This is a genomic window from Citrobacter sp. RHBSTW-00599, assembly GCF_013784065.1.
Lineage (GTDB): Bacteria > Pseudomonadota > Gammaproteobacteria > Enterobacterales > Enterobacteriaceae > Citrobacter > Citrobacter braakii.
This window is the reverse complement of record NZ_CP056717.1, coordinates 2644309-3096795: the sequence shown is the minus strand read 5'-3', so window position 1 is coordinate 3096795 and position 452487 is coordinate 2644309. Positions and strand designations below refer to the sequence as shown.

Annotated in this window: 487 protein-coding genes, 2 tRNA genes, 1 other RNA gene, 5 pseudogenes and 1 other annotated feature (2 of these 496 cut by a window edge); of the genes and pseudogenes, 270 read left to right on the top strand and 225 right to left on the bottom strand. The window is 51.3% G+C overall.

The annotated features are described in order from the left end of the window. The 5 genes from phoP to znuC form a co-directional block, all read right to left on the bottom strand. Positions 1-123, bottom strand: the start of a protein-coding gene (gene phoP, locus HV243_RS15350; RefSeq protein ID WP_047359312.1) for a two-component system response regulator PhoP. Its footprint begins 552 nt before the window's first position; only the first 123 of its 675 coding nucleotides appear in the window; the start codon lies at positions 121-123; the stop codon falls past the left edge of the window. A 394-nt stretch (positions 124-517) separates the two neighbouring features. Continuing rightward, positions 518-829 (bottom strand): DUF3596 domain-containing protein, encoded by a 312-nt coding sequence (locus HV243_RS25600; protein WP_053389567.1) that lies wholly within the window; start codon positions 827-829, stop codon positions 518-520. Positions 830-1042: 213 nt separating this feature from the next. Further along, positions 1043-1900 carry a protein YibB gene (gene yibB, locus HV243_RS15340; protein WP_046276027.1) on the bottom strand — a complete coding sequence of 286 codons (858 nt, stop codon included), beginning with the start codon at positions 1898-1900 and terminating at the stop codon, positions 1043-1045. 702 nt (positions 1901-2602) lie between these two features. Beyond that, positions 2603-3388, bottom strand: a complete 786-nt coding sequence (znuB, locus tag HV243_RS15335; RefSeq protein ID WP_016152760.1) for a zinc ABC transporter permease subunit ZnuB — start codon at positions 3386-3388, stop codon at positions 2603-2605. After that, positions 3385-4140: a zinc ABC transporter ATP-binding protein ZnuC gene (znuC, locus tag HV243_RS15330; protein WP_053389211.1), complete on the bottom strand. Its 756-nt coding sequence runs from the start codon at positions 4138-4140 to the stop codon at positions 3385-3387. Before znuC ends, znuB begins: the two co-directional genes overlap by 4 nt. Positions 4141-4218: 78 nt before the next feature. On the opposite strand from znuC, the gene znuA reads away from it, so the two are divergent. The 3 genes from znuA to lpxM all read left to right on the top strand — a co-directional run bounded on the left by znuA (position 4219) and on the right by lpxM (position 7589). Next, positions 4219-5163 (top strand): zinc ABC transporter substrate-binding protein ZnuA, encoded by a 945-nt coding sequence (gene znuA, locus HV243_RS15325; protein WP_019076521.1) that lies wholly within the window; start codon positions 4219-4221, stop codon positions 5161-5163. Positions 5164-5178: 15 nt separating this feature from the next. Continuing rightward, positions 5179-6498 (top strand): murein DD-endopeptidase MepM, encoded by a 1320-nt coding sequence (gene mepM, locus HV243_RS15320; RefSeq protein WP_016152763.1) that lies wholly within the window; start codon positions 5179-5181, stop codon positions 6496-6498. Positions 6499-6617: 119 nt separating this feature from the next. Next, positions 6618-7589 (top strand): lauroyl-Kdo(2)-lipid IV(A) myristoyltransferase, encoded by a 972-nt coding sequence (gene lpxM, locus HV243_RS15315; RefSeq protein WP_053389210.1) that lies wholly within the window; start codon positions 6618-6620, stop codon positions 7587-7589. A 45-nt stretch (positions 7590-7634) separates the two neighbouring features. Here lpxM and pyk read toward each other — a convergent pair whose 3' ends face one another. Together pyk and HV243_RS15305 are read right to left on the bottom strand one after the other, a co-directional pair. Next, positions 7635-9077, bottom strand: coding sequence for a pyruvate kinase (gene pyk / locus HV243_RS15310; protein WP_046276423.1), 1443 nt, complete (start codon positions 9075-9077; stop codon positions 7635-7637). 118 nt (positions 9078-9195) lie between these two features. Further along, the gene (locus HV243_RS15305; protein ID WP_019076523.1) at positions 9196-10065 is read right to left on the bottom strand and encodes a MurR/RpiR family transcriptional regulator; all 870 of its coding nucleotides are present in this window, start codon (positions 10063-10065) and stop codon (positions 9196-9198) included. A gap of 368 nt (positions 10066-10433) precedes the next feature. Between HV243_RS15305 and zwf the strand changes: the two genes are divergently transcribed. The 3 genes from zwf to kdgA all read left to right on the top strand — a co-directional run bounded on the left by zwf (position 10434) and on the right by kdgA (position 14629). Beyond that, positions 10434-11909: a glucose-6-phosphate dehydrogenase gene (gene zwf / locus HV243_RS15300; RefSeq protein ID WP_003034896.1), complete on the top strand. Its 1476-nt coding sequence runs from the start codon at positions 10434-10436 to the stop codon at positions 11907-11909. Positions 11910-12141: 232 nt separating this feature from the next. Further along, complete coding sequence (gene edd, locus HV243_RS15295) at positions 12142-13953, top strand: phosphogluconate dehydratase (RefSeq protein WP_049271196.1); 1812 nt, start codon at positions 12142-12144, stop codon at positions 13951-13953. Positions 13954-13987: 34 nt separating this feature from the next. Then, a complete protein-coding gene (gene kdgA, locus HV243_RS15290) occupies positions 13988-14629 on the top strand; it encodes a bifunctional 4-hydroxy-2-oxoglutarate aldolase/2-dehydro-3-deoxy-phosphogluconate aldolase (RefSeq protein ID WP_047358577.1) in 642 nt (213 codons plus the stop codon). A 66-nt stretch (positions 14630-14695) separates the two neighbouring features. Here the strand turns inward: kdgA and purT are convergent, their stop codons facing one another. Beyond that, entirely contained in the window at positions 14696-15874 is a 1179-nt protein-coding gene (gene purT, locus HV243_RS15285) for a formate-dependent phosphoribosylglycinamide formyltransferase (RefSeq protein WP_046276424.1), read from the bottom strand. Positions 15875-16006: 132 nt separating this feature from the next. Between purT and yebG the strand changes: the two genes are divergently transcribed. The 4 genes from yebG (at position 16007) to ptrB (ending at position 19695) form a co-directional block, all read left to right on the top strand. Further along, entirely contained in the window at positions 16007-16297 is a 291-nt protein-coding gene (yebG, locus tag HV243_RS15280) for a DNA damage-inducible protein YebG (protein WP_003833810.1), read from the top strand. A gap of 121 nt (positions 16298-16418) precedes the next feature. After that, positions 16419-16772 (top strand): protein YebF, encoded by a 354-nt coding sequence (yebF, locus tag HV243_RS15275; RefSeq protein WP_016152770.1) that lies wholly within the window; start codon positions 16419-16421, stop codon positions 16770-16772. Between the two features lie 101 nt (positions 16773-16873). Then, the gene (locus HV243_RS15270; RefSeq protein ID WP_016156220.1) at positions 16874-17533 is read left to right on the top strand and encodes a tellurite resistance TerB family protein; all 660 of its coding nucleotides are present in this window, start codon (positions 16874-16876) and stop codon (positions 17531-17533) included. An 86-nt stretch (positions 17534-17619) separates the two neighbouring features. Then, entirely contained in the window at positions 17620-19695 is a 2076-nt protein-coding gene (gene ptrB, locus HV243_RS15265) for an oligopeptidase B (RefSeq protein ID WP_181603851.1), read from the top strand. Here ptrB and exoX read toward each other — a convergent pair. The 3 genes from exoX to HV243_RS15250 all read right to left on the bottom strand — a co-directional run bounded on the left by exoX (position 19677) and on the right by HV243_RS15250 (position 21356). Continuing rightward, on the bottom strand, positions 19677-20339 hold the full coding sequence (gene exoX / locus HV243_RS15260) for an exodeoxyribonuclease X (RefSeq protein WP_016152773.1): 663 nt from the start codon (positions 20337-20339) through the stop codon (positions 19677-19679). The genes ptrB and exoX overlap by 19 nt on opposite strands. A gap of 23 nt (positions 20340-20362) precedes the next feature. Further along, positions 20363-21019 carry a carbon-nitrogen hydrolase family protein gene (locus HV243_RS15255; protein WP_053389207.1) on the bottom strand — a complete coding sequence of 219 codons (657 nt, stop codon included), beginning with the start codon at positions 21017-21019 and terminating at the stop codon, positions 20363-20365. A gap of 106 nt (positions 21020-21125) precedes the next feature. Further along, a complete protein-coding gene (locus HV243_RS15250; RefSeq protein ID WP_003034925.1) occupies positions 21126-21356 on the bottom strand; it encodes a DNA polymerase III subunit theta in 231 nt (76 codons plus the stop codon). 143 nt (positions 21357-21499) lie between these two features. Between HV243_RS15250 and yobA the strand changes: the two genes are divergently transcribed. From yobA to HV243_RS15235, 3 genes are read left to right on the top strand one after another with little or no spacing between them, the layout of a single operon-like run. Beyond that, positions 21500-21874: a CopC domain-containing protein YobA gene (gene yobA / locus HV243_RS15245; protein WP_046276426.1), complete on the top strand. Its 375-nt coding sequence runs from the start codon at positions 21500-21502 to the stop codon at positions 21872-21874. A gap of 3 nt (positions 21875-21877) precedes the next feature. Continuing rightward, entirely contained in the window at positions 21878-22750 is an 873-nt protein-coding gene (gene copD / locus HV243_RS15240; protein ID WP_053389206.1) for a copper homeostasis membrane protein CopD, read from the top strand. A gap of 20 nt (positions 22751-22770) precedes the next feature. Then, the gene (locus tag HV243_RS15235) at positions 22771-23109 is read left to right on the top strand and encodes a YebY family protein (RefSeq protein ID WP_003833793.1); all 339 of its coding nucleotides are present in this window, start codon (positions 22771-22773) and stop codon (positions 23107-23109) included. A gap of 336 nt (positions 23110-23445) precedes the next feature. Here the strand turns inward: HV243_RS15235 and HV243_RS15230 are convergent, their stop codons facing one another. The 8 genes from HV243_RS15230 to HV243_RS15195 all read right to left on the bottom strand — a co-directional run bounded on the left by HV243_RS15230 (position 23446) and on the right by HV243_RS15195 (position 30954). Continuing rightward, positions 23446-24531, bottom strand: coding sequence for a tyrosine-type recombinase/integrase (locus HV243_RS15230; protein WP_019076535.1), 1086 nt, complete (start codon positions 24529-24531; stop codon positions 23446-23448). Beyond that, the gene (locus HV243_RS15225; RefSeq protein WP_032170291.1) at positions 24500-24772 is read right to left on the bottom strand and encodes an excisionase; all 273 of its coding nucleotides are present in this window, start codon (positions 24770-24772) and stop codon (positions 24500-24502) included. Before HV243_RS15225 ends, HV243_RS15230 begins: the two co-directional genes overlap by 32 nt. Before the next feature lie 63 nt (positions 24773-24835). Beyond that, positions 24836-25078, bottom strand: coding sequence for a DUF4060 family protein (locus HV243_RS15220; RefSeq protein WP_053389205.1), 243 nt, complete (start codon positions 25076-25078; stop codon positions 24836-24838). Beyond that, positions 25075-25908: a DNA adenine methylase gene (locus HV243_RS15215; RefSeq protein WP_053389204.1), complete on the bottom strand. Its 834-nt coding sequence runs from the start codon at positions 25906-25908 to the stop codon at positions 25075-25077. Before HV243_RS15215 ends, HV243_RS15220 begins: the two co-directional genes overlap by 4 nt. 34 nt (positions 25909-25942) lie before the next feature. Continuing rightward, a complete protein-coding gene (locus HV243_RS15210; protein ID WP_053389203.1) occupies positions 25943-27052 on the bottom strand; it encodes a RecT family recombinase in 1110 nt (369 codons plus the stop codon). An 11-nt stretch (positions 27053-27063) separates the two neighbouring features. Then, positions 27064-30435, bottom strand: a complete 3372-nt coding sequence (locus tag HV243_RS15205; RefSeq protein ID WP_149330383.1) for a RecE family exodeoxyribonuclease — start codon at positions 30433-30435, stop codon at positions 27064-27066. A 139-nt stretch (positions 30436-30574) separates the two neighbouring features. Then, on the bottom strand, positions 30575-30736 hold the full coding sequence (locus tag HV243_RS15200) for a YdaE family protein (protein ID WP_053389201.1): 162 nt from the start codon (positions 30734-30736) through the stop codon (positions 30575-30577). Between the two features lie 11 nt (positions 30737-30747). Beyond that, positions 30748-30954: a hypothetical protein gene (locus tag HV243_RS15195; protein ID WP_016156718.1), complete on the bottom strand. Its 207-nt coding sequence runs from the start codon at positions 30952-30954 to the stop codon at positions 30748-30750. Positions 30955-31277: 323 nt separating this feature from the next. Between HV243_RS15195 and HV243_RS15190 the strand changes: the two genes are divergently transcribed. After that, positions 31278-31502 (top strand): hypothetical protein, encoded by a 225-nt coding sequence (locus HV243_RS15190; RefSeq protein ID WP_137400020.1) that lies wholly within the window; start codon positions 31278-31280, stop codon positions 31500-31502. Between the two features lie 21 nt (positions 31503-31523). On the opposite strand, the gene HV243_RS15185 is transcribed toward HV243_RS15190, so the two are convergent. The 3 genes from HV243_RS15185 to HV243_RS15175 are packed head-to-tail and all read right to left on the bottom strand — an operon-like array spanning position 31524 to position 33189. Further along, positions 31524-31997, bottom strand: coding sequence for a hypothetical protein (locus HV243_RS15185; RefSeq protein ID WP_181603850.1), 474 nt, complete (start codon positions 31995-31997; stop codon positions 31524-31526). Further along, a complete protein-coding gene (locus HV243_RS15180) occupies positions 31990-32373 on the bottom strand; it encodes a hypothetical protein (protein WP_137398756.1) in 384 nt (127 codons plus the stop codon). The genes HV243_RS15185 and HV243_RS15180 overlap by 8 nt, the downstream gene beginning before the upstream one ends. Positions 32374-32433: 60 nt before the next feature. Beyond that, a complete protein-coding gene (locus HV243_RS15175; RefSeq protein ID WP_249415222.1) occupies positions 32434-33189 on the bottom strand; it encodes an XRE family transcriptional regulator in 756 nt (251 codons plus the stop codon). Between the two features lie 35 nt (positions 33190-33224). Between HV243_RS15175 and HV243_RS15170 the strand changes: the two genes are divergently transcribed. From HV243_RS15170 to HV243_RS15005, 35 genes and pseudogenes are all read left to right on the top strand, one after another. Beyond that, on the top strand, positions 33225-33452 hold the full coding sequence (locus tag HV243_RS15170; protein ID WP_016156713.1) for a hypothetical protein: 228 nt from the start codon (positions 33225-33227) through the stop codon (positions 33450-33452). A gap of 30 nt (positions 33453-33482) precedes the next feature. Further along, the gene (locus HV243_RS15165) at positions 33483-34022 is read left to right on the top strand and encodes a toxin YdaT domain-containing protein (protein WP_149330385.1); all 540 of its coding nucleotides are present in this window, start codon (positions 33483-33485) and stop codon (positions 34020-34022) included. 167 nt (positions 34023-34189) lie between these two features. Beyond that, positions 34190-35137, top strand: a complete 948-nt coding sequence (locus tag HV243_RS15160) for a DnaT-like ssDNA-binding domain-containing protein (RefSeq protein WP_149330386.1) — start codon at positions 34190-34192, stop codon at positions 35135-35137. Between the two features lie 2 nt (positions 35138-35139). After that, a complete protein-coding gene (locus HV243_RS15155) occupies positions 35140-35889 on the top strand; it encodes an ATP-binding protein (protein WP_149330387.1) in 750 nt (249 codons plus the stop codon). 18 nt (positions 35890-35907) lie between these two features. Next, positions 35908-36219: a hypothetical protein gene (locus HV243_RS15150; protein ID WP_149330388.1), complete on the top strand. Its 312-nt coding sequence runs from the start codon at positions 35908-35910 to the stop codon at positions 36217-36219. Beyond that, entirely contained in the window at positions 36216-36710 is a 495-nt protein-coding gene (locus tag HV243_RS15145; protein WP_181603849.1) for a hypothetical protein, read from the top strand. The genes HV243_RS15150 and HV243_RS15145 overlap by 4 nt, the downstream gene beginning before the upstream one ends. Further along, positions 36707-36862 carry a hypothetical protein gene (locus tag HV243_RS15140; protein WP_181603848.1) on the top strand — a complete coding sequence of 52 codons (156 nt, stop codon included), beginning with the start codon at positions 36707-36709 and terminating at the stop codon, positions 36860-36862. Before HV243_RS15145 ends, HV243_RS15140 begins: the two co-directional genes overlap by 4 nt. 209 nt (positions 36863-37071) lie before the next feature. Next, positions 37072-37377, top strand: a pseudogene (locus tag HV243_RS25725) (hypothetical protein); the annotation flags it as partial. Continuing rightward, positions 37377-37634, top strand: a complete 258-nt coding sequence (locus tag HV243_RS15130; protein WP_149330390.1) for a hypothetical protein — start codon at positions 37377-37379, stop codon at positions 37632-37634. The pseudogene HV243_RS25725 and the gene HV243_RS15130, both read left to right, overlap by 1 nt. Continuing rightward, entirely contained in the window at positions 37631-39514 is a 1884-nt protein-coding gene (locus HV243_RS15125; RefSeq protein ID WP_149330391.1) for a DNA cytosine methyltransferase, read from the top strand. Before HV243_RS15130 ends, HV243_RS15125 begins: the two co-directional genes overlap by 4 nt. A gap of 149 nt (positions 39515-39663) precedes the next feature. After that, positions 39664-40263 (top strand): DUF1367 family protein, encoded by a 600-nt coding sequence (locus tag HV243_RS15120; RefSeq protein ID WP_103285392.1) that lies wholly within the window; start codon positions 39664-39666, stop codon positions 40261-40263. Next, the gene (locus HV243_RS15115; RefSeq protein ID WP_149330392.1) at positions 40263-40469 is read left to right on the top strand and encodes a hypothetical protein; all 207 of its coding nucleotides are present in this window, start codon (positions 40263-40265) and stop codon (positions 40467-40469) included. Before HV243_RS15120 ends, HV243_RS15115 begins: the two co-directional genes overlap by 1 nt. A 2-nt stretch (positions 40470-40471) precedes the next feature. Further along, positions 40472-41113: a recombination protein NinG gene (locus HV243_RS15110; RefSeq protein ID WP_149330393.1), complete on the top strand. Its 642-nt coding sequence runs from the start codon at positions 40472-40474 to the stop codon at positions 41111-41113. 172 nt (positions 41114-41285) lie between these two features. Next, positions 41286-41405 carry a hypothetical protein gene (locus HV243_RS15105; protein WP_181540730.1) on the top strand — a complete coding sequence of 40 codons (120 nt, stop codon included), beginning with the start codon at positions 41286-41288 and terminating at the stop codon, positions 41403-41405. Continuing rightward, positions 41402-42184: an antitermination protein gene (locus HV243_RS15100; protein WP_149330394.1), complete on the top strand. Its 783-nt coding sequence runs from the start codon at positions 41402-41404 to the stop codon at positions 42182-42184. Before HV243_RS15105 ends, HV243_RS15100 begins: the two co-directional genes overlap by 4 nt. A 513-nt stretch (positions 42185-42697) precedes the next feature. Further along, positions 42698-42904: a phage holin family protein gene (locus HV243_RS15095; RefSeq protein WP_110497822.1), complete on the top strand. Its 207-nt coding sequence runs from the start codon at positions 42698-42700 to the stop codon at positions 42902-42904. Then, complete coding sequence (locus tag HV243_RS15090) at positions 42882-43370, top strand: lysozyme (protein WP_110497824.1); 489 nt, start codon at positions 42882-42884, stop codon at positions 43368-43370. The genes HV243_RS15095 and HV243_RS15090 overlap by 23 nt, the downstream gene beginning before the upstream one ends. Then, positions 43367-43759, top strand: coding sequence for a DUF2570 domain-containing protein (locus HV243_RS25595; protein WP_249415221.1), 393 nt, complete (start codon positions 43367-43369; stop codon positions 43757-43759). Before HV243_RS15090 ends, HV243_RS25595 begins: the two co-directional genes overlap by 4 nt. Then, positions 43644-43895 carry a peptidase gene (locus tag HV243_RS15085; protein ID WP_249415220.1) on the top strand — a complete coding sequence of 84 codons (252 nt, stop codon included), beginning with the start codon at positions 43644-43646 and terminating at the stop codon, positions 43893-43895. The genes HV243_RS25595 and HV243_RS15085 overlap by 116 nt, the downstream gene beginning before the upstream one ends. 71 nt (positions 43896-43966) lie before the next feature. Then, positions 43967-44527, top strand: coding sequence for a hypothetical protein (locus HV243_RS15080; protein WP_149330396.1), 561 nt, complete (start codon positions 43967-43969; stop codon positions 44525-44527). A 138-nt stretch (positions 44528-44665) separates the two neighbouring features. Continuing rightward, positions 44666-45319, top strand: a complete 654-nt coding sequence (locus tag HV243_RS15075) for a terminase small subunit (RefSeq protein WP_072161085.1) — start codon at positions 44666-44668, stop codon at positions 45317-45319. Next, entirely contained in the window at positions 45273-46766 is a 1494-nt protein-coding gene (terL, locus tag HV243_RS15070) for a phage terminase large subunit (RefSeq protein ID WP_053389990.1), read from the top strand. The genes HV243_RS15075 and terL overlap by 47 nt, the downstream gene beginning before the upstream one ends. A 194-nt stretch (positions 46767-46960) precedes the next feature. Further along, a complete protein-coding gene (locus HV243_RS15065) occupies positions 46961-48328 on the top strand; it encodes a DUF1073 domain-containing protein (protein WP_181603847.1) in 1368 nt (455 codons plus the stop codon). Then, a complete protein-coding gene (locus HV243_RS15060; protein ID WP_161959044.1) occupies positions 48309-48947 on the top strand; it encodes a phage minor head protein in 639 nt (212 codons plus the stop codon). Before HV243_RS15065 ends, HV243_RS15060 begins: the two co-directional genes overlap by 20 nt. Continuing rightward, a complete protein-coding gene (locus HV243_RS15055; RefSeq protein WP_181603846.1) occupies positions 48947-50116 on the top strand; it encodes a DUF2213 domain-containing protein in 1170 nt (389 codons plus the stop codon). The genes HV243_RS15060 and HV243_RS15055 overlap by 1 nt, the downstream gene beginning before the upstream one ends. Positions 50117-50126: 10 nt before the next feature. Continuing rightward, the gene (locus HV243_RS15050; protein ID WP_053389994.1) at positions 50127-50648 is read left to right on the top strand and encodes a hypothetical protein; all 522 of its coding nucleotides are present in this window, start codon (positions 50127-50129) and stop codon (positions 50646-50648) included. A 16-nt stretch (positions 50649-50664) separates the two neighbouring features. Beyond that, the gene (locus HV243_RS15045; RefSeq protein WP_053389995.1) at positions 50665-51804 is read left to right on the top strand and encodes a major capsid family protein; all 1140 of its coding nucleotides are present in this window, start codon (positions 50665-50667) and stop codon (positions 51802-51804) included. Between the two features lie 40 nt (positions 51805-51844). Beyond that, positions 51845-52210: a hypothetical protein gene (locus tag HV243_RS15040; RefSeq protein ID WP_053389996.1), complete on the top strand. Its 366-nt coding sequence runs from the start codon at positions 51845-51847 to the stop codon at positions 52208-52210. A gap of 3 nt (positions 52211-52213) precedes the next feature. Then, positions 52214-52645, top strand: coding sequence for a DUF4054 domain-containing protein (locus HV243_RS15035; protein WP_053389997.1), 432 nt, complete (start codon positions 52214-52216; stop codon positions 52643-52645). Beyond that, positions 52645-53100, top strand: coding sequence for a hypothetical protein (locus HV243_RS15030; protein ID WP_053389998.1), 456 nt, complete (start codon positions 52645-52647; stop codon positions 53098-53100). The genes HV243_RS15035 and HV243_RS15030 overlap by 1 nt, the downstream gene beginning before the upstream one ends. After that, positions 53097-53468 carry a hypothetical protein gene (locus HV243_RS15025; RefSeq protein WP_149330399.1) on the top strand — a complete coding sequence of 124 codons (372 nt, stop codon included), beginning with the start codon at positions 53097-53099 and terminating at the stop codon, positions 53466-53468. The genes HV243_RS15030 and HV243_RS15025 overlap by 4 nt, the downstream gene beginning before the upstream one ends. Then, complete coding sequence (locus tag HV243_RS15020; protein ID WP_053390000.1) at positions 53465-53998, top strand: hypothetical protein; 534 nt, start codon at positions 53465-53467, stop codon at positions 53996-53998. The genes HV243_RS15025 and HV243_RS15020 overlap by 4 nt, the downstream gene beginning before the upstream one ends. 12 nt (positions 53999-54010) lie before the next feature. Next, complete coding sequence (locus tag HV243_RS15015; RefSeq protein WP_053390001.1) at positions 54011-55537, top strand: DUF3383 family protein; 1527 nt, start codon at positions 54011-54013, stop codon at positions 55535-55537. A gap of 48 nt (positions 55538-55585) precedes the next feature. Continuing rightward, positions 55586-56035 carry a hypothetical protein gene (locus tag HV243_RS15010; RefSeq protein WP_053390002.1) on the top strand — a complete coding sequence of 150 codons (450 nt, stop codon included), beginning with the start codon at positions 55586-55588 and terminating at the stop codon, positions 56033-56035. A gap of 1 nt (position 56036) precedes the next feature. Continuing rightward, positions 56037-56489, top strand: coding sequence for a hypothetical protein (locus HV243_RS15005; protein ID WP_053390003.1), 453 nt, complete (start codon positions 56037-56039; stop codon positions 56487-56489). 390 nt (positions 56490-56879) lie between these two features. On the opposite strand, the gene HV243_RS15000 is transcribed toward HV243_RS15005, so the two are convergent. Beyond that, the gene (locus tag HV243_RS15000) at positions 56880-57371 is read right to left on the bottom strand and encodes a DUF4236 domain-containing protein (protein WP_053390004.1); all 492 of its coding nucleotides are present in this window, start codon (positions 57369-57371) and stop codon (positions 56880-56882) included. An 83-nt stretch (positions 57372-57454) separates the two neighbouring features. Here HV243_RS15000 and HV243_RS14995 point away from each other — a divergent pair, with 83 nt between their 5' ends. The 12 genes from HV243_RS14995 to pphA all read left to right on the top strand — a co-directional run bounded on the left by HV243_RS14995 (position 57455) and on the right by pphA (position 67676). After that, complete coding sequence (locus HV243_RS14995) at positions 57455-59179, top strand: hypothetical protein (RefSeq protein ID WP_181603845.1); 1725 nt, start codon at positions 57455-57457, stop codon at positions 59177-59179. Further along, positions 59179-59808 carry a phage baseplate protein gene (locus HV243_RS14990; protein WP_053390006.1) on the top strand — a complete coding sequence of 210 codons (630 nt, stop codon included), beginning with the start codon at positions 59179-59181 and terminating at the stop codon, positions 59806-59808. Before HV243_RS14995 ends, HV243_RS14990 begins: the two co-directional genes overlap by 1 nt. After that, positions 59808-60110, top strand: coding sequence for a hypothetical protein (locus tag HV243_RS14985; protein ID WP_053390007.1), 303 nt, complete (start codon positions 59808-59810; stop codon positions 60108-60110). Before HV243_RS14990 ends, HV243_RS14985 begins: the two co-directional genes overlap by 1 nt. Beyond that, on the top strand, positions 60088-61002 hold the full coding sequence (locus HV243_RS14980; protein WP_149330400.1) for a hypothetical protein: 915 nt from the start codon (positions 60088-60090) through the stop codon (positions 61000-61002). The genes HV243_RS14985 and HV243_RS14980 overlap by 23 nt, the downstream gene beginning before the upstream one ends. Continuing rightward, positions 60962-61612, top strand: a complete 651-nt coding sequence (locus tag HV243_RS14975; RefSeq protein ID WP_149330401.1) for a Gp138 family membrane-puncturing spike protein — start codon at positions 60962-60964, stop codon at positions 61610-61612. The genes HV243_RS14980 and HV243_RS14975 overlap by 41 nt, the downstream gene beginning before the upstream one ends. Continuing rightward, positions 61609-61959 (top strand): hypothetical protein, encoded by a 351-nt coding sequence (locus HV243_RS14970; RefSeq protein ID WP_053390010.1) that lies wholly within the window; start codon positions 61609-61611, stop codon positions 61957-61959. The genes HV243_RS14975 and HV243_RS14970 overlap by 4 nt, the downstream gene beginning before the upstream one ends. Next, positions 61946-63154, top strand: coding sequence for a hypothetical protein (locus tag HV243_RS14965; protein WP_053390011.1), 1209 nt, complete (start codon positions 61946-61948; stop codon positions 63152-63154). The genes HV243_RS14970 and HV243_RS14965 overlap by 14 nt, the downstream gene beginning before the upstream one ends. Beyond that, complete coding sequence (locus tag HV243_RS14960; protein ID WP_053390012.1) at positions 63151-63804, top strand: DUF2612 domain-containing protein; 654 nt, start codon at positions 63151-63153, stop codon at positions 63802-63804. The genes HV243_RS14965 and HV243_RS14960 overlap by 4 nt, the downstream gene beginning before the upstream one ends. A gap of 1 nt (position 63805) precedes the next feature. Next, a complete protein-coding gene (locus HV243_RS14955; protein WP_181603844.1) occupies positions 63806-65074 on the top strand; it encodes a hypothetical protein in 1269 nt (422 codons plus the stop codon). Beyond that, positions 65074-65463, top strand: coding sequence for a tail fiber assembly protein (locus HV243_RS14950; RefSeq protein ID WP_053389822.1), 390 nt, complete (start codon positions 65074-65076; stop codon positions 65461-65463). The genes HV243_RS14955 and HV243_RS14950 overlap by 1 nt, the downstream gene beginning before the upstream one ends. Before the next feature lie 650 nt (positions 65464-66113). Beyond that, entirely contained in the window at positions 66114-66944 is an 831-nt protein-coding gene (locus tag HV243_RS14945; protein ID WP_016152777.1) for a GIY-YIG nuclease family protein, read from the top strand. A 90-nt stretch (positions 66945-67034) separates the two neighbouring features. Then, positions 67035-67676 (top strand): protein-serine/threonine phosphatase, encoded by a 642-nt coding sequence (gene pphA, locus HV243_RS14940; RefSeq protein WP_047358581.1) that lies wholly within the window; start codon positions 67035-67037, stop codon positions 67674-67676. Here pphA and HV243_RS14935 read toward each other — a convergent pair whose 3' ends face one another. From HV243_RS14935 to yebS, 5 genes are all read right to left on the bottom strand, one after another. After that, entirely contained in the window at positions 67677-67868 is a 192-nt protein-coding gene (locus HV243_RS14935) for a YebW family protein (RefSeq protein ID WP_016152779.1), read from the bottom strand. 102 nt (positions 67869-67970) lie between these two features. Next, a complete protein-coding gene (locus HV243_RS14930) occupies positions 67971-68207 on the bottom strand; it encodes a YebV family protein (protein ID WP_029139506.1) in 237 nt (78 codons plus the stop codon). A gap of 100 nt (positions 68208-68307) precedes the next feature. Continuing rightward, positions 68308-69729, bottom strand: a complete 1422-nt coding sequence (gene rsmF / locus HV243_RS14925) for a 16S rRNA (cytosine(1407)-C(5))-methyltransferase RsmF (protein ID WP_072161071.1) — start codon at positions 69727-69729, stop codon at positions 68308-68310. An 83-nt stretch (positions 69730-69812) separates the two neighbouring features. Next, a complete protein-coding gene (locus HV243_RS14920) occupies positions 69813-72446 on the bottom strand; it encodes a PqiB family protein (RefSeq protein ID WP_019076590.1) in 2634 nt (877 codons plus the stop codon). Further along, a complete protein-coding gene (gene yebS / locus HV243_RS14915) occupies positions 72415-73698 on the bottom strand; it encodes a membrane integrity lipid transport subunit YebS (protein WP_016152782.1) in 1284 nt (427 codons plus the stop codon). Before yebS ends, HV243_RS14920 begins: the two co-directional genes overlap by 32 nt. 128 nt (positions 73699-73826) lie before the next feature. Here yebS and HV243_RS14910 point away from each other — a divergent pair, with 128 nt between their 5' ends. The 4 genes from HV243_RS14910 to htpX all read left to right on the top strand — a co-directional run bounded on the left by HV243_RS14910 (position 73827) and on the right by htpX (position 78249). Next, positions 73827-74324, top strand: coding sequence for a GAF domain-containing protein (locus HV243_RS14910; protein ID WP_016152783.1), 498 nt, complete (start codon positions 73827-73829; stop codon positions 74322-74324). A 96-nt stretch (positions 74325-74420) separates the two neighbouring features. Continuing rightward, positions 74421-75107, top strand: a complete 687-nt coding sequence (gene proQ, locus HV243_RS14905; protein ID WP_003833781.1) for an RNA chaperone ProQ — start codon at positions 74421-74423, stop codon at positions 75105-75107. A 19-nt stretch (positions 75108-75126) separates the two neighbouring features. Further along, positions 75127-77175, top strand: a complete 2049-nt coding sequence (gene prc / locus HV243_RS14900) for a carboxy terminal-processing peptidase (protein WP_029139508.1) — start codon at positions 75127-75129, stop codon at positions 77173-77175. A gap of 192 nt (positions 77176-77367) precedes the next feature. Then, a complete protein-coding gene (gene htpX, locus HV243_RS14895) occupies positions 77368-78249 on the top strand; it encodes a protease HtpX (protein ID WP_003034964.1) in 882 nt (293 codons plus the stop codon). Positions 78250-78534: 285 nt separating this feature from the next. Here the strand turns inward: htpX and HV243_RS14890 are convergent, their stop codons facing one another. Next, entirely contained in the window at positions 78535-80622 is a 2088-nt protein-coding gene (locus HV243_RS14890) for a TonB-dependent receptor (RefSeq protein ID WP_046275917.1), read from the bottom strand. A 431-nt stretch (positions 80623-81053) separates the two neighbouring features. Between HV243_RS14890 and HV243_RS14885 the strand changes: the two genes are divergently transcribed. From HV243_RS14885 to HV243_RS14840, 10 genes are all read left to right on the top strand, one after another. Further along, complete coding sequence (locus HV243_RS14885) at positions 81054-82640, top strand: ABC transporter substrate-binding protein (protein ID WP_053389824.1); 1587 nt, start codon at positions 81054-81056, stop codon at positions 82638-82640. Continuing rightward, entirely contained in the window at positions 82640-83614 is a 975-nt protein-coding gene (locus tag HV243_RS14880) for an ABC transporter permease (protein ID WP_016156289.1), read from the top strand. The genes HV243_RS14885 and HV243_RS14880 overlap by 1 nt, the downstream gene beginning before the upstream one ends. Next, positions 83604-84416 (top strand): ABC transporter permease, encoded by an 813-nt coding sequence (locus tag HV243_RS14875; protein WP_046275919.1) that lies wholly within the window; start codon positions 83604-83606, stop codon positions 84414-84416. Before HV243_RS14880 ends, HV243_RS14875 begins: the two co-directional genes overlap by 11 nt. Next, positions 84410-85204 (top strand): ATP-binding cassette domain-containing protein, encoded by a 795-nt coding sequence (locus tag HV243_RS14870; RefSeq protein ID WP_016152790.1) that lies wholly within the window; start codon positions 84410-84412, stop codon positions 85202-85204. Before HV243_RS14875 ends, HV243_RS14870 begins: the two co-directional genes overlap by 7 nt. After that, positions 85188-85778, top strand: coding sequence for an ATP-binding cassette domain-containing protein (locus HV243_RS14865; RefSeq protein ID WP_046275920.1), 591 nt, complete (start codon positions 85188-85190; stop codon positions 85776-85778). The genes HV243_RS14870 and HV243_RS14865 overlap by 17 nt, the downstream gene beginning before the upstream one ends. 124 nt (positions 85779-85902) lie before the next feature. Then, positions 85903-86514, top strand: a complete 612-nt coding sequence (gene zinT, locus HV243_RS14860; protein ID WP_230851707.1) for a metal-binding protein ZinT — start codon at positions 85903-85905, stop codon at positions 86512-86514. A 140-nt stretch (positions 86515-86654) separates the two neighbouring features. After that, positions 86655-87293, top strand: coding sequence for a leucine efflux protein LeuE (gene leuE, locus HV243_RS14855; protein ID WP_016152793.1), 639 nt, complete (start codon positions 86655-86657; stop codon positions 87291-87293). 173 nt (positions 87294-87466) lie between these two features. Then, positions 87467-87829: a DUF1971 domain-containing protein YeaR gene (yeaR, locus tag HV243_RS14850; RefSeq protein WP_005120376.1), complete on the top strand. Its 363-nt coding sequence runs from the start codon at positions 87467-87469 to the stop codon at positions 87827-87829. A 3-nt stretch (positions 87830-87832) separates the two neighbouring features. Then, the gene (locus tag HV243_RS14845) at positions 87833-88015 is read left to right on the top strand and encodes a DUF1869 domain-containing protein (RefSeq protein ID WP_003832433.1); all 183 of its coding nucleotides are present in this window, start codon (positions 87833-87835) and stop codon (positions 88013-88015) included. 215 nt (positions 88016-88230) lie between these two features. Continuing rightward, entirely contained in the window at positions 88231-88878 is a 648-nt protein-coding gene (locus tag HV243_RS14840) for a hypothetical protein (RefSeq protein WP_053389826.1), read from the top strand. Between the two features lie 49 nt (positions 88879-88927). Here HV243_RS14840 and fdhF read toward each other — a convergent pair whose 3' ends face one another. Beyond that, positions 88928-91075, bottom strand: coding sequence for a formate dehydrogenase subunit alpha (gene fdhF, locus HV243_RS14835; protein WP_053389827.1), 2148 nt, complete (start codon positions 91073-91075; stop codon positions 88928-88930). A gap of 359 nt (positions 91076-91434) precedes the next feature. Here fdhF and HV243_RS14830 point away from each other — a divergent pair, with 359 nt between their 5' ends. Beyond that, a complete protein-coding gene (locus tag HV243_RS14830) occupies positions 91435-91683 on the top strand; it encodes a GlsB/YeaQ/YmgE family stress response membrane protein (protein WP_016152796.1) in 249 nt (82 codons plus the stop codon). 49 nt (positions 91684-91732) lie between these two features. Here the strand turns inward: HV243_RS14830 and yoaJ are convergent, their stop codons facing one another. From yoaJ to HV243_RS14815, 3 genes are read right to left on the bottom strand one after another with little or no spacing between them, the layout of a single operon-like run. After that, positions 91733-91807 carry a protein YoaJ gene (gene yoaJ, locus HV243_RS14825; protein WP_100250076.1) on the bottom strand — a complete coding sequence of 25 codons (75 nt, stop codon included), beginning with the start codon at positions 91805-91807 and terminating at the stop codon, positions 91733-91735. A 2-nt stretch (positions 91808-91809) separates the two neighbouring features. Then, complete coding sequence (locus HV243_RS14820) at positions 91810-91908, bottom strand: YoaK family small membrane protein (protein ID WP_032941789.1); 99 nt, start codon at positions 91906-91908, stop codon at positions 91810-91812. A gap of 47 nt (positions 91909-91955) precedes the next feature. Next, positions 91956-92981 carry a sensor domain-containing diguanylate cyclase gene (locus HV243_RS14815; protein ID WP_131352113.1) on the bottom strand — a complete coding sequence of 342 codons (1026 nt, stop codon included), beginning with the start codon at positions 92979-92981 and terminating at the stop codon, positions 91956-91958. A 186-nt stretch (positions 92982-93167) separates the two neighbouring features. Here HV243_RS14815 and HV243_RS14810 point away from each other — a divergent pair, with 186 nt between their 5' ends. Continuing rightward, complete coding sequence (locus HV243_RS14810) at positions 93168-93416, top strand: DUF333 domain-containing protein (RefSeq protein ID WP_047358589.1); 249 nt, start codon at positions 93168-93170, stop codon at positions 93414-93416. 7 nt (positions 93417-93423) lie between these two features. Here HV243_RS14810 and HV243_RS14805 read toward each other — a convergent pair whose 3' ends face one another. Beyond that, on the bottom strand, positions 93424-93771 hold the full coding sequence (locus HV243_RS14805) for a DUF488 domain-containing protein (protein ID WP_016152799.1): 348 nt from the start codon (positions 93769-93771) through the stop codon (positions 93424-93426). A gap of 198 nt (positions 93772-93969) precedes the next feature. On the opposite strand from HV243_RS14805, the gene HV243_RS14800 reads away from it, so the two are divergent. Continuing rightward, complete coding sequence (locus HV243_RS14800; RefSeq protein WP_047417929.1) at positions 93970-94677, top strand: CTP synthase; 708 nt, start codon at positions 93970-93972, stop codon at positions 94675-94677. 37 nt (positions 94678-94714) lie between these two features. Here HV243_RS14800 and HV243_RS14795 read toward each other — a convergent pair whose 3' ends face one another. Then, a complete protein-coding gene (locus HV243_RS14795; protein WP_053390093.1) occupies positions 94715-95902 on the bottom strand; it encodes a CynX/NimT family MFS transporter in 1188 nt (395 codons plus the stop codon). A gap of 99 nt (positions 95903-96001) precedes the next feature. On the opposite strand from HV243_RS14795, the gene HV243_RS14790 reads away from it, so the two are divergent. Then, a complete protein-coding gene (locus HV243_RS14790; protein WP_047358592.1) occupies positions 96002-96820 on the top strand; it encodes a helix-turn-helix transcriptional regulator in 819 nt (272 codons plus the stop codon). On the opposite strand, the gene HV243_RS14785 is transcribed toward HV243_RS14790, so the two are convergent. From HV243_RS14785 to dgcJ, 3 genes are all read right to left on the bottom strand, one after another. Continuing rightward, positions 96777-97223, bottom strand: a complete 447-nt coding sequence (locus HV243_RS14785) for a DUF441 domain-containing protein (RefSeq protein ID WP_016152803.1) — start codon at positions 97221-97223, stop codon at positions 96777-96779. The genes HV243_RS14790 and HV243_RS14785 overlap by 44 nt on opposite strands. A 137-nt stretch (positions 97224-97360) precedes the next feature. Next, positions 97361-97864, bottom strand: coding sequence for a YbaK/prolyl-tRNA synthetase associated domain-containing protein (locus tag HV243_RS14780; RefSeq protein WP_053390092.1), 504 nt, complete (start codon positions 97862-97864; stop codon positions 97361-97363). A gap of 44 nt (positions 97865-97908) precedes the next feature. Beyond that, a complete protein-coding gene (dgcJ, locus tag HV243_RS14775; protein ID WP_053390091.1) occupies positions 97909-99399 on the bottom strand; it encodes a diguanylate cyclase DgcJ in 1491 nt (496 codons plus the stop codon). 165 nt (positions 99400-99564) lie between these two features. Here dgcJ and HV243_RS14770 point away from each other — a divergent pair, with 165 nt between their 5' ends. Genes HV243_RS14770 through HV243_RS14760 form a run of 3 tightly spaced genes read left to right on the top strand, consistent with a single transcriptional unit; the run spans position 99565 to position 101474 of the window. Beyond that, a complete protein-coding gene (locus tag HV243_RS14770; protein WP_053390090.1) occupies positions 99565-100335 on the top strand; it encodes a class I SAM-dependent methyltransferase in 771 nt (256 codons plus the stop codon). Between the two features lie 54 nt (positions 100336-100389). Beyond that, a complete protein-coding gene (locus HV243_RS14765; RefSeq protein ID WP_053390089.1) occupies positions 100390-100800 on the top strand; it encodes a hemerythrin domain-containing protein in 411 nt (136 codons plus the stop codon). 35 nt (positions 100801-100835) lie between these two features. Next, on the top strand, positions 100836-101474 hold the full coding sequence (locus tag HV243_RS14760) for a CatB-related O-acetyltransferase (protein ID WP_016156305.1): 639 nt from the start codon (positions 100836-100838) through the stop codon (positions 101472-101474). A 75-nt stretch (positions 101475-101549) separates the two neighbouring features. On the opposite strand, the gene HV243_RS14755 is transcribed toward HV243_RS14760, so the two are convergent. Both HV243_RS14755 and yeaG read right to left on the bottom strand, forming a co-directional pair. Further along, a complete protein-coding gene (locus HV243_RS14755) occupies positions 101550-102833 on the bottom strand; it encodes a YeaH/YhbH family protein (RefSeq protein ID WP_181603843.1) in 1284 nt (427 codons plus the stop codon). 123 nt (positions 102834-102956) lie between these two features. Beyond that, positions 102957-104891, bottom strand: a complete 1935-nt coding sequence (gene yeaG, locus HV243_RS14750) for a protein kinase YeaG (RefSeq protein ID WP_016152810.1) — start codon at positions 104889-104891, stop codon at positions 102957-102959. Positions 104892-105325: 434 nt separating this feature from the next. Between yeaG and HV243_RS14745 the strand changes: the two genes are divergently transcribed. The 4 genes from HV243_RS14745 (at position 105326) to HV243_RS14730 (ending at position 108291) form a co-directional block, all read left to right on the top strand. After that, positions 105326-106072, top strand: coding sequence for a MipA/OmpV family protein (locus tag HV243_RS14745; protein ID WP_016152811.1), 747 nt, complete (start codon positions 105326-105328; stop codon positions 106070-106072). A 579-nt stretch (positions 106073-106651) separates the two neighbouring features. Then, positions 106652-106894 (top strand): hypothetical protein, encoded by a 243-nt coding sequence (locus HV243_RS14740; protein ID WP_053389182.1) that lies wholly within the window; start codon positions 106652-106654, stop codon positions 106892-106894. Between the two features lie 10 nt (positions 106895-106904). Beyond that, complete coding sequence (locus HV243_RS14735) at positions 106905-107258, top strand: hypothetical protein (RefSeq protein ID WP_053389181.1); 354 nt, start codon at positions 106905-106907, stop codon at positions 107256-107258. Positions 107259-107436: 178 nt separating this feature from the next. Then, on the top strand, positions 107437-108291 hold the full coding sequence (locus HV243_RS14730) for an aldo/keto reductase (RefSeq protein ID WP_019076612.1): 855 nt from the start codon (positions 107437-107439) through the stop codon (positions 108289-108291). A 95-nt stretch (positions 108292-108386) separates the two neighbouring features. Here the strand turns inward: HV243_RS14730 and HV243_RS14725 are convergent, their stop codons facing one another. Both HV243_RS14725 and gapA read right to left on the bottom strand, forming a co-directional pair. Next, positions 108387-109271 carry a D-hexose-6-phosphate mutarotase gene (locus HV243_RS14725; RefSeq protein WP_016156308.1) on the bottom strand — a complete coding sequence of 295 codons (885 nt, stop codon included), beginning with the start codon at positions 109269-109271 and terminating at the stop codon, positions 108387-108389. 199 nt (positions 109272-109470) lie between these two features. Next, complete coding sequence (gene gapA / locus HV243_RS14720) at positions 109471-110466, bottom strand: glyceraldehyde-3-phosphate dehydrogenase (RefSeq protein WP_003030697.1); 996 nt, start codon at positions 110464-110466, stop codon at positions 109471-109473. A 341-nt stretch (positions 110467-110807) separates the two neighbouring features. On the opposite strand from gapA, the gene msrB reads away from it, so the two are divergent. Then, complete coding sequence (gene msrB / locus HV243_RS14715) at positions 110808-111221, top strand: peptide-methionine (R)-S-oxide reductase MsrB (protein ID WP_016152816.1); 414 nt, start codon at positions 110808-110810, stop codon at positions 111219-111221. 42 nt (positions 111222-111263) lie between these two features. Further along, a complete protein-coding gene (locus HV243_RS14710; RefSeq protein WP_016152817.1) occupies positions 111264-111539 on the top strand; it encodes a YeaC family protein in 276 nt (91 codons plus the stop codon). A gap of 44 nt (positions 111540-111583) precedes the next feature. On the opposite strand, the gene yajD is transcribed toward HV243_RS14710, so the two are convergent. The 5 genes from yajD to sppA all read right to left on the bottom strand — a co-directional run bounded on the left by yajD (position 111584) and on the right by sppA (position 117117). Continuing rightward, positions 111584-111928: an HNH nuclease YajD gene (gene yajD / locus HV243_RS14705; protein ID WP_003832478.1), complete on the bottom strand. Its 345-nt coding sequence runs from the start codon at positions 111926-111928 to the stop codon at positions 111584-111586. A gap of 93 nt (positions 111929-112021) precedes the next feature. Beyond that, the gene (locus HV243_RS14700) at positions 112022-113275 is read right to left on the bottom strand and encodes a glycoside hydrolase family 18 protein (RefSeq protein WP_053389180.1); all 1254 of its coding nucleotides are present in this window, start codon (positions 113273-113275) and stop codon (positions 112022-112024) included. A 260-nt stretch (positions 113276-113535) separates the two neighbouring features. Next, complete coding sequence (gene pncA, locus HV243_RS14695) at positions 113536-114180, bottom strand: bifunctional nicotinamidase/pyrazinamidase (protein ID WP_100250055.1); 645 nt, start codon at positions 114178-114180, stop codon at positions 113536-113538. Between the two features lie 8 nt (positions 114181-114188). Then, complete coding sequence (gene ansA / locus HV243_RS14690; protein WP_016156311.1) at positions 114189-115205, bottom strand: asparaginase; 1017 nt, start codon at positions 115203-115205, stop codon at positions 114189-114191. Between the two features lie 55 nt (positions 115206-115260). Beyond that, complete coding sequence (gene sppA / locus HV243_RS14685) at positions 115261-117117, bottom strand: signal peptide peptidase SppA (protein WP_016156312.1); 1857 nt, start codon at positions 117115-117117, stop codon at positions 115261-115263. 175 nt (positions 117118-117292) lie between these two features. Between sppA and HV243_RS14680 the strand changes: the two genes are divergently transcribed. The 3 genes from HV243_RS14680 (at position 117293) to topB (ending at position 120955) form a co-directional block, all read left to right on the top strand. Further along, positions 117293-117844, top strand: a complete 552-nt coding sequence (locus HV243_RS14680; protein WP_053389178.1) for an NAD(P)H nitroreductase — start codon at positions 117293-117295, stop codon at positions 117842-117844. Positions 117845-117960: 116 nt separating this feature from the next. Further along, positions 117961-119004 (top strand): selenide, water dikinase SelD, encoded by a 1044-nt coding sequence (selD, locus tag HV243_RS14675; protein WP_053389177.1) that lies wholly within the window; start codon positions 117961-117963, stop codon positions 119002-119004. Positions 119005-119008: 4 nt separating this feature from the next. Then, positions 119009-120955: a DNA topoisomerase III gene (topB, locus tag HV243_RS14670; RefSeq protein WP_019076618.1), complete on the top strand. Its 1947-nt coding sequence runs from the start codon at positions 119009-119011 to the stop codon at positions 120953-120955. A gap of 63 nt (positions 120956-121018) precedes the next feature. On the opposite strand, the gene gdhA is transcribed toward topB, so the two are convergent. After that, positions 121019-122362, bottom strand: coding sequence for an NADP-specific glutamate dehydrogenase (gdhA, locus tag HV243_RS14665; protein WP_053389176.1), 1344 nt, complete (start codon positions 122360-122362; stop codon positions 121019-121021). A gap of 237 nt (positions 122363-122599) precedes the next feature. On the opposite strand from gdhA, the gene HV243_RS14660 reads away from it, so the two are divergent. Then, complete coding sequence (locus tag HV243_RS14660) at positions 122600-122875, top strand: YnjH family protein (RefSeq protein WP_047358604.1); 276 nt, start codon at positions 122600-122602, stop codon at positions 122873-122875. Here HV243_RS14660 and HV243_RS14655 read toward each other — a convergent pair. Then, entirely contained in the window at positions 122835-123248 is a 414-nt protein-coding gene (locus HV243_RS14655; protein WP_047358605.1) for a pyrimidine (deoxy)nucleoside triphosphate diphosphatase, read from the bottom strand. The genes HV243_RS14660 and HV243_RS14655 overlap by 41 nt on opposite strands. Before the next feature lie 79 nt (positions 123249-123327). Here HV243_RS14655 and HV243_RS14650 point away from each other — a divergent pair, with 79 nt between their 5' ends. Both HV243_RS14650 and HV243_RS14645 read left to right on the top strand, forming a co-directional pair. Continuing rightward, positions 123328-123897, top strand: coding sequence for a carboxymuconolactone decarboxylase family protein (locus HV243_RS14650; protein ID WP_016156315.1), 570 nt, complete (start codon positions 123328-123330; stop codon positions 123895-123897). Continuing rightward, positions 123890-124513 carry a CDP-alcohol phosphatidyltransferase family protein gene (locus tag HV243_RS14645; RefSeq protein WP_047358607.1) on the top strand — a complete coding sequence of 208 codons (624 nt, stop codon included), beginning with the start codon at positions 123890-123892 and terminating at the stop codon, positions 124511-124513. The genes HV243_RS14650 and HV243_RS14645 overlap by 8 nt, the downstream gene beginning before the upstream one ends. Before the next feature lie 100 nt (positions 124514-124613). On the opposite strand, the gene HV243_RS14640 is transcribed toward HV243_RS14645, so the two are convergent. The 7 genes from HV243_RS14640 to xthA all read right to left on the bottom strand — a co-directional run bounded on the left by HV243_RS14640 (position 124614) and on the right by xthA (position 131743). Continuing rightward, the gene (locus HV243_RS14640) at positions 124614-125921 is read right to left on the bottom strand and encodes a sulfurtransferase (protein ID WP_053389188.1); all 1308 of its coding nucleotides are present in this window, start codon (positions 125919-125921) and stop codon (positions 124614-124616) included. An 86-nt stretch (positions 125922-126007) separates the two neighbouring features. Further along, positions 126008-126640 carry an ATP-binding cassette domain-containing protein gene (locus HV243_RS14635; protein WP_047498882.1) on the bottom strand — a complete coding sequence of 211 codons (633 nt, stop codon included), beginning with the start codon at positions 126638-126640 and terminating at the stop codon, positions 126008-126010. Further along, entirely contained in the window at positions 126640-128175 is a 1536-nt protein-coding gene (locus tag HV243_RS14630) for a thiamine ABC transporter permease (RefSeq protein ID WP_053389175.1), read from the bottom strand. Before HV243_RS14630 ends, HV243_RS14635 begins: the two co-directional genes overlap by 1 nt. Beyond that, entirely contained in the window at positions 128148-129317 is a 1170-nt protein-coding gene (locus HV243_RS14625) for an ABC transporter substrate-binding protein (RefSeq protein ID WP_053389174.1), read from the bottom strand. The genes HV243_RS14630 and HV243_RS14625 overlap by 28 nt, the downstream gene beginning before the upstream one ends. Before the next feature lie 32 nt (positions 129318-129349). Next, positions 129350-130060 (bottom strand): TVP38/TMEM64 family protein, encoded by a 711-nt coding sequence (locus HV243_RS14620; protein WP_053389173.1) that lies wholly within the window; start codon positions 130058-130060, stop codon positions 129350-129352. Further along, positions 130057-130713 (bottom strand): TVP38/TMEM64 family protein, encoded by a 657-nt coding sequence (locus HV243_RS14615; protein ID WP_181603842.1) that lies wholly within the window; start codon positions 130711-130713, stop codon positions 130057-130059. The genes HV243_RS14620 and HV243_RS14615 overlap by 4 nt, the downstream gene beginning before the upstream one ends. 223 nt (positions 130714-130936) lie before the next feature. Beyond that, positions 130937-131743, bottom strand: coding sequence for an exodeoxyribonuclease III (gene xthA, locus HV243_RS14610; protein ID WP_016156323.1), 807 nt, complete (start codon positions 131741-131743; stop codon positions 130937-130939). Positions 131744-132187: 444 nt separating this feature from the next. On the opposite strand from xthA, the gene HV243_RS14605 reads away from it, so the two are divergent. From HV243_RS14605 to ves, 7 genes are all read left to right on the top strand, one after another. Further along, positions 132188-133408, top strand: a complete 1221-nt coding sequence (locus HV243_RS14605) for an aspartate aminotransferase family protein (protein WP_047358612.1) — start codon at positions 132188-132190, stop codon at positions 133406-133408. Then, positions 133405-134439 (top strand): arginine N-succinyltransferase, encoded by a 1035-nt coding sequence (astA, locus tag HV243_RS14600; RefSeq protein ID WP_016152846.1) that lies wholly within the window; start codon positions 133405-133407, stop codon positions 134437-134439. Before HV243_RS14605 ends, astA begins: the two co-directional genes overlap by 4 nt. After that, positions 134436-135914: a succinylglutamate-semialdehyde dehydrogenase gene (gene astD / locus HV243_RS14595; protein WP_131350570.1), complete on the top strand. Its 1479-nt coding sequence runs from the start codon at positions 134436-134438 to the stop codon at positions 135912-135914. Before astA ends, astD begins: the two co-directional genes overlap by 4 nt. Next, on the top strand, positions 135911-137254 hold the full coding sequence (astB, locus tag HV243_RS14590) for an N-succinylarginine dihydrolase (RefSeq protein WP_053389171.1): 1344 nt from the start codon (positions 135911-135913) through the stop codon (positions 137252-137254). Before astD ends, astB begins: the two co-directional genes overlap by 4 nt. Further along, the gene (gene astE / locus HV243_RS14585) at positions 137247-138212 is read left to right on the top strand and encodes a succinylglutamate desuccinylase (protein ID WP_047358615.1); all 966 of its coding nucleotides are present in this window, start codon (positions 137247-137249) and stop codon (positions 138210-138212) included. The genes astB and astE overlap by 8 nt, the downstream gene beginning before the upstream one ends. Positions 138213-138561: 349 nt before the next feature. Next, entirely contained in the window at positions 138562-139047 is a 486-nt protein-coding gene (spy, locus tag HV243_RS14580; protein WP_003030629.1) for an ATP-independent periplasmic protein-refolding chaperone Spy, read from the top strand. Between the two features lie 351 nt (positions 139048-139398). Then, positions 139399-139974 (top strand): environmental stress-induced protein Ves, encoded by a 576-nt coding sequence (gene ves / locus HV243_RS14575; RefSeq protein WP_046275875.1) that lies wholly within the window; start codon positions 139399-139401, stop codon positions 139972-139974. Here the strand turns inward: ves and cho are convergent. Beyond that, positions 139934-140821: an excinuclease Cho gene (cho, locus tag HV243_RS14570; RefSeq protein WP_046275874.1), complete on the bottom strand. Its 888-nt coding sequence runs from the start codon at positions 140819-140821 to the stop codon at positions 139934-139936. The genes ves and cho overlap by 41 nt on opposite strands. A 133-nt stretch (positions 140822-140954) precedes the next feature. Then, complete coding sequence (gene nadE, locus HV243_RS14565) at positions 140955-141785, bottom strand: ammonia-dependent NAD(+) synthetase (RefSeq protein ID WP_046275873.1); 831 nt, start codon at positions 141783-141785, stop codon at positions 140955-140957. 210 nt (positions 141786-141995) lie between these two features. Between nadE and osmE the strand changes: the two genes are divergently transcribed. The 7 genes from osmE to chbG all read left to right on the top strand — a co-directional run bounded on the left by osmE (position 141996) and on the right by chbG (position 147907). After that, positions 141996-142337 (top strand): osmotically-inducible lipoprotein OsmE, encoded by a 342-nt coding sequence (gene osmE, locus HV243_RS14560; RefSeq protein ID WP_003030621.1) that lies wholly within the window; start codon positions 141996-141998, stop codon positions 142335-142337. A 297-nt stretch (positions 142338-142634) separates the two neighbouring features. Beyond that, on the top strand, positions 142635-142955 hold the full coding sequence (gene chbB, locus HV243_RS14555; protein WP_003832547.1) for a PTS N,N'-diacetylchitobiose transporter subunit IIB: 321 nt from the start codon (positions 142635-142637) through the stop codon (positions 142953-142955). Between the two features lie 87 nt (positions 142956-143042). Continuing rightward, a complete protein-coding gene (gene chbC, locus HV243_RS14550; protein ID WP_003030619.1) occupies positions 143043-144401 on the top strand; it encodes a PTS N,N'-diacetylchitobiose transporter subunit IIC in 1359 nt (452 codons plus the stop codon). Between the two features lie 54 nt (positions 144402-144455). Further along, positions 144456-144803, top strand: coding sequence for a PTS N,N'-diacetylchitobiose transporter subunit IIA (gene chbA / locus HV243_RS14545; protein ID WP_003030618.1), 348 nt, complete (start codon positions 144456-144458; stop codon positions 144801-144803). A gap of 10 nt (positions 144804-144813) precedes the next feature. Next, positions 144814-145656, top strand: coding sequence for a transcriptional regulator ChbR (gene chbR / locus HV243_RS14540; RefSeq protein WP_085951046.1), 843 nt, complete (start codon positions 144814-144816; stop codon positions 145654-145656). Between the two features lie 124 nt (positions 145657-145780). Next, positions 145781-147136 carry a 6-phospho-beta-glucosidase gene (locus HV243_RS14535; RefSeq protein ID WP_016152854.1) on the top strand — a complete coding sequence of 452 codons (1356 nt, stop codon included), beginning with the start codon at positions 145781-145783 and terminating at the stop codon, positions 147134-147136. A 12-nt stretch (positions 147137-147148) separates the two neighbouring features. Beyond that, positions 147149-147907: a chitin disaccharide deacetylase gene (gene chbG / locus HV243_RS14530; protein WP_019076632.1), complete on the top strand. Its 759-nt coding sequence runs from the start codon at positions 147149-147151 to the stop codon at positions 147905-147907. Between the two features lie 36 nt (positions 147908-147943). Here the strand turns inward: chbG and katE are convergent, their stop codons facing one another. Then, a complete protein-coding gene (gene katE / locus HV243_RS14525; protein WP_053389169.1) occupies positions 147944-150202 on the bottom strand; it encodes a catalase HPII in 2259 nt (752 codons plus the stop codon). A gap of 212 nt (positions 150203-150414) precedes the next feature. Between katE and cedA the strand changes: the two genes are divergently transcribed. Further along, positions 150415-150657, top strand: coding sequence for a cell division activator CedA (gene cedA / locus HV243_RS14520; protein WP_029139771.1), 243 nt, complete (start codon positions 150415-150417; stop codon positions 150655-150657). 66 nt (positions 150658-150723) lie between these two features. Here the strand turns inward: cedA and tcyP are convergent, their stop codons facing one another. The 4 genes and pseudogenes from tcyP to hxpB all read right to left on the bottom strand — a co-directional run bounded on the left by tcyP (position 150724) and on the right by hxpB (position 153755). After that, the gene (gene tcyP, locus HV243_RS14515) at positions 150724-152115 is read right to left on the bottom strand and encodes a cystine/sulfocysteine:cation symporter (RefSeq protein ID WP_019078417.1); all 1392 of its coding nucleotides are present in this window, start codon (positions 152113-152115) and stop codon (positions 150724-150726) included. A 135-nt stretch (positions 152116-152250) separates the two neighbouring features. Then, positions 152251-152850 (bottom strand): metal-dependent hydrolase, encoded by a 600-nt coding sequence (locus tag HV243_RS14510; protein ID WP_087121839.1) that lies wholly within the window; start codon positions 152848-152850, stop codon positions 152251-152253. Between the two features lie 83 nt (positions 152851-152933). Beyond that, positions 152934-153056: pseudogene (locus HV243_RS14505) on the bottom strand (SDR family oxidoreductase); the annotation flags it as partial. Positions 153057-153086: 30 nt separating this feature from the next. After that, positions 153087-153755 carry a hexitol phosphatase HxpB gene (gene hxpB / locus HV243_RS14500; RefSeq protein ID WP_016156335.1) on the bottom strand — a complete coding sequence of 223 codons (669 nt, stop codon included), beginning with the start codon at positions 153753-153755 and terminating at the stop codon, positions 153087-153089. 168 nt (positions 153756-153923) lie between these two features. On the opposite strand from hxpB, the gene HV243_RS14495 reads away from it, so the two are divergent. Then, on the top strand, positions 153924-154460 hold the full coding sequence (locus HV243_RS14495; RefSeq protein WP_019076635.1) for a YniB family protein: 537 nt from the start codon (positions 153924-153926) through the stop codon (positions 154458-154460). 64 nt (positions 154461-154524) lie between these two features. On the opposite strand, the gene HV243_RS14490 is transcribed toward HV243_RS14495, so the two are convergent. Together HV243_RS14490 and pfkB are read right to left on the bottom strand one after the other, a co-directional pair. Next, entirely contained in the window at positions 154525-155385 is an 861-nt protein-coding gene (locus HV243_RS14490; RefSeq protein WP_016152861.1) for a fructosamine kinase family protein, read from the bottom strand. A gap of 269 nt (positions 155386-155654) precedes the next feature. Further along, positions 155655-156584 carry a 6-phosphofructokinase II gene (pfkB, locus tag HV243_RS14485; RefSeq protein WP_053389168.1) on the bottom strand — a complete coding sequence of 310 codons (930 nt, stop codon included), beginning with the start codon at positions 156582-156584 and terminating at the stop codon, positions 155655-155657. A gap of 287 nt (positions 156585-156871) precedes the next feature. On the opposite strand from pfkB, the gene HV243_RS14480 reads away from it, so the two are divergent. Then, entirely contained in the window at positions 156872-157630 is a 759-nt protein-coding gene (locus HV243_RS14480) for a YdiY family protein (RefSeq protein WP_016152863.1), read from the top strand. A 167-nt stretch (positions 157631-157797) separates the two neighbouring features. On the opposite strand, the gene yniD is transcribed toward HV243_RS14480, so the two are convergent. Continuing rightward, entirely contained in the window at positions 157798-157905 is a 108-nt protein-coding gene (gene yniD / locus HV243_RS14475) for a small membrane protein YniD (protein ID WP_003030590.1), read from the bottom strand. Between the two features lie 456 nt (positions 157906-158361). On the opposite strand from yniD, the gene HV243_RS14470 reads away from it, so the two are divergent. Then, positions 158362-159570: a site-specific integrase gene (locus HV243_RS14470; RefSeq protein WP_149911444.1), complete on the top strand. Its 1209-nt coding sequence runs from the start codon at positions 158362-158364 to the stop codon at positions 159568-159570. Here HV243_RS14470 and HV243_RS14465 read toward each other — a convergent pair. From HV243_RS14465 to HV243_RS14365, 22 genes are all read right to left on the bottom strand, one after another. Beyond that, entirely contained in the window at positions 159528-159764 is a 237-nt protein-coding gene (locus HV243_RS14465) for a helix-turn-helix domain-containing protein (protein ID WP_181603841.1), read from the bottom strand. The two genes, HV243_RS14470 and HV243_RS14465, sit on opposite strands and share 43 nt — an antisense overlap. Before the next feature lie 104 nt (positions 159765-159868). Beyond that, positions 159869-160486: a DUF5420 family protein gene (locus HV243_RS14460; protein WP_181603840.1), complete on the bottom strand. Its 618-nt coding sequence runs from the start codon at positions 160484-160486 to the stop codon at positions 159869-159871. A 38-nt stretch (positions 160487-160524) separates the two neighbouring features. Beyond that, positions 160525-160869 (bottom strand): hypothetical protein, encoded by a 345-nt coding sequence (locus HV243_RS14455; RefSeq protein ID WP_046275550.1) that lies wholly within the window; start codon positions 160867-160869, stop codon positions 160525-160527. Continuing rightward, positions 160814-161101 carry a DUF4222 domain-containing protein gene (locus tag HV243_RS14450; protein WP_046275551.1) on the bottom strand — a complete coding sequence of 96 codons (288 nt, stop codon included), beginning with the start codon at positions 161099-161101 and terminating at the stop codon, positions 160814-160816. The genes HV243_RS14455 and HV243_RS14450 overlap by 56 nt, the downstream gene beginning before the upstream one ends. Next, positions 161079-161471 (bottom strand): phage protein NinX family protein, encoded by a 393-nt coding sequence (locus HV243_RS14445; RefSeq protein WP_046275552.1) that lies wholly within the window; start codon positions 161469-161471, stop codon positions 161079-161081. Before HV243_RS14445 ends, HV243_RS14450 begins: the two co-directional genes overlap by 23 nt. Beyond that, positions 161471-161644 carry a TraR/DksA C4-type zinc finger protein gene (locus tag HV243_RS14440; protein WP_249415219.1) on the bottom strand — a complete coding sequence of 58 codons (174 nt, stop codon included), beginning with the start codon at positions 161642-161644 and terminating at the stop codon, positions 161471-161473. Before HV243_RS14440 ends, HV243_RS14445 begins: the two co-directional genes overlap by 1 nt. Positions 161645-161959: 315 nt before the next feature. After that, the gene (locus HV243_RS14435) at positions 161960-162178 is read right to left on the bottom strand and encodes a hypothetical protein (RefSeq protein WP_046275554.1); all 219 of its coding nucleotides are present in this window, start codon (positions 162176-162178) and stop codon (positions 161960-161962) included. Further along, positions 162175-163299 carry a site-specific DNA-methyltransferase gene (locus tag HV243_RS14430; RefSeq protein WP_053389162.1) on the bottom strand — a complete coding sequence of 375 codons (1125 nt, stop codon included), beginning with the start codon at positions 163297-163299 and terminating at the stop codon, positions 162175-162177. The genes HV243_RS14435 and HV243_RS14430 overlap by 4 nt, the downstream gene beginning before the upstream one ends. Next, positions 163296-163457 (bottom strand): hypothetical protein, encoded by a 162-nt coding sequence (locus HV243_RS14425; RefSeq protein ID WP_181603839.1) that lies wholly within the window; start codon positions 163455-163457, stop codon positions 163296-163298. The genes HV243_RS14430 and HV243_RS14425 overlap by 4 nt, the downstream gene beginning before the upstream one ends. Beyond that, the gene (locus HV243_RS14420; protein WP_181603838.1) at positions 163457-163741 is read right to left on the bottom strand and encodes a hypothetical protein; all 285 of its coding nucleotides are present in this window, start codon (positions 163739-163741) and stop codon (positions 163457-163459) included. The genes HV243_RS14425 and HV243_RS14420 overlap by 1 nt, the downstream gene beginning before the upstream one ends. A 20-nt stretch (positions 163742-163761) precedes the next feature. Further along, positions 163762-163938, bottom strand: a complete 177-nt coding sequence (locus HV243_RS14415; protein WP_179154266.1) for a hypothetical protein — start codon at positions 163936-163938, stop codon at positions 163762-163764. A 14-nt stretch (positions 163939-163952) separates the two neighbouring features. After that, a complete protein-coding gene (gene ssb / locus HV243_RS14410; RefSeq protein ID WP_181603837.1) occupies positions 163953-164381 on the bottom strand; it encodes a single-stranded DNA-binding protein in 429 nt (142 codons plus the stop codon). Further along, complete coding sequence (locus HV243_RS14405) at positions 164382-165008, bottom strand: ERF family protein (protein WP_179154264.1); 627 nt, start codon at positions 165006-165008, stop codon at positions 164382-164384. Positions 165009-165015: 7 nt separating this feature from the next. After that, positions 165016-165204, bottom strand: coding sequence for a hypothetical protein (locus HV243_RS14400; RefSeq protein ID WP_179154263.1), 189 nt, complete (start codon positions 165202-165204; stop codon positions 165016-165018). A 76-nt stretch (positions 165205-165280) separates the two neighbouring features. Next, positions 165281-165544 carry a hypothetical protein gene (locus HV243_RS14395; RefSeq protein WP_249415218.1) on the bottom strand — a complete coding sequence of 88 codons (264 nt, stop codon included), beginning with the start codon at positions 165542-165544 and terminating at the stop codon, positions 165281-165283. A 21-nt stretch (positions 165545-165565) separates the two neighbouring features. Further along, positions 165566-165772 carry a phage encoded cell division inhibitor protein gene (locus HV243_RS25590; RefSeq protein WP_047500189.1) on the bottom strand — a complete coding sequence of 69 codons (207 nt, stop codon included), beginning with the start codon at positions 165770-165772 and terminating at the stop codon, positions 165566-165568. Continuing rightward, positions 165769-165927: a hypothetical protein gene (locus HV243_RS14390; RefSeq protein WP_181603836.1), complete on the bottom strand. Its 159-nt coding sequence runs from the start codon at positions 165925-165927 to the stop codon at positions 165769-165771. The genes HV243_RS25590 and HV243_RS14390 overlap by 4 nt, the downstream gene beginning before the upstream one ends. Then, positions 165924-166154, bottom strand: a complete 231-nt coding sequence (locus HV243_RS14385) for a hypothetical protein (RefSeq protein WP_146037511.1) — start codon at positions 166152-166154, stop codon at positions 165924-165926. The genes HV243_RS14390 and HV243_RS14385 overlap by 4 nt, the downstream gene beginning before the upstream one ends. An 88-nt stretch (positions 166155-166242) precedes the next feature. Then, positions 166243-166539, bottom strand: coding sequence for a regulator (locus tag HV243_RS14380; protein ID WP_181603835.1), 297 nt, complete (start codon positions 166537-166539; stop codon positions 166243-166245). A gap of 33 nt (positions 166540-166572) precedes the next feature. Then, positions 166573-167202 carry a hypothetical protein gene (locus tag HV243_RS14375; protein WP_149330410.1) on the bottom strand — a complete coding sequence of 210 codons (630 nt, stop codon included), beginning with the start codon at positions 167200-167202 and terminating at the stop codon, positions 166573-166575. A gap of 10 nt (positions 167203-167212) precedes the next feature. Next, positions 167213-167536, bottom strand: a complete 324-nt coding sequence (locus HV243_RS14370; protein WP_181603834.1) for an antitermination protein N — start codon at positions 167534-167536, stop codon at positions 167213-167215. A gap of 350 nt (positions 167537-167886) precedes the next feature. Next, positions 167887-168594, bottom strand: a complete 708-nt coding sequence (locus HV243_RS14365) for a helix-turn-helix transcriptional regulator (protein ID WP_249415217.1) — start codon at positions 168592-168594, stop codon at positions 167887-167889. A 142-nt stretch (positions 168595-168736) separates the two neighbouring features. Here HV243_RS14365 and HV243_RS14360 point away from each other — a divergent pair, with 142 nt between their 5' ends. From HV243_RS14360 to HV243_RS14115, 50 genes and pseudogenes are all read left to right on the top strand, one after another. Continuing rightward, positions 168737-168886 (top strand): XRE family transcriptional regulator, encoded by a 150-nt coding sequence (locus HV243_RS14360; RefSeq protein ID WP_346342833.1) that lies wholly within the window; start codon positions 168737-168739, stop codon positions 168884-168886. A gap of 122 nt (positions 168887-169008) precedes the next feature. Further along, positions 169009-169308, top strand: coding sequence for a CII family transcriptional regulator (locus HV243_RS14355; protein WP_003833662.1), 300 nt, complete (start codon positions 169009-169011; stop codon positions 169306-169308). A 21-nt stretch (positions 169309-169329) separates the two neighbouring features. Beyond that, entirely contained in the window at positions 169330-170067 is a 738-nt protein-coding gene (locus HV243_RS14350; RefSeq protein ID WP_181603833.1) for a GIY-YIG nuclease family protein, read from the top strand. Further along, entirely contained in the window at positions 170067-170954 is an 888-nt protein-coding gene (locus HV243_RS14345) for a hypothetical protein (RefSeq protein ID WP_181603832.1), read from the top strand. The genes HV243_RS14350 and HV243_RS14345 overlap by 1 nt, the downstream gene beginning before the upstream one ends. Before the next feature lie 2 nt (positions 170955-170956). Beyond that, positions 170957-171808, top strand: a complete 852-nt coding sequence (locus HV243_RS14340) for an ATP-binding protein (protein ID WP_181603831.1) — start codon at positions 170957-170959, stop codon at positions 171806-171808. Beyond that, positions 171805-172209 (top strand): hypothetical protein, encoded by a 405-nt coding sequence (locus tag HV243_RS14335; protein WP_181603830.1) that lies wholly within the window; start codon positions 171805-171807, stop codon positions 172207-172209. The genes HV243_RS14340 and HV243_RS14335 overlap by 4 nt, the downstream gene beginning before the upstream one ends. Positions 172210-172507: 298 nt before the next feature. Next, positions 172508-172765 carry a hypothetical protein gene (locus HV243_RS14330; RefSeq protein ID WP_181603829.1) on the top strand — a complete coding sequence of 86 codons (258 nt, stop codon included), beginning with the start codon at positions 172508-172510 and terminating at the stop codon, positions 172763-172765. A 127-nt stretch (positions 172766-172892) separates the two neighbouring features. Next, positions 172893-173501, top strand: coding sequence for a hypothetical protein (locus HV243_RS14325; protein ID WP_181604084.1), 609 nt, complete (start codon positions 172893-172895; stop codon positions 173499-173501). Further along, positions 173498-174040 carry a hypothetical protein gene (locus tag HV243_RS14320; RefSeq protein ID WP_181603828.1) on the top strand — a complete coding sequence of 181 codons (543 nt, stop codon included), beginning with the start codon at positions 173498-173500 and terminating at the stop codon, positions 174038-174040. Before HV243_RS14325 ends, HV243_RS14320 begins: the two co-directional genes overlap by 4 nt. Then, entirely contained in the window at positions 174037-174555 is a 519-nt protein-coding gene (locus HV243_RS14315; protein ID WP_072161041.1) for an ead/Ea22-like family protein, read from the top strand. The genes HV243_RS14320 and HV243_RS14315 overlap by 4 nt, the downstream gene beginning before the upstream one ends. A gap of 2 nt (positions 174556-174557) precedes the next feature. Continuing rightward, the gene (locus HV243_RS14310; protein WP_053389143.1) at positions 174558-174923 is read left to right on the top strand and encodes a hypothetical protein; all 366 of its coding nucleotides are present in this window, start codon (positions 174558-174560) and stop codon (positions 174921-174923) included. A gap of 3 nt (positions 174924-174926) precedes the next feature. Continuing rightward, positions 174927-175610 carry a DUF551 domain-containing protein gene (locus HV243_RS14305; RefSeq protein WP_249415216.1) on the top strand — a complete coding sequence of 228 codons (684 nt, stop codon included), beginning with the start codon at positions 174927-174929 and terminating at the stop codon, positions 175608-175610. Next, positions 175610-175852: a hypothetical protein gene (locus HV243_RS25720; protein WP_346342832.1), complete on the top strand. Its 243-nt coding sequence runs from the start codon at positions 175610-175612 to the stop codon at positions 175850-175852. The genes HV243_RS14305 and HV243_RS25720 overlap by 1 nt, the downstream gene beginning before the upstream one ends. Next, positions 175852-176049, top strand: coding sequence for a hypothetical protein (locus HV243_RS14300; protein ID WP_181603827.1), 198 nt, complete (start codon positions 175852-175854; stop codon positions 176047-176049). Before HV243_RS25720 ends, HV243_RS14300 begins: the two co-directional genes overlap by 1 nt. A gap of 38 nt (positions 176050-176087) precedes the next feature. Next, a complete protein-coding gene (locus HV243_RS14295) occupies positions 176088-176510 on the top strand; it encodes a hypothetical protein (protein ID WP_149330423.1) in 423 nt (140 codons plus the stop codon). Beyond that, positions 176507-176686, top strand: coding sequence for a NinE family protein (locus tag HV243_RS14290; protein ID WP_149330424.1), 180 nt, complete (start codon positions 176507-176509; stop codon positions 176684-176686). The genes HV243_RS14295 and HV243_RS14290 overlap by 4 nt, the downstream gene beginning before the upstream one ends. Continuing rightward, positions 176683-177351, top strand: a complete 669-nt coding sequence (locus tag HV243_RS14285; protein WP_181603826.1) for a metallophosphoesterase — start codon at positions 176683-176685, stop codon at positions 177349-177351. The genes HV243_RS14290 and HV243_RS14285 overlap by 4 nt, the downstream gene beginning before the upstream one ends. Beyond that, positions 177344-177955, top strand: coding sequence for a recombination protein NinG (locus HV243_RS14280; RefSeq protein ID WP_181603825.1), 612 nt, complete (start codon positions 177344-177346; stop codon positions 177953-177955). The genes HV243_RS14285 and HV243_RS14280 overlap by 8 nt, the downstream gene beginning before the upstream one ends. 124 nt (positions 177956-178079) lie before the next feature. Further along, positions 178080-178598: an antiterminator Q family protein gene (locus tag HV243_RS14270; RefSeq protein ID WP_181603823.1), complete on the top strand. Its 519-nt coding sequence runs from the start codon at positions 178080-178082 to the stop codon at positions 178596-178598. 142 nt (positions 178599-178740) lie between these two features. Next, positions 178741-178974: a hypothetical protein gene (locus HV243_RS14265; protein WP_181603822.1), complete on the top strand. Its 234-nt coding sequence runs from the start codon at positions 178741-178743 to the stop codon at positions 178972-178974. 221 nt (positions 178975-179195) lie between these two features. Then, complete coding sequence (locus tag HV243_RS14260; protein ID WP_161623307.1) at positions 179196-179519, top strand: phage holin, lambda family; 324 nt, start codon at positions 179196-179198, stop codon at positions 179517-179519. Then, the gene (locus HV243_RS14255) at positions 179503-179952 is read left to right on the top strand and encodes a lysozyme (RefSeq protein WP_179154245.1); all 450 of its coding nucleotides are present in this window, start codon (positions 179503-179505) and stop codon (positions 179950-179952) included. Before HV243_RS14260 ends, HV243_RS14255 begins: the two co-directional genes overlap by 17 nt. Further along, positions 179949-180419, top strand: coding sequence for a lysis protein (locus HV243_RS14250; protein WP_181603821.1), 471 nt, complete (start codon positions 179949-179951; stop codon positions 180417-180419). Before HV243_RS14255 ends, HV243_RS14250 begins: the two co-directional genes overlap by 4 nt. A 181-nt stretch (positions 180420-180600) precedes the next feature. Next, positions 180601-181328: pseudogene (locus tag HV243_RS25715) on the top strand (KilA-N domain-containing protein). Between the two features lie 70 nt (positions 181329-181398). Then, entirely contained in the window at positions 181399-181695 is a 297-nt protein-coding gene (locus HV243_RS14240; RefSeq protein ID WP_181603820.1) for a hypothetical protein, read from the top strand. A 343-nt stretch (positions 181696-182038) separates the two neighbouring features. After that, a complete protein-coding gene (locus tag HV243_RS14235; RefSeq protein WP_149330429.1) occupies positions 182039-182620 on the top strand; it encodes a terminase small subunit in 582 nt (193 codons plus the stop codon). A 6-nt stretch (positions 182621-182626) separates the two neighbouring features. After that, positions 182627-183976 (top strand): PBSX family phage terminase large subunit, encoded by a 1350-nt coding sequence (locus tag HV243_RS14230; RefSeq protein ID WP_346342848.1) that lies wholly within the window; start codon positions 182627-182629, stop codon positions 183974-183976. Then, positions 183973-185400, top strand: coding sequence for a DUF1073 domain-containing protein (locus HV243_RS14225; protein WP_181603819.1), 1428 nt, complete (start codon positions 183973-183975; stop codon positions 185398-185400). Before HV243_RS14230 ends, HV243_RS14225 begins: the two co-directional genes overlap by 4 nt. Further along, positions 185357-186166: a phage minor head protein gene (locus tag HV243_RS14220; protein WP_249415213.1), complete on the top strand. Its 810-nt coding sequence runs from the start codon at positions 185357-185359 to the stop codon at positions 186164-186166. Before HV243_RS14225 ends, HV243_RS14220 begins: the two co-directional genes overlap by 44 nt. A gap of 62 nt (positions 186167-186228) precedes the next feature. After that, on the top strand, positions 186229-187512 hold the full coding sequence (locus HV243_RS14215; RefSeq protein ID WP_149330431.1) for a DUF2213 domain-containing protein: 1284 nt from the start codon (positions 186229-186231) through the stop codon (positions 187510-187512). Beyond that, entirely contained in the window at positions 187512-188009 is a 498-nt protein-coding gene (locus HV243_RS14210; RefSeq protein ID WP_053389129.1) for a hypothetical protein, read from the top strand. The genes HV243_RS14215 and HV243_RS14210 overlap by 1 nt, the downstream gene beginning before the upstream one ends. Next, positions 188009-189028, top strand: a complete 1020-nt coding sequence (locus HV243_RS14205) for a major capsid family protein (RefSeq protein ID WP_053389128.1) — start codon at positions 188009-188011, stop codon at positions 189026-189028. The genes HV243_RS14210 and HV243_RS14205 overlap by 1 nt, the downstream gene beginning before the upstream one ends. A gap of 3 nt (positions 189029-189031) precedes the next feature. After that, positions 189032-189358 carry a hypothetical protein gene (locus HV243_RS25570; RefSeq protein WP_249415212.1) on the top strand — a complete coding sequence of 109 codons (327 nt, stop codon included), beginning with the start codon at positions 189032-189034 and terminating at the stop codon, positions 189356-189358. A gap of 3 nt (positions 189359-189361) precedes the next feature. Next, the gene (locus HV243_RS14195; RefSeq protein ID WP_053389126.1) at positions 189362-189766 is read left to right on the top strand and encodes a DUF4054 domain-containing protein; all 405 of its coding nucleotides are present in this window, start codon (positions 189362-189364) and stop codon (positions 189764-189766) included. After that, entirely contained in the window at positions 189759-190226 is a 468-nt protein-coding gene (locus HV243_RS14190) for a hypothetical protein (protein ID WP_181603818.1), read from the top strand. The genes HV243_RS14195 and HV243_RS14190 overlap by 8 nt, the downstream gene beginning before the upstream one ends. Before the next feature lie 67 nt (positions 190227-190293). After that, positions 190294-190578 carry a hypothetical protein gene (locus tag HV243_RS14185; RefSeq protein ID WP_249415211.1) on the top strand — a complete coding sequence of 95 codons (285 nt, stop codon included), beginning with the start codon at positions 190294-190296 and terminating at the stop codon, positions 190576-190578. Further along, the gene (locus HV243_RS25565) at positions 190575-191090 is read left to right on the top strand and encodes a hypothetical protein (protein ID WP_249415210.1); all 516 of its coding nucleotides are present in this window, start codon (positions 190575-190577) and stop codon (positions 191088-191090) included. The genes HV243_RS14185 and HV243_RS25565 overlap by 4 nt, the downstream gene beginning before the upstream one ends. Then, positions 191087-192577 carry a DUF3383 domain-containing protein gene (locus tag HV243_RS14175; RefSeq protein ID WP_181603817.1) on the top strand — a complete coding sequence of 497 codons (1491 nt, stop codon included), beginning with the start codon at positions 191087-191089 and terminating at the stop codon, positions 192575-192577. The genes HV243_RS25565 and HV243_RS14175 overlap by 4 nt, the downstream gene beginning before the upstream one ends. A gap of 10 nt (positions 192578-192587) precedes the next feature. Then, a complete protein-coding gene (locus tag HV243_RS14170) occupies positions 192588-193022 on the top strand; it encodes a hypothetical protein (RefSeq protein ID WP_053389122.1) in 435 nt (144 codons plus the stop codon). Then, positions 193022-193432, top strand: a complete 411-nt coding sequence (locus HV243_RS14165) for a hypothetical protein (RefSeq protein ID WP_053389121.1) — start codon at positions 193022-193024, stop codon at positions 193430-193432. The genes HV243_RS14170 and HV243_RS14165 overlap by 1 nt, the downstream gene beginning before the upstream one ends. A 211-nt stretch (positions 193433-193643) precedes the next feature. Further along, positions 193644-195407, top strand: coding sequence for a lytic transglycosylase domain-containing protein (locus HV243_RS14160; RefSeq protein ID WP_053389120.1), 1764 nt, complete (start codon positions 193644-193646; stop codon positions 195405-195407). A gap of 293 nt (positions 195408-195700) precedes the next feature. Next, positions 195701-196516 carry a hypothetical protein gene (locus HV243_RS14155; RefSeq protein ID WP_149330435.1) on the top strand — a complete coding sequence of 272 codons (816 nt, stop codon included), beginning with the start codon at positions 195701-195703 and terminating at the stop codon, positions 196514-196516. Positions 196517-196611: 95 nt separating this feature from the next. Continuing rightward, complete coding sequence (locus HV243_RS14150) at positions 196612-196818, top strand: hypothetical protein (RefSeq protein WP_346342831.1); 207 nt, start codon at positions 196612-196614, stop codon at positions 196816-196818. Beyond that, complete coding sequence (locus tag HV243_RS14145; protein WP_181603816.1) at positions 196808-197671, top strand: hypothetical protein; 864 nt, start codon at positions 196808-196810, stop codon at positions 197669-197671. Before HV243_RS14150 ends, HV243_RS14145 begins: the two co-directional genes overlap by 11 nt. Further along, positions 197664-198374 (top strand): phage baseplate protein, encoded by a 711-nt coding sequence (locus HV243_RS14140; protein WP_149330438.1) that lies wholly within the window; start codon positions 197664-197666, stop codon positions 198372-198374. Before HV243_RS14145 ends, HV243_RS14140 begins: the two co-directional genes overlap by 8 nt. Further along, positions 198371-198730, top strand: coding sequence for a hypothetical protein (locus HV243_RS14135; protein ID WP_149330439.1), 360 nt, complete (start codon positions 198371-198373; stop codon positions 198728-198730). Before HV243_RS14140 ends, HV243_RS14135 begins: the two co-directional genes overlap by 4 nt. Beyond that, positions 198727-199956, top strand: coding sequence for a baseplate J/gp47 family protein (locus HV243_RS14130; protein WP_149330440.1), 1230 nt, complete (start codon positions 198727-198729; stop codon positions 199954-199956). The genes HV243_RS14135 and HV243_RS14130 overlap by 4 nt, the downstream gene beginning before the upstream one ends. Positions 199957-199965: 9 nt before the next feature. Next, a complete protein-coding gene (locus tag HV243_RS14125) occupies positions 199966-200604 on the top strand; it encodes a DUF2612 domain-containing protein (protein WP_181603815.1) in 639 nt (212 codons plus the stop codon). Positions 200605-200606: 2 nt separating this feature from the next. Continuing rightward, positions 200607-201734 carry a hypothetical protein gene (locus HV243_RS14120; RefSeq protein ID WP_181603814.1) on the top strand — a complete coding sequence of 376 codons (1128 nt, stop codon included), beginning with the start codon at positions 200607-200609 and terminating at the stop codon, positions 201732-201734. After that, positions 201734-202108 (top strand): tail fiber assembly protein, encoded by a 375-nt coding sequence (locus HV243_RS14115; RefSeq protein WP_181603813.1) that lies wholly within the window; start codon positions 201734-201736, stop codon positions 202106-202108. Before HV243_RS14120 ends, HV243_RS14115 begins: the two co-directional genes overlap by 1 nt. Positions 202109-202309: 201 nt before the next feature. Here the strand turns inward: HV243_RS14115 and HV243_RS14110 are convergent, their stop codons facing one another. Continuing rightward, positions 202310-203401, bottom strand: coding sequence for an acyltransferase (locus HV243_RS14110; RefSeq protein WP_181603812.1), 1092 nt, complete (start codon positions 203399-203401; stop codon positions 202310-202312). Positions 203402-203862: 461 nt separating this feature from the next. Between HV243_RS14110 and thrS the strand changes: the two genes are divergently transcribed. The 8 genes from thrS to ihfA all read left to right on the top strand — a co-directional run bounded on the left by thrS (position 203863) and on the right by ihfA (position 211138). Further along, a complete protein-coding gene (thrS, locus tag HV243_RS14105; RefSeq protein WP_016152864.1) occupies positions 203863-205791 on the top strand; it encodes a threonine--tRNA ligase in 1929 nt (642 codons plus the stop codon). A 3-nt stretch (positions 205792-205794) separates the two neighbouring features. Beyond that, positions 205795-206337, top strand: coding sequence for a translation initiation factor IF-3 (gene infC, locus HV243_RS14100; protein ID WP_048997935.1), 543 nt, complete (start codon positions 205795-205797; stop codon positions 206335-206337). A 96-nt stretch (positions 206338-206433) separates the two neighbouring features. Beyond that, on the top strand, positions 206434-206631 hold the full coding sequence (rpmI, locus tag HV243_RS14095; RefSeq protein ID WP_003030583.1) for a 50S ribosomal protein L35: 198 nt from the start codon (positions 206434-206436) through the stop codon (positions 206629-206631). A gap of 55 nt (positions 206632-206686) precedes the next feature. Next, a complete protein-coding gene (rplT, locus tag HV243_RS14090; protein WP_003030578.1) occupies positions 206687-207043 on the top strand; it encodes a 50S ribosomal protein L20 in 357 nt (118 codons plus the stop codon). A 120-nt stretch (positions 207044-207163) separates the two neighbouring features. Further along, positions 207164-207288, top strand: a sequence feature (Phe leader region). After that, the gene (pheM, locus tag HV243_RS25395) at positions 207169-207213 is read left to right on the top strand and encodes a pheST operon leader peptide PheM (RefSeq protein ID WP_001386830.1); all 45 of its coding nucleotides are present in this window, start codon (positions 207169-207171) and stop codon (positions 207211-207213) included. Its footprint overlaps the feature before it by 45 nt. 159 nt (positions 207289-207447) lie before the next feature. After that, a complete protein-coding gene (pheS, locus tag HV243_RS14080) occupies positions 207448-208431 on the top strand; it encodes a phenylalanine--tRNA ligase subunit alpha (protein ID WP_016152865.1) in 984 nt (327 codons plus the stop codon). Between the two features lie 15 nt (positions 208432-208446). Continuing rightward, entirely contained in the window at positions 208447-210834 is a 2388-nt protein-coding gene (gene pheT / locus HV243_RS14075) for a phenylalanine--tRNA ligase subunit beta (RefSeq protein WP_053389682.1), read from the top strand. Positions 210835-210838: 4 nt separating this feature from the next. After that, a complete protein-coding gene (gene ihfA / locus HV243_RS14070) occupies positions 210839-211138 on the top strand; it encodes an integration host factor subunit alpha (protein ID WP_003030571.1) in 300 nt (99 codons plus the stop codon). Positions 211139-211178: 40 nt separating this feature from the next. Here ihfA and HV243_RS14065 read toward each other — a convergent pair whose 3' ends face one another. The 5 genes from HV243_RS14065 to HV243_RS14045 all read right to left on the bottom strand — a co-directional run bounded on the left by HV243_RS14065 (position 211179) and on the right by HV243_RS14045 (position 215616). Next, positions 211179-212408, bottom strand: a complete 1230-nt coding sequence (locus HV243_RS14065; protein WP_053389681.1) for a NupC/NupG family nucleoside CNT transporter — start codon at positions 212406-212408, stop codon at positions 211179-211181. Positions 212409-212411: 3 nt separating this feature from the next. Continuing rightward, on the bottom strand, positions 212412-213374 hold the full coding sequence (locus HV243_RS14060) for a nucleoside hydrolase (RefSeq protein WP_053389680.1): 963 nt from the start codon (positions 213372-213374) through the stop codon (positions 212412-212414). Between the two features lie 17 nt (positions 213375-213391). Further along, positions 213392-214126 carry an outer membrane protein OmpK gene (locus tag HV243_RS14055; protein ID WP_016152869.1) on the bottom strand — a complete coding sequence of 245 codons (735 nt, stop codon included), beginning with the start codon at positions 214124-214126 and terminating at the stop codon, positions 213392-213394. A gap of 31 nt (positions 214127-214157) precedes the next feature. Continuing rightward, the gene (locus HV243_RS14050; protein WP_053389679.1) at positions 214158-215372 is read right to left on the bottom strand and encodes a PfkB family carbohydrate kinase; all 1215 of its coding nucleotides are present in this window, start codon (positions 215370-215372) and stop codon (positions 214158-214160) included. An 85-nt stretch (positions 215373-215457) separates the two neighbouring features. Continuing rightward, positions 215458-215616 carry a DUF1427 family protein gene (locus tag HV243_RS14045; RefSeq protein ID WP_016152871.1) on the bottom strand — a complete coding sequence of 53 codons (159 nt, stop codon included), beginning with the start codon at positions 215614-215616 and terminating at the stop codon, positions 215458-215460. Positions 215617-215920: 304 nt separating this feature from the next. Here HV243_RS14045 and btuC point away from each other — a divergent pair, with 304 nt between their 5' ends. From btuC to selO, 6 genes are all read left to right on the top strand, one after another. Beyond that, entirely contained in the window at positions 215921-216901 is a 981-nt protein-coding gene (gene btuC / locus HV243_RS14040) for a vitamin B12 ABC transporter permease BtuC (RefSeq protein ID WP_032931198.1), read from the top strand. Between the two features lie 60 nt (positions 216902-216961). Next, positions 216962-217513, top strand: coding sequence for a glutathione peroxidase (locus tag HV243_RS14035; RefSeq protein ID WP_016152873.1), 552 nt, complete (start codon positions 216962-216964; stop codon positions 217511-217513). Next, entirely contained in the window at positions 217513-218262 is a 750-nt protein-coding gene (gene btuD / locus HV243_RS14030; protein WP_053389678.1) for a vitamin B12 ABC transporter ATP-binding protein BtuD, read from the top strand. Before HV243_RS14035 ends, btuD begins: the two co-directional genes overlap by 1 nt. Before the next feature lie 77 nt (positions 218263-218339). Next, positions 218340-218804: an NlpC/P60 family protein gene (locus HV243_RS14025; RefSeq protein ID WP_003832591.1), complete on the top strand. Its 465-nt coding sequence runs from the start codon at positions 218340-218342 to the stop codon at positions 218802-218804. A gap of 319 nt (positions 218805-219123) precedes the next feature. After that, positions 219124-219837: an EAL domain-containing protein gene (locus tag HV243_RS14020; protein ID WP_016152875.1), complete on the top strand. Its 714-nt coding sequence runs from the start codon at positions 219124-219126 to the stop codon at positions 219835-219837. A 61-nt stretch (positions 219838-219898) separates the two neighbouring features. Continuing rightward, the gene (selO, locus tag HV243_RS14015) at positions 219899-221341 is read left to right on the top strand and encodes a protein adenylyltransferase SelO (protein WP_053389677.1); all 1443 of its coding nucleotides are present in this window, start codon (positions 219899-219901) and stop codon (positions 221339-221341) included. Here the strand turns inward: selO and HV243_RS14010 are convergent. The 8 genes from HV243_RS14010 to ppsR form a co-directional block, all read right to left on the bottom strand. After that, the gene (locus HV243_RS14010; RefSeq protein WP_053389676.1) at positions 221338-222117 is read right to left on the bottom strand and encodes a heme ABC transporter ATP-binding protein; all 780 of its coding nucleotides are present in this window, start codon (positions 222115-222117) and stop codon (positions 221338-221340) included. The genes selO and HV243_RS14010 overlap by 4 nt on opposite strands. Continuing rightward, on the bottom strand, positions 222110-223102 hold the full coding sequence (locus HV243_RS14005) for an iron ABC transporter permease (protein WP_053389675.1): 993 nt from the start codon (positions 223100-223102) through the stop codon (positions 222110-222112). The genes HV243_RS14010 and HV243_RS14005 overlap by 8 nt, the downstream gene beginning before the upstream one ends. Further along, on the bottom strand, positions 223102-223923 hold the full coding sequence (locus HV243_RS14000; RefSeq protein ID WP_053389674.1) for a hemin ABC transporter substrate-binding protein: 822 nt from the start codon (positions 223921-223923) through the stop codon (positions 223102-223104). The genes HV243_RS14005 and HV243_RS14000 overlap by 1 nt, the downstream gene beginning before the upstream one ends. Next, the gene (gene chuS, locus HV243_RS13995; protein WP_016152880.1) at positions 223920-224951 is read right to left on the bottom strand and encodes a hematinate-forming heme oxygenase ChuS; all 1032 of its coding nucleotides are present in this window, start codon (positions 224949-224951) and stop codon (positions 223920-223922) included. Before chuS ends, HV243_RS14000 begins: the two co-directional genes overlap by 4 nt. Before the next feature lie 47 nt (positions 224952-224998). After that, complete coding sequence (locus HV243_RS13990; protein WP_019076664.1) at positions 224999-226984, bottom strand: TonB-dependent hemoglobin/transferrin/lactoferrin family receptor; 1986 nt, start codon at positions 226982-226984, stop codon at positions 224999-225001. Positions 226985-227058: 74 nt separating this feature from the next. Then, the gene (hemP, locus tag HV243_RS13985) at positions 227059-227289 is read right to left on the bottom strand and encodes a hemin uptake protein HemP (RefSeq protein WP_016156349.1); all 231 of its coding nucleotides are present in this window, start codon (positions 227287-227289) and stop codon (positions 227059-227061) included. A gap of 124 nt (positions 227290-227413) precedes the next feature. Beyond that, positions 227414-228460, bottom strand: coding sequence for a 3-deoxy-7-phosphoheptulonate synthase AroH (aroH, locus tag HV243_RS13980; RefSeq protein WP_016152883.1), 1047 nt, complete (start codon positions 228458-228460; stop codon positions 227414-227416). A gap of 126 nt (positions 228461-228586) precedes the next feature. Beyond that, positions 228587-229420, bottom strand: a complete 834-nt coding sequence (ppsR, locus tag HV243_RS13975) for a posphoenolpyruvate synthetase regulatory kinase/phosphorylase PpsR (RefSeq protein WP_016152884.1) — start codon at positions 229418-229420, stop codon at positions 228587-228589. Positions 229421-229748: 328 nt separating this feature from the next. On the opposite strand from ppsR, the gene ppsA reads away from it, so the two are divergent. Next, the gene (gene ppsA, locus HV243_RS13970; protein WP_016152885.1) at positions 229749-232127 is read left to right on the top strand and encodes a phosphoenolpyruvate synthase; all 2379 of its coding nucleotides are present in this window, start codon (positions 229749-229751) and stop codon (positions 232125-232127) included. Between the two features lie 95 nt (positions 232128-232222). Here the strand turns inward: ppsA and fadK are convergent, their stop codons facing one another. From fadK to HV243_RS13945, 5 genes are all read right to left on the bottom strand, one after another. Continuing rightward, positions 232223-233869: a medium-chain fatty-acid--CoA ligase gene (gene fadK, locus HV243_RS13965; RefSeq protein WP_053389673.1), complete on the bottom strand. Its 1647-nt coding sequence runs from the start codon at positions 233867-233869 to the stop codon at positions 232223-232225. 83 nt (positions 233870-233952) lie between these two features. Further along, positions 233953-234246, bottom strand: coding sequence for a ferredoxin (locus tag HV243_RS13960; protein ID WP_016152887.1), 294 nt, complete (start codon positions 234244-234246; stop codon positions 233953-233955). Then, positions 234243-235532 (bottom strand): FAD-dependent oxidoreductase, encoded by a 1290-nt coding sequence (locus HV243_RS13955; protein WP_053389672.1) that lies wholly within the window; start codon positions 235530-235532, stop codon positions 234243-234245. Before HV243_RS13955 ends, HV243_RS13960 begins: the two co-directional genes overlap by 4 nt. 53 nt (positions 235533-235585) lie before the next feature. Next, entirely contained in the window at positions 235586-236521 is a 936-nt protein-coding gene (locus tag HV243_RS13950; RefSeq protein ID WP_016152889.1) for an electron transfer flavoprotein subunit alpha, read from the bottom strand. A 21-nt stretch (positions 236522-236542) separates the two neighbouring features. After that, positions 236543-237307: an electron transfer flavoprotein gene (locus HV243_RS13945; RefSeq protein WP_053389671.1), complete on the bottom strand. Its 765-nt coding sequence runs from the start codon at positions 237305-237307 to the stop codon at positions 236543-236545. A gap of 505 nt (positions 237308-237812) precedes the next feature. Between HV243_RS13945 and HV243_RS13940 the strand changes: the two genes are divergently transcribed. Further along, complete coding sequence (locus tag HV243_RS13940; protein ID WP_016152891.1) at positions 237813-238703, top strand: AraC family transcriptional regulator; 891 nt, start codon at positions 237813-237815, stop codon at positions 238701-238703. A 54-nt stretch (positions 238704-238757) separates the two neighbouring features. Here the strand turns inward: HV243_RS13940 and HV243_RS13935 are convergent, their stop codons facing one another. The 5 genes from HV243_RS13935 to HV243_RS13915 form a co-directional block, all read right to left on the bottom strand. Beyond that, positions 238758-239909: an acyl-CoA dehydrogenase gene (locus HV243_RS13935; RefSeq protein WP_003836610.1), complete on the bottom strand. Its 1152-nt coding sequence runs from the start codon at positions 239907-239909 to the stop codon at positions 238758-238760. A gap of 13 nt (positions 239910-239922) precedes the next feature. Then, positions 239923-241518 carry an acyl CoA:acetate/3-ketoacid CoA transferase gene (locus tag HV243_RS13930; RefSeq protein ID WP_046274671.1) on the bottom strand — a complete coding sequence of 532 codons (1596 nt, stop codon included), beginning with the start codon at positions 241516-241518 and terminating at the stop codon, positions 239923-239925. Between the two features lie 156 nt (positions 241519-241674). Beyond that, positions 241675-242433, bottom strand: coding sequence for a type I 3-dehydroquinate dehydratase (aroD, locus tag HV243_RS13925; protein WP_053390161.1), 759 nt, complete (start codon positions 242431-242433; stop codon positions 241675-241677). 36 nt (positions 242434-242469) lie between these two features. Next, the gene (gene ydiB / locus HV243_RS13920) at positions 242470-243336 is read right to left on the bottom strand and encodes a quinate/shikimate dehydrogenase (protein WP_053390160.1); all 867 of its coding nucleotides are present in this window, start codon (positions 243334-243336) and stop codon (positions 242470-242472) included. 21 nt (positions 243337-243357) lie between these two features. After that, positions 243358-244593, bottom strand: a complete 1236-nt coding sequence (locus HV243_RS13915) for an MFS transporter (RefSeq protein ID WP_053390159.1) — start codon at positions 244591-244593, stop codon at positions 243358-243360. A gap of 383 nt (positions 244594-244976) precedes the next feature. Here HV243_RS13915 and HV243_RS13910 point away from each other — a divergent pair, with 383 nt between their 5' ends. Continuing rightward, positions 244977-245957 (top strand): IS5-like element ISKpn26 family transposase, encoded by a 981-nt coding sequence (locus tag HV243_RS13910; RefSeq protein WP_125086350.1) that lies wholly within the window; start codon positions 244977-244979, stop codon positions 245955-245957. Next, entirely contained in the window at positions 245939-246154 is a 216-nt protein-coding gene (locus tag HV243_RS25710) for a hypothetical protein (RefSeq protein WP_346342830.1), read from the top strand. The genes HV243_RS13910 and HV243_RS25710 overlap by 19 nt, the downstream gene beginning before the upstream one ends. On the opposite strand, the pseudogene HV243_RS13905 reads toward HV243_RS25710, so the two are convergent. The 4 genes and pseudogenes from HV243_RS13905 to ydiK all read right to left on the bottom strand — a co-directional run. After that, positions 246106-247254, bottom strand: a pseudogene (locus HV243_RS13905) (MFS transporter); the annotation flags it as partial. The gene HV243_RS25710 and the pseudogene HV243_RS13905 sit on opposite strands and share 49 nt — an antisense overlap. 48 nt (positions 247255-247302) lie before the next feature. Then, a complete protein-coding gene (locus HV243_RS13900) occupies positions 247303-247659 on the bottom strand; it encodes a YdiL family protein (protein ID WP_016156361.1) in 357 nt (118 codons plus the stop codon). A 158-nt stretch (positions 247660-247817) separates the two neighbouring features. Next, an RNA gene (gene rprA / locus HV243_RS13895) (antisense sRNA RprA) lies at positions 247818-247925 on the bottom strand. Between the two features lie 184 nt (positions 247926-248109). Then, positions 248110-249219, bottom strand: a complete 1110-nt coding sequence (gene ydiK / locus HV243_RS13890; protein ID WP_016156362.1) for an AI-2E family transporter YdiK — start codon at positions 249217-249219, stop codon at positions 248110-248112. Positions 249220-249432: 213 nt separating this feature from the next. Here ydiK and HV243_RS13885 point away from each other — a divergent pair, with 213 nt between their 5' ends. From HV243_RS13885 to HV243_RS13875, 3 genes are all read left to right on the top strand, one after another. Next, the gene (locus HV243_RS13885) at positions 249433-252489 is read left to right on the top strand and encodes an FAD-binding and (Fe-S)-binding domain-containing protein (RefSeq protein WP_053390168.1); all 3057 of its coding nucleotides are present in this window, start codon (positions 249433-249435) and stop codon (positions 252487-252489) included. Beyond that, a complete protein-coding gene (gene menI, locus HV243_RS13880) occupies positions 252486-252896 on the top strand; it encodes a 1,4-dihydroxy-2-naphthoyl-CoA hydrolase (RefSeq protein ID WP_016152900.1) in 411 nt (136 codons plus the stop codon). The genes HV243_RS13885 and menI overlap by 4 nt, the downstream gene beginning before the upstream one ends. Before the next feature lie 77 nt (positions 252897-252973). Then, complete coding sequence (locus HV243_RS13875; protein WP_029139522.1) at positions 252974-253162, top strand: YdiH family protein; 189 nt, start codon at positions 252974-252976, stop codon at positions 253160-253162. Positions 253163-253229: 67 nt separating this feature from the next. On the opposite strand, the gene HV243_RS13870 is transcribed toward HV243_RS13875, so the two are convergent. Continuing rightward, complete coding sequence (locus HV243_RS13870) at positions 253230-254081, bottom strand: Vmh family MBL fold metallo-hydrolase (protein ID WP_053390169.1); 852 nt, start codon at positions 254079-254081, stop codon at positions 253230-253232. 122 nt (positions 254082-254203) lie between these two features. On the opposite strand from HV243_RS13870, the gene HV243_RS13865 reads away from it, so the two are divergent. From HV243_RS13865 to HV243_RS13825, 9 genes are all read left to right on the top strand, one after another. After that, a complete protein-coding gene (locus HV243_RS13865) occupies positions 254204-255091 on the top strand; it encodes a LysR family transcriptional regulator (RefSeq protein ID WP_029139523.1) in 888 nt (295 codons plus the stop codon). A 376-nt stretch (positions 255092-255467) separates the two neighbouring features. Further along, positions 255468-256244, top strand: coding sequence for a hypothetical protein (locus tag HV243_RS13860; RefSeq protein ID WP_047417797.1), 777 nt, complete (start codon positions 255468-255470; stop codon positions 256242-256244). A 343-nt stretch (positions 256245-256587) separates the two neighbouring features. Then, entirely contained in the window at positions 256588-256956 is a 369-nt protein-coding gene (gene sufA / locus HV243_RS13855) for a Fe-S cluster assembly scaffold SufA (RefSeq protein ID WP_016152905.1), read from the top strand. Between the two features lie 8 nt (positions 256957-256964). Further along, complete coding sequence (gene sufB / locus HV243_RS13850) at positions 256965-258452, top strand: Fe-S cluster assembly protein SufB (protein ID WP_016152906.1); 1488 nt, start codon at positions 256965-256967, stop codon at positions 258450-258452. A 16-nt stretch (positions 258453-258468) separates the two neighbouring features. After that, complete coding sequence (sufC, locus tag HV243_RS13845) at positions 258469-259215, top strand: Fe-S cluster assembly ATPase SufC (RefSeq protein ID WP_053390137.1); 747 nt, start codon at positions 258469-258471, stop codon at positions 259213-259215. After that, positions 259190-260461, top strand: coding sequence for a Fe-S cluster assembly protein SufD (gene sufD, locus HV243_RS13840; protein WP_053390138.1), 1272 nt, complete (start codon positions 259190-259192; stop codon positions 260459-260461). The genes sufC and sufD overlap by 26 nt, the downstream gene beginning before the upstream one ends. After that, the gene (sufS, locus tag HV243_RS13835) at positions 260458-261678 is read left to right on the top strand and encodes a cysteine desulfurase SufS (RefSeq protein ID WP_016156370.1); all 1221 of its coding nucleotides are present in this window, start codon (positions 260458-260460) and stop codon (positions 261676-261678) included. The genes sufD and sufS overlap by 4 nt, the downstream gene beginning before the upstream one ends. Before the next feature lie 12 nt (positions 261679-261690). Next, positions 261691-262107, top strand: a complete 417-nt coding sequence (sufE, locus tag HV243_RS13830) for a cysteine desulfuration protein SufE (protein WP_016152910.1) — start codon at positions 261691-261693, stop codon at positions 262105-262107. A gap of 117 nt (positions 262108-262224) precedes the next feature. Then, on the top strand, positions 262225-263229 hold the full coding sequence (locus HV243_RS13825; RefSeq protein ID WP_016152911.1) for a L,D-transpeptidase family protein: 1005 nt from the start codon (positions 262225-262227) through the stop codon (positions 263227-263229). Between the two features lie 68 nt (positions 263230-263297). On the opposite strand, the gene lpp is transcribed toward HV243_RS13825, so the two are convergent. Both lpp and pykF read right to left on the bottom strand, forming a co-directional pair. Next, positions 263298-263534 carry a murein lipoprotein Lpp gene (gene lpp / locus HV243_RS13820; protein ID WP_003029373.1) on the bottom strand — a complete coding sequence of 79 codons (237 nt, stop codon included), beginning with the start codon at positions 263532-263534 and terminating at the stop codon, positions 263298-263300. Positions 263535-263843: 309 nt separating this feature from the next. Continuing rightward, complete coding sequence (gene pykF, locus HV243_RS13815; RefSeq protein WP_016152912.1) at positions 263844-265256, bottom strand: pyruvate kinase PykF; 1413 nt, start codon at positions 265254-265256, stop codon at positions 263844-263846. 1187 nt (positions 265257-266443) lie between these two features. Here pykF and HV243_RS13810 point away from each other — a divergent pair. From HV243_RS13810 to HV243_RS13800, 3 genes are read left to right on the top strand one after another with little or no spacing between them, the layout of a single operon-like run. Beyond that, on the top strand, positions 266444-267466 hold the full coding sequence (locus HV243_RS13810; RefSeq protein WP_053389342.1) for an ATP-binding cassette domain-containing protein: 1023 nt from the start codon (positions 266444-266446) through the stop codon (positions 267464-267466). Then, positions 267459-268127: a methionine ABC transporter permease gene (locus HV243_RS13805; RefSeq protein ID WP_016152914.1), complete on the top strand. Its 669-nt coding sequence runs from the start codon at positions 267459-267461 to the stop codon at positions 268125-268127. The genes HV243_RS13810 and HV243_RS13805 overlap by 8 nt, the downstream gene beginning before the upstream one ends. 21 nt (positions 268128-268148) lie before the next feature. Beyond that, positions 268149-268961 (top strand): MetQ/NlpA family ABC transporter substrate-binding protein, encoded by an 813-nt coding sequence (locus tag HV243_RS13800; protein ID WP_003029358.1) that lies wholly within the window; start codon positions 268149-268151, stop codon positions 268959-268961. A 74-nt stretch (positions 268962-269035) separates the two neighbouring features. Here HV243_RS13800 and ttrA read toward each other — a convergent pair whose 3' ends face one another. Genes ttrA through ttrB form a run of 3 tightly spaced genes read right to left on the bottom strand, consistent with a single transcriptional unit; the run spans position 269036 to position 273857 of the window. Continuing rightward, positions 269036-272107 carry a tetrathionate reductase subunit TtrA gene (gene ttrA / locus HV243_RS13795; RefSeq protein ID WP_053389343.1) on the bottom strand — a complete coding sequence of 1024 codons (3072 nt, stop codon included), beginning with the start codon at positions 272105-272107 and terminating at the stop codon, positions 269036-269038. Continuing rightward, positions 272100-273122, bottom strand: coding sequence for a tetrathionate reductase subunit TtrC (ttrC, locus tag HV243_RS13790; RefSeq protein WP_053389344.1), 1023 nt, complete (start codon positions 273120-273122; stop codon positions 272100-272102). Before ttrC ends, ttrA begins: the two co-directional genes overlap by 8 nt. Beyond that, positions 273123-273857, bottom strand: a complete 735-nt coding sequence (gene ttrB, locus HV243_RS13785) for a tetrathionate reductase subunit TtrB (protein WP_053389345.1) — start codon at positions 273855-273857, stop codon at positions 273123-273125. Between the two features lie 227 nt (positions 273858-274084). Here ttrB and ttrS point away from each other — a divergent pair, with 227 nt between their 5' ends. The 9 genes from ttrS (at position 274085) to ydhT (ending at position 283016) form a co-directional block, all read left to right on the top strand. Beyond that, positions 274085-275818 carry a tetrathionate respiration histidine kinase TtrS gene (gene ttrS / locus HV243_RS13780; protein ID WP_223870137.1) on the top strand — a complete coding sequence of 578 codons (1734 nt, stop codon included), beginning with the start codon at positions 274085-274087 and terminating at the stop codon, positions 275816-275818. After that, on the top strand, positions 275793-276377 hold the full coding sequence (gene ttrR, locus HV243_RS13775) for a tetrathionate respiration response regulator TtrR (protein WP_016156376.1): 585 nt from the start codon (positions 275793-275795) through the stop codon (positions 276375-276377). Before ttrS ends, ttrR begins: the two co-directional genes overlap by 26 nt. 92 nt (positions 276378-276469) lie before the next feature. Then, positions 276470-276679, top strand: coding sequence for a fumarate hydratase FumD (gene fumD, locus HV243_RS13770; RefSeq protein ID WP_003029345.1), 210 nt, complete (start codon positions 276470-276472; stop codon positions 276677-276679). Positions 276680-277161: 482 nt separating this feature from the next. After that, entirely contained in the window at positions 277162-277788 is a 627-nt protein-coding gene (locus HV243_RS13765; RefSeq protein WP_053389347.1) for a ferredoxin-like protein, read from the top strand. Positions 277789-277906: 118 nt separating this feature from the next. Then, positions 277907-280009: an aldehyde ferredoxin oxidoreductase gene (locus tag HV243_RS13760; RefSeq protein ID WP_046274686.1), complete on the top strand. Its 2103-nt coding sequence runs from the start codon at positions 277907-277909 to the stop codon at positions 280007-280009. 10 nt (positions 280010-280019) lie between these two features. Continuing rightward, a complete protein-coding gene (locus tag HV243_RS13755; RefSeq protein ID WP_016156378.1) occupies positions 280020-280685 on the top strand; it encodes a YdhW family putative oxidoreductase system protein in 666 nt (221 codons plus the stop codon). A gap of 64 nt (positions 280686-280749) precedes the next feature. After that, positions 280750-281418 (top strand): 4Fe-4S dicluster domain-containing protein, encoded by a 669-nt coding sequence (locus HV243_RS13750; RefSeq protein WP_016152923.1) that lies wholly within the window; start codon positions 280750-280752, stop codon positions 281416-281418. After that, positions 281415-282200, top strand: a complete 786-nt coding sequence (phsC, locus tag HV243_RS13745; RefSeq protein WP_053389348.1) for a thiosulfate reductase cytochrome B subunit — start codon at positions 281415-281417, stop codon at positions 282198-282200. Before HV243_RS13750 ends, phsC begins: the two co-directional genes overlap by 4 nt. Before the next feature lie 3 nt (positions 282201-282203). Beyond that, positions 282204-283016: a protein YdhT gene (gene ydhT / locus HV243_RS13740; RefSeq protein WP_053389349.1), complete on the top strand. Its 813-nt coding sequence runs from the start codon at positions 282204-282206 to the stop codon at positions 283014-283016. Positions 283017-283025: 9 nt separating this feature from the next. On the opposite strand, the gene HV243_RS13735 is transcribed toward ydhT, so the two are convergent. The 5 genes from HV243_RS13735 to HV243_RS13715 form a co-directional block, all read right to left on the bottom strand. Then, on the bottom strand, positions 283026-283703 hold the full coding sequence (locus tag HV243_RS13735) for an ABC transporter permease subunit (protein ID WP_019076692.1): 678 nt from the start codon (positions 283701-283703) through the stop codon (positions 283026-283028). Further along, complete coding sequence (locus tag HV243_RS13730; protein ID WP_016152927.1) at positions 283693-284478, bottom strand: amino acid ABC transporter permease; 786 nt, start codon at positions 284476-284478, stop codon at positions 283693-283695. Before HV243_RS13730 ends, HV243_RS13735 begins: the two co-directional genes overlap by 11 nt. Then, positions 284478-285296, bottom strand: coding sequence for an amino acid ABC transporter ATP-binding protein (locus HV243_RS13725; RefSeq protein ID WP_016156382.1), 819 nt, complete (start codon positions 285294-285296; stop codon positions 284478-284480). Before HV243_RS13725 ends, HV243_RS13730 begins: the two co-directional genes overlap by 1 nt. 1 nt (position 285297) lies before the next feature. After that, complete coding sequence (locus HV243_RS13720; RefSeq protein WP_016156383.1) at positions 285298-286131, bottom strand: ABC transporter substrate-binding protein; 834 nt, start codon at positions 286129-286131, stop codon at positions 285298-285300. Positions 286132-286336: 205 nt separating this feature from the next. Continuing rightward, the gene (locus tag HV243_RS13715) at positions 286337-286477 is read right to left on the bottom strand and encodes a hypothetical protein (RefSeq protein ID WP_016152930.1); all 141 of its coding nucleotides are present in this window, start codon (positions 286475-286477) and stop codon (positions 286337-286339) included. 331 nt (positions 286478-286808) lie between these two features. Between HV243_RS13715 and HV243_RS13710 the strand changes: the two genes are divergently transcribed. Continuing rightward, positions 286809-288290 carry an APC family permease gene (locus HV243_RS13710; RefSeq protein WP_016152931.1) on the top strand — a complete coding sequence of 494 codons (1482 nt, stop codon included), beginning with the start codon at positions 286809-286811 and terminating at the stop codon, positions 288288-288290. 21 nt (positions 288291-288311) lie between these two features. Here HV243_RS13710 and HV243_RS13705 read toward each other — a convergent pair whose 3' ends face one another. Then, positions 288312-289010 carry a cache domain-containing protein gene (locus HV243_RS13705; RefSeq protein ID WP_016152932.1) on the bottom strand — a complete coding sequence of 233 codons (699 nt, stop codon included), beginning with the start codon at positions 289008-289010 and terminating at the stop codon, positions 288312-288314. A 24-nt stretch (positions 289011-289034) separates the two neighbouring features. Beyond that, the gene (locus HV243_RS13700; RefSeq protein WP_016156385.1) at positions 289035-289760 is read right to left on the bottom strand and encodes a GntR family transcriptional regulator; all 726 of its coding nucleotides are present in this window, start codon (positions 289758-289760) and stop codon (positions 289035-289037) included. Positions 289761-290074: 314 nt separating this feature from the next. Between HV243_RS13700 and HV243_RS13695 the strand changes: the two genes are divergently transcribed. The 4 genes from HV243_RS13695 to HV243_RS13680 all read left to right on the top strand — a co-directional run bounded on the left by HV243_RS13695 (position 290075) and on the right by HV243_RS13680 (position 295180). Continuing rightward, positions 290075-291502 carry a gamma-aminobutyraldehyde dehydrogenase gene (locus tag HV243_RS13695; protein WP_053389350.1) on the top strand — a complete coding sequence of 476 codons (1428 nt, stop codon included), beginning with the start codon at positions 290075-290077 and terminating at the stop codon, positions 291500-291502. Between the two features lie 11 nt (positions 291503-291513). Next, a complete protein-coding gene (locus HV243_RS13690) occupies positions 291514-291987 on the top strand; it encodes an ester cyclase (RefSeq protein WP_016152935.1) in 474 nt (157 codons plus the stop codon). 88 nt (positions 291988-292075) lie between these two features. Further along, complete coding sequence (locus tag HV243_RS13685) at positions 292076-293968, top strand: NAD(P)/FAD-dependent oxidoreductase (protein WP_053389351.1); 1893 nt, start codon at positions 292076-292078, stop codon at positions 293966-293968. Positions 293969-293971: 3 nt separating this feature from the next. Next, positions 293972-295180, top strand: coding sequence for a cytochrome c (locus HV243_RS13680; RefSeq protein ID WP_053389352.1), 1209 nt, complete (start codon positions 293972-293974; stop codon positions 295178-295180). Positions 295181-295227: 47 nt separating this feature from the next. Here the strand turns inward: HV243_RS13680 and HV243_RS13675 are convergent, their stop codons facing one another. Further along, a complete protein-coding gene (locus HV243_RS13675; RefSeq protein ID WP_053389353.1) occupies positions 295228-296703 on the bottom strand; it encodes a PLP-dependent aminotransferase family protein in 1476 nt (491 codons plus the stop codon). Between the two features lie 106 nt (positions 296704-296809). Between HV243_RS13675 and puuE the strand changes: the two genes are divergently transcribed. From puuE to HV243_RS13655, 4 genes are all read left to right on the top strand, one after another. Beyond that, positions 296810-298072 (top strand): 4-aminobutyrate transaminase, encoded by a 1263-nt coding sequence (puuE, locus tag HV243_RS13670; RefSeq protein ID WP_053389354.1) that lies wholly within the window; start codon positions 296810-296812, stop codon positions 298070-298072. A 175-nt stretch (positions 298073-298247) separates the two neighbouring features. Further along, positions 298248-299303: an ABC transporter substrate-binding protein gene (locus tag HV243_RS13665; RefSeq protein WP_053389355.1), complete on the top strand. Its 1056-nt coding sequence runs from the start codon at positions 298248-298250 to the stop codon at positions 299301-299303. Beyond that, entirely contained in the window at positions 299290-300294 is a 1005-nt protein-coding gene (locus HV243_RS13660) for an iron ABC transporter permease (protein WP_047417753.1), read from the top strand. Before HV243_RS13665 ends, HV243_RS13660 begins: the two co-directional genes overlap by 14 nt. Continuing rightward, a complete protein-coding gene (locus tag HV243_RS13655) occupies positions 300291-301043 on the top strand; it encodes an ABC transporter ATP-binding protein (protein WP_047417750.1) in 753 nt (250 codons plus the stop codon). Before HV243_RS13660 ends, HV243_RS13655 begins: the two co-directional genes overlap by 4 nt. Here the strand turns inward: HV243_RS13655 and HV243_RS13650 are convergent. The 6 genes from HV243_RS13650 to HV243_RS13625 form a co-directional block, all read right to left on the bottom strand. Further along, positions 301030-301752 carry a substrate-binding domain-containing protein gene (locus HV243_RS13650; RefSeq protein WP_047417743.1) on the bottom strand — a complete coding sequence of 241 codons (723 nt, stop codon included), beginning with the start codon at positions 301750-301752 and terminating at the stop codon, positions 301030-301032. The genes HV243_RS13655 and HV243_RS13650 overlap by 14 nt on opposite strands. 201 nt (positions 301753-301953) lie before the next feature. After that, a tRNA-Val gene (locus tag HV243_RS13645) sits at positions 301954-302030 on the bottom strand. Positions 302031-302034: 4 nt separating this feature from the next. Next, a tRNA-Val gene (locus tag HV243_RS13640) sits at positions 302035-302111 on the bottom strand. Positions 302112-302310: 199 nt separating this feature from the next. Further along, positions 302311-302793: a glutathione peroxidase gene (locus HV243_RS13635; RefSeq protein ID WP_016152944.1), complete on the bottom strand. Its 483-nt coding sequence runs from the start codon at positions 302791-302793 to the stop codon at positions 302311-302313. Between the two features lie 267 nt (positions 302794-303060). Then, the gene (gene gap / locus HV243_RS13630; RefSeq protein WP_053389356.1) at positions 303061-304071 is read right to left on the bottom strand and encodes a type I glyceraldehyde-3-phosphate dehydrogenase; all 1011 of its coding nucleotides are present in this window, start codon (positions 304069-304071) and stop codon (positions 303061-303063) included. 78 nt (positions 304072-304149) lie between these two features. Further along, positions 304150-305130 (bottom strand): helix-turn-helix domain-containing protein, encoded by a 981-nt coding sequence (locus HV243_RS13625; protein WP_047358851.1) that lies wholly within the window; start codon positions 305128-305130, stop codon positions 304150-304152. A gap of 248 nt (positions 305131-305378) precedes the next feature. On the opposite strand from HV243_RS13625, the gene HV243_RS13620 reads away from it, so the two are divergent. Beyond that, positions 305379-305849 (top strand): GNAT family N-acetyltransferase, encoded by a 471-nt coding sequence (locus HV243_RS13620; RefSeq protein ID WP_053389357.1) that lies wholly within the window; start codon positions 305379-305381, stop codon positions 305847-305849. A gap of 98 nt (positions 305850-305947) precedes the next feature. Here the strand turns inward: HV243_RS13620 and HV243_RS13615 are convergent, their stop codons facing one another. After that, positions 305948-307141 (bottom strand): MFS transporter, encoded by a 1194-nt coding sequence (locus HV243_RS13615; protein ID WP_047358850.1) that lies wholly within the window; start codon positions 307139-307141, stop codon positions 305948-305950. Positions 307142-307282: 141 nt separating this feature from the next. Then, positions 307283-308419: an alpha/beta hydrolase gene (locus HV243_RS13610; protein ID WP_053389358.1), complete on the bottom strand. Its 1137-nt coding sequence runs from the start codon at positions 308417-308419 to the stop codon at positions 307283-307285. A 172-nt stretch (positions 308420-308591) separates the two neighbouring features. Between HV243_RS13610 and HV243_RS13605 the strand changes: the two genes are divergently transcribed. Continuing rightward, on the top strand, positions 308592-309482 hold the full coding sequence (locus tag HV243_RS13605) for a LysR family transcriptional regulator (protein WP_053389359.1): 891 nt from the start codon (positions 308592-308594) through the stop codon (positions 309480-309482). A gap of 51 nt (positions 309483-309533) precedes the next feature. Here the strand turns inward: HV243_RS13605 and HV243_RS13600 are convergent, their stop codons facing one another. The 12 genes from HV243_RS13600 to HV243_RS13545 form a co-directional block, all read right to left on the bottom strand. After that, on the bottom strand, positions 309534-310046 hold the full coding sequence (locus tag HV243_RS13600; protein ID WP_053389360.1) for a GNAT family N-acetyltransferase: 513 nt from the start codon (positions 310044-310046) through the stop codon (positions 309534-309536). A gap of 258 nt (positions 310047-310304) precedes the next feature. Further along, a complete protein-coding gene (gene brnQ / locus HV243_RS13595) occupies positions 310305-311474 on the bottom strand; it encodes a branched-chain amino acid transport system II carrier protein (protein WP_053389361.1) in 1170 nt (389 codons plus the stop codon). An 85-nt stretch (positions 311475-311559) separates the two neighbouring features. After that, positions 311560-312366: a PhzF family phenazine biosynthesis protein gene (locus HV243_RS13590; protein ID WP_149330448.1), complete on the bottom strand. Its 807-nt coding sequence runs from the start codon at positions 312364-312366 to the stop codon at positions 311560-311562. Further along, complete coding sequence (locus tag HV243_RS13585) at positions 312353-313009, bottom strand: PAS domain-containing protein (RefSeq protein WP_053389363.1); 657 nt, start codon at positions 313007-313009, stop codon at positions 312353-312355. The genes HV243_RS13590 and HV243_RS13585 overlap by 14 nt, the downstream gene beginning before the upstream one ends. Before the next feature lie 13 nt (positions 313010-313022). After that, a complete protein-coding gene (locus HV243_RS13580) occupies positions 313023-313385 on the bottom strand; it encodes a RidA family protein (RefSeq protein ID WP_032947028.1) in 363 nt (120 codons plus the stop codon). An 822-nt stretch (positions 313386-314207) separates the two neighbouring features. Continuing rightward, the gene (locus HV243_RS13575) at positions 314208-315263 is read right to left on the bottom strand and encodes an AbrB family transcriptional regulator (protein ID WP_053389364.1); all 1056 of its coding nucleotides are present in this window, start codon (positions 315261-315263) and stop codon (positions 314208-314210) included. Between the two features lie 35 nt (positions 315264-315298). Further along, the gene (locus tag HV243_RS13570) at positions 315299-316531 is read right to left on the bottom strand and encodes an ATP-grasp domain-containing protein (protein WP_016156403.1); all 1233 of its coding nucleotides are present in this window, start codon (positions 316529-316531) and stop codon (positions 315299-315301) included. An 8-nt stretch (positions 316532-316539) separates the two neighbouring features. Beyond that, the gene (locus HV243_RS13565; protein WP_053389365.1) at positions 316540-317169 is read right to left on the bottom strand and encodes a 2OG-Fe dioxygenase family protein; all 630 of its coding nucleotides are present in this window, start codon (positions 317167-317169) and stop codon (positions 316540-316542) included. 146 nt (positions 317170-317315) lie between these two features. Continuing rightward, on the bottom strand, positions 317316-317519 hold the full coding sequence (locus HV243_RS13560; protein WP_016152960.1) for a 4-oxalocrotonate tautomerase family protein: 204 nt from the start codon (positions 317517-317519) through the stop codon (positions 317316-317318). A 14-nt stretch (positions 317520-317533) separates the two neighbouring features. Further along, a complete protein-coding gene (locus tag HV243_RS13555) occupies positions 317534-318874 on the bottom strand; it encodes a hypothetical protein (protein WP_047417697.1) in 1341 nt (446 codons plus the stop codon). Beyond that, positions 318864-320726, bottom strand: coding sequence for an FAD/NAD(P)-binding domain-containing protein (locus HV243_RS13550; protein WP_131350653.1), 1863 nt, complete (start codon positions 320724-320726; stop codon positions 318864-318866). The genes HV243_RS13555 and HV243_RS13550 overlap by 11 nt, the downstream gene beginning before the upstream one ends. Further along, a complete protein-coding gene (locus tag HV243_RS13545) occupies positions 320723-321913 on the bottom strand; it encodes an MFS transporter (protein WP_053389367.1) in 1191 nt (396 codons plus the stop codon). Before HV243_RS13545 ends, HV243_RS13550 begins: the two co-directional genes overlap by 4 nt. Positions 321914-322021: 108 nt before the next feature. On the opposite strand from HV243_RS13545, the gene HV243_RS13540 reads away from it, so the two are divergent. Continuing rightward, on the top strand, positions 322022-322894 hold the full coding sequence (locus tag HV243_RS13540) for a LysR family transcriptional regulator (protein WP_053389368.1): 873 nt from the start codon (positions 322022-322024) through the stop codon (positions 322892-322894). A 917-nt stretch (positions 322895-323811) separates the two neighbouring features. On the opposite strand, the gene HV243_RS13530 is transcribed toward HV243_RS13540, so the two are convergent. From HV243_RS13530 to HV243_RS13510, 5 genes are all read right to left on the bottom strand, one after another. Beyond that, positions 323812-324564: an SDR family oxidoreductase gene (locus tag HV243_RS13530; protein WP_053389372.1), complete on the bottom strand. Its 753-nt coding sequence runs from the start codon at positions 324562-324564 to the stop codon at positions 323812-323814. 290 nt (positions 324565-324854) lie between these two features. Next, complete coding sequence (locus HV243_RS13525; RefSeq protein ID WP_016152967.1) at positions 324855-325016, bottom strand: hypothetical protein; 162 nt, start codon at positions 325014-325016, stop codon at positions 324855-324857. Positions 325017-325364: 348 nt separating this feature from the next. Next, positions 325365-326369, bottom strand: a complete 1005-nt coding sequence (gene trpS, locus HV243_RS13520) for a tryptophan--tRNA ligase (protein ID WP_053389369.1) — start codon at positions 326367-326369, stop codon at positions 325365-325367. A 218-nt stretch (positions 326370-326587) separates the two neighbouring features. Beyond that, positions 326588-328372, bottom strand: a complete 1785-nt coding sequence (locus HV243_RS13515) for a diguanylate cyclase (protein ID WP_053389370.1) — start codon at positions 328370-328372, stop codon at positions 326588-326590. A 119-nt stretch (positions 328373-328491) separates the two neighbouring features. Next, positions 328492-329601, bottom strand: a complete 1110-nt coding sequence (locus HV243_RS13510) for an AI-2E family transporter (RefSeq protein ID WP_053389371.1) — start codon at positions 329599-329601, stop codon at positions 328492-328494. A gap of 203 nt (positions 329602-329804) precedes the next feature. Here HV243_RS13510 and HV243_RS13505 point away from each other — a divergent pair, with 203 nt between their 5' ends. Continuing rightward, entirely contained in the window at positions 329805-330764 is a 960-nt protein-coding gene (locus tag HV243_RS13505) for a DUF523 and DUF1722 domain-containing protein (RefSeq protein ID WP_149330450.1), read from the top strand. Between the two features lie 154 nt (positions 330765-330918). Here HV243_RS13505 and HV243_RS13500 read toward each other — a convergent pair whose 3' ends face one another. From HV243_RS13500 to HV243_RS13470, 7 genes are all read right to left on the bottom strand, one after another. Further along, the gene (locus HV243_RS13500; RefSeq protein WP_046276351.1) at positions 330919-332847 is read right to left on the bottom strand and encodes a bifunctional diguanylate cyclase/phosphodiesterase; all 1929 of its coding nucleotides are present in this window, start codon (positions 332845-332847) and stop codon (positions 330919-330921) included. A gap of 17 nt (positions 332848-332864) precedes the next feature. After that, positions 332865-333359 (bottom strand): molybdopterin-dependent oxidoreductase, encoded by a 495-nt coding sequence (locus tag HV243_RS13495; RefSeq protein ID WP_053389112.1) that lies wholly within the window; start codon positions 333357-333359, stop codon positions 332865-332867. Positions 333360-333899: 540 nt separating this feature from the next. Further along, complete coding sequence (locus HV243_RS13490; RefSeq protein ID WP_016152975.1) at positions 333900-334541, bottom strand: PAS domain-containing protein; 642 nt, start codon at positions 334539-334541, stop codon at positions 333900-333902. Between the two features lie 124 nt (positions 334542-334665). Continuing rightward, on the bottom strand, positions 334666-335634 hold the full coding sequence (locus HV243_RS13485; protein ID WP_053389111.1) for a threo-3-hydroxy-L-aspartate ammonia-lyase: 969 nt from the start codon (positions 335632-335634) through the stop codon (positions 334666-334668). Positions 335635-335661: 27 nt separating this feature from the next. Continuing rightward, positions 335662-336057, bottom strand: a complete 396-nt coding sequence (locus tag HV243_RS13480; protein WP_016152977.1) for a RidA family protein — start codon at positions 336055-336057, stop codon at positions 335662-335664. A gap of 245 nt (positions 336058-336302) precedes the next feature. Continuing rightward, on the bottom strand, positions 336303-336611 hold the full coding sequence (locus tag HV243_RS13475) for a monooxygenase (protein ID WP_016152978.1): 309 nt from the start codon (positions 336609-336611) through the stop codon (positions 336303-336305). 36 nt (positions 336612-336647) lie between these two features. Beyond that, complete coding sequence (locus HV243_RS13470) at positions 336648-337439, bottom strand: PhzF family phenazine biosynthesis protein (protein WP_053389110.1); 792 nt, start codon at positions 337437-337439, stop codon at positions 336648-336650. Positions 337440-337572: 133 nt separating this feature from the next. Between HV243_RS13470 and HV243_RS13465 the strand changes: the two genes are divergently transcribed. After that, the gene (locus HV243_RS13465; RefSeq protein WP_047358440.1) at positions 337573-338271 is read left to right on the top strand and encodes an RluA family pseudouridine synthase; all 699 of its coding nucleotides are present in this window, start codon (positions 337573-337575) and stop codon (positions 338269-338271) included. 38 nt (positions 338272-338309) lie between these two features. Here HV243_RS13465 and mdtK read toward each other — a convergent pair whose 3' ends face one another. Next, positions 338310-339683, bottom strand: a complete 1374-nt coding sequence (mdtK, locus tag HV243_RS13460; RefSeq protein ID WP_016152981.1) for a multidrug efflux MATE transporter MdtK — start codon at positions 339681-339683, stop codon at positions 338310-338312. Positions 339684-339900: 217 nt separating this feature from the next. Between mdtK and HV243_RS13455 the strand changes: the two genes are divergently transcribed. Next, positions 339901-340548 (top strand): riboflavin synthase, encoded by a 648-nt coding sequence (locus tag HV243_RS13455; protein WP_016152982.1) that lies wholly within the window; start codon positions 339901-339903, stop codon positions 340546-340548. A 41-nt stretch (positions 340549-340589) separates the two neighbouring features. On the opposite strand, the gene cfa is transcribed toward HV243_RS13455, so the two are convergent. Further along, positions 340590-341738, bottom strand: coding sequence for a cyclopropane fatty acyl phospholipid synthase (gene cfa / locus HV243_RS13450; protein WP_016152983.1), 1149 nt, complete (start codon positions 341736-341738; stop codon positions 340590-340592). A gap of 290 nt (positions 341739-342028) precedes the next feature. After that, the gene (gene punC / locus HV243_RS13445) at positions 342029-343234 is read right to left on the bottom strand and encodes a purine nucleoside transporter PunC (RefSeq protein ID WP_053389109.1); all 1206 of its coding nucleotides are present in this window, start codon (positions 343232-343234) and stop codon (positions 342029-342031) included. 113 nt (positions 343235-343347) lie between these two features. On the opposite strand from punC, the gene punR reads away from it, so the two are divergent. Then, positions 343348-344280, top strand: a complete 933-nt coding sequence (punR, locus tag HV243_RS13440) for a DNA-binding transcriptional activator PunR (protein WP_019076726.1) — start codon at positions 343348-343350, stop codon at positions 344278-344280. On the opposite strand, the gene purR is transcribed toward punR, so the two are convergent. Then, the gene (gene purR, locus HV243_RS13435; RefSeq protein ID WP_003832757.1) at positions 344277-345302 is read right to left on the bottom strand and encodes an HTH-type transcriptional repressor PurR; all 1026 of its coding nucleotides are present in this window, start codon (positions 345300-345302) and stop codon (positions 344277-344279) included. The two genes, punR and purR, sit on opposite strands and share 4 nt — an antisense overlap. Before the next feature lie 297 nt (positions 345303-345599). On the opposite strand from purR, the gene cydH reads away from it, so the two are divergent. Continuing rightward, on the top strand, positions 345600-345689 hold the full coding sequence (cydH, locus tag HV243_RS13430; protein ID WP_003029209.1) for a cytochrome bd-I accessory subunit CydH: 90 nt from the start codon (positions 345600-345602) through the stop codon (positions 345687-345689). Between the two features lie 176 nt (positions 345690-345865). Next, positions 345866-347035 carry an MFS transporter gene (locus tag HV243_RS13425; RefSeq protein WP_046276347.1) on the top strand — a complete coding sequence of 390 codons (1170 nt, stop codon included), beginning with the start codon at positions 345866-345868 and terminating at the stop codon, positions 347033-347035. Between the two features lie 40 nt (positions 347036-347075). On the opposite strand, the gene sodB is transcribed toward HV243_RS13425, so the two are convergent. Together sodB and HV243_RS13415 are read right to left on the bottom strand one after the other, a co-directional pair. Beyond that, positions 347076-347657 (bottom strand): superoxide dismutase [Fe], encoded by a 582-nt coding sequence (gene sodB, locus HV243_RS13420; RefSeq protein ID WP_047358438.1) that lies wholly within the window; start codon positions 347655-347657, stop codon positions 347076-347078. Positions 347658-347784: 127 nt separating this feature from the next. Continuing rightward, positions 347785-348615 (bottom strand): C40 family peptidase, encoded by an 831-nt coding sequence (locus HV243_RS13415; RefSeq protein WP_019076728.1) that lies wholly within the window; start codon positions 348613-348615, stop codon positions 347785-347787. 333 nt (positions 348616-348948) lie between these two features. Here HV243_RS13415 and grxD point away from each other — a divergent pair, with 333 nt between their 5' ends. After that, complete coding sequence (gene grxD, locus HV243_RS13410; protein WP_003832760.1) at positions 348949-349296, top strand: monothiol glutaredoxin 4; 348 nt, start codon at positions 348949-348951, stop codon at positions 349294-349296. Between the two features lie 54 nt (positions 349297-349350). On the opposite strand, the gene rnt is transcribed toward grxD, so the two are convergent. The 4 genes from rnt to HV243_RS13390 all read right to left on the bottom strand — a co-directional run bounded on the left by rnt (position 349351) and on the right by HV243_RS13390 (position 352349). Next, positions 349351-349998, bottom strand: coding sequence for a ribonuclease T (gene rnt, locus HV243_RS13405; protein WP_016152990.1), 648 nt, complete (start codon positions 349996-349998; stop codon positions 349351-349353). Between the two features lie 94 nt (positions 349999-350092). Beyond that, the gene (gene gloA, locus HV243_RS13400; RefSeq protein WP_003029198.1) at positions 350093-350500 is read right to left on the bottom strand and encodes a lactoylglutathione lyase; all 408 of its coding nucleotides are present in this window, start codon (positions 350498-350500) and stop codon (positions 350093-350095) included. A gap of 97 nt (positions 350501-350597) precedes the next feature. Continuing rightward, a complete protein-coding gene (locus tag HV243_RS13395) occupies positions 350598-351695 on the bottom strand; it encodes an alkene reductase (protein WP_003029197.1) in 1098 nt (365 codons plus the stop codon). A gap of 54 nt (positions 351696-351749) precedes the next feature. Continuing rightward, positions 351750-352349, bottom strand: a complete 600-nt coding sequence (locus HV243_RS13390) for a TetR/AcrR family transcriptional regulator (RefSeq protein ID WP_016152991.1) — start codon at positions 352347-352349, stop codon at positions 351750-351752. 101 nt (positions 352350-352450) lie between these two features. Here HV243_RS13390 and HV243_RS13385 point away from each other — a divergent pair, with 101 nt between their 5' ends. From HV243_RS13385 to sodC, 3 genes are all read left to right on the top strand, one after another. Further along, positions 352451-352690, top strand: coding sequence for a DUF1289 domain-containing protein (locus HV243_RS13385; protein ID WP_016156428.1), 240 nt, complete (start codon positions 352451-352453; stop codon positions 352688-352690). A 49-nt stretch (positions 352691-352739) separates the two neighbouring features. Continuing rightward, on the top strand, positions 352740-353636 hold the full coding sequence (locus tag HV243_RS13380) for an aldo/keto reductase family oxidoreductase (protein ID WP_047358435.1): 897 nt from the start codon (positions 352740-352742) through the stop codon (positions 353634-353636). Positions 353637-353717: 81 nt separating this feature from the next. Continuing rightward, positions 353718-354242 carry a superoxide dismutase [Cu-Zn] SodC gene (sodC, locus tag HV243_RS13375; protein WP_016152994.1) on the top strand — a complete coding sequence of 175 codons (525 nt, stop codon included), beginning with the start codon at positions 353718-353720 and terminating at the stop codon, positions 354240-354242. On the opposite strand, the pseudogene HV243_RS13370 reads toward sodC, so the two are convergent. The 3 genes and pseudogenes from HV243_RS13370 to HV243_RS13360 form a co-directional block, all read right to left on the bottom strand. Then, a pseudogene (locus HV243_RS13370) lies at positions 354218-356258 on the bottom strand (FUSC family protein). The gene sodC and the pseudogene HV243_RS13370 overlap by 25 nt on opposite strands. After that, positions 356255-357118 (bottom strand): HlyD family secretion protein, encoded by an 864-nt coding sequence (locus HV243_RS13365; protein ID WP_016156431.1) that lies wholly within the window; start codon positions 357116-357118, stop codon positions 356255-356257. The pseudogene HV243_RS13370 and the gene HV243_RS13365 overlap by 4 nt, the downstream one beginning before the upstream one ends. Positions 357119-357120: 2 nt before the next feature. Beyond that, positions 357121-357357, bottom strand: coding sequence for a DUF1656 domain-containing protein (locus HV243_RS13360; RefSeq protein ID WP_016156432.1), 237 nt, complete (start codon positions 357355-357357; stop codon positions 357121-357123). A 192-nt stretch (positions 357358-357549) separates the two neighbouring features. Between HV243_RS13360 and slyA the strand changes: the two genes are divergently transcribed. Further along, complete coding sequence (gene slyA / locus HV243_RS13355) at positions 357550-357990, top strand: transcriptional regulator SlyA (protein ID WP_019076732.1); 441 nt, start codon at positions 357550-357552, stop codon at positions 357988-357990. A gap of 47 nt (positions 357991-358037) precedes the next feature. Here the strand turns inward: slyA and slyB are convergent, their stop codons facing one another. After that, the gene (slyB, locus tag HV243_RS13350; protein ID WP_046276343.1) at positions 358038-358505 is read right to left on the bottom strand and encodes an outer membrane lipoprotein SlyB; all 468 of its coding nucleotides are present in this window, start codon (positions 358503-358505) and stop codon (positions 358038-358040) included. A gap of 274 nt (positions 358506-358779) precedes the next feature. On the opposite strand from slyB, the gene anmK reads away from it, so the two are divergent. From anmK to pdxY, 5 genes are all read left to right on the top strand, one after another. Further along, positions 358780-359901 carry an anhydro-N-acetylmuramic acid kinase gene (gene anmK / locus HV243_RS13345; protein WP_016152999.1) on the top strand — a complete coding sequence of 374 codons (1122 nt, stop codon included), beginning with the start codon at positions 358780-358782 and terminating at the stop codon, positions 359899-359901. A gap of 87 nt (positions 359902-359988) precedes the next feature. Beyond that, a complete protein-coding gene (gene mliC, locus HV243_RS13340; RefSeq protein WP_085951051.1) occupies positions 359989-360318 on the top strand; it encodes a C-type lysozyme inhibitor in 330 nt (109 codons plus the stop codon). Between the two features lie 58 nt (positions 360319-360376). Continuing rightward, on the top strand, positions 360377-361033 hold the full coding sequence (gene pdxH, locus HV243_RS13335) for a pyridoxamine 5'-phosphate oxidase (RefSeq protein WP_003029169.1): 657 nt from the start codon (positions 360377-360379) through the stop codon (positions 361031-361033). 126 nt (positions 361034-361159) lie between these two features. Then, positions 361160-362434 carry a tyrosine--tRNA ligase gene (gene tyrS, locus HV243_RS13330; RefSeq protein WP_003836431.1) on the top strand — a complete coding sequence of 425 codons (1275 nt, stop codon included), beginning with the start codon at positions 361160-361162 and terminating at the stop codon, positions 362432-362434. A gap of 64 nt (positions 362435-362498) precedes the next feature. Further along, positions 362499-363359: a pyridoxal kinase PdxY gene (gene pdxY, locus HV243_RS13325; protein WP_053389106.1), complete on the top strand. Its 861-nt coding sequence runs from the start codon at positions 362499-362501 to the stop codon at positions 363357-363359. Positions 363360-363442: 83 nt separating this feature from the next. Here pdxY and gstA read toward each other — a convergent pair whose 3' ends face one another. The 12 genes from gstA to blr form a co-directional block, all read right to left on the bottom strand. Next, entirely contained in the window at positions 363443-364048 is a 606-nt protein-coding gene (gstA, locus tag HV243_RS13320; RefSeq protein WP_016153002.1) for a glutathione transferase GstA, read from the bottom strand. Positions 364049-364152: 104 nt separating this feature from the next. Then, positions 364153-365658 (bottom strand): dipeptide/tripeptide permease DtpA, encoded by a 1506-nt coding sequence (dtpA, locus tag HV243_RS13315; RefSeq protein ID WP_016153003.1) that lies wholly within the window; start codon positions 365656-365658, stop codon positions 364153-364155. Positions 365659-366271: 613 nt separating this feature from the next. Further along, positions 366272-366907 carry an endonuclease III gene (gene nth, locus HV243_RS13310; RefSeq protein ID WP_016153004.1) on the bottom strand — a complete coding sequence of 212 codons (636 nt, stop codon included), beginning with the start codon at positions 366905-366907 and terminating at the stop codon, positions 366272-366274. Then, complete coding sequence (locus HV243_RS13305) at positions 366907-367599, bottom strand: electron transport complex subunit E (RefSeq protein ID WP_016153005.1); 693 nt, start codon at positions 367597-367599, stop codon at positions 366907-366909. Before HV243_RS13305 ends, nth begins: the two co-directional genes overlap by 1 nt. Before the next feature lie 3 nt (positions 367600-367602). Then, positions 367603-368223 carry an electron transport complex subunit RsxG gene (rsxG, locus tag HV243_RS13300; RefSeq protein WP_053389105.1) on the bottom strand — a complete coding sequence of 207 codons (621 nt, stop codon included), beginning with the start codon at positions 368221-368223 and terminating at the stop codon, positions 367603-367605. Between the two features lie 9 nt (positions 368224-368232). Continuing rightward, positions 368233-369285 (bottom strand): electron transport complex subunit RsxD, encoded by a 1053-nt coding sequence (rsxD, locus tag HV243_RS13295; protein ID WP_047417613.1) that lies wholly within the window; start codon positions 369283-369285, stop codon positions 368233-368235. Beyond that, complete coding sequence (rsxC, locus tag HV243_RS13290) at positions 369286-371403, bottom strand: electron transport complex subunit RsxC (protein ID WP_149330451.1); 2118 nt, start codon at positions 371401-371403, stop codon at positions 369286-369288. Continuing rightward, positions 371396-371974, bottom strand: coding sequence for an electron transport complex subunit RsxB (rsxB, locus tag HV243_RS13285; protein ID WP_006684670.1), 579 nt, complete (start codon positions 371972-371974; stop codon positions 371396-371398). The genes rsxC and rsxB overlap by 8 nt, the downstream gene beginning before the upstream one ends. Further along, a complete protein-coding gene (gene rsxA / locus HV243_RS13280) occupies positions 371974-372555 on the bottom strand; it encodes an electron transport complex subunit RsxA (protein ID WP_003029144.1) in 582 nt (193 codons plus the stop codon). The genes rsxB and rsxA overlap by 1 nt, the downstream gene beginning before the upstream one ends. Before the next feature lie 76 nt (positions 372556-372631). Beyond that, positions 372632-373072, bottom strand: a complete 441-nt coding sequence (locus HV243_RS13275; protein WP_016153009.1) for a DUF2569 domain-containing protein — start codon at positions 373070-373072, stop codon at positions 372632-372634. A gap of 91 nt (positions 373073-373163) precedes the next feature. After that, positions 373164-373379, bottom strand: a complete 216-nt coding sequence (gene ydgT, locus HV243_RS13270; RefSeq protein ID WP_003832804.1) for a transcription modulator YdgT — start codon at positions 373377-373379, stop codon at positions 373164-373166. Between the two features lie 293 nt (positions 373380-373672). After that, the gene (blr, locus tag HV243_RS13265; RefSeq protein WP_019076739.1) at positions 373673-373798 is read right to left on the bottom strand and encodes a division septum protein Blr; all 126 of its coding nucleotides are present in this window, start codon (positions 373796-373798) and stop codon (positions 373673-373675) included. A 241-nt stretch (positions 373799-374039) separates the two neighbouring features. Between blr and HV243_RS13260 the strand changes: the two genes are divergently transcribed. Further along, the gene (locus HV243_RS13260) at positions 374040-375080 is read left to right on the top strand and encodes an oxidoreductase (RefSeq protein WP_016153010.1); all 1041 of its coding nucleotides are present in this window, start codon (positions 374040-374042) and stop codon (positions 375078-375080) included. Between the two features lie 52 nt (positions 375081-375132). On the opposite strand, the gene add is transcribed toward HV243_RS13260, so the two are convergent. The 3 genes from add to malX all read right to left on the bottom strand — a co-directional run bounded on the left by add (position 375133) and on the right by malX (position 379010). Then, on the bottom strand, positions 375133-376134 hold the full coding sequence (gene add / locus HV243_RS13255) for an adenosine deaminase (RefSeq protein ID WP_053389103.1): 1002 nt from the start codon (positions 376132-376134) through the stop codon (positions 375133-375135). A 100-nt stretch (positions 376135-376234) separates the two neighbouring features. After that, positions 376235-377407: a MalY/PatB family protein gene (locus HV243_RS13250; protein ID WP_053389102.1), complete on the bottom strand. Its 1173-nt coding sequence runs from the start codon at positions 377405-377407 to the stop codon at positions 376235-376237. Positions 377408-377417: 10 nt separating this feature from the next. Then, positions 377418-379010, bottom strand: coding sequence for a maltose/glucose-specific PTS transporter subunit IIBC (gene malX, locus HV243_RS13245; RefSeq protein ID WP_016153013.1), 1593 nt, complete (start codon positions 379008-379010; stop codon positions 377418-377420). Between the two features lie 169 nt (positions 379011-379179). Between malX and HV243_RS13240 the strand changes: the two genes are divergently transcribed. Next, positions 379180-380208 carry a Mal regulon transcriptional regulator MalI gene (locus HV243_RS13240; RefSeq protein ID WP_016153014.1) on the top strand — a complete coding sequence of 343 codons (1029 nt, stop codon included), beginning with the start codon at positions 379180-379182 and terminating at the stop codon, positions 380206-380208. Between the two features lie 45 nt (positions 380209-380253). Here HV243_RS13240 and HV243_RS13235 read toward each other — a convergent pair whose 3' ends face one another. Then, entirely contained in the window at positions 380254-381762 is a 1509-nt protein-coding gene (locus HV243_RS13235; protein ID WP_053389114.1) for a YdgA family protein, read from the bottom strand. Between the two features lie 106 nt (positions 381763-381868). Then, entirely contained in the window at positions 381869-383044 is a 1176-nt protein-coding gene (manA, locus tag HV243_RS13230) for a mannose-6-phosphate isomerase (RefSeq protein ID WP_049268629.1), read from the bottom strand. 262 nt (positions 383045-383306) lie between these two features. Here manA and fumB point away from each other — a divergent pair, with 262 nt between their 5' ends. Further along, the gene (gene fumB / locus HV243_RS13225; protein WP_053389101.1) at positions 383307-384953 is read left to right on the top strand and encodes a class I fumarate hydratase; all 1647 of its coding nucleotides are present in this window, start codon (positions 383307-383309) and stop codon (positions 384951-384953) included. Positions 384954-385094: 141 nt separating this feature from the next. Next, positions 385095-386498 (top strand): class II fumarate hydratase, encoded by a 1404-nt coding sequence (fumC, locus tag HV243_RS13220; RefSeq protein ID WP_053389100.1) that lies wholly within the window; start codon positions 385095-385097, stop codon positions 386496-386498. Here the strand turns inward: fumC and tus are convergent. After that, complete coding sequence (gene tus, locus HV243_RS13215) at positions 386495-387424, bottom strand: DNA replication terminus site-binding protein (RefSeq protein ID WP_053389099.1); 930 nt, start codon at positions 387422-387424, stop codon at positions 386495-386497. The two genes, fumC and tus, sit on opposite strands and share 4 nt — an antisense overlap. 73 nt (positions 387425-387497) lie before the next feature. Beyond that, complete coding sequence (gene rstB / locus HV243_RS13210; protein ID WP_047417574.1) at positions 387498-388799, bottom strand: two-component system sensor histidine kinase RstB; 1302 nt, start codon at positions 388797-388799, stop codon at positions 387498-387500. Between the two features lie 65 nt (positions 388800-388864). On the opposite strand from rstB, the gene HV243_RS13205 reads away from it, so the two are divergent. Continuing rightward, positions 388865-389209 (top strand): DUF1294 domain-containing protein, encoded by a 345-nt coding sequence (locus HV243_RS13205; protein WP_049041453.1) that lies wholly within the window; start codon positions 388865-388867, stop codon positions 389207-389209. Between the two features lie 22 nt (positions 389210-389231). On the opposite strand, the gene HV243_RS13200 is transcribed toward HV243_RS13205, so the two are convergent. Continuing rightward, a complete protein-coding gene (locus HV243_RS13200) occupies positions 389232-390023 on the bottom strand; it encodes a hypothetical protein (protein ID WP_053389097.1) in 792 nt (263 codons plus the stop codon). Positions 390024-390213: 190 nt separating this feature from the next. On the opposite strand from HV243_RS13200, the gene HV243_RS13195 reads away from it, so the two are divergent. Together HV243_RS13195 and HV243_RS13190 are read left to right on the top strand one after the other, a co-directional pair. Then, complete coding sequence (locus HV243_RS13195; RefSeq protein WP_131350716.1) at positions 390214-391053, top strand: aminoglycoside phosphotransferase family protein; 840 nt, start codon at positions 390214-390216, stop codon at positions 391051-391053. A gap of 120 nt (positions 391054-391173) precedes the next feature. Further along, positions 391174-392202, top strand: a complete 1029-nt coding sequence (locus tag HV243_RS13190; protein ID WP_053389095.1) for a HoxN/HupN/NixA family nickel/cobalt transporter — start codon at positions 391174-391176, stop codon at positions 392200-392202. 148 nt (positions 392203-392350) lie between these two features. On the opposite strand, the gene rstA is transcribed toward HV243_RS13190, so the two are convergent. After that, positions 392351-393094 carry a two-component system response regulator RstA gene (gene rstA, locus HV243_RS13185; RefSeq protein ID WP_016153025.1) on the bottom strand — a complete coding sequence of 248 codons (744 nt, stop codon included), beginning with the start codon at positions 393092-393094 and terminating at the stop codon, positions 392351-392353. A gap of 117 nt (positions 393095-393211) precedes the next feature. Here rstA and HV243_RS13180 point away from each other — a divergent pair, with 117 nt between their 5' ends. Beyond that, positions 393212-393547 (top strand): GlpM family protein, encoded by a 336-nt coding sequence (locus HV243_RS13180; protein WP_016153026.1) that lies wholly within the window; start codon positions 393212-393214, stop codon positions 393545-393547. On the opposite strand, the gene folM is transcribed toward HV243_RS13180, so the two are convergent. The 3 genes from folM to ydgH all read right to left on the bottom strand — a co-directional run bounded on the left by folM (position 393544) and on the right by ydgH (position 396874). Further along, positions 393544-394266: a dihydromonapterin reductase gene (folM, locus tag HV243_RS13175; protein WP_053389094.1), complete on the bottom strand. Its 723-nt coding sequence runs from the start codon at positions 394264-394266 to the stop codon at positions 393544-393546. The two genes, HV243_RS13180 and folM, sit on opposite strands and share 4 nt — an antisense overlap. Before the next feature lie 36 nt (positions 394267-394302). Continuing rightward, entirely contained in the window at positions 394303-395685 is a 1383-nt protein-coding gene (locus HV243_RS13170) for an amino acid permease (protein WP_016153028.1), read from the bottom strand. A 244-nt stretch (positions 395686-395929) separates the two neighbouring features. Beyond that, positions 395930-396874, bottom strand: a complete 945-nt coding sequence (ydgH, locus tag HV243_RS13165) for a DUF1471 family protein YdgH (RefSeq protein WP_016156455.1) — start codon at positions 396872-396874, stop codon at positions 395930-395932. A 525-nt stretch (positions 396875-397399) separates the two neighbouring features. Between ydgH and pntA the strand changes: the two genes are divergently transcribed. The 3 genes from pntA to HV243_RS13150 all read left to right on the top strand — a co-directional run bounded on the left by pntA (position 397400) and on the right by HV243_RS13150 (position 401684). Further along, on the top strand, positions 397400-398929 hold the full coding sequence (gene pntA / locus HV243_RS13160) for a Re/Si-specific NAD(P)(+) transhydrogenase subunit alpha (protein ID WP_029139532.1): 1530 nt from the start codon (positions 397400-397402) through the stop codon (positions 398927-398929). 10 nt (positions 398930-398939) lie between these two features. Next, positions 398940-400328 (top strand): Re/Si-specific NAD(P)(+) transhydrogenase subunit beta, encoded by a 1389-nt coding sequence (gene pntB, locus HV243_RS13155; protein WP_016153031.1) that lies wholly within the window; start codon positions 398940-398942, stop codon positions 400326-400328. Positions 400329-400487: 159 nt separating this feature from the next. Beyond that, on the top strand, positions 400488-401684 hold the full coding sequence (locus HV243_RS13150; RefSeq protein WP_053389093.1) for a multidrug effflux MFS transporter: 1197 nt from the start codon (positions 400488-400490) through the stop codon (positions 401682-401684). Between the two features lie 25 nt (positions 401685-401709). Here the strand turns inward: HV243_RS13150 and HV243_RS13145 are convergent, their stop codons facing one another. Further along, on the bottom strand, positions 401710-402744 hold the full coding sequence (locus tag HV243_RS13145) for an AI-2E family transporter (protein ID WP_053389092.1): 1035 nt from the start codon (positions 402742-402744) through the stop codon (positions 401710-401712). Between the two features lie 416 nt (positions 402745-403160). Between HV243_RS13145 and mdtJ the strand changes: the two genes are divergently transcribed. Continuing rightward, on the top strand, positions 403161-403526 hold the full coding sequence (gene mdtJ / locus HV243_RS13140) for a multidrug/spermidine efflux SMR transporter subunit MdtJ (RefSeq protein ID WP_161623250.1): 366 nt from the start codon (positions 403161-403163) through the stop codon (positions 403524-403526). Continuing rightward, positions 403513-403842, top strand: coding sequence for a multidrug/spermidine efflux SMR transporter subunit MdtI (mdtI, locus tag HV243_RS13135; protein ID WP_053389091.1), 330 nt, complete (start codon positions 403513-403515; stop codon positions 403840-403842). Before mdtJ ends, mdtI begins: the two co-directional genes overlap by 14 nt. A gap of 34 nt (positions 403843-403876) precedes the next feature. Here mdtI and HV243_RS13130 read toward each other — a convergent pair whose 3' ends face one another. The 5 genes from HV243_RS13130 to msrP form a co-directional block, all read right to left on the bottom strand. Continuing rightward, complete coding sequence (locus HV243_RS13130; RefSeq protein WP_053389090.1) at positions 403877-404698, bottom strand: serine protease; 822 nt, start codon at positions 404696-404698, stop codon at positions 403877-403879. 270 nt (positions 404699-404968) lie between these two features. After that, positions 404969-405289 carry an acid resistance repetitive basic protein Asr gene (asr, locus tag HV243_RS13125; RefSeq protein ID WP_047358415.1) on the bottom strand — a complete coding sequence of 107 codons (321 nt, stop codon included), beginning with the start codon at positions 405287-405289 and terminating at the stop codon, positions 404969-404971. A gap of 138 nt (positions 405290-405427) precedes the next feature. Then, positions 405428-406915 (bottom strand): carboxypeptidase M32, encoded by a 1488-nt coding sequence (locus HV243_RS13120; protein WP_131350722.1) that lies wholly within the window; start codon positions 406913-406915, stop codon positions 405428-405430. A gap of 46 nt (positions 406916-406961) precedes the next feature. Next, complete coding sequence (gene msrQ, locus HV243_RS13115; RefSeq protein ID WP_053389088.1) at positions 406962-407588, bottom strand: protein-methionine-sulfoxide reductase heme-binding subunit MsrQ; 627 nt, start codon at positions 407586-407588, stop codon at positions 406962-406964. Continuing rightward, positions 407589-408593 (bottom strand): protein-methionine-sulfoxide reductase catalytic subunit MsrP, encoded by a 1005-nt coding sequence (gene msrP, locus HV243_RS13110; RefSeq protein WP_019076759.1) that lies wholly within the window; start codon positions 408591-408593, stop codon positions 407589-407591. Positions 408594-408782: 189 nt separating this feature from the next. On the opposite strand from msrP, the gene HV243_RS13105 reads away from it, so the two are divergent. The 3 genes from HV243_RS13105 to HV243_RS13095 all read left to right on the top strand — a co-directional run bounded on the left by HV243_RS13105 (position 408783) and on the right by HV243_RS13095 (position 411831). Continuing rightward, the gene (locus HV243_RS13105; protein WP_016153040.1) at positions 408783-409505 is read left to right on the top strand and encodes a response regulator transcription factor; all 723 of its coding nucleotides are present in this window, start codon (positions 408783-408785) and stop codon (positions 409503-409505) included. Next, entirely contained in the window at positions 409502-410992 is a 1491-nt protein-coding gene (locus HV243_RS13100) for an ATP-binding protein (RefSeq protein ID WP_053389087.1), read from the top strand. The genes HV243_RS13105 and HV243_RS13100 overlap by 4 nt, the downstream gene beginning before the upstream one ends. 152 nt (positions 410993-411144) lie before the next feature. Continuing rightward, positions 411145-411831 carry a CPBP family intramembrane glutamic endopeptidase gene (locus HV243_RS13095; protein WP_047417544.1) on the top strand — a complete coding sequence of 229 codons (687 nt, stop codon included), beginning with the start codon at positions 411145-411147 and terminating at the stop codon, positions 411829-411831. Between the two features lie 33 nt (positions 411832-411864). Here HV243_RS13095 and HV243_RS13090 read toward each other — a convergent pair whose 3' ends face one another. After that, on the bottom strand, positions 411865-413118 hold the full coding sequence (locus HV243_RS13090; RefSeq protein WP_047500485.1) for an MFS transporter: 1254 nt from the start codon (positions 413116-413118) through the stop codon (positions 411865-411867). Between the two features lie 107 nt (positions 413119-413225). Between HV243_RS13090 and HV243_RS13085 the strand changes: the two genes are divergently transcribed. The 3 genes from HV243_RS13085 to bioD all read left to right on the top strand — a co-directional run bounded on the left by HV243_RS13085 (position 413226) and on the right by bioD (position 416294). Beyond that, complete coding sequence (locus tag HV243_RS13085; protein WP_016153044.1) at positions 413226-414134, top strand: LysR family transcriptional regulator; 909 nt, start codon at positions 413226-413228, stop codon at positions 414132-414134. Positions 414135-414252: 118 nt separating this feature from the next. Next, positions 414253-415473: a sugar metabolism global transcriptional regulator Mlc gene (gene mlc / locus HV243_RS13080; protein WP_016153045.1), complete on the top strand. Its 1221-nt coding sequence runs from the start codon at positions 414253-414255 to the stop codon at positions 415471-415473. 125 nt (positions 415474-415598) lie between these two features. After that, complete coding sequence (gene bioD, locus HV243_RS13075; protein WP_016153046.1) at positions 415599-416294, top strand: dethiobiotin synthase; 696 nt, start codon at positions 415599-415601, stop codon at positions 416292-416294. Here the strand turns inward: bioD and clcB are convergent. The 6 genes from clcB to HV243_RS13045 form a co-directional block, all read right to left on the bottom strand. Continuing rightward, positions 416250-417539, bottom strand: a complete 1290-nt coding sequence (gene clcB / locus HV243_RS13070) for a voltage-gated ClC-type chloride channel ClcB (RefSeq protein WP_131350725.1) — start codon at positions 417537-417539, stop codon at positions 416250-416252. The two genes, bioD and clcB, sit on opposite strands and share 45 nt — an antisense overlap. Before the next feature lie 119 nt (positions 417540-417658). After that, on the bottom strand, positions 417659-418273 hold the full coding sequence (gene dmsD, locus HV243_RS13065; RefSeq protein ID WP_053389085.1) for a Tat proofreading chaperone DmsD: 615 nt from the start codon (positions 418271-418273) through the stop codon (positions 417659-417661). A gap of 42 nt (positions 418274-418315) precedes the next feature. After that, positions 418316-419170 (bottom strand): dimethyl sulfoxide reductase anchor subunit family protein, encoded by an 855-nt coding sequence (locus tag HV243_RS13060; protein ID WP_131350728.1) that lies wholly within the window; start codon positions 419168-419170, stop codon positions 418316-418318. A gap of 1 nt (position 419171) precedes the next feature. Continuing rightward, the gene (locus tag HV243_RS13055) at positions 419172-419789 is read right to left on the bottom strand and encodes a DMSO/selenate family reductase complex B subunit (RefSeq protein ID WP_047358406.1); all 618 of its coding nucleotides are present in this window, start codon (positions 419787-419789) and stop codon (positions 419172-419174) included. Positions 419790-419799: 10 nt separating this feature from the next. Further along, positions 419800-422238 carry a selenate/tellurate reductase subunit YnfE gene (gene ynfE / locus HV243_RS13050; protein ID WP_181603810.1) on the bottom strand — a complete coding sequence of 813 codons (2439 nt, stop codon included), beginning with the start codon at positions 422236-422238 and terminating at the stop codon, positions 419800-419802. Between the two features lie 148 nt (positions 422239-422386). After that, positions 422387-422695: a DUF1161 domain-containing protein gene (locus HV243_RS13045; protein ID WP_085951053.1), complete on the bottom strand. Its 309-nt coding sequence runs from the start codon at positions 422693-422695 to the stop codon at positions 422387-422389. Between the two features lie 102 nt (positions 422696-422797). Here HV243_RS13045 and HV243_RS13040 point away from each other — a divergent pair, with 102 nt between their 5' ends. Then, the gene (locus tag HV243_RS13040) at positions 422798-423508 is read left to right on the top strand and encodes a YnfC family lipoprotein (protein WP_081000482.1); all 711 of its coding nucleotides are present in this window, start codon (positions 422798-422800) and stop codon (positions 423506-423508) included. 7 nt (positions 423509-423515) lie between these two features. Here the strand turns inward: HV243_RS13040 and speG are convergent, their stop codons facing one another. Then, on the bottom strand, positions 423516-424076 hold the full coding sequence (speG, locus tag HV243_RS13035) for a spermidine N1-acetyltransferase (RefSeq protein ID WP_006684613.1): 561 nt from the start codon (positions 424074-424076) through the stop codon (positions 423516-423518). 35 nt (positions 424077-424111) lie between these two features. Next, complete coding sequence (locus HV243_RS13030; protein WP_016153054.1) at positions 424112-424453, bottom strand: DUF1283 family protein; 342 nt, start codon at positions 424451-424453, stop codon at positions 424112-424114. 153 nt (positions 424454-424606) lie between these two features. Here HV243_RS13030 and HV243_RS13025 point away from each other — a divergent pair, with 153 nt between their 5' ends. The 5 genes from HV243_RS13025 (at position 424607) to HV243_RS13005 (ending at position 430353) form a co-directional block, all read left to right on the top strand. Then, positions 424607-424933 (top strand): YnfA family protein, encoded by a 327-nt coding sequence (locus tag HV243_RS13025; RefSeq protein WP_016153055.1) that lies wholly within the window; start codon positions 424607-424609, stop codon positions 424931-424933. 107 nt (positions 424934-425040) lie between these two features. Beyond that, entirely contained in the window at positions 425041-426255 is a 1215-nt protein-coding gene (rspA, locus tag HV243_RS13020) for a starvation-sensing protein RspA (protein ID WP_053389082.1), read from the top strand. A 13-nt stretch (positions 426256-426268) separates the two neighbouring features. Beyond that, positions 426269-427288, top strand: coding sequence for a Zn-dependent oxidoreductase (locus tag HV243_RS13015; RefSeq protein WP_053389081.1), 1020 nt, complete (start codon positions 426269-426271; stop codon positions 427286-427288). A 53-nt stretch (positions 427289-427341) separates the two neighbouring features. After that, a complete protein-coding gene (locus HV243_RS13010; RefSeq protein ID WP_094761167.1) occupies positions 427342-428721 on the top strand; it encodes an MFS transporter in 1380 nt (459 codons plus the stop codon). Positions 428722-428886: 165 nt separating this feature from the next. Beyond that, positions 428887-430353 (top strand): mannitol dehydrogenase family protein, encoded by a 1467-nt coding sequence (locus HV243_RS13005; protein ID WP_075848232.1) that lies wholly within the window; start codon positions 428887-428889, stop codon positions 430351-430353. Positions 430354-430427: 74 nt separating this feature from the next. Here the strand turns inward: HV243_RS13005 and ydfZ are convergent, their stop codons facing one another. From ydfZ to ydfG, 3 genes are all read right to left on the bottom strand, one after another. Then, the gene (gene ydfZ / locus HV243_RS13000) at positions 430428-430631 is read right to left on the bottom strand and encodes a putative selenium delivery protein YdfZ (protein WP_003032393.1); all 204 of its coding nucleotides are present in this window, start codon (positions 430629-430631) and stop codon (positions 430428-430430) included. 188 nt (positions 430632-430819) lie between these two features. Further along, the gene (locus tag HV243_RS12995) at positions 430820-431506 is read right to left on the bottom strand and encodes a GntR family transcriptional regulator (protein ID WP_016153060.1); all 687 of its coding nucleotides are present in this window, start codon (positions 431504-431506) and stop codon (positions 430820-430822) included. An 86-nt stretch (positions 431507-431592) separates the two neighbouring features. Beyond that, positions 431593-432339, bottom strand: coding sequence for a bifunctional NADP-dependent 3-hydroxy acid dehydrogenase/3-hydroxypropionate dehydrogenase YdfG (gene ydfG, locus HV243_RS12990; protein ID WP_016153061.1), 747 nt, complete (start codon positions 432337-432339; stop codon positions 431593-431595). 137 nt (positions 432340-432476) lie between these two features. Between ydfG and dcp the strand changes: the two genes are divergently transcribed. Next, positions 432477-434522, top strand: a complete 2046-nt coding sequence (gene dcp, locus HV243_RS12985) for a peptidyl-dipeptidase Dcp (protein WP_053389813.1) — start codon at positions 432477-432479, stop codon at positions 434520-434522. Between the two features lie 739 nt (positions 434523-435261). On the opposite strand, the gene mgtS is transcribed toward dcp, so the two are convergent. After that, positions 435262-435357, bottom strand: a complete 96-nt coding sequence (gene mgtS, locus HV243_RS12980; protein ID WP_003032406.1) for a protein MgtS — start codon at positions 435355-435357, stop codon at positions 435262-435264. Positions 435358-435843: 486 nt separating this feature from the next. On the opposite strand from mgtS, the gene urtA reads away from it, so the two are divergent. The 5 genes from urtA to urtE are packed head-to-tail and all read left to right on the top strand — an operon-like array spanning position 435844 to position 441311. Continuing rightward, the gene (gene urtA, locus HV243_RS12975; protein WP_016156478.1) at positions 435844-437115 is read left to right on the top strand and encodes an urea ABC transporter substrate-binding protein; all 1272 of its coding nucleotides are present in this window, start codon (positions 435844-435846) and stop codon (positions 437113-437115) included. Between the two features lie 43 nt (positions 437116-437158). Further along, the gene (urtB, locus tag HV243_RS12970) at positions 437159-438733 is read left to right on the top strand and encodes an urea ABC transporter permease subunit UrtB (RefSeq protein WP_053389812.1); all 1575 of its coding nucleotides are present in this window, start codon (positions 437159-437161) and stop codon (positions 438731-438733) included. Continuing rightward, entirely contained in the window at positions 438733-439806 is a 1074-nt protein-coding gene (gene urtC, locus HV243_RS12965; RefSeq protein WP_046276388.1) for an urea ABC transporter permease subunit UrtC, read from the top strand. Before urtB ends, urtC begins: the two co-directional genes overlap by 1 nt. Further along, positions 439806-440603, top strand: coding sequence for an urea ABC transporter ATP-binding protein UrtD (urtD, locus tag HV243_RS12960; protein ID WP_053389811.1), 798 nt, complete (start codon positions 439806-439808; stop codon positions 440601-440603). Before urtC ends, urtD begins: the two co-directional genes overlap by 1 nt. A gap of 9 nt (positions 440604-440612) precedes the next feature. After that, positions 440613-441311 carry an urea ABC transporter ATP-binding subunit UrtE gene (urtE, locus tag HV243_RS12955; protein ID WP_047359041.1) on the top strand — a complete coding sequence of 233 codons (699 nt, stop codon included), beginning with the start codon at positions 440613-440615 and terminating at the stop codon, positions 441309-441311. Positions 441312-441351: 40 nt separating this feature from the next. Here urtE and ydeE read toward each other — a convergent pair whose 3' ends face one another. After that, positions 441352-442539: an efflux MFS transporter YdeE gene (gene ydeE / locus HV243_RS12950; RefSeq protein WP_053389810.1), complete on the bottom strand. Its 1188-nt coding sequence runs from the start codon at positions 442537-442539 to the stop codon at positions 441352-441354. Positions 442540-442737: 198 nt separating this feature from the next. Between ydeE and eamA the strand changes: the two genes are divergently transcribed. Continuing rightward, positions 442738-443637 (top strand): O-acetylserine/cysteine exporter, encoded by a 900-nt coding sequence (gene eamA / locus HV243_RS12945; protein WP_019076776.1) that lies wholly within the window; start codon positions 442738-442740, stop codon positions 443635-443637. Between the two features lie 31 nt (positions 443638-443668). Here eamA and marB read toward each other — a convergent pair whose 3' ends face one another. From marB to marR, 3 genes are read right to left on the bottom strand one after another with little or no spacing between them, the layout of a single operon-like run. Further along, on the bottom strand, positions 443669-443887 hold the full coding sequence (marB, locus tag HV243_RS12940) for a multiple antibiotic resistance protein MarB (RefSeq protein ID WP_016153071.1): 219 nt from the start codon (positions 443885-443887) through the stop codon (positions 443669-443671). Positions 443888-443917: 30 nt separating this feature from the next. Further along, positions 443918-444301, bottom strand: a complete 384-nt coding sequence (marA, locus tag HV243_RS12935; protein ID WP_003032424.1) for an MDR efflux pump AcrAB transcriptional activator MarA — start codon at positions 444299-444301, stop codon at positions 443918-443920. Positions 444302-444319: 18 nt separating this feature from the next. Further along, positions 444320-444754, bottom strand: coding sequence for a multiple antibiotic resistance transcriptional regulator MarR (marR, locus tag HV243_RS12930; RefSeq protein ID WP_016156485.1), 435 nt, complete (start codon positions 444752-444754; stop codon positions 444320-444322). Positions 444755-445011: 257 nt separating this feature from the next. Between marR and HV243_RS12925 the strand changes: the two genes are divergently transcribed. Further along, positions 445012-445677: a MarC family NAAT transporter gene (locus tag HV243_RS12925; protein ID WP_016153073.1), complete on the top strand. Its 666-nt coding sequence runs from the start codon at positions 445012-445014 to the stop codon at positions 445675-445677. 35 nt (positions 445678-445712) lie between these two features. On the opposite strand, the gene HV243_RS12920 is transcribed toward HV243_RS12925, so the two are convergent. Further along, complete coding sequence (locus tag HV243_RS12920) at positions 445713-446909, bottom strand: sugar transporter (protein WP_016156486.1); 1197 nt, start codon at positions 446907-446909, stop codon at positions 445713-445715. A gap of 221 nt (positions 446910-447130) precedes the next feature. Further along, complete coding sequence (locus HV243_RS12915) at positions 447131-448006, bottom strand: LysR family transcriptional regulator (protein WP_016153075.1); 876 nt, start codon at positions 448004-448006, stop codon at positions 447131-447133. A 102-nt stretch (positions 448007-448108) separates the two neighbouring features. Between HV243_RS12915 and sad the strand changes: the two genes are divergently transcribed. From sad to HV243_RS12890, 5 genes are all read left to right on the top strand, one after another. Next, positions 448109-449497 carry a succinate-semialdehyde dehydrogenase gene (gene sad, locus HV243_RS12910; protein ID WP_053389809.1) on the top strand — a complete coding sequence of 463 codons (1389 nt, stop codon included), beginning with the start codon at positions 448109-448111 and terminating at the stop codon, positions 449495-449497. Positions 449498-449672: 175 nt separating this feature from the next. Next, positions 449673-450599, top strand: coding sequence for a glutaminase B (gene glsB, locus HV243_RS12905; protein WP_016153077.1), 927 nt, complete (start codon positions 449673-449675; stop codon positions 450597-450599). Continuing rightward, entirely contained in the window at positions 450599-450958 is a 360-nt protein-coding gene (locus HV243_RS12900; RefSeq protein WP_016153078.1) for a DUF4186 domain-containing protein, read from the top strand. The genes glsB and HV243_RS12900 overlap by 1 nt, the downstream gene beginning before the upstream one ends. 81 nt (positions 450959-451039) lie before the next feature. After that, complete coding sequence (locus tag HV243_RS12895; RefSeq protein ID WP_053389808.1) at positions 451040-451567, top strand: GNAT family N-acetyltransferase; 528 nt, start codon at positions 451040-451042, stop codon at positions 451565-451567. A 106-nt stretch (positions 451568-451673) separates the two neighbouring features. Next, positions 451674-452487 carry the 5' portion of a tagaturonate reductase gene (locus tag HV243_RS12890; protein WP_046276380.1) on the top strand. It continues 638 nt past the right edge of the window, so 814 of the gene's 1452 nt are visible here — the first part of the coding sequence; the start codon lies at positions 451674-451676; its stop codon lies beyond the right edge, outside the window.

The following is a 452487-nucleotide window of genomic DNA, read 5'->3' as shown; positions in this document are numbered from 1 at the left end:
ATTCAGATAATAGTCCGCTTCCTTCGCATCTTCTGCATCATCCACCTGATGCCCTAAATCCTGTAACTGAACCTTGAGGTGGTGGCGTAATAAAGCATTATCCTCGACAACCAGTACGCGCATCATCGTTTCTCCCTAAAATAACGGTATAAATAGTTTAACGCTGATTATGAAGATTGAAAGCAGCGCTATGAAATTAAACAATATCTTCCCATGCGAGGGCGCATATCTCGCCTGGCCTCATCCTTGTATGTACGGCAACAATGATGATTAATGCCTGGCTACGGGGAAGGGCGGCTATCAGTACCTGGTACTCATGAATTAAAAGTGGGTCGGGTCCATTTTTAGATAACTTGAGTCGCGACACGCCTTCATAAGGAGCATGCAATATAAACTGGCTTCGGTTTGCGAGCTTAAGCATTTCTGATAAAACTGCCTTCTGTTTATTGACTGTTGAGGGCGCGCGGCCCTGTCTGGCCAGATTCGGCATTGCCGGGTTAATAATTGTCCCGGTCAGTCACTCCTTTCGGTAATGCAAAATGTCGGCATGCTCAATATCTACCAGACGGGCATTTTCTGCGATTACACGCTGTAACGTATTTACGACCGAAGTAAGCGGTAGCAGCGTTGCACCAGATACCTCTAAGGCTTTGGTGTCTGTAAAAAAATCACTCAGCTCTTTAAACGTGGTGATTTTTTTGGCTGTGATGAACTTCTTAAGCGTTTTGGGTTCCGGGAAACGTTCCGCATAGTCGAACTTACCGAACTGTATTTCGCTTGTTCTGAGCGCGCGAAGATTTCCAGCTTTTTTGATGTTGTTGCTGTTCACTGTCCAGCCCCGAAGGACTTCGCGGCAACGTATGCCGCGATAGGTAAATATGATCCGTTTAAAATGAACGATACCAATCGTATTTTTACCGAATCAACCCCGAGGATGCTCAAAACATCATCTGGCCTGAATCTCCATTGACTATATTACAGACTTATGTAAAACGATGCCGAGACTGATTAGAATCAGCATTGTTCATACATCAGCTAAAGATTATTTTCCTATTAGAGAGACTTTTAATCTTCTTGATAAAGTAATTAAATCTTTCCTTCCGAATAGTTTAAACAGATTAAACCAGCGGTTCTTACCCAAGTAATTTAGTTTTATTAATTGGGGGTTGTAATGGTAGCACATTATAAAAATACCCTGATCGTCATCAACTATGTTATTTTTGAGGGTTTTTATTTGACACTGACAAACTAGTTTGTAAAATTCCTTCCATTTTTTTTGTGTTGCTACGATTGCCCCACCAATAATATAGGAGCGATTGTTAATCATGTGGTCAAAAACCTGATGGATAGTTTTGACTGTCAGGCCTTTTTTAACTGTAAAGAAATTAACTTTGTTTCGGTCGAAAGGATAATCCCATCGAGATAACCCTCTGGTTACTTCTGCACTACGGCAGTAACCAAAGTCAACCCATGCAACCATATCATTATTTACAAGATTTAACTCTATAGCTCTGTTGACAAAATATGTTTTCAGATTGCAAACCAGTGCATAGTCTGGGGACCAGTATTCGGGATTAATCAACTGGCGAGTTTCAAGCTTGCTTATGAATTCGACATCTTTTTGAATCTGCGAAATTATTTTTTTAATATGTCGAAATTTTTTATTAATATCCAAAGCCACTACAACAGTGTTTTTCCCGTGTCTAATTTTTTCAACTTTGGGTTTAAGTTCACTGGATGTAAAAATGACCATATCATTATCTAATTCAGACAGGTTTTTAAAATACTGAATATAGGTATCAGATGTTCTCTCTAAATGAGGAGAGAAACCTTTATTACTCGTCCAGTCTCCTCGGCCTATATCGAAAAACGCTGTAACTATGGTAATAGATGAATTCATTTTCATACAACCCGTGTTTTATACCTATCCAATAACTACCAAAATGTTGAATACATATTTATTATGTCTGTCATATGGAGGCATTCTATCAGTATCAACATGAGGCGGGAAGCATCATGTGATATTTAAAATGAAAAACAATGGGTTGCACTTATCGAATTTTTGAGGATTTCAACGGATATACCAAACAACAGGTTAGCATAATGTATTATTTAATGACAAATAATACATGGCGGTATTATTTGCTTTGCAACTGTCTGTTTTTATAATATATGATAACCATAGGTTGCTGAATTAAATAAAACAGTATTCCTTCCATGATATTTGGAGTAATAACGGACATCATTAAAGATGACTAGGCTGGCCAATTGATAGTGAGCAGAAATGAGAGTTGCTGCAACCACGGTGTAAACAAGAGTATGATTGCGTCTCACAGGTTAATGTTCGTTAGTGCGAGTAATGATGCCACGATGTAGCGATATTGAAATGTCCTTGCATGCTTAGATACATGGAGAACCGAATGCCCGGAAGACTGTCACCACACAGTGGTTCGTCCAGGAACTGATCAAGGTTAAATGGAACTGGACGATGAAACACGCTAACGACTGGATCGAGTGGTATGTGGCAATGTTATTCAGGATGGGTCGTTCATGAAATAAAAAGCCGGATAAGGCGATAGCCTCCATCCGGCTAAAATACGCATTAGCTCGCCTGTTTTTTCATCATGCTGAAGATAAACAGCAGCGCAGCACACAGCACCACGGAAGGACCTGCCGGGGTGTCATAGAAGGCCGAGAAGGTCAGCCCGCCTGTAACCGCTATCATTCCCACACCAACGGCAACCCCTGCCATCTGTTCTGGCGTACGGGCAAAGCGACGGGCGGTTGCCGCAGGGATAATAAGCAGCGAGGTGATAATTAACGCCCCGACAAATTTCATCGCCACGCCAATAGTTAATGCTGTGACCAGCATCAGCAGAAGCTTAACGCGTTGCAGTTTCACGCCATCCACAAATGCCAGATCCGGACTGATGGTCATCGACAGCAGGTTGCGCCACTGCCAGAACAAAATCGCCAGAACGATAACCACCCCAATGGCGATGGAGATAAGATCTTCTGGCGTCACGGCGAGCAAATCACCAAACAGATAGGCCATCAGATCTACACGGATGTTGGACATCAGGCTGACGACAACCAGCCCTAATGACAGTGCACTGTGGGCCATAATGCCCAATAAAGTATCGATCGCGAGGTGTGGGCGTTTTTCCAGCCATACCAGACCGCCTGCCAGCAACAAGGTGACGACGATGACCGCATAGAAAGGGTTTACATCCAGCAGCAGGCCAAAGGCGACCCCCAGTAGCGAAGCGTGGGCCAGCGTATCACCGAAATAAGACATTCGACGCCAGACCACAAACGAGCCGAGCGGGCCAGCGGCACAGGCCAGCATGATCCCGGCTAACCAACCGGGTAATAACAATTCAATCATGAGTGACCATTTCCCCGGCGTAAGACGATACGACCCTGTAAATCGTGGCGGTGATTATGATTATGACGGTAAATTCCGAGTTGTTCGGCACCGCGTTGTCCGAACATTGAGATGAATTCCGGGTGCATGGAAACCACTTCCGGCGCACCAGAACAACAAATATGATGGTTCAGGCACAGTACCTCATCGGTTTTTGCCATCACCAGATGCAGGTCATGAGAAACCATTAGTACGGCGCAATCCAGTTCACGTCGCAACTGATCGATAAGATCGTACAGTGCGACCTGCCCATTGACATCCACGCCCTGGGTTGGCTCATCAAGCACCAGTAGCTGAGGTTTATTCAATAAAGCACGGGCCAACAGGACGCGTTGTGTCTCCCCGCCAGAGAGTTTTTGCATCGGCGCATTCATCAGATGTCCGGCCTGAACACGCTTCAGTGCCGGAAGGATATCTTCTTTTTTGGTGCCGGGACGTAGGCGCATAAACCGACTTACCGTCAGCGGAAGCGTCGTATCGAGGTACAGTTTTTGCGGCACATAGCCAATCCGCAATCGACCATTACGCTTGATAACTCCCTCATCAGTCTCTACCAGCCCTAATACAACGCGCACCAGCGTAGATTTCCCGGCACCATTTGGGCCGAGAAGCGTCAATATTTTACCGGGTCGAAGTTCAAGCGATACGTCAGAGAGGACGCGGCGTTGACCATAAGAGACCGAGACATTTTCCAGTGAAACCAAAGTCGTCATATCAATTTTAGTCTTGCAGAAGTTATAGAATGTTATAATATCACAATTCTCACATTCATTACGATGATTGGTCGCATTATGTTACATAAAAATACGCTTCTTTTCGCAGCATTATCCGCTGCTCTTTGGGGTAGTGCAACACAGTCGGCAAATGCCGCTGTTGTGGCCTCTCTTAAGCCACTGGGGTTTATCGCTTCAGCCATTGCTGACGGGGTTACTGACACCCAGGTTCTGCTGCCTGACGGGGCTTCCGAACACGATTACTCATTACGTCCTTCAGACGTAAAACGCTTACAGGGCGCGGACTTAGTCGTTTGGATTGGACCTGAGATGGAAGCGTTTATGGAAAAATCAGTCAAGAATATTCCTAACGCAAAACAGGTAACGATTGCGCAGCTCAATGACGTGAAACCGTTACTCATGAAAGGTGCTGACGACGATGATGACGATCATGGACATAATGATGCCGGCAGTGAAAAAAGTGACGAGCATCACCATCACGGCGATTACAACATGCATCTTTGGCTTTCCCCAGAGATAGCACGGGCCTCAGCGGTTGCAATCCATGAAAAATTAGTGGAACTTATGCCGCAAAGTCGAGCCAAACTTGACGCCAACCTGAAGGATTTTGAGGCACAATTAGCCGCAACCGATAAGCAGGTAGGTAACGAGCTCGCGCCGCTCAAGGGAAAAGGTTACTTCGTTTTTCATGACGCCTATGGCTACTACGAAAAACACTACGGACTAACACCGCTTGGTCACTTTACCGTGAACCCTGAGATTCAACCTGGTGCGCAGCGTTTACATGAAATAAGAACACAGTTGGTTGAGCAAAAAGCAACCTGCGTTTTTGCTGAGCCACAGTTCAGGCCAGCGGTCGTTGAAGCCGTCGCGAGAGGGACATCCGTTCGAATGGGAACGTTGGATCCGCTCGGAACGAATATCAAACTGGGTAAAACAAGCTATTCAGCGTTTTTGAACCAATTAGCCAACCAGTATGCGAGCTGCCTGAAAGGAGATTAATGAGGAAGTGATTACGTGCAACAGATAGCCCGCTCTGTCGCTCTGGCATTTAATAATCTGCCGCGGCCCCATCGCGTTATGCTGGGGTCGCTTACCGTACTGACATTGGCCGTCGCTGTCTGGCGGCCCTATGTTTACCATCCTGATTCTGCACCCATCGTCAAAACTATCGAGCTGGAAAAAAGCGAGATTCGTTCACTATTGCCTGAGGCCAGTGAACCTATCGATCAGGCCGCTCAGGAAGACGAAGCCATCCCACAGGATGAACTGGATGACAAAACGTCTGGTGAAGCCGGCGTGCATGAGTATGTCGTCTCCACGGGCGATACGCTGAGCAGTATTCTGAATCAGTACGGCATCGATATGGGTGATATCAGCCAACTCGCGGCTTCCGACAAACAACTGCGTAATCTGAAAATTGGTCAGCAACTTTCCTGGACGTTAGGCGCGGAAGGTGATTTGCAGCGCCTGACCTGGGAAGTCTCCCGTCGTGAAACCCGTACTTACGATCGCACCGCGACGGGTTTCAAAATGAGCAGCGAAATGCAGCAGGGCGATTGGGTTAACAGCCGAATCAAAGGCACCGTGGGCGGAAGCTTCGTCGCCAGTGCCAAAGATGCCGGACTGACCAGCTCTGAAATCAGCGCAGTGATTAAGGCCATGCAGTGGCAGATGGATTTCCGCAAACTGAAAAAAGGCGATGAGTTCTCGGTACTGATGTCTCGCGAAATGCTGGACGGTAAACGCGAGCAAAGCCAACTGCTGGGCGTACGCTTGCGTTCTGAAGGCAAAGATTATTACGCAATCCGTGCTGAAGACGGTAAGTTCTATGACCGCAACGGTACCGGACTGGCGAAAGGCTTTATGCGTTTCCCGACGGCTAAGCAGTTCCGCATATCTTCCAACTTTAACCCGCGTCGTCTGAACCCGGTGACCGGACGCGTTGCGCCGCACAAAGGTGTCGACTTTGCGATGCCGCAGGGGACGCCGGTGCTGTCGGTGGGTGATGGCGAAGTGGTTGTAGCGAAGCGCAGCGGCGCAGCCGGATACTATGTTGCGGTTCGTCATGGTCGCACCTATACCACGCGTTATATGCACCTGCGTAAGTTGTTGGTCAAACCAGGACAAAAAGTGAAACGTGGCGATCGTATCGCGCTGTCTGGCAATACCGGGCGTTCAACGGGTCCGCATCTGCACTACGAAGTCTGGATCAACCAGCAGGCAGTGAATCCTCTGACGGCGAAACTGCCGCGCACAGAAGGCCTGACCGGCTCGGATCGTACCGATTACCTGGCACAGGTGAAAGAGGTTGTTCCTCAGTTGCGTTTCGATTAATTAACACGCTGACAGAGCCGGTACGCTATGCGTGCCGGCTTTTTTATTTTGTACGGCGCATCGCGCGCCGCTACACTATCAGCAGATCTACTTTTCGCCGTACCAGACACTGGAAGAGCATGGAAACGAAAAAAAAGAATATTGAATATATCCCCGAGTTTCACAAATCATTTCGCCATCCGCGCTACTGGGGCGCATGGCTTGGTGTGGCGGCGATAGCAGGTATTTCGTTAACGCCGGCATCATTTCGCGATCCAATTCTGGCAAAGCTCGGAAGAATGGCTGGGCGGCTGGGAAAAAGCTCGCGTCGCAGAGCACTGATCAATTTATCCCTCTGCTTTCCTGAGCGCAGCGAAGCTGAGCGTGAAGCTATTGTCGATGAGATGTTTGCGACTGCGCCTCAGGCGATGGTTATGATGTCGGAACTCGCCCTACGCGGCCCGGAAAAAATTCAGCATCGGGTTGACTGGCAGGGGCTGGAAATCATCGAAGAGATGCGTCGCAACGATGAAAAAGTGATTTTTCTGGTTCCTCATGGTTGGGGCGTAGATATCCCAGCGATGCTGATGGCTTCCCAGGGACAGAAAATGGCTGCGATGTTCCACAATCAGGGAAATCCGGTATTCGATTATGTCTGGAACACGGTACGCCGTCGTTTCGGTGGTCGTTTGCATGCGCGTAATGATGGCATCAAACCGTTTATTCAGTCTGTACGTCAGGGATATTGGGGATACTACCTGCCGGATCAGGACCATGGCCCTGAGCACAGCGAGTTTGTGGATTTTTTTGCTACCTATAAAGCCACGTTACCGGCGATTGGCCGCCTGATGAAGGTGTGTCACGCCCGTGTGGTGCCGCTGTTCCCGGTATACAATGGGAAAACGCATCGCTTAACGATTCAGGTTCGTCCTCCGATGGATGACATCCTGACGGCGGATGACCACACCATTGCCAGACGAATGAACGAAGAAGTGGAAATCTTTGTGGCGCCGCATCTCGAGCAATACACCTGGATTCTAAAACTGCTTAAGACGCGTAAACCGGGTGAAATTGAGCCTTATAAGCGTAAAGATCTTTATCCGAAGAAATAAAAAAAAGCCTCTCAAACGAGAGGATTTTTTACATCAAACGGGGCGTTACTCGACGGTCAGAATACGCGTGGTATTCGTTGAGCCAATGGTGCTCATGACATCGCCTTGCGTCACAATGACCAGGTCGCCGGAAACCAGATAGCCTTTATCGCGCAGCAGATTCACTGCTTCATTGGCGGCAACGACGCCGTCAGTTTCGCTGTCAAAGTGAACTGGGGTGACGCCGCGATACAAGGAAGTAAGATTCAGCGTACGTTCATGACGAGACATCGCGAAAATCGGCAGACCAGAACTGATACGTGAAGTCATCAGCGCAGTACGACCGGATTCCGTCATTGTGATGATAGCGGTGACCCCTTTCAGGTGGTTAGCGGCATACATCGCTGACATGGCAATCGCTTCTTCAACGTTATCAAACTGCACGTCAAGGCGGTGTTTAGAAACATTGATGCTCGGGATCTTCTCAGCACCCAAACAGACGCGTGCCATAGCCGCGACGGTTTCAGCTGGGTACTGACCTGCTGCAGTTTCTGCTGAGAGCATAACGGCATCGGTACCGTCGAGGACGGCGTTAGCCACGTCCATCACTTCTGCACGGGTCGGCATTGGGTTGGTGATCATCGATTCCATCATCTGCGTGGCGGTAATGACCGCACGGTTCAGCTGACGTGCGCGGCGAATCAACGCTTTCTGAATACCTACCAGCTCAGGATCGCCAATTTCAACGCCCAGGTCGCCACGCGCCACCATCACCACGTCGGAGGCAAGGATGATGTCATCCATCGCATTCTGGTCGCAGACGGCTTCTGCACGTTCTACCTTGGCGACAATTTTCGCATCGCAGCCAGCGTCGCGCGCCAGACGGCGGGCATAGTTCAGATCTTCGCCGCAGCGCGGGAAGGAGACGGCCAGATAGTCAACGCTGATTTGCGCAGCGGTGACGATGTCGGCTTTGTCTTTTTCGGTCAGGGCTTCAGCAGAGAGACCGCCGCCCAGTTTGTTAATGCCCTTATTGTTGGACAGCGGGCCACCGACGGTAACTTCGGTGAAGACTTTCATGCCCTGAACTTCCAGCACTTTAAGCTGTACGCGGCCGTCGTCGAGCAGCAGGATATCGCCTGGGACGACGTCAGCAGGCAGTCCTTTATAATCAATACCGACTTTTTCTTTGTCGCCTTCGCCTTTGCCGAGGTTGGCGTCTAACAGGAACTTGTCGCCAACGTTAAGAAATACTTTACCTTCTTTAAAGGTTGATACGCGGATTTTAGGTCCCTGCAGGTCACCCAAAATAGCTACATGACGTCCCAGTTTTGCGGCAATTTCACGGACCTTATCCGCCCGCAGTTTGTGATCTTCTGGAGAGCCGTGAGAAAAGTTCATACGTACGACGTTCGCACCCGCGGCGATAATCTTTTCAAGGTTATTATCGCGGTCAGTTGCCGGGCCTAACGTGGTAACGATTTTGGTTCTGCGAAGCCTTCTGGACATGTAATACTCCGTTGACTGAAACAACTTGGTGTTGCGTGAACATTAATCCGGTCGTTCTCAAATATTAACGGTAAATGAACGACCCGGATGATAAAAGGGTAGAACATTGTTATTGCTTTTAGCGGTCATCACTCTTGATGAGTAATTCTTTATCAAAACGCGATTCCTTGAGCGCTTCCTTGACACGCTTCAAGTTATCTCTAAATTTTGCCCCACGGCGCAAAGTAAATCCTGTAGCCAGCACATCTATCACGGTCAGTTGAGCAAGTCGAGAGACCATGGGCATATAAATGTCAGTATCTTCCGGTACATCGAGAGTAATTGCCAGCGTTGCTTCACGCGCCAGTGGCGTGCCGGGAGAGGTGAGGGCGATAACCATGGCGTCATTTTCCCGTGCCAACTGCGCCAGTTCCACCAGACTTTTGGTTCTTCCGGTATGAGAAATAAGCACAATGACGTCATCGTCGCTACAATTCATGCAACTCATGCGTTGCAAAACAATATCGTCGGAATAGATTACCGGTACGTTAAACCGGAAAAATTTATTCATTGCGTCATGCGCCACTGCGGCAGAAGAACCGAGGCCAAAGAAGGCAATTTTTTTCGCCTGAGTTAATAAATCTACGGCCCGGTTTACCGCTGCGTTATCCAGCGACTGGCGGACGTGGTCGAGGCTTGCCATCGCTGACTCGAAGATTTTCCCCGTGTAAGATTCTACGCTGTCATCCTCATCCACATTGCGATTAACATAAGGGGTGCCATTTGCCAGACTTTGCGCCAGATGCAGTTTAAAATCAGGGAAGCCGCGGGTATCCATGCTGCGACAGAAACGGTTCACCGTCGGTTCGCTGACATTGGCTTCCACAGCAAGTGTGGCGATGCTTGAATGGATTGCCCGCTCGGGAGAGGCAAGAATAATGTCGGCGACTTTACGCTCTGACTTGCTCAACTGTTCCAGTTTTAACTGGATTTTTTCCAGCATATTCATGATGTTGGTAGACTCATGGGTCATGGGCAAAAACGATTTCAATGATACGGAGAAATCGGGGCATAATTTCGTGTATAGATATTACCCCTGCTAATGCAGCAACGGGGCAAAATGGACAGAATAGTTGTTGTTTTTTTTCATTACATGATCGGAGTCGGGTTTTCTTACGTCTTCAGGGGTACGAAAAAAGATGACTTTTTTGTCCAATTTGCGACGGCAAACGCCCATAAAGCGACTGTTCGCGGTAACAGCACGGCTGGATAAGCGTTTACGGTTTCCGGATTCACGTAAAAGCAGTACAGTGCACTGTAATAAAATTACAACCAGTGTCTGGCAAAAGCACCAGGCACTTAATTGAGGAGAATGACATGGCGGTAACGCAAACAGCCCAGGCATGTGACCTGGTCATTTTCGGCGCGAAGGGCGACCTGGCGCGGCGGAAATTGCTGCCTTCCCTGTATCAACTGGAAAAGGCCGGCCAGATTAACCCGGAAACCCGTATCATTGGGGTAGGGCGTGCCGACTGGGACAAAGCAGCCTATACCAAGGTTGTGCGTGAAGCGCTCGAAACCTTCATGAAAGAAAAAATCGACGAAGGTTTGTGGGAGACTCTCAGCGGTCGTCTGGAGTTTTGTAATCTGGACGTCAATGACACCGCCGCGTTTAGCCGTCTGGGCGAAATGCTGGATCAAAAATCACGTACCACCATTAACTATTTCGCGATGCCGCCGAGTACCTTTGGCGCGATCTGCAAAGGCCTGGGTGAAGCAAAGCTGAATGCTAAACCAGCCCGTGTTGTGATGGAAAAACCGCTGGGTACGTCGCTGGCAACATCCCGTGAAATCAACGATCAGGTCGGCGAGTATTTCGAAGAGTGTCAGGTTTATCGTATCGACCACTATCTTGGCAAAGAGACGGTCCTGAATCTGCTGGCACTGCGTTTTGCCAACTCCCTGTTTGTGAACAACTGGGATAACCGCACTATCGATCACGTAGAAATTACCGTGGCGGAAGAAGTGGGTATTGAAGGCCGTTGGGGCTATTTTGACCAGGCAGGTCAAATGCGCGACATGATTCAGAACCACCTGCTGCAGATCCTGTGCATGATTGCGATGTCTCCGCCGTCCGATCTGAGCGCCGACAGCATTCGTGATGAAAAAGTGAAGGTACTGAAATCGCTGCGTCGTATCGATCGTTCGAACGTACGTGAAAAAACGGTTCGCGGTCAGTACACCGCGGGTTTTGCCCAGGGCAAAAAAGTGCCGGGGTATCTGGAAGAAGAAGGCGCGAACAAGAGCAGCAACACGGAAACGTTTGTGGCGATCCGTGTGGATATCGATAACTGGCGCTGGGCGGGAGTTCCGTTCTACCTGCGTACCGGTAAACGTTTACCGACGAAGTGCTCTGAAGTGGTGGTTTACTTCAAAACGCCTGAGCTGAATCTGTTCAGAGAATCCTGGCAGGATCTGCCGCAGAACAAGTTGACCATCCGTTTGCAGCCTGATGAAGGTGTCGATATCCAGGTACTGAACAAAGTGCCGGGTCTGGATCACAAGCATAATCTGCAAATTACCAAGCTTGATCTGAGCTATTCCGAAACCTTCAACCAGACGCACCTTGCCGACGCCTATGAGCGCCTGCTGCTCGAAACAATGCGCGGAATACAGGCGCTGTTTGTGCGTCGTGATGAAGTTGAAGAAGCATGGAAGTGGGTCGACTCAATTACCGAAGCCTGGGCGATGGACAACGACGCGCCGAAGCCGTATCAGGCAGGGACCTGGGGCCCGGTTGCTTCTGTGGCGATGATTACCCGAGATGGTCGTTCCTGGAACGAATTCGAGTAAAATATCATCTAGCCCATAGGTGTTATTTTACCGGTAACATGATCTAACACAGATTGTAGAATAATTTTTGCACTTTTAAGCTCCGCGTGGATTCACCCGCGGGGCTTTTTTTATTACACTGCCTGAAACGATTTTGCCCCTGAGCTACGGCCAACAAGCGATTCAGCTATTTTTACCCAACTGAAACACATTGTTGATCCAACGCTCTGACAGATAAATTTTAGGAGCCTCTATGAATCCGAATTTGTTACGCGTAACACAACGTATCGTCGAACGTTCTCGTGACACACGTTCCGCCTACCTCGCCCGTATTGAACAAGCGAAATCAACTACCGTTCATCGCTCGCAACTGGCATGCGGTAACCTGGCGCATGGTTTTGCTGCGTGTCAGCCGGACGATAAGGCCTCGCTGAAAAGCATGCTGCGTAACAATATCGCGATCATTACCTCCTATAACGACATGCTTTCCGCGCATCAGCCGTATGAACACTATCCGGCCATCATTCGTAAAGCACTGCATGAAGCCAATGCAGTAGGCCAGGTTGCTGGCGGTGTACCTGCAATGTGCGACGGTGTGACCCAGGGACAAGATGGGATGGAGCTTTCGCTGCTCAGTCGTGAAGTGATTGCGATGTCTGCTGCAGTGGGCCTTTCCCACAACATGTTCGACGGCGCGTTGTTCCTCGGCGTGTGCGACAAAATTGTCCCGGGCCTGGTAATGGCTGCGCTGTCATTTGGTCATCTGCCGTCAATCTTTATTCCTTCCGGTCCGATGGCGAGCGGTCTGGCGAACAAAGAAAAAGTGCGTATCCGTCAGCTGTATGCTGAAGGTAAAGTCGATCGCATGGCGCTTCTTGAATCCGAGGCGGCGTCTTATCACGCTCCGGGTACCTGTACGTTCTACGGCACAGCGAACACTAACCAGATGGTAGTGGAGTTTATGGGTATGCAACTGCCTGGCTCCTCATTTGTACATCCTGATGCGCCGCTGCGTGAAGCGCTGACAGCGGCAGCAGCACGTCAGGTAACACGTCTGACCGGCAACGGCAATGAATGGATGCCGATCGGTAAAATGATCGATGAAAAAGTGGTAGTGAACGGTATTGTGGCGCTGCTGGCGACCGGGGGCTCTACCAACCATACGATGCACCTGGTGGCTATGGCGCGTGCGGCCGGGATTCTGATTAACTGGGATGATTTCTCCGATCTGTCCGATATCGTGCCGCTGATGGCGCGTCTGTACCCGAATGGTCCGGCAGATATTAACCACTTCCAGGCGGCGGGTGGCGTGCCGGTGTTAATGCGTGAACTGCTCAATGCGGGTCTGCTACATGAAGATGTGAACACCGTTGCCGGATTCGGTTTATCCCGCTACACCATGGAACCGTGGCTTAACGAGGGTGAACTGGACTGGCGCGAAGGGGCAGCGAAGTCTCTGGACAGCAACGTGATCGCCACCTTTGACCAACCATTCTCCCACCACGGCGGCACCAAAGTGCTGAGCGGTAACCTCGGGCGTGCGGTGATGAAAACGTCGGCGGTACCGGTAGAAAACCAGATTATTGAAGCACCGGCAGTTGTCTTTGAAAGTCAGCATGATGTCTTACCCGCGTTCGATGCGGGTCTGCTTGACCGGGATTGCGTGGTGGTTGTGCGCCATCAGGGACCAAAAGCGAACGGAATGCCAGAATTACATAAACTCATGCCGCCACTTGGTGTATTATTGGACCGTTGTTTCAAAATTGCGTTAGTTACCGATGGACGACTTTCAGGTGCTTCAGGTAAAGTGCCTTCAGCAATCCATGTAACCCCGGAAGCCTATGATGGCGGGCTGCTGGCAAAAGTACGCGATGGCGACATCATTCGTGTGAATGGACAGACAGGTGAATTGACGCTGCTGGTGGATGAAGAGGAACTTGCCTCCCGTCAGCCACACATTCCTGATCTCAGCGCATCGCGCGTGGGTACGGGACGTGAAATGTTCAGCGCGTTGCGTGAAAAGCTGTCCGGTGCGGAGCAGGGCGCAACCTGTATCACTTTTTAAGACTTATTTTGTAATCAGGCGAGAGAAAACTCTGATGAAAAACTGGAAGACAAGTGCAGAAGCAATCCTGACCACTGGCCCGGTTGTACCGGTTATCGTGGTTAATAAACTGGAACACGCGGTGCCAATGGCAAAAGCGCTGGTTGCAGGGGGCGTGCGCGTTCTGGAAGTGACCTTACGTACCGCATGTGCGATGGATGCCATTCGCGCGATCGCAAAAGAAGTTCCCGACGCTATCGTGGGTGCGGGTACCGTACTGAATCCACAACAGCTGGCTGAAGTCACTGAAGCGGGTGCGCAGTTTGCTATCAGCCCGGGCCTGACCGAGCCGCTGCTGAAAGCTGCAACTGAAGGCACTATTCCGCTGATCCCAGGCATCAGCACCGTGTCTGAACTGATGCTGGGTATGGACTACGGTTTGAAAGAGTTCAAATTCTTCCCGGCGGAAGCCAACGGCGGTACTAAAGCGCTGCAGGCAATTGCGGGTCCGTTCTCTCAGGTCCGTTTCTGCCCAACCGGCGGTATCTCTCCAGCGAACTACCGTGATTACCTGGCACTGAAAAGCGTGCTGTGCATCGGTGGTTCCTGGCTGGTTCCGGCAGATGCCCTGGAAGCTGGCGATTACACACGCATTACCAAGCTGGCTCGTGAAGCAGTAGAAGGCGCGAAGCTGTAATAACGCAAAATGCCCGGTAATCATTACCGAGCCTGCGAGTCTGAAACGGGCCATCTGGCCCGTTTTTTATCCTGCGACTTTCACCTGTGCCGCCGCGTCTTTCGCGCGTGTCACCGCGTCTTCAATACTCTGCGCTGTGGCCAGCACAACGCCCATACGACGGCTCCCGTCGATGTCCGGCTTGCCGAAGAATCTGACTTGCATACCTGTGCCCACAGCGGCCTGTACGTTATCAAACGTGACATTCTGGCTGGTAAGCTGCGGCAGAATAACGGCGGAAGCAGAAGGCCCATACTGACGGATTGCGCCAACCGGCAGACCGAGAAATGCGCGTACATGCAGGGCAAACTCAGACAGATCCTGCGAAATCAAGGTCACCATACCCGTGTCGTGAGGGCGAGGGGAAACTTCGCTGAAAATGACCTCATCACCGCAGACAAATAGCTCTACCCCAAACAGACCGTGGCCGCCCAGCGCCAGCACCACCTTACGGGCAATCTCCTGCGCTCGAGCCAGCGCCAGGTCACTCATCTGCTGCGGCTGCCAGGATTCGCGATAATCGCCATCTTCCTGACGATGTCCTACCGGTGCGCAGAAATGTACGCCATCAACGGCGCTGACGGTAAGCAGGGTGATTTCAAAATCAAAATTCACTACGCCTTCGACGATAACGCGTCCGGCACCTGCTCGGCCGCCTTGTTGAGCATAATTCCAGGCTTCAGTGAGTCGGTCGGCGGAACGGATAAAGCTCTGTCCCTTACCGGAGGAACTCATTACCGGCTTCACGATGCAGGGATAGCCGATTTCTGCGACGGCCTCGCGAAAGCGGGCTTCGCTGTCAGCAAAGCGGTAAGAAGAGGTCGGTAGAGATAATTCTTCGGCGGCGAGACGACGGATTCCTTCGCGGTTCATGGTCAACTGCGTCGCCCGGGCGCACGGCACGATGTTTTGACCGTCCTGTTCCAGTTTTACCAGCATATCCGTGGCAATCGCCTCTATTTCCGGCACGATATAATGTGGTTTTTCACGCTCGACGAGCTGGCGTAAAGCATCGCCATCCAGCATGTTGATTACGTATGAGCGATGGGCAACGTGCATGGCTGGCGCGTCGGGGTAACGATCCACGGCAATGACTTCCACACCCAGGCGTTGGCATTCAATCGCCACCTCTTTACCCAGTTCACCTGAACCTAATAACATCACTCGCGTTGCTGCGGGACGCAGCGCTGTGCCTAATAACGTCATAAATTAATCCCCTGTTTTATCTGGGCGCAGTATATACGAAAACGTTTGCGTCTGTCTTTATTACCAGGTTGATTTCAAGGTGCAAAAAGAATATACTGTACATAAATACAGGTAATTTAAGAGGCTGCAAAAATGGCGGTTGAAGTTAAATACGTAGTCATTCGGGAAGGTGAGGAAAAAATGTCGTTTACCAGCAAAAAGGAAGCCGATGCGTATGACAAAATGCTTGATACAGCAGATTTGCTCGACACATGGCTGGAGCAATCGCCGGTAGCGCTGGAAGACGAGCAGCGCGAAGCGCTTTCCCTGTGGCTGGCTGAGCAGAAAGATGTGCTGAGCGCCATTCTGAAAAACGGCAAGCTGCCCTCTCCGCAGGCCGTCGAAAACGATGCGCACGCTGAGGATGATACTCAGGCTGCCTGAAACGACTTGCGCTCCTGACGTTTTGTACCATGCTTTTCCCTGAATCATTGTGCAATCCCTGACGTCTTTTCACGTTGCAACAGGCAACCTGAAGGACGAAGGGGAGATTAAGGAGAAAAGAATGTATAAAAAAAGAGCGTTGTTGAGCCTGCTGTTGTTATCTGCCAGCGTATCTGTATTTGCGGCAAATATGGAAAGCAAGAAAGTTCAGTTCCCCAAGTGCGAAGGACTGAATGCTGACGGTATCGCGGCGAGCGTGAAACGTGATTATCAGCAAAATCGCATCGCGCGCTGGGCTGACGATCAAAAACGCGTCGGGCAAGCCGATCCTGTCGCCTGGGTCAACACGCCCGATATTACGGGTAAAGATGGGAAATGGTCAGTTCCCCTCACGGTTCGCGGTAAAAGCGCGGATATTCACTACCAGGTAAAAGTCGACTGCAAAGCCGGAACGGCGGAGTATCAGTCGCAGTAACGAAGGTAGAAGGTATTTGCACTTCTTTTGATGACCTGAACACTTCCTGACATCCCCTCGGGTACGCTTTGATGATTATTCGTCTGTACTTGAGGGGCAACATGGCTAACTGGCTGAATCAACTTCAATCTCTTCTTGGGCAAAAAGGATCTTCCGCGTCATCTTCTGGTGAGCAAGGGCTGAGTAAACTTCTAGTTCCCGGCGCGTTAGGCGGTCTGGCAGGATTACTGGTTGCCAACAAATCTTCACGTAAGTTACTGAGTAAATACGGCACCAGCGCGCTTCTGGTGGGCGGCGGTGCGGTTGCCGGTACCGTGTTATGGAACAAATACAAGGATAAGGTTCGCGCGGCGCATCAGGGTGAGCCGCAGTTCGGTGCACAAAGCTCGCCGCTGGATGAGCGAACCGAACGACTGATCCTGGCGCTGGTTTTTGCGGCGAAAAGCGATGGTCATATTGATGCCAAAGAACGTACCGCCATTGAGCAGCAGCTCCGTGAAGCAGGCGTGGAAGAGCAGGGCCGTGTTCTGATCGAACGTGCGATTGAACAACCGTTAGATCCTCAGCGCCTGGCTCAAGGGATCCGCAACGAAGAAGAGGCGCTGGAAATTTACTTCCTGAGCTGTGCGGCGATTGATATCGACCACTTTATGGAGCGTAGCTATCTGAACGCGCTGGGCGATGCGTTGAAGATCCCGCAGGATGTTCGTGAAGGCATTGAACAGGATCTCAAGGAACAAAAACAGGCTTTACCGGGTTAATTACTTACCGTTAAGGTGCATGTTTCGCTTGCATCATTGCTGTCTTTTGCCACCCTTATAGGATGTTTAAGCAAAAGAACAATGACATGCTACCAAAAGCTTCTCGTATTCCCCACGCCATGACGAATCATGGCGATACCCGCGTTGATAATTATTACTGGCTGCGAGATGACACCCGCTCGCAGCCAGAAGTGCTGGATTATCTGCAACAAGAAAATGCGTATGGCCGCCAGATTATGGCCTCGCAGCAGGCATTGCAGGATCGCGTCCTGAAAGAGATTATCGACCGTATCCCGCCTCAGGATGCTTCCGCCCCCTATGTGAAGAATGGTTATCGCTACCGGCATATTTATGAACCGGGATGCGAATATGCCATTTATCAGCGTCAGTCTGCCTTCAGTGAAGAGTGGGATGAATGGGACACCTTGCTGGATGGTAACCAGCGCGCGGCCCACAGTGAGTTTTATACGCTGGGGGGACTGGCGATATCTCCGGATAACACCATCATGGCGTTGGCCGAAGATTATCTCTCTCGTCGGCAATATGGCGTGCGTTTTCGCAATCTGCAAAGCGGTAACTGGTATCCGGAAGTGCTGGAAAACGTTGAAGCGGATCTGGTCTGGGCGAATGACTCGCAAACCTTCTATTACGTGCGCAAACACGCAACGACGCTGCTCCCGTATCAAGTGTGGCGACATACCGTCGGCTCGCCGTCATCACTGGATGAGCTGGTGTATGAAGAAGCCGATGACATGTTTTATGTCAGTCTGCATAAAACGACCTCGTTACATTATGTGGCTATTCATATCGCCAGCGCGACCACCAGTGAGGTTTTGCTGCTTGACGCAGAACTGGCGGATGCCGAGCCGTTAGTCTTTTTAGCGCGACGTAAAGATCACGAGTACAGCCTCGATCACTATCAGCATACGTTTTATCTGCGTTCCAACCGGCAGGGTAAAAATTTCGGCCTGTACCGTACCCGTGTGCGTGATGAACAAGCCTGGGAGACGCTGATCCCGCCGCGCGACAGCGTCATGTTGGAGGGCTTTACGCTGTTCACAGACTGGCTGGTGGTGGAAGAGCGTCAGCGGGGCTTAACCAGCCTGCGACAGATTAATCGTAAAACGCGCGAAGTGGTCGGTATCGCTTTTGATGATCCGGCGTATGTGACATGGCTTGCCTATAATCCAGAACCTGAGACATCGCACCTGCGTTATGGCTATTCCTCCATGACCACACCGGACACGCTGTTTGAACTGGATATGGACACCGGAGAGCGTCGCGTACTCAAACAGACGGAGGTCCCAGGGTTTGATGCGGCGAACTACCGTAGCGAACACGTCTGGATCACCGCGCGTGATGGCACCGAGGTTCCGGTTTCGCTGGTTTACCATCAAAAGTATTTCCTGAAAGGGAAAAATCCGTTACTGGTCTACGGCTATGGCTCGTATGGCGCCAGCATGGACGCCGATTTCAGCAGCAGCCGCTTGAGCTTACTGGATCGCGGCTTTGTTTATGCCATTGCTCATGTGCGTGGCGGCGGCGAGTTAGGACAGCAGTGGTACGAAGACGGTAAGTTTCTGCTCAAGAAAAATACCTTCAATGACTACCTCGACGTCTGCGACACGCTGCTAAAAATGGGTTATGGCGCGCCTTCGCTGTGTTATGGCATGGGGGGGAGCGCCGGAGGAATGTTAATGGGTGTTGCCATTAATGAGCGCCCAGAACTCTTCCATGGCGTCATTGCGCAGGTGCCTTTTGTCGATGTGGTGACCACGATGCTGGATGAGTCCATTCCCCTGACGACCGGTGAGTTTGAAGAGTGGGGGAATCCGCAGGATGAAGAGTATTACACCTACATGAAAAGCTACAGCCCGTATGACAATGTTACAGCGCAGGATTATCCTCATCTGCTGGTTACGACGGGATTACACGACTCCCAGGTGCAATACTGGGAACCAGCAAAATGGGTGGCAAAACTGCGCGAGCTGAAAACGGACGATCGTCTGCTGTTACTCTGCACGGATATGGATTCCGGGCATGGCGGAAAATCCGGGCGTTTTAAATCATACGAAGGCGTGGCCATGGAATACGCGTTTTTGATCGGACTGGCGCAGGGGACACTGCCTGGGCAGGCATCTGCTCAGGCGTTATCCAGATAGTGCTTTAGCGTTAAGCGCAGCTCCGGGCTCATACTGTCGAGGTTATTAAATAACCAGCGCAGATAGCCCGGATCGCGTTCAGCCACTTCTGATACAGGTTTTCCGCGGTACTTGCCGAAAGTGAAAGTAGTGAGTAACGCAGGACGGCCGGTAATATCGACCATCTGTTCTGCTGACCAGCCTGACGTTTGTATGATGTCGATCAGCAGTGCCGCGGTGATGTAGCAGTCGTACAGGGCACGGTGATGATGCAGGCCAGCTGGCGTCTGCACGCTCAGCTTGCGCGATTTATACAGCGCCATGTTGCTGTATTTGATTCCTGGCCACAAACGACGGGAGAGTTTCATGGTGCAAATCCACTCCCCGGGCATGTCGGGTAATACGCGGCGATCAAAACTTGCATTGTGCGCCACGTACCATTCACTGCCGTAATATTGTGGGATGACATCTTCAATCCATGGCTTATCGGCCACCATCGCTTCCGTAATGCGATGAATTGCCATCGCCTGAGGGCTGATGGGGCGGTCAGGACGCACCAGGTGGCTCATGGGATTGACTATTTTTCCGTCAACCACATCGACAGAAGCAATCTCAACAATGCCTCCCTGCAGACCACAGGTTTCTGTATCTATTATGCGCAACATGCCATGCTCCTGACCCAAAACGATTAGCGTAAAGGAATGATATCACCTTGCCAACCCCGTGGCGTGCGTTGACCGGTTAAGAGTAAGGAACCGCTGTCTGCGCGAACAATCAATCGACCTTGCTCATCCCATAACGCGCTGCTGCCACGCGCATTTGCCATTAATACCGCAATGGCAAATTTATGCGAGAAACTCTGTAGACGAGATGTGGAGGAGAGCAATTCGGGCTCACTGACAGACTGACTGCTGGTGAATAGCGAGTACGCCGGGTCGATATCGATACCTTCCGGCTGGCTATCCACAACGCTGATGGCATTTTGCTGTCTGGCGATACAGGCCCCGTGGCTCTGATGAAACATTAAGGGGGAGGTCATCCAGGGAGAGAAAAGCGCGATACCTTTTACGAACCGATTGTTATGTTCTACCGATAGCCCCGTAATAATCGTCATGCGATAAGTCACGGCTGCATGCGCGATAGGTTCTAACAACGCTTCATCGGGTGGGGCAGGGAGCGCGTCATTCTCATCAACACAACCCAACAGGGAAAGGGAGGGGAAAACCAGCAATTCACATTGGCATTGAGCGGCTGCCTGAATGAATTGCAGGTGATGCGCGACATGTTCGGTAACTGAGGTTTGAAGAGGTTCGTACTGTGCTGCTGCGATTTTCCAGTGTGACATAATGATTTCCTTTTCATAGTGTCTACAACCATCTTTAAAGTATAGATTAAGAATATACTTATACTGTAGCAGGCATCATGTAAGGAATCGTAACGTAATATAAGTTTTATTTAACTTTAGGCTCGTAGGGTAAACGTGAAAGGGAAACGGATGCCAGACGGTGCGCGATCAGTCTTTCCCGAAACCAGTCGCGTAAATGTTCGGGCTGTTCACGCTCAACGACTTCGGCAACAACCGGCATGTTGTATCGCTCCTTAAATGCGACACCCGCCGCGGCCAGGTCAACATTGACCTTATCCATTTCAGCTTGCTCAAGTTTGGCCAGATTGATGTTCATGGGCTTCTCCTTTTCTCTGTCTTTCGGCGCGCAAAGTTACTAAGAGTGTGCATTAATGGCAAGACCGAAATGATGATTCTCGACTCGATCATTGTAGAAGGTTATTCTCTATAGATTAGACATAACAAAAAGGAATAGTTGAAATGGCTTCATCTGCATCTATGCTTCGCAACGCTCTCATCGTACTCGCCAGCGTACTGGCAACTCCCGCCGCCCTGGCTCATGCTCACCTGACAAAACAAAGCCCGGCGGCTAATGCCGATGTTGCGGTATCTCCTCAGGCGTTGACGCTGAATTTCTCTGAAGGTGTCGAGCCGGGATTCAGCGGCGCAACGCTGACAGGCCCAAACAAAGAACAGATCAAAACGGGTAAGGCATCGCGCAGTGAACAGGACAAAACACAACTGATTATTCCGCTTGCTCAAACGCTTGAGGCCGGAAAATATACTGTCGACTGGCACGTCGTCTCCGTGGATGGCCATAAGACAAAGGGGCAATATACCTTTAGCGTGAAATAACCGATGCTGGAATTTACCTGGGTTGCACTACGGTTTATCCATTTTACCACGTTGATGCTGGTGTTTGGCTGTGCGCTCTACGGCGCATGGCTGGCTCCCGTTTCGGTTCGTCGTTTAATGATGCGTCGTTTTTTGCGTCTACAACGACATGCCGCAGCGTGGAGCTTTATTAGCGCGACGCTGATGCTGGCGATCCAGGGTGGTTTAATGGGCTCAGGCTGGCGGGATGTTATTTCTAGTGACATATGGGGCGCCGTGTTGCAAACGCAGTTTGGCGGCGTGTGGTTATGGCAGATTATCCTCGCACTGGTCACGCTGGTGGTGGTAATTATAGTACCGCGCAGCATGCCGCGACTGCTGTTAATGCTAACGATTGCGCAGTTTATTTTGCTGGCTGGCGTCGGACACGCGACGCTGCATAGCGGTATCGCTGGTGCAATCCAGCAGGTTAACCACGCCTTGCATTTGGTATGCGCTGCCGCCTGGTTCGGCGGTTTGCTGCCCGTACTTTACTGTATGCAAATGGCGCAAGGCCGCTGGCGGGAACAGGCCATCAATACTATGATGCGTTTCTCCCGCTACGGGCATCTTTTCGTTATCGGAGTTTTACTTACCGGCATCCTGAATGCGCTGTTTATTGTTGGTTTTTCTGTTCCCTGGCACATGGCTTACGGGCAACTGCTTTTGTTAAAAGGTGCTCTGGTGATGCTAATGGTGGCGATTGCGCTGGTGAATCGGTATGTTCTGGTACCACGCATGCGGCAGGATAACCGCAGTATGACACTCTATTTTGTTTGGATGACTAAGCTGGAATGGGGAATTGGGGCCGTTGTGCTGGCGATTGTCAGCCTGTTTGCAACCCTCGAACCTTTCTGATTGATGGATTGGCGAAACGCATGAAAAAAATCATTATCTCGTTATTACTACTGGCAAGTTCAGGGGCCGCGCTGGCTGCGCCACAGGTCATCACCGTCAGCCGTTTTGAGGTTGGCAAAGATAAGTGGGCGTTTAATCGGGAAGAGGTGATGCTGACCTGCCGTCCGGGTAACGCGCTGTATGTCATCAATCCCAGTACGCTGGTGCAATACCCATTGAATGATGTTGCCAGACAGCAGGTAGAGAGCGGGAAAACTACGGCGAAGCCAATCGAGATTATCCAGATTGACGACCCGGCGAAACCGGGCGAAAAAATGAGCCTCGCACCGTTTGTGGAGCGTGCAGAAAAGCTCTGCTAATTGTCAGATGTAGCGTTCTGATTTCCAATAAAAAACCGCAAGGCTCTCTCAGGAGAACTTGCGGTTTTTACGTTTGGATGTGTGACAATCGTCCTTTTTTTCAGGCCTCTTTAGTCGCGGACTGGAAAACCTGGCGCTGTCATCTATTCTTAAATGGCAGGGTAACTTAGCCTGCATTAATGCCAACTTTTAGCGCACGGCTCTCTCCCAAGAGCCATTTCCCTGGACCGAATACAGGAATCGTATTCGGTCTCTTTTTATCTGTCTGTTTTCATTGGGTTTTTTCGGTGCCTTCACGAAATCCCACGAAAATTACTCGAAATTTCCATATCCTGTCTAAACCATAACATATTCTGCACCGCGTGCGTCCAGGTATTTTTTGGTCATTGTTAAATTTTTATGCCCCAGCAGTCTCTGTGCGAAATCCTCTCCGCGCTCCCTTTCATAGAGCCTGCTCGCCAAGCTCCTGATCTCATGGAACGGGGGAGGGTTGGGGCCAAACTTTAACTCTGTTGAATCCCTGATATCGGAAAATGCTTGGGTAATTCCGTCCGGAGTTAACGGACCAGGCTTCCTGCCGCCACGCCTTACCGCAGAATAAAGCATGAAGTCTGACGGGTTGTTTTTACGACAACGGTCGATAACATCCTGCAATACCAAATCAGCAGAGTCCAGTCGCAAATCAAGTGGCAACGCCAATTTGTGACCTGTCTTTTCCTGCGTGACAAACAATCTTCCATCCCTGATATCGCTGAATCTGAACAGCGATACGTCCTCTCTTCTCTGCCCGGTGACCAGCGCCAGGTCACATGCATTTGCAGCCCATCCAGAATGAGCGGTTGCGGCATCCCTTATTATCTCAAACTGCTCGAGTAAAAGACGCTCACGCTTAACTTTTGGCGTCGGCGTTCTTGTCGGCTCTGCCGGGTTCCTTTCAATATGTCCCTCGACGATCGCCTCCCTGAAAATATCCAACAATACCGAACGCAGGCCTGAGGCCATGCTCTTCTTATCGCAGAGTATGTAACTCTCCAGGAAAGTAGATACATCCTTCGTGCTGACCGACGATAGCGGCATACGTCCGAATTCATCACTGATAGTGGCGATCTGATTGCGCCTGACCTTCATCGTGTTGGGCTTCAATTCTCTTCGCTCAAGAATTACTTCGTAGCGCTCGAGCCACGCTTTAACCGTAAACGTTGGTGTTTCCTTTATGCGGTCAAGCAGCGCTGACGGAAGGTAATTTTGGTCGATGTAGTTGTTGGCCTCGATGGCCTGAGAAATGGCGTCCTTTCTGTCGATCCGGCCAAGAGATAATTCTTGACCGGTAATCGGGTTTCGCCAGCTATAAAGCCTGTCTCTTTTACGATAGGTCAGGTTACGGGGCAGGTTAGCGTCGTAACGTACTGGCCTTTTCGCCATGAGTCAGTCTCTCCAGTAGAGTGCCGCCAGTTGGCAGCGCTAAGCGTTTTGATTTGGGACGAAGGTTCTTTTTGCTCGGATCCACATAGATGGCGTCAGGCTGAACCTTATATTCTTTTCCGTGAAGTTCCGGAGCAGGGTAAATGCGCCCCTCCCGCGCCCAGCGGCGAAGTGTTGAAAGAGACGGCGGGGTTGAATAAGTCGAATTCGCCCATTCCTGCAGATTAAGAAGCTTGGCCATACTACCTCCGGATCCGGCAACTCATTATAGAGCTGCCGGAAAACTGTTAATGAAATATCGTTATCAAGAAACCTGACCCGGCAGTGCGCGCAGCCGGCGCATACCTGTCATCGCCGTGGCCACGTAGCTGGCCTTGCGGTTCACTACTTCTACCCAGACCTTCACGCCTTCAACTCTCACCGTGTACGTCTCTTTCATCTTGCTACGCCCGTAGTCGCCGTAGCGTTGCTGGTGGGTAGCCAGTGCGATGTCGCATGCCTGGCGCGCTAATGGGGATTGCTGATTGGCACGGTTAATCAGTTTCATGCTGCACGCTCCGTCTGTTGTGCTTCGGGATTGCTCCACAGGCATTCAGTTCTGACTTTCGTACCTCTTCCTGCGCTAATGCGTGATGATTTTTCCATCTTCTGCCAACCGACCAGCATGTCGTTGTAAACATCAGAGTCGTACCCGCTGATCATCACCATGCCAGTCATCGTTCTGGCCACAGCCAGCAGTTGTTCGTGACCTTCGACTGTCATTTCATGGTTGTAATAGCGGTTACCCTGTACGCGGGTTTCCGGTACATATGGCGGATCGATGTAATGCAATGTCGTTTTGGCATCGTGGGCGCGCATCACTGCTAGCGCGTCTTTGTTTTCGATGATGACTCCCTGCAGGCGCTGGCAGACCGCCGACAGATTTTCGGGATAACGCTCCCACAGGTGCGCCGCCGTGGCGTATTTGCGCTTACTGTCGCTGCGAAATCCCGAGTTGCCACCGATGCCGGATGCAGAACCAAAACCCATGCAGGCACGAACAACCATGCGGCGAGCGCGCTCTACGGACTCCGTGACAACCTCCCTTGCTGCGCAGAACTCATCACGTGAGTAAGGCGTTAATGCGCAAGCATCGCGCAGGCGTTGATTCATTTCCGGGTCACGTAGCACGCGGAACAGGTTCACCACCTCGCCATCCAGGTCGTTATAAACTTCCGCGTAGCTGCGGGGCTTTTGCAGAAGCACGCCAGCTGCACCACCGAACGGTTCTACGTAGCAAATGTGCTCTGGCATCTGAGGGATAATCCAAGATGCCAGGCGGAATTTACCGCCGTGATAACGGATCGCCGGGTGCTTGACAGATTCTTCTCTTAACATGTCGTTACCGGGAGGGTTCTCCCTCCCGCCTCCCTTAGGCCACGTATTCCGGTTTCATATCCGCCAGGGTGATGCTGAACTGATCGTGCAGCTCGTCGCCCAGATGACGTTTCGCAGTTGCAAGAACTCGCTCAACTTCCCCAAACCGTGCTGCTGCATCCGGTTCGTCCGGAGACGGTAGGGAGTTGATCGCGGCTTCAACCTTGTTGCGTGAATCGACCAGGTAATAGCGCTTAACTGCTTTGTTCTTCAGTTCGGTGAACAGGGCAGAACCGAGCGTGACCTTCGCACTTTCGATATCAGCGCGCAGTGCTTTGGCGCTATCAACATCCTGTGCAGCATCGATGCGTTCGCGGAAATCATCGGCCAGTGAGCCGATATTTAGCGATGATTCCTGTGCGCTCTGCATGGTTGTGACGGTGTCACCTGAGATATCCGCCAGGCTAACGCGTTGCGGCGCCGGGTTAATCTCCTTCTCTTCGCGATAGGAGAGATCGTCTGCATCCTGAAACCCCATGACCGCGGCGGGGCAATAGGCCTTTGACCAGTCCTTCGTGGCGAGGTATAAAATCTGCTGCTTTGGTTTTGTAACCCATAGCGGGGAATTTCTGATTGCCACGCTGGCCAGATACAATGGCTCACCCCAGGTTATTTCCGATTCACCCCGGATAATCGCGCCAGCGCGAATATATAAACCATCCTCATCTTCATCTGACCAGTCGCGAACTCTTTCAGTTTTTTCATATGCACCCTTGCTGCCCATCTTTTTAACGGTGACATCTTTGCTGCGAATGCAATTTTCCCAATTCCCGCCGTACTCATAATGAAAGCGACCACGGATAGCGCCTGAACTGGAGAGAATTGCACTGATGAGTTGCGCTTCATAACCAAGCTTCCCGTTGACGAAGAAGGTTTTTTGCGCGACAGCGTACGGGTTCATACCCCACTGCATGGCCTGCATAACAATCGCCATGCAGTCGGCAGGTTTGCCCACCAAATGATCAGGGACGGCGATAGTTGCGTCAGCCATGAGATTTGCAAATGCTGTCAACTGACTGAGTGCCTGCACATTAAAAATGGAGTTAGTGGCAGAGATAGTGTTTGGAGCCTGCTGCTCCGCAGTTACGATATTTGTGTTTTCCATCGTCATTCCCCTTATGCCTGAGTGCGCAGCGCTTCAAGGCGGCGCAGGTCGAAGTCGTTCAGTTCGTCGGTGTAATCAGCGGTGATCGGCGCTGGCCATTCGCCAGTGTCAAAGCCGGTAGCGATAGCGCGCATCGCCTTGCGGTACTCGAGCATGCCCAGCTCCAGCAGTTCGGCGGATGCCTCGATGATGGCGATCCAGTGGTAGTTCTCGTCTTTGTTGACGAAAATCCAGAAGAACTGGTCCAGGGCTGCGGTCTCGCAATACATGGCGGCGCTCAGGTGATAGTCACGGTCGATGATTTCGCGGTGCAGTTTGGCGCGCAGGCCTTCCTGCTTAATGTTCCACATGCTGATGGTTTTCAGGTCGGCACCGATGCGCACTCCGTCCAGGTCGATCTCAAGGTCTGGACGAACGCGGACTTCAAGCCCGGTTTCGTCGTCAAAGCCAAAGTAGCTGACCTCCACGGCGCGGCTCGGGTGCTGGAGTAGCATCCCGGCGGTTGGGTGCTGTAGCAGGGCTTTCTGAATGGCCAGTGCGGTGCTCAGTTGCTGACGGGTGACTAGCACTTTCCCTTGCGGATTCTCGCGCCACGCATCCAGCAGCTCGTCGGCAAAGACGGCGTCTGGATTAACAGACTTAACGACCTGAATCAGATCAGCTTTGGTACCGGACACTTTCAGCGGCGCGGGTTTCTGCGCTTCCTGCGCTACTAGGTCAGGATTGATGATTGCCAACTGCTCGAGTAACGCATCACGACTACCGCTAGTTTTCACCTGAGCAGGCAGAGTGGCGTTGTATTCCTTGATGCAGGCTTTCATCGCCGCTGCGGTCTGCTTCTGGTCCGCTTCGATACGCTGGTACTCTTCGGGCAGAGACATGTAGCTCTGGCCAGTTTCCTCGACGGACCCACCCAGTGGCACCTGAGCAGGCAGAGTGGTGTTGTATTCTTCCAGCAACGCTTTGATATCGTCGGCGCTCAATTGCGCTGGCAGGCTGGCGTTGTACTCATCGATAAACGCGCGGATTGTTGCCGTTGTGGTGAACGCGCCTTCTGGTATCGCCGGTTCAACGCTGAACTCTTCATCGAGCTGCTCTGGCTGCAACGCAAGGCCGTGCACCAGGTTACCCATGTCCAGTACCGGAGAACGCTCTTTGGTGATCGTTTTCTCAACGTGGCGCGCATTGAAGTACATCAGGCTGACGCGGGCGTCTTTTACCTGCGTGCTACTGATCCCGTTCGCTGCGTGATAAACCTCATTCGGCAGACCTTCATAGCGGCCAGGCTCGAAGTAGGCTGGATACACAACAGCCGGTTCTTCAGATTGCGCTTCTGGCTCGGTTTGATTAACTTTTTGGATGTTTTGATGCACGGATTCATCATTCTGATGCGCATTTTCTGGTTTTTGTTTCACATCGGCTTGCTGGCCGGTATGTGACTCTTCACCAGTTTCCAGACTGCTTTCGCCTGACTGCACTTCATCACCAGTCTGTTCTTCATCACTGACAGTTTCTTCCATCTGCACATCGCTGGTGGTTTCCTCATTAAGTGGTGAACGGTCATCTGTTTTTGGTTGTTGATCACCCATCAGGCCTTCAATAGAGAACACACCGCCGCCGAGGTTCTCGACCTGAGGTTGTGCAACTGCTTCCTCGGCGCGGCGGCGCGCGCCTTCTTCACGCACGCGCTGCAGGTTCTCTTCGTGAGTGCAAAAGGATTTGCGAGACGGCTCGACGCTTTCAGGGGCGGAGGACATTTCCGTTGCCGCAGGTGCTGCTTCAGACAATGGCAACAACTCAACCGCTGAATTGAACTCAGCTGTCATGGTCTGGTTAACGAACTCCAGATGAGCAGCCGGCGTCATGTGAATATTTTCCGGCGCGATGCGCACCAGATTGAAAATGGCAGCGCGATTGACCGACAGCACGCCAGGCTGATTGCGCAGGATGCTGCTCCATGATTTCCACGGTTGTTCTTTGTTGGCCACTATCTCTTTGGCGCGGCGGTGGATGCTCCCCGGGATTTCAAGATGGTTAAAGTCCATTGGGAGCAGGGCGCAGGCAATCTCTAAATCCAGAGTATCCAGCGTGTGGTGTGCGCCTTCGCCACGATCAGTGACATATCCGCCGTCGGCGTTGGTACCGGAATCGGTGCGCTGAACATCGCTGATGCGGTTACCGGCGGCCCATTCGCGCGCCAGGATGCCACGGTCGATGTAATCAGTTTTGAACCACACCGTCAGGAACTGGATAACTGTTGCCAGTTCCGGTTTTTTACCGTCGACAGGGAAGACTTTCTTAACGGCATTCACGACTTTATGAATATCGTGCTCAATGGCTTTTTTGAATGCTTCCACATTCTCAGCAGCCAGCAGTAGGTTCTGGATGTACGTGTCATCAGTGTCCATCTCAAGGCGGACAATCTCGTTTTTCTGCCCAGCGTCGATGTGATAGAGATATTCACCATCACCAATGAACTGAGCCAGTACGCGCTGGCGGAATGGCAGGGTGGCAACGACGATCAGGTTCGGCTGCTCTGACTGCTGAGATTGCTCTTCGGTACCGACTTCACCACCAACGACGCCATCTTCGGCCTGGCTGTTCTCGTCAAACTGGGTACCGTCAATAACGGTGAGATCTTGACCCGTTGTAACGTCAGCACCGCTGGTGGTTTCAGTTTTGAGCAGAGGAAACTTGCCACTGCACCAGTTTTCTACCAACTGATTGCGGTCAGCAGCTTCTGCGGTCACCCAGTCAGACATGAAAGCAGCGATCACTTCAGGTTCGTGTTCTTCACCCTGTTCGAAGATGTCTTTAATCGCCTGAATCAGTTTCCATTCAGCGTTAAGACTGAGTTCGCCAACTTCAGGGGTGTCGTTTTTGGCTTGCAGCAGGTTATGCAGGTATATGTTTCCTTCATCTAAAGACATTTCGCTGGCGGCCATGTGCTGGTCTTTACTGACATGTGTCTGATATTTGTCGCTGATCAGGTGAACGGCGAAGCGGACGGCTGGTGTGCGGTTTTCTAACGAGACATTTTCGTCAGCAGTCGCTACTTCAACAGTAGTTTTCACATCGGAAGGGATAGTTGCGTCAACGGTGCCAGCTGCTTTTGGCTGCCAGGTGCGCTGGTCTTCGGCTAGTTCGTAACGATCGCACCAGGTGAAATCAACTTCGCCTTCTTCTGGCAGGTCGTTGTACACAGGGAAATCTGTGCGAATCGGTTTGGCATAGTCTTTACCGCGACCTGTTTCGATGCCAGCATCTTCCAGTGCAACGTCCAGCTGCAGGTTAGCGCGAGCCTCGGTTTTCGCAGTGAACCAGACCACTGCATCTTGTTTTCCGGATTTCTGAGTGGCTTTAACCACATTAAAGAATTCCATGTGAGATCCTCATTTTTGGGTGTTAGAATCCCCGGGCCATTGATAGCGCCCATTGGGTTAACTTTGGTTTTGATGTTGTTTCCGGTGTAACTTTGGTCGGTGCCACCGGACGTAGATCCCGCCTTGCGCGGGGTGTACGTTAGCCTTCGTGAGCCATCTGGTCGTGCGAAGCGCAACGTCTGGAACAGTACTCTTTCTCTTTGCGCGCCAGCTGTGAGCCGTTGCGATAGAGAAGGGTGCTTTTGATTACCTCTTCCGGTTTAACCGGTTTGCTGCAATAACCGCATTTCTTGTCTTGCATGACACTCTCCGTTAATGGCTGAGGCCATTCCCCAGACCGTTCAGATAAACTTCAACCAGCAAATCCCTGGTGTAAGTCATCTCAACGCCGCGATGCAGATACAAACGACCACGAGCATTAGCTGATGCCGTCCAGGTTGAATCCTTGTGTTTGACGAGCATTCCAGGCTGAACTGCGCCGCGGTTTACCGTCTGTGTACCGTAGTGCTGATGAACCATGATGTTCTCCACTATTGCTGAGTGAACTTCGCTGGTGGTGCCGTGGTGCTGATCTTCACAGTTGAGCGTTTTAACTCTGCAGTTCACCACCGCGAAGCTCACTTCTGTTTTGCCTTATAGCCGGCCAGCTGAGCGTTAAACCTTATGCGCTTAGTGTTTCGCGATGAGATGATAATGTACCATGAGTTCACTAAAGTAAAGTACCTAAAGTACATTTCAATAAATCAGTTAGTTCAGTTGGTCATAATTCTATGAACTTTAAGGTAATTTATTTTTTATTTGATTCCTGTTATGCTCAAAAAAACATCAGAGAGATTGTTGCTATGGGCTTAGGTATGGATATGTCACGTGATGAATTGCTGGAAGATCGCGCAGCTTTCATCTCTGGCGAGATTGGTGGGGCGGTGGTTGAGTTAATTATTGATGGGGTAGTGATTAGTCGGGATGCGATTGTGGATAGCCTGGAAGCCAAGAGGAAGACGGTGGGCAATGTGATTCACAAGGGGGTTTTGAGGGATGCGGCGGAGTTCTTGAGGAAAGGACAGTAAAAACCCGGCGCGGTGGCCGGGTTATTTATTATTTTGTGGTGCTGGTGCTGGTGCTGGTGCTGGCTGGATTATTTCGACTGGTTTTAGGTAGGTTTGCACTTGAGGAAGTGCAAGGATAACCGCCAGTAGCGCCAGGATGGCGCCAACCATCCACTGAAGAGTTGCAGATGTGGTTTTCAGCCCATCAATCTGCCCCTTTAACCCAGTTACTTCGCCATTAACGCCTGAAATCTGCGCTTTAATTTCAGACATAGATGTATTCATTGCAGAAAACTGCTGCGCTTGAAAGGCTCGAAACTCAGCCATCTCGCGTCGCATCTCGGCGGCAACTACATCCACCTCTGCTTTGTTTTGAGCCATTCTAGCGTCAAGTTCATCTTTGCTCATAGCGACCAAATCACCATCTCCAGCATCTTTCCTGGAACGGATGTTATCCTTTTCAACCTCTTGTGGGAACAGGTATTGTACATTCTCATAATCAAACACGTCATTCATCAGTATGAGACTCTTTTTCCTTTTGTATCCAGTGAGTAACTTTGGGGGCTACATAGCTCATTGTGAATCCGCAGTTCTTGCAAGTCGTCCTAAAAAAAATATCGGATCCAACGATTATATCTAATTCGGAATACCCGTAGTGAATTTTCATGAACGTATACTTTTCAAAAATGCCTTCTGGGTCAATTAGTTGATCTTCTGGCGAGAGTGAGTCAGGCAATCTGTTCGTTGTTAAAGCGACAAGCTCGTGACTACCACAAGAAAGACATTTTTTACTGGCACCCACAGCATTCAGATAAGCAGAAAATTGCTCAACAGTTACACATTCTAATTGAGGTCGTATTTTTTCAAGGTATTTAGAGCTTTTGTTTTTCATCAGCCACCTCCTTTTTCATTTGAATGGATGAATCATAAAGATGAAGCAGACATTTCCTTTCTACCCATGCTTACGGTAGGTCTGCGGCATGCTGCCGATCACCTTTCCGAAGACGAAAATCTTGTTCATCTCTTCCTTCTCAATTGGCTCCCACGGGCGATAGGTCTGGTTGTCTGAGATTACCAGTAGTTTGTCTTTCATCTTCTGAAGTCGCTTAACATGAGCTGTTTCGTCGTACAGGAAAGCGTAAATTCCATCACCATCAAAGTGTTGAACGCTTATATCGACAAACAGCAAATCACCAGGCTCAATCGTTCCAGACATGCTGTCACCGCGAACGTTGATGATGCGGATCTGTTCCTGTTTACGACCATTAAACATCTGACGTGCATCTTCTACTGAGTACTCCACGGAGCGTAATACCTCTACGAACTCACTATTGATCACGCCCGGTCCAGCGCTAACAGCTACATCGAGTACGTCTATACGAAATGTTTCGGTCGATTTCTGTAAGTGCCCCTCCACAATACCATCAGCCACGCTGTCACCTAGCAGGTAAGCTGAAGTTGTACCTATGCTCGCAGCAAGCTCTTGCAGCTTCCCACGCCTTGGAATTGATTCCCCGTTAAACCATTTGCTTACAGCTTTTGGTGTCAGCTTCATATTTTTGGCTATTTCAGCCTGACGACCATGTACCGGCAAACCAGCTTTATCGCAGGCCAGCGCTAGCCTATGGGAAAAGTCTTTTCGCGCTTTTTCTTCCTGAACCATAGGTTCAATCATAATATCACTTGCGTGAACTATCAGTTCCAACATAATATGTACTTACAGTTCAATTTGAGGGTCAAAGAATGCAACCTATTAGTCTTGGCGAAATCATCAAAATGATTCGCGTACCTGTAGTAGCAAAAGCTTGTGAGCGCAGTCCGCGTGCAATTTACAAATGGATCAATAGCGGCTGTTTACCACGCACTGATTACACCGGTGAGACGGATTATGCGTCGAAGATTGCTGAAGCTTCAGAGGGGCGATTTACCACCACCCAAATTCTTGAGATCAGCAAACCAAAAGCAGCCTGACAGCAAATTAACCACGAAAGGGAAAGCACTATGCAATCACTTACGTACCAACAAAATACCGGATTCCATTCGTCCGCGATGATAAATCGCACTCAACAAGAGCATGGCGATAAACATGATGCCATTCGTGACGCGGTCCGCTCCTGGGCTGGTGCCGATGGTCAGGACGTAGTGACGGCTCTGATTATCGAAGAGTACCAGGCGCAGGGGGGAGACGACATCACTTTCCCTGACGATCTCTGCCGAAAGCGCCAGAAGCTGTTCCGCTTCCTGGACAACCATTTCAACAGCGAACGTTACCGCGAGAACGTCCGCCAGCTGACCCCGGCAATCCTCGCTGTCCTGCCGATTGTGTACCGCAGTCGCCTGCTGCCAGAAGACAACATCATGGCTCGCCTGGCACGTATGGAGAAAGAAACCAGCGAAGCGAAGATTGCTGTCGCGATGGATGCGCCACGTCATCAGAAGCTGAAAGAACTGAGCGAGGGGATCGTGGAGATGTATCGCGTTGACCCTGGGTTAACTGGTCCGCTGATGGAGATGGTGCAGATGATGCTGGGGGCTATATGACCGGTTCAAAAATGGCGAAAGCCGCGGTGCGCGAACACCAACGGCTTTCTGGTGCAATTCATTGCGAAATCATTGCGGGGTAAGTATGCCTAACAACAAATTGTTTTGCCAGCGTGTCGGACCGCGACTGGATAAATCTTCCCTTAATTATTCTTCAGGAGGACTTAATGGCCGGAGACTGGATAAAGATGCGTACATCACTGGTCACCAGCCCGAAGGTGAACGGAATTGCGCGAATACTGGAGCGTTCACCGGAGGTGGGAAAAATGTTCACACTTTCGCATAACACCACGTTATCAGACGTTGTAACGCGTAACGTAACCCGTAACGTTACGGTGTCGTTACTAGTAACGTTTTGGTCTGCGGCAAATGAACACTCGCGTAACGGTGTATTTGAAAATGCAGACCTGTCTGATATCGATGATATTGTCGGAGTACCCGGTTTTGGGGCTGCATTATCAACCGTAGGCTGGGCCATTTATGATGCGGAGAATAACTGCGTCATTCTTCCAAACTTCAATGAATACAATACGTCAGGTGATATGCGCTCAGCTACGGCCAAGACAAATGCGCAGCGCCAGAAGGAGTTTCGCGAACGTAAAAAACACCAAGAAAGTAACGTAACGCCTAACGTTACTAATAACGTTACGGATAACCGCAGAGAAGAGAAGAGAAGAGAAGATATAAACCCAGAGAGAGAACGCGCGGGCGATAGTCAATCTGGGGAGAATACTTCTGGTAATTACACACCTCCGCCAGCTACCCCACCCAAACCCCAGGAAGATGATTTCGGAACCGGCATGGATTTTGGTCCATTGGGGAAATTCCCGATCACCGATGATTGGGTGCCTTCGACCGACTTCGTTGGCAAAGCTCGCCTCTGGGGAAGAGTCCTCGGTACAGAGCCGGGCTATACCCCTGAAGAACTCCAGCAGTTCCGGGATTACTGGGCCCCAGATGGGAAGATTAAGCATCAGCAAGCCTGGGAGCAGACATTTGCTGACAGCCTGCTGCAATCGCGTAGTCGAATCCAAAGGGCGAACCCATCACCCGCCAGGGATGTTAATCGCATTCCGATTCCGGATAACACCATTCCACCAGGGTTCAGGGGGTAGCGATGAAAAACATGATTGGTACTGGCAGCGCTCTTGAGCGCCTGAAAAAACTCATTCCGCCTGGCGTACAGCCGAAGTTCACCAGCGCAGCAGAACTGCTGGCGTGGCAGCGTGAAGAAGGCCTGAAACATTGCGAAGAGCTGGGAAAGCGGAATCAGAAAGCGCGCACAGAGAAAATCTTCGGTCGATCTGGTATCCAGAGCCTGCACCGCAGCTGCACGTTCGCCAACTACGAAGTATCCGGAGAGCAACAGCGAAAGGCCTACACCATGGCGAAAAGCTACGCACAGAACTTTGGTGCTGGCTTTGCGAGCTTCGTGTTCAGTGGCGGGCCTGGTACCGGTAAAAACCATCTGGCAGCAGCGATCGGAAATCATCTCTTGTCCGGTGGTCAATCTGTGCTGGTGGTGACAATTCCTGACCTGATGCTGCGCGTTCGCGAGTGCTACGACGGTGGTCAGTCAGAGGCCGCATTGCTGGACGACCTCTGCAAAGTCGATCTGCTGGTGCTGGATGAGGTCGGTATTCAGCGCGGTAGCAACGGGGAGAAAGTTATCCTGAATCAGGTTATCGACCGTCGGCTGTCGTCGATGCGTCCAGTTGGCGTTCTGACGAATCTGAACCATGACGAACTTCTCGGCGCGTTGGGTGCGCGGGTTATCGATCGCCTCCAGATGGATGGCGGGATGTGGGTGAACTTTGACTGGGGAAGCTATCGCAAGAATGTTAGCCATCTCCGGATCGTTAAATAACCTCGAGGGCAAATCACTATGGCAAGCAAATCATTGTGGGCAATCGTCGATTTCCTTCGGGTTAACCAGACCATAACGCCTCGTCAGGTCCAGAGCCTGCTGGGATGCGACTGCAAGAAATCACACAACCTGCTGCTTCACCTGGTACGCAGAGCGGTAGTAATCCGCACTGGCGAGCCGCATCGCCCGGTCTATTCACTTCAGCCTGGCGGTGAGCTGAACATCAAGCAGCTCAAATCGAACATGAGCAAAAACATGGTCACATCAATTTGCCGCACAAGTCCAGCTATGCAGCGTGTACTGGCGTTTTACGGGAGAGCATCAGCATGAGCAGCAGAGAAAATATTGAACGCTGGGTTTCTGAGATTGATGAAGATGGAATGTGTGACATTAGTGACAATCAGGTAACTGCGTTGATTCGTGATTACAACTGCATGGCAGTACAGCTCGCTAACGCCGAGAGCAAGTGCAGGGAGCTGGCGGGGGTAGCTGCTGAAAACGCGGCGCTGAAAAAAGCGGCCGATTTCGCCACTGCACCGGATATGTGGATTGAGCAGGCTGATGGAATGCTGGATTACCGGTATTGCGAGTGGTACGTCGACGTGCTGAAGGCTGCAATGGAAACCCCGGCGACCGACGCTTTCCTGGCTGAAGCGCGGGCCAGTGAGCTTGATAGTCTGGCTGGCGTGGCTGAAACAATGCTGGTCAAATTCTCCAACCAACTTTGCTCCTCTGATATGCATGAGGTTGTTGGCTGGAAGATGGTTCTACAGCAGGCCAGCAATCGCGCCGCCCAACTTCGCAAAGGACCCGCGCTATGAGCAAATCCATGAAGTGCCGCCGCTGTAAAAAAATCTCCACACGACCTGAACTGGTTGTAGTGAAAAAAAATAAGTACGGGATGGAAACGCTGGGCTGCCCGCATTGCTTTGCCACCGTCTTTACCCAAGTCGAACAGGAGTCTGCCCAATGACAGCACTCAACAAACAGGCTCAGGCGATTATTTCAGATATCAGACTGAAGCGCGGCTCTGGTGATGTTTACGCGCCAATCATTCGTTGGGATGAATTTGAGGGGATTGCTGGCGCTCTGGAGTCCGCAGAGAAACGTATTGAAGATGAAATTTGCCGAGCTAATCGTGAGCATCATCGCGGCTTCATGATGGCCTGCAACCACCTGAAAGAGCATGCAAACGTCCATTATGCTGACGCAGCCGAAATGGAAATTGCAGCGTTGCGCCAGCGCATTGCAGAACTTGAAGCGCGGGCCTTCAAAGTTGAAATGCCAGAGTCATTCTATCCAGACGGAGATATTGATGCGCCGCTGGCAGTTGATGAGTTGGAGGTTATCGCCGCTATTGTGGAGGCGGGTGGAAAGCCAGTCGCATTTTGTAAGCGCTGTGACCGTGAGATAGACCTGACACACAGGCCGGATGGTTCTCATTATTGCCACGCTCCAGATGCTGGCATTGGCGTGAAGGAGGATTGATGGAACCTCAACTGGAATACGCCACGAAACGCATCGTCGAACTGGAAAACCTGCTGCTTGTGGATGTGACCGAAACCGTCTGGCCTGCTGAGGTGGGAATGGTCTACAGCCAAGTTGAAATAGCCGGTTATCTCCCGGCGCATCACCAGCGCCGCCTGAAGCATCACATCAACCGTATGTGGCTGGAGAAAATGCCGGTACCAGCCATCATAAACGCTGCCAGGTCATTGGCCACCGCTATGGAGAAATACGCGTGAGAGAAATCATCGTTGATAACTTTGCCGGCGGCGGCGGGGCGAGCACGGGCATTGAGCTGGCGATCGGCCGTAGTGTGGATATTGCGATTAACCACGACCCGAACGCTGTTGCGATGCACACTACGAACCACCCGGATACACTGCACTACTGCGAATCGGTGTTTGATGTCGATCCCATCGTAGCGACCGCTGGCCGCCCGGTGGGGCTGGCATGGTTTTCCCCTGATTGCCGTCACTTCTCAAAGGCTAAAGGTTCGAAACCGGTGGAGAAAGAGATTCGCGGGTTGGCGTGGATTGTCATTCGCTGGGCGTTGGCGGTACGTCCCCGCGTGATGATGCTGGAGAACGTTGAAGAGTTCCGCACCTGGGGGCCGCTTATCGAATCTGCTGATGGTGGGTTACGTCCAGATCCCCTGCGTACTGGTGAGACCTTCGAGGCTTTCTGCGGCATGCTGTCCGGTGGTATTCCTGCCGGTCATCCGGCGCTGGCGGAGTGCTGCGAGTTCCTGGGTATTACTGCCGACGGCGAACTGGCGCAGCAACTGGTGGCCGGGCTCGGTTACGCCGTTGATCATCGTGAGCTGCGCGCCTGCGACTTTGGCGCACCGACCATCAGGAAGCGTTTCTTCATGGTAATGCGTTGCGATGGTATGTCGGTGACCTGGCCGGACCCGACCCACGGCGACCCGAAATCTCCAGCTGTGCAGAGTGGAAAGTTGGCGCCATGGCGAACAGCTGCAGAGTGTATCGACTGGACCATTCCGACACCGTCGATATTCGACCGCAAAAAGCCACTGGCTGAAAATACGCTCAAACGCATCGCTCGTGGCATCCAGCGGTTTGTGATCGAGAGCGTGTCGCCGTTCATCGTTAAGTGCAACCACACGACGACCAAAGGGAAATACGACTGTTTCCGTGGGCAGGCGCTGGGCGAGCCTTTGCAGACCATTACGAAAACCCATGGCTACGCGATTGCCGTCCCACACCTGACAAAGTTCCGTACTGGCGCAACCGGGCAGCCCGTTACCGACCCCGTCCCGACGGTAACCGCTGGCACATCAAAACGTCCGGGCGGGAATGGGCATGCTCTGGGTATCGTTGAGGCAGCGATAGCACCGTTTGTTGGTCGGCAGTTTGGTGCCAGTGTCGGCCACCGGGCAGACGAGCCGAGCGCAACGATCACAGCTGGTGGTGGTGGCAAATCTCAACTGGTAACACCCACGTTGATCCAGATGGGTTATGGCGAACGTCCTGGACAAGAACCGCGAGTGCTGCGACTGGATAACCCGCTGGGGACCGTTACTGCTGGTGGAAATAAATTCGCGACGGTGAGCGCGTTCCTGGCGAAACACTACGGCGGTAACTATACGGGGCCGGGTGTCAGTATGGATGAGCCTATGCACTCGGTTACGACTGTCGATCACCATGCTGCAGTCACGTCGCATCTGGTGAAACTGCGCGGCACCTGCCGGGACGGGCAGCCAACCAGTGACCCGATGCCAACAGTGACGGCTGGCGGGCTGCACGTAGGGGAGGTGAAAACCACTCTTGCGGTCGATGAATACGACGAACATCGCGCGCAGCTGGCGCTGGAGTTCTTGCGTAAGTACTGCGGTGAGGATTGCGACGGGCTGGTGGATATTGACGGCATCACTTTTCGCATCGTTGATATCGGTATGCGGATGCTGCAACCGCACGAGCTATACCGCGCGCAGGGCTTCCCGGAGTGGTACATCATCGATCAGGACTATCGGGGGCAGAAGTACGCGAAGGACAAGCAGGTTGCGCGTTGTGGCAACGCAGTTCCGCCGCCATTCGCCGAGGCACTGGTGAGGGTTAATTTGCCAGAGTTGTGTTACAGAACAGAGCAGGCCGCATAACCTGCCATACAAGCGATATGGGAATTCCCATATCGATAATATAACCCGCTTCGGCGGGTTTATTCTTACATTGATTTTCCATTATCAACTGTACATAATGTCAGTGTCAGTCTGAGCAACTGACAACCTTATGCGCCACGGAGAGCACCATGGCGCACGAACTACAACTAATCAAGCAGTCTTCAGGAATCCTGATCCCCGCGACGCCGGAGACCAGCGATATTCTGCAATCAAAAATCAAACTCGGTGCCGTGCTGGTAGCCGAATTTCGTCAGGTGAGGAATCCCGCATTCCATCGCCGCTTCTTCGCATTACTCAATCTCGGTTTCGAATACTGGGAACCCACTGGCGGGGCGATCTCCTCCAACGAGCGCAAACTGGTAACCGGCTACGCCAAATTCCTTGCCTCATTCGCGGGAAGTGAAGCCGCACTCCTGGATGCTGCCGAGCAATATCTCGACCGTATCGCTGATAAGCGAGCCGGTAGCATTAGCATCTGCAAATCCTATGACGCATACCGTGCATGGGTGATCATCGAGTCTGGTCACTACGACGCCATACAGCTTCCCGACGGCACCCTTCGCAAACACCCCCGCAGCATTGCCTTCGCCAACATGGACGAAACCGAGTTCCAGCAGCTGTACAAAGCCGCGCTCGATGTTCTGTGGCGCTGGGTATTGTCCCGGGCATTCAAAGACCAGCGTGAAGCGGAAAACGCCGCCTCGCAGCTCATGAGCTTTGCGGGGTGATGGCGATGAAATATTCCTGGTTTCACCATCATGAATGCACCACCGAGCAAGCCGACGAGCTGGTGGCCAATTACCGCCGCCGTGGAGCCACGGTCGAACGCAGCCTGAATCGCAACAACATCACCTGGACTGTCAGCGTTCAGTTGCCGGAAAGCGAGAAAGCGCCGCGCCCGAGTAAGGTCTGGCAAAGCAGGACGTGGGGGTGAGCATGGCTAAGTTACCGCGCCGTAAGTGCGCCAACAAAGAATGCCGCCAGTGGTTCCATCCGGTGCGAGACACGCAGACTGTCTGCGGTTATGAGTGCGCCATCGCCGTCGGCAAAGAGCAGACCAGAAAAGCGCGGGAAGATGCACAGCGTAAGGAATTGAAGCGTCAGCGCGAAGAGGAGAAAGAAGGGCGGGCGCGTCGGCGAACCCGTCGTGATGAGCTGCGTCCTACCGGCTATTTCAAGGCCCGGGCCCAGGATGCCTTTAACGCATTCATACGGGCCAGAGATTTCGAGCTTCCCTGCATCAGTTGCGGAGAGACAAACCCACCCGATCTGCATGGCGGTCAGTGGGATTGCGGCCACTTTAAATCGGTAGGTGCTAACCCTGAGCTGCGCTTTGAAGAGCGTAACGCCCACAAGCAATGCAAATCCTGTAATGCCGGTTCCGGCAAGTACACAGCCAAAGAAGCGACCGTGGCGAAGAATTATGAAGACGGACTGATCGCTCGATATGGGCAGGAGTATGTCGATTGGCTTAATGGACCTCATGAAATGACCAATTACCGCCGTGATGACTTCATTCGGATCCGCGACGAGTACCGCGCAAAACTCAAAGAACTGAAACAGCAGGAGGCCGCGTGAAAATCCCACTCATCGTCGCAATTTCCGTTTTCAGCATTCCTCACTCACTTAAATGCAGCCATTGGCATTACTGGGAAAGACGTTACCTCTTCCTAGATGACAAAGAATCGCATGGGATAGCGCCAGCATATCGCTGGGCTAAAGGGTGGATTCGTCAGATGAAGGGGCGGCGATGACCAGAGAGCAGATAGCTAGATACCAGGCTGAAAGCGTCGCGAGAGCCAACCTAAAACCAATAGCAAAACATAGTCAGAACCAGCAGACCAAACAGCCAGAGAGGGCCACAGCGTGAATCTTGAAAACACAGTGAAATACCACTTCGCAAAATCCACGCTGATTAGCGATTCTCCGCGTGCTACCGCCTCCGATTCACTGACCGGTACCGACATTATGGCGGCAATGGGCATGACTCAGGAACGCGCTGCCATGGGGTACAGTGCTTTCCTCGGCAAGATGGGCATAAGTAATAACGACCGGGATCGGGCGATCGAACTGCTGGCTGAGTACGCGATGACCAAATGTGACAAGATTGCCGCACTGCGTAAGTTGGATTCCGGGGTTAAGCCTCAGGTGATGCACCAGTTGGCCACCTTCGCTTTTGAGGATTATTCCCGCAGCGCAGCCAGTGTAAAGCGGTGCGATTGCTGCGACGGTGAGGGCTTCATTGAGGCTGATGTGTTTACCAATAAATTCCGTAAGCCAGAAGGGAAAATGACTGTGTCCGGGATGGTGAAGGTCAAAGAATCCGTCAAAGTGCTATGCAAAAAGTGTAATGCCTCTGGTGTGGTTAGTGCTTCATGCAGCGACTGCCATGGACGCGGCAAGGCAGTGAACCAGGATCTTACTGAGAAGCAGGGTGTTCCTGTTCTGGCTAACTGTAAGCGCTGCGGCGGGCGCGGGTATGAACGACTTCCGTCTACTGAGGCATATGCGGCCGTATGCCAGATTACTGATGCCATTAGCCTGGACACCTGGAAAAAGTCTGTTAAGCCATTCTATGACCAGCTGATCACGAAATTCGATATCGAAGAGGCTTGGGCAGAAAAACAGCTTAAGCAGATAACGCGGTAACGCCTGTAGCGATAGCCTGCGATTTTGTTGCGGGCTATTTACTTTTCCCGAATCTGTGTTAATTTTGTCCCAACGATGGGTTAATGCCTTCGTTTCAAGCCCTGCGGATAACACCGTGGGGCTTTTGCGTTTCTGGAGGGTGAGAAAATGCACCAGTAAACGGATGGACCGCAGCCGATAGGCAATGTAGCAGTCATGATGCTGCCCTGAGTCGCCAGTGAGCGAGCCTGTGTAGTGATGGGTCAAGGTTCTTATATCAAAACAAACTCCGGTAAAGCAGCGCGAGCGCCAGACGCGCACCGGTCATGAGCGGCGATGACGCGACAGATACTCGAGGGCACGAGCGCAGCCACTGCGAGAGTGTGGATAATAATTTATAGCCTCGCTTATGCGGGGCTTTTCTATTTCAGGCTCACGGGAATCATCCGCTACGTGCTTTGTTGATAAATTCATCCCGTGAAGCCTGACCCTCATTTAAAACACACAGCACCCGCAAACAGCGAGGTGAGAGATATGCATCGCATGGAAAAATTCACTAATGGTGCCGCAGTTGGCGCGGGAACCACGACGACCCTATTTGGTGCCCTCTCACTGAACGACTGGGCGCTGGTCGTAGGTATCGCCTGCACAATTGGAACGTTCGTCATCAACTGGTACTACCGGGACAGGGAGTACAGAAGAAAAGCAGGAGGCGACGATGTCCCCAGCACTGAGAAGTAAACTTATTGCGGCAATGGGCGGCGGTGCTATCGCTATTGCCACCGTCATGCTGTCCGGTAAGGATGGACTGGAGGGGCGCGAATACGTTGCTTATCGCGATGTGGTCGACGTTCTCACGGTCTGCGATGGCCACACTGGTTCCGATATTATCCCCGGCAAACGCTACACCGATAAAGAGTGTGATGCGCTGACCCGAGCAGATTTGACCAGGATTGCCCGACAAGTCGATCCGCATATCCGGGTGCCGGTTAGCGAAACTCAGCGCGCCGCTATCTACTCGTTCGCCTATAACGTCGGCGCTACCGCCACCATCAATTCCACGCTACTGAAAAAGCTCAACGCCAAAGACTACGGTGGCGCATGTGCTGAGCTTAAACGCTGGGTGTATGCAGGCGGCCAGAAGTGGAAAGGGTTGATGAACCGGCGCGACGTTGAATATGAAGTCTGCACATGGAGCCAGAAATGACACCACTGTTTAAAGTGCTGCTCATCGTGTTCGTGGCATCCCTGGCTGGTGGCTTGGTCTGGTCCGCAAATCATTACAGCAGCAAATACCATACCGAGAAGAGGCGTGCTGATGATGCTGAGCAGTCGGCAACCAGTGCCGTGACCATCACCGATAACGTCCTGCGCACCATCAAAATCACCAACATCGTTCTGGAGACCAACCAGTATGCCAAACAGCAGATCGCACTGGAGTCACAGAGAGCCCAGGCAGATATCAAAGTGGCTGTTGCGAATGATGACTGTGCTCATCGGCCTGTGCCTGCTGGCGCTGCTAACAGGTTGCGGCAATACGCGGACAGTTTACGTACCGGTTCCGGCGGTACCGTTGCCAGCAAACCTGACTACTGAAACGTCACAGCCAGCCATTCCCGACCCGCTGACCTACGGGGCCAGTCTGGGTCTGAATGTGAGCCTGCTGTCGGCGCTGGGAATGTGTAACAGAGATAAAGCAGATATTCGAACGATTGAGCAATCACGAAAATGAAAGACTTACATTGCTTTCAGGATGTACTCATAGCTTAATATCACAACCTCAATCATTAAGCGGTTAGTGAAATGAAAGCAATAGTAAATTCTATTAAAAAAGCACTCGAGTCTGAAAATTTTTACGGTGCCTTGTTCATGGCTTTAACCATCCCAGATATTTGCGCATCGATTGACAATCCCAAAGAGAAAGCAAAGGGAACTCGGTATAAAAAATGGTTTGAGGATAATCTAAAACACAAATACTACCCTGATACGATGCTTGAATATACTGAGAATAATGATCCTATGCTTGCTAAAGAGCTCGGAGCGTTTGAAAGAGATATACTCAGTGCAAAACCAATCGGCAAGCTAGCCTTCACTGATGTCATGTGTTGGAAGTTAAGGTGTTCAGTTTTACATGAAGGCTCATCCGATGCTGGTAGTTATTCTTTTCATCTAACTCACGGTGGTTCTCACCAAAACATCATAGATGGTGTTTTACAGATAAGCGTCGTCCGATTATGTCAGGATATATGTTCAGCATTTGAATTGTGGTGCGAGAAAAACAAAGAGAATGTTGATGTGCAACGTCGCTTAGATGAAGGAATGAGAATTCAGAATGAAATTGGCAATGGAATGTATTTTGGATAGGTCATCCGTTACGGTTTGACCGTGAAAATTCAGAACTATTAAGAAATTAATAATAGCCGCCTCCGGGCGGTTTTTATTGCCATCACAAAGTCCACTTTCGAGTGGCTTTTTTAATGGCCTTAACCAACAGGAGTTCCCATGGCATCGAAAAAGCTCACGGCAGAGCAGCAGCAGCTTTTCGATGCTCTGACTCCGCTTCAGAAAAAGTTCTCACTGGCCATCATCAAGGGTAAGAACCAGACCGACGCATACAAGGCAGCGAAGGGGAAAGCGAAGGGCGACAACCTGCGTAAGGCTGCTCATGCGATTGCGACAAATTGCGACGTTTTAGCGTTCCTTGCATCTGTCCAAGTGTCAGCAGTGAGCGATGCCATCATGACCCGCGAAGAAGCGCTCAAGCGATTAACCTCAATGGGCCGCGCGCGCATCACTGACCTCGTTGATTTTGGTGAGCATGTTGTAGGTGAGGACGATGACGGTCGCCCTGTAATTCAAGCCACCTGGAAGTTTAAGGACTCAGTCAAACAGTCACCTGAACTACTCGACGCCATCGCCGAACTAACCGCAGGCAAAGACGGCATCAAGCTGAAGCTGCACGATGCACGCGGCGCTATTAAGCAGATAGGGGAGATGGAAGGCTGGGAAGCCCCGAAGAAGACCGAATTGTCCGGGCCTAATGGTGGCCCTATCCAGCATGAAGACCTTACCGATGAGCAATTAAAAGAGGCGTTACAGGAGCTGGGATATGGCCGTCGCAAAAACCAGCTCGAGGAAAAACTCGACGGTTCTTGAGGCTTTCAAAAAGAGAGCCATTGCTCAGGCGCTGGAAGGCCTGATGGATTTCACTCTGTATACCAACCCGAACTATGAGACGGGCTGGTTCAACGAACTACTCTGCGCTGAGCTCGATCACTTCCTGGCTGAAGTTGAAGCCGGGAACATGCCGCGCCTGATGATATTCGCACCACCGCGCTCTGGTAAGAGTGAACTGGCCTCCAGGCGCTTTCCGGCAAGGGTTCTCGGTAGGCATCCTGACTGGCATGTAATTTCCTGCTCCTATTCGTCCGATCTGGCAAACAGGATGTCTCGCGATACACAGCGAATTATCCAAGGCGAGCGTTACAGCGAGATTTATCCCGACACCAGGATGGGAGGGATGCGAAGTAGCGCCATCAAAACCGCCGAGCTATGGGAAATAGTTGATAGGAATGGCAGCTTGCATGGTGGCTCCTATCGCGCGGCGGGCGTTAACGGTGGTATCACCGGGCAGGGCATGCACATCGGTATTATTGATGACCCTGCCAAGGACTATAAAACAGCATCATCTAAAGCCTACCAGACAGCTGTTATGGATTGGTACGACACAACCTTCTTTACTCGCGCGGATCCGAAACTTAACGGCATTATCATCATCCTGACTCGCTGGCATAAAGATGACCTTGCCGGGCAACTACTAAAACTGGCTGAAGATGGTGGCGAACAGTGGCGCGTAGTTAGTTTCCCCATGGAGGCTGAGACTAACGAGGTCCACGAACTGAACGGCAAGCGGTTCAATCTGCGTAAGCCGGGTGACATCCTGTTTCCCGAGCGCATGCCGCAGGCGTTCGTCGACAAGTGCAAACAGCGTGGCTCACTCGTTTGGAGTGCTCTGTATCAGCAGCGCCCCACTGCAAAGGGTGGCGGACTTATCCGGTCTGAATGGTTCGGTGAGTACGACGTGCTGCCGAAAATGCAGTGGCGCGCCATCTATGGTGATACGGCTCAGAAAACTAATGAGGCCAACGACTTCTCTGTATTCGAACACTGGGGGCTTGGTGAGGACGGCAATGTCTATCTCATCGACATGATTCGCGGGAAGTGGGAGGCCGACGAACTTCAGCGTCGCGCGATCGCATTCTGGCAAAAATCGAAAGAGTTAAAAAATGGCCCGCTCCGCTACATGGCCATCGAAGACAAGTCATCCGGCACAGGGTTAATTCAGAACATCAAACGCAAAGCAGCGTGCCCAGTGCGCGCTATTCAGCGTAACCGCGACAAATACACGCGCCTTCTTGATGTGCAGGGACATATCGAATCCGGATATGTGCGCCTGCCATCTGCTGCGCCATTCGTTAACGACTTCCTCGTCGAGATGGAAGCCATCAACCCCGAGTTCAACACTCACGATGACCAGTTGGATCCGATGATGGACGCAATCGACGAGATGAAGAACAAGAAGAGCAGAGGCGTTTTCTCATGAGCTGGAACTGGCTTAAATGGTTTCGACCCAAGGTATCTGTCATTGTTGAAGAGGCTAAACCGGAGCCCGAGAAGAAGAAACCCGCAGGCACCTTCTCAACGCATAAACAGCACGCCTCAATCAGCCTGGACGATATCGAGAGGGCCGCATTCCCGGTTCGTGCAGCGCGCCCGGTAAACGGCGAAGGCCGGGCCATGGATGAGTCGTGTGCTCAGTCTCCATCTGCCGGTTATCGCTTCTCAACGCTCGGCGGTGTACCGGATAACGTGGTGGGCTGGTTCCTGTCTCAGGGATTTATTGGCCATCAGCTGTGCGCTGTCATGGCTCAGCAGTGGCTGGTTAACCGTGCCTGCAAAATCCCGCCGGAGGACGCCACGCGTAACGGCTGGAAGATTACTGGTGTTGACCCTGAAAAGGTTCAACGTCTGGAGAGGATTGACCGTAAGCGCGGCATCAAACGCCAGGTGCAGGAGTTCGCCCGATTCAACCGCGTGTTCGGCATCCGCATCGCCATCTTCTGTGTGGACAGCGACGACCCGCAGTATTACGAAAATCCATTCAATATCGACGGCGTGGCGAAGGGTAGCTATCGCGGCATCAGCCAGGTTGATCCGTACTGGTGCGCACCAGAGCTTGAAGGTGTGGATGTCACCGACCCATCGTCGATGAACTTCTACGAACCTACGTACTGGCGTATTGCCAACAAGCGTTACCACCGTTCGCACCTGGTCATCATTCGCTACTCAGACGTTCCGGACGTGCTCAAACCGACGTATCAGTTTGGTGGCCTGCCGCTACCCCAGCTCATCTGGGAGCGCGTGTACGGCGCCGAGCGGTCGGCGAATGAGGGGCCTCAGTTACTGATGTCGAAGCGACTGAACGTCATCAAGACTGACCTTGAGACGGCGATGTCGGACCCCGATAACTTCATCCAGAAGATTCAGGAGTTCGTCGAGCGCCGGGATAACTTCGGCGTTATTCCTATTGGTGATACCGATGGGTACGAGCAGCATGAAACCTCTCTTGGTGATGTCGACTCGGTGATCATGACTGAGTATCAATTGGTCGCGTCTGTCGCAGAGATGCCATCAACGAAACTCCTCGGCACATCGCCAAAGGGATTTAACCCAACGGGTGAGGCCGAAACCTCGACATACCGTGAAACGCTGGCAGGCATCCAGGAGCACAGCTGCACGCCATTTCTGAACCAACATTACCAGTTGCTCACAAAGTCGGTGTTCGGCGAGAGCATCGATGTTGAGGTGGTGTGGAATCCTCTGGACGAACCAACCGAAACCGAGCAGGCGCAGACCGGACTGGCGAAGGCGCAGGCTGCCGAGATTTATCAAAACCTTGGTGTGGTGAGCGCACAGCAGAACCAGCAGAAGCTGAAGGATGACGAGTCCAGCGGCTACGAGTTTGAGGAGGTAGACGATGGCGGAGAAGAAGACGACGGACTTGCAAGAGCAATCGCGGCCGTTCTTCAGCCCCCTGTATCTGGAGCAGCAGTACCAGCGCCGGCTTCGACGCCTGGTCAACTGGATGAAGGGCAACCTGTCTGATGAGTTGCTGGCAACCAGTGGCCCATCGCTCGACTCAAAACTGACAACGCTGTCTGGCAAATACGCCAACCTGTTCCGCGATTACGCCCCCACGATGTTTAGCCCGGTGCTCGACGGCGCTGACAAGTCTACTCAGCGGCAATTCACTGCACTGAAGCTTGATGATGCCGTCAACGCTGACACCGTGCGCGGGTACTTTCGGGATGCAGCGCAGAAGAACGCACAGCTGATATCGACGTTGCCGACGGACCACATTGAGAGGATTCGAAAGGCTGTGGCTGAGTCGCCTGGCGACCTGTCCGCACTTAAAGACATCCTGTCTGATGCCAACGGCAAACTCGACCGCCGATCTCGAAATATCGCAATGGACCAGACGCGCAAGGCGTACAACGACACAGCGATGATGAAGGCCCAGGCTACTGGGGCAACCAAAGGCATCTGGATTCACTCGCATCGAGGTCCTGCACATTCCCGTCCTAAACACGTTAAGGCGCATGGTAAAGAGTTCGACCTTGCCGTTGGCCTTCCGGTGGGCGATAGCGGTCAGAACGTCATCCCCGGGGAGGAAATCAACTGTCGCTGTACATTCAAACTGGTGGTCGACTTTGGAGTGAAATAATGACAACCGGCGCTAAAGCCCTCGACCGTTCCGCGCGTGTCGTCGATGACAACGGGTGGATCAACGTCGAGGGCAACCCAATCAGTAAAGTCGGCGTATTCGACTACCTCGGCAGCGAGATACCCGGCGCGCCAGACCCCGACAAAATTTACCAGGTGTATCGACCCGCTGAAGAACTCAGCAGGCCAGAGACGCTGGAGTCCTTCAAGCTCATCCCCTTCATCAACAATCACACCTGGCTCGGCGCTGAAGGCGCTAACCCGGGCGATGTTGGCGTGGATGGAATTGTCGGAGAAAAGGTCTATTTCGATTACCCCTACCTGAAAGCCAACCTTCGCGTCTTCTCCGATGAGATGAAGCAGGAGCTGGAGTCAGGCAAATCACAGCTTTCACCGGCCTACAAATACGACGTGGAGTACGCTCCCGGCTCATTTGAAGGCACCAACTATCAGTACGTGCAGCGCAATCTGCGTTGCGGAAACCATCTCGCCCGAGTTGATGAGGGCAGAACAGGACCTGACGTCGCAGTGATGGACCAGGCCATAAACCAAAACTCCGACGGAGATAAAACGATGACTTTAGAGGAACTGATCGCGGCGCTCAGCAAGCTGGACGCCCCATCAATCGCCGCTGTCATGGCTGCGCTTCAGCAGATGAATCAGCCTGAAGCACCCGCTGAGCAGGTTCTTGATGAGGATCCTATCGACCCGGCGGCAGCGCCTGCGGAAGACGAAGACCCGAACGCACCTAAGGCTGAGGATGAAGACCCTGATGCTCCGAAAGCTGAAGACGAAGATCCGACCGACACGCCAAAAGCTCAGGATGCCAAAATCGCCGCGCTGACCAAGCAAATTAAGACCCTGACCAAACAGGTGAAAGCGCAGGATACCGGCGCGCTGCTTAAAGAACTCGGTAAACGTAATGAGCTGGCCCAGCGCCTTACCCCATTCATTGGCGCGTTCGCGTGCGACTCCATGGATACCGTGGCGGTGGCGAAGTACGGTCTGGAGAAACTCGGCATCAAAGGTACCGCAGCCGGGCATGAAGTATCTGCGCTGAATGCAGCGCTGGCTATGAAGTCCGCTGCGCTACAAACCATCGTTGCATTCGGTCAGGATGCCGCGCCGACCAAAGCCAACGCTGTCTCTTCCGTAATTGATGATCTCTAAGGGGAACAGAATGACCTTTCAAAAAACAGTAGGCAGCGATCTGGCCTGGGGCATCCCCGGTGAGCAGGCGCTAGCAGGCGACGTTCGCGCCGAGCCAGTACAACTGAAAACTGTATTCAATGGGACGGCGGGCAAGCGAGTTCCGTTTGGTGCAGTGGCGCTGACACAGGCTGCCGGCGATAACGGCCTGGTGTCCATCGGTGGCACTGGAACCTACATCGGCATCATGTCCTCACCAAAGCAGTGGGCTGCTTATACCGCCCTGGGTGGTGATGAAGGTGGTATTGAGGCTGGCGCTCAACTGGAAGCGACTTCGCAGACCCCGGGTATGTTTATGGAGTTGACCACTGCCGCAGGTGTTGGTGATGCGATCGCATACAAAGCTGACGGCACACTGGTTGCTGCTCCGTTATCCGCTGCTCCCGCCAGCTCTACTCTGATCCCTGGCTCCCGCGTCGTGCGTTACAACGTGACTACCGGCATTGCAATCGTCGCCCTGCAGCAACTTCCGGTTCCGGCCGTAGCACCTTAATTCAAGGAAATAACAAATGCCTAAAACCTCAAAGGTGCATAAGCGCCTGTCTCCTGCTGCCGCTAAATTGCTGCAAAGCAAGCTGCGTGGCATTGCGATGGATTCAGCGGATAACGTCCGCTCCCTCGCAAAGGTGGGGATCCACGTATCTGATTTCGCTGCTCAGTCATACGCTCAGGCGTATGGTATGGACGCCGCCGTCAGCATTCCCGGCCTGACCGTCAACGCCTCACAGGGCAATAGCCCTTACATGCAATTCCTGCAGGCGTGGCTGACTGGTCAGGTGCAGGTGATCACCGCCGCCCGTAAAGCCGATGAGCTGATGGGCGTAGTTACTGCTGGCGCGTGGGAAGACGAAGAAGTCATCCAGGAAATTCTGGAACTGGTCGGCGTGGCCCAGCCGTACACCGACTACGGCAACATCCCGCTGTCCAGCTGGAACCTGACCTATGAGAAGCGTGGCGTGGTTCGCTTTGAAGAAGGTCTGCAGGTTGGTGAGCTAGAAGGCCTGCGTTCTGGTCGCATCGGCATTAACGCCTCAGAAACCAAACGTAACGCCGCCTCCCTGGCGCTGGAGATCTCCCGTAACCGTGTGGCCTTCTTCGGCTATGCGACGCATCCTGACACCCGCCCGATTTACGGCTACCTGAACGATCCGAATCTCCCGGCATATATCACCGTGTCAGCTGGCACTGGCGGTACAACCTGGGACAAAAAGACCTATGCGGAAATCGTGCGTGACCTGCTGACCGGTTTGGCGGCGTTGCGCGTTCAGTCGAAAGAAGTCATCGACCCAACCGCTACGCCAATCATCCTGGCTGTGGCATCGGAAAAAGTTGACTACCTGTCGACACCGAACGACCTGGGTGAAACGCCGTACGACTGGCTGCGTGAGAACTATTCGAATGTAACTGTTAAGTCTGCCATCGAACTGGATGATGCAAACGGCGGCGCTGACGTGTTCTACCTGTACGCAGAAACGGTTGGTGACTCTGGTACCGACGGTGGTGGTGTAATCGACCAGATCGTTCCGTCCCGCTTCCGCGCGCTGGGTGTGGATACATCCTGCAAACTGGTTACCGAAGACTTCACTAACGCCACCTCCGGTGCTCTGGTGAAACGTCCATTCGCTGTCTATCGCGCAAGCGGAATTTGATTTTAAGGGGCTTCGGCCCCGATTCTTTCTGGAGATAACCATGCCAGCAGTTTATTCATCCTGTACCTCTGACAACTTCTTCCCGGTCTGGAAAGGCCATGCGCGCAAGGACACCTACGACAAAGGCGTCCTGATTAAAGGTGGCGCTAACTCGCAAGACAAGCGCACCATGATCACCCCGCGCGGCGTGGCGACAGTAGTCACTGCCGAAGAACTCGAGCAACTCAAAGCAGACCCGGCATTCATGGGCTTCGTTGAGCGCGGATTTATGTCCTTCGACGAGAAGGCAAAACACGGACATGACGCCGAAGAGCGCGGCGCTGAGATGGACAAAGACAAGTCTGCCCAGGATACTGCTGAAGACTACGCGAAGATGGGCAAGAAGGCTCCCAAAGAGGAGAAATAACCCATGATCGACGTCGAAGAGTTCCGCCTGAAATTCCCGGCGTTCGCCAACCCAGTGTTGTATCCAACCGATAGTATCCTGCTGATGGCCGACATGACGGACTGCTACATCGACGTCGGCAATCGCTGGTTCCGCTGCGTGAAATGCCAGGAGCTCATGACAGAGCTTCTTACCGCACATCTTCTGCTGCTGAATGGCACTCCTATGGCGCCAGCCAACGGAGCCACCGGGATTATCAGCAATGCCACTGTAGGGTCGGTTAGCGTTGGTTTTGCCAGCGCGGCAGCCAATAAGGGCGCGTTCATGTCGTGGCTGGGAAAGACGGCATACGGTGAGCAACTTGCCGCATTGCTGGCGCGGCTGTCAGTTGGCCTTGGCTATATCGGTGGCGCTCCGGAGCGTCGTGCATTCAGAAAGGTTGGCGGGAGGTTCTAATGGGCAGAGGTCTGGATGAGCTGGTTAAGCGCGTGCAGGAGATGGGGCGACTGAAGGCTGAGGTCGGCTGGCAAGATACTGCCAAGTATTTGGATACCGGAGTTCCTGTGGCGCTGGTTGCTCAGACGCATGAGTTTGGTAGCCCAGCCCAGCGCATTCCTCCGCGCCCATTTGTCAGGCCGACTATAGCGGAAGAAGGGGCGAGTTGGTCAAGGGAAATGGGGCGTGGCGTTAAGGCTGTTGCCAATGGTTTGCGTACCCCTATTGATGTTCTCCAGGCTGTGGGTGAGCTTGCAGCCGGTGATGTTCGCATGACAATTACCCAAGTGAATTCCCCAGCACTGAAAGAGTCTACGCAGAAAGCGCGTTCCGCTAAGGGCTTTGAGCCAAGCAAGCCGCTACAGGAAACTGGTGAAATGCGCGCATCCTGCACTTCAATCGTTAAGGAGAAATGATGTTTGTTCCTGGCTCAAACCTTCTCGGTATGGCGATGTCCGCAATTAACCCAACCGCTGGCGTTCAGATTAAGCGCTTCCTTGGGCAGCAAGAGAACGACTTCGGTAAAACCATCAACTCCTACAGCGCGCCGGAAACTCTTTACGGTGCATCCGTTCAGCCACTGTCATTCCGCGACATCCAGCAGATGGGGCTTACCACCGGCCGCCAGTACATCACCGCATGGATTCAAACCGGTGCGCACTCAGCTTATCGTGGTGGTGCTGCCGATCTGATTCTTTGGGATGGGGCTGAATGGGAGATCCTTGACCCTACATCCTGGTTAAAACAGGACGGCTGGAGTCAGCCGGTCGCGGTACGACAATGAACGCGATATACAAACTCATCCGCGAAGTGCTGATCGCCGGGTTTTCCGGGCAGGGCATGACGGTGAGGGTGATGCAAAGCTATTCCGGTGTGTCGACCGGGCCGCCGGCTGTACCCGCAATCATCATGCACCACATTACCAGTGAGCGTGTCGGCTGGCAGTCCAGGAAGTCCAGAGTGACGAGCGGCAACCCGGAAATAATCGAGCACCAGAATGTTGCTGAGACTATTCAGTTTAACGCGGTGCTGCCGTTCGTGAAGCCAGAAGACGAAACCGTTGATACACCAACAGTTCAGGGTGTGCTGACAACCGCCTCGCTGATCCTTCAAAGTCATTTGATGCTCACTGCGCTAAAAGCCGCGGGCATGGGCATGCAGGTAGTGAAGCCCATTACCTCCAATTACATTCAGAATGAGGCCGAGCAGTGGGAGAACGTCCCGAGCTTCGATCTGATCATCTGTCACAAACTCACACTAACCCATGACGTGGGCAAGGTTGAGCAAATCACCAGCGGGATATACCGCGTTTAACGAGGATTGCTGATGAGCATCTCTATCAAGAAATACGTGGACATTACGTCCGGCGTAGGAGGCAGCGCGGCCGTTAAAGAGCGCGAGCTTATCCTTCGCCTGTTCACGAAGGACACGAAGGTTCCTGCTGGCGTAGTGATGGAATTTACCGACATTAACGATGTGTCCACGACTTTTGGCACCACATCGGAGGAGTACAAACGAGCCGCGCTGTATTTTGGCTTTGTGTCGAAGATCATCACCAAGGCAAAGAAAATCTCCTTCGCGCATTACAGTGATGCTTCTTCTGCAGCGGCCCCGGGGATTGTCGGCGGTACTCCGATGACCACCATCGCGACCTGGCAGGCCATCACTGACGGCTCTGTTCGAATCACTGTTGGACAGTCTGATTACCTGCTTGACGATCTCGACTTCTCTTCAGCTGCTGCTTTGGCTGATGTGGCAACTGCTATCCAGACCAAACTCCGGGGCATTCTCGGCGGCGCGACGGTTACTTACGACTCTTTGGCGCAAAAATTCAACGCGTCGTTTGTCGGTCATGATGTTCCTGCTGCGGTAAACGTGATTGCTGCGGGGACCGGTGTTGATATCGCCGACAACCTTGGCTGGACCGTCGCGAAAGGTATGGTTACCTCTCCGGGGTCAAATGCCACGACCGTCCTAGATTACGTGATTGAGGCGGATGAAATCAGCGACAATTACGGCTCATTCGCATTCTGCGGCGCTGCGCTTACTCACGACATCGTGCAGGGGATCGCAGCGTGGAACGCAACGCAGAACGTTAAATACATGTACCTGGTGCCGGTGACCATGGCTGATTACGGCACGTGGTATGGAACGCTGCAAACCTATAGCGGCTGTGCGATGACTATCGTCAACGACGCCAACACGGAGTTTGATGAGCAAATCCCCGGCATTATCCTTGGCGCCACCGACTACAAACAGCGCAACGCCAGCCAGAACTACATGTTCCAGCAGGTGTCCGGCATCACTCCGAAGGTGGACAGTAATACTGACGCCAATACGATCGATACCGACACGCGTGTGAACTATTACGGTCGCACGAAGAACGCTGGCCAGGCCATCGACTTTTACCAGAACGGATATCTGTGCGGCACCAGTACGGATCCTCTGCAGATGAACGTTTACGCCAACGAGCAGTGGTTTAAGTCGGCTGCGACCGCAGTGCTGATGTCTGGTCTTCTGTCCCTGCCAATCATCCCGGCAACGGAAGAAGGGCGAGCCATCGTGATCAGCCTGCTTAACGGCGGTGATGATGCGCCAATCCCTCGTGCGCAGTTCAACGGCACTATCAAGGCCGAGAAGGATTTAACAGTTACGCAGAAGGCTTACGTTACCCAAATCACTGGTGACCCGCTGGCCTGGCATCAGGTGCAGTCGATTGGCTACTGGCTTGATGCCTCCGTGCAGCAGGAGTCGCAGACGAACGGCACTATCAAATACGTTATCGATTATCTGCTGGTCTACTCGAAGGCCGACGCGGTAAACAAGATCACCGGTCGGGATATCCTGATTTAACGAACCTGATAAGGCTGCCGTGCGCAGCCTTTTTTCTGGAGATAACAGATGCAAGACATCGCAGGCTTTGGCCTACAGGTTCGCGTAATCGCGAGCAAGACGTATCCTTCCGGGTTCACTGTCACTGAGTTCGCTGATGACGCTGACCCGTTCGACCTGCCAACTTTGCAGATCAACGATGCAGCTATGGGGCTCAACGGCGATATGGTTCACTGGTCTAAGGCTAACCCAATTCCACTGGCAATTGCGGTGATCCCCGGTGGTGAAGATGACAAGAATCTGGCCGTCGTATTTGAAGCCAACCGTGCTGCGCGCGGTAAGCGCCCCGCAAAAGATACCATCACCATCGTTGGTACTTATCCGAACGGCTCCACCATTACGCTGACGCCGGGTATCATTTTTGATGGCCTCCCGGGTAACGCTGTGGCGTCAGCTGGTCGTATGAAATCGAAGGTCTATAACTTCCGCTTTGAAGGCATGAGCCGGGTAGAGGTGTAACGTGGCTGAGTTACTGGAAGCGAAAAACGTAACGGTGAAAGACCGGGTCGGTAACGATGTGCCGTTTATCATCGGTAAGTTCCCGGCCATTGCAGCGCGCGAGATTGCCGCGAAATACCCAACCTCGATTGCCGCACTGGCGAAGCAGTGGGAAGAGAACCAGTACGCTGAGAGCGAGAAAATTATGCTCAAGGCGATGACATTCGTTGAGCGCGTCCTGGACGATGGTTCTACTATCCGTTTGAGCACCGCGGCCCTGGTCGATAACCACGTTCCCGATGGTGAAGCGCTGATGCGTCTTGAAAAAGAGCTGCTCGAATACAACTTCTCTTTCTTCGAAAAGTTCACCCGCTCCATTTCCTCCGGCGGTATCGTGCAGAATATGATCAAGTTGATTACGTCAACGCTGACCAGTTCATTGCAACAATCCTCTCGGCAGGACAAGCAACCCTGACAGAACTGAAGACCTCCGTCACGCTGGAGGAGGCCTTTAGCCTTTGGGAAATTGTCGTGACCACCCGGTTTAACGAGTGGTGGGCAATGGAGCAAGTGAAAAATAAACGTTAGAAAGCAATCATCCTTCTGGCATTATCATCTGAGATAGTCACAATAATAATGAGGATGTTATGAAGACGTTGATGGTTGTTTTGGCATTAAGTGTAATCGTAGTTGCAACCTCTGCAGAGGCTGGACGCGGTCGTAAACCCTGCTCCGGTTCTAAAGGCGGCATTTCACACTGCACCAAGAGTGGAAAGTTTGTCTGTAACGATGGTAGCGTTAGTCAGTCCAAGAAGATTTGTCAATAAGATAAAGCCCACTTGGCGTGGGCTACTTTTAACCGTGCTTAACAGTAGGCATCCAAATATTCTTGAATGGAGAAATTAACCTTCGGTTGTTTCCATACAAAACGGATAACACCGATTACTATCAGAATAAGCGATAGCCCAGGCAGGGATTTTGCGAATAGGAATGCTGCGATAAACCATAAGAGCAAGAAAGAAAATTTGTACTTCCATCCATAATGTACTTTTCCGCCACCTTTAGACCAGCCACGCCGAACTTTATATGGGGCTTTCATGTATTCACCTGAGTGAATGACGAGGCCAGAAAACTGATTTTTATCAATAGCCGCAGAACCATTTTTCTTCGCTGAAGCAAGCGATGCTGTCCAGGACATTCCGCTTCCAGGTATCCCGATAGTTGCTCTCGGGTTTTTACCGCCAATATTTAAAGACGCACCAGGCTTACCAAGGGTCATGCTGGAGATGCCTTTTTTGCTGATATTTAGGCTAATGCCTGGAGCAATTCTTATTTTCTTTCTAAATCTGAATGCCATTTCCCCTCCCATATGGTGTGGTTTTATGGCCTAAAAATACCTTAAATTCTAACCCTATAAAATTTATTTATTTTGGAGTAAGCATGGGCGTACTTGACACATTCGTCTTTCTTCTTGAGACAGATAACAAAAACGCCCTAAAAGGCCTGAATGATACGGATCATGCTTTGGATGATGTCCAGGATGGTTCTAAAAATGCTCATAAAGAACTTATGAACATCTTCGCAGGGGTCGGCGAAAAGGCTGGAATTACTACAGAGAGTTTAAAGGGGTTGGCTATAGCTGCTATTGGCATAGCTGGCGCTGGACTTTCACTGAATGCCGTTCTTGATCGCACTACAGAGATGCTGGGGAAGGTTCATGCGGCAGAAACTGTTGGCGTAAATGTTGGCCAGTATGATGCGCTGTCACGAACTTTTCAGACGCTTGGCGTAGATGCTGACGGTTTCCGCGACTCGATGATCGACCTCAACGAGGCCATGGGTGAAGCAGCGTCGGATGCTAAATCAGGCAAAGCTGAGTCATTCAAAACATTCGGCATTAGCCTGAAGGACTCTCAAGGGAATATTAAGTCGGCAGATGAGGCGTTGCTTGAATTATCCGACACTATGTCAAAGATGGATAAGCAGCAGGCCACCTTTCAGATTAAGCAGCTTGGCATTACTGATAACGCCGTCATCGCCGCAATGATGAATGGCAGAAAAGAACTCGAGCGTCGCATTGAATTGCAGAAAACTCTCGGTGTTCTTAATGAGAAGGATGCTGCCCAGTTAAAAAACTTCAAGTCAGCGCAGGATGATCTCTCCGCAATATTCTCCAGATTTGCTGACGTTTTGGCAATGACTGTTGTTCCTGCCCTTGAGTTGCTTATCGATGTAACTATCTCAGTAATAAAATGGGCTCGAGAGCATAAAGGCGTGTTGATGGGTGTGTTCGGCGCTTTGGCATTCGTTGCCATTCCGGCGCTCACTACCGCGTTATGGGGGATGGCGCGGGCAGCATTGGCTGCTGTAGTTCCTTTTTTACCACTTATTGCAGTTGCTGTGGCTCTGGCTCTGGTCATTGACGACCTCTGGAATTATTTCACTGGGGGAGAGTCAGTTATTGGTGACCTGGCAGCTAAATTCCCTCTCCTTAAATCAGCTCTCGATGGTGCAAAAGAAAGTGTTATTGGGGCATGGGAGGCGTTGAAACTCCTGTTCTCTGATCCATCAGCTTTCATGGATGTGCTGGTTTCAGAGCTGCAGGCCAGTTGGGATGAAATCGTTCATGGTGTAGTCGATGCTGGCGATGCTATAGGAAAGGCTCTCAACAGTGCATGGGAGAAACTCACCGCTGACACCAAGAAAGTATTCAATGACCTGCTGTCATGGGTGAAGAGCATCTTCTCCCAGATAGGAGCCTACATTTCAGACGCCGAATCAAACGCAGGCAAGGCCGCCTATGACAAGTTGCCTGACTTCATGAAAAAGGCGATCAACGCCGTGAAGGGAGATGACGAACCGAAACTGGCACAGCCTACAACTGGCGGTGCGGCTGATGAAGTTAACCCAATCAAACAACCAATTCCGTCAGTGCAGGCCGCAAGCAGCTCTATGCAGGATATTGCCAACGCTCCGGCAATACCGGCAAACCCCGGTGCAGGTCGCACATCGAGCGTCAGTAACACACAGACCGTCAACGTCGCCAAGGTAGAAGTGACCACGCAGGCCACTGATGCGCAGGGGATCGCCAGCAGTATGACTGATGGGCTGAAGAATGCTTACGGAGATATGGCAAATCAGTATGACGACGGAAGGAGCCATTAATGTCCTCATTCTCAGACCTGATGAATACCGCATCCGGATCCCTGTCATCGTACAACATGGTGATGTCTTCATTCGCTGTGGATGTCGTACGAATTACGGATGAGTTCGGCGCGCAGATGTTCACTGAGTGCCGGGCTATGCGTGCCGCAGTGAATCGTTCTTCCGATCTGTGTGAGCATCCGCTGGAAACCGGCAACACCATTTCTGACTTTAAAATCATCAAAGCTAACGTCGCGCAGCTCACGATGTTCATCCCGGCTGATGCGTATGGTTCGGTGTATAGCGACATTGAGCAGGCCTACGTCAACAGTACATCGCTTATCGTACAGACCCGCGCATCTTCTTATGCGGATATGGTTATCACCGACATGCCGCACGATGAGGCGCCAGACCTTGGTGACACGGTAGCTGTGACGCTAACCCTAAAAGAGGTTCAGTGGTTCACATCGACCATTGAAACGATGCCTGCCAAAGAGGTTGCAGTATCCAGCAAATCCGCGAAAACGGGTGGCACGGCCAAACCTGACGCCGACACCGTGAAGCAGGGGCAGAAACGCCCATCTGATGCCTCTCCGGCTACGCAGGAAAAATCCAGCTCCCTGGCCAAGGATATTAAGGACTGGTTCTGATGAAGCAAATCCCATTGAAGTCTTTCCCCAGACAGTCACTTTCCGTTGTCCTCGAGGGCGCTTTGTATGAGCTATCCCTCAAAGAGTGCAACGGCATCATGGCTGTCACAGTCACCCGTGATGGCGCGGTAATCGTCAACAATCGCCGGGCGGTTGCGGGTGCGCCAATCATCCCGTCACGTTACCTAAATGACGGTAATTTTTTCATCATCACCGACAATGACGAGCTGCCGTACTACACCGCTTTTGAGGGTAGCGATGTTTTTGTCTGGATGACGAATGAGGAGATCGACAGTGCTTGATGGCCGTGTGCTAAAAATTGGCATCGAGATTAACGGGCAGATGAAGTTTTACGAAGGCGCAGCCGCCACGGCTAAGATTGTTAAAACGTCAGACGGAAAACAGAACAGCTGCCAGATAACACTCGACAACCTCCTTCTTGAAACCATTGATTATCTCGTTACCGAAACATCTCCATGGAACCCAAATCAGAAGGCCAAGCTGATTACCGTGATGGCCGGTCGCCAGTCAACTGGTGTAGAGAACATCTACAGCGGTGATGTTGTCCTGGCTGAACCCAGCATGCCGCCTGATCGACGACTCACCATGAAGGCTCTAACCCAGAATGGTGCAAAGTACAAATGGGCGTCGCGTTCGTCTCCGAAAACAACCCAGCTCTCCGAACTGTGTAAGGGGGTAGCGAAAGACTACGACCTGACTCTGCGGTTTGAGGCCAAAGACAAGACCGTTGCCAACTACGTCTATAACGGGCCCGTCGGCAAGCAGATACAAAAGCTTGAGCAGGTGGGTGATGTTGACTGCTTTATTGACGATGACTTCCTGGTGGTTAAAGACCTTGGGAAAGGGATGAAGGGCGAAGTGAGGGTAATCTCGTCGGCTACCGGAATGATTGGCAACCCGGTTCTGGATGATAAAGGCGTTAAGGTGCGCATGCTGTTTGATCCGTCCATAAAGCTGGGGCAGCAGATAGAAATTCAGTCTTCGGTCAACAAAGCCGCAAATGGCCAGTACGTGATTTACAACTGGGCCGCCAGCCTGGCGACGCACGAAAACGACTGGTATCTCGACCTGTCCTGCAACAACGACAACATCACATCAATAGCCGAAAAACGCGAGGCGCAGAAGAAAGCTGATGCCAAATCCAACTCCAAGCCAAAAACCGGGACAAAGTGACAGCCTTTCCGGCTCAATGGACCTGGTGCTGAGAAAGTTTTTGCTAGATGTCGATGACATGCTTCCAGCCCGTATCGTGTCGTATGATCGAAATGCTAACCGCGCTCAGATAGACATCCTCTACAAAGTAACCATGACGGATGGTTCCATGAATCCACTTATGGCGCCCGCAGAGGTTCCGGTGCTGACAATTGGTGGCGGTGGAATGTGCCTTACGTTTCCGATAAAGCCCGGCGACCTGGGATGGATAAAGGCCAGCGACAGGGATATGTCGTTATTCCTGCAGAGTTATGAAGCGGAGCCGGGCAATACAACCCGGCTTCACTGTTTTGAGGACGGCGTCTTTATACCGGATGTAATGAAGGACTTTGTTGTCAGCGATGGTGCAGCGGCCACGCTACAGACTATCGACGGCACGACATCAGTAGCGGTTAAGCCAGGTAGCATAGTGCTGACAGCGGGCTCCACTGTCGTGTCGATAACTGAAAGCGGTATTGAGTCCAATAAGCCGATCAAAGCACCACAATTCACTGACGGCGCCATCAATACGTTTGGTCACGTCCATACCAATCCGGAGGGCGGCAACGTAGGGCCGATGAAGAACCCATGAAGACATTAGCCACCAACAATGACTTTGATATCTACTTGGATAACTCCCGAAACATCGCAATGGCTGCTGATCTTCAGGCCGTCATTCAGACGTGCGAACACGTAGCCAGGACAAAGCTAACTGAGTTGCCGTACGCGCAGTCGCGCGGTATCCCGTTCTTCGATATCGCATTGGGGTCCCAACCAGACATTAGCTTGTACGACATGTTCCTGCGAAAGGTCTACAAGACCGTTCCTGGCGTCGAAGGGGTGGGGAACATTAATTTCTCAAAAAACGGCGACACGCTGAGTTACACCGCCCAGATAAGAACGATTTACGGAACGGAGAGCGCAAGTGGAATCATATAAATACCTCTCACCAGAAGGTGTGATCGTCCCGGATACATCGCAAATCCTGACTGATACAGAGAATGAGTGGAAAGCCACTTTTGGTAGCGATCTGGACGTTACACCGGACACGCCGCAGGGCATGATCATCGCCAGCGACGTTGCAGTTCGTTCCGAGGTTGTAGCGAACAATGCTGCCGTAGCAAACCAGATTAACCCCAACTATGCAGGCGGCCTGTTCCTGGATGATATTTGGGCTCTAACTGGCGGGAAACGCCGGGCCTCAACATATACGCTCGTTGATGGTGTCGCGCTGACTGGCGTGCCTGGCGTGGTGATACCGTCCGGTTCTAGGCGCTCATCAAATGGAAATCTGTTTGAGTTGCTTTCTACTGTCGAGCTGGATAACGCAGGGAAAGGAACCGGTATTTTTCAGTCTCTGGAGGCAGGAGCCATTCCTTGCCCGGCTCATACGCTGAAAGACCCTGTCGTGGGATACACGTCTGTAGGATGGGAAACATCGGATAATCCGGTTGCCGGGACAATGGGTACCGAAGAACAGTCAGACCTGTCAGCCAGGAAGGAGCGGCGCCAGACATTGGCCATTCAAGGGCGATCGATTGGAGAGGCTGTCTATTCAAATATCAGGGCGGTCGTCGGGGTTAATTCGCTGTCGTTTCGTGAGAACGTAGACGGTACGACCAAAACGATTGATGGGATTAGCCTTATTGCCCATTCAGTATGGGCATGCGTTGATGGCGGCGAAGATACCGCTGTTGCAGCAGCACTCTATCGCTCTAAAACAGGTGGTGCTGCATGGAATGGGACTGTCAGTGTTGATGTAACAGACGCGTGGTCTGGGCAGAAATCAACGGTAAAGTTTGACCGTCCTACAGCCAAGCCTGTTATGGCGAAATTTACGGTTGTCTCTAAAGGTGTTGGCACCGGCGATCCAACTTCGCTTATCAAAGACACCATCGTAAAATATGCAAACGGGCAACTCGATAATGGAGAAGAAGGGTTTACTCTCGGCACAGACGTATCTCCGTTCGAATTGTCAGCCGCTGCTAACACCGCCTCACCACAAATATTTATTAAGAGCGTTGAAATAGCGAATAAAGCAACTACTCCGACCTGGTCAAAAGATGATATTGCGATAGGGCTAAACGAAAAGGCTACTATTCAGATTGACGATATTCTTGTGGTGGCAACATGAATATTCAACGGTTCGACTTCTCTCTGGATTTGATGAAGGTTTTAAAATGGGAGTATGACCAGGCACCGAACCTATCGAACATTTTTAATCTGAAGCAGAAATGGTATGACGATAATCATCAGGTTTTTTGGGCTTTGTGGGAAAAGGATGTATTCAATCTGTTTACCGCCAATGATTTCGGTCTGAATGTCTGGGCAATCATCCTTAACCTGCCTCTATATACCGAATCAAAAGCAAGCCCCACAAATTATCCAGCGTTTGGGTTTGCAGATTTTGGCCTGAATTTCGGCAGGAGTAACTTCGCGGTTGATGTTGACTCAGTAAATAAACTTACGGTAGAGCAAAAACGACAATTACTTCGCATGCGTTGGTGGCAGATAACTTCCGATGGCTCGATGCCTTCCATAAACCATGCCTTATATGACGTTTTCGGGAAAGACGTCTACGCACTCGATGGTCAGGATATGACTATAACCGTTGTTTATCAGATTATCCTTCCAGACATCATGATGCGACTCCTTCAGGATTTTGACCTTATTCCACGACCGTCCAGCGTTAAATTTAATCATCTTGTTAAACCACGAGATGCTTTTGGATTTGCTGAATATAACCTCAACTTCGATCAGACCAATTCACAATTTGGGAGTTAATATGACTTCATTTATTAAGGTCCCCTTTGCATCATCAGGGGACAAAGTTGCTGTGCCAGATACCGATGCTGGCGGCGGCGTTAATATGACACAGGGGTATGGTCAGGCTTATTCTCTGGATCCGGCTACTGACCCATCAGCAAAGCGGATTGAACGCGATAAGATGAACTGGTTATTCAACAGAATAACTCAGGCAATTAATGAAATTCAGTCTGGTGGCGTAGCGCCTTTTATCACCAGTGCAGATAATGGTGGATCTGCTTTCTCTTATGGTAAAGGTGCTTTAGTTTCGTTGAGTGGTGTGGTTTATCAGTCTTTGGTGGCGAATAATACAGCAACCCCACCTGGCGCGAACTGGTCAGCATTGCCAGAAAAAATACAACCTCTCGATGCCACCCTAACAGCTCTTGCTGGTCTTGTTGGGGCGGCAAATAAACTTCCGTATTTTAATGGTGCTGATACAGCAGCGCTAACTGACCTGACACCTGTCGGGCGAGATATCATTGGCAAAAGTAACGTTGCTGCTGTTCTCCAGTACCTTGGATTGGCTAATTACGCAGACAAAGCTAGTCTGGCGAATCAGGAGTTCTCTGGCCCCGTATCATCTAAAGACAGCGTTACCGCAACATCGCCAGATGGGGTAACCCGCAAAGTGTCGCTTAATGCCAGTACGGGGTTGCAGATAGTTATTTATGATGGCGGAACTTACAAGGGGGCAATAACCATCCCGGCAAAAGACGGGATAATGGCACTTGTATCTGATTTGGCTAATTTTGCTGATAAAAAAACGTCAGATTCTCAGGTTTTTACGGCACCCGTTGTGTCAAATGACGGTATCGTTGCGCAGTCAGGCACCTCGAAAGTTATCCTGTCAGCACAAAACGGGCTGAAATTAATTACTTATCAGAATAATCAGTATGCGGGTGGTGTTGAGATACCGAAACGAGATGGTGTTATAGCGCTGACTGCTGACCTGTTTGGGGTGTCACAAACCTGGCAAAACGTGAAAGGCAGCCGTAACGCCGGGGTGACGTACACCAACTCAACTGGCCGGCCAATTGCTGTCTCCATTGCCGGAATTATGGCGTCAAATCAGACAGGCGTTCAGTTATCACTTGCTGTGAATGGTGTTGAAGCATCAAGTTTTGCAGTCACACAGGCGAGTTTTGATATTCGTGGAAACGTATTTGCAATAGTCCCGCCTGGCGCAACATACAACCTCACCGCAAGTTCAATTACTTCAATTCTGACATGGTCGGAGCTGCGCTGATGAAAACAGAAATTAAAGAACAGAAGTTTTTTGCAGATGGTTCGGGACATGTTTTTTGTATCGACATTATGGAAATTAACGAAGAGTCATGGGCAGAAGAAATACAAGCTGGATGGGAGGAAATTAGTGCTGATGAAGCCATGTTGCTTGCTAATCCACCGCCAACCACAGAGCAGTTAATCGCACAGGCTGACGTACAAAAACAGTCCCTGATTAACGCGGCAATGCAATCAATCGACGTATTGCAGCTAAAGTTGCGCGCGGGTCGTACGCTGACTAATGCAGAGAACGTGAAACTAAACGCGATACTGGACTACATCGACGCGGTGAATGCTATCGATACCTCAACCGCGCCAGATATCACATGGCCAGCTAAACCAGCAGCATAGGAACCTTTGATGGAATGGGCGCGTGCAGTCATATTGGTTGTGTTAGCTCGGCCCACTGATTTTTCATATTGCCGATGGCATGCGTAACGGTGTGCCATAGAAATTTCTGTTCTGGAGTTTTGATCCCGAAGATTTCCCGACGGTGCCACGAAACCAATGGCAACTGATTGATCTTGAATGGGTGCAATAGTAAGTATCAGGAGGTGTTTTTTAGTGGGTTTTTGGTGTTAACTTACTGAAGTATATGGATTATTACGGTTTGAGTTGTAAACAGGAATCGTATTCGGTCTCTTTTTGTGTACTTTATAAACCAAAAGGTTAGAATGCACGGTGCCAAAACACACGAAATTCTTTGTGCGGCATTTTATGCCTGCTACAACAATCTAAACATTTTTGCCCCCATATCCAAGTACTTTTCTGTCATTTTTCACTTTGGTCTTGGACTCGGTGCTATCTGCATCCCTTTATGCAAATGTTCTCGTAACGTGGCAGATGGATATGATTTAAATGTTGTACTATTGAAAATGACAGTATATTAATTTTTTCATAGCCATGGGGATATCGGATAAAGTTAATTGGTAATAATCTAAGGATTATGATTTGTTATGAACGGGTTATAGCGATAAAATTATTAAAGATGGAATGAATATATGAATGACTCAGATGGTTATGTTTATATTTTAAAGAATGATGCCTATCAGGATAATCTTTTTAAGATAGGGTTTACAAAGAACATGCCTGAGCATCGGGCTAAGCAATTGTTTAATGGAGTGACCGGTGTTCCACTACCATTCGATGTTGTTATGGCATGTAAAGTAGGAAATTATCGGGAAGCAGAAAAGAATATTCATCTTCGCTTAAAACCTTATAGAGTAAACCATAGAAGAGAGTTTTTTGAACTACCAATAGAAATTTGCAGTAAGGTAGTTCTAGATGAATGTAATAAGATAAATGCACGACTTAATTTCAATTGTATTAATCCTATAATATTGGTGGAAAAGAAAGAGATCGCTATTGAAATTGAAAAGTATCATGAGTCTAACTTTTTGATATCTATGAAAGATATACTTATGCAAGAAAAATATAATTCTAAATTAAATAGCGAGCAAAAAGATAGAATCGAAATATTGATGCTTGTATTAGCTGAGGTGTTCCCTAACGATCTTGTGGGTTGGTATGATGGATTTATGAAAGACCATGATCCGGAAAAAGAAATACAAATTTGGGAATCGTTAGTTAAGGCTTTTTGTAAAGCCAAGCGTTATTATGAATTCAATGCATATAAACAAGAAGTTTTTAATAGCCTGCTTCTACGGACCATTAATGATAAATCGTTTGTCATGAAAGCTATGGCTTCATCGGAGGTTCCTCATGACTTACTTTCACGAATACTTGACTGTTACGATTTAAAGCCAACACCACTTGTCGTTATTACAGCGAATGGGATTAAAATGGATGCCCGATTACATATCCATAAATAATTATGTCTCGGATATAAATAGAAACGTCCCCGCCTTTCTGATGTATTTGCTAAAATTAAAGTTGCATGAGAACTGTGTACAGGAGGTCAAATGGGACTACCTGACAATGCTTATCAAAGAGTGGAAGCGACGCGCTGGCGACATGTTTGGGTGGTCGGGGATATCCACGGTTGCTTCTCATTATTGATGGCGAAATTGCGCCTGTGTCATTTTGATCCGTGGCAGGACCTGCTGGTTTCAGTGGGGGATGTTATCGACCGTGGACCAGACAGTCTGCGTTGCCTGAAACTACTGCGTAAACGCTGGATTATCGCGGTCAGAGGGAATCATGAACAGATGGGGCTGGACGCGCTGGCAACCGGGGAGCAATTCCTGTGGTTTATGAATGGCGGTTCGTGGTTTGCGCAGGCGGAGCAGCCAGCGGCGACAACCGCTCTTGAAACGTGTCGGCAATTACCCTGGATTCTGGAGCTGCGTTGCCAGAATGGCATACACGTTATTGCTCACGCAGATTACCCTGATGATAATTATCAGTGGCAAAAAGAGGTCGATTTACAGCGGGTACTGTGGGATCGCACAAGGCTGATGAATAAAGGCAACGGCATTCGCGGCGCGGATCACTTTTGGTTTGGCCATACGCCTCTGCGTCAGCGACTGGACCACGAGAATCTGCACTATATTGATACAGGTGCGGTGTTTGGTGGCGAGTTGACGCTGGTGCAACTGCAATAATCAAAAATCGCTGTATTCCTGGGCCGGACGCCAGAAGCTGTCGATGTAGTCATCCGCGGGTAAACATCCGCCGTTACGAATACGCTGATCGTCCATCGATATCAGGCACTGCTGCTCAGTTTTGTAGACATCAACAACGATATCTTCACAACCGCCACCCAGGTAGCACACAAAAAGAACCAGCGTGAACATTCCATCCTCAAATGGTAAAGCCATACCTGTAGTGTAGAAGATGTTGATAGATGAGGGAAATTAACCAAGAAATAACCCGTCTGGCGACGGGTTCTTTTTGAATCAGGCAAGGCGCATGATCCAGGCATCTGACTTACGATCGTAGTGCTCGCGAAATAGAACTGAATGTTCTCCGTTAAGAAGGGCCGGGACGCTGGTGTCGGCATCCCAGGCATCAAGTTGCATGCATAAATCCGGATCGGATTTACACGGAATGGTTAACGTTCGGTCCCCTGGCGATTCGCCATGTAACTCGGCGTCGTCGATTTCAAAAGCGCCAATGCGCACACTGGTTTTCATCATCGTGCTCTCCGTTTATTTGCTGGTTGTGGTACGACCAGTTAGGCCGTCCATTTTTCAGCGTAGTCAACGTTAGCAAAAGCGCCAGTAAAAACGTGCGTTATCCTGTAAAGAGTTTGCCATCCCGGACCAGATCGCGCGGGTAGCTATTCTTTAATCGCGATCCAATACGTTTCGCCAGGCCAATCGGCTGATGCTGGAACGTAACCAGCACATCGTCGGTGGTCGGTGCGGTCTGCGGGTAGACATCCCGTCCGCGGTACCACTCTTCGGCTTCGGCAAGGGTCAGTTCAAACGCATGGCTGTGATTTGTGCTGGCGAGAGCAATGACGGCTTCATGCTGCCAGCGGTACCCTTTATTGTGCGTTTCAGCGAGTTTGATGCCGAGTCGGGAAAAGCGGACTTTGCCGATCAGGGGTTCAATCTCGGTTGGGAATAGCCAAATCTCTTTATCACGCTGCCACAGGCGCAGAGTGTCTTCCCACTGCAATCCACAGGCGTTAGCGGCCTGAGTGACAAGCGCGGATTCACGTCCTTTAAGCGGGCTGAACGGGAAGTTACCGACTTTGTATTTTGGCGTCGGTAGTGCAGGGATCGCGGTGGTTTTGCGCAGACGCGCGACGAAAAAACCTTCACAATCGTAGATCTGCGGGAACACATGCAGGAATCCTTCCGGGGTCAGGGCGCGTTCAGCCTGCGGGAATAAATCGCCCAGTGGTAAAAACTCGACGGCGTCCGGGTAGGTCTCAATCAACCACTGCATAATGTCTTCATTTTCGTCACGGTTCAGCGTGCAGGTCGAGTAAACCAACGTGCCGCCGGGACGCAAGGCATGAAAGGCGCTGTCGAGAAGTTCGCGCTGGGTTGCGGCAATTTCCAGATTACTTTCTGGCGACCAGTTTTTTAGCGCATCGGGATCTTTACGCACCACGCCTTCACCGGAACACGGCGCGTCCAGCAAAATGGCATCGAAGGCTTCTGGCAACGCTGCGCCAAATACCCGCCCGTCAAAATGGGTTAGCGCGACATTGGCTATCCCGCATCGGCTGATGTTGGCATGCAGGACTTTGACGCGACTGGCGGAAAACTCATTTGCCAGAATCGCGCCCTGATTTTTCATTTTTGCGGCAATTTGCGTGGTTTTGGAGCCGGGGGCTGCTGCGACATCCATCACGCGATCCGGGGTGTTACCATCGGCAAACAGCGCGGCGACCGGCAGCATTGAGCTGGCTTCCTGAATATAAAACAGGCCGCTTAAATGTTCCGCGGTACTGCCGAGCGGTACTGACTTTTCATCATCGCGTTCGATCCAGAAACCTTCAGCGCACCAGGGTATCGGAGTGAGCGACCAGTTGTAAGGTGCTGTCAGAGTGAGGAAGTCGGCAACGGAGATTTTCAGCGTATTGACGCGGATGCTGCGACGAAGCGGACGCTGGCAGGCAGCGAGAAAATCATCAAATGAGAGCGTGGAAGGCATTGCTTCACGCATTTGGTTTAGAAAGGCGTCGGGAAAATAAGCCACTTGGTACCACCGGCAAAAAAACAGGTGCGCAGTGTAGCATAAGTGCTCCGGCGCGAGTATGTACGCCGGAGCAAGGGGAGAGATTAACGTGGCAGGGCGGTTCCCCATTCACGCCACTCTTTTGGTTCGCTTTCGAGCAGCAGGAAGTGTTTACCTGCCTGCGCTTTCGGGGCCAGCGGCGTACCCGGTGGCGTAGCGAAGGCGATTCCGCCGCGAATGAACTGATTGAAGGTACCGGTCTTCACGACGCCGCCGGTCAAACCAAAGTCGAGATTGTATCCTGATGCCAGCCAGAACACGGAGTTGTTCCGCACCAGATGCTGATAGCGCTGGCTAATGCGCATCGCCACCATCACGCGGTCAGAAAGCGAGCCCAGCGTCAGCCCGGTGACGGTCCCCACTTCAATGCCTCTGAACAGGACTGGCGTACCGATATTCAGCGAACCCGCTTCCGGCGCTTCTACCACAATACTCAGACCATCGAGGTAACGAGAGTCGGTAATGGTGGCTTCCTGCAGTTCAAAATCACGGCGCGGGTTACCGCGTCCTGGTTCAACGTTAATATACGGCTGTAAGATCGTATCCAGATGCTCGACGCCTGCCGCTGAGATTTGCGGTGTGATCACGGAGAAGCGGGTACCGCTACGGGCAAAAGTCTGCACGTATTCCGGATACAAAACCGCTTTTGCCTGAACTTCGTTACGGGCGGTGATTAGCTCAAGCGTCTGGATCTGGCCGATATCGATCCCCAGGTAGCGAATTGGCATGCCGGCCGCGAGTTTACCGGCATCGAACGCGTGCAGGGTTATCTGGCCGCCCACCGCACGCGCGGCAGTTTCGGAAGCATACAGAATACGCTTGTCGCCTTTGCGTTGGCTGGCGCTGGCGCCGCTGAGGTTATCGAAGCTAATCGCCCCTTTGAGCGCTCGCGACAGGGGAGATGCCTGTACGGTCAATCCGCTACCGTTAAGCTGAACCTTTGCCCCGCCTTCGGCCCAGAATACGCTGTTGCTGGTCAGCAGGTTGCGATATTCCGGTTTGATATGCAGATCGATATCAAACGCATCGGCGCGTGGGCGAACGCTAATCACTTCACCGACCTCGAATTTGCGGTATAACACCACCGAACCGGCCTGCACATCAGGCAGCGTTTCGGCGCTCAGGCTGAGCGTGGTAGTTGGCAGATCGCTCAGGCTGTTTTCAATCGCTTTTTCCAGGTTGGCATACAGCGGGTAGCTTTTTTTCATTTCACCCTTGGTACCGGGCAAAATACGAATGCCGCCGCTGAGCCATTCGCTGGCGCTGGCGCCAAGGAATTCCACGCCATCAAGCCCGACCTTGACGTCAACGCGGCTGTTGACCACAAACTTACTGTCACCTTGCACCAGGGCGCGATGCTGTGGTTCGATGGCAACGGTAAATGAGACACCTTTGCCAGAGAGCGTGCGATCAATCACCTGACCGACCTGTACGCCGTGAAGAATCAGCGGCTGACCGGCATCAATACCGTAACTCTCCGGCGCGGTCAGCGTAAGCGTCATGACGCCCGGATCGTGTAACAACGACTTCTCAGCAGGAATAACCGCAAACTGGTTACGCGGCTCGCCCTCGCCAGGTACCAGCTCGAAAGTTTTGCCAGTCAGTAGCGAACTGATATTGGCATCGTTTAACGATAATTTAGGGCTATGTAATTCAATCCGCGTATTGTCGCGCAGCAGCGTTACGACGCTGGGATCGACCGTCATTTCGCCGGTCACTTTACCGCCCGGATTTAAATCCAGTTTGGTCAGTTGCCCGACTTCTAATCCTTGATACATCAGCGACGTTGAGCCGGCCTTGAGTCCATCGCCGCTGGGTAAATCAAGCTTGACGATCACTCCCCTCTGGCTGTGCGCGAGATCCTGATACAAACCAAACGTGTCATCGGCCACCGCGGGTTTAGAGTCTTCGGGCGAATCAAAAGCAATGGCGCCATTGACCAGCGCCGCCAGACTCTCCAGCTTGATCTTCGCTCCGCTGAGGCTGACATCCGCATTCACACCGGACACGTTCCAGAAACGGCTGCCTTTTTTCACCAGGTTGGTAAAGCGACGTTCGATCAGCACGTCGATGGTTACGCCCTGATGATTTGGGTTGATGGTGTAGTCATACACCCGGCCCACCGGAATCTTGCGGAAATAAACCAGCGAACCGCTATTGAGCGACCCGAGGTCAGGGGCGCGCAGGTGCAGCATCAAATCGCCATTATCCAGACGATATTTGGGCTGCGTATCGAGGGCGACGAAATGATCTTCCGGCTCGCCGGTTCCGGGCATCATGCCGATATAGTTGCCGCCAACCAACGCATCCAGACCAGAAACCCCCGCCAGCGACGCTTTCGGCGTGACCAACCAGAACTGGGTATCTTTGCGCAGAGCATCTTTCATGGTCGATTTGATGCTGACGCGCACTTCAATTTTGCGTAGATCTTCGCTGAGGTTGATATCTTGCACGGTGCCCACTTCAACGCCCTGATAACGAACGGGAGTACGGCCCGGTACAATGCCGTCAGCAGACATAAAGTCAATGGTTACGGTATTGCCGCGATCTTCATAGCTTCCCCAGATAAGCCATCCTGCAATCATCAGCGCGATGAAAGGCAGCAGCCAGAACGGAGAGATACGGCGTTTAGTTTTAATCTGCGCTTCAGTCTGCGAAGCGGGCGTTTCCTGACTCATGTGCATCCCAAAGTAAGCGGCTGTCCAGCCATTCCACAGCAAGAATAGTCAATATTACCGCTGCGCCGAAATAAAACGCAGCTGGCCCCATAGTAAAAGCAAGTATCTGATCGCGATTAATCAGCGACATGGTTAAAGCGATAACAAAGAGATCCAGCATCGACCAGCGACCAATCCAGGTCACCATACGCAGCAGTTTGATGCGGGTACGCAATCCTTGCTCACATCTAAAATGGATGCTGATGAGCAACGTAAACATCACAATCACTTTGGTGAATGGCACCAGAATACTGGCGATAAAAACAATCGCCGCCACGCCGACGTTGCTGTTCGCCAGGGACATTATGCCTGACAGGATCGTGTCTTCCTGGCGGCCGCCATTGACATAAATTACCGAGATGGGCAGCAGATTAGCAGGCAAAAGCAGGACGATCGAGGCCAGCAGAGCAGCCCAACACTTTTGGATACTTTGATTCCTGCGCCAGCGCAACGGGATATGACAGCGAGGGCAGCGACCTCGGGCGTCCGGATAACCTGTAAAGTGGCAGCCGAGGCAGACGCGGAGTTTTTCATCGGGCCGACGGGCTGGTCTTTGCGGGTAGAAACGGTCCCAAAGCTGCTCAACGTTAAGGTGCGACAGCGTCAAAACACTGAGGATTACCAGCGCAATAAAAGCAAACAGACCTACACCGGGTTGCAAAAAAGCATAGTCCTGAACTTTGATTGATGCGACGCCAATGCCTACCAGATAGATATCAAGCATCACCCATTCTTTGAGCCTTTCCAGCATCAGCAGCACTGGGCGCAGGTTCATCCCAAGAATATTGCCAAACCACAGATAAGCGATTGAGGTCACGAGAATGATGGGCGCACCGGCAACGCAAAAGAGTACGAAGGATGCGGTGAGTGGGTCGCCTTGTCGGGTCATTTGCCAGATGCCTTGCAGCACATTGGCGTCAATGCGCACACCTAATAAATAGATGTGCAGGAGCGGTTCTCCCCAGGCAAAGGGCATCAGCAGCAGCATGGTGAAAGCCATAGCCGCCAGTCGTGTTAATGACCAGTCGCGTCCGTCACGAATTTTTGCCTGACAGCGTGGGCAAAATGCACTTTGATGCGAACGCATTTTAGGCAAGCTAAAGATCAGGTCACATTCAGGGCAACGATGGTAATGCGCACGAGGGAGTGCATCACCAATGGACCTGATGGCTATTTTTTTAGTCGGCGTGATGCGTGGTGTCGTTAAGGCCATGTATCGCGAATCAAATTGTTGAAGTAATGTTATCTTAACTCATGACGGGAATGATCTTGAGCATTAACGCATTTAATGTTTATTTTAGTAGGCTGCAGCTTTAAGTAAGACAACTAAGTGATTACATAATGAACAAAACAGAGCTATACACGGATCTGAACCGTGACTTTCAGGCATTAATGGCAGGTGAAACCAGTTTTCTGGCAACGCTGGCAAATACCAGCGCGTTGTTGTACGAACGTCTTGCAGAAGTGAACTGGGCCGGTTTTTATCTGCTCGAAAACGATACGCTGGTGTTGGGGCCTTTCCAGGGAAAAATCGCCTGCGTGCGGATCCCGGTAGGACGCGGGGTGTGTGGGACCGCAGTAGCGCAGAACCAGGTTCAGCGCATTGAGGACGTTCATGCTTTTGACGGACACATCGCATGTGATGCCGCCAGCAACGCTGAAATCGTCCTGCCAATCACCGTCGAAAATCAGATAATCGGCGTGCTGGATATCGATAGCACGGCGTTTGGCCGCTTTACTGACGAGGATGAACAGGGGCTGCGAACGCTGGTGGCACAGCTTGAAACCGTGCTTGCAACGACGGATTACAAAAAATTCTTTGCGCGCGTCGCAGGATAATCAACGGATAACGTAGCAATTACTGATGACGTCATTATAATGTCGCCTGTTCATGCCTGCGCTTGTTGGCTACGTCCGTTGTAATCAGGAAATTTCATGGAAAATCAACCTAAGTTGAATAGCAGTAAAGAAGTCATCGCGTTTCTGGCCGAACGCTTCCCGCAGTGTTTTAGTGCGGAAGGCGAAGCGCGCCCACTGAAAATTGGCATTTTTCAGGATCTGGTAGAGCGTGTTGAGGGCGAAATGAACCTCAGCAAGACGCAGCTCCGCTCTGCCTTACGTCTCTATACTTCAAGCTGGCGCTATCTGTATGGCGTTAAATTGGGCGCAACGCGTGTTGATCTCGACGGCAACCCTTGTGGTGAGCTGGATGAGCAGCACGTTGAACATGCTCGCAAACAGCTGGAAGAAGCTAAAGCCCGCGTTCAGGCGCAACGTGCAGAGCAACAGGCGAAAAAACGCGAAGCAGCCGCTGCTGCCGGTGAAAAAGAAGACGCACCGCGTCGCGAGCGTAAGCCGCGTCCTGCACCGCGTCGTAAAGAAGGCGCTGAGCGTAAACCTCGCGCTGAGAAACCAGCAGCAAAAGCACCGCGTGCTCCTCGTGAAGAACAGCATACCCCGGTATCTGATATTTCAGTACTGACGGTAGGGCAGTCTCTGAAGGTGAAAGCAGGTAATAATGCGATGGATGCCACCGTATTAGAAATCACCAAAGATGGCGTCCGTGTACAGCTGAATTCGGGTATGTCTTTGATTGTACGCGCAGAACACCTGGTGTTCTGAAACGGAGGCCAGGCCTGGCATGAACACTTTTTTTAGGCTTACTGCGTTAGCTGGTCTGCTTGCATTAGCAGGCCAGGCACTTGCTGTGGAAGATATCACGCGTGCCGATCAAATCCCCGTTTTAAAGGAAGAAACCCAGCATGCGACGGTAAGTGAACGTGTGACATCGCGTTTTACGCGTTCGCACTATCGCCAGTTCGATCTGGATCAGGCGTTTTCGGCAAAAATTTTTGACCGCTATTTGAATCTGCTCGACTACAGCCACAACGTGCTGTTGGCGAGCGATATCGAACAGTATGCAAAAAAGAAAACGGTCCTTGGCGATGAACTGCGTACCGGCAAGCTGGATGTCTTTTACGATCTCTATAATCTGGCGCAAAAACGCCGATTTGAACGTTATCAGTACGCTTTAAGCGTACTGGCTCGTCCAATGGATTTCACCGGTACCGACACCTTTAACCTCGACCGGAGCAAAGCGCCATGGCCGAAGAGCGAAGCAGAGCTTAACGCGCTGTGGGACGGCAAGGTTAAATTTGACGAACTCAGCCTGAAGCTGACCGGCAAAACCGATGCGGAAATTCGTGAAACGCTGACGCGTCGCTACAAGTTTGCGATTCGCCGTCTGGCGCAGACCAACAGCGAAGATGTGTTCTCTCTGGCGATGACGGCTTTCGCCCGTGAGATCGACCCGCATACTAACTATCTCTCTCCACGCAATACCGAACAGTTCAATACTGAAATGAGCCTGTCTCTGGAAGGTATTGGCGCGGTTTTGCAAATGGATGATGACTACACCGTCATTAACTCCATGGTGGCGGGCGGCCCGGCAGCCAAGAGCAAAGCAATAAGCGTTGGCGACCGTATTGTCGGCGTGGGTCAGACCGGTAAGGGAATGGTCGACGTGATTGGCTGGCGTCTGGATGACGTTGTTGCGCTGATCAAAGGACCCAAAGGCAGCAAAGTTCGCCTTGAAATCCTGCCTGCCGGTAAAGGTACTAAGACGCGTACCGTCACGTTAACGCGTGAACGTATTCGTCTCGAAGACCGCGCCGTGAAAATGTCCGTGAAAACCGTTGGCAAAGAAAAAGTCGGCGTACTGGATATCCCTGGCTTCTATGTTGGCCTGACGGATGATGTCAAAGTTCAGTTGCAGAAGCTGGAAAAACAGAACGTCAGCAGCATCATTATCGATCTGCGCACTAACGGTGGCGGCGCGCTGACCGAAGCCGTTTCGCTCTCCGGTCTGTTCATTCCTTCCGGCCCGGTGGTTCAGGTTCGTGACAATAACGGTAAAGTGCGTGAAGACAGCGATACCGACGGCGTTGTGTACTACAAAGGCCCGCTGGTAGTGTTAGTCGATCGCTTCAGTGCTTCGGCATCAGAGATTTTTGCTGCGGCAATGCAGGATTATGGTCGTGCGCTGATCGTTGGTGAACCGACTTTCGGGAAAGGCACTGTACAGCAGTATCGCTCTCTGAACCGTATTTATGATCAGATGCTGCGTCCGGAATGGCCGGCGCTGGGTTCTGTTCAGTATACGATCCAGAAATTCTACCGTGTAAACGGTGGCAGTACACAGCGTAAGGGCGTTACGCCGGACATCATCATGCCGACAGGTAATGAAGAAACGGAAACCGGTGAGAAGTTTGAAGATAACGCGCTGCCGTGGGATAGCATTGATGCTGCGACCTACACCAAATCAGAGAATCTGACGCCGTTCGGACCTGAATTGTTAAAAGAGCACAATGCACGTATTGCCAACGATCCTGAGTTCCAGTACATCATGAAGGATATTGCGCGTTTCAATGCGATGAAGGATAAACGCAACATCGCTTCTCTCAATTACGCTCAGCGTGAGAAAGAGAATAACGAAGATGACGCAATGCGTCTGGCGCGTATCAACGATCGGTTTAAGCGAGAAGGTAAGCCGCCGCTGAAAAAACTGGACGATTTACCGAAGGATTACCAGGAACCAGATCCCTACCTGGATGAAACGGTAAAAATAGCGCTTGACCTGGCGCATCTTGAAAAAGAAAAGCCAGCGGAACAGCCCGCAACCAGTAAATAACCTCCAACAGGCACAAGAAATTGTGCCTGTTTTTTTAACAAACGCATGAAGACGTCAGTGTGATACGATAAAATGTAAAGTTGTGTCTTTCTGGTGACTTAGCACCTATGGATGCTTGAAAATAGCCATAAGACCCATACGATATGGGTAATCGCATAGTGCGTTTTGTTAAATTGAGGTTAAAAGAAAATTATGATGCGAATCGCGCTCTTCCTGCTGACGAACCTGGCTGTGATGGTCGTTTTCGGGCTGGTATTGAGCCTGACAGGGATTCAGTCAAGCAGCGTTCAAGGCTTGTTGATCATGGCACTGCTGTTTGGTTTTGGTGGTTCCTTCATTTCGCTGCTGATGTCCAAATGGATGGCGTTAAAATCCGTTGGTGGGGAAGTGATCGAACAGCCTCGCAATGAAAGAGAACGCTGGCTGATGAATACGGTAGCGAATCAGGCTCGCCAGGCTGGGATCGCTATGCCGCAGGTTGCAATCTACCATGCGCCAGATATTAACGCGTTTGCTACCGGTGCGCGCCGGGATGCTTCGCTGGTGGCTGTGAGTACAGGCCTGTTGCAAAACATGAGCCCGGACGAAGCCGAAGCCGTTATCGCGCATGAAATCAGCCACATTGCTAATGGCGATATGGTTACCATGACGCTCATTCAGGGTGTGGTGAACACCTTCGTTATCTTTATCTCACGTATTCTGGCGCAAATTGCCGCTGGCTTTATGGGCGGAAACCGCGATGAGGGTGAGGGCAGTAACGGCAACCCATTGATCTACTTCGCAGTGGCGACGGTGCTGGAACTGGTGTTTGGTATTCTGGCGAGCATTATTACCATGTGGTTCTCACGTCATCGTGAATTCCATGCGGATGCCGGTTCAGCAAAACTGGTGGGGCGTGAGAAAATGATCGCCGCGCTGCAGCGTCTGAAAACCAGCTATGAGCCGCAGGAAGCGACCAGCATGATGGCGTTCTGCATCAACGGTAAATCCAAGTCGTTGAGTGAGCTGTTTATGACTCACCCGCCGTTGGATAAACGTATTGAAGCGCTGCGCAGCGGAGAGTATTTGAAGTAAGTTAATGGCTGTCACGGGGCACCCGTTGCTCCGTGACTCATAAAACATAATGGCTATTTAAAGCTATCGATTAAAGCCTCGCCCAGACTATTCTGTCCCAGTTCTGCTTTACCTCTCATTCCGCCATTTTTTCTCTGCCGGAGACGAAAATATTCCTTGCCGCTTTATCTCTGGTAAAAACATTGGAGCCCCGCTGGCTGGCAAAAAGAACAGTGCCGGGCATTTGATGAAACCCAGTGGTAGACGGGCTATCATTGACAGCCCGTCTGGTAGGAAAAAACTAAATCAGAACTGGTAGTTTAACGATACCCAATAGTTACGGCCCGGGTTTACATATCCCGTAGTGGATTGCGCAGTCTGATAGTAATCTCCTGCGTAGGTGCTATTACGGCCCACCTGGTAAAGTTTAACCTCGCTAAAGTCTTTATCCAGCACGTTATTGACCGCCGTATTTAGCGTCAGATCTTTGGTCAGCTTATAAGACATTCCCATGTCGAGAACGGTCCAGGCTTTTAAATCAGCGCCTTTATCGTCATAGACGGCCTTTTGTACTGCGCTGAGGTTGTTGTAATTTTCGGTAAAGCGTGGAGCTTTACCGCGATAACGTGCGCTCAGCCAGGCATTCATATCTTCCGTTGCCTGCCAGTTCAGGCGAGCGTTAGCCATATGTTTTGGCGTGTAGCTTAACGGCGCGCCTTTATTGTCACCATCTTTTTGCTTGCTCTGGGTGTAGGTGTAGTTGAGGGATAAAGTCAGCACATCCGACCACAGAGGGAAGGTGCTGGCAAATTCAACGCCATCGGTCCTTGCCTTGCCGCTGTTGGTATAGCTGTTGGTATTATCATCGATAGAATACGAGACAATTTTATTTTTGTATTCGGTATAGAAGCCGGTAATGTTGGCGTTCAGCCCGGTGTCGTTCTCGTAATACAGCCCGGTTTCATAGCTGATACTTTCCTCAGGTTTTAGGTTCGGATTACCGACCGTATTCACGGTTCCTTGCGCGGTGACGCCGCTGATCCCGTTATGTAACTGGCTCAGTGATGGCGCTTTATAACCTGTCGTCACGCCGCCTTTGAGCGTCCATTCGTCGGATACGTCCCATACCATATACGCGCGTGGGCTGAGATGACCGCCAAAGACATCGTTATGCTCGTAGCGTGTCCCTGCGGTTAAGGCCAACGAGTCGAGAATATGCCATTCATCTTCTACATAGGCTGCCCACGTTTTTTGATGGAACGTTTCGCCGGTATTGGCCAGCACCACACCGTCTTTCATCCGCGCATCCCAATATTCCCCGCCGAGGGTTAAGAGGTGCGAATCACCTAATGGCGTCAGCAGTACTGAGTCCAGAATGACGTTAGTGTTCTTCAGTTCACGTGCGTCACCGGCCCGGCCTGCGTTCTCTGGCGTGAGTGCGGAGGAGACCAGTTGTCGTCCTTTGTTCTCAGTTTCATTCCAGCCGAGGGAGGATTTCCATGTGCCGAACGTTAAGGCGGTATCGTGGCCGAGGGTGACTTTGTTACGCTCATAGCGCAGCGTTTTATCGTAACCCCCCGTCAGGTTACCCAACTGACCGTCATCGTTATCATAGCGCTGTCTGGCGGAGTCGAGATCTAACCATAGCGTATTGCTTTCATTCGTTTTCCAGTCGAGTCGCGTGCCGATGTTATAGTTTTCTGACTCGGTAGGATAAGGTACGCGGGTGGAGGAGGTATCGCTCAGGGAGGTAACGCTGGAACCCTGACGTTGGGTGGTGCTACCCCGAACCTGCATATCCAGTACGCCAGCGATTAACGGGCCGCTTGACCAGAAGTTGGCGACCGTGCTGTTACCCCATTTATTACTCTCTTGCAGGTTAACGCCGGTATTGATGGAGGTGCTCCATTTATCGGTGCTTTTTTTGGTAATGATATTCACCACGCCACCGATTGCGTCGGAGCCGTAAAGCGTCGACATCGGGCCCCGGATAACCTCAATATGATCGATTGCTGCCAGTGGAGGCATAAAGCTGGTATTCATAGCTGAGAAGCCGTTTGGCGTCACATCGCTGCTGCCGTTTTGACGAATACCGTCAATCAGGATCAGGGTATAACTGGCGGGCATGCCACGGATGCTGATCTCCAGGCCACCGGTTTTACCAGTGCTGCTTTCAACATCCACCCCTTCAACAGAACGCAAGGCTTCGCCTAGATCATTATATTTATTGGTTTGTAACTCTTGCTGTGAAATAACGGAGACGCTGGCGGCAGCGTTGGTGATTTTCTTTTCGTAACCGGAAGCGGTTACCACCATAACATCTTCAGCGAAGGCCAGGGGACTGGAAAATCCTAAACAGGACAGAACAACAGAAGCAACAGGTTTTAAACGCATAGTCAAACTTCCTTTGTTAAAAATTCAAAGGAAGTAAGATAATTGATGGGAATGATAATAAAAATAATTATCATTATATGTTTACATAACTTATCACTTCTGGTGTTTTTCTTGAATAAATATACATAAATTGTCATTAATTTTAGCTAAGTAAATAGCGGAAATGACCAATAATTAGTATTTGTAATCATTAGCTTGTAATTAATTTGCCATTAATTGAATGGCTAACATTTAATCTATTTTCGGTGATTCAGAGGGTACTCAATTAGGAGTATCAGAAAAAGTATGATAATTTTAGAAAATCGTCATACTTTTCTGCGCCGCATCATTTTTTTCGTCATTTCAGTCCGCCATAATCCCTTCCCCAGGAGACCGTTTAACGGCAATGAATCGTTGAGCGGCATAAAAATAACGCAAATCTGGATAACATAATGATTAAAGGCAAGCTGGCACTGCTTACGTGCGCATTGACTCTCGCATTAACCTCACCACTTCTCGCCGCGCAAAATGTGAGCGAGGGTCAGACGTTGAAGCTGGCAATTGGACCTGAGCCAACGGAAGGGTTTGACCCGATGCTGGGCTGGAGTCATGGCAGCTATTTGCTTTTGCATGCACCATTATTAAAACAAAACGTAGATATGAGCTGGGGTAATCTGCTGACGGAAAAAGTTGAAACCAGTGCTGACGGCAAAACCTGGACGTTGACGTTAAAACCCGACCTTAAATTCTCCGATGGTTCCCCGCTAACCGCTGAAGATGTGGTGTTCACCTATAATAAAGCCGCAAAGAGCGGCGGCAAAATCGACATGGGTAACTTTACTCATGCCAGCCTAAAAGATAACCGCACGGTAGAAATTACGCTGCGCAGCCCGCAGAGCACCTTTGTGAACGTGCTGGGCTCTTTGGGTATTGTTCCGGAAAAACGGTATGACGAAAAAACATTCGCCAAAAATCCGATTGGCGCGGGCCCTTATCGGTTGGTGAGTTTTCAGCCGGGGCAACAGCTGATCGTGGAGGCGAACCCCTGGTATGCCGGTAAGAAAAATGATTTCAGTAAGCTGGTGTTTGTCTTCCTTGATGAAGATAACGCTTATGCCGCAGCGCGCAGTGGTCAACTGGGACTCGTGCGTATCGCGCCTTCGATGGCGGTTGCGCCTCAACAGCAGAATTTGAAGCTTTGGGTACGCGACAGCGTGGAAAATCGTGGCATTGTGTTCCCGATGGTTCCAGCGGGTAAAAAAGACGCCAATGGTTATCCGATCGGTAACGATATTACGGCTGATATCGCCATCAGACGCGCCATCAACTACGCCATCGATCGTAAACAACTTGCCGATCAGGTCATGGAAGGTCATGCGATTCCGGCGTATAGCGCGGTTCAGGGCCTGCCATGGCAGGGACAGTCAGTTGCGTTCAAAGATGGCGACAGCGAAAAAGCACGGATGATTCTGGAAGAAGCCGGCTGGAAGGTGGGGAAAGATGGCGTACGTGTGAAAGACGGTAAAGAGGCTCGCCTGACTCTGTGGTACGCCAGCGGTGACAGTACGCGCCGGGATCTAGCCGAGGCCGTACGTGCGATGCTGGAGCCCGTGGGTATTCAGGTCTCGCTGCAATCCGGAAGCTGGGAAACCGTTGAGCGGCATATGCATGCGAATCCGACGCTGTTTGGCTGGGGAAGCCTGGATCCGATGGAGCTTTTCCATCACTACAGCAATCAGGCCGCGGGCGTGGAATACTACAATCCAGGCTATTACAGCAATCCCGTCGTTGAACAACATCTTAAACAGGCCATTGATGCTCCGGACTGGCAAAAAGCGTTGCCTTTCTGGCAACAGGTGGAGTGGGATGGCAAGCAAGGGGCTGGGGTGCAGGGCGATGCCGCCTGGGCATGGCTGCTGAACATTCAGCACACTTATCTGGCAAATCCGTGTATTGACTTAGGCAAAGGCGCGCCGGAGATCCACGGTAGCTGGTCCCTGCTCAATAATCTGGATGAATGGACCTGGACCTGCCGTTGATGAAGTCTGTTGTAGGCCATTTTCTACGGCTGATAGTGTTATTAGTGCTGGTTGCGGCTGGCACTTTTATGCTGCTCAGCTTTTCTCCTGTCGATCCGATTCGCGCCTATATTGGCAACGATCTCCTGCACGTGCCGCCGGAACAATATGCGCGTATCGCTGCTCGCTGGGGATTAGACCAGCCGTTATGGGAGCGTTTTGGTCACTGGTTTATACGTGTATTGCAGGGCGATCTCGGCTACTCAATGTTGTTTAATGCACCGGTTGCCAGCGTAATCAAGGAGCGCTTTGCGACTTCGTTTGCCTTGCTTGGCGGCGCGTGGCTGCTCTCCGGCATACTGGGAACGGCAATGGGGTTTGTCGCGGGTCGTTATCTGAATCGCTGGCCGGATAAAGCAATCTGTCGACTCAGCTATCTGCTTTCGTCGTTGCCGACCTTCTGGATTGGCATGCTGCTGCTGGCGTTATTTGCCGTGCGCTGGCCGGTATTTCCGGTCTGCTGCGCGTGGGAGCCGGGCAACAGTGGTGATATGGCCACGCTGGCTGAGCGTCTGCGCCATTTAGTGCTGCCCGTTTGCGCGCTAAGTTTATTGGGACTTGGCCAAATTACACTTCATACGCGGGAAAGTATCGCCAGCGTGATGAAAAGCGATTTTGTCCGTTTTGCGCGTTCTCAGGGAGATAAAGGCTGGTCGCTGTTGCGTCATCAGGTTCTGCGCCACGCTATCACGCCCGCGCTGTGCCTGCAGTTCGCCTCGCTGGGAGAACTGCTGGGCGGCGCACTGCTAGCGGAAAAAGTTTTTGCTTATCCGGGACTGGGACAGGCCACTATTGATGCCGGATTACGCGGCGATCTGCCGTTACTGATGGGAATTGTGTTGTTCAGTACCGTGTTAGTGTTCATTGGCAACTCGCTGTCTACCTGGCTTGTCCATGTGTTGAACCGTGCTCTGGAGCGACCTGATGCTCTATAATCCGACGCCGACGCTGATTCGTCTTCTGCTCTCTTTTAGCTGCCTGCTAGGCATTGCGGTGTATGGCGCAGCGACGCTGGATAACCCATTGAGCGTTAATCTGCTTGCCCGTCATTTACCGCCTGATGCGCTGTATTGGTTTGGCACCGATAACCTCGGTCGCGATCTGTGGATTCGTTGCTTTCAGGGCGCGTTAACCAGTCTGCAAATTGGTATTGGCGCGGCGTTGTGCAGCGGCTTCATCGCATTACTGATGGCGGCGGTTTCACGTATACATCCGCGTCTGGATGTACTAATGCGTCTGATTACCGATGCCATGCTGTCAATGCCGCATCTGCTGTTGCTCATATTGATCTGTTTCACTCTGGGTGGCGGAAAGAATGGGGTGATTATGGCGGTTGCGTTGACCCACTGGCCGCGTCTGGCGCTAATCCTGCGTGCCGAAGCGCAGCGCGTGGCCCACAGTGACTATCTAACATTGACCTGGCGTCTGGGACACGGACATTTTTACTGCTGGCGGCATCACTATCTCCCGGCATTGTTACCCCAGTGGTTAACGGGAACCTTGCTGATGTTTCCCCACGCGGTGTTGCACAGCGCGGCGTTGAGCTTCCTCGGTTTTGGGCTGGCGCCGCATGAACCATCGCTGGGCCTGTTGCTGGCTGATGCGCTGAGGTTTATCAGTCATGGCGACTGGTGGTTAGTGCTGTTTCCCGGGCTGATGCTATTCAGTCTGGTTATGTTATTCGATCAGCTCGCAAGGGCAGTGCATCGTTTATGGTTACGAGGTGACGCATGTTGAGTTTAAGACAGGTCTCGCTGGACGTGGCGCGTTATCGCTGGTACGGCGCGAGAAACTGGTCTTCGCTGTTGCAGGATATCTCTTTCGACGTAGCGCCTGGTCAGATGGTGGCGTTAGTTGGGGGTAGTGGGGAAGGTAAAAGCCTGTTGCTGCAATGTCTGCTTGATCTCTTACCGGACAATTTGCGTTTCAACGGCTCCATCACCCTGGAGGGGAAAACGCTGGACAGTGATGATATTCGCAAATGTCGTGGTAATACTTTCAGCTATGTCCCGCAAGGCGTTCAGGCGCTTAACCCGCTGCTCTCGATTGAAAAGCATCTGCGCAGGGCAAGTCAGCTCTCCGGCCAGGCCTGGAATGCCGGAAAAATTGAACGATTGCTCCAGCGTAGCCAACTGGAAAGTCGCGTATTAGATGCCTTCCCACGCCAGCTTTCAGGGGGGATGGCGAAACGTGTTCTGGCCTGTCACGCGTCGCTGAGTCAGGCTCGCTATATTCTGGCGGATGAAATTACCGCCTGGCTTGATGCACCGCTGGCTAATCAACTGCTTGAACAGCTACGTGAGCAATGTGAGCAAGGGGCTGGCGTTTTATGGGTAACGCACGACCTCACGCTGGCCGCTCGCCACGCGGACCGCATTGTCGCGCTGCATCAGGGAAGGGTGTCGGATAACGTCAGCCGGGAACAGCTGTTACGCGGAGAGATCAGCGAGCATCTGCAACGCCAATGGCGGGCGCTGCCTGAAAGAAATCAACTTTTTGGAGAGCGCGATGCTGTGCTGTCGTGAGGTGACGATTTGTCAGGGAGGAAAGGTGCTTTGGCAAAATCTGACCTTCTCTCTGCGCCCCGGAGAACGCATTGGGGTTTGCGCACCCAGCGGAACCGGCAAAACAACGTTGGGGCGCATACTGGCGGGCTGGCAAAAACCGACCTCGGGTGACATTCTGGTTGATGACCAACCGCTGCCAATGCACCAGTATTGCCCGGTGCAACTGGTGCCACAGCATCCGGAATTAACCTTTAATCCGCGGCGCAGCACCGGCGATGCGGTTTATGATGCCTGGCGACCTGATGCTGAACTGCTTACCCGTCTTCACATCAACCCTGAGTGGTTAACCCGCCGTCCCGGACAGCTTTCTGGCGGTGAACTGGCGCGAATTGCTTTACTTCGCGCGCTGGATCCGCGGACACGTTTTCTTATTGCCGATGAAATTACCGCCCAGCTCGATCCTTCCATTCAAAAAGATATCTGGGTATTGCTGCTTGAAGAGTGCCAGCGTCGGCCATTAGGTATGCTCATTATCAGCCATCAGCAGGCTCTGCTTGAGCAGATTTGCTCCAGAAAACTCATTGAAGCGTGAGGCAATAACGTGCAGTAATGTCTATTGATTAAATTGTTACGTTATATTATAACAATTCACTCGCAAACGATTTGAGGGTGAAATTTTGGCTATTCGTTTTAACAAACTGACAATCGCTCTGGGGATGCTTTTAGTCAGTGGGCAGGTTTTGGCGCATGGTCATCATTCCCATGGTGCGCCGATGAGTGAAGTAGAACAAAAGGCGTCGGAAGGGGTATTTGATGATAACCAGGTGCAGAACCGGGCGCTGTCCGACTGGGATGGCATGTGGCAATCTGTCTATCCGTATCTGGTCAGTGGCGAACTTGATCCGGTTTTCAAAAAGAAAGCGGAGAAAGATAAAAGCAAAACGGCAGAACAAATTAAAGCTTATTACCGTACAGGCTATGCAACCAATGTAGACACCATCGGCATCGAAGATGGCGTGATGGAATTTCACACCGGTAATCAGGTCGCATCGTGCAAATACGATTATGCCGGGTATAAAATCTTGCACTATAAATCAGGCAAGAAAGGTGTACGGTATCTGTTTGAGTGTAAAGCCGCTGACAGCAAAGCGCCTAAATACGTGCAATTCAGCGATCATATTATCGCGCCGCGTAAATCGAGCCACTTCCATATCTTTATGGGAAATACCTCGCAGGCTGCCTTGCTTGAGGAGATGGAAAACTGGCCTACCTACTACCCTTATCAGCTGAAGGGCGAAGAAGTAGTGGATGAGATGCTGCACCATTAATCTGGGCTAACCTTATCTGTACACACCCGCCACCAGTGGCGGGTTTTTTTAATTAATAACCTGCTCTTTCCATCACCTGTCGCATTCGTTAGCATATTGTATCGCAGCAAGTGCATGTGTTTTTTCAGGAAGAGGTTAACGTGTTCGCAGAGTATGGAGTTCTGAATTACTGGACGTATCTGGTGGGGGCTATTTTTATCGTGCTGGTACCGGGGCCAAATACGATATTTGTGCTGAAAAACAGCGTCGGTAGGGGAGTAAAGGGGGGGTATCTCGCCGCCAGCGGTGTGTTTATTGGTGATGCCGTGTTGATGTTTTTGGCCTATGCCGGTGTTGCTGCATTGATTAAAACAACGCCCGTTTTGTTCAATATCGTTCGTTATCTTGGCGCTTTCTATTTACTGTATCTTGGCGCGAAGATCCTGTATGCAACACTGAAATCGAAAGCAAGCGACGCCGCGCCTGAGGAAGTCCCGTTTGGCGCTATTTTTAAGCGCGCATTAATCCTGAGCCTGACCAATCCCAAAGCTATTCTGTTTTATGTGTCGTTTTTCGTGCAGTTTATTGATGTCAATGCGCCGCATTCAGGGCTGTCATTCTTTATTCTGGCTATTACGCTTGAGATAGTGAGCTTTTTCTATTTGAGCTTCCTTATTTTCTCCGGCGCGTTTGTGACGCAATATATCCGTACGAAGAAGAAACTGGCCAAAGTGGGTAATTCCCTTATCGGCCTGATTTTCGTTGGTTTTGCCGCCCGTCTGGCCACGCTTCAATCGTGATGCCATCGGCCCGCTGAGTGCGGCGGGCCTTTAATATTGCGCTCTGCTTTTCATTTATAATCGTAGGGTTATAACCAATAAATGGTATTTTAAATGTATATTTTGAGGCGTACCCTGTGTACAGCAGCGGTTCATTATGACTCGCTGGTTGTCGACTGGAAAAGGGAAGAAAAATGCTTCAAATTCCACAGAATCATATCCATACACGCTCTACGCCATTCTGGAACAAAGAAACGGCGCCTGCCGGAATTTTCGAACGCCACCTTGATAAAGGGACCCGAGCCGGGGTTTATCCTCGACTTTCGGTTATGCAGGGGGCGGTCAAATATCTCGGATACGCAGACGAACACAGTCCGGAGCCAGTAGAGGTAATGATTATTGAAGCCGGTCAGTTTGGCGTTTTTCCACCGGAAAAATGGCATAACATCGAAGTGATGACCGACGATACTTACTTTAATATCGATTTTTTCGTTGCCCCGGAAGTTCTGATGGAGAGTGCAAATCAACGAAAAGTCGTGCGCACCGGCAAGGAGTAAATCATGGGTAAAGCAACCTATACCGTAACCGTGACCAATAACAGCAACGGTGTTTCTGTTGATTATGAAACAGAGGCGCCAATGACATTACTGGTGCCGGATGTGGCAGCTGAAGTGGTCAAAGATCTGGTCAATACCGTGCGTTCGTACGATACCGAAAATGAGCACGAAGTCTGCGGGTGGTAGGCATTAGTCACTGCTACTGATTGAGTATATTAGTTTTTAATCTAAAAACTGCACTGCGCTTTGACGGCGCAGTGCGTTTTTTTTCTGGGCGGAACAGGGAAATATCCAGAAAGGATTCCTTAAGAATACCTTAAGAGATTCGCATTGATTGCTAATAGTTGATCATTCACAGGGGTTATGATCGCGAAACAGATATAAAACAGAACATCGCGCTTATGAAACTCAATACCCGACTTACATTACCCACAATCATTCTCGGATTAGCCATCGTGGCGATCCCGTTCGCCGCGAACTGGCATCTCCCGCTACTCAACGGTACTGTCGTCAGCTGGATTGAAAATGGCCAGGCGCTATGGCTGCTGTTTGGTGCCATATTTACACTCAGCTACATCAGGCCCTTATCACGTCCCGAAGGCGAGAAGCAATTTTGGCTTTGGGCGGCAGCGTGGTGGCTGGTATTACTGGGCCGAAGCACAAGTTGGGGCCGCGATTATTTTCCTGAGCATCCCAAACTCCTGTTCCGGGCTATCTCAGTGGTATTGATTGCCATGATTATTCTGCCAGTGCTGATTTCGAAGCGCTTACGCCAGGATATTGCCCGTCGCTTGCGCAATGAACCGCTACCTCTGTGGCTGTTAGCGATCACCACCTGTGCATTTTTGATCTCCGATACGGTAGAGCATCATCGTCTGCTGGCTCCCATCTTTCTGCACAATGCTCAGTATGGCGATCTGATTGAAGAACTGTACGAACTACCGTTTATGGCGGGATTGTTTCTGATGAACCTCGGCTTTATGCGGCGGGATAAGCAGGAGGAAGCTGCATCCATCCGCTTTAGTGAACCACTGCTGGCGAAGTCATGAGATAAGGCCTGAGTCTGGAAAGCCAGACTCAGGCGATGATGGCGGTGATTTACGCAATAGCCTCACACAGACGTGACTTCATATCGCTATACGTTTGTGCGGCATATTTTTCTGCCCACCCCTGATCGGTAATGTGCTCAATATTTACGGCGCAATATTTGGTTTCCGGCGTTTTCGAAATAGGATCGAGATTGTCCTGGGTTAACTCGTTACACGCGCCAATCCACCATTGATAGGTCATATAGACCGTTCCGGCATTGATGCGCTCGGAGACATCCGCGCGGCTGATAACCTTACCGCGGCGCGAGCTGACCCATACCAGATCGCGATGACGAATACCCAATTTTTCAGCATCATGGGTATTGATTTGCACATACCCAGGCTCGTCTGCCAGTGCTTGCAACGCTGCGCAGTTGCCGGTCATCGAACGGCAGGAGTAGTGCCCAACCTCACGCACGGTACACAGCACCAGCGGATATTGTTCATCAGGAACTTCTGCAGGCGCTCGCCACGGTGCGGCAAACAGTTTGCCTTTGCCATTGGCGGTATCAAACTGGCTGTGCGCGTAAAGGTAGGGCGTACCAGGACTATCGAGATCGGGACATGGCCACTGAACATGACCCATCTCACCCATTTTCTCATAGGTCACGCCGTAGAACAGTGGACACAGCTCGCGCATCTCATCCCAGATTTGCTGGTTATTTTGATACTGCATTGGATAGCCCATTTCGCTGGCCAGCAGGCTGATAATCTCCCAGTCACGCTTTACATCACCGGTGGGTTCAATCGCTTTCTCAAAACGTTGGAAACCGCGATCGGCGCAGGTAAAGACGCCACCGTGTTCACCCCATGAGGTGGCAGGCAGGAGGACATCGGCCATTTCCGCCGTCTTGGTCATGAAGATATCCTGCACGACGATAAAATCGAGCGCGTTAAATCCTTCGCGGACCAGACCCAAATCGGCCTCGGTTTGCAGCGGATCTTCTCCCATGATGTAGTAGGCTTTGATTTTGCCTTCGATAGCCAGATGCGGAACTTCGGTGATGCGGGTTCCAACCTTGTCATCCATCTGATTAACGTCAATGCCCCATGCGGTGGCAAATTTGTCCCTGACGGCGAAATCGGTTACGTCCTGATACCCTGGAAACTGGTTAGGCAGCACCCCCATATCGCACGCGCCCTGCACGTTATTTTGCCCGCGCACCGGGCCAACACCGACGTTAGGGCGTCCCAGATTTCCGGTCAGCAAGGCCAGGCTCGACAAACCACGAACCACGTCAACGGCCTGACCAAACTGGGTGACGCCCATCCCCCACATCACGGTGGCCGATGGCGCCGCAGCAAATGTACGCATCGCCTGACGAACCTGCTGTGCGGGAACACCGGTTAAATGTTCAACGTCTTCAGGCGCATACTCCTTAACGGTTTCCCAGTATGTTTCCAGTCCTTCCGCATGCTTTTGTACATACTCGCGATCGTAGAGTTGCTCCTCGATGAGAACATGGCCAAACGCGTTGACCAGCGCCATATTGCAACCGTTTTTCAACTGCAAATGTTGGTCAGCGATACGGGCAGTTTCAATCCGGCGTGGGTCGCAGACAATGATTTTTGCGCCGTTCTGGCGAGCTTTAATTACCCGGCGGGCCACAATTGGGTGTGAATCGGCACAGTTATAACCAAAGATCAGCAGGCATTTTGAGTTTTCAATGTCGCTGATGGAATTGCTCATGGCGCCATTGCCTAACGTTTCCTGTAACCCGGCCACGGAAGGGCCGTGACAGACGCGGGCACAGCAATCGACATTGTTGGTATGGAGCACGCCACGTGCGAATTTTTGCATCACGTAGTTGGTCTCATTCCCAGTTCCACGGGAAGATCCGGTGGTCATGATGGCACGAGGGCCATAGGTATTTTTGATTTCAGTTAAGCGTTTTGCGGTGTAGCGAATGGCTTCATCCCAGCTAACGGGAGTGAATTTTCCACCTTTTTCATAACGGATCATCGGGCGGGTCAGACGGGGAGTCAGAAGGCGAGTGTCGTTAAGAAAGTCCCAACCATAATAGCCTTTCAGGCATAACTGATTTTGGTTCGTTACACCCTCTGCGGCCTCAGCGCGGATGATTTTGTTATTCTCAACAACAAGCTTGAGCTTGCACCCGGCCCCACAGTATGGGCATACACTGGTGATTTTTTTCATCAATAACAGACCTGTTAAATGCTGAAATAGCGCGAATTGTAGACGCAGTCACGCGATACGCATCGCGGACTACGATGTGTCGTAGTGACGGGCTGTTTAAGCATAAAGTGTGCCAGAAGTGAAAACCCAGCAATAGCAGGGGCTGACGGCCAAAGCGTTAAGCAGAATGACTGACGATTCGACATTAATGACGAGGCGCGACAAAATTAGTCTGCCGGTCAGCGGTGTAACCTTATGAAACATCAGAAAAAGATGAAAAACAGAAGTGATAGCGATCACAAATTTTAATTTTTCAGCGCTATGCTATGCTTTTATACGACGAGTGAATCGTTAATTTAAAAACATAAGCGAGGGAAATTATGGGCATTATTTCATGGGTGGTTTTCGGTCTTATTGCTGGGATTTTGGCAAAATGGATTATGCCGGGTAAAGATGGCGGCGGATTCTTTATGACCATTATCTTAGGGGTTGTCGGTGCGGTAGTGGGTGGCTGGATCAGCACCTTCTTTGGTTTTGGTAAAGTCGATGGTTTCAACTTCGGTAGTTTCGCCGTGGCGGTGATCGGTGCGATTGTGGTGTTGTTTATCTACAGAAAAATCAAAAGCTAAGTAAACATACAGACAATAGAGGCCACTAATATGTGGCCTTTTTCTTAGGTCACCACCAGCCGAATTCTGTTCCCTGAACGACGATGATAGCCACGCCAATCATAATAAGCGTTGTTTTTTTCATCGTTATGCTCCCGGCGCAGCGTAGCCGCCAATAAAAAACCAGGATAAGAAAACGACAGCGGAAATGAAAATGATGACGGGGAAAATAATACCGAGTCGCATACGATTATCTGCCAGAGTTATTTAAAGACGGGTTAGCATAGCAGGGCTTAATGTACGACAAAAGTGGTTTTATCCTGACGCTTTTTATCCTTGTACATTGCGCTGTCTGCGAGGTGAAGCGCGCAGTTTACATCAGTCTCCAACGGATTAATTTCCACCACGCCCAGACTGGCGCCAGGATAAAATAGATGAATGTCGCCCAGGTGGTAGTCACCACAAATTTGCTGTTGTAGCTGATTTTTCACCTGCTGCAGGCGGTCCCGCGGATCCCTGTCATCTTCCGGTGACAGGCTCACGACTAAAAATTCGTCACCACCCAGTCGCCCAAGGATATCATTGTCACCGCATTCGCGAAGCAGACGCTGACCAATCTGGATCAGAAACTGGTCGCCAACCTCGTGGCCAAAGCGGTCATTGATCAATTTGAAATCATCCAAATCAATATAGGCAAAAATAATCTTCTGCCTGAGATGTCGGGCAAGGGAAAAAAGAGTCTCAACATTCTCAAAAATGGCGCGCCGATTCGGTAATCCGGTCAGAGCATCGGTGTAAGAGTGCGCAATCAGCGCGGCATTCGCTTCGCGTAACTGAGCAACCAGCGACTCTTTTTGAATTGACTGGGCGATCAGGCCTGCAAACAGATGTAACACCTGTTCGCCACGTTGGCTTAATGTGTGCTGGTGGCGACTGGTGGCGCAGAGCGTACCGTAAAACGTTCCGTCGGGAAGATGAACCGGCGTGCTCAGGAAAGTGGTTATCTCCAGCGCGCGGGCGGCGGTACACTCCGGCCAGCGAGCGGGGACGTTGTCGCTGTACAGACAGTTTTCGTCTATGGCGCGTTTGCATAGCGTCTCATCCCAGGGTACGGACAGCCCTTCAGGGATCTGCATCTGCTTGCTATTGCGCGCATACAAAATATGCTGCAGGCGGGCATCTAAATCGACCTTAGTTAAATAGGTGGATTCCATCTCAGTCACCACTTCCAGCATCTCCAGAAGTTGCCGAACCAGGCTCTCAACTGACTGCTCCGTGGCTAAGGATTGTGAGACTCTGGCAAGGATCATGTCCGACATGAGGTGTAAATGCTCCTGAGTAATGACTGGGCTGACGTGGCCCGCATGATAGAACATCAAGATGAAAGATGAAACACGCCATCCCGCTCAAAACTTAAACATTAAATTGAAAGCTGACAGTAAAACATGGAGATAGATGGAAAGTCGGGGTAACCTGCCGGGATAAGGTTTTTAACAGGAGTCGATATGAAACTGGCGTCTATTATTTTGCCCGGCTTGTTGGTGTTAGCGGGATGTACCACTCAGCCCGAAGCCCCCAAACCGCCGAAGATTGGTCTGGCGAATCCGGCTTCGGTATATTGCGAACAAAAGGGCGGCTCGCTGATTGCGGTGCAGACCCCGCAAGGCGTAAGGTCGGACTGCAAATTACCGGGCGGGGAAGTGATTGATGAATGGGCGCTCTGGCGCAGAGAGCATCCGACAACGGGCAAATGAAATCCGGTTAGCATTGACGTATCCATTCAGCCAGCACCAGCGCGTGGTTTTGCTGGGTGTTTTTCGCCGCATACAGTAGCGTTAAGGTTTGCTGTCGGGCAATCTCTGCGAGACGCTTTCCTTCCTGCTGCTGTAGGGCGAGTTCAGCGCGATATTGCTCGGAAAAGTGTGTGAAATCAATCAATTCTGCGTGGAACGCCTTGCGTAAATCAGATGATGGCGTAAGCGCTTTATTCCATTCGTTAAAAATAAGGTCGGTCTTTTTTACCCCGCGAGGCCACAACCTGTCGACCAGTACGCGATAACCATCATTTTTTTCTGCTGGGTCATATACGCGTTTACATTGAATTTTCATCTTTTCATCCGCTCCATTAATCCACTGCTTTGATATATTTCGACACCTTTATTACGGTTAAATAAGATCGTAAAACGTGACAATTGTAACATTCTGCCCGTCCTGACTCCCAATTTAAGGGATTGTGATACCAACAAAAAATCGGTAGGCTGAGGCTCCTTATATTGTCCCTCATTGTCTGGACATAAGGAAAGCTTAATGGAAATTTCCCCGTTTAAAGATACGCTTCGCATTGCGCTGGTGGGTGATTACAGCCCTGATATTGTGGCGCATCAGGCCATCCCTCTTGCTATCGATGATGCCGCTGCCGTCCTGGAATTAGTGGCTGATTATGACTGGCTAACCACCTCTGATATTAGCAGCAGTGAAGATCTGATTGGCTATGATGCTATTTGGGTCGTTCCTGGCAGTCCATATCGGCACCTGGAAGGCGCACTGATCGCGATACGCTACGCGCGTGAAAACAGCATCCCATTCCTCGGGACCTGTGGCGGTTTTCAACATGCGATTCTGGAGTATGCCCGCAACGTGCTGGGCTGGAGTGATGCTGCCCATGCGGAAACGGATACCACGGGGCGGATGGTCATCGCACCGTTGACCTGCTCGCTGGTAGAAAAAACGGATGATATTGAACTGAGGGCCAATACGCTGATTGCCAAAGCCTACGGACGGGGTGTTATCTCCGAGGGGTATCACTGTAACTATGGCGTATCGGAAGATTTTGCCGCCGAGCTTGAGAGCGGTGATCTTCGTGTGACTGGCTGGGATGAGGCGGGTGATATCCGTGCCATTGAGCTGGTGACGCATCCTTTTTTTGTCGGCACACTCTTTCAGCATGAACGTGGAGCGCTGGCGGGAAAACCCGTGCAGTTAGTTCAGGCAATGCTGCGCGCTGCGCGAGGATAAAAAAACGGGCAGGTTGTTCTCAAACCTGCCCGCTGCTTTATGCGCTTGCTATCTCCCGATTACGCCCTGCGCACAAACCAAACACCGCCATCAGTATCGCTAACACGGCGACCCCAGCTAATGGAATCAGCCAGCTACCATTGAGGTCGTGAATCTTACCCATCAGCGGTGGCCCACAGGCAGCCAGTAAATACCCGACGGATTGTGCCATGCCGGACAGTGCCGCGGCCTGATGCGCTGAGCTTGCGCGCAGGCCAATAAAGGTCAAACCAAGGATCATTGTGGCGCCTGAGCCAAAGCCAAACAGTATGGTCCATAGCAAAGCCTGCCCGGGCATTACCGCGAATCCCGCTGCGCCGACGGCGCACATTAACGAAACCAGTGCGGCGATAGCGCGCTGATCCTTAAATCTGTTCAGGACGAGAGGGATCAATAACCCCGGCGCGGCGGTTGCCAGTTGCAGTAAACCATGCAACGAACCGGCCTGCGCTTCGCTGTAGCCGTGGCTGATTAAAATGGCGGGTAGCCAGCCAATGATCACGTAGTAGATAAGTGAATTGATCCCGAGAAACAGCGTCACCTGCCAGGCAAGGCTCGAACGCCAGATCGCGCGGGAATGCAAAGCGCGCGAGTTGCTCAAACTGGCATTGGCTGTCTGGCGACATTGGGGTAACCAGATAATCAGCGCCAGCAGCGGAAAGACCATCAGTACCATCAGCGCACCGCGCCAGCCAAACCCGTTCAGCGCCAGCGGAACCACAATAGCTGAACCCAGTGCCGCCGCTGCGCCCATAGTCAGCGAGTATGCGCCAGTGAGTTTTGCCACATGCTGAGCAAAATCACGCTTAATCAGCCCAGGTAACAGCACATTTCCCAGCGCGATTCCGCAACCAATGATAGCGGTGCCGCTAAACAGGAAACCTGGCGTGGGCAGAGAACGTATCGCAATACCAGCGCAAATCAGTAGCATTGCGGCAAACAGGCTGCATTCGATACCCCAACGGCGTGCAACGGCGGCGGCCAGAGGCGATACCAGTGCGAAGGCCAGCAGCGGCAGGGTGGTCAGAAGTCCCGTCTGGGCGGTACTCAGGCCGTAGTCGGTGCGAATTGCATCCAGCAGCGGGGCGGCTCCGGTAAAGGTGACGCGCAGCGTGGTGGCAATCATCAGGATCCCCGCGATCAGCCAGGCTGCGTTTTTGCCGCGGGAGGAAGGCATATTTGTCATTTTTTTCTCATATCGTCAGGCGAGGCGATACTTTAGCGTTTTTACTCAATGGATGAATCAAGCTAAAATGACAGTTTATCGCTAAAAACGGACATTTTTATGTTAGGACTGAGACTGGATGGGTATGAGCCCGACCTTTACCACGATGCGGCGGTGGCGTTTTGTATTCAGGCCCGGGAAGATGAACTCTTCAGTCCGCTGCATCAGCACCGTAAGGGGCAGTTGATTCTGGCCTTGCATGGCGCGATCACCTGTGAGGTTGAAAATGCTATGTGGATGGTGCCTCCACAATATGCGGTATGGATCCCCGGTGAAATTCCACACAGCAATCACGTTACCGTTGGGGCGCAACTGTGCTTTTTGTTTATTGAGCCGCAGGCAGTAGTGATGCCTGAACGCTGCTGCACCCTGAAAATCGCCCCATTATGTCGGGAGCTCATTCTGGCGCTGGCGTCCAAAACGGATGATCAACGGCTGGAGCCGTCTACCCAGCGGCTGACACAAGTGCTATTTGATGAACTCCCGCAGCAGCCGCAGGAGCAAATGCAGTTGCCGGTTTCCGATCACCCGAAAATCCGCAGAATGGTCGCGACGATGGCGCGGGAGCCCGCGCAGTGGCAGACGCTGGGACAGTGGGCCAGCGTATTTGCGATGAGTGAGCGGAACCTCGCCCGTCTGGTCGTTAAAGAAACGGGGTTGAGTTTTCGCCGCTGGCGTCACCAGCTTCAATTGATTCTGGCGTTGCAGGCGCTGATAGATGGTCATAACGTGCAACAGGTTGCGCAAATGCTCGGTTACGATTCGACCACGGCATTTATCACCATGTTCAAAAAAGGCCTGGGACAGACGCCAGGCCGTTATCTGGCTGGACTGGCTACTGCTTCCCAACAATCAATGACACCAGACCTGCCGCAATGAGCGGTCCCACCGGCACACCGCGAAATAGCGCCACGCCCAGTACCGTACCCACCAGTAAACCGGCCACAAGCTGAGGCTGGCTGCCCATGAGCGTGACACCGCGCCCGCCAAGCCAGGAGACGAATACCCCGATGGCAATAGCGACCAGTGATTTCCAGTTCACAAAGGAGTGGATGAGCGTGGAGGGGGGGAGCGTTCCGCTGGCGATCGGCGCCATGACGCCAATGGTTAGAATTATAATCCCGACGGTCAGGCCCTGTTTTTCTATCCATGGAAAGAAAGTATTCAGAGGGGTAACACGAACAATGATCAGCACCAGAATTGAAACAGCGACAGTGGTGTTGTGGCTGACAAAGCCCAGAGCTGCCAGTCCGAGCAGGATCAGCAGAGTGACATCAAACATCGTAGTTTCCTTGCCAAAAGAAAAAATAAGCCTGCTTACTGTACGCGTAAACGCGTGACGGAACAGGCTTTTTTTAATGATTATGATTTTTTTTGGGCTAATGCACGATGCTACGTTTTTACACCTGACTCGAGCGGCTATTGTACGCGGCGGAACGGGAGTAATTCCGGTTTCGCGATACGTAGGTAATCTGCGGTATCCATGATCACGGATTTTTCCAGCACTCCGGCATTGAACGCAATTTCGTTAAAACGCTCAAACAATAGCGGATCGGCGACCAGCTTAAGATTTGGATGGAAGCTAAACGGTGGAATAGCGCCGAATACACAGCCTGTCAGCGCATCGACTTCCGCCGGGCTGGCAAGTGATGCTCTTAACCCGCCGATATGACTGGCTAACTGGCTCAGGTCGGCCTGCTGGTCGGCAGAAAGAATCGCCAGGACATGCTGATTAACGCCGTTGCCTTTGACCTTACAAACCAGCGCTTTTGCTCCCTGGCCCAGTGCGGTACCGCGAATTTCAGAAACCGCTTCACATTTGCCGACCGCTTCATGGCTTACCACGCGATACGTCGCGCCTTGTTCTGACAACAGCGAAATTAAACGCTGATGCGTTGCGTTACCTTTGTTCACTTCCGTCATGACTTACTCCTGGTACAACAATGAAAATCCTGTCAGAAAAATGATTACGCATCCGCGCGTTTTTTCTGTTTGTTCAGGTAGAGCTGTGCATCGGATGCTTTGTAGGCATCATCAATGGTGTCGCTTGGCTGCATATTATAAATCCCTGCGGAGAAGCTGATTGCTCTATCTTGCGCAATAATTTGTAAGTTATAGCGAATCCTCTCCAGCAGACGTGGCGTTAATTCAGCGGGGTAATCGATGAGGATAATGCAAAACTCATCCCCACCGAGGCGGATGGCATAGTCGTTTTTGCGAATCGAGGTTTGAATGGCTCTAGCCAGAATGGTGATAATGCGATCGCCTTCCTTATGCCCCAGCGTATCATTAATGACTTTTAGTTTATCGCAATCAATGGCGATAAAGGTCACAAGGGTGCCCGCGTTTACCAACTGCTGTAAACGCTGTTCGAGCGTCGGCGTTAAAATTTTGCGGTTGTAGAGCCCGGTCATCGCGTCACTGATATTTTCACGCGTGACGTTGTGATACAGCCGAAAATGCGTTCTGACCATATTCAGCAACAGTATTGTCGCCAGCAGATAGAAGGCGAATACTTTCCAGGAGGAGACAATAAAGTACATAAAATCAAGCGATAAGGTGATGCGTATACCGCCAGGCATGTCCTCCTGGTAGTGAACATAGCTAAACAGGTTGTTCTCACTTTGGTGAACGAGTATCTCTTTACCTGAGTTGATGTCCGAAAGCGTCACGTTAAGATAGCGCCAGACGAGAGGACGGTCGCTGGTATAGAAAATATTCTTTAAATTCTCTTTGTTAATATCCACCATCACCACGCCTTTTAACTTACCGGCATAGTAGACCGGTGTTAAAAAGCTCATCACTTTTTTCTCGGTCAGGTTATCTTCATAAATACGGGAGATTACCGTGCGGCCAGTGAAAATACCGTCAATATCATTCTGGTTGATACCCAGGTTTCCTTTTTGCAAAAACGACCAGTTGTGTATCGCAAATTTCCGCGAGTCGACCAGATCAAAGAAATAGACGTAGTTATTTTTGAGATCGACGTAATATCGAAATTTATACTCCTGCATACCTAAACCATGACCGTAATCTTTCTGTTCACGATTAACGTTTACCGCCCGGTCAAAAGAGGGCAGTAGAAATATGTCTTCAAGTTTCTCGCTACATTTTGTGGTGGGGGTTTGCAACGTACCGTGTAATGGTAGGTAGTTATGCTGGGTGAGGTTGAGCCCATGAGTGCCGTTAACGCTGTCGAAAGAGTTGCAAAGTGCTTTTTGTTGCTCGATAGAAGCGGGTACCTGGGGGGATGAAAATGTGCGCATCAGATGGGCTGCAATACTTTGATTAGTATACTTATCATAGAGAAACGACGAGTCGGCTTTCTCATTGATATAGCGCATGTACGCATTCATTGCTTTATCGCTGGCAATGAGCTCATAAACCAAAAAAGAAAACGTCAAAACAACTACGCTGACGGAGATAAAGAGCCTGAGCGCTTTATGATGCAATTGCATAATGATGTACAGCCCTGTAAGTCTGATACTTCAGTCTATCACACGGCATTCATCCGCTCTAACGCTACTGGGAAGGGCATTTTGTAATAAAAATTATTCGCGTGCTTCACCTTTAACTCTTATTGTTGTATTTATAATGCAACTTATAAGAAAGGAGACAAGCAGATGAGCGCGACTGATAAAGCGGGCCATACGTTCTTAGCCAGCCTGGGCAAAACCCGTCTGCGTCCGGGGGGCGTTGAAGCAACAGAGTGGTTGTTCAGCCAGTCACTGCTGACGCCCGACAGCCAGGTGCTGGAAGTGGCGTGTAACATGGCCACGACGGCGATAGAGTTAGTTCAACGTTTTGGTTGTACGGTATACGCCATTGATATGGATAAAACCGCACTGGCAAACGCCAGAAATAACGTGGCGGCAAATGGTCTGGAAAATCACATTCACGTTATGGCAGCTAACGCTAACACCCTTCCATTTGCGGATAACAGTTTCGACGTTGTGATCAACGAAGCCATGCTGACAATGTATGCCGATAAAGCGAAGGCGAAGTTAATTGCCGAATATTATCGCGTATTGAAGCCCGGCGGGCGTCTGTTAACTCACGACATTATGTTCACCGCACAAAAACTGGGCGCGGGCGAGCAGGGCCAGCTTGTAGAGGTAGTGAAATCAAACGTTAGCCCGATGACCAGACAAGGCTGGCGCGATTTATTTCTGAACAGTGGGTTTGCACAGGTCTTGCAGCAGAATGGCGATATGTCGCTGATGTCGCCGCGAGGATTAATTCGTGATGAAGGGCTGACTGGGGCGGTTAAAATTGTGTTTAACGGCTTACGCACACGCGAAAATCGTCGCCGGTTCCTGAAAATGTTTCGCTTCTTCCGTTCGCAACGTCACCAGCTAAACTACATTGCCTGCTGCTCCGTAAAGGGAAAATAAAAAAGGATAAAAGGATAAAAGGATAAAAGGATAAAAGGATAAAAGGATAAAAGGATGAATATTGATAAAATGAAAAATCAGCATGTTGAAATTCTGGAAAAAATATCATTTCTACGTACGTTGAGCCATGCAGGCGTATCATCCAATGCCCAGGAAATTGCAACTGCGATCGTTAGCATGAGTGCCATTATAAAAACACATTTGTCTGCTGAATATCAGTTCCTTTATCCACATATTGAGCAGGATGGAAATAGTATGCTCAGAAAGGTTAGCTCAAAATTTCAACGTGAAATGACGGATATCGTCAGCGAATATGAAGTTTTTTCCCGGCGCTGGAATATTGCCAGTAAATTAAAAGGTAATGATGAGGCATTCAGACGTGATGCCAACAATGTTCTACGCAAAGTGTATGAGCGTATGCAAAAAGAAAATAAAGACTTCTATCCGCTGGTGGAAAGGATGTAGGGTGTTTTAAAACACAATGATAAAAGGATGGCGAAGTGTCAGAAAAACACTGGTCGAGAATGGAGTACCTTCATCAGACAGTGACCAACCCTAATATAGTTATTAAGGGTACGCATAGCTATTACAGTGACTGCTGGGATCATGGATTCGAACGTTCGGTGGTGCGGTATTTACTCGGTGATGAGATCAGCCGGGACTGGGAACCGCTTGGGCATTTGGATAAGTTGATTATTGGGAATTTCGTCTGCATTGGCGCTGAGAGCGTTATTCTGATGGGGGGAAATAGTACGCACCGGCTTGACTGGATCAGTCTTTATCCCTTTATGGCGTCGATCAAAGATGCCTACGAGTTTCGGGGTGACACGGTGTTGCATGATGGTTGCTGGTTAGGCATGCGCGCCATGATCATGCCAGGCGTTACGCTCGGGGAGGGCGCTGTTGTCGCAGCAGGTGCGGTGGTGACTAAAGATGTGCCACCGTATGCGGTAGTCGGCGGTAATCCGGCAAAAATAATAAAATATCGCCTGCCGGTGGGGGATATTGAACGAATACTGGCCCTTAATTTGTATCAACTTCCGGAAGAGTCGCTCGTGAAAATGCAACCGCTGTTGTCTTCTGGCGATATTTCCGCGCTCGAAGTGGAAGTGGCTAGCCTGAGACAAAATGCTAAATGACATAACATGTGGTCGAAACGCGAGGTCATAAAAATCAACCAGAGGAGATAACCTCTGGCTGATTTATGTATGTGATTAGCTATTGCTGGTTGTACTTTGCTTATGAAACAGTTCGCGAAAGACCGGATAAATATCATCCTGGTCGCGGATATGCTGCATCGCAAAGTTTTCAAACGTTGATTGCAGATGTTCGTATTCACGCCACAAGGTCTGGTGCGCGCGGCGGGTGATTTCGATATAGCTATAATATCGCACCATCGGCAGCAGTTTTTTCGCCAGAATCTCATGACACAACGGGGAATCATCCGCCCAGTTATCACCGTCCGAGGCCTGTGCGGCATAGATGTTCCACTGGGCCGGGTCGTAACGGTCTTTTACCCCTTCATCCATTAACTTCAGCGCGCTGGAAACAATGGTTCCCCCGGTTTCCTGAGAGTAGAAGAACTCGTGCTCATCCACCTCTTTCGCTTGGGTATGGTGGCGAATATAAACCACTTCCACGTTTTTGTAGGTCCGACTCAAGAACAGATACAGCAAGATATAAAAACGCTTGGCCATATCTTTGGTCGACTGATCCATTGAACCGGAGACGTCCATCAGACAGAACATCACTGCCTGGCTGGAAGGATCGGGCCGTTTTTCATAATTCTTGTAGCGTAAATCAAAGGTGTCGATAAACGGCACGCGTTCGATTTTTGCCCGTAGTTCGGCAATCTCTTTGCGTAACCGTTCCTCTTCCAGCAACTGCGCTGGTTCACTTTTTGCGATGGTTTCCAGATCCGCTTCGAGCGCATGCAGTTCGCGACGCTTACCTGCCGTCATCGCTGTGCGGCGCGCCAGTGAGTTTTGCAGGGAGCGAACCACGCTAATGTTGGCAGGCACGCCGTTAGAGGTGAAACCTGCCCGGTGCGTTTTGTACTCCGTTAACTGACGCTGCTGATTCTGCTTCAGGTTAGGAAGTGCTAAATCTTCGAACAACAGATCGAGATATTCATCTTTAGAGATCTGGAAGACGAACTCATCCTGACCCTCGCCATCCTGGCTGGCCTGGCCTTGTCCGCTTCCTGAACCACCGCCGCCGCCCTGCGGGCGTTCAATGCGGTCGTTCTGCACAAAATGGTCGTTACCCGGATGCACGCGATGGCGCAAGCCGCCACGCCCCTGATGGAACATCGGTTCGCTAATATCATCAGTCGGAATAGAGACAGATTCGCCGCTATCCACATCAGTCACCGAACGCTTGTTAATGGCCTCGGAGATCGACTGTTTAATTTGCGATTTATAACGGCGTAAGAAGCGCTGGCGGTTTACCGTGCTCTTGTTTTTGCCGTTAAGACGCCGGTCAATAAACCAGGTCATAAGCCCCCCGTACTGCATTTGCCAACTTTATGCTACATCAGTAACGCCGGATGCGCTGAGCATATCCGGCCTACGGATGTGTATTGTAGGCCCGGCAAGCGTACGCGCCTCCGGGCACTTATTTTAAGACGATTTACGTACGCGCAAATACCATTCGCACAGTAAACGCACCTGCTTACGCGTGTAGCCTTTTTCCATCATCCGGTCGACAAAATCGTCGTGTTTTTTCTGCTCGTCAGTTGAGGTTTTGGCGTTGAACGAAATGACCGGCAGCAGCTCCTCGGTATTGGAGAACATTTTCTTCTCAATGACCGTGCGCAGTTTTTCGTAACTGGTCCAGTTTGGATTGCGACCGCTGTTATTCGCTCTGGCACGCAGAACAAAGTTGACGATCTCGTTACGGAAATCTTTGGGGTTACTGATACCCGCCGGTTTCTCAATTTTCTCCAGTTCTGAGTTCAACGACTCGCGGTCAAACAACTGACCGGTATCCGGGTCGCGATACTCCTGATCCTGAATCCAGAAATCCGCATAAGTGACATAACGGTCGAAAATGTTTTGTCCATATTCGGAATAGGATTCGAGATAAGCCGTCTGGATCTCTTTGCCAATGAACTCAGCATATTTCGGGATCAGATAGCCTTTCAGGAACTCAAGGTAACGTTCTGCCAGCTCCTGCGGGAACTGTTCGCGCTCGATTTGCTGCTCCAGTACGTAGAACAGATGCACCGGGTTAGCTGCCACTTCGGCGTGGTCAAAGTTAAAGACGCGTGAGAGGATCTTAAACGCGAAACGCGTGGAAAGACCGTTCATTCCCTCATCGACCCCGGCGTAATCCCGATACTCTTGATAGGACTTCGCTTTTGGATCGGTATCTTTCAGGCTTTCCCCATCGTAAACGCGCATCTTCGAGTAAATGCTCGAGTTCTCAGGCTCTTTCAGGCGAGAAAGAATGGTAAAGCGAGAGAGCGTTTCCAGCGTGCCCGGTGCGCAAGGCGCATGGGTCAGCTCACTGTGGTTAAGCAGTTTTTCGTAAATTTTGATCTCTTCGGAGATCCGCAGGCAATAAGGCACTTTGACGATGTAAACACGGTCAAGGAACGCCTCATTGTTTTTATTATTACGGAACGTCACCCATTCGGACTCGTTCGAGTGGGCAAGAATAATTCCGTTAAACGGCAGGGCAGAGATACCTTCTGTCCCGTTGTAGTTTCCTTCCTGGGTTGCGGTCAGCAGAGGATGCAGCACTTTAATCGGTGCTTTAAACATCTCAACGAACTCCATAATCCCCTGGTTTGAGCGGCACAGTGCGCCCGAATAACCGTAGGCATCAGGATCGTTCTGGGCGTGGTGTTCGAGTTTACGAATATCCACTTTCCCGACCAGCGCAGAGATATCCTGGTTGTTTTCATCACCAGGCTCCGTTTTGGCAATAGCGATCTGCTCCAGAATAGACGGCCAGACTTTGACAACGCGGAATTTTGTAATGTCCCCGCCAAAATCATGCAGACGTTTTGCAGCCCAGGGCGACATGATCGTACCGAGATAACGACGTGGGATCCCATACTCTTTTTCCAGGATCTGCGCATCTTCCTGCGGGTTAAACAGGCATAACGGATGATCGTTTACCGGGCTACGCTCGCCGTTGGCGCTCAGGACATAAATCGGTACTCGCTGCATCAGCGACTTCAGCCGCTCAGCAAGAGATGATTTCCCCCCTCCCACAGGCCCCAGCAGATACAGAATCTGCTTCTTCTCTTCCAGACCCTGAGCCGCATGCTTCAAATAAGAAACAATCTGCTCAATGGCCTCTTCCATGCCATAAAACTCTTCAAAAGCAGGGTATCGTGCAATCACCCGATTCGAAAAGAGTCGAGAAAGACGAGGTTCGTGGGCAGTGTCGACCATGACAGGCTCACCAATAGCCATTAATAGCCGCTCTGCCGCATTGGCATAAGCGCTGCGATCTTGCCGACAAGTGGTAAGAAACTCCTGCAGCGTGAACTCTTCGTCCTTGGCAGCTTCATAACGCTGGCGATAGTGATCGAATATATTCATGGTATGCCGTCCTTTCGTTTTTTTAGCACATGTTAAGAGCCGTTCATATGAATAGTAGAGGCCCCTGAAGAGGTAAACTGAACGACGTCGCTGCTGAAGAAATAAGCAACTCTCATGCCATTGTGGTGGTCAGGAGATCAACGTATTCGGTGATACACCTTCTAAAATTAAGCGTAGATGGCATTTGCAAAACTTGCCTGTGTGCGCAAATGAATTTCAATGGCATATCAATAACTCATCAGCAAAAAAAGCATATCTTTTGTAAATCTATGGGGCAGGATTCATGCGGTGTTCACTGTCCTGCAAGCAAAATGTCATCACTCGCTGAGAAATTAGGGGGTTACATTCTGGGGCGAATCCGTAAAATAGTTGGGCTGAAGCGTATTGACGGTTAAACTTTGACCGCTACACATTTAAATAAGGAATTATTGACTGTGACCAAACTCAAACTTCTGGCACTTAGCGTGCTTATCGCCACTTCCGCTAACGTCGCACAGGCAGAGAGCAACCTGACGCTGGGCGCAGGCGTTGGTGTGGTTGAGCACCCTTACAAAGATTACGATAGTGACGTTTACCCGGTCCCGGTTGTGACTTATGAAAGCGATAACTTCTGGTTCCGTGGTCTGGGCGGTGGTTACTACCTGTGGAATGACGATACCGATAAGCTGTCGGTGATGGCCTATTGGTCGCCAATGTACTTCAAACCGGGTGACAGCGACGACAACCGTCTGCGTAGTCTGGATAAACGTAAGAGCACCATGATGGCTGGCCTTTCTTACATTCACAACACGCAATACGGTTTCCTGCGTACCAGCCTTGCAGGCGATACGCTGGATAACAGCAATGGTATTGTATGGGATCTGGCGTGGTTATACCGCTATACCAATGGCGGTTTGACGTTGACTCCGGGGATTGGTGTCGAGTGGAACAGTGAAAACCAGAATGAATACTATTATGGTGTTTCACGCCATGAATCTGCCCGTAGCGGCTTGCGTAGCTACGATCCTGAAAGCTCCTGGAACCCGTATCTGGAGCTCAGCGCAAACTATAACTTCCTGGGCAACTGGAGCGTATACGGTACTGCGCGTTATACCCGCCTGTCTGATGAAGTGACAGACAGCCCGATGGTGGACAAATCCTGGACGGGTCTGATTTCAACGGGTGTTACCTACAAGTTCTGATGCCACTGCGTGTCAAACACTAGCCCGCAGAGATGCGGGCTTTTTTGTGCATATCAGAGATGAATATTGATCCAAAACATGTGATTTGATTTTTTGTGCTGTTTTGGCATTACATCGGCCGCAACAAATAGTTAACGTATTTTTCCTGCCGCAATTACCAAAATTAAACCTGTTGTTTGATGAGACTGAAATCTATTCGTTTGTGAATGGAAGAGTATCTGTACAGTTTCACGAATCATTGTTCTGGGAGAGTGATTTCTGGTTGCGCAATATATTGATAATATTCTATTTTATAATCACGGTATAATTTTATCGTGAAACTCTCGCCACTAAAAATAGCAAGGTAACTATTTTATTATTGTTGTGTAACGATGAAAGTTAACTTTCATTTGAAAAAAATAAAATCATTAAGTTAATTTTTATTTTACATCTTTTAGGTATTTATCTGAAAAAATTAAAATTGACATTAAATAAGCGATTGCAGATATTACTCCAACTTAATAAGTAAAGACAGTAACGCTGCATGGCTCAGATATTAAATGTCATGTGGTTTTCTTGCGAATAAACCTGGTAGAGATAATGAAAAAGTTAATCATGATAGCAGTGATGGGTGGGATTCTGACGGGATGTTCCACCGAGGCTTCACGCATGAGTGCTTGCGAAAGCAAGGGCGTGAGCCGCGATGCCTGCTATATCGCTGAGCAAAACCGTCAGGCGACAATCAATGCCGTAGCTGAAAAACAAGCTATGGAGAACGCGCAAAACTTATATAACTCAAATGATACTAATTCCAGTCATCACCACAAACACAATAATTATTAAGGTGTAACTTATGAAGAAATTAATAATTATCGCTGTACTGGTCGCAACATCTGCTGCTGCACCAGCCTATGCCATCAGCGAGGCTTACCGTCAGCAGTTACAGCATGAACATAAAACGATGGTCAGCGATGCTGATGCTCCGCTGCAAGCCAGTAAAATCACACCCGTGAATGTGAATAAACTGGGCGTAGACTTTAAACGTGGCGCTGATGGTATTGCTTATATTAATGGCAAAGCTGCGGCAAATGATGAGAACAATGCAGACGCTCAGTCTTATAGCGCGGGCTTGATTTCCGTCATTGTCTATAAAAACGGGAAAATTAACGCGATGAAAGAGGGGAAATATTTAGGTCGCTTAAAATAACCGCAGTGCAGTTAAGATTTTCTGTCATTCGGCCCGGGAGCATTGTTTGTTCCCGGGTTTTTTATTGCTGTTGCCATAGCGGTCAACTTCCAATCTTAGAAGGTGCAATTTGTGCACCCTAACAGGACACATGCCAGTTGTTTTGCTTTACTGTGGTGCATTAACACAGGAGGGCGCGATGACAGCGAAACAGGTGATGTTTACAAAGCAGGTATCGCTGCCTGCTATTGGGCAGGGAACATGGTACATGGGCGAGGATCCTGGCCGACGCCGGGAAGAGGTTTCAGCGCTGCGGGCTGGTCTGGATCTCGGTCTGCGGTTGATCGATACCGCCGAAATGTATGCAGATGGTGCAGCGGAAGAGGTAGTGGGTGAAGCATTAATCGGGTGTCGTGATAGCGCTTTTTTAGTCTCGAAAGTATACCCCTGGAATGCCGGTGGTCAGAAAGCCATTGCCGCCTGTGAGGCGAGCCTGCGTCGACTAAAAACCGATTATCTGGATCTCTATTTGCTCCACTGGACGGGCAGTTTTTCATTTGCTGAGACCGTGGATGCCATGGAAGCACTCATTGCGCAGGGGAAAATCCGCCGCTGGGGCGTCTCTAATCTCGATTACGATGACATGCAGGCGTTATGGCAAGTCACAGGTGGGCGGGAATGTGCCACTAACCAGGTGCTTTATCATTTAGCATCGCGCGGTATTGAATATGATTTACTGCCGTGGTGCCAGCAGCAGCAGATGCCGGTCATGGCTTACAGTCCGCTGGCTCAGGCGGGGCGATTGCGCGGTGACTTGCTTTCTCACTCTGTGGTGAACGACATCGCGCACGCGCACAATGTTAGTGCTGCGCAGATTTTGCTGGCATGGGTGATCCGTCTGCCGGGCGTGATGGCGATTCCAAAAGCGGCAAGCATAGCGCATGTCGAACAAAATGCCGCCGCGCTGGAGATAACGCTCTCAGTTGATGAGCTGAAGCAGTTAGATAAGGCATATCCAGCGCCAAAGGGTAAAACGGCGCTGGATATGGCCTGATTTGCCGAATGGCGATGCTCACGCTTCTTATCCGGCCAACGCAATGTTTGGTAGGCCGGATAAGGCGCAAGTTCCGTCAGGCTACAGACACAATTTTAGCGTTTAGCAACGCGGATAGTTTGTGCCAGGCGTGATGGTTTTTCTTCGCGGGTTTTCTGCGGCGCGGTCGCGTAAGCCGTCTCTACGCAAACAAACGTTTTATAGCCGTCATCCGGCATGTCGCCCATGCTAACGGACAGCGCCGGACCCGGGTTCCAGCCCACGACATTCAGATGGTGGTGATGGACGACGTCGATATTGCGGTTGAGCGCATCATCATGGATAACGCTGCACGCTTGCGGATTCAGATAGACACGATCGGTGCGGTCCGGGAAGGTCTGGATACCATCAGCCAGCACATCTTCTTTAGCATCATTCACTTTGTCGATCAGGCGATCGCCAAGTCCACTGACTTTTACTGCCGCAATGTCACCGACGTTGAAATAGGTATGCAGCGCAGAGGTGGTTTCAAATTCACCGTGGGCTTCCAGTTCCATTTCACAGGTGGCACCTACTTTGAAACGGGCCAGCAGGCAGAACTCGTGCGGCCATAGCTGACGCGTTTCAGCGTTGCTTTGCAATTCAAACGTCAGCACCACGCCATTGTCGTCTTCATTGTGCGCTTTCAGCGTCCATGGCAGGTTGCGGGCAAAACCATGAGAAGGCAGGCCCTGCTGAGCAGCCGGACCAAACCACGGCCAGCAAATTGGTACGCCGCCACGCAGCGCTACGCCGGTTTTAAACGGGGTATTGTTACTTAGCCACAGGACTTCCTCTTCGCCGTTGGGTTTCCAGGAAAGAAGATGTGCGCCCTGCAGTGCGAAAGATGCTTTAACCTGTGGATGATCGACCACAAGAATCTCAAGTTCATCAAGCTGGCGGCGGGAGAGGACCGGGGTAATTTGTTCGATTACCGGAAGTGCAAAAATTTTATTAATCATTATGCAATCCTTTTTTTTACCCTAAATAATTCGAGTTGCAGGACGGCGGCAAGTGAACGATCCCGATGAGCTTACAGAAGTAAGTGATTCGGGTGAGAGAGCATTGCCAACACACCGGTAACTTGAAGTATGACGGGTATCTTCAGGCAAAAAAAAGAGCGACCTGAGTCGCTCTTACAGATTACTGTTTCATCTCAACTTATTTGGAGATGTGAGCAATCAGGTCCAGAACTTTGTTGGAGTAGCCGGTTTCGTTGTCGTACCAGGATACCAGTTTCACGAAGTTGTCGTTCAGTGCGATACCAGCTTTAGCATCGAACACGGAAGTGCAAACTTCACCGTTGAAATCGGTAGATACTACGTCGTCTTCGGTGTAACCCAGAACGCCTTTCATCGGGCCTTCGGAAGCAGCTTTGATTGCTTTCTTAATTTCTTCGTAAGAAGCAGCTTTTTCCAGACGAACGGTCAGGTCAACAACAGATACGTTCGGGGTAGGAACGCGGAACGCCATACCAGTCAGTTTGCCGTTCAGTTCTGGCAGTACTTTACCTACAGCTTTAGCAGCACCGGTAGAGGACGGGATGATGTTCTGGGATGCGCCGCGGCCGCCGCGCCAGTCTTTGTGAGACGGGCCATCAACGGTTTTCTGAGTAGCGGTGGTCGCGTGAACAGTAGTCATCAGACCTTCGATGATGCCGAAGTTGTCGTTGATAACTTTAGCCAGCGGAGCCAGGCAGTTAGTGGTGCAGGAAGCGTTAGAAACGATGTCCTGACCTTCGTATTTGTCAAAGTTAGCGCCTTTAACAAACATCGGAGTGTTATCTTTGGACGGACCAGTCAGAACCACTTTTTTCGCGCCAGCAGTGATGTGCTTACGAGCGGTTTCATCTGTCAGGAACAGGCCAGTAGCTTCAGCTACTACGTCAACACCAACTTCGTCCCATTTCAGGTTAGCCGGATCACGTTCAGCGGTAACACGGATTTTTTTACCGTTCACGATCAGATGACCGTCTTTCACTTCAACGGTACCGTTGAAACGGCCGTGAGTGGAGTCATATTTCAGCATGTAAGCCATGTAGTCAGCGTCTAACAGGTCGTTGATTGCAACGATCTCGATGTCAGAGCGTTCTTGAGCAGCACGGAAAACAATGCGACCGATACGGCCAAAACCGTTGATACCTACTTTGATAGTCATATATTCCACCAGCTATTTGTTAGTGAATAAAAGGTTGCCTGTAAAATTACAAAAACCTTACGCAGCGTCAAGCGGAATCGTGTCAATCATTGCGACAAATCAATCTGCTGCTTAAGCTTTGCGCAACTGACTCGCCTCACTCTTCCTTTGGGCTTGAAACCACATGGGGTCGGCGGCCCGAATTTTAAAGGGCAATCAAGATAAAAACGTGATTGTGATCACGAATTGCAGGCTGCCATTTCGCACGGATCAAGTTTAGAACAAAAGTTCGCACTCTGGTGTTAATGTTTTGTTAGAATCTGTCTCGCGATGTGAGTTTAGATAAAGCGAGATGTGAGCAAATGGCTAATCAACCTTCTCCAGAAGAACTAAAAAAAAATTTAACCGAAATGCAGTTCTACGTGACGCAGAATCACGGGACAGAACCGCCATTTACCGGGCGTTTGCTGCACAACAAGCGTGACGGCATCTACCACTGTTTGGTCTGCGACAAACCGCTATTTCGTTCCGAGACAAAATATGACTCTGGCTGCGGCTGGCCCAGTTTTTACGAGCCTGTCAGCGCAGAGGCTATCCGTTACATTAAAGATACTTCACACGGCATGCAGCGCATTGAAATCCGCTGTGGTAACTGTGATGCGCACCTGGGGCACGTCTTCCCGGATGGTCCGCAACCTACCGGTGAACGTTACTGCGTTAACTCAGCGTCTTTGAACTTCACCGATGGTGAAAACGGTGAGCAGACCAAAGGCTGAAGAAACGATTCAGCAAATTATTCTACGGAGAGTGGATTTAACATGAATCTTGATGAGATGATCAACAGCATGACGCCGGAAGTTTATCAGCGCTTATCAACTGCCGTTGAACTCGGAAAATGGCCGGATGGCGTGGCGCTAACGGCAGAACAAAAAGAGAACTGCTTACAGCTGGTGATGTTATGGCAGGCGCGAAACAATATTGACGCGCAGCATATGACGATTGATACCAACGGTGAGATGGTGATGAAGAGTAAGCAGCAGTTGAAAGTGGAGTTTGGTATTACGCCCGAACCCATTGCGACGTTTAAATCCTGATTACTCAGGCCCGGCAAACATCTATGTCGGGCCCGCAGTTGAAGTTATTTCTTGTTCATCATCGCCTTCAGATCGGCGAACGGATTATATTTCGCTTCGCCCACCGCTTTCTGTGCATCTTCGCCTGCAACCACCGTTGAACCATACTGGTCCGCTTCCGTATATTTGGAATGTTCGTGATCGTGGCAGTACAGGCACAACATTTCCCAGTTGCTACCATCTTCCGGGTTATTGGAGTGATCGTGATCGATATGGTGTACCGTCAATTCGCGCAAATTTGAATACACGAACTCACGGGAACAACGTCCGCAGACCCAGGGGAAGAGTTTAAGCGCCTTTTCCCGGTAACCGACTTCCAGACGGGCGTAATTTTTAGGGATAAAAGCCATAAAGCTCATGCCTCCAGTAGAAAATGAAAAGCTGCGCCAAAAGCTGGCGCAGCAGAATGCGATAATCATAACCTATTGTGTCAGGCGTTGGGATCAGTGTTTGATGCCTAACGAATCGGCTAACTGCTTAGCCAACTGGTTTTGGTCATCCGCACCGTATTCCCAGAACATGGCGCCTCCCAGCCCCTTGCTCTTGATGTAGTCAGCCTTGATCGCTACCGAGCGCGGGTTTTCATAAGAGATGGCAAAGAGCGCTTTTCCCTCCACAGACTGCACTGACAGCCACGGCACTTTTGCTTCATCATCCCAATGCTGGCTAAAGCGCTTTTGCGGATCGTTGATCAATTTCGCCACAATGTCGTTGTACTTCACATAGGTATCTTTGCTCAGATCGACGCCCAGTGATTTGAACAATTCAATTTGCGCGGGCCCGAAATAGGGCTGGGTAACAGGATTTTTCTGTGCGTCAGGTTTGCTCCAGTCAATGCCAGGCTCAACAGCGCGTTTCGGTACGCGACCATAAAAACCAATGCCCAGGTTCATCTGACTCGCTTTTAGACCGGCAGCAAGATAGTTGTTGACCACAAAATCAGCGCTGTACTTATCCGCCGCGGCGACTGTCGGCCATTGTGTCGAATCGTACAGGTTCGAGTTGAAATACTGCGTACCGTAAGCCATGTCATAGGTCATCAGGTTTATGTAGTCGAGCGACGGCGTAATGGCTTTCACATCCACCCAGCTTTTCGGGCTTTCCGCATTTGCGCCCACGGCGATGGTCAGTAGTTTTTTATGCCCCAATGCGGCGCGGAGCTCTTTTAACAGCGCGGTAAAGTTAGCTCGGTCGGCCGGTTGACTTTCGACCAGTCCCCAGGCGCCGTTGACCGGATATTCCCAGTCGAGGTCGATGCCATCAAGGCCATATTTCGCAATTATCTCCTGAGCAGACTGAATAAACACCGCGCGCGATTCTTTCGTTGCTGCCGCGCCGGAGAATCCACGAGCCCCCCAACCACCGACGGAAAGCAATACTTTCAGGTTCGGATTCTGTTTACGCAGCTGTGGAATTTTCAGTAAATCATCCTGCACTTTCGGTGAAAGCCAAATCTGATGCAGCTTACTGGCGTCTTTTAAGGCGTCATTGGTCTCGTCTTTTTCGTTGTTGTAGACAAGGCCAAACGAATAGTTGAGATGGGTTATCTGACGAACATCCAGTTTATTGATGTCACCACCAGGACCGGCAGTGACGTCGCCGCCACCATTGAAGTAGCCAACTGACATCAGTGAACTGGCGGAAACAACGCTGGCGCAAAGCAGGGGTAATGCTGCCAACAAAGGCAATAGTTTCATCGGTGTTCCTCTTTGACATTTAAACAAGCAAACACGCCACGGAAATGGCGTGGCGAAAAAAACAGCACCTGCAGGTTAACAGTTTCATAACAGGAAAAATGCGAAGGTGTTCACGTCATGTTGGCGAAGCGGCAAACCATTTCTGGTAGGTTGTATCGGTTGGGGCAAACATTACTGAGTGTTGACGCAAGTCCCTTTTCTGGCCTACAGATTTGCATACATGCACAAATTCAATAGGCCGGATAAGGCGTTTTAAAGTATTAGCGATGGGTTTCCAGCCAGTCATCAAGCGTATACAGCGTTGCGCCCGCTGCGGCCATTTCCATAAACGCCTCTGCACTGTCCTGGGGTTGAATATTGACGCCACGGCAGCCGTCGGTAATAACGCTGACGGTATAACCAAGATCGAGCGCATCCAGAGCGGTGAATTTAACGCAATAGTCGCTAGCCAGACCCATGATAATAAGCTCAGCAATACGGTGTTCGAGCAGCCAGGCGTTCAGCGCGGTTGCCTGACGACGACCGTTATCAAAAAATGCACTGTAACTGTCGACCAGCGGGTTCTCGCCTTTGGTGAAGGTTTTCGCTATTGCACGCTGGTTCAGCAGCGGATGCAGGGCCGCCCCTTCGCTGTTTTGCACGCAATGATCGGGCCAGAACGTTTGCGCCAGACCATCCAGTTGTCCCTGACTGTAGGGGGCGACCTGATGCTGGCTAGCAAAACTACCGTGATTAGCCGGATGCCAGTCCAGACTGGCAACAACCGTGTCGCCGCGTAGGGCGCACCAGTCAATCAGACGGTTGGCAATCTCGATTGTGCTGTCGCCTTGCGGAACAGCGAGAGCGCCGCCGGCACAAAAGTCATTTTGTAAATCGACCAACAGTAAGGCTCGGGCCATGGGCATAGACTCCTTTATTCGTCCGGGGTGAGCTCGCCGCGCAGATTTTGCGTCATTGCTTCACGAATGCTCTGCACATCCAGTCCCTGACTGAGTAAATAATGCAATTTGGTGAGCGTGGCTTCGACGGTCATATCCGCGCCGCCAATCACGCCAGCGTGGGCGAGGGCATTACCCGTCGCATAGCCACCCATGTTTACCTTGCCGGACATACACTGGGTCAGGTTCACCACCACAATGCCCCGCGAGCTCGCATCTTCAAGTTCTTGCAGAAACTCTTTATTTTGCGGTGCATTGCCCACGCCGTAGGAGCGCAAAATTAACGCTTTTACCGGCTGGCGCAGGAAGTTACGCACCACATCAGCGGAGATACCTGGGTAAATGGTGACTACGCCAATCGGTTGTGGAGTAATAGGATGAACAATCAGTTCACCTGCGCCGTGCGGTGCTGGCGGAGTTCCCAGTCGACGGATGTGGATCCCGGCTTCCAGTAGCGGCGCAAGGTTGGGTGAGGCAAAGGCGTCAAAGCCATCGGCGTGCGCTTTAGTGGTACGGTTGCCGCGAAACAGTCGATTGTTGAAAAACAAGGTAACTTCATTGATCGGGTAATTTGCCGCAACGTACAGCGCATTGAGCAGGTTGATTTGCCCGTCTGAACGCAGCTCTGCCAGCGGAATTTGTGACCCTGTCACGATTACCGGTTTACCCAGGTTCTCCAACATAAAAGAGAGCGCTGAAGCCGTAAACGCCATGGTGTCGGTGCCGTGCAGAATGACAAAACCATCGTAATCGTCGTAGTGTGCTTTAATGTCTTCCGCAATATGCTGCCAGTCTTCCGGCGTCATGTCGGAGGAATCCATCAACGGGACGTATTCGTGGATGGTGAAGTCTGGCATCTCCGGGCGGTGGAATTCAGGCATCAATGCCAGTTGACGCTGGAGATGACCAGAAACAGGAATATAACCCTGTTCTGAGCGCTGCATACCAATGGTACCGCCGGTATAGGCAACGTAAATCGATTTCTTTTGCATGACTTTTCTTCTGTCTCAATGAAAACCCCTCTTCATCCCGAAGAGGGGGCAATTGTTAGCGAACGTTGGCGCAGGTCAGGCAAAACGCATATCGGTTTTGCGGATCGTTAAACGCGGCCAGCTTATCGCTTTCCGCTTTAACTGCACTGGCCGCAGAAGCAAGCGGCGCCGGGAGCATGGCCTGAATAGCTTCGGGCAGCATGGCGCGAACGGAGCCTGACATGCTGTCCATTACCATATCGACGAATGTCGGTTCATCCTGATAATACGCAATGTGCCACTGTTTCAGCTTGGCAAGCTCAGCCGCTTTCGCGATGGCGTCGTCAAAATCACCGAGGCTGTCTACCAGTCCGTTGGCTTTCGCATCCTGACCGGTCCAGACGTGACCCTGCGCGATTTTGTCAATCTGCTCAGGGGTTGTCTTACGTGCATCCGCGACCAGCGTGATAAAGCGCTTATAGCCATTTTCAATGCTCAATTGCATCATTTGCTGCACTTCAGGCGGTAACGCTTTGGTGATGGAGATATCCGCCAGCGGGGAAGTGGCCACGCCATCGGTATGTACACCAATGGAATCCAGGCTGTTTTCTACGGTGTTGATCACACCAAAGATCCCGATTGAACCGGTCAACGTGCTGGGGTTCGCCACAATGTAACTGGCTGGGGTGGAGATCCAGTAGCCACCGGAGGCCGCCATGCCACCCATAGACACGACAACCGGTTTACCCGCCGCTTTTGCCGCAGCCAGCTCAGCACGAATGACTTCCGAGGCGCTGACGCTGCCACCAGGACTGTTCACGCGCAGAACAATAGCTTTCACTTTCGGATCGAGACGCGCTTCGCGGATTTGTGCGGCAGTGGTGTCGCCCCCCACATTTCCTGGGGTTTCTTCACCGTCCATAATCGCGCCGTTCGCAAAGATAACGCCAATGCTGTCTCCGGTATCCGCTGGCGTTTTCAGCGAATAATCGTAATAGCTGACGGCGCGATAGTTTTTATCCGCTTTGCTCCAGCCAAACTGTTTGGTCAGCATTTTTTCGACTTCGGCGCTGGAGGCGAGTGCATCCACCAGTTTGTTGTCGAGCGCATATTTCGCCGTATCTCCATCGACCTTCGTCAAACCGTCCAGCATCGCCTGTGCGCCTGGGAACACCTGTTGAGCTGGGATCTGGCGGTTGGCGGCGACCGTGTCGAGATAGTTCTGCCACAGCTCGCCGATCCAACGACTGTCGGCTTCACGCGCGGCAGGAGACATATCATCGCGGATAAACGGTTCTACGGCAGACTTATAGGTCCCGACGCGGAATACGTGCGTGGAAACTTTCAGCTTATCGAGCAGGGACTTGTAGTACAGACCGTTGGTGGCAAAGCCGTGCAGATCAACGGAACCCTGCGGAGAGAGGTAAATTTTGTTAGCAAAACTGGCGAGGTAATACTGCCCCTGGCTGAAGTTATCGCCCACGGCAAAGACCGGTTTACCGCTGTCGCGGAATTCCCGCAGTGCTTTGCCGATATACTGCATGGAAGGCTGGTCTGCCCCGGCAAAATTTTTCAGATCCATCACGATGCCGGTGATGTTGCGATCATCTTTTGCCTGGCGAATCGTATTCACGATATCGAACAGGGAGTTTTCCTGCAGACGATCGGAACTGGCGCCAAACAGCTGACGGCCAATAACGCTTAAACGACTGGTGCTCGAAGGCTTATCGACAATCACCCCGGAAATATCCAGCAGCAGCGCGCCTCGCTCAGCGTGTTCGCTGGTGTTGCTGCTGCTGACCTGCATCCAGATGCCCACGCCAACCAGCACCAAAAAGATGAAGAACAGGTTAAGCACAAATTCACGGACGAAATTGAGTAATCGCCATGTCCATTTAAAAAATCCGGCAATAAATCGCCACAGGGTTCGCATGTATTCTCCCTACCAATTAACAACACGCCACCCCGAAATCCCGGAGAAAGGCGATAAGATGAGGCTATCGTAATGACCCGACAGGCACTTGTCAGCAGGAATCACCGCCTGTGCTGTAACAAAATCCGCTCACGTGTTAATTTTGTGAACAAATTTCATTGTTGGAGTTAAGCAAATGGATGCACTCGAATTACTTATGACCCGTCGTAGCGCCTCTCGTCTCGTCGAACCGGCCCCGGCAGGAGAACAACTGCAAAATATTCTGCGTGCGGGATTGCGCGCGCCAGACCACAAAACGCTGCAACCGTGGCAATTCTTTGTCATTGAGGGCGAAGGGCGTGAACGCTTTGCCGCCGTGCTTGAAAAAGGCGCTATTGCATCTGGCAGCGATGAGAAGGCCCAGGAAAAAGCGCGCAGCGCGCCGTTTCGCGCACCGCTGATTATTACCGTGGTGGCGAAATGTGAAGCAAACGACAAGGTTCCGCTATGGGAACAGGAAATGTCTGCCGGTTGTGCGGTGATGGCCATGCAGATGGCTGCCATTGCCCAGGGCTTTGGCGGTATCTGGCGCAGTGGCGCATTAACCGAAAGTGAGGTCGTCCGCGAAGCGTTTGACTGTCGCCCACAAGATAAAATCGTCGGTTTTCTCTATCTGGGCACACCACAGTTGAAAGCATCCACGACGATTACCCTTGCCGATCCGAGCGCATTCGTCCGTTATTTCTGATATCAACGGCAAAACTGTCTGGATTATGAGCAAAGGCACCCGAATTCAGACAGTCACTCTTACCACATCATGGAATGAGCGCTACCATATCCGGATTGCAATGACAGGAGATGTCCATGAGCGAGCAAGCTATTCGTTTAACGCAATACAGCCACGGAGCCGGTTGTGGTTGTAAAATTTCCCCGAAAGTGCTGGAAACCATCCTGCACAGCGAGCAGGCGAAGTTTATTGATCCAAACTTACTGGTGGGTAATGAGACCCGCGACGACGCGGCTGTATACGATCTGGGGAACGGCACCAGCGTAATCAGCACCACCGATTTCTTTATGCCGATTGTCGATAATCCGTTTGATTTTGGCCGCATCGCCGCCACCAACGCCATCAGCGATATTTTCGCCATGGGCGGCAAACCGATTATGGCAATTGCTATCCTGGGTTGGCCGCTTGATAAGCTGGCGCCGGAAATCGCCCGCGAAGTAACCGAAGGCGGACGCTTTGCCTGCCGTCAGGCGGGTATCGCGCTGGCGGGGGGGCACTCTATCGATGCCCCTGAGCCTATCTTTGGTCTTGCGGTAACCGGCGTTGTTCCAACTGAACGCGTGAAGAAAAACAGCACCGCCGAGGCGGGATGCAAGCTGTTTTTGACCAAGCCTCTGGGTATTGGTGTCCTGACCACCGCAGAGAAAAAATCGCTGCTGAAGGACGAGCACAAAGGGCTGGCGACGGAAGTGATGTGCCGGATGAACATTGCCGGGGCGGCATTTGCCGATATCGACGGCGTGAAAGCCATGACCGACGTTACCGGTTTTGGGCTGCTGGGGCATCTGAGCGAGATGTGTCAGGGGGCCGGCGTTCAGGCGCAGATCGTCTACCAGGCAATTCCTAAGCTGCCAGGTGTTGAAGAATACATCGCGCAGGGCGCGGTGCCGGGCGGTACCCAGCGTAACTTTGCCAGCTACGGACACCTGATGGGGGAAATGCCGCAGTCGGTTCGCGATCTGCTCTGCGATCCGCAAACTTCCGGTGGTCTGCTGTTAGCGGTAACGCCGGAAGCTGAAGCCGAAGTTAAAGCGGCAGCGGCGCAGTTTGGCATCGACCTCACCGCCATTGGTGAGTTAGTGGAAGCTCGTGGCGGTCGCGCCATGGTTGAGATCCGTTAACTCGATGCGGTTGTTTATTGCCGAAAAACCGAGTCTGGCGCGCGCTATCGCCGATGTGCTGCCGAAGCCGCATCGCAAAGGTGACGGTTTTATCGAATGCGGAAACGGGCAAGTGGTGACCTGGTGTATTGGTCACCTGCTTGAGCAGGCGCAGCCAGATGCCTACGACAGTCGTTATGCTCGCTGGAGTCTGGTTGATCTGCCGATTGTCCCGGAAAAGTGGCAACTGCAGCCGCGTCCCTCGGTGACCAAACAGCTCAACGTTATTAAGCGATTTTTGCATGAGGCCAGTGAAGTCATTCACGCAGGTGACCCCGATCGTGAAGGACAGCTGCTGGTGGATGAAGTGCTGGATTACCTGCAACTGGCCCCTGAAAAGCGCCAGCAGGTGCAACGCTGCCTGATTAACGACCTCAACCCGCAGGCCGTCGAGCGGGCGATTGAGCGTCTGCGCGCCAACAGTGAGTTCATCCCCCTTTGCGTGTCGGCACTGGCGCGAGCGCGGGCGGACTGGCTGTACGGTATCAACATGACGCGCGCTTATACCATTCTGGGGCGTAACGCGGGCTATCAGGGCGTACTTTCGGTCGGGCGCGTGCAAACGCCGGTGCTCGGACTGGTTGTGCGCCGCGATGAAGAGATTGAAAACTTCGTTGCCAAAGACTTCTTCGAGGTGAAAGCGCATATCGTGACGCCCGCCGATGAGCGGTTTACCGCTATCTGGCAGCCGAGCGAAGCGTGTGAGCCGTATCAGGATGAAGAAGGGCGCTTGCTAAACCGCACGTTGGCTGAACACGTGGTAAATCGCATTAACGGTCAGCCGGCGATCGTCACCAGCTATAACGATAAACGGGAATCAGAATCCGCGCCGCTGCCGTTTTCGCTGTCGGCGTTGCAGATTGAAGCGGCGAAACGCTTTGGCTTAAGTGCGCAAAACGTTCTGGATATCTGCCAGAAGCTGTATGAAACCCATAAACTGATCACCTATCCGCGTTCGGATAGCCGTTATCTGCCGGAAGAACACTTTGCCGGACGTCACGCGGTGCTGAACGCGATTAGCGTCCATGCGCCGGATCTGCTTCCGCAACCGGCGGTCAATCCCGATACGCGAAACCGCTGTTGGGATGATAAAAAAGTGGATGCCCACCACGCCATCATTCCAACCGCGCGCAGTTCGTCCATCAACCTGAACGATAATGAAGCGAAGATATACAACCTGATTGCCCGTCAATATCTGATGCAGTTTTGCGCGGATGCGGTATTCAGGAAGTGCGTTATTGAGCTGGATATCGCGAAAGGTAAGTTTGTCGCCAAAGCCCGTTTTCTGGCTGAAGCTGGATGGCGTACGCTGCTAGGCAACAAAGAGCGCGACGAAGATAACGACGGGACGCCGCTGCCGGTGGTGGCAAAAGACGACGAACTGCTGTGCGAAAAAGGCGAAGTGGTTGAACGACAGACCCAACCTCCGCGGCACTTTACCGATGCCACGCTGCTGTCAGCGATGACCGGAATCGCGCGCTTTGTGCAGGATAAAGATCTGAAAAAGATCCTGCGCGCAACGGACGGACTGGGAACGGAAGCGACGCGCGCCGGGATTATCGAGCTGCTGTTTAAGCGTGGTTTCCTGGTGAAGAAGGGGCGCTATATCCATTCTACCGATGCCGGAAAAGCGCTGTTTCATTCGCTGCCTGAAATGGCGACGCGCCCGGATATGACCGCGCACTGGGAATCGATCCTGACCCAAATCAGCGAAAAGCAGTGTCGATATCAGGATTTCATGCAGCCGTTGGTGGGGACGCTGTATCAACTTATCGATCAGGCGCGCAGCACGCCGGTACGACGCTTCCGTGGTATTGCCGCACCGGGTAGTAGTGGTGGTGACAAGAAAAAGAGCGCGCCGCGTAAACGCACGGCGAAAAAAAGCCCGCCATCTGAAGAGGCGGGCCTGTAATGCGCTCTTAGGCTGGATAAGGCATGTGTGCCGCATCAAGCCGACGGGAACAATAGATCTGAATTAAATCACACCCTGGCCCAACATCGCGTCGGCAACTTTCACGAATCCCGCGATGTTGGCGCCACGTACGTAGTTGGTTTGCTTGCTTTCGCCGCCGTACTCGACGCAGGCATGGTGAATATCCAGCATGATGTGGTGCAGGCGTGCATCCACTTTCTCCGCTTTCCAGCCCAGACGTGCGGCGTTCTGCGCCATTTCCAGACCGGATGTCGCTACGCCTCCCGCGTTGGCCGCTTTACCCGGCGCGAACAATACACCCGCTTCCAGGAACAGATCGGTGGCCTCGATGGTGGTAGGCATGTTTGCCCCTTCGGCGACAGCCTTCACGCCGTTGGCGATCAGTACACGTGCCGCATCGACATCAAGTTCGTTCTGGGTGGCGCACGGCAGGGCGATATCCACCGGAACCGACCACGGCTGTTGGCCTTCCAGATAGGTCAGGCCAAATTCGCGGGCGTAATCCGCCACGCGGCCGTCGCGGCTGTCTTTGATCGCGCACAGACGCGCCAGTTTTTCTTTGGTAAATCCGCTTTCGTCGACCACAGTTCCGCTGGAGTCGGAGGCGGTGACTACTCGCGCGCCAAACTCCATGGCTTTCTCAATGGCGAATTGCGCCACGTTACCGGAACCAGAGATGGCCACGCGCATGCCTTCAAAGCCCAGGCCATGGCGTTTGAGCATCGCTTCGGTGAAGTACACCAGACCGTAGCCGGTAGCTTCCGGGCGAATCAGGCTGCCGCCGAAAGAGAGACCTTTACCGGTAAAGACACAGGCGCTGTTGTTGGACAGTTTTTTCATCATCCCGGCCATAAAGCCGACTTCACGACCGCCTACGCCGATATCGCCCGCTGGAACATCGGTATCGGGTCCTAAATGGCGGAACAGTTCGGTCATCAGCGCCTGGCAGAAACGCATGATTTCGCCTTCGCTTTTACCTTTCGGATCGAAATCGCTCCCGCCTTTACCCCCGCCCATTGGCAGCGTGGTGAGGGCGTTTTTAAATGTTTGCTCGAAGCCAAGGAATTTCAGGATCGACAGGTTCACGGAAGGGTGGAAACGCATCCCGCCTTTGTATGGGCCAATGGCGGAGCTAAACTGCACGCGCCACGCGCGGTTGACCTGCACCTGATTGCGATCGTCCAGCCAGACGACGCGGAACTGGATCACGCGCTCCGGTTCAACCAGACGTTCCAGCAACGACATCTGACGATAACGCGGGTTTTGCTCGAGGAAGGGCCACAGTGTCGTCATTACCTCACGAACGGCTTGCGCGAACTCGGTCTGATTCGGGTCGCGCTTTTGTACATGGTTAAGGAATGACTCCAGAGAACGTGTCTGATCCATAGATATAAGTACCTCTTATGTATTGATATGGTTATATTTTTGATTTTTGTGTTAAGTGTTTTGCAGTTTTTGACTATAACATCAGCAGTGTGACGGGACGCAAGAAAAAATTAACCGCGCTAAGTAAATTAATATTGCGGCGTGGGTCATAACCAAAAGCGATGATGGCAAGGGCTAAAGTTTCTGCCGGTTTATACCGTTATACTGAGCATAACTGTCAGTCAAAAAGGAAAGAATATGCGCCGTATAATCATGGCAGGAGCGTTGGTACTGGTGTCCAGCGCGACGCTGGCAAATCAGCTTTATCGCCCGGACGTGCAGGTGAATGTCCCGCCGGAAGTGTTCAGTTCCAGCGGTCAGCGGGCGCAACCCTGTAGTCAGTGCTGTATTTATCAGGATCAAAACTACTCAGAAGGGGCGGTGATTAAAGCGGACGGCGTTTTGCTTCAGTGCCAGCGCGATGATAAAACGATCAGCACGAATCCGCTGGTCTGGCGTCGCGTAAAAGGATAAACGCTTCTAATAGCGGGATATCGGCAGGCGCCAGCGGATAACGCAGCGCCTCTTCGGGTGAACACCAGACGATATCCTGATGTTCATACACTTTCAGCTCCCCCTGATATGACGGTACATGCCAGGCATGTAAGTGAATGAGTCGGCCTGAAACCTCGCGTTGATGGCTGGCAATGTAGCGCCCAACGACCGCCTCGATGCCCAACTCTTCACGCAGTTCACGGATCAGCGCCTCTGGCTGACTTTCCCCCGGCTCAACCTTACCGCCAGCAAACTCCCACATACCTGACTGATCCGCATGCTGCGGGCGTTGAGCCAGTAAAATTTTGCCATCACGTTCAATGATAGCGGCGACCACGTCGAGGGTTTTCATTATATTCATCAATATCTAACGGCAGAAAATGACATACTATCGTTATCTTTGTTTTATCTAAAGTATTCAGGAGCCACCGTTGAACGATCCTCAGTCGTGGGTAAAACCGTTAACGCGTATCCCTTCCAGTTTGCAACCGCTCGTTGCTACGCAGAAAAAACATTATGGCGATGTGCTGCATCCCACGCGCTGGTGGGGGCGGATGCCGTTCCTGTTCTGGCTGGTGGCGCTGTTTGTCGGGTTTCTGGAGCGTAAAAAGGCGCGCCTGTCGCCGGTGATGCGCGCGCTGTTGATGACTCGCGTTTCTCAGGTGTGCCACTGCGCTTTCTGCGTTGACGCCAACAGTTTACGGCTGGCTGAACGCTGCGGCGCGCTGGATAAAGTCTTACAGGTTGCCAACTGGCAAGAATCAACGCTATTTAGCGCAGAAGAACGTGTAGGGCTGGCCTATGCTGATGCGGTCACCGCAACGCCACCACAGGTTGACGATGCGCTGAAAGCGCAGATGAAGCAGTATTTTACCGATGACGCCATTACTGAAATGACCGCGCTGATTGCGTTTCAAAATCTCTCGGCGCGTTTTAATGCCGCTCTCGATATTCCCTCCCAGGGACTGTGCGACAGTTTTAAAGGACGCCCGCATGCTTGACCGCCATCTTCATCCGCGATTAAAACCGCTTTTGCATCGCTGCGTGGGCATCATTGATCAACCGGCGATTACCCCGGACGGACTTACGCTGGTCGGTTTTGCTATTGGCGTGCTGGCGTTGCCATTTCTGGCGTTAGGCTGGTATATGGCGGCGCTGGTGGCCATTGTACTCAATCGGCTGTTTGACGGGCTGGATGGGGCGCTGGCACGGCGCAGAGGACTAACGGACGCGGGAGGATTTCTCGATATCTCGCTCGATTTTCTGTTTTACGCCTTAGTGCCGTTTGGTTTTATTCTTGCTGCGCCGGCGCAAAATGCGCTGGCAGGCGGTTGGCTGTTGTTCGCGTTTATTGGCACCGGCAGCAGCTTTCTGGCCTTCGCCGCGCTGGCAGCAAAGCATCAGATTGATAACCCCGGTTATGCGCATAAATCGTTTTATTATCTGGGCGGACTGACTGAAGGAACCGAGACGATTTTGCTGTTTGTGTTGGGATGTCTGTTCCCGGAATATTTTGCCGTAATGGCGTGGGTCTTTGGCGCGCTGTGCTGGATGACGACGTTCACCCGGATCTGGAGCGGATATCTGACGCTGAAAGCGGTCCAGCGTCAGGCGTAACGTAGTGCGTTGCCGGATGCGCTTCGCTTATTCGGCCTACAACGATGGTTTATGTAGGCTGGGTAAAGCGTTCTCGCTGCATCCGGCAAAAATGACAATCTTACTTGCTGGCGTCCGGACCCCGTTCACCGCTGGCGATCGGGTTTTTCGGAGAGCTGCTCCACTCATACCAGCCGCCGTCGTAGACGGAGACGTTTTTCCAGCCCATTGCGCGGGCATACATAAACGTTTCCGAAGCACGCCAGCCGGTACCACAATAGAATGAGACCTGTTGCTGTGGCAGGATATTCCATTGCTTCCACATGGTGGCGATGTCATCGGCGCTGCGCATGGTGCCATCCGGATTATGGAAATCTTCCATGTGGGTGGAGTCGCTGCCTGCATGGCCCCAACGCGCCCCTGCGATCTCACCTTTTGGCTTAATGTAGCTATAGCCGCTGGTCGTACCGATAAATTCCGGCCATGAACGAATGCTCACCAAAGACGCATCCTGGCGATGCAGCAGACCGCGAGCCTGTTCCATATCCAGCATCAGCTGCGGTTGGGCAGGGATCGTCACGCCGAAATCAGGTTCAGGCTTCACCGTTGGTGCCGTACCGCGTTCGACCGGTAAACCTGAGTCAGACCAGGTCTGCCAGCCGCCGTCGAGCAGACGAACATCTTTCACACCTGCATACAGCATAATTTGTGCCACGCGCGCGGCGGCGTAGACATCGCGGCCGTATAAAATCACCGTGGTGTCGTGGCGGATGCCGTGTTTCGCCAGCATCGCTTTGAGCTGCGCGTCGGACACTTTATTCCACAGCGGTTCGCTTTCGACTTCGTTGGTATCAATGTAGCCCGCGCCAGGGATATGGCTGAGCAGATACAACTTCGGCGCGCCCCAGGCGGCTTCAATCACTTTCCAGTCACCGGCCGGTTTGGCGGTTACCTCTTTACCCTGCTGAAGGTCGTGCAGCCACTGCGGGTAAACCAACTGTTCGAAGTGCGGCAGACGTTGCAGGCGGGCAGGGTCCGTAAGCGCATCGCTGAGGGTTGAGATAGCGTTAAAGCCGACTTTCTGCAGGCGGGATTTGACGGCCTGCATGTCAGTATCGCTGCCATACAATGCCACCGGCGCGTCGGTTTTCAGGTGATGTGCTTTAACCCAGGCGCTGAGTTGTTCATCATTCATCTTGTCGAGCCAGGCGGCAGACAGGTTCAGTGCGGAAGGCTCGTGTCCTGAAGGACCATTAAGCGATTGCGGCCAGCCGTTGTAAAAAGCGCTCTGACGGGTATCGATCGCCGCGCCTTGCTTTTGCTGTAACTGGTTGAGGGTGAGCGTCTGTGCTGTTTCAGCAGCCCAGGAAGAAGCGCAAGCGAGCCCTAAAGCCAGTGCCAGCGCGGTCATTTGAGAAACACGTTTCATCGAATAGCCCGACGTTGAAAAAGAGGACGACATTCTGTGCCGCCAGTCAAGTAAAAACCTTGCGTTAACGCAGCATATCGCCACATTCACGCCCAGTTTTCCATCTGTAATACGCGACCTGCTGGCGGAACGTCCTGCGCATCGTGGGTAACCTGGACCACCGGAATACCCAGTTTACGCACCTCGGTGAAGACCCACTGGCGAAAGGTATCGCGCAGCGACGCATCCAGCCGGCTAAAGGGTTCATCGAGTAACAGCGCCTGGGGTTGCGCCAGCAGCGCGCGAAGCAGGGCGACACGCGAGCGTTGCCCGCCGGAGAGCGAAGCCGGATCGCGTGAATAAAATCCTGCCAGGCCCGCGCGTGCGAGGGCGCTTTCCACCTCATGGCGTCTGGCGGGACCTTGCACGCTGGCGGGTAAGGCCAGCAGTAAATTCTGCCCAACGCTGAAATGGTCAAACAGCAGCGCATCCTGAAACAGAATGCCAATCTGGCGCTGCGCAGTAGGCAGTGTGTCTACGCGCTGTTCGTTGAGCCACAGTTCGCCTGACGCCTGAAACTGAGGAGACAACGCCCCGATCATCCACGAAAATAGCGAAGACTTACCGCTGCCGGAAGGGCCCATAATAGTGACAATGTCACTTTTATTAACCTGGAAATTAACGTCCTTTAGTAGCGCTGTCGTACCCTGGTACAACGAAACGCCTTGTACAGTGAGCATTAGCGGAGTCCTTGTCGAAAGCGGCCAATCCACGCAGCAAGAAACGCCGCCAGTGCGAAAATTATAAGCGGTAACAGAAGCTGCCATAGCGCCTGGGTTGCCAGAATGGCGGCGCTACCGCCGCTGCTTAATGCCACCGCTTCGGTGGTCAGCGTGGGATAGCGCCCGGCGCCTAACCACAGTGTCGGCATATACTGGGCGATACTGACTGAGAACCCTACCGCGAAGGCAACCAGCGCCGGGCGCGCCAGCTGCGGACATTTTACTTGCCAGAATATGCGGCCCCGGGTCCAACCCAGCGTTTGCGCAATCAAAATCAATCGTGGGTCAATGCGTTGCCACGCCGGTTTGAGCACAAACAGCATCCATGGCATCACCCACAGCAGGTGTCCCCAGACAATGGTTATCATCAGCCCATCCTGTCCGGCATATAACGCCAACAGATACTGTCCAGTTACCAGCGGCAGCGCAGGCAAAATGAGCGGTAGCCAGACCCAACGGTGTCCGGTTTGCGGACCCCATTCCAGCCAGGCAAAAAGTATCAGCAGCGCCAGCACGCTGGAGATAAGCCCCAGTTGCAGGCTAGTGCAGAGCGCCTCACTATTTAGCGACGAATAGCTGGCGATCAGCGCCAGAACCAGCGCGCACACCACACCGCCAAAGGGCAAAAGTTGTACCAGCGAACGGCCGATTGTACAGGATGAAAAACGCAGGCGTTCCCCGTTTACTGCGGGAATAGTGCGTTGCCAGGCGCGCCAGAGCAGATACCCCGCCAGCGCGATGATGAGTAGCAGCAGTACCAGCAGCAGGCTGGCGAGTGCTCCTTTAGCCTGTTGCTCGGCATCGCCCTGACTGAGCCATTGCCAGCTCAACACGGCAAGCGTTGGTGGGTTTCCGGGACCAAGGACGATTGCTACATCCACTACCGAGAGCGACCAGGCGACAATCGCCAGCATGGCTTTGCCTAACGCGGGGGCGAGAGAGGGCAGAACCAGCCAGTTCAGGCATTGCAGTCGGCTGTAACCCAGCGAATCCAGGACGATAACCTGCTGCGAAAGCTGTTTTTCACTCAGCAGAGCTGAGAGGATCCATAACAAAAAGGCACTCTCTTTTACCGCCAGCGTCACGCCAAGCCCAATGCCGTAGCGGTCAGGCTGGGAGCTGAGAAACGGGAGCCATTGCCAGAGCATGCCGCCTTCGGCAAAAACCAGCAGCACGCTGGTGGCGAAGGCAACATGTGGAATCGCCAGCAGCCACGGAAGACGCGTGCACAGACGCGCCCAGCCTGCGCCGGGCCATAAGGCGAGGATCGCCAGCAGGGCGATGATCAGCGCGCCACCAGCCGCTAGGCTTACGGAAACCAGCGTTGCCAGTAACGCCTGCGGGAGTTGAGGATCGCTAAATAGCGCCAGCCAGTGTCTGGTGCTCAGCGCCGGCGTTATCAGAGAAAAAGCCGCTGGCGCCAGCGGCAGATAAACGCCCGCCATGATGGCCCAGAGTAGCAGAATTAATGTGTACCGTAGCGGCGTAGCCATTCTTGTTCCAGAGCGTTTACCCATGCAGCATGCGGTTCTGGTAGCATGGCAGGGAGCCCTTGTGGGATCCGCGCCAGCAGCGCATTACGCTGGTCGACAGGCAATTTTTGTGGATCAAGCACCGAAGGATCTCCCCAGACTGACGGGTCGGCTTTACGCAGCTGCGCTTCGGGTGAAAGCAGGAAATTTGCCACGACTTTCGCTCCGGCGCTGGCACGCGCATTCGCTGGAATGGTGACAAAATGCACGTTGCCGAGCATGCCCTGTGAGAAACCAAAACTATAGCTGCTTTTGGGTAATTCACCGCTGGCCACTTTTTGCTGCGCGTGGGCAGGATTAAAGGTCATTGATAAACGCAGGGTGCCACCGTTGAGCAGCGCATCCATTCGCGCGGGCGTGGGCGGAAAATCTTTACCTTCGCGCCACAGGGCAGGATGCAAAGCATCAAGGTAATGCCACAATGGAGCGGTAACGTCGGCGAATGTGGACGCATTGGGCGCTATTTTCAGCGCCTGCGGCTTGTTGGTGAGCGAAATTAACAACTGCTCAAGAAAAGCCGTTCCGGTAAAGTCTGGCGGACGCGGATAGGTCACTGTGCCAGGGTGCGCTTGGGCAAACTCAAGCAGTGCCTGCGGGGATTGCGGCGGCTGCGCGGTGAGATCGTGCCTGGCAATAAAGGTAAGCTGTGCGCCGCCCCACGGTGATTCAGCCCCCTCCGTTGGAATGGAAAAGTCTTCGTTCACCGGTTTCTGGGTATCAACATAGCGCCAGTTAGGCAGCGTTTGCGCCCACTGGGTCTGTAGCAGCCCGGCTTCTTTCAGCGTGCGGAAATTTTCGCCGTTCACCCACAGTAAATCGACCGAGCCACCGGTTTTTCGCCCGGATGCCGCTTCCGTCTGGATACGTTTTACGGCGTCGGCGGCATCCGCCAGGCGTACGATTTTCAGGTTAATGGCATAGTGCGTTTTCATCTCGCCGCTAACCCAGTCGAGATACTGGTTAACTGCGTTGTCGCCACCCCAGGCGTTGAACCACACCGTCTGACCGCGGGCGTCATTTTTGATTTGCTGCCAACTGGCGTCCTCGGCGAAAGCCGCCAGCGGAGAGAGCAGCAAACTCAGGCACAATAAGCAGTAACGCATAATATCTCCCTTGCTAAAAATGGGGGAAAGACTCAGGTCTTTTTCCGTTGATGCTCAAGATAAAGGCTTCTGGCCACGGCAATCACCACGCTCAGAGCGAACAGGATGAACAGGCCGGTAACAAACCAAAATGTGCCGCCGGTTAACAGGCTACCAGCCCATGAATAGACGATAGTGGCCGGTAACTGACCGATGCCGGTGGCGATGAAGAAATGGCGAAAACGAATCGAGGTCAGGCCTGCTGCGTAGCTTACCGGGTCGAACGGCACAAAAGGTAACAGGCGACAGACAAGAATTGTGTGCTTGCCATAGCGCTCGAAAAAAGTGTCCATGTTGTTCAGCACCGTTTTTCCGGTCAGTTTTTCCACCGCGCTGCGACCTAAAACGCGGGCAATAAAAAAGCACAGCGCCGCGCCTGCCATCGCGCTGCTCCAGGACAGAACGCTGCCCCAAAATGCGCCAAACAGCGAGGCATTGGCAAAGGTGATCACAAAGGCGGGAAGCGGCGCGACGATGGCCTGTAAGATCATCAGGAAGAACGACACGACCGCCGCCAGGGTTCCGTAAGAACGAATGAAGTTCTCAAGAGCATGCTGATCGAGCGTGGTAAATGCCGCCAGACTGACGTGAAGAAAATCACTCACGCCAGGTATCCACGCCCACGCCATCAGGGCGAGCAGCAGCAGGGCAAGCAAGCTAATACGGTAATAGCGTGTCCGCCGCGCTTTATTCATCTTGATCATTTACCCGCGTACTCGTGACCGGGCGCCGGATCGACATGTTTATGCCGGGCCCAGGCTTTGGCGGCCTGAACGAGGACGAATAGCGCCAGCCCCGCAACGCTGAGCTTACCGATAAATGCCCAGCTAATCCCTTCGCTGGCCAGTTCGTGCGACATCAGCGTATAGATAAAGATGCCGGGCAAGGTGGTTAGCGCAGATATCACGGTAAATGACCAGAACGGAATGGCCGTCAGCCCATAGGCATAGTTTTGAATGTTATAGGGGAACAGTGGCACGAGCCGGGTCAGGATCAGAAAGTCTACTCCGCTATGGGCAATGCCTTTTTCGATAGCCTGAAACGCTGCCGTGTGGCCAACGTATTTCAGCAGTAATTCCCGGCCAAGCCAGCGAGCCAGCATAAACGACAGCGCCGAAGCCATGGTTGCCGCCACTAACGAGATAAGCGTCCCTGTCACCGGGCCAAACAGCACACCGCCGACGATCACCAGGATGCTGCCAGGGATCAGACACAGCGCGGCAACTATAAACAACAGGATATAAAGGGTATAGCCGAACAGGCCGCTTTGGCGGATGACATCTTGTAAATGATGGAAATTGGTGATCAGATCGGTCAGACCGTAATGATGGAAAACTCCCGCCAGAACGCAGAACAATACCGCAACAATTAGCAGCCGGTATTCTGCGTTATGCGAACTTCTTTTTCATGGGGGTTCTCCTGTAAAACCGAGTGCAATGTAGCGTTTTCGTCAGCGAAAAGTGCGCGCGAAGATATAATAAATTTCCGGCCGCAACAATGTATTACCGTGGCTTTATTGATTTTGCACAGAATAAACAGACTCTCCAGGCCAGGCCCGGAGAGTGAAAATACACAGACGATCAGACGCGGAATTTAGCCCATACAGGCGCATGGTCGGACGGCTTTTCCATGCTGCGGATTTCATAGTCGATGCCGGTTTCTTCGCAGCGCTCCGCCAGCGGTTTGCTCGCCAGCAGCAGATCGATACGCAGGCCACGGTTATCGTCAAAGCCTTTTGAGCGGTAATCAAACCACGAGAACTGGTCGTTCTTTTCAGGCCAGGCGTGACGGTAGGTATCTACCAGGCCCCAGCCCAGCAGACGCTCCATCCACTCGCGCTCTTCTGGCAGGAAGGAACATTTGCCGGTACGCAGCCAGCGTTTACGGTTCTCTTCGCCAATACCGATATCGAGGTCGGTTGGGCTGATATTCATATCGCCCATGATCAATACCGGATTGTCGCGCTTCAGTTCAGTCTCCAGATAGTTTTGTAGGTTCTGATAAAACGCGGCTTTGGCCGGGAACTTGGTTTCATGGTCTCGGCTTTCGCCCTGCGGGAAATAGCCGTTGATCACCGTGATGCTGCCCAGAGGCGACGGAATTTCTGCCATGATGATACGACGCTGCGCTTCTTCACCATCACCCGGGAAGCCACGACGCACCGCAATCGGCGTTTCTTTCGTTAATAGTGCTACGCCGTAGTGGCCTTTCTGACCGTGATAAAAGACGTTATAACCCAGCTTTGCTACCTCTTCGAGAGGGAACATATCGTCGTGGACTTTTGTCTCCTGTAAGCCAATAACATCCGGTTGGTGTTTTTCGACAATGGCTGCCAGTTGATGGGGACGGGCACGCAGGCCGTTGATATTAAAAGAGACAAATTTCATAGTCGCTGCCACTTTGCAAGATGAATAGTGCAAGGATGGTAGCAGAATTTCTGCAGGCTGACTGCTTCTTGTCACCTGATTCCAACAATGATTGCTAATGGTGTTAACGATGGAGCAAAAACTGCACCGTTTTGGCGCGTAGCGCGTCGGAATAGAGCAATAATTTCCGATAAATTTCGTATACGATCACAATTCCAGAATTATATTTGGCGACTGAATAAAATTGCGTTTTTTCCTCTGTTTAGTCATCCGGTACGCAAACATATTCACTTTATATGCACATACAGTGAATATCGTTAGGTTGTAACTCGTTGATATTCCGTCACCGCCCTCCGTTTATGCACTTTTTTCGCTGGCTGGCACGAAGCCTGCAATCTACATTTACACCGCAAACACTATATTTATTAACATATAAATAACCTTTTATTTACCGTTGAGGTCGCTATGTCTCTGTCAATTACGCGTGAAAATTTTGATGAATGGATGATGCCCGTATACGCTCCGGCCCCTTTTATTCCGGTGCGTGGCGAAGGTTCACGTCTGTGGGATCAGCAGGGTAAAGAGTATATCGATTTCGCGGGAGGCATTGCGGTTAACGCGCTGGGTCATGCACATCCGGCATTGCGCGAGGCATTAAACGACCAGGCGAGCAAATTCTGGCATACGGGAAATGGCTACACCAACGAGCCGGTGCTGCGCCTGGCGAAAAAGCTGATTGATGCCACTTTTGCCGAGCGCATTTTCTTCTGTAACTCTGGCGCAGAAGCTAACGAAGCGGCATTAAAACTGGCACGTAAATATGCCCACGATCGTTTTGGTAGCCAGAAGAGCGGCATTGTGGCGTTTAAAAATGCTTTCCATGGTCGCACGCTGTTTACCGTCAGTGCCGGAGGACAACCCGCCTATTCACAGGACTTCGCGCCGCTGCCGCCGGATATCCGCCATGCCGTGTATAACGATCTCGACTCTGCCAGCCAACTGATTGATGACAACACCTGTGCGGTTATTGTGGAGCCGGTGCAGGGGGAAGGCGGCGTAGTGCCGGCAACAAACGCCTTTTTGCAGGGGCTGCGTGAATTATGCGATCGCCATAATGCGCTGTTGATTTTTGATGAAGTTCAGACCGGAGTTGGTCGTACCGGCGAACTGTATGCCTACATGCACTACGGCGTTACGCCAGACCTGCTGACGACAGCAAAAGCGCTGGGCGGTGGTTTTCCCATCGGCGCACTGCTGGCGACAGAGCGTTGCGCCAGTGTGATGACGGTCGGTACGCACGGTACAACCTACGGCGGAAACCCGCTGGCCACTGCGGTGGCGGGAAAACTGCTGGAAATTGTTAACACGCCGGAAGTGCTTAACGGAGTGAAACAGCGTCACGACTGGTTTGTGGAGCGTATTAACGCTATTAACGAACGTTTTGGACTGTTTAGTGAAATTCGTGGACTCGGACTGCTGATTGGCTGTGTGCTGAACGCGGAATTTGCCGGGAAAGCAAAACTCATCTCGCAAGAAGCGGCGGTTGCCGGAGTGATGGTGCTGATTGCTGGCGCTAATGTGGTGCGGTTTGCGCCAGCGTTAAACGTCAGCGAAGAAGAAATCGCCACCGGACTGGATCGCTTTGCGCTGGCCTGCGAACGCATTAAAGCAGGAGGTTCATCATGATGGTGATTCGTCCCATTGAACGTGCTGATATCACGGCGCTGATGCAGCTTGCCAGTAAGACCGGCGGCGGGTTGACCTCGCTACCGGCGAATGAAGCTACGCTGATGGCGCGTATCGAACGTTCGCTACAAACCTGGCGCGGTGAGTTGCCCAAAAGTGAGCAGGGATATGTGTTTGTGCTTGAAGACAGCGCCAGCGGAACCGTGGCAGGGATTTGCGCCATTGAGGTGGCGGTGGGGCTTAACGATCCCTGGTACAACTACCGGGTCGGTACTCTGGTGCACGCCTCGAAAGAGCTGAACGTGTATAACGCGCTGCCGACGCTGTTTCTGAGTAACGATCACACGGGCAGTAGCGAACTTTGTTCTCTGTTTCTCGATCCGGACTGGCGTAAAGAAGGCAACGGCTATTTGTTGTCGAAGTCGCGCTTTATGTTTATGGCGGCCTTTCGTGACCGGTTCAATGAGAAGGTCGTGGCCGAGATGCGCGGCGTGATCGATGAACACGGCTACTCTCCGTTTTGGCAAAGCCTCGGCAAACGTTTTTTCTCAATGGAGTTCAGCCGGGCGGATTTTCTCTGCGGAACCGGGCAAAAAGCCTTTATTGCTGAACTGATGCCTAAGCATCCGATTTATACCCATTTCCTGTCTGACGAAGCGCAAAGCGTGATTGGTCAGGTGCATCCGCAAACGGCTCCTGCGCGGGCGGTGCTGGAGAAAGAAGGATTTCGCTACCGCAACTATGTCGATATTTTCGACGGCGGACCGACCCTGGAATGCGATATTGACCGGGTACGGGCTATCCGTAAGAGCAGGCTGGTGGAGGTGGCTGAAGGGCAGCCTGCGCCGGGCGACTATCCTGCTTGTCTGGTTGCCAATGAAAATTATCAAAACTTCCGCGTCATGTTGGTTCGTGCCGACCCGGATACTCAGCGTCTGGTACTGACGGCGGCGCAACTTGACGCCCTGAAATGTCACGCGGGCGACCATGTACGTTTTGTGCGTCTTTGTGCAGAGGAGAAAACAGCATGACATTATGGATAAACGGCGACTGGGTGACGGGGCTGGGCGAGCGTCGGGTGAAAACCAATCCCGTAAGGGGTGATGTACTGTGGCAGGGCAATGATGCCGATGCAGCCCAGGTGGCGCAGGCGTGCCGGGCCGCGCGCGCAGCCTTTGCCAGTTGGGCTAAACAGCCCTTTGGCGCACGCCAGGCCATTGTTGAAAAATTTGCCTCATTGCTGGAAAGCAATAAAGCCGAACTCACACAGATTATCGCCCGGGAAACCGGCAAACCCCGTTGGGAAGCCGCTACGGAACTGACGGCGATGATCAATAAAATTGCCATCTCCGTGAAAGCCTGGCATGCGCGTACTGGAGAGCAGCACAGCGAATTACCGGATGGTGCAGCGACGTTGCGCCATCGCCCGCACGGCGTGCTGGCGGTTTTTGGCCCGTATAACTTCCCCGGCCATTTACCCAATGGTCATATTGTTCCGGCACTGCTGGCAGGCAACACATTGATTTTCAAACCCAGCGAGCTGACGCCGTGGACCGGTGAAGCCGTGACAAAGCTGTGGGAGCAGGCGGGATTGCCGCCGGGCGTGCTGAACCTGGTGCAGGGCGGTCGCGATACGGGACAGGCGCTGAGCGCGCAGGACGATCTCGATGGTCTGCTGTTTACCGGTAGTGCCAATACTGGTTATCAACTGCATCGACAGCTATCCGGCCAGCCGGAAAAAATCCTCGCTCTGGAGATGGGGGGCAACAACCCGCTGATTATTGAGAACCCGGAAGATATTGATGCCGCAGTGCATCTGACTATTCAATCCGCGTTTGTCACCGCCGGACAGCGTTGTACCTGCGCCCGTCGCCTGTTAGTTAAAAAAGGCGCGCAGGGGGATGCGTTCCTGACGCGTCTGGTGGACGTCAGCCAGCGTTTAATGCCCGGCAACTGGGATGCAGAACCGCAGCCATTTATTGGCGGGCTGATTTCCGAACAGGCCGCGCGGCATGTCTATGATGCCTGGCAGCGTCTGGAGTCGTTAGGAGGCCGGACGCTGTTAGCGCCACGTCTGGTGCAAGCCGGAACGTCACTGCTCACCCCAGGGATCATCGAACTGACCGGGGCGGCGAACGTACCCGATGAAGAGGTCTTTGGACCGCTGCTTGGCGTCTGGCGTTATGACAGCTTTGATGACGCAATTCGTATGGCGAACAACACCCGCTTTGGATTGTCGTGTGGGTTGGTTTCCCCCGATCGCAACCAGTTTGATCAACTGCTGCTCGAGGCGCGGGCCGGGATCGTCAACTGGAATAAGCCGTTAACCGGCGCGGCGAGTACAGCGCCGTTTGGCGGCGTTGGCGCATCCGGGAACCATCGCGCCAGCGCGTGGTATGCCGCAGATTATTGCGCCTGGCCGATGGCAAGTCTGGAATCACCGGCCCTAACGCTGCCAACGACGCTTAGCCCCGGCCTGGATTTTTCTCGCGAGGATAAGCTATGAAAGCCCGTGAGGTAAATTTTGATGGTCTGGTGGGGCTGACCCACCACTATGCGGGGCTGTCATTTGGTAATGAGGCCTCAACCAAACATCGTTTTCAGGTATCGAACCCGCGTCTGGCGGCGAAGCAGGGTCTGCTAAAGATGAAAGCGCTGGCGGATGCGGGATTTCCCCAGGCGGTGATCCCGCCTCATGAGCGGCCGTATATTCCGGTGCTGCGTCAGTTGGGCTTTACCGGCCGCGACGAACAGATACTGGAGAACGTGGCGCGTCAGGCGCCTCACTGGCTCTCCAGCGCCAGCTCCGCATCGTCTATGTGGGTGGCGAATGCGGCAACGGTCTGCCCTTCAGCCGATGCGCTGGACGGGAAAGTGCATCTGACGGTGGCGAATCTGAATAATAAGTTTCACCGTTCGCTGGAAGCGCCGACCACCGAAGCGTTGTTACGGGCGATTTTCCGTGATGAGAATAGGTTTACGGTCCACGGTGCGTTACCCCAGGTTGCACTATTCGGTGATGAAGGTGCGGCAAACCATAACCGCCTCGGCGGGGATTACGGCGACCCTGGCGTACAGCTGTTTGTTTACGGTCGTGAAGAAGGGAATGCGTCCCATCCGAAGCGCTATCCGGCGAGGCAATCCCGTGAGGCCAGCGAGGCGGTTGCCCGACTGAATCAGGTTAACCCGCATCAGCGCATTTTTGCCCAGCAAAACCCGGACGTTATCGATCTTGGCGTGTTTCATAACGATGTGATTGCGGTGTCGAATCGCCAGGTACTGTTTTGTCATCAGCTGGCGTTTGTCAGACAGCAGGCGTTGTTCGAGCAGTTACGCAGTCAGGTGGCAGGTTTTACCCCGCTGGAAGTCCCGGCTGCGGAAGTGTCGGTGCAGGATGCGGTGACTACCTATCTGTTTAACAGCCAGTTACTGAGCCGTGATGACGGTTCGATGATGCTGGTCCTGCCGCAGGAGTGTCGGGAGCATGCGGGCGTGTGGCGGTATTTGAACCGTCTGCTCGAGGAAGACAATCCGATCGATGACCTGCAGGTATTCGATCTGCGTGAAAGTATGTCCAACGGCGGCGGTCCGGCATGTCTGCGCCTGAGAGTGGTGCTTACGCCACAGGAGCTGCAGGCCGTAAATCCGGCGGTTATCATGAACGATACGCTGTTTAACACGCTGAATAATTGGGTCGACCGTTACTATCGCGATCGTCTTACCGCCGCCGACCTTGCCGACCCGCAGCTGTTACGTGAGGGGCGTGAAGCGCTGGATACGTTGACGCAATTGCTCAACCTCGGCTCTGTGTATCCCTTCCAGCAGGAGAGGACCCGCCATGGATAATTTTCTGGCCCAGACGCTGGCAGGGATAACCCCCGAGACAACCGAGGGCACAGCTCGCGGCTTTTCCTGGCAGTGGATTGGTCACGGAATTCTGGAGCTGACGCCGGACACTCCGGCGGAATATTCGCTGGTGCTGTCTGCGGGGATCCACGGTAATGAAACGGCCCCGGTAGAGATACTTGATTCAATTCTCTCCAGGCTGTTTAGCGGTGAACTAACGCTGACATGGCGGCTGCTGGTGATTCTGGGGAACCCGCAGGCGCTGGCGGCGGGACAACGTTATTGTCATAGCGACCTGAACCGTATGTTTGGCGGCCGTTGGCAGATTTTTGCCGCGAGTGAAGAAACGCACCGAGCCCATCAGCTTGAGCTGTGTCTGGAGGATTTTTATTCGCGGGCGAAAGAGCCAGTACGCTGGCATCTGGATCTGCACACCGCGATTCGCGGCTCGCAGCATCTGCGCTTTGGCGTGTTGCCACAACGCAACGTTGCCTGGGACGAAGATTTTTTGGGATGGCTGGGAGAGGCAGGGCTGGAGGCGCTGGTTTTCCATCAGACACCTGGCGGCACGTTCACCCATTTTAGCGCTGAACATTTTGGCGCGCTGGCCTGCACGCTGGAACTGGGTAAAGCGCTGCCGTTTGGACAAAACGATCTGACTCAGTTTGCGCAGACGGCAGATGCGCTGGCGAAGCTGCTAAAGGGCGAGCGAATGTCACTGGGAGAAACATCTCCGCTGCGTTACCGCGTGGTGTCGCAAATCACGCGGCGTAGCGACGATTTCATTCTTCACATGGATAACCAGACGCTCAACTTTACCCCTTTTACAGAGGGCACCTTGCTGGCGCAGGACGGTGATGAACGTTTTACCGTCACCCATGATGTTGAATACGTTCTCTTTCCAAATCCAAACGTGGCCTGTGGTTTACGTGCCGGATTGATGCTCGAAAAATTGTGACAAATATATATGCCCTTTTGGTTTATCCCTAAGGGCTTATTTTTACGTGCTGTTTTTATTTATTACGGATTATTCCTGGTGAATTGCTTTCTTAATAATCAGGGATGAGGTATAGTTCTTCATAATCCCTTCAAAATCATCCCGTTGTAATTTTTTATTGCAACTCTGCGCAATTTATTCTTTTTTTCTCCATAATTGATGAAAGTTTGTTTTTTACACTTTCATTGTTTTACCGTTGCTCTGATTAATTGACGCTTAAGCCGGTAAAGTTAATCTCGTCAACACGACATCACATTGCATAAGAGTCGCATGAGTGTCGTAAAAATAACTGAAAGAAAGGATAGAAATTATGCGTAAACTGACTGCTCTGTTTGTTGCCTCTACCCTGGCGCTGGGCGCTGCTAACCTGGCCCACGCCGCTGACACGACAACAGCTGCGCCAGCTGATGCCAAACCAATGATGCACCACAACGGTAAGTTTGCCCCGCATCATGACATGATGTTTAAAGACCTGAACCTGACCGATGCGCAGAAACAGCAGATTCGCGAGATCATGAAAGGTCAGCGCGATCAGATGAAACGTCCGCCGCTGGAAGAGCGCCGCGCAATGCACGACATCATCGCCAGCGATAGCTTCGATAAAGCGAAAGCGGAAGCGCAGATTGCGAAGATGGAAGAACAGCGCAAAGCCAACATGCTGGCGCACATGGAAACTCAGAACAAGATTTACAACATTCTGACCCCGGAACAGAAAAAGCAGTTTAATGCCAATTTTGAGAAGCGTCTGACAGAACGTGCCGCGCAGAAGGGTAAAATGCCGCAAGCTGCTGAGTAATCTTTCAGCGTCTACACTATATCATTCACGCTGTGTGGGCTGATTGCCGCACAGTGTGAAACCAAACTCAAGACCGCCGCTCTTGTCCACAACACGTTTAACGAGGTGGGCAGGATCGGCGGTTTTTTCTTTGCTGCCTCTTGCACCGCGCTTGTGACACGTTATTCTCCTGAAGCCCGCGAAAATTCCACCTGGAGGGCGCGTTGTTCTTTTTTGCAAAACACCGGGTTCATCGCTAAGGCAAATCAACTCTGCTGCCGATAACAATAATCTGCAGGGTGAACATAACAATGATGAATTATGGCTGCCTGTTTACGGTGGGCTGCCGTGCTGCGCCTTTCTGGAGGGATGATGGAATACTTTGATATCCGCAAAATGCCGGTCAATCTGTGGCGAAATGGTGCGGGAGAAACGCGTGAGATTTGCTGTTTTCCGCCAGCAACACGAGATTTTCACTGGCGGGCGAGTATCGCCTCCATCGCAGCGAATGGAGAGTTTTCTCTTTTTCCCGGCGTAGAACGCGTGATTACTCTGCTGGAAGGCGGAGAAGTGACGCTGGAAGAGTCGAACACCTTCACGCATACCCTGAAACAGCATCAGCCTTTTACCTTTGCCGGTGACAAGGTGGTAAAAGCGAAGCTGACGGAAGGGCAGATGTCGATGGATTTTAATATCATGACCCGACGGGATGTCTGCCAGGCAAAAGTCAGAGTTGCCGATCGCACCTTTACGACCTTTGGTTCGCGCGGCGGCGTGGTGTTTGTTATCAGCGGAGCCTGGCAACTGGGTGATAAGTTGTTGACCGTCGATCAGGGTGCAAGCTGGCACGACGGTAAACACACGTTACGACTGCTGGAGCGCGAGGGGAAACTGCTGTTCAGCGAGATTAACTGGATGCCGGGGCATTCTCCGGACTCAGTTCAATAATGTCATATTGACCAGACAGAATAGGCCGGCAGAGAATTTTGTAGCCATCTTGATCAAAGCCGGCCGGCATTCGCGCCAGTGTAGCTGCCTCATCCAGCGTTGAAACGGCTCCCAGCCACAGCCAGTTATTGATGATATGGTACTGCGTCATTTCAGCGCGGGTTTCCTGCAGCGCAATGGCATTGCTCCACGGCCAGCAGATTACGCGCACTCTTTCCAGGGCTTCTACCAGACGCAAATGATGCGCTTCAGGGCTTTCTTTCCCACAGCAGGCTCCGGCGCAGCGTTTAAGCGCGGAGCGAAAACAGGCGCGCCCGTGGCTGAGGGGTTCCAGTCCCAACAGGCCGTAGCACAGCTGTTGTTCATCGGCGAGGCTTTGCAGCGTCTGTAGCGCTGCGCGGCGGTTGGCAAACAGGCCAAACAGATTGGGGGCGTGGGAGAAATCAATATCTCGTGCGTAAACCACCTGAACCGTTCGGTCGGTAAGCTGCAAGGCACACAGCTGGCGATTGCGTCGCAGCCGTTTGTTAAACAGGGGCTGCTGTTCTTTGATAAGCCGCGCTTCCAGCAGCAGGGCGCCAATTTCTCCGGCCGTACAAATCCAGCTAATGCGCCTGGCCTGACGCAGCATACTCGCTTCGTCTGCGGTACGCAGATGCGCCAGCACACGGCTGCGAATATTGACACTTTTACCAATATAAAGCGGCATGGTGTCGCTATCACTGTGAAACAGATAGACGCCTGGCGCGGTGGGAAGCGCACTCAAAAACGGGCGCAGGTGCTCGGGATATTCATAGATTGCCGCTGCCTCAAATGTCATACGAGGGGCTGATTGACGCTGTACCACTGTTGACTCCAGATGCTGGTTATTCATCCAGTGTAGCAGTTTGAGGGCGATTAAAAAAGCGGCATGAGATTCAGCAGGCTAATGCCAGATAGGGCCAATCCTGGCGCTACCCGGCATTTTGAAGGGAAAAGGATTACGCTTTTTTCCAGAAATCATCAAACACGGTGATCGGTGTGCGACGTTTATGCTCAGTTTTCACGTACCAGCCTTCAATTTTTTTTGCGACGTCGGCATCCAGCGTTTTTCCTTCCAGATAGTCGTCGATGTTGTCGTAAGTGACGCCCAGTGCGGCTTCATCCGGCAGAGAAGGGCGATCGTCCTCGAGGTCAGCAGTTGGTGCTTTCTTATATAAGTGCTCCGGGCACCCCAGCGCGGCGAGCAGTTGTTTGCCCTGGCGCTTGTTCAGACGAAATAGTGGGTTAATGTCGGTACCGCCATCGCCGTACTTAGTGAAAAATCCGGTGATGGCTTCTGCAGCATGATCGGTACCCACGACAACCCCGCTGGTCATGCCGGCGATACTGTATTGTGCCTTCATACGTTCACGGGCTTTTTCATTGCCACGCACAAAATCGCTCAGTTCAATACCCGCTTCACGCAGGGCCTGCTCGCTGGCCAGCACCGCGCCCTTAATATTGACGGTCAGTACGCGGTCCGGTTGAATAAAGGCGATGGCATCCTGGCAGTCCTGCTCATCGGCCTGAACGCCATACGGTAGGCGTACGGCAATAAACTGCAGTGCGTCATTACCCGTTTCTTTTCGCAGCTCGGTGATCGCCATCTGGCACAGTTTTCCCGCGAGCGTTGAGTCCTGTCCGCCGCTAATTCCCAACACCAGCGATTTCAGAAAGGGGTAGGTCTGCAGATACGATTTCAGGAAATCCACGCTGCGGCGAATTTCTTCTTCTGCATTGATGTGCGGTTTTGCGCCAAGCGCCTGGATTATCTCTTGCTGCAGAGTCATTTAACCCCCTCCGAAAAATAAAATGATCAAAAAAATGATGTGTTAAAGCTAACGCGTTGAGGCCCAAACGACAAGGGATGCGAGCCTGATATAGCATCATTTTGTTTTAATAGAATTTTCCGAAACCACCTAAGTATCCTCTGATTGCTTGAAAAATGCGTTGTTGTGCTCCAGGCTTATATAACACGCTGAAATACAAGAGGACGGAATATGAACAAGAATCTAACAGGAATTCTGAGCGCAGCGGCTGTTTTGACTATGCTGGCAGGGTGTACGGCCTACGATCGTACGAAAGACCAATTTGTTCAGCCCGTGGTGAAAGATGTGAAGAAAGGGATGAGCCGGGCGCAGGTAGCGCAGATTGCCGGTAAACCGTCTTCCGAAGTCAGTATGATCCATGCGCGTGGGACGTGTCAGACCTACATCCTGGGTCAACGAGATGGTAAAGCTGAGACCTATTTTGTTGCTTTAGATGACACCGGACACGTGATTAACTCTGGCTACCAGACCTGCGCAGAGTACGACACCGACCCGCAGGCAGCGAAGAAGTAACAACTGTTTATTGCCTGAGCACTCGGGAAAACCGGCCACTGCGCCGGTTTTTTTATGTCACACGATCTTAATTATTGACGCGAATTATTTGCCTGAAGTGTGAGGGTGGTCATAACGCCAGGTCAAGGAGAGACAATTTAGTTGGTCAAGGAAATACCATCCGCCGGTGCAATCCCGTATACTCATTTCAGCCACCTAAAAAAGTAATTTAGCTGACGCAAGTTACCCAGAGCATGGATGCAGGTTAGGGCTTGCGGAGTGTCTGGTGACAGATAATCGCACATGAGGATCGTTTTAATGGAAAAGAAACACATTTATCTGTTTTGTTCTGCGGGCATGTCGACTTCATTGTTGGTTTCGAAGATGCGTGCTCAGGCCGAAAAATACGAAGTACCGGTTATTATTGAAGCGTTTCCTGAAACGCTGGCCGGAGAAAAAGGTCCAGTGGCCGATGTTGTATTATTAGGTCCACAAATTGCTTATATGTTGCCCGAAATTCAGCGTTTGTTACCCAACAAGCCTGTGGAAGTGATTGACTCGCTGCTGTATGGCAAAGTCGATGGTTTAGGCGTGCTTAAGGCTGCGGTTGCAGCAATTAAAAAAGCCGCAGCAAATTAATTATTTTATTTTAATTTTTCCCGTCAAAGAGTTATTTCATTAACATTCACCGCAATTATTAATTGCGGTATTTAAGGGTATTTTTCTATGAGTAACGCTATTGCTTCACTTGAAAAGGTACTCCTTCCTTTTGCTGTAAAAATTGGAAAGCAGCCACACGTTAATGCAATCAAAAACGGTTTTATTCGTTTAATGCCGTTAACCCTCGCAGGGGCCATGTTTGTATTAATCAATAACGTTTTCCTGAGCTTTGGGGAGGGGTCGTTTTTTTATTCAATGGGCATTCGACTTGATGCTTCAACTATTGAAACGCTGAATAGTCTGAAAGGCATTGGTGGAAACGTCTATAACGGTACGCTGGGTATCATGTCATTGATGGCGCCGTTCTTTATCGGTATGGCGCTGGCAGAAGAACGCAAAGTCGACTCACTGGCTGCCGGGCTGTTATCCGTCGCCGCGTTTATGACCGTAACGCCATATAGCGTGGGTGAAGCCTATGCCGTTGGCGCGAACTGGCTCGGCGGTGCCAATATTATTTCCGGTATTATTATCGGCCTCGCGGTCGCGGAAATGTTCACCTTTGTGGTCCGTCGCAATTGGGTAATTAAATTACCTGATAGCGTACCGACATCCGTGTCGCGCTCTTTCTCTGCGCTGATTCCTGGCTTCCTTATCCTCTCCATTATGGGGATCATCGCCTGGGCATTGAACACCTGGGGTACGAACTTCCACCAGATCATCATGGATTCCATTTCAACTCCGCTGGCATCGCTGGGCAGCGTAGTGGGTTGGGCCTACGTGATTTTTGTTCCGCTGCTGTGGTTCTTCGGTATTCATGGTTCACTGGCGCTGACCGCGCTGGACAGCGGTATCATGACGCCATGGGCGCTGGAAAACATCTCCATTTACCAACAGTTTGGTTCCGTAGACGCCGCGCTGGAAGCTGGAAAGACCTTCCACGTCTGGGCGAAACCGATGCTCGACTCCTATATTTTCCTCGGGGGTAGCGGGGCTACGCTGGGTCTGATTATCGCTATCTTCCTGGCATCGCGTCGTCCGGATTATCGTCAGGTTGCTAAACTGGCACTGCCGTCAGGCCTGTTCCAGATTAACGAACCTATCCTGTTCGGTCTGCCGATCATCATGAACCCGGTGATGTTTATCCCGTTCATTCTGGTGCAGCCGATTCTGGCGGCGATTACGCTGGCAGCTTATTACTCCGGCATTATTCCACCGATTACCAACATCGCACCGTGGACCATGCCAACCGGTTTGGGCGCGTTCTTTAACACCAACGGTAGCGTCGCAGCTCTGCTGGTTGCGCTGTTCAACCTTGGTATCGCCACGCTGGTTTATCTGCCGTTCGTGGTGGTAGCCAACAAAGCGCAGAACGTTATTGATCAAGAAGAAAGCGAAGAAGATATCGCTAACGCATTGAAATTCTAAATTTAATCCGGCATGGCTTCACGGTCATGCCGGACTGAACCAGAGGAAAAAAGTATGTTGGATATCGAGAACATCGTCGACACGCAGTCAGAAGCAGAAGAACTCGAAGAAGTGGTGATGGGTCTCATCATCAACTCCGGTCAGGCGCGTAGCCTGGCGTACGGCGCGCTCAAAATGGCCAAGCAAGGCGATTTCGAGTCAGCTAAGGCTATGATGGACCAGTCTCGTCTGGCGCTGAACGAAGCGCACCTCGTGCAAACGAAACTGATTGAAGGCGATCAGGGCGAAGGTAAAATGAAAGTTAGCCTGGTGCTGGTTCATGCTCAGGACCACCTGATGACATCAATGCTGGCGCGTGAGCTGGTGACTGAACTGATTGAGCTTCACGAAAAGCTGAAATAGCGAGGAGTGCATAATGCAGCTACAGATTAACGCACCGGAAATCAAAACCGTCTATGAACAGCAGCTGTTTAATGGCAAAAATTTCCATGTGTTCATCTATAACAAAACTGAGAGCATCAGCGGGCTGCATCAGCATGACTACTACGAATTTACCCTGGTTTTAACCGGGCGCTATTATCAGGAAATCAACGGTAAACGCGTATTGCTCGAACGCGGGGACTTTGTTTTTATTCCATTGGGATCGCACCACCAGAGTTTTTATGATTTTGGGGCGACAAGGATCCTGAACGTCGGTATCAGTAAACGCTTTTTTGAACAGCACTACCACCCGCTGCTGCCATTTTGTTTCGTTGCATCGCAGGTCTATCGGGCGAATAATTCGTTTCTCACTTACATTGAAACGGTTATTGCATCACTAAACTTTCGCGAGAGCGGACTGGATGAATTTGTAGAAGTGGTCACCTTCTATATTATTAACCGGTTGCGCCATCATCGCGAAGAGCAGGTGCTGGATGATATTCCGCAGTGGCTTAAAACCACCGTGGAGACCATGCATGACAAACGGCAGTTTAGCGAGAATGCGCTGGAAAACATGGTACACCTGTCCGCGAAATCCCAGGAGTATCTGACCCGCGCAACCCAGCGTTATTACAGCAAAACGCCGATGCAGATCATTAATGAAATCCGCATTAACTTTGCTAAAAAACAGCTGGAAATGACTAACTATTCTGTAACGGATATTGCTTACGAATCTGGCTACAGTAGTCCAAGTCTGTTTATTAAAACGTTTAAAAAGCTGACGTCATTTACACCTAATAGCTATCGTAAGAAATTAACTGAATTTAATCAGTAGATATTATTAGCCAATAACCCATTTTTTATAGCTTGCCCAAAATAGCGTCGGGACAGCCACGCTATATCTGACAAACGGGTTGAGCATAATACACGTCAGTGTTTTGACACTGAAGGGAGAAAGTATGAGCCAGAAATTAAAAGTCGTCACTATCGGTGGCGGGAGCAGCTACACCCCTGAGTTACTTGAAGGCTTTATTAAGCGCTATCATGAATTACCGGTTTCTGAATTGTGGCTGGTTGATGTCGACGATGGAAAAGAGAAGCTGGACATTATTTTTGACCTTTGCCAGCGCATGATCGATAAAGCTGGCGTGCCGATGAAGTTGTTTAAAACGCTGGACCGTCGTGAAGCGCTGAAAGATGCTGATTTCGTTACTACCCAGCTGCGCGTAGGGCAACTGAAAGCCCGCGAAAAGGATGAACGCATTCCGCTGAGCCACGGGTATTTGGGGCAGGAAACCAACGGCGCTGGTGGGCTGTTCAAAGGTCTGCGTACTATTCCGGTTATCTTTGATATTGTCAAAGATGTGGAAGAACTGTGCCCGAATGCGTGGGTGATTAACTTTACTAACCCGGCCGGGATGGTGACGGAAGCGGTCTATCGCCATACGAATTTTAAGAAATTCATCGGTGTATGTAATATTCCTGTCGGCATGAAAATGTTCATTAGCGATGTGCTGGCGCTGAAAGAGAGCGATGACTTATCCATCGATCTGTTCGGTCTGAACCATATGGTCTTCATTAAAGACGTGCTGGTGAATGGTAAATCACGCTTTGATGAACTGTTGGATGGCGTGGCTTCAGGTCAACTGAAAGCCTCCACCGTGAAGAACATCTTCGATCTGCCGTTCAGTGAAGGGTTGATTCGCTCGCTGAAGCTGCTGCCGTGCTCATATTTGCTCTATTACTTCAAGCCAAAAGAGATGCTGGCGATTGAAATGGGTGAATACTATAAGGGCGGCGCTCGCGCTCAGGTGGTACAGAAAGTGGAGAAACAACTGTTTGATCTGTACAAAAACCCGGATTTGAACGTGAAACCGAAAGAGCTGGAACAGCGTGGTGGAGCCTATTACTCCGATGCGGCCTGTGAAGTGATCAACGCCATCTACAACGACAAACAGACCGAGCACTATGTCAACGTTCCGCACCATGGGCATGTTGACAATATCCCGGCGGACTGGGCGGTTGAGATGACCTGTACACTGGGACGCAACGGCGCCACGCCGCACCCACGTATTACCCATTTTGATGAGAAAGTGCTGGGCCTTATCTATACCATAAAAGGCTTTGAAGTCGCGGCGAGCAATGCGGCACTGAGCGGTGAGCTGAATGATGTGCTGCTGGCGTTGAACCTGAGTCCGCTGGTGCATTCTGACAGCGATGCCGAGATTCTGGCGCGTGAGCTGATTCTGGCGCATGAAAAATGGCTGCCAAACTTCGCCGGGTGTATCGAGAAACTCAAAAGCGAACAACACTAACTGAGGTCGGCTATGGAACGCGTACTGATTGTAAATGCGGATGATTTTGGCCTGAGTAAAGGACAAAACTACGGCATTGTTGAAGCCTGTCGCAATGGCGTGGTCACCTCGACAACCGCACTGGTTAATGGCGCAGCCATTGACCATGCGGTACAGCTGAGTCGCGACATTCCTGAACTTGCCGTTGGGATGCATTTTGTTCTGACGCTGGGCAGGCCGTTGACGGCAATGCCAGGCCTTACTCGTGACGGGTTACTGGGAAAATGGATCTGGCAGATGGCTGAAGAAGACACCTTGCCGTTGGATGAAATTTCTCAGGAACTGGCCGCGCAGTATCAGCGTTTTATTGACCTGTTCGGGCGGGAGCCAACGCATCTGGATAGCCATCACCATGTGCATATGTTCCCGCAGATTTTCCCTATCGTGGCCGGGTTTGCTGCCCAACGGGGGATTGCGTTACGGATCGATCGTCAGACGGTATTCCAGGCGTCTGACTTTCCGCAGACGTTACGGACTTCCCAGGGATTCAGCAGCGAGTTTTATGGTGAAGCGATTTCTGAAGCCCTGTTTTTGCAAACGCTTGACGCGTCAGCAGACCGGGGAGAGTCCTCGCTGGAAGTGATGTGTCATCCGGCCTTTATCGATGACATTATTCGTCAAAGTGCCTACTGTTACCCCCGCTTAACTGAGCTCGACGTGCTGACGTCTCCGTCACTGAAATATGCTATTGCGGAGCGCGGTTATCGTCTTGGCAGTTTTCTGAACGTCTAACTCCTGAGTTTGCGGCGCATAATGCGCCGCATTTTTTTAGGCAGGGATCGTGTCGATTTTTCCGGCGCGTGACCAGACGCGGTGCGCAGTCATTAGCGTCAGCAGGGTATCCATAAACTGTGCGTCTACACTGTCTGCCTCCACCACGCCTTCTTCTCCTTCATTTTTGATATTCAACGTTGCTTTAAACTGACGCGCATCGCCAGCCAGTGCGATAGGTTTTAAGTGCTTATACGCTTCGAGTAAGTAATATCGGGCATCACCGTTCATAGCGATATCAGCGATATTGCCACACGGAACGATAACCGCATCGACGGTCAGCGATGGTGAACCCGCAAAGGTACCGGCGATTGTCAGGACGGAACCATCATCGGCAACCACATTACCCATTCGGGAATAGAGCAGTTTGGCGTGAACGCCTTTGGCCTGTAAGGCTTGCATGATGGCAAGCAGGTCGCCTGATTTCACCTGGTCATTAAGTAGAATGGCGACCACGCGGCCCTTAATCTCACCTTGCGCACCCGCATATAAACTGAGTGACGGCGCACTTTTCAAACCATTGACGTTGGCCGGTGGGGCGATTTTGGCCTGTTCCTCGGTTAGCTCAAAACCGAGATTATCGGCAACCGCCTCGGCGAGGGCTGTATCAATATGGGCTAACTGTTCGACCACTCTTTCCCGAATATAGGGGCGCGTAACTTTGCTGAGTTCGAAGCTGAATCCGCCGATAATATGCTGCTGTTCAATTGGCGTCTGACTTAGCCAGAACAGGCGAGGGTGCGCATAGTATTCGCCAAAAGAGGGGCTACGTTCGCGGATTTTGTTTCCTTCAATCCGTTCCTGATACGATTCAAATCCACCGCGTTTTGGCCCCGGCGGCGTTTCACGCGGCCAGTTATCATTGATGGAATTAGGTTCATAGTTGGCCGGGTTGGTATCGATGTCCATACGATGCATACCGTCACGCTGGAAGTTATGGTACGGGCAGGTCGGGCGATTAATCGGGATTTCATGGAAGTTGGGCCCGCCCAGGCGGCTGATTTGGGTATCGGTATACGAAAACAAGCGGCCTTGCAGCAAGGGATCGTTGGTAAAATCGATACCAGGGACGATGTGTCCGGGATGAAAAGCGACTTGTTCATTTTCGGCGAAGAAATTATCCGGATTACGATTCAGCACCATTTTACCGACGCGTTGCACCGGAACCAGCTCTTCTGGGATCAGCTTGGTCGGGTCGAGCAGGTCAAAATCGAACTTGAATTCGTCTTCTTCAGGAATGAGCTGCAGCCCCAGTTCGTATTCTGGATAATCGCCTGCTTCAATAGCTTCCCACAGATCGCGGCGATGAAAGTCGGGATCACGACCGGTAAGTTTTTGCGCTTCATCCCATACCAGCGAAGCTTTGCCCGCCAGCGGTTTCCAGTGAAAACGGACAAAGGTGGCTTTCCCTTGCGCATTTATCAACCGGAACGTGTGAATGCCAAAGCCTTCCATCGTGCGATAGCTGCGTGGAATACCCCGGTCGGACATCGCCCATATAACGTTGTGCAACGTTTCTGGCTGTAACGAGACATAATCCCAAAAGGTATCGTGGGCGCTTTGACCCTGTGGGATAGCCCAATGCGGCTCCGGTTTTACCGCATGAACGAAATCCGGGAATTTATGGGCATCCTGAATGAAGAAGACTGGCGTGTTGTTTCCCACCAGATCGAAAATGCCCTCCTCAGTATAAAATTTGGTCGCAAATCCTCGAATATCTCTGACCGTATCCGCTGAGCCTGCGCCGCCCTGAACCGTAGAGAAACGGACAAAAACCGGGGTGATTTTATTTTCATCACTCAGAAAGTCCGCTTTCGTTGTCGCGCTGAGGCTGGCATAGGGCTGAAAGTAACCATGAGCAGCAGAACCTCGGGCATGTACGATCCGCTCCGGGATGCGTTCGTGATCAAAATGGGTGATTTTTTCCCGCAGGATAAAGTCTTCCAGCAGAGTTGGCCCACGGTTTCCTGCGCGCAGAGAGTTTTGATCGTCCGCGATGCGCACTCCCTGATTGGTTGTCAGAGCAAAATCTTCGCTGCCTTTGCGAAAACTTTCCAGCGCGTTGAGTTTGTCACTTCTGGTGTCAGGCGCTTTTAAGCTACCGGACGTGGTGGGCTGCATGCCTGGTGGCGTGGGTTCAGGTGTTGGCCGATGTGAACCGTCTGCTGGCGCCAGTGAGTCAAGTCCTGGCTGGGATTCGCTGGCATCATGAACCGGCGCTGAGTGATGGAGTGGGTGCTTATCATTCTGTGACATTAAACTCGTCTCCTGTTTTCATCGCTTAAAGGTCGTTGTTGCCGTCAAAAGCTTTAACTATAGACCACTTGCTCAGTGGTGCAGGAACTGACCGAGGGCGTAAAGCGCGATGAACCAGGCAAACAGCGCACGCAAGGCAGGACGTCAGGAGGCAAAATCGGCTAAGATAGCCGTTTTCTGATTTTTAGAATTAGTCTTTAGTGAAGCAACTGATTATGAAACCTCTTCGCCAACAAAATCGTCCGGTAATTAGCTATGTTCCTCGCGTGGAGCCAGCCCCACCAGAGCATGCAGTTAAAATGGATGCGTTTCGTGACGTATGGATACTGCGCGGAAAATATGTCGCTTTTGTCTTAATAGGGGAGGCGTTTCAGCGTTCACCTGCATTTACGGTCCCGGAATCAGCGCAACGCTGGGCTAATCAGGTTCGCCAGGAAAATGAACTGAGCGATTAATGGATATAAAAAAACCGCCGGAGCATGACACTCCGGCGGTTTTTTTTGTTTTTCAGTCTAACAGACTTAGCGATGCGCCAGTTCGGCGTTATCGTCGCTGTCCAGAATTGTTTTATCGGTCTGTTTCAGCCATTGGCTGGTCAGCGTACCGGCTGTCATAGAACCGCTCACGTTCAGCGCGGTACGACCCATATCGATCAGCGGCTCAACGGAAATCAGCAGCGCAACCAGCGTGACCGGCAGACCCATAGCTGGCAGGACGATCAGCGCGGCAAACGTTGCACCGCCACCCACACCCGCAACCCCTGCGGAACTGACGGTTACGATACCAACCAGCGTGGCAATCCACATCGGGTCCAGCGGGTTGATCCCGACGGTCGGGGCGACCATTACTGCCAGCATTGCCGGGTACAGCCCTGCACAACCGTTCTGGCCAATGGTGGCGCCAAAGGAGGCGGCAAAAGAGGCGATGGATTCAGGCACGCCCAGACGACGGGTTTGCGCTTCAACGTTCAGAGGAATTGAGGCTGCGCTGGAACGGCTGGTGAAGGCGAAAGTCAGCACCGGCCACACCTTGCGGAAGTATTTCAGCGGGCTAACGCCGTTAACACCCAACAGGATCCCGTGTACCACAAACATAATGCCCAGACCGAGATAAGAGGCCACGACGAAGCTACCCAGCTTGATGATGTCCTGCAGGTTGGAGCCCGCAACCACTTTGGTCATCAGCGCCAGAACACCGTACGGCGTCAACTGCATCACCAAACGAACCAGCTTCATCACCCAGCTTTGCAGGGTATCGATAGCGACCAGCACACGCTCGCCTTTCGGCGCATCATCTTTCAGCAGCTTCAGTGCGGCAACACCGAGGAATGCAGCGAAGATAACCACGCTGATAATTGACGTCGGGTTAGCTCCGGTCAGATCGGCAAACGGGTTTTTCGGGATAAACGACAACACCAGCTGTGGAACGCTGAGGTCAGCTACTTTGCCAACATAGTTGGTTTCAATCGCGTTCAGACGAGCGGTTTCGGCCCCACCTTGCACCAGACCTTCTGCGGTCAGGCCGAACAGGTTGGTCACCAGAACCCCTACCAGCGCGGCAATCAGCGTAGTAAACAGCAGCGTACCGATGGTCAGGAAGCTGATTTTACCTAACTGAGAGGCGTTGTGCAGACGCGCAACGGCGCTGAGAATAGACGCAAACACCAGCGGCATGACAATCATCTGCAGCAGTTGGACGTAACCGTTGCCGACAATGTTGAACCACTGTACGGAATCTTTAAGAACCTGGCTGTCGGAACCATAAATGGTGTGCAGGGCGAGGCCAAACACCACACCCATGACCAGACCGACCAGTACTTTTTTTGCCAGACTCCACTGCTTGTGACGGGCTTGCGCCAGCACGAACAGCAGCACTACGAACACGATAATGTTCGCGATTAATGGATAGTTCATCCCCGTTCTCCTGATCTTATTATGCGTATCACCGTGTGACGGTGATTCTGTTGGCGCAAGATTAGCAGAACTGTGACTTGCCTCTTATATTCAAATGGAATTGTTTATGCCAAAAATAACTTTTTGGCTGATTTATTAGTCAACCTGGTGCGTTATAAAACGATTAAACTGCATTTGCAGCGTATTTATCATTTGTGATGACCAGCGCACCGCACTGTTCTCTTGTACGGTCTGCGGCATCCAGATTGCCCACGCGAACAGCGCCATGCACAGAAACCGCTCCAGTTGGTTGCCTTTTTGCGGCACGAGGATAGGCAGACGAAAACGCCAGCGGCAGGGCCAAAGCAAGGGGACGCCCGCCGGGGTCAACATGTCGGCCAGAATGTGGCTGAGATAACCGAGAACCATACCTTGTAAGGCATCAGCCGGAATTATCCAGGTATCAGGGACTTTCAGGTAAAACGTGGCCAGCAGGGCAAAAACCGCCAGCAGGCTATGCGTAAACCCGCGATGACCAAATGCCCGGGCAATGGGCTTTGATACCCACTTCAGACGCTGCCCCAGCAGGGATTTGGGATGATCGATATCCGGCAGTAAGCACGTCAAAATGGCTGAAGGAACAATATGCCACCAGTCACCCTGCGCAAGAACGGGCGTTAGCTCGGCATTCTTGGCAAATACCGCACAGGCAATAGAAAAAAGAAGGTGACCTTCCGCCGTCATGATAAAACCCAATAAACTGTCGATTCATACAGTATAGGGGTTTTATACAGTAGGCGGAAGAGGTGACGTTGTAACCCTTTGTCACAAGTGCGCCTTTACCGCGCCAGCCAACCGCCATCCACGACCAGCGTATAGCCATGTATATAGTCCGAGGCAGCACTTGCGAGGAACACGACCGGGCCTTTCAGATCATCAGGCGTGCCCCAGCGTCCGGCAGGCGGGCAATGCGATCATTGCCCGTCGCAGGATTAGCCGCGCAGGTGAGCGGCAGTGAGTTCGGTGAGCGAGGCCAGTTTGACGTCGGCCAGAACGAAGCGAGGATCGTCCTGATTTTCATGCGCAGGTACTACGATGGAACGCATACGGGCGGCTTTCGAAGCAATCATGCCGTTCACCGAGTCTTCCAGTGCTACGCAGTTTATAGGGTCAATGCCCAGTTTCGCCGCGCAATCGAGATAAACCTGCGGGTGCGGTTTGCTGTAGGGCAGTTTTTCCGCAGAAGCCAGTGCATCGAAGCTGCTGCGCAGATCAAACATGGTTAGCACTTTTTCCAGCATATGCAGCGGCGAGGCGGATGCCAGTCCTACTTTCAACCCCTGAGATTTACACAATGCCACGGCCTCACGCACGCCCGGCAGCAGTGGTTTTGTTTCTTCAACTAACGCAATTGCGCGGGTAATGATGCGCTCGGTTACTTCCTGACGTGAGGGACCGTTCCACGGTTGCTGCGCAAACCACAAATCAACCACCATGTCGATGCGTAAGCCAAGTGTATCGGGAAGTTCATGGCGGCGGGAGATATCAACGCCTAAACTTGCTATCACATCCAGTTCGGCCTGATCCCAAAGCGGTTCAGAATCGACCAGTAATCCATCCATATCGAAAATTGCAGCAAGAATTTGACGCGGGGTTGACATCACAACCTCTCCTTTACGGGTGATAAAAGGGATTAAGAGCCAGCCTGGACGGGCTCTGAGCGTTCATTATGGCTAATTCAGCAGTATACCGCCTTTAAAGATCAGGCGAAAACGATAATCAACGGGTAAACTTAGGCCAAAATGACACGTCTTAATCAAGGGGAACTCATGACGTATCAACAAGCTGGACGCATTGCCATCTTGAAAAGGCTGGTGGGATGGGTGATTTTCATTCCCGCGCTGATTTCAACCCTGGTTTCAGTACTTAAGTTTATGTATGCGCACAGCGAAAAGCAGGAAGGGATTAACGCGGTCATGCTCGATTTTGCTCATGTGATGATCGACATGATGCGTGTGAACACACCTTTTCTTAACGTGTTTTGGTATAACTCGCCGACGCCCGATTTTCAAAGTGGACTGAATCTCGTTTTTTGGCTGATTTTCATTCTGATTTTTATCGGTCTGGCGTTGCAGGATTCAGGCGCCAGAATGAGCCGTCAGGCGCGTTATTTACGCGAGGGCGTTGAGGACCAGTTGATTCTGGAACAGGCAAAGGGCAGTGAAGGGTTATCACGCGAGCAACTTGAGTCGCGTATTGTGGTACCGCACCATACGATCTTTTTACAAATTTTCCCGCTCTATATTTTGCCGGTGATCGTTATCGTGATTGGCTACTTCTTCTTTTCATTACTGGGTTTTTTGTAACTGCTGCACTATCAGGCCTGACGCGTTGCGAAACGCCAGGCCAGATAAGCAACGTGCGACTTTGCTAAGCCGCCAGTAACCTGTCCAGCGCTTTCTGCGCCACGACCAGATGCTGTCCCCCAAACAGAATAGCCCTGTTCAGCAGCGTATAGAGCTGGTAGACAGGCTGTCTGTCGAGAAAATCCAATGGTAGCGGAGAAACAGACTGATAACCGTCATAGAGTTGCGGCGGCTGATCGGTATGTAACGGCAGCATTGCCAGGTCACACTCTCTGTCCCCCCAGTAGCAGGCAGGGTCAAAGATGTACGGGCCGTTCGGGCCGAGGGCGCAGTTCCCGGACCACAAATCACCATGCAGAAGAGATGGCTGCGGCTGATGAGAAGAGAGACGCTGCTGAACATGCTCGACAATGGCGTCGATATTGCCAAACGCGATGCCTTTTTCAGCGGCGAGTTCCAGCTGCCAGCCAATACGCTGCTCGGCAAAAAAGGTTGACCAGCGACGTTGCCAGGTGTTGGGCTGCGGCGTGGTAGAGAGCGCATTATCGAAGTCGAGCCCAAACTGCGGCTGATCGCTCCATTCATGCAAATGCGCCAACTGCTGGCCGAGGATAAACGCGTTGTGCGCATCAAGCGGACGGGGAGGGAGGAAATCCATCACCAGAAAGCTGTAATCTCTGTCTGCGCCTACCGCCCAGACTTTCGGTACAGATACGGTTTGACTGCGAGAAAGTAGCTCCAGCTGATCGGCTTCAGCCGTAAAGCCGGTTAACAGCTCTCTTTCATCGCATTTAACGAAAAAATCGCGCCCCGCATAGCGTAAATGCCATGCGGCGTGGATCTCTCCGCCGGGCAGTTCGTTACGCAGTTCGATTTCGCCTTCACCTAATTGCTCGCTTAAAAGACGACTGATAGCCTGCCACATGATGTCTCTCCCCATGTTGTCTGCCAGATCATAAGGTTAGCGCAAGAATGCGGTTAAAAAACACGAACTGACGCACACCACGGACGCGTCATCGCTGGAAAGGCACTTAATGTGTGTCGTTCTTCTTCACCTCGCATAGTTGTGAAGACGCCTGGTCGCACATGATTCACTGCTTTGTAATCACGTGATTTTTTATCATAGACGTATAACACCCATGCCGACAGTTTTACGGGGAAATCCCCTTGTAGCTAAACAAGGGGAAACCGTTATTACTGAGCCAGATACGCGTATATTTTTTGCGTATCGTCTAAAGCGCACAGACGCGTACCCTGATTCAGGGTGGCGGCGCTACCTGCGGCGACACCGTAACGAACAATATCTGCAAAAGGTGCGCTCTCAGCCAGTTTAAGCGTCATGGCCCCGACCATACTGTCGCCCGCGCCTACGGTACTTTGACTCTTCACTGGTGGCGGAACCACCTGGACACAGGTTTCACGATCAACGCCCAGCGCTCCTTGTGGTCCAAGCGAGACCACTACGCGATGCGCTTTTCCGCTTTGCGCGATTTCCTGCGCGGCGTTGCGCACATCATCGGGCTGCGTGAGTTCGCGATTCACCAGCGCGCTCAGTTCTTTGAGGTTGGGTTTGACCAGTTCGATATTGCCGATGGTTAATGCTGCTGCCAGCGCTTCGCCAGAACTATCGACGATACAGCGAATCCCTTGTTTTTGTGCTGTGGTAATGAGCCGGGTCAGCTTCTCAAGCTGTACGCCAGGCGGCAAACTGCCGCTGATAACCAGCAGTGCGCCAGACTCAATTTCCAGCACCTGATCCTGAAGTTGGTAGAACTCATCATCGGTGAGCGCAGCGCCTGGCATGACGAAGCGATACTGTTCGCCGCTGGACTCAACGTGCACATGGAGATTTTGTCGGGTCCAGTCTTTAGCTTCGACGGTGGATACGGGAACACTTTCGTCGGCGAGCAAAGCAACAAGATGCTCTCCGGTGGCGCCACCCGCAGGGAAGATGGCCGTAGCGGTGCCGCCAAGATGGGCAATTGCGCGAGCGACGTTGATGCCGCCGCCGCCGGGTTCAAAAACCGGCGAGGTACAGCGAAGCTTACCTTCCGGGTAGATTTGCGGCGTGATTGTTGCGCTATCGAGAGAGGGCGCAAGTGTTAACGTATAGATACGTACCATCTTTACCTCCTGTTAGGCTGTCCTCAGTCTGGCACTTAACCCCCCGAAAGTGAAGTAATTAACAACATGATTTTTCATATCTTTATTTAAAATAATCGCGTTAAAGATATATAAATAAAAAAACGGTTTAGGAACGCTCTTATTCAAAAAATGAAATAAGAATTTATTGCTATGTTATTCGAGTCTTTTTATAATTTGTTACCTTTCAAGGGTCTTTTGTCATTGATCCATATGAAAGTTTCCGAGACCGTTATGGTCTCTTTTTTTGTTGTACGGACTCTTAATAAATGAAGCTTTTGAAGACAGTGCCCGCAGCGTTACTGCTGACGGGTGGCCTGCTTGCGTCAATGCAGGCTGCCGCCGATGATTCCGTTTTTACTGTCATGGATGACCCTTCCAGCGCGAAAAAACCCTTTGAAGGTAACCTGAACGCGGGATATCTCGCCCAGTCAGGCAACACAAAAAGTTCTTCTTTAACTGCAGACACCACCATGACCTGGTACGGTCAAACTACGGCGTGGTCTTTGTGGGGAAATGCCAGCAATACCTCCTCAAATGATGAGCGTTCATCGGAGAAATATGCCGTAGGTGGCCGTAGTCGTTACAACATGACCGACTATGACTATCTCTTTGGTCAGGCAAGCTGGCTGACCGACCGTTACAACGGCTATCGCGAGCGTGACGTGCTAACCGCAGGTTATGGTCGTCAGTTCCTCAACGGACCAGTGCACAGCTTCCGTTTTGAATTCGGTCCAGGTGTGCGCTATGACGAGCACACGGATGGCACCACCGAAACACAGCCGCTGGGCTATGCGTCCGGGGCCTATGCGTGGCAGATGACGGATAATACTAAGTTTACGCAAGGTGTGTCGGTATTTGGTGCTGACGATACAACGCTCAATTCTGAAACGGCCTTGAACGTTGCTATCAACGAACACTTTGGGTTAAAGGTGGCTTACAACGTTACCTGGAACTCTGAACCACCGGCAACAGCGCCGGAGCATACCGATCGTCGTACTACTGTGTCACTCGGCTATCGTATGTAATGACAAGCCGGGTCAAATAATTGGCCCGGCTTTTCTCAATTAACGTTAAATTTATTTAATATTAAATCTGTGTTTTATTTTTAATACTTATCAATAACGCGCTATTTTCAGACGAATTCGATTTAATTGATAAATACAACGGAACCGGGACAGCGTGTGCCAGTATTTTAACCCCAGATCATCGCAGCCCAACGTAGCATCAGCATTGCCGCACAAATAACGAGCAGTATCACAACCATCTTCCAGTGTTTCTTCGCAAAGCGATTTGTTGGCATTGTCCTTTTCCTGCTCAGGTTAGATGACTTTATACAAGTGTAACAAAAACGTCAGGGTGTCAGTGAATTGATTTACATCATAGAGTACGCGTTGATTGTTGCTTTGATCGGCTCGTAATGCCGTGTACACTGTCAAACGGTGTTATCAAAAAGCGGGTGTAGGTCCAGTGTAGCCATTAAGGCGACCAGTGACATATTTCGCAGAGTGAAGCGGGAATCAGCCCACACCTTTTTGATGATTTTAAATATTGAATCTTTGTATGTGATCTTACGTGTAAGTACCATCCAGAATTTCACCTCATTCCTGTCTGTTCCTGCCTGTTTCACCAATTCCGCGCCACTCCTAACTTTCTTCAATTCACCCGTTTCAATTTAGTTCATCTTGTCCGCGTTCGTGTCGTAGAATCTGTGTACCAAATCGTGTACCAATTTCGACAAAGCTGAACAGGGACAAGCATGCCTCTCAACGATACCAAGCTCAGGCGTATAGCTGGCAAGCCATATGATGGACCAGAGGAGATAGCTGATGGTGGTGGACTTTCTGCCAGGATCAGCCCAAAGGGGCTTATCACCTTTCAGTACCGCTATCGCTTCAACGGGAAACCTGCCCGGCTAAAACTTGGCACCTATGGCAAGATGTCGATCAAAGAAGCCCGTGATGCTATGGAGGAATGCAAGGGTTGGCTGGAAGAGGGACGCGACCCGGCTATGCAGCGGAAGAAAGCCAGGGACATTGTATCCAGCTCGCCTAGCATCAGCACTCTCGTTGATGAGTGGCTTGAAACACCATCAGTGAAAGAGATGGTGAAGTACGAATACTGGAAGCGGATGCTGAAGCTTCACGTTACCGACAATTACGGTCGACTGATAGCAGATGAGATGAGCCCCGTTGAGTGGGAGCAGATATTCCTGCGCATAACGAAAGGTGGTTCGCCGGTTCAGGCCGGTAACGTTCTGGTGAAGATGAAACAGGTGATCCGCTATGCGCTGCGCCGAAAACGTATTACTTCAAATTCTCTAATGTTGCTTGAGATTAACGATATCGGTAGCCGTCCGGATGACGGGGAAAGATTCCTGAATGACGAAGAGATAGGCGCGTTCTGGAATGCCATCGATAAAACCAAGATGTCATGGCAAAACAAAATGCTGATCCGTCTTGTGGCGCTTACCGGATGCCGCGGTGTTGAGTTGAGATTAGCAAGGAAGGGGGACTTTGATCTGAAGGCGAGGGAGTGGGTTATACCGAAAGAGAACTCGAAAACGCGTAAGCGCTTTGTGCGTGGGATTTCTCAGCTGGCGGCCGATTATCTGCAGAAGGTTTTCGATGTGTACCCCGATCAGTCAATCGTGTTTCCACCGGCTAAGCTGCAGGTGGACAGGCCTATGTCAGCCAGTACATTGATTTCCATCGCGGGGCAGGTGGAAGAGGTAATGGGTGGGGAGCACTGGTCTCTGCATGACCTGCGAAGAACGTGCAAAACAAAGATGGCTGAGCTTGGCGTTGCGCCTCACGTATCAGAGAAGATACTCGGGCATAAGCTAACGGGGATGCTGGCTGTCTATGACCAGTATGATTACATCCCCGAGCAGCAGGCAGCGGCAGAATTGTGGGCTGAGAAGATTCAGGCTTGTGCAGCCAGTAACCCCTTATCTTTGCAGAACTGAATAACTTCTACATAGCGGAAGAGAGCGCCGCCTTTAGGTGGGTGGATTTCTTCCACTTTCTGCGGGAATGGTGTGCCGGATTCTTCCCACTGTTTGCGCTTACGATAAAACGTGGTTCTGGAGATACCACCAAGCATCTCCTGAACGCGCTCACGGTTAACCAGAACCGGTTGAATGCTGATTGTTGTTTGCATGCTTTTCTCCAGGCAAAAAGAAGCCCGGCGAACCGGGCAAATGGGGGATAACGTGGCAGTGCTTTCGCACCCAATAGCCAGCTCATAACTGGCTATCAGTTGCGTCAGTCATGCGGATGATTAACGATGTCGTAGAATTGACCGTAGGTAATCTTCTTGAAGCTATCTGGAATTACTATTTCCCCGTGGCGTTCTTCTTTGTTGTTAGGGATGGCGAATACCAAGCAGTCATCACGACCAGGGTGTTTGCCTCCACACGTAGAAAGCATTGCGAATCCGAATCCGCGTCCAGACTGACCACCAATGCCGGTTCGCATGATGCCGTAGTGGTTGACGATGTAGTCATTCCACTCAGGCAGGGATTTCAGCTTTTTGTTTGCTTCTTCTTTCACAGCATCGAGAACTTTATTGTAAGCTCGGCCTTCCTTTGTATTTCCTTTCCCCCTGCCAAGTACCACTCGCTTCCCATCAAACATTTCTTCTCGCTTAATAGTCATTAAGCATGGGAATTCATATCCTTTTTCCCAAGCAAACCCACTAAGCAATCCACCACCACCTCCCCAGCCGCTTGATGTTGTCCATGCGATAGCGCCAACCTTTCCTACTGCATCAGGAAGAATGGCGTTTCTTTGTTTACTGATTTCCTCATATCCATCAATCAGCGATTTCACATCATCGCCTTCCACCATGTAGTAATCGTAAAATTTGCTTTGATCTGACATTGTTATCCCTCATGCCGCCCGCATAGCGCGGAGGCGTTTTAATCTTTGCGCCATGCAAAAGTAAGTGGTTCATTGACCAGCCACAGATGACGCATGTTAGCTACATTGACCACGTCCTTTTGTGCCGGGTAAATTTCGACAGCATCGCGATCCTCATATCCGACTGCGTTCTTTATCTCCTGCAAAGCATCCCAGCTAATCCCATCTTTCCAGCGTCCTGAATTAGCCATGCTGGTAGTATTTACCGACAGGCGAATAACGCCGTTTTCCTCCTGAAACTCCTGTACGAGAAAGTAAGAGTTAACCCATACATTGCTGCGTTTCGGGTCATGGCATCGTACAGGCCAGCTTTCCTTCGGTACTTGTTTGAGTATTCCGATCACGTCTCATGCTCCTTAACTTTTCGATGTGTTCTGCTGTTTCGATTTCTTCGGTGATCCGCTCGGCTTGTGCTTTGGTCAGCGGTTCAAATTCATGTTGAAAGCGGCCCATGCTGGCTATGCAGGTGCGTCCGTTGTGGATGTAGTGGATTACTTCGTGGGTAGCGCGGAGGATTTTGCAGGGTGCTCCATGGGGATCGGCGTACCAGGTATTAGGCTGGATTATCCTGAACATTGGCTGAGTCCTGCATCATGAGGAAGCACTCCATTGCACAGCGCAGTGGATTTTTACCATTACTGTGATGTGCTGGGTCGCTGGCAAACATCCAGTCACCCTCGTACAAAGTAAACTCATTGAAAGCAACCCACTCACCCGCAGCCGAATCTGGGATAATTGCTATCCTGTTTTCTGTGATAATCGGCCACGCGTCTGCCGGGTTGTTGCAGTAGTCGAAAGTCTTAGTCGCGTAGCCAGTATCTTCATTCCACTCCACGCCAACCGATGGCGTTCCGCGCTTGGCTATATCGCATTCATCTGGGTGAAAACCAATGGCGATAGCCACGGCTCGGTTAATTTCAAAGTCACTCAGCTTGCTGTAATCCATCACATCCTCCGATTACGCTTTTCTTCATCTTCCTGACAACTAACGCACTTCTTACAGCCAGGAAACGCATCTCTACGTTCAGGAATTAGCGGATCGCCGCATTCCTCACAGTGCGTTGCTGATACTGCTGAGTGGTTGAGTCTGTGTGCCTGAATAGCGTTTTCGCGCATCATCTATTCGAGAGCGCTGGCCTGATCGATGATTTCTGATGTCATTTGCGACTTCTCCTACGCTTTTTGGCTGCTCGGCGTGCTGCGGCAATGCCCGTTTTCCCGCCACCAACTGGATAACTGGCATCCATGCGTAAAGCAGGTGATATTTCAGCGAAACTCCATGATTTAATTGATGGCATGGAAGCGCCAATCAATGCTATTACGGTTGATAAATGCTTCATCAATGCTCCAGGAACTGTCGGTTAATTCGGTTGAAGGTGAACGCGAGAAAATAAAAAGGCCGCATTAGCGACCTTGTGATTCGTTTGGTTAGCGTCATGATTCGACTCCGTATCGGCCTTGCATGCGACCGATGCTGCTAACGAATGCCACCAGGCTGATACCCAGTGGCGCAATTTTCTGATGGTGCTTTTTGATGATTGGCGGCACTACTGCATTCCATTTCGGCTTAGGCCTGCATTTCATCGTCTGCATAATCTCTGCCACACATTTACGACCTTGTGCGCGGACGGCGTTGTCTTGCTCTGGTGTCATGCGGCCTCCGTCGTCTTTTTGAAGGAGTGAGCAATTCGCGCAGAAGCAATGGTTACGTAATCCGGGTTCAGGTCGATGCCGATGAAGTTAAATCCTTCCTCGATAGCTGCCCGACCAGTGCTCCCGCTCCCCATCCACGGATCAAGCACGGTACCGCCAGGCGGAGTAATCAACCTGCAGAGATAGCTCATTAGAGCGATCGGCTTAACGGTAGGATGATTGTTCTTCGCGCCATTGGTGCGACCAGCACCGGCGCGCGGGTCATTAATGCCGACGCTGCCCTCTTTACGTCCGCCGGTCATGTCGCAGGCTGATGTCGCTATGAATCGCTCTAGGCCTTCGTCTCGCTCCTTCGGTTTGACCTTAGCGCAGTAGAAGAATCGGGCGGCGCTTTTTTCACTTTCCACTCTGGCAGCATGTGCCTTTGGCGCTGCCATATCACCATATCGACCCTGTGATGGTCGTGCGCGTCCGGTTTCCTTTAAATCCCCTTGCTGTCCTTTCGCATCCGGAAATGCCGACACGACTACTTCGCTACCGTCATGAATGATGTTTGCTGGCCAACGTCCCTCTGGTGCCTGTTCGTAATCACTAACCGGCTCGGTTCCGTCACGTTGATGTGAAAGCAGGAATCCAGCGCCACCGCTAAGCGACTCATCAGTTGTTATCCTGCAGGCGTCGATATTGATTGCGCCGGTACCATGCTCGGTCATGTTGGCTGACACCGTCTTTTTGAATGGCTTTCGAGCCATGACGATTGGCTCATGGGCTGGTTTCAATGCGGTACCCCATCCATCAAAATCGCCATCGAGGTTATGCGACTTCGGAAAACCGCTTCCGTAAATCCAGAGAATTTGGTCACGGATTTCGAAACCGGCATCCTCTGCATTAACAACAAGGCGGTGATAAGTGCGTGAACCGCCAAATGCCAGAAGATGACCGCCTGGCTTAAGGACGCGTAGGCATTCCTGCCACTGCTCAACGGTGGGAACGTCGTAATCCCACTTATGGTTCATGAAGCTCAGCCCGTACGGCGGATCCGTCACGATGGCGTCAACGGAGTTATCAGGCAGAGTTTTCAGAACGTCCTCACAACGCCCGACGTGAAGTTGATAGGTCATGCGTCCTCCGGTTTATGCTTATCCCATCCATTCCGCTCAATATTCACAGCCAGCCGCTTATCTCCGACCTCTTCGATACTCCGACCGGTAATCTCTGCGACTTCTACGTTGGTGTAGCGCATGAGCGCTGATAGTTCTTCTATGCTCCAGACTTTCATCAGTCGCTCCTTATTTGTCCGTAACGACCGCGATACGTACGCATACGGTCATCAACGTAATCAGGCTCTACAGGACCAACTACCATCCATCCCGGCCTGAATGACGCTTCTAAGTTGGTGTACCAAACTTCCTTTTCGTGCAATTCCTGAAGCCTGTCTTCCATGGTCGGCTTCTGGAAATTGTCATTAGCGATAGCTGCAAAGCAACGTGCCAGCACCTCTTCTTTAGTGCCGGATCGCTTTGGTGGGCGCAGATATCCCGCCCCATTGAGAGGTGATGGCATGATGCATCCCTTTTATTTTGTTATTGATGGATAACCCATGACTGAAGGTCTTTGTCGAACTTCGCGCCGATATCGGCTGGGTGCTCAGGCGGGAGGATGATTTGCTTTCCTGTAATACGATCAACCCCATGAGATGCAACAAGAGATTCTTTTCCTGTCACCTCATCCTTTTCGATGGTTGTTATAACAATAACCATGGAGGCCACCTTTCCTAAAAAGGGATGTCGTCGTCAAAATCCATAGGCGGTTCGCTGGCTTGCGGCGCAGCTGCGCGTTGTTGTTGCTGTCGCTGCGGCTGTGACGACGATTGCTGGCTCTGCTGCTGTCCATTGCGCGGAGGAAGGTCTATATCTCGCACCAGAATTGTTGGCGTCTGAGCCGCTGATCCATCCTGACGAGTCCACTCTTCAATGACGAACTCTCCTGAAACAGTGACCTTTGCGCCTTTAACTAATGCCGCAGAAAGCTTCTCAGCCATCGCACCAAACATTTTGCAGTTCAGCCATGATGTCTTTTCGTTCTCACCAAATCCTGTCTTTGCCGGGATAGAAAATGATGCAATGTGCTTCCCGTTTGGTGTGACACGGAGTACCGCGTCTTTACCAACGTTTCCGGAAACGATGATGGTGTTAATTGCCATTTATGCCGCCTGTTTGAGTTCTCTGATTCTAATGCCGGTAACGTCTTTGCATTTAGCCTGATGTTCAGGCCATCCGTTAAGGCGTTGCCATGTTGATGCGTACTGTTCCTGCAGTTTTTTGCTATCGTTTTCTGCTCCGGCGTACTGAGTAAATTCAGCCAGAATCTGGTCTGCATCAGCCGGTTTTAAGTGGTGAACTTCTGCATCGGCATCAATCGCAGTTTCTTCGGTAGGGATGCAGAACGCCTGAAAAGCTGCGTATTTGTAGGCGATAGACATAGCCTTGTTGGTAGCCTTGTCTCCGCTGTCCATCGCTTCTCCGTAGGTAGTGACCGTGTGGGTGCTGCCGTCCTCGGTGCTGACGAAATCGAAGTCTCCGCGAACAGTGATATAAAACAGAGCGCCACCGCTTTTACTGGTTCGCTCTACACATGTTCGTTCGGTATATCGAGGTAGAATCAGGAGCTTATTCTTGACCAGCTCAGGAGCCAGTGCGTTGTAGATGTCGTCGATTCCACGAAACGCATAGTTAACCTGGCTGCCTTGTTTTTTCTCCTTCCGGATCCCCTGTTCAGCAAGCGCAGAAGCTACTCCGCTAATTGCTGCGTAAACTTTTTTCTGTTCCATAATTTCCTCAGAATGGAAGTTCGGAAGGGTTAGCCAGGAGCTCGCATTTATTCATGCGCTCACGTTTAGCCATAGACAGGCAAAAGCTTTTCATCGACTTGTTACCTGATTTGCGCCAGTAAAGCGCCTCAGTAACGTGGTACTGGCGTTTAATCCGGCTGAGTTCCGGAGTTCTTGCTAAATCGACAGGAATCATGGTCTCTCCTGAAATTTGGTTGTGCGCTGTCCGTCTGCGATAGCCGGACGAGTATGGGTAGTGAGTGTTAGAGTGGTTATTTGGAGTCTTGCTTTTCGCCGCAGAAAGGGCAGAAATTCATGGAAATTGCGGCTTCACTGCGGGTTAGGTTTTTAGCCATTTCTCCGTTTTTCTTTTTAATGCGATAAGCCAATTTATATTTCATCATCACAACCACTTTCCCAGATAAAAAGTTAAGCCATGAATTCTCCCATCCGGTGTCAAATCCCTTGCTCACCTCAGATCCGTCAGGAACCTTTTCCATTAACCTTTCATGAAGTTTTTCACCAATATCTTTCATGCAATTACACATACCTATCCCTCAGTGACTCAATCCACCACCGAGCCCGCTAAGGTAAACCTCAACGAGCAATTCTTTCGTATAAGTGCGCTCACAGCCGCGGTGAAGGTACAGCTTCCCGCGCTTATGTGCTGATGCTGTCCACGTCGCATCTTTGTGCTTAACCAGCATTCCGGGCTGAACAGCGCCACGGTTAACTTCCTGTGTTCCGTAATGATGTAGGCTCATGATTTACCCTCCACCTGCTGCAATAACCCGGCAATGTGCATCTGCCAGCGGGTCATTGTGATTTTCTCGCGAGGTTTATCGACGGATGAGAGTTGCCACTCGTTGTCGTTGAGTTTTGATGCGTGGTACTGCTTGCCGTTATGGGTGACTGTCATGATTCCTCCCGGGCGCGGAGCATTTCGTCTGCAAACTTATATGCAGCGCTTGCTGCATAATTAACAGCACCATCAGAATCATTATCGATAATCGACGAATTACTAATCATTGCCTGCATCGCTTTCGCAGCGAAGTAGTCACGCAACGTCATGCCGGGTGACGACCATAATTTTTCGTGATTCTCTTCACTTGTCGGGAAGGCTGATTCACATTCTTTGTTGCTCATAATCATCTCCAGAACGTTAAATACTGCTTTCATATCTACCCACACTCATTGAATGCGGAGAGATATGAAAAAGCCGCTGGTCAGGCGGCTATTGAGGTTCGCGCGGCTTGTGGTTGAATCGGTGCCACCCGTCAGTTAATTCAAATGGAGCATAACTTTCCCGGCGTTCAGCGAACCCAAGCTCAACAGACAGAGCGTGCAACTCATGCCGGCGCTTAATCTGTTCCATCGCAATCCAGCCAGCATCGGCATTGCGCTTTTGAGCTTGCTTCGGCGTCAGGTCTAAACTGTTTATTTCACTTAGTTTCTGCTGGCGCTTGATGTCCTGTTTCATATTGCGAAGCACATTTATCATTGAGTCGATGCGCTTGATGTCGTCGATCATCCTCTTACCCTCTTGAGCTAATAAAAAGGCCGCCTAAACGACCTGTTTGATTGAACGAATAGTTGTCCATGACACTGAGTGCTCTGCCGTCAACTTAAAGTAACGCTCGCACTCATGGCATTTGTGCTCTTCCTGATAGGCGTCATATGATTCATCGGTGGATATTTCAGCCTTACACCATGGGCAGCGAGCCTCATCTTCTCGCCAAAAATCCATTTCATCATATTCATGATCAGGAACTATTCTGGCCTCTGCATCTGCGAGTCGCTTACTGTTAATCTGCTCTTGGCAATCATTACAACGCCACCCACCACTGCATCCCCAAACGGCACCGCTGGTATTTTTCGCCGCACTCTCTCTATCGGATCCACAATCAACGCACACATCATGTTTATCGCATCGAACATAGTCCCATTCTTTTGGGGAGCCATTACAATGGCTGCAGCCTTCAACCCAATGCCACACACCATTTATTTCCTTTGAATACCAACTCCTTTCTGGTGGAGTGATTTCAAAATCACAATCTTGGATGCACTTACCACCCTGAACAATCCGCTTTCCGAATTGCTGAACAATTCCACTTCTTATCCGCTCAATACCAGGGAATAGGCGATCATCGTTAATAACCCCGCGAATAATCTCCCCTTCAAACTTGTCGTTCATTGCCTCACCTCTAAATAAGTGGAGTAGATTTACCACGTGACTTCTGCACGGCGTGAATTTTGTTTCCGAACGGGTTAACGTCTTTGTACCAGGTGCGATGATTCTTGCGCACAACAGCTTCAGCGCGCTTTTCCAGCTCTTCCCGATACTCAGCCAGTACCGTTAAATCAATCGGGTTCACAGCGCTTTCTACGCGTGATTTAGGCTTGCGAGTCAGCGAGAGAACAGGGCGGTTATCTGGCTTTGCGCTCACCCCAACTAACAGGGGATTTGCATCTTTCCATTCGGCCTGTTTAGCTGCGCGGCGTTCGCGGCGGCGTGCTTGTGCATCCATTGTGGATCTCCTGTCAGTTAGCTTTGGTGGTGTCGCGCCGGATGCTGATCTTCCGGTTGCTGTCGGTGCAGCTGCAATTCACGACACCCCAAAGCTTTCTGCTTTGAATGCTGCGCTTTTTCAGCGCCAGATTTTTAAGAGCATCACCGTCCTGGTGAGTAGTGCGTCCTGCTGATGGGGTTAATATATGCGTTCTGCGCAAATGCGTCAAGCGCATAATTATAGTAAAAAGGGTGTTGCTGCTTTAAATTAATTTATGCGTATGATTCAAAAGGAATTAAAAAATTTACTGATATTGCTTAAGGCACAAAAAAACCCGCCGGAGCGGGTTATTTGTATGAGATTTTGTGTTAACCGTGTCTGCGGAACTGCTGTGACTGGCTTAGCATTACTCTACCAGATACGTGAAGCATCGCAGCCTCTTCAGGGCTTATGCTCCACTCTCTATACTTTGGGTTGTCCGAGATTACGAACAGATCATTTTTAACTTTTTGAAGACGTTTGACGAAAGTGTCACCATTGAAATCGAAAACGTAAATACCATCGCCATCGAAGTAATTGACTCTGATATCCACAAAAATCAAATCGCCAGGCTCAATGGTTCCCTGCATACTATCGCCGCGCACGTTGATAAGCTTCACTGATTTTTGAGGGATGCTACCAAATATAGATTTTGCCTGGTCAACGTCATACTCAATTGATCGGACAACCTCCACAATGTCTTTTGATGGCGAGCCATTGCCTGCGCTGGCGGAAACGTTAAGAACATCAACCCTATACACATCCTTTTCCTCTCGACTGTTTAGGGAATCTACACTGTATGAATCTACAGTATTTTCCTCGTCATCGGAAGAGAATAGTACAGCTACAGGAACATCGAGAGCTTTCGCTATTTTTCTTAGAAGCTGATCACTATACCCTTGAATGCCACGCTCAAGGCGTGAAAGGTTACCGACGTCGCTATCTACAAGAAGCGCCATCTCATTCAATGTGTATTTATTTTTCTTCCTAAGAAGTCGTATCTTTTCACCTACTTTCATATCTTCATTAGAAAACATTTATGCGTCCTTCGCAAAGCGCCTTGCGCAAAATTTGCAGATGGATTAATATGCGTCTAACGCATTATGGAGGTGCAATATGTGTACACCACTTAGAAAAATGCGCGTAGAGAAAGGTCTGACAATTTCTGAGGTTTCCAAAATGACAGAAATTGACGTTGGCAACCTGAGCCGAATTGAACGCGGTATGCAGGTTACATCTCTGGAGACAGCTGAAAAGTTATCCAAGTTCTTCGAAGGGAAGATCTCAGAGATGCAGATTCTCTACCCGCATCGGTATATGGCAGCCTAATTAACACCGCTCTTATCACATCTCAGCCCTGAAAAAGGGCGATTCAAAACAACAAGTCTTTATGGCTATGCGTGTCCGCGCATGGCCTTTAACCATTTTTTACACCAAAGGAATTATCACAGATGGAAAACTCAATTAACCGCAACAAGGTCAATGCCCGTCGCATTGAGTCCTGGTTGCTCAACCGTATCGCCATGAAAGGTGGAAGCAACGTAGCTAAAGAGATCGGCGTCGATAAAGCGCAGATAACCCGCTGGAAAGAAAGCTGGCTGCCGAAGATGGCAATGCTGCTTGCAGTTCTGGAGTGGGGTGTCGTTGATGACGATATGGCGCGGCTGGCAAGAGAAGTTGCTGCAGTGCTTACAAAGAAAAATCGCCCGGCGGCAACCGAGCGATCTGACCAAATCACGATGGATTTTTAACAACTATTTGCGGGGTTAATTATGCCTCTAAATGAAGGTTTTGTAAAAGAATGCCAGCATGAATTTATTAGAGATGAGGTGCATAGGCTTCAGCATAAATACAGCATGCCCATAGAAATCAGCGGAGACATCCCTGAAACGATAAACTCTAAGGGTTGGGTTTACATCCTTTCCAACCCTTGCATGCCTGGTTTGTTGAAAGTTGGAATGACAACAAACTCTCCTTATATGAGAGCTAAAGAACTTTCCTCTTCTACTGGAGTTCCAGAAAAATTTGTCGTCGAGGGTGCTTACTTTTCTGATGATCCGCGTGGTAACGAATCCGCAATACATTCCGCATTGAATGCGCACCGGATAAATGAGTCCAGGGAATTCTTTAAATGTTCTCTGGCTGAGGCACATGAAGCATGCCGCTCTTACTGTCTATGCGACGCCAAATCAACCCTGGAAGAACTTGCTGATGAGTACGCAGTTATTTGTGCCGATCAGCCAATCAAATTAAATCTCCATGAGTGGTTCGAAGAGTTTGGTGTATCCGCTATCGGATGCAAGACAAACGCACTCAGAGCCATCTTCGAGCTTGGATGCGATCGACTGGAAGACATGTCCAGGGATGGAATTTCGATAATCATCGAAAATGGAGGAATCCGCGGCGTCATGTCTGAATCGCATCAGAGCCTACTGGCATATCTCGAAGAAATTAATGAGAGAGAAAAATTAACGGGCATTTATGGCCCACGATTACCTGGAGGCTTTTAATGGCTCGTTCACGAAATATCAAACCAGGCTTTTTCACAAATGATGAACTTGCCGAATGTTCTCCATATGCCCGCCTCCTTTTTGCCGGTCTGTGGACGATTGCTGACAAAGAAGGGCGACTGGATGATCGCCCTAAAAAGGTTAAAGCAATGGTACTGCCTTTCGATGATGTGGACTGCAATGATCTGCTTCAGCAGCTTCACAGCCACAAATTCATTAACCGCTATCAGGTAAATGGCGACTCATACATCCAAATAAATAACTGGAAGAAGCACCAGAACCCACACTGCAAAGAAGCTGCTAGTGAGATACCAGAACCAGTAGAGAACAATGACAGCACCGGACAAGAACAGTGCAAAGACGATAAAGAGGAAGATAAGAAGGATGCAGAATCACCTCAAGTCATTGAAAATAATAAAGCACCAGAGAAGCACCATGCAAGCACAGTACAAGAACCAGTAGAGAACAATTTAAATCCTGCTGATTCCCTTAACCTGATTCCTGATTCCCTCATCCCTCATACTGATTCCCTAATTAACACCCAAGCCGCTGAAGCGACTTGCGAAGGGTCTGAGGCTGATGTCCATAAAATTTCAAGTCGCTATGCATTCGAAGGAAATATCGTTCGGTTAAACCACAAGGACTACGAAGCCTGGAAACGCCTGTATCCGAACATTGACCTGAAGTACGAACTGGAAAAGCTGGATATCGAATTTAGCCATGAGAAGCCAAAGAACTGGTTTATCACTGCAAGCCAGAAACTTAGCTACCAGAACAAGCAGGCGCTATCAAGACCGGTACGCAAAGTTGCTAATGGCCTTCAGTCAGAGGGTTTTGCTTCGAAGGACTATGGAAAAACTGAAATCCCATACTGGGCTCAGGAGTGATCATGACACTGGACGAAAAGATTTTATCTCTGGAAAAGATGCTTTCAGAGTTATCACAGCCGCCGTTAGAAATCCCAAACAGCATTGTTGAATTTGATGATGCCAACTGCGAAAGACACGGACCATTCCAGCAGCGCCGACGCGTATCGACTACGCATATCAAAATACCAACCGTGCCGTCTCGTTGCCCGGGCTGCATTAGGGATGAGTTAATCGAGCTACAGGCTGAGAAAATCCGTATCGATGAGGATTCTCGTAAGCGAAACGTTGAGCGGCTTCTGGATAGCCTGGATATTCCAAATCGCTTTCTGTCCTGCACTTTGCAGAACTACGAACCGGTAAACGATGACGCTAAACGAGCCTTGAAGGTCTGCCAGGCATACGCCAACCGATGGCCTGAGCGTTTGCAGAAGGGGGGCGGGCTGGTTATGTGCGGGAAGCCCGGAACCGGTAAGAACCACCTTGCACTGGCTATAGCGCGGCATGCAATCACCGAGCATCAAAGCTCAGCCGTATTCACCACTGCTCTGAAAATTGCTCGTGAGTACAAATCAACCTGGTCGAAGGGCTCAACGCGAACTGAGGACGATGTGATCCGCTACTTCACCAAACCAGACCTGCTGATCATCGATGAGGTCGGCGTCCAGTTCGGTAGCGATGCTGAGAAGTTGATCATGTTCGAAATCATCAACACCCGCTACGAGCGCATGAAGCCAACCATCCTGATTAGCAACCAGACCAAAGAGGAACTGGCGGCTTTCATCGGTGAGCGCGTCATAGATCGCATGAGCGACGGTGGCGGTTGCACTCTGTCATTCACCTGGGATTCATACCGCTCTAAGGGGGCCGCATGATGGACAGCTTAAAGCAACGCATTCTCGACTACGTATCAGCTAACCAGCCAGCCAAGGTTGATCTGATTTACAAAGAGCTTGGTATCTGCCGCAACCGGTATTACGAAGAGGCCAAACAACTCCGCTTCATGGGCAAACTGCGCAGCGTGCCGGGTATCGGTGTATTCACCAGCGAAGATGCTTATCAGCACTGGCTGAAAAGTGGTGGCTACGAAGAAATCAGGCGTCGTGCTGTCGAGGCCAATCTGAGTAGCCAGGAAGCGAAGGGTACTAAGAAGCCATCAGGCAAAGACGATGTGAAAATGTTCGCGCCGTACAACCCGGCAAAGAACGGAGTTGTCGCTGAGTTCATGCAAAGCGATGCACACAAGAGGCTGATGATGGTTTACGGGAGAGCTTGAGAATGTAGGAATTACGCAACACACGAGAAATCATTGAGCAAGAGTACGGAGAATTTCCTGAAACCATCCTCCACGCCGAACTATGCCGGGCATGTGCTCGCGTAGACGGTCGCAGCATCAAGCAATCGCTCAAGGCCTTTGCTCTGGCACGTATCGAAAAGGTTGAGAGCAAACCACTTAAAGGCGCACTGGAGCAGATGGCATCCAGCATGTTTCCAGAGACAGAAATAGCCCGTATACGCTCCTGCGTAGGTCGCATGGAGTCGGCACTGGTTAAGACATTCGGAGTGAAGCGAGCATGAACATCATCAAATTAAGCCAGCAGTGCACGATAGAGAAGCAAGGCAAGTATGGATGGGAGCCAGAAACTGTTTATGAGCCCATTTACATTTTTGTAGAGCACATCGAAAGCCTTACTCCAGCAGGAATAACTTACGTGAAAATGCGATCTGGTGAGCGAATTCAGGTGAAGGAGAATCCGGAGGAAATCATAGCGTTGATTAATGGAGAATCCGGTGACGCCTTGAAGACATGGGAAAAGTTAGGGAAAGCATGACATGACTGAACCTTACATAGCAGAGCTATCTGCAAGCGTGGCCGTGATAGTCGGCCTTTTTTATGCAATACGCAAAAACATCGATTAACAGGCTAGCAATGCGGGCCTTTTTTATGAGGGTAGGATTATGACTTTATACGAAATGGAAGGTTTTCTCCGTGGCAAATGTCTGCCAGGCGACCTGAAAGTTAACGAGAGCAATGCGCAGTATTTGGTGCGTAAATTCTCTGAGCTGCAATCACAAAACGCGGAACTGTCAGTGCAGCTCGCTAACGCCGAGAGCAAGTGCAGGGCGCTGGCTGCGGAGAATGCTTACCTGCTACCGAAAGCGGCGAGCGAACTGTCGAATGCCTGGGTGCTGCATAAATACCTCATTGGCATTCAGTCGGCGATTATGTATCTGGACGGTGGCAACAAGAAGGCTGCTCAGGAATGGCTATACGGAACTATCTCTGGTCCGGGATTTGAGTTCCCTGACGAGGTAGAGGTTGGCGACGACATCGACGCATGGGCTACTCATCAGATGCGCGACAGCATTAGCTATCCCCGTGCAGTGGAAATCATCAAAGCTGAAACCCCAGCTACCGACGCCTTCCTGGCTGAAGTGCGGGCGCAGGGTGTGGAGATGTTTGCCAAGAATGCGGAGGGTGCTGAACAAGGAAACGGACTGATGAAAGCAATCGCACGACGCGCCACTAAGTTCGCCGCCCAGATTCGCAAAGGAGCCGCGCTATGAGTATCACAGTCGAAAAAATGAATGTACTGGCATTCACTGTCACCGGCGCTGAACGTATCGACCCGATTCGCGTGATGATTGAAAACTATGAACCAGGAAAAGGTCGCATCACTATTACCTGCTATGGAACAGCGTGGACGGGGGCATGGTTTTCAATGGGAGGCGATTCAGTACAGGAATTCATTAAGCGAGTAAGCAATGAGTACCTGATCGGATGCTTCGACCCGCAACTGCAAAGCACCGTTGATGACGACAATGATGCGAACCTTATTTTTGTGAAGTCTGAAATCATCAAACTTCGCCGGCAATTGGAGATTAGCCACGAAGAAGCAAGGGTTATGTGGGATGAGGCAGAAGGTGCCGATGACGTGAAGGCGAGCTGCTGCGATTACCTTGTCGGTGACAAGTTGCTTAACCTGCTGGGTGATGACCCATGGTATGCGAAATGGCCGACTGTGCCAAACCACAAATATCAATACCTCGATCGCATCGTTAGCGCTGTACGTGATGGACTTAACCAGCTGGAGGCAGCCCAATGACAGCACTCAACAAGCAGGCGTTGCGGAGTAAGGCGCGGTCAGCAAGCGCAGGCGAATGGATTAAAGAGTCTGGTGATGGTTGGGAGGCTATTTGCAGTTCTGACGACCAGGCTAACGCCGGATTTATCATCGCGCACTTTGAAGGTCCAGACGCGAAGGAAAACAGAGAGTTTGTGCAGGTGGCAAATCCTGCCACCGTGCTGGAGCTGCTGGATGATCTGGAGAAAGAAAAAGGTTACGCCAGCACATACGAGGCTGAAAAGTGGCATTACCACGGATTAGCTGAATCGGAAGGCGAGCGTGCAGACAGAGCAGAGAAAGCACTGGAGGCCGCAGAGAAGCGCATAGATGAACTTTCTGCGAGCCACAGCAAACTGCGTGACACGATAGCCGCCATCCACAACACAATTCGAATGGACGGCGGATATACGCCACTGGCAGCAATACTTAACGCTGCTAAACGCGCATATGAAGAATCAGCAAGCACCGCTGGCATTGGCGTGAAGGGGGAGTGAGCATGGAGCGTGAATATTTCATTCTAAGCACAGTACACACCCAGCGCGGTGACCCGTATATCACGCTGTGGGCAGCAGACGATAGCGGATACCGGTGCCGTTGCCACACGGCAGGTCGTTACGCTGAAAGTCATGTGCTATCTAACCTCGGATACTACAACAATGGCGTACAGACGATGGCGGTTCCGTGTGATGTCGCAGAGCCATTATCTCACTCTGTCGCTAAAGGATTCTTTGACGATAACGATGGTAGATGGCTTCGCAATAACGCAGAGACCTGGAAAGAACTTATGAAGCATGCCATTGCTGTTCCGAAGCATACTCCAGCACCACAATATCGCGGAGCACCGCGTAATCTTGAGGACTAACCCATGACAACTAACAACCACCCGGCGCACGGTCATGTATCACTCGATCGCCTGCACCAGATACGCGAAATACTCAGCAAAGCAGCAGCACAAAGCGACGGCGGTAATCTCGGCTACGCAATGGCTGATGCTGTGAAGGTGATTGATGGGGTGATTTCGGCTGAACCCGTTGGCGAAGTATCAGAGCAATGCGACGGTCTTGTAATGGATGGAACTGTAGAGCTTGGGGGAGCATCAACTCACCGAATTATCAAGGGGGCAAGCAAGATGAAACGGCTTCCTATTGGTACAAAGTTTTACACCGCCCCGCCAGCGCCGGTAGTACCGCTGCCGGATGTGGTCAGCGTGTTGCTTAATCACCTTGAAGATGTGTTGCCGGATGATGCTTTTAACTTAATCGACGTGAAGGCGTGGAATGCCGTATCAATGCTGACATGCCCTGACTCCTGCCGCGCAGCCATGCTTCAGGCTGGCAACTCTCCTGTAACTCCGGGTGGTTGGATTCCGGTAAGCGAGCGGATGCCGGAAGACAGTAGTGATGTGCTTTGCACTGCTGAATTTGATGGTCCCGGCGACTGGAGAAAAAAGGTTGGCTACTGGCACGAAGGGAAGTGGGTTGTTTATGGTGCATCATGGACTCCAACCCACTGGATGCCGCTACCAAATCCGCCTAAGGAGGAGAATTGATGCCGAGGGCTAGTACGATAGGCGAAATCTTCAGGTCTGACATGGAGCAGTCTGGGGCACTCAGAAAGCGATACTGGCAATCATCATCTCTTCCGTTTAGGGAAAGGCGTAAGCACAGACCGCAACCTTGCCATTTCAGACGAGATAGGGTGCTTCAAAAAATTATGCGCAGAGAAATGGAAGCCATGGCAAATCGCCTAAGTCAAATCGATGCGTCAAAGATTATGGAGGAGGTGAAGTGATGGATAAGTGCCAAGGTATTTTCGGAAAGATATTTGGTCATTCATTCCGCGTGGCGATCACAAAAGGCGCTCCGTCTATGAATCTCAAGTCGGCAGAAGCAGATGTTTCGTCAATTTTGCAAATGATGGAAGCATCTAGACCAGAAACCTATCACGGAATTTACTGCAAGCGCTGCGGGAAGGTTATCAATGCCTAAATCCCCCGCAGAACGCAAAGCCGCGCAGGAGGTAATGAGTGCAAGAGTTTATCCTGCACGAAACAAATAAAGCTCAACTCTGGTCACTTCTCAAAGAAATCCTCTCTACCGGCAAACGCTGGCGCATAAAAATATCTGAGTATCGCGAACGTCGTTCACTATCACAAAATAGCCTCCTCTGGAAATGGAACTCTGAAATAGCAGAGCAACTAACTGCTGTCGGCTCAGAGCGCTTTTCCGATGAGGAGGTTCACGAGTGGCTCAAGGATATGTATTGCCCAGCTAAGCCGGTAACCATTTCAGGAATGACCAGGTACGTTAAATCAACCCGGAGACTGGATATCGGAGAGATGCACAAATACCTAACCGACATTGACCAGTGGGCTAACCAGAAGGGATTGCGACTGACCATCCCTGAAAGTTGCGAGTACCGGGAATTACAACGGAGGCAGAACGAGTGAAGCTAAAAAGCACAACTCAAATTGCACTGGATAATCTGATATTCACTCCCACCAAACGAAGTCGAAACAAACCCAAGCCGATCCCCACGGCATCCGAAGTAAAAAGCTACGACCCGACCTATCCACTTATAGCCAAGCGCTGGTTACGCGTTAAGGCGAGGAGGAGAACTGCGTGAATGTTTATGAAAAAATAGACGGTTCAAACTGGCGAAACATATGGGTAGCTGGCGATCTGCATGGTTGCTACACCAATCTGATGAACCGGCTTGATGAGCTGAAATTCGACACGGCGAAAGACCTGCTGATCTCCGTTGGTGACCTGGTCGACCGCGGAGCTGAAAACGTCGAATGCCTTGAGTTGATCATGATGCCATGGTTCCGCGCTGTACGTGGCAATCACGAGCAGATGATGATCGACGGCCTGTCTGAGTTTGGCAACGTCAATCACTGGCTGATGAATGGTGGTGGTTGGTTCTTCAACCTTGACTATGACAAGGAGGTGCTGGCGAAAGCTCTGGTACATAAAGCCGCAGAGTTGCCACTCGTAATCGAACTGATTACCGGTGATAAGAAGGTGGTTGTCTGCCATGCAGACTATCCTTCCGGAGTTTATGAGTTCGGCAAGGATATTGATGCTCATCAGGTAATCTGGAACAGGGAGCGGATCTCCAGTTCTCAGGATGGGAATCACCACGAAATAACCGGCGCCGATCTGTTTATCTTCGGTCACACTCCAGCCCGCCAGCCACTGAAATACGCCAACCAGATGTACATCGACACTGGCGCAGTGTTCTGCGGAAACCTAACGCTGGTACAGGTTCAGGGAGAAGAAAATGGCTAAGCAACCGAGGCGACGGTGCAAAAACGAAGAGTGCCGTGAGTGGTTCCATCCAGCATTTGCCAATCAGTGGTGGTGCTGCGCAGATTGTGGAACGAAGATAGCGCTCGAACGACGAAGCAAAGAGCGTGAAAAAGCAGAGAAAACCGCAGACAAGAAACGACGACGAGAGGAACAACAGCAGAAAGACAAACTCAAGATTCGAAAGCTCGCCTTAAAGCCCCGCAGTTACTGGATTAAACAAGCCCAACAAGCAGTAAACGCCTTCATCAGAGAAAGAGACCGCGACTTACCCTGTATCTCGTGCGGAACGTTCACGTCTGCTCAGTGGGATGCCGGTCACTACCGGACGACTGCTGCGGCACCTCAACTCCGATTTGATGAACGCAATATCCATAAACAATGTGTCGTGTGCAATCAGCACAAGAGCGGGAACCTCGTTCCTTATCGCGTGACGCTCATCGACCGTATAGGGCAGGCGGATGTAGATGAAATCGAGTCTGACCATCATCGCCATCGCTGGACTGTAGAAGAGTGCAAGGCGATCAAGTCTGAATATCAGCATAAGCTGAAAGACCTGCAGAGAGTAAGAGGTGAAGCGGCATGAAGCAGGAAATCATCGAAGCGCTCCGCATCAGGTGGGTTCGACTTCAGCTATTACCGCGCGGCAGAACCTTTCCAGACAACTACATCATTCTTCGTCAATTTTACCGGTTATACAGGAGGCCAGAATGGCAGTAAGAGAGCTGAATTTAACCAAGGATCAGCATGACTGGCTTAATGGGCATCTTGAGTTGTGGGGGGCATGGGTATATTCGGGCCGACTGGAAAAGCGAATGAGTAGCGTAATAGCTCAATTCATGGAAAGAGTCGAACCTTCCCGGGTAATGACCAGGCCAATGTGCAATGACGATGACGGAATGTTGATTTCTCAGGTCGTAGATTCCGTTATGCGCATCGACACAAAGGCCTTTGGCATTCTGCTTAGCTACTACTCTCACGGGTCGTCCAAGAGAGCCATTGCATCTTACTATCACGCTACCGCAAAGCCTCGCAAAATGGCTGGAAGAAGTGGTGAAGGGTGGCGTCGTCCATCTCTGTCAACTTGCAGAAATGAGATTGATGAAATTCTCCGTGCATCGCTCTTTGTTCTGTATCAGCCAATGCAAGATGCTTTTAAAAACCGCAAACGTGTAGATAAAGTTAAACATATTGCATTTAAAAGCCTTGACATTGCATTATCCATTTAGCCATAATTAGTAGGTAAGCTGCCGTTAGTGACTCTTAAGTTGCTACGGTGGCTTTTTTGCTATGGCTAGACCGGCCAGTCGAAAAGCAGTATCGTCACTGCCTGCCATAGCGAACAGTGACGAACAACTAGACGAGGTTGTTATGATGCAAGAAATTAGGCCGAAAGAAGTGCTTGAATGGCTTGATAACTGCTCTCAAGCAGAAAGAGATGATTTTTTTTCAAGAGAGATGAGCGGGAGTTTCTCTCCTAGCCTAGAAAGGATAGCGGCGATGAACAGAGCTCGCATGGGGTCCGCTCAAGCCCAGAGTAATGGTGATCGCCCATTCAATCAACCGGGATGGACTGAGCAATCTCAGCAGAGAAAAATATTTTAATGGAAGGTCGCTAATGCGGCCTTTTTTATTGCACCAAATCCCTACCAGGACCATAAGAGCGAAAGCTCAACGCACCACCCTCATATTGCCAGCCATCGTGCTGGCTTTTTCTATTTCAGGCCCCGGGAATCATCATCGACATGCTTCGTTGTTAAATCCAGCCCGAGGGCCTTACCCTTTCATCACATACAGCGCCATCCGTACTATCGGAGGTGAGGCCTATGAAAATGCCATACAAACAAGATTTCATCGCTGCGCTACTTGCCGCCAAGGAGCAGGGTATTGGTGCAATGCTGGCTTTCATCATGGCTTACCTGCGCGGTCGCTATAACGGCGGCGCGGTAACAAAAACGCTAATTGATGCGCTGATGTGCGCGATGATTGCTTGGTTCGTTCGTGACCTTCTGGACTTTATCGGCCTGAACAGCAACCTCGCCTACATAGCCAGCGTCTTTATTGGGTACATCGGCACCGATTCGATCGGCAATATGATTAAAAAATTCGCAGCCAAAAAGGCGGGAGTTGACGATGCAAACCAGCCATGAAGGCATTGCACTGATTAAAGGTTTTGAAGGTTGTCGCCTGACCGCATACCCCGATCCCGGCACTGGTGGTGCGCCGTGGACAATTGGCTATGGCTGGACTCACCCGATAGATGGCAAGCCAGTAAAGCCCGGAATGACCATCGACCAGGAAACGGCTGACAGGTTGCTCAAAACGGGGCTGGTGAGCTATGAAAACGATGTGCTGAAGTTGGTCAGAGTGAAGCTGACAAAGGGCCAGTTTGATGCGCTGGTCTCGTTCGCTTACAACGTCGGATCGCGGGCGCTTTCGACATCAACGCTACTGAAAAAGCTTAATGCAGGCGATATCAAAGGTGCTGCCGATGAGTTTCTTCGCTGGAATAAAGCTGGCGGTAAAGTTTTGAATGGGTTGACCCGTCGGCGTGAGGCGGAGCGTGCTCTGTTCCTGTCGTGATTGGCGCATTGGTAAGGCGTTACTGGTTGCAGTTGCTGGTGATAGCGTTAATCGGCGTGCTGGCATTCTCCGTGAACCGCTATCGCGACAACGCCATCACCTACAAAGACCAGCGCGACAAAGCCGCCAAGAATCTCAGCCTGGCTAACGCCACCATCAAAGATATGCAGGTACGCCAGCGAGATGTTGCTGCTCTGGATGCCAAATACACGAAGGAACTTGCAGATGCGAAAAAGCAGCTTGATGATTTGCAGCGTTGCGTTCGTGATGGCAAGTGTGGGTTGCGCATCAACGCAAAATGTCCCGCGAACGGAGCGACCAGCACCGGCAGCATGGGCGATGCTTCCGGCCCCCGACTTACAGACTCCGCTCAACGGGATTATTTCACCCTCAGAGAGCGAATTGTCACAGTGACGAAGCAGGTCGAATATCTGCAGGAATACATCAACACGCAGTGCCTGAAATAACATCCTCGCAATAGCGGGGCTTTTTTATGCCAGAAGTAAAGCACCCCGCGCATTCTCCGCGCACAAAAACCAAGAGCTTTTCGGGATATGAGACAGAGACAGGACGGTGGCTTACATCGTGCCGCTCTTGGGCTGTCCATGTCTGCGAGAACTGGCTCATATCACCAAAAAGGTAAATACGATGTCTAATATCATCCCGATTTATTTCGAAGGCCATCCAATGCGTTTTTCTGACGATGGTTGGTTTGATGCAACAACTGCCGCCGATAAATTCGATAAGCGCCAAATGATTTCCTGCGACTACCGGAGACTGACTCGTACATTCAGGCTCTTGAGCGTAGATACGGGAAAATCCCGTATGTAAAAACCAGTCGCGCTCGCAAAGACCGTGGCGGCGGAACATGGCTTCACCCTAAACTAGCTGTCAGGTTCGCACGGTGGCTTTCTGTAGATTTCGAGATCTGGTGTGATGAGCAAATTGACGCAATCATTCAGGGATCCGTTCATCACATCGACGATGAAAGAATCAAGGCCATTTTCTTGCTGGACAAATCTCAGCCATGGGAGAAGAGGTTTAGCGATCCTTTTTATTCAGCGATGTTTAAAATGTCAGGGCTTCCTCGTCATCGACCAGGCCGGCGTCCCGCACTTTTTGGGATGATCAGTGCTAAATGGGTATATGGCCCAGTCTTGCCACCAGAAGTATATGCAGAGGTTAAAAAGCGCCTAGCTGCGGGAGATAAAATCCATCAGCACCTTAAACCTGATGCTCTGACATTGGTTGAGCGACAGATCATTGCTGTTACCAGCATTGCCAATGGATGCTCAGACTATCGTGATTTCGAAGCTCGCTGTATGTCTGCATTCCCTGTAAAGGGTCAGATGAAATTGCTGTACGCAGCGGCGTGAGGTGAGAATGAACCCATATTCACCAGAAAAATTTCCTATTACCAGGCAGGTCTGTGAGGAATTTGTCATCATGCAAACTGCTAAACACCGACAACCAATCTATCGGTCTGCATTTGGCGACATTCTGATAGATGCTGACTGTTTGGCCTCGATGTTCACTTCATATTTTATGGCTGATGACATGGATGCTGCCGCAGTGGAGATGAAGTTCTTTCAAATGCTCGACATTTACAACCTGGATCGCCTGGAGTATTTCGCATCCATCGGTAAGTATGAAGGACTCAAACCATCAGGCGTAGCAGTCATCGAGGACATCCTTGATTACTACGCCCAGAAAGTTGCTGATGGGGAATTACCCGCACACTGAGAGCCACTTTCACAACGGCTCTTCATTACAAAGCTCTTCACTGAGGGGCTTCGATAATGCTTACCAGACAAGAAGTAGAGACTTGGTCAACCTGAAAGGAAGGTGGTCATTATCTTAATGGCTGTGATTACAGCAAGTGGCGGAGCAACTCTGAGAAGCGTGGCAATGCTGCGAATATAAAGTTCTGCAAATGACGCCAGTAAAGTGCCATTGACAGAGTTTTATATAAGTTTTAATTGGCTGTTGTCTCGCCAATCCCCGCGATGTATTCAATAAAACCAGTGGATAATTCCAAATGGCAAAGCTCACAGACAAACAAGAGCTGTTTTCCTGAGGATTCGAAATGGAGCTAACAGATACACAAAAAGCTCTTTTCGATGCCATGACAAAATTACAGCAGAATTTTGCGTTAGGCATTGTGAAGGGGCTTAACCAAATTGATGCTTACCGCGCAGCAGGTGGGAAGGCCAAAACAGAAGAAAGCGCCCACGCGTCTGCAAGTGAAATCTTAAGTAATCCTAAGGTCAACGCATTTCTGGATGCAATCAGCGAGGCGGCGATAAGTGATGCTGTAATGACGCGCAAAGAAGCGCTGGAGCGACTTACGTCTCTTGGGCGAGCTAATCTATCAGACCTAGTGGAGTTTTCTGAGCAGGCTGTTGGCGAGGATGAAGAAGGAAATCCAGTTATCCAGGCAACGTGGAAATTTAAGGATTCTGCACTGCAAAGCCCAGTGTCGCTATCTGCAATCCAGGAGTTAACGGTGGGGAAGCGCGGAATATCGATAAAACTTCACGATCCAAAAGCAGCCATCAGGCAGCTATCTGATCTGGAAGGTTGGGATGCTCCGAAGAAAACAGAGTTGGCCGCTACTCTCTCCATGAATAAACCCCTCAGTGAGCTATTCGAAGATGACGACGCTTAATCCCGTATTCAAACCATTCATCAGGCCGCATCGATACAAAGTGGCAAAGGTGGGCGCGGGTCAGGGAAAAGTTGGACAATTGCACGATTACTCGTAGAGATATCTCGCCGGGGGTGCTATCGCTTTCTCTGCGCCCGCGAACTTCAGAACAGTATCAGCGACTCAGTAATCCGCCTTCTTGACGACACGATAAATCGCGAGGGCTATCAGGCAGAGTTTGAGGTGCAGAGAACAAGTATTCGCCACCTGATTACCGGCAGCGAGTTCATGTTTTACGGCATCAAGAACAACCCGACCAAAATTAAGTCGCTTGAGGGTATCGACATTTGCTGGATGGAAGAGGCCGAAGCAGTATCGAAGGACTCATGGGACATCCTGATCCCCACTATTCGTAAGCCAGGATCTGAAATCTGGGTCAGCTACAACCCGAAGAATATTCTCGACGATACGCACCAGCGTTTCGTTATTTCTCCCCCTGATGACATTTGCTTGCTGACGGTCAACTACACCGACAACCCACATTTCCCTGACGTTCTGCGTCTGGAGATGGAAGAGTGCAAGCGTAAAGACTACGACCTTTACCTGCATATCTGGGAAGGTGAGCCGGTTGCCGACAGCGATATGGCAATCATCAAGCCATCCTGGATTGCAGCTGCGGTAGATGCTCACCTGAAAATCGGCTTTGCTGCATCCGGGCGTAAGCGTGTCGGATTCGACGTGGCAGACGAGGGTGAGGACAGCAACGCCACCACTCTGGCTCACGGCTCAGTTGTGACAGACTGCAACCAATGGAACAAAGGTGACGTAATTACCTCCGCTGACCGAGTGAAGAACTACGCGGAAGAGGTCAGGGCAAGCGAGATAGTTTACGACTCCATTGGTGTCGGTGCTGGCGTTAAAGCGCACCTAAAGCGAGTGTGTCGCATTCCAACCACCGGTTTCAATGCTGGCGAATCCGTGTTTAAGCCTGAGGCGAAATATGCAGACGGCAAGACCAACAAAGACATGTTCTCCAACATCAAGGCGCAAGCATGGTGGGGAGTGCGTGACCGCTTCTACAATACCTGGCGCGTGATTAAGCACCTGGAAGCCAACCCCAACGATACCGAGTTTGTGAAGCAATTCACTGACGACCAGCTAATCAGCCTGTCATCCGGTATCAAGCAACTCGAATACCTCAAAGCTGAATTGTCCCGCCCGTGGGTGGATTACGACAACAACGGGCGGGTGAAGGTTGAGAGCAAGAAAGACATGAAGAAGCGCGGCATACCATCACCAAACATGGCTGACTCGCTAATCATGGCGTTCGCTCCGATTCACAAGCCATTCCATATCCCTGACGAGATACTTCAATGACAAGACGTAAAGCCGCGCAGGCAGCTCGCCGGGAGCCAGCAAAGATTACTCAGATGCACCTGGACTCTGCGGCGGTTGCTAATGACGCTGCGCCAATGGCTGAGTTTAAAACCTACGAGCCACTGCCGGGAGTTATCCCGAAAGACAAAGAGAAAGCCACATTCGCAATGGATGCGACGCCTTACGAGGCGATTAACGCCATGTATGCTGGCACTGAGTATTCAGGTTTCCGTGGTTATCCTGCGCTGGCTGCTATGTCTCAGCAAGTCGAATACTCGAACATGCACAACGTGTTCGCTGATGAGATGACCCGCAACTGGATTGAGGTTAAGAGCCGCAAGGAAGGCGACCACGACCCAGCCATTGATGAAATGGAAAGGGCGCTGGAGAAGTACGACGTTAAGCGCCTGATGCACGAAGCTGTGCGGCAGGACTCGATGTTTGGCGTGGCTCACATCTTTATCGACGTTGGCGCTATCGGCGAAGAGCTGAGTAAGCCACTTTTCTTCGACTCCCGCAAGATTCCAAAGGGTTCCCTAAAAGCATTTCGTGTTGTCGATCCAACATGGGTCTATCCGGCTCTGTATAACACTAGATGGCCTTTGCAGAAAGGTTTCTACAAGCCGCAAGCATGGTTCGTTATGGGCGATACGGTAGATGAGTCTCGCTTCATGGATATCGTGAGTCGACCGGTTCCTGACATTCTCAAGCCGTCGTATAACTTCGGCGGCCTGTCACTCACGCAGCTGATGGAGGACTACGTTACAGACTGGCGCGATGCCAAGAAGAACGTGATTAAGATTCTCCGCACTCTTCGTATGCGAGCACTGAAGACTGACATGGATGCCAGATTGCAGGAGCCTGGGCAGTTCGATAAGCGCATCAAGCTATTCACGCAGTACCAGGATAACTTCGGCATATGGGCGCTGGACACGCAAGAGGATTTGCTGCACATGCAGACATCCCTTAGCGACCTGTCCAACCTGTTATCGAACTATCAGGACCAGTTGTGCATGCCCGCTCGCATCACCAACCTGAAGCTGCTGGGTAACGCGCCCGCCGGTCTGAATGCTTCCGGCGATTCCGAGCTTGCAACCTGGCACGAAACGGTGTCCGGTTATCAGGATGGCGAAATGCGCCGACCGCTGGAGAACATCTTCAAACTGATTCAGCTCTCTGAGTTCGGCGCTATCAACGACGACATCTATTTCGAGTTCAAGCCTCTGGATGAAATCAGCGAGAAAGAGCGTGCTGAAATTGCCAAGCTGCGCGTTGAAACGGTAGCGGTGGCGGCAGACAGCCAACTCGTCAGTTCTGAAGAAGCGCGCGAAGCACTGAAAGGCATTGAAAACGCCAGTTTCGAAACTCTGGATGGTGACTATGAGCCGGAAGAAAACGAAGGCCTTGAGAGCGGTGAACTATAACGCCGGAAACATCGTGTGGTATCGGCGGGAATTGCTCGCAGAGATACGCGAGATGAATGCCGACGTGAAACGTCAGGTGCTCGATATAATCCGCGATAATCCGCTGGCTCAGGACTCGAAACTGGCAATGGACGCCAACCCGGTGCAACTGGTTAAACGTGCTCTCGACGCGCTGGCCCGCAAATGGGTAGACCGCTTCATCAACAAGGCATTACCGATATCTGATGACCTGGTGAAGAAAACAGAGTCAGCGGTTAATCGGGGGTTGCTTGCGTCAGCCCGTAAAGAATCGCTCACCATCAATATGCAATGGACTCCGGCGATGACCGAGAAGGTCGACGCCATCATTGCAGAGAACGTGTCGCTGATTCGCTCCATCCCTGAGAAATACTTCACCGAGGTTGAGGGTATGGTGTACCGGGCCGTTGCTCGTGGCGGTGACCGCAAGGGGCTTGCCGACGAGATTGAGGCAGCTTTCGGTAAACGTCACGGCATAACCAGACGCAGGGCTGAGTTCATTGCTCGAGACCAGACACGCAAGGCAACCAGTGCCATGTCAGCAGCACGCCAGCAAGCAGCCGGAATCACCGAGGGTGAGTGGGTGCATAGCGGCGGCGGACACAAGCCGAGGCAGAGCCACGTTAAAGCTGGTAAGGAGCGCAAGCGATTCAAGCTGTCAGAGGGTTGCCTGATTGATGGCGAGTACATCATGCCAGGTCAATTACCAAACTGCGGATGCACGTGGAAGCCGGTGATGCCATTCTGATTTAACCAACAACACAAGGTCACTTCGGTGGCCTTTTTTATTGCCTGAAGAAAGGTAAATCCATGCCAGTACATCAAAAAGACGGCAAGTGGTATTGGGGTGGGCGTGGACCATTCGACACCAAAGAGAAAGCCGAAGAGGTTGAGCGATCCGCATATGCCAATGGCTACGCGCAGGACTCAGTATTCGCATTCGACCGGGCCAGCGTGCGTAGTTACGACGCAGACGGGATGCTTCACGTAAAAAGTACGCCGATCAGCAAGTCGAACGTGTGCGTGTATTATGGCAAGGAGATTCCAGGCGCTGAGGCGCTTGGGCTAATCCCGGAAAAGGCATATCGGTTGCTGCGCGACCCGGAAGAGCTACGCAAGGCCGCGCCGACATTCAACAACAAGCCGGTGCTGAACAAGCACCTGCCATTCACCGTCGTCAACCCGCCGAAAGAGTCCATTGTTGGCTCAACCGGTACAGACGCCAGATTCGAAGCGCCATACCTCTATAACTCAATGGGAATTCACGACATGGATTCCATCATGGGTGTGGAGACAGAGCGACAGAAAGAGATTTCATCCTCCTATCGCTACAGGCTCGACCTGACTCCCGGCGTGTACGAGGGCGAGGCATACGATGGAGTTATGCGCGACATCGTTTGTAATCACGTGGCAATCGTGCCAAGTGGTCGGGCTGGCCCCGACGTGTTTGTTTATGACTCCAAACCAACAGGAAGCATCCTAATGACACTGAAAGATAAGCTGATGGCAGCCATCAAGCCGTACCTGGCGAACGATGAGAAGCCTGAAGACGTTGAAAAGAAAGTGGACGAAGTTATCAAAGACGAAGCCACTCAGGCCGAGAAGGATAACGAGTCCGAGGCCGAGCGACTGAAACGCGAAGAGCGTGAACTGAAAGAGCGTGAAGAACGCGAAAACAAAGACCGTAAACGTGATCGCGCGGAAGACGAAGACGACAAAGACAAAAAGTCGAAAACAGCTGACGACGAAGACGACGACAAAAAAGAGAAAGAGAAAATGGCTAACGACAGCAAGTTAGCGATGGATGCCGCTATCAAGGGCGTAGAAGACCGTTACAAGGCTCTACGCCAGGCTGAGCGTGACGTGCGACCAGTGGTTGGTGAGCTGGCCTGTGACAGCGCTGAAGAGGTATACCGTACCGCTCTGAAACAGATGGGCTGCGAAGACCACGCAACACTGCCAGAAGGTGCGCTGCGCTCCGTGTTCAACGCACTGGCTAAAGCTCCAGCAATGGCGCAAGACTCGACGCCTCATCACCTAAGCGGCGACACCAAATCCGATGTACTGAAAATGATTCGCGGGGGTAAAGCATAATGGCATTTCAAGAAAGCGTAGACATCTATCGCGGTGTCGGTCAGGTAGGCCACCCGGCTTCATCTTCTCCAATCATCGCCGCTGCAGGTGGCCCTGGTGCATTCCAAGCGGCTACAGCAGGCGTAACTATCGCCACTTTCGTATTCCGCGATGCAACCAATCCGAAAATCGTGACCAACGTCGCACCGGCTGCCGACTCGAAACCGGTTGGCTTCATCCAGAACCTGGCACAAGCCATCATCGGCTACGGCCAGAGCGCGAGCATGCTGATCCGCGGTGGTGTTGAAGTTTCCCCTAAGGTCGGCGGCGACTTCTGGGTTAAGTCCTCTACCGTTGCTACTGTTGGTCAGAAGGTATTCGCAAGCACCACCGATGGAACTATCGCTACCGGTGCAGCAGGCGCGACCGTAGCTGGTCATGTTGAAACTGACTGGTTCGTCTCTCAGGGCGCAGCAGTTGGCGATCTGGTTATCATTTCTTCCTGGAGCAAAGCATAATGCCACAACCATCATTTAAAGATTTTATCCAGGTTGCTAACGCCCAGGGTATTACCTTTCCGGCGTCAGTTAACCGTCTGGCAATGGATGCAGATCCGCAGCCTTCACTGCCTGCAAACGGCGGTATTCCTGCTATCGTTTCAACCTTCATCGATCCGACTATCGTTGAAACCCTATTCACCCCGAACCGCGCAGTAGCCATTCTCGGACGCGAAGAGAAACGCGGTGCATGGGCGCAGGATAGCTTCATGATCCAGCGCATCGAAGAAACCGGCGACACTGTGGCGTATGACGACTACAGCGAGCAGGGCGCAGTGCAGGTTACCCCGTCATGGGAACATCGTGACGTATACCGCTACCAGACCGTCGTGCAGTATGGCGAACTGGAGCAGGAGCGTTACGGCCTTGCTATGCTGCCATATGCCGCCAAAAAACAGCGTGCCGCGGTTAACGTTCTCGACCAGGACCAGAACAAGTTCTACTTCTACGGCGTTGCCGGTCTGCGCAACTACGGCATGCTGAACGACCCTTCACTTCCTGCGCCGATCACTCCGCTGACTGTCGGCAGCAGCGTATTGTGGAAAGACAAGCAAGTTGTTGATAAGTACAACGACATTCTGGCGCTGTACGAAGACCTGGTTGCCAGCACCAACGGTATCGTCGGTGACGGCGTGGACATGTCCTCTAAGCTCGTTCTGGCGATGTCCAACAAACTCAGTGTTAACCTGAAGTCTGCAAACGAAATCTTCGCAACCTCCCTGGAAGATATGCTGAAGAAAGCCTTCCCGAACATGCGCATCGAAACCGCGCCGCAGTACAGCACTGCAGCCGGTGAGCTGATTCAGATGTTTGTTGAAGAGGTGCAGGGTCAGGAAGTCGGCTTCATGGCGTATAGCGAAAAACTCCGTGCTCACCCACTGGTAACTGAGCTTTCCCACTACAAGCAGAAATACTCCGGTACCACTTACGGCGCGGTAATCACGCAGCCATTCTTATTCGCGCAAATGCTGGGAGCGTAAGCAATGGCAAAGGCATCAACTTACATCATCGGCTGCAAGCTTCCTTCCGGTCTGGTCATCAGTCACGAAGGTCAGCGGGTTAAACTCAATGGCACCAATGACTCGCTATTGATTAACGGCTTCGGCATCACCCGCGATGTTCCTGCTGAGTTATGGGATGGGTTCGCGAAAACCTTCGCAGACCAGCCAATGATCCGCAATGGCGTCGTGTTTGCTGTTACTGACGAAGCATCAGCAAAAGATGCATCTCAGGAACGTTCAGGCCAGAAGACCGGCATGGAGCAACTCGACCCGAAAAAGCAGACGACGAAGCCTGACAAAGAGGAATAAACCATGGCAATTGTGGTGCTTGATATCCCCAAGTTCCGCGCCATGTTCCCTGAGTTTTCCAATGTTCCTGATGCACAGCTTCCCTACCTGTTTGACCAAGCCACTGACTACCTGAACAACTCAGAATGCTCGCTCGTTGAGGATGCCGTTAAGCGGGAGCGCCTGCTCTATCTGCTTATGGCTCACTTAGCGTACCTGCGGTATGGGGATGCGAACGGTAACGGCGGAACGGGAATGGTTGGGAGGCTGGCGTCAGCATCAGAGGGGAGCGTGTCTGTTTCCTCTGATGCCGGACCAATTGAGTTCCGTTACATGTGGTACACCCAAAGTCAACACGGAATGGACTTCTGGCAGGCAACAAAAGTTTACCGCATAGCGAACTACTACCCTGGGAGCGTGTATGGCTGATGCTATCGAGGACTTTCTGAATAACGTTGCCTCTCAACTGGATTCTAAGCAGGTGAAGGTGGGGTTCATTGATGGGGCAACATATCCAGATGGAACACCGGTTTCTATGGTGGCTGCAACCAACGAGTACGGAAGGCCGGAAAACAATCAGCCTCCTCGTCCATTCTTCAGAAATGCCATTTCTGAGCATGAAAATGAATGGTCAGACACGGTTGCAAGGGGTATGGCATCAGGACTTCCAGTTGACCAGGTGCTTGAGGTGGTTGGTGCGCAGATTCAGGGTGATGTACAGGAATCAATCTCCAACCTTATCGACCCTCCACTTTCACCAACAACTCTGCACATTCGTCGCACCCGTAAAGAGCGACGCACAGACTCAACCAAGCCCCTCGTAGACAGCAAGGTCATGATCGGCGATGTCAATTACGAGGTGGGTGAAATTGAATCTTCACAGAGTTAGCAACAGCCTTATACGTAGCGTCAATCCAAACATCACCGCAACTGTCCGGCGCTATATCGGCGAGGTGATGGGCCCAGGTAGAAAGCCAATCCCTCAGTATGCACCCGATGAGCCAATCACAATCCAGTTTCAGCCGCTGACCAAAGGCGACCTGCAGCACGTAGACGGGCTTAATATTCAAGGCCTGTTCAAGTCTATCCACGTTAATGGAAGCTTCTACAGCGTTAACCGGGAGATGCAGAAGGGCGGTGACCTGTTCATTGTCGATGGGAAAACGTGGCTGGTCATTGAGCCTTTGGAACTCTGGCCAGATTGGTCTCAGTTGCTGGTATGCCTGCAGGTGGATGAATGAACGACTTCACGATAGACAACATCATCGATGTGCTTGCTGATTTCGTAGAGCCCATTTGTGGGAAGGCGCAGCAGGCGCAGGCTAACAGGGTGCCGATGCAAAAAGGCCAGTTCTGCATCCTGACCCCCTTGCGATTCCCGCGGCTATCCACGACGAGAGATATCAAGCAGGACACGGGCTCGCCGTCGACAAGCGCTATGGGATACACCGAGGTTCGCCAGGCAGATATCCAGGTTGATATCTATGGTCAGGGTGCAGGGGATCGGGCAATCGCCTTAGAAACCACATTTGCCAGCGGCTATGGCTACGACACCATCAAGGCTATTGATGACAGGCTGGCACCACTTTACTCATCTCCGGCAATTCAGGCTCCCATGATTGATGCGGAAAGCCAGTGGCAGGAGCGATACACGCTAACTCTTTCCCTGCAAGCGCACATCACAGTGTCGTTCCCGCAGGACTACTTCGACAAAGCAGAAATTACAACCCAACAGGTGGATGGACGCCAATGAGCACAATCCCTTTATCCGTAGATTTCAATATCACGCCCAATGTCGTTACGCCTGCCGGTTCTGCGGTTGATGCTAACGGCCTGATGCTGACCGATAACGAGCTTATCCCGGTCGGCGCGGTGCAATCTTATTTTTCATCATCTGATGTTTCTGCTCTGATGGGCAGTGAATCAAAAGAATTCCTCGCCGCTCAGCAGTATTTCAACGGCTACGAAAACTCATCCGTTATTCCTGGTGAGTTGCTGATGTACCGCATCGTTACTGCTGACGTTGCTGGATATTTGCTGTCCGGTAATCTGAAAGGTGTGGCACTGGCTACCCTGAAAGCAATCCCGGCTGGCACCATTACCCTGTCAGTTGACGGCGTATCTGTCACCAGTACGTCAATCGACCTGTCAACTGCTACCAGTTTCAGCGACATTGCGTCAAAATTGCAGGTTGGTATCGGTGCAAGCAAGGTCGCAGTTGAATGGCTGCCAATTGCTAATCGCTTCATCATTCGCTCTGCTACTACCGGCGCAGATAGCGAAGTGTCTTATGCGACCGCTGGAGCACTGGCAACCGGTCTATTGCTTACACAGGCTACTGCAGCAATCGTCTCTCCTGGTTCCGATGCTGTAACGCTGACAGACACGATGAATAACATCATCAACGTCAACCAGAACTGGATCCTGTTTAACTCGCTGGTCGAGCTTACCGATGACCAGAAAACAGAGCTGTGCGCATGGGCAAGCAGCAGCAAAAACCGCTTTGGCTATGTCGTGCATGACACTACGGCTGAAGGAACTGTCGCCAACAATGCTAACTGCTTCGTGCAGAAAGTGGTTGTGGCTAATGGCTACGAGAACATTTTCCCGGTGTACGGCACATATCTGTACAGCGTAACCGCACTGGCCTATGCTGCATCGGTAGACTTTGCTCGCACCAATGGGCGTATCTCGTTCAAGTTCCGCGGCTTCCCCGGACTTACCCCCAACGTGAGCGATCTTGCTACGGCTCAGGCTCTGAAATCGAACGGTTACAACTTCTACGGCTCATACAGTCTGAATAAGACGATGGCTCAGTATGCTTCTGATGGTGCCATCTCAGGTAAATTCGTCTGGCTGGATACCTTCATCGATCAGGTATGGATTAACGCTAATCTGGTCAGCGCATACGCAAACCTGTTCACCAATAATCAGTCCTACCCGTTCAACCAAAACGGATACGGTGCGATTCAGGCTGCGACAATTGACGTTGCTAACCAGGCTCTGACGTTCGGCGCGATTCAGAAAGGTGTTGTACTGGACAATGCGCAGATCCGCATCGTGAACAACACAGTTGGCAAGGATATCTCCGCGACGCTGTATTCCGAGGGATGGTATCTGTATATCCCGACGCAAACCGGAGCGGCGCGTCTTGAGCGTCAGTTGCAGGGGGCGATCTTCTACTGGGTTGACGGCCAGTTAATCCAATCCATCAGCATGTCTTCAACCGCAATTCTGTAAGGACGACAAAATGCCAATTGACATTACAAGTGCTAATTCCAAGCTGCGCATCGTCGTACCTGCTTACTACCCTGGCGGTTTTGACGTTGATGATTACTCAGCCGACAACATGTTCGAAACGGGGGCGCTTCAAAACGCAGAAGAGCAGATGTCTGCAGATGGTAAATACCACGCTGGTTTCGTATTTAACCCAGCTGAATTCACCATTAATCTGATGCCGACATCTAATGCGGGGAGCCTCGTTGATGACTGGATGGCGGCCGAGAGAACGGCGATCTCTAAGTTTCAATGTAATGCAGTTCTTACTGTTCCGGCATTAGGTGCGAAATGGAATTTCGTCAACGGAATACTATTTACATGGACCCCGACCCCTCCGGGTCGCCGAGTTCTTCAGCCTCGCCCAGCAGCATTCCACTTTGAGACCGTCACACGGAGCGCTATCTGATGGCACGTAAAGAGATCCCCTTTATCGTTGAAACAGAAGGACGCGATAAGGGTAAGGAATTCCTCATCACTGAGATGTCGGCGTGGGATGCCGACACTCTGGCGCAGGATATCTTCCGCGCCATGGGTGATTCTAATTACAGCAGCATCCCGGCTGATGTGATCGCAATGGGTTGCGCAGGGCTGGCAACTGTCGGACTGAGCGTAATCTCTGCGTCATCTCCTGAAGTTGCCCGTCAGTTGCGTGATCGCCTGATGTCGACGGTGGACATCATCATCACCAGTGAAGGCCAGCGCCAGCAGCGCAAAGTGAATGGTTCTCTGGACTTCGAAGAGGTGTCGACGATTCGCTCCCTGCTGGACAAGGTGTTTCAGGTTAACTTTGATTTTTTAACGATCGCCGGAGAGTAAAGTATCCCTTCCTTGAGGAAGATGCTCTACCGGCTAAGTTAGTCGCCCCCGTCAATATCTCATCAACCATCAACGCCATTATCTGCTCCGGTAAAGCCTCTTACCTCGATTTGCAGGAGAGGCTTTCCGTAGTGGATATGTACAACCTGCTCGAGATTATCTCAGTGGAAAACTTCAATCAGCGCGTGTGGCATAAGCATCAGGAGCAACGATGATCATCAACGAGTTGGCCTATAAGGTCACAATCAAGGCTGACGAGTTCCTGAATGGCAAACGTAAGCTGAAAGATGAGGTGAAGCAGTTGGAGGGGGATTTTGACCGCTCCGGCAAAAACATCAGCCGAACGCTGAAATCGAGCACTCTGGATGTAACTCAGTTTGGCAGCGCGGCGGCGTCATCGTTTCGCGGAGCTTACACAGCGGCTGCCGGGTTCCTAGGTATCGGTGCCGGGCTTTACGGCATCAAACAGCTATTCACCTCAACCTCAAACGAAATCGTTCGTGCGAGCAATCAGGCGAAGTTCTTCGGCACTGACGTGAACAAGATGTTTGGCATGCGGCGAGGATTCCAGCAGGCCGGATTGAATGGCGATGCGTTCATCGGTGCTTCTGGTAATGCTCGCATGTCGCTGGCTAATATCAAAGACCCAACAATCTTTGGTGGGCTCACCGGCGCGGCGCAAAACCTGATGGTGTTGGGTGCGCGTACCGGGCTGAACATAAATAACCTTGGCGACCCTAACAAGGCGCTGGGGGAATTCACCCGCTACGGCAAATCACACTCTCAGGAAAACCTGATGCAGGTGATGGCTGCAGCCGGATTCGACCCGACAGACGCAGCCAAGATTAAATCTGGCGAGCTAAAATCTCTGGTCGATTCTGAAACTAAGAAGTCGAACATCACTGCAGCCCAGGTAAAAGAGCAGGAAAACTTGTTGGTTACCCTGGGGCAACTCGACGCGCAGTTTGATCGCATCCGACAGGATATAGCCATCGCCTTTGCGCCTGAAGTCATGAGCGCACTGAAACAGTTTGGTGACTGGATCAAAGACCACCATGGCGACATCATTGGGTTCTTTAGTGCCGCTGGCGATTCAATTAAAAAACTGACGGAATCAGTCGGCGGGGCAAATGCGCTTTTGTTATTGCTGGCTGCCGGTCTGCGCTCAAACCCATTGGTTATGGCCACTATCGCTGCTACAACAGCAGCTCATGCCATAGATAAAGCTAATGCAGACGCTAAAAGCGAAGGTAAAAATGTTGGCGACTATATGTACGACAAGGTGCATGGTGATAAAACACCTTTCATCACATGGGATTCTTTAAAGTCATTTTTCGGCATTGACGAGCCAGCACAACACGCACAATCAGCAAGAAGGATGCAGCAGGCACCGGGAGAAATGGACGATCTGCTCCACGGCGTGATGATGACAGAATCAAGCGGGAACCCACTGGCATACAACACCAGTTCAGGCGCTGCCGGTGCTTATCAGTTTATGCCAGCAACTGCCAGAGATATGGGTTTGCGAGTTGATTCAACGGTTGACGAAAGACTTGATCCAGAGAAGTCTCGCGCCGCAGCTTCCGTGTACATGCGACAGTTGCTGAAACGCTATGATGGCAACGTCGACAACGCTCTCAGAGCCTATAACTGGGGAATGGGTAACGTTGATAAGTGGATCTCCAATGGTAGCGATATTTCACAACTACCAAAAGAAACGCGAGAGTACACCGGCAAGGTCTATGGAAACATGGGCAATGCCAGAAACTATTATGCGACACAGGGAAGAATGGCAGACAACAGGCCATATCAACTTGCATCGAGTGGCGGACAGCCTCAGATACAAAACAGCACCCACATCAACACCGTGAATGTGAACAGTAACCCGACCACAGTTGACGCGCTGACAAAGAGCATCAATCAACAAGCTAGCCGGGCATCGACAAACGCAGCATTCTCAAGTTCGGTAAAATAACAGATAACTTCATGTATTATAGTGAAAATGCCGTATAATTTACTCATGAAAAACACGGGGAATCGTGATATGAGACGTTCGGTGCTGTATTTATTTATCTATGTTTTCACATTGATGTTCTTCGCTAAACCAATCGACATAATGATGGGGGTTGATGCCTGGTACGCGCTGATGTTAGTGGCGCTATGGGTGGTGATTTCTGCAGCCATTGTTCACATCATTCATTTTTGGCCTACGAAAATTTCCAATTAGATAAACCCGCTCCGGCGGGTTTTTTATTGCCCGGAGAACCGATGAGCATTCTCAGCCTCAACACAGCAGACATATTCAACGCGATCGGTAGCGGATCTCCGCTCTCCATAATCGACAGCGTTCTCCACCCTCAGTACGTGATCCGCAACAGCAAAACCAACGCAGTGGCGCTTGAGTTCAGCGGCATGGCATCTATTCAACCTGGCGGACGGGCGCAGATAACCAACGCTCCGGTGGAGAATGGTAAATACCAGTCAATCAACAAGGTGAAAGAGCCATCTCTTGTCAGGTGCGAGATCATCATTACTGGCCTGACGGGGCTGACTGGCAGCATTCCAAACATCTTCGATCTGACGTTTACCAGCCAAAGCAGTGCTCTTGAAACCATCAAAACAATGCTGGAAACGGCAAACACATATGACATCGAGACGCCGAAAGAAACGCTGCAGAGTTATGACCTTGTTGATCACGATTACAACGTAAATTCTCAGCGCGGCGTATCCATGCTGACGGTGTATCTGGTGTTTCAGGAGGTTATGCAGCAGATGGAGGTTGTTCTCTCTGGCTCACAGTCGAACAGTAAGCCAACTAACGATGAAATCAGCCAGGGTATAACAGGAACCGGATCCGCAACAAAGGATGCTGGCTCTACCCCGTCGACGGTCGATGAGCTTGGGAAATCATGGTCATCTTTAAAAACGTCTGTGGGCGATATTGCCGGTAAGGCAACAAATGCCATTACAACCGGCTTTCAGAGTGCATTGGACACCGTTTCAAAGCCAGTTCTTGACGTAACCAACAGCGCAACGCAGAAAGCTGCGGAGCTGGCCAAGGAAATAAACGAGAACATCACATGAGAACTGTTTCCCTTGTTCCTCAGAAGTCGCAATCCATATCCGTATACTTAGCTGGCCAGCAATGCACTATCCGCTTAATTCAGCGCGAAAGCTTTATGTATATGGACTTAACGGTTAACGGCAACCCAATCATGCAGGGCGTACCGTGTTTATACGGTAACCGGATGGTCAGATATTCTTATCTTGGCTTCGTTGGCGATCTGGTCTTCATGGATAACGTGGGGCAAACAGACCCTTACTGGGAAGGTCTTGGTAGCAGATACATTCTTTACTACATAGAGGAGAGTGAGCTTGTACAGTAAACGATCTCTCCGCTTTGAGTTTGTGAATGAAACATCCTCATTAGATGATTCTGGCAATAACACCATTTCCATCAGCGAGGCCCGGGCCACGGTTTCATTTCAGTCTGCGGGAAATCTGTTCGGTACTCAGATTAACGTAAGCATTTTCGGATTGGGTATTGAGATGCTGGCGGCGCTGTCGTCGAAGGCTATGGGGCTATTCGGCAGCGATACAGAACGGATCAGCATGAAAGTATTTGTCGGTGAAACGGCGATATTTGCAGGATATATGACGTCATCCATCGCGAACATGAACGCAATACCAAATGCTGCATTGATGATTACAGCCACGGCAAATGCAGATCTGCAAAACAAACCCGCATCACCATTCTCGTTTAATGGAGCGACGCCGGTTCCTGACATCATTAACGCAATCTGTAACGCGGCAGGGTACAAGGCATACATCACCGGGCTCGATGGTCTGGTGGTTACCAACCCTCATTATGAAGGAAGCATTTTCACTCAGTTAGAGTCGCTCTGTAACGATGTTAATGTGGCGATGTCCGTCGCTCCGCCATCAATTTCTTTCTGGCCGCAAGATAGCACCAGAGATGATGTAATGCCGTTCATCTCCCCGGAATACGGGCTCATTGGATATCCGATATTTTCGAACGGCGGCCTGATGTTTCAGACTCAATTCTCAACGCTGCTAACTACCGGAAGAAACGTGCAGATAGAAACATCACTCCCACATGCAAGCGGAGTTTACAAGTTGACTAGCGTTAACCATGAGCTTTCATCATGGATGAATGATGGTCCATGGCATTCAATATGTATTGCTTACAGAGTTCAGAGTGAGGGAGGCAATGGCTGAAAACTTATTCACACCAACCAGCGCGCAAGTAAATGAACCCGAATCGCTGAAATTCACATTTGAAAGGCTCCTGTCAGGGGCCTTTTTTATTGAGCTTGTAAAAGTACAGGCTGTGAGAGGGGCCGCCCCTAATCTTGTTGTGGATGCAATTCCACTGGTTACGCGAACGGATCAGAGCGGGGCGATGATTCAGAACTCGACAATATTCAATATTCCGGTCTTTCGTCTGCAGCGGGGAAGCAGTGCAATCATCATGAATCCCGTTGCGGGAGACATTGGGATGATCGCCATATGTGACAGAGACACAACACTGGTACGGGCTAACCGAAAAGAATCGGTGCCCGGCAGCGGCAGAAAGCACAGTAAATCTGATGCGTTATATCTTGGCGGATTCCTCAACGCTCAGCCTACTCAGTTCATTGAATTTGCTGACGGCGCGATAAATATCACGACTCCGAATCCGGTAAATATCACATGTTCATCTGCAACAGTTACTGCCCCTGATGGCGTGACGATGACTACACCAACGCTGCACGTAACCGGGAACATCACGGCGGGCGGAAACATCACGGACAATAACGGAACACAGAGCGCATCGCTCAAGACTCTGCGTGACAACTATGACCAACACAAACATCCGGTTACAGGAGTTCAGACTGGCCTGTCAACTGTCACATCCAACGTAACGGATAAGCCAACATGACATACAGAACCATGCAATTAGACACATCAACGTGGGATTTGACGCTGGACGGAAACGGTAATCTGGCAATCGCCGATGAATCGTATTCTGTGGCGCAGGACGTTGCCAGCGCATGCCTGGTGTTCTCTGGTGAATGCTACTACGACAACACGCTGGGTATTCCGTGGAAAACTGAGGTTCTTGGCAGGCGCCCGTCGCCGGGTTTCATTGCACAGAAGATGCAGACGGAGGCGCTCAAATTGCCAATCGTTGATCAGGCTCTGGCGTCCGTATTCTTCGATAAAAACACCCGCACAACTCGCGGCACGATCCGCGTCACCGACATCAACGGGAATATTTCACAGGCCACTTTATGACGACATTAAATACAGCCGTTCCGGATGTCACCATTACCGAGAATGGCCTGCTGGTACCGGACGTATCTGACGTGCTCGCGGGTCGACTAACTGACATGTCGACAGCTCTCGGTGGAGGGGCAAGCCAATCTCTAAGCTCTCCACAAGGTCAGATCGCACAGTCCGATACAGAGATCATCGCTCAGGAGTATGACAAGCTGCTGTGCCTGTTTAATCAGGTAAACCCTGACTACGCAACGGGCAGGTTTCAGGACGGGATCGGTCAGATTTATTTCATGGATCGCATTTCTGCACAGGGTACAGTTGTTACTGCGACATGCATTGGGCAGGTTGGAACTACAATCCCCGCGGGCAGTACCGCCATTGATACCAATGGATATATTTACCGGTCTATCGATATCGCAACAATACCGGCTTCAGGAAGCGTTGATGTTCAGTTTGTGAATAACACAACCGGACCAATACCCTGTGCAGCAGGCGCATTAAATCAGATTTACCGGGCAGTATCTGGATGGGATGCGATCACAAATGCGAGTCCTGGAGTTGTGGGCGTCGACGTTGAGTCGCGAATTGCTTTTGAAACTCGCCGCAAGCAGTCTGTCGCGAGGAACAGTCGCAACCAGGACGCATCCACCTTGGCGGCATTGCTCGCCACTAATGGCGTTCTTGATGCATACGTCTGGTCAAACAGAACCGCGGCCACAGTAAACAAGGGAACGACTAACTTTCCGGTACTGGCACACTCAATTTACATCTGCGTGTATGGCGGAACTGATGAGGATGTGGCTGAGTCAATCTTCCAGACATACAACCCCGGGGCAAACCTGAACGGCAGCACTCATCACACCGTTTACGATAATGTTAACTATCTACCTCCATATCCTGAATATGATATGCAATGGCAGAAAGCCACACCGACGCGGGTTTATTTTAATGTTGAGTTAGACAGCTCACTTAACCCTCCAAGCGATATCACATCGCAAGTGAAAGCTATGATCGCCAATGTATTTAATGGTGGTTACGAAGGGATAGGGAAGGCGCGTATTGGTTCTACAATTAACGCCGGAAAATATTATGCACCTGTGATTTCAATTTCTCCCGATACGGTAGGAATACTGAGTCTTGAAGTTTCCCTTGATGGATCAACCTATGGCCCGGCAATAACAATGGGTATAGATCAGGTTCCAACCATTCAGGAATCAGACATCACTGTAACGTTGTCATAAGAGGTATCCATGTGGGAAGACACAATTCTTACCCAATATTCCGCAAGTAAAAAACTACTTTCCATTATTGATACATTCAATCAGTCCGTAAGTCTTGATGACTTTACAGATGAGTTCCTAACCAAAGTATGGGATTTAACAACTTGCGAGACTTTTGGTCTTGATATGTGGGGTAAGATAGTCGGCATAAGCAGGTATATAAACGCACCAATTGAGAGTATCTCTTTTGGTTTCAGTGAGGCTGACGATTCAGATCCAGATTATCCAACGCCATTCAATGAGTCTCCTTTCTTTGGTGGAGTGCAGGAAACAACCAATGTCATGCTTGGGGATGATGCGTACAGAACATTAATTTTTTGCAAAGCATTTACAAACATCAGCATCGCAACCATTCCGGAAATAAACAAATTCCTTAAAATACTTTTTTATCAACGAGGCAGAGCATACTGCGTAAATTACAGAGATATGACAATTGGCATGACTTTTGAGTTTGCACTTGCTCCATACGAAGAATCAATTTTAACAAATTACGATGTGACTCCTGTTCCAAGTGGGGTTCAGGTAAATATCAGGCAAATTGTAAGTCCATACTTTGGTTTTGCTACTGATGCATATCCATTTAATGACGGCACATTTTATAGAGAATAAATATGAATAGAACTGATGCTCCGACAAAACAGCCAAAACCTTTCGGTATCAATGGGCCTCGAGAGCCAATTCTCGCCACAACGCCAGCCGGTGATAACACTGCATCCTATGATGTTGGATTTCCTTCAATCACCATGACACTGAAGTCTGCTGGCGGACTCCCTCCGAAAGGTCAGGATATGAATCAAATACTGTATGAGCTCTCATCTCTTTCAAGATGGTTCAGTGCTGGAGCCTTCAACACGTTCGATGCAACTTTCTCCACTGCAATTGGTGGATACCCTTCCGGATCTGTTGTGATAAGTGATAACGGCAGCAAGCTATATGTTAACCGTATTGATTCAAACACATCTAACCCAAATGCATCGGGGGCGGGGTGGGTTGATTTTGTCGGTTATCTTGGATTGACATATTATGCCGATAAAAAAAGCCTGTCGACACAGGAGTTTGATGGACCTGTCTCGTCTAAAGACAGCCTTACCGCAACATCGTCAGATGGGGTAACCCGCAAAGTATCGCTTAATGCCAGTACGGGTTTGCAGATAGTTACTTATGATGGCGGAACTTACAAGGGGGCAATAAACATCCCGACAAAAGACGGGACAATGGCACTTGTATCGGATTTGGCTAATTTTGCTGATAAAAAAACGTCAGATTCTCAGGTGTTTACGGCACCTGTTGTGTCAAACGACAGTATCGTTGCGCAGTCAGGAGGCTCAAGAGTTATCCTGTCAGCACAAAACGGGCTGAAGTTAATCACATATCAGAATAATCAGTATGCGGGTGGGGTTGAGGTACCGAAACGAGATGGTGTTATAGCGCTGACTGCTGACCTGTTTGGGGTGTCACAAACCTGGCAAAACGTGAAAGGCAGCCGTAGCGCCGGGGTGACGTATACCAACTCAACAGGCAGGACAATTGCTGTATCTATCGCAGGTATTCTTGCATCAAATATGACGGGTGTTCAGTTGTCGCTCGCTGTGGGAGGGGTAGAAGCGTCAAGTTTTGCATTGACGCAGTCTAGCTTTGATATCCGCGGAAACGTATTTGCTATAGTTCCGCCGGGGGCAACGTACAATCTTACGGCAGCTAATGTCACATCAATTCTTACCTGGTCGGAGTTGCGCTGATGAATACAAGCATCAAAAAACAAAAATATTATACTGACGCCCATGGGAAAGTGTTTTGCATTGACATCATGCAAATTAACGAAGAAACGTGGGAAGAAGAAGTCGAGAGTGATTGGCGGCAAATTAGTGCTGATGAAGCCATGTTGCTCGCTAATCCACCTCCAACGACTGAGCAATTAACAGACCAGGTTAGAGCTAAGATCAAAGCATTAATTTCCGAAGCCGCGTCAGTCATTGACCCACTTAAAGAAGCATTAGAAGGGGAATATATTGATGAAGAAGATAAGCCAAAGCTAATGGTCTGGCAAAAATATCGTTACGCACTGACGAAAGTTGACCCTGCTAACCCCTCTTGGCCTGATAAGCCAGAATAGGAATCGTTGGTGTTATTGTAATGTATCCAGCAAAACCAACTATTTGAAACAGGCATCCTTCCTCTTGGACTGAGGACAATACGAAACTATACCGCTTTCGTTCCATCTGATCCAGTTATAGGATGACAATGGAACTTGGCTGCATGGCTTAAAATGAATGCTTCAGCATAATTAAACAGCCCGGAAATATCCGGGCTGTTTTTATTTTGGTATTTTGCATTCAATATATTTGTATGAAATATTTGATGCTAATATTGACGCAATGAAAACGACGCCTATAAACCAAAATGAAGACATCATACTCCAATCTATAAAGTAAGATGCTATTTTGTAACACAACATAAAAACAAGAGGGTGTATAAGATATAGCGAATAAGAAGCATCACCAATTGAAATAATTAATGATGGTATCTTGATGTTTTTTTGAATATAATCAGCGCAAGAAGTTAAGCACAGGAACATAAAACAAAAGAATTTACCTGAATGAGCTATGCCATGACCAGCATCAATCTTGGTTACATAAGCATAGACTGGAACTGATATGCCTAATATAATAACAGGGATGGCAATACTACTTTTAGATATGCTCAATGCTCCCCTTTTGTAAAGAATAGCAACTACAGCACCAAAAATGAATTCCCATATAATGCTTTGCATTGTTAAATTAAGATATCCAGCGCCTATTATTTTTGGCCTGTCAAAGTTTACCCCGCCAATGATTGCCGGAATGGCAAGTAGTGTTACTGAGAACCAAATGATGTAGAAAGTGTACCTGAATCTACCACATGCGATTCCAATGGCACATATCACATAAAAATAAACTTCATAATTGAGAGTCCATCCTACAAATAAAGTTGGTGGCCCAAGATAAATTGGCGAGTCCAGATTTAACGGTATAAATAAAAGGCTTTTTATTATGTTTAAAATATCAAATGGAGATCCGTTTTGGTTGTAATAAAAACCCTTCATTCCTGAAAAATCAAAACCATTAACAAGTGCGATATAGGCAATTGTGCATATGAAATATAAAGGCCAAACTCTTAAAAATCTTTTCCTAATAAATTTAAATGTATCTTTTTTATCGTAATCAATAGATGTGTATATTATAATAAATCCGCTTATTATAAAAAATAAGTCAACACCGAACGCTCCCGGCCAAAATAGATCGTAAGCCAAATTTTCCAGAGGTGAATGCCTTAAAAAATCTCGCGCATGACACAAGACTACTAGCATTGCCGCAATTCCTCGTAACGCCTGTATGTAATCTAAGCTCTTTCTTTCTGCTACTGTCACAAGATTTACCATGTCATCAAAGTGCCTACAGATACTGTCATTCAACAAGAATCCAATCAGATAAGAATGATGACATAAAAGCACACTTCTTCAATACCCTAGCTCAATTATTGGCATAAAGAAGATCCAGCGAAATGATGACGAATTTGGTCAAAACGAGGTACACAAAGCTTTGCGTCGGTTGCAAGGTTCTGTGTTTATCGTCACTTAATCGATTACGACTATCCTTGCAAGACAATTTGAATCAATGTGAAACAGAGTGGTGCAATCACCACTTTTTTAGTGTTACCATCAGTTTACCCAATGAGGGACTGAGGATGTCAGTTTTTCATTTGTGTACCAGATTGTGTACCAATTTAGCGATTGTTGGTTAGATGGTTGCACAACTTACTGTAAACAAATAAATTTTCTCTTTGTATGTGATCTTACGTGTGGGTCACCACTGCAAATAAGGATATAACATGCCTGTTATTACTCTTCCTGATGGCAGCCAACGCCATTACGACCACGCTGTAAGCCCCATGGATGTTGCGCTGGACATCGGTCCAGGTCTGGCGAAAGCCACTATTGCTGGCCGTGTTGACGGTGAGCTGGTAGATGCTTCCGATCTGATTGAGCATGATGCGAAGCTCTCCATCATCACCGCGAAGGATGAAGAAGGTCTGGAGATCATTCGTCACTCCTGTGCGCACCTGTTAGGGCACGCGATCAAACAACTCTGGCCGCACACCAAAATGGCGATCGGACCGGTTGTTGATAACGGTTTTTACTACGATATCGATCTTGACCGTACGCTAACCCAGGAAGATGTCGACGCGCTCGAGAAGCGGATGCACGAGCTCGCTGAGAAAAACTACGATGTCATTAAGAAGAAAGTCAGCTGGTACGAAGCGCGTGAAACCTTCGTGAAGCGTGGCGAGACCTATAAAGTCTCCATTCTTGATGAAAACATTGCCCATGATGACAAGCCTGGCTTGTACCATCATGAAGAATATGTCGATATGTGCCGTGGCCCGCACGTGCCGAACATGCGTTTCTGTCATCACTTCAAACTGATGAAGACCGCTGGGGCATACTGGCGTGGCGACAGCAATAACAAGATGCTGCAGCGTATTTATGGTACTGCGTGGGCCGATAAAAAAGCCCTGAGTGCCTACCTGCAACGTCTGGAAGAAGCGGCCAAACGCGACCACCGTAAAATCGGTAAGCAGCTTGACCTGTATCATATGCAGGAAGAAGCGCCGGGTATGGTGTTCTGGCACAATGATGGCTGGACAATCTTCCGTGAACTGGAAGTCTTTGTTCGCTCAAAACTGAAAGAATACCAGTATCAGGAAGTTAAAGGTCCGTTCATGATGGACCGCGTGCTGTGGGAAAAAACAGGTCACTGGGATAACTACAAAGATGCGATGTTCACGACCTCCTCTGAGAACCGTGAATACTGCATTAAGCCCATGAACTGCCCGGGCCACGTGCAGATCTTCAATCAGGGTCTGAAATCCTATCGTGATCTGCCGTTGCGTATGGCCGAGTTTGGTAGCTGCCACCGCAATGAGCCGTCAGGCGCGCTGCATGGCCTGATGCGTGTTCGTGGCTTCACCCAGGATGATGCACATATCTTCTGTACAGAAGAGCAGATCCGTGATGAAGTTAACGCTTGCATTCGTATGGTCTACGATATGTATAGCACCTTTGGCTTCGAGAAAATCGTCGTCAAACTGTCCACTCGCCCCGAAAAACGTATCGGTAGCGATGAAATGTGGGACCGTGCTGAAGCTGACCTGGCCGTTGCGCTGGAAGAAAACAACATCCCGTTTGAGTACCAACTGGGTGAGGGCGCATTCTACGGTCCGAAAATTGAATTTACCCTGTATGACTGCCTCGATCGTGCATGGCAGTGCGGTACTGTACAGCTGGACTTCTCTCTGCCGTCCCGTTTAAGCGCCTCTTATGTTGGCGAAAACAACGAGCGTCAGGTGCCGGTTATGATTCACCGCGCAATTCTTGGGTCGATGGAACGTTTCATCGGTATCCTGACCGAAGAGTTCGCTGGCTTCTTCCCGACCTGGCTTGCGCCAGTTCAGGTTGTCGTCATGAACATCACCGATTCACAGTCTGAATACGTCAACGAATTAACGCAGAAACTACAAAATGCGGGTATTCGTGTAAAAGCAGACTTGAGAAATGAGAAGATTGGCTTTAAAATCCGCGAGCACACTTTACGTCGTGTCCCTTACATGTTGGTCTGTGGCGACAAAGAGGTAGAAGCAGGCAAAGTTGCCGTGCGCACCCGTCGTGGCAAAGACTTGGGCAGCCTGGACGTAAATGAAGTGATTGAGAAGCTGCAACAAGAGATTCGCAGCCGCAGTCTTCAACAACTGGAGGAATAAGGTATTAAAGGCGGAAAACGAGTTCAAACGGCACGTCCGAATCGTATCAATGGCGAGATTCGCGCCCTGGAAGTTCGCTTAACAGGTCTGGAAGGCGAAGCTTTGGGTATTGTGAGTCTGAGAGAAGCGATCGAAAAAGCTGAAGAAGCTGGAGTAGATTTAGTTGAAATCAGCCCTAACGCCGAACCGCCAGTTTGTCGTATTATGGACTACGGCAAGTTCCTTTATGAAAAGAGTAAGTCTTCTAAGGAACAGAAGAAAAAGCAAAAAGTTATCCAGGTTAAGGAAATTAAATTCCGTCCTGGCACCGACGATGGCGATTACCAGGTAAAACTCCGCAGCCTGGTACGCTTTCTGGAAGATGGCGATAAGGCTAAGATCACGCTGCGTTTTCGCGGTCGTGAGATGGCCCACCAACAGATCGGTATGGAAGTGCTCAACCGCGTCCGTGACGATCTGAGTGAACTGGCAGTAGTCGAATCCTTCCCTACGAAGATCGAAGGCCGCCAGATGATCATGGTGCTCGCTCCTAAGAAGAAACAGTAAGGCCTTCAAGTAGCAATGTCTGTGGAGCCTGCGGGTTCCACAGCCGTTGTTCGCCTACGTTTCGTTTATTAACAATGCGAAGTGGAAGTTATTAAAATGCCAAAAATTAAGACCGTACGCGGTGCTGCTAAGCGCTTCAAAAAAACCGGTGGTGGTGGATTTAAGCGTAAGCACGCAAACCTGCGTCATATTCTGACCAAAAAATCTACTAAGCGTAAACGTCACCTGCGTCCAAAAGGCCTCGTTTCTAAAGGCGATCTGGGTCTGGTTATCGCGTGCCTGCCGTACGCATAAGTCGTTAACGTTTAATTAATTTTTTTACTAAGAATATAGATACAGGAGAGCACATATGGCTCGCGTAAAACGTGGTGTAGTTGCCCGTGCACGTCACAAGAAAATTTTGAAACAAGCTAAAGGCTACTACGGTGCGCGTTCTCGCGTATACCGCGTTGCCTTCCAGGCTGTTATCAAAGCTGGTCAGTACGCTTATCGTGACCGTCGTCAGAAAAAGCGTCAGTTCCGTCAACTGTGGATTGCGCGTATCAACGCAGCAGCACGTCAGAACGGTATTTCTTACAGCAAATTCATCAACGGCCTGAAAAAAGCCTCTGTTGAAATCGACCGTAAGATCCTGGCTGACATCGCAGTATTCGACAAAGTAGCGTTCACCGCTCTGGTCGAAAAAGCGAAAGCAGCTCTGGCATAAGCCGGTGAAAAGAGGGAGCCTGGCTCCCTCTCTTTTATTTGTAGTGCAATCAATTGGTTGACAATTTATCCGTAAGCCTTTTCAATAAAGGTTGTCCGGTTTTTACCACACAAGGTAACGCAAGCATGAATGCTGCTATTTTCCGCTTCTTCTTTTACTTTAGCACCTGAACTTAGGAGGCTTGCGCGTGAAAGAAGAAACGGAAAACAGCGCCTAAAAGCCTCCCTGGTGGAGGCTTTTTTTATACACGTTATCCTTCAGGCTGCCTCTGCGTTGGCTGCAGTCGCTTACCCCAGTCACATATTTGTCTGAGGATTAGCGCTCTACTGCTGCCTTGACTCAGCCAGAATGATTTTGTGTATATACGAGCGACTAGTGAATATCGCAACATAACGAGGAAAACCATGTCACATCTCGCAGAGCTGGTTGCCAGTGCAACGGCCGCCATTAACCAGGCTTCAGATGTTGCCGCGTTAGACAATGTCCGCGTCGAATATTTGGGCAAGAAAGGGCACCTGACCCTTCAGATGACTACCCTGCGTGAACTGCCGGCAGAAGAGCGCCCGGCAGCAGGTGCGGTGATAAACGAAGCCAAAGAGCAGGTTCAGCAAGCGCTGAACGCGCGTAAAGCCGAATTAGAAAATGCCGCGCTGAATGCTCGTCTGGCTGAAGAAACGATCGATATCTCCTTGCCTGGGCGTCGTATCGAAAACGGCGGTTTGCATCCGGTAACGCGGACTATCGATCGCATTGAAAGTTTCTTTGGTGAGCTGGGCTTTACCGTGGCGACCGGTCCGGAAATCGAAGATGACTATCATAACTTCGATGCGCTGAATATTCCTGGCCATCACCCGGCGCGCGCTGACCACGACACTTTCTGGTTTGATGCGACTCGTCTGCTGCGAACGCAGACTTCCGGCGTGCAGATCCGCACCATGAAAGAAAAACAGCCGCCGATCCGTATTATCGCTCCGGGCCGCGTATATCGTAACGACTACGATCAGACGCACACCCCAATGTTCCATCAGATGGAAGGGCTGATTGTTGATACCAACATCAACTTCACCAACCTGAAAGGCACGCTGCACGATTTCCTGCGCAACTTCTTTGAAGAAGACCTGCAGGTTCGTTTCCGTCCTTCCTACTTCCCGTTCACCGAACCTTCTGCGGAAGTCGATGTGATGGGTAAAAATGGCAAATGGCTGGAAGTATTGGGTTGCGGAATGGTTCATCCGAATGTGCTGCGTAACGTCGGTATCGATCCGGAAATCTACTCTGGCTTTGCATTCGGTATGGGTATGGAGCGTCTGACCATGCTGCGTTACGGCGTAACCGATCTGCGTTCTTTCTTCGAAAACGATCTGCGTTTCCTCAAACAGTTTAAATAAAGGCAGGATAAAACAATGAAATTCAGTGAACTGTGGTTACGCGAATGGGTAAACCCGGCGATTGATAGCGATGCGTTGTCAAACCAAATCACGATGGCGGGTCTGGAAGTTGACGGTGTGGATCCTGTTTCTGGCGCGTTCAACGGCGTTGTGGTGGGCGAAGTGGTTGAGTGCGCTCAGCATCCGAACGCTGACAAACTGCGCGTCACCAAGGTGAATGTCGGCGGCGACCGCCTGCTGGATATCGTCTGCGGTGCGCCAAACTGCCGTCAAGGGCTGAAGGTGGCTGTAGCAACCGTTGGTGCCGTTCTGCCGGGCGATTTCAAAATCAAAGCCGCAAAACTGCGCGGTGAGCCATCTGAAGGCATGCTGTGCTCGTTCTCCGAGCTGGGCATTTCCGACGATCACAACGGTATTATCGAACTGCCTGTCGATGCACCAATTGGTACCGATATCCGTGAATACCTGAAGCTTGACGATAATACTATCGAAATCAGCGTCACTCCGAACCGCGCCGACTGCTTAGGCATTATCGGTGTGGCACGTGACGTTGCTGTACTGAACAAAGCCCCTCTGGTTGAGCCGGAAATAACGCCAGTAGCTGCAACCATTAACGACGTCCTGCCGATTCAGGTCGACGCGGTGGAAGCCTGCCCACGCTATCTGGGCCGCGTGGTGAAAGGCATTAACGTTAAAGCGCCAACCCCGCTGTGGATGAAAGAAAAACTGCGTCGTTGCGGCATCCGCTCGATCGATGCCGTGGTTGACGTGACTAACTATGTGCTGCTCGAATTGGGCCAGCCGATGCACGCATTCGACAAAGACCGCATTGAAGGCGGGATTGTTGTCCGCATGGCAAAAGAAGGTGAAACCCTGGTATTGCTGGACGGCAGTGAAGCGAAGCTGAATGCGGATACGCTGGTGATTGCGGACCATAACAAAGCGCTGGCAATGGGTGGCATCTTTGGTGGCGAGCACTCCGGTGTGAATGATGAAACGCAAAACGTCCTGCTGGAATGCGCGTTCTTCAGCCCGCTGTCTATTACCGGTCGCGCACGTCGTCACGGTCTGCACACCGATGCGTCTCACCGCTATGAGCGTGGTGTCGATCCGGCGCTGCAACATAAAGCCATGGAACGTGCTACGCGCCTGCTGATTGATATCTGCGGCGGCGAAGCGGGTCCAATCATTGACGTGACGAACGAAGCCTCGCTGCCAAAACGCGCAACCATTACGCTGCGCCGTAGCAAACTGGATCGTCTGATCGGACACCATATTGCAGATGAGCAGGTGAGCGATATTCTGCGCCGTCTGGGTTGTGATGTCACGGAAGGGCAAGATGAGTGGAAAGCGGTAGCGCCGAGCTGGCGTTTCGATATGGAGATCGAAGAAGACCTGGTCGAAGAAGTCGCCCGCGTATACGGTTATGACAATATCCCGAATATGCCAATTCAGGCGGGTCTTATCATGGGTACGCATCGTGAAGCGGATTTGTCGCTGAAACGCGTAAAAACCATGCTGAATGACAAAGGCTACCAGGAAGTTATTACCTACAGCTTTGTCGACCCGAAAGTCCAGGCGCTGCTGCACCCGGGTGAAGAAGCGCTGTTGCTGCCAAGCCCAATCTCGATTGATATGTCGGCAATGCGTTTATCCTTGTGGACCGGCTTGCTGTCTACGGTAGTGTACAACCAGAATCGTCAGCAAAACCGCGTGCGTATTTTCGAAACGGGTTTACGTTTCGTACCGGACACGCAGGCCAATCTCGGGATCCGTCAGGATCTGATGCTGGCGGGCGCGATCTGCGGTAACCGTCATGATGAACACTGGAATCTGGCAAAAGAGACCGTTGATTTCTATGATCTGAAAGGCGATCTGGAAGCGGTTCTCGACCTGACCGGCAAGCTGGCGGATATTCAGTTCAAAGCTGAAGCGAATCCAGCACTGCATCCGGGGCAGTCTGCGGCGATTTATCTGAAAGGTGAACGCATTGGTTTCATTGGGGTTGTTCATCCTGAACTGGAACGTAAACTGGATCTGAACGGTCGCACTCTGGTGTTTGAACTGGAGTGGAACAAGCTCGCAGACCGCGTGGTGCCTCAGGCGCGTGAAGTTTCTCGCTTCCCGGCGAACCGTCGCGACATCGCAGTCGTTGTGGCAGAAAACGTTCCCGCTGCGGATATTTTATCCGAATGTAAGAAAGTTGGCGTAAATCAGGTAGTTGGCGTAAACTTGTTTGACGTGTACCGCGGTAAGGGTGTTGCGGAGGGTTATAAGAGCCTCGCTATCAGCCTGATCCTTCAGGATACCAGCCGTACACTTGAAGAAGAGGAGATTGCCGCTACCGTCGCCAAATGTGTAGAGGCATTAAAAGAGCGATTCCAGGCATCATTGAGGGATTGAACCTATGGCGCTTACAAAAGCTGAAATGTCAGAATATCTGTTTGATAAGCTTGGGCTTAGCAAGCGGGATGCCAAAGAACTGGTCGAGCTGTTTTTCGAAGAGATCCGTCGTGCTCTGGAAAATGGTGAGCAGGTAAAACTCTCTGGTTTTGGTAACTTCGATCTGCGTGATAAGAATCAACGTCCGGGCCGTAATCCGAAAACGGGCGAAGATATTCCCATTACAGCACGGCGCGTGGTGACCTTCAGACCCGGACAGAAGTTAAAAAGCCGGGTTGAAAACGCAACGCCGAAAGAAGAGTAATCTGAACTAACTAAAAAGGCCGCGAATGCGGCCTTTTTTCTTAGTGGGCCAGAAGGAAAAACAGCCCGGTCAGTGCTGCACTCAGCAGGTTAGACAACGTGCCCGCCAGGATCACTTTAAGCCCCATTTTAGCAATGAAACTTTTTTTCCCCGGCACAATCCCCCCCAGTACGCCAATCAATGCAGCAGGAGAGGACAAATTGGCAAACCCAGCCAGCGCCATGATCGTTATTATCTGCGAATATTCCGACAGTTGGTCTTTCATTGGAATAAAGCTGGTATACGCGACGAACTCATTCAACACCAATTTTTGACCTAACAGGCTGCCAATTTGCAAGACTTCATTAGTGGGAATGCCCAACAGCCAGGCAACCGGAGCAAAGAGGTAACTGAAGATAAATTGTAGCGTGACGTTACCATAGCCGAAAAAGCTACAAAACCAGCCCAACAAGCCGTTCACCATAGCAATTAATGCAATCAGTGCCAGAAGCATTGCCCCCACGTTAGCGGCGAGCTTCAGCCCGATAGTCGCGCCATTTGTCGCCGCTTCAACGATGTTGATAGGCTTTTCATCTTGACCAAGCATATCGCCTGACACGTCGGCAGTGTTTTCGGGTTCCGTTTCTGGAAACAGCATTTTCGCCATTAACAGACCGCCTGGCGCTGACATAAAAGAGGCGGCTACCAGATAGCGAATTTCGATCCCCATACTGGCATAGCCAACCAGCACTGAGCCTGCGATAGAGGCCACACCACCTGTCATGAGGGCAAACAGTTCTGAGCGCGTCATGCGTGGTGCATAAGGCTTCATCAGGACGAAGACGTCAGTATTGCCCGCAAAAATATTGGCCGTTGCAGCCATGGATTCTGCCGGGCTGGTGCGCAGCAGTTTATGGATACCCGTACCGATGAGACGGATAATCCACTGCATGATGCCCAGGTAGTACAGCACGGAGAACAATGCCGACATAAAAATGATAATCGGCAGAACATGCACGGCAAATACAAACCCCATTTTGAACTGTCCGAGATTACCGAAGAGAAAGTTAATCCCTTCCGACGAATAGTTCAGCATGCCTGACAGACTGTTTGATATGGCGAGTAAGATTTTTTCCCCTAAGGGGACATACAGGATAAATGCAGCAAAAAGAGCCTGGATTGCAAAGGCACCGCCAACGGTGCGAAACCGGATAGCTTTGCGATTTTCTGAACATAGCCAGGCAACGAGTAACAGGACAACAATGCCAAGTATGACGATGAGTATCTGCATGGTTTATCCCTCATCGGCATCAATGATGCTACGGAAAAGATCTTTAAAGAGAGCATCCCGCTCAATAAATTTTGCGACCTGAATGACGTGACGGCGGTTATCAAAACTCCAGCTCAGATTGTCATTGATCAAAGGGGATGTACGGTATTCACAGGTGAACCAGTCAGGATTCAGGACATAGCCAACCGTAGTGATATCCCAAATGACTTTGCGGGATGCAAAACCAATCCAGGGGCATCGCGGGGCAATTTCAGCAAAGTAGCTACCAATGCGGCTGGTCTCTGCAAAATAGTACTGCATCTCTGGGACCGATGAGGCCATAGTGTTAGCCACGCCAAAGCAGGGGATTTGGGTGAGCGCTACGCCACTATCAAAAAGTACCCGACTCGCCGCAATGTCCTGCATCAGGTTGAATTCATGATTATCTTTCCAGGCATAACTGTTACCCCCAAGCCAGATGACATGAATCTTTGTGACGATGTCCGGCGCGAGGAGCAGTGCGTTAGCGATATTGGTCGGCGCGGCGATTGCGAGTACATGTAATGTTTGCTCAGCCGTTCTTGCCCGGTTAATCAAATCCTGTACTGCTGCTGACATCTCCGGCTGGTTGCTATCTTTCAGATAGCGTGTTGAACCCTGGAATATTTGCGGTATGTTTTCGCGGCGGGGGAGTTTGTTAAATACGCGATAGATCTCATCGACGCTCAGTTGCATGCCTACTGCGGGATCGTCAACATATGTGTGTGAGCCCTCTTTACCAAAATAGTGGTTGGTAAACGGAGCGGCGTATACAGCTTGCAGATCGAGGCGCTCCGGGTGTAAGAATGCCCAGGCAATGGCCATCTGATCGTCAATTTCATTGTAGGTATCGCTGTCAATAACGATAGGCACTTTGCCATACTTAGGTGGCGTAATTAAGGCAATACGCTGCGCTGAAGTTAATTCAGGCCAGTGGATACTTAACATCGTTAATGTTCCTTAAGTTAGAAGTCGTAGGCCAGTCGATAAATGAGAATATCGCCATATCCATCCGCACCAAGTTTGTTATAGAAGTATCGATACATTAATGTGGTGGATATATGAGGCATGATTTTCCAGGTAATATTCAGGCCGCCGTTTAAACCATTGCTACCATGATTGTTAGCGGTATAGTCATCATTACGGTCAAGTTCTATTTCATTCCAATTGGACAGTAAGAAGTCCTGGTTGAGAAGATTGAAAGCATAGCCAGCGTTCCATCCGATTGAGAAACCATTGAGTCCATTAATATCATAAGCTGGGCCAAAATTACTGTGCGCGGTAATGTACTGACGAGCAATCCAGGGTTTAAACCACCATCCATCGCCTTTCAGGTCGGTATAGCCAAGCCCAATAAATTGATTCGTCTCTTTAAAATTGGGGCTTTGCGAATTATAGACTTTTGTAAATAAGCTGGCACCTGTTTTCCAGAGGTAGGTATGGATTTCACCATTCGCAGTCTGCCCCTGATTTCCCTCGTCATCTAGAATATTTTCAAAATCATAAAAACCGTACATTTCACCCCAATCAAAACCAATACCTCCCTCAATACCAATTAAGGCTTGTTCATATTCGAGGTCTTTAACACCGGCATCCCAGGATTGATAGTCAAAATGTATATTTCCCCAACCGTATTGTTGTTCAGCTAATGAGGAAAAAGCTACGCACGATAATAAAGCCCCGAAGGCGATTTTTTTCATTTTATATCCCTATTTTGGTGGTGGATTAATATCAGTATTTAGTACAAGCTAATCGTTTTAATACGAGTTCATGGGATGGCATATTGGCTGCGCCTTCACGCTCTACGGCCAGTGCTGCAAATACACAGGCGTAATGAATTGCGTTGGCAATATTTTCTCCACAGGCAAGTCGTGCAGCGAGTGCACCATTAAATGCATCACCGGCGCCGGATGTATCAATATTAACGGCGGGATATGCCGGGAACTGTTGGTGAGTAGAACCATCAAATAACCAGCACCCATCTTTGCCTAACGTAATTAGAATATATTGTGGTCCCATTTGGTGCATGATTTCGGCGGCCTGACGAATATCGTCTGGCGTACGAATAGCCTTGCCAATAATCGCCTCTGCTTCTGTGAGGTTTGGGGTCAGGATGTGTGTCCAGCGGAGAAGGTCTGTCACCTCCTTGCGCCATGGCGCTGGATTCAGGATTGTCATCACTCCTGCGGCATGTGCGAACTTAATAGCTTGAGCTGTAGCGTCAGGATTGTTTTCCATCTGCGTCAAAAAAACATTGGCGGTGCCCATCTCGTCATAACAGGATATAATTTCTTCACTCGTTATTTCCTGATTAGCCCCTGGATTAATAACGATTACATTATCGCCAGCCTCTTCGGATATCATCACTACGGCACTGCCGGTTGGTGCATCACTTTTGGTAAAGATGGTTAGCTTTTCTAATCCTACGCCATTTAAAAAATGCTGGGCTTTGGTTGAAAACTCATCTTCACCTAATTTGACTGTAAAATAAGTGCGAGCATTGGCTTGTGCGGATGCTATCGCCTGGTTGCTGCCTTTCCCTCCGGGTAAACAACAGGAAAAAAGCGCGCGCGTGGTTTCCCCTGAAATAGGAAAACGGTGAAGCCGATATACTAAGTCAGTATTAAATGAACCCAGAATGTAAACTTTCCCATTGTTTTCGTTCATTGATATTTCTCGTTCGATCTTTGATTGGTTAATGATGATGTTTTGGTGCAAATAAAGAGAGTTGTTCTCATATAATGGGAATGCATTGTCGTGATTATATACAGCACCTCCATAGCATGAGCGGACATGTCCTGTTTTTACGAGGTCATTGATGTCGCGGCGGAGTGTTCTTTCCGTAACATCAAGTACCTTAACAAGAGATGATATTTTTACACTTCCTTGTTTTTTGAGTAGTGTTAAAATATAGCGAAGACGCTGTTTTTTGTAACGACAGGGCATCTAATCCTCACTTTTCATGAATGTGATGAGAGGTCCATGTAATAAGTTTATTTTGTCTATACGTTAATTTCTTTGGTGAATGAATTTATTTGTTGAATAAATAATTAAAGATCTGATTACCACTAAGTACACCGATGATACCAAATACACCAGGCCAGGCAGCAGGGGCTGGAATGGGGAGTTTTATTAATGTAAATATGAAACCAATAATTGCACCGGCAATAAGCGAAAGAATTATATCCATAAGATAATTCCTGAGGGTGTTATGATGATATGAAGACTACACAATATATTTACGTATTGATGAGAAGACAATCACACAAAACTTCTGCAACCGGACATCTTGTCCGGTTGTGGTTATTTATTTAATCTCAGGAACGATATTAATAATGACAGCTACTACCTGGTATTGCTGCCAGCATTGCATTATGCAAAAGACTAAGGTTCATGCTGTTTTGGGCCATTGCCTCATTTGCGGTAGAGCTTCCTTCCATGTTTTTTGCTTTCATCGTAAAATTAATGAGATAACCCATAAAAAAAGTATAAACATGCAACCTTTTGCACAATTACAACGTCGGCGAGACCGATACTGGTTAGGCACTTTATCGCTGTTGCTATTGGTCATGCTCGTGATTAGCTTATGCGCAGGAGAACAGTGGATCGCCCCCGGCGACTGGTTCAGCGCCCGCGGCGACCTGTTCGTCTGGCAAATCCGATTTCCCCGTACCCTCGCCGTTTTGCTGGTAGGCGCTGCGTTGGCCTTATCTGGCGCAGTGATGCAAGCTCTCTTTGAAAACCCGCTCGCAGAGCCTGGATTACTGGGCGTGTCGAATGGCGCGGGAGTCGGGCTCATCGCGGCGGTGCTGCTGGGGCAGGGGCAGCTCCCCGGCTGGGCGCTGGGTTTATGCGCCATCGCTGGGGCGCTGATTATCACGCTTATTCTGCTCCGTTTTGCCCGCCGTCATTTGTCTACCAGCCGTCTGCTGTTGGCGGGGGTGGCGCTGGGGATTATCTGTAGCGCGCTGATGACATGGGCCATCTACTTCTCCACTTCTTTTGATTTGCGACAGCTAATGTACTGGATGATGGGGGGCTTTGGCGGCGTTGACTGGCATCAGGCCTGGCTCATGGTGGCGTTGATTCCGGTGCTGGTGTGGATCTGCTGTCAGTCGCAGCCGATGAATATGCTGGCGCTGGGGGAGACTTCTGCACGTCAGTTGGGATTGCCGTTATGGTTCTGGCGCAACCTGCTGGTGGTCGCCACGGGCTGGATGGTTGGCGTAAGCGTGGCTCTGGCGGGAGCGATTGGCTTTATTGGGCTTGTGATCCCACATATTCTGCGGCTGTGCGGCTTAACCGATCATCGCGTGTTACTGCCGGGCTGCGCGTTGGCTGGCGCTATCGTGTTACTGTTGGCTGATGTTGTCGCGCGTCTGGTGCTGGCCTCGGCTGAGCTGCCAATTGGCGTGGTGACGGCCACCATGGGCGCACCGGTATTTATCTGGCTATTGTTAAAAGCCGCGCGCTAGAACGCGTTGATTCGGTCTATGATTAAAAACTGAAAATCCACCTGTTGTTCTGGAGATGCTATGCAAAACACTATCCTCGATACAGACGTGACGACCATTGACGGCAAGGTGACCTCACTGCAGCCGTATGCCGGAAATGTGCTGTTAATCGTCAACGTTGCTTCAAAATGTGGGCTAACGCCGCAATATGAGCAACTGGAGAATCTGCAGAAAGCCTGGCATCAGCAGGGCTTTACCGTTCTTGGGTTCCCCTGCAACCAGTTTCTGGGCCAGGAGCCGGGCAGTGAAGAGGAAATAAAAACGTACTGCAGTACCACCTGGGGCGTTACCTTCCCGATGTTCAGCAAAATTGAGGTCAACGGCGAGGGACGCCATCCGCTGTATCAGAAACTGATTGATGCCGCGCCAACCGCCGTTGCGCCTGCGGATAGTGGATTCTATGAGCGTATGGCGAGTAAAGGTCGGGCGCCGCTCTACCCGGACGATATTCTGTGGAATTTCGAGAAGTTTTTAGTGGGTCGGGATGGTCAGGTACTGCAACGATTTTCACCCGATATGACGCCTGAGGATCCTGTTCTGGTGCAATCCATCAAGACGGCGCTGGCAAACTAATGTCTCGATTGATGCAGCTACAGGACGTAGCAGAATCGACCCGACTTGGCCCGCTTTCTGGTGAGATAAAAGCAGGGGAGATCCTGCATTTAGTGGGACCTAACGGCGCAGGAAAGAGCACGCTGTTGGCGCGAATGGCGGGGCTGACGACCGGCAAGGGCAGCATCACCTTTGGTGATGTGTCATTGGATGAATGGCCGGCAGCAAAGCTGGCGCAATATCGCGCTTATCTTGCGCAACAGCAAAACCCACCGTTTGCGATGCCGGTCTGGCATTTTCTGACGCTGCATCAACCCGATAAAGCACGCACCGATCTGTTACAGGAAGTCGCCGATGCGCTTGGGCTTGGGGATAAGCTGGGACGCAGCGTGAATCAGCTCTCCGGCGGTGAGTGGCAGCGCGTGCGCCTGGCTGCGGTTATCCTGCAGATTTGCCCACAAGCGAATCCATTCGGCCAGCTTTTGTTGCTGGATGAGCCGATGAACAGCCTGGACGTGGCGCAACAAAATGCGCTGGACCGGATGCTGGGTCAGCTGTGTTTACAGGGTATCGCGATTGTAATGAGCAGCCATGACCTTAATCATACCTTACGTCATGCGCACAAGGCCTGGCTCCTCAAACGCGGGGAGCTGCTTGCCAGTGGTGCTCGTGATACGGTACTAACGCCGGCCAATCTGTCTGCGGCTTATGGCGTGAACTTTCGTCGTTTGGATATTGAAGGCCACAGAATGCTCATATCAACCACTTAAGTTAAATGGGTTCTTGAAAATCATATAATTTCCACGCTAAATTGGCATAAAAATATAATTCAGAGGATTCGTCCTGAATGCGCTTTTGGCTTCTTTTCATCACAGCATTGTTTTTGGCGGGCTGCAGCAGCCATCGTGCTCCTGCGCCAAATGCCCGCTTGTCGGATTCTATCGCCGTTATCGCCGGGCTTAATGACCAGCTACAAACCTGGCATGGCACACCCTATCGTTATGGCGGCATGAGCCGTAGCGGAGTGGATTGTTCTGGATTTGTATTGATGACAATGCGCGATAAATTCGATCTGCAACTCCCGCGTGATACGCGCACGCAATCAAAGATTGGTACCGAAATTGATAAAGATGATTTGCTGCCCGGCGATCTGGTGTTCTTTAAAACCGGGTCTGGGGAAAGCGGTCTGCATGTCGGAATTTACGATACCAATAATCAATTTATTCATGCCTCAACCAGCCGTGGTGTGATGCGCTCGTCACTGGACAACGTTTACTGGCGCAAAAACTTTTGGCAGGCGCGACGTATTTAATCCTCATCAGTCACGAGGCTGCCTACGGCTGAGCAGCCTCGACATTTCCATTTGTTAGTAACTTCTTATTTCTGCCGCCAGCCGGACAATACCCCTGAACATTAAGAGCGTATCTTGCTAAAAATATGATTTATTCCGAGATATTAAAAAGTGCAAAGCTGGATATTCGCTTATAATCAGGATAAGCTAAAAAAAAGGGATTCGATTTACTGGCTATAAAGGGAAAAATGAAAGGGCCTCTACTTGCATCAGCAATAACGTATTTCTCCATCCTTTGCTACAGGATGCCGGATAACACCTATGCAGAGGGGCTGGCACGATGATTGTTTCAATGGATACTCTTTACCATTCAGAGTTCTCTTTTCTCCCTGCGAGAAACGAAAAAGGCGATCTTGAATACGTAGATATCATTACCAGTTTTGCCAGTGCGCAGGGGGATGTGCGTATACCCACCGAGCTGGTCCTACCTCGGATGTCGGACGAAGAGCAATGTCGGTTATTTACCGAAAAGCTTGAATTAATCGAAACGTGCCAACATTTTTTTATTCAACGAAAGGTTTCTGCCTGGATTAATTTAACGCCGGCAATTGCTAATACTTTATTATCAGATACTAAATTTGCTTCACAAGTTGAACGATTGTCATTTCTGGAACTGGCTATTAATGAAAACTATCCAGAGTTAAATAATGGAAAAGCGAATCCAACGCTGGCAGCACTGGCGGCGCGATTTCCATTAGTACTGACAAACTATGGTGCTGGCGGCATATCAAACCGGGCAATTTTTGATGGGCTGTTCAAACGCGTCGTGCTCGATAAAAACTTTGTTCAACAAAGGATTACACATATTTCGTTTGAGCCATTTATGCGGGCTATCCTGGCACAGCTATTTCCCAGCAGTGAGTCAATTATCATTAGCGGTATTGATACACCCGAGATGTTAGCGCGCGTACTGCCTCTGGGATTCAGCGCCATGCAGGGCGCGCTGTGGCCTGCTGTGCCCCCCGCGCAGATAATTTCGCTCGCGAAGATATAACCCTCATATTTGCTGGTGTTTAACAGGCTTTTAACAGTCTACACTAGAGACAGGAGGCCCTATGACCCTGTCTTTTACCACCCGCTGGCGTGATGAATTACCAGCAACCTATACAGCACTTTCACCCACTCCCCTGAAAAACGCGCGCCTGATTTGGCATAACGATGCGCTGGCGGAGCAATTAGCTATTCCAGAGACGCTATTTGATATTCCGACCGGAGCCGGTGTTTGGGGCGGTGAATCGTTGCTTCCCGGGATGTCGCCTTTAGCGCAAGTTTATAGCGGACATCAGTTTGGCGTCTGGGCGGGCCAGCTTGGCGATGGACGCGGGATCCTGTTGGGCGAACAACAGCTCGCTGACGGCTCAACGTGTGACTGGCACCTGAAAGGCGCCGGACTTACGCCTTATTCCCGTATGGGGGATGGTCGCGCCGTACTGCGCTCGACAATTCGCGAAAGCCTGGCCAGCGAAGCGATGCATTACCTGGGAATACCGACCACGCGGGCATTGTCGATTGTTACCAGCGACACGCCGGTGTATCGCGAAACGGTAGAATCAGGGGCGATGCTCATGCGCGTGGCGCAAAGCCATCTGCGCTTTGGCCATTTTGAGCATTTTTACTATCGCCGCGAGCCGGAAAAAGTGCGCCAGTTGGCTGACTTTGCGATTCGCTATTATTGGCCGCAATGGCAGGAAGAAGCCGATAAGTATCAGCTGTGGTTTAACGATGTTGTCACGCGTACTGCGACGTTAATCGCGGACTGGCAGGCGGTAGGATTTGCGCATGGTGTCATGAACACCGACAACATGTCGATTCTGGGACTGACGATGGATTACGGTCCATTCGGTTTCCTTGATGACTACGTGCCCGATTTTATCTGCAACCACTCAGACAACCAGGGGCGATACAGTTTCGATAATCAACCGGCCGCAGCGCTTTGGAACCTGCAACGTCTGGCGCAAACTCTGTCGCCATTTATCCCGGTCGAGGCGCTTAATGATGCGCTGGATAGTTATCAACTGGCGCTGTTAACACGCTACGGTCAGCGGATGCGACAAAAGCTTGGCTTCTTTAGCGAGCAAAAAAACGATAACGAACTGCTTAGTGAACTGTTTAACCTGATGGCGCGGGAAAGAAGTGACTATACCCGAACGTTTCGCATGCTCAGTCAGACGGAACAACACAGCGTGCAATCCCCGCTGCGCGATGAGTTTATCGACCGTGCAGCGTTTGACGACTGGTTCACGCGGTATCGCTCACGCCTGCAGCAAGACAACATTGCCGACGTAGTCAGACAAACGCAGATGAAGGCGGCTAATCCGGCGATGGTATTACGTAACTGGTTGGCGCAACGGGCGATTAATCTGGCAGAGCAGGGGGATTACGCCGAGCTGCATCGGTTACACGAGGCGTTGCGTACCCCATTTGTCGATCGTGATGATGACTATGTCAGCCGTCCACCTGACTGGGGCAAACGGCTGGAAGTGAGCTGTTCAAGCTAAGGGGCCAGAAACACCTGTGGGGATCCGTTGGCCGGATGCTGGCCAACGTGTACCTGGGCGCCATACCAGCGCTTCAGGTCATCGGCCTGTAACACGGCCTCTGGCGTTCCCTGCGACACCAGCCTGCCGTTGTGCAGCAACACTATTCTGTCTGCCCACAGTGCGGCGAGATTCAGATCGTGAAGCACAATGCACACATGCAGCTCTTGTGAAGCGGTAAGCGTCTTCAGCAAGCGCAACAGATGCTGCTGGTGGTAAAGATCCAGCGCAGAGGTCGGTTCATCAAGGAATAACCAGCCGCGAGGCGCGCCGTCGCACCAAAGTTGCGCCAGTGCACGGGCTAACTGTACTCGCTGTTGCTCGCCGCCGGAAAGCGCGGCGTATTGCCGGCCCGCCAGCGGTGTACATCCGGTCATTTCCATCACCTGAGCGATAAGTCGAGGTTCCGACCGCGAGGTCCAGGGCGCACGCCCCATCGCGATGACGGCCTCTACCGGCCAGTCAAATCCCAACTGCGTTTGCTGGCGCATCACCGCCCGATGCCGCGACAGTGTTTGGCTATGCCATTCATCCAGCGGTTTACCCGCCAGCACGCAACGCCCTATAGCCGGTTTCAGAAAACCGGTCAGCAGGCGCAGCAGGGTGGATTTCCCCGCACCGTTTGGGCCGATGAGCGCCACCAGTTCACCTTTTTCGAGAGCAAGAGTGACGTCGTCAATCACCGCTCTGCCCGCGACGCGATAGTGAAGCCCTTCAGCGATGAAATGTTCAGCCATGCGGTCCTCGCTGACGAAAAATAAGCCATAAAAACCACGGTGCGCCCAGAAGACTGGTTAGCAAACCGACCGGCATTTCCGCAGGCGCAACCGCCGTACGGGCCAGCGTGTCGGCTATCAGCAATAAAAATGCGCCCGCCAGCACGGAACCTGGGATAACGGCCCGATGGTCTGAGCCGAGCCACATGCGCATCAGATGCGGGATAACCAGCCCGATGAAGCCAATTACGCCGCTTACCGCCACGGCTGCGGCAACCAGCAGTGCGCTACAAAGTAGCAAAACACGCTGAACAATACGCACATCTACACCGAGGTAATGCGCCTCTTCCTCACCTAACTGCAGCAGGTTCAGCGCCGGCGCCAGACGCCAGATGATCAGCACCGTCGGGACAGTCAATGAAGTGACAGCCAACAGCGTGGACCATTGCGCGGCCCCCAGACTGCCCATCCCCCATAGCGACAACTGGCGCAGTTGCGCGTCATTACTGACCCACGACAGAACGCCAACCGCCGCCCCGCACAGCGCGTTGATGGCAATACCGACCAACAGCAGACGTGAGAGTGAAGCGTCGCGCTGTTGGCTAAGGATAAAAATAACCACCGTTGCCGCCAGCGCACCGAGAAAAGCGGCCAGCATGGGGGCGTACAGCATCAACAGCGCGGGCAAAGAGACCGGCAGCACTACCCACAGGGCGACGGCGCAGGCGGCACCGCTGCTTATCCCCAGTAATCCCGGATCGGCAAGCGGGTTGCGAAACAGGCCCTGCATCACGCAGCCCGCGAGCGCAAGAGAACCGCCAATCACCAGCGCCAGCAGGACGCGGGGCAGGCGAATGGTGAGCCAGATTTGACGCAGTGCCTCATCGCCATCACGCCACAGCAGACTTACCGGCAGGCGCAACGCGCCAAAACCGGTAGCCATAATAGTCATCACGACCAACATGAGTGCGAGTGTCCATAAAGAACAACGGATACGTCGCGACATCAGGGCAATTGCTCAGCTTTAGCGCGAAGCTGCAAAATGGCCTGCGGGGTGCGTACGCTAAAGCCGAGCAGCGCCATATCGTCAACCTGCAATACCTGTTTATTTCGTCCGGCAGGCGTCTGCGCCAGGCCCGGCAGCGCCCACAGGTTATCTTCGCCACCCATCGCCTTAACGCCGTCCTGTGAAATCACCACCAGATCGGGCTGGCTGGCAATGACACCTTCCTGCGACAGCGGCTGATAGCGGTTAACACCCTGCATTGCGTTGCGCAAACCGGCGGCACGAATAGCCGCATCGGCTGCGGTTTGCTGGCCCGCTGCCATCGCGGTCATCCCGCCATGATTGAGAATAAACAGCACGCGTTCGTTAAGTTCAGATGACGGCAGCGCCGCCAGTTCCTGACGGAAGCGGGTGCGCAGCGTTTCGCCATCGGCCTGCCTATGGGTGGCTTCGGCGATGACGCGAATTTTTTCATCAATCACGTTAAGCGCGTTGCTTGCCGGGATCGTTACAACCCTGACGTTGCTCTGTTCGAGCTGTTTTAGCGCCAGAGAGGGCTGCGCCTGCGCGCTGGCAAGGACCAGCGTAGGGCGGGTGGCAAGGATCCCTTCGGCGTTGAGTTGGCGCAAATAACCGACATCAGGTAGGGCGTTTGCTGCTTCAGGCCACTGGCTGGTGCTGTCTCGCGCCACAAGGGAAGACTGTGCTCCCAGTGCGTATACAATCTCGGTGACATCGCCACCGAGAGCAACAACCCGTTCCCTGGACGCAGCCAGCGCTACGATGGGCAGTAGCGCAATCAGGACCAGCAGTTTTTTCATGCGGCCAGCCCCTTCGGCGTCAGTGCGTCAATTTGCGCGCGCCATTGCGTCTGCTCCGGTTCGCCTTCCGTTCGTTGACCATACAGCTGGGCGATTTGCGTGCCGTCGGCAGCAAACAGTTCCAGGCTGGTGACGTGGCCATCGGCGGTCGGTTTGCGCGTTACCCATGTTTCTGCCACGCTCTCTTCCAGCAGGTGTAAGGTAAATGTCGGGTTGAATATATTCAGCCAGCCTTTCATCGGCACCAGTTTTTCTATCACACCGGTAAAAATCTGTACGCAGCCACGATTACCCACAAAGACCATAATTTCATTGCCATCCTGGCGCGCGGTGTCGAGTAACTGCGCCAGAGCGCTATTTGCGACTTTACAGGCCAGATCGTCGCCCACCAGGTTAAACGCCTGTTGGCGGGTGAGATCGTGGCGTTTCAGCAGACCGAAGAACTGGTGTACATCGGTCATGGCTCGCCACTCTTGATCAACAGTCTGCGCATCGACCGTGACGGTGGCTGGAGCAGAAGGGGGGGCGGGTTGCAGCGCCAGAGGCGGGTTTTCAGCGAAGATGAAACGGGTCAGCAACGCAGCCCATTCCTCAATGAGGGTATTCTGTGTGGCATAGACCTTCAGTAGCGCATCCCCCTGATGGTCAAAGAACTGAATGCTCTGACGTTCGCCGTGGGCGGTTGTTTCGCTGATATGGAACACGCTTGCCCACTGATTGAGGAACAGGCGCAGGTCGAGGGCGCGCGGATTGAGTACCAGTCCGGCATGACCGTTCAGGTGCTGATTGGTAAACGCACCAACCTGCTCATGCACCGCATATTCGTTGCGGCATATACATTTGGTTTCGCCGACGGCTTCCAGTGCGCCGAGGATTTCACGCACTTCGCCACGTAAGCGCCAGGCGTCATGACCGACGCGCGCGAAGGTCAGTTCGGCTTCGCTAATATTCATCAATCCCGCAATATCACGTGCGTATTTGCCAGGATTTTCTTTCTTCAGTTCCAGCCAGCGTGTGTAATGATTCATTGTCTCTTCCTTCCAGATTGCTGCCCCGGCGAACCGGGGAAAAGTGATTACCACTGATAACTCACGAAAATTTTGCCATTACGACCATCCTGCGGAATGCCCTGCGGCGACCAGTACTCTTTGTCGAAGGCGTTGCCCAGTACCAGCGTGGTGGTCATACCTTTCAGCGCTTGTTGGCCCTGATAGCTCACGTAGAAATCGTTTACCGCATAACCGGGCTGTTTCGTGTAGCTGCTGCTGATATGCGTTGAACGGTCAGCAAAGGTACCTATCCAGCCAACGGAGAAACCGCTGTGCGCAACCGGTACGTTCAGTTTGCTGGTGACGGTATCCGGGTTAATGCTGGAAATGTATTCGCCGGTGTCTGTATCTTTGCCGCGCGTACGGTTATAGGCCATGTCGAGGCTGAACAGATCGGCGGAATATTTCGCCATCACGTCCCAGCCCCAGATTTTGGCGTTGGGTACGTTATAGGACATGGTTGTCGCGGCGGCGAAGTCGACGCTGGTGGAGATGTAATCTTTCGCTTTGGTGTCGAAATAGCTGGCTTTAAATTCGAGCGCATCGCTCGCCATCAACAGATCGTCAAAGCGCAGGCCAAATCCGTATTCCTGGGTTTCGTTGGTTTCCGGGCGTAGGTTAGGGTTCGGCACCCAGTAGTTGGTGTAAAAACGGCCAATCGAGAAGTGTTTCGCATCGTTATACATCTCGCCCATGGTCGGCGCACGGAAGGCCTGAGCGTATGAACCGAACAGCATCAGCCAGTCGGTTGGCGCAACGGTGAGCCCGGCGCGGGACGACCATTTATCGGCATCGACATCTTCATAGCCGTCGCTGCTGCCGCGATAAGAGTCATAACGGGTACCGCCCAGCAGCGTAACTGGCAGGTCGCGCAGGGTGATTTCATCTTGCAGCCAACCGGAGCTGAAATCGATTTTTGCCTCCGGGAAACCGGTGGTTGCGCCGCCTGGCTGTTGTTCCTGACGATAGTATTCCCCGCCGTAGGTCAGCAGGTGAGATGCAAAAGAGTCGGTAAACAGACGGCTGCGGTTGTCGATTTTGCCGCCTTTGGTGGTTTGTTTGCGAAACTCGCCGGTGTTATCCGTGTTTTGCGCATTAATGCGTGCTTCGGACCAGTAGACGCGGGCATCCGCGTTCAACCAGTCATTGTCGGCTGGAGCAATCGAGTAGGTCAGTTGCGCGTCGCGCTGGATGGTTGAGCGATCGGTCATCGGGTTGCTGGTGGCATCCGCCGCGCTGGTTTGCGGGTTTTTAGGTTCACGGGCGTCATTGTTGTAGTAACGCAGCGAGCCGGCCAGCGTCTGGGCGCTGTCAATTTTCCAGCTGCCCTTCGCCAGCATATTGTTAATCGCTTCGTCGTTTGGTGCCGTAGTACCGTCGCTCTGGCGCAAATCACCGCGATCGCGACTGGACCAGGCAAGCAGTCCGTCCAGCGTATCGGTGCGACCAAACGCGCTGGCGCCCATACCGAGGCTATGATCGCCGGTTGCCGCGGTACCGAACACGCGATAACCACTGTTTTGTCCGGCTTCCAGCAGATCTTTGGCATCCGCAGTGTCATAGGCGATCACACCACCTAACGCGCCGCTACCGTACAGCAGTGCAGAAGGGCCACGGACGACCTCGATGCGTTTGATCAGCGCCGGATCGAGGAAGGTACTGTTCAGGTGTCCGGTGTCGGTTCCCTGACGAACGCCATCAACCAGCACCAGAACGCCACGTCGATCGTAGCCGCGCAGATTCACGTCCTGGCCGTTAGTGCGACCGGTGCCGTCAAGGGTCAGGCCCGGAACCGTACGCAACAGGTCGGCTGCCGAGCTGGCGGTCTGGTTTTCCGGCGCGGTGGCATCAATCACGCTGACCATCATCGGTGCTTCAAAAGCACTTCGGGCATTGCCGGTAGCGGTGACGGTCATATCTTCTACCGCCGCATACGCGACGGCGGGCAGGTTACTGATAATCGCCAGCGCCAAGAGCGAAGGGCGCAGGGATGCAGTGTGCAGGTGTGGCATAGCAACTCTCCATTAGGAAATCGAAAAGCGCTGGCTGCCTGGGTACTACCTGGGTGGCTGGCGAAAAGTGGTGTTTATTTGGTCAGAATGAGTTTTCCGGCTTGTGTCTGGCGCAGCAGATAGAGCTGACCATCGTGTTCTATGATCACGCGCCCCTCTTTGCCCAGCAGACTTTTACTGTCAATTCGGCGCTCGTTTGGCGCGACGGCAGGCGGTGTTTTTTCTTTTGCGGGCGTTGTTGTGTTATCCATACGTGAATAGTTTTTAAAAATAACAATCAATTTAACAATGATAATCATTATCATCAAACTGCAAAATTGCGGCAAGCCTTTTTGTGAAATAATTGTGACGAGAATAGATTTTGTACAATAAGGAGGGGGAAAACAAAGGATTAGCACCGGGCAACGTGATGTTACCCGGCGAACAGCATTAAAAACGGCTATCAACCGCAGAGGCGAGTTTTTCAACCAGTAGTTCAGTATCTTCCCAGTTCAGGCACGGGTCGGTAATGGACTGGCCGTAAACCAGCGGCTGGCCGCTAACGATTTTTTGCGTACCTTCACGCAGGAAACTCTCCGCCATAATCCCGGCAATCGCCGTCGAACCATTGCGAATTTGCTGGCACACATCATCACAAACGTCCAACTGACGACGATGCTGCTTCTGGCAATTGCCATGGCTAAAATCGACCACCAGATGTTCAGGCAGGGAAAATTCGTGCAGGGTATCGCAGGCGGCGGCAATATCTTCAGCATAATAATTCGGCTTTTTACCGCCGCGCATGATGATATGCCCGTAAGGATTACCGCTGGTCTGATAAATGGTCATCTGGCCGGTTTTATCCGGAGAGAGGAACATGTGGCTGGCACGGGAGGCGCGAATCGCATCGACGGCAATACGCGTATTGCCATCCGTACCGTTTTTAAAGCCGACCGGGCAGGAAAGCGCAGAGGCCATTTCACGGTGGATCTGGCTTTCGGTGGTGCGTGCGCCAATGGCTCCCCAGCTGATTAAATCGGCAATAAACTGACCGGTCACCATGTCGAGGAATTCTGTTGCCGTGGGTACGCCCAGTTCATTGACCTGCAACAGCAGTTTGCGTGCCAGTTCAATGCCGTGGTTCACGCGGTAGCTGCCGTTTAAATCTGGGTCGGAAATTAAGCCTTTCCAGCCCACTACGGTGCGCGGTTTTTCAAAATAAGTGCGCATCACGATTTCCAGACGCGCCTGATGTTTTTCGCGCAGCGCCTGTAAACGCGTCGCGTATTCCATGGCGGCATCAAGATCGTGAATCGAGCAGGGACCTACGATCACCAGTAAACGAGCGTCTTCACCATTTAATATTTTTTCTATCCGGCGTCGGGAGTCCGTAACATGACGGGCGACGGAGGACGAAACAGGATGCCGTTGCGCAAGCTCTGCTGGAGTGACCAGGTTGTCAATACGCGCAGTACGGAGTTCATCGGTTCTGTTCATTACTTGTCTCAGAAATTTGTTGCTTCAACGGCAGGACTACCGGGAAGTGATGTATATCACAATATCATACTCATCCTGCCTGGTGGCGAGCATAATAACAAAAAATCGAACCAATGCACTAGCATTCTAGTACATGCGGCGATTCAGCCCCATGATGTCGAGGATCTTGGTAGCAATCTCTTCTACCGAATAATTGGTACTGTTCAGCCATGGGATCTGGTTTTTCCGGTATAGCGCTTCCACCTCAGCAACCTCCATCCGGCACTGGCGCATCGAGGCGTAACGGCTGTTTTCCCGGCGCTCTTCGCGGATGGCCGCCAGGCGCTCAGGGTCAATGGTCAGGCCGAACAATTTATGCTGTAACGGCTTCAGGGATGCTGGCAGCACCAGATTATCCATATCATCGGCAATAAAGGGGTAGTTGGCCGCGCGAATGCCAAACTGCATGGCCAGATACAAACTGGTCGGGGTTTTACCGCAACGGGAAACGCCAAGCAGGATCACCTGCGCCTGATCGAGGTTGCGCAACGAAATACCGTCGTCATGAGCGAGGGTATAATCAATGGCGGCAATGCGCGCGTCGTACTTGTTAAGGTTGCCGGGGTTCAGGCCGTGGGTACGATGGGCGATCGGCGTAGGGTCGAGCTTCATCTCTTGTTGCAGTGGGGCAACCAACGCCTGCACGATATCCTGACAAAATCCTTCGCTTTGCAAAATGATCGAGCGAATTTCCGGCAAAACGATAGAGTAAAACACCAGAGGGCGCACGCCAGTTTGTTGATAGATCGCGTCAATCTGGTCTTTAACCGCTCGCGCACGACTCTCATTTTCCACAAACGGCAGCGTAATGCTGCTGATCGTAACCGGAAATTGTGACATTACCGCGTGGCCCAATACCTCGGCGGTGATGGCCGTACCATCAGAAATATAAAATACGTGACGATCAACAGCATTATCCATTTTGCTCATCCTGGGGCTGACATAATTCTCTGAAAGCATAAATTAAAATTCGCCAGAAGCGAATATTGCTGCATCTATTTTGTAAAATGAAATGGTATTTTTATATTTACTGAAAAGTACATTTCATTTTTCGGAACAAATGTTTATACCGGTAGTTTTTGTGGTGATCCCCTGTGGCTCGCGGGTTTGCGCAAATGCGGAAACAATCTGAAAAAATAAAAAATAAAGTTGCTTGAACGATTCACCGTTTTTTTCGTTGAGGTAAATATGCAAAGATAATTACGCAAAATTGAGTTTCCTAACCTCGTTCATATATAAGGATTGTTCGATGTCCAACAATGGCTCGTCACCGCTGGTGCTTTGGTATAACCAACTCGGCATGAATGATGTAGACAGAGTTGGGGGCAAAAATGCCTCCCTGGGTGAAATGATTACTAACCTTTCCGGTATGGGTGTTTCCGTACCGAATGGTTTTGCAACGACCGCCGATGCGTTTAACCAGTTTCTGGACCAGAGCGGTGTAAACCAGCGCATTTATGAGCTGCTGGATAAAACGGATATTGACGATGTCACCGAGCTTGCGAAAGCCGGCGCACAGATCCGCCAGTGGATTATCGACACTCCTTTCCAGCCGGAGCTGGAAAATGCCGTCCGCGATGCCTACGCGCAGCTGTCAGCAGACGATGCCCATGCCTCTTTTGCCGTGCGCTCTTCCGCCACCGCAGAAGATATGCCAGATGCGTCATTTGCCGGTCAGCAGGAAACCTTCCTCAACGTCCAGGGATTTGATGCCGTACTGGTTGCTATCAAACACGTCTTTGCCTCGCTGTTTAACGACCGTGCAATCTCTTATCGTGTTCACCAGGGTTATGACCATCGTGGCGTGGCGCTCTCTGCTGGCGTTCAGCGGATGGTGCGCTCAGACCTCGCGTCTTCCGGCGTAATGTTCTCCATCGATACCGAATCCGGTTTCGATCAGGTGGTGTTCATCACTTCCGCATGGGGCCTGGGCGAGATGGTTGTGCAGGGTGCCGTTAACCCGGATGAATTCTACGTGCACAAACCGACTCTGGCGGCAAACCGTCCGGCGATCGTCCGTCGCACAATGGGTTCGAAAAAAATCCGCATGGTCTACGCGCCAACCCAGGAACACGGCAAGCAGGTGACGATTGAAGATGTACCGCAGGAGCAGCGCGACATTTTCTCCCTGACCAACGCAGAAGTGCAGGAGCTGGCGAAGCAGGCGGTACAGATCGAGAAGCACTACGGTCGTCCGATGGACATCGAATGGGCGAAAGACGGTCATACCGGCAAACTGTTCATTGTGCAGGCGCGTCCGGAAACTGTGCGCTCGCGCGGCCAGGTGATGGAGCGTTATACGCTGCATGCTCAGGGTAAAATTATTGCTGAAGGTCGTGCTATCGGTCACCGCATTGGCGCGGGTCCGGTCAAAGTCATTCAGGACATCAGCGAAATGAACCGTATCGAACCTGGCGACGTCCTGGTTACCGACATGACCGACCCGGACTGGGAACCGATCATGAAGAAAGCGGCGGCGATTGTCACCAACCGTGGCGGTCGTACCTGTCACGCGGCGATCATTGCCCGTGAACTGGGGATCCCGGCCGTGGTTGGCTGTGGTGATGCCACCGAGCGTATGAAGGACGGTGAGAAAGTCACTGTCTCCTGTGCCGAAGGTGATACCGGTTATGTTTACGCTGAGATGCTCGACTTCAGCGTGAAGAGTTCCAGCGTGGAGACCATGCCGGATCTGCCGTTGAAGGTGATGATGAACGTGGGTAACCCGGACCGGGCTTTCGACTTCGCCTGTCTGCCAAACGAAGGTGTCGGCCTGGCGCGTCTGGAATTTATCATCAACCGCATGATTGGCGTACACCCGCGTGCGTTGCTGGAGTTCGATGACCAGACGCCTGAGCTGCAAAACGAAATCCGCGGCATGATGAAAGGTTTTGATTCCCCGCGTGAATTCTACGTTGGTCGTCTGACGGAAGGGATCGCTACGCTGGGTGCGGCGTTCTATCCAAAACGCGTTATCGTGCGTATGTCAGACTTTAAGTCCAACGAATATGCCAACCTCGTCGGCGGTGAGCGTTATGAGCCGCATGAAGAGAACCCGATGCTGGGCTTCCGCGGGGCGGGCCGTTACATTGCTGATAGCTTCCGCGACTGTTTCGCGCTGGAATGTGACGCAGTGAAACGTGTCCGTAACGATATGGGCCTGACTAACGTAGAAGTGATGGTACCGTTTGTCCGTACCGTTGCCCAGGCGAAAGCGGTAGTGGAAGAGCTGGCGCGTCAGGGGCTGAAACGCGGTGAGAACGGACTGAAGATCATCATGATGTGTGAGATCCCGTCCAACGCCTTGCTGGCCGAGCAGTTCCTTGAGTACTTTGACGGCTTCTCCATCGGTTCAAACGACATGACGCAGCTGGCGTTGGGACTGGACCGTGACTCTGGTGTGGTTTCTGAACTGTTTGACGAGCGTAACGACGCGGTGAAAGCGCTGCTGTCGATGGCGATTCGTGCAGCCAAGAAACAGGGCAAATACGTGGGTATTTGCGGTCAGGGTCCATCCGATCACGAAGACTTCGCTGCCTGGCTGATGGAAGAGGGCATCGACAGTCTGTCGCTGAACCCGGACACCGTCGTGCAGACCTGGCTGAGCCTGGCTGAACTGAAGAAGTAACATCATGCCGGATGGTGGCGTAAATGCCTTACCCGGCCTACGGTTAGTATGCAACGTAGGCCGGATTAGAGGTGTTAGCATCGCCATCCGGTACTTTACCCTTCAACGCTTTCCACACTCTCCACGCTTAAACGCTGAATGATATCCTGACGCAGCTGGTATTTTTGTACCTTGCCTGACGCCGTGCGCGGTAACGTTTCGACAATGACGATGTGTTCCGGATATTTATACTTTGCCACCCGTTTGCGGCTAAAAAAGGCCACCACTGATTCCAGCGACAGCGAATGATGCGGCGGTTTCAGCACCACATAAGCGCACGACCGTTCACCTAACCGATCGTCTGGCATCGCGACAACGCAGGCATCATGAATGCGCGGATGCTGTAATAAAATATCCTCCACTTCGCGGCTGCTGATGTTTTCCCCTCCGCGCACAATAATATCTTTTTTACGCCCGGTAATTTTGATGTATCCCGCTTCGTCCATGCGGCATAAGTCGCCACTGTAATACCAGCCATCTTTGTCCAGCGCGCGGGCGGTCAGTTCAGGCTCATCGAGGTAGCCCATAAAAACATTGGGGCCACGCGAGGCTTCTTCACCTTCGACCCCTGCAGGCAACGTATTGCGCGCTTCATCGACGACTTTAATTTCAACGCCTGCGGCGGCATATCCATCGGTATTCATTATGCGTGAAAGTGAATCGTCGAGATTGACCAGCGCATGCGGCGAGCTCTCCGTCGAACCATAGATGCTTAACAATTTAATGCCGCGCTGTTGGCAGTCACGGGCAATCTTTTGCGGAATAGTGGTGCCACCGCATAAGAAAAAACGTAGTGATGTGAGATCACAGGGCCGTTTTTCCAGGCTACACAACATGTCGTAGACGAAGGGGGTTGCACCGAGCACGCAGGTACAGCGTTGTTGCTCGAGCAGTTCAAGACAGGCGGTTGGGGTGAATATATCCAACAATACGCTGCGTGCGCCGATTAAAAACGGCGCGGTAACGCCATGCAAAAAACCGGTAGCGTGTCCCAGTGGGGCGGGCATCAAAAACACATCCTGCCAGGTGAGATTGAGTCGGGCACAGTAGGCGCGTTCGCTGGCAAGGATATTGTTGTGGGTTAACATTACGCCTTTCGGCATTCCCTCTGTCCCGGAGGTAAACAGCACGGCAGCCAGTTCATCGGCGTGAACGTTAATAACCTGGGTTAATGGCGGAGCCTGAAGCAGTTGGCTGAACGCCAGCGAAGCGGTGGCCGGTGCCAGTTTATCTACGGCGACAATCTGTTGCAGATGCGGCAACTGGTTTTGCAAGGGGAGGATCAGATCAACCGGTCGGGTCTGTTTAAACAACGTCGGTGCGAAAAAAATCTTCGCTTTGCATTTGTTCAGTACCCACACCAGTTCCGCTTCGCGCCAGGCAGGCAGCAGTGGTACGGAAACGGCTCCGGTTTTCAGGCAGGCCAGGTAGATAATGGTGAACTCGCACCAGCCAGGCAACTGAAAGGCAATGCGATCGCCGGGTTGGATCCCGCAGGCTACAAACCAGGTTGCCAGACTGCTGGCAGCATCGTCGAGTGCAGAGTAGGTATATGAAGCGCCATGATTATCAACCACGGCGATTTTATCCGGCATGGCTCTGGCGGTTTGGTGCCAGTAATCGCCAAGCGAAGCATCTCCCCATAAACCCAGTTGTCGCCAGGCCTGGCGACGTTCGGCGTTAAACGTAAGTGTGATACTCATGAAGTTATTCCCAGGATTATTTCGGCATACATCTGACCGGATGGCCAGGCGGGGCCAATCCGGCGTACAACATGCAAAATCCGTTAGCCGTAGCGGAAATCAACGCCAAATGTTCCGAGCGGGTATTCCCATTGTGTGAGGATCGTGTCACCGCACAGCACCCGGCAGGTGCCGCACTCCAGGCAGCCTGCGGAATCAAAATGAATATTTCCACTCTCATCCTGTTTATACAGTCCGGCGGGGCAGGCTTTCAGCAACTTGCGAAATTCATTAAGGTCGGGATGTTCAGCCAGAATGATGTGCGGGTGGCCTTCATCAACATTAAATTTATTGACGCCCAGTTTGACGTCGACGTTAACGTTAGTGTCCTGATTCATAGTGCGGTGGCCCCCTTGATGCCGTCTTTCAGTAAGTTCATCAGCCCAATTTGCCTGGCATGGGACATGATCATCTTGCGAACGGGCTGATTTGGGCTTCCGTCGACGGTAAACATATCGTTCATGATATCGGCCACCATGCGGGGATACTGGGTGAACAGGCGCGGGTTTTCCATCAGCGCCGGGATCTTGCGAAAATGCTGTAAATCACGCATCACACAGCCCTGTTCGAGGGCGCGTTTGTAATCCATCAGGCTACTGGCCGAGTAATCCTGGCGCTCTTTTGCTGCAATGGCTGTTTGGGCGGCGGCCTCTGCGGAAGCTATCGCCAAATCCATGCCGCGCACGGTATAACCCAGATTCAGACAGAAACCAGCGGCATCGCCGACGATCATTACCCCGTCATCAACCAGTTTCGGAACCATTGCCAGACCGCCTTCCGGTACCATATGTGCGGAATACTCCAGCAGTTCACCGCCGGCAATCAGCGGACGAATAGTCGGGTGTCGCTTAAAGTCTTCCAGCATTTGCGGAATGCTTTTCGTGGCATGGGCAATATCCCCCAGACCACACACCAGGCCCAGAGAGATGGAATCCTGGTTGGTATACAGAAATCCGCCTCCCATCAGTCCATCAGACGGTGAGCCTGCGAACAGCCAGGCTGCACCTTCGTTGCCTGACAGATTGAACCGATCCGCAATCACCGCCGACGGTAAGCCGATCAGCTCTTTTACGCCAACGGCATAGTGATGCGCAGAAGAGGGGGGAACCATCCCCAGCGACCGTCCCAGCATAGAATTAACGCCATCGGCAAGGATGACAATATTGGCTTCAAGGATATCGTCCCCGGCTTGCACTCCGGTGACCTTATTGCCTTCGCGAATTAGCGCGTCGACGCGCACGCCGGGGATGAACTGCACGCCAGCCTGTTCCGCTTTTTCCATTAGCCATGGGTCAAGCCGGTTGCGCAAAACGGTATAAGAGTCCTGCGCTGGCGCGTTGTCTTTTTCACGATGGAAGTCGAGGGTAACGGCGCTCTCTTCGGTCAGGAAGGAGATTTTTTCGCGGGTGACTTTACGTTCGAGAGGCGCTTCCTGCGCGAATCCGGGCATGATGCGCTCAAGGCTGTGCGCGTAGAGTCTCCCGCCGGTCATATTTTTACTGCCCGCACTGTTGCCGCGCTCAATGACCAGTACGTCCAGTCCGGCCCGGGCCATAACGTAGCCTGCCATTGTACCCGCTACACCAGCACCGACCACAATGGCATCAAATTTTTCATCTGACATGCTTTATGCTCCTTTCCCGCCGCAAGGGCAGCGGGAGATGTGCGTTAAGGGGATTAGCGGCTGAGATGGTCGATAAGGGCCGGAACCACTTTGTAGATGTCGCCCACCAGACCGTAATCGGCGTAATTGAAAATAGGGGCTTTTTTATCTTTGTTGATGGCGACAATGACTTTCGCGCCGTTACCGCCGACCATATGCTGAATTTGTCCTGAGATGCCCAGTGTGAGATACAGGTCTGATTTCAATAACACGCCAGAAACGCCAATGTAGCGTTCGCGTTCCATCCAGTTTTCGCCTTCGGCAATCGGTCGTGAACAACCCACTTCAGCACCCAGCACCGATGCCAGTTGGCGCACCATTTCCAGATCGTTTTGCGCCACGAGGCCGCGACCCACACCCACCACGCGCTTGGCTTTACTGAGATCCACGCTGCTCACGGATTTGGCGCGACGCTCCAGGCACATCACTTCATGGTGCGGCGCGATGTACGTTGCTGAGACAACCGGGCAGTTGTGTGAGGCGTTTTCCGCGACCGGTTCAAGCTGGCCTGGGGCAAGCGTGATAATCGCCAGCGTACTTTTGATTTTTTCTTTGCCAAATGCCAGACCACCATACATGCGGTGTTCGGCGAACAAAATGCCTGCATCCAGCGTTACCGATGTGGCGTCGTTCACCATCGCTGCGTTGAGCTGAATGCTTAAGCGTGCGCCAAGGGATTTGGCTCGTTTAGTCGCGGACATCAGCAGCAGCCCGGCGTGTTCCTGCATCAGGGCGGCGATGGTCTCAGCGTAATTTTCAACACGCTGTAAACCGGAGGTTGCGTCGAGCACGACTATCTTATCGGCGCCCAGGGCTTGCAACTGATTGGCCTGGTCGCTGCCTTGTACGATAAGGTGAACCTGCTCACCCCACAGGCGAGCGCCGGCCATTAATTCTGCATAGCGTTCTACGTTATCGCTGAACACCCAGACGTTGGCTAATTTACTCATGATGATTTCTCTCCGTTGGGCTTAGTTCAGGGCTTTTTTCAGGTGTTCAGCCAGTTCGGCAATGGCTTCTGCTGAGTCATTTTCCAGAATGATGTGCTGACGTTCGGTTTGCGGCGGCACGGTAAGGCTCACCAGTTCCGCTAACGGTGACGCAGGTATCCAACCAATATCGCTGGCTTGCCACGGGGTGACCGGTTTTTTACCCGCGCCCAGAATCGCCTTCATCGAGGGAATTCGCGGTGTGTTGATATCTGACGTCACGCACAGTACGGCGGGGAGCGGCAGATCAATTACTTCGACTTCATCTTCAAGCGTGCGCTCAACCACAAGGCGATCGCCGTTACGTTGGATGTTGCTGACGGCATTAATCACCGGGAGCTGTAATAGTTCGCCAACCAGTAAGCCGACCTGCTGCGCGTAGATATCCCCCGATCCTTCACCGAACAGCATCAGGTCGAAATCCATATTGTTGGCCGCACAGGCCAGCGCCTGAGCGGTATCCCGGGGTAATGAATGCTCCAGTTGTGGATCCTGCACCATATACAAACTGTCCGGACCGCGGGACAGCACGTCTTTACGCACTTTGGAGTTTTGTAGTAGCGACCCGCCCACCGTTAAGGCGACGATTTCATCACCCTCTGCGCTAAGTTGCGCTGAGGCCTCTATCGCATTTAAGTCAAACTGGCTGATTTTGGCATCGGCCCGGTCAAAGTTAAGCGAGCGCTGTGGGGTAACAACAATGTCCTGTTCTTCAGGCACCAACTTAAAGCAGGTTATTATTTTCATGGCATCTCCAGTGATTCTCGTGTGGATGATGACGTGGTGCGTCATTATCGACAGTAGGGAAAATTGACTGAAAATAGTGTGCGACAGAGGGAGGGCTGTTTTCGACGGGGAAATCTGTTTTCATTGCCAACAATCTTGCAAAAAAAACGTCCCGGGAATGCCTGGTTTATCAGCAATAATCAGACGGTGCGTCCCAGAGGAAAAAACGGGAACACAAAGACAGTGAAAATAATTGCGAAATGCATCATGTTTTTAATCGCCTCTGCGCTGAATTTGTTTCTTATATGTAAATTATTAATGCAGACTTAATAACATTTATTCTTTTTGATTATTATAAAACGCAAATAATCAATGGCAGCAATGTACCAAAGCAAAAGGTGTCATCTTGCAGACGGGGCAAATAATTTTGTTTCGCCGGGAAGGAATAACGTTGTATAACGTCATTATCATTTTTATTTTCTGATATTAATAATCCCAAAATTGCTGCCTTTAGGTGGAGGTTGTCATGTATCAACGCTGCTTTGATAATGCCGTGGAGACCCTTTTTGAACAGGGGAAAACCCCGAGATTCTCGCGATTCGTCATCAGTGATGACCCTAACTGGGAGTCGGGTCATCACGTTCACGATAATGAAACAGAGCTTATTTATGTCAAAAAAGGGGTCGCAAGATTAATTATCGATTCGTCGCTGTATGTCGCGCATGCCGGGGATATCGTGGTGATAGAGCAAGGGCGACTCCATGCGGTTGCTTCGGATAGTAGCGCGCCTGCAACGACTTACACCTGCGCGCTCTACGGTTTTCGTTTCAACGGCTGGCAGGATAATCAGCTATTGCAGATGCACTCGTGTCCGGTGATTAGCGTTACTCAGGGGAAGGAGGTTATTAAGAGTATCTTTAATGAGTTGGGGGTTATGCTCCCCCAGAGCAAAAATAACCTGACATCTTCAGCCTACGACGCTTTTGCTTATGCTCTAACCGTTTTATTTTACGAAAACTTTAAAAATGCCTATCGTTCTGAGCAAGGTTATATTAAAAAAGATGTCTTAATTAAAGATGTGCTGGTTTATTTAAATAATAACTTCCGCGAAAAAATTACTCTTGATCAGTTATCCAAAAAATTCCGGGCCAGCGTGAGTTATATCTGCCATGAATTTACTAAGGAGTATCGAATTTCGCCGATCAATTATGTGATTCAGCGACGAATGACCGAGGCGAAATTTGCCCTGACGAATACGGAAGCTTCGTTAGCGGAAATCTCCTGGCGGGTAGGGTATGAAAATGTCGATCACTTTGCCAAACTCTTTCAGCGGCATGTAGGCTGTACCCCCAGTGATTATCGCAAGCAGTTTAAAAATAATCTGGTTGAGCAGGAATGCTTAATGCCAGAGGTCTGATTATCCTGGCTCGTGCCGGAAAACGCTTGTGCGCTATCCGGCACGGATTATCGCTTACTTATTCTGATAATCTTTCAGGATTTGGCGTCCGGCGACGTAAATCATAATTTCGTCGGTGCCGCCGCCAATGCGCTCGCAGCGAACATCGCGCCAGAATCGGGAAACGCGCGCTTCATCGGTGTAACCCAGCCCGCCCATGATCTGAATGGCGTCATCAATCACTTCCATTGCCGTGCGGGCGCAGTACAGTTTTGCCAACGCCGCGCTGGTCCGCAGCGACTGTTCCTGATCGGCCTGCCAGGCGACTTTCAACACCATATTGCGCATGTTTTCAATTTTAATCGCCATCAGCGCCAGTTTTTCCTGGATCATCTGGTTATGGCCAATCGGTTTACCAAATGCGATGCGCTGGTTAGCGTAACGGGCGGCATCTTCGAAGGCGCACTCGGCGAAACCGGTACTACGCGCGGCGTTGATCAACCGTTCCATCTCAAAGTTGTACATGACGTTGAGGAAGCCCATGCCTTCTTCGCCGACCATATCGCTTTCGTCTACTTCAACATCATCAAGATAAACTTCGCAGGTGCTGAGCATGTGCCAGCCGATTTTATGCAACGGGTTCACCTTAATGCCGGGTTTCTTCGAATCCACCCACCACAGCGTAAAGGCTTTCTTCGGATCTTTCGGCTCCGGGTCGCGAGCCAGTACCAGCATATAAGGATACTCTTTAGCGCCGGTGATAAAGGTTTTTTGTCCGTTGAGATATACCTTGCCGTTTTTGCGGGTGTAGCTGGTGGTGGCGCTGTTATTGTCTGAACCTGCTCCCGGTTCGGTTAATGCCAGCGCATAAGCCGGATCGCCCGTTTCCATGGTGCTTTCTGCCGTTTTACGTAACTGCTCGGCGGATCCAAAACGACGCATACTGTGAATGCACTGACCGTTCGTGATTAAAAAAGCGGGTGCGCCGCATTTGGAAACTTCCATCAGTGCCAGCATCTGCGTGACGTAATCTGCCGGGATACCGCCGAACTCTTCCGGAACGCCCAGCATTGAAATACCGTTGTCCGCAAGGGCGCGCATAAACTCTTTCGGATAGGTAGCCGTCTGATCGCAGGTACGGAAATATTCCTCCGGGAAATTGCTGGTAATCAGTTCGCGAATGCTGGCAAGCAGCAGCTCTTGTTCTTCAGTTAATGAAAAATCCATCAGGGTACTCCTTTTAATTGGCGGCATCGGGCAATATAAAACCCATCGAAGCATCGATAAATAATCTTTCGTCCATCAGTTTCAGTTCCGGAGAAATAACCGGAGGGAAATCCATTTTGTCCAGAATGTCTTCCTGTAAAGAGACTCCTGGCGCAATTTCGACTAAATGAAGGCCATCTTCTTTTAACGTAAATACAGCACGCTCGGTGATGTAACGCACATCCAGTCCGCGCTCGAGTGCAATTTTTCCGCTGAAAGTGACTTCAGGTAATTCGTTGACGAATTTTTTCACCCGGCCTTCCTGCACGATATTTAATTTGCCATTGGCAACTTCCGTTTTCAGGCTTCCGGCAGTTAACGTGCCGCAAAATATTATTTTCTTCGAGGTGGCGCTAATATCGATAAAACCGCCGGTTCCCATAATTTTGCCATTGAATTTATGTACGCCGACATTGCCGTGGCGATCCACTTCGGCGAAGCTTAAATAGCATACATCCAGCCCACCGCCGTGGTAGAAGTCAAACTGGGAGGTCATATCCAGAATCGCGCGGGTGTTGACGTTGGCGCCAAAAGCGATGCCCTGGGAGGTAATTCCGCCAATCGGACCGGTCTCGACCGTCAGAATAAAGTCGTCAGCGCAGCCTTCTTCACGTGCAACGAGACCAATACCATCGGCGATACCCACGCCAACGTTGCCGACCGCGCCTTTGCGCATTTCGAACAGGGCGCGTCGGGCCACCAGTTTACGCTGATTGAGCGGCAGGGCAGTCTGCTGGCTGTCATCAAGGACAAAATCGCCCGAGATAAAGCGGTTAACCGGCGCGCCGCCGTACAATTGAGTTTGATCGGGATCGATGACCACAATATCGACCAGATAGCCCGGAATACGCACGGCTTTTGGGTGCAGTGTGGCTTTCTTCACCATTTTTTGCACCTGCATCATGACGATACCGCCGTTGTTGTGAACGGCCTGAGCAATCACCAGCGCGTCGAGATACATAACTTCATCTTCAAACGTGGCGTAACCTTCGCTGTCGCAGGTGGTGGCGCGAATAAAGGCGATGTTTGGCGCAATGGCTTTGTAGTAGAGGTACTCTTTGTTATCAATTTCCACCAGCTTGATCAGATCTTCGGTGGTCACTTCATTCAGCTTTCCGCCCTGTTGGCGGGGATCGACAAATGTTCCGATACCGATCTCACTCAGAATACCCGGCTGGTGGGCTGCCGAGGCACGCAGGGTCTGGGTTAATACGCCCTGAGGATAGTTATAGGCGGCAATTTTATTCTGCTCAGCGAGGTCGGAAATTCGTGGTGATTGTCCCCAGTGGCCGCATAATGCCCATTTGACTAAACCTTCTTGTGCTAACGGGCTAATTCCACGGTCAGCACGGTCACCTAATCCCGTTGGGCTAATCAATGATAAGTTTCGGGGTGAGTGTGCGTTTTTATATTTTTCAGCCAGCGCATTAATTAATGTTGTTGCTTCGAGAATACCGCCACCTGCGCCTAATACGCAGAGCGTTGCCTCATCAGGAATATAATTAATGGCATCCGCTGCGGATAATACGGGGACCCGACCATCAATGCGTTTTGGTCTTGATAATTTCATGTGAACTCCAGATTATATGCGTGCGACTACCTGTCGCTATATTCGACAATAATAATGTGAGTTATTTAATAATGTCCGGCCACCTGCCCGATATTCGTGATTAAGCGAATATCTGGGGCAGGGCATTACTGATATTAATATGGATAAACGGTACTATTATGCCTGATGCAATATGGTCAAAACGGTACGTAAGTCGGTGACCGAAATTTGCCCAGGGGCAGAGGCTTTTTTCACCGCACCAAAGGTTGCCGCTGAACCGAAAACCTCACCGGACAGACGTGAAATCACCCCTGTTTTAGCCATCGACATAGTAATGATCGGGCGATCGGCATAGCGTTCCTGCATTTCCAGAGTTGCGCCAAGCAGGGTCAATACATCCGTCTTGTTTTGCGGCATCAGGGCGATTTTAGGGATATCAGCGCCAAGCTCCTGCATTTTACGCAGACGCAGGACAATCTCTTGTGCCGCTGGCGTCTTATGGAAATCATGATTCGACATAATGACGGCGACATTTTTTGCATGTGCATATTCGACGGTGGCTTTAATCAGTTCGTCACCGGTGAAAAGCTCCAGGTCGATCATATCGACCAGACCGCTATCTATCGCCGCACGGTTTAGCGCAATATAGTTTTCGACAGCCAGCGCCTGTTCACCACCTTCTTTGGCACTACGGAAGGTGAACAGCAGCGGTTTGTCAGCCATCACATCGCGGATGGCGCGTGCAGCTTCCAGTACGGCATCAACGGAGGACACCTCGGTGAAATGGTCAACGCGCCATTCCAGAATGTCGAAATCCGCCTCGCGATAGGCCAGCGCTTCGCTTTTTACCGTTGCGATGTCTTTACCCATCAGTGAGACAATGATCTTCGGCGCACCCTCGCCAATGACGAGGTTTTTTACGGTTACGGTTTTCATCGATTACCCTTTAAATATTTTACAAATGCTTGCTCATCAGGCTGCAAAACCCATAACCTGTTTCACATACTCAAGAGGGAAATCTTTCCCGGTCCAGAGTTTGAACTGTTCAGCCCCTTGCCATAACAACATGCCGTAACCATCAATCGTTTTGCAACCGGCAAGTTGTGCCTGTTGCAATAATTTGGTCATATGCGGGTTGTAGACGCATTCAGTCACCAGCAGATCCGGGCGTAGCAGGGAAACGTCGGTTACCAGAGATTCGTTCTCCAGCGGCTTCATTCCCACTTTCGTACCGTTAGTCAGAATATCCGCGCTGGCCAGTGCGTCCGCAAAAGCCTGTTGATCGTCGAGATCGATAACGGTGACCACGCAGTCGGTATTTTCATTAACACGTTTGGCGAATTCCTGCGCTTTGGCAAAGAACTCATCTTGACGGTTAAAGAGTTTGATTTCTTTGATGCCTTCAATCGCCGCCTGGGCGCCAATGGCCGTTGACGCGCCGCCTGCGCCCAACAGTACCATGGTTTTACCCCTGATATCGAAACCGCTTTCCTTGATGGCGCGAATATGCCCCGTGCCATCAGTATTGTAGCCGCGCAGGTAACCATCATCATTGACGATAGTATTAATCGCGCCGACCAGTTTGGCTGCAGGCGTTAATTCATCAACATATTCACATGCCAGTTGCTTATTGGGCATTGAGACTCCGGTACCGCGCATTTTTAAGGCCTTCAGCCCGGCAATCGCATTAGCAAACGTGGAGTTATCGACTTCAAATGCCATGTAGGTAAAAGGTAATCCCGCTTTTTCTAATGCCTTATTTTGCATTTCAGGCGACAAGCTGTGTCTGATAGGATAGGCCATCAGACCAATCAGTTCATATTTTGCAGTTACGTCCATTTGATACTCCTTCTAAGCAATTTATTGAAAATAACGTTCGCCCAACCGCACATCATTTTTGGGAATATCAAATACGCGGTAGTAACGAATAAAGACGATGATGGCGGTGATGAAGGCCAGCAAAGCAAATGCGAGGTCCAGCAAAATGATGTACTGCAGGCCAATGTTAGAAAGGTATCCGGTGATTAATGGGATAATAAAGTTGGCTACGCCCCCCATCATCATATAAATACTGGTGACCTTGGCTTTGCTCCTGGGGAAAAACTCTGACATCACCGAAACGCCGAGCTGTAAAATACCGCCTGCGGCAGAAAACCCGATAAGAAATGAACCGGCGTTACACACCAATGGGGATGGATATAAATAGATAACCGCTGCGGTGAGGGTTGCCAGCCCGGCGTTAAACACATTCGCCCAAATGGGTCGAACCATTTTCTTGAGCAGTACAGCAAAAATAAACACGCAGACCAGCGATCCCATACTGTAGTAAGAGATGGTTTTCAGCGCGTCGGCTTCTGCCATGCCGGCAAATGCCATCGCATATTTCGGCATCCAGACTACGATGACGTAAAAGGTAGAAAATGCGGCCACCCCAAACATAACGGAGGCTACGCCTTCCAGCCAGACCAGCGGTTTACTGTTCATCTGCGGTAGCTCTTTTGCAATGCCCGCATCCACCATCTGGCTGGGGAAACGGCTTTTGAGCAGCATCAACGTTATGACGACGAACAGTACCCCCGGGATAATGACCGCATAGCCGTACCAGATATGGTTGAGCAGCATGGTGCTGACGACGATGGGGTAGATCATCTGCCCGAATGAGACCATCGCTTTAACCAGGATAACAGCTGACCCAGATGCCTTAGGGAAGCATTCCATCAATGCCGGATAGCCCCCTGTATCCAGGGCCGAGTTAGCGACGCCGACACAAACAGCGAGAATAAAGGCAATCATCAGATTCGGGCTGGCGGGAATGCCGAAGAAAAACAGCATGTACAGAATAGCACCTAACAGAATGATAGCCCGTCTACCAAATTTATCTGAGAGCACGCCAAAGAATAAAATACTCACCAGGCGACCAAGACCAATGCCGGAAATTAAATAGGCTATCCCAGCATTGTCGGTGGAGAATTTTTCTGCAAGAGAACTCATGTTTTGCGCCAGTGTAATGACGCTAATGCCGTGTAAAAAATAACTTAAATAAATACAGATTATCGCCAAAAGAAATGGCGTATTAAAGGTCTTATTTTGAGACATGTTCACAACTCCTTGCGGATTTTAAAATTGTTCTGTGCTCGTCGATATTGTTTAAATTGCGGCGACCTTGTGATTAATATACTGGGGTGCTGATATTGTGCCTACATAGCATGGCGTTTAAGTTACCAGGTATGTTGCATGCTCAACTGTGAAACTTAATTCTTTCAACCAACATTTTGCTGAAGTTTTAAAACCGCGACCAATTATTTTGCAGCGGGGGAGAACAATATTGCATCCGCGTTATTTTACGACCATCGCCATGTTTAGTTGCTGCTTTGTCGCGATACGGCTGCGATAGCCAATAAACAATGCTAAGGAAGGTGCGAATAAGTTCCTGATATGAGATCATCATATTCATCCGGAGCGCATCCCAGAGGGACATCATGAGCCATCAACTCACCTTCGCCGATAGTGAATTCAGCACTAAGCGCCGTCAGACCCGAAAAGAGATTTTCCTCTCCCGCATGGAGCAGATTCTGCCATGGCAGAATATGACCGCTGTCATCGAGCCGTTTTATCCCAAGGCGGGCAATGGCCGACGGCCCTATCCGCTGGAGACCATGCTGCGTATTCACTGCATGCAGCATTGGTACAACCTGAGCGACGGTGCCATGGAAGATGCCCTGTACGAAATCGCCTCCATGCGCCTGTTTGCCCGATTATCCCTGGATAGCGCCCTGCCGGATCGCACCACCATCATGAATTTCCGCCACCTGCTCGAGCAGCATCAACTGGCCCGTCAATTGTTCAAGACCATCAATCGCTGGCTGGCCGAAGCAGGCGTCATGATGACCCAAGGCACTTTGGTGGATGCCACCATCATTGAGGCACCCAGCTCGACCAAGAACAAAGAGCAGCAACGCGATCCGGAGATGCATCAGACCAAGAAAGGCAATCAGTGGCACTTTGGCATGAAGGCCCACATTGGTGTCGATGCCAAGAGTGGCCTGACCCACAGCCTGGTCACCACCGCGGCCAACGAGCATGACCTCAATCAGCTGGGTAATCTGCTTCATGGAGAGGAGCAATTTGTCTCAGCCGATGCCGGCTACCAAGGAGCGCCACAGCGCGAGGAGCTGGCCGAGGTGGATGTGGACTGGCTGATCGCCGAGCGTCCCGGCAAGGTAAAAACCTTGAAGCAGCATCCGCACAAGAACAAAACGGCCATCAACATCGAATACATGAAAGCCAGCATCCGTGCCAGGGTGGAGCACCCGTTTCGCATCATCAAGCGGCAGTTCGGCTTCGTGAAAGCCAGATACAAGGGGCTGCTGAAAAACGATAACCAACTGGCGATGTTATTCACCCTGGCCAACCTGTTTCGGGTGGACCAAATGATACGTCAGTGGGAGAGATCTCAGTAAAAACCGGAAATAACGCCAGAAATGGTGGAAAAAATAGCCTAAATAGGCTGATTCGATGTGTTTACGGGAAAAAAATCGGCCCAGATCCGCGAAATTTTAATCAGCGAGTCAATTTGGGAAGAAATGACCTGCTTATTCGCACCTTCCCTAACAGGAAGCCTACCGCGGCTATGCCGGTATCAAACCACATGATGTGAGCAATGCTGGTCTGCGAGAGTCTTGCCGTTATCAGTGGGATGGTGAAGGTCGCAATGCTGCCCGCGCTGTAGTAAATCCCGGTAGCTTTGCCCTTCGCATCGGGAAAGCGTGCGGCCATCAGCGTTAAACCGATTTGTACAACGCCTCCGGCTGAAGAGAAACCGATGACAAACGCGAAGACGATCACCATGTAGATCGACGGATGCAGGCAGACCATCAGCAATGCGATAAATGAGATAAAGGTGTACAGCATTAACAGAGAGGTTGCGCGCCCCGTCTTTCGTGCCAGTGGCGCGGTGATCAACACACACAGTAGAGAACCGCAGGTGTAAATGCTTAACAGCTTGATCGATAAGGTGTAGGACATCCCGGCGACATACTGTCCGTATTGTGCTAACCACTGGCTTATCAGATAAAATGTCGCCATGGCGATGTAGCCGTACAGAGTGTAACTGGCGAGATCGAGAAGAGAACAACGATGTTCAGATTGTATGCTTTTCTGTTCAACGGGTAATGCCTTGAGGGGGGCTTGATGCCCAGGATGGGCCGGGAATCGACAGCGAAACAAAAATACGCCATTGATTAGCATTACCGCGGCCGCCACAAGGAAGGACCAGCCAAACCAAAGTTCTGCCCACACCAGCAGACTGATAATCATCGGCAGCAGAAACTGACCGATGGAAACAAACGCTTTAATTAAGATATTAGCCGTGCCGGGAGAGCGGGGAAACGCCTCCATCAGGCTGGGGTAAGTTCCGGCGTCAAGAAAACTGTTTGCCATTCCAGCTAAAAATCCAAAAGCATAGGCAATATAAATGCTGTGAGTATTGATGATGCCTACAAAGAACAGCAGGTAGCAGACCATACCGAAAATAATAAACGGTCTGCGGCCATAGCGATCGGAAAGCATGCCCGCCACCAATAACACGCTTAAACGGCCAATGCCGAGTGAGGAAATAACAATTGAGACCCCTGCGGCATCGGTGTGCCACTGTTGTTCCAGTGAAGACATATTGAGGCTCATCAGAATGACCCCCATGCCGTGTACCAGGTAATTAAAGTACAGCCCTATCGCAGTGGAGAAATAGGTGTTTTTCATAATATGTTACTCAGCGAAGAGGCTAAATGAGTGTGGCGCTGCGGTCTCTTAACACAAACGCTCAAGGTCGTGGGCATACAGTTCAACAGCGGCCGATTGATAGATTTTCCAGTCGAGAAAATCATCGTGCTGATAAACTGCCTGAAAAGAGATCAGATCGGGAAAGAAACGCATGGTGTTATTACCGATACGGTTATTTATTTTTTCGATAATGGCGTTAATTCTTAACTTTCGTCTGGCTTTCATTTCTGCACAAATGCGCGTGATGTCTTCCGGGATTTCCCTTTCGCCATTCTCCCATTGTTGCCAGGCGGCAACATTGTGATCCCGCGAGATATACATAGCGCTTTCTTCTACCGTCATAGCAAAAATATGGCGGATAGCCTGGAGTTCCAATGCGTTCATTATTTGATCACCTCATAAAAGACGGTGGAATAGTAATAACATTGCTGTGGATATTTCGGCTTGAAGAGAGTCACAGTATCTTGTGCAATATTATTTGTTTATCAACGGGGAAGAGCGGAGCTGTGGTGCGGTAAGGTTGGTGGCGAGGCGCGCGAAGGACAAAAAAAAGCCCATCGTGGGAGATGGGCAAAGACTACACACAGCAATTCGTTGTTTCACTCAGGGGATTTCCATGCTTATAAATCAATGTGTTGATCTAAAGCCATGGGCTAATAGTAGGCATACTGATTTTTTACGTCGATCAGATTCATCTCAATAGTTTAAAAACTGTAAATAATTTGCGAAGCAAATGAGTATTTAAAGAAGGATAACGTTGGGTCTTATTTAGTAAGCGGGCGGAATTGATTAGTATTGTTAAACAATCAGGCGGCAGTGCCGCCTGACGTGGGATTACTTATTGCGTTCGATTTCAGCAATTTCTTCGAGGATTTCGTCGGGATCGCTACCTGGCGCAGGGGCTTCGTTTACCCAGGCGGAGAACAGACGCCAGGACACGGCCAGTACCACCGGGCCGATAAACAGACCAATCATGCCGAAGGCAATCAGTCCGCCGATGACCCCTGAGAGAATCAGGATCAGCGGCAAATCGGCCCCCATGCGAATCAGCATCGGGCGAATAACGTTATCCAGCGTTCCGACCACGCCGCTCCACACCAGCAGCACCGTGCCCCAGGTTGAATCGCCCGTCCAGTACAGCCAGATAATGGCCGGGACCAGCACCGGCAATGGCCCCAGTTGCACCAGACAAGACAGGATCATCAATACCGCCAGCAGCGTGGCGTACGGCACGCCGGTTACCGCCAGACCAATGCCACCGAGCACTGCCTGCACCAGCGCGGTGACCACAACGCCTAATGCGACGGCGCGAATGGCTTGTGCTGCCAGCAGAATGGCGGCATCGCCACGTTTGGATGCCAGGCGACAAGCGAAGTGGCGAATACCTAACGCCACCTGTTCACCGCGCCAGTACAGCAGGGCGCTGAACAGCAGCATCAGACCACAGTGCATCATAAAGCGGCCAAGGTGAGCAGCCTGGCCAACAAACCAGGTCGTCGTCGTGCCGATATAAGGACGAACCTTGGCCATGATGGCCGCGCCGCCCATATCCAGCAGACTGTGCCACGCGGCATACAATTTTGCGCCGACCAACGGAATACTGTTCAGCCACGCCAGATCCGGCAGGGTCATATCGCCTGCGGTTACGGCATGGATCAATGGCCCGCTGCCATCAACAATGCTATTGACCAGTAGCGCGATAGGAATGATGAACAACAGCACCAGCAGCAGGGTCATCACCAGCACGGCCAGCGAGCGACGGCCCCAGAGCAATTTTTGTAAGCGTAGCAGGATCGGCCAGGTCGCAATGACCACCGTCCCCGCCCATGCAAAACCGAGGATAAAGGGCTGAACAATCCAAAGACAGGCCACAATCATGACGGCTAAAAACAGCGCCGATAGCAGCACTTGTGCAATATCCTTGGGCTGGCGGAAATTTACCATAAATACTTTTCACCTTTGTCTTTGCGCCAGAACGTTGACGCGACGTGAACACTTAAATGACACCCTGTAATGATGAGCAATTTCAGCGGTTTTTGACAGGCGGATTCTGCCTGTAAATCTGCTGAGCGTATTAGAAAAAAATGTGATACAACAAACAAAGCAACACGCAAACGATTAAATTCACAACACAGACCGCAGGAAAGGGTCACTATAATGATTCCACAAATTTCTCAGGCGCCAGGTGTCGTTCAACTGGTGCTCAATTTTTTGCAGGCACTGGAGCAGCAAGGATTTACGGGCGATACGGCAACGAGCTATGCCGATCGTCTGACAATGTCGACGGATAACAGTATTTATCAGCTGCTTCCTGATGCTGTCGTATTCCCTCGTTCAACCGCAGATGTGGCGCTTATCGCTCGTCTGGCGGCGGAACCTCTTTTCTCTTCGTTGATTTTTACCCCACGCGGAGGCGGCACCGGGACCAACGGTCAGGCGCTGAATCAGGGCATTATTGTTGATATGTCCCGCTATATGAGCCGCATCATTGAAATCAATGTGCAGGAAGGTTGGGTGCGGGTTGAAGCCGGGGTGATAAAAGACCAGCTCAACCAGTTTCTGAAGCCTTACGGCTATTTCTTTGCCCCCGAGTTATCCACCAGTAACCGGGCAACGCTGGGGGGGATGATCAATACCGACGCATCCGGACAAGGCTCGTTGGTTTACGGTAAAACCTCCGATCACGTGCTGGGTATCCGCGCGGTGCTGATGGGCGGCGATATTCTTGATACCCAGCCAATGCCGGTCGAACTTGCCCAAACGCTGGGTAATAGCAACACCACTATTGGCCGCATCTACAAGACGGTTTATGAGCGTTGCCGCGACAACCGACTGCTGATCATTGATAAATTCCCGAAACTTAATCGCTTCCTGACCGGTTACGATCTGCGGCACGTCTTTAACGATGAGATGACCGAATTTGATTTAACCCGCATTCTTACCGGCTCTGAAGGTACGCTGGCGTTTATCACCGAAGCCCGTCTGGATATCACGCCGCTACCCAAAGTCAGACAACTGGTTAACGTTAAGTACGACTCTTTCGACTCGGCATTGCGTAATGCCCCGGTGATGGTGGAAGCGCGCGCGCTGTCGGTAGAAACCGTCGACTCCAAAGTGCTTAACCTGGCACGGGAAGATATTGTCTGGCACTCGGTAAGTGAATTGATTACCGATGTGGCGGATAAAGAGATGCTGGGTCTGAATATTGTGGAGTTTGCCGGTGACGATGAAGCATTGATTGATTCGCAGGTCAGCGCACTGTGCGAACGGCTGGATGGCTTAATTGCGCGTCAGGAAGCGGGTGTTATAGGCTGGCAGCTATGTACCGAGCTGGCAGGCGTCGAGCGCATTTACGCGATGCGTAAAAAAGCTGTCGGTCTGCTGGGGAATGCGAAAGGGGCCGCGAAGCCGATTCCGTTTGCTGAAGATACCTGCGTTCCGCCGGAACATCTGGCTGACTATATTGCCGAGTTCCGCGCGCTGCTCGATAGCCACGGCCTGAGTTACGGCATGTTTGGTCACGTAGATGCAGGCGTGTTGCACGTCAGACCGGCGCTGGATATGTGCGACCCGCAGCAGGAAGTGCTGATGAAACGCATTTCTGACGATGTTGTCGCGCTGACGGCAAAATATGGCGGTCTGCTGTGGGGCGAGCACGGGAAAGGTTTTCGTGCAGAATATAGCCCGGCGTTCTTCGGTGAGGAACTGTATCGAGAACTGCGTAAAGTGAAATCGGTGTTTGATCCGCAAAACCGGCTCAATCCTGGCAAAATCTGTCCACCGGAAGATGTTGATGCGCCGATGATGAAAGTGGACGCGGTGAAACGCGGAACGTATGACCGTCAGATCCCGCTGGCCGTACGCCAGGAGTGGCGTGGGGCGATGGAGTGTAACGGCAACGGGTTATGCTTTAACTTTGATGCGAAAAGCCCGATGTGTCCGTCGATGAAAATCAGCCTCAACCGCATCCATTCACCGAAAGGGCGAGCTACGCTGGTGCGTGAATGGCTGCGTCTGTTGGCAGATCGCGGGATTGACCCGCTACAGCTGGAAAAAGAGCTACCGGAAAAACGTGCCAGTTTACGTACGCTGATTGCCCGTACCCGCAATAGCTGGCATGCGCGCAAAGGCGAATACGATTTCTCGCACGAAGTGAAAGAGGCAATGTCGGGTTGTCTGGCGTGTAAAGCCTGTTCCACACAGTGCCCGATTAAAATCGATGTGCCGGAGTTCCGCTCACGCTTCCTGCAGTTGTATCACACGCGTTATCTGCGGCCGTTGCGCGATCACATGGTGGCGACCGTTGAGAGTTATGCGCCGTTAATGGCGCGGGCGCCCAACACGTTTAACTTCTTCATCAACCAGCCGCTGGTGCGTAATCTGGCTAAAAAGCACATCGGCATGGTCGACTTACCGCTGCTGTCTGCGCCGTCGCTTCAACGTCAGTTAGTTGGCCATCGTTCCGCTAATATGACGCTGGAACAACTCGAATTACTCAGCCTTGAGCAAAAAGCCCGTACGGTGCTGGTGGTGCAGGATCCGTTCACCAGCTATTACGATGCACAGGTGGTGGCTGATTTTATACGTCTGGTTGAAAAGCTGGGTTTGCAGCCGGTACTGCTGCCGTTCTCGCCAAACGGCAAGGCCCAGCATATTAAGGGCTTTTTAAACCGTTTTGCTAAAACCGCAAAGAAAACATCTGAGTTTCTCAATCGGGTGGCGAAGCTGAATATTCCGATGGTGGGTGTCGATCCGGCGCTGGTGCTTTGCTATCGCGATGAATACAAACTGGCGCTTGGAGAGCAACGGGGCGATTTCCATGTGTTACTCGCCAACGAATGGTTATCGACAGTTGTGGAGTCACAGCAGCCAGTCGCTGTGGGCGGTGAACCGTGGTACTTCTTTGGACACTGTACCGAAGTGACGGCCCTGCCGGGCGCGCCTGCTCAGTGGGCGGCTATTTTTGCCCGCTTTGGTGCAAAGCTGGAGAACATCAGCGTAGGGTGCTGTGGTATGGCGGGCACCTATGGCCACGAAGTGAAGAATCATCAGAACTCACTGGGGATCTATGAGCTATCATGGCACCAGGCAATGCAACGATTGCCGCGTAACCGTTGTCTGGCTACCGGATACTCCTGTCGCAGTCAGGTTAAACGCGTTGAAGGCACGGGCGTTCGCCATCCATTACAGGCACTGCTGGAGATTATAGGATGATCTGGAAACGTGAAGTCACACTCGAAGCGCTCAACGCCATGGGTGAAGGAAATATGGTTGGGCTGCTTGATATTCGTTTTGTGCACATTGGCGATGACACGCTGGAAGCCACAATGCCGGTAGACCACCGTACTAAACAACCATTTGGTTTGCTGCACGGCGGCGCGTCCGTGGTGCTGGCTGAGAGCATTGGTTCGGTGGCTGGTTATCTGTGTACTCAGGGTGAGCAGAAAGTGGTGGGCCTGGAGGTCAACGCCAACCATATTCGCTCGGCGCGGGAAGGGCGCGTCAGAGGGGTATGTCGCGCGGTGCATACCGGCTCCCGTCATCAGGTATGGCAAATCGAAATCTTCGATGAGCAGGGACGATTGTGCTGCACGTCGCGTCTGACGACAGCAATTTTGTGATGCATATTGCTTTTGGTCATTATCTGCACAGGGAATGGTGTTATACTGTGCAGGTTTTGAACACAAGCGAGGATGATATGTCTACCCAATTAGACCCGGCCCAACTGGCAATAGAGTTTTTACGTCGTGATAAAACCGATCTTTCACCAGCTCAGTACCTGAAAAGACTGAAACAGTTAGAGCTGGAGTTCGCGGATTTATTGACGCTTTCTTCGACTGAACTAAAAGAAGAGATCTATTTTGCCTGGCGCATGGGCGTTCATTGATTCCGGTATGCTTATCGTAATGAAACCCCGACACGCGTTCGGGGTTATTTTTTGCGTTAAATCTCAATCACCACTTCATCTCACCAGTATTAACCTTCGCACTTAGCTCCAGAGAACTTGCGTCTGCAAGACCTGGCCATGCCGCGGTGATGGTTTTAATCACATAATCCGAACCTTTCTTCGCCCCTAACGCCTGCTCAAACGATTGCAGATAGTCCTGTGTGAAGCGAATCGCTTTATCGCCCACAGGGCGTTCGCCGATGTAATGCCCCGGGACCACCTGGGTGGGTTGTAACTTCTGCATTTCGCCCAATACGCTACGCCACGCGCTACGCTGTTCTGCAGATTGCGTATCCGCCGTCCAGACGTGTATACCAGACGCCACGCCGGTACCGCCAATAATGGCACGGTTCGCCGGGATCCAGACGTAGGCTGCATAATCATTAGGGTGGCGCAGTTCCAGCGTTTCACCATCAACCGTGAAATGCGTTTGCGTTGTTGCTTGCGGAACGGTGAGCGATGTTGGCGCACCATCCTTCATTTGCGGACCCCAGAATTGCAGTTTGGCCTCTTTGGTGGCACGGATATGGTCTACTACGTGCGGTGTTGCCAGGACTTTTACCTGTGGGAAGGCTTTGACGATAGGCTGCAGTCCGAAATAGAAATCCGGATCGCCGGAGGTGATCACGATGGCCTTCAGCGTTTTACCGCTGGCGCGAATCATCTGCACCAGCTGTTCACCATCTTTAGTACTGAACTGTGCGTCAAACAATATTGCTTCTTTCGGTCCTGAAACCAGCGTTGAAGAGACCGGGAAAATAGCCTTGTCCTGTGGATTGTAGACGTCCAGCTGTAGCGTCGCGGCAAAGGATGAAGAGGCGAACAGAGGTAACAGCAGGGCCAGCGTTTTAACTTTCATGCTAGGTATCCTTGTGCAGGAAATTGTCTTTTGATAGTTCCTGTATTTTAAGGAAATTCGGATCTGTTAGAATTCCCTTATTAGGACATGCTGAGTTTCATAAAACGATCGGATGGGATGCAATGGACAGAGTGATGGCGGCAACGGTATTCAACCATATCTGTGATTTGGGCAGTCTGAGCGCCGCCGCGCGTGCGCTGGGGCTTTCCCGTCCGATGGTCAGTCGTTACCTCGACGAGATGGAGAAATGGGCGGGTGCAAGGCTTATCCATCGCTCGTCGCGCCGTCTGACGATCACGCCAGCGGGTGAAGAGGCATTAGTGAAAACGCGTTCTCTGGCGCAGCTTTCGCTGGATATTGGTGCCGCCAGCGCCGCGCAAACTCCCTCTGGCACGCTACGTGTGGCCTGTGCGCATTTTACAGCTATGCATATTTTAGCGCCGGTACTGCCCGCGTTTCTGACGAAGTATCCGCAACTGCGTATCGAGGTGGAGATCAATAATCAACCGGTAAGCCTCGTTGGAGAACGCATTGATGTGGCGATCCGTATAACGGAAAACCCTGAACCTGGAACTATCGCCCGTCGCCTTGGCGACTGTAAATCGGTACTGTGCGCGTCTGTAGAGTACCTGCATCAACATGGCACTCCTGAGACTATCGACGACCTTACGCGGCATAATTGTCTGTACTACAGCGGGTTTGCCGGAAAATCCTGGCACTTTCTGGATGCCCAGGGGCGGGCTGCAGCTGTTGCGATTAAAGGCAATTTGAGCGCCGGGATCTCTTCGTTGCTTTGTGAGTCGGCGTTGGCGGGAACGGGCATTGCGCTGGTGCCGGAACTGGAGGCGCGGGAAGGGCTGGCACAGGGAAAGCTGGTTAGACTCTTGCCCGAGCTTCAACCAAAAAGCCTGCCAATTTATGGTTTATATCTTTCGCGGGAGCATCAGCCTGCAGGACTGCGCCTGTTGCTGGACGCGCTCAGTGAAAAACAGCGCCTAATAATTGATTGAATACGCTTATAAAATAGTCAAATCGCAATTTGTGTTAAACAAAACATATCCGGAAGTGAGATTATTCTTATCGCCCCTTCAAGAGCTAAGCCATCGTGAGTGCCGGAGATAAGCGCCGGATGGGGCCGGAACCCTTAAGCCTGCCAGCAAGCAGCCTTAAGGGTTTTTTGTTGTCTTCACGTAGTGCCCGAACGGGATTGTACCTACTTGCCGTGAGTCTGCAGACCGATGTTGTCAAAAAATAGCCGTGGTGACATTTAAGTTTAAAGAATCATAACCGCTTTATATCGCACAGAGAATGCAGAACAGACCCTTTGGTAAATCATTACTGTGTGCGCTGTTCTGGTCACCGTGAAACGTTAACCGGGTTTAAATAATGGTAGAGAATCTTGTTTTCAATTATAAAAATCAGACACCGATTCACTATCGATTCAAACCGGCCTCCAGAGATTGTCGGCATTTGTTGATTGTCATGTCTGGATTTAATATCCCGGATGCTACCATCTATGATTTTGTCATGCTTGACCATTGCCATTCTGCAATTCTATGGATTAAAGATGATTTTGGCGGTCTGCCAGCTTATTACTTGTGTAATAAAATGAATTTCGATATTGAGCAGGGGGTTAGTCTACTCATGCAGGGGGTGATTGATTTTGTAAAACCCTCTAACACGACTATTCTTGGTGCTTCCAAAGGCGGGTCGATGTCGATGTATTACGGCATTAAGCACAACATTCGGAACATCATTACAGCAGTCCCCCAGTTTTACATCGGTAGCTATGTTGCAAAAGGATATTGGACGCACGTCGGACAAGAGATGATGGGCACCATCTCGCCAGCGAATATTAATAAGCTGGATAATATGCTGCAGGATGTTATCTACAGAGATAAACATAAAACTGCGAATATCTATCTTTTCACCTCACCAAATGATAAGCAGTTTCCTGTTGAGATTGCGCCAAATTTAGCACTGTTGCAGGAATATAATCATTTCAATCTTGTGGAAACCAGTTCATCCTTTGCAACTGAACATAATCAAATAACACGATATAACTTAAATGTTATTTTATCCATCATCTATCAGCTTGAAAATAATATAACCCCTGCCTTCGGGCGAGTGAAAAATGGCAATGGGTGGTTAGCCAGCCGTTAACTTTTTTCCGTTCACCGCTCTGCGAATCTCATCTCTGATAACTCCCTGGTTAGGTATAGCCTGACAGAGGAAGTTACCCCCTTCTATCACAGAAATAGTCATTTTCTATACATCTTTTGATTATCGACCTGTCTCGCCGATTGAAATTACTTAATCCATTATTAATCAATGCATTGAACAAAAAAATCCATCCCTGTTAACCCACGCAGCAGGGTCTATGCTTAGTAAAAGGGGTCAAAAAGGGCGATTAACCCGAATGCCCCTGCTGTTGAGGGGTTGAAGTGATAATCATTATCACTAACATGTTGTTATAGCTTGAAAGCTAGTGACTCGAGGTAACCCTATGGAATTGCATTCAGGAACATTTAACCCGGACGATTTTGCCTGGCGTGGTCTGACGTTAACGCCAGCGGCTGCGGCGCACATCCGCGAGCTGGTGGCAAAGCAACCCGACATGTTAGGCGTGCGTTTAGGCGTGAAGCAAACGGGATGCGCGGGATTTGGCTACGTGCTGGACACCGTTCGCCAGGCGGAAAAAGACGATCTGCTGTTTGAAACGGAGGGGGCCAGACTTTATGTACCGTTACAGGCGATGCCGTTTATCGACGGCACAGAAGTTGATTTCGTGCGCGAAGGATTAAATCAGCTATTTAAATTTCATAACCCGAAAGCCCAGAACGAATGCGGCTGTGGCGAAAGTTTTGGGGTATAGGCGGTACTATGTCTCGTAATACTGAAGCAACTGACGATGTCAACACCTGGGCTGGCGGGCACCTTAATTACAAAGAGGGCTTCTTCACCCATCTACAAACCGATGAACTGGCGAAAGGGATCAACGAAGATGTCGTGCGCGCGATTTCGGCAAAACGTAATGAACCCGACTGGATGCTGGAATTTCGCCTGAATGCCTTTAAAGCGTGGCTAACCATGGAAGAGCCGCACTGGCTAAAAGCGCATTACGATAAGCTGAACTACCAGGAGTACAGTTATTACTCTGCGCCGTCCTGCGGTAATTGCGATGAAACCTGCGCGTCTGAGCCGGGCGCGGTGCAGCAAACGGGGGCGAATGCGTTTTTAAGTAAAGAAGTTGAGGACGCATTCGAGCAGCTTGGCGTGCCGGTCCGCGAAGGCAAAGAGGTGGCGGTTGATGCTATTTTTGACTCGGTGTCGGTGGCGACAACTTATCGCGATAAACTGGCGGAACAGGGCATTATTTTCTGTTCGTTTGGTGAGGCGATTCACGATCACCCTGAGCTGGTAAAACAATATCTGGGTACGGTTGTCCCGGGTAATGACAATTTCTTTGCGGCGCTGAATGCGGCGGTGGCCTCCGACGGCACGTTTATTTATGTCCCGAAAGGTGTGCGTTGCCCAATGGAACTGTCGACCTATTTCCGTATAAATGCGGAAAAAACCGGTCAGTTTGAACGCACCATTCTGGTTGCGGATGAGGGCAGTTACGTCAGCTATATCGAAGGCTGTTCAGCCCCGGTACGCGATAGCTACCAACTGCATGCCGCGGTGGTGGAAGTCATCATCCACAAAGATGCCGAAGTGAAATACTCGACGGTACAAAACTGGTTCCCTGGTGACGGTAACACCGGCGGCATTTTGAACTTCGTCACCAAGCGCGCCCTGTGCGAAGGCGAAAACAGCAAAATGTCGTGGACGCAGTCGGAAACCGGCTCGGCCATTACCTGGAAATACCCAAGCTGTATTCTGCGCGGCGACAACTCTATCGGCGAATTCTACTCCGTCGCGCTGACCAGTGGTTATCAGCAGGCCGATACCGGCACCAAGATGATCCACATCGGCAAGAACACCAAATCGACCATTATCTCGAAAGGGATCTCCGCGGGACACAGTCAAAACAGCTATCGCGGCTTAGTGAAGATCATGCCGACCGCAACCAACGCCCGCAACTATACCCAATGCGACTCGATGCTGATTGGCGCGGATTGTGGAGCGCACACCTTCCCGTATGTGGAGTGTCGTAACAACAGCGCCCAGCTTGAGCATGAAGCCACGACCTCGCGCATTGGTGAAGACCAGCTGTTTTACTGTTTGCAGCGCGGCATCAGCGAAGAGGATGCCATTTCGATGATCGTTAATGGTTTCTGTAAAGACGTGTTCTCTGAACTGCCGCTGGAATTTGCCGTTGAAGCGCAAAAACTTCTCGCCATAAGTCTTGAACACAGCGTCGGTTAAAATTTAAGGAAAGCACATGTTAAGCATTAAAAATTTACAGGTCAGTGTGGAAGATAAGACGATCCTGCGTGGGCTGAGCCTGGATATTGGCCCCGGAGAGGTACACGCCATTATGGGGCCGAACGGTTCCGGGAAAAGTACGCTTTCCGCAACGCTCGCCGGGCGCGATGACTACGAAGTCACCGGCGGGACGGTAGAATTTAACGGTAAGGATTTACTGGAACTGTCACCCGAAGACCGGGCCGGTGAAGGGATCTTTATGGCATTTCAGTATCCGGTAGAAATCCCCGGCGTCAGTAATCAATTTTTCCTGCAAACGGCACTGAATGCGGTGCGCAGTTACCGTGGCGAAGAGTCGCTGGACAGGTTTGACTTCCAGGATCTGATGGAAGAGAAAATCGCGTTATTGAAGATGCCGGAAGATTTGCTAACGCGTTCGGTCAACGTTGGTTTCTCCGGTGGCGAGAAAAAGCGTAATGACATTTTGCAAATGGCGGTGCTGGAACCTCAACTGTGCATTCTTGATGAGTCGGATTCCGGGCTGGATATCGACGCGCTGAAAGTCGTTGCGGATGGCGTGAACTCGCTGCGCGACGGGCAACGTTCATTCATTATCGTCACCCACTATCAGCGCATCCTGGATTACATCAAACCCGATTATGTGCACGTTCTCTACCAGGGGCGAATTGTGAAATCCGGCGATTTCACGCTGGTCAAACAACTGGAGGAGCAAGGTTATGGCTGGCTTAGCGAACAGCAGTAACGTGCTGCAACAGTGGCATCATCTGTTTGAAACGCAAAGGGAGACGCGCTCGTACCATGCCCAGCAGCACCTGCAGCAGATGCTGCGTTTGGGACTGCCAACGCGTAAGCATGAGGACTGGAAATACACGCCGCTGGAAGGATTAACCAACAGCCAGTTTGTCAGTCATGTCACTGAGATAACGTCCGCCCAGTGTGAAGCGTTAGCGCCGGCTATTGATGCTGTCCGCCTGGTGTTTGTTGACGGGCAATTCTGTCCAACGCTCAGCGACAGCGTGGAAGGTAGCGGTTTTAACATTACCGTTGATGATGTGCGCCAGTCGCTACCGGCGGCTATCCAACCGGAAGTCTTTCTGCACCTGACCGAAAGCCTCTCCCGCAGCGTAACGCACATTCAGGTGAAGCGTAACCAGCGACCGGCAAAACCGTTGCTGCTGCTGCACATTACCCAGGGGCTGGCGGGTGATGAGGTGAACACGGCGCACTATCGCCACCATCTGGATCTGGCAGAAGGCGCAGAAGCCACCGTCATTGAACACTATGTCAGCCTCAGCGAATATCGCCATTTTACCGGTGCACGATTAACGATGAACGTCGCGGCAAACGCACACTTGCGTCACATCAAACTGGCGTTTGAGAATCCGCTCAGCCACCACTTCGCGCATAATGATATTCAGTTGGGCGCTGATGCCACGGCCGCCAGCCACAGCTTTTTACTCGGTGATGCGGTGTTGCGCCATAACACCAGCACCCAGCTTAACGGCGAAAACACCACGCTTCGGCTTAACAGCCTGGCGATGCCGGTGAAAAATGAAGTCTGCGATACCCGCACCTGGCTTGCGCACAACAAGGGATATTGCAACAGTCGACAACTGCATAAAACGATTGTCAGCGATAAGGGGCGCGCGGTATTCAATGGCCTGATCAACGTCGCTCAGCACGCCATTAAAACCGACGGTCAGATGACCAACAATAATTTGCTGCTCGGAAAACTGGCGGAAGTGGATACCAAGCCGCAGCTTGAAATTTATGCCGACGACGTGAAATGCAGCCACGGGGCGACGGTAGGGCGGATCGACGACGAGCAGATGTTCTATCTGCGTTCGCGCGGGATCGGCCAGCAGGATGCCCAACAAATGATTCTCTATGCGTTTGCCGCTGAGCTGACGGAAGCCCTGGGCGAGGAAACGCTGAAACAACAGGTCCTGGCACGGATCGCCCAACGCTTGCCGGGAGGCGTAGCATGACATTTCCCATTGAAAAAGTGCGGGCTGATTTTCCGGTCCTGACGCGTGAAGTGAACGGTTTACCGTTGGCGTATCTGGATAGCGCCGCCAGCGCGCAAAAGCCTAACCAGGTGATTGATGCCGAAGCCGAGTTTTACCGTCACGGCTATGCCGCGGTCCACCGCGGGATCCATACGTTGAGCGCGCAGGCCACGGAAAAAATGGAGAATGTGCGCAAGCTCGCCTCGCTGTTTATCAACGCCCGTTCAGCTGAAGAACTGGTGTTTGTTCGCGGCACAACGGAAGGTATCAACCTGGTAGCTAACAGCTGGGGCGGCAGCAATGTGCGGGCGGGCGATAACATTATCATCAGCGAAATGGAGCACCACGCCAATATTGTGCCCTGGCAGATGTTGTGCGCCCGCGTAGGTGCAGAACTGCGCGTTATTCCGCTCAATACAGAGGGGACGTTGCAACTGGAAACGTTGCCGACGCTGTTTGACGATCGCACGAAACTGCTGGCGATTACCCATGTGTCTAACGTGCTGGGCACGGAAAACCCATTGGTTGAGATGATTGAGCTGGCGCATCAATACGGCGCGAAAGTGCTGGTGGATGGCGCACAGGCAGTTATGCATCATCAGGTTGATGTGCAGGCGCTGGATTGCGACTTCTATGTTTTCTCTGGGCACAAGCTCTACGGGCCAACCGGTATTGGCGTTCTGTATGCCAGAGAGTCGTTGCTGCAGGAGATGCCGCCGTGGGAAGGCGGAGGGTCGATGATTGCGACGGTGAGCCTGAGCCAGGGGACGACGTGGGCCAAAGCCCCCTGGCGGTTTGAAGCCGGAACGCCAAACACCGGGGGAATTATTGGACTCGGCGCGGCTATTGAATATGTTTCCGCGCTGGGGCTTACTGAAATCAGCGAATATGAACAATTCCTGATGCGCTATGCGCTGGAACAGCTGGCGGATGTGCCGGATTTAACGCTCTACGGGCCGGATAATCGTCTGGGGGTGATTGCGTTTAACCTCGGCAAACATCATGCCTATGATGTCGGAAGTTTTCTTGATAACTATGGCATCGCCGTGCGGACAGGGCATCACTGCGCTATGCCGCTGATGGCCTACTATAACGTTCCTGCGATGTGCCGGGCGTCGATTGCCATGTACAACACCCACGAAGAAGTGGATCGCCTGGTAACGGGCCTCAAGCGTATTCATCACTTACTGGGATAACAGGGAGGCGTTATGGCTGCGCTGCCGGATAAAGAAAAGTTGTTGCGTAATTTTCTGCGTTGCGCTAATTGGGAAGAGAAATACCTGTACATTATTGAACTGGGTCAGCGTTTGCCGGAATTAAACGACGACGATCGTAATACGGAAAATAGCATCCAGGGCTGTCAAAGTCAGGTATGGATTGTCATGCGTCAGAATGCTGAAGGAATTATTGAATTACAGGGCGACAGCGATGCGGCAATTGTGAAAGGGCTTATCGCTGTCGTATTCATTTTATATGACCGCATGACGGCCCAGGATATTGTGAATTTTGATGTGCGTCCGTGGTTTGAAAAAATGGCGCTCGCACAGCATCTCACACCGTCTCGTTCACAAGGGCTGGAGGCGATGATTCGGGCTATTCGCACCAAAGCCGCAACTCTTAGCTAAACTGATAAAACACGTCAATTTCAGCTCGACGTGAAAGAGTGAGGTAGTGCAACGCAGTGACTCGTAGGCCGGATCGGGCGCTCGACGCCGTCCGGCAGGAACGCCAGGGGGGTGAGTATGAAACGCGCGTCTGTTATTACGTTAATGCTAATCGGCGCTTACAGCGCTATTCAGGCCGCATGGGCGGTCGATTATCCTTTGCCTCAGGCGAACAGCCGTCTTGTTGGGCAAAATCAAACCTACACCGTGCAGGAAGGCGATAAAAACCTACAGGCGATTGCCCGTAAGTTTGATACCGCCGCAATGCTGATCCTTGAAGCCAATAATACTATTGCCCCCGTACCTAAACCCGGAACGCTGATTACTATTCCCTCGCAATTACTGCTACCGGATGCACCACGAGAAGGCATTATTGTGAATCTGGCGGAACTGCGTCTGTATTACTTCCCGCCGGGAGAGAATATTGTTCAGGTTTTCCCAATTGGTATCGGTTTGCAGGGGCTGGAAACGCCGGTAATGGAAACCCGGGTTGGGCAGAAAATCCCGAATCCGACCTGGACCCCTACAGCAGGCATCCGTAAACGCTCTTTGGAGCGCGGCATAACATTACCGCCGGTAGTGCCTGCCGGGCCAAATAATCCGTTAGGACGCTTTGCACTGCGTCTGGCGCATGGAAACGGTGAATATCTGATCCATGGCACCAGTGCGCCGGACAGCGTGGGACTGCGCGTAAGTTCTGGGTGTATTCGCATGAACGCGCCGGACATCAAAGCACTGTTTGCTCAGGTCCGGACAGGAACGCCGGTTCGGGTGATTAATGAGCCGATAAAATATTCGATAGAGCCGAACGGAATGCGCTATGTCGAGGTGCATCGACCGCTGTCGCCGGAGGAGGAGCAAAACGTCCAGACCATGCCGTATGTGCTGCCAGCCGGTTTTACCCAGTTTAAAGACAATAAAGCCGTGGATAATAGTTTGGTGGAAAGAGCCTTGTATCGTCGTGCCGGCTATCCGGTCACCGTAACGGCCGGGCAAGCGTCGGTCGTAAGCAATGGCGCGGAAGTGAAGTCTGCACAGAATGGCGTGCCGGGAGAGGATGCAGAGGTGCGTGCTACGCAATAACAGGGAAGGGAAATTCAGAGCAAAAAAAATGGCGCACAATGTGCGCCATTTTTATTACACAGATACTATTACTTGCGGTATTTAGTAGCTGCGTTGTCCAGACGCTGGTTAGCGCGAGCTGCGTCATCTTTAGCAGCCTGAACGTCGGAACGCATTGCGTTCACGTCGTTGCTCAGCTGGTCAACTTTAGCGTTCAGAGTCTGAACGTCAGAAGACAGCTGATCGATTTTAGCGTTGCTGGAGCAACCTGCCAGCAGAGTAGAACCCAGGATTACCGCGCCCAGTACCAGTTTAGTACGATTCATTATTAATACCCTCTAGATTGAGTTAATCTCCATGTAGCGTTACAAGTATTACACAAAGTTTTTTATGTTGAGAATATTTTTTTGATGGGAATGCACTTATTTTTGATCGTTCGCTCAAAGAAGCATCGAATTGTGCAAAAACGGCTAAAAACCCGAGTGAAAACAGAAAGCTTCCATCGGATTCATCTTAGATAATCACGGATTAGATAGTGAAATCCGATTTGATTTTTTATTAATTGTAGCTATCGATAAAATAAAAAAAGCGCCACCAGGGCGCTTTTTTAAGCAAATTAATTCGCGTTGGAATTATTACAGCACGTGAACGGATGCCGTGTTGGTCGTGCCGCTCGGAACCAGTGCACCGGAAACCATCACCACAACGTCACCTTTCTGAGCCAGACCGCTTTCCAGAGCGACTTCTTTACCCAGACGATAGAAATCATCGGTAGAGCTGATTTCTTTAACTACCTGTGCAACAACGCCTTTGCTCAGCACCAGCTGACGCGCGGTAGTTTCGTTGGTGGTCAGCGCCAGGATAGTGGCATCCGGGAAATATTTACGTACTGCGCGAGCAGATTTACCGCCCTGGGTTGCTACAACGATCAGCGGAGCATCCAGTTTTTCTGCAGTTTCAACTGCGCCACGGCAAACGGCTTCGGTGATGCGCAGTTTGCGGCTGTCGTTGTTGAAGTCCAGACGGCTGGTCATCACGCGGTCGGTACGCTCACAAATGGTTGCCATGATGGTGACGGCTTCCAGCGGGTATTTACCTTTTGCAGACTCGCCAGACAGCATTACTGCATCGGTACCGTCGAGGATGGCGTTCGCTACGTCACCGGCTTCAGCGCGGGTCGGACGCGGGTTTTTGATCATAGAGTCCAGCATCTGGGTCGCAGTGATAACGACTTTACGTGCACGGATACATTTTTCGATGATCATCTTCTGCGCGAAGATAACTTCTTCAACCGGGATCTCAACGCCCATGTCGCCACGAGCAACCATGATGCCGTCAGATGCTTCGAGGATTTCGTCGAAGTTGTTCAGGCCTTCCTGGTTTTCGATTTTGGAGATGATCTGGATGTTTTCGCCGCCGTGCGCTTTCAGGTGCTCACGGATTTCAACGACGTCAGAACGTTTACGGATAAAGGATGCTGCAACGAAGTCAACGCCTTGCTCGCAACCGAAGATCAGGTCCTGTTTGTCTTTTTCAGCCAGTGCTGGCAGCGCGATGGAAACGCCCGGCAGGTTAACGCCTTTGTTTTCGCCCAGGTCGCCGTTGTTCAGCACTTTACAGATAACTTTGTTACCTTCGATAGCGGTAACTTCCATGCCGATCAGACCATCGTCAACCAGAACGGTATTGCCGACGGACAGATCTTTAGTGAAGCCTTCATAAGTAACAGCAACGATTTCGTTGTTGCCGACAACGGATTTGTCGGTGGTGAAGGTGAAGGTCTGGCCCGCTTTCAGGGAAACGTCGTTACCGCCTTCCAGTTTGATGGTACGGATTTCCGGACCTTTGGTGTCGAGCAGGATTGCGGCTTTCTTGCCGGTTTTGCTCATGACGTTGCGCAAATTCTTGATGCGCTGACCGTGTTCTTCATAGTCCCCGTGGGAGAAGTTCAGACGCATGACGTTCATGCCCGCGTCCAGCATTTTGGTTAACATCTCTTCGGATTCGGTTTTCGGACCGATGGTGCAAACAATTTTCGTCTTTTTCATGACAGTCTTAGTCTTTAAGTTGAGAAGGATATGGAAATCTGGCTCCCGCCGCGCACGGACGGGAAGCTAAACCTGAGTTACGAAAGTTGTGATGCCTCGCACTAAGGATAGGTGACATCGAAAGAGCGTGCAGAGGAATGTGTGCTTGTGTTTCAGCCCAACGGGATGGTGAGTTTTGTAGTCGTTGAGTTTTACAGGTCAATGTGCTGAAACCATTCAAGAGACAATTGGCGCGCATTATACGCTGAAAATTATCAAAAAGGAAAATGGAAACAGCGTTTCAAAACACTTCTGTGCAGTTTTACAGAAAATATTCATTAATTTGTTTCCAGGTATGGATAAAGAGGTTATTCGCAGCAGCATTTGTTGCGCAACAAGGTGTAATTGTCATCCCAATGCCGTTCAGCTAACACCTAAGTTTCAGAAAGCATCAACATGTGTTGGCGGAGGTAATGAACATCCCATCGCAGAGAAAGGGTTCCGTTCACCTCATGTTCATCGTTTCTCTGAAACACGATTCCAGTGAACGTGTTAAGGGTACTATCGCCGTACCCTTAACAATCCCGGCTCCCGGCGGGAAAATTGCCGCTCCGCGGTCCCCTCCGTTTATTCCTCCTGGCTACCGGGCCGGGCGCGAGGTAGCCTCCCTGCAAAACGCGCCCTGAACCCGCATCCCTGCGGGTTCTCCCGGCCTTACGGAAACACGTCGGCAATTTTCAGCCGGACCAGCCCACACCTGACCACCTGCGTTTTTTATCTGAACAGCAAAACAGAGTTAACTGGAAGTCAGAGCGTTGCAGCGATGACCCCGGTCCGGCTGAAAATCGATGAGGCGTTGACGGCTGACCGGGTCTGCCCGCAGGGTTGCAAGGGAGGCGGCGGTGAGCCTCTCTTGCACGTTCACGGGTATCTGAGCCTCATAGAATTGATACCACTGAGGTGAACGGAACCCTGAGCCGAAATCATATGTTCTCCATAATGCTTAACTGACAAGCATTACATCCCAATCCCTGACTTTTTGTGTATAACGCCGACCAAACCAACATATTTCTAAAAGTTATATCAAATGCGTTTTAATTCATTTTAAAAGCCAATCTCACTGATTAAACTCGTTTGGACATCCATACTGCTAAACAGCCAAAAGCGCTAGCAGCAGAACAATAAGCAGCAGCGGATACCTAAACGACATGATTGTCCTGAAAAATATTTCGAAAGTGTTTACGCCAGGCAGGCTTGCCATTACCGCTGTCGATAACGTCAACCTGACGGTTGAACAGGGACAGATTTACGGAATTATTGGTTACAGCGGGGCGGGGAAAAGCACCTTAATACGCTTACTTAATGGTCTGGAAAAACCGACTTCAGGCAGCGTAACGATTAACGGCCACGATATCTCTGCCGCCCGTGGGGAATCTTTACGTCAGGCGCGACTGAAAATCAGCATGGTGTTTCAACACTTCAATTTGCTGTGGTCACGAACGGTTAGTGAAAATATTGCGTTCTCTATGCAAATTGCTGGAGCGCCAAAAGCATCAATTAAAGCGCGAGTTGCTGAACTGATTTCGCTGGTGGGGCTGAGCGGTCGTGAAAATGCGTATCCGTCTCAGCTGAGCGGTGGGCAAAAACAGCGGGTAGGAATTGCCCGTGCGTTGGCGAACAACCCTGACGTTCTGCTGTGTGACGAAGCCACCTCGGCGCTGGATCCGCAAACTACCGATCAGATCCTCGATTTGCTGCTCGATATTAATCACCGCTTCAAATTAACCATTGTGCTGATCACGCATGAAATGCACGTGGTACGCAAAATCTGCGATCGCGTCGCGGTAATGGAAAACGGCAGGGTCGTTGAGGAAGGCGACGTGCTCAACGTCTTTACCCATCCCCAACAGCCGATCACCCGACAGTTCGTTCGTCAGGTGAGTCAGTACACCGAGGAAGATGAGTTTAACCCACAGTTGGCCAGCGAGCTGGGCGGTGTGGTGATCAAGCTAACGTTTACCGGGCAACGTACGCATCGGCCGGTGGTTGGCGAATTGACCCTGCGCTATGGCCTGCCGTTTAACATTTTACACGGCAAGATGACGCAAACCGCGCACGGTGTGTTTGGTCAGCTTTGGGTGCACGTTGTGGCTTCTGAGGAACAATTGAACAATATTTTGGCCGATCTGCGCCAGAGCGACATTGAAGGCGAGGTGATCAACCATGGCTGAAGAACTGTTTCCTCATCTGAAGTGGGAACAACTGCTGGCAGCAACCCAGGAAACGCTCTACATGACGGTTCTTTCTGGCGCGGCGACCTTTGTCCTGGGCGTTGCACTTGGTCTGGCGCTGTTCCTGACCGCACGCGGCGGACTGTTTCACAATCGCGCGGTGTATAGCGTTATTTCGCTGGTGGTGAATATCTTTCGTTCCATCCCGTTCATCATTCTGATCGTGCTGCTGATCCCGTTTACCAAAGCGATGGTTGGCACCATTCTCGGCGCTAATGCCGCGTTGCCTGCGCTGATTGTAGGGGCCGCACCGTTTTATGCGCGTCTGGTCGAAATTGCCCTGCGTGAAGTCGACAAAGGGGTTATTGAGGCGACGCGTTCGATGGGCGCACGGCTAAGCACGCTTATTTTTCGGGTTTTACTGCCGGAATCCTCTCCTGCTCTGGTGTCCGGGATCACCGTGACACTGATTGCGCTGGTCAGCTACAGCGCGATGGCAGGGGTGATTGGCGCCGGTGGTTTAGGGAATTTGGCCTATCTGGAAGGATTCCAGCGCAACCACAGCGACGTCACGCTGGTGGCGACGGTGACGATTTTGCTCATTGTCTTCATCATCCAGCTTTGCGGCGATGTGATCACCTCTCTGTTAGATAAACGCTAATAAAATACGGAAACCATTATCATGAAAAAATCACTGACGTTACTCGCCGCAGCAACCTTAAGCGCCCTGAGCTTTGCCTCCTGGGCTGATACTCTGACCGTTGGCGCCTCAAACGTGCCGCACGCGGAGATCCTTGAGCAGGCTAAGCCTATTCTGGCGAAGCAGGGGATCGATTTAGAGATTAAGCCGTTCCAGGATTACATTCTGCCCAACACCGCGCTGGCTGGCCGTGAGATTGACGCTAACTACTTCCAGCATATTCCGTACCTGAACAGCGTGATTAAAGATCATGCGGGCGATAAAACCTATGATTTCGTCAGCGCCGGAGCGATTCACATCGAGCCAATTGGGATCTATTCGAAAAAAGTGAAATCGCTTAAAGATCTGCCGGAAGGCGGCAAGGTCATCATGCGCGATGCGGTATCTGAAGAAGGCCGTATTCTGTCGATTTTCGAAAAAGAGGGCGTAATCAAGCTGAAGCCGGGCGTGGATAAAGTCACCGCGCGCATTAGCGATATCGTCGAGAACCCGAAAAAACTGAAGTTCCTGCCTAACGTGGAAGCCGCGCTGTTACCGCAGATGTATAACAATGACGAAGGCGATGCGGTGGTAATTAACGCCAACTACGCCATCGACGCCGGGCTGGATCCGGTAAAAGATCCTATCGCCGTCGAAAGTGGTGAAAACAACCCGTATGCCAACATCATTACCGTGCATCGTGGCGACGAGAAGAAAAAAGATATCGTGGCGCTGGTTGATGTCCTGCACTCAAAAGAGATCCAGGACTGGATCCGCACCAAATATAAAGGTGCGGTGATCCCGGTAAATAACTGATCCGCTGACTTTGCCTTATCCGGCCTACGAGGTTCTGTAGGCCGGATAAAACGCGTTGGTGTGGCCATCCGGCGCTAGAGTTTCACTCGCTCAATCCTCGCTGGTAAACCCTGGCGCACCGCTGCACCTGACACCCAGTCAAGCCAGGTATTGGCTACCTGCCGGGTAGGATCCGCAAAGCCCAAATCGTTGAGATTAATCCCCGACCTTATTTGTGCGTCAAACGCCATCGGCTTGCCGTCGAGCGTATGCTGCGCCGCGCCCATTTCTTTATGCCCATAACCGTGTTCAATGGCGATCACGCCCGGCATCACGCCATTAAGCAGGCTTATCTGCGCCTGCGCCTGACCGCCAGGCGTGGTGATACGCACCATATCGCCATGCGCTAAACCATACCGTTGACCATCCTGCGGATTAAGCGCCACCAGATTAACCGGCTTCAGATGATGCAAACGAGGGATCACCGCCGTGGCGCTGGACATGGTATTGGATTTAAAAGAAATCAGTTTCAGCGGCCACTCTTGTTCCGGGAACAACTCCTCGACCGCACGCCCATCTGACAGGCGTGAAGGATACCAGGCCGGGCAGCCGCTGTAGCGCTCGCCGGTAATTGCATGGCGGTGCGCGGCGACGTCCGCATTCCAGATTTGTAGCGGTTTTTCCCACGCATTGCCTATCCGATTCTCAACCCGCCCGCTGTTGTCTGGCGCAAAACGCCCACCGCGGGAGTAGATAAACGCCACCCGGCTGATTTCATCGGCTTTCAGCGTTTGGGTCATCACCGGCACGATCCGCTGTACCCCAGTCAGCGCCAGGTCTTCCGGTTGCGCTTCTGCGACCGGTGCTTTGCCCATAAACGCAATATTGGCGGCGAGTCGCAGGTAGTAATCTTCCGCACGATTCAACGGATAGTGATTGCCCTGCGGATCGGTAATCGCATTGTCACCAAATCCGGGGAGCCCGATACGTTTTGCCACTGCGATACAGAAAGATTCCATCGAGGCGGGTTGACCATCAGCGGTACTGCTGGTTGCCGCTGTCACTACCGGCCAACGCGCGGTGGTGGCTTTACTGGCAACGCCGGCCCACGGGGCGCTGAATCCCCAACTTTCGAAGTTGTGGGTATCCGGAACGATGTAATCAGCCAGCGCCGTGGTTTCGTTCATAAAGGCGTCAATAGCGATAAACAGCGGCAGACGCGCAGGATCCTTGAGCTTTTCTTCCGCCACGCCGCGCAACCCTGCGATGCCGTAGAACGGGTTGGTCATGTTTGAGATCCAGGCTTTCAGCGGATAAGGGTAGCCTTCCAGCGCCGAGACGAGGAGTTCGGTAAGCTGGCCTGCGACAAACGGATACCACGGGGCTTTGGCCGGGAAGGGCGATTGTCCGGCCGCCACCTTATTGCGATACTCTTCGGAAGACTCATAAGCAGTTTTACTGCGCGCGATGCTTAATCCTTTTGGTTTTACCTTCCCGGCGAAGCTGTCCATGTTGTAGCGCGGACCGTCGGTGGCGCCATTGAACTTGCCGCCGCCGACAAATACGCCGCCTTCAAGACTGAGATTGCCAATCAGCGCATTGAGCATCATCACCGCCCAGGCGTTATAAAATCCATTGCCTGCCATCATTCCACCGTGCGTAATCACCGCCGCCTGGCGGCCATGGCGGGTAAACGCGTCGGCCAGGGCGCCAATGTCAGCTTCAGACACGCCGCATTGCTGGCTGTACTGCGTCAGCGTTAGTTTCCCGGCGGACTCTTTCAGACACTGGAAGCTGCTTTTTACCGTCACCGTCTGACCGTCTGCCAGCGTGACCTGGCGGGTGACGAACAGCTGCGCGCGTGGGCAACTGCTGGCGGCGACAATTTCGCCGGCCTCGTTAATGACCACCGGCTCCTGGGCGGCGTTTGCACTCAAGTGCGCGAGGGTTAAATGCTGTCCGGCAAGGGTTGGAAGCTCATCGGTAATCACCAGATGCGTGGCGTTAGTCCAGCTTTTTTCTCCGGCCTGCTGCATGGCCTGTACGCCGGGAATGGTGAGATAATCGGCGTTATAACGCTGTTTTTCGATAATCCAACGGATCATCCCCATCGCCAGTGCGGAGTCACTTCCCGGACGTACAGGCTGCCAGTGGCCGCGATTGTCAGCCTGCACCGTGGTCAATGGCAGGGCCGGTGCTACCACCACATAACGGAAGTCGTCGCGTAAACGGGCGCTGGCCAGTTGGCGAGCCTGGCGCTTAAACGGATTACCGGATTGCGCCGGAGACGTTCCCATAAATAGCGCGAATTTGACGTTGTCCCAGTCGGGCTTCACGTGGGTATTTTTATCCAGATCGCCCATTAACGCACCGGAACCGGCCCGGTATGCCAGACCACAGTAAGCGCCATGAGCGCCGAAGTTTTTACTGCCAAAACTATTTAATGCAAAGCGGCGCAAAAATGTATCACGTCCTTCATCGCTGGTATTGGTGACCAGCAGTTGATTGGATTTAGGGCCAAAGCCGGGATGCCTGGCATCAAGCGGTGTGTTGGTGTCATGGATTGCCCGCAAGCCGTCAACGTGGCCTTCACCAAACAAGTCGCCGCCTTCCACCACCTCTTTGATCAGCTGTTCGAAGCTGATGCGCTGCCATTTTCCCTCACCGCGTTTGCCGACACGTTTCATGGGCTGGAGAATGCGTAACGGGCTGTATAAACCTTCAAGTAAGGTTGCGCCACGGGCGCAGGCCGTGGAACGCGCGTCAAGACCCGTTTCGCCCGCCAGTTGTTCCATTGCGGTGGCAAAGGGGACGGAGGCGTCAATATGGTGCTCGTGAGACAATGGGTGATAGGGGTTGCCTGCAATGCGCAACACCTTGCCTTGTTCGCTGTCAACGCGCACCCGCACGCCACACTGCGTCCAGCAGCCGAAGCACTGCGTCATGGAGATAACCTGCTGCGGGTTCTGCTGCCAGCGCGGCTGGGCATTGGCTTCGGGGATGAGGGCGTTACCAAAGATGCGGTCTCGGGTAATTTTGCCCGAGGAGCCGTCCAGCAAACCGTCTATCGCGCGCTTTGCCACATCCCGATAACTCAGGCCAAAAGTCACCATGCCACCTACGGCAAGGCCTACTTTAAGCCACTGACGACGGGTTAAATTAGCCATGTTGCATTCTCCTTGCGATCGCGTTCAGGGCTTCACGAACAATAATGATCAGTGCTATCCACAGGCCGAAGGTGCCCACAATGGCCAGCCAGCCATCGGTACCACCGGGCAGGGTGTAAGGATTAAACAGCGCGTTAAATTTCGGGATGGTCTGCACCTGGATAAGTAACGTCCAGCGTATCAGCCAGCACAGCGCCATCGCGCTAAATGCAAGTAATATGCGCAGCGGCAGCGATAAGGGGTTACGTAGCACCAGCCCGCACAGGACAAGCGAAACAAGCCATAGCGCAACCCAACCGATGGCGTAGTGTCGTGCTAACGGGGCAACGTTCAGCCATTGGCGAATAGCCGAACCGGAAAGCGTATTGCCGCTCACCCATATCACCACGACCAAAGCCAGTACCATCAGGGTGACTGTCTGCCCCCACGCCAGTTTGCGGGTCAATGTTCCCTCGCGTTTTGTCGCGGCGATGAGCAAGGCGAGAAACGTTTGCAGCGCGCTGAGGAACATCGCAACCGGAAAGGCGTAGCTGAACCAGACAGGACGCGCCTGCACGACCGACACTTCGCGGCCGGTGTATACCAGCAACCCGATGGCTGACAAGGCGCTACCTATCGCCAGCCACTTAGTGACACTGTAACTTTTAAGCGTTAGCCGTTTAACATGCTGCGCCAGAAACCACAGACCTAAGAAGCCGGTAAAGAGCGGTAAAAACAGCGCGCCCCAGGGCATCCAGGACCACGGCGTCGGCCAGGCGTAGAAATGCCAGACGCGGGCGGTTTGGTGTAAGTCAGCGGTCAGCGCCAGCGGCGCGGTAATCGCGCAGGTCAGGGCGATTAACAGCGTCAGGTTTTCCAGTTCCGGCATCTCTTGTTTACGCCAGTGAAGCACGCAGGCGAACAGCGCGGCGCAGGCGGCAATGCCGATGAAAAAGAAATATTGTACGGCCCAGGGTAACCAGCTTACGTCCTGGGGATGGGCCAGAACCTCTTCAATAACCAGTGAATGGTTCATTTAAACCTCCTGCCAGAGAGCGGGTTGAGCACGTCCCATCAACGGGGTTACAAACGCTTCGTCCAGACCCAGATAGAACACGTGCGGTGATGTCCCGTTTTCCGGTTTCAGGACTTTGATGGCGTCATGGTGTTCACGCAGCATTTGAGAAATCCGGCTGTGCGGATCTTTGATATCGCCTATGATGCGCGCGCCGCCGACGCAGGATTCCACGCAGGCCGGGAGCAAGCCAGCTTCGAGGCGATGAACGCAAAAGGTACATTTATCGGCGGTTTGTGTTTCATGGTTGATGAACCGCGCATCATAAGGGCAGGCCTGCACGCAGTAGGCGCAGCCCACGCAGCGCGTGTTGTCGACCACCACAATGCCGTCTTCGCGTTGGAAGGTAGCCTGTACCGGGCAAACGGGCACGCAGGGAGGATTATCACAATGGTTGCACAGCCGCGGCAGCAGGACGTTGGTGACGCTCTGCTGACCTTCAATCTGCACCTGGTACTGGTTAACGAGGGTGCGAAATTCACCCTGCGGCGTCTGGTTTTCAATGGCGCAACTGACAGTACAGGCCTGGCAGCCGATACAGCGTCGCAGGTCAACCAGCATGGCGTAGCGATGCTGAAGTGAGCCTTCATGGCGTTCAGGCGAGAAGGGAAATTGCGCCTGAGCCAAGGGTACCAGTGATGCGCCAGCGGTCAGGGCGCCCAGTTGCTGGAGAAACTGCCGTTTACTGCTGTCCATATTTTCTCCCGTCACGATGCAACAACGAAACATTGGTCACGCCGTTGGTTTGCGTGTGATGAATAAAGAATCTTGATGATTTACAGTGTAAAAATCGTGACGGGGGGTACTCTATTGTGGTTAACCACATACCCGGCTTGTTGTTGATCTAAAACAACATAATTGACAGGGATAATTGAGTGGGACGCAACGTAGCAAAATGTCTGACGGTGCTGGTGTCGCTATGGATGCTAAGCGGTGTGGTCAGGGCCCAGACATGGAACATTGGCGTTTTGGCGATGCGTGGGGAGGTCTCCACACGTAATCACTGGCAGCCGCTGGAAACCCTGTTGAATCAGCAAATTCCCGGCGAACAGTTTCATATTCAACCGCTGGACCTGCGGCAGATGCAGGAGGCGGTGAATCGTGGAACGGTACAATTTGTGGTCACGAATCCGGCGCAATTTGTTCAACTAAACAGCCGCGCTGCGCTACGCTGGCTGGCGTCACTCCGTTCTACTCGCGGGGGGAAAGCCACCAGTAATGTGATTGGCAGCGCGATCCTCGTCAGGCGCGATAGCGGGATAACCTCCGCACACGATCTGATCGGCAAAACGGTGGGTGCCATTGATGCTCAGGCATTTGGCGGCTATTTGCTGGGATATAAAGCGCTCAGCGATGCCGGCCTGCGCCCGGAGCGCGATTTGCGCCTGACGTTTACCGGATTTCCCGCCGATGCCTTACTCTATTTATTACGCGAAAAAGCCGTGCAGGCGGTGATTGTGCCGGTGTGCCTGCTGGAAAAAATGGACGAAGAAGGGCTTATTCGTAAAACAGATTTTACGGCGGTGCTTAACCATCCGACGTCGATTCCCTGTTTAACCAGTACGCCGCTCTATCCTGACTGGTCATTTGCGGCACTGCCTGCGGTAAGCGACGAGCTGGCCGATCGCGTCACGCGGGCCCTGTTCAATGCGCCGCAGAACGCGACGTTTCGCTGGGGGGCGCCCGCCTCGACCCGCGAAGTGGAAGCGTTGCTGCGCGATGTCCGCCAGCATCCGCAGCAGCGCCAGCTGTGGCTGGATGTCAAAAGCTGGTTTATTCAACATCGGCTGGCGATGGGGGCCGCGGCTCTCGTACTGTTGTTGCTGACGCTCAATTACATCTGGGTGATGCTGCTGGTCCGCCGACGCGGCAGGCAATTGGAGCGAAACAACGTATTGTTGCGCAAACAGGAACAGGAGCTGGAAACCGCTCGCCAAATGAGCGTGCTTGGCGAGATGACGTCGGGTTTTGCCCACGAGCTCAATCAGCCGCTATCGGCTATCCGTCATTATGCGCAGGGCTGTCTGATCCGCCTGCGTAGTCAGGATCAACAGCATCCGCTGCTGCCCGCGCTGGAGCACATTGATACCCAGGCGCAGCGGGGGGCTGATACGCTGCACAATCTTCGCCAGTGGGTCAGCCAGGCACAGGGCAATCCGGTGATGACCGATGACTGGCAGGTCGTCAACGTTCATGATGCTATCCATCACGTCTGGCAATTATTACGCATGCCACAGCAATTCCCGGCGGTAGCGCTGCAAACGCAGATCGGTAAGGCGTTAACATTAACGTTGCCAAGTGTTCTCCTCGAACAGGTACTGGCCAATGTGGTTCTCAACGCCGCTCAGGCGGGGGCAACCACAGTGTGGTTTAGCGCTCAGCGTGAGGATGGTGATGTGAGTATTCAGGTGCAGGATAACGCCGGAGGTATTGATGAGGTGCAGCTGTACCAGGCTTTTCAACCGTTTATGACCACCCGTAAAGAGGGAATGGGGCTGGGGCTAGCCATTTGCCAGCGGCTGGTGCGCTACGCAAACGGAGACATTGAGATCAAAAATCATCAGGCTCCAGATGACAAAGCGGGCGTGGTAGTGACATTACATTTTAAGCAAAATCCGGAGGGAGGCCGTCGTGGCAATCATTCATCTGCTGGATGACGATATTGCCGTCACCCAGGCTTGCGCGTTTTTACTGGAAAGTCTGGGATATGAGGTGTGTTGCTGGGAGCAAGGCGAAACATTCCTCACCGAGGCAAATCTGCATCAGGTGGGCGTACTTTTGCTGGATATGCGTATGCCTGTACTGGATGGGCATGCTGTGCATGAAGCCATGCGCCAGCGTGAGAGTACGCTGGCGGTGGTATTTCTCACCGGGCATGGCGATGTGCCGATGGCGGTTGAGCAAATGAAACGCGGTGCGGTCGATTTTTTGCAAAAGCCGGTTTCCGCCGCGCCTCTGCAAGCGGCGTTAGAGCATGCAGTGCAGATTTCTCACGCCGCCTTTTCGCGACAAGAGATCGTGGTTTGCTATCAGCAGCTTACGCCAAAGGAGCGAGAACTGGCGCAACTGGTAGCAAAAGGGTTAATGAATCGGGAAATTGCTGATGCTATGAATATTGCCGTGCGCACGGTTGAGGTTCATCGGGCCCGGGTGATGGAAAAAATGCAGGCGGGGAGTCTTGCTGAACTGGTTAATCGACTGCAGAGGATTCAGTAAATTTATGACATTTATTTGATTTTCATTGAATTTTGTCTAATCCGTCAGACTGATATATGCTGTTGGTTTGAGTTAATGACGAGCGGGAAAAAATGGGAAATCAGACCAAAGACGATGAGTTGTACCGTGAAATGTGCAGAGTAGTCGGTAAAGTAGTGCTGGAAATGCGCGATCTGGGACAAGAGCCTAAGCATATCGTCATTGCGGGAGTACTGAGAACCACCCTCGCCAACCAGCGCGTGAAGCGCAGCGAGTTAGAAAAACAGGCTATTGAGACCGTAATTAAAGCATTAGCCGGTTAATCCACAAAAAGAGGATGGTGGTCTCGTTCGCCGTCCTTTTATTCTCGTCACGTTAATTTATCAATATATATAATTTAGTGCTGCAATTAGAGGCGTAATCTTCGCTGTATATTAAGTTATATTCCGAGTGATATATTAAAATATATATGCGAGTAGAGTCACAAATATTTGCAAAGCATGTGAAATATTATTTCAACTTATCTTAATGATAATAAATCTCACTCCACATTAATTATTTCCCTTCCGTTTTTTAATTGATGACGATCAAAACTATGAGCGCTGAATAACCACATTATCTTTACGCCTAACCCTAAAGGATTAGATTCATTCAGTTTAACCACCGTCATTTTACGCGATCAGGTTAGGGCAAAAATTTACGTGTTGTTGGCAACATTAACCGCCCGAAATGGCTTGAGCTGCACGGGTTTAATTTAGCCTGGAGGTGTTGCTAACACAGCGTTTGCGAAGAGGATGCGAAATAAATGAATCAGGTTGATCGTCAATTTTTAGATTGTGGTTTAACGCGGCTTGAATTTCTGCGGATATCAGGAAAAGGTTTGGCGGGATTAACCATCGCCCCTGCACTGTTATCACTTTTTGGTTGTAAGCAGGAAGATATCGACAGCGGTACCGTGGGGCTTATCAATACGCCGAAAGGGGTGCTGGTGACCCAGCGAGCGCGCTGTACTGGCTGCCACCGCTGTGAAATTTCCTGTACCAATTATAACGATGGTGCCGTGGGGACTTTCTTTTCCCGTATAAAAATCCATCGCAACTTCTTCTTTGGCGATGATGGCGTCGGGTCCGGTGGCGGACTGTATGGCGATTTAAACTATACCGCTGATACCTGTCGTCAGTGCAAAGATCCGCAATGCATGAAGGTCTGCCCCATTGGCGCTATTACCTGGAAACAGGAAGACGGCTGTATTGCGGTGGATCATAAACGTTGTATTGGCTGCAGTGCTTGTACCACCGCCTGCCCGTGGATGATGGCGACCGTGAATACCGAAACAAAAAAATCCTCAAAATGTGTGTTATGTGGGGAGTGCGCCAATGCTTGTCCGACTGGGGCATTAAAAATTATCGAGTGGAAAGATATTACTGTTTGATAGATAGCAGGTATGCCTGATACGCGCCATTAATTGCCAAAAATATCGCAGTTTTGCAAAAAAACTGCCTGAAGGATGGCGGGTATATCTATTAAACCTTCTTGCAAAGGAAAACATGATGGCTAATGGTTGGACAGGTAATATTTTACGGGTCAATCTCACCACGGGGAATATCACCCTTGAAGATTCCAGTAAATTTAAAAAATTTGTCGGCGGGATGGGCTTTGGTTATAAAATTATGTACGACGAAGTTCCGCCAGGCACCATGCCTTTCGATGAAGGGAATAAACTGGTTTTCGCCACCGGGCCATTAACGGGCTCTGGTGCCCCTTGTAGCTCCCGCGTCAATATCACCTCCTTATCGACTTTTACCAAAGGCAATTTAGTGGTGGATGCTCATATGGGCGGCTTCTTTGCTGCGCAAATGAAATTCGCCGGTTACGACGCCATTATTATCGAAGGCAAGTCCGCGACGCCTGTCTGGATCAACATTAAAGACGAAAAGGTCAGCATCGAAAAAGCCGATTTCCTGTGGGGTAAGGGAACGCGCGCCACAACCGAAGAGATTTGCCGCATTACCAGCCCGGAAACCTGCGTCGCCGCTATTGGTCAGGCGGGTGAAAATCTGGTGCCGCTCTCCTGCATGATCAACAGTCGCAACCACAGCGGAGGCGCAGGTACTGGCGCGGTAATGGGGTCGAAAAACCTGAAGGCTATTGCGGTAGAAGGGACCAAAGGGGTCAATATTGCCGATCGTAAAGAGATGAAGCGGCTCAATGATTACATGATGACCGAGCTCATCGGTGCCAACAACAACCACGTTGTGCCAAGCACCCCGCAGGCCTGGGCAGAATACTCTTCGCCAAACTCGCGCTGGACGGCCCGTAAGGGACTGTTCTGGGGCGCGGCAGAAGGGGGACCAATCGAAACCGGGGAAATCCCGCCGGGTAACCAGAATACCGTGGGTTTCCGTACCTATAAATCCGTGTTCGATCTGGGGCCAGCCGCTGAGAAATACACGGTCAAAATGAGCGGCTGCCATTCATGCCCCATTCGCTGTATGTCGCAGCTCAATGTCCCGCGGGTGAAAGATTTTGGCGTGCCAAGTACCGGCGGTAACACCTGCGTGGCGAACTTTGTCCACACCACCATTTTCCCCAATGGCCCGAAAGATTTCGACGATAAAGACGATGGGCGCGTGGTGGGAAATCTGATTGGTCTGAACCTGTTTGATGATTATGGCATCTGGTGTAACTACGGGCAGTTGCACCGTGATTTTACTTACTGCTATTCGAAAGGCGTCTTTAAGCGCGTACTGCCAGCTGAAGAGTATGCGGAGATCCGCTGGGATCAGCTGGAAGCGGGCGATCCTCATTTTATTAAGGATTTTTACTACCGGTTGGCGCATCGCGTGGGGGAACTCAGCCATCTTGCGGACGGATCGTATGCCATTGCTGAACGCTGGGATTTGGGCGAAGAGTACTGGGGTTATGCCAAAAATAAACTGTGGTCGCCGTTTGGTTTCCCTGTCCACCATGCAAACGAGGCCTCTGCACAGGTGGGGGCTATCACCAACTGTATGTTTAACCGTGACTGTATGGCGCACACCCATATCAACTTCATCGGTTCCGGTTTACCGCTGAAATTACAGCGCGAAGTGGCGGGCGAGCTATTTGGTTCGCAGGATGCATACGACGAAACCAAAAACTACACCCCGATCAATGCCGCCAAGATCAAATACGCCAAATGGACGCTGCTGAAAGTCTGCCTGCATAACGCGGTTACGCTGTGCAACTGGGTGTGGCCGATGACGGTTTCACCACTCAAGAGCCGTAACTATCGCGGAGATTTGGATCTGGAAGCAAAATTCTTCCAGGCGGTCACCGGCGATGAAACCACGCAGGAGAGTCTGGACCTGGCCGCTGAACGCATCTTTACCCTGCACCGTGCCTATACGGTCAAATTGATGCAAACCAAAGATATGCGCAATGAGCACGATCTCATCTGCTCCTGGGTGTTTGATAAAGATCCGAAGATCCCGGTCTTCACTGAAGGGACCGACAAGATGGACCGGGAAGATATGCGTCAGTCGCTGACGATGTTCTATCAGGAAATGGGCTGGGATCCAGAGCTGGGTTGCCCAACGCGTGAAACCCTGAACCGACTCGGACTTGAAGATGTAGCCGCTGATTTGGCTGCACAAGATCTGTTGCCGGCGTAAGGAATGCGAGATGACTAACGTGAGCGACGTTCTGACCCCCGTTGAGGCGTTTCCTGACGAAGTGGATAGCCGAAAGAGACAGTGGCTGCAGGCGTTTCACCCGCCTGTAGAACAGATGAATGCGCCCCAGGTTCAGGAACCAGCCAGCCCGGAGTTGATTGTGGCAGATTTTATCCGTCAGCATTCAGCATCGGGGCAACTGGTGGCGCGCAGTGTCTTTTTGCTGCCGCCTTATTCGGTTCCTGAAACCGATCTTTCCGCGCTGCTGGATGTGCTGGGCCAGGACGCGAATGGTGCGGATATCACCTGTGTGCAGGGTGCGGAAGAAGCATATTTCTATTCGACGCAAACCATGACGGCAAATTACGCCGACATGTGTGTGCAGGTGGTGGAAAACGACATCTGCCGTGCGATTGCCGAGGCGGTACGCTTCGACTGTCGAACGTATCCTCGCCCTTATAAGGTCGCCATGTTGACGCAACCGCCGTATCGCTTTGAGTCTCAACAGATTGCCGCTGCGCTCACGGCCATGGAAACGCATCCCGATTATGCAGATATACGGACTGTGGAATCGTCAAATGCGGAGCCTTATTTGTTCAGCGAACGTTTTATGAGTTATGGCAAAGCGTACGGCCTGTGCGAATGGCTTGAGGTTGAGCAGTATCAGAACCCCTGAATTATTCAGGTTGATGTCATGGAACGTGTGGACGACCACTGTCACAGTATTAGAGGATAACCCGATGTCCTTCACCCGACGAAAATTTGTCATTGGCATGGGGACGGTGATTTTTTTCACTGGCCCAGGTCAAAATCTGTTAGCGAGTACCAGGAGTTCTAAAGACGTACATTACGTCATGATTCACGATGAATCACTGTGTAACGGATGTAATATCTGCGCCCGCGCATGCAGGAAAACCAACCATGTTCCTGCGCAGGGTAGCCGTTTGTCGATAGCTCATATTCCGGTTTCGGACAACGACAACGAAACGCTGTATCACTACTTCCGTCAGTCCTGCCAGCACTGTGATGATGCTCCCTGTATTGAGGTGTGTCCGACCGGCGCCTCATGGCGAGATGACAACGGCATTGTGCGGGTAGACACGTCTTCCTGTATCGGCTGCAGTTACTGTATTGGCGCGTGTCCTTATCAGGTGCGCTATCTCAACCCGCAGACCAAAGTGGCGGATAAATGCGACTTCTGCGCTGAATCTCGTCTGGCGAAAGGTTTCCCGCCGATCTGTGTTAACGCCTGCCCGGAACATGCGCTGATTTTTGGTCGCGAAGATAGCCCGGAAATTCAGACCTGGTTGAGAGAAAATAAGTATTACGAGCATCAACTTGCAGGCGCCGGGAAACCCCATCTGTATCGTCGGTTCGGTCAACATTTGATTAAAAAGGAAAATGTATGAACGCGTCGCAGAATGCCGAACAGTTTCACGCCCAGCTTGCGCAGTATGTTCCCCTGTTTTCACCGGACTACTGGCCTGTGTGGTTGGTCATCGCCGGGTTAATGCTGGTGGGGATGTGGCTGGTGCTGGCGCTACACGCCATGCTGCGCTTTCGGGCCGCGCATAAAGTGTCGGCAGGGCACGGTGAGAAAGTCTATTTATACTCGAAGGCCGTTCGTTTGTGGCACTGGTCGAATGCGCTGCTATTTCTGCTACTTCTGGTCAGTGGCCTGGTCAATCACTTCTCCGCTGTCAGTGCGTCGGTGATGAAAAGCCTGCTTACCGTGCATGAGGTCTGCGGCTTTTTGCTGCTTGCCTGCTGGATTGGCTTTGTCCTGATCAATCTGATTGGCGGCAACGGGCATCACTATATTATTCAACGTCAGGGCTGGATCGGACGAGCGCAAATACAAACGCGTTTTTACCTGTTTGGCATTATGCAGGGCGAGTCACACCCATTCCCGGCATCAAAGCGTTGTAAATTCAACCCGCTACAGCAGGCGGCCTATGTTGGCGTGATGTACGGCTTACTGCCACTGCTGCTGATCTCAGGGTTGTTATCGCTCTATCCGACGGTTGTCGGTGACCTGTTCCCCGGCGTGCGTTACTGGTTGCTCCAGGCGCACTTCGCGCTGGCAATAATCAGTCTGTTTTTCATTTTTGGGCATCTTTATCTCTGCACGACAGGTCGTACGCCGGGCGAAACCTTCAAGTGTATGGTGGATGGCTATCACCGGCATTAAGCGATGATGATTACGCGAAGTGACTTACGGGCCTGGCGCGTTGGGCCCGTAATGTATCGCTGGTTTCTACGCGCGTTTCCAACTGGCGGAAGCTATGCTGATGTCCATCGTGCGCTCCAGCGGGATGGGTATACAGACTGGGCAAATAGCCTGGTGGAATACGGTTGGTCAAAATGGCGGGAAGAGGCGAGTTTTGCCCAGCAGGATATTCGCGCGATGGGGAATATTTCCCGTGTGCAAACGGCGGGGGAAATCAGCCCTCCGCTGGCGAGTGCGGAAGATAATGCCCGATTCAGTTGTGCAGGCGATAACGTTAAAATCACCAGCGCCGGGTATGCCGCACAGATCGCCAGCGCAGGTTACAGCGCACGTATTGGTAGCGTAGGCTATAACGCGCATATCGGCAGTTCAGGCGATCGCGGGCGAATTGCGGTTGCGGGAAATTCGGCACGTATCAGTAGCGTGGGTGACGGGACGCGTATCGCCAGTACCGGCATGCGCGTACGCATCAGTTCGCTCGGCGACAGAAATCGGATTGCTTGCGGTGGTGATTTAACTCAGTTGGCCTGTTTTGGCGCAGAGTCTAAAATCGCCAACTGCGCCGACAACATCCACATTATTGCCAGCGGAGAGAACGCCGTTGTTGCCAGTACCGGTGTTGTCGATTCGATAATACTCGGTCCCGGCGGCTGCGCGGCGCTAGCCTATCACGATGGCGAGAGAATGCGTTTTGCGCTTGCCGTTGAGGGGGAAAATAACATTCGGGCGGGCGTGAAATATCGGCTCAACGAAGACCACCAGTTTGTGGAATGTTGAGCCGTGATCTCATTTTAACGCGAAGCGGCGTTGGGTGATTTTCTCCAGACTCAGGCACAGTAGGTAATAGACCAGTCCCGTAAAAATAAAAATGGCTGCCGGATAGATTTGTACCCGGCTGTTAACCTGACCCGCAACCGTTGTGAGTTCCGGCACGTTAACGATAAACGCCAGCGATGTGTCCTTCAGTAATCCAATAAAAATCCCCGTCAGCGATGGCAGTACGTTACGCAGCACCTGCGGCAATAAGATAAGCCACAGGGCCTGATACGGGCGAAAACCCTGAACCACGGCAGCATCATATTGCCCGCCAGGCAGCGCGCTAATTCCTGCATACACTGAGTGCATGACCGAGGCGGCGGTGAACCATGCCAGCGCCAGCGTCACGGTAACGGCTCCGGGGAGATCGCTTCCGGTCAGCATGGGTAGCAAATACCACATCCAGAAAATCACAAAGATTAGCGGAATGCCGCGAATAAACTCCGCCCAGATAAACAACCCGTTGCGAACCGTGCCAGGAAAACGCCAGGCGCAGCAGGCAAGAACTATCCCACCAGGCAAGGCCAGCAGCGCCGCGCCGAGAGCCATCAACAACGTGAGCAGAACGCCGCCGGGTTGTCCATCCGCCACCCGTCCCCACAGGAGATAATCAAGATTGTCGGTAATGACCGAAATGTTAGCGATCATGCAGTATGCTCCTGACGCTGAAGATACGCGTTTTAACCTTGGACGATTTACCCGATGCAGGCCGTGGGCCAAGACGCGTAAGCAGCATACCCAGAACGATGCCGGTGAACAGATAGAGCGCAGTGCCAACAGCAAAGGCTTCCAGCGCGTGCGCGTTGTAGCTCTCAATTTGCCGCACCTGGTAGGTTAGCTCAGCAAATCCAATACCGCTGGCAAGCGAGGAAAGTTTCATCAGGTTAAGGTATTGCCCAACAATGGGTTGCCAGGCGTTCGCCAGTCCCTGAGGAAGCAGAATGTGACGAAACGTCGCCCAGGATGAAAAACCCTGCGCCACGGCAGCCTCACGTTGTCCGGCAGAAACCGCCTGTAAACCAGAGGCGATCTCCTCGACCAAAAATGCCGAGGTAAATACGCCCAGCCCCCATGCTGAACAGATAAACTCTGGTGTTAACCACCAGACATCGCCTGGCAGAATAGACCAGGGATGCTCTGCATTGATGAAGGTAATGACGTTGCGGGGCAGCCAGTTCCATGCGGCAAAATACCAGAACATCAGTTGCACCAGTAAAGGCGTGTTGCGAAACACCGAAACCCATACACTGACCACCGCTTTGTTGAAGCGATGGCCCGTCAGACGCAGGCCGAGTAGGAAGATGGCAATGAGCGTGGCGAGTACGACACCTGCCAGTGTCACCCAGAGCGTGGTGAGAAAACCGGAAATAATCCATTGCAGAGGTTGCCCGCTCAGCACTCCCTGCCAGTCCATTGCAAGCATTATAGCGATGACTCCTGGTGTAACGGGTCGAGCACTTTTTTCAGGAAACGCTGGGTTCTCGGGTGCTGTGGCCGGGTGAAAAAATCCTCCGGCGCGGCCACTTCAAGAATTTCTCCGCCATCGATGAATACCACGCGATCGGCAATCTCACGGGCAAAATGCATTTCATGGGTCACGACGATCATGGTGATACCGCTGTGGGCCAGGTTTTTCATCACCTGTAATACCTCGCCGATCATTTCCGGATCCAGCGCGGAGGTGGGCTCATCAAACAGAAGGATTTGTGGCGATGAGGCCAGCGCGCGGGCGATGGCCACGCGCTGTTGCTGCCCACCAGACAACTGTGCGGCATAGGCGCTCGCTTTTTCTGCCAGTCCCACCTGATCCAGCAATTCGAGTGCCCGACGCGCGGCTGCCGCCTTGTTCCAGCCGTGAACATATTCCAGCGCCAGCGAGATGTTCTGATGCGCTGTCAGATGCGAATAGAGATTAAATTGCTGAAAAACGAAACCGATACGGCTGCGTAACTGGCGTAATGCAGCCCCGCGCAACTGACTAATTGGTTTGTCATCAATGAAAATCTCGCCACCGCTGAGCGACTCAAGCTGGTTGATAAGGCGTATAAGCGTGGATTTTCCCGAGCCAGAAGGGCCCAGAATAGTCACCACTTCACCGGGTTCAACTGACAGGCTGACGCCGTTAAGTACGGTGTGAGTGTCAAACTGTTTGATGACATTGCGCAGTTCGACGCTTGCCTGGCGCAAATGGTTAAAATCCGCCGCGGAAACTGCACAACGATGAAACAGGGCTGAGAGCATATTACTTCGCTTCTATTTTAAAGGCGCGGGGTTGCGGATTTTTGGTTTCAGGGCCAAACCAGACATCATAAATTTTTGCCGCCTGCCCGGTAGATTCCAGCCTCAAAAGCTCATCATTGACGGCTTTTAACAGCGCTGGCTCACCTTTTTTCACTCCCACGCCGATCTCTTCTTTGCTCAACAGATCAGGCAGAATTTTGAAATCTGCTTTATCCGGCGCACCGCTTAATAGACCGGCCAGAATCGTACTGTCCTGGGTGATGGCCTGAACATTGCCATTGCGTAGCGCGGTCAACGCCAGTGGAATATCGTCGTAGGCCAGCACACGCGACTGCGGGAAGCGCTGATGTAACGCCTGCTCACCGGTAGTGCCTTTCACCGCACCGATTCGCGCTTTGCTGTATGCATCGAGCTGGTCCGGGGATTTGGCCGGTACCAGGAACTGCTGCCCGGTAACAAAATAGGGGACGGAGAAGTCAATGACCTGCGCCCGCTCAGGCGTAATCGTGATATCCGCCACGATTAAATCGGCTTTACCGGATTGTAATAACGGAATGCGGTTTGCCGGATTAGTCGCTACCAGTTCCAGTTTTACGCCGAGGGATTTCGCCAGCGCTTCAGCAAAATCCACGTCATAGCCGACAATCTTATGCGTTTTTGCATCGATGGAGCCAAACGGCGGATTCGCGTCGAATGTCGCAACTTTTACTACACCTGCGGCTTTGATATCGGCCAGTTGGTCAGCCTGAGCCTGCGAGGCGGCAATGCCGGTGGCCAGCAGCACGCCAAGTGCCAGCAATGTTTTTTTAGCGCGGTAAGTTTTCGTTGCCATCATGATGTAAATCCCTGTCGTTTTTGGTTTGTGCTTTTTACGCTCCCATAACTTACGTTCAGGACAAAATAAGAAAAAATTCTTATCTATTTACAAAATGTTATTAGTGAAAGCGGTGTTAACAATGGGTAAACGCGATGGGATATGTAGATAAGAGGAGGGGCATAGTCTGGCGGTAAAAAAAACCGGCATTGCGCCGGTTTGGAAATCAGATTTTACAGGCGTCGCCGCAGTCATTATCAGCAATAATGTCCTGCGCTTTCTTGTCAGCATCTTCCAGACGTTCAGCATTACGCTCTTGCGCTTCTTCCAGTCCATCAAAGACCAGATTATCGAGATCAATTTCCATCATTCACCTGCTCAGGTTCAGCGTTTAACATCACATTATTATATTGCAAAAATGTTGCTTAACAGCAGCGATTCTTGCTACTTAGCGTCGAACTCAATTCGTGGTGCCTGTTTACCCGTCAATTGACCAACAGTTCGCCATTGCTAAAGAACCGTGAAGCGTAAATACCGAAAAATGCTTGTGCCCTCGACTGTTCTACTCCCACCTTTTCATTAACGTGATGCGCGATCATTTTTAACAAATTAGCGACAAAATCACTATACATATAACTTAATATCTTTTATACATTAATTGTTCAACCCTGCGACTATTCCACAAAAGAGAAAGCTATATGGAACAGACACCTGATAAGAAAAACGATAATTTTCAAAAAGATGGCAAAGAACAGTTCAATCGCTCGATCGGTCTTATTTCAAATTTTGCGTTGGGTTTTACCTACCTTTCGCCGCTTACCGCCGTCTATTCGCTGTTTGCACTGGCCGTAACGCTGGCGGGGCCGCCCGCAGTCTGGTGGATTTTAATCGTCGCATGTGGACAACTTTTAGTGGCGTTGGTGTTTGGTGAGGTGGCTTCCCAGTATCCGATAACCGGCGGGCTTTATCCGTGGGCCAGAAGGTTATGGGGCAAGAAATATGCGTGGATCGCTGCCTGGATTTACCTGTGGGCACTGGTGGTCACCATTACGTCAATCGCGGAATATACTTCAACATTTGTTGAGTCGCTCTTCCACTATGGTCAGACGCCAGCCACTATGTTGGCGACTTCCGTCCTGCTGCTGCTTTTGATGATGGCTGTTAATATGTCCGGGACTAAAAATCTGGCTCGGGTCGCAAAAATTGGCTTCTGGTGTGAAATCGTTAGCGTGATTGCGCTGGGAATTTATCTGCTGATATTCCACCGTTCGCAGCCATTCTCCGTAATTTTTGATTCGATGGGCGTGCTGGCGCATGACGGCAGCTATTCCACCGCATTTATGTCTGCCGCGCTGATGGGGCTGTTTATGTTCTTTGGCTTTGAGGCCTGCGGTAACGTTGCGGAAGAGGTACAGAATCCAAGTAAAAAGATCCCGGTTGCGATGATTTTAAGCATCGTATTTGGTGCGATTTCGGCGATTATTTCCGTCATGGGATACCTCCTGGCTTCACCAAATCTGGTCAGTATCGTGAATGGCAAAACGTCTGACCCGATTCCGGCCATCCTTAATGAAGCTCTTGGTGAAACTGGCGCAACTATCTTTATCATCGTCGCGATTGTGGCGATGCTGTCGTGCATTTTGTCTCTGCAGGCTGCGTTAAGCCGTCTTATCTTTTCTTTCTCCCGCGACAGAATGCTGCCGGGAAGTGAGTGGATGTCAAAGATCTCTAAAAATGGCGTTCCGGATAATGCGATGGTTGTTAGCTGTCTGCTGCCAGTCATCATCTGCGTTTGGGTCTATTTCCAGCCAGACAATCTGTCGCGTATTACCGCGTTTGCCGTCATCGGTATTTATATCTCGTTCCAGATGGTTGTGCTTGCCGCACTGCGCCAGCGCCTGAAAGGCTGGAAACCGGCCGGGGAGTGGACCATTGGCGGTTGGGGCGTGATTGTGAACGTGCTGGCGCTAGCCTATGGATTGTGTGGGATCTGGTTGTTGGCGCAACCGGCAGACAGCAGCGATTTTATCGACCGTTGGACGGTACTGTTCGGCCTGGCGATTGTCGTTGGCTCCGGGCTTATCTATATGTTCCTGACCCGACCGTTTGGTCGCTCTGCGGCACCGGAAAACGACGCCATTGCCTACGCTAACAAGCTGAATATGGGGCAGGATAACTAAACACTAAGGGCCTTCGGGCCCTTAGTTTTGATAGTGATAAAGGATAAAGTAGTCGCTCTGATAAACAACGGTACTGTTTGCGGGAGAGAGTAATTCACCCACGCGAAAACGTGGCCAACTGGAAAAGATAATTCTGTTTTCTAGATTGGTCAGAATGACATAGTCAGGATGAGCGCAGGAGAGCAGTTCGGCCTCAATCTGACTGACCAGCAGATCGACGGCGGCAACGCCAAGAAACTGATCGTTGTAGTAGATCGGCACTGCCGAGGTCAGGGTGTAGGAAATATTGCAGATATAGTCGACGTAGGGACCGTGGATATAGGCTTTTCCTGCCGGAGGTGAGTGCTTAAACCACTCGAAGGTTCTGAAATCCAGACGTTGCTGGGTGGCCTGATCTAAATCGAGGTGCGCCTGACTCAAACCATTATCTTTCTTATACCACCATTCCAGCAGCCAATACTCTTTTGTGGTGGCAGTGCTCTCAATATGGCTGGCGAACCCGGCCCCTGAACAGTAATGATTGTTACTGAGGGTGCGCTTGATGTGTTGCTGAACGGTAGATCTCACCGATGGATCGAGGACAACTTCTGCTGAGGCCTTTTGCACCCCGGAAATCGCCTCATGGATGCTCCTCGCCAGCGCAACGGTAGAATCTACGGTAGAGGCGGTAATATCATCAATCTTACGAATTAATGCGCTTAAGGATGTCGAAGAGCTCATTGTCTGTCCTGCCTTCACTGATTGTCAGTTCGAGTTATATTTCAGCTTTTTTTCAATAAGGTAATAGGTAAACGTGTCGATGATCCGTGTGGCAAGCTGCACGGATTCTGCCTCGTTGTGAGCTGCCAGCGCATCGGCCAGTGCCGAGTAAAGCGCAATAATTTCGGCATGAATGTTGTCTGCGCGATAAAGTATCGCCACCAGCGATGCCCATTCAGCCTGGACCTGCAGCTCCTGATTGGCCAGTCGCGCCGAATGTGAACTGGCAGCTATCGCCAGTAGACAGCGCATATCGGCCTGGGTCATCAGCTCTGGTGAGTTTGCCTTGCTGAGCACCTCAACAAACTCGCGAAATTTGGCGATATCCGCGCCGGTCATCCGTCTGGAAGCCAGCCTTGCGCTATGGCTGATAATGGCGCAATGCATTTCGCCCAGGTCAGAAAGATAATCCGTACTGATCGCTTTGAACGGATGCAGGGCGCTGTTTTTGCCATCAATATTTTCGCAAACGAAGCTCCCGCCATTACGACCACGAACCGTATGGATAAGATTATTAGCCCGAAGCGTGTTTAGCGCTTCTCTGATAGTGATATGTGAGACACCCATCATCTTTGCCAAATCAGTTTCGTTGGGGAGCTGTTCTTTTGGCTCCAGCAACCCCGTGATAATGGCGTTTGACAGGCGCTGCACTATCTGGTCTGAACGACTGACCTGCCCGATAGGCGCAAATATGACCGCGTGAGTAATCATAATCTTTTCTGCACTCAATTCCCTGAAACAACGACCATTTTTAACACATGCCCGTCAGGCAAGGAAGGTAAGAATGGCCGAGTTATTTTACATGCCTATGCGCAACGTCACTGCACAAGCGGATGTGTGTCCCGATAACCTTATGATGAGCTGAGCAAACGCGTTGGCTCACGATGAAAAGCCTTATCTCGAAAATGTAAAAATTAAGTTAAAAATGCGAGGCTTATCATAGTGTCAATGTTGCGCATTTGAAAATCTTTTACAATATATATATTACATAAGATTCTTTATGTATTAACGGGCAGGAGACAGACATGAAAACCCTGAAGCATTTTATCAATGGGCAATATGTAGCAGGTCGTAGCGAAGATACCTTCGAACTGGTGAGTCCGGTCGACGGCGAAACGTACGCATTATCACCCAACGCCAATGCGGAAGAGGTGGAGCAGGCCTACTCGGCGGCGGAGGCGGCGTTTAGCATCTGGCGAAAATCGACGCCGGCACAGCGGCAAAAGGCGTTATTGCAACTGGCAGATGAGATTGAACGAAACGTTGAGCGGCTGGTGAACGCGCAGAGTCAGGAGACCGGTCAGCTTCGCCATTTTATTGAGAAGGAAGAGATCGCGGCATCCTGCGATGCCATCCGCTTTTTTGCCGGTGCGGCGCGCTGTCTTGAAGGGAAAGCGGCAGGAGAATATTCCGCCGGGTTTACCTCGACTATCCGCCGTGAACCGCTGGGTATCGTTGGACAAGTCACGCCATGGAACTACCCGTTCATGATGGCGGTATGGAAGATTGCGCCAGCGCTGGCGGCAGGCAATACGGTCGTATTAAAACCCAGCGACACCACGCCGGTCAGCACGCTGCTGTTAGCTGAACTGGCCGCGCCGTTGTTCCCAAGAGGGGCGTTTAACGTCGTATTAGGTAAAGCCAGTACCGGTTCGCTGGTGGTTTCAAACCCGAAGGCCTCACTGGTTTCAATCACCGGTTCGGTCCGCGCGGGTCTACAGGTTGCGGCTTCGGCAGCGGCGAACCTGACCAAGGCGCATCTGGAATTGGGCGGGAAAGCGCCTGCGGTGGTGTTTGCTGATGCAGATATGGACAAGGCGATCGCGACGATCACCACGGCAGGCTTCTTCAATGCCGGCCAGGATTGCACGGCGGCTACGCGTATTCTGGTCGAACAATCCATCTACGCTGAATTCCTGGAAAAGCTGGTTCAGAAAACGAAGAGTATTAAATTTGGAGCGCCAGCGGATCAGGCTGCGCTATATGGCGCATTGAACAGTAAAAACCAACTGGAGCAGGTGAAAGGCTTTATTGCGCGTTTACCGGCACATGCAAAAATTGAAACGGGTGGGCGTGCCGGGCCAGGTCCGGGCTTCTATTTTGAGCCGACGATCGTCTCCGGATTGCATCAACATGACGAAGCTATTCAGCATGAAGTATTTGGACCGGTAATGACTATTCAGCCGTTTTCGACTGATGAAGAGGGTCTACACAAAGCGAATGATGTGGAATATGGTCTGGCCGCCAGCGTCTGGACCAGTAACCATGGTCGCGCACAGCGCTTCAGCATTGACCTCGATTTTGGCACCGTGTGGATTAACAATCACATTCCTCTGTGCGCCGAAATGCCGCACGGCGGGTTCAAAAAATCGGGTTATGGCAAAGATCTCTCATCCTATTCGCTCGAAGAATATACTCGGGTGAAACATATCATGTGTGACATTTCTGAATAGAGAGGATGTCGATGAAAACATTAAACATAGCGGTGCTTTCATTCGTGATGTTCTCGGGCTATAGCCTGGCAGAAAGCACATCGCTGAATACCGTTAAAGAGTACATGGCGGCCTGGAATGCACACGATGCTTCGCGAGCCGCGCAATATCTTGCTGATGACGCAGTCTATTATGATGCCGCCGCTGGCGAACCGATAAATGGCAGAGAAAAAGCTGAAAAAGAGGTTATCGGTGCCTTTATTAAGGCGGTGCCAGATCTGAGCTGGAAAATGGTCGGCAAACCCGTTTACGACGAAGATACCGTGGCGTTTCGTTGGGAGTTTTCTGGCAAAAATAGTGGTGAATGGGCAGGGAGTCCGCCGACAAATAATCCGATAAAATTTGAAGGTGTCAGCTATATTCATGTTAAAGCAGGTAAAATCACCTGGCAGGGTGATTATTATGATTCTAAAAAACTGGATGAAGAGTTAAAGCCAGGGAAATAGTCGGCTGTACCCCTTTATTACTATGAAGGGGGACATCTCTTATTTGTGTCGTATTTAGGGCAGTGTGTAGCAATAAGGAAAAAAGTTAATGGCAATTACCAGACGTGATTTTCTCAACGGCGTCGCGGTGACTATTGCGGCGGGGCTTACCCCGCTGGAATGGGTCAGGGCGGCAGGAAAGGGAAACGCATTTATAGATGGAAATTATTATCCGCCAGGGCTGACGGGGCTGCGGGGTAATCATCCTGGATCGTTTGAAATGGCGCATGCAGTAGGCCGCGAGCATAAACATTTTGATTTAAACGCTCTGCCCGTTGAGGAAGAGTACGATCTGGTGATTGTGGGCGGCGGTATTAGCGGGCTGGCTGCCGGTTGTTTCTGGCGCCAGCTTGCCGGTCAAAATAGCCGGATCCTGATCCTCGATAACCATGACGATTTTGGCGGGCACGCCAAACGTAACGAATTTACGAGCTCAGGTAAGAAATTACTCGGCTATGGCGGCAGCGAAGCATTCCAGTCGCCCGCGCACAATTTCAGCCCTGAGGTGCAAAAACTGATGGAAACCGTGGGCGTCAGCGTCACGCGGTTAAAAGAGAGCTTTGACGTAAACTTCTACCCCGACTGGCAGCTCAGTCGTGGCGTGTTCTTCGACAAAAAGAATTTTGGCGAGACAAAAATCGTCAGCGGCGATCCGGGGCGCGCGGTATCTGATGATATCCCGCCGAACAGGCTCAATGGCCGTAAAATTGAAGACTTTATCAATGATTTTCCGCTAAGTGAGCACGACCGAAAGGCGTTGATCGACCTGCACGTCCATCCTGGCGACTATCTTCCGGGCATGACGGTCGATGAGAAAATGGAATGGCTGGATACCCACAGCTACAGTGAATTTTTGGCCACAAAAGTTGGTTTGAGCAAAATGGCGCTGCTCTATTTTCAGCAGCGTTCTAATGACTTCTTTGCCATCGGCATTGAAGGCATTTCCTGTAGCGATGCCAGGGCGTGCGCATTACCCGGCATGGAGGCGCTGGGAATACCGCCGTTGGACGGCGAGTCGCTGGCCGACCTCGAAGAGCCGTATGTTTACCATTTCCCTGACGGTAACGCCGGGCTGGCCCGACTGTTAGTCAGGTATATGCTGCCGGATGCGCTACCGGGTAACACGATGGAAGACTCTGTCCTTGCCAGACTGCATTACGAAAAGCTGGATCTGCCGGAAAACACCACGCGCTTGCGTCTGAATAGCACGGTGATTAATGCGGCCAACACAAAGGATGGCGTGGTGGTGACCTATCTGCGTGACGGCAAAATGCATCGCGTGCGCGGTAAAAACACCATCATGGCGGGCTATAACATGATGATCCCGTATCTGGTGCCTGAGATGCCGGAACAGCAGCAGGCGGATCTCAAACTGAACGTGAAGGCACCGCTGGTGTACACCAACGTGGTGGTCAAAAACTGGCAGGCGTTCAAACAGCTTGGCGTGCATGAATTTTACTCTCCGGCGGCACCATACAGCCGGATTAAGCTCGACTATCCGGTCAGCATCGGCGGGTATCAACACCCGGCCTCACCGGACGAACCGATGGTCATTCACATGGTCTATGTGCCTACTTATCCGGGCAGTAATCTGTCGGCTAGAGAGCAATTCCGTCTTGGGCGAGCGTATTTACTGGGGACCACATTTGCGACGCATGAGGAGATGATTCGCTCCCAGTTACAGGAAATGTTTGGCTCAACGGGCTTTGATAATCAACGCGATATCTCCGCCATTACGGTTAACCGCTGGGCGCATGGCTATGCGTATTACGCCAACGCGTTGTTCGATGATATGGATAAAATGCCAGAAATTATCGAGCGGGCGCGTCAGCCAGTTGGTCGCATTGCCATCGCTAATTCCGATTCTGACTGGGGCGCTTATGCCCATACGGCCATCGACCAGGCATGGCGTGCGGTTAATGAACTCAAGGATATGGGGTGATCTATGCGTAACGTAACCGTTCTTGCCGCCTGTTTGTTTACCGCCTCTGTGAGTGCAGCGGAATCTAATGGCGAATATATCGCCCGTATCTCTGACTGTGTGGCCTGTCATACCACCGAAGGGGGGGCGGCGATGGCGGGTGGCAAAAAGTTTCCTACTCCGGTAGGGGATATTTATTCGACCAACATTACCCCAGACAAGACCCAGGGTATTGGTAATTACTCATACGAGGATTTTGACAAGGCCGTACGTCAGGGAATTGCTAAAGATGGTCATCCGTTATATCCGGCCATGCCTTATCCCTCTTACGCGAAACTTTCTGATGACGATGTACAGGCGTTGTATCGCTATTTTATGCATGATGTCACCCCCTCTGCGCAGCCCAATAAAGAGAATGCCATTCCGTGGCTACTCTCCGCCCGCTGGCCGCTGCATATCTGGAACTGGCTGTTTACCGACGCGCCAGCGACGGCTGTAGAGCGTGCGAAAACGGATGACAACGCTGCGTTGGTAAAACGGGGCGCTTATCTGGTGGAAGGTCCCGGACACTGCGGTTCTTGCCATACCCCGAGAGGCATGGCGATGAACGAAAAAGCGTATACCAATGCTGATGCCGAGTACCTGAGCGGCGCGATGATCGACGGCTGGTATGCACCTTCGCTGCGCGGCACGGGAATGTCTGAGCAGGAATTAAAATCGCTGTTGCTGACCGGTAAAAGCAAGCATGCCGCGGTTTCAGGTTCGATGGCAGAAGTCGTCACGCAGAGTACACAGTATCTGACCGATGACGATGCCACGGCGATCGCGCAATATCTGCTGAGCCTGAAAAGCGAGAAGCCTGAAACGGTGCGCGCAGCGGCAACTACGATGTCCTGGTCGAATTCACCCGAGGCGGGCAAAGTGACCTATAACCGTTACTGCTCAACCTGTCACGGTCTGGAGGGGAAAGGTACGGATGATAACGCACCTTCGTTGATCAACAATCCGCTGGTGATGGTTGATGACCCGACGCCGCTATTCAGAGTGATTGCCCACGGCGCAGAAACACCGACAACGCGTGGCAGCGTCTCCTTTAAGATGCCGGCTTACGGTGGCATGTTAAGCGACAACGAAATGCGCGACGTGATTAATTACGTGCGTAAAAGTTGGGGAGAAGGGAATGGCGAAGTAAGCCAGGAGGACCTGGCAGGGATTAAAAAAGCGTCACATTAAACAGCATGTCGGATGGACAAGGTGCTTGCAGCGCCATCCGGCAGTGCTTAAACGGCGTTTACTCTGATAATACCCACCAGTCGGGTAAACGCCGACGCCATTTCATGCTCTTCAATACTGGCAAATCCCAGCAGCAGGCCGCTGCGTTTCTCTTCATTCACGTAATAGCGAGACAGCGGGCGCACCAGCAACCCTTGCGCATTTGCCTGTTGGGCAATGACAACGTCATCGCTCCCGACGGGCAACTGTAGAATCATATGTAACCCGGCGTTGCTGCTGAAGGAGCCAAGATACTGCTCGCCCAACTGGCGACTGATAAGCTCTACCAACGTCTGGCGGCGACGACTGTACAACTGGCGCATTTTACGAATGTGCGCCGCGTAGTAACCCTCGCGGATAAACTCCGCCAGCGCTGCCTGAATCAGCAAATGTCCACCACGATAGAGGTCGTTATGAACCTTCTTCAGCGGCGCGGCGAGCGGTTTGGGCAGTACCACATAACCGAGCCGCAGTGCGGGGTAGAGTGTTTTACTGAATGTCCCGATATAGATGACCGGCGTCTCTTCTTCCAGTCCCTGCAATGATGGAATTGGCTGGCCGGAAAAGCGAAATTCGCTGTCGTAGTCATCTTCCACTATCCAGCTTCGCGTTTCACGTGCGCGAAAGAGTAGTGCCCGACGGCGGTTGAGGCTCATTACCGAACCGAGCGGATATTGATGTGACGGTGTCACAAAAATCAGCTTTGGCGCGGATTCGCCAGCCTCTGGCGGCACCATACCTTGTTCATCAACCGGGATCGCCGAAAAGTTAACCGCATTGATGCGCAGAATATTTTTGATTCCCCAGTAGCCCGGCTCCTCAATCCAGGCGTTATCCCCCGGGTTGCATAGCGTCCGGGTCACCAGATCCAGCGCCTGGTGAATACCTTCAGTAATCAGAATTTGCGCCGGTGAACACCGTACCCCGCGTGCGGTGCGCAGATAGTCTGCCAGCGCTTCTTTCAGCTCAGTCACGCCGCCTGCGGCATCGTACGTGAGAAACTCCGGGCGTAACCGTCTCGCCAGCCGATCCTGAATTTTTTTGAGCACCCGGTGAGGGAAATGCTCCACATCAGGTACGCCTGGAATAAATGCGCCCCATTGACGGGGGCTGGCGCTGGCATGGCCCAGCAGCTCAAGGCAGCGGGCAGATAAGCGGGTGTGATCCTCCAGTGTGGCGGCAACGGGCTTTTTGTGGGGACGCAGGTCGAGATTGTCCAGCACGCTGTCGGTGACAAATGTGCCGCTGCTGGTGCGCGCAGAAATATAACCTTCGGCCTGCAATTGCTCGTAAACCCGCAGGACGGTATTGCGCGATAGCGTCAGTTCGCCTGCCAGATCACGCGACGGAGGCATTCGGGTCGCCGGTTTCAGGCTACCTTCGAGGATGCAACTGCAGATGGCGGCATACAGGCGACGATGCAGCTTTTCATCGGTCTGCTGGCTAAATGCCTGCTTGATCACATCTCCGGCAAGTGAACGCATTTGGATCCTTAAAATAAAACGATTTGGCTCTCGATTAAAGTACCAGATGGCGTCTAAATTTAAAGGGTAATTCAACCTAAATGTATTAATGGACAAGGTGTAGAGAATGAACAATAAAAACCTGCAACAACGTCGTCTGGATGCCACCCCGCGTGGCGTGGGTGTAATGTGTGATTTTTATGCCCAGTCAGCAGAAAACAGCACAATTACCGATATCGAAGGCAATCAGTACATTGATTTTGCCGCCGGGATTGCCGTGCTGAACACCGGACACCGTCATCCTCGCCTGGTGCAGGCAGTCGAAGCGCAACTGCAGGCTTTTACCCATACGGCTTATCAGATTGTCCCGTACGAAAGCTATGTGTCTTTGGCGGAGAAAATCAACGCCGTTGCGCCAATCGACGGCAAGCGCAAAACCACATTCTTCACCACCGGGGCTGAAGCGGTCGAAAATGCGGTGAAAATTGCGCGCGCACATACCGGCCGTCCTGGCGTTATTGCTTTTGGCGGCGGTTTTCATGGGCGTACCTACATGACGATGGCGTTAACCGGCAAGGTGGCGCCGTATAAAAAAGGGTTCGGCCCGTTCCCTGGCTCCGTTTACCACGCACCGTATCCTTGCGAGTTGCAGGGGATTTCTACGGCGGACTCCATCAAAGCGATTGAGCGCCTGTTTAAAGCCGATATCGATCCCACTCAGGTCGCGGCGATTATTTTCGAGCCCGTCCAGGGTGAAGGGGGCTTCGTGGTGGCGCCGCCGGAGTTTGTGGCTGCCATCCGCCGTATTTGCGACGAGCATGGCATCGTGATGATCGCCGATGAGGTGCAAAGCGGGTTTGCCCGTACGGGCCAGTTGTTTGCGATGGACCACTACGCTGACAAAGCTGACCTGATGACTATGGCAAAAAGCCTTGCAGGCGGCATGCCGCTGTCTGGCGTCGTGGGCAAAGCTGAAATTATGGATGCGCCTGCGCAGGGTGGTCTGGGCGGAACCTACGCCGGAAACCCGCTGTCAATTGCGGCAGCTCATGCGGTGCTGGATATTATTCGTGATGAACAGCTGTGCCAGCGTGCGGCAGCTCTTGGCGAACAATTGCGCGCCACTCTGACTGACGCGCAAACCGGGTGTCCTGAACTGGCCGAAGTGCGCGGCTTAGGCTCTATGATCGCCGCTGAATTCTGTGATGCAGCGACGGGAGAACCCAACGCAGCCGCCGCACAACGCGTGCAGAAGAAAGCCCTTGAGCAAGGATTACTGCTGCTGACCTGCGGTCAGTATGGCAACGTTATTCGTTTCCTTTATCCGCTGACGATCCCGCAGGATCAGTTCGCCAAAGCGCTCGATATCATTAAAGCGGCAACCAAATAATCCGTTAGTCCTAGTGTTACCCACAGCCGACGGTGGTCATCACCGTCGGCTTTTTTGTCGGCATAAATTGATCTTCCTCGTGTGTCGTGCGGTATTTATCGCGAATGGGTTGCCTGTTATATCGTTATATAATTTAATACACATCGTTTTTACTCCGCTATCCAGATGGTATCCCATGTTAACTTTCCGCTCTTTTGTGCTGGTATGCGCCAGCATGTTGTTTGCGTTTTCTGCCCAGGCCGACCGTACGATCACCGACCAGCTTGGTCGTCAGGTCACGATTCCGGACCACGTCGACAAAGTGGTCGTGCTGCAACACCAGACGCTGAATATTCTGGTCCAGCTTAATGCTCAGCAGGACATTATTGGCGTGATGTCGAGCTGGAAAAAACAGCTCGGGCCTGAGTTTGCGCGCTTTATGCCGGCAATTACCACATTGCCGACGCCGGGCGATCTCACCAGCGTGAATATCGAAAGCCTACTGGCGATTCATCCACAGGTGGTTTTTGTCGCCAACTATGCGCCTGCGGAGATGATCCAGCAGATTCAGAACGCCGGTATTCCGGTCGTGGCAATCTCATTGCGCAAGGATGCAGCCGGGCAACAGAATAAAATGAACCCGACCATGGCAGATGAAGAGCAGGTCTACAACGAAGGGTTAAAGCAGGGGATTCGCCTGATTGCGGACGTCGTGGGGCGCAAACCGCAAGCTGAGACGTTGATCGACTACGTTTTTGCGGCGCGGGCAAAATTCAATGCGCCGGTCGCAAAAATCCCGGATGCGCAAAAAGTCCGTATTTATATGGCTAACCCCGACCTGATGACTTACGGTTCCGGGAAGTACACGGGACTCATGATGCAGCACGCGGGTGGGCTAAACGTGGCGGCTGCCAGTGTAAAAGGCGCCCGTCAGGTTGCGCTGGAACAGGTATTGGCGTGGAACCCGCAGGTAATTTTTGTTCAGGATCGCTACCCGCAGGTGGTAACGGAGATCCAAAACGATCCTAACTGGCAGGGGATTGATGCGGTGAAAAATCATCGCGTCTGGTTGATGCCTGAGTACGCCAAAGCCTGGGGCTATCCGATGCCAGAAGCGTTGGCGATTGGTGAGCTGTGGATGGCCAAAAAACTGTACCCGGACGCCTATAAAGACGTGGATGTTGATGCGCAGGCGCAAGACTACTATCAGCGTTTTTATCGTGTGAACTGGCAGCCTGATGCAGTTAAGTAAGCGCATTTTACTCCAGCAACCACTCTTAATCGCGACGGTCCTGTTGCTGGGCCTTGGTTCGTTGTGCCTCGGACAATATCCGCTGTCGTTAAGCGAAGTCTTTTATCACCTGATGCACTATAGCGACGCTGAAGGGATTGCCGGTCAGGTTATCTGGACTGTCAGGCTACCGCGAATTCTGATGGCGCTGCTGGCGGGTGGTGCGTTGGGGTTATGTGGCGCGACGCTGCAAGGGGTATTTCATAATCCGCTGGTCGACCCGCATATTATTGGCGTGACGTCCGGGGCCGCTTTTGGCGGAACGCTGGCTATTCTGCTCGGCCTGTCGCCGTGGTTGATGATGGGTTCAACGTTTTTCTTCGGTCTGACGGCGCTGGTCCTGGTGTATGCCATTGCTGCGCTGCAGGGGCTGGAGAATACGCTGGTGCTGATCCTGTCGGGTATCATTTTGAGTGGTTTTTTTGCCGCGCTGGTGAGCCTGATTCAGTATCAGGCTGATACCGAAGAAACGTTACCCAATATCGTGTTCTGGCTGCTCGGCAGCTTTGCGACGGCTAACTGGCATAAAGTTCTGCTGTTGGCGATTCCAGTTGGTATCGCTGCGACAGTTTTGTACCAGCTACGCTGGCGGATAAACCTGTTATCACTCAATGATAAAGATGCCCGATCGCTAGGCGTCGCGGTAGTTCCTCTGCGACGCAGCGTTTTGCTGTGCTGCGCTTTTTTAGTCGCCGCTCAGGTAGCGGTCAGCGGCAGTATCGCCTGGGTTGGGTTGGTTATTCCGCATCTGGCGCGTTTGCTGGTGGGGGTTGATCATCGGCGTCTACTGCCGTGCGCCTTCTGGATGGGAGGCGGTTTTATGATTGTGGTGGATGATATTGCCCGTACCCTGATGCACGCGGAGATACCGCTTGGGATCATCACCGCAATATTCGGCGCGCCGCTGTTTGCTTTTTTACTCATCCGCTCCAGCCGCCGGGGGACATCATGAAACCTGCCGCATTGCGTGTAAATACGCTTACCTATGGGTATCGCGTGCCGCTATTTGAGCCGCTTACATTCAGTTGTCAGAAAGGTGAGATCTGGGCTGTGCTGGGACGTAACGGCCTGGGTAAAAGTACGCTGCTCGATACGCTAACCGGCACGCTGCCAGCTTTGGACGGCAGCATTGAAAATGACGGCGGGATAGGGATTGTGGCGCAGCATTGCCACCTGCCATTTCCTTATACGGTGAGCGACGTGGTGCTGATGGGGCGGGCACAGCACGTGAAGCTTTTTGCGCAACCCAGCCAGCAGGATCAACTAAGAGCGACCCAGGCGCTGGAGCAGTTAAATATTGCCCAGCTTGCTTCCCACTCGTTTAGCTCACTTTCCGGGGGGCAACAGCAACTGGTGATGATAGCCCGGGCGCTGGTGACGGAGTGTCAAACGCTGCTGCTTGATGAGCCGTGCTCCGCGCTGGATCTCGCCAATCAGCAGGTGGTGCTTCAGCTCATCAGCGATCTGGCCCATCTACAGGGATGCAGCATTCTTTTTTCGACCCACGATCCGCTGCATGCGTTACAAATAGCCACCCATACTTTGCTGCTGCTCCCCGAAGGAAAATGGCGGGCAGGGCCAACGGACAGTATTGTGACGGAAGAGAATCTGTTCCTGGCCTATGGCTTACCGCTGCGAAAACTCAGTGTAGAGAACCACCCGACGCCGTTTATCGCACCGCTGTTTACTATTCGTCGTTAAGAGGTAAGAACCCGGCGGCGGTAAGAAACGCCTGACCGCCGTTGGAGAGCATGAATTTAACCAGCGCCATCACCTCGTTGGATGCGTCGAGCACCGCCAGTTGGTATTCGCAGCGAATATTGTGCTCATCAGGGATAGCTACATAATGCACGTCGGGTTGGGCGCGCAGCGTATTCGCGTAATGCGCGTAGCCGATAAACAGATCGGCCAGTCCCTGGCGAAGGATCCAGGCGCTCGCCAGTTCTCCAGACGGTATTTTCACCGTATCACGTCCACCAACCAGCGGGATGGCGCGCGCCCTAAGCTGTTGTCCGAGTCCTGGCTCCAGTACATCCATATTGTCGAAAAATGCCCAGGTATAGTCTCCGGAAGGGTCGCAGCCGGGCGTGGATGTACCTATTCGTAGCGTTGGGTCGCGGAGCAAATCCAGCCAGGCGCCGTTTCGGTTGCTGACCAGACTCAGTTGATTCCAGCTAAAGGTCTGCGTGAGGACAGCTTTTTGCAAAGCCAGCAGGCGTTGCGGGTGCTCCCGATTGGCTGAGGCAAAGAGCGCACACGGTTCACCGGCTTCAATACGCTCGCGTAATAAACCGGCCGGACCATATTCCACCTTCACGTCTATTCCACTATGGCGCGAGAACTGGCTTATTAAAGGGGCAAATGCCAGGCGTAAACTGCCCGCGGCAAACAGAAGAATGGAAGAGGGCATGGTATCCTATCTCTGGCGAAAAAGGGTTTGCGAAGAGGATAAATGATACGCGCTGAGCATAGCGTTTAGAAGGTTTTGGCCTATCGCTTTGTGCCAGCATCATACGGAGTAATGATTAAGCTTAAGGTTACGAACAGGAGGCAATAAAAAGAAATTATGAGGTGTAGCGAAGGGAAATAGCACCAAATCATAGAAATAATTTGGTGCGTCCGAGTGGACTCGAACCACCGACCCCCACCATGTCAAGGTGGTGCTCTAACCAACTGAGCTACGGACGCAAGATGGTGCGTTCAATTGGACTCGAACCAACGACCCCCACCATGTCAAGGTGGTGCTCTAACCAACTGAGCTATGAACGCAACGTTGTAGGTGACAACGGGGACGAATATTAGCGGCACAGACCGAATGAGGCAAGAGGGAAATAGCATTTTTCTTCCTGAACTCACGCGATTGCAGAGTAATTAAGCAAGTTGATTATATTTTGTTGATTTTGCAGCGTGTTTTTTATTCAGACAGTGCGCTGGGGCATAATGGGGACGGTTTGAATGACAGGTGCGCTCAGACTTTAAGCGCAGCAAGGATCGCGGTTTCTATTTTCTCAGGGGTAGTGAACGGCGCAAAACGCTTGAGCGGTTTGCCGTCACGCCCGATCAGGAACTTAGTGAAATTCCACTTGATACGCCCACCCAGCACGCCGGGTAATTCGTTTTTCAGGTAACGAAACACCGGATGCGTAGCCGCACCGTTGACTTCCACTTTCTCAAATATCGGGAAGCTCACACCGTAGTTGATGTGACAGGTTTGCGAGATTTCGTCGGCCCCGCCGGGCTCCTGATTACCGAACTGGTTGCAGGGGAAACCAAGCACCACCAGACCCTGCGCGGCGTACTTCTTGTAAAGCGCTTCGAGGCCTGCATATTGCGGCGTGAAACCACAATGGCTGGCAGTATTGACCACCAGAACCAGTTTGCCAGCGTAGTCGGCCATAGAGACGGGCTCACCATGCAGACGGGTGGCTGTAAGTTGATAAAAGGTGATCATGCCGGAATCCTCAAATAAGATCGCATTACTCATTTTATTATGGTCGCAACTGTCTGATTAATAAACTGACCGTTGAAGTGCTGGCGATTTATTATTTTGTCGGGTTATCGCTAACGTTTTTAAACGCGTCACCCCAGCAGCATCGTTAGGTGACGACTAAAAATGGGGGGCGTGACGTTGTGCGCGATTATCACTGCGACAAACACGTGACAGATATAAAAAAATCCACGCCTGGCGTGGATTTAGAGAGAGTGTGAGAGCAGGGGATTAACGTTCGTGCTTTGCCATTAGCAGTGCCAGGTCGACGAGGCGATTAGAGAATCCCCATTCGTTGTCGTACCACGCCAGAATTTTGACCATATTGCCGCCAATCACCAGCGTTGACAGGCCGTCGATGATGGATGAGCGCGGATCACCCTGATAGTCGCTTGAGACAAGCGGTTCATCGCTATAGCCGAGGATCCCTTTCAGTGGCCCTGTCGCGGCGGCGTCACGAAACGCATTATTGACCTCCTCTGCTGTAACATCCCGCTCAAGCGTTACGGTCAGGTCGACAATGGACACCACCGGAACCGGTACGCGCAGCGAGTAACCGGTTAAGCGACCATCCAGCTCCGGGATGACTTTGCCAAGCGCCTTCGCGGCACCGCTGGAGTAGGGCACAATCGACAATGCAGCGGCGCGGGCACCACGAAGATCTTTTTCCGGCTGGTCGTGCAGCGCCTGGCTGTTGGTATAGGCGTGGGTGGTGTTCATCAAACCATGCTTAATGCCGAAATGTTGGTGCAAAACCTGTGCGGCAGGTGCCAGACCGTTAGTGGTGCAGCTACCGTTGCTGACGACAAAGTGTTTATCCGCGGAGTAGAGGTGATCGTTAACGCCCATCACGATGGTTAAATCATCGTTCTTACCGGGGGCGGAGATAATCACTCGTTTTGCGCCACCGCTGTGGATATGCACCGCCGCCTTGTCACGTTCAGTGAAGAAGCCGGTTGCTTCAATGACAATATCGACTTCACGCTGACGCCATGGGATGTTGGCTGGGTCGCGTTCACTGAATACGGTGATGGATTTACCGTTAACCACCAACTGCCCCTCACCGGCGGTGACATCGGCGTCGAGTTTACCGAGCAGCGAGTCGTATTTCAGCAGATGCGCCAGCGTTTTACTGTCTGTCAGATCGTTGATTGCCACGATCTGGATCTCCGGGTTACCCAGTGCAGCACGCAGTGCGTTACGTCCGATACGGCCAAAACCGTTAATACCGACCTTTACCATGATGAACTCCTTATCTGTTGTCTCTGGAGTCAATTTAGGCCGGTCACGAGTTGGCGTAAATGACAAAAAAGGATCACTTTACGCCATTTTACGACAATGAAAGCGTTGGCGATATTCACCAGGCGTCAGGTGAAGCTGTTTTTCAAACAGCCGTCGCAGGTTAATGCTGCTGCCAAATCCTGTTTGTTCGGCGATACGCTCCAGCGTCTCGTTGGTCTGCTCCAGACGCTGTCGTGCAGCGGCCAGACGGGCTTCGGCCACATAGCGTGCCGGTGATACGCCCGTTTCTCGGGTAAACACGCGGGTGAAATTACGTGGGCTCATGGCGACTTTTTCCGCCAGTTTATCCACACTCAGATCGGCGGTGAGGTTCTCAAGCAGCCAGGCGAGCAGACCGTTAATCGGGCCCAGGGTACTGGTCTGCTGAAGGTTGTAGCGGCTAAACTGGAGTTGTCCCCCGGGACGGCGCAGGTACATGACGAAATCCTGAGCGACGTCGCGCGCCAGACTGAAGCCGTAATCCTCTTCAACTAACGCTAACGTCAGGTCAAAGCCGGAACTGACGCCACCTGATGTCCAGATATGTTCGTCCTGAATATAGAGCGGACCGCTTTCGACGCGCACCTTTGGGAATTCTGCCTGCATGGTTTCCAGTAGCTTCCAGTGGGTGGTGGCTCGTCTGCCGTCCAGCAGCCCGGTTTCTGCCAGCAGCATCGCGCCGCCGCAAATGGATGCAATGCGGCGGGCGTGGGGAGCGGCAAGGCGTAGCCAGTCAACCACCGCAATCCCTTCCTGCGGGTTTTGACCTCTGCCAGTGATGATGATGGTATCGAGAGGTTCGCGAGGGTCTATCTCATGTAGGCGATGATCTGCCAGTAGATTTAGGCCGGACTGACCATGGATCACCTGATGCGGTTGCGTTGTCGCTAACTGAACCTGGTAACACGTCTCCGTAGCGCCTTTGGGATGCAGGCGGTTGGCCTGCATCAGAATGTCGGCAATACCGGCGGACTCAAACAGCATACCGCCATCGGGAACAATAATGAGTATCTTCTTCATGTCCTGAAAAGTAATCTTTTTACACAATAAGTCAATATTACATACTCAACTGGAAAAAACCTTACCCGTGGCGTAGCGACATTACCGCCACTGGTCGATGGTTTGATGTTGACTCAACGGCGTTGCATGAGCATCTCCCTTGATTAAGAATAGCGTTGCATTGACCCATTAAACTCACCGCGAGGAGCTGACGCTCCGCTGCACCAAAAATGGACTTGTTCTACAAGTCACTCTCCTGACGAGGTCTTATGAAAATCAGAAGGTTTAGTAATGGAGATGAAATTTCGTTGTTCAGCGTCTTTTTATCTTCTGTACATACCCTCGCATCACACTACTACACACAGGAACAAATAGATGCGTGGGCCCCAACGGATATCGACCCGGAACAATGGGCCAATCATATGAAGGAATTACGCCCCTTTGTTGTTGAAGTGGATGGTGAAATAGCTGGATATGCAGATGTTCAGCCAAATGGGTACATTGACCATTTCTTTGTCTCGGGAACCTACCCGAGACAGGGAGTAGGGACACTACTGATGAATCGCATTCATGAAGAAGCCAGACAACGTGGAATTGATGAACTGACTTCAAATGTCAGTAAGGCTGCGGAGGCGTTCTTTCTACGACACGGTTTTCATGTTGTGGAACGTGGGTTTCCTGCCTGTCGCGGAGTGACATTACAAAATGCACTGATGCGAAAATATTTGGTGAAAAAATAGAAGATAACTGGGCTAATGGTCCGCGATCAGCGAGGGCGGACACTCGGCTCTCTGCCGTATGCCATGACAGAGAGCACGCCAGAAATGAATGGATAGTTCTAGTTTGCTTTGCTGTTTTGACGGGATGTGACAATCGTCATTGCTGCCGCCGCCAGAAGTAAGAAACCACTCAAGCCAAAAGTACTGCGCCATCCCAGAGTGTCGAATACCAACCCACCTGCCGTTGAACCCAGTGCAATCGATAGCTGGATCACCGCAACCATTAAGCCACCACCCGCCTCTGCATCTTCGGGTAGTGCCCGCGCTATCCATGTCCACCATCCCGTTGGCGCAGCCGTTGCTAGTAGTCCCCACAGGCTGAGCAATACGGCAACAGCCCAGATGCTGTGTCCAACCAGTAGTAACGCCCCGGCAGTTGCTGCCATAAGCAGGGGGATCATGATTAAAGTCTGATAAAAACTTGTGTTCAGGAATATTGATACGGCCAGTGTGCCGACAAAACCAGCCACGCCTATTGCGAGCAAAATCAGAGAGAGACCAGAAGGGCCTACGCGGGTTACGGTCTCAAGAAAGGGGCGCACGTAGGTAAATAAGGCAAATTGCCCCATGAAGAAGAATCCGCAGGCCAGAAGTCCCGCAGGGACAATGGTGATGCGGAACAGACGATGCATAGATCTCTGGGATTTTTGTTTTTTATCGCTTTCCATCGATGGCAGGCTGACCCACTGCCAGATGAATGCGGCTATAGCCAGGGGAACGAGGCATAAAAAAGCCCCTCGCCAGCCCACGGTCGTCCCCAGATAGCTGCCAAGCGGTGCCGCTACAACGGTAGCCAGCGCGTTCCCACCGTTAAAAATCGCCAGCGCGCGGGGAACCTGATGCTGCGGAACGAGCCGAATGGCGGTTGCAGCAGACATGGACCAGAATCCACCAATGACCACCCCAAGCAGGGCCCTCCCCAGGATATAAACCGGGTAGCTGGGTGCCAGGGCGACGACTATCCCCGATATGGCCATTAAAACCGTCAGCCCCTGCAGGAGATGTTTTCGGTTCAGATCTCCGGCAATATGGGAGATAGTCAGGCTGGTAATGACCGCCAGCGCGCCAGAGATTGCAATTCCCTGGCCAGCTAGGCCTTCGGTAATGTGTAAATCACTGGCAATAAGCGTAAGCAGGCTGACCGGCATAAACTCGGAAGCGATCACCACAAACACGCACAGCGTCATGGCAAACACGCCCCCCCAATGCGCATGCTTTTTTTCGTAATGCGGTTTTAGTCTTACTGTGGACATTATCAGATCTCTTAATATCGAATCGGCCAGGTTCAGGCGCAGTCCGGACAGACGTCATTCAGGAAATCACGTCAAAACATGGATGAAAATGATCTGCAGGCGATTTACAGCCGCCTGCAAATATCAGGCGGCTTGGGGCGGTTATCTTAGGTTGGTATTGAAAAACTGCTCAAATTTAGCAAACGGAATCTTACCCGCAACGTTGTCGTACAGATCAACATGATTTGCCCCCGGGACAATCACCAGCTCTTTCTTATTGCTGCCGATCGCCCTAAAGGCATCTTCAGCAAAATAGCGTGAATGGGCTTTTTCGCCGGTCACGATAAGCGTGGGGATAGTGACTTCATTGGCGTAGCTCAGCAGCGGCATATTCATAAATGACAGCGGCATCGTCGCATTCCAGGCCCCAGTTGAGTTGACCGAACGCGCATGGAAACCACGCGGCATGCGATAATAATCAAAGAATTCTTTCAGAACCGGATTGGGATTTGCGGGTAACGTTTCTGGCAGAATACGTTTCGACGTACTGACGTTCCCCTTTTCATCAACATAAATGTCATGCCCGCCGGGCGCGAAAGCTCCGTTCTTCGCATCTTCCCAGCGCTGTGCGTTCAGATACTGTAATACGGCGCGACGATCCGCAGTGGTATAACGGTCTTTACCATCACCTACGCCATGCCCCATCGCACGGCTCATGTCATACATCACGCTGGTCGCCACCGCTTTCACGCGGGTATCCATCGCGGCGTCGTTTAAGGCCATCCCGCCCCATCCGCAGATACCCAGTAATCCGATACGATTTCGATCAACCTCATTTTGCAGGCCAAGGAAATCAACAGCCGCGCTGAAATCCTCGGTGTTGATATCCGGAGAGGCAACGTTACGTGGATAGCCACCGCTTTCCCCCGTATATGAAGGGTCAAAAGCCAGGGTAACAAATCCCTGCTCAGCCAACGTCTGCGCATACAGACCGCTGGACTGCTCTTTTACCGCGCCGAAAGGCCCGCTGATGGCAATGGCCGCCAGTTTGCGCTCGCCGCGATCCTTTGGAATGTAGAGATCACCGACCAGGGTGATCCCGAAGCGGTTCTGAAAGGTCACTTTACGGTGATTAATTTTCGTACTTTTAGCGAAGGTTTTATCCCATGTCTCGACCAGTGAAACTGGCGCGTTCGGATTGGTTGTATTGGCATAACTCATCGTTGTAACTCCACTTAATGATGCGCAGAGCAGCATGGCTGGTATCGCGGCTGTCAGTTTTTTGGTGAAGGCAGTCATCAAAATCCCCTCATAAAACGTGATAGATACAGGTTTCATACGGACAACACTGCTGTGCTTTGTTGCAATGCGAGCATTATAGTGAGCAGTAATAGTGCTTATTAGAGGGGTAAAATTGCTAGAATTAATACCATATTGTTCTAAATAGTGATGCGATAGCGAGGGAAACGTGATGGCGAAACGGGAAAACTATAATGATTTATACCTGTTCATGCAGGTGGTGCGGGAAGGGAGTTTTACCGCTGCGGCGCAACGACTCGGCCTGGCACAATCAGGTATAAGCCGTTCCGTACGCGAACTTGAAGAAAGACTGGGCGTTCAGCTTCTGGCTCGCACTACGCGTAGGCTATCGCTCACCCATGCCGGCGAACAACTCTACCGGACTATTGAGTCAGGATTCGACGCTTTAGATATGGGGCTTGCCACGCTGGCCCATTATCGCCAGTCCCCGTCAGGTACGGTACGGATTAATGCCAGTCAGCACGCTATTGATAAACTGCTCCTGCCAAAGCTTGCGGTGTTTAAGCAACGCTATCCTGACATCCGGCTGGAACTCATCAGCGAAAGTCGGTTTGTCGATATTATTTCGGAAAGATTCGATGCCGGTGTACGTCTCGGACCGGAAGTTGGCGGTGGCATGATAGCGGTCCGTATTTCCCCCGACATGGAGATGGCCATTGTTGGTACGCCAGAACACTTTCGCCGCTATGGCTTTCCACAAGTCCCGGCAGATTTGGCGGTTCATCCCTGCATCGCTTATCAATTTGGCGATGGAAGCCTCTATACATGGGAGCTTCAACAGGATGGTAAAAAAATAACTCATCAGCCGCAGGGACAATGGGCTTTTGCTGACAGTTATATGGAAGCCAAAGCCGCCAGACTGGGGCTGGGGCTGGCTTATGTTCCGGAAGAACTGGTGTCCGATGATTTAGAAGAGGGTTCGCTCATCAGAGTTTTACAACGCTACAGTCAACGCCTGGAAGGCTCATTTCTCTATTATCCGCACCGCAATGTGTCTCCCGCTCTGCGAGCAGTTATCGATACACTGAGAATTTATGAATGAAGGCCAGGCTGCACACGTGTCAGGGTAACTGATCTGAGCGAGGAGCGGGCCTTATATACACATCCCCATTAACTTGAGTATGCTCCTCTGTGAATTTGTTTCGAAAATGATGTCGCTGATGTGTTTCATTCCCTGCTTTTTATAGAATTTTTGAGCACGTTCATTTTGTTCAAGAACCTCCAGCCATAAATATTTTTTCCCCTGACTTCGGGCAAGATCTATGACTTTATTAAACATTAGTTGACCGTAATGCTGATTCGTTTTGGTTGGGGCAAGGTAGAGTTTATTAAGTAAAACACCGCTGATGTCTGTATTCGGGACAGTTGCTTGCCATGTCAGCTTCACAAAACCAATCGGCTGCTCGATTTCAACTATATACCAGCTAATGTTTTTATCATTAATACTCTGTTCAATAACAGGAAGTGAATATTCACCCTCCAAATAATTATCAAATTCTGATTCTGACTTCCACATATGCTTAAAGTGCGCAGTATAGAAGCGGTAGCCAAGCTCATTTAATAATGCCGAATCGGCTAATGTTGCTTGTCGTATGATTAAAGACATGGGATAGGCCCTTACTTTATGAGAGAAAAATGATCTTAAATTTGTAATATATACGGCCTGTTAAGTCTATATGTCCGTTGTGACTGTCTTACCCTCAAACGTTGAATACGCAATCTAAGGTCTGAAGTTGGTGGAGCTCGACCATTAAGTTATTTTTTATCGATGTTAGCTTCTGGCTCGAAGCAGACAGGCCAACTGATTGCCTGGTCTGCTTTGAGCGAAAATGAAAAGACATCTTCCGAACTTGCGGCTGTTCATTCAGGATTTTACAAACAAGCTCATTATTCCCACTGCCAGGGCGCTATAGAAAAGCAACTGATACAGATTCGTCGGCACGTCTGTCCATTTTCTAACGATGCCCAGCGCGACCACGACCAGCGCAGCCGGGTAAATGGCGCACAGCACGGGAACCGCCATTGCGGTGAGGGAATTCAGTCCCAGCACGGCAAGTGCTGCTGACACCATCAGGGAGAGCGTCACCAGCAGCCCATAAGACGCACCGGTCGTCTGGTTGAAATAGCGCGCCGTTCCGGTCGTCAGACCAATGGCCGTGACCAGACAGGCGAGGGTAATGATCGCCGCCAACAACACCCGGCCATAAACGCCAAAAACAGTCTCGACATAGGCGCTCATCACCTGCATACCATTCGTTGCGCCCCGCACCGGGCTGTGGGACCCCATCGACAGATAGCAGATATAAATCACGGCCAGACCTGCAGCGGCAATAAAGGCTGCGGCGGTGGAATGGGTGAAGATGCCCCGCGGATGGTGGATCCCGCGCTGCTTAAGCGTGTGGGTGATAATGGCGCCAAAGCACAGCGCACTGATCACATCCAGGGTCTGATAACCGTTGACGAACCCTGTATCGAACGCGCGAGTTTGATACGCGGTTGTGGCGGTCGTGAGGTCACCAATCGGATGTAACCAGGCACATATGCCGATAAAAATCAGGGCACTAATTTTAATGGGCGAAAGGAAGAAACCGACGATTTCCAGCAGTTTTCCCGGCTTAGCCAGCGTCGCGCCAGCAAGGCCAAAGAACGCGGCGGAAAATATAATCTTCTGCATCAGGGAACTAGCTGCGCCATCGGTGATGACCTCGTAGCTAATCGTCGCGGTGCGTGGCGTACCAAATAAAACCCCCAGTGTTAAAAAGCAAATGCCAATAAAAATCAGGCTCGGCCATTTGCCTAAGGGTTTCGTTAATTCCGCGATATCACCGCCATTAATGGCAAGGGAAATAATCGCCAGTGCCGGGAACAGAACCGCTGTGATGATAAAGCCAAAGCCTGCATTAAAGGCGTTTGCGCCCGCCTGCATGCCGACCAGCGGCGGGAATATAATATTGCCTGCACCCAAAAAAAGCGCAAGGGTCATCCCGCCAAGAGCCATTGTCTCTGGCAATGAAAGTCTGGTGTTTGCTGTCATTATTAACTCTTATTTTATATAAACATCATGCTTTGGAAGGCGTGGTCATTATCTGCTCAGTCACCGTTCCGGTCATACATCGTCATTACAACTGGAATATTCCTTCGATGGTCATACGAGCGAAGCCATGCAATTCCACGCGCCCGTCATCCCGAACTACACAGCGCAACGCCCCTTTACGCTTCCCGCCTTGTTGAGCGGTCAGGACATTTTTACCCGTACGCGCTGCCCAGAACGGGGCGAGGAAAGTGTGTGCCGACCCGGTGACGGGATCTTCGTTCACGCCGACCTGCGGGCCGAACCAACGGGACACAAAATCAAACTGGTTATCAGCGGCGGTCACGATCACGCCGCGGGTGTCGAATACCGCCAGCTTGTTGAAGTCAGGATTAAGCCCGTCGATGATGGTTTTGTCATCGACCAGTACAATCAGATCGTCCGATTTCCACACCCCGATAACACCGTCGGTAATGCCGAGGGCTGCCAGCAGCCCATCAGGAGTATCAATCTTCATGGCCGATTTAGCCGGGAAGTCCATGCAGAGTTCGTCCCCGTTCTTACTCACCGTCAACAGGCCGCTGCGGGTGTGGAAGCTGATAGTTTCTTGTTGGTAGCCAAGCTTGTTGAACAGCACCCAGGATGCAGCGAGAGTGGCATGACCGCACAAATCCACTTCAACCGCAGGCGTACACCAGCGCAGTTGATAACCCTCCTCGAACGGCACAAAAAACGCGGTTTCAGAAAGATTATTCTCCGTGGCGATGGCTTGCAGAACAGCGTCAGGCAGCCACGCAGTTAACGGACAAACGCCCGCCGGGTTGCCGCCAAAAGGTTGAGAGGTGAAAGCATCAACCTGATAAAAAGGAATTACTGTGGTGTCAGACTTTGTCATTTAATTTATCCAGATAGTTGTAAACGGTGTATCGGGTGACGCCCAGCGCTTTAGCGACATGATTAACGCTGCCTTTAATCTTGAAAAAGCCCTGAGCATGTATTTCAGAAATAACCCGTTTTCTGAAATCAATTTTATTTTCTGAACCCGTGGGTCTGAATTTCGAAATAACGTCATCCAGAGATTTATCCTGAATATCACCTAGCGGTTTTTCCGGCGTTTCAGCCGCGGCGGCCGGATGGAGTAAATAGTCCAGGTCGCGTTTGAGTTTTGATACCACATCCATATCGACGTTAATGCAAAAAGCCACTAACGGCACGCCGTCCTTGCTGTAATAAATCGTCGATGCGCTATTCAACGTGGTGCCAGAGAGAGTGGTGGTGGTATATCCACTGAATACCTGACTGGGAACACGCTGCGAAGCATCCAGTAAACCTAAAAATCCCGTGTCATTTTCCGGGCCGGACAACAGCGCATCACCGGGTTTCCTGCCGCTGACGTGTCCATTAATGATGTTTATCACGGACGATTCGGGGCGGGTAAGGTCATGCAGAACCGCTTCTGTGTTTAAGGGAAGCGTGGTTCTCAATGCCTCAAGCGAAGCCGTCAAAATAGTGATTAAACGTTCACGTTCGTCTTTCATTTTGCTCTCTCCATCAGACAACGGCCTGGACTTCTATTTCGACGTCTAAATCAAATGCAAGGTGGCTGGTGACGACGCTCCTTGCGGGGAAACCTTCCGGGAAGAACGCGCTGTAAGCAACATTGAATTCGCTAAAGTGCTCCATGCTGCTTAACCAAACCTGGACTTTCACAATGTGGTTCAGCGTCGTATGCGCCCGCGCCAGAGTTTCCCGGATGGCGTGCATGATATGCCGGGTCTGCTGGGTGACAGATCCATACAACGGTTCACCTTCGGGGCTCATGGCGACATGGCCTGAAAGAAAAACAAACCCGTTCACCTGCACGGCGTCTGAAAAGGGAAAAGGCTTGGTCGTGGGGTAGCGTACGATAGACATGTGTCAGATTTGCCCTAAAGAAAGTGTAGTAGCACGGTAGCATGACTTTATTTTTAATTAAACAAAATTATTATTTTAAACATTTGTTGATTTTGTGGTTTTCATGCATCGCCACTAGCTGAGCATCGACAGATGCTTTGTTGACGGGAGGGGACATGTTCTGACCCGCGTTTAAGTTCTGTAAGGACAAGCTCGTCTGTTTCTGGTACTGAACGGATAAGCTAACTGAGCGAATGTCCGTTGTGGGCGAGGAGCGGAAGTTAGTCTCGTAAGCACAAAAGCAGTCAGTCGGAAGCTCTATAAAAGTGAATGATTCGTTTTGCAGGGATACTTACACCGCCAGTTAGTTTGAAAATGGTGCAATTTCTCAACACAGGGTTTACCCAGATGGCTATGTCACCACCTCCTGTTTTTGAAGGCAACGACTATTAGAGCGTCTCTGAAGAATTTTTTAGCAAATTACCAGCTGATCTAAGAGCGCCTTTTGAACAAATAATGAAGAAAGGGGCGGAGATTATTAGCGGTTGCGATAAAGAGATTGAAAGTCTGATTAGACTTATAAAGGTAATACCTACTACAACAAGCCTTAGTTACATTTATCGTCGGCTTCGTACGACCAAGTTTGAAATCACTACTGAATCGATGATGGAACAGGAGATGTTAAAAACCGCTTTTGTGGTCAGCTACGCACGTTTGTTCGCCAAAAGCAATGGCACTTGCGTTCTCCAGCGGAATGATCTCCCTGTCCACCTACGGGCTGTTCATGATGAGCTGTATAAAATTCGCAACGAACGTTATGCTCATAACGGAGGTCATAACCCCCTACAGCGGCCTCGTCGGCTTACTGGTTTTAGCACTATTACCTTCTATAACCTCTCTTTTGCGGTAGATAACTATTGCAGGGATCGTTTGGATGAGCAACATGCGTATAATATGGCTTGCCATCACAAAACTCGCATTCGCGTTAAGCGCCAGTGCCGCAAAGGACATTGATTCCACGCTCCCGGGAACCCAGGAGAGCATCAATACATAAAATGGATAATCCAGAAGATGCGCCGCTGTAAATGCCATCATGACCGTCACACCCAGTCCAATAGCAATGAGCTGTATTGAAGACCAAAGATGACGCAAAAATGCAGTCAACGTAAACGCAATAAAATGATGCCCCAGTAATATGCCCATCAGGATCATACTGAACTGATTGAAAATATCGGGAAAAAACACAGTCTGAGATGACAAAGGGTGCAGGAGTGCTGCACAAAGCAACGACGTGATCATAAAGGGCGCAGGAAAGTGGAAGCGTTCAAGGCATTTGCCCAACACATAGCCCGCAAAGACAATACCCAATAGCCAGAGCACATTAGTCGTTGCAAACAATACAGGCGGCATGGCCATATGGGTTTGCGCACCGCCGGTAATATATCCGGCAAATAAGGTCAATGTGATGAGCCGTAGCGAGTGCGAAATGATAATTTTTTGCGGCGGCGTTTTAACATGGGACGCTAGCGCTAATACCGCTGCCATTGCCCCCGGAACGGCGCCCAATAACGCCTCTTCCTTACTCCAGCGTAATCGGTGAATACACCACAAGTAGCATGCGGTGAATTGCAGGGATAAGCATACTAATAAAAACACCAGTAAAAATGCGATATTTCCTTGCGCCCCAAAAGAAAAATCGCGAAATAAAAGACCAATTGACGTACCAAGAGAGAGTTGAATCACCGTCAGGCTGCCCGGCAGTACTGGCACAGAAAGACCGGTACGTTTTAACACCAGCACGGTAATAAGGGGGCCAAACATCATACCTAACGGAACGTTGCAATAGGTAAAACCCAACCCAGCCAGGATACAAAGAGCAAAACCTAACAATAATTTCATACACCTTTCTCCTGGCTACCGGGAGTGTTAAATACTCAGTGAACGGTTTCGTTAACCCAAAGGGTATTTTCAGCAACCCATTGGGTCAATGCATCAAGACGTTCGTGTATTTCCCGGCTGGACTCCGCTTGAACAATAGCACTCACGATCTCGCCATTTGTTAATTTCATCGCGTCATATTGGCGGCCGACGACACCTGTTGCCCGATATTTAACCACAAAAGGCAATGGACATTTTTCCGCAATAGAGAGGAGCGTGCCCTGTGCAGGCGGCACATTTAATTGGCCAACCCGTAAAACGGGTTGTCTTTGCGATAAATCCTGCGGATAGATTTCGCATAAACTGGCTTTAAGCCAGGTCATTCGAGGATCAAGACCAAAAGCGGCCCCTAATTCTTCATTGACAAAGCAGCCACCTAATCGGCAAGCAAGCTCGCCAAAAATAATGTTGTTATCTTTATCAACAAAAACTTCAAGGTGAAGCAATGCGTTTTCTTCCGTTGGAAAAACCTCTTCAGCAAGATATTTGGTGTAGGCAATCAGTTTACGATGCAGCGGCGTGTCATCTTCCATAACCAGACCTAATGTTTTCCCGGATAGAAAATCCAGGCAGGAGACGGTTGCACGAGATGCAGAAACAAATATCGCCTTTCCTTTTAAATACAACGCATTAATTTGATAAGCTTCGCCTTCGATAAATTTTTCAATGAGCAGATTGTGATACTCTGGCGGCTTAACCTGCGCCAGATATTTATAAAGCTGGCCTTCATTTTTAAGAACCACCACGCCCTGTGATCCACGCCCATCATTAGGTTTGATGACGCAGGGATATCCCTGTTCGGCAATGAATCGCGCCATCGCAGTCGCACTGTCGACGCGTGCCATAGCAGGAACCGGTAACTGATGAGACTGAACAAGCGATTTCATCATAAATTTATCACGGAAGAACATGGCCTTTTTTTCACGGTCGTGTGTCAAACCCAGACGATCGCTGATTCGCGCGGCCCTCAGAACATCGATTTCGGCGAGGTAAAAGATACCCGTTGCTTTATTGTCTTGGGCGTAGTGGTAAATATCCATTTCCACGAAGGGATTATCATTAAAGTTTTCATAAAAAAGGAAAGAAAAACCTGCCCCCATATGATCAAGAATATTATCGATCTGGCTTGCGCACGTTGCAATCAGAACCGGGGCCACTGATTGCAATGACTGCCACTCTTCACGTGAGTGCTGAAAAATAATTTTTGGTGGACACAGCAAGATATTCATTGTTTTTCTCATTCAATATCAAATGTAATGACAAATACATCCCGATAACCTTTTCCTGGCAACAAAGGAACCACTGCCGCGGTATAATGCTGATAATTCACATCATTGAATATTACTGCATCGCCCGCATGCAGTTTGAACGTAGAGGCATCATTGCCCCCATCATGATTAGGAATAAGCGTGGTTTCTCCACCAGTCACATTCTCAATTTCGCTGCAATAGATTGCAATGTACTTAAAACCATCTTTATGAATACCCTCTGGAGCGGGATATCCAGGCCTTCGGTCATCTGTCGTTATTCTTATTTGATGAATGCCAATATTGTAAGTCGTGTCTGGAAGCAATGGCAAAAGCTTACGAAACACCAGATTCATCACTTCTTCAGCAACGTCTTGTTTTATTTCTGGGTATTTTCTTGCAATGCCACCAGCGTAATTGTTCAGTTTTCCCGCTTGAAAAAACTCACCCACTGCGCACAGATCAAAATACTTTTCACGTCCGGCCCTGGCCTGCATGTAACTTCTGAACCGAAAAATACCATCTTCAGCCTTAAGCCATGGATCGGGTAGTAATTCATCAAAACTATTTTTGACTTTCGCTGAAGTCTTCCCCAGTCGAATATGATGATAGGCGTGCATAGATAACGTCCTTAATACGGTAGTTTGAGCAGTCTACTTATAAGATATGAAATGCATATCCAACAATAAATAATATTGCAGACTCTTTTATACTGATAATCTATGGGCAAAAGTAAGGAGGCAGGCTCCTTACTTTTTAAATAACTCTACTTGCTTTTTTTACGTAACTCCGTCACTGGCACGCCACCAATTCCCCAGTTATCAGTCTCCACTTCATCAATGACCACGATGGTTGTGCTGGGGTTTTTATTAAGGACATCAACCAATAGTTGTGTCACTCCCTCCATTAATTTTTTCTTTTGCTGATCGGTAGCACCTTCATTAGTAATTTTAATATTTACGTAGGGCATATGAACTCCTTTTATTAGATAATTTTTGACATTGCACCAAGATAAACAAGTGCAAAGAGATTAAACGATAGAACATAACCGTAGTGCATTTTAAAACTGGTGTTACTGGGTGATACATTCAGACTGTTTGCGGCGAAAATAGCATTGATCGATACGGGAGAAATAAGCTGAGTTGCAATAAATAAGCAAATCCATATCTGATAATCAACCATCCCTCCCGTAAGATAATCAGAAAATATCGACCATGCGATACTAAAGATAATCAGTGGATGGATACCTAATAAACCAAAAAGCGGTACGATGAACAAAATAATCGCGTAGATCTGCAACGTTGTCAGCCCGCCAACATAAGCAGTGATACCCTCAGGTACATGGGAAAAAAGCAGCCAACAAACTGAGGTCAACACACTACAGCTTAAAAGCAACAATACCTCACCGGATATATTCTGTGCTGATTCAGTTAATTGCTCAGCCCAGGGTTTATCCTTTTTAACCAGATGATCGACAACAAAGAGCACGACTGCTGTAAAGGCAATACTTTGCAGTGAATTAAGATTCAGTACCGTTAATGAAAAAATGAATACTCCCCAGAACAGACCTACACATAGCAGGATATACCGCATCCCATCACGGCTGGGTGTCACCGTCTCGTTTTCAGCGATTACCGTCACTTTTGCGCTTTGGTTGAACAAGATACTGAATAAAAAGAGAGGGATACCCACCAGCATCGCCTTAAGATGCGGTACGTCAGGCATTGCCGCCCAAACGGCAGCAGCGCCGATGGTGGTTGGCATCAGTACCATCGTAATGCATACGGTGCGCGTAATAATCTTTGCCAGGTTGAATCTTGGCCCAATAACTGACTTGAGGCCATCGAGCAGCAATGATATTGCCCCCAGACTCATTGGCCATGTTAAGAACGCCGTCAATAACGTAACCCCAAAAGTCATGTTCGATGTTTTTCTACGCGAAAAATATCCTCCCAGAACAGCTGTAAAATTAAGAGAGGCCATGACTTGTCGTAATAAGGCAATACCAACAAGCAGTAAAATCACATCAAAATATCGCGAAAAAATTGCAGGGAGCACAATGCCTTTCAGGTTGTTTGTAGCAAGAAGAAACATCATCGAGCAGAGAAAAATAATCACACCACTTCTGGCGGATGATTTTTTTGACCAGAAAGCAAATGTCGATGCGAAGTAGAGCACGGCGGTAACTCCCGCAATAGCCGACATCGCCGCATGTTTATCCGTCAACGCACAAGCGAACAGAAATACCAGCAATGATGTTATCGCTAACGCAGGTTGCAATGATTGCCACGCCTTGCCACGGGCCTGGATTTGCTCAGTCTGCATTTATCGCTACCTCTGGCTGAGCCTGCCGCACCATCATTTGATGATACATATCTGCGACACAACGGCCTGCATCAACCAGGAATCTTGAATTAACCAGCGGACGTGGCAGGACGTAGGTGTAAAAATTCGCGCCTTCCGCAGGATTGCCCAGCACCCAAAAAGTCGTCTGCGCTTCCCCCATGCGATTAATAGGATGCTGGCATTGATCGATATCCAGCCCACCCGGGTGATACCCCTCATTCATAAATGGACGAACAATACCATTGGCTGTCATATTTCTGATTAACGGTGAAGCGTCATGTAGTGGCGAAAAACTGGCAATTTTCGCCTTGATTAAAACATCAGCCTGAATCTCAGTACTCTCTTCTTTAAAAGGTGAGTGAACTTCGAATTTTCCTTCGCAGTCGTTCAATACTAACCTTGAATCTTTACCACCGGCCAGACTCACCACATTCGCTTCCATTAATACTAATAGTTGTTCATTTCTTAACTTCGGCGGGCCAACGGCAATGCGGTTAAAAATAGGATTAAAATGCTCAAGGAAATACTGATGTGACCGCGATTCAAGCCCTGAATTATCAATCGCTTCTCGTAAAATATCCCTGACATCACGAATAATGTCTGTCGCCGCTTTGATCGGGCCATGGACATTGCCCTCCTCAGACTCCTGGAGATCTTTACGCAGGAAATACATAAACCATTGAGTATAATCCTTTAAACTCAGATGTTCCTGCGATTGATGTGGATAAAGCACACTGTCAATTACCGCGATGTCTTCAGCGCTCGGTTCATAAGAGCCAGCATCTAACCACTGCCCATTTAGGGTTGAACGATAGGCATAACACATTTCTTTATGCAGTAAGGGGAAAACTTGTTCAAGAAAATCGATTTTTGAAGATCCTTTCTCAAACACATTTTTCAACCGCAATTCTCTGATAGCCATTGCCGTTAAGAAGCGTGGGGAGTACTGCCCAGAAACGCCTTTTTGATTCGCGCCGCGACTGCTAAAAGGTAGAGCCTTACGTGAATAGATAAAAATACCCGGTTCTTTTCCGGAAGGATGATAGCGAAGCTCACCCTCTTCCCGGCTAAATTTTCCACCCCTGCCGATAGTGAGTTGCGAAATGACATCATAGGCAGTCAGACCAATACCCTGAACAATCACATTTGATTCCGCTGTTATTTTATTCAAATTATTTATTGGATAAGGAGTCGAATAGTAGTCCAGGCGTTCATTTTTCTTATAATTATTGGCAATAAATCGTTCAACAAGATGATCGTCAAACGTTTTGGCGTTGTCGCTGTGACCAGTGGTTAAATAGACGTAATCGGCCACCACACGCTGACTGTCTTCCAAGACAATAATAGACTTCGCATCGTCCTGAATCAGAATGTTGTTGGCCTGCTGATTTATCTGTGTAACCGAGATATTGTCAGGCAAACTTTTGATAATTTCGTGATAAAACCAATTTAAGTATTCACCTAATAATCGACGAGGTAAATAATCGTTGGCGTCAATTGGTTTGCCAGCCACGTCTTTTAAATAACGGCCATCAACATTTTTATAGCCCTGCTCATTAGCCCACTGATGAAAACATGGCCCTGAACGGAAAGATCCGGCATTTTTTACCGTTGCATCACCAAATAATGTTATCTGGCAAGCAACGGTGTTAACCAATAAATGGTCGGGCTGCGATAAACTGTGCGCACCTACACCCATCGCATTTTTATCAACGATAACAATATTAATATGTTCATTCTGTTTACGTTGTGCATGCTGAGCACAAATCCTTTCCAGAATACTAAGCCCCCGAGGTCCCATTCCTATAATAGCAACGGTTGTCTTTTTCATTCTTTGCTCCAACTTTGAGAGTATTTAACTTTGCTGTGTTGAACATAGCTAATCCCTGCTGCGATAAATAACGCACAAGCGCCAGATAATATTGAAATAGTCATCCCGTTTTTATTGTTCTGAAACGCACTCACGATTAATGGCCCGGCAATTTGCCCAATGCCATATGTTAACGTCACCAGACCCAGAAGATTAATTTTCTGTGGTGCAGAAATCTTTTTCGCGAGTGGCATAACGAGAGAACTGGTTCCCATGAAAGTTGCACCAAAGCCAATACAACTCAAGGTCAATAAAAGCGGGGAATGGATAAACGAGGCCATCACAACGCAGCTCGCCTGCACAATTAAGTTAACACTCAGGCAGGACAATATGCTCCACTTGCGTGCAGCCCATAACCAACCATAGCATCCTGGGATAACGGCAAGGCCAACAATAGACCAGATATGGTTGGCCAGAAATTCATTACCCACTCCCCGGGCTATTAAAGGGAGATAAGTAGCTACAATGATATAACCGAAGCCTGCCAGTCCATATAACAATGCTAAATTCCACCACTGGATGTTCGGCTCGGATGACGAAGCTTTTTTCTGAGGAGGTAGAACGTGTTTATTTGCAGGCAGCAAGATAATCAGCGCGATGAAGAGTACAGCTGAAATGATTGACGCGCCGATCCATAGTAGCTTTGAATTTAATGCATATGCGATACCGGCTATAACATATTCATTGCCTATAAAAATACCCACCCCGACGCCGGCAAACAAAGAAGCAATGACAAACGGATTATGGGTATGCTGTAGCATAAGCATCGACCCGAATATCATCATGCCTGCGCTGGCAACACCGGCGATAAATCGAATAACAATTACTATATCAGGGGGCGTGACTACTGCCATCGCAAAAATAAGCAGGCCGGTGACTAATGCAGCACAAATTAACATCGTTTTGATATTCTTCAGGCCACCAAAAATACCAAACGAGAACAGGAGGCTGCCAACCAGGTATCCGGCGTAATTCGCGCTTGCGATTAACGATAATTGCGAAAAATTAAAAATGCCTTCATGCAACATGACCGGCAGCATCGGAGTATATAAAAACCGACCAATTCCCATCCCCAGCGTTAAAACAATCATACCGAAGACAGCCGTGCTCAACTGGCGATGGCCAATAACATTGTGATCAAGATCCATTTTTCAGGCTCAATATGTCAATCAGATTTGATTGTTATGTTACATAAAGAAATGATAATAAAAAGTTAATAAAAATGACGAAAACCTTCACTTTGAGTGACAGACACGATGAACAGTACCTCATTAAATTTGTTTAAAACCGTCGCGGAAACCGGCTCTATCACCGCAGCAGCCCGTAATCTGCACTGCGTTTCTTCAAACGTCACGACGCGGCTCAAGCAACTGGAGTCCAGCCTGGATGTTTCGTTGTTTGTTCGCGAGAAGAATCGTCTTCACATCACCCCTGAAGGTGAACTGCTTCTGCGTTACGCTAACAAAATCCTCGCGCTTTTAGACGAAGCCGAGTTGTCTATACAGGGAACGAAAGCGGCTGGCCCTCTGCGCATTGGCGCAATGGAAACCACTGCCGCCGTCCGACTTCCTGCTTTGCTGGCAAACTTCCACCGTGAAATGCCCTCCGTAGAATTAAACTTAAAAACGTCACCGACAGATGTGTTAGTTCGTCAGATCCAGAATAGTGAACTTGAAATTGCCTTCGTCGCTGACCACAAGGCGTTGCACGTAGACAATTCAAGGCTACAAACGCAGGTGCTGTGTCAGGAAACCCTGGTTCTGGTTACGGCCGCAGAGCATGGTGATGTCGTGACGGGAGCCGATCTGGAGGTGACAAGGCCGCTCGTCTTTGTGAAAGGATGTAATTATCGTTCCCGGCTTGGGCAATGGTTACGGCTACAAAATGTCGATTATGACGACCCGCTGGAGTTTGGTTCTTTTCAGGCAATACTTGGTTGCGTAAGTGCCGGAATGGGCATTGCATTATTGCCTGAGAGCGTCGTCAAACAGTATGAAACGAGCTTCCCCATACGGTGCCACTCTATTACTCCTCACATTGGTAATGTCAATACTATGATGATATGGCTTAAAAATCGTGAGGTTAGCCGGGTATTGAATTGCTTTGTTTCCTTTGTTTCATCCCACTGAGGTATTCCACAACCATATTGTGCCGTTAGGGTTTTTGGGCTGGTAAATACTCCATATGGATCTATTATCGATGCAGGCTTTCAGTTTCAGGATTGACTAATGCAATTTAATAGAGTTGCTGAAGATTTCTTTCATGGGATTGGTCAAGAAATTTGACCACTGTTTTGTAGTAAGAACGGCATCTGCTCTCTGATTCGTTCGTTGCCAGTCTGCCATTGGCACAGGGCTGCTGTTGCAGCCCTGACAACCTTAGACTTCAATCGATTCAGAGATCTCTAACGCATCATCGACTTCAATGCCCAGATAACGGCGATCCTGTTGTGCTCCAGCATCCTGCACGGCAATTTACCCTGACGGGGAATAACATGTTGATATGCAAAAATGTTCCTAACAAAATTGATTTCAGTTACATCGAGGCTAACGGCTACGATCCCTTTATGCGTGATTTCATCAAAGGTAAAACCTATCCGTATGGTGAGTGGTAGGACATAACGATCAGAAAAATCATAAGGATCTGCTTGAGATCCTTTTGAGCATCAATCTGATTGTTTGACGGGTTAGACTTCTATATTTTTTTAAATGTTTCATTTTGCAAGTTCGCTCCCACCAGGTCAGCTATGACCGATTTTGGCATGGAACGGCTACGCTGACAGACCCAAGGACTGCCACGAGTAAGACTGGCAGTAATACTTTTCGACGCTTGTCATATCGCTTGTGGTAATAGAGGCGCAAAATCCCTCAAGTCAGGGGCTAATGTGTTTTATTACTTTTGGATTTCATCATTTCATAGCCAAACTATTCTAATCATTTTCAGCTTCCTGCCAGAAAGCGGGAAAAGTACTATTGTTCAGGCTTTAACAAAACAGTTAAACGCTCTGTACTTGAGAAGAGCTCCAATGATTATTATCTTGGGGGAGTTAGCAACGCCAGCCCCTGGAACTCAGTTTCTCGCGAGTTGGACCTTGAAAGTAGATACTACCTATATGGCAACTACGCGGTTGAGCGAGCACAAAACGAATTGTTTCCCAGACTGAGCGTCCATTTAATAAACGTTCCCCCATTCTGGATTGACTATCAACAAACGTATCTAACCCTGTAAGTTCGAAATCCGGTGGATACAACCCGGTCACACGTATATTTTCTTCGGACAACTGGTGTGACAGTTTAGATGTGAATCCGCTAAGCCCGTGTTTGCTGGCAAAAAAAGCGGGATGCGCAATTGAATCCGTAAAATTCGGAATCCCACATGAAGATATTATTGAGACGACATCCGCACTTTCTGAACGTCTTAACCCAGGCAACAATGCATGAGTCAGTAAAATCGCACCTGTCAGTCCTGAACTGACGGTATTGATAATTTCTGCGTCTGGTTGATCGTCTAACGTTCCTGACAGCCACTGGGCGGCATTAAGGATTAAAATGTCGATGGGCTTGTCTGAAGTTAACAACTGTGAAGAAAACTGCGAAAGGGATTCAGGCTGGGTTAAATCACAGATATATCCTTTTGCAATCCCTCCTTCAGCCGCGATGATACTGCAAGTTTTTTGAATATCATCAGCACGCCGCGCGCAAAAATCCACCTCGACGCCTTCTCGCGCCAGCCACACGCACAGCGCCTGGCCAAATCCTCCGCCTCCACCCGTAATTACAGCTCTTTTACCTCTTAGCATCTTCATCCATCCTTTTCTTTATGACTATGTGTGGATATAGATATACATGAGGAGGTGGATTGGCATCTTTCAATTAGTGCCATTTTTACATGAGGAATAGGGATAGGGGACTTGCAAAGCCAGCGTCTGGCGCGGAGCGGACTGAGCGTTAGGTTATTATATTCTCTGCAAGGATATGTATGCGCTGTAAACCAATTTTAATTGTGCTATTTAGTCAGTAAATTTGCTTAAAATACCATTCCTCTTCTGTTTATAAAGACAAGAAGAGGGATGTATTAATCATTTAGATATCAGTAGCCTGCAGCCCTGTTGGCTTCTTTGATGCGATTGTTTCTTGCGTCTTTATCATGTTGGTCTTTTGCCTGCATTATCCCACTTGCAGCATCCACCCAATCATTTGCGGTACAACCTGATAATACCATACTCAACATTAATGCAAACGCATACTTCATTTTAACTCCATCATTCATTATTGTATAAATAGCGTCTGTGTAATGCTCAATGTATTTAACGCTAATGCGGTTAATTTAACAAATAATCATATCTCAGGCAAGGTGAGGATTTCGAACCCGTACATGTAATGGGTAATTCATAATGATTAGCTGAAATAATTGAAGGGCCGGGTAGAAATAGCACTGCATAAAAAACGACATATCGTCTTGAGTGGATTATTAAACAGCGAATTAATTAGCCTCTGTGACAGAGGTTATCTTTACGCGTCAACGCATAGCTGCGCCACTCCCGGCGATTGTCATTCGTCGGGAGCTATCTTTATTTATCGAACCAGTAGTACTTTGAGTTCAGAACACCGGCAAACCCAGCCCTTGCTTTACTTCTTTTAATGTCTGCTGCGTGACCTCGTGCGCCTCTTCGCTTCCTTTTTTGAGCATCGCCATCAGCATACCTTTATCCTGGATGTAGGTTGCCCGCCGCTCGCGCATCGGGGCGATAAGCTCCTGCAAGCACATCTCCAGCTCGTTTTTGCATGTCCGGTCACCCAGCCCGCCGCGCTGATAATGTGCTTTCATCTCCGCCACTTTTGCTTTATCCGGATGAAAAGCATCGAGGTAAGTAAATACCATATTGCCGTCAATCTGCCCCGGATCGGACACTTTTAGATGATTGGGATCGGTGTACATTGCGCTGACTGCATGATGAATATCCTCTTCACTGGCGGACAGGAGTAGAGTGTTGCCGAGCGATTTTGACATTTTGGCATTACCGTCGATCCCTGGAAGACGGCTGGTCTCACTCAGTAGCGCTTTACAATGCGACAAGACAGAGGTCGGTAACAGACTATTCATCTTATGCACGATCTCATTGGTCTGTTCGATCATGGGCAACTGATCGTCGCCGACGGGAACCACCTCGGCTTTGAAAGCGGTAATATCTGCTGCCTGGCTGATGGGATAAACCAGAAAGCCAACCGGTAACGAGCGGGCAAATCCTTTCTGCGCAATTTCGTTTTTGACCGTAGGATTTCGCTCCACGCGAGCCACGGTAACAATGTTCATATAAAGCGCGGTCAGCTCAGCGAGGGCGGGCAGGGCCGACTGCAGACAAATGGTGGTGAGTGACGGGTCGATTCCTGCGGCGAGGTAATCAGCCAGCACTTCGGGAATATTGTTGCGGATCTTTTGTGGTGTGCTGCCGTTATCGGTTAGCCCTTGCAGGTCAGCAACCAATATAAACTGCTGATAATCATGTTGCAGCGTGGCGCGCTGGCGCAGAGAGCCAACATAGTGGCCGAGATGCAGCGGGCCAGTGGGACGATCGCCAGTGAGGATGATAGTTTTGTTGTTCATGTAAGACTCCTTAATCAAAAAACCGAAAGGGGTCTTTAAATGCAAATAACCGCCTTTCGGCGGTTATTTAAAATGGGGAAAACACATTCTGACCGCCTTTAAGAAGGCAGCCACCACAGGTTGTGATTAAACGCGGTGATATCGTGTTTTGTGTTCATCCAATCAACATATCACCGCCTGGCGCAGAGGTAAAGCAATGCACGGCGTACAGACGTATCTTAGCTCGCTTCCAGCATGCCAAAGCTCACGATGCGCGAACGCCCTAACTCTTTCGCGCGATACAGCGCCACGTCTGCGGCGCGCAGAAGATTGTCGCTCTGGGCGTGCTGCGGATAGCTGGCAACGCCAATAGAGACATCAACGTGACCAATCTCTGAGAGTCCAAAGCGCAGCGACAGTTCGCGTACACCATTATAAATATCTGTCGCAAAGCGGTTGGCGGCCTGCTCATCCGTATTGGCCAGCAACACCAGAAACTCTTCACCGCCGTAGCGGAAGGCCATGCCGCTGTCATGGACAACGCGCTGAATAGTGGTGGCGATACTTTTTATCACGCTATCGCCCGCCTCATGGCCAAAGCGGTCGTTAATATTTTTGAAATGATCGATATCGATCATCAGGCAACTGATTGGCTCTTTGTTACGCACTGCCTGGCTCATCTGGGTGCGCAGCGTATCTTCCAGATGATGACGGTTGCGCAGGCCGGTTAGCGGGTCGTAGAGCGCTTTCTCCAGCAGCGCATCACGCAGGCGCTGGTTGGCTAACGCCAGACCGAGTGCTTCCGCCATCAGTTCCAGATACGCGCGAGAGGGAGCGGAATCATTGCTGAGGTTCTGGAATGAGAGCAGGCCGATGGCTTCACCCTGGGCAATCAGTGGCACGCACAGGGTATGCTGCTGGCATGATTCCGGTAGATGGTAGCAGGCGATATCGGGTTCGCCTTGCACCGGTGGATGGCTCTGACCGCGGCGCACTGCCCAGCATTCGTCCGGGTGGAAAGCATCCGCTTTGCCCTGCGGTGAAAGCCATTGCGCAACGCAGCGCATCTGCCAGGGCTCTCGATCCAGTATGTAAAGCCGCCCGGCAATACCGGGAGCAACATTCGGCGCAAACAGCTCTGCCACATTAATGACATCGGCAAAATTCTCGCAGCCTTGCAAACGTTGAGTCATACGTGCGAGCAGCTCGCGGATTGCCCAGTCGGCGTCTCGTTCTTTCTCCAGTCGCTGACGTGCCAGGCCGTTCTCGCGAAAAATGCGGATCGCCTGTGCCATATCGCCGATTTCATCGATCTGATTAAAGCTGGGTGTCTCAACGGCGTAATCCTGCGACGCCAGACGGTTAACCACATCGCTCAAACGCACCACGGGACGCAGTACGCGGCGTTTTAAAATAAAGCCGAGAACGAACAAAAATAGCAGCGCCGTCAGCCCGACCATCACTTCCGAAGCCGTACGTAGCGTGCGCGATGTCTGAGTGGCATCTTCAATGGTGTTGCGTACGCGGCTGTCGAGTAACTGACGGAAATGATCTATCCGGTCCTGGGCTCGCTCCAGTTCCTGTTCATAGGATTTGCCATACAGCAGGGCGATGGCCTGCGACTCTTCTCCGCGCGTGACGCTGGCAAGCGCCGCAGCTTGCTCATCCTGCAGGGCATCAACAATCTGCAGCCCTTCATGCAATAGCGACAGCTCTTCATCCGTCGCCCCAATGTCTTTTAGTTTCGACAGCCGCTGTTCAACGGCTTTCAGCGACGCTTCTTTCTGGCGGTAGGCGTTAAGCGCTTCCGGGTCTTTTGCAATAACATATTCGCGTGCCAGACTGGACAGCGACCAGGCATCGAGCTCGACTTCTTCGGTCAGTTGATCGAATTGATAACGTTGCTCCACCACCTGGCGTTCGGTGTTATCGGCGCTGGAGGCCATCAACATGACAACGCCGGAGGCAATGGTCAGACACACCGTCGCGCTGTAGGCCCAGTTGGTGATTGTGGCAATTCGCACTGATTAGTTCCTTCTGCGACGATTAATGAATAAGCATGATTGAAATTATAGGAAACGTATGATTTTGCGTGAAAATAAAAAAGGCGGTCTCAGGACCGCCTTCTGTTATCGTCCTGCCATCATAAATCTGGAGGATTTTTTCCTTCTTCCATAAAGGCTTCGTCGATTCCTTCCACGTTACCTTCATGATCGCGCCCGGAAAACAGGTTCCAGCAGGTAATGAACAGTGCGGCAATCAGGGGGCCAATCACAAAGCCGTTAATGCCGTAGATCTCCATTCCGCCGAGAGTGGAAATCAGAATCAGATAATCCGGCATTTTGGTGTCTTTACCCACCAGTAGCGGGCGCAGGATATTGTCCACCAGCCCGACGATAATCACGAAGAAGCCAACGATAAACAGCCCTTGCCACAGCTGGTGCGTGGCGAAGAGGAATATTGCCGCAGGTACCCAGACGATCGCTGAGCCGACCGCGGGCACGAGGGAGAGAAACGCCATCAGCGCGCCCCACAGGACGCTGCCGTCGATGTCGACAATTGCAAACGCGATGCCGCCAAGAATACCCTGAACCAACGCCACGACCGCTGTGCCCTTGACCGTTGCCCGCGTCACGCCGACGAATTTGGCAAACAGGTGCTGTTTGGCAAAATCAGAAAGCGGTAATGAGTCCAGAATCTGGCGCACCAGGAACGGCCCGTCCTTCAGTAAGAAAAACAGCAGATACAGCATGATGCCAAAGCTAATAGCAAAGCCGAATGTCCCCTTACCAATCAGGAACGCGCTGCCGGCGAGGTACTGTCCACCCTGCAGTACAACGTCGGACAGTTTTTTCTGGATCTGCGCGACGTTATCCAGATTATGTTCTGCGAGGAATCCTCTGGCCCAGTCAGGAAGATACGAAATAATGGCGGTGACCACTTCCGGGAACTGAGTGTCGTTTTGTTGTAATTTGGCATACACCACGTTCAGCTCAATAGCCAACGAGGAGAAGATCACCATCAGTGGGATAAAAACAATCAGACAGATGATGCCGATGGTGAGCAGTGACGCCAGCCCGTTACGTTCGCCAAGCGCGCTGCGCAGTCTGTTTTTCACCGGGTTAAAGATGGTGGTTAAGATTGCGGCCCACAAAATGGCAGAGAAATAGGGAGACAACACATCGAAGAACGCCCAGGTCACAAGGGCAAGTATGAAAATGAAGAAACCTTTAGTCAGTCCGTTAAATCGCATTAGTGAACCCTGTAATGAGAAGCAGTCCCGACTATAGAACCGTTCAGGGGAATTACCAACTTTCGCTGCGCATATTTACTTAAATTGGTTAACCTGTTTTTCGTAGGGAGCCTGCGACAGATAAATAACGTACGCTATGATTTATTAGTGAAACAGTCATACTTTTCTTCCCGAAAAAGGGCGTCAAAAAAAGAGGGGGCGTTATGAACACTCAACCTGTCATCGGGATTAGTGGATGTTTAACCGGCTCAGCCGTGCGATTTGACGGCGGGCATAAACGGATGGGATTTGTGATGGACGAGCTGGCTCAGTGGGTGACTTTTAAACCTGTCTGCCCGGAGATGTCCATCGGTTTGCCTGTACCACGCCCCGCGTTGCGTTTGGTTCAAACCGCCCAGGGGAATATCCGCATGTGTTTTAGCCATGCGCCTGGTGAGGATGTCACCGATAAAATGTCCGATTTCACCGCTTCATATATCAATGGGCTTGGCGGTCTGTCGGGTTTTATCGTCTGTGCTAAATCACCGAGCTGCGGAATGGAGAGAGTGAGGCTGTATGACGAAAAGGGAAATCGCGGGCGAAAAGAGGGAACCGGTCTGTTTACCGGCACATTAATGGAAACCTACCCGTGGTTGCCGGTCGAAGAAGATGGCCGCTTGCACGATCCGGTGCTGAGGGAGAACTTTGTCGAGCGAGTGTTCGCGTTACATGAGCTTAATATACTGCGAGCCTCTGGTCTTACTCGCCACGGTTTACTCAACTTCCACAGCCGCTATAAGCTCCAGCTTTTGGCTCATCACCAGGCGGGTTACCGGGATATTGGCCCTTTCGTGGCCTCGCTCCATCAGTGGGATGATTTGGATGCTTTTTACGTGGTATATCGCGAAAAGCTAATGGCGATCCTCAAAAAGCCCGCCTCACGGAAAAATCATACCAACGTACTGATGCATATTCAGGGCTACTTCCGCGATCGGTTGAACACCCGCCAGCGCGGAGAGTTGCGTGACGTTATCCTCAACTATAGCGGCGGACTGCTGCCAATATTGGCGCCACTGACTCTGCTCAAGCACTACCTTGCTGAATACCCAGACAGCTATTTACTTACCCAGAACTATTTTGATCCTTATCCGAAGGATTTAGCCCTACGGTTAATGATTAATTAGCCTGATGGCGAGTAAATCTGGGGCAGAAATATCCGTTGTTCGCGAAGGTTATCCCTGCCGTTTTCTGATGCGTTTAAGCAGGGATAATTTTCACGGTGTGTAATCGATGAGAAAATGCGGCCCTGCACCCACGGGCAAATGTGCCGACCGCGATTTAACCGTTTCTGATTTCTTCATCGATACAAGGCTGAGGTTTGCCAAACAGATATCCTTGCGCGAAATCGCAGCCCAGAGCCTGAAGTCTTGCCAGTTGCTCCTGCGTTTCAACACCTTCTGCAACAGCCTTCATATTGAGAGATTTCGCCATACCCGTGATCAGTTTGATGATAGTCAGGGCGTCTTCCTGTGTAGATATCGAATGCACAAAGGACTTGTCTATTTTGATTTTATCGAAGGCCAATCTGCTGAGGCGCGAAAGAGAAGAGTATCCGGTACCAAAATCATCGATGGAGATTTTTACCCCCAGGGTCCGGAGCTTATTAAGCGTATTTATCGGTGTAGCACTCTCGGTAAAGAGAGAGGATTCAGTCACTTCCAGTTCGAGGCGGTCAGGTGGAAGTCCAGTTTCTTTCAGAATGGTTAACACGATTCCTGCAAAGGCCTTGCTGCTTAGCTGGACAGGGGAGACATTGACTGAAATTTTAGCCGGAACCGCCCAACCCGCGGCTTCCCTGCAGGCAATTTCGAGCACCGCTTTCCCCATCTCATTAATCATCCCTGTTTTTTCAGCAACAGGAATAAAGCTATCCGGCGACAGGAGGCCCTTGAGAGGATGGACCCAACGAATAAGCGCCTCATAGCTGTATATTTTCTGACTGAAAGAATCGACAATAGGCTGGTAATACACTACGAACTCTTTGTTCACTATTGCTAATGCCATATCATGCTCAAGCGTTCTGCTTTCTTGCAATTTTTCTAACATTCGTTGCCGGAAGACTTTTATCTTGCCAGAGCCTTCATTTTTGGCTTCATAAAGGGCCAGATCGGCAAATTTATAAAGATAGTCAGAGCGACGCTCATTTTCTGAGATAACAATGCCAACACAGGTGGTTATGTTGATAATTGTGTTGTAAATCGTGTAGGGCTGGCTGATAAACTCACATATTTTCTGGGCTCGCGACACGGCCCGACTTTCTGTCAGGCCACTTGAGAGAAACGCAAACTCATCCCCGCCTAAGCGATACAACGTATCCGACGTAAGGCTTGTCGAAATCAGACGATCGGATATCTGGCGCAGTAACATATCACCGGCATCATGACCATACGTATCATTGACCTCTTTGAATCGATCTAAATCAAACAACATCACCGTCACAGCATCGTTATTTTTCTCTGCCATTTCGATTGTTTTATTTAAATCGCTCCAGAATAGCTGGCGGTTATTCATCTCGGTGAGCGAGTCATGGTAGACGTCATATTCCAGCTTGGCATTCTGAATTTGTAGCTTTTCCTTCGATTTTTGCAGTTCTTCGGCAAGACTCTTGACCTGAAGGTGCGCCCGCAGAATATTTCTGTTTTGATAAAAAATGAGCACGCCCAGAATCGCACTCAGTATTATTAGCAGTACAGATGTCGTTGAGTAAATATAGTACAGCGTTTGAATTTTTTGGTTGGCGTTATTAATCGAGTTAACATCTTTGTTTAATGCGCCGGATGAAAGACGGCCAAGTTGTGCATCCAGGGTATGCATTTTTTTCAGATACGCCTGGAGTGCTGGACGGTTCATTTTCTCGAGATTATCATCCAGATAACTAAGGGTATTTTCAAGTGTTACCGCTAGCTCACGGTGGGCAATGTTGCTTTCTATGTAGCGCCCCAAATCACCTTCTTTTATCAAATCACTCTGGCTGAGCATAATGTCGAGACGCATGCGTACATCATCAAGATTCATCGTATCATCGATAGTGTAAAGACCAAGCAACGATTCAAATCGGTAATATTGAGATACCAACTGAGCGGCAGACCAGGAATCGGTATAGTGAGTCAGTTTCTGTAGCTCTTGTTGCCTTTCATGCACGAGGAAAGAGATATATCCGGTCGATATAAAAAGAAAAAAGATGATGCCAGCCAGTATTCTGTTCATGATGTTCCTCTGAACGCTTACTCAATATCCATACTACTGACCTGCCATGCAGACCTTGAATAATAAATCTGATTATTTAGTTCCGGCATGCTGTCATAGGGGTACACAATGAATAATGGGCCCTTATCACGGATGCGCATATATTTTCCGTTGATTTTTAAAGCAAGGATGGCATTGTATTTTTTGAAATCACTGAGAGGGATAACGGTGGTGTAGTCATTAAGCGCAGTAACCTTTACAACGGAGCCGCTCGCCCCAACATAATCCATGATTTTTTGTAGTGGAATACCCGTAAAGGTCGTACGTCCATTATACCAGGGGGAGGTGGTCTGAAAACTTACCATGCCTAGCTTCTCAAGGCTGGCGGTATCAAAAACCGCTTTCCCGTCTTCATTTGTATTTTCAATATTACCGGATAACGTTAAAAGAACTTTACCGGTGGGCCTGGAAAGTTCACCCGCCCAAAGCTGGGTGGAGAGCACAACGCTTACCAACATGACTATTAACCGCATTCTAACCTCACCAATCAGCCGGATGTAAAAGAATTATAATTTAGATATCACGCTATTTATATATTCCGCCTGTCTATTATTGATGATGTGAAGTTATTTGTATTTTAATTCATTTAAATCAATGGGTTGCCATGCTTAATGGTTATGAATATTTATTAAATCAGGCGAAGTCTGTTATTAACGGACGGTGATTTTTGTTGTGTCTGTACAAAAAACACTCACCCTGTGGTTGTTAAAAAATCACACGATCATAAAGGTTTATTTTTTTGTGCAGCGACAGGGAATCGTTGTTTTATCGGCGGGTAACCTTGTTGAATAAATCGAACTTTTGCCTATTCCCGGGATTAGATTACACAGGCGTAGCAGACGTTCAAAAATAGTCAATTATCAGGAATTCAAAATACGCAAAACCACCTACAGGATCGTCAGCAACTTAATGAACTTATCAATGGCTGGATGCACCGCGATTGGGGGAATAGCCGCACTGGCTTGCTGCCTGAGCCAGGCGGATATACCTTGCTGAGCGCCGCATAACCTGGTTTATTCGCCAGCCTGAGCCGACTGGCGGGCATACAGATACGCGGTCGCTCTGGAGACGCCCAGATGCTGCGCCACTGTGTCCATAGATTTTCGTACGTTCAGCAAACCGTCTTTGCGTAATTGTTGAATCAGTCGTTTACGGTCTTCAGGTTTCAGGGCGCGGGCCGTCGTTGCGCATTTAGCGGCAAAGTCATCGATACGCTGGCGGATGACTTCGTTACTGCCGGGATCGATATGTTCCTTAATGGGAGAGTCAGCGGTTTCAGTAAAACGCGCAAGGGCACTCTGCATGCCACGAAACAGCGTCATATCCACGTTCAGACAGAGTGCTGCTACGTATTTGCCTTCGTCATCCTTGATGCCGATGGAGGTACTTTTCACCGGGCGGCCATCGGCAAACTGGTTGCTGTAGTTGGCAATAATGCTGGGAAATTCAGGCGATGCGATTCGCGCCAGACCCAGTTCTGTTGCCGGTTGGCCGGGTTCTCGCCCGGACAGGTTATTATGGATGGACAAAATGGCATGTTCAGGATTTTTGAGATCATGAACCACCACTTCGCAAAACGGAGAGAAGGTCTCGCTCAAGCCCCTGGCGATAGTGTCAATTTGGCTGAGAAGTGAGTTGTTATCGGTTTTTGGCATGCCAGTCTCCTGCGGTGATGCTTGTTGCCATGATTGCGGGCAGTTTACAGTGAGCAGGGTTCGCTTTTCCAGACGCGAGTGTTCAGACGGTAATAAGGTATCCGCATGGCAGATACCTTCTTGATTACCCGGCAAGGAATTCACTGTAGCGGCTGATATCCACGTTCCCGCCGCTGATGATAATGCCGATTTTCTTACCGCGAAGTTCAGCTTTGTGCGCTCTGGCGGCGGCAAAACCCAGACAGCCAGTCGGCTCCACGACAATTTTCATTCGCTCAGCGATAAATTTCATCGAGGCGACTAATTCATCGTCTGAGACAGTCAGAATATCGTGCACACTTCGCTGGATAATCGGAAACGTAATATTCCCGAGATGTTGGGTCTGAGCACCGTCAGCAATGGTTTTCGGCGTATCGATATGAACAATCTTTCCGCTGCGAAACGACTGTTGACCATCGTTTCCCGCCTCCGGTTCGACACCATAGATGATGCAGTCAGGTGACAGATGTCTGGCTGCCAGTGAGGAGCCCGAAAGCAGGCCGCCGCCGCCCAGACACACGAAAAGAACGTCTAGCTGACCCACTTCTTCAATCAGCTCTTTTGTAGCGGTACCCTGGCCCGCAATCACGTGCGGATGGTCGTATGGCGGGATCAGCGTCAATCCTTGTTTCTCTGCCAGCTCCCGTCCGATTTTTTCACGATCTTCGGTATAGCGATCGTAAATCACCACATTTCCACCATAGCCTTTTGTGGCTGCAACTTTAGCCGCCGGGGCATCATGCGGCATGATAATCGTCGCCGGGATCCCCAACAATTTTGCCGACAGGGCAATGGCCTGCGCATGGTTGCCGGACGAAAAGGTGACGACGCCCGCAGCGCGTTGTTCAGGCGTGAACTGGCGTAACGCATTCATGGCTCCGCGAAATTTAAACGCGCCCATTCTCTGGAAGTTTTCGCACTTGAAGAAAACTTCAGCACCAAATTCGTCATTAACCGTTCGGGAGGTCATCACCGGCGTTTTGTTGGCATAGTCGGCGATGCGCTCTGCCGCGGCGGCAACATCGTTATAATCAGGCAGTGTTATCTCAGTCATTGTTGTTCACCTGTATGTCGTTAAACGTCATGCTTGTGGGGCCAGGGCTATAGCTTCAACTTCCAGCGCGAAACCATAATGAAGTTCTGCAACGCCCGCTACCGCTCGGGAGGGCCGGAAATCACCGATCCACTCCCCATAGATTTTGTTAAACGTTGGCCATTGGTTGATATCTGTCACATAGACGCGTACTGACACCAGGTGCTGTCGAGAAATCCCAGCGCCAGCCAGGCAGGCATCAATATTCTGCAGTACCAGCCGCGTCTGCTCTTCAAAAGAGGCATCCGTTTTTTTTTCTCCATCACTCGTGACCGGCAACTGACCAGAAATGAAGACGAATCCGCCAGCCGTTGTACTGTGCGAGTAATGACCTGCAGGCGGAAAACCTCCTGCAGATGAGTTCAATGTAATGTCCACGGACATAAGAGAATCTCCTGTAGTTAGTGGTAATTCATTTTGTATAAAATAATACTGTTTGTATTATTTTATACGCTTTCATACCGCGTTCGGCTAGTGATAGTTTTCACAGGTGATGATTTTGTGAACTATGGCAAACGTGACCCACGTTATATAGCTATCCTGGCGCGGTGAAAGAGGGGGAACGCTTTTGATGAGGGTAAAGCAGGGGAGTGAAGAAGCGCCCCGGGGCGGGGCGTTAAAGCCAAAAATTAGCCGATATGGCCGTGGTTAATCTTACTTAACGGTTCATTGATATCGAAGATTTTGCACGTCACGTCTTCCACACCCAGGTGCTTCAGGCGGGCCGTGTGTTTTTTGATATAGGCCAGAGCGCTGTCTTCATCCTGAAACAGGTAGATGCCACCCGCTTCGTGGTTTGCTGCGTTCTCGGTCCAGATTTTCCAGATGAAACCCGGCTCCTGGTTGATGGATTCGGCCAGTTCAACAAGCTGATGTGACATCTCAGCGCCAAACGGACCAGGAAAATCAAAGTGTATCTGCACGAGTTTGTTCGCCATAAATCCTCCATGGATTGGTTAATTCGGGTAAGGCTGCTAGCGTAACAGCACTTTACCCGTCAGATAAGTTACTGCTTGTCCACCGATATAAACACGCGTTCCTGTCAGCTGGCAGCGTAAATCGCCGCCGCGTTCAGAGACCTGGCGCGCCAGCATCTTCGTTTTATTCAGTTTTGCAGCCCAGTAAGGAATCAGCATGCTATGCGTCGAACCTGTAACCGGGTCTTCTGCGACTGCTTCACCCGGGCAGAAGAAACGGCTGACGAAATCGTATTCCCCGTCACCCGGCGCGGTGATACATACCATTTTCCCGAGGGGAATCATGGCGTGGATATTCGGGCGCACAGCCTCAACCTGCTGTTGATTCTCCATCACGACCATGTAATCGCGCGCGACGCGCACTTCTTTATATTCGGTGATGCCCAATGTTTCCAGCAATAAGGCGGGCGGTTCGGCAGGTTCGCTTTGCCAGGCAGGAAAATCAAGCGTCAGCCAATCACCGCTGCGCGTGACCGTCAGTGGCCCCACAAAACGGGTGGCAAAATGAATGGTCGCTTCCGGGTAATCCAGATGTTCAAAGATGACATGTGCGGCGGCAAGCGTGGCATGCCCACACAGATTAATTTCGCCTTGCGTGGTAAACCAACGCAGCTCGAAGCCATTCTCACTAGCGACAAAAAAAGCGGTTTCCGACTGGTTATGCTGCTGCGACATTTTTAATAATATTTCATCGGGCAACCAGTCATCGAGCGGGCATACTGCTGCGGCATTACCGCCAAACGTCGTAGTGGTAAAGGCATCTACCATGTAGAAATCGATTTGTTGCACGGTGTAACCCTCTCATCGCACTCAGGATATCCCACACTCTATCATGCAATGATTGTCATTGGTTAAGCGCCCTGATTCGCTAGTGTGGTAAAAATTCGCTATCATCCGTTTCCACACTTCATCCTGGCCGCTCATGTCTACGATCCTCGATACCTTTATTGCCCCGCCTTGTCATGAGGAGATAGCGATCCTCTATCAGGACGAGCATCTGGTGCTTATCAATAAACCCACCGGACTGCTTAGCTTGTCGGGGAAAAACCCGCAGAATTTCGATTCGGTACATCACCGGCTGGTACAAATTTATCCCGGCTGTACGCTGGTACATCGGCTTGATTTTGGGACGTCAGGGCTGATGGTGATTGCCCGTAACAAGGCTATCAACGCCGCGCTTTGCCAGCAATTCAGTCAGCGCGCGGTAAGCAAGGTGTATAGTGCGTTGTTGTGCGGGCATCTGAAAAACGATGAAGGCGTTATAGACGCAGCGATTGCCAAGGATCCGGCGCTGTTTCCACTGATGTCGATTTGCGCCATTAACGGTAAACCCGCGCGCTCGCGCTATCAGGTTATTGAGCGTTTTCATCATCGCCAGCAAGATGGGACATTACTCGCTTTGACGCGGGTACGGCTGACACCTGAAACCGGGCGTACCCACCAGTTGCGGATCCACTGTCAGCAGTTGGGGCATCCCATTTTGGGGTGCGATTTATATGGTGGGCGTCTGCTGCCAGGCACCGAACGGACGTCGAGACTGATGCTGCATGCCAGTGAACTGCATTTCAGGCATCCGGTCAGTCAGGAATGGATGACGGCCCAAAACGCCAGCCCGTTTTGAGGATATAAAAAAGCCGCCAGATGGCGGCTATTTGGGGATTATCGTGCGGCGCGTTGTAAAATAACCGCTGACGGCTGGCGCTGCAGAAAACGCATCCGCAGCATCATCAACACTGCCGCAGAGGTCAGGCCGATAATAAAGCCCATCCAGAATCCTGCCGGTCCCATCCGGTCAACCACCAGATCGGTCAGCGCCAGAATATAACCGCTCGGCAGACCCAGTACCCAGTATGCCGTAAAGGTAATAAAGAAAATGGAACGCGTATCTTTATAACCACGTAGGATACCGCTGCCAATAACCTGGATAGAGTCCGATATTTGATACACCGCGGCCAGTAACATGAGCTGCGCTGCCAGAGCGACAACTTCCGGGTTATTGTTGTAGAGCAGGGCAATGTGCTCACGGAATGTCACGGTGAAAATCGCCGTCACAACCGCCATGCAGACGCCGACGCCCAGACCTGTTCTGGCTGCGGTTTGCGCATCCAGCGTGGAACCCTGGCCCAGACGATAACCGACTCGAATGGTGACGGCTGCAGCCAGAGACATCGGCAGGACGAACATTAACGAGCTGAAGTTTAGCGCGATCTGGTGTCCGGCCACGTCGACAATCCCCAGCGGGGAAACCAGCAGCGCCACCACAGCAAACAGCGTCACTTCGAAAAATAACGCCAGTGCGATAGGTAAACCCAGCTGTACCAGGCGCTTCATTACGGCGGTGTCCGGTTTCTGGAAACCACGCTCATTACGGATATCACGCATCGAGCGTGCGCGTTTAACGTATGACAGCATGGCGATAAACATCACCCAGTAAACCGCCGCTGTTGCCACGCCGCAGCCCACGCCGCCTAGCTCCGGCATGCCAAAATGCCCATAAATGAAAACATAGTTAACAGGAATGTTCACCAGCAGGCCGAGAAATCCCATCACCATCGCCGGTTTGGTTTTGGCCAGACCTTCACACTGGTTACGGGCTACCTGGAAGAACAAATACCCCGGCGCGCCCCACAGCAACGCACGCAGGTAGCCGACGGCTTTATCCGCCAGCGCCGGGTCGATGTTATGCATGGAGCGAATAATGTATCCCGCGTTCCAGAGCACGATCATAATCAGAATGGAGACGCTGCCCGCCAGCCAGAAACCCTGGCGTATTTGATGGGCAATGCGATCGCGGCGCCCGGAACCATTGAGTTGCGCAATCACTGGCGTCAAGGCCAGCAGCAGTCCGTGACCAAACAGAATGGCCGGCAGCCAGATAGATGTGCCAATGGCGACGGCCGCCATGTCCGTGGCGCTGTATCCGCCCGCCATGACGGTATCAACGAATCCCATTGCGGTTTGAGCGATTTGCGCAAGAATCACCGGAATTGCCAGAGCTAATAACTGACGCGCTTCACTTACATACTTTTGCACGTGTACACCACTATATTGTTGTTATTTGAGAGACTAAAAAAGCCGCCTTATATGGCAGCAAGGAGAAAAAGCAGGGGAAATTTCAGTCTATTGTAGCGAGGAATACGTAATTCTCCAGTGAAAAAACAGGCAGTAGCGGCGCATTGCTGGCAACCTGAATTTCCACCTGCTATTGTGCTGTGCAGAGATGTCTTAATTCAGTTCAGGAGTTAGAAGTATGTTTACGGGTATTGTGCAGGGCACCGCGAAACTGGTGTCTATTGATGAAAAACCAAATTTTCGTACGCATGTTGTGGAGTTACCTGAATATATGTTGGATGCGCTGGAGACCGGCGCATCGGTTGCCCACAATGGGTGCTGCCTGACGGTAACCGAAATCAACGGTAACCAGATAAGCTTTGATCTGATGAAAGAAACGCTGCGTATCACCAATCTGGGTGACCTGAAGGTTGGGGATTTGGTCAACGTTGAGCGTGCGGCAAAATTCAGTGATGAAATTGGCGGACATTTAATGTCGGGCCATATTATGACGACCGCCGAAGTGTCGAAAATTCTGACCTCGGAGAACAACCGCCAGGTGTGGTTTAAAGTTCAGGATCCGTCGCTGATGAAATACATCTTGTACAAAGGATTTATCGGAATTGATGGCATCAGTCTGACGGTCGGCGAGGTGACACCGACGCGTTTCTGTGTGCATTTGATCCCGGAAACGCTGGAACGTACGACGCTGGGTAAGAAAAAGTTAGGCGCGCGGGTCAATATCGAAATCGATCCTCAAACCCAGGCGGTGGTTGATACCGTTGAGCGCGTACTGGCGGCGCGTGAAAGCGCCATCAGTAACGTAACGGGTGAGGCGGGAGCCTAAGCCAGAGTGTAAAACCCCCGTTGGCACGGGGGTGATAACGATTAGCGGGGAACGCGCAGGCCGTGTTCAACGCCGCGGGAAAAAACTACCTGCCACAGCTGGATGTCGCGAGCACGAAACGCACCGGCGCAGGCGTTCAGGTAATAGCTGAACATCCGTTTAAAGCGTTCGGTATAGTTATCGGCGATTTCAGGCCAGGATCTCATGAAACGCTCGTGCCAGGCCATCAACGTTGTATCGTAATCCGCGCCAAAATTATGCCAGTCTTCCATCACAAAATGCGGCTCGCTGGCGTTGGCAATCTGGCGAACTGACGGTAAACAGCCGTTCGGGAAGATATATTTATTGATCCACGGATCAACGTTATTGTCGGTCTTTTTGGAGCCGATGCTATGCAGCAAAAAGAGGCCGTCGGGTTTTAAATTACGATCAACCACCTCAAAATAAGTCGCGTAGTTCTTCGGCCCCACATGCTCAAACATGCCGACGGAGACAATGCGATCAAATTTGTCGTTCAGGTCGCGATAATCCTGCAGCAAAATTGTGACATCCAGCCCCGCACAACGCGCCTGCGCCATTTTCTGCTGTTCTGCCGAAACGGTCACGCCCACCACGCTAACGCCATATTGTGACGCCATAAACTGGGATAAGCCGCCCCAGCCGCAGCCAATATCGAGCACCCGCATGCCTGGCTTCAACTGCAGTTTTTCGGCAATCATTTTTAGCTTCGCCTGTTGGGCAGATTCCAGGGTATCGGCATCTTTCCAGTAGGCGCAGGAATACTGCATATAAGGGTCCAGCATGCGGGTAAAGAGATCGTTGCCCAAATCGTAGTGTTCTTTGCCGACGACCCACGCACGTTTTTTGGTCTGTAAATTGAACAGGCGAGCCGTGGCGATACGTAGCGTGTCTTTAAAGTGGCGGGGGAGTTGATTTTCAAGACCTGCGCGCAGGACTTTACAAAAAAACATGTCCAGCCGGTCGCATTCCCACCAGCCATCCATATAACTTTCGCCCAACCCTAACGATCCTTCCTGCAGTACGCGTTTGAAAAAATCGGGGTTCGTTACGCGAATATCTGCCGGTGCCGGACCATTAATGGTAATACCTGCACGGCTCAATAATTCATTGGTGATGCGGTACCAGTCATCATCCGGTACGCTGACGTCTTCTATACACGATGAACTCATAGCTTCTCCATCACTGGTCGGTGATCAGAACCTTAAAATAGCGTAGACGCTTTTTTGGGCTTTGTGAGAACTCTCACGGAATTAATCCGCGAATCTATAATCCGACGTAGAACAGAGGAAGGGAGGAACCCTTGCCGAAAAGACCATCCATGGGAAAACGGGAACGTTCTTGTCCCCGTTAACACATAACAATTATCGTTTTTTTAACAACCGGAAATCAGTATAGGCCTGAATTTTTGACGATTCAACCAATAAATATTAGCAGGCTAATTAATTATCAAAGATGATTACTAGTGAGACTCACCGTGGGCAATTTGCGCCCGATCATCTGTGTGCGTGGCGTTAGCCTTCTGCGACTGCATTTTGTAACCCGCGGCCGCCAGCAGCACCGTTGTCAGCATCACGCTGGTGGTGGTGAGCAGCGGGGTGGCGATCAACCAGGAAACCACAAGGCTTGCCAGGAAGCATAAACCCAGTTGCAGTGTGTTCTGCAATGCCGCTGCGCGTCCCGTAGCTTGTGGGAAAGGACGTAACGCCTGAGCCACAACAATAGGGTAGATTGCTCCATTGGCAATCGCCATAACGCAGAATGGAATGAGGATTTCAGCCAGCGCAACATGGTGAATAAAGCCGGTTGCCCAGGTGGCTACTACGCTAAAGGCATACAGAATGAGTAACCAGGGCAGCAACTGACGGCCCTGCCATTTTTGCAGCGCAGCGCGGCAGCCGTAACCACCAATTAAGAAAGCGATGGTTTGTGGAACATAGCTCAGGCCAATCACCGCCGGACTGTAGCCCATTTCGCTGAGGATGAACGGGGAACCCGTCAGCCACGCGAAGAAGCTCGCGGAGCAAGCGGCATAAATCAGCACGTTTCCGCGGTAAACTTTTGAGCGCAACAGGGTAGCGAAAGTCAGTTTATCCTGGCTGTCGTCGCGTGCTTTAGCTGTTGGTTTTAAGCGCAGAGCCGGAAGCATCAGGATCAGGGTAATGGCAAACAGGGTGGCGAAAATGGCCTGCCAGGAAAAATGTACCAGGATCCAACTGCCTAATAATGGCGCTAATGCCGGGGATAACCCGACCAACGGCATAATGGTGGCAAAGATGCGGTTTACTTTTTGTGAAGGATAATAATCGGTGACCAGCGCCTGCCAGATAACCGATGCCGCACAAACGCCAACGGCCTGAACAAAGCGCAGTACCAGCAGACCGGTGGCATTTTCAACCCACAGCATGCCCAAACTGCCCAGCGCGAAGATGGATAAACCCAGCAGCAAAACTGGCTTGCGGCCATAATGGTCAGAGAGCGGCCCCCACAGAAGTTGCGCGACGGCAAAACCCGCTAAGAATAAGCTAAGGCTGGCGCTGACGGCAGATGCAGGCGTCTGCAGATCGGACTGAATTGCGGCAAAGGCGGGCAGATACATATCCGTTGCCAGAAAGCCGAGTACGCTAAGACCCGCCAGCCAGACTAAAAATCCTTTCCCAGGTTGCATCATCATTTCTCTTTTTTTAGCAGTAGAACAATGCCGCTGAGTGTAGTGAGTGTAATTCTTGCTGTGAAACGCTAATATTTGCTTACTGATTTCAAATTTTTTGTAGGCAGAATATGTGGTCGGAATATTCACTTGAAGTTGTGGATGCGGTTGCGCGTAACGGTAGCTTTAGTTCGGCCGCGCAGGAGTTGCACCGTGTACCCTCGGCGGTAAGCTATACCGTACGTCAACTGGAAGAGTGGCTGGCGGTGCCGCTTTTTGAGCGACGTCATCGGGACGTGGAATTGACGCCTGCTGGTGCATGGTTTCTCAAAGAAGGCCGCTCTGTTATCAAAAAAATGCAGATCACCCGCCAGCAATGTCAGCAAATTGCCAATGGCTGGCGCGGGCAGTTGGCGATCGCGGTAGATAACATTGTCCGCCCGGATCGTACCCGACAGATGATCGTGGATTTCTATCGTCATTTTGATGATGTGGAGCTGCTGGTTTTCCAGGAGGTGTTTAACGGTGTCTGGGATGCGCTGTCCGATGGGCGCGTTGAGCTGGCAATCGGCGCCACGCAGGCGATTCCGGTGGGGGGGCGCTATACCTTCCGCGACATGGGAATGCTGAGCTGGAGCTGCGTGGTGGCAAGCCATCATCCATTGGCGTCAATGCCCGGACCGCTAAGCGACGACACGTTGCGCAACTGGCCGTCGCTGGTGCGTGAAGACACGTCGCGTACGCTTCCCAAGCGTATTACCTGGCTGCTGGATAACCAAAAGCGCGTTGTGGTGCCTGACTGGGAATCTTCTGCTACCTGTTTATCTGCAGGTCTGTGCGTGGGCATGGTACCGACGCATTTTGCCAAACCGTGGATTGATAGCGGCAAATGGGTCGCGCTACAGCTGGAGAATCCATTTCCTGATGCCGCATGCTGCCTGACATGGCAACAGAACGATACGTCGCCGGCATTGAGCTGGCTGCTGGACTATTTAGGGGATAGTGAAACGCTGAATAAGGAATGGTTGCGGGAGCCCGATGAGGCTCCCGCACAACAGTCTTAACGACGGTAATCGCGGAACGGGCCGTCGGCAACGGAGCGGCGTTCTACCAGGCGCGGATGAACCTCGATAGACTGCGACTCTTCACGTTTATTCACGATACGGTCTAACAGCATGTTGAAGGCCGTTTCCCCCAGTGAATCTTTAGGCTGGTGAATGGTGGTCAGAGCTGGCGTGAAGAAGCGGGCATTGCGCACGTTGTCGTAACCGATGAGCGAAACATCCTGCGGTACGCGCAGTCCCATCTCGTCAGCGGCGCACAGCGCACCCATCGCCATGATATCGCCACCGCAGAAGACGGCGGTAGGACGATGCGACTGTGACAGAATTTGCTGCATGGCGCGATAGCCCGATTCAGGCTCAAAATCGCCCTGCACAATCCAGTTTTCAGGAACTTTAATCAGCGCTTCTTCCATCGCTTTCATAAAGCCTGCCAGACGCCCGGCTCCGGTATTACGCTCCATTGGTCCTGGGATCACGCCAATCTCACGATGACCGCGTTCTACCAGATACCGACCCGCCATGTAACCGCCTTCGAAGGCGTTATCAATGACCGTATCGGTAAAGTCGGCTTTAGCTTCGCCCCAGTCCATAACGACCATCGGAATATGGCGGTACTCTTCGAGCATCGAAAGCAGCGACTCCGGATACTCAGAACACATCACCAGCAGACCATCAACGCGCTTTTGCGCCATCATTGACAGATAAGCCTGCTGTTTTTCGAGGCTGTTCCATGCGTTACCCAGAATCAGGGTATAGCCTTTCTGGAAACAGTTTTTCTCAACGGCTTCGATAATTTCAGCGAAATAGGCCGCTTCGCTGCTGGTGGCCAGCAAGCCAATAGACTTGGTGTGATTCACCTTCAGGCTGCGCGCCACGGCGCTCGGAGAATAGTGCAGCTCTTTGATCGCCGCCCAGACAGCATTACGCGTTTCTTCCGCGACAAAGCGCGTCTTGTTAATTACGTGTGATACGGTTGTAGTGGAAACGTTTGCTCGCTTCGCTACATCTTTAATTGTTGCCATTACATCTCACTCCAGACCATATCCTAAGCTCCTGAGAATACTCCAGGTAAACGTTTGCCTTAACACACCCTTAGCGCAACGTAAGGGTTGCGGCACGCCGGGAAAACGACACGGAACGTCAGGAAGGGGTCAATGGCCGGTACGCTAATCAAGTAAGCGTGGAATTTTGTCTGATCTTAACGAAAAGGGGAAGAGTTAAAAGCAGTTATCAATATAAATCGTGAGAGATTTTTGCTTTCAAGTGTGTAAAAATGCGCAATATCACTTTTTGTGTGGGAATAAAAAGGAGAAAACTTGATGAGCACCGATCTGAAATTTTCGTTAGTGACTACCATTATTGTTCTGGGTTTGATCGTCGCGGGTGGCCTGACCGCAGCGCTGCATTGATTTCCCCCGAGGGAGTTCGCTCTCCCTCATCCTTTCCGCTTGCCTTTCCCGTCGATTGTTTGCGAATAAGCAAAAGTCTTTTGCAATTTTGTTAACTTTATTAATTTTGAGATCAATGTCATGCTTTTGACTCTTATTTTATGTCGCGCCCCGGCTCGACGTTACGGAGTCGAAATATGAAACTCAATTATCCTTTACTGGCGCTGGCGATCGGCGCGTTTGGCATTGGCACCACTGAATTTTCGCCAATGGGATTATTGCCCGTCATTGCCAAAGGTGTGGATGTCTCGATTCCCGCGGCCGGAATGTTAATCAGCGCGTATGCGGTTGGGGTGATGGTGGGTGCTCCGCTGATGACATTACTGCTGTCTCATCGTGCGCGACGTAATGCGTTGATATTCCTGATGGCGATTTTCACGCTGGGCAACGTGCTTTCGGCTATCTCGCCGGATTACACCACCCTGATGTTATCGCGTATTTTGACCAGTCTGAACCATGGGGCATTTTTTGGTCTTGGCTCCGTTGTCGCTGCAAGCGTAGTACCCAAACATAAGCAGGCCAGCGCCGTGGCAACCATGTTTATGGGGTTGACCATTGCCAATATTGGCGGCGTTCCTGCGGCGACCTGGCTTGGTGAAACCATCGGCTGGCGTATGTCGTTTATGGCAACGGCGGGTCTGGGCGTCATCGCCATGGTCAGCCTGTTCTTCTCATTACCCAAAGGTGGGGCGGGAGAGCGCCCGGATGTCCGTAGCGAACTGGCGGTACTTATGCGTCCGCAGGTGCTGTCGGCGCTGCTGACGACCGTTCTGGGAGCGGGGGCGATGTTCACGCTTTATACCTATATCTCACCAGTGTTACATACAATCACCCATGCCACACCGGCGTTTGTGACCGGTATGCTGGTGCTGATTGGCGTTGGCTTCTCAATCGGTAACTATCTTGGTGGCAAACTGGCTGACCGTTCCGTCAACGGTACGCTGAAAGGCTTTTTACTGCTGCTGATGGTTATTATGCTGGCCATTCCTTTCCTGGCGCGTAATGAGCTGGGTGCGGCAGTTAGTATGGTGGTCTGGGGGGCAGCGACGTTTGCGGTCGTTCCGCCGTTGCAGATGCGCGTGATGCGCGTTGCCAGCGAAGCGCCTGGATTATCATCGTCAGTCAACATTGGCGCGTTTAATCTGGGGAATGCTCTGGGTGCCGCAGCCGGTGGGGCGGTGATTTCCGGTGGGTTGGGCTACAGCTTTGTTCCGGTGATGGGGGCAATTGTGGCGGGGCTTGCGCTGCTGCTGGTCTTTATCTCGGCGCGCAAACAGCCTGAAGAGGCTTTCACTACCGCGAATTAATGCTAAAACGCAGAAGGGTTCTCCTTCTGCGTCATCTTTTTTATGCTGCGAAGTTCTTCGCAACAAATTCCCAGTTCACCAGCGCCCAGAAGTTTTCCAGGTAGCCAGGACGGGCATTGCGATAATCGATGTAGTAGGCGTGTTCCCATACGTCAACGGTCATCAGCGGCGTCGCGTCGGTGGTCAGCGGTGTACCTGCATTGGAGGTGGAAACGATAGCCAGTTTGCCATCCGTTCCTTTTACCAGCCAGGTCCAGCCAGAACCGAAGTTTTTAATAGCGGCATCGGTGAACTGCGCTTTGAAAACCGCAAAGCTGCCAAAGGAGGCGGCAATTGCTTCGGCCAGTTTACCGGTAGGTTCGCCACCTGCGTTCGGTGCCAGGCAGTTCCAGTAGAACGTGTGGTTCCATACCTGTGCTGCGTTATTGAATACACCGCCTTCAGAGCTACGTACGATCTCTTCCAGTGATTTGCCTTCAAACGCCGTGCCTTTAATCAGGTTGTTCAGATTAGTCACGTAAGTTTGATGGTGTTTGCCATAGTGATATTCCAGCGTTTCGGCAGAAATGTGCGGTGCCAGAGCATCTTTGGCATACGGTAATGCAGGTAATTCAAACGACATTGCTTCTCTCCTTATTATTTATATTGAGTACACACAATAGCCTCATTGTGAGTAAGGATAGGGTAGCAAATTGAAAGGTTATGCAAAAGAAGAACTTACCCTACAGCATGTACTGTAGGGTAAGTTTTTAACGAATTGTTTTTGGCGTCATTACCCGACGAGCGCCCACATAGTGGCGCTGCCAGTAATCTTCACTCAGAGAGGTGATTTGAATTTCCTGGCCGCTGCGCGGTGACTGAATAAACTTACCGTTGCCAACATAAACGCCAACGTGATCGGCAGTTCCACGCCCCTGGGTACGGAAAAATACCAGATCGCCATTTTTCAGTTCGCCACGTTCAATCGGCGCAGCATCGCGCAGATGATACATTTCGTTCGCTGTACGTGGAATGCGGAATTTCACCAGATCTTTATAGGCGTAATAGACCAGACCGCTGCAGTCAAATCCGGTTCTTGGTGAGGTGCCGCCCCAGCGATAAGGCTTGCCGATTTGGTTCATCAGCGTGGACATGGCGGTTTTAGTGGCTTTCTGTACTTTCACTTTATGCGCGTCAGCCAGCGTCGTTGGTGCGGTGGTTTTCACTTTTACACAGCGCGGCTTATGACCTTTGCGCGGCGTGCATTTTTCAGTCCAGGTAACGGCAGCGGTTTGTGCTGCGGTGTTTTTACCACGACGGTTTGCTGTTTTAGTCGACTTTGCCGGAGCGGCAGTGCGATGTTTAGAAGAGGAAGCGGTTTTGGTGCTGGTTTTGCTGGTGGTTTTTGTCGCCGTTTTTTTGCTGGTCTTTGTTGTTTTTTGGCTGGTTGTTGCGCTTTTCTTTTTATCTACCGTTTTGATGGTGTGGGAATGGGTAGGTGTCGTCCTGGCCTGCTTGGAAGCATGAGCCATGGGCGTAAAGGGCAGTGTAGTAAAAAGTAAAGCACAGAGCGTGATCGAGATTCGGTTTATCCGCGCCACTGAGCAATCCTCTGGTAAGGCAGGTCTATCATGCCTGCGTGTGATTTTCAAAACTTGATGATTCTAATCTATAGAAAGAGGGAAAGTTAATAGCTTTTTTGTTTAAAACTACGTTTCGTAACCGACCGCAAAAAAAATCAGCAATTAAAGTTGGCGTTGGTGAACGAATAATCAAATCCACAGGCTTTAAAGGGATAAGTGAGATTGTGAATGCAACTTTTGGCGTCAGGGGATAAAATAATAACGCGTAATGAAAATGTTATTTTCCGTTGCCTGTCTGACCCGCTACAATGTCAGACTACTGCCGTAAAAGAAGTTTAAGGAAGCAAGATAATGAGCACCACTATCGAAAAAATCCAGCGCCAGATCGCTGAAAACCCGATTCTCCTGTACATGAAAGGTTCCCCTAAACTGCCAAGCTGCGGTTTCTCCGCTCAGGCTGTGCAGGCGCTGTCCGCCTGTGGTGAACGCTTTGCTTATGTTGATATTCTGCAGAACCCGGATATTCGCGCCGAGCTGCCGAAATACGCAAACTGGCCAACCTTCCCGCAGCTGTGGGTTGATGGTGAGCTGGTTGGCGGCTGTGACATTTTGATCGAAATGTACCAGCGCGGTGAGTTGCAGCAGCTGATTAAAGAAACAGCGGCGAAATACAAAACCGAAGAGCCGGACGCTGAATAATATCAGCGTAAATAAAAAAGCGACCTCGTGATGGTCGCTTTTTTTATCGGTCCGTTATGCCTCTTCAGGCACGGGAAGAGGCCAGCCGCCGAGACGTTTCCAGCGGTTAACAATTTCGCAAAACAGCACGGCCGTCCGTTCGGTGTCATATAGCGCCGAGTGCGCCTGAGTCCCGTCAAATTCCATTCCTGCCGCCAGGCACGCTTTCGATAACACAGTTTGCCCCAGAGACAGGCCGCTTAAGGCCGCAGTATCAAAGGTGACGAACGGATGAAATGGATTACGTTTGAGCGAGGCGCGTTCTGCTGCGGCCATCATAAAACTGTGGTCGAACGTAGCGTTATGCGCCACCATGATCGCCCGATTGCAGCCGCTGTCTTTAATGCCTTTACGCACCATTTTAAAGATGGCATGCAGAGCGTCATATTCGCTGACCGCTCCGCGTAGCGGATTGTTAGGGTCAATTCCGTTAAAGGCGAGGGCTTCCGGCTGCAAATTCGCGCCTTCAAATGGCTCTACGTGGAAATGTAACGTCGTGTCCGGCATCAGCCAGCCTTGTTCATCCATTTTCAGTGTGATGGCTGCGATCTCAAGCAGCGCATCGGTTTTGGCATTGAACCCTGCGGTTTCGACATCAATGACGACAGGATAAAAACCACGAAAACGGTCACACAGACCGGAAAGTTGAGCGTTATCGGACATCTGGGTCTCTTAATACGGGATAATTGCAGCGCGTATTATGGCAAAATGATGAGTATAAAACTACGGGCACAGACGATCTGCGCCCGTGGGGAGGTTAGTCGCCCAGGCCGCGCCCGGCGTCTTTCTCTTCGATCAGTTCAATTTTGTAACCGTCTGGATCTTCAACGAACGCGATTACGGTGGTGCCGCCTTTTACCGGACCGGCTTCACGCGTGACGTTACCGCCATTCTGACGAATACGTTCACAGGCTTCGGCTGCGTTGTCTACGCTCAGGGCGATATGGCCGTAGGCAGTGCCCAGCTCATACTTGTCGACACCCCAGTTATAGGTCAGTTCGATCACGGCTTCGCTGGTTTCAGGGCCGTAGCCGACAAAGGCCAGGGAGTATTTGTATTCAGGGTTTTCGCTGGTACGCAGCAGCTTCATGCCCAGCACGTTGGTATAAAACTCGATGGAACGCTGCAGGTCACCCACGCGCAGCATGGTATGAAGTAAACGCATCTTTTTCCCCTTCGAAAATGGCTAATACATTCAAAATGTTGTTTTAGTATAGCGGCGTTGTTACGCCGCTATCAATGGCAGAACGGAGTTTGTGACGTTAGAGGGTAGGATAATCGGTGTAACCTTCCGCGCCGCCGCCGTAGAAGCTTTCGGCACGTTGCGGATTCAGCTCCGCTTTACGCTGCAGGCGCGCAACCAGATCCGGGTTTGCGATATAGGCGCGACCAAAAGCAACGGCGTCGATCAGGCCCTTCTCGATCAGTGCTTCTGCTTTTTCAGGTGTGTAGGCACCTGCACCAATGATCGGACCGTGGAAACGCGCACGAACTTTTTCGCGAAACGCATCGGAATACGGCTCGCCGCCAGCCCAGTCCGGCTCAGACATATGCAGGTAAGCGATTCCGCGCTTGCCCAGTTGTTCAATCAGATACAGCGCATCGGCTTCTTCGTTCGGGCCGTTGTCAACGTTCTGGAATGAGCCAATCGGGGAGACGCGAATACCGATGCGATCGGCACCCCATTCTTTAATACCGGCATCGACAACTTCCAGCACCAGACGTGCACGATTTTCGACGCTGCCACCGTATTGATCGGTACGCTGGTTAGACGTTGGCGACAGGAACTGGTGCAGCAGATAGCCGTGAGCGGAGTGCAGTTCAACCATGTCGAAACCCGCTTCGCGCGCGTTGGCAATCGCCTGACGGAAGTCATTAACGATGCCGGGAATTTCTTCCGTTTCCAGCGCACGCGGCATTGAGGTATCCGCACGCGTTGCCAGACCATTTTCATCACGCAGCGAGGTCCGGGTACCGGCGCTAATCGCGGAAGGTGCGACCGGTGCCTGACCGTTGGGCTGCAGACTGGCGTGAGAGATGCGCCCGGTATGCCACAACTGGACCGCAATATGACCTTGCTCCGCATGTACGGCAGCGGTGATTTTTTTCCATGCGGCAATTTGCGCTTCGCTGTGTAAGCCGGGTGCCCCCGCATAGCCTTTCGCCTGCGCGGAAATCTGTGTAGCTTCACTGATGATAAGACCCGCGCTGGCGCGTTGACGGTAATACTCGGCCATCAGCGGAGTAGGGATGTCGCCAGGCTCAATGCTGCGCAGACGTGTCAGTGGCGCCATGAATACGCGGTTTGCTGCCGTAATAGCACCCACTTTCAGTGGGGAAAAAAGTTTTTCAGATGACATATGGCACTCCTGAATAGACCGGTCGTCTAGTAATAAAAGAAATAAAAACGCCTGTTAAACGGCAGGCGTAGTAATGATGGTTTTAACGTGCGCCAGCGCATTTTCCAGCGGAGTGGCGCTACGAGAAATCTTGGCCTGCAGGTTGGCGCCCAGCCACAGCGCATACAATACCTGCGCCTGCTGTAACGGCTCGCCAACAAAGGACAGACAATGATTTGCCTGACCTTTCTCCAGCGCCTGCGCTAACAGCGCAATAATGTGCCGCGCGCCTTTATCCATCGCCGTGCGCATATCTTCTGACAGATCGCACACTTCGGCAGACAGTTTTACGGTTAAACAACCGCTGATAATGCCGTGCTGGCTAAACTGGTTCAGGGTTTCCTGATAGTAGGCCAGAATGCGATCGCGATAGTTTCCTGCCCCCGTATCAAAGTGCGTAGCCAGTCGCTGATGATAGGCCGCATAGTGGCGTTCCAGCATCGCAACACCGAACGCTTCTTTAGAGCGAAAATAGTGATAAAACGAACCTTTGGGGACTTCAGCGGTTTTCAGTAGTTCGCTTAAGCCCATACCGGTGAAGCCGCGCTGCATACACAGCAGTTCGCCAGTCGCCAGCAGATGTTCGCGTGTATCGTGTTCAGTGATTTTGTTCATGGAAAGGAGTGTAATAGACCAGTCGGTCTAATGCAATAGCGCTTGCGAGAAATTCAGTTAACGTCTTCAATAGGTATATCAATCTTACTAAAGGAGGGGATGTGGCCGAACAGCTGGAGTTTTTCCCCGTCCAGAGCCCATGCCGTGGAATATGTCAGTCTGACGAGCGCGGTTTTTGCCGCGGCTGTTTTCGCAGTCGGGATGAGCGTTTTAACTGGCAAAAGATGAGCGATGCCGAAAAGCAGGAAGTGCTACGGCTTTGTCGTCAGCGCCTGATGCGTAAATTACGAGCAAACAAAGCCAACCCTTCGGAAGAACCGCAACAACCTTCACTCTTTTAAAAGCGTAATTGCGTATACTCGATGCACATTCACTTATAAGGAAGCTGCTATGGTTCAGCGTATTACTATTGCGCCGCAAGGTCCGGAATTTTCTCGCTTTGTAATGGGGTATTGGCGCCTGATGGACTGGAATATGTCCGCGCGCCAGCTAGTCAGCTTTATTGAAGAACATCTGGACCTGGGCGTTACCACCGTCGATCACGCCGATATTTACGGCGGATACCAGTGTGAAGCGGCGTTTGGCGAGGCACTGAAGCTGGCCCCGCATCTGCGTGAAAAAATGCAGATTGTTACCAAGTGCGGGATCGCCACGACGGCGCGCACGGAAAATGCGCTGGGTCATTACATCACCGACAGCGCGCATATTATTGCCAGTGCGGAAGCATCGTTGAAGTTACTGGCGACCGATCATATTGATTTGCTGCTCATCCACCGTCCCGATCCGCTCATGGATGCGGACGACGTCGCCGACGCGTTCAAAAAATTGCACCATAGCGGAAAAGTGCGTCACTTTGGCGTATCTAACTTCACCCCGGCACAGTTCTCACTGCTGCAATCGCGTCTGCCGTTCACGCTGGCGACTAACCAGGTTGAGATCTCACCGGTACATCAGCCGCTCCTGCTGGATGGTACTTTAGATCAACTGCAACAACTACGCATTCGTCCGATGGCCTGGTCCTGCCTCGGCGGTGGTCGTCTGTTTAATGACGATGCGTTCCAGCCATTACGTAATGAACTTGCCACAATCGCAGAAGAGTTAAACGCGCAGTTCATTGAGCAGGTGGTGTACGCCTGGATTTTACGTCTGCCGTCTCAGCCGCTGCCGATTATTGGCTCAGGGAAGATAGAGCGTGTACGTGCTGCCGTTGAGTCTGAGTCATTGAACATGTCTCGCCAGCAGTGGTTCCGTATTCGCAAAGCCGCGCTGGGTTACGACGTACCGTAATCGCGTTTTTGACGCTTCTCCGTTCAAATTTGTGTCACTGGTTTACACTTATCAATCAGACACCTTTTGGACGGAGGTCTTATGAAGCGTTTGAGTTTGGCCATTATTACTCTACTCGCCTGTGCAGGTGCGCAGGCTGCCAGTGAAGAAAAAGTGACGATGAATCTGGTAACGTCGCAAGGCGTCGGCCAGGCGATTGGTACGGTCACTATTGTTGAAACCGGGAAAGGGCTGGAGTTTACGCCCGATCTGAAAGCGCTACCGCCGGGTGAACATGGCTTCCATGTGCATGCGAATGGCAGTTGCCAACCGGCGATTAAAGAAGGAAAAGCCTCAGCCGCGGAATCGGCTGGAGGCCATTATGATCCGCACCAAACCGGCAAGCACGAAGGTCCGGAAGGCGCAGGCCACATGGGCGACCTGCCGCTGCTGGTGGTGAATAACGACGGTAACGCCACAACACCGGTCATTGCGCCGCGGCTGAAAACGCTCGATGAGGTTAAAGGCAAAGCGCTGATGATCCATGTCGGTGGCGATAATATGTCCGATCAACCAAAACCGCTTGGCGGTGGCGGAGCGCGCTACGCCTGTGGCGTTATCAAATAATCAATTGCCTAGCGTACCCGGCGGAGGCGCCTGTTCGAGCTGAGAAAGCGAGCAGTGTAGTCGCCAGATAAGCGCCGACAGTTCTTGCGCCGCAGGTTGATGATGGTGGGCGAGCGTGTCGCAAATACGCTGTAGCTCACTCAGCGTGGCATTCAGCGGTCGTTGCTGGACGCCGCGCTCACTCATTACGTCGCGAAGCAGCGAAATACACACGTCTCTGACGCGAGCCAGAGGATCTGAACGCACCTCCCAGGTGCGCAGTTGCCACACCACGTGCGAGCAGTTCAGCAAGACAACCCCCCAACGCAATAGCCAGCGTCGCGCCAGTGCATCCTGACTGTTGCTGAGTTGGCTGACGTGATGATAGGTCAGCGACTCAAATTCGTTTTCACTAAGTGAGGGATGTCGGCTGAGCTGATCGACAAAATCCCGGCGCAGGGCGCGAATATGGCGGCGACTTTTCCGCGCATCCGATCCAGGCCGCAGAATGGCGAATGCCAGCCACGATAGCGCCACGCCGGTGATTTTCGCCATATTGTCATTCAGGAAATCAGCAAAATCATAAACCGGCGGATTAGTCACCGCGATAAACGATCCCATAAACACGATTAGCTGTCCCCAAAGACCCGCCAGCGCAGGCATTTGCAGCTTCAGGAGTTGCATGGTAGCGAGTAGCGGGAAGAGAAACAGAATGAATTGCCAGAGGTCAGAGATTTGCACCATCAGGCCAAACTTAACCACAAAGCTAAACAGCGACAGCAGAACCAGCGTGCGCATCAGCAAAGAAAGTGACTTGAACGGCGTGGCTACGGCAGAATATAGCACGCTGCTGATGGCCGCGAGCGTTAGTGCGCCAGAGCCTGATTCCCATTGCGCGCCAATGCTCCATGCGCCGATAAGCATCAGGGTACAGAACGTACGCAATCCGCTCCAGAGGGCTTCCGCATTATCGGTATGACGGGCAAGTCCTGGCGTGCGGGCGATAGTAATACGCTCGGCGGTAACGCCATTTTCCAGTAAATGCAGATAATGACTGCTGCGTAAGTACAGCCGACAAAAATAACGCAGTCGTTGCCAGAAGGCGACGTGCCGATAGTCGCGCGCATCGAGAGGACGCAGGGGGGCGATAATACGCGCGACGGTGTAGGTGTCGGTATTGGATTTGACCAGCTCGCTGAGCAGTTGTTCGATGATTTCCCGGGTATTAGCCGGGGGAGTGGGCCAGTTCAGTAGCATCCTGCGCAGACTGGAGATCACGCTGGTCATACGTAACTGCTGATGCAACAGCGAATTGAGCAACGCATTTTGACGGCGAAAACGGTAGTGACTCCAGAACGCCTGAATACGCAGCAGGTTCATGGTCAGAATCTGACCGATAACACCTTCATGGGCTGTGCGAATCGCATCCGTTGTCTCCGGTTGCCAGAGTAAGCTGGCATGCTCCAGTAAACGCGAATGCATGTTTTTCAGCGCGGTAAGCAACGTGGTGCCATCGGAGGTGCTGGGGAGGATCATCATCATCATGCCGCCGCACAGGATACCGACGATGACCTCGCATACGCGGGCCTGAGCGATATCCCACAACTGCGTAATCTCTATGGTATTGACCATGGGAAAAGCAATGATCGCCGCCGTATAACCGGCCAGTTGAAAGGCATAGGCGACGTTATTGGTGAAGTGCGCGCAGGCCCAGGTACAAAAACCGATCCACACTGACATGCTCAGCAAAAACAACCACGGCTCATTGAGGGTATGACCGGCAATAATCAACGCGGCGGTGGCACCCAGCAAGCTACCCGCAACACGACCCAGACTTTTGCTGATAACCCCGCCGACGGTGGGAAAGCTGACCACTGCCGCCGAGGTCATCGCCCAGTAGGGCTCATCCAGATTCAGGTAATAGGCGAACGTTAACGCCAGACACATCGCAATGGTATTTCGCAACGCATAACGCCACTGCGCTACCGTGGCTTTAAACCACGGCCAATGGCCTGGCATCAGGTGGGACAGTTTCATTTACGCTGGCCGATAGACACGCTGCAGGTCGTACCAGAAACCAGGGTGACATTCTGCGGCAGAGCGTCGAATTCGATGCGGACCGGAACGCGTTGGGCCAGACGCACCCACGGCACATTGGGTTTGATGTCGGGAATCAGGCCGGAATCGCTTTCCACACTTTGGTCGTAGATGGCGCGACCAATACTGGATACGTGACCCTGTAACTTTATGTTGCCGCTGTAGAGCGTGATAACCGCAGGAGCACCTTCACGAATGTGGCGCAACTTGGTTTCTTCAAAATACCCCATCACATAGAAAGAGTGGCTGTCGACAAGGGCAAACAGGGGCTTACCGGTTGAGGCGTAGTCTCCAGTACGAGTTGAAAGGTTGGTGACCCAGCCCGCTACGGGCGCTTTGACCACCGTCTGCGTCAGTTGCCACTGTGCCTGGCGCAGGCTGGCCTCGGCTGCTTCAACGCTGGCCTGCATGGCTTTCACGTTGAGGTTAGCAGTATCCAGATCTTCGGCTGAGATATAATTTTGCGATAAATGACGGCGGCGGTTGGCTTCGTTATTGGCTTTCGCCAGATCGGACTGTGCCTTCGCCAGCTGCGCCTGCGCATTCAGTTCAGCAATGTGAAACGGCGTCTTGTCGATGATAAAAAGGACATCGCCTTTGTTAACAAACTGGTTATCTTTTATATTGAGTTCGCTAATGCTGCCTGAGACCTGCGGCGTGATGCTGACCTGCTCAGCTCGCACTTTGCCATCACGTGTCCAGGGCGATTGCATATAGTAATTCCACATCCACCATCCGGCGAAAACTGCGATGGCAGCGACTATAATGGTGGAGAAGTATTTAATGGTTTTAAGCGACATAATCACCACACAATCAGCATTACAAAGGCCAGACATACGCAAAGCGTAAAGAGTGACAGATCCATTAACAGGGGATGCCAGATTTCGCCGGAGTAAATCCAGTCGCGCAGGAGGCGATGAACAACCAGCCAGAGAATAAATCCTGCTACAAACGCCTTGAAAACAGGAGGGAAGTAGACAGATGCTCCGATCATTAAATCTTGTAGGGGCAATCCTGTTGCATTAAACATAAACTTCACGGGCAAAATCCTTGGCGGAAGAGAGCATTGCTATAGGTTTAGCAAAAAAGAGACAATGAGTCTCTGTAACGCATAATGTCTGAAAAAATGTCAGCCGGTAAGCAAATTTGGCAATACATTTGTTTTGGGAATACAAATGCTGCACACTATTCTAAAATCAGCATAATAACTTAGCAAGCTAATTATAAGGAGATGAAATTGGAATCGCCATTAGGTTCTGATCTGGCACGGTTGGTGCGCATTTGGCGTGCTCTGATTGACCATCGCCTGAAACCTCTGGAGTTGACGCAGACGCATTGGGTTACGCTGCACAACATTCATCAATTGCCGCCTGATCAATCGCAGATTCAGTTGGCTAAAGCGATTGGCATCGAGCAGCCTTCGTTGGTACGCACGCTTGACCAGCTGGAAGAAAAGGGACTCATTTCACGACAGACTTGCGCCAGCGATCGTCGGGCAAAGAGAATTAAACTGACAGAAAAAGCAGAGCCGCTGATTGCAGATATGGAAGCGGTTATCAACAAGACGCGTGGAGAAATTTTGGAAGGGATTTCAGCTGAAGAAATTGATCTGCTGATTAAACTGGTCGCCAGACTGGAACACAATATTATTGAACTGCAGTCACAGGGCTGAAACGATAAGATGACGTGTGGCCAGAGCCTGACCACACGTGAATTCGATTAGCGTGGAGACACGGTAACCTGGCTGCCGTTGTTAGCCATAACAACGCGCTGGCCAGCTGAGAACTTGGTTGCACCCTGTTTCTGAACCACCATGATGGTATTACCGTCGTCCTTACGGATTTCCAGTTCTACACCCTGGGTTTTATTCATCGCACCTTGTACGCCTTGACCCGCTACGCCACCGGCAACTGCGCCAGCCGCTGTGGCTAATGAACGACCCGTACCGCCGCCGACGGTGTTACCCAGGAACCCGCCGAGTACCGCACCACCAATGGCGCCAATCACGTTTGCGTCATCACCACCCTGGATTTGCACCGGACGAACATGAACAATTGTACCGTAGGTAACGTTCTGAACTTGTTTCGCTTCGGATGCGGTGTATACGTCGCCTGAAAGGCTATCATTGTTAACGCAGCCCGCCAAAGACACACCCATTAATGCAACAATCAGCACACGTTTAATCATTTACAAATCTCCTTTAACACCACGAAACGCTAATAAAGCACCCTTCATGGCTAAATTATATGGCACTTGTGAGCCTAAGGTCACATGTTCTACTGGAACAATATGAAAATCTTAACCGAAATCGGATATACCGAGTATAAACGAATCATTCATATAATTGATGTAATAAAGCGTCCATTGTAATGATTAGCCCTCAAAAATCATTAAGGAAGCATGGCATTAGTCGGCACTTTATGGTTGAGTGTCAAGGCTAATTTGCTTAAAAGGATGACATATGAAATCGGGCCGTTTTATCGGTGTAATGTCTGGAACCAGCCTTGATGGTGTCGATGTTGTGCTGGCGACGATAGATGAAACGATGGTTGCGCAACAGGCGAGTCTGACCTGGCCTATTCCTCTCCATATAAAGCAGGCGATCCTGGATATCTGCCAGGGGCAGCAGCTTACGTTATCGCAGTTTGGCCAACTTGACGCACAGCTCGGTTATCTGTTTGCCGAGGCGGTGAATGCGCTGTTGGCACAGGAAAAATTGAAACCGCAGGAGATCGTTGCGATTGGCTGTCATGGGCAAACCGTGTGGCATGAACCGACGGGAATCGCGCCGCACACGCTGCAAATTGGCGACAACAATCAAATCGTTGCGCGTACCGGGATAACGGTGATCGGCGATTTTCGTCGCCGCGATATCGCTCTCGGCGGGCAGGGCGCGCCGTTGGTTCCCGCTTTTCATCAGGCGCTGTTGGCTCATCCAACGGAGCGGCGGATGGTGCTAAACATCGGCGGAATTGCCAATCTGTCTCTGCTTATCCCACAGCAACCCGTTCGCGGTTACGACACCGGGCCGGGCAATATGCTGATGGATGCCTGGATCTGGCGGCAATGCGGCCAACCCTACGACAAAGATGCGCAGTGGGCCACATCGGGAACGGTGATCCTGCCTTTACTGCAAAATATGCTTAACGATCCTTATTTTTCTGCGCCTGCGCCGAAAAGCACTGGCCGCGAGTATTTCAATTATGGCTGGATAGAACGTCATATGGCGCAGTTCCCGGGAATAAGCCCGCGGGATGTGCAGGCGACGCTTGCCGAACTGACGGCGGTGACCATTTCCGAGCAGGTCTTGCTAAGCGGAGGCTGTGAACGGCTAATGGTATGCGGCGGCGGCAGCCGTAATCCGCTGCTGATGATGCGTCTGGCGGCGTTATTGCCAGGGACAGAGGTCACCTCAACCGATGAGGCTGGGATCAGCGGCGATGACATGGAGGCCCTTGCTTTTGCCTGGCTGGCGTGGCGAACGCTGGCGGGATTACCGGGAAATCTGCCTTCCGTGACCGGCGCATCAGAACCGAGCGTTTTAGGGGCGATTTATCCTGCTAACCCACGAACTCAGAGTTAACTGAAATTATTCAGCGCCATATGTCGATAAACTAGGGATATTAGGGAGGGTGCCATTACCCTCCAGGACCAGGAAAGTCTTCAGGATATGGCTATGAAAAAACTGTTGTTAGTGTGTCTGCCGGTACTGCTTAGCGGGTGCAGCGTGTACAACCAATTTGTCGAGCGTATGCAAACGGATACGCTCGAATACCGCTGTGACGAAAAACCGCTTACCGTGAAGCTGAACAATACCCGTCAGATGGCGAGTTTTGTTTATGATAATCAGCTTTTGAACCTCAAACAGGGCGTGTCGGCATCAGGTGCTCGCTATACCGATGGTATTTACGTCTTCTGGTCTAAAGGCGACGAGGCAACGGTCTATAAACGAGACAGAATTGTGCTAAATAACTGTCAGTTACAGAACCCGAAGCGTTGAGATTTTCACCTGGGCGGCGCACAATAGCGTCACCCACTGACAATCCGTAGCCAACATCATGTCTGATAACGACGAATTGCAGCAAATCGCGCATTTGCGCCGTGAATACACGAAAGGCGGTCTCCGCCGCCGCGATCTTCCCGCCGAGCCCCTTGCGCTGTTCGAGCGCTGGCTGGGGCAAGCCTGTGACGCCAAACTGGCCGATCCCACTGCGATGGTCGTTGCTACCGTCGATGAAAACGGTCAGCCTTATCAGCGTATCGTGTTGCTCAAACATTATGATGACAAAGGGCTGGTTTTCTATACCAACCTCGGTAGCCGTAAGGCACATCAGATTGAGAAAAACCCACGCATCAGCCTCCTGTTTCCCTGGCACACGCTGGAACGGCAGGTGATGGTGATCGGCAAGGCTGAGCGCCTTTCCACGCTGGAAGTGGTGAAATACTTCCACAGTCGCCCACGTGATAGCCAGATTGGCGCCTGGGTCTCTAAGCAATCCAGTCGGATCTCCGCGCGCGGTATTCTGGAAAGCAAATTTCTCGAACTGAAGCAGAAGTTTCAGCAAGGTGAAGTTCCACTGCCCAGTTTCTGGGGAGGCTTTCGCGTGAGTATTGAGCAGATGGAGTTCTGGCAGGGTGGCGAAAACCGTCTGCACGATCGTTTTTTATACCAACGCGAAGATAACGCGTGGAAAATTGATCGCCTGGCCCCCTAAAGATGCAAAATTCTTGTTTTAAGCGCTGGTGCTGAACAATCCGGCGCTTTATTCTATGTTTCTTTCGCATCAGGCGAAAAGTCGTGTACCGGCTAAGGTGCAGTCGTTTTATACATGGAGATTTTGATGGCAAGCAGTAACTTGATTAAACAATTGCAAGAGCGGGGGCTGGTGGCCCAGGTGACGGACGAGGAAGCGTTAGCAGAGCGACTGGCGCAAGGCCCGATCGCGCTCTATTGCGGCTTCGATCCTACCGCTGACAGCTTGCATTTGGGGCATCTGGTTCCATTGTTATGCCTGAAACGCTTCCAGCAGGCAGGCCATAAGCCTGTCGCACTGGTGGGTGGCGCAACCGGTCTGATTGGTGACCCGAGCTTTAAAGCCGCCGAGCGTAAACTGAATACCGAAGACACCGTGCAGGAGTGGGTGGATAAAATCCGCAAACAGGTTGCGCCGTTCCTCGATTTCGACTGTGGCGACAACTCGGCGATTGCTGCGAACAACTATGACTGGTTTGGCAGTATGAATGTACTGACTTTCCTGCGTGATATCGGCAAACACTTCTCCGTTAACCAGATGATCAACAAAGAAGCGGTGAAGCAGCGTCTGAACCGTGACGATCAGGGGATCTCTTTTACCGAGTTTTCTTACAACCTGCTGCAGGGTTATGACTTTGCCTGCCTGAACAAACTGCACGGTGTTGCGCTGCAGATTGGCGGTTCTGACCAGTGGGGCAACATTACTTCGGGTATCGATTTGACCCGTCGCCTGCACCAGAACCAGGTGTTTGGTCTGACCGTTCCGTTGATCACTAAAGCTGACGGTACGAAATTCGGTAAGACGGAAGGCGGCGCTGTGTGGCTGGATCCGAAGAAAACCAGTCCGTACAAATTCTACCAGTTCTGGATTAACACCGCCGATGCGGATGTTTATCGCTTCCTGAAATTCTTTACTTTCATGGACATTGAAGAGATCAATGCGCTGGAAGAAGAAGATAAAAATAGCGGTAAAGCGCCGCGCGCGCAGTATGTTCTGGCTGAGCAAGTAACGCGTCTGGTTCACGGCGAAGAAGGTCTGGTAGCGGCAAAACGTATTACCGAAAGCTTGTTCAACGGTAATCTGAGCGATTTGAGCGAAGCGGATTTCGAACAGCTGGCGCAGGATGGTGTGCCGATGATCGAGATGGACAAAGGTGCCGATCTGATGCAGGCGCTGGTGGACTCCGAGCTGCAACCTTCTCGCGGCCAGGCACGTAAGACTATCGCGTCTAATGCGGTGACCATCAACGGTGAGAAGCAATCCGATCCGGAATATTTCTTCCAGGAGAGTGATATCCTGTTCGGGCGCTACACCTTACTGCGCCGTGGCAAGAAGAACTATTGTCTGATTTGCTGGAAGTAAGATTTAGTTAGCAGGGGCGTGGGAAACTACGCCCCTTTATTTTTTCAGGGTTGTGGTAAGTAAAATGAAGAATATCCTCGCCATCCAGTCCCACGTTGTTTTTGGTCATGCGGGCAACAGTGCAGCAGAATTTCCAATGCGTCGTCTTGGCGCAAATGTCTGGCCGCTGAATACCGTTCAGTTTTCTAACCACACACAGTACGGCAAATGGACCGGTTGCGTTATGCCGCCGAGTCATCTGACTGACATTGTCCAGGGCATTGCCGATATCGATAAACTCCAGACTTGTGACGCAATACTGAGTGGCTATCTTGGCTCGGCTGAACAGGGCGAGCATATTCTGGGTATTGTACGCAAAGTAAAAGCGGCCAATCCGCAGGCGAAATATTTTTGTGACCCGGTGATGGGCCATCCGGAAAAAGGGTGTATCGTCGCGCCGGGCGTAGCGGAGTTTCATGTACGCCATGCGCTTCCAGCCAGCGATATTATCGCCCCGAATTTGGTTGAGCTCGAAATTCTGTGCGAGCATGCGGTGAACAATGTTAATGAGGCCGTTGCGGCAGCGCGTGAACTCATCGCTCAGGGACCAGAGATTGTGCTGGTGAAGCACCTGGCTCGCGCGGGTATCAGCGCAGATCGTTTCGAGATGCTGTTAGTTACTGCTGAACAGGCATGGCATATCAGCCGACCGTTAGTCGATTTTGGCGCACGTCAACCGGTTGGCGTAGGTGATGTCACCAGCGGCTTATTGTTGGTTAAACTGCTGCAGGGCGCGTCTTTACAGCAGGCGCTGGAGCACGTGACGGCGGCGGTGTACGAAGTGATGATTGCTACCAAAAAAATGCACGAGTATGAGCTGCAGGTTGTGGCTGCGCAGGATTGTATCGCGAAGCCTGAACACTACTTCAGCGCGACGCAGCTGTAAGCAATGCCCGATGACGCTCACGCTTATCGGGCCTGCGTTTGGCTGAAAGCCGGGTAAGCGCAAGCGCTTCCCGGCAACAACAATTAATTTAACCCTTCTGCTTTCAACGCCGCGGCAACCGCCGGACGTTCAGCCATACGCGCCATATACGCATCGATATTGCTTAATCCTGCCATATTCAGCTTAACCGCATAGGCCCAACGCAGCACGGTGAACAAATAGGCGTCCGCAATGCTGAAGCGCGAACCGCAGATCCATTGGTTATCTTGCAGCGCGTCGTTCACATACTGCATTTTTTTCTCCAGCAGCGCGCGAACGGTTGGCTTGAAGTCTTCCGGCGTATCGGGACGGAACAGTGGGGTAAAGCCTTTATGCAGTTCTGTCGCAATGTAGTTAAGCCATTCAATGGTTTTGTAACGGGAGAGGCTGCTGGTCGGGGCAAGGAGTTGACGGTCTGGAACGGTGTCCGCCAGGTATTGCATGATGGCGACGCCTTCGGTCAGTAGCGTACCGTCATCCAGCAGCAGCGCGGGAACTTGCCCTTTTGGGTTTACCGCGAAAAAATCATCGCCGTTTTCCAGACGCTTCTTCATCAGATCAACACCATCCAGCGTGAAATCTTTACCGCTCTCACGAAGTGTGATGTGGGAAGCAAGAGAACAAGCGCCCGGTTTGTAGAACAGTTTCATCGGTAACTCCTTTTGGCTGAGGTATATCGTATGGTAGTGCTAGCTCAGGCAAAAAAAAAGCCGCTAACACCAGTTAGCGGCCTGAAAAAGAGTTTCCCTGAGAATTACGCTGTCGCGGCCTTAGAGGCTTTCTCATTGACGTCATCGTCCTGAGTCATACGATTCAGTTTCGGTGCCGTCAGCAGCATCAGAACAGCGATAACAGCCGTAGCAACACCAATCTGCAGGAACACACGACCGTAGACTTCAAGGGACATCAGCGGGTCAGTGACGTTCTCTGGTACAGCCATCATGTTGGCTACGTAACCACCGATGATGTTTGCACCGGCTGTAGTCAGGAACCAGCTACCCATGATGAAGCCCATCAGGCGTTGCGGAACCAACTGAGCCACCATTGCCAGACCCAGACCGGAGATCATCAGTTCACCGATACTTTGCAGACCGTAGCAGATGATCAGCCAGTTAACGGAAACGATGCCCGCATCGGTAGCGAATTTAGCACCCAGCGGCAGGATCAGGAACGCACCGGAACACAGCACCATACCAATCGCAAACTTGGTTGGCATCGGCAGGGTATCGCCCATCTTGTTATAGATAGCGGCGAGGATTGGGCTACCAATGATGATCCAGAACGGGTTCAGTGCCTGGTACTGCTCAGGTTCGAAAGCAATGCCAAGAATAGAGTGCTCAACGTTACGAATCGCGAAGAAGTTCAGTGAGGTCGGCATCTGGCTGTACAGCACGAAGAAGATAATCGCTTCCAGCATCAGAATGAAGGCGACGATCATTTTACGACGCGCAGCACCGTGCATGGTGAATGCTTCTTTACCGAAGATAAACACGATACCCAGAGCAATGACGCCCAGAACCATACGAGCGATCTGCTGGTTGTGCAGCAACCAGGTTGCAATCGCGATCAGTACCACGACGCCAACAATAGTCAGCAACAGGTTACGGAAGTTGATCGGCTCAAAGTCAGGTTTAGAACCGTACTGTTTAACCCAGCGCTGACAGAATGCGAAGTTAACAACGGTAATCAGCATACCCACGACGCTCAGAGCGAACGCGGTGCTCCAGCCGTAATGCGCAGCCAACCACGGTGTTGCCAGCATAGAGAAGAATGAACCGATGTTGACGGACATGTAGTACATGGTAAATGCACCATCAAGACGCGGGTCATCTTTGGCATAGCAGGTAGAGAGCAGGGATGATGGGTTTGCTTTAAACAGGCCGTTACCGACCGCGATGGCCGCCATGCCCATATAAACGATACCCGCATCGTGACCAGACCATGCTACCAACGCATAACCGATGGCCAGGACAACGGCACCCAGCATAATGACACGTTTTGTACCCAGAACTTTATCACCTAACCAGCCGCCAATGGCAACCAGACCGTACACCAGGGCGCTAAAGGACGAGAAAAGGGTGATGGAATCCGCTTCTGACATACCCAGTTGTTTAACCAGGTAGACGGCCATAATTCCTTGCAGGCCGTAATAACCAAAACGCTCCCACAGCTCAATAGAGAAAATGAGATAGAACGCTTTTGGTTGTTTGAAGGCGTTTAAACTTACGCTTTCTGTTGGTTTATTGTTTGCAGTAGACACTTTTACCTCTTTTTTTACATCCCATATCAACGGGGGTGTTCAGGCACGTGATGAGTCAAGTTCATCCGTCCGATTGTTATAGTGGGAGGGGAAACGGCAAGTAATGTTCACTATCTTGACCATTCAGACAAGTGGTTTGTAATAATCTGTTACATATATCATGGCTGGTGAAATCGTCGGGACTGTGAAATGTTATCTAGCGTTAAATTTCTTCATTTGAAAAATGGCAGATTTTTACACTGTTTAATCAGGGTAAAAACCGCAATGTGGCGATATGTTCTGCTATTTGCGCTTGAATCCAGTGATATAGGCCATTATCTGAAAAATAGCCAGTGTAATGTTTTGTTTAGAAACTGTTCAGTTAGGTCATCTGATTGTCACTTTAACTAAAAAATAAATATTTTTTAACATTGTGTTATCTGGATGATCTGGATCACGTATAGATAGAAATTTCTTTTACTAAAAAAACGATTAACCTGCTCAGGTGTTAATTAACAAGAATATTGCATTAGATATGCGCGGTTGAACGGCATCATTGTCGGGAAAATAAACTCAGGGGAGTGCATAACTAATCGTTATGTTAGCGAGGGGCAAGCAGTATGCCCCGGCAGCATCAGATATCGACTTTCTCTTTGAATTCGCAAAGATCTTCGATAATGCAGGAACCGCAGCGCGGCTTTCTGGCTATGCAGGTGTAGCGGCCATGAAGAATTAACCAGTGATGGCAATCGACTTTAAATTCACTGGGTACGACTTTCAGCAGCTTCTCTTCAACCTGCTCAACGTTTTTACCCGGGGCGAACTGGGTACGATTACAAACGCGAAAAATATGGGTGTCTACGGCAATAGTGGGCCAGCCAAAGGCGGTATTTAACACCACATTAGCCGTCTTTCGCCCAACCCCGGGCAGGGCTTCTAATGCAGCCCGGTCTTCAGGCACTTCACCATTATGTTGCTCCAGCAGAATGCGGCAGGTTTTAATCACGTTCTCCGCTTTGCTGTTAAACAAACCGATTGTCTTGATGTAGGACTTAACCCCTTCAACGCCAAGCTCCAGCATCGCGGCTGGCGTATTGGCGATGGGGTAGAGCTTAGCTGTCGCTTTATTGACGCTGACATCGGTGGCCTGCGCGGAGAGCAAGACTGAAATCAGCAGTTCGAACGGCGATGTAAAATTTAGCTCGGTTGTCGGATGCGGATTGTTCTCACGCAGGCGCGTCAGTATTTCCAGCCGTTTTGCTTTGTTCATTACACATTCCCTGTTTCACCGGCCGGACTGTCCGTGACAGCCGCCTCGGCACGACGTTTCTTCATTTTCTCATCAATCAGATACTTAACTGCCAGCATCAGACCCAGGCCAATAAACGCGCCTGGTGGCAGCATGGCCAGCAGAAACGGCGTATCGGTATGGAAGATCTCAACGCGCAATACTTTGGCCCAGCTACCCAACAAACCGTCTGCGCCATCAAAGAGTGTACCGTTACCAATTATTTCACGTAGCGAGCCCAGAACAAACATGGCGCCAGTTGCGCCCATGCCGATGGAAAAACCATCGAGTGCGGATAGCGCAGGGCCTTTTTTGGCTGCGAAGGCTTCAGCGCGGCCAACAACAATACAGTTGGTCACAATCAGCGGGATAAAAATGCCCAGAGACTGATACAGGCCAAAAGCGTAGGCATTGATCAACATTTGCACCGCGCTCACCACGGAGGCGATGATCATGACATAAATCGGAATACGTATTTCAGGCGGTGTCCAGCGACGAAGGGCAGAAATCGTCAGGTTCGTCAGCGTCAGGACGAGCGTAGTCGCGAGTCCCAGGCCCAGCGCGTTAGTGGCGGTCGAGGTGACGGCCAACAGCGGACACATCCCGAGTAACTGCACAAGCGCGGAGTTATTTTTCCATAACCCTTGGACAATAACGTCTTTAATTTCGCTCATGGTTTATTCTCCACAGGCGCTAAGTTGAGGAAGTTGCGCGGGCAGCGTCTGCGCATACAAACCGGCGCGTTTTACTGCATTAACTACCGCACGTGGCGTAATGGTTGCGCCAGTAAACTGGTCAAAGTCGCCGCCGTCTTTTTTCACCGCCCAGTGAGCGTCATTACCCGCAGCGATCCTTTTGCCGCTAAAGTGGGTGATCCAGTCGGACAGTCGCAGTTCGATTTTATCACCCAGCCCTGGCGTTTCATGATGTTCGGTCACCCGCGTACCCAACACGGTACCCGAAAAATCGACACCAACCAGCAGTTGAATAGCCCCGGAATAACCATCTGGCGCCGTAGCTTCAAGAATTGCTGCAACAGGACGATCGTCCTGGCGGGCAATATACACTCGGTGAGTGCCTTTGCCCAACGCCTGCGCATCGACCAGATAACAACTTTCGGACAAGTTATTATTGTAGCGATCGCCTGGCAGAACCTGATCGAACAGCGTTTTTTGCTGCAGCGCGGCCTGTTCATCAATGGTGGACTTGGTTAATTGATTGATTGCCGCGGTTAACCCCGTCGAGCCCGCTGCAAACAGCGCTAGAGTAATACCGTGTTTACGAATCGTTTTCAGCATAGGGAGTCCTTAGCGATGTCCGTACACGCGAGGGCGGGTGTAATAATCAATCAGGGGAACCGTGATATTTGCCAGCAATACGGCAAAAGCCACGCCATCAGGATAACCGCCAAAACTGCGAATCAACCACACTAACAGGCCCGCAAGTGCGCCAAAAATCAGGCGGCCACGGTTGGTTGTTGATGCTGTAACGGGATCGGTAAGAATAAAGAATGCACCCAGCATGGTCGCGCCGGAAAGTAGGTGCAACTGAGGCGAGGCCAGCGAATCTGGCGAGAAAATCCAGCCTAAAGTGGCACAAACGGCGAGCGACAGCAGGAAGCTAACCGGGATATGCCAGCGAATCGCTTTCTGCCATAGCAACACGACGCCGCCCACCAGCCAGGCAAGGTTAACCCACTGCCAGCCAGCACCTGCAAGCATGCCGTTGTAGATTGGGTATTGCATCACCTGCTCAACAGTACGTCCCGCATGCAGCGAAGTCTTAAAGGTATCGAGAGGTGTTGCCTGACTGATACCATCAATACCCATACGCAGCGTGTTCATATCCCCGCCGCTGGCGGTATGTCCGCTAAAGATAACGTTCAGGGCGTCAAAAAAACCAGGCACAGTCGCCGCAATTTCATGCGGCGGCAGCCAGCTTGTCATCTGTACCGGGAATGAGATAAGCAGCACCACGTAACCAATCATGGCGGGGTTAAACGGGTTCTGACCGAGGCCGCCATATAGCTGTTTAGCAATGATAACGGCGAATACCGTACCTAAAACTACCATCCACCAGGGGGCGAGCGGGGGAATACTCACGGCCAGCAGTAACCCGGTGAGCAACGCGGAGTTGTCTTTTAAAATCGCGGCAATGGGTTGTTTGCGCAGTTTAAGCACGCCCGCTTCGGCGGCGATAGCGCTGATGGCGGCCAGAACTATCTGGAACAACGTACCCCAGCCAAAGAACCACAGCTGAGCGGCGATCCCCGGCAATGCAGCCAGTAACACCAGCATCATGATACGCGATGTCTGGCGCTGGTTATGGGTATAAGGGGAGCTTGCTATTCTGAATACCATTTATTCCTCGTTTACAACCTGCTGCTGGGCGGCTTTCTTTGCCTGAGCGCGTGCAATAGCGGCCGCGACGGCGGCTTTACGCGGATCGACCGGTTCGACCGTTTCCGTAACCACCTGCTGCTCGAGCTTGCGGGCTTTGGCGCGGGCGATAGCCGCTTCCACGGCGGCTTTACGCGGATCCACCGGTTCGGCCGTTTCCGTTACGGTTTCCTGTTCAAGCTTGCGGGCTTTGGCGCGGGCGATAGCCGCTTCCACGGCGGCTTTACGCGGATCCACCGATTCGGCTGTTTCCGTAACCGTCTGCTGCTCAAGCTTGCGGGCTTTGGCGCGGGCGATAGCCGCTTCCACGGCGGCTTTACGCGGATCCACCGGTTCGGCTGTTTCCGTTACGGTTTCCTGCTCAAGCTTGCGGGCTTTGGCACGAGCGATTGCCGCTTCCACTGCAGCTTTACGCGGGTCGACCTCTGTGCTGCTGCCTCCAGCTTGGGGAGGGTTTTCCATCCGGGTTGCGCGAGCTTGCGCCTTACGCGCCTCGCGTGCGGCAATCACGGCACTATTGTCAGGTTTTTCGCCAGCCTGAATGACTACCGGCTGCATTGCCTGAGCCTGCTTTTCTTTTACGCGAGCCAGCGCGGCGGCAATGGCATCATGATCTTTAGCCGCAGGCTGAACGGCAGCGCTTTTGTGACGTTCAAGACGAGCTGCTTTTTCACGTTCTAGTCTCGCCTGTCGGGCTTCAAATCGCGCTTTCGCTTCAGCGGCACGTTTTTCTTCCTGACTAATGGCATAAATCTCGGCTTTTTCCTGACGGAAATACTGCACCAGTGGAATATTGCTTGGGCATACCCAGGCGCAGGCACCGCATTCAATGCAGTCCGCGATATTGTGCGCTGTTGCTTTGTCGTGCTGCTGCCCTTTACTGAACCAATAAAGCTGTTGCGGCAGGAGATCGGCCGGACAGGCATCGGCGCATGCGCTACAGCGAATGCAGCCTTTCTCTTCCGGCGTTTCTCCCATTTCACTGGCAGAGGGCGCCAGAAGACAGTTGGTTATCTTCACCACCGGTACATCCAGCCACGGCAGCGTAAAGCCCATCAGCGGCCCGCCCATAATCACCATCTGGTCGGCGGAAGGGCAGAAGCCCGCGTCGTTGAGCAGATGACGAACCGGCGTGCCTAAACGCGCCCAGACGTTGCCCGGACGGCTGACGGCTTCGCCGGTCAGCGTCACGACACGCTCGGTAATCGGTTCTCCGTCAATCACCGCACGTTTAATCGCGTAGGCGGTTCCAACGTTTTGCATCAGCACGCCGATATCTGAAGAGCGTCCCCCGTGGGGAACCTGCTTGCCGGTCAGGATTTGCGTTAACTGTTTGGCCCCGCCTGACGGGTACTTGGTGGGGATCACGCGTAAGCTGATATCGTGTGAATCAGCCAGCACCGCGCGCAGCATGGAAATTGCCTGTGGCTTGTTATCTTCAATGCCCAGTAGAATTTCGCGTGGCTGAAGAATATGCGCCAGGATGCGGATACCTTCGACGACCTGCGCCGCGCAGTCCTGCATCAGGCGGTCATCAGCCGTAATGTACGGCTCGCATTCAGCAGCGTTAATGATCAGCGTTTCAATTTTATCTCCGCCGCCCTGCAGCTTAACACCGGTGGGAAAACCTGCGCCACCCAGTCCGGCGACGCCGAACTGGTGAATACGTGCGATCAGCTCTTCCCGGCTGCGGGATCGGTAATCGGCCCAGCCGTCTCGCTCAATCCAGCGATCTTCGCCATCGGCATCAATAATAACGCTCAGCTCAGCTAATGCCGATGGATGTGCAGTAGAATGCGGCGCAATAGCAACAACGGTGCCTGACGTTGGCGCATGTACCGGAAGCATTTTACCACGCCCAAGGGTTAACGCCTGACCACGCAGCACGGTGTCGCCTACGTTTACGCACAGCTCACCCTCCGCGCCAATATGTTGTTTCAGCGGAATAACAAAGCGTGGCGCCAGCGGAACCTGTCGCAGCGGCGTACCGTTCGACTGGGTCTTCATTTCTGGTGGATGAATGCCGCCATCAAAGTCCCAGATTTTGTTTTTTCTGAATGCAGAGAATAACTTAAACATGTTGTTCCACGGGAATGATGCGCACAGGGATGGTGTTTAAATCCCATTTCCAGCTATCAGGTGTCTCGGCCACCGGGCGTAATTCGATACATTGCGTCGGGCACGGGTCAACGCACAGGTTGCACCCGGTGCAGAGATCGCTCATCACCGTGTGCATGGCGCGGGTCGCGCCCACGATCGCATCAACCGGGCAGGCCTGAATGCACTTTGTACAACCGATACAGTTATTTTCATCAATGACCGCCAGCATACGCACGGGGGTAACATCGTGTTCATCACCATCAATCGGCTGCGGGTCGACGTTCAGCAGGGCGGCAATTTTTAACATCACCGCTTCGCCTCCGGGTGCGCAACGGTTGATTTTTTCGCCCTGGGAGCCGATCGCTTCAGCGTAAGGATGACAGCCCGGATAGCCGCATTGTCCACACTGGCTTTGCGGGAGAATTTCATCAATTTTCTCCACGACAGGATCATCTTCGACGGCAAAACGTCGTGAGGCGTAACCCAAAATAGCGCCGAACGCCAGACCCAGTAGACTCACTGCGGCAACGGCAATCCAGATAGCATTCATTACAACTTCACCAAACCACTAAAGCCCATAAAGGCCAATGACATTAAACCAGCGGTAATCAGCGCAATCGCATTACCGCGAAACGGAGCAGGCACGTCCGCCACGGCGAGGCGTTCGCGGATCGCGGCGAACAGTACCATCACCAGTGAGAAGCCGACGGCGGCGGAAAAACCGTATAGCGCCGACTGTAAAAAGTTATGACCGAGGTTGATATTTAGTAACGCCACGCCTAATACCGCGCAGTTAGTGGTGATCAGTGGTAGGAAGATCCCCAGCAGGCGGTAAAGTGCAGGGCTGGTTTTGCGTACAACCATCTCGGTAAATTGCACGACGACGGCGATGACCAGAATAAAAGCCAGCGTACGCAGATAGATGAGATTGAGTGGAATGAGGATCCAGGTATCAATCAGCCATGCGCAGATGGATGCCAGTGTCATGACAAACGTCGTGGCAAGGCCCATACCCATTGCGGTTTCCAGTTTTTTGGAAACGCCCATAAACGGGCAGAGCCCCAGAAACTTGACCAGTACAAAGTTATTGACCAGTACAGTTCCGACAAACAGCAGCAGGTAATCAGTCATTTTTCGGCCTGAAATAAAAAAGCCGCCTATTATCTGACAATCTACAACAGGCGACAACAGGTTAACTGTAGGGTTATTACGGATTCACAAACGTCGATTTAACGCGTTGCGAGCGTTTGAAATAGGGCACCAGCAGTGCTGCAGCCAGCAATGGGAACAGCAGTTGGCGCACGGCAAAGGCGTCAGGAACCGGTGAAAACGCAAACGCTTTAATCGCCAGTAACACGGAGATCAGCAGCCATAGAATATAATGCTTAGGCACACAGGCTCTGCGTTTGAAAAACGCAATCGTCAGCCACAGCGTGTAATACCACATGGCAATCGCGGTAATAAAAGAGACGCCCCATAACAGCAAATTTGCCGTACTTTGCGCACCCAGCGTTTGGAAGGTTTGCGGTGTAGCCAGCGCAGTGACATAAAGTAATAACGCCAGCGAAGCGCTCAACAATGCGACTAACAGCCAGGCCAGTGGCCCAAGTAGCCAGCCCCCGATACGTTGTGCCGGTGTGGTAGTCATCTCTTCTCCAGGTTTACGCGCGCAATTAAACATGCCATTCATTTTGGGGCAATTATTATAAAGCTTTTAACGTTGAGCGCTACTTTCTTCTTTATTGCACGTAATGCCAGACTGATTTGGGTACCTGACCAACATCAAACAGACGACCTCCTGAGATAAGCTCCGCACGGCGATGGTCTGCAGCGCGATACATATTGATAATGTCGCTATCGTCGGTGAGCGTGTAGTTAAGATGGTCGAACAGTTTTTCCAGACTTTCGAGTGAACTGATTTTGCGGAATTTTAATAAGTAATCCTGAACAGTCATAAATGGAAATCCATATTAATAAAATAATACCAACGGAGTAGTAAATATAAATAATAAACAACATGCACAGGTAAAAGCGGATTGACGCGCAAATGTGAGAAGAGTGTTCATACCTGTGGAAAAGCAGGCGCTATGCGCACCTGCGGTAAGGGTAACGCGCTTCGCTACAGCAGGCAATATGCACCGGAGTGGGATGCGGCATTATTCTCTTTTTTTGACAAAATTCGATCTTTTGCAGCCAAACCCTGCCGTTACTCGATGTTAATTGCCGGGTTATAAGGGACTGCAGATGCTTATTTCTTCTGCACAGCAGCAACGGGCTCCGGTGGCTGGTAATTGTCAATATGATTGGCAACACCCAGCAGGATCACAGAGACGGTGAGAACAATCCAACCTGCTAATTCAATAAGACGATTCATTACTGATGACATTTGCTTTGATTTATCCATAAACACAGGCTGCAAATGTTACTAATCTCTCAATAATACAGCAAGATAATTGGGAACGATTTCTCCCTCTTTTTCGCTGCAAGTTAAGCATAAGTGGCATATGTTTGACTTAAGTTAATAAACAACCTTTGTAGCGCAATGGTTATTAAACTATTGAGACGTTGCAGGGTATGGTGTGAAATAGGTCAGTCCTGAATTGAGAGGCTATAACATGAGTGACAACATCCGCGTTGGGCTAATTGGCTATGGTTACGCCAGTAAAACCTTCCATGCCCCCCTGATTGTGGGCACACCGGGCCTCGAACTGGCTGCGGTTTCCAGTAGTGATGAAGCAAAAGTGAAGGCAGACTGGCCAACGGTGGCGGTTGTTGCTGAGCCTAAACACCTTTTTAACGATCCGAATATCGACCTGATTGTGATCCCCACGCCTAATGACACTCACTTCCCGTTAGCGAAGGCTGCACTGGAAGCGGGCAAACATGTGGTTGTTGATAAGCCTTTTACCGTGACACTGTCACAAGCACGCGAACTGGATGCGTTGGCGCGTAGCCTTGGCCGCGTGCTGTCCGTTTTCCATAACCGCCGCTGGGACAGTGATTTTCTGACGTTGAAAGCCCTGCTGGCGGATGGCGTTTTGGGAGAGGTGGCGTATTTCGAATCCCATTTCGATCGATTCCGCCCCCAGGTTCGTGACCGCTGGCGTGAACAGGGGGGGCCGGGAAGCGGCATCTGGTATGATTTAGCACCGCATCTTCTGGATCAGGCGATTAACCTGTTTGGTTTACCCGTCAGCATGACGGTAGACCTGGCTCAGCTCCGCCCAGGTGCGCAAGCGACGGATTACTTCCATGCCATCCTGACTTATCCGCAGCGTCGTGTGATTCTGCACGGCACCATGCTCGCTGCCGCTGAGTCGGCCCGTTATATCGTGCACGGTTCGCGTGGCAGCTATGTGAAGTATGGTCTTGACCCGCAGGAAGAGCGTCTGAAAAATGGCGAGCGACTGCCTCAGGAAGACTGGGGTTACGACATGCGCGATGGCGTGTTGACGCGAATAGAAGGCGAAGAGCAGGTTGAAGAGACCTGGCTGACTGTACCGGGTAATTACCCGGCGTACTATGCTGGCATTCGTGATGCGCTAAATGGTCACGGTGAAAACCCGGTACCGGCGAGACAAGCTATTCAAATCATGGAGCTGATTGAGCTGGGTCTTGAATCGGCGAAACATCGCTCGACGCTGTGCCTTGCCTGATTAGGCAAATGCCGGATGGTGATGCTCAGCATCTCATCCGGCACTTTAACCGTCACGCTGCGGTGACTTTCTCGCGCAGGGCACGTTTTTCTTCGTTACTCAGAAATGCCATTTCCAGGCCGTTGATTTGCGCCTGACGGATCTGTTCGCGCGTGAGTCCTGCTGCTGGCGCGGCAATGGTGTACTCGTGAATAATATCCACACCCTGTACCGCCGGATCGTCCGTATTCAAGCTGGCTAAAACGCCATGCTCAAGGAATGTTTTCAGCGGGTGGGTTGCCAGAGAGGCGACGGTGCTGGTCTGAATGTTCGATGTCAGGCAGGATTCGATGCCGATACGGTGTTCGGCGAGGTAATCCATCAACGCACGATCTTCAACGGCTTTTACGCCGTGACCAATACGTTCTGCGCCCAGCTCTTTAATAGCCTGCCAGATACTTTCTGGTCCCGCGGCTTCGCCCGCATGTACGGTAATACGCCAGCCGGCGTCGCGCGCCTGATTGAAATGCGACAGGAACAGACTGCCCGGGAAACCCAGTTCGTCACCCGCCAGATCCAGCGCCGTAATATGGTCACGGTGGGCTAACAGCGCATCCAGTTCCTGCAGGCAGGCAGCCTCGCCGAAGGTACGGCTCATAATGCCAATTAAGCGAGCTTCGACACCAAAGGTCTTGCAGCCCTCGCGTACGCCGGCAATGACGGCTTCAACCACGCCCGCAACCGGGAGCTGATGCGCCATCGCCATATATCCGGGTGAAAAACGTAATTCTACATAGTGCAGGCCGTTACGTGCTGCATCCTCAATATTCTCAAATGCCACGCGGCGACACGCATCCAGCGAGGCCAGTACCTTCACGCCCCAGTCGAGCTTGGATAAAAAGCTCACTAAATCCGGCTCAGTTGATGTGACTTGCACATGAGGGAGCAGCGTTTCCAGCGTTTGTGCCGGAAGCGTTAAATTGAACTGACGACCCAGTTCCAGGATCGTTTGGGCACGGATGTTACCATCAAGGTGGCGATGGACGTCGGTCAGGGGGAGGGAAGTATCAATCATGGTCGCACTCGTGTATTTAGGTAAAGTGCGTCGTATTATATGAAAAAATCGGGATAAAAAGCTATGTTGCGCAATGAATAATTTCATTGCGCAAACTTAATTAGCGTACAGAGCGGATGGCGTTAATCAGCCCCTGAACGCCTTTTTCAAGCTTGGATCTCGGGCATCCGGCATTGAGACGTACAAAACCGCGACCTTCTTCTCCGTAGGTGTATCCCGGCATGATAGCCACTTTCTGCTGGTGGATGAGAACATCCTGCAAGGCATGGTCATCAATATTGAGCGGACGCAGGTCAATCCATGCCAGATAGGTGGATTGCGGAATCTGCCAGTTGAGTTCGGGGAATGCGGCATTAAGCTCACGTGCAACGTAATGCAGATTGCTGGCAAGATAATCGCGCAGCGCATCAAGCCAGCTTGCACCCTGTTGATAAGCGGCAATATGTGCGCTAAGCGCCAGCACCGCAGGCGAGGAAAGACCATCGCGGCCTTTTAACGCGCTGAGGTAATCGTTGCGGCTTTGAGCATCTTCAATGAGTCCGTAAGCCCCGGTTAGTGCCGGAATATTAAAACTCTTTGAGCCGGAAGTGAGCAATGCCCAACTGTCGCGCGCGACGTTACTCCACGGGATGTGCGGCCGGTCTGACCATACCATATCCATATGAATCTCATCGGAGATGACTTTTACACCATGGCGCTGACACAGTTCTGCCATGGTTTCCAGCTCGTCGCGCGTCCACACTTTGCCCGTTGGGTTTTGTGGGCTGCAAAGCAGAAGAATTTTGCTTTCAGGTCGAGACAGGGCTTTCTCCAGCGCAACCATGTCGCAAAACCAGCCGTCGGCGCGTTTTTCTAGTCCGACTGCGCGTACCTGGCGCTGATTACCTTCAATCGCTTTGTAAAACGCATCGTACGCCGGAGTATGGATAACCACCGCATCGCCCACGGATGACCACTGGCGGATCAACTCCGACACCATATAGATGACCGAGGGGCCATATACCAGCGACTGAGGATCTATTTGAGTGTTATGCCGCGAAAGAAACCAGTGGCTTATCGCCGCCAGAAACTCATCGTTTTTCCAGCGGCTGTAACCCAGCACGCCATGTGACAGGCGCTGAGTCAGCGCCTCCAGAATGCAAGGTGCGGTGGCAAAATCCATATCGGAGATGGTGAATGGCAGCAGGTCGGCTGAACCAAAACGGTCGGCAACGTAATCCCACTGAGTACACCAGGTACCGTGCCTGTCCACAACCTTTGAAAAATCAAACATATTGTTGTCCTTAAGCCTGTACGGTGTTCATCAGAACCGCGATCTCGTCTTTCACTGACTGGACCTGCGGACCGATAACGACCTGAAGGTTATGCTGATTGAGTTGTACTACGCCAATGGCACGATTGTCCTTCAGAGCCTGTACGTTAACAAGCGACATATCTTTCACTGACAAGCGCAGACGGGTGATGCAATTATCAAGGCTGACAATGTTTTCCGCGCCGCCCAGCGCCGCCAGAATGGCAGGGACGTTGTAACCTGATTTACCAGGCGCTCCGGCCATTACTTTTTCGATATTGCTGGCAATTTCGACTTCACGGCCCGGCGTCTTCAAATTGAAACGCGTGATGGCGAAGCGGAAGATCACGTAGTACACCGCAAACCAGATAGCCGCGACAACAGGGACCAGGTACCACTTGGTGGACAATCCGTGCAGGATGCCGAACACCACGAAGTCAATCAGGTTACCGTCAGTGTTACCGATAGTGACGCCAAGCACTGCCATCACGGTGAAGCCAAGACCGGTTAGCAGGGCGTGGATTACATACAGAACCGGAGCGACGAACAGGAATAAGAACTCGAGTGGTTCAGTTGTACCGCCGATGACACAGGCAATCAGACCAGAAATTAATAACCCTTTAATTTTATGACGATTTTCAGGACGTGCGCAGTGGTACATGGCTAATGCTGCACCCGGTAAACCGCCGAGGAACGCCGGCATTTTACCCTGGGACAGGAAGCGTGTTGCGCTTTCAGAGAAACCTTGCGTTGTCGGGCAGCTCAGTTGAGCCTGGAAAATAGTCAGTGCGCCGCTCACGCTATGGCCGCAGACTTCCTGTGTGCCGCCAGCTTCGGTGAAGCGAATGAGTGCCACCAGAATATGGTGCAGGCCAAAAGGCAGCAACAGACGTTCACCGGTACCAAACAGCATAGGACCAAATTCCCCCGCGCTATTGATGATGTGACCGAGTCCGGTAATGCCCATGGCGAAAACCGGCCAAATCAGGGGAATGACCAGCCCGACCAATCCCATCACCACCGAGGAGATGATAGGCACAAAGCGCGTACCACCGAAAAACGCCAGCGCATCCGGCAGACGAATGTTGTGGAAGCGTTCATGCAGCATCCAGACAATGATCCCGGCAATAACGGCACCGAGGATCCCGGTGTCGATCGACTGGATCCCCAGAATGTTTTGCACGTTGTTGGCTTTCAGGATCGCCGCATCTGTGGTGGGTAAGATACCTTTGGCGGTTAACCAGAAATTGACGGCGAGGTTCATGACCGCATAACCGACAAAACCGGCAAACGCCGCAACGCCTTTGTTCTCGCGCGCCAGGCCCAGAGGAATGGCAATACAGAACATGACTGGCAGGAAGCTAAACGCAAATGAGCCAACTTTACTCATCCAGGTAAAGATGGCCTGAAGCACCGGATTCCCCAACGCCGGGATCAGCGTTAAGACATCATGGCTGCTCAACGAGCTGCCGATCCCCAACATGATCCCGCAAAATGAAAGCAGCGCTACAGGCAGCATAAAGGTTTTGCCCAACTGCTGGAAAAATTCCCATAACGTTATTTTTGGTGTGGTTCTCGCCGTCATCAAACGACTCCTTGTAAAGGCTAGCTGACTAATGATGGCGAGAAGATAAAACGTTTTACCTAATTTTAGTGCGGTATAAATCACATTATCGAACGATAATAGGGGGTATAAATATAAGTGATTGATAAAACGTTTTATCCGTCACGTTATCAGGGAGTTTTCTGTTTTTATGGCTATAGCCAAAAAAATAACCATCCATGATGTTGCGCTGGCTGCGGGGGTTTCGGTCAGCACCGTCTCATTGGTGCTCAGTGGAAAAGGGCGAATTTCATCAGCGACCGGGGAGCGGGTGAATGCTGCTATTGAGCAACTGGGGTTTGTGCGTAACCGCCAGGCATCAGCGCTGCGCGGCGGGCAGAGCGGAGTAGTTGGTTTGATTGTACGTGATCTTTCAACGCCGTTTTACGCCGAGCTGACGGCGGGTCTGACGGAAGCGTTGGAAGCGCAGGGGCGCATGGTCTTCTTACTGCACGGCGGTAAAGATGGGGAGCAGCTGGCGCAGCGTTTCGCGATGCTACTCAACCAAGGGGTGGATGGCGTGGTCATTGCCGGGGCCGCTGGCAGCAGTGATGCGCTGCAACAGTTGGCCGCTGATAAAGGGATCCCGGTGGTATTTGCATCACGCGCCAGCTACATGGATGACGCAGACACCGTCAGGCCCGATAACATGCAGGCTGCACAGTTACTGGTTGAACATCTTATCCGCCACGGACACCAGCGTATTGCCTGGCTGGGCGGGCAGAGTTCTTCATTGACTCGCGCAGAGCGCGTCGGCGGTTATTGTGCAACCTTACTAAAATATGGTTTACCGTTTCATAGCGACTGGGTGTTGGAGTGTTCATCCAGCCAGAAGCAGGCCGCAGAAGAGGTAACGGCGCTGTTACGCCGCAATCCCACGATCAGCGCGGTGGTGTGCTACAACGAAATAATCGCCATAGGCGCCTGGTTTGGCCTGATGAGAGCAGGACGTCAGAGTGGTGAAATTGGTGTCGATCGCTATTTCGAACAGCAAATATCGTTGGCCGGATTCGCTGATGTGGCGGAAAACGCGTTGGACGATATCCCGATTACCTGGGCCTGTTCGCCCGCGCGTGAAATGGGATACACCCTTGCTGAACGTATGCTACAACGCATTGCCCACGATGAAGGTCATTCACGCAATCTGACGCTTTCCGCTCGTCTGGTGGCGGCGAAATAAAAAAGCCCGATAAACACTGTTATCGGGCCTGTCACTGACGAGTGATTATTGTTGCGGGATGGCAGGGGTATCCGGCTGTGTAAGAGAAGGCATACCGAACATACCAACAAACTCATCCAGCGGCATTTTTTGTCCGTTCAGCGTCACCTGGCCGTTTGCGTATTGCAGGCTGGTGCCGATAACGTTGTCCTGCAAAGTCGTAATGCGGAACATCTGCCCCATCGCCGCCAGGCCATTAACCTGTTGCTTCGCCAGACCAGCCGCTTCTTCCTGCTGATATCCTTCCAGTTTGGCAATTTGCGTCATGAACTCAGTCGCCATATCGACAGGGATGGTCAGTTTCGCATCCAGCGATTTGACGGAACGATCCACTTCCTGGGCCAGCGTTTGCGGCTCCACCGTGTTTGCGGTCGGATCTTTTAGCAGCAGTGACAGATTAAATGTGGTTTCACCTTTTGCATTCTTCCAGCTCAGTGGAGCAATGGTGACAACCGGTTCGCCTTTCATCAGAATCGGTAGCGCATTAAAGAAGGCTTCGGTGACTTTCTGCTGATAAAGCTCAGGATTTTGGACCACATCAATCTGCGCCATCAGCGCTTTGGTTTGGGCGCTGTACTGCTGGCTGAACTTGTGCAGTGCTTCACCGTCAATCTGGCCAACTTTCAACGTCAGCTTACCGCTCCCCATATCCTGGCCCTGCAATTTAAGGCTGTTCAGGGTGTAATCCAACTGGCTGTTGACGGTTTTGCCATCGTTAATCAGATCGGATTTGCCATCGATACCCATGCCTTCCAGCACCGCCAACTCTTTGCCCTCAACTGAAATCGACAGTTTTTCGAGGGACAATTTCTGATCGCCGATGCGCTCACCAAAGCTTGCGATACTGCTGGAACCTTCAGTTTTCAGGTTATTGAAAGTAACTTGTACTTTCTGATCATACTCATTGACGGCATTAACCAGGCCACTTTGCGCCTCGCCAGTCAGCGACACCGCATTACCATCCTTATCAGCCGTAAACTGGAACTCCCCGCCGCTAAAGGCCACTTTTTCGTCGCCTTTCTCGTAGTTCAGCGGTTTGAGGGAGAGATCGGAACGGGTATCCCCACTGTAGCCAATACGGGAATTAATGATGAATGGCGTCTCACCTTTGGCAATATCAAACAGCGGTTTCGTCACGTCGTTATTGACCAGCGTCGTTTTCACGGAGGCCATTGCCGGAACAAGATTCAGTGATTTCAGCTGAGCCAGCGGGAAAGGACCGTGATCCACGGTTTCATTCAGGACGATGCTTTGTCCCGGTTTCAGCCAGGAATCTGCCTGCCCGGCAACAGGTTTCACCACCAACTGCAGTTGGCTATTGAACACGCCGCGCTGGTAGTTTTGATAACTCAGTTCAATGCCCGCCTCTGGGGAGTAGCGTTTTAACTGATCGTTTGCCTGCGTCACCATCTCGGCGAGATGCGTTTCGAGTTTCTTTCCTGTGTACCAGGCGCCGCCCGTCCAGACGATACCCAGTGCAACCACCACACCCGCAGCTACCAGCGATTTTTTCATTTTGATATCCATAAAATAAAACCAGGCGTTTGAAGACGCCTGGAGGAGTGACATGTCTTTAACTCACTACAGCTTAGCAAGAGTTGTTAAAAATATCAGTATCTTGCTACAGCTTGTTATAAACCCGAGCTAAACGGCCCGTGCCGCTGACGTTTACCGGCGATTCATTCGCGCTAATAAAGGCCGACTCACCCGGCTGCAGCACCAGACGCTGCTCGCCCTTGCTCAGCACGGCTTCACCTTCGATGCAGAACAAAATGGCCGCACTTTGCTGGTTGATATCTGCGCCATTGGCGGTCAGTTCATGCAAGGAGAACGCGAAATCGTCGACCGGAATGGGGAAGTCCAGTTCGCTGTCAGTCTTAACTGGCGTGGTCAGCAGTTGATTGGCTGGCTTGGCGACAAACTTAACGTTGGCGACCAGCTCCGGGATATCAATGTATTTTGGCGTCAGTCCGGCGCGCAGCACGTTGTCCGAGTTAGCCATTACCTCCAGCGCCACACCTTGCAGGTAGGCGTGTGGGGTTTCGGCAAATAAGAACATCGCTTCGCCAGGATTGAGTTTCACCACATTGAGCAGCAGCGGGGAGAAGAGCCCGCTGTCATTCGGATAGAAATCGGCGATCAGGCGAATGGTTTGCCACGGTTCACCCTGCTGGCTGTTCAGCGCCGATTTCAGGATCGCCAGCGCATGGGATTTCTCCTCATCCTGCATATTCAGCAAGCTGGCGAAAAGATAGCTCAGACGTTCCGCGCTCGGTTCCTGCAGGAAATGCGCAATAGCCGGATGCGCGGCGGAAACCGGTTGTAACAATGCGACAATGTCAGAGAACTCGCGGAATGCGTTCATCGCCAGGAACGGTGTCAAAGCAAAAACCAGTTCCGGTTTGTGGTTAGGATCTTTGTAATTGCGCTCGGCGGCATCCATCGGGATCCCCGCCGCGTTTTCTTTGGCAAATCCGATTTCAGAGTTGTGCTTGTTAGGATGAACCTGAATCGAAAGAGGTTGCGCGGCGCACAGCACTTTAAACAGGAAAGGCAGTTCACCAAAGCGTTTCGCAACGGCATCGCCTAACAGTGCGGATTTATCGTGTTCGATGACATCACGCAGAGCGACCGTCTGGCCGTTAGCGTCCAGAACCTGCGAACTGCTTTTCGGATGCGCGCCCATCCACAGCTCAGCCATCGGTTGCTGAGTGGGGTTGGCAATCCCATAAAGTTCCGTTAACGCAGTTTTACTTCCCCAGGCGTAGTTCTGCACTGAGTTGATGAGTTTTTGCATTCTCAAGCCCTGTTTCAATGTGGAATTTTCTACGGCTATTAAACCAAGAAACCCTGAGCGAAGTAACCTGCACATGTAAAAAGTCGTACTTGTCTCAGTTTTTGTTAAAAAATTGTGTAGGATATGGTGACTCGCTTTTAATACCCTGAGTAATTCCGGTTGCAGAAAGCCTTTCCTTCTACAACCCGACCTGCGGCAGGGAAGCAGGGCAATGGAACATCTGCCCAGAGAATAACCAGACCGAGCAGTAAGTGAGAGCACAATGTCAAACAAACCCTTTCATTATCAGCATCCTTTCCCCCTCAAAAAGGATGATACCGAATACTATCTGCTGACCAGCGACCATGTCTCCGTTGCCGAATTTGAAGGGCAGGAGATCGTTAAAGTCGCGCCGCAAGCCTTAACGCTGCTGGCTCGTCAGGCCTTCCATGATGCATCGTTTATGCTGCGTCCTGCGCATCAGCAGCAGGTGGCCGACATTCTGCGTGACCCGGAGGCCAGCGAAAACGACAAATATGTGGCCCTGCAATTCCTGCGGAATTCTGATATTGCGGCAAAAGGTATTTTGCCGACCTGTCAGGACACCGGCACCGCGATTATCGTGGGTAAAAAAGGTCAGCGCGTCTGGACCGGCGGCGGTGATGAAGCTGCGCTGGCGCGCGGTGTGTATAACACCTACATCGAAGATAACCTGCGCTATTCACAAAACGCCGCGCTGGATATGTATAAAGAGGTGAACACCGGTACCAACCTGCCGGCACAGATAGATTTGTATACCGTCGATGGCGATGAATACAAATTCCTGTGTATTGCCAAAGGCGGTGGTTCGGCGAACAAAACCTATCTGTACCAGGAGACCAAAGCGCTGCTCACGCCGGGCAAATTAAAAAATTACCTGGTTGAGAAAATGCGAACGCTGGGAACAGCGGCCTGTCCGCCGTATCACATTGCGTTTGTGATCGGTGGAACGTCAGCGGAAGCCACGCTGAAAACGGTGAAACTGGCGTCGGCTAAATATTACGATGAGCTGCCGACCGAAGGTAACGAACATGGTCAGGCTTTCCGCGATGTGGCGCTGGAAAAAGAGCTGCTGATTGAGGCACAGAATTTGGGGCTGGGCGCGCAGTTCGGCGGGAAGTATTTCGCTCATGATATCCGCGTGATCCGCCTGCCGCGTCACGGTGCGTCGTGTCCGGTTGGTATGGGCGTTTCTTGCTCAGCCGATCGAAATATCAAAGCTAAGATCAACCGTGAAGGTATCTGGATCGAAAAACTGGAGCATAATCCAGGCAAATATATACCAGAAGAGTTGCGCCAGGCGGGAGAAGGCGAAGCGGTACGCGTTGACCTCAATCGTCCGATGAAAGAGATCCTGGCTCAGCTGTCGCAGTACCCGGTTTCTACACGTCTGTCGCTTAACGGTACCATTATTGTTGGCCGTGATATTGCGCATGCGAAACTGAAAGAACGGCTGGATAACGGCGAAAGTTTGCCGCAGTATGTTAAAGATCATCCGATCTATTACGCTGGCCCGGCAAAAACGCCGGAAGGTTATGCCTCTGGTTCACTTGGACCAACCACGGCAGGGCGTATGGATTCGTATGTTGACCAGCTTCAGTCCGCAGGTGGCAGCATGATCATGCTGGCGAAAGGCAACCGCAGCCAGCAGGTGACCGATGCCTGTCATAAGCATGGCGGCTTCTACTTAGGCAGTATCGGCGGCCCGGCAGCGGTGCTGGCCCAGGGCAGTATCAAGAGTCTGGAGTGTGTGGAATACCCTGAACTGGGGATGGAAGCCATCTGGAAAATTGAAGTGGAAGATTTCCCGGCGTTTATCCTGGTGGATGACAAAGGCAACGATTTCTTCAAGCAGATTCAGACGTCGCAGTGCGCACGCTGCGTTAAGTAACGTCAGCCGCCCTTCGGGGCGGTTTTTTTTACCGCACGAACCACCAAACGACAGATTAATCCTCGTTAATACTCATAAGACCAATGCAAATGGGCAATGTCGAAACATAACCTAATCAATTGTTAATGTAAGGAGCAGGTAATGGTAACGGTACGCCGCGAGAATGATTCAATGGGGGCGATTGATGTTCCAGCCGATAAGCTTTGGGGCGCGCAAACCCAACGTTCGCTGGAGCATTTTCGTATCTCTACGGAGAAAATGCCGGTCTCGCTGATCCATGCGCTGGCGCTGACGAAACGCGCCGCAGCAAAGGTTAACCAGGATCTCGGGCTGCTGGCGGAGGATAAAGCCAGGGCTATTATGCAGGCCGCAGATGAGGTGTTGGCGGATAAACACCGCGATGAGTTTCCGCTGGCCATCTGGCAAACCGGGTCAGGTACGCAAAGCAATATGAACATGAACGAGGTGCTGGCAAACCGGGCCAGCGAGTTGCTGGGCGGCGTGCGGGGGATGGAACGGAAAGTTCACCCCAACGATGATGTTAATAAAAGCCAAAGCTCGAATGATGTGTTCCCGACCGCAATGCACGTTGCCGCGCTGCTGGCGCTGCGTAACTCACTGATCCTGCAGTTAAATGTGTTAACCAAAACGCTCAGTGATAAATCACACGCTTTCGCGGATATCGTCAAAATCGGTCGTACACATCTGCAAGATGCAACCCCGCTTACGCTTGGCCAGGAGATTTCCGGCTGGGTGGCAATGCTTGAACATAACCTCAGACACATTGAAAACAGCTTACCCCACGTGGCGGAACTGGCGCTGGGAGGAACCGCGGTAGGGACCGGACTGAACACGCATCCGGAATATGCCCGTCGGGTCGCGGATGAATTGCGGGACATTACCTGTGCGCCGTTCGTTACCGCACCGAATAAATTTGAAGCGCTAGCTACCTGCGATGCACTGGTTCATGCCCACGGCGCGCTAAAAGGGTTGGCGGCATCGCTGATGAAAATCGCCAACGATGTGCGCTGGCTGGCATCCGGTCCGCGTTGCGGGATTGGCGAAATTTCGATTCCAGAAAATGAACCGGGCAGCTCCATTATGCCGGGTAAGGTCAATCCTACCCAGTGTGAAGCGCTCACCATGCTTTGCTGTCAGGTAATGGGCAACGATGTCGCCATCAACATGGGCGGAGCGTCAGGTAATTTTGAGCTCAACGTTTACCGACCAATGGTCATCCACAATTTCCTGCAGTCGGTGCGTCTGCTGGCTGACGGTATGGAAAGCTTTAACGAGCACTGCGCGACAGGAATCGAGCCTAATCGTGAACGAATCGATCAACTGCTCAACGAGTCGCTAATGCTGGTGACCGCGCTCAATACCCATATCGGTTATGATAAAGCCGCTGAAATTGCCAAAAAGGCGCACAAAGAGGGGCTGACGTTAAAAGCCTCCGCCCTGGCGCTGGGGTATCTAACCGAAGCGGAGTTTGACAGCTGGGTACGCCCGGAACTGATGGTTGGCAGTATGCGGCCAGGCAGTTAATCCGCAACGTACAGGTGCAGCCGGGGAATAATCAATCTCAACGGCTGCGCCTGAGGTTTAAAACGATGCTGAACATTGTCGGCATCATAATTCAGTAACTCGCCGATATCTGGTACGGTCATGCCGTTTTCATTGTTGAGCAACGCGATCAAGGGCGTCGGGCAGGCATATTGCACCTGCTTTTGTTCTCCTTTGTACCAGACGCGGGCGATGGGCTGCACTTTTACCGGCCGTTTAATCTTCAGGCGCGCCTGCTGGCCCAGGGCGGCGACATCCTGATATTCCCGTTCAAGCTTCGCCTGCCACTCTTCCCGCGTCCAGGGATGTACGCTGCGCGGCGACGTCAGGCTTTTTTCCAGTTGCTGTAGTACTTCATCACGTTTCAGATTTTTAATAATGTGCTTGTTGGCCCAGCCAAATCGCAGGGTGGCAGGCTCTCTGACAAGGGTGAGCGTACGATAGGCATTCAGTGTAATCAGTCCCGGCAGATGGCGATGCACCCATTCGAAACGCGCTGCCGGTGCCAGCCCTGATTCCACCGTGACAATGCGCTCGAAGGTGGTTTTTAGCTGGTTAATACGCTGTATTTGCTCTTCCAGAGCGCGCTGAGCTGCGTTATCTACCTGATAACACAGTACGCCTGGCAGGCGGACGGCCGCTTTGCTGCTACGATTCTCGGACTGTTGCTGGATAAACAGATGACGATAGTGGCGTAGCGCCAGCGCTTCAGCCTCTTTACCTAAATGTTGCTTAACATCAATGTTCTGCAGTGGGGCATGCTCTGCCTCTTTGACTACTTCCGGTAACGAGAAGACGCGCGCAATCAGCAGCGTTTGCTGCAAAAGATTGTCGTTCAGAAGCGCCAGCTCTTGCTCCATCTGGCGGAAGGTGCCGTTCAGGCGGTCGACGAGATCGTAACGGGCCATAGATTTACCATTTTAGTTACAACATACTTTTTTATAGCACAACCTCCACCATTTGACCACCGAGCCGAATGGGTCAGGCAGCTGAAATTTCAGGAATGTTATGCCAGACGGGCCAACTGAAACAAAAGCGGGCGCCGCCGAGTTCACTTTCATCACAGACGACCGTACCGCCCATAGCCAATGCGATCGAGTGAACAATGGCTAGCCCAAGCCCGCAACCACCGGTCGCCCGGTCACGGCTGGGGTCAAGGCGTACAAACGGTTCAAAAACCTGTTCGCGCGCGTCTGGAGCAATTCCGGGACCGTCATCTTCCACAACCAGCGTCGCCTGATTGCCATTCAATAACAGGCTCGCTTGCACCGTAGACTGGCAATAGCGCAGGGCGTTATTCAGTAGATTATCCAGTACGCGCTCCATCAGGCGCATATCCAGCGCGCCGTAGTCGCCAATATTAAGATGGCGTAAGTGCACCGCACGCTCAGGGTTTACGCTTTGCACATCCTCCAGATGGGTTGTCAGCCAAACGGCCAGATCCGGTACGCTGAGCTTCAGTTCATTTTGCGGACGGTCCAGCCGGGCATAGGTCAGTAATTCTTCGATTAACCCTTCCAGTTGGCCAATATCGCGATTCAGCGCCTGGGATTCCTGCGCGGTGAGGTTATCACTCATTTCCAGCCGGTAACGTAAGCGTACCAGTGGGGTACGAAGCTCATGGGCAATGCCATCGATAAGTTGTTTCTTACTGGCGATTAGCGCATTGATATTGTCTGCCATCTGGTTAAACGCGATACCCAATCGCTCAAAGCTGGAACCGCTGTCAAAATGGAGGCGTTCGCCCAGATGTCCTTCCCCAAAACGCTGTGCAGCAGCTTCCAGTCGCAGCATTTCCTGCCAGTGCGGACGCATCCAGATAAGTACCGGAAAGGCCAGCGAGATGGCAATAAATGCCATCAACGCGATGTCCAGCAAGCGCATTTGATGAAGAAAATAGAGATAGGGAAGTGGGCCGACGGCCAGCACGTAATGGCTGCGTGGGATCCGTTGAATAAATGTGTACTGATCGTCAAGCGCCACGATATCGCCTTCGCGCAAACGTTGCATTGTTTGAACGTCCAGCGTGTACTTATTTAACGGTTCAACGCGCAGGTCAAAGGAGAGGTTCAAATCCATCTCCTTCAGCGTTTTACCCCAGTCACGTGGCGGGATCTCGCGAAGCTCGCTGCGCATCAGGTATAACGAGCTTTTCATTAAATCGTCGAGCGATTGTCTGCCTGCGCGCTCTGCGGTGAATTTATAGACCAGGCCGACCAGCAGGGTCATCACCAGAAAGCAGACAAACAGCAGGAGATAAAACTGTACAAACAGCTTCTTCATAAAAAATCACCGAATACATAATATAATGCTCACCGATACTCTCAAAATTGCTGTGATATAAAAATATGAATTTCAATCGCTGTTGTTATTTACTACTCATTTTCGCAGCGTTAGGCTGCATTTTCACCTCGCATCCCTTTGTTATATGGTTTTTGCTCGCCAACATACTGACGTTGGCAATGTACGGTGCGGATAAAATGGCAGCGCGCAGGGCCTGGCGCCGAGTACCAGAGTCCACTTTGCTGCTGTTTGGCGTTGTTGGCGGGTGGGGTGGCGCGATAGCCGCTCAACAACTCTTTCGCCATAAAACACAAAAACAGCCATTCAAAACCTACTTCATTATCAGTGTGATAGTTAATGTGTCTGTCATCGGAGCGGCCTATCATTTCTATCCCATTTCATCCTGGTGAACGTCAGTGACAGGCAGCCTGCTTACTTGAGACAGGAAACGTACTTTTCACCTGAGCGCTGCACGATGTCATCGGCATTTTTCGTTATGTCTTTCCCTTCAAACGCGCCATAGAGTTGCTTAAATTTCACCGTACTCAGGCGGTGGGTAATGTCGCTGACCGTTGCGGCTGGCAGTGGCAACATATTGGGGTAGCTCAACATAAAGGAGACGGCATGCGCCCCAGGGGTGACCTGAACGATATCGCCGGAAAGCACCACGCCTTCATCTCGCGCCCAGTGCAGAACGCAGCCGCCAGCAAAGTGTCCGCCGAGGCGTATCACACTGACGTCGCGTGTCAGTTCCAGGGTGTCGCCATCCCAAAATTTAATCCATGGGCTGTCGCGCATTACCCACTTGCGGTCGTTGGTATGGAGATAAATGGGAGCGTTAAATTCGTCAGCCCAGTCTTGCATGGTGGTGTAGTAATGAGGATGCGAAATCGCGATGGCCTTAAGCCCGCCCAGGGACGTTATTAGCATTTTTGTGGCGTCGTCGAGCGTGGCAATGCAGTCCCATAAAATATTGCCTTCCGGAGTACGCAGAATAAACGCCCGTTGATCAATTGCAAAACCAGGAACGGTGCGGATGCTGAGGAGGGCGCTGTCATGCTGCCGCCACTTATTTGTGTGCGAAGCACAAAGTGCGACAAAATCGACCCATTCCTGCCCGGTCGCGGGAACATACTGACGTTCGTCCTGGCAGATATCGCAATGTTCAGGAAGGGCGTCTGCCACCTCATAGGATGTTCCACAGGCTTTGCATAACGTGATCATCGTGTCTTCCTCTATTGAAAAAACACAGTCAGCATGGCACACCGATACGCAAGGGTGTGGTCTTTCGTGCTCTACACGATAAGCCAGGAATGGTGGGCGTGGGTCGTTGTGGCCCAACCAGCAGAAAGCAGGAATAATGTCTACACCGTCCCTGTCGAGAGTCATTTCCGGCGAAAAATGAGGATAATGTTTGGAAAATAGTCTGTTCAACACCTGGCTCAGCCGTTGGGGACTTACTCCTGATGGCCAACCGTTTGAGACGCACACATCACAGCTTTTGCCCGTGGTGACCAAAGATGGTCAGAAAGCCATACTCAAACTCACCGACGATGACAGTGAACGAAACGGCTGCGAACTAATGGTCTGGTGGAACGGGAATGGTGCTGCGAAAGTGCTTGCTCATGCAGCAGGGGCGATTCTGTTAGAACGTGCAACAGGGGCGGGGTCTTTAGCGGACATGTCCTGGTCTGGCAATGATGCGCAGGCCTGTCGCATTATTTGCCATGCAGCCAGTCGACTCCATCTCCCCCGGAATGCGTCAACGCCTGCGTTAACACCGCTACTTTATTGGTTTCGCGATCTGGCTCCTGCCGCGAAAAAGCATGGCGGCATCCTGACGCATTGTGCAGAGGTGGCAAACGTATTGCTCTCCTCTCCCCAGAATGAAGTCGTATTGCACGGTGACTTACACCACGGCAATATTCTTGATTTCGGAACGAAAGGATGGCTGGCTATCGATCCTAAAGGGCTGGTGGGCGAGCGTGGCTTTGATTACGCCAATATTTTTACTAATCCCGATCTTGCCGATCCCACCAAACCTGTCGCCATTGAGCCAGAAAGATTCGCACAACGGGTAAATATTGTGTCTGAAATCGCGAGGATTGAACGGCAACGTTTGCTGATGTGGATTATTGCCTGGTGTGGGTTGTCGTCTGCCTGGTTTCTGCAAGAAGGAGACTGCGCCACGATACCCCTGCGCATCGCAGAGTTAGCGAGCGCGGAACTCGCTTTTGGGGGTAATCAATTTTGATCTACGACACTGGGCTGGTAATTCTTTAGAGTTATCATTAGCCTGGTAAATGTTTTATTAATCAATCAGTGAACGGCGGTGTAGTGTGTTTTTTAGCGCAAATTTGACAGGCTGTGAGCAATGAACGCATTGTTTTTATTATTAAAAAAACGCCCGAACATTATTTTGTTGATGGTCTTACTCATCGGGGCAAACATCGTGGCGTGGCTGTGGGCTTACAGCGCGTTTAGCAACAACACGTCGTTACTGGCGCTTAGTTTGATCGCGTGGTGCTATGGTTTGCGCCATGCTGTTGATGCCGATCATATCGCCGCGATAGATAGCGCTACGCGTAAACTCATGCAGCAGAAAAAACGCGCCCTGACGACGGGAGCCTGGTTTTCTCTGGGGCATTCTACCATTGTGGTACTGGCAAGCATTGGCATTGCGTTGACCACCAGCGTGTTTAAGCAACACATGGCATGGTTTCAGAATGTCGGCGGTCTGATAGGTACCACGGTCTCTGCCGTATTTCTGCTGATTCTGGCTACCATTAATCTCGTTATATTCTGTCATGTCTGGAAGGCTTTTCGTCATCTAAAACGCACCGGTACTTACGATGGCACCACAGAGGAAATGACAGTTTCAGGCCCGCTGAACTGGCTTTTCCGCTCGGCGTTTCGGCTGGTAGGCAAAGACTGGCATATGTATTTTGTCGGCTTTTTGTTTGGCCTGGGTTTTGATACCGCTACTGAAATTTCTCTGCTCGGAATTTCTGCTTCAAGCGCGTCCAGTGGCATGTCGGTGTGGTCAATTCTCGTGTTCCCGGCGCTGTTTACCTGCGGCATGGCGCTGATTGACTGCCTTGACAGTATCCTGATGGTTGAGGCCTACGGATGGGCATTCAATAAGCCGCAGCGTAAGCTCTATTACAATATGACCATCACCGGGACCTCGGTAATTGTTGCGCTATTTATTGGCGGGCTGGAGGCGCTGGGGCTTCTCTCTGACGCATTTTCGCTTCAGGGGGGGTTGTGGGATACCGTCAGCGAGTTGAGTGACCATATGGGGAATGTCGGGTTTGCGATTATTGGCGTCTTTATCGGCTGCTGGATTATTTCTGCAGTAAATTACCGTTGGAAAAAATACGACGGGCTGACGTTTAGTTAACACAAAAGAAAGCCTTCCGTGAAAGGGAAGGCTCGGATCTTACTTGAGGGCTGACTAATTCGCGGTGATGATACACACCATCTTCATCACCCAAATCTGGGTGATATTATAAGTGACGGTGTAACGTATAATGGTCGGCCCGATGGGATTACATTTGAGGTTCATCGTCCCAGGCGTGCGGTGCGAACAGATAACCTTTGTTGCGCACCGTTTTGATTCGATAGGGTTCAGTCGCGTTATCGAGCAGTTTTTTGCGTAACCGGGAAATCGCGACATCAACGCTGCGATCCATGCCGTCATAACTTACGCCGCGCAGGTTCTTCAGCAGCGCATCGCGGTCCATAATTTGCCCGGCATGGGTTGCCAGCTCCCACAGTAATTCAAAATCTGCGGTGGAAAGAGAGACTTGCTCGCCGCCGAGCAGCACGGAACGATTTGTTGGGTCGATAGTGAGTGTGCCAAAGCGCAGCGTCGTGTGCGGCGTGATGGTTGCCGCCTGAATGCCTTTAGACTGGACTGAATGTTCATTCTGGCGCAGATGCAGACGCAGGCGAGCAAGCAGCACTGCTGGCGGCGTTGTCTTCAGAATATAGTCACAGGCACCCATTTCCAGCGCCAGGATATGGTTCATATCGCTGTCCAGCGAGGTGAGCAGGACAATTGGACCCTGCCAGCGTCCGCGCAAATCGCGGCAGATAGTCATCCCATCTTTGCCCGGCAGCATGATATCTAATAACACCAAATCGGGTTGAACTTGCAGGATTTTCTCCTCGGCCAAATCACCTCGAGGCTCAACGATAACCTCAATATCATGCCGGGCCAGATAGGCTGCAATCAGCGAGCCAACTTCGGGATCATCTTCAACAAATACGATGGTGTTCATATCATTCATTTTGAATATAAAACGCCAACATACACCGCCCCGGTTTTTCCTTCCATTAATCTTTTCTAAACAAGAACGCTTCCGTTATGCTAGAGGCTGATGTTATTGATGTGTTAAGGCAGGGTGATGGGACTCGTTATAAAAGCGGCGCTCGGTGCGCTGGTGGTGGTGTTAATTGGTGTGCTGGCGAAAACAAAGAACTACTATATTGCCGGATTAATTCCGTTGTTCCCGACCTTTGCGTTGATTGCCCACTATATCGTGGCCAGTGAACGTGGGATCGAAGCGTTGCGTACAACCATTGTCTTCAGCATGTGGTCGATTATTCCCTATTTTGTCTACCTCGTTTCGCTGTGGTATTTCACCGGATTTATGCGCTTACCCGTTGCGCTCGGCGGTTCAGTGGTGTGCTGGGGCCTGAGCGCATGGTTGCTTATTTTTTGTTGGATTAAATTGCACTAACGCAGATGACGCCCGCCATCAAGGGCAAAACTACGCCCGGTGACAAAACAGCTGGTCAACAGATAGTCAATTAAATCAATGACCTCTTTTTCACCCGGCGCTGTTTTCATCAGTGATTTGTTCAATGCCTGCTGACGATACTCTGCATCGTCACCCTCGTTAAACAGGATTAGCGAGGGGGCGATGGCGTTCACTTTTACTTCCGGTGCCAGTTTGCGCGCGAACGAGCGGGTCATGTTGTCCAGCGCCGCTTTGCTGGCTGCATAAGCGATGTGCTTATCGCTGCCACGCTCCACTACATAATCCGTAAAATGGATAATATCGCTGGCCGCGTGTCCATGCCCGCGCAGCAATCCTTCCAGCGCGTGGTTGAGCAGGTAGGGGGTATTGACGTGAATCTGCATCATGGCTGACAGCACTTCGGGTAACGGCGCACTGGGCTTTTCTGCAAGCCAGGCACTGGCATTATGCACAATACCGCGCAGGCCATCCGTCTGTGCTTTGACCTCATCCGCAAAGGCCAGTACGCCCTCATCGGTGGAAAAATCAGCCTGGATACACAGCGCGCCCGCATCTCGCAGGCCATCAATAGCCGGATAATGCGTGCGGTAGCTAACGATAACTGGCTGTTTTTGATTAATAAAGTGCCATGCGACGGCGAGGCCGATACGTCGACCTCCTCCGGTGATAAGAATTGGCAAAGGGGGTTTTTTACCCATCGTAATCTCCATGTGTCGCGAACGATGGGGACAATGTTACCCCATCAACATCCAGGTCGCCGGAACAGCAGCAACAAGCAGCAGGCCGATCAGCGCCATTTCCTGGCGTTTTAATACGTTTTCATGCGCGTGTGTTTTACGGGCATAAAGGAAAACCAGCAGCCCTGGCGCATACAGCACCACAGACAGCAGCAGGTGCATCGGACCTGACGCATACAATAACCATATGCCATAAATACTCGCTCCGATACCGACAGCCTTATGAATTGGACGAGTGGCAATTTTCAGCAGAAATGCGCCGACCAGTAAATAGGGCACCAGAATCATTTCTGAGGCGATGGTTAATAACGTATTGTAGTCGGAACCTGTGAGCCAGATCAGCACCAGGCAAATCTGTACGCAGATATTAGTCAGCCACAGCGACGCCGATGGCGCGCCTTGCGCGTTCTGCCGCGCAAAAATGCGTGGAAACGCTTTGTGCGTGGAGGCGAGGAACGGCACTTCCGCCGCCATAATCGTCCAGCTTAAATAAGCACCGCACACGGAGACAATCAGACCTGCGGCAATAATAATTTCACCCCATGGCCCCATCATTTTCACCATCAGACCGGCCATTGACGGGTTGCGGATCTCCGCCAGTTCGGGACGCGCGACAACGCCCAGAGACAGCAGGGTGACAAGCAGATAAACGCCCAGCGCGGCGAGTACCGCCAGCAGCGTAGCGCGTCCGACATCGCGTTTGTTTCTGGCACGAGCTGAAACCACCACCGCGCCTTCCACACCGATGAAAACCCACAGGGTGATGAGCATGGTGTTTTTTACCTGCTCCCAGACGGGAACGCCCAACGCTACGCCGGTAAAATCGAGGGTAAAGGTGTCGAGCTTAAACAGCATAAACGCCAGCACGATAAACAGACCAAGCGGCAGTAATTTCGCCAGCGTCGCCACCAGGTTAATACTGGCTGCCGTTTGCACACCACGCAGCACCAGAAAATGGACCACCCACAACAGCACCGATGCGCCAACAATCGACTGCCAGGTATTACCGTCGCCAAACAGACGTAACTCCGGCGTGTCGGTAAAGAAGCTGAGCGCAGAGAAAACAATCACCAGATACGAAACGTTAGCGATAACAGCACACAGCCAATATCCCCACGCGGAGCAGAAGCCAATCAGCTCACCGAAACCTTCACGTGCATAGGTAAATATGCCGCCATCCAGTTCAGGACGGATACGCGTCAGAATCAGCATGGCAAAGGCGAGCAAAAGGATACCCGCACCGGTAATCGCCCAACCAATCAGTAATGCAGCCGGGCTTGCTACCGCCGCCATATTTTGTGGCAGGCTGAAAACACCAGCGCCGAGCATTGAGCTTAAAACCAGCGCGGTGAGTGCGCTCAGACCCAATTTCTTTTCCATTTGTATCCAGTGACAAAAACGAGAGTGAGAGAATAATTATTTTGGCAAACCGCATAAAAATGGTGAAAGCCACTAAGGCGCGGGATTTTACGGAGAGAAGAGAACGCATGCAATGGGGATAGAGAGATTTGTGACTAATAGTGTGAAAAGTAGTCTTAATACTGCTGTTTTTGTTTCGCCCGAGGGGAGGATGGCGGGAAATTATCAGGTCTACAAGGCTGTAGACCTGATAAGGTACTGAGTATTACTTATACAGGTCAGCGCTGATGGTCATGTTATTACCACGTTCAGACCACTGCCGGGTGATGTGATAATACTTAGCGCCTTTCTTCGCTGCGCGTTTGGCAACCTGGTAAGAGATTTCAGTCATGTTGCCATAGTTACCGGTGAACTTGATGCTGTCGAACGGCACCATCATAGCGGCGGTTGCTTTGTTCAGTTCTTCAACTTTGGTTCCATCCGGTAGCGTGACAGTGTAACGCCCACCTTTGGTGGATTGCGTCTCGAAGAAACGACCGACTTCAGCGCTCGGAGACGCGGTAGTCGCAACGCCTGGGATCTCAACTTTCTTCGCGGCTTCGCCACCGGCGGCTAATGCGGCACGTCCGGCATCTGAATCTGCTGGGATCGCATCAGGGCTTTGTACTACGCGTTTTTTCGCATCAGCTTTATAGATGAATGCGGTAATACGCTGGTTGCCGCCCTGGTTGGCATCGACCTGGCGCACGATGTAGAAGGAGTAAGCGCCTTTCTCTTTCGCTGCTTTGGTGATGGCATCGTTCACTTCAGGCTGGCTGCGGTAGAAGCCCTGCACCGTAACGGTATCGAATGGTTCTATCAGAACGGCCTGATCTTTCGGTAATTCCATCACGCCGTTAATGACACGGTTTTTGGACGCTTCCGCTTTTTCAGCATCGGCTTTATAGATGTCGGCTACAACGCGCCAGTTACCGCCGCTGCCAAAATCTGAGGTATCAACAACATAAAAGGAGGCTGCACCGTCTTTATCTGCACGGCGTGATACTGCGGTCACCGCGTCACCGATAGCATTAAAACGACCGGTAACCACAATGCGGTCATAGGGTTTCAGGGCAGCCGCTTGCTCCGGCGTCAATTCTGTCGCTGCATTTACAGAAAAAGCAGTCGCAGAAATAAGTGCGGACGCCAGGAGAGTGTTCTTAAGCTTCATAAAAATAATCCTTCGCCTTGCGCAAACCAGGTACTGGTATTGTTATTGACTAGAAACGTCGCTGATTATTGCATTTAAATTGTGTCAGTGTCTGCGTCAATTTTCACTCATCGTGCCACGTGACGTAACAACACAGATAACATTTTGTGATATGTCGAAAATTTCGGCGTTTGGCGACCAAAACTGATAAAGCAGTTGAATTTCATAAGTTAATTTAATGTTAATCAATTGTTTTTGGCAGGCACGTAATCATGTTTTGCCGCTTCGCTTGAGCGAATTATCGGCCTTTGTGGGCTATTTTTAGGGTATTTTATCTGCCAGCGGTTCGATTCATCTCTATTTCGCGAATTTCATAATAAATACTGTTTTTTGGCGCTAGATCACAGGCGTCATTTTCAGTAGGTTATACAGAGTTTGTTACTGTTTTATTTTATTGGGGTAACACTGACCTCTTTCGAGAGTGCGCGCATGCCTCGTGCGAACATTGATAAACCATCATCACAAATACAGATGGAAGGGAACATTATGCGAATTGGCATACCAAGAGAACGGTTAACCAATGAAACCCGCGTCGCAGCTACGCCGAAGACGGTTGAGCAGCTGCTTAAGTTGGGTTTCAGCGTCGCGGTTGAAAGCGGTGCAGGTCAACTGGCAAGTTTTGACGATAAGGCGTTTGTACAAGCAGGCGCAGAAATTGTTGACGGAAATGCCGTCTGGCAGTCAGAGATCATCCTGAAGGTCAACGCGCCGGAAGAGGCGGAAATCCCGTTGCTCAACCCGGGCACGACGCTGGTGAGTTTTCTTTGGCCCGCGCAAAACCCTGAGCTGTTGCAAAAGCTGGCAGAGCGCAACGTGACGGTTATGGCGATGGACTCCGTGCCGCGTATTTCGCGCGCGCAGTCGCTGGATGCCTTAAGCTCGATGGCGAATATCGCCGGGTATCGGGCCATTGTTGAAGCAGCTCATGAATTTGGCCGCTTCTTCACCGGCCAGATCACCGCCGCGGGCAAGGTTCCACCTGCCAAGGTCATGGTGATTGGTGCGGGTGTGGCAGGTCTGGCTGCTATCGGTGCGGCAAACAGCCTGGGCGCTATCGTTCGTGCTTTTGACACCCGTCCGGAAGTGAAAGAGCAAGTTCAGAGTATGGGCGCTGAGTTCCTCGAACTGGACTTTAAAGAAGAGGCCGGCAGCGGCGACGGTTACGCCAAGGTGATGTCCGAAGCGTTCATCAAAGCCGAAATGGCGCTCTTCGCCGCACAGGCGAAAGACGTTGATATTATCGTTACCACCGCGTTGATTCCGGGCAAACCGGCACCGAAACTGATCACCCGTGAAATGGTCGATTCGATGAAGGCGGGCAGCGTGATTGTCGATCTCGCCGCGCAAAACGGCGGTAACTGCGAATACACCGTGCCTAACCAGGTGACCACCACCGAGAACGGGGTGAAGGTTATTGGTTATACCGATCTGCCAGGCCGACTGCCGACGCAGTCTTCCCAGCTTTATGGCACGAACCTCGTTAATCTGCTCAAGCTGTTGTGCAAAGAGAAAGACGGCAATATCACCGTCGATTTTGACGACGTAGTCGTACGTGGCGTTACGGTGGTTCGCGAGGGTGAAATCACCTGGCCTGCGCCGCCTATCCAGGTTTCTGCTCAGCCGCAGGCTGCGCCAAAAGCCGCGCCCGCGCCGAAAGAAGAGAAAAAACCGGCCTCACCGTGGCGCAAATATGCGTTGATGGCGCTGGTCGTCATACTGTTTGGCTGGCTCGCTGATGTCGCGCCGAAAGAGTTCCTGGGTCACTTTACGGTGTTTGCGCTTTCCTGTGTAGTGGGTTACTACGTGGTCTGGAATGTGTCGCACGCACTACACACTCCGCTGATGTCTGTGACAAACGCTATCTCCGGGATCATCGTTGTCGGGGCGTTATTGCAAATTGGCCAGGGTGGCTGGGTGAGTTTCCTGAGCTTTATCGCGGTGCTTATTGCCAGCATTAATATTTTCGGTGGCTTCACCGTGACTCAGCGCATGCTGAAAATGTTCCGGAAAAACTAAGGGGTAACATATGTCTGGAGGATTAGTTACAGCTGCATACATTGTTGCCGCGATCCTGTTTATTTTCAGCCTGGCGGGGCTTTCGAAACACGAAACCTCTCAACAGGGTAACAACTACGGTATCGCCGGGATGGCGATTGCGCTGATTGCCACGATTTTTGGCCCGGAGACCGGCAACGTTGCGTGGATCCTGGTGGCGATGATCATCGGCGGCGCGATTGGTATTCGTCTGGCGAAGAAAGTCGAGATGACCGAGATGCCGGAGCTGGTGGCGATTCTGCACAGCTTCGTCGGTCTGGCGGCGGTGCTGGTGGGTTTCAACAGCTACCTGTATCACGACACGGGCCTGGAACCGATTCTGGTGAACATTCACCTGACGGAAGTGTTCCTTGGTATCTTCATCGGTGCGGTGACCTTTACCGGTTCCGTGGTGGCGTTTGGCAAACTGCGCGGTAAGATCTCCTCTAAACCGCTGATGCTGCCGAATCGTCACAAAATGAACCTGGCGGCGCTGGTTGTTTCTTTCCTGCTGCTGGTGGTGTTTGTTCGTACCGAAAGCGTGGGTCTGCAGGTTCTGGCGCTGCTGGTGATGACCATTATTGCGTTAGCCTTTGGCTGGCATCTGGTGGCGTCCATCGGCGGTGCGGATATGCCGGTCGTCGTTTCAATGCTTAACTCCTATTCAGGATGGGCGGCGGCGGCGGCGGGCTTTATGCTCAGCAACGATCTGCTGATCGTCACCGGTGCGCTGGTCGGTTCTTCCGGTGCGATCCTGTCTTACATCATGTGTAAGGCGATGAACCGTTCGTTTATCAGCGTGATTGCCGGTGGCTTTGGTTCTGACGGTTCTTCTACGGGGTCTGATGAAGAAGTCGGTGAGCATCGTGAGATTAATGCGGAAGACACGGCAGAAATGCTGAAGAACTCGCACTCCGTGATAATCACCCCGGGCTATGGCATGGCCGTGGCACAGGCGCAATATCCGGTTGCTGAAATCACCGAGAAACTGCGCGCCCGCGGCATCAAGGTACGCTTTGGTATTCACCCGGTAGCAGGGCGCTTGCCAGGTCATATGAACGTGCTGCTGGCGGAAGCCAAAGTACCCTATGACATCGTGCTGGAAATGGATGAAATCAATGATGATTTCGCCGATACCGATACCGTGCTGGTGATTGGCGCCAACGATACGGTAAACCCGGCGGCGCAGGACGATCCGCGTAGCCCAATCGCCGGTATGCCGGTGCTGGAAGTATGGAAAGCGCAGAACGTTATCGTGTTCAAACGTTCTATGAACACCGGCTATGCTGGCGTGCAGAACCCGCTGTTCTTTAAAGAAAACACCCATATGCTGTTTGGCGATGCCAAAGCCAGCGTGGATGCGATCCTGAAAGCGCTGTAATCGTCAGCGCAAACCAAGACGGCCTCTGCGGAGGCCGTTTTTTTAATACTCCGCTATTCATGATTACCACTCATAAACCCATACGGTTTTAACCGTCTAATCACCGTAAAACGCCGTGTATATACTGCTTCCTGACTTTTTAGAACATAACAGGGCGCTATGCGTACACGTAAACATGCCTCGTCGGCGGCTATAGCAAGCCAGACTGGTCTTACTTTTATTCTGATCCTCAGTGGCCTGATGGCCTTTGCCTCGCTTTCCACCGACATTTATCTTCCGGCAATGCCGACAATGGCAGAGGATTTACATGGCAATGTAGAACTGACGATCACCGGTTTTTTGGTAGGTTTCGCCATTGCGCAATTGATTTGGGGGCCGATAAGCGATCATCTGGGACGGCGTAAACCGCTGTTAATTGGCATGGTGCTTTTTATCATCGGCTCCGCAGGATGTGCGATGTCCACGAGTATTACGCAAATTGTTTTCTGGCGAGTTTTTCAGGCGCTTGGAGCCTGTACCGGACCTATGCTGGCGCGGGCGATGATCCGCGATCTCTTTGCACGTACTCGCGCGGCGCAAATGCTTTCAACTCTGGTGCTGGTCATGGCGATTGCGCCAATAGCAGGACCGTTGATTGGCGGACAAATTATTCGCCTGAGCACCTGGCACTCTGTTTTTTGGCTGCTGGCGGTGATAGGGGCGCTGATGTTTATCTCCTTAAACTGGCTGCCGGAAACATTGCCGGAAGAGAAACGGGTGAAAGCTTCTTTAGCTGGCGCATTTCGTAATTATCGTTCGTTATTCGCCAATGGACGTTTTATGCGCTACACCCTGAGCCTGACGTGTTATTACGTTGCCGCGTATGCGTTTATTACCGGTTCGCCGTTTGTTTATATTAGCTATTACCATGTTGAACCACAGCAATACGGCTGGCTGTTTGCGCTCAATATTGTCGGAGTCATGGTCATGAGCGTAGTAAACCGTCGTCTGGTGCAACGGCATTCTCTGGAGCAACTGCTAAAGTATGCGACGATGCTGGCGGCGCTGGCTGCAGTGGCGCTTGCGGTGCTGGTTAAGCTGGAGTCAGGTGGCGTTGAAGCCATTATCATCACCGTTTTTCTGTTTTTCTCAATGAATGGCATTATTGCTGCTACTTCAACCGCTGCTGCGCTGGACGCAGTACCGAGCATCGCCGGTTCAGCCTCCGCGCTGATTGGCGCGTTACAATACGGTAGCGGCATTATCTCGTCATTGCTGCTGGCCGCCTTCAGCGACGGAACACCATGGACTATGGCCTGGATAATTGCGTTATTTACGTTGTGTAGCGCCGTTCTGGCGCTACGGGCTAAACGATAAAAATGCCCGCAATGGCGGGGCGAATTCACTCTTTATTGAGATCGCTCAGCAACACGGCAATGCTTTGACCGCCGTTGGTTTGCTCAAGCGCGATTTTCACGATGATGGTCAGCGGTACAGAAAGCAGCATCCCGACAGGCCCCAGTAACCAGCCCCAGAAGATTAACGACAGAAACACCACCAGCGTAGACAACCCAAGTCCACGCCCCATGATCCGTGGTTCGAGGATATTCCCGAACACCAGGTTAATGACCAGATAACCTGCGAAAACCACCAGGGCGTCATAAAGGCCGCTAAATACCAGCACCTGAGCAATAGGGGGAATGGCGGCCAGCACCGAACCGATATTAGGAATATAGTTGAGCGCAAAGGCCAGCAGTCCCCAGACAAAGGCGAAACGCACGTCGAGTGTGGCAAGCATGCCCCAGGCCACCAACCCGGTCACAATGCTGATCGCCGTTTTGAGCACCAGATAGTGGGAAACGCTGTCGATAGCGCGTTGAATCGCCGCCATTCCCTCTATAGGACGGCTCATCATTTGTTTGAGTTTGTTGGGTAACTGCGGTACTTCCAGCAGCATAAAAACCACCGTCAACAGCAGTAAAAATATCGAAGACATGGCATTAGACAACTGCGCCAGTAAATTGGTCACCAGCGTCATTGCCGCGTTCGGGTCGATATATTTGACGAGTTCATCCACGGAAACGCCGATCCCTGCGCGCTGTAACCACGGCTCAAGGTTTTTGAGTGGGATAACCAGTGAAGAGCGATACTGCGGCAGCGTTCGTGCAAGCTCATTTAAGGATGTACCTAAATACGCTAATAGCAACACCATTAGCATCACAATAATAACAATGAGCAATGATACCGCTATTACGCGCGGTATGCGAAGTTTGACCATCCGCTGCACCACGGGGTTAAGCACGACGGCAATAAATAACGCCAGAATAAATGGGACGATGATATCTGCGGCAACGCGGATGCCGCTCAGAATGATAACCAGCATGCCCAGCATAATGACTATTTTTAGGCCGTTAAGCGTGATGATCGGTTTCGCCATGTGTATTCCTGCATTTTTCATTTTTGAATCTGAATAATAATGTGATTTGCGTCGAGCCGTTATAACAAAAATCAAATGGGGCAGGTAAAGAAGTGAAAAGACTTTGAGTTCGCATTGAAGCTATGGTACAAATCATCTGTGTTTAACTACCGAGGACAATTATCATCCGCGATGATGAGAAGCAACACTGCGGATAATTGTAATATTATGGACAATATGTTCAGGATGTTTTTGCGTTTACCTTCACTTCTTCGTACCTCCTCCACTTTCTTGCTTGCGGGTGAGCAACACTGGCGCAACGCGCTTTAGTCCCTTCTTCTGCCTGAGCTGGCGCTGTGCGCTGAGCTAACTAATTTTATTTTTTGGTTTACTGCATGCAGTAGGCCCAAAGGACTATATTCTCAAGCAGGAGAAGCATTATGTTTTACTGGATATTATTAGGTCTGGCCATCGCGGCTGAAATTACTGGTACGCTGTCAATGAAATGGGCAAGTGTCGGCCATGGTAATTCGGGCTTTATTTTAATGCTGGTAATGATTGCCTTATCGTATATTTTTCTCAGTTTTGCCGTTAAAAAAATTGCCCTTGGTGTGGCCTATGCCTTATGGGAAGGTATCGGTATTTTATTTATTACGCTGTTCAGCGTGCTGTTATTTGACGAAACCTTGTCCACGATGAAGGTGGCTGGACTGGTCTCGCTGGTGTTAGGTATTGTGCTGATTAAATCCGGTACACGAAAACCGACAAAGGCGGGCAGAGAGGTGAGCCATGCAGCAGTTTGAGTGGGTTCACGGCGCATGGCTTGGCATAGCTATTGTGCTCGAAATCGTCGCTAACGTCTTTTTGAAATTTTCTGATGGGTTTCGCCGCAAGACTTATGGCGTGCTGTCGCTGTTAGCCGTGTTAGCGGCCTTTAGCGCGCTGTCCCAGGCGGTAAAAGGTATCGACCTTTCTGTTGCCTACGCTTTGTGGGGCGGCTTTGGGATTGCCGCGACGTTAGCGGCAGGTTGGGTATTGTTTGGTCAGCGCCTGAATCATAAAGGTTGGATCGGTGTGGCGCTGCTGCTTGCCGGAATGGTGATGATTAAACTTGCCTGATCTCAGTGCTGCCCGTTACTACGGGCAGCATAGGTTATTCCTTAGCCAACTCATCCAGCTTATCGCGAAAACCGGTCACGGATATGGCGCGATTATCGGCCCGCCAGCGATCTTTCGCCGCCGGAGCGGAGCTTTGTACGCCAATCAACTGCCAGCCAGTATCTGTCTTCAACATCAATGGCGAACCGCTGTCGCCCGGGAGTGTGTCGCACTGGTGCGACAAAACGGTATTCTGTGCCCAACCGGTCACCACGCAATCCTGATGCGTGTACAAGTCATCGAGATGATCTTCCGGGTAACCCGACTGCGTAACTTTACGATCTGCGGTTTTCAGCGCCGCGGTTAATGCCGCTTTATCACCTTCAAATAATGGCAGCGGTGTGATGCCAGAAGGTGGGTAACGCAGCACCACCAGACCAAAATCCCACGGGGCCGCGGAAGGCGGCACAATCCAGCCATCGCCATCGGCTTTTAAACGTTTTCCGAGCGAGGGATCAACCCGTCCTTCAATGCCGTGGATCTCGTAGCGCCAGACACCCTTTTTCGACACGAAGCGTAATGCCACGGCTTTATCCGGCTTGCCTTTCGGGGGGGCGAGTAAGCAGTGTCCGGCAGTCAGTGCCAGTCGTGGTGAAATGAGCGTGGCAGTGCACAGGTTACCGCTGGCGGTTTCCAGTTGCCCGATAGCGTCCCAAGGAGATTGCGTTGGGTCAGTCACTTTTATGCGATCGTCATGACCAAAAAACAGCGTTTTTACGTTTTCTGCTTCAGCGCTGGCCGTTGCAGGCTGGTCCGCATGCGCAACGACAGGAAGTAAACAAATTGAACCCAGTAACACAGCAATGGTTTTATGCATATCACACTCTGGTGGGGAATTATGATTTTTAACAGCAAACCCTCAGTTAATACTATAGACGGGACGGCGGGAAAGTGGGAGTAAAATCAGATAACTACACTCAGGAAAGATAAAAATGCATGGCAATGAGGGCGCAAATTATCAGGGTAATAAGAATGAACTCAAAGCGATAATGTGACACCATTTTACCCTCCAAAAGGCGGCGCTAAATCAGGTCGATTTAGCGCCGTATGCTATGGCGTGGGGGACGCCATAGTAACTACAAATGTGTTATGCAGCTGGTTGAGCAGCGGGTTTAGCGGTGTCGTGTTTTACGGCTTTTTTGGTGTGTTTCTTAGCTGCCTGAGCTTTCTGCTCTGGTGCTTTTTGTTCTGCAGCGGGTTTGGTCGCTGCTTTTTTGGTGTGTTTCTTAGCTGCCTGCGCTTTCTGCGGCGCTGCTTTGTGCTGTTTTTTATGATGAGTGGTTTTTGCCGGAGCTGCTTTGGTGGTTGCAGCAGCAGCCGGAGCGGTGGTAGCAGTTGTTTCAGCAGCAAATGCAGCAGAAGACAGACCCATAGCAGCGGCAACAACCAGAGCTAATACTTTTTTCATTCTCATACCCTCGATTTGGTTTTTTCATTCAACCCCACTGCGGGGCCGTTGAAATAACTATATCGCTGTAATCACAGGGCTTCCGTGAGTCATTGGTTTCGGCGTGTAACGATATGTACAATGACTCACGGTATGAGATTACAAATAGCGGGCTTCCAGATGAGCGCGGAAATAACGGCTGCTGAGCGGCTCTCCGGTGGCCTGGGTAATAAGTTGTTCAGTGGTGAAACGGCTGCCATGCTGCCAGATATTCTGACGTAACCAGTCAAACAGGGCACCAAACTCACCTTGCGCAATAGACTGCTCTAAATCAGGCAATGCGCGCTTAGCGGCACTGAATAACTGCGCCGCATACATGGCGCCTAAAGTATAGGAAGGGAAGTAGCCAAAGCCGCCATCGGTCCAGTGAATATCCTGCATACAACCGTTACGATAGTTGCCGATGGTTGACAGCCCCAGCCAGGACTGCATTTTCTCATTCCACAATGCCGGGATATCATCCACTTCAATATCGCCATTAATGAGCGCGCGTTCGATTTCATAACGCAGGATAACGTGAGCAGGATAGCTCACCTCGTCGGCATCAACACGGATAAAACCGGGTTTAACCTGCTGGTTCCAGGCGATGAAATTGCTTTCTTCAAACGCAGCCTGATCGCCAAAGTGGCGCGTCACAGCAGGAATTAACCGCGTCAGAAATGCTTTACTGCGCCCCAGTTGCATCTCAAAGAACAGACTCTGGGACTCATGAATGGCGGTTGAGCGTGCCAGGGCGATAGGTTGCCCTGACCAACTGTGCGGCAGATTTTGCTCATAGCGGGCGTGACCGGTTTCATGGATCACGCCAAACAGCGCGCTAAGTAATTCGTTTTCATCATAGCGGGTGGTGATACGCACATCTTCAGGTACGCCACCACAGAAGGGGTGCGCACTGATATCCAGTCGACCAGCCGTAAAATCGAATCCCAACTGCGCCATCGTTTCAAGGCCTAACTCTCGCTGGATTGCGGTTGGGAAAGGACCAACCGGGGCGATGAGCGACTGCTGAGACTGCTTTGCCACCACCTTGTTGAGCAGATCCGGTAGCCAGCTTTTAACGTCTGCAAACAGGACATCCAATTGGGCACTGGTCATCCCTGGTTCGAATATGTCCAGTAGCGCGTCATAAGGCGAACAGCCTGTGGCTTCGGCACGCAGCCGGGCTTCTTCACGACTGTGCTTCACGACCTCTTTCAGGTTTTCGGAAAATCCCTCCCAGTCATTGGCTGGTCGCTGGCTGCGCCAGGCATGCTCACAGCGGCTACCCGCAAGTGATTTCGCTTCTACCAACGATTCAGGTAGTAAGGATGCCTGATGATGCAGTCGCGACATTTCGCGTAGGTTGGCCTGCTCAACATCGTTAAGGCCTTCCTGTTGGGCTGCGGCGATCCACGTTGCCACCTTCGGGTCGGTTAACAACTGGTGCTCAAGCACGCTCAGCTCGGCCAGTGCTTCGCTGCGAGCTTTGCTGCCGCCAGATGGCATCATGGTAAACATGTCCCAACTGGCGATTGCCGAGAGGTGGGAGAAGCGAGAGAGCCGCTGAAACGTGCGGGTGAGCTGATGGTAATTATCATTGTTACTCATTTTTTGTTCTCGTTCTGTTTAGGTGTGGTGAGAAGTTTACCGTGATTCATTCACTTTTCATAAACACACCTTTGAACCCGACTTTGCGTAACAGCTTTTTATAGCGAAAAGCCAGTAGCACGAGAAAACAGAGGGCATAAATAATGGGGAGCGGTGATAACACTTTTACCGACCACAGATAATGTAGCGGAAGTAAAACGGCCGCCAGGTAGACGTAGTTGTGCAATGTTTGCCAGCGTTTGCCCATTTTACGTTGCGCGGCTTGCGTGGAGGTCAGCGTCAGCAGGAATAAGATTATCCAACCAGTCATGCCCAACGTTAGCCATGGGCGTGAAACCAGTTCACGTCCCAATAATCCCAGATTTTGTATACCCAGCTCCAGCAGCGCATAGCTGGTCATATGCAGCGTGGCCCATGCAAAACACCATAACCCTAATAATCGACGGGTGCGATACAACAACGGCTGCTTTGCGTAGCGGGCAAGCGGTGACACCAGCAGGGTAGCAAGCAGAAACTTCAGCGCGGTGATGCCCGTAAAGTGTTGGATATCTTTACCCGGGTCGGCCCCCAACTCACCATGCTGTGCGGCCCAGAAGAGCCATAGCAGGGGTAAAAAACCGGCGAGATGCAGCAGTACTTTCAGGCCGGTTATCTGTTTTGCGGTTAACCTCACTTAAAAATACTCCCGTAGATCCATGCCCTGATATAAAGAAGCCACCTCATCGGCATAACCATTAAAAGGCAACGTGGGCTGTCGCTGCACATCGAGAATGCCACCCGAACCGATAAAACGTTCCGTGGCCTGAGACCAGCGGGGGTGATCGACTTGCGGATTGACGTTGGCGTAAAAACCGTATTCGTTAGGTGCCGACATATTCCAGGTCGTCGGCGGCTGTTCACGCGTCAGCTTAATACTGACTATCGATTTAATGCCCTTGAAGCCGTACTTCCAGGGTACGGTCAGGCGTATTGGCGCTCCGTTTTGCGGCGGCAACGCTTTGCCATACACGCCCACGGTCAGAAGGGTAAGCGGGTGCATGGCCTCGTCCAGACGTAAACCTTCAACATAGGGATACTTTAACCCGCCACCAATGAAGCGATCTTTCTGGCCGGGCATTTCATCAGGCGCGTAGCGTGTTTCAAAGGCGACGTATTTGGCGTGGCTGGTGGGCTCAACCAGCGCCAATAATTTATGCAAAGGAAAGCCGACCCACGGTACAACCATCGACCACGCCTCAACGCAGCGCATCCGGTAAATACGCTCTTCTAATGGAAAACGAGTCGTCAGCGCATCATGATCCAACGTTAAAGGTTTGTTCACTTCACCGCTGATGGTTAACGTCCAGGGATCGGTTTTCAGGCTACCGGCATTCGCGGCAGGATCGGCTTTATCCAGACCAAATTCGTAGAAATTGTTGTAGCCCGTGACCTTGTCTTCCGGCGTCAAGGGCAGATTGTTTTGCCAGATCTCTGGTTTTGTGAACTCGAGCGGTTTGCCCGCTGGTGCAGACGGGCGATCGTTGCCTTTAAACCAATTCAGCAGACCGGCCTGTGTCGGGGAAGAGAACGAAGCCGCCGCCGCACCTATCCCAAGAGCTTTGAGGATCTGTCGTCGTTGCATAAAAAAAACGGACTCGGCGGTAACATCAGCTTCCCGAAGTGGATGTTTTTTCTGCATAACTTTTCCTTTTTATTTTCATGTTAAGGAAAACAAATCGACGTTTCCCTGTTGATGCCTGACCTATCTATAACGATATACTGGACGCATGCGTATCCCTGATTCCTCACGAAAAGTTAAAAATTTTGTGATAACTTCCGCCCCTTGCCTGAGGTAAGCTTTCAGCATGACGAGAGGGGGATGACACTGATGGCAGGCGCAAAAAAGATATTTTTGGTGGAAGATGACAGCGATATTGCCTCACTTTTGCAACTTAGCCTGAAGGATGAGGGGTACGAAATTATTCATGAGGCTGATGGGGCACGTGCGGTCGAGCTACTGGAGAAGCACGTCTGGGATGCCGTTATCCTCGATTTAATGCTGCCGGGCGTGGACGGTCTGGAGATATGTCGTCGCATTCGGCAAATGAGCTTCTATCTACCTGTCATTATTATCAGCGCTCGCACCAGTGAAACTCACCGTGTACTGGGGCTGGAAATGGGCGCCGATGATTATTTAGCCAAACCTTTCTCGGTGCTGGAATTGATGGCCCGGGTGAAGGCGTTGTTTCGCCGTCAGGAGGCGATGAGTCAGAACCTGCGTATGGAGGCGGGGATTATCACCGTCCATGGTGTGGAGATTGATCCATTAGCCCGGGAAGTCCGCCTGCAGGGTAAATCCCTCGATTTAACGCCGCGTGAATTCGATCTGCTCTATTTTTTCGCCCGCCATCCCGGGGAGGTCTTCTCGCGTCAGGCGTTGTTAGACCAGGTGTGGGGCTACCAGCACGAAGGATATGAGCATACGGTGAACAGTCATATTAATCGCCTGCGCACCAAAATTGAAAAAGATGCTGCGGAGCCGGAAATTATTCTTACCGTGTGGGGACGGGGCTATAAGCTTGCTGCGGTTAACGCGGAGCATCAACCATGATTTATCGATTGTCGCTGAGCCAGCGTCTGACCCTGGTCTTTACCGCTATTATGTTGATTTGTGCGGTTGCGGTCAGCGTTGTCCAGATCCGCAGCAGTAAACAGTATGGCGACGCCATGGTGCAAAGGCTCTCGCTGGAATTGGCGAGCAAGATTGTCAAAAGTGAGTCGCTTATTGATGCCAGCGGGCAGGTTAATCGGCAGACCTTAAAAGGACTGTTTAATCACCTGATGACGCTCAACCCTAGCGTAGAGCTGTATCTGGTTTCACCGTCAGGTGAAATCCTCGCCGATGCTGCTCCGCCTGGGCATATTCAGCGCCACATAATTAGCGTACAGCCGATTCAGGTTTTCCTTAATTCGGACGAGCTGCCCGTTTATGGCAATGATCCGCGCAGCAGCCAGCAAAAGGTATTCAGCGCTGCGCCAGTTTTATTTAACGGCAAGCTGCATGGCTATTTATACATTATTCTCCAGGGCGAAGATCTCAATATATTGGCGAACGCCGCCTGGCAAAAAACGCTTTGGAACACCGTGACCGGGACGTTAATACTGGTTTTATTAGCCGGTGCAATCGCGGGGTACCTGGTGTGGAGATGGGTGACGAATCCGGTGAAAAGGCTGACCGGACAGGTGGTTAATCTGGAGCAGGACAGCATTAGCGTCATCAAACAGCTGGCGCAGAAAAAGCCCGATTTAGCTCCGGCGAATGAAATTGCGTTGCTGAACAATGCATTTATTGAGTTAGCACAGAAAATTGCCCACCAATGGGATTTATTAGCTGACAGCGATCGTCAGCGCAGAGAGTTTATCGCCAATATTTCGCACGATTTACGTACGCCGCTCACTTCACTGCTGGGGTATCTGGAAATGCTGTCGCTGAAAGCCGATACGATGACGCCGGAGGAAAACCGGCATTATCTAAGCATTGCACTGCGCCAGGGGCATAAGGTTCGCCATCTGTCACAACAGCTTTTTGAGCTGGCGAGACTTGAGCATGGCGGCATAAAACCACAGCGTGAACGTTTTGCTATTGGCGAGCTGATCCAGGATGTGGCACAGAAATTTGATCTACCCGTTGCCACGCGTCATTTGCAGTTGCACCTTGACGTAATTGGTCCGTTGCCGCTGGTGAATGCCGATTTATCGATGATGGAAAGAATCGTCACGAATTTGCTGGATAACGCTATCCGCCATACGCCTGACGGGGGCGAAGTGTGGCTAAAAGTCTGGCGTGATGAAGACCGCTTGTTAGCAGAAGTGCAGGACAGCGGGCCTGGCGTCGAAGAGGCTGTTCGCGAAGTATTATTTCAGCGCCCGACGGCGTTACTACCCCGTGAGCAGCGGGCTGAGCGTGGTGGTCTGGGCTTACTGATCGTGCGCAGAATGATCGAACTGCATGGGGGAGATATCCGCCTGATTAATTCAACGGCAGGGGCCTGTTTCCGTTTTTCGTTGCCGCTGGCGGATTCTCCACTGAGTAGCTGATGAGAATGTTCCGCTGAAAAGAGTCTGTAACGCTATACGCGTTGTAAACCGTGGGCATTGCGTAAATGTTGGTAGGTTGTCAGTGATAATGAGAATTTTTATCATGTATTGATGATTCATCAAGTTATCTTTGATAAGCGCAAGGAGATCGTATGTCACAGGATGCCGACAACCTGTATATCGTCAGGACCAAAGCGGTTGCTGGCTGTTTTACCATGTTTTTGCTGATGTTTGGCCTCACGTTTATTCCGTTGTTTTTCCCCGCCAGCCAGGTTCTGCTTGCCAAAGGGCTACTTTTTCCGCTGCTGTTTGCGCTGGAATTTGTTGTGCTGGTCCCGCTGTATTACTTCTTCTTCAGAAAAAGAGAGGGGCTGGGAAAGGGAATTTTCAACGCCAGATGGTTTGCCATTTTGTTCGTGGCGCTGCTGTTTATTCAGCTTATCCTGCCATGGTTTCTGGGCCTCAGACAAACCGAAGCGTGGGTGACCAGCCAGATATCCCTAAACAGCTACGCGCTGTGGTTATCCACTCTGACCCTGATATTTATTGCGCCAGTGTATGAAGAGATTGTTTTCAGGGGCTGTTTATTCAACGCATTCCAGTATTGGTTCAATAATAAAACCTGGCTGTCGTCGGTGGTGGTATCGGTCATTTTTGCCATCATGCATACCCAGTATGTGGATCTGCGCACGTTGCTGATGCTGTTTCTTGTGTCGCAGGTTTTGATCATCGCCAGACTGAAAAGCAATGGCCTGCTGATGCCGGTTATGCTGCATATAGCGATGAACGGGACGGTTATTGCCCTGCAAATGGGTGCTCAGACGTTACAGCCTGGTTGATGAAGGCGATGCCCGGAACCCGGGCATCGTGGATTATACGTGCAGACGATGGTGCAGACGTGCACCGACCAGCAACGCCAGCACCAGCATCAGGGCGATAAATCCGCCCACGCCGTTCCAGCCGTAGCTGTGCCAGAATACGCCACCCAGCGTACCGGCAATACTGGAACCCAGATAATAGCTGAACAGATACAGGGAAGATGCCTGGCCTTTAGCGCGTTTTGCCCGTGGTCCAATCCAACTGCTTGCCACAGAGTGCGCAGCAAAGAACCCGGCTGAAAAGAGCAGCATCCCGGCGAAGATCAGCCACAGCGACGTGAACAGGGTCATCAACAGTCCAATCAGCATCACGCCGGTTGAAAAGAGCATTACTGGACCACGTCCATAGCGGGTGGTCATCGACCCCGCTTTCGGTGAGCTCCAGGTCCCGGTCAGATAGGCCACGGACAACAGACCGACAACCGCCTGGCTGAGTTCCCACGGCGAGAGCATCAGACGGTAGCCGATGTAATTAAACAGCGTGACAAACGACCCCATCAGTAAAAAACCTTCCGCAAACAGCAGCGGCAACCCTCTGTCGCGCCAGTGCAAACGAAAGTTGATAAACAGCGTTTTCGGTCGCAGCGACGTTGGTCTGAAATGACGAGATTCCGGCAAGATTTTCCAGAACATCAGCGCGGAGGCGAGGGCAAAACAACCGATCGCCGCCAGCGCGATACGCCAGTTAAAAAAGTCGGTAAACACGCCGCTTATTAAACGGCCACTCATACCACCAATCGAGTTACCGCTGATATATAAGCCCATTGAGAAGGCGACGAAGCTGGGATGTATTTCCTCGCTCAGATAGGTCATTCCCACTGCCGCCACGCCGCTGAGCGAAAGACCTATCAGCGCACGCATGATTAAAATACCGTGCCAGCTGGTCATCATCGTCGAAAGCAACGTACAACAGGACGCGAGCAGCAGGGCGGTAACCATCACCGGCTTGCGGCCTATCGCATCGGAAAGTGGACCGGTAAACAGTAAACCGATCGCGAGCATCGCCGTTGAGATGGAAAGCGAAATACTGCTGCTGGCGGGAGAGACCCCAAACTCGTGAGAGAGCACTGGCAGTATGGGTTGCACGCAATAGAGGAGAGCAAATGTCGCCAGTCCGGCAGAAAACAGCGCCAGCGTGACGCGCATAAATGGGGATGTTCCGCGTTTGATAAAACTATCCGGCGGGGTAACTCTCTGTTCATCAACATCGCTTGTCGGCGCGGTATCGACAGTGGTTGTACGGCTCACTTGAAATCCTTGCTCAATCAATTACCTCTACATGACTAGCATTAAGAGTATGAAAATCACATTATTCTGTCTAATATATTAATAATCTCAAATGATATCTTAAAAATATGAATATCGAGCTGCGTCATTTACGTTACTTTGTAGCGGTTGCCGAAGAATTGCATTTTGGCCGGGCGGCGGCACGGCTGAATATTTCGCAACCGCCGCTGAGCCAGCAAATCCAGATCCTCGAGCAGCAGGTCGGCGCCCGACTTCTGGCGCGCACTAACCGCAGCGTGGCGCTGACCTCAGCCGGAAAGCAGTTTCTGGCAGACAGTCGGCAGATCCTGGGGCTGGTTAATGAGGCCGCTGCCAGGGCTGAGCGTCTGCATCTGGGAGAAGCGGGGGAATTGCGTATCGGCTTTACGTCATCGGCACCGTTTATCAAAGCGGTTTCAGATACGTTATCCCTCTTTCGCCAGAGCTACCCCGCTGTACATATGCAAACCCGTGAAATGAACACGCGCGAGCAAATTGCCCCGCTCAATGAAGGAACGCTGGATTTGGGACTTCTGCGCAACACGCAGCTTCCGGAAACGCTGGAGCGTGAAATCATTCTGCATGAGCCGCTGATGGCGATGATCCCGCGCGCGCATCCGTTGGCGCAAAAGCCGGTGGTCACATTGGCGGAGTTGGCCAATGAGCCATTTGTCTTTTTTGATCCGCATGTGGGGACGGGGTTATATGACGATATTCTTGGCCTCATGCGTCGCTATGGACTGAAGCCGACTATCACTCAGGAGGTTGGTGAGGCGATGACTATCATCGGGCTGGTGGCCGCAGGATTAGGCGTTTCCATTCTTCCCGCTTCCTTTAAACGGGTGCAATTGTATGAAATGTGTTGGATCCCGATAGCGGAAGAAGATGCCGTTTCGGAAATGTGGCTAGTGTGGCCAAAACATCATGAGCAAAGTCACGCCGCGCAACGCTTTCGCGAGCAACTGTTGGCGGCCGTTCAGGCGATTAATTTAGTTTAAAAATGGGCGAAAATGTGCAGTAAATCACAAGGCTAAGTAAAAAGTTGACGGAAGCCATTGAAGTGCTTCACCATAGCCCGCAGATTATTTCGGAGCGCGAAAATAAAGGGAGTAAGTGGTGGTTGCTGATAGTCAGCCTGGGCATATCGATCAAATTAAGCAGACCAATGCGGGCGCGGTTTATCGCCTGATTGATCAGCTGGGTCCGGTATCGCGTATTGATCTCTCTCGCCTGGCACAATTGGCGCCTGCCAGTATTACTAAAATTGTCCGCGAAATGCTCGAAGCGCACCTGGTGCAAGAGTTGGAAATCAAGGAAGCGGGCAGCCGTGGACGTCCGGCCGTTGGGCTGGTTGTGGAAACGGAAGCCTGGCACTATTTATCCATTCGTATCAGTCGCGGCGAGATCTTTCTGGCGCTGCGCGATCTGAGCAGCAAACTGGTGGTTGAAGATTGTCTTGAAATGGCGCTGGTCAGTGAAACACCATTGCTGGAACGCGTTATTACCCAGGTCGATCAGTTTTTCATCCGCCACCAGCAAAAGCTGGAGCGCTTAACCTCCATCGCCATTACCTTACCCGGCATTATTGATACTGAAAACGGTATCGTTCATCGCATGCCATTCTACGACGATGTCAAAGAGATGCCGCTGGGTGAAGCGCTTGAAAATCATACCGGCGTGCCGGTCTATATTCAGCACGATATCAGCGCCTGGACTATGGCCGAGGCGCTTTTTGGCGCATCGCGCGGCGCGCGCGACGTCATTCAGGTGGTGATCGATCATAACGTGGGGGCCGGAGTAATCACCGACGGTCATCTACTGCATGCCGGCAGCAGTAGCCTGGTGGAAATTGGTCATACCCAGGTGGACCCCTACGGCAAACGCTGTTATTGCGGCAACCATGGTTGCCTGGAAACGATCGCCAGCGTCGACAGCGTGCTCGAACTGGCACAGGTACGCTTGAAGCAGTCAATGAGTTCTTCTCTACACGGGCAACCGTTAACGGTAGACGCGCTGTGTCTGGCGGCGATGCAGGGGGATTTATTGGCGAAAGATATCATTAGCGGCGTCGGGACCCATGTCGGACGCATTCTGGCCATCATGGTGAATTTGTTCAACCCGCAAAAGATATTGATTGGTTCTCCGCTCAGTAAAGCGGCGGATATTTTGTTTCCCACTATTGCTGACAGCATTCGTCAGCAAGCGCTCCCGGCCTACAGTCAGCATATTGTCGTCGAAAGTACGCAGTTCACCAATCAAGGGACGATGGCAGGGGCGGCGCTCGTGAAGGACGCGATGTATAACGGTTCTTTGTTGATTCGTCTATTACAGGGTTAACATTTTTTAACTGTTGTACGAAAAATTGCGCTATCTCAAGCCGATTCTCGTCGTCATACCTTAGACTTTCTCCACTGTATTATTTTCCTGACTTATATTTTCAAAGCATAACGGTGGAGTTAGTGATGCTGAAGCGTTTCTTTATTACAGGTACAGACACTTCTGTTGGGAAGACCGTGGTTTCCCGCGCATTACTACAAGCGTTAGCGTCAGGGGGTAAAAGCGTTGCGGGCTACAAACCCGTGGCCAAAGGAAGCAAAGAGACACCTGAAGGTCTGCGCAACAAAGATGCGCTGGTGCTGCAAAGCGTGTCCACTATCGAACTGCCCTACGAGGCGGTCAACCCGATTGCGTTGAGTGAGGATGAAAGCAGCGTAGCGCATAGTGGTCCGGTCAATTACACCCTGTTATCCAACGGCCTCGCAAGCCTCAGCGAAAAAGTGGATCACGTTGTCGTGGAAGGCACCGGAGGCTGGCGGAGCCTGATGAACGATCTGCGTCCGTTATCTGAATGGGTGGTGCAGGAACAACTGCCGGTGCTGATGGTGGTGGGTATCCAGGAAGGTTGTATTAATCATGCCATTCTCACCGCGCAGGCGATTGCCAGTGACGGACTGCCTTTGATTGGCTGGGTCGCGAACCGAATCAACCCGGGGCTAGCGCATTATGCGGAAATCATTGATGTGCTGGGCAAAAAATTACCCGCACCGCTGATCGGTGAACTGCCTTATCTGCCTCGCGCAGAGCAACGCGAGCTGTCTCAGTACATCCGTCTGTCAATGCTCGGCAGTGTGTTGTCGGTAGATAGAGTCCTGGCGTAACGTTCGCGACAGCACAGAAGCCACCACACAGGCAATCAGCAATCCGGGGAGCAGACGATACTCCCCGGTCATTTCACAAACCATCAGTGTCGACATTATTGGCGCATGCGTGGTCGCTGCCAGCAGCGTGGCCATCCCCGTTAATCCCAGCAGAATGGCAATCTCATCCGGACCCGGAAGCCATAATCCCCACACTCGTCCCAGCAGCATACCCACCGAAAGACCGACAAACAGCGTTGGCGTAAACACACCGCCAGGCGCACCGGAACCACTGCTGGCAAGCACCGCCAGTAATTTGCAGATGAAGATCCCGCTTACCACGGCCAGCAGCGGTGGGGAGAGTAAATATGACTGCACCACGCTGTAGCCGTTACCCCAGACCGCAGGCGTGAGCAATGACAGCAGGCCAACGATCAGCCCGCCAAGCGCCAGTTGCCACGGGGGCGAGAGTTTTAAGCGCAAAAAACCATTATGGCTGGCGGTCATCAACCACATGAATAGCGGTCCGCAAACGCCGGCAGCCAGACCGGTGCTGATGATCATGACGTATTCCAGCGCATGCAGTTCCCGTGTGAAGTGCACGGCATACAACAGCGCATTGCTGTCGCTCAGCATATTGGTGGTGAGCAAGGCGACGACGGCGGATACCACCACCGGTCCCAGTGACGCGAGGATCAACGTGCCAAACAACACTTCAGCAATAAATAGACTGCCCGCCAGTGGGGCATGATACGCTCCGGCCATACCCGCAGCGGCTCCGCAGGCAATCCATAACTTCCATTCCGTGCGCGGGGTGAAGCGTTGAGCAAAGCAGGAGGCCGCCAGCGCTGCCAGTAAAATCATGGCACCTTCGCGCCCGATGGCACTCCCGCTGGAGACGACCAGTAACGAGGCCAGCGATTTCACCAGGCTTGCACTGACGTCAAATTGTCCGTTAGTTTGCAAGGCTTCCATGTAATCAGTGGGAGCCTGCGGGCGTAACCGGTTGAACGTTTGCCATCCCCAAAGCAGCAAACCCGCCGCCAGCCCTCCTAACGCAGGAGTCAGCATGCGTCTTACAGGGGAAAGGTTTGTTGCCGCGTTGACCAGACTCCCTGTGTCATTGCTCAGGAACAGCCATTCAAGAAGGAGCATGGCGTGGCGAAATCCTGCGACAGCCAACGCAGCAAGGATACCAATCAGCGCAGCAATCAGCAGGCGGCGGAACATGGCGCGCAGGTCAGGATAAGCATGTAAATGATGCATGAGTGGCCAGACAGGAAATTTCAGACGCTTTATTTTGCGGCTATTTGGCAACAGAAGCAAAAGCTCAGCGTGCGCAACGGAATGCTACACAGGCAGGACACATCCTGCCTGTGGTGAAACTAACGAAAAAGTGGCTTATCGGCTATCGGGATCAGTAACTGCGACTGCCATTGCGCCAGCGTCAGACGGGCCAGCTCCCCCAGCGCCTGGTAAAACGGATGATCAGCTTTTTCGATAAACACATCAAGGAAGCGGGATGACCACGGGAACAGATGCCAGGCCAGCAGCTGTTCGCACTCGGTGTGGCGTTCATTTTCAGCAAGCCAGGCCGTCAGCAACAGCAGTGAACCAAAGTGATCTTCTGGCTCATTTTGCTGCATGGCAAACTGGATGCCGTTGTCCCGCATCCACTGACGAAGTGCCAGCGTAGAGTCGCCAAACAACACGTTTTCGCGATCCAGCCAGACAGATCCCCAGGGCGGAGAGGGTAGCGCATATGGACCGACAAACAGGCGCTGCCAGGCCCGCGGGAGAGGCTCATCGACCTCGGCTTGTAGCCGTGCTGCCAGCGGGAAAAGCATTGCCTGATCGAGCGGCCACTGCGCCTGCCACCCATCGGCTCTTAACGCACTGACTAATGCAGAGGCTTCCGCGCTATCTGGCGCATAGTAAAACAGTGCGCCGAGTACACGCGCCGCGGTAGAAAAGTTGTCACCTTGCGAAAAATGGGTCATGCAAACAATCCTGAACAGTGCGGGTTGCCCCGCACCCGAAAGTTAACCTGCAACAGCCATTCCGACTGTCATATGTAAACCGTAAAACAATCCGCGGCCAATGATTTCACCGGCGAGGACTAACACTAAGCCCAGCGCCAGGCCGCCGACGGACGGTGCTTTACGACGAATAAGCGGGCATATCCAGCAGCCCAGACCGGCGGCCAGCAGAATGATGCGCCAGACCTGCAAGCTTCCGTAGTCGGGAACCAGCGCGCTGGCGGATTGCACCGAACTGTGTATCCCGCCGAGAGACAGCCCCTGCAGAACAATAACCGCCACGATCACCAGTAGGGCCAAAACGCTTACGTAGGCGAATCTGGCGGTACCAAAGGAAACACCCGCAGCACGCAGCAGCAGGGCGGCAAACAGCGGTCCGCTCAGCAACATCGTCATAAAAAATGCCACCGTAGTGTAGCCGTTATACCAGGTCGGGACAGTGTCTATCTGGTAGACGCTGGTCATCGCCAGCACAAATACCAGCCCCAGCAGCATGCCCACCAGTAGCCAGATTTTACCTAACGCTGCGGGCATTTTACCGAGAAACGCCACCAGCCACCACAGGCCTCCGACGGCGAAAAACAGTGAACCACTGGCGATTTCGTTACTCAGCGCAGATGCGCCAACTCTGTTCAGCGAGTTAAAGGCGCGCAGTGGCGAACCCAGGTGCATTACCGAGGCGAGAAAGGCGATGCCCATCACCAGCCACAGAAAAAACATGCTGCGCACGATACGTTGTTTTGCCACCTCGTCTTTAGCGGTCAGCCAGCCATAACCACTCACTATCAGCGCCCCGACCACGCACTGGCCCAGCACCGTAAACAGGACCAGCGGCCATTCATGCCATCCATTGCCCATGTTACACCTCCTGCGGATTCGCCAGATAACCCGTGGTATCCCCGGTCGGGCGGCTATTGGCGTTGGGTTTGATCACAATGCTCGGTTTGGTGAAGTGCGCACCTGGCAGCGGAGCGACCGCCGCCAGTTCACCGTGCTTTTTGCGCAGCTCATCAATTGGACCAAAGTCCAGCGCGCGCAGCGGACAGGACTCGACGCAGATGGGCTTTTTGCCGTCGGCCACGCGGTCATGACAGCCATCGCACTTGGTCATATGACCTTTGGCGGCATTATACTGCGGTGCGCCGTACGGGCAGGCCATGTGGCAGTAGCGACAGCCTATGCATACGTCTTCATCCACCACCACAAAACCATCTTCACGCTTATGCATAGCGCCGCTGGGGCAAACCTTGGTGCAGGCCGGATCTTCGCAGTGGTTACAGGCAATGGAGAGGTAATAGGCGAAGACATTCTGTTGCCAGACGCCGTTATCTTCCAGCCAGTCGCCTCCAGCGTATTCGTAAATACGCCGGAAACTGACATCGGGAGTGAGATCCTTGTAATCTTTGCAGGCCAGCTCGCAGGTTTTACACCCCGTGCAACGGCTGGAATCAATAAAAAATCCATACTGAGTTGTCATGGGTTAGTCCTTATGCCTTCTCGATCTCGACCAGGTTAGTATGCTGTGGGTTGCCTTTTGCCAGCGGCGACGGGCGCTGAGTTGTCAGCGTATTGACGCAGGCGCCATGGTCAATCTTATCGCCAGCCATATCGGCATCGTGCCATGCCCCCTGGCCCATTGCGCTTACTCCGGGCAAAATTCGTGGCGTTACTTTTGCCGGGATACGCAGTTCACCGCGATCGTTAAAGACTCGCACCATATCGCCATTTTCAATCCCCCGTTTTTGGGCATCGACGGGATTTATCCATACTTCCTGACGACAGGACGCCTGGAGAACATCGATATTGCCGTAGCTGGAGTGGGTGCGGGATTTGTAGTGGAAACCAAACATCTGCAGCGGGAATGAACTGCGTTTCGGGTCATCCCACCCTTCAAACGTGGATGCATAAACGGGAAGCGGACTGATTACCTCGTCCTTTTGCAGTTCCCATGTACTGGCAATTTTCGCCAGTCGGCTGGAGTAAATTTCAATCTTGCCAGACGGTGTTTTGAGCGGGTTGGCCTGTGGATCCTCGCGGAATTTTCTATAGGCGACAAAGTGTCCGTTAGGATCTTTGCGTTTATAGATCCCCATTTTTTTCAGCTCGTCATAAGTCGGGAGCGCGGGGTCTTTAGCCAGCATTTTTGCATACAAATACTGAAGCCACTGCTCCTGGGTACGGCCTTCAGTAAACCGTTGATAGACATCATCGCCAAGACGTTTTGCGACTTCACTCATTATCCAGTAGATCGGTTTGCGCTCGAACTTAGGCGACGTCGCGGGTTGAATAAAAATGAGGTAACCCATGTTGCCTGCATAATCGTTAGGAATGATGTCTTCCTGTTCGACGGTCATTAAATCAGGCAGCAGAATATCGGCATATTTGGCCGAAGAGGTCATGAAGTTTTCAATGACCACAATCATTTCGCATTTCGTGTCGTCCTGAAGGATCTCATGCGTTTTATTGATATCTGAGTGCTGATTGGTGATGGTGTTGCCCGCGTAGTTCCAGATAAATTTAATCGGCACGTCGAGCTTATCTTTCCCACGTACGCCATCGCGGGTAGCGGTCATTTCCGGGCCCCGGACGATTGCGTCGGTCCAGCTAAAGCAGGATATCTGGGTCTTAATGGGATTTTCTGGCAGCGGCATACGCTCAATCGTGATGGTGTAGGTTGATTCTCGTGCACCGCTATTGCCGCCGTTGATGCCAACGTTGCCAGTCAGGATTGGCAGCATCGCGATTGCGCGTGAGGTCAGCTCGCCGTTAGCCTGGCGTTGCGGATCCCAGCCCTGACAAATATATGCGGGTTTTGTACTGCCGATTTCCCGAGCCAGTTTGATAATGCGCTCGGCTGGGATCCCGGTAACATGTGAGGCCCACTGGGGAGTTTTAGCGATACCGTCATCGCCGTTGCCCAAAATATAGGCTTTGTAGTGCCCATTAGCGGGTGCGTCGGCGGGCAGGGTTTTCTCGTCGTAACCGATGCAGTATGTATCCAGAAACGTCTGGTCAACGAGATCTTCGTGAATCAGGACCCAGGCGATTCCGGCTACTAATGCAGCATCGGTGCCTGGACGAATAGGGATCCATTCATCTTCACGACCCGCTGCGGTATCGGTATAACGCGGGTCGATGACGATCATCCGGGCATTAGAGCGCTCCCTGGCCTGTTCCAGGAAGTAAGTTATTCCACCTCCGCTCATACGCGTTTCGGCGGGATTATTGCCGAACATCACCACCAGCTTCGTGTTTTCGATATCGGAGGTGCTGTTGCCTTCGTTTGAACCGTAGGTATAAGGCATTGCCGCCGCGATTTGTGCAGTACTGTAGGTGCCGTAATGACTCAGGAATCCGCCATAGCAGTTCATCAGGCGAGCGACCAGCGAGGCATAAGGGGAGGAGCGAGTAATGTTGCCGCCTACAATGCCAGAGGTGTAGTTGATATACACGGCCTCGTTACCGTATTTGTGCACGGTATTTTTCAAACTGGCACTGATGGTGTCCAGTGCTTCCTGCCAGGTTATACGCTCAAATTTACCTTCACCACGTTTGCCCACGCGCTTCATGGGGTAATTCAGGCGATCCGGATGATTGATCCGTCGACGGATTGAGCGGCCACGCAAACAGGCGCGAACCTGGTGTTGACCATAAATATCGTTCCCGGTCGTATCGGACTCCACCCATACGACTTCATTATCTTTGACGTGGAGTTGCAGGGCGCAACGGCTGCCGCAGTTTACGGAACAAGCGCCCCAAATCACTTTTTCTTCAACGGGTTGTATCGCCTGCTGTACCGCTGCGGCGGCAGTGCGCATTCCGAAAGGTAACGACAGCCCACCCGCGGCAAGCGCCAGCGAACCGATTGCCGAGGATTTCACTAACGTCCTGCGGCTAATGCCTCCATATTGCTCAGTTTTTGACATTACTCACCCCATTATAGTTATTGCTATATATTAATTTATATAACGAAATTAATAGCATGCTAATAATGGTTTGAGTTTACCCACTTATGGGTATGTCATCTTAATGCATATCAAACTGGAGTGACCCTCCGCGTACGGAGGGCGTGATTTATTGCGGTTCGGCGACGTGCCCGTCCTGGGCAGGGGTGCTATTGGCAGGGGCGTTGCCACTGTTGGTTCGGGTATAGAGAATTTTGTGCGTATCGTTTGCACAATGTCCCACGACCAGTGAATCAGGCTGATCGGCCTGATCGTTGGGGACAATGTTCAGCGTAAAGCTGGATTCAGCAACGCCATTATTAATGATGCGCTGTTCGATATCACTTTTCACACGTTCACATGACGCCGGTGCCGCCAAAACCTGCGGGGACGCGACGGCCAGTAAGAGCGCGGCAATTCCTGTTATGTATTTCATCATCAGCTCCTTTATGATCGACCTGGACTAAGATTAGCATTTCTGGTGTAAATAACTGTATTTGCTAATATGATTGAGAATTATCTTCTTATCCCGGTGAAAAATGTGAAGAAAAAGATCTTATTAGGTTTCCTGTGCGTCGTGCTGGCCGGGTGTGATAACGCCAAAGGCCTGGATTCCTTTACGCCGGAAATGGCCAGTTTTTCCAATGAATTTGATTTCGATCCGCTGCGCGGGCCAGTAAAAGATTTCAGCCAGACGCTGCTTAATGACAAAGGTGTAGTCACCAAGCGCGTTGTCGGTACGCTCTCACAGGAAGGGTGCTTCGATACGCTTGAATTGCATGATATCGAAAGCAATACCGGCATGGCGCTGCTCCTGGATGCTAACTATTACCGGGACGCCAAAACGCTGGAAAAACGGATCCGCTTACAGGGTAAATGTCAGTTAGCAGAACTGCCTGCGGCGGGCGTGGTATGGGATACCGACGATAACGGTTTTGTCGTTTCCGCCACGGGAAAAGAGATGAAGGTGCAATATCGCTATGATGCGGAAGGCTACCCGCTGGGTAAAACCACCGTCAATAAGGACAATACCTTGCAGGTTGATGCCAAACCGTCGGTTGACCCGTTGAAGAAGCTGGATTACACCGCGGTAAGCCTGCTTAATAACCATCCGTTAGGTAATGTAAAACAAACGTGCAAGTATGATGACTATGCTAATCCGGTCAACTGCCAGCTTGTTATCGTTGACGAGAGCGTGAAGCCGGCAGTTGAACACCATTACTCGATTGAAAACACCATCGATTACTATTAGTCAGTCTTTACTGAGCGGTAGGTTGCAGCAGGTTAGGACCTGACGTTTTATGTTCTGCCAGATACTGCTGCTGGAAGATACACATGCGGATAGTGTTGCGGTATTGACCGTTGATAAAGAATTCATGAATCAGCTCGCCTTCGACCATAAAGCCGAGTTTACGGTAGATGTGGATGGCTTTTTCGTTCTCTTTATCAACGATCAGATACAGCTTATATAAGTTAAGTACGGTAAAGCCGTAATCCATCGCCAGCTTAGCAGCCCGGGAAGCCAAACCTTTGCCCTGATATTCCGGCGAAATAATGATCTGGAATTCTGCCCGGCGGTGCACATGGTTAATTTCAACCAGCTCCACCAGTCCGGCTTTTTCACCGTCGCATTCCACAACAAAGCGACGTTCACTTTGGTCGTGGATATGCTTGTCATACAGATCTGACAGCTCAACAAATGCTTCGTAAGGTTCTTCAAACCAGTAACGCATTACGCTGGCGTTGTTATCAAGCTGATGGACAAATCGTAAATCTTCACGCTCCAGCGGGCGCAGCTTAACACTGAGGGCGCTAGTCATATCGTATCCTTTCAATATCTTTCAAAGTGCAATCATTATGGGGCAACGGTGCGGCCAGTGCGGCGGTCGAGGCAGCGCAGGGTGTTGGGCTCCCAGTACGCATTAATATTAGCGCTCTGTTCGCACTTATCACGGCTATCGAAAGCAGCGTCGGTTTTGTCCCACTCTTTCTCTGCACGCTTGTTGACCTTCTGGCGTAGCTGGCGCGTATCGTTCCATTGTTCCTTTTCCATTGCTGCCTGTTGACGACTTTGCGCACTGTCCCCGGATTCAATGATCAGTTTACTGGTTTCAGCAAATGCGGAAGAGGTGTACACAGCCGCAGCCAGCGTCAGCATAGCCGTCAGGCACAGGCGTTTGGTCAGTGTAATATTCATGGCGAATTCCTTTTATGGGAAAGGGAAAAAACAATAAAACAGGGTTAAATTCTACACTATTCCGGCTTGCGGGCATACCCACTCAGCGGAGATGGATACGCTAACGACATTCTGTCGTATCATGGTTAAACCGAAGGTAACTGAATAACATCAATGCTTAAGACCACATTCCTTTTTTTCATCACCGCGTTATGCGAAATCATTGGCTGCTTTTTACCCTGGCTCTGGCTTAAGCGAGGGGCTACGGCCTGGCTGCTGATACCCGCCGGGATGTCACTGGCCTTATTCGTCTGGTTACTGACGCTACATCCGGCAGCAAGCGGGCGTGTGTACGCGGCCTATGGTGGAGTTTACGTGGTGACAGCGTTGCTTTGGCTACGTATTGTTGACGGCGTAAAACTTAGCCTGTACGACTGGTCAGGCGCGCTGGTGGCATTGTGCGGCATGCTGATTATTGTGGCTGGGTGGGGGCGCGCATAGCGCCTTTTTTGTGATCGAACAGCGCTTTTTTGATCTTCATACTTGTATGGTAGTAGCTCAGTTGGGTAAATTTCCTGCATCACAAGAACAAATGCAAGGAATAAGAGATGAAGATTGTTGGGGCTGAAGTGTTTGTCACCTGTCCGGGGCGTAATTTTGTCACGTTGAAAATTACGACAGACGATGGGATCACTGGGCTGGGAGATGCCACGTTAAACGGACGCGAGTTATCCGTAGCGTCCTATCTGAAAGATCATGTTTGTCCGCAGCTGATTGGTCGCGATGCGCACCGAATTGAGGATATCTGGCAGTTTTTCTACAAAGGCGCGTACTGGCGTCGTGGTCCGGTCACCATGTCGGCGATTTCCGCGGTGGATATGGCATTGTGGGACATCAAAGCGAAAGCGGCGAATATGCCGTTGTACCAGCTGCTCGGCGGCGCATCTCGTGAAGGTGTTATGGTTTACTGTCACACCACAGGCCATACCGTTGATGACGTACTTGAAGATTATGCGCGCCATAAAGAGATGGGCTTTAAAGCAATTCGCGTGCAGTGCGGCGTGCCGGGTATGAAAACCACTTACGGTATGTCTAAAGGCAAAGGACTGGCCTACGAACCCGCCATCAAAGGGCAGTGGCCAGAAGAGCAGTTATGGTCAACGGAGAAGTACCTCGATTTCACACCAACACTGTTTGAAGCCGTGCGCGACAAGTTTGGTTTCAACGAACATCTTCTGCACGATATGCACCACCGTCTGACGCCAATTGAAGCGGCCCGTTTCGGCAAAAGCATCGAGCAATACCGTCTGTTCTGGATGGAAGACCCAACCCCGGCTGAAAACCAGGAATGCTTCCGCCTGATCCGCCAGCATACGGTCACGCCGATTGCGGTAGGGGAAGTTTTCAACAGCATCTGGGACTGCAAACAGCTTATCGAAGAGCAATTGATCGACTATATCCGCACCACCATCACCCATGCGGGCGGTATCACTGGCATGCGTCGAATTGCCGATTTCGCGTCGCTGTATCAGGTACGTACCGGTTCGCATGGACCTTCCGATCTGTCCCCAGTATGCATGGCCGCTGCGTTGCACTTTGATCTGTGGGTGCCGAACTTCGGCGTACAGGAATATATGGGGTATTCCGAGCAAATGTTGGAAGTGTTCCCGCACAACTGGACCTTTGATAACGGCTATATGCATCCTGGAGACAAACCAGGTCTTGGGATCGAGTTTGATGAAAAGCTGGCGGCGAAATATCCGTATGACCCTGCATATCTGCCTGTTGCTCGTCTGGAAGATGGCACGTTGTGGAACTGGTAAGGAGTGATTTGCTATGAAAAGTATTGTGATTGAAAAACCGAATGCGCTGAATATTGCCGAGCTACCGGTACCAGAACCCTCTGCAGGCGAAGTCAGGGTTAGGGTGAAACTGGCGGGAATTTGTGGTTCTGACAGCCATATTTATCGCGGACACAATCCATTTGCAAAATACCCACGCGTGATTGGCCACGAGTTTTTTGGCGTGATTGATGCGGTAGGTGAAGGTGTTGACCGTTCGCGAATGGACGAGCGAGTATCCGTTGATCCGGTTATCAGTTGCGGACATTGTTATCCCTGTTCAATTGGTAAACCTAACGTTTGCACATCGCTGGTGGTGCTGGGCGTGCATCGCGATGGCGGTTTTAGCGAGTACGCTGTCGTGCCAGAGAAAAATGCCTGGACGATCCCCGATGCCGTGCCTGATGAGCATGCCGTTATGGTTGAGCCTTTTACCATCGCCGCAAACGTAACTGGGCAAATAAATCCAACAGAAAACGATATTGCGCTGATTTATGGCGCGGGTCCTATGGGGCTGACCACCGTACAGGCGCTTAAACGTGTCTATAAAGTAAAAACCGTGGTGATTGCTGACAGAATCGATGAACGCCTTAGCATGGCGAAGCAGTGCGGTGCAGACTGGGCAGTCAATAATAGTCAGCAATCGTTGCAAGATTTCCTGACGGAAAAAGGGCTAAAACCGACCATCATCGTGGATGCAGCTTGTCATCCATCTATTTTACAGGAGGCTATCACGCTGGCATCGCCAGCCGCGCGAATTGTTCTGATGGGCTTCTCCAGCGATCCTTGTCAGATTGTTCAACAAGGCATTACCGGGAAAGAACTTTCAATTTATTCCTCAAGATTAAATGCGAACAAATTCCCGGTTGTTATTGATTGGTTAGTCAACGGACTTATCGATCCTAACCAACTTATTACCCATACTTTTGACTATCACCACGTTACCGACGCAATTGAATTGTTTGAGAAAGATCAGCAGCACTGCTGCAAAGTTTTACTCACATTCACTGAATAATATAAATAACTGCGAGTAAGTGGTACGCATCTTACCTCTTAGAGATAGCCAATATGAATCAAGAAAAACACGAAAGATCAACGAAGGATCTGGTCAGAGCCGCCGTATCCGGATGGTTAGGTACTGCGCTCGAATTTATGGATTTCCAATTATATTCTCTGGGTGCCGCGCTGGTATTCCATGAGATATTTTTCCCGGAACAGTCTGCAGCGATGGCGCTCATTTTAGCAATGGGTACCTATGGTGCAGGATATATTGCTCGTATCGTCGGAGCATTTATATTTGGCAAAATGGGAGACAGCATTGGGCGTAAAAAGGTGCTGTTTATTACCATCACCATGATGGGGATCTGCACAACACTAATCGGCGTACTGCCAACGTATGCGCAAATCGGTATCTTTGCTCCCGTATTGCTGGTGACGCTGCGTATCGTACAAGGGCTTGGCGCGGGGGCTGAAATCTCAGGCGCAGGGACTATGCTTGCTGAGTATGCGCCAAAAGGCAAACGCGGCATCATTTCCTCGCTTGTCGCCATGGGGACAAACTGTGGAACCCTTAGTGCAACTGCTATCTGGGCGGTGATGTTCTTTGCTCTTGACCGGGAAGAACTGTTAGCCTGGGGATGGCGAATTCCGTTCCTGGCAAGTGTCGTGGTAATGATTTTTGCCATCTGGTTACGTATGAACCTCAAAGAAAGTCCGGTATTTGAGAAAGTTAATGACGAGGAAAATTCTCCTGCATTAAATAATTCGTCGGAAAATACACTAGGGGCGATGTTTACCAGTAAATCCTTCTGGCTGGCAACCGGTTTACGGTTTGGACAGGCGGGTAACTCTGGGTTAATCCAAACCTTCCTTGCTGGGTATTTAGTGCAGACGTTGTTATTTGATAAATCAATACCCACCGATGCTTTAATGATTAGTTCGGTACTAGGATTTATTACGATACCGCTGCTCGGCTGGTTGTCTGATAAGTTTGGTCGCCGGTTGCCTTATATTATTCTGAATATTTCGGCAATTATTCTGGCTTACCCAATGCTCTCAATCGTCGTGGATAAAACGTATAGTCCGGGCATTATTATGACGGCACTGATTGTTATTCATAACTTTGCCGTATTGGGATTATTTGCTCTCGAAAATATTACCATGGCTGAAATGTTCGGTGCCCGTAACCGATTCACACGCATGGCGATTTCAAAAGAGGCGGGTGGGCTGGTTGCCGTTGGTTTTGGTCCGGTTCTGGCTGGTATCTTCTGTAACATGACTAACTCCTGGTGGCCAATTCTGGTGATGATCATTGCCTACTCACTGATCGGTTTGGTTTCCGCGCTGCTGATGCCAGAGGTGAAAGACCGCGATCTGAGTGCGCTTGAGGATGCTGCTGAGGTGAGTAAAGCCGATAAGATACGTTGTTCAGCGACCCAGACAAGCTAATCCACAGCCGCAGCATGAACGGAGGCGCTCGTTCTCCGTTTATGCTGGTACACAGCTTTAAGTAATGTCATACCAATCATTAAAAGCTTAATGCAAATCAAAACATACAACCATACAGGCGTTACTCTGAATCAATCCTGATTTCATTGATAAGTAGGTCATACCATGCAAAACAAGCTCTTAACGGCAAAGGCTGCAGTTCCCGACTACGATCGTACAAAACTGGTTCCGCGTATTGTTCATCTGGGGTTTGGCGCATTTCACCGCGCACATCAGGGGGTTTACGCTGACATTCTCGCTGCAGATCACGGCAGTGACTGGGGCTATTGCGAAGTGAACCTGATTGGCGGCGAGCAGCAGATTGCCGATCTGAAACAGCAAGATAACCTGTATACCGTTGCAGAAATGTCTGCGGATGCTTGGACTGCAAGAGTTGTGGGCGTGGTGAAAAATGCGCTGCATGCGCAGGTTGATGGTCTGGAAAGCGTACTGGCTGCGATGAGTGAACCGCAGGTTGCGATTGTTTCCCTGACCATTACCGAGAAAGGGTATTGCCATTCTCCGGCGACCGGTCAATTGATGTTAGACAACCCAATGATTGCCGCCGATCTACAAAACCCAAAACAGCCAAAAACTGCGCCAGGCGTTGTGGTTGAGGCGCTTGCACGCCGCAAAGCTGCGGGTTTAGCCGCCTTTACCGTGATGTCCTGCGACAACATGCCGGAAAACGGTCATGTGATACGCAATGTTGTCACCGCGTATGCCCGGGCGGTGGATGCGGAACTGGCTGCGTGGATCGAACAACATGTCACATTCCCGTCGACAATGGTTGACCGCATTGTCCCTGCAGTTACCCAGGATACGCTGGACAAAATTGAACACATTACCGGCGTACGCGACCCGGCAGGCGTGGCATGTGAACCGTTCCGTCAGTGGGTTATAGAAGATAACTTTGTCGCTGGCCGCCCTGAATGGGAGAAGGCGGGAGCGGAGCTGGTTGCTGATGTCATTCCGTTTGAAGAGATGAAACTGCGTATGCTCAACGGCAGCCACTCTTTCCTTGCTTATCTGGGGTATCTGGCGGGATATCAGCACATTAACGATTGCATGGGCGATGAAAATTATCGCCTCGCCGCGCGCGCGCTGATGTTGCAGGAACAAGCGCCCACGTTAAAAGTGAAAGGTGTGGATCTTCCGCACTATGCCGATCTGTTAATTGAGCGCTACAGCAACCCGGCACTGCGTCATCGCACCTGGCAGATCGCGATGGACGGCAGTCAAAAACTGCCGCAGCGTATGCTGGACTCCGTTCGCTGGCACATTGTGCACGGTAGCCACTTTGAACTGCTGGCGCTGGGCGTGGCTGGCTGGATGCGTTACGTCGGCGGTGTGGATGATCAGGGCCAGGCGATTGAAATCAGCGATCCGCTGTTACCGGTGATCCAGAAAGCGGTGCATAGCAGTAACGAGGGCGAAGATCGTGTCCAGGCGCTGCTGGCGATCGATGCTATTTTTGGTCGTGAACTGCCGCAGGTAGAATTGTTCAAGAATCAGGTCACACAAGCCTATCTTGCTTTACTGGCTGAAGGGGCGAAAGCAACCGTTGCGAAGTATGCAGCAAAACTGAAGTAACGAGAACATCATTTAAGTCGCCATCTGGCTATAAACGGGCCAGATGGCGCATTGTTTTCTGGCATTCACACCAATTAGTTCATGCCCAAACGAATCAGTTCGAGGGGGGCATATTTACCTTCACACCCTTCGATTTCCACTGTTTTCCCGCGGCGAATTTGCTCAGCGGTCAGGCCATCGGTATCTATCGCTGTAATGCGGCCTGTAAGTCCGGTGTCGCTAATCATGACGCGGCTGCCAGTGGTGATTGCGTTACGGTTACGATCGTATGTTTTCATGGTGTTTTCTCCTTTCCAACTTACCGTCAAAGCCCGTGGGCTCTAGTCCCACGTAACGGGCGCAATATAAATACGCTTCTCGTTAATGATTTTTTTTGTTTTCGATCAAAATCACAGCTTTTTTTATGCAGATGTGCGGGAGAGGGGAAGGCAGGAGAAACTCACCTCGGTGTGAGGTGAGCGTAATATTAATCTTCGCTGAACCAGTCGCTATTTTCCTGACGGATTAGCTGAACGGACTCACCAATTTCCTGGAGATGCAGCATCATTGCGCGCTCTACGGCATCGCCATCATGTTTCTCAAGTGCGGTAAAAATATCGTGATGCTGACGCAGCAGCATTTCAGGCGGAGAGATATGATCCAGGCTCATATAACGAACGCGGTCAATCGTGGCCTTAATATTCTCAACGGTGTCCCAGGCGAGCTGGCACTCGGCGATTAAAGCCAGTTTCTGATGAAATTCGTCATCTAGCTGGAAGAAATCATTGATTTGTTTTCGATCAATCGCGATGCGCTGCTGATGCAGATTTTGTTCGAGCTGATAGCACTGTTTGTCGGTGATCAGTGATGCGGCGCGGCGGACCACGGCACATTCAATTGCCTGGCGAACAAAACAGCCGTTTTGCACCTGCGACAGCGAAATTTTATTTACGTAGCTGCCACGCTGCGGGCGGATCTGAATCAGACCGTTCTCTGCCAGTTTGATGAATGCTTCTCGTACCGGCTGGCGTGACACATTAAAGCGTACGGAAACCTCTTTCTCCGACAGCGGCGTACCGGGTGCAATCAGACAGTGCACGATATCACGACGAAGAATACGGTAAATCTGTTGATTTACCGGTTGTGTAGGGTTGAGCTGCGTTTCTACGGTCATTCATTCTTACTTTTTAGAGAGTTAACCCGGAGATCTTATCACTTATTTCAGGCTATCTATACCCGGCGCAAGGCCGGGCAGAGAAATTAGCTCCGATGAATACTCAGTCCGGCAAAAGACTGTGTGACAGGCATCATTTCAAGGGTGTTGATGTTGACATGAGCGGGTAAGGACGCCACCCACCATACCGCTTCTGTAACATCTTGCGGGGTCAGGGCAGTGGTATTTTCGTAGGCTTTTTCAGCTTTAGCGTCATCGCCTTTGAAACGTACGTTAGAGAATTCCGTACCGCCAACCAGACCCGGTTCAATGTCGGTAACGCGAATCGCAGTGCCGTGTAAGTCAGTACGTAAATTCAGGCTAAACTGGCGAACAAACGCTTTGGTCGCACCGTAGACGTTCCCGCCAGCGTATGGCCAACTTCCCGCGGTGGAACCGATATTGATAATATGACCGCGGTTGCGCTCAACCATGCCTGGCAGAACGGCACGGGTCATATAAACCAGGCCTTTGTTGTTGGTGTCGATCATATTTTCCCAGTCTTCAACGCTGGCCTTGTGGGCTGGCTCAAGGCCCAGCGCCAGACCCGCGTTGTTGACCAGAACATCAATATCGCGCCATTCAGCAGGTAAGGCGTTCAGCATCTCTTCAATTGATGCACGATTACGCACGTCCAGTTGCGCGGTATAGAGGCGGTCACCCAGCTCATCTTTGAGTTCCTGCAGACGCTCCTGGCGGCGTCCGGTGGCAATAACTTTATGCCCATTCTCAATAAAACGACGCGTAATGCACTCACCAAAACCTGCGGTTGCTCCGGTTACTAAAACGATCATCTCACTGTTCCTCAACGCTTTTTATGTAGTACTACCATAGCACGTCATTTCCGTTCAGAGCTATTCCTGCTTAACGCGATTGCGGTCGATTCCCGGGAAGTCTACTCTGGTAAACAAATCGTTTTCAGGAGTGAAAGATGTCGTTAACGAATCCATTTTTACACCACAGCACATTGCCGTATCAGGCACCGCAGTTTGATCAGATCGACGTGCAGCATTATCGTCCAGCGTTTGATGAAGGCGTGCGGCAAAAACGCGCCGAGATCGACGCTATTGTGCAAAACTCACAGGTTCCTGATTTTGCTAATACGTTGCTGGCGCTTGAACAAAGCGGGGGGCTGCTCACGCGTGTGACCAGCGTTTTCTTCGCGATGACGGCGGCGCACACCAACGATGAACTACAGCGCCTTGACGAAGAGTTTTCCGCAGAGCTGGCGAACCTTGCCAATGATATTTATCTCAATGGCGCGCTTTTCGCCCGTGTCGAAGCTGTCTGGCAACGGCGTGGTACGTTAAGTCTGGATAGCGAATCAATACGTCTGCTGGAGGTTGTGTATCAGCGTTTTGTACTGGCCGGCGCCCGACTGAACGAGACCGATAAAGCTAAACTTAAAGCGCTCAATACGGAGTCAGCCACGCTGACCAGCCAGTTCAATCAACGGTTGCTGGCAGCCAACACGTCAGGTGCTATGGTGGTGGATGATATCCGGCATCTGGAGGGGCTGAGCACAGAAGAAATTGCCGTTGCTGCCGAAGCTGCAAGGGCGAAAGGGCTTGAAGCGCGTTGGGTTATCCCGCTATTAAACACAACACAGCAACCGGCGCTTGCGGTTTTACGCGATCGTCAGACCCGCGAAAAACTGTTCACCCGCGCATGGACGCGGGCTGAAAATGATGATGGCAACGACACGCGAGCTATTATTCAGCGACTGGTAGCAATCCGGATGCAGCAGGCGCAACTGCTTGGTTTTGCCAATTACGCAGCCTGGAAAATTGCCGACCAGATGGCAAAAACGCCGGAAGCGGCACTGACATTTATGCGATCTATTGTTCCAGCCGCGCGGGCGCGGGCGTTGGATGAGCAGGCTGAAATCCAGAACGTTATCTTTCAAGAACACGAGTCGTTTAGCGCCGAGGCCTGGGACTGGTCGTTTTATGCCGAGCAGGTCCGTCGTGAGAAATATGACCTTGATGAGGCACAGCTCAAACCTTACTTTGCCCTGGATTCGGTGCTGAACGAGGGCGTTTTCTGGACGGCCAATCAACTCTTTGGCATCAAATTCGTTGAGCGATTCGACATTCCGGTTTATCACCCGGATGTTCGGGTATGGGAAATATTCGATCATGATGGCGTAGGGTTGGCGCTATTTTACGGTGATTTCTTTGCCCGGGAATCAAAAAGCGGCGGAGCCTGGATGGGCAATTTTGTTGAGCAATCGCTGCTTAACGAAACCAGACCGGTTATTTACAACGTCTGTAATTATCAAAAACCTGCGCAGGATCAGCCTGCATTGCTGCTGTGGGATGATGTTATTACGCTATTTCATGAATTTGGACATACATTGCACGGTCTGTTCGCCACTCAGCGTTATGCCACGCTTTCTGGGACCAACACTCCGCGTGATTTTGTTGAGTTTCCTTCACAGATCAACGAACACTGGGCGAGCCATCCTCAGGTCTTTGCCCGTTTTGCCCGACATGTTGATACCAGGGAGCAAATGCCGCAGGCATTGCGGGATAAAATGCAGCGGGCCAGTCTGTTTAACAAAGGTTACGACATGACCGAACTGCTCAGCGCGGCATTGCTGGATATGCGCTGGCACTCTCTGGAGTTGAGCGAGTCATCTCATCCGGTCGATCAATTTGAACTGCAGGCGCTGGCGGCGGAAGGTTTGGATCTCAAGGCCGTGCCGCCGCGTTATCGCAGCAGTTATTTTGCCCATATCTTCGGTGGCGGTTATGCCGCAGGTTATTATGCCTATCTGTGGACGCAAATGCTGGCCGATGACGGCTACCAGTGGTTCGTAGAGCAGGGCGGATTAACCCGTGAAAACGGACAGAAATTCCGCGAAGCAATTTTGTCCCGCGGAAACAGCACTGATTTAACTGAACTTTATCGCCAGTGGAGCGGGCGTGATCCGCGCATGGAACCCATGCTGGAACATCGTGGCTTGAGCGCTTAAGACAGGCCAGCCAGAAAATTGAACCGGGCGTGGTGCCCGGTTGTTAGCTGGATTTTTTCTTCAGCAAAATGAATCGTTGTTGGGTATTGATGCCTTGCATCTCATAGAGACGCTCGGGTAGGGAGGGCTGCTGGTGAAAGGTCGGCATTGTTTTCCTGTTCTTACGTTACTTGACTGGTTTGCTTTGGGAAGGAAGGTAGGTATTGCCGCAGTTGGGGCAGACTAACGTTATGTTGTTTTTTATTCTCGACAGGCTGTGCATTGACTGGCGGCAGCAGTGAGGACAGGTACTTTTCACTGGTCGTAAAGTACGCATCTTAATATCTTTGAGTATCGACATATTGATTGTCCTTGTGATGGGGTGCTTACCATACACTATGAAGCAATAAATAGCTCATTTTATAACCATTGCGATGACATGGATTACTGTACGGTTTGCAAGAATCTCATTAGCGGCCAACATGTCTTATAGAAGGTAGTTACGTTTCGTTTAACGTTCATTGGGGTTGTCGATGATAGATTAGCCAACTATCCGTTATCTTCGCAGGGAATTGCCAGGTAGCGTATAAAAGCAAAACACAAATCTATCCATGCAAGCATTTACCGCTGGTTTATCCGGCGGTTTTTTTTATCTGTACATCAGGGAAAATGTGCCGGGAGGGGGAATTCAGGTAAAAAAATGGCCCCTTGTGCAGCTACGCAGCAAGGGGCCGGGTCGGTTCAGGACTATCTCCGTTCATCAATCATCCCATCTGTGGCTAAAATACGCGGCCAGGAAACCGGAAAATAAAATAATTCCCAGAACAGCCATAAAAATATTCATATTACCCAGCATAGTAAATGCTCCTTTATTTGTGAGTTTCCTCTCTTACCTTAAGTTCACCTCGCTTATGACTATAGTAGCAATTCAATCTTAAACAAAGGCTGAACTGTGTGATTATTTCGGCGGAAAAGTAAAATTTTGACGTGATTACGTCGGGAAAAATAAATAATAGTGACAAGGCACGGTTATCTGCGAACAAATAACCATGTTTTTATACCGGGGCACGCCGTTATGACCGTGTGTTACAGACACAGATTGTTGCACGTTTATAATGCAGAGTTGTCTCATTGTGGTTCAATGTTTCACGCGATTAATCCTTCTGGCGGCAAAAATTAATACTGATTTTTGTGCCTAAAATTCTAATTTATTGATTTTATATGATGTTTTAATATCTGGCATCGTTTTTGCCTTATCACTTCTGAATACCCTTAATTTGCACCGTTTTGTCTGCCCGGCTGCACCGGAGCTTTCAACAAGACTAATTTCAGGAGTGAAACTATGCAGCGTCGTACATTTTTAAAAGCTTTTGCGCTTTCCGCCTCTGTTGTCGCAATGGGAATGAGTTTTAGCGTTCAGGCGGCCGACACTATTAAGGTTGGCATCATGCATTCGTTATCCGGCACCATGGCTATTTCCGAAACGCCGCTGAAAGATGTGGCGTTGATGACTATTAATGAAATCAATGCGCAGGGTGGTGTATTGGGCAAAAAGCTGGAACCGGTGGTGGTTGACCCGGCTTCGAACTGGCCGTTATTTGCTGAAAAAGCACGTCAGTTACTGAGCCAGGACAAGGTAGCGGCGGTTTTCGGCTGCTGGACATCGGTTTCGCGTAAATCGGTTTTACCGGTATTTGAAGAATTGAACGGTCTGCTGTTTTACCCGGTGCAATATGAAGGTGAGGAGATGTCACCTAACGTCTTCTATACCGGCGCTGCGCCTAATCAGCAGGCGATCCCGGCGGTTGAGTATCTGATGAGTGAGGACGGCGGCAGCGCTAAGCGCTTCTACCTGCTGGGTACGGACTATGTCTATCCGCGTACGACTAACAAAATTTTACGCGCCTTTTTGCATTCGAAAGGCGTGGCCGATAAAGACATCGAAGAAGTGTATACCCCATTCGGACACAGCGATTACCAGACCATTGTTGCCAGTATTAAAAAATTCGCCGCAGGGGGAAAAACGGCGGTGGTATCGACCATCAACGGGGATTCTAACGTTCCATTCTATAAAGAGTTAGCGAACCAGGGCCTGAAAGCCACGGATGTTCCGGTGGTGGCATTCTCTGTGGGTGAGGAGGAGTTGCGCGGTATCGATACTAAACCGCTGGTGGGCAACCTGGCTGCGTGGAACTACTTTGAGTCCGTAGATAATGCGGCCAACAAGAAGTTCGTCGCGGATTACCGGGCGTATGCCAAAGCACATAAGCTGCCGAATGCTGATTCGGTGGTGACCAACGACCCTATGGAAGCCACTTATGTTGGCCTGCATATGTGGGCGCAGGCAGTAGAAAAAGCCGGAACTACCGACGTGGATAAAGTCCGGGCGGCTATGGCAGGACAATCATTCGCAGCACCATCAGGATTTACCCTGACCATGGATGCGACCAACCATCACCTGCATAAACCCGTCATGATTGGCGAGATTGAAGGCAACGGCCAGTTTAACGTGGTGTGGCAAACCGAAGCGCCGGTTCGCGCCCAGCCGTGGAGTCCGTATATCGCCGGTAATGATAAAAAATCTGAACAGCCCGTTAAAACCGCCAGCAACTGATCTTACGCCCTCCTGCGGGAGGGCAACGCTTTGGAGAATGCTCATGAAAGCCATGCGCTTTATTCGTGGTGTGTTGTTGCTGACGTGGCTTTTGCCGTGGATAGCGCAGGCCGCAGATGCCGATACCTTTACCGCCGCCAACCGGACTCAGCAGGCCGCCTTGCTAGAACAATGGTCGGTAAAACCCGACGTTCAACGCTTGCCGGTGCTCAAAGCGCTGAGTGATGAGAACCTGCTGACAGATAACGCGAAAAACGCGTTCATCATGAACGGGTCGCACGTACAACCGCTAGGAACGGCGGCAGGTCCGAACGGCGAGCTAAAAAAAATCCGCCTGACTAACCGTCTGCGTAATCTGGTTGCCGGAACCTTGGCCGTCCACCAGCTCTTAAGTGACAGTGTCACGCAAAGGAGCGGGGCAGCGCGTACATTACAGCGTGAGGCCCAGCCGGGGATGCTGCCGTTTTTGCAGCAACGACTGGCCCAGGAGCCCGATGCTGACGTGAAATCCTTACTGGCTATTGCACTGGCAAACCTGCAACTGACCAGCACCTCGCCTGAGATCAGACGTCAGGCAATCGAACTGCTAGGGGCGTCGAACGATCCTGAAACCCAGGCGCGCCTGCAGCCATTCACCCATGCTGAACATGAACCTGATGCCCGCGTTCGTGCTGCCGCTGACGAAAGCCTGAATGCCATCGCGCATCGCATGAAGGTTGGCGATCTTCTTGGACAGGCATTTATGGGATTGTCGCTGGGCTCCATTTTGCTGCTGGCGGCATTGGGTCTGGCGATCACCTACGGCTTACTTGGCGTCATTAATATGGCGCATGGTGAGATGTTAATGCTCGGCGCTTACGGTACCTGGATGGTGCAACAGCTGATGGGCCAGTTTTTCCCGCAATGGTTGGCCTGGTATCCGGTTATTGCGCTTCCGGTCGCCTTTTTGCTTACCGCTGGGGTTGGAATGCTACTCGAGCGCGGAGTGATCCGCCATTTATACGGGCGTCCGCTCGAAACCCTGCTGGCAACGTGGGGGATCAGTCTGATGCTTATCCAGTTAGTGCGTATGTCCTTCGGCGCGCAAAACCTTGAAGTCGCTAATCCGGAATGGCTTTCCGGGGGCATTCAGGTTTATGCCAATCTGATTTTGCCGTGGAACCGAATTGTGGTGTTTGGCTTTGCCATTCTGGTGCTGTTCTTCACCTGGCTGTTGTTGAATAAAACCCGTCTCGGACTGCGCGTACGTGCGGTGACGCAAAATCGCAATATGGCGGCCTGCTGCGGCGTACCTACCGGACGAGTGGATATGCTGGCCTTTGGTCTTGGTTCAGGGATTGCCGGACTGGGGGGCGTAGCGCTCTCGCAGTTAGGCAACGTAGGACCGGAGCTAGGGCAAAGCTACATTATCGATTCGTTTCTGGTGGTGGTGCTGGGCGGCGTGGGACAACTCGCGGGGAGTGTAGCCGCTGCGTTTGGGCTTGGGATTTTCAACAAAATTCTTGAGCCTCAGGTGGGAGCTGTTCTCGGTAAGATTATGATTCTGGTGCTGATTATTTTGTTTATTCAGAAACGTCCTCAGGGGCTGTTCGCGTTGAAAGGGAGGGTTATTGACTGATGACGATGCCAATGACATTAACGCTGGCGCGTAAAGCGCCGCGCGCGACACGCATCCTGGGGCTGGGTTTACTGCTGGCGCTGATTATTCTGCCGTTTCTGGCGCTGTTACCTGCGGATCATCCGCTGGCCATATCGGTGTGGACATTGACTCTGGCCGGGAAAATTCTCTGCTATGCCATTGTGGCGGTAGCGCTGGATCTGGTGTGGGGCTATGCGGGAATGCTCTCGCTGGGCCACGGTATTTTCTTTGCGCTGGGGGGATATGCGATGGGAATGTATCTGATGCGCCAGGCTTCCGGCGAAGGATTACCGGCCTTTATGTCGTTTCTGTCGTGGACCGAGCTGCCCTGGTTTTGGTGGGGAACGCAACATTTTATCTGGGCGATGTTGCTGGTTGTGCTGGTGCCGGGTCTGCTGGCGCTGGTATTTGGCTGGTTTGCCTTCCGTTCAAAAATCAAAGGGGTCTATTTCTCCATCATGACTCAGGCCCTGACTTTCGCCGGAATGTTACTGTTTTTCCGCAACGAAACCGGCTTTGGGGGAAATAACGGTTTTACCGGTTTTACCACCATTCTGGGATTTCCGGTGACCGCGACCTCAACCCGTATCGCGCTGTTTCTGGCGACGGTCATGCTGCTGGTGCTGGCAATATGGCTGGGACTGGCGCTGGCCCGCAGTAAGTTTGGTCGAATTCTCACTGCCGTGCGCGACGCCGAGAACCGACTGATGTTCTGTGGTTACGATCCGAAAGGTTTCAAGCTGCTGGTGTGGACGCTTTCCGCCGTGCTGTGCGGCCTGGCGGGCGCGTTGTATGTTCCGCAGGTGGGAATCATTAACCCCAGCGAAATGTCGCCGACCAACTCGATAGAAGCGGCGATTTGGGTTGCCCTCGGCGGGCGTGGAACCCTGATTGGCCCGGTATTTGGCGCCGTACTGGTGAACGGCGCTAAAAGTCTGTTTACCGTCATTATGCCGGAATACTGGCAGCTGTTTCTTGGCCTGATCTTTATTGGCGTTACGCTGTTTTTACCTCGTGGCGTGATGGGTCTGTTTCGCAAGGGAGACAAATAATGCAGCCAGATGAAGGGCTTTTTACTCGCCAGATGCCAGGCGATCGGTTTCGCAACCAAACGGACCCGGTGCTCCAGCTGGAAAAAATTAACGTTAACTTCGATGGCTTCCAGGCGTTAACGGATCTCACGCTCAATATTGGCGTTGGGGAACTGCGTTGCATCATTGGTCCCAACGGTGCCGGAAAAACGACGCTAATGGATGTTATTACCGGTAAAACCAGGCCGCAAAGTGGTCGGGCGATATACGATCAGTCGACCGATTTAACAACGCTGGACCCCATCGCCATTGCACGTCAGGGGATTGGGCGGAAGTTTCAGAAACCCACGGTATTTGAAGCGTTAACGGTGGAGGAGAATCTGGAGCTGGCGCTGAAAAGCGATAAATCTGTCTGGAGCTCTTTACGGGCGCACCTCACCGGCGAACAACGGGATCGTATAGATGAAATACTGGCGCTTTTGCGGCTGGGCAACGAGCGGGCCCGCCGCGCCGGGCTGCTTTCTCACGGGCAAAAACAGTTTCTCGAAATTGGCATGCTGTTGGTACAGGAGCCGCATTTACTGCTGCTGGATGAACCCGCGGCGGGCATGACGGATGCGGAGACGGAATACACTGCGGAACTGTTTCGTAAGCTTGCCGGGAAGCACTCGCTGATGGTTGTTGAGCACGATATGGGATTTGTCGAAACCATTGCCGATCGCGTCACGGTCTTACACCAGGGACGCGTTCTGGCTCAGGGAAGTCTGCGCGAAGTGCAGGCCAACGAGCAGGTTATTGAAGTTTATCTCGGGCGTTAAGGAGCACAGATGCTGCAGGTGAAAGAACTGAATCAATATTATGGTGGCAGCCATATTCTGCGAAGTGTGAACTTTGAGGCGCGTATCGGCGAGGTGACATGTCTGCTGGGGCGTAACGGCGTGGGGAAAACGACGCTTCTGAAGTGCCTGATGGGGCTTATTCCTGCCCGCAGCGGGAGTGTGCTCTGGCAGGAGAAAAATGTCACTCACTGGAAGCCGCATCAGCGGGTCAGGGCCGGGGTGGCGTATGTACCACAGGGGCGCGATATTTTTCCGCGTCTGACGGTAGAAGAGAACCTGCTGCTCGGCCTTTCCCGTTTTTCAGCACAGGAGGCCAGACGTGTGCCGGATGATATCTATGCGCTCTTTCCGGTTCTACAGGAGATGAAACATCGGCGGGGCGGAGATTTGTCCGGCGGGCAACAGCAGCAACTGGCGATTGGACGAGCGCTGGCCAGTCGCCCGCAGTTGTTGATCCTCGATGAGCCCACGGAGGGGATCCAGCCGTCAGTGATTAAAGAAATTGGGCAGGTGATTTCTCAACTGGCGCACCGGGGTGACATGGCCATTTTGCTGGTGGAGCAGTTCTATGATTTTGCGCAGCAACTGGCCGACAAATACTTACTCATGTCGCGAGGCAGCATTATTCAAAGCGGTGACGGTAAAAATATGGAATCCGAAGGCGTTCGAGGGCTGGTCGCCATTTGAGATTCGCGACAGAGCGGCTTTGGCTCTGTCGCGATCATCATTAGCAGACCGCCGTCTGGCCCCAGGGTTTGGCGCGCATACCTTTTATCATTAGCGCCCAGGCAAGAACGATCGCCACCATCAGCGCCACAAACAGCGACCACGGCGGCAATGTGGTTAAAATGACGCCGCTGACTAATGGGTTTACCGCTGCGCCCAACCAGCCTAACGACTGGGCGGAAAAATAGCTGGCTTTCATTCCTGCAGGCGCGATGTTGTCGATGAGCATGTATTCACCCGGCGCGTAAATGACCTCACCGATAGTGAAAAAGGCCGCAGAAATGCCCCATAACACCAGGTTGTTGCCGGAGAAGGTGAAGCCAACCAGACCGACCACAAAGAACAGCGTGCCTACAGTCATTAGCGGGCGGATATTGGTGGCGGTGAGCCTGCGCCCGAGGGCATATTGCAGTGATACCACAATGGCGGCGTTAACAGGCAGGACGACTGCCACCACTTTCTCGGCAAAATCGCCGTCTGCAACCACCATAACGTATTGCGAAATACAGGACGCAAAGGCACCACCAACGAATGACGCCAAAAATGCTGACAGCGTAAACCAGAATAATGCTCTGTCGCGCAGCAGTACCGAGGGGGACCAAACTGCGGCGTTCAAACCTTCTGATGCTGCTGGTGAACGTTTTACCCAGGTCTGGATAAATACCAGAGGGAGTGCTGAACATGCAGCAGCGAGCCAGAATGGCAGGTTAATGCTTTGCATCACCAGTAGCGTGCCCAGCGGTGGGCCTACGGTCCAGCCGATGTTCAGCACGGTATAGTTAAGCGAGAAAATTTTAGTCTTGTTGGTCGCCGAGAGATTATCGGCAAACCAGGCTTTCAGCACCGTGGCGAAGACGGAGTAGGCGCAGTTGATCAGGGCAAAGAACAAAACCACTACCACTACGTTATGCACCAGTGGAATAGCAATAAAGCCAGAGGCAAAGCCGCAGATAGCCAGCAGCATATAGCGTTTTTTATCAAACTTGTCGGCCAGAATACCAAAGCCAAGGCTGAACACGACGCCAATGGTCAGTGCGACCGTCATCGCATAACCGATCAGGTCGACGCTCAGATTGTACTGTCGGCTGAGGTAGATCGTCATAAAGGGCAGCGTGGCGCCACGCCCAATCGTTAATAACAATGATGACGCGAGTAACGCGAGAGTGGACCTTCTCAGAGAGATATTCATTTTCCTGCCCGACAATGCATGTTGTTATGTTTTTTTTAGATATCAGAAACAAATAGCATGCTAAAAGTGTGATGTACACTCAATAAGTTGTCCGAAAATGCCCTGTGTGGCCTACCTGAATTAATGATCTGTTACGGCACAACGATTTCCGTTACTTTAATTTGTTTACAAAAATTTAATATTCGCAGGGGCGGTGGTATGTCGCGTAAAGACGGGTTATTAGCGTTACTGGTTGTTGTGGTTTGGGGGCTGAACTTTGTCGTCATCAAAGTAGGGCTACACAATATGCCACCCTTAATGCTGGCTGGGTTGCGTTTTTTACTGGTGGCATTTCCGGCGATTTTCTTCGTTGCCCGGCCGAAAATTCCGCTTTCACTGCTGCTCGGCTATGGGCTGACCATCAGTTTTGGGCAGTTCGCGTTTCTCTTTAGCGCCATCAAATTCGGTATGCCTGCCGGGTTAGCTTCTCTGGTATTACAGGCTCAGGCGTTTTTCACCATCATTCTGGGGGCATTCGCCTTTGGTGAACGTCTGCAAGGTAAACAACGGGTAGGGATTGCGCTGGCCATATTTGGCGTGCTGGTGCTGATTGAGGCCAGTCTGAACGGACAGCATGTCGGCATGCTCGGTTTTATGCTGACGCTGGCGGCGGCACTAAGCTGGGCCAGCGGTAATATCTTTAATAAAAAAATCATGCAGCATACGTCACGCCCGGCGGTGATGTCGTTGGTGGTATGGAGTGCGTTGATTCCTGTTGTCCCATTCTTTCTCGCCTCAATACTTCTCGATGGTCCAACGCAAATTATCCAAAGTCTGGTGACGATAGATATGACCACCATTCTGTCACTGGTTTATCTGGCGTTTGTGGCGACCATTGTGGGTTATGGCATCTGGGGATCTTTACTCGGGCGTTATGAAACCTGGCGTGTCGCGCCGTTGTCGCTGTTGGTGCCGGTTGTTGGACTGGCGAGCGCGGCCGTGCTGCTGGATGAAACGCTTACCGGATTACAACTGCTCGGTGCGCTGCTGATCATGGCTGGATTGTACATCAATGTGTTTGGCTTTCGGTTGCGTAAGACTGCGCAGGCGAGAGGGTAAAAAAAAGCCCCGCAGTGACGGGGCAAAAAAATTACAGGTTGCGCATATTGTAATAAGGCACACCTAATTCGTCGGATTTGTCGCTGCCTGCACCCATATGATTAAAATCGAACGGGGACCGATCGTGCGCAGGCGGCATAATCATCGCGTCACGACTGTTTTGTGTGGCAGGCTGCGCGGTCTGTTCCGCCATGCTCTGGCCCGAAACAACATACAGCAGGGCCAGCATCGCATAAGACAGAAGTTTCATGATTTCCTCGGTTACGTCGTTAACTGGCGATTAGCAATTACATTGATTGAGTGGCAGCAAATAGCGTGATTCGCCGTGCATATTCGTCATACGGTATTTATGCGGCGGAACATCAAAATAGTTTTTGAATGTCCGGGTCAGCGTTTGCTGGGACTCAAAGCCGTAACGCTCCGCCAGATAAAGGATCGGCTCGTTACTCTCTTTTAATTTTTGCGCTATTTCAGTCATTTTACGGCTACGGATGTATTGACCCAGTGAATGACCGGTTTCTTTTTTAAACATCCGTTGCAGGTGCCATTTGGAGTAACCTGAACGCTCTGACACCTTTTCCAGCGAGAGCGGCGATTCAAGGTTATTTTCGATCCAGTCCAAAATGCTATGAATAGTGATTGTGTCAGTATTGCGTCTGGACATCGTCATACCTCTTTCTGTTTACGGCAGGATTTTCTTCAGCAAATGCTCAAGCGTGGTCACTTCATCCGCCGTTAAGTTTTTTGTTAGTTCCTGGTGCAGGTCTTGCCCTACTAATTGATGACACTGCTCGCAAATTGCCGCGCCATGCTCGGTGAGTTTCACCAGCACGCCTCGCTTGTCATGTGGATTCGGAAGCCTTTCTATCCAGCCTTTACAGGCCAGCCTGTCCAGCATCCGCGTCAGGGCGCCGAGATCGACAGACAGCACTTTTTTCAATTCGACAGGGGTAATACACACCGCGCAACGGATGGAGCAGAGCACCTTGAACTGAGATGCCGTGATATCCAGCGGTGACAGATAGTCGTTTAGCAAACGATCTTTTTTCTGATTAACCATGTAGATCAAACGACCCAGTGGGATGATTTCGTTGAACAGATCACTGGTGCTTTTCACAATGGTTGCCCTGGCAAGTAGTTAGTCACGGCTGATATTATTGCTTAGGCAAATATAAGTCAAATGAATGGGTCAGCAAATGCCACGTTTTGCTAAATCATCAGACTCAATTTCTGGCGAGTGGAATTTTAACGGTTTGAAAATTATGGCTTATACGTGCGGATGAAAAATGAATCCTTACACCGCGAAAATGGCTTATCTCCCGGATTTCACCGTATACTTGCCGTTGACGATTAACGCACAGGAAAGATGACATTATGATGGACTTGTTTAAAGCAATAGGACTGGGGCTGGTAGTCCTGTTACCGTTGGCAAACCCGTTAACCACCGTGGCGTTGTTCCTCGGCCTTGCCGGCAACATGAACAGCGCAGAGCGTAACCGTCAGTCACTCATGGCGTCCGTTTACGTGTTTGCCATCATGATGGTGGCGTATTATGCCGGACAACTGGTGATGAATACCTTCGGGATTTCGATTCCCGGGTTACGTATCGCGGGTGGGTTAATCGTTGCGTTTATCGGCTTTCGAATGTTGTTTCCACAGCAGAAGGCACATGACTCTCCGGAAGCGAGAAGCAAATCAGAAGAACTGGAAGATGAACCGACGGCGAATATTGCATTTGTTCCGCTGGCCATGCCAAGCACCGCGGGTCCGGGTACGATTGCAATGATCATCAGCTCGGCGTCCACCGTGCGTCATGGGGCTGAGTTTCCGGACTGGGTGATAATGGTCGCACCGCCGATTATTTTTGCCGTGGTCGGGGTTATCTTGTGGGGCTGTTTGCGCAGTTCAGGCGGGATCATGCGCCTGGTCGGCAAAGGTGGTATTGAGGCGATCTCCCGACTGATGGGCTTCCTGCTGGTATGTATGGGCGTGCAGTTTATTATTAACGGCGTGCTGGAAATCATTAAAACTTACGCTTAAAACAACGTGCCCGGTATTGTCTACCGGGCACGCTTTTATGAATGCTGAGGCTGCTCTTCCAGTGATACTGGCCATTTACGGAAGATAATCACCGACCATATGAACGCCACAATCGCAGGCACTGCACCTACGTAACCAATCGTAGACATTGACCAGTGCAGACTCACCTGATTTCCCACCAGCGCGCCAGCGCCTATCCCAATATTAAAGATACCTGAGAAAAGGGCCATTGCGACGTCGGTGGCATCCGGGGCCAGCGCCAGCACTTTCACCTGCATACCCAGGCCTATCAACATAATGGCGATGCCCCAGAATATACTCAGGACGGCCAGATGCATTTCGCTGTCCGCTGCGGGCAGTAACAGCACCAGGCACACCGTCAGCAGGGCAATGGCGCTACTAATCAATACGGAAGCATGTTGATTACCCAGCTTGCCAAAAATGACGCTACCGACAATCCCCGCGCCACCCAGAACCAGCAGCAGCACGGTGGCAAAGTTTGCGCTCAGTCCGGCGACGGTCTGTACAAACGGTTCGATATAGCTGTAGGCCGTGTAATGCGCGGTGACCACAATCACCGTCAGCAGATACAGGCTCATCAATGCCGGACGGCGGAATAAAACCGGCAGGCTTTTTAATGAACCGGAATGCTCACTGGGTAATTTTGGCAGGAGCTTAATCAAGCAAAGTAGGGTGACTAACGCCCCCATACCGATGGCGAAGAAGGTGGTACGCCAGCCAAAATACTGGCCAACAATGCGCCCGATAGGCAGGCCCAGCACCATAGCCAGCGCGGTGCCGGTCGCAATCAGGCTGAGAGCCTGCGCGCGTTTCCCGGCAGGAGCCAGGCGAATCGCCAGCGATGCGGTGATCGACCAGAAAATAGCGTGGGCAAAAGCAATACCGATACGACTGATCACCAGCACGGTAAAATTCCATGCCAGGAAAGAGAGAACGTGGCTGGCGATAAAAACGACAAACAGGCAGATCAGAAGTTTGCGGCGTTCTACCTGGCTGGTAAGCAGCATGAAAGGCAGCGACATCAGGGCGACAACCCAGGCGTAGATCGTCAGCATGATCCCGACCTGAGCGGTCTGCATATTAAAACTTTGTGCGATGTCGGATAACAAACCGACAGGGACAAACTCAGTGGTATTGAAAATAAAACCGGCAATGGCAAGCGTAACTACCCGAAGCCATGCGACCTTGCGGGAAACAGTGTCTGTTGTCATATCAATTAGGTGGATTAGCTGCGAAAAGGTAAGGCCACGATCTTAAAACTTTTGCTGGCTAAAATACAATCATTTCGTGATGCAGATCTCATTTCATTGACTGGGTGGCAAAATTGACTGCCGAACATTCCGCGTAATTTTAACTGTTTCATTATTAATGAAATTCCGGGCGTGTGAATTCACCCGGAACGCTATTTATGGCGTTGTTTGAGAATCGCGAATTATTCCGTGCTTTTCGACAACTGAGGGTTCAATACCTCAATAAACGCTTCCAGTTGCCTTGTCATTGCGCCTCTGCGCCAGACCAGCCACGTATTCAGCCAGCGCCAGTTTTCGCTTAGCGGCCAGGCGTGGACCTGATGGTGTCCTGGCATGCTCTCCAGCATCGAACGCGGGATCAGCGCGATACCCGCACCGGCAATGACGCAAGCCAGCATGCCGTGATACGACTCCATTTCATGAATGGTGCCGGGCATTGCGCGATCGGCATGAAACCAGCTTTCAAAATGGCGACGATAGGAACAGTTGGCGCGAAAGGCGTAAATGCTGCAACCGTTAACGTCGCTGGCCCGCTGGATAGGGGGATGACCGTGCGGAGTGACTATCATCATCTCTTCACGGTAGACCGGCATTCCTTCAAGACCTGGATGAGTAATTGGGCCGTCGACAAAGGCGGCGTTCAGCGTCCCGTCGAGCACGCCGTCCAGCATCGTGCCTGAAGGACCTGTCGCCAGCGCAAACTGAATTTTGGGGTAACGCTGATTATATTCAGCCAGCGTGGCGGGGATCCGCACAGCGGCAGTACTTTCGAGCGAGCCAAGAGAGAACAACCCCTGCGGTTCATCGCCGGCGACGACCATTCTCGCCTCGTCAACCAGGGCGAGGATCCGCTGGCTGTAGCGTAAAAAATTGTGCCCGGACGGGGAAAGCCGCAAACGCTGATTTTCACGAATAAACAGATCGACGCCAAGGTCGGCTTCAAGCTGGCGAATACGAGTGGTGAGATTGGATGGCACGCGATGCACCTTCGCGGCGGCCTGCGTAATACTGCCTGTCTCCGCGACGGCGTTGAACATTTCCAGTTGCGTCAGATCCATAATGTTCTCTGTTCGTGAATGGTGTGGTTAATATTATTCATTTTTCAGAAAGAGTAAATATGCGCATGATATGACCATACCCTGCGATAAAGAGAGGCACTTATGACTATCACAGCAGCAACACATGCGATTTCCGTTAACCCTACCAACGGTGAAAGGTTGGCGGCAATGCCGTGGGCCAGTACTGAAGAGATTGCACATGCGCTGAGCCTTGCCGCGAATGGCTACCGCGAATGGAAACACACTGCCGTTGAGCACCGTGCGCAAACGCTGCGTCATATCGGGCAGGCTCTGCGTCATCGCGCGGAAGAGATGGCGCAGTGTATCTCACGTGAAATGGGGAAACCCATCAAGCAGGCGCGTGGTGAAGTTGCCAAATCAGCCGCATTGTGTGACTGGTACGCCGAACATGGACCGGCGATGCTCAACCCGGAACCTACGCTGGTGGAGAACAACCAGGCGGTGATTGAGTATCGCCCCGTTGGAACTATTCTGGCGATCATGCCGTGGAACTTCCCGCTCTGGCAGGTACTTCGCGGCGCCGTTCCAATTCTGCTGGCCGGAAATGGCTATCTGTTAAAGCATGCACCAAACGTAACCGGCTGTGCTGCGATTATCGCGCAGGTTTTTGCTGATGCGGGCGTTCCCGCGGGTGTTTATGGTTGGGTGAATGCCGATAACGCCGGGGTAAGTCAGATGATCAATGACCCGCGTATCGCGGCGGTAACGGTGACGGGCAGCGTTCGAGCCGGTGCGGCGATTGGTGCTCAGGCGGGTGCGGCGCTGAAAAAATGCGTGCTTGAACTGGGGGGTTCCGATCCGTTTATTGTTCTTAATGATGCTGACCTCGATCTGGCCGTTAAGGCGGCGGTCGCCGGTCGTTATCAGAATACCGGGCAGGTTTGTGCGGCAGCAAAGCGCTTTATTATCGAAGAAGGAATTGCGGCAGAATTTACGGCTCGTTTTGTGGCGGCCGCGAGCGCGCTCAAAATGGGCGACCCGCTGAACGAAGAAAACGATCTGGGTCCGATGGCAAGATTTGATCTGCGCGATGAGCTGCATCAGCAGGTCGAAGCCTCCCTTGCCGAAGGCGCGCGGTTACTTCTCGGCGGGGAAAAAATCGCGGGTCAGGGCAATTACTATGCCGTGACGGTTCTGGGGGATGTCACCCCGGAGATGACGGCTTTTCGTCAGGAGCTGTTTGGCCCGGTTGCAGCGATTACCGTTGCAAAGAATGCGGAACATGCCTTAGCGCTGGCTAATGACAGTGATTTCGGCTTATCAGCCACGGTGTTCACCGCGGATGAAGCTCTGGCGCAGAAGATGGCGTCACGCCTGGAGTGTGGGGGCGTATTTATCAATGGTTACAGCGCCAGCGATGCCCGCGTTGCTTTTGGCGGCGTGAAGAAAAGTGGTTTTGGCCGCGAGCTTTCACACTTTGGTCTGCATGAGTTTTGTAATGTACAGACCGTCTGGAAAAACCGCCTCTGATGGTGTGGGTGCCTCCGACGGGGGCACCGGCCTTAATTCTGCAATGTTTCTGTCTACGGCATGAATCTCACCCGCTCATGCAGACCGTGGCCAGATTCCGCCTTCCGGCCTGACGCTGCGTATTCAGCTCTGTTATACTCGCAGGCCTTTCATACCTGCGAGCAAGGAGCATGTTGTGGCCAGGGCCATGGACAATTCAATTTTAGAGACCATTGTGCAGCAGGTTCGTCCGCTGATTGGTCAGGGTAAAGTCGCTGATTACATTCCTGCCTTAGCTTCTGTCGACGGTTCAAAACTGGGTATTGCTATTTGCACCGTCGATGGGCAGCACTATCAGGCGGGGGATGCGCAAGAGCGCTTTTCTATTCAGTCAATTTCAAAGGTGCTCAGTCTGGTCGTGGCGATGCGTCACTATCAGGAAGATGAGATCTGGCAACGTGTCGGCAAGGATCCTTCCGGTCATCCTTTCAACTCCCTGGTGCAGTTGGAAATGGAGCAAGGGATCCCACGCAATCCCTTTATCAACGCCGGGGCGCTGGTGGTTTGCGATATGCTGCAAGGACGTCTGAGCGCACCGCGTCAACGGATGCTGGAAGTGGTACGGGCGCTAAGCGGCGTTTCGGATATCGCCTATGATGCGACGGTGGCGCGTTCTGAGTTTGAGCACTCGGCGCGTAACGCGGCTATTGCCTGGTTAATGAAGTCCTTTGGCAATTTTCACCATGACGTGACCACCGTTTTGCAAAATTACTTTCACTACTGCGCACTGAAAATGAGCTGTGTGGAGCTGGCGCGCACGTTCGTCTTTCTGGCAAATCAGGGACATGCTTTTCATCTTGCTGAGCCCGTGGTGACGCCCATGCAGGCCCGGCAAATCAACGCGCTGATGGCGACCAGTGGCATGTATCAGAACGCAGGGGAATTTGCCTGGCGAGTGGGCTTACCGGCGAAATCTGGTGTGGGGGGCGGTATCGTGGCTATCGTGCCTCACGAGATGGCGATTGCCGTCTGGAGTCCGGAACTGGATGCGGCGGGAAATTCGCTGGCGGGTATCGCCGTACTGGAGCAATTAACGCAACAACTGGGGCGCTCGGTTTACTGATGAACACGCTCGATCCTCTTTTTGCCCGGCTGGCGAAATCAACGTTTCGCTCACGGTTTCGCCTTGGCCAGAAAGAAAGGCAGTATTGTCTGGATAAAGGCGCGCCGGTTATCGAACAACATGCCACGGATTTTATTGCCAAACGGCTGGCGCCCGCGTTTCCTGCCAATGACGGTAAGCAGACACCCATGCGCGGGCATCCGGTATTTATCGCTCAACATGCTACGGCGACCTGTTGTCGGGGATGTCTGGCGAAATGGCATGATATCCCTCAGGGTGTGGCGTTAAACGATGAACAGCAGCGTTACGTTGTCACGGTTATCTATCACTGGCTAGTGATCCAGATGAACAAGCCATAGATAACATAATCCTATGATATGACTCCTTGTGTTGTGCAATTGTTAAAAGCAGTATGAAGGGGTCATTCTAAGGAGAAAAAAATGGCTTCCTGTAAACCCTGCTTTGTGCTGAGCGCGGCCCAGATTCTGTCGAGAATCGATGAATTCAGCGACATCCTTGAAACATGCGTCAATGATGGCGCCTCTGTCAGCTTTATGCTCCCTTTTAGTGGTGATAAATCACGGCCTTTCTGGATAAGTGTCGCGCAAAGCGTTGACCGTGGAGAAAGGATTGTTCTGGGTACGCAGAACGCACAGGGGGTGCTTGTCGGTACCGTCCAGCTCATTATCGATCAACCCGAAAACCAACCTCATCGTGCTGATGTCGCCAAGCTGCTGGTTCACCCCTCAGCGCGGCGCGGTGGTGTTGCCCGGACGTTGATGAACGAACTCGAAAACTGCGCGCGTCAGCAAGGGAAAACGCTGCTGGTGCTTGATACAGCGACGGGCAGTGGCGCTGAGTTGTTCTACCACAATTGTGGATGGCAAAAAGTAGGGGTGATACCGGACTATGCAAAAATGCCTGACGGGAAGCTGACCGGGACCACACTTTTCTACAAAACTCTCTAATTTGTCGCCGGGGATTGATCAAAACAGGGTTTCAATGTATTAAAGTTTGCTAACCTATTGGACCAATTCAATCAGGTTGTATGACTAATTAAAAAGGGAACCCATTGTGCAAACACTAAATCGTCGCGATTTCCCCGGTGCTCAGTATCCTGAACGCATTATTCAGTTTGGTGAAGGAAACTTCCTGCGCGCCTTTGTTGACTGGCAAGTCGATTTGCTGAACGAACATACCGATCTGAACGCTGGTGTAGTCATTGTTCGTCCCATCGAAAGTACCTTCCCGCCATCGCTGAGTACGCAGGATGGTCTCTATACCACCATCATTCGTGGTTTGAATGAGAAGGGCGAGGCCGTAAGCGATGCCCGTTTGATCCGTTCGGTTAACCGCGAAATCAGCGTCTATAGCGAATACGATGAGTTCCTGAAGCTGGCGCATAATCCAGATATGCGTTTTGTGTTCTCCAACACGACTGAAGCGGGCATCAGCTACCACGCGGGCGATAAGTTTGAGGATGCACCGGCGGTGAGTTATCCGGCTAAACTGACCCGATTGTTGTTCGAACGCTTCAGCCATTTTAATGGCGCGTCGGATAAAGGCTGGATTATCATTCCTTGCGAACTGATTGATTACAATGGTGATGCGCTGCGTGAACTGGTCCTGCGCTACGCTCAGGAGTGGGCGCTGCCAGAGGCATTTATTCAGTGGCTGGATCAGGCCAACGCATTTTGCTCCACACTGGTGGACCGCATTGTTACCGGTTATCCGCGTGACGAAGTGGAGAAACTGGAAGCTGAGTTGGGCTATCACGATGCCTTCCTCGACACTGCAGAACACTTCTATCTGTTCGTTATTCAGGGACCGAAGTCATTAGCTGCAGAGCTGCGTCTGGATAAATATCCGCTTAATGTCCTGATTGTTG

Excerpts from the sequence above, each read along its gene's own strand:
- yibB (WP_046276027.1), bottom strand. The coding sequence starts at position 1,900 with ATGAATTCATCTATTACCATAGTTACAGCGTTTTTCGATATAGGCCGA.
- znuB (WP_016152760.1), bottom strand. The coding sequence starts at position 3,388 with ATGATTGAATTGTTATTACCCGGTTGGTTAGCCGGGATCATGCTGGCC.
- znuC (WP_053389211.1), bottom strand. The coding sequence starts at position 4,140 with ATGACGACTTTGGTTTCACTGGAAAATGTCTCGGTCTCTTATGGTCAA.
- znuA (WP_019076521.1), top strand. The coding sequence starts at position 4,219 with ATGTTACATAAAAATACGCTTCTTTTCGCAGCATTATCCGCTGCTCTT.
- lpxM (WP_053389210.1), top strand. The coding sequence starts at position 6,618 with ATGGAAACGAAAAAAAAGAATATTGAATATATCCCCGAGTTTCACAAA.
- pyk (WP_046276423.1), bottom strand. The coding sequence starts at position 9,077 with ATGTCCAGAAGGCTTCGCAGAACCAAAATCGTTACCACGTTAGGCCCG.
- HV243_RS15305 (WP_019076523.1), bottom strand. The coding sequence starts at position 10,065 with ATGAATATGCTGGAAAAAATCCAGTTAAAACTGGAACAGTTGAGCAAG.
- zwf (WP_003034896.1), top strand. The coding sequence starts at position 10,434 with ATGGCGGTAACGCAAACAGCCCAGGCATGTGACCTGGTCATTTTCGGC.
- edd (WP_049271196.1), top strand. The coding sequence starts at position 12,142 with ATGAATCCGAATTTGTTACGCGTAACACAACGTATCGTCGAACGTTCT.
- kdgA (WP_047358577.1), top strand. The coding sequence starts at position 13,988 with ATGAAAAACTGGAAGACAAGTGCAGAAGCAATCCTGACCACTGGCCCG.
- purT (WP_046276424.1), bottom strand. The coding sequence starts at position 15,874 with ATGACGTTATTAGGCACAGCGCTGCGTCCCGCAGCAACGCGAGTGATG.
- yebG (WP_003833810.1), top strand. The coding sequence starts at position 16,007 with ATGGCGGTTGAAGTTAAATACGTAGTCATTCGGGAAGGTGAGGAAAAA.
- yebF (WP_016152770.1), top strand. The coding sequence starts at position 16,419 with ATGTATAAAAAAAGAGCGTTGTTGAGCCTGCTGTTGTTATCTGCCAGC.
- HV243_RS15270 (WP_016156220.1), top strand. The coding sequence starts at position 16,874 with ATGGCTAACTGGCTGAATCAACTTCAATCTCTTCTTGGGCAAAAAGGA.
- ptrB (WP_181603851.1), top strand. The coding sequence starts at position 17,620 with ATGCTACCAAAAGCTTCTCGTATTCCCCACGCCATGACGAATCATGGC.
- exoX (WP_016152773.1), bottom strand. The coding sequence starts at position 20,339 with ATGTTGCGCATAATAGATACAGAAACCTGTGGTCTGCAGGGAGGCATT.
- HV243_RS15255 (WP_053389207.1), bottom strand. The coding sequence starts at position 21,019 with ATGTCACACTGGAAAATCGCAGCAGCACAGTACGAACCTCTTCAAACC.
- HV243_RS15250 (WP_003034925.1), bottom strand. The coding sequence starts at position 21,356 with ATGAACATCAATCTGGCCAAACTTGAGCAAGCTGAAATGGATAAGGTC.
- yobA (WP_046276426.1), top strand. The coding sequence starts at position 21,500 with ATGGCTTCATCTGCATCTATGCTTCGCAACGCTCTCATCGTACTCGCC.
- copD (WP_053389206.1), top strand. The coding sequence starts at position 21,878 with ATGCTGGAATTTACCTGGGTTGCACTACGGTTTATCCATTTTACCACG.
- HV243_RS15235 (WP_003833793.1), top strand. The coding sequence starts at position 22,771 with ATGAAAAAAATCATTATCTCGTTATTACTACTGGCAAGTTCAGGGGCC.
- HV243_RS15230 (WP_019076535.1), bottom strand. The coding sequence starts at position 24,531 with ATGGCGAAAAGGCCAGTACGTTACGACGCTAACCTGCCCCGTAACCTG.
- HV243_RS15225 (WP_032170291.1), bottom strand. The coding sequence starts at position 24,772 with ATGGCCAAGCTTCTTAATCTGCAGGAATGGGCGAATTCGACTTATTCA.
- HV243_RS15220 (WP_053389205.1), bottom strand. The coding sequence starts at position 25,078 with ATGAAACTGATTAACCGTGCCAATCAGCAATCCCCATTAGCGCGCCAG.
- HV243_RS15215 (WP_053389204.1), bottom strand. The coding sequence starts at position 25,908 with ATGTTAAGAGAAGAATCTGTCAAGCACCCGGCGATCCGTTATCACGGC.
- HV243_RS15210 (WP_053389203.1), bottom strand. The coding sequence starts at position 27,052 with ATGGAAAACACAAATATCGTAACTGCGGAGCAGCAGGCTCCAAACACT.
- HV243_RS15205 (WP_149330383.1), bottom strand. The coding sequence starts at position 30,435 with ATGGAATTCTTTAATGTGGTTAAAGCCACTCAGAAATCCGGAAAACAA.
- HV243_RS15200 (WP_053389201.1), bottom strand. The coding sequence starts at position 30,736 with ATGCAAGACAAGAAATGCGGTTATTGCAGCAAACCGGTTAAACCGGAA.
- HV243_RS15195 (WP_016156718.1), bottom strand. The coding sequence starts at position 30,954 with ATGGTTCATCAGCACTACGGTACACAGACGGTAAACCGCGGCGCAGTT.
- HV243_RS15190 (WP_137400020.1), top strand. The coding sequence starts at position 31,278 with ATGGGCTTAGGTATGGATATGTCACGTGATGAATTGCTGGAAGATCGC.
- HV243_RS15185 (WP_181603850.1), bottom strand. The coding sequence starts at position 31,997 with ATGAATGACGTGTTTGATTATGAGAATGTACAATACCTGTTCCCACAA.
- HV243_RS15180 (WP_137398756.1), bottom strand. The coding sequence starts at position 32,373 with ATGAAAAACAAAAGCTCTAAATACCTTGAAAAAATACGACCTCAATTA.
- HV243_RS15175 (WP_249415222.1), bottom strand. The coding sequence starts at position 33,189 with ATGTTGGAACTGATAGTTCACGCAAGTGATATTATGATTGAACCTATG.
- HV243_RS15170 (WP_016156713.1), top strand. The coding sequence starts at position 33,225 with ATGCAACCTATTAGTCTTGGCGAAATCATCAAAATGATTCGCGTACCT.
- HV243_RS15165 (WP_149330385.1), top strand. The coding sequence starts at position 33,483 with ATGCAATCACTTACGTACCAACAAAATACCGGATTCCATTCGTCCGCG.
- HV243_RS15160 (WP_149330386.1), top strand. The coding sequence starts at position 34,190 with ATGGCCGGAGACTGGATAAAGATGCGTACATCACTGGTCACCAGCCCG.
- HV243_RS15155 (WP_149330387.1), top strand. The coding sequence starts at position 35,140 with ATGAAAAACATGATTGGTACTGGCAGCGCTCTTGAGCGCCTGAAAAAA.
- HV243_RS15150 (WP_149330388.1), top strand. The coding sequence starts at position 35,908 with ATGGCAAGCAAATCATTGTGGGCAATCGTCGATTTCCTTCGGGTTAAC.
- HV243_RS15145 (WP_181603849.1), top strand. The coding sequence starts at position 36,216 with ATGAGCAGCAGAGAAAATATTGAACGCTGGGTTTCTGAGATTGATGAA.
- HV243_RS15140 (WP_181603848.1), top strand. The coding sequence starts at position 36,707 with ATGAGCAAATCCATGAAGTGCCGCCGCTGTAAAAAAATCTCCACACGA.
- HV243_RS15130 (WP_149330390.1), top strand. The coding sequence starts at position 37,377 with ATGGAACCTCAACTGGAATACGCCACGAAACGCATCGTCGAACTGGAA.
- HV243_RS15120 (WP_103285392.1), top strand. The coding sequence starts at position 39,664 with ATGGCGCACGAACTACAACTAATCAAGCAGTCTTCAGGAATCCTGATC.
- HV243_RS15115 (WP_149330392.1), top strand. The coding sequence starts at position 40,263 with ATGGCGATGAAATATTCCTGGTTTCACCATCATGAATGCACCACCGAG.
- HV243_RS15110 (WP_149330393.1), top strand. The coding sequence starts at position 40,472 with ATGGCTAAGTTACCGCGCCGTAAGTGCGCCAACAAAGAATGCCGCCAG.
- HV243_RS15105 (WP_181540730.1), top strand. The coding sequence starts at position 41,286 with ATGACCAGAGAGCAGATAGCTAGATACCAGGCTGAAAGCGTCGCGAGA.
- HV243_RS15095 (WP_110497822.1), top strand. The coding sequence starts at position 42,698 with ATGCATCGCATGGAAAAATTCACTAATGGTGCCGCAGTTGGCGCGGGA.
- HV243_RS15090 (WP_110497824.1), top strand. The coding sequence starts at position 42,882 with ATGTCCCCAGCACTGAGAAGTAAACTTATTGCGGCAATGGGCGGCGGT.
- HV243_RS25595 (WP_249415221.1), top strand. The coding sequence starts at position 43,367 with ATGACACCACTGTTTAAAGTGCTGCTCATCGTGTTCGTGGCATCCCTG.
- HV243_RS15085 (WP_249415220.1), top strand. The coding sequence starts at position 43,644 with ATGATGACTGTGCTCATCGGCCTGTGCCTGCTGGCGCTGCTAACAGGT.
- HV243_RS15080 (WP_149330396.1), top strand. The coding sequence starts at position 43,967 with ATGAAAGCAATAGTAAATTCTATTAAAAAAGCACTCGAGTCTGAAAAT.
- HV243_RS15075 (WP_072161085.1), top strand. The coding sequence starts at position 44,666 with ATGGCATCGAAAAAGCTCACGGCAGAGCAGCAGCAGCTTTTCGATGCT.
- terL (WP_053389990.1), top strand. The coding sequence starts at position 45,273 with ATGGCCGTCGCAAAAACCAGCTCGAGGAAAAACTCGACGGTTCTTGAG.
- HV243_RS15065 (WP_181603847.1), top strand. The coding sequence starts at position 46,961 with ATGGATGAGTCGTGTGCTCAGTCTCCATCTGCCGGTTATCGCTTCTCA.
- HV243_RS15060 (WP_161959044.1), top strand. The coding sequence starts at position 48,309 with ATGAAGGGCAACCTGTCTGATGAGTTGCTGGCAACCAGTGGCCCATCG.
- HV243_RS15055 (WP_181603846.1), top strand. The coding sequence starts at position 48,947 with ATGACAACCGGCGCTAAAGCCCTCGACCGTTCCGCGCGTGTCGTCGAT.
- HV243_RS15050 (WP_053389994.1), top strand. The coding sequence starts at position 50,127 with ATGACCTTTCAAAAAACAGTAGGCAGCGATCTGGCCTGGGGCATCCCC.
- HV243_RS15045 (WP_053389995.1), top strand. The coding sequence starts at position 50,665 with ATGCCTAAAACCTCAAAGGTGCATAAGCGCCTGTCTCCTGCTGCCGCT.
- HV243_RS15040 (WP_053389996.1), top strand. The coding sequence starts at position 51,845 with ATGCCAGCAGTTTATTCATCCTGTACCTCTGACAACTTCTTCCCGGTC.
- HV243_RS15035 (WP_053389997.1), top strand. The coding sequence starts at position 52,214 with ATGATCGACGTCGAAGAGTTCCGCCTGAAATTCCCGGCGTTCGCCAAC.
- HV243_RS15030 (WP_053389998.1), top strand. The coding sequence starts at position 52,645 with ATGGGCAGAGGTCTGGATGAGCTGGTTAAGCGCGTGCAGGAGATGGGG.
- HV243_RS15025 (WP_149330399.1), top strand. The coding sequence starts at position 53,097 with ATGATGTTTGTTCCTGGCTCAAACCTTCTCGGTATGGCGATGTCCGCA.
- HV243_RS15020 (WP_053390000.1), top strand. The coding sequence starts at position 53,465 with ATGAACGCGATATACAAACTCATCCGCGAAGTGCTGATCGCCGGGTTT.
- HV243_RS15015 (WP_053390001.1), top strand. The coding sequence starts at position 54,011 with ATGAGCATCTCTATCAAGAAATACGTGGACATTACGTCCGGCGTAGGA.
- HV243_RS15010 (WP_053390002.1), top strand. The coding sequence starts at position 55,586 with ATGCAAGACATCGCAGGCTTTGGCCTACAGGTTCGCGTAATCGCGAGC.
- HV243_RS15000 (WP_053390004.1), bottom strand. The coding sequence starts at position 57,371 with ATGGCATTCAGATTTAGAAAGAAAATAAGAATTGCTCCAGGCATTAGC.
- HV243_RS14995 (WP_181603845.1), top strand. The coding sequence starts at position 57,455 with ATGGGCGTACTTGACACATTCGTCTTTCTTCTTGAGACAGATAACAAA.
- HV243_RS14990 (WP_053390006.1), top strand. The coding sequence starts at position 59,179 with ATGTCCTCATTCTCAGACCTGATGAATACCGCATCCGGATCCCTGTCA.
- HV243_RS14985 (WP_053390007.1), top strand. The coding sequence starts at position 59,808 with ATGAAGCAAATCCCATTGAAGTCTTTCCCCAGACAGTCACTTTCCGTT.
- HV243_RS14980 (WP_149330400.1), top strand. The coding sequence starts at position 60,088 with ATGAGGAGATCGACAGTGCTTGATGGCCGTGTGCTAAAAATTGGCATC.
- HV243_RS14975 (WP_149330401.1), top strand. The coding sequence starts at position 60,962 with ATGCCAAATCCAACTCCAAGCCAAAAACCGGGACAAAGTGACAGCCTT.
- HV243_RS14970 (WP_053390010.1), top strand. The coding sequence starts at position 61,609 with ATGAAGACATTAGCCACCAACAATGACTTTGATATCTACTTGGATAAC.
- HV243_RS14960 (WP_053390012.1), top strand. The coding sequence starts at position 63,151 with ATGAATATTCAACGGTTCGACTTCTCTCTGGATTTGATGAAGGTTTTA.
- HV243_RS14955 (WP_181603844.1), top strand. The coding sequence starts at position 63,806 with ATGACTTCATTTATTAAGGTCCCCTTTGCATCATCAGGGGACAAAGTT.
- HV243_RS14950 (WP_053389822.1), top strand. The coding sequence starts at position 65,074 with ATGAAAACAGAAATTAAAGAACAGAAGTTTTTTGCAGATGGTTCGGGA.
- HV243_RS14945 (WP_016152777.1), top strand. The coding sequence starts at position 66,114 with ATGAATGACTCAGATGGTTATGTTTATATTTTAAAGAATGATGCCTAT.
- pphA (WP_047358581.1), top strand. The coding sequence starts at position 67,035 with ATGGGACTACCTGACAATGCTTATCAAAGAGTGGAAGCGACGCGCTGG.
- HV243_RS14935 (WP_016152779.1), bottom strand. The coding sequence starts at position 67,868 with ATGTTCACGCTGGTTCTTTTTGTGTGCTACCTGGGTGGCGGTTGTGAA.
- HV243_RS14930 (WP_029139506.1), bottom strand. The coding sequence starts at position 68,207 with ATGAAAACCAGTGTGCGCATTGGCGCTTTTGAAATCGACGACGCCGAG.
- HV243_RS14920 (WP_019076590.1), bottom strand. The coding sequence starts at position 72,446 with ATGAGTCAGGAAACGCCCGCTTCGCAGACTGAAGCGCAGATTAAAACT.
- yebS (WP_016152782.1), bottom strand. The coding sequence starts at position 73,698 with ATGGCCTTAACGACACCACGCATCACGCCGACTAAAAAAATAGCCATC.
- HV243_RS14910 (WP_016152783.1), top strand. The coding sequence starts at position 73,827 with ATGAACAAAACAGAGCTATACACGGATCTGAACCGTGACTTTCAGGCA.
- proQ (WP_003833781.1), top strand. The coding sequence starts at position 74,421 with ATGGAAAATCAACCTAAGTTGAATAGCAGTAAAGAAGTCATCGCGTTT.
- prc (WP_029139508.1), top strand. The coding sequence starts at position 75,127 with ATGAACACTTTTTTTAGGCTTACTGCGTTAGCTGGTCTGCTTGCATTA.
- htpX (WP_003034964.1), top strand. The coding sequence starts at position 77,368 with ATGATGCGAATCGCGCTCTTCCTGCTGACGAACCTGGCTGTGATGGTC.
- HV243_RS14890 (WP_046275917.1), bottom strand. The coding sequence starts at position 80,622 with ATGCGTTTAAAACCTGTTGCTTCTGTTGTTCTGTCCTGTTTAGGATTT.
- HV243_RS14885 (WP_053389824.1), top strand. The coding sequence starts at position 81,054 with ATGATTAAAGGCAAGCTGGCACTGCTTACGTGCGCATTGACTCTCGCA.
- HV243_RS14880 (WP_016156289.1), top strand. The coding sequence starts at position 82,640 with ATGAAGTCTGTTGTAGGCCATTTTCTACGGCTGATAGTGTTATTAGTG.
- HV243_RS14875 (WP_046275919.1), top strand. The coding sequence starts at position 83,604 with ATGCTCTATAATCCGACGCCGACGCTGATTCGTCTTCTGCTCTCTTTT.
- HV243_RS14870 (WP_016152790.1), top strand. The coding sequence starts at position 84,410 with ATGTTGAGTTTAAGACAGGTCTCGCTGGACGTGGCGCGTTATCGCTGG.
- HV243_RS14865 (WP_046275920.1), top strand. The coding sequence starts at position 85,188 with ATGCTGTGCTGTCGTGAGGTGACGATTTGTCAGGGAGGAAAGGTGCTT.
- zinT (WP_230851707.1), top strand. The coding sequence starts at position 85,903 with ATGCTTTTAGTCAGTGGGCAGGTTTTGGCGCATGGTCATCATTCCCAT.
- yeaR (WP_005120376.1), top strand. The coding sequence starts at position 87,467 with ATGCTTCAAATTCCACAGAATCATATCCATACACGCTCTACGCCATTC.
- HV243_RS14845 (WP_003832433.1), top strand. The coding sequence starts at position 87,833 with ATGGGTAAAGCAACCTATACCGTAACCGTGACCAATAACAGCAACGGT.
- HV243_RS14840 (WP_053389826.1), top strand. The coding sequence starts at position 88,231 with ATGAAACTCAATACCCGACTTACATTACCCACAATCATTCTCGGATTA.
- fdhF (WP_053389827.1), bottom strand. The coding sequence starts at position 91,075 with ATGAAAAAAATCACCAGTGTATGCCCATACTGTGGGGCCGGGTGCAAG.
- HV243_RS14830 (WP_016152796.1), top strand. The coding sequence starts at position 91,435 with ATGGGCATTATTTCATGGGTGGTTTTCGGTCTTATTGCTGGGATTTTG.
- HV243_RS14820 (WP_032941789.1), bottom strand. The coding sequence starts at position 91,908 with ATGCGACTCGGTATTATTTTCCCCGTCATCATTTTCATTTCCGCTGTC.
- HV243_RS14815 (WP_131352113.1), bottom strand. The coding sequence starts at position 92,981 with ATGTCGGACATGATCCTTGCCAGAGTCTCACAATCCTTAGCCACGGAG.
- HV243_RS14810 (WP_047358589.1), top strand. The coding sequence starts at position 93,168 with ATGAAACTGGCGTCTATTATTTTGCCCGGCTTGTTGGTGTTAGCGGGA.
- HV243_RS14805 (WP_016152799.1), bottom strand. The coding sequence starts at position 93,771 with ATGAAAATTCAATGTAAACGCGTATATGACCCAGCAGAAAAAAATGAT.
- HV243_RS14800 (WP_047417929.1), top strand. The coding sequence starts at position 93,970 with ATGGAAATTTCCCCGTTTAAAGATACGCTTCGCATTGCGCTGGTGGGT.
- HV243_RS14795 (WP_053390093.1), bottom strand. The coding sequence starts at position 95,902 with ATGACAAATATGCCTTCCTCCCGCGGCAAAAACGCAGCCTGGCTGATC.
- HV243_RS14790 (WP_047358592.1), top strand. The coding sequence starts at position 96,002 with ATGTTAGGACTGAGACTGGATGGGTATGAGCCCGACCTTTACCACGAT.
- HV243_RS14785 (WP_016152803.1), bottom strand. The coding sequence starts at position 97,223 with ATGTTTGATGTCACTCTGCTGATCCTGCTCGGACTGGCAGCTCTGGGC.
- HV243_RS14780 (WP_053390092.1), bottom strand. The coding sequence starts at position 97,864 with ATGACGGAAGTGAACAAAGGTAACGCAACGCATCAGCGTTTAATTTCG.
- dgcJ (WP_053390091.1), bottom strand. The coding sequence starts at position 99,399 with ATGCAATTGCATCATAAAGCGCTCAGGCTCTTTATCTCCGTCAGCGTA.
- HV243_RS14770 (WP_053390090.1), top strand. The coding sequence starts at position 99,565 with ATGAGCGCGACTGATAAAGCGGGCCATACGTTCTTAGCCAGCCTGGGC.
- HV243_RS14765 (WP_053390089.1), top strand. The coding sequence starts at position 100,390 with ATGAATATTGATAAAATGAAAAATCAGCATGTTGAAATTCTGGAAAAA.
- HV243_RS14755 (WP_181603843.1), bottom strand. The coding sequence starts at position 102,833 with ATGACCTGGTTTATTGACCGGCGTCTTAACGGCAAAAACAAGAGCACG.
- yeaG (WP_016152810.1), bottom strand. The coding sequence starts at position 104,891 with ATGAATATATTCGATCACTATCGCCAGCGTTATGAAGCTGCCAAGGAC.
- HV243_RS14740 (WP_053389182.1), top strand. The coding sequence starts at position 106,652 with ATGAAAAAGTTAATCATGATAGCAGTGATGGGTGGGATTCTGACGGGA.
- HV243_RS14735 (WP_053389181.1), top strand. The coding sequence starts at position 106,905 with ATGAAGAAATTAATAATTATCGCTGTACTGGTCGCAACATCTGCTGCT.
- HV243_RS14730 (WP_019076612.1), top strand. The coding sequence starts at position 107,437 with ATGACAGCGAAACAGGTGATGTTTACAAAGCAGGTATCGCTGCCTGCT.
- HV243_RS14725 (WP_016156308.1), bottom strand. The coding sequence starts at position 109,271 with ATGATTAATAAAATTTTTGCACTTCCGGTAATCGAACAAATTACCCCG.
- gapA (WP_003030697.1), bottom strand. The coding sequence starts at position 110,466 with ATGACTATCAAAGTAGGTATCAACGGTTTTGGCCGTATCGGTCGCATT.
- msrB (WP_016152816.1), top strand. The coding sequence starts at position 110,808 with ATGGCTAATCAACCTTCTCCAGAAGAACTAAAAAAAAATTTAACCGAA.
- HV243_RS14710 (WP_016152817.1), top strand. The coding sequence starts at position 111,264 with ATGAATCTTGATGAGATGATCAACAGCATGACGCCGGAAGTTTATCAG.
- yajD (WP_003832478.1), bottom strand. The coding sequence starts at position 111,928 with ATGGCTTTTATCCCTAAAAATTACGCCCGTCTGGAAGTCGGTTACCGG.
- HV243_RS14700 (WP_053389180.1), bottom strand. The coding sequence starts at position 113,275 with ATGAAACTATTGCCTTTGTTGGCAGCATTACCCCTGCTTTGCGCCAGC.
- pncA (WP_100250055.1), bottom strand. The coding sequence starts at position 114,180 with ATGCCCATGGCCCGAGCCTTACTGTTGGTCGATTTACAAAATGACTTT.
- ansA (WP_016156311.1), bottom strand. The coding sequence starts at position 115,205 with ATGCAAAAGAAATCGATTTACGTTGCCTATACCGGCGGTACCATTGGT.
- sppA (WP_016156312.1), bottom strand. The coding sequence starts at position 117,117 with ATGCGAACCCTGTGGCGATTTATTGCCGGATTTTTTAAATGGACATGG.
- HV243_RS14680 (WP_053389178.1), top strand. The coding sequence starts at position 117,293 with ATGGATGCACTCGAATTACTTATGACCCGTCGTAGCGCCTCTCGTCTC.
- selD (WP_053389177.1), top strand. The coding sequence starts at position 117,961 with ATGAGCGAGCAAGCTATTCGTTTAACGCAATACAGCCACGGAGCCGGT.
- topB (WP_019076618.1), top strand. The coding sequence starts at position 119,009 with ATGCGGTTGTTTATTGCCGAAAAACCGAGTCTGGCGCGCGCTATCGCC.
- gdhA (WP_053389176.1), bottom strand. The coding sequence starts at position 122,362 with ATGGATCAGACACGTTCTCTGGAGTCATTCCTTAACCATGTACAAAAG.
- HV243_RS14660 (WP_047358604.1), top strand. The coding sequence starts at position 122,600 with ATGCGCCGTATAATCATGGCAGGAGCGTTGGTACTGGTGTCCAGCGCG.
- HV243_RS14655 (WP_047358605.1), bottom strand. The coding sequence starts at position 123,248 with ATGAAAACCCTCGACGTGGTCGCCGCTATCATTGAACGTGATGGCAAA.
- HV243_RS14645 (WP_047358607.1), top strand. The coding sequence starts at position 123,890 with ATGCTTGACCGCCATCTTCATCCGCGATTAAAACCGCTTTTGCATCGC.
- HV243_RS14640 (WP_053389188.1), bottom strand. The coding sequence starts at position 125,921 with ATGAAACGTGTTTCTCAAATGACCGCGCTGGCACTGGCTTTAGGGCTC.
- HV243_RS14635 (WP_047498882.1), bottom strand. The coding sequence starts at position 126,640 with ATGCTCACTGTACAAGGCGTTTCGTTGTACCAGGGTACGACAGCGCTA.
- HV243_RS14630 (WP_053389175.1), bottom strand. The coding sequence starts at position 128,175 with ATGGCTACGCCGCTACGGTACACATTAATTCTGCTACTCTGGGCCATC.
- HV243_RS14625 (WP_053389174.1), bottom strand. The coding sequence starts at position 129,317 with ATGCGTTACTGCTTATTGTGCCTGAGTTTGCTGCTCTCTCCGCTGGCG.
- HV243_RS14620 (WP_053389173.1), bottom strand. The coding sequence starts at position 130,060 with ATGATCAAGATGAATAAAGCGCGGCGGACACGCTATTACCGTATTAGC.
- xthA (WP_016156323.1), bottom strand. The coding sequence starts at position 131,743 with ATGAAATTTGTCTCTTTTAATATCAACGGCCTGCGTGCCCGTCCCCAT.
- HV243_RS14605 (WP_047358612.1), top strand. The coding sequence starts at position 132,188 with ATGTCTCTGTCAATTACGCGTGAAAATTTTGATGAATGGATGATGCCC.
- astA (WP_016152846.1), top strand. The coding sequence starts at position 133,405 with ATGATGGTGATTCGTCCCATTGAACGTGCTGATATCACGGCGCTGATG.
- astD (WP_131350570.1), top strand. The coding sequence starts at position 134,436 with ATGACATTATGGATAAACGGCGACTGGGTGACGGGGCTGGGCGAGCGT.
- astB (WP_053389171.1), top strand. The coding sequence starts at position 135,911 with ATGAAAGCCCGTGAGGTAAATTTTGATGGTCTGGTGGGGCTGACCCAC.
- astE (WP_047358615.1), top strand. The coding sequence starts at position 137,247 with ATGGATAATTTTCTGGCCCAGACGCTGGCAGGGATAACCCCCGAGACA.
- spy (WP_003030629.1), top strand. The coding sequence starts at position 138,562 with ATGCGTAAACTGACTGCTCTGTTTGTTGCCTCTACCCTGGCGCTGGGC.
- ves (WP_046275875.1), top strand. The coding sequence starts at position 139,399 with ATGGAATACTTTGATATCCGCAAAATGCCGGTCAATCTGTGGCGAAAT.
- nadE (WP_046275873.1), bottom strand. The coding sequence starts at position 141,785 with ATGACTCTGCAGCAAGAGATAATCCAGGCGCTTGGCGCAAAACCGCAC.
- osmE (WP_003030621.1), top strand. The coding sequence starts at position 141,996 with ATGAACAAGAATCTAACAGGAATTCTGAGCGCAGCGGCTGTTTTGACT.
- chbB (WP_003832547.1), top strand. The coding sequence starts at position 142,635 with ATGGAAAAGAAACACATTTATCTGTTTTGTTCTGCGGGCATGTCGACT.
- chbC (WP_003030619.1), top strand. The coding sequence starts at position 143,043 with ATGAGTAACGCTATTGCTTCACTTGAAAAGGTACTCCTTCCTTTTGCT.
- chbA (WP_003030618.1), top strand. The coding sequence starts at position 144,456 with ATGTTGGATATCGAGAACATCGTCGACACGCAGTCAGAAGCAGAAGAA.
- HV243_RS14535 (WP_016152854.1), top strand. The coding sequence starts at position 145,781 with ATGAGCCAGAAATTAAAAGTCGTCACTATCGGTGGCGGGAGCAGCTAC.
- chbG (WP_019076632.1), top strand. The coding sequence starts at position 147,149 with ATGGAACGCGTACTGATTGTAAATGCGGATGATTTTGGCCTGAGTAAA.
- katE (WP_053389169.1), bottom strand. The coding sequence starts at position 150,202 with ATGTCACAGAATGATAAGCACCCACTCCATCACTCAGCGCCGGTTCAT.
- tcyP (WP_019078417.1), bottom strand. The coding sequence starts at position 152,115 with ATGAACTATCCATTAATCGCGAACATTATCGTGTTCGTAGTGCTGCTG.
- hxpB (WP_016156335.1), bottom strand. The coding sequence starts at position 153,755 with ATGTCAACCCCGCGTCAAATTCTTGCTGCAATTTTCGATATGGATGGA.
- HV243_RS14495 (WP_019076635.1), top strand. The coding sequence starts at position 153,924 with ATGACGTATCAACAAGCTGGACGCATTGCCATCTTGAAAAGGCTGGTG.
- HV243_RS14490 (WP_016152861.1), bottom strand. The coding sequence starts at position 155,385 with ATGTGGCAGGCTATCAGTCGTCTTTTAAGCGAGCAATTAGGTGAAGGC.
- pfkB (WP_053389168.1), bottom strand. The coding sequence starts at position 156,584 with ATGGTACGTATCTATACGTTAACACTTGCGCCCTCTCTCGATAGCGCA.
- HV243_RS14480 (WP_016152863.1), top strand. The coding sequence starts at position 156,872 with ATGAAGCTTTTGAAGACAGTGCCCGCAGCGTTACTGCTGACGGGTGGC.
- yniD (WP_003030590.1), bottom strand. The coding sequence starts at position 157,905 with ATGCCAACAAATCGCTTTGCGAAGAAACACTGGAAGATGGTTGTGATA.
- HV243_RS14470 (WP_149911444.1), top strand. The coding sequence starts at position 158,362 with ATGCCTCTCAACGATACCAAGCTCAGGCGTATAGCTGGCAAGCCATAT.
- HV243_RS14465 (WP_181603841.1), bottom strand. The coding sequence starts at position 159,764 with ATGCAAACAACAATCAGCATTCAACCGGTTCTGGTTAACCGTGAGCGC.
- HV243_RS14460 (WP_181603840.1), bottom strand. The coding sequence starts at position 160,486 with ATGTCAGATCAAAGCAAATTTTACGATTACTACATGGTGGAAGGCGAT.
- HV243_RS14450 (WP_046275551.1), bottom strand. The coding sequence starts at position 161,101 with ATGTTCAGGATAATCCAGCCTAATACCTGGTACGCCGATCCCCATGGA.
- HV243_RS14445 (WP_046275552.1), bottom strand. The coding sequence starts at position 161,471 with ATGGATTACAGCAAGCTGAGTGACTTTGAAATTAACCGAGCCGTGGCT.
- HV243_RS14440 (WP_249415219.1), bottom strand. The coding sequence starts at position 161,644 with ATGATGCGCGAAAACGCTATTCAGGCACACAGACTCAACCACTCAGCA.
- HV243_RS14435 (WP_046275554.1), bottom strand. The coding sequence starts at position 162,178 with ATGACACCAGAGCAAGACAACGCCGTCCGCGCACAAGGTCGTAAATGT.
- HV243_RS14430 (WP_053389162.1), bottom strand. The coding sequence starts at position 163,299 with ATGACCTATCAACTTCACGTCGGGCGTTGTGAGGACGTTCTGAAAACT.
- HV243_RS14425 (WP_181603839.1), bottom strand. The coding sequence starts at position 163,457 with ATGAAAGTCTGGAGCATAGAAGAACTATCAGCGCTCATGCGCTACACC.
- HV243_RS14420 (WP_181603838.1), bottom strand. The coding sequence starts at position 163,741 with ATGCCATCACCTCTCAATGGGGCGGGATATCTGCGCCCACCAAAGCGA.
- HV243_RS14415 (WP_179154266.1), bottom strand. The coding sequence starts at position 163,938 with ATGGTTATTGTTATAACAACCATCGAAAAGGATGAGGTGACAGGAAAA.
- ssb (WP_181603837.1), bottom strand. The coding sequence starts at position 164,381 with ATGGCAATTAACACCATCATCGTTTCCGGAAACGTTGGTAAAGACGCG.
- HV243_RS14405 (WP_179154264.1), bottom strand. The coding sequence starts at position 165,008 with ATGGAACAGAAAAAAGTTTACGCAGCAATTAGCGGAGTAGCTTCTGCG.
- HV243_RS14400 (WP_179154263.1), bottom strand. The coding sequence starts at position 165,204 with ATGATTCCTGTCGATTTAGCAAGAACTCCGGAACTCAGCCGGATTAAA.
- HV243_RS14395 (WP_249415218.1), bottom strand. The coding sequence starts at position 165,544 with ATGAAAGATATTGGTGAAAAACTTCATGAAAGGTTAATGGAAAAGGTT.
- HV243_RS25590 (WP_047500189.1), bottom strand. The coding sequence starts at position 165,772 with ATGAGCCTACATCATTACGGAACACAGGAAGTTAACCGTGGCGCTGTT.
- HV243_RS14390 (WP_181603836.1), bottom strand. The coding sequence starts at position 165,927 with ATGACAGTCACCCATAACGGCAAGCAGTACCACGCATCAAAACTCAAC.
- HV243_RS14385 (WP_146037511.1), bottom strand. The coding sequence starts at position 166,154 with ATGAGCAACAAAGAATGTGAATCAGCCTTCCCGACAAGTGAAGAGAAT.
- HV243_RS14380 (WP_181603835.1), bottom strand. The coding sequence starts at position 166,539 with ATGATCGACGACATCAAGCGCATCGACTCAATGATAAATGTGCTTCGC.
- HV243_RS14375 (WP_149330410.1), bottom strand. The coding sequence starts at position 167,202 with ATGAACGACAAGTTTGAAGGGGAGATTATTCGCGGGGTTATTAACGAT.
- HV243_RS14370 (WP_181603834.1), bottom strand. The coding sequence starts at position 167,536 with ATGGATGCACAAGCACGCCGCCGCGAACGCCGCGCAGCTAAACAGGCC.
- HV243_RS14365 (WP_249415217.1), bottom strand. The coding sequence starts at position 168,594 with ATGTTTTCTAATGAAGATATGAAAGTAGGTGAAAAGATACGACTTCTT.
- HV243_RS14360 (WP_346342833.1), top strand. The coding sequence starts at position 168,737 with ATGACAGAAATTGACGTTGGCAACCTGAGCCGAATTGAACGCGGTATG.
- HV243_RS14355 (WP_003833662.1), top strand. The coding sequence starts at position 169,009 with ATGGAAAACTCAATTAACCGCAACAAGGTCAATGCCCGTCGCATTGAG.
- HV243_RS14350 (WP_181603833.1), top strand. The coding sequence starts at position 169,330 with ATGCCTCTAAATGAAGGTTTTGTAAAAGAATGCCAGCATGAATTTATT.
- HV243_RS14345 (WP_181603832.1), top strand. The coding sequence starts at position 170,067 with ATGGCTCGTTCACGAAATATCAAACCAGGCTTTTTCACAAATGATGAA.
- HV243_RS14340 (WP_181603831.1), top strand. The coding sequence starts at position 170,957 with ATGACACTGGACGAAAAGATTTTATCTCTGGAAAAGATGCTTTCAGAG.
- HV243_RS14335 (WP_181603830.1), top strand. The coding sequence starts at position 171,805 with ATGATGGACAGCTTAAAGCAACGCATTCTCGACTACGTATCAGCTAAC.
- HV243_RS14330 (WP_181603829.1), top strand. The coding sequence starts at position 172,508 with ATGAACATCATCAAATTAAGCCAGCAGTGCACGATAGAGAAGCAAGGC.
- HV243_RS14325 (WP_181604084.1), top strand. The coding sequence starts at position 172,893 with ATGACTTTATACGAAATGGAAGGTTTTCTCCGTGGCAAATGTCTGCCA.
- HV243_RS14320 (WP_181603828.1), top strand. The coding sequence starts at position 173,498 with ATGAGTATCACAGTCGAAAAAATGAATGTACTGGCATTCACTGTCACC.
- HV243_RS14315 (WP_072161041.1), top strand. The coding sequence starts at position 174,037 with ATGACAGCACTCAACAAGCAGGCGTTGCGGAGTAAGGCGCGGTCAGCA.
- HV243_RS14310 (WP_053389143.1), top strand. The coding sequence starts at position 174,558 with ATGGAGCGTGAATATTTCATTCTAAGCACAGTACACACCCAGCGCGGT.
- HV243_RS14305 (WP_249415216.1), top strand. The coding sequence starts at position 174,927 with ATGACAACTAACAACCACCCGGCGCACGGTCATGTATCACTCGATCGC.
- HV243_RS25720 (WP_346342832.1), top strand. The coding sequence starts at position 175,610 with ATGCCGAGGGCTAGTACGATAGGCGAAATCTTCAGGTCTGACATGGAG.
- HV243_RS14300 (WP_181603827.1), top strand. The coding sequence starts at position 175,852 with ATGGATAAGTGCCAAGGTATTTTCGGAAAGATATTTGGTCATTCATTC.
- HV243_RS14280 (WP_181603825.1), top strand. The coding sequence starts at position 177,344 with ATGGCTAAGCAACCGAGGCGACGGTGCAAAAACGAAGAGTGCCGTGAG.
- HV243_RS14270 (WP_181603823.1), top strand. The coding sequence starts at position 178,080 with ATGGCAGTAAGAGAGCTGAATTTAACCAAGGATCAGCATGACTGGCTT.
- HV243_RS14265 (WP_181603822.1), top strand. The coding sequence starts at position 178,741 with ATGATGCAAGAAATTAGGCCGAAAGAAGTGCTTGAATGGCTTGATAAC.
- HV243_RS14260 (WP_161623307.1), top strand. The coding sequence starts at position 179,196 with ATGAAAATGCCATACAAACAAGATTTCATCGCTGCGCTACTTGCCGCC.
- HV243_RS14255 (WP_179154245.1), top strand. The coding sequence starts at position 179,503 with ATGCAAACCAGCCATGAAGGCATTGCACTGATTAAAGGTTTTGAAGGT.
- HV243_RS14240 (WP_181603820.1), top strand. The coding sequence starts at position 181,399 with ATGCAAACTGCTAAACACCGACAACCAATCTATCGGTCTGCATTTGGC.
- HV243_RS14235 (WP_149330429.1), top strand. The coding sequence starts at position 182,039 with ATGGAGCTAACAGATACACAAAAAGCTCTTTTCGATGCCATGACAAAA.
- HV243_RS14225 (WP_181603819.1), top strand. The coding sequence starts at position 183,973 with ATGACAAGACGTAAAGCCGCGCAGGCAGCTCGCCGGGAGCCAGCAAAG.
- HV243_RS14220 (WP_249415213.1), top strand. The coding sequence starts at position 185,357 with ATGAGCCGGAAGAAAACGAAGGCCTTGAGAGCGGTGAACTATAACGCC.
- HV243_RS14215 (WP_149330431.1), top strand. The coding sequence starts at position 186,229 with ATGCCAGTACATCAAAAAGACGGCAAGTGGTATTGGGGTGGGCGTGGA.
- HV243_RS14210 (WP_053389129.1), top strand. The coding sequence starts at position 187,512 with ATGGCATTTCAAGAAAGCGTAGACATCTATCGCGGTGTCGGTCAGGTA.
- HV243_RS14205 (WP_053389128.1), top strand. The coding sequence starts at position 188,009 with ATGCCACAACCATCATTTAAAGATTTTATCCAGGTTGCTAACGCCCAG.
- HV243_RS25570 (WP_249415212.1), top strand. The coding sequence starts at position 189,032 with ATGGCAAAGGCATCAACTTACATCATCGGCTGCAAGCTTCCTTCCGGT.
- HV243_RS14195 (WP_053389126.1), top strand. The coding sequence starts at position 189,362 with ATGGCAATTGTGGTGCTTGATATCCCCAAGTTCCGCGCCATGTTCCCT.
- HV243_RS14190 (WP_181603818.1), top strand. The coding sequence starts at position 189,759 with ATGGCTGATGCTATCGAGGACTTTCTGAATAACGTTGCCTCTCAACTG.
- HV243_RS14185 (WP_249415211.1), top strand. The coding sequence starts at position 190,294 with ATGGGCCCAGGTAGAAAGCCAATCCCTCAGTATGCACCCGATGAGCCA.
- HV243_RS25565 (WP_249415210.1), top strand. The coding sequence starts at position 190,575 with ATGAACGACTTCACGATAGACAACATCATCGATGTGCTTGCTGATTTC.
- HV243_RS14175 (WP_181603817.1), top strand. The coding sequence starts at position 191,087 with ATGAGCACAATCCCTTTATCCGTAGATTTCAATATCACGCCCAATGTC.
- HV243_RS14170 (WP_053389122.1), top strand. The coding sequence starts at position 192,588 with ATGCCAATTGACATTACAAGTGCTAATTCCAAGCTGCGCATCGTCGTA.
- HV243_RS14165 (WP_053389121.1), top strand. The coding sequence starts at position 193,022 with ATGGCACGTAAAGAGATCCCCTTTATCGTTGAAACAGAAGGACGCGAT.
- HV243_RS14160 (WP_053389120.1), top strand. The coding sequence starts at position 193,644 with ATGATCATCAACGAGTTGGCCTATAAGGTCACAATCAAGGCTGACGAG.
- HV243_RS14155 (WP_149330435.1), top strand. The coding sequence starts at position 195,701 with ATGAGCATTCTCAGCCTCAACACAGCAGACATATTCAACGCGATCGGT.
- HV243_RS14150 (WP_346342831.1), top strand. The coding sequence starts at position 196,612 with ATGTATATGGACTTAACGGTTAACGGCAACCCAATCATGCAGGGCGTA.
- HV243_RS14140 (WP_149330438.1), top strand. The coding sequence starts at position 197,664 with ATGGCTGAAAACTTATTCACACCAACCAGCGCGCAAGTAAATGAACCC.
- HV243_RS14135 (WP_149330439.1), top strand. The coding sequence starts at position 198,371 with ATGACATACAGAACCATGCAATTAGACACATCAACGTGGGATTTGACG.
- HV243_RS14130 (WP_149330440.1), top strand. The coding sequence starts at position 198,727 with ATGACGACATTAAATACAGCCGTTCCGGATGTCACCATTACCGAGAAT.
- HV243_RS14125 (WP_181603815.1), top strand. The coding sequence starts at position 199,966 with ATGTGGGAAGACACAATTCTTACCCAATATTCCGCAAGTAAAAAACTA.
- HV243_RS14120 (WP_181603814.1), top strand. The coding sequence starts at position 200,607 with ATGAATAGAACTGATGCTCCGACAAAACAGCCAAAACCTTTCGGTATC.
- HV243_RS14115 (WP_181603813.1), top strand. The coding sequence starts at position 201,734 with ATGAATACAAGCATCAAAAAACAAAAATATTATACTGACGCCCATGGG.
- thrS (WP_016152864.1), top strand. The coding sequence starts at position 203,863 with ATGCCTGTTATTACTCTTCCTGATGGCAGCCAACGCCATTACGACCAC.
- rpmI (WP_003030583.1), top strand. The coding sequence starts at position 206,434 with ATGCCAAAAATTAAGACCGTACGCGGTGCTGCTAAGCGCTTCAAAAAA.
- rplT (WP_003030578.1), top strand. The coding sequence starts at position 206,687 with ATGGCTCGCGTAAAACGTGGTGTAGTTGCCCGTGCACGTCACAAGAAA.
- pheS (WP_016152865.1), top strand. The coding sequence starts at position 207,448 with ATGTCACATCTCGCAGAGCTGGTTGCCAGTGCAACGGCCGCCATTAAC.
- pheT (WP_053389682.1), top strand. The coding sequence starts at position 208,447 with ATGAAATTCAGTGAACTGTGGTTACGCGAATGGGTAAACCCGGCGATT.
- ihfA (WP_003030571.1), top strand. The coding sequence starts at position 210,839 with ATGGCGCTTACAAAAGCTGAAATGTCAGAATATCTGTTTGATAAGCTT.
- HV243_RS14065 (WP_053389681.1), bottom strand. The coding sequence starts at position 212,408 with ATGCAGATACTCATCGTCATACTTGGCATTGTTGTCCTGTTACTCGTT.
- HV243_RS14060 (WP_053389680.1), bottom strand. The coding sequence starts at position 213,374 with ATGTTAAGTATCCACTGGCCTGAATTAACTTCAGCGCAGCGTATTGCC.
- HV243_RS14055 (WP_016152869.1), bottom strand. The coding sequence starts at position 214,126 with ATGAAAAAAATCGCCTTCGGGGCTTTATTATCGTGCGTAGCTTTTTCC.
- HV243_RS14050 (WP_053389679.1), bottom strand. The coding sequence starts at position 215,372 with ATGCCCTGTCGTTACAAAAAACAGCGTCTTCGCTATATTTTAACACTA.
- HV243_RS14045 (WP_016152871.1), bottom strand. The coding sequence starts at position 215,616 with ATGGATATAATTCTTTCGCTTATTGCCGGTGCAATTATTGGTTTCATA.
- btuC (WP_032931198.1), top strand. The coding sequence starts at position 215,921 with ATGCAACCTTTTGCACAATTACAACGTCGGCGAGACCGATACTGGTTA.
- HV243_RS14035 (WP_016152873.1), top strand. The coding sequence starts at position 216,962 with ATGCAAAACACTATCCTCGATACAGACGTGACGACCATTGACGGCAAG.
- btuD (WP_053389678.1), top strand. The coding sequence starts at position 217,513 with ATGTCTCGATTGATGCAGCTACAGGACGTAGCAGAATCGACCCGACTT.
- HV243_RS14025 (WP_003832591.1), top strand. The coding sequence starts at position 218,340 with ATGCGCTTTTGGCTTCTTTTCATCACAGCATTGTTTTTGGCGGGCTGC.
- HV243_RS14020 (WP_016152875.1), top strand. The coding sequence starts at position 219,124 with ATGATTGTTTCAATGGATACTCTTTACCATTCAGAGTTCTCTTTTCTC.
- selO (WP_053389677.1), top strand. The coding sequence starts at position 219,899 with ATGACCCTGTCTTTTACCACCCGCTGGCGTGATGAATTACCAGCAACC.
- HV243_RS14010 (WP_053389676.1), bottom strand. The coding sequence starts at position 222,117 with ATGGCTGAACATTTCATCGCTGAAGGGCTTCACTATCGCGTCGCGGGC.
- HV243_RS14005 (WP_053389675.1), bottom strand. The coding sequence starts at position 223,102 with ATGTCGCGACGTATCCGTTGTTCTTTATGGACACTCGCACTCATGTTG.
- HV243_RS14000 (WP_053389674.1), bottom strand. The coding sequence starts at position 223,923 with ATGAAAAAACTGCTGGTCCTGATTGCGCTACTGCCCATCGTAGCGCTG.
- chuS (WP_016152880.1), bottom strand. The coding sequence starts at position 224,951 with ATGAATCATTACACACGCTGGCTGGAACTGAAGAAAGAAAATCCTGGC.
- HV243_RS13990 (WP_019076664.1), bottom strand. The coding sequence starts at position 226,984 with ATGCCACACCTGCACACTGCATCCCTGCGCCCTTCGCTCTTGGCGCTG.
- hemP (WP_016156349.1), bottom strand. The coding sequence starts at position 227,289 with ATGATAATGATTATCATTGTTAAATTGATTGTTATTTTTAAAAACTAT.
- aroH (WP_016152883.1), bottom strand. The coding sequence starts at position 228,460 with ATGAACAGAACCGATGAACTCCGTACTGCGCGTATTGACAACCTGGTC.
- ppsR (WP_016152884.1), bottom strand. The coding sequence starts at position 229,420 with ATGGATAATGCTGTTGATCGTCACGTATTTTATATTTCTGATGGTACG.
- ppsA (WP_016152885.1), top strand. The coding sequence starts at position 229,749 with ATGTCCAACAATGGCTCGTCACCGCTGGTGCTTTGGTATAACCAACTC.
- fadK (WP_053389673.1), bottom strand. The coding sequence starts at position 233,869 with ATGAGTATCACACTTACGTTTAACGCCGAACGTCGCCAGGCCTGGCGA.
- HV243_RS13960 (WP_016152887.1), bottom strand. The coding sequence starts at position 234,246 with ATGAATCAGGACACTAACGTTAACGTCGACGTCAAACTGGGCGTCAAT.
- HV243_RS13955 (WP_053389672.1), bottom strand. The coding sequence starts at position 235,532 with ATGTCAGATGAAAAATTTGATGCCATTGTGGTCGGTGCTGGTGTAGCG.
- HV243_RS13950 (WP_016152889.1), bottom strand. The coding sequence starts at position 236,521 with ATGAGTAAATTAGCCAACGTCTGGGTGTTCAGCGATAACGTAGAACGC.
- HV243_RS13945 (WP_053389671.1), bottom strand. The coding sequence starts at position 237,307 with ATGAAAATAATAACCTGCTTTAAGTTGGTGCCTGAAGAACAGGACATT.
- HV243_RS13940 (WP_016152891.1), top strand. The coding sequence starts at position 237,813 with ATGTATCAACGCTGCTTTGATAATGCCGTGGAGACCCTTTTTGAACAG.
- HV243_RS13935 (WP_003836610.1), bottom strand. The coding sequence starts at position 239,909 with ATGGATTTTTCATTAACTGAAGAACAAGAGCTGCTGCTTGCCAGCATT.
- HV243_RS13930 (WP_046274671.1), bottom strand. The coding sequence starts at position 241,518 with ATGAAATTATCAAGACCAAAACGCATTGATGGTCGGGTCCCCGTATTA.
- aroD (WP_053390161.1), bottom strand. The coding sequence starts at position 242,433 with ATGAAAACCGTAACCGTAAAAAACCTCGTCATTGGCGAGGGTGCGCCG.
- ydiB (WP_053390160.1), bottom strand. The coding sequence starts at position 243,336 with ATGGACGTAACTGCAAAATATGAACTGATTGGTCTGATGGCCTATCCT.
- HV243_RS13915 (WP_053390159.1), bottom strand. The coding sequence starts at position 244,593 with ATGTCTCAAAATAAGACCTTTAATACGCCATTTCTTTTGGCGATAATC.
- HV243_RS13910 (WP_125086350.1), top strand. The coding sequence starts at position 244,977 with ATGAGCCATCAACTCACCTTCGCCGATAGTGAATTCAGCACTAAGCGC.
- HV243_RS13900 (WP_016156361.1), bottom strand. The coding sequence starts at position 247,659 with ATGAACGCATTGGAACTCCAGGCTATCCGCCATATTTTTGCTATGACG.
- ydiK (WP_016156362.1), bottom strand. The coding sequence starts at position 249,219 with ATGGTAAATTTCCGCCAGCCCAAGGATATTGCACAAGTGCTGCTATCG.
- HV243_RS13885 (WP_053390168.1), top strand. The coding sequence starts at position 249,433 with ATGATTCCACAAATTTCTCAGGCGCCAGGTGTCGTTCAACTGGTGCTC.
- menI (WP_016152900.1), top strand. The coding sequence starts at position 252,486 with ATGATCTGGAAACGTGAAGTCACACTCGAAGCGCTCAACGCCATGGGT.
- HV243_RS13875 (WP_029139522.1), top strand. The coding sequence starts at position 252,974 with ATGTCTACCCAATTAGACCCGGCCCAACTGGCAATAGAGTTTTTACGT.
- HV243_RS13870 (WP_053390169.1), bottom strand. The coding sequence starts at position 254,081 with ATGAAAGTTAAAACGCTGGCCCTGCTGTTACCTCTGTTCGCCTCTTCA.
- HV243_RS13865 (WP_029139523.1), top strand. The coding sequence starts at position 254,204 with ATGGACAGAGTGATGGCGGCAACGGTATTCAACCATATCTGTGATTTG.
- HV243_RS13860 (WP_047417797.1), top strand. The coding sequence starts at position 255,468 with ATGGTAGAGAATCTTGTTTTCAATTATAAAAATCAGACACCGATTCAC.
- sufA (WP_016152905.1), top strand. The coding sequence starts at position 256,588 with ATGGAATTGCATTCAGGAACATTTAACCCGGACGATTTTGCCTGGCGT.
- sufB (WP_016152906.1), top strand. The coding sequence starts at position 256,965 with ATGTCTCGTAATACTGAAGCAACTGACGATGTCAACACCTGGGCTGGC.
- sufC (WP_053390137.1), top strand. The coding sequence starts at position 258,469 with ATGTTAAGCATTAAAAATTTACAGGTCAGTGTGGAAGATAAGACGATC.
- sufD (WP_053390138.1), top strand. The coding sequence starts at position 259,190 with ATGGCTGGCTTAGCGAACAGCAGTAACGTGCTGCAACAGTGGCATCAT.
- sufS (WP_016156370.1), top strand. The coding sequence starts at position 260,458 with ATGACATTTCCCATTGAAAAAGTGCGGGCTGATTTTCCGGTCCTGACG.
- sufE (WP_016152910.1), top strand. The coding sequence starts at position 261,691 with ATGGCTGCGCTGCCGGATAAAGAAAAGTTGTTGCGTAATTTTCTGCGT.
- HV243_RS13825 (WP_016152911.1), top strand. The coding sequence starts at position 262,225 with ATGAAACGCGCGTCTGTTATTACGTTAATGCTAATCGGCGCTTACAGC.
- lpp (WP_003029373.1), bottom strand. The coding sequence starts at position 263,534 with ATGAATCGTACTAAACTGGTACTGGGCGCGGTAATCCTGGGTTCTACT.
- pykF (WP_016152912.1), bottom strand. The coding sequence starts at position 265,256 with ATGAAAAAGACGAAAATTGTTTGCACCATCGGTCCGAAAACCGAATCC.
- HV243_RS13810 (WP_053389342.1), top strand. The coding sequence starts at position 266,444 with ATGATTGTCCTGAAAAATATTTCGAAAGTGTTTACGCCAGGCAGGCTT.
- HV243_RS13805 (WP_016152914.1), top strand. The coding sequence starts at position 267,459 with ATGGCTGAAGAACTGTTTCCTCATCTGAAGTGGGAACAACTGCTGGCA.
- HV243_RS13800 (WP_003029358.1), top strand. The coding sequence starts at position 268,149 with ATGAAAAAATCACTGACGTTACTCGCCGCAGCAACCTTAAGCGCCCTG.
- ttrA (WP_053389343.1), bottom strand. The coding sequence starts at position 272,107 with ATGGCTAATTTAACCCGTCGTCAGTGGCTTAAAGTAGGCCTTGCCGTA.
- ttrC (WP_053389344.1), bottom strand. The coding sequence starts at position 273,122 with ATGAACCATTCACTGGTTATTGAAGAGGTTCTGGCCCATCCCCAGGAC.
- ttrB (WP_053389345.1), bottom strand. The coding sequence starts at position 273,857 with ATGGACAGCAGTAAACGGCAGTTTCTCCAGCAACTGGGCGCCCTGACC.
- ttrS (WP_223870137.1), top strand. The coding sequence starts at position 274,085 with ATGCTAAGCGGTGTGGTCAGGGCCCAGACATGGAACATTGGCGTTTTG.
- fumD (WP_003029345.1), top strand. The coding sequence starts at position 276,470 with ATGGGAAATCAGACCAAAGACGATGAGTTGTACCGTGAAATGTGCAGA.
- HV243_RS13765 (WP_053389347.1), top strand. The coding sequence starts at position 277,162 with ATGAATCAGGTTGATCGTCAATTTTTAGATTGTGGTTTAACGCGGCTT.
- HV243_RS13760 (WP_046274686.1), top strand. The coding sequence starts at position 277,907 with ATGGCTAATGGTTGGACAGGTAATATTTTACGGGTCAATCTCACCACG.
- HV243_RS13755 (WP_016156378.1), top strand. The coding sequence starts at position 280,020 with ATGACTAACGTGAGCGACGTTCTGACCCCCGTTGAGGCGTTTCCTGAC.
- HV243_RS13750 (WP_016152923.1), top strand. The coding sequence starts at position 280,750 with ATGTCCTTCACCCGACGAAAATTTGTCATTGGCATGGGGACGGTGATT.
- phsC (WP_053389348.1), top strand. The coding sequence starts at position 281,415 with ATGAACGCGTCGCAGAATGCCGAACAGTTTCACGCCCAGCTTGCGCAG.
- ydhT (WP_053389349.1), top strand. The coding sequence starts at position 282,204 with ATGATGATTACGCGAAGTGACTTACGGGCCTGGCGCGTTGGGCCCGTA.
- HV243_RS13735 (WP_019076692.1), bottom strand. The coding sequence starts at position 283,703 with ATGATCGCTAACATTTCGGTCATTACCGACAATCTTGATTATCTCCTG.
- HV243_RS13730 (WP_016152927.1), bottom strand. The coding sequence starts at position 284,478 with ATGCTTGCAATGGACTGGCAGGGAGTGCTGAGCGGGCAACCTCTGCAA.
- HV243_RS13725 (WP_016156382.1), bottom strand. The coding sequence starts at position 285,296 with ATGCTCTCAGCCCTGTTTCATCGTTGTGCAGTTTCCGCGGCGGATTTT.
- HV243_RS13720 (WP_016156383.1), bottom strand. The coding sequence starts at position 286,131 with ATGATGGCAACGAAAACTTACCGCGCTAAAAAAACATTGCTGGCACTT.
- HV243_RS13715 (WP_016152930.1), bottom strand. The coding sequence starts at position 286,477 with ATGGAAATTGATCTCGATAATCTGGTCTTTGATGGACTGGAAGAAGCG.
- HV243_RS13710 (WP_016152931.1), top strand. The coding sequence starts at position 286,809 with ATGGAACAGACACCTGATAAGAAAAACGATAATTTTCAAAAAGATGGC.
- HV243_RS13705 (WP_016152932.1), bottom strand. The coding sequence starts at position 289,010 with ATGAGCTCTTCGACATCCTTAAGCGCATTAATTCGTAAGATTGATGAT.
- HV243_RS13700 (WP_016156385.1), bottom strand. The coding sequence starts at position 289,760 with ATGATTACTCACGCGGTCATATTTGCGCCTATCGGGCAGGTCAGTCGT.
- HV243_RS13695 (WP_053389350.1), top strand. The coding sequence starts at position 290,075 with ATGAAAACCCTGAAGCATTTTATCAATGGGCAATATGTAGCAGGTCGT.
- HV243_RS13690 (WP_016152935.1), top strand. The coding sequence starts at position 291,514 with ATGAAAACATTAAACATAGCGGTGCTTTCATTCGTGATGTTCTCGGGC.
- HV243_RS13685 (WP_053389351.1), top strand. The coding sequence starts at position 292,076 with ATGGCAATTACCAGACGTGATTTTCTCAACGGCGTCGCGGTGACTATT.
- HV243_RS13680 (WP_053389352.1), top strand. The coding sequence starts at position 293,972 with ATGCGTAACGTAACCGTTCTTGCCGCCTGTTTGTTTACCGCCTCTGTG.
- HV243_RS13675 (WP_053389353.1), bottom strand. The coding sequence starts at position 296,703 with ATGCGTTCACTTGCCGGAGATGTGATCAAGCAGGCATTTAGCCAGCAG.
- puuE (WP_053389354.1), top strand. The coding sequence starts at position 296,810 with ATGAACAATAAAAACCTGCAACAACGTCGTCTGGATGCCACCCCGCGT.
- HV243_RS13665 (WP_053389355.1), top strand. The coding sequence starts at position 298,248 with ATGTTAACTTTCCGCTCTTTTGTGCTGGTATGCGCCAGCATGTTGTTT.
- HV243_RS13660 (WP_047417753.1), top strand. The coding sequence starts at position 299,290 with ATGCAGTTAAGTAAGCGCATTTTACTCCAGCAACCACTCTTAATCGCG.
- HV243_RS13655 (WP_047417750.1), top strand. The coding sequence starts at position 300,291 with ATGAAACCTGCCGCATTGCGTGTAAATACGCTTACCTATGGGTATCGC.
- HV243_RS13650 (WP_047417743.1), bottom strand. The coding sequence starts at position 301,752 with ATGCCCTCTTCCATTCTTCTGTTTGCCGCGGGCAGTTTACGCCTGGCA.
- HV243_RS13635 (WP_016152944.1), bottom strand. The coding sequence starts at position 302,793 with ATGATCACCTTTTATCAACTTACAGCCACCCGTCTGCATGGTGAGCCC.
- gap (WP_053389356.1), bottom strand. The coding sequence starts at position 304,071 with ATGGTAAAGGTCGGTATTAACGGTTTTGGCCGTATCGGACGTAACGCA.
- HV243_RS13625 (WP_047358851.1), bottom strand. The coding sequence starts at position 305,130 with ATGAAGAAGATACTCATTATTGTTCCCGATGGCGGTATGCTGTTTGAG.
- HV243_RS13620 (WP_053389357.1), top strand. The coding sequence starts at position 305,379 with ATGAAAATCAGAAGGTTTAGTAATGGAGATGAAATTTCGTTGTTCAGC.
- HV243_RS13615 (WP_047358850.1), bottom strand. The coding sequence starts at position 307,141 with ATGTCCACAGTAAGACTAAAACCGCATTACGAAAAAAAGCATGCGCAT.
- HV243_RS13610 (WP_053389358.1), bottom strand. The coding sequence starts at position 308,419 with ATGACTGCCTTCACCAAAAAACTGACAGCCGCGATACCAGCCATGCTG.
- HV243_RS13605 (WP_053389359.1), top strand. The coding sequence starts at position 308,592 with ATGGCGAAACGGGAAAACTATAATGATTTATACCTGTTCATGCAGGTG.
- HV243_RS13600 (WP_053389360.1), bottom strand. The coding sequence starts at position 310,046 with ATGTCTTTAATCATACGACAAGCAACATTAGCCGATTCGGCATTATTA.
- brnQ (WP_053389361.1), bottom strand. The coding sequence starts at position 311,474 with ATGACAGCAAACACCAGACTTTCATTGCCAGAGACAATGGCTCTTGGC.
- HV243_RS13590 (WP_149330448.1), bottom strand. The coding sequence starts at position 312,366 with ATGACAAAGTCTGACACCACAGTAATTCCTTTTTATCAGGTTGATGCT.
- HV243_RS13585 (WP_053389363.1), bottom strand. The coding sequence starts at position 313,009 with ATGAAAGACGAACGTGAACGTTTAATCACTATTTTGACGGCTTCGCTT.
- HV243_RS13580 (WP_032947028.1), bottom strand. The coding sequence starts at position 313,385 with ATGTCTATCGTACGCTACCCCACGACCAAGCCTTTTCCCTTTTCAGAC.
- HV243_RS13575 (WP_053389364.1), bottom strand. The coding sequence starts at position 315,263 with ATGAAATTATTGTTAGGTTTTGCTCTTTGTATCCTGGCTGGGTTGGGT.
- HV243_RS13570 (WP_016156403.1), bottom strand. The coding sequence starts at position 316,531 with ATGAATATCTTGCTGTGTCCACCAAAAATTATTTTTCAGCACTCACGT.
- HV243_RS13565 (WP_053389365.1), bottom strand. The coding sequence starts at position 317,169 with ATGCACGCCTATCATCATATTCGACTGGGGAAGACTTCAGCGAAAGTC.
- HV243_RS13560 (WP_016152960.1), bottom strand. The coding sequence starts at position 317,519 with ATGCCCTACGTAAATATTAAAATTACTAATGAAGGTGCTACCGATCAG.
- HV243_RS13555 (WP_047417697.1), bottom strand. The coding sequence starts at position 318,874 with ATGCAGACTGAGCAAATCCAGGCCCGTGGCAAGGCGTGGCAATCATTG.
- HV243_RS13550 (WP_131350653.1), bottom strand. The coding sequence starts at position 320,726 with ATGAAAAAGACAACCGTTGCTATTATAGGAATGGGACCTCGGGGGCTT.
- HV243_RS13545 (WP_053389367.1), bottom strand. The coding sequence starts at position 321,913 with ATGGATCTTGATCACAATGTTATTGGCCATCGCCAGTTGAGCACGGCT.
- HV243_RS13540 (WP_053389368.1), top strand. The coding sequence starts at position 322,022 with ATGAACAGTACCTCATTAAATTTGTTTAAAACCGTCGCGGAAACCGGC.
- HV243_RS13530 (WP_053389372.1), bottom strand. The coding sequence starts at position 324,564 with ATGCTAAGAGGTAAAAGAGCTGTAATTACGGGTGGAGGCGGAGGATTT.
- HV243_RS13525 (WP_016152967.1), bottom strand. The coding sequence starts at position 325,016 with ATGAAGTATGCGTTTGCATTAATGTTGAGTATGGTATTATCAGGTTGT.
- trpS (WP_053389369.1), bottom strand. The coding sequence starts at position 326,369 with ATGAACAACAAAACTATCATCCTCACTGGCGATCGTCCCACTGGCCCG.
- HV243_RS13510 (WP_053389371.1), bottom strand. The coding sequence starts at position 329,601 with ATGCGATTTAACGGACTGACTAAAGGTTTCTTCATTTTCATACTTGCC.
- HV243_RS13505 (WP_149330450.1), top strand. The coding sequence starts at position 329,805 with ATGAACACTCAACCTGTCATCGGGATTAGTGGATGTTTAACCGGCTCA.
- HV243_RS13500 (WP_046276351.1), bottom strand. The coding sequence starts at position 332,847 with ATGAACAGAATACTGGCTGGCATCATCTTTTTTCTTTTTATATCGACC.
- HV243_RS13495 (WP_053389112.1), bottom strand. The coding sequence starts at position 333,359 with ATGCGGTTAATAGTCATGTTGGTAAGCGTTGTGCTCTCCACCCAGCTT.
- HV243_RS13490 (WP_016152975.1), bottom strand. The coding sequence starts at position 334,541 with ATGCCAAAAACCGATAACAACTCACTTCTCAGCCAAATTGACACTATC.
- HV243_RS13485 (WP_053389111.1), bottom strand. The coding sequence starts at position 335,634 with ATGACTGAGATAACACTGCCTGATTATAACGATGTTGCCGCCGCGGCA.
- HV243_RS13480 (WP_016152977.1), bottom strand. The coding sequence starts at position 336,057 with ATGTCCGTGGACATTACATTGAACTCATCTGCAGGAGGTTTTCCGCCT.
- HV243_RS13475 (WP_016152978.1), bottom strand. The coding sequence starts at position 336,611 with ATGGCGAACAAACTCGTGCAGATACACTTTGATTTTCCTGGTCCGTTT.
- HV243_RS13465 (WP_047358440.1), top strand. The coding sequence starts at position 337,573 with ATGTCTACGATCCTCGATACCTTTATTGCCCCGCCTTGTCATGAGGAG.
- HV243_RS13455 (WP_016152982.1), top strand. The coding sequence starts at position 339,901 with ATGTTTACGGGTATTGTGCAGGGCACCGCGAAACTGGTGTCTATTGAT.
- cfa (WP_016152983.1), bottom strand. The coding sequence starts at position 341,738 with ATGAGTTCATCGTGTATAGAAGACGTCAGCGTACCGGATGATGACTGG.
- punC (WP_053389109.1), bottom strand. The coding sequence starts at position 343,234 with ATGCAACCTGGGAAAGGATTTTTAGTCTGGCTGGCGGGTCTTAGCGTA.
- punR (WP_019076726.1), top strand. The coding sequence starts at position 343,348 with ATGTGGTCGGAATATTCACTTGAAGTTGTGGATGCGGTTGCGCGTAAC.
- purR (WP_003832757.1), bottom strand. The coding sequence starts at position 345,302 with ATGGCAACAATTAAAGATGTAGCGAAGCGAGCAAACGTTTCCACTACA.
- cydH (WP_003029209.1), top strand. The coding sequence starts at position 345,600 with ATGAGCACCGATCTGAAATTTTCGTTAGTGACTACCATTATTGTTCTG.
- HV243_RS13425 (WP_046276347.1), top strand. The coding sequence starts at position 345,866 with ATGAAACTCAATTATCCTTTACTGGCGCTGGCGATCGGCGCGTTTGGC.
- sodB (WP_047358438.1), bottom strand. The coding sequence starts at position 347,657 with ATGTCGTTTGAATTACCTGCATTACCGTATGCCAAAGATGCTCTGGCA.
- grxD (WP_003832760.1), top strand. The coding sequence starts at position 348,949 with ATGAGCACCACTATCGAAAAAATCCAGCGCCAGATCGCTGAAAACCCG.
- rnt (WP_016152990.1), bottom strand. The coding sequence starts at position 349,998 with ATGTCCGATAACGCTCAACTTTCCGGTCTGTGTGACCGTTTTCGTGGT.
- gloA (WP_003029198.1), bottom strand. The coding sequence starts at position 350,500 with ATGCGTTTACTTCATACCATGCTGCGCGTGGGTGACCTGCAGCGTTCC.
- HV243_RS13395 (WP_003029197.1), bottom strand. The coding sequence starts at position 351,695 with ATGTCATCTGAAAAACTTTTTTCCCCACTGAAAGTGGGTGCTATTACG.
- HV243_RS13390 (WP_016152991.1), bottom strand. The coding sequence starts at position 352,349 with ATGAACAAAATCACTGAACACGATACACGCGAACATCTGCTGGCGACT.
- HV243_RS13380 (WP_047358435.1), top strand. The coding sequence starts at position 352,740 with ATGGTTCAGCGTATTACTATTGCGCCGCAAGGTCCGGAATTTTCTCGC.
- sodC (WP_016152994.1), top strand. The coding sequence starts at position 353,718 with ATGAAGCGTTTGAGTTTGGCCATTATTACTCTACTCGCCTGTGCAGGT.
- HV243_RS13365 (WP_016156431.1), bottom strand. The coding sequence starts at position 357,118 with ATGTCGCTTAAAACCATTAAATACTTCTCCACCATTATAGTCGCTGCC.
- slyA (WP_019076732.1), top strand. The coding sequence starts at position 357,550 with ATGAAATTGGAATCGCCATTAGGTTCTGATCTGGCACGGTTGGTGCGC.
- slyB (WP_046276343.1), bottom strand. The coding sequence starts at position 358,505 with ATGATTAAACGTGTGCTGATTGTTGCATTAATGGGTGTGTCTTTGGCG.
- anmK (WP_016152999.1), top strand. The coding sequence starts at position 358,780 with ATGAAATCGGGCCGTTTTATCGGTGTAATGTCTGGAACCAGCCTTGAT.
- mliC (WP_085951051.1), top strand. The coding sequence starts at position 359,989 with ATGGCTATGAAAAAACTGTTGTTAGTGTGTCTGCCGGTACTGCTTAGC.
- pdxH (WP_003029169.1), top strand. The coding sequence starts at position 360,377 with ATGTCTGATAACGACGAATTGCAGCAAATCGCGCATTTGCGCCGTGAA.
- tyrS (WP_003836431.1), top strand. The coding sequence starts at position 361,160 with ATGGCAAGCAGTAACTTGATTAAACAATTGCAAGAGCGGGGGCTGGTG.
- pdxY (WP_053389106.1), top strand. The coding sequence starts at position 362,499 with ATGAAGAATATCCTCGCCATCCAGTCCCACGTTGTTTTTGGTCATGCG.
- gstA (WP_016153002.1), bottom strand. The coding sequence starts at position 364,048 with ATGAAACTGTTCTACAAACCGGGCGCTTGTTCTCTTGCTTCCCACATC.
- nth (WP_016153004.1), bottom strand. The coding sequence starts at position 366,907 with ATGAACAAAGCAAAACGGCTGGAAATACTGACGCGCCTGCGTGAGAAC.
- HV243_RS13305 (WP_016153005.1), bottom strand. The coding sequence starts at position 367,599 with ATGAGCGAAATTAAAGACGTTATTGTCCAAGGGTTATGGAAAAATAAC.
- rsxG (WP_053389105.1), bottom strand. The coding sequence starts at position 368,223 with ATGCTGAAAACGATTCGTAAACACGGTATTACTCTAGCGCTGTTTGCA.
- rsxD (WP_047417613.1), bottom strand. The coding sequence starts at position 369,285 with ATGGTATTCAGAATAGCAAGCTCCCCTTATACCCATAACCAGCGCCAG.
- rsxC (WP_149330451.1), bottom strand. The coding sequence starts at position 371,403 with ATGTTTAAGTTATTCTCTGCATTCAGAAAAAACAAAATCTGGGACTTT.
- rsxB (WP_006684670.1), bottom strand. The coding sequence starts at position 371,974 with ATGAATGCTATCTGGATTGCCGTTGCCGCAGTGAGTCTACTGGGTCTG.
- rsxA (WP_003029144.1), bottom strand. The coding sequence starts at position 372,555 with ATGACTGATTACCTGCTGCTGTTTGTCGGAACTGTACTGGTCAATAAC.
- HV243_RS13275 (WP_016153009.1), bottom strand. The coding sequence starts at position 373,072 with ATGACTACCACACCGGCACAACGTATCGGGGGCTGGCTACTTGGGCCA.
- ydgT (WP_003832804.1), bottom strand. The coding sequence starts at position 373,379 with ATGACTGTTCAGGATTACTTATTAAAATTCCGCAAAATCAGTTCACTC.
- blr (WP_019076739.1), bottom strand. The coding sequence starts at position 373,798 with ATGAATCGTCTTATTGAATTAGCAGGTTGGATTGTTCTCACCGTCTCT.
- HV243_RS13260 (WP_016153010.1), top strand. The coding sequence starts at position 374,040 with ATGAGTGACAACATCCGCGTTGGGCTAATTGGCTATGGTTACGCCAGT.
- add (WP_053389103.1), bottom strand. The coding sequence starts at position 376,134 with ATGATTGATACTTCCCTCCCCCTGACCGACGTCCATCGCCACCTTGAT.
- HV243_RS13250 (WP_053389102.1), bottom strand. The coding sequence starts at position 377,407 with ATGTTTGATTTTTCAAAGGTTGTGGACAGGCACGGTACCTGGTGTACT.
- malX (WP_016153013.1), bottom strand. The coding sequence starts at position 379,010 with ATGACGGCGAGAACCACACCAAAAATAACGTTATGGGAATTTTTCCAG.
- HV243_RS13240 (WP_016153014.1), top strand. The coding sequence starts at position 379,180 with ATGGCTATAGCCAAAAAAATAACCATCCATGATGTTGCGCTGGCTGCG.
- HV243_RS13235 (WP_053389114.1), bottom strand. The coding sequence starts at position 381,762 with ATGAAAAAATCGCTGGTAGCTGCGGGTGTGGTGGTTGCACTGGGTATC.
- manA (WP_049268629.1), bottom strand. The coding sequence starts at position 383,044 with ATGCAAAAACTCATCAACTCAGTGCAGAACTACGCCTGGGGAAGTAAA.
- fumB (WP_053389101.1), top strand. The coding sequence starts at position 383,307 with ATGTCAAACAAACCCTTTCATTATCAGCATCCTTTCCCCCTCAAAAAG.
- fumC (WP_053389100.1), top strand. The coding sequence starts at position 385,095 with ATGGTAACGGTACGCCGCGAGAATGATTCAATGGGGGCGATTGATGTT.
- tus (WP_053389099.1), bottom strand. The coding sequence starts at position 387,424 with ATGGCCCGTTACGATCTCGTCGACCGCCTGAACGGCACCTTCCGCCAG.
- rstB (WP_047417574.1), bottom strand. The coding sequence starts at position 388,799 with ATGAAGAAGCTGTTTGTACAGTTTTATCTCCTGCTGTTTGTCTGCTTT.
- HV243_RS13205 (WP_049041453.1), top strand. The coding sequence starts at position 388,865 with ATGAATTTCAATCGCTGTTGTTATTTACTACTCATTTTCGCAGCGTTA.
- HV243_RS13200 (WP_053389097.1), bottom strand. The coding sequence starts at position 390,023 with ATGATCACGTTATGCAAAGCCTGTGGAACATCCTATGAGGTGGCAGAC.
- HV243_RS13190 (WP_053389095.1), top strand. The coding sequence starts at position 391,174 with ATGAACGCATTGTTTTTATTATTAAAAAAACGCCCGAACATTATTTTG.
- rstA (WP_016153025.1), bottom strand. The coding sequence starts at position 393,094 with ATGAATGATATGAACACCATCGTATTTGTTGAAGATGATCCCGAAGTT.
- HV243_RS13180 (WP_016153026.1), top strand. The coding sequence starts at position 393,212 with ATGGGACTCGTTATAAAAGCGGCGCTCGGTGCGCTGGTGGTGGTGTTA.
- folM (WP_053389094.1), bottom strand. The coding sequence starts at position 394,266 with ATGGGTAAAAAACCCCCTTTGCCAATTCTTATCACCGGAGGAGGTCGA.
- HV243_RS13170 (WP_016153028.1), bottom strand. The coding sequence starts at position 395,685 with ATGGAAAAGAAATTGGGTCTGAGCGCACTCACCGCGCTGGTTTTAAGC.
- ydgH (WP_016156455.1), bottom strand. The coding sequence starts at position 396,874 with ATGAAGCTTAAGAACACTCTCCTGGCGTCCGCACTTATTTCTGCGACT.
- pntA (WP_029139532.1), top strand. The coding sequence starts at position 397,400 with ATGCGAATTGGCATACCAAGAGAACGGTTAACCAATGAAACCCGCGTC.
- pntB (WP_016153031.1), top strand. The coding sequence starts at position 398,940 with ATGTCTGGAGGATTAGTTACAGCTGCATACATTGTTGCCGCGATCCTG.
- HV243_RS13150 (WP_053389093.1), top strand. The coding sequence starts at position 400,488 with ATGCGTACACGTAAACATGCCTCGTCGGCGGCTATAGCAAGCCAGACT.
- HV243_RS13145 (WP_053389092.1), bottom strand. The coding sequence starts at position 402,744 with ATGGCGAAACCGATCATCACGCTTAACGGCCTAAAAATAGTCATTATG.
- mdtI (WP_053389091.1), top strand. The coding sequence starts at position 403,513 with ATGCAGCAGTTTGAGTGGGTTCACGGCGCATGGCTTGGCATAGCTATT.
- HV243_RS13130 (WP_053389090.1), bottom strand. The coding sequence starts at position 404,698 with ATGCATAAAACCATTGCTGTGTTACTGGGTTCAATTTGTTTACTTCCT.
- asr (WP_047358415.1), bottom strand. The coding sequence starts at position 405,289 with ATGAAAAAAGTATTAGCTCTGGTTGTTGCCGCTGCTATGGGTCTGTCT.
- HV243_RS13120 (WP_131350722.1), bottom strand. The coding sequence starts at position 406,915 with ATGAGTAACAATGATAATTACCATCAGCTCACCCGCACGTTTCAGCGG.
- msrP (WP_019076759.1), bottom strand. The coding sequence starts at position 408,593 with ATGCAGAAAAAACATCCACTTCGGGAAGCTGATGTTACCGCCGAGTCC.
- HV243_RS13105 (WP_016153040.1), top strand. The coding sequence starts at position 408,783 with ATGGCAGGCGCAAAAAAGATATTTTTGGTGGAAGATGACAGCGATATT.
- HV243_RS13100 (WP_053389087.1), top strand. The coding sequence starts at position 409,502 with ATGATTTATCGATTGTCGCTGAGCCAGCGTCTGACCCTGGTCTTTACC.
- HV243_RS13095 (WP_047417544.1), top strand. The coding sequence starts at position 411,145 with ATGTCACAGGATGCCGACAACCTGTATATCGTCAGGACCAAAGCGGTT.
- HV243_RS13085 (WP_016153044.1), top strand. The coding sequence starts at position 413,226 with ATGAATATCGAGCTGCGTCATTTACGTTACTTTGTAGCGGTTGCCGAA.
- bioD (WP_016153046.1), top strand. The coding sequence starts at position 415,599 with ATGCTGAAGCGTTTCTTTATTACAGGTACAGACACTTCTGTTGGGAAG.
- clcB (WP_131350725.1), bottom strand. The coding sequence starts at position 417,539 with ATGCATCATTTACATGCTTATCCTGACCTGCGCGCCATGTTCCGCCGC.
- dmsD (WP_053389085.1), bottom strand. The coding sequence starts at position 418,273 with ATGACCCATTTTTCGCAAGGTGACAACTTTTCTACCGCGGCGCGTGTA.
- HV243_RS13060 (WP_131350728.1), bottom strand. The coding sequence starts at position 419,170 with ATGGGCAATGGATGGCATGAATGGCCGCTGGTCCTGTTTACGGTGCTG.
- HV243_RS13055 (WP_047358406.1), bottom strand. The coding sequence starts at position 419,789 with ATGACAACTCAGTATGGATTTTTTATTGATTCCAGCCGTTGCACGGGG.
- ynfE (WP_181603810.1), bottom strand. The coding sequence starts at position 422,238 with ATGTCAAAAACTGAGCAATATGGAGGCATTAGCCGCAGGACGTTAGTG.
- HV243_RS13045 (WP_085951053.1), bottom strand. The coding sequence starts at position 422,695 with ATGATGAAATACATAACAGGAATTGCCGCGCTCTTACTGGCCGTCGCG.
- speG (WP_006684613.1), bottom strand. The coding sequence starts at position 424,076 with ATGACTAGCGCCCTCAGTGTTAAGCTGCGCCCGCTGGAGCGTGAAGAT.
- HV243_RS13030 (WP_016153054.1), bottom strand. The coding sequence starts at position 424,453 with ATGAATATTACACTGACCAAACGCCTGTGCCTGACGGCTATGCTGACG.
- HV243_RS13025 (WP_016153055.1), top strand. The coding sequence starts at position 424,607 with ATGCTTAAGACCACATTCCTTTTTTTCATCACCGCGTTATGCGAAATC.
- rspA (WP_053389082.1), top strand. The coding sequence starts at position 425,041 with ATGAAGATTGTTGGGGCTGAAGTGTTTGTCACCTGTCCGGGGCGTAAT.
- HV243_RS13015 (WP_053389081.1), top strand. The coding sequence starts at position 426,269 with ATGAAAAGTATTGTGATTGAAAAACCGAATGCGCTGAATATTGCCGAG.
- HV243_RS13010 (WP_094761167.1), top strand. The coding sequence starts at position 427,342 with ATGAATCAAGAAAAACACGAAAGATCAACGAAGGATCTGGTCAGAGCC.
- HV243_RS13005 (WP_075848232.1), top strand. The coding sequence starts at position 428,887 with ATGCAAAACAAGCTCTTAACGGCAAAGGCTGCAGTTCCCGACTACGAT.
- ydfZ (WP_003032393.1), bottom strand. The coding sequence starts at position 430,631 with ATGAAAACATACGATCGTAACCGTAACGCAATCACCACTGGCAGCCGC.
- HV243_RS12995 (WP_016153060.1), bottom strand. The coding sequence starts at position 431,506 with ATGACCGTAGAAACGCAGCTCAACCCTACACAACCGGTAAATCAACAG.
- ydfG (WP_016153061.1), bottom strand. The coding sequence starts at position 432,339 with ATGATCGTTTTAGTAACCGGAGCAACCGCAGGTTTTGGTGAGTGCATT.
- dcp (WP_053389813.1), top strand. The coding sequence starts at position 432,477 with ATGTCGTTAACGAATCCATTTTTACACCACAGCACATTGCCGTATCAG.
- mgtS (WP_003032406.1), bottom strand. The coding sequence starts at position 435,357 with ATGCTGGGTAATATGAATATTTTTATGGCTGTTCTGGGAATTATTTTA.
- urtA (WP_016156478.1), top strand. The coding sequence starts at position 435,844 with ATGCAGCGTCGTACATTTTTAAAAGCTTTTGCGCTTTCCGCCTCTGTT.
- urtB (WP_053389812.1), top strand. The coding sequence starts at position 437,159 with ATGAAAGCCATGCGCTTTATTCGTGGTGTGTTGTTGCTGACGTGGCTT.
- urtC (WP_046276388.1), top strand. The coding sequence starts at position 438,733 with ATGACGATGCCAATGACATTAACGCTGGCGCGTAAAGCGCCGCGCGCG.
- urtD (WP_053389811.1), top strand. The coding sequence starts at position 439,806 with ATGCAGCCAGATGAAGGGCTTTTTACTCGCCAGATGCCAGGCGATCGG.
- urtE (WP_047359041.1), top strand. The coding sequence starts at position 440,613 with ATGCTGCAGGTGAAAGAACTGAATCAATATTATGGTGGCAGCCATATT.
- ydeE (WP_053389810.1), bottom strand. The coding sequence starts at position 442,539 with ATGAATATCTCTCTGAGAAGGTCCACTCTCGCGTTACTCGCGTCATCA.
- eamA (WP_019076776.1), top strand. The coding sequence starts at position 442,738 with ATGTCGCGTAAAGACGGGTTATTAGCGTTACTGGTTGTTGTGGTTTGG.
- marB (WP_016153071.1), bottom strand. The coding sequence starts at position 443,887 with ATGAAACTTCTGTCTTATGCGATGCTGGCCCTGCTGTATGTTGTTTCG.
- marA (WP_003032424.1), bottom strand. The coding sequence starts at position 444,301 with ATGTCCAGACGCAATACTGACACAATCACTATTCATAGCATTTTGGAC.
- HV243_RS12925 (WP_016153073.1), top strand. The coding sequence starts at position 445,012 with ATGATGGACTTGTTTAAAGCAATAGGACTGGGGCTGGTAGTCCTGTTA.
- HV243_RS12920 (WP_016156486.1), bottom strand. The coding sequence starts at position 446,909 with ATGACAACAGACACTGTTTCCCGCAAGGTCGCATGGCTTCGGGTAGTT.
- HV243_RS12915 (WP_016153075.1), bottom strand. The coding sequence starts at position 448,006 with ATGGATCTGACGCAACTGGAAATGTTCAACGCCGTCGCGGAGACAGGC.
- sad (WP_053389809.1), top strand. The coding sequence starts at position 448,109 with ATGACTATCACAGCAGCAACACATGCGATTTCCGTTAACCCTACCAAC.
- HV243_RS12900 (WP_016153078.1), top strand. The coding sequence starts at position 450,599 with ATGAACACGCTCGATCCTCTTTTTGCCCGGCTGGCGAAATCAACGTTT.
- HV243_RS12895 (WP_053389808.1), top strand. The coding sequence starts at position 451,040 with ATGGCTTCCTGTAAACCCTGCTTTGTGCTGAGCGCGGCCCAGATTCTG.